Raw genomic sequence first — 457,973 nt, forward strand, 5'->3', positions numbered from 1 at the left:
AGGCCACCGCCGACCGGGTGGCGGAGTACGCCGCACGGCATCCGGGGCGCCTCCTGGCCCTCGCCCGCACGCTGCGCACCGGACGGCGCCTCCTGCCGCACCGGGAAGCGGTCGTCGTCACCAAGCGGGATGACGAGGTCGCCGTCTGGCGCACCGGAAGCCGGCTCGCGACGCGCAAGCACAGCGGCGTCCTCGTCCTGCCCGGCCAGGGAAGGCCGGCGGGAGACCTCACCTCGGCCGAAGCCGGCATCGACGGCTTCGCGGACCTGCTCTCCGAGGCGCTGCGGGCGCTGCCGGCCGACGACCGCCCTGCGGTGGGGGAGATGCTCTCCGGCGCGTCCGTCCCCGAGCCCGAACCGCGCCTCACCGAACTCGCCCTTCTCGTCCAGTCCGTGACGATCGGGCGGTCGCTGCTCGCCGACGGGCTGCGGCCACCGGCACTGTGCGGATTCAGCCTGGGCGAGCTGGCCGCCGGAGTGCTCGCGGGCGTGTTCGGCCTCGGCGAGGCCGCCGCGGTCCTCTCGGAGCGGGCCCGGCTCCTGCGGGACGCTCCGGCGGGCGGGATGATCCGGGTACGCCTGTCCGAGGAGGCCGTCTCCCCCTATCTCGGCGCCGCCGTGTCGCTGGCCATCGTTCCCGGCGCCAGGGACTGCATGCTCAGCGGCGAGGCGGGCGCCGTCGACCTGGTCGCGACCCGGCTGCGGGGCGACGGGATCGCCGGCGTCCGCGTGCCCGTGGCGCACCCGTACCACAGCGAGGTCCTGCGGGACGTCTTCGAGCAGTACCGGGCGGTGTGGTCCCAGGTCGACCTGCGGCCACCGGATCTCCGCGTGCTGTCGCCGACGACGGGAGACTGGCTGGACGCCGGGACGGCCCGCGATCCCGGCTTCTGGGCGGGGCACCTGGTCCGTACGGTCCGCTTCGGCGACGCGATGAGGAAGCTCCGCGCGGACGGTGTGGAGCTCGCCCACGTCCTGGACTCCGAGGCCGGCGTCACCCCGTTCGTCCGCGAGGTGTTCGGCGCCGATGCGCGGGCCATGACCACCAAGAACCAGCCGGGCTACGACGCGTCGAGCCGGGCGCGGCTGCTGGCCTCCGCCTGGACGGCGGATCAGGACCACGCCGTGGAGACGCTGGGAGAGCGCGAGCGGGAGACCGGCACGGACGGCGCCCCGTCACGTATCCACGCCCCCACCTACGCGTTCGACCACAGTGCCCAGGAGGAACAGCCGCCCATGCAGACCGAGGCACAGCCGACTCCCGACACCGGCCGGACGGACGCGGCACCCGAGGCCCGCGCCGCCGTGGAGGTCCCGCGGCCGCGCGCGGCGCTCTCCCCCGCGCAGGCGGCAGCGGTCGACGCCGGAGTGCGGCGGATCGTCGCGGAACTCGTGGGGGTGCCGCCGCAGGACGTACGGCCGGACGCTTCCTTCATCGAACTCGGATACGACTCCTTCCTGCTCATCCAGCTCGCGGACGCCCTGTCGGCGGAGTACGGGGTCGACCTCGACGTCCAGCCGCTCTTCTTCGACCTGGATTCCTGTGCCGCCATGAGTGAGCACCTCAAGGGCGTGGCGCCGGCGCCGGGCCGTGCGCGGGAGCCCGTACCAAGCCCTGCGGAGAAGCTCGTACGGCAGCCCGCGGCATCCGCGGCTCCCGCCGTGGCCGCCGAGCGGCTGCCCGCCCCCGTCCCGCGGTCCGTCCCCGTTCCGCGGTCCGTCCCCCCGCCGCGTCCGACCGAGCCGTCGGCCGCGGCCGCGGGCGGCGCCGAGCCGTTGCAGGCGGAGGCCGAATGGGCCCGGCGGACCGTGCTGTCGAAGCGCATCACCGAGGAGAACCGGTACGCGCTGGCCGACCAGCGCAACCTGATCTCCCGCAAGAACCGCCGCGAGGTCAGCTACCCGATCGTGGGGGTCCGCGGCGCGGGGGCGCGCTTCACCGACGCCGACGGGCGGGAGTACCTCGACCTCTGCATGGGCTTCGGCGTCAACATGCTCGGTCACGCGTCGGCGCCGCTCACCGCGGCCCTGAACTCCTTCGACCCCTCCGACCTGCTCATCGGGCCGCAGTCGTCCACCGCGGGTGACGTGGCCCGCGGTATCGCCGCCCTCACCGGCGTCGACCGGGTCGCCTTCACCTCCTCGGGCACCGAGGCGGTGATGGGCGCCGTGCGGGCGGCGCGCGCCCGGACCGGCAAGCGGCTCGTGGCGCAGTTCACCGGGTCGTACCACGGCACCTTCGACGGCGTACTGGTCGCGCCACGGGCCGGGGGCGAGCCGGGCGAGGCCACGGCTCTCGGCCGGGGCACACCGCCCTCGATGACCCAGGACGCCCTCATCCTGCCGTACGACGCATCCGCCCTGCCCGTCCTCGAGTCCTACGCCGACCAGCTGGCCGCGGTGCTGGTCGAGCCGGTCCAGAGCCGCCGCCCCGGCTACCAGCCCGTCGAACTGCTGCACCGGCTCCGGGCGCTCACCGGCGCCCACGGCATCGCGCTCGTCTTCGACGAGATCATCACCGGCTTCCGGTGCCACCAGGGCGGTGCGGCCGCGTACTTCGGCATCCGTCCCGACCTGGTGACCTACGGCAAGGTCATCGGCGGCGGCATGCCCCTCGGGGTCATCGCCGGGGACGCGGAATTCATGGCGCCCATCGACGGCGGGCGCTGGCGGGAGGGGGACGTCGGCTTCCCGCAGCGGCCCAGCATGGTCTTCGCGGGCACGTTCAGCAAGCATCCGATGGCCATGGCCGTGGCCCAGCAGATGATCGGGCACCTCAAGAAGGAGTCGCCCCGGCTGCAGAACGCGCTGACCGGCCTGACGGCGTTCCTGGCCGGGCGGATCAACGCGCACGCGGCCGCCCACGGATATCCGGTCGAGGTCGAGCACTTCTCCTCGCTCTTCCGGTTCAACGTCGAGGGCGGCCCGCTGGCGGAGGACATGTTCAGCCTCGGCCTCCTCAACCGCGGCATCTACGTCTGGGAGGGCGGCACCTGCTTCCTCAGCACCGCCCACACCGAAGCGGACTGCGCGCGGATCGTGGAAGCCGTGGCCGAGACCGCCGCGGAGGTCGCCGCGCGCGGCCAGTGGGACACGTCCCGCCCATCGCCCGCGCCGCACACTCCGAACGCACCGCGCGTTCCCACACCCGCTCACGCCCCCACGCCCGCCCCCGAGCCGCCGCCCGCCGTGGTCGGCCAGGCGCCCCTGACGGACGGCCAGAAGCTGCTGTGGCTGGCCACCGAGCTGGGCGGCGAACTCGGCGAGTCCTACCAGGTCTCCGACGTGCTCCGGATCGAGGGCACGGTGGACGTGGAGCGGCTGCGGCACGCCGTCGAGCGGGTCGCGGAGCGGCACGAGGCGATGAGGACCGCGTTCGACGAGGACGGCGACTTCCAGCGCACGCTGACGCGCGCCGTGCCGGGCCTCGCCGTCAGCACGCTGAGCGACGCCTCGCCCGACGACGTGGCGGCGCTGCTGCACCGGTCCGCCCAGAAGCCGGTGGACCTGACGGCGCCCTCCCTCTTCCGCTTCCACCTCGTCCAGACGCAGGACGCCGCGTACCTCCAGGCCACCGCGCCGCACGTGGTGGTCGACAGCTGGTCCCTCGGCGTCATGTGGTCGGAGCTGTCCGCCTGCTACCTGGGTGGAGCGGCGGACGACGGCCTGCGCGAACCGGCCGGCTTCCTGGAGTACGCGCGGTGGAAGCGCGAGGACGAGGACACCCGGTTCGACGCGAACAGCGCCCTGTGGCGGGAGCGGCTCGACGCGGTCTGGGACACGGTCCCGCTCCTGGAGGAGGGGCCCTGGAAGCCGGTCACCCGCACGGACACCCTGCCCGCGCGGAGCCTGACGGAGCTGGGCGAACTCGCCCGGGCCGGCGGGGTCACGAAGCACACCGCGGCCCTCGCGGCGCTCGCGGCCGCCTCGTCGCTGCTCCTCGGCACGGAACAGGCGCTCGTCATGGCCCATCAGACCGGGCAGCCGCGCCACACGGACAAGCCGCTCATGGGCTTCTGCGTGGACCTGCTGCCGGTCGTCGCCGACCTCCCCGGCACCGCCACGGTGACGGACGTGGCGAAGGCCGTCCAGGAGCAGATCCTGAGCGTCTCCAAGAGCACCTCCGGCCTCTACCGGGTCCTGCAGGAGCGGCGTTACCGGCGACAGCCGGAGAGTCTCATCGCGTTCAACTTCGAGGGCCCGCTCCCGCCCGGCATGTTCGGCACCACCGCCACCCCTGTGGTGCGGGCGCGCCAGGCCACGGCACGCCCCGCGACCGTGACCGTCGGGGAGCACGACGGGACACTCGAACTGCTCCTGGAAATCACCGAGGACAGCGCACTGGGCCCGCACACCGACCGACTGGCCACCACGTTCCAGCAGGTGCTCGCCGAGCCATCGGTGCCCCTGGAGGAGCTGCGCAGGCGCTGATCCCGCGCCTGTGCGGCACGAGGCCCATCCGAGCCTCGGCAGGTGCAGAACCAATCGCACAGCATCGAGATCCGATATCACTGTGAAGGGGGGGGCGGGCCGGCCGGACGGCATCCTCGGTCGGCCCACTGCCATGACATCGTCACCACAGCAGGCTCTGCACCGACAACTCGCCGCCGAACTACGGGCGTCGGGGCGCGACCGCCGGCCGGTACCGCCGCTCTCCGCCCGCCACCCCGACCTCACCGTGGCCAATGCCTACGCGATCCAGCGCGAGGTCCGCGCGCTGGACCTCGCGGACGGGGCTCGACTCGCCGGGCACAAGATCGGCATCACCAGCGAGGCCATCCAGCGGATGTTCGGCATCGACCAGCCCGACTTCGGCTATCTGGCCGACCACATGCTGGTCCCCGACGGTGTCTGTCTGCGTCCCGACCGGTTCATCGCCCCGAAGGTCGAGGGCGAACTCGCCTTCCGCATGGGAGAGGACCTCCACGGCGGCTCGGTGACGGCACGCGACGTACTCGACGCCACGGCCGCGGTGCTCCCGGCGCTCGAAGTGCTCGACAGCCGGATCGCGGACTGGAAGATCCAGCTCGTGGACACGGTCGCCGACAACGCCTCCTGCGCCCTGGCCGTGCTCGGCGCGGAGGTCTCCCCCGAGGGCATCGACCTGGCGGCCGAGCAGATGGTGTTCGAGGCGGGCACCACCGTCCACACCGCGCACGGCTCGGCGGTTCTGGGGCATCCGGCGGAGTCCGTGGCCTGCCTGGTGCGGATTCTGCACACCTTCGGCGAGGGGGTCCGTGCGGGCGACATCGTCCTCGCCGGTGCCTGGGCCGCCGCGGTCGACCTGCTGCCGGGGGGCACGGCGAAGGCCTCCTTCGGCGCCCTCGGCTCCGTCTCGCTCAGCATGGAGGGCCAGTCATGAACGACGACGGGCGGCTGTCCGTGGCGGTGCTCGGAGCGGGCCTCATCGGTGTCGATCTGGCGGCCAAGGCGCTGCGTTCCGGCGCGCTCGACCTGCGGCTCATCGTGGGCCGGGACGAGCGCACGCCGGGCCTGCGCCAGGCGGCCAGGCTCGGGGTGCGGACCTCCACGGACGGCATCCGCTCCCTGACGGAGACCGACGAACCCTTCGACATCGTCTTCGACGCCACCAACGCGATGTCGCACGCGCGGCACGCCGAACTCCTGGCCCCGCTCGGCACCACCCTCATCGACCTGACGCCCAGCAGGGTCGGCCGGATGGTGGTGCCGACCGTGAACGGACCGGCGGCCGCGGCCTGCACCGACGTGAACATGGTCAGCTGCGGGGGCCAGGCGTCGATCCCGCTCCTGCACGCCGTCTCGCGCCGGCACCGGCTCGACTACGTGGAGGTCGTCACCACCGCCGCCACCCTCAGCGTCGGCCGCTCCACCCGGCTCAACCTCGACGAGTACGTCGAGACGACGCAGGACGCGGTCCGCGACTTCACCGGGGCCAAGGACGTCAAGTCGATCCTCAACATCAGCCCCGCCCGCCCCCCGGCCACCTTCCGGGTCGCCATGTCCCTGTACGGCGACAACCTCACCCAGGAGTCGGTGAGCGCGCTGGTCGAGAGCGCCGCGGCGGGCGTCCGCGCCTTCGCCGGCGGATACGACGTCACCGCGTGCACCGTGAACGACGGCAGGGCCTTCATCGCCGTCGAGGTCACCGCACGGGGGGACCGCATCCCCAAGTACGCGGGAAACATCGACATCATCAACTCCGCCGCGCTGCACATCGCCGAGCAGTACACGGCGGGCCGCCGCGCGGCCGTCGAGAGGGAGCGGGCATGAGCGGGACAGGTACACACGGCGGGGATGCCATGGGGGCGACCGGCCCGGACGTCACGAGCCCCGCGACGGGCACCGGTCCGGCGGCCGGAAAGCCGGTGCTGATCCACGACCCGACGCTGCGCGACGGTCACCACGCCGTCCGCCATCAGCTCAGCCGCGAGCAGCTGCGGGCGTACGCGGCCGCGGCCGACGCCGCGGCGGTCCCCGTGGTCGAGGTGGGGCACGGCAACGGCCTGGGCGCCTCCTCCCTCCAGGTCGGACAGGCCCGGCTCAGCGACGACGAGATGCTGTCGGTCGTCCGGGAGGCCCTCCAGAAGAGCAGGATGGGCGTCTTCATGCTGCCCGGCTGGGGCACCGTCGCGAACCTGCGGAAGGCCATCGCCCACGAGGCCGACCTGGTGCGGATCGGTACCCACTGCACCGAGGCGGACCTGGCCGAGCGGCACATCGGTTTCCTGCGCGACGCGGGGGTGGACGCCCACGGGGTGCTCCTGATGAGCCACATGGCGAGCCCGCAGCGGCTGGCCGAGGAGTGCGTCCGCCTCGTCGGGTACGGCGCGACCGGCGTGGGCATCCTCGACTCGTCCGGTCACTACCTGCCGACGGACGTCTCCGAGCGCATCGCCGCAATCCGGGAGGCCGTCGACGTACCGGTGATGTTCCACGGCCACAACAACCTCGGCATGGCGGTGGCGAACTCCGTCGCCGCGGCGGAGGCCGGCGCCGACATCCTCGACGCCTGCGCCCGGGGGTTCGGCGCCGGGGCGGGCAACACCCAGCTGGAGGTCTTGGTCCCCGTCCTGGAGCGGCTGGGCTACGCCACCGGCATCGACCTCTACAAGCTCCTGGACGCGGCGGACATCGCCGAGCGGGAGCTGATGGACTCCGCTCCCACCATCGACTCGGTGGCGGTCGTCAGCGGGCTCGCCGGAGTCTTCTCCGGGTTCAAGACCCGGGTGCTCGACATCTCCCGCCGCGAGGGGGTCGACCCCCGTGACGTCTTCTTCGAGCTGGGCAGGCTCCAGGCGGTGGCCGGCCAGGAGGACCTCATCGTGGACGTGGCGCTCACCCTCCGGAAGGCCCGCGGGGAGACGGCCGCCGAAGCGGGGAGCACGCCCGTGACCGGAGATACGTACGAACTGCTCAGGACGGTCCTGATCGACGATCTCCAGTTCCTGGAGGACGACGTCGTCCCGAGCGCCACCCGGACCGAGGTGGGCCTGGACTCCGTGGCCATGACGGAGCTGGCCACGGTGCTCAGCACCCGGCTCGGCTTCGAGATCCACGACTACGAACTGCTGGACGCCACCACCGTCGCGGACGTCGCGCGCCTCCTGGAGGAGCGCCGGCTGGCGGCCGGAGCCGTGTCCCCGCAGTAGCGGTCCACCGTGGCGTCGCACCGGCCGGCCACCCCCGTCGGGCCGCGCCCCTTCCTTCACCCCGGGAGTCCCATGCCAGCCATACGATTCCGTTCGGCACTCGACCGCATCTCCTCCTACCGTCCGACCGAGGTCGCGAACGGCGCGGCGCCCCCGCGACCGCTGTCGGCCAACGAGACTCCGCACGCACCGCTGCCGGGCGTCGTCGAGGCGATCGCCGCCGCGGCCGCCTCCGCGCACCGCTACCCGGACGCCTGGTGCCGGGAGCTGTCCCGCTCCATCGCCCGGGCCCACGGGATCGACACCGACCGGGTGCTGGTGGGCGCGGGCTCCGTCTCACTGCTCCAGGCGCTGTTCCAGGCGTTCGGCGAGCCGGGCGACGAGGTCGTCTACGCCTGGCGGTCGTTCGAGCTGTACGAGGAGCTGGCCGAGCTGGCGGGGCTGCGCTCGATCCGGGTTCCGTTGGCCGACGCCGTGCACGACCTCCCGGCGATGGCGGACCGCGTCACCGACAGGACGCGGCTGGTCGTCGTCTGCAACCCGAACAACCCGACCGGCACGGTGGTCGGCCACGACGCGCTGCGGGCCTTCCTGGCGCGTATCCCCCCGACCTGCCTCGTCGCCTTGGACGAGGCGTACATCGAGTACACCCGCGCACCGGACGCCGCCCGGGGGAGGGAGCTGTGCGAGGAGTACCCCAACCTCGTGGTGCTGCGCACGTTCTCCAAGGCGTACGGCCTCGCGGGGCTGCGCGTCGGATACCTGCTGGGCGCCGCCGACGTGGTCGCGCAGCTGGACAAGACCTGCCTCCCCTACGCGGTGAACACGGTCGCGCAGCGGGCCGCGGAAGCGGCGCTCGGTCTCCAGGCGGAGCTGGCGCACCGGGTCGAGGCCACGGTCGCGGAGCGCACCCGGGTCCGGGACGCACTGCTGGCCCGCGGCTGGCGTGTGCCGGACGCGCAGGGCAACTTCCTGTGGCTCGGCCTCGGGGCGGCTTCGGCGGAGTTCGGCCGCTGGTGCATGTCACGGCGGATCGCCGTGCGGACGTTCGCCGGGGAGGGGGTGCGCGTGACCATCGGCCTCGACCAGGACAACGACGCGTTCCTGAAGGCCGTGGCCGACTGGGGCGACGCACCGGAGTCCGCCGCCCCGGAGCGCGGCGGCGCGGCGGCGGGGGCGGCGAAGCGATGAGCGGGATCGACGCCCTGAACTCCGTACGGATGGTCGACGGCAGTTCCCTCACCCGCCGGGTGACCGTCTCGCCGGGCATGTGCAGCAGCGGATCGCAGATCTTCGGGCGGATCGGCGACTGGACCTGGGAGGCGGTCTCGGCCGCCTGCGGCATGAACGCGCACGCCGCCACCACCGCCGACGGCCGCCCCGCCTACCTGTCCTTCTACTACTACCGGGTACGCGGCGGAAAGACCGTGCACCCGCACGGCCTCACCTTCGGCAACGAACTCCGGGTCTGCTCCCGCGTGTTCCAGATCGGCAGCCAGTCCACGCTCACCCTGCACCGGCTCGCACCCGCCGGCCTCACCGTGCCCGAGGGCCCGTTGGACCCGGAGGAGGTGTACGAGCGACCGCACCCGGACTGCATGTACGCGGAGAACTTCAACCGCTGGATCGCCCGCTCCACCCCGGGCAGCAATCAGCGCCTGTCCGAGGTGACACCCCCGGATTTCGCCTACGCGGACCTGCCGCGCCTGCCCAACCGCCACTCGCCCCGCACACCGGTGGGCCGGGCCCGCGCGGCCGGCAGCTTCTACGCCGGGCCGCCCCAGGGGTTCGTGCCGGCCGGGCCCGCCCACACGACCCCGTACACCCTGGACGTGGTCCGCGACCTCAACGGCGTGGGCCTGGTGTACTTCGCCTCGTACTTCTCCATCTTCGACACCGTGCTGCTGGGCCTGTGGCGCTCGCAGGGCCGCAGCGACGAACAGTTCCTGCGGCGCAAGGTCGCCCAGCAGAAGGTCGGCTACTTCGGCAACGCGGACCCCGGCGCGGCCCTCACCATCTCGGTGCACAGGTGGCGCAGCGAGACGGCCCCTGACCTGGAGATAGCCGACATGGCGATGCACGACGCGGCCACGAACCGCCTGCTCGCGGTGACCGGAATCGAACTGGAAGCCACCCCGGTGCCGTCCCCGAACGCCTGACGGCGGGATCAGCCGACGGCGGCCGGACCGCGCCCTGCGACTGGGCGCGGTCCGGCCGCCGGAGCCGCGGATCAGAAGTAGGAGAGCAGCCCGCCGCGCCGCCGCACATCGACCGTCGCGCAGTGGAAGGAACCGCCGAAGCTGTTGAAGTTCCGGAACGGGCAGGGGATGGCCTCGATCTCCCACTCCTCGGCGAACCGGCGCATCGGCTCGTCCTGCGCCTCCACGACCATCCGGTGCTCGTCGATCATCAGCACGTTCATGTTGATCCACTTGCTGGTCATGTACAGCGGGTGACCGTCGGGAATCACCGGCAGGGGCGCCGTGCGCACCTCCCAGTCCTTGAAGATCCGCGGGACCTCCGGCACCCGGTCCGGATGGATCAGCAGCTTGCCCGGCGCCAGCGGCATCAGGGACGCGTCGATGTGCATGGGGTGGTCGTCGGCGAGGACCAGCTCGTGCACCCGGTACGTGTCGCCCAGGTGCCGGCGCAACCACTCGATGCCCAGGGCGTTGGTGACGTGGCTGCGCTGGGCGAAGATGTCACGGCCGCACCGGATGAAGTCGGCGGCGTCGAAGGTGGGCTCGAACTCGGTGATCACCGAGCGGAACGGCTCGCCGTCCGGCTGGTCGGTCCAGCCGTCGACGTACAGCTCGTCGGAGAGTTCGGGCATGGGCGGCGAGCTCCAGCGGGCCCCCTGCCGGAAGTACTCCTTGAGCAGCGGCCGGAAGGCGGAGGCCGCGTGGTGGCGTGAGCGCCAGGACATCGGGGCCTCGATGATGTCCTCGCCGACGACCAGCAGCGAGTCGCGGGGCATCGCGTCGTAGAGACCCGTGCTCGACCAGTCCCGCCCGGCATAGGACCGGCTGTGGTCCCGCGCCTCGGGCCGGCGGACCTTGACGCCCTCCCCGGCCAGGATCTCGACCAGCTGATCGAGTTCGTCGCGCGCCGCCGCGACCTGGTCGGCGGGGAACGGCCGCCCGGCGTTCTCCCGGAACACCTTCCGCTGCTCCGGTGAGAGCGGTGCGCCGACCGCGACGTGCCACGGCGGGAAGTGGGCGCCGTCCACGGAGCCGACGATCACTTCTTCCAGCGGGTCCCATTCGTTGTAGGCCCTGACGGGGCTCTCGGCCCGGGTCTCTGACTCGGTCACCTTGCGTCCTTTGCTGTCGGTGAGTACTGCAGTTCTGCGCGCACGAGCCGCGGTGGCTCAGCCGGACGCCTGTTCTCCCGGAGCGCCCTTGGCGACGGCGGGCAGGGGTGTACGGCGGACATCCAGGAAACCGACGACCGCCGGAACCGGCGACACGACATGCCCGTCCGCACGGAAGGACGCGCTGTATTCGTCGGCGACCTTGGGCAGCTCGCTCCAGTGCGAGGCCGGGCGCAGGTGGTGTTCCTGGTGGTAGCCGTCATTGAAGGTGAGCCAGTTGTACACGCGGCCGTAGTGGCTGACCGAGTTCGCGTACCGGCTCTCGGGGTGCGCGCCGAAGTGCCGGTAGTAGTTCTGGACGTTGACGAGGGTGAAGGCCACCGCTGTCGCCGGGAGGTAGCACCACAGGAGCCACTGCCACGACACCACGGCGAACAGGACGATCAGCGCGAGGTGCGCGAGCCGGTCCGCCTGGATCTGCCCCAGCTCCGCCTTGCGGCGCTCCGGGTTGCGGGTGGCGAGTTCCAGGAGCAGCGTCTCGTCCTTGCCGACACGGCAGCCCCGCCGCAGCGAGGCGACCGTGCCCAGGAACTCGCGGACCGAGGCGGCGAGGCTGAAGCAGAGGTACCGCCCCAGGGGCGCGTGCCCGTCGTCCTTGCTGAAGCGGAAGGTGGACGTGATGTCGCGCGTCGTCCCCTCGTCGCTCTTGCGGTCGTTGTTGTACCGGTGGTGGTTGCGCACATGGGTCAGCCGGTAGGCCTGGACCGACTGCGCGATGTTGGCCGAGTTGATGAGCGACATGACCGCGTTCAGGCGGGCCGAGACGAACCAGGGCCGGTGCGAGTACAGGTGCGAGACGATGATGACGCTGTACGTCATCATGAACGTCACGAGCGCGAATGATCCGAGCATCGGCCACAGCCCGGTGGGTTCGACCGCGGCGAGCGTGATCATCGACGTGAACTGAGCGAGGCTGATCAGGACCAGAATGGCGTCGGCGGCGCTGTGCCGGAACACGCGGGACTGCCGGGCTTCCATCGGATGGGCACCTCTCCTCGTGATGTGCGCCGCGAGGCGTACGCGTCAGCAGGGTGTTGGTCGTGAAGCACGGGAATGCGCGGCCGAGGAGAGCCGCAGCACGTGGGTCGGGGGCGCGGTGGCCGGGGACGGACGCGTGGCGTCCGGAGGTCCTGGATCTGCGGAGTCCTGGCGGCGACGGCCTGGAGCGGGCACGTGACGTGCGTCCCGGTCGTGGACGCCACTCATCGGCCGCGTCGGCGACGCGGCGCGTGCGGTGCGGTGGCACAAGCGGGCGGCTCTTCGCGCTACGGGCGGAGCCAGGGCCCTGTGCTTCGGGGGGTCGTGCCGAGGTCGGATGGTGCGGTGTCGCGCCCCCGCGAGCGCCCCCTTCCCTCTCCCCCTCCCCTCTCGCCGGCGGTGCCCCAACCGTCGGCCATGATCCGTAACTCCCTTGTTATTCCCCGGAGTTGGCATTCAACATCCGCGGTCTCGACGGGGTCAAGGGGTGCCCGAAGGTCGTCGGGGCGCGGGGCCGGAGCGAGCCCCGGGGCGGCTGCCCCGGGGAGACGCCGCCGTGCCGCACCCGTCCGCCGCACGCCGCACACGGCGGTCGAATCAGGCGGTCCGGGCGACGCGGTGCGCCGTGTCGAGGCCCTGCCGGACGGCCTGGTCCATGTTGATGTAGCTGTACGTCGCGAGCCGCCCGGCGGCCACCAGCGGATTGCGCGTACAGGCGGCCAGCTTCGCCTCGTACGCGGCCTGGAGGGCCTTGTTGCGTCCGGCGCTGTCGGGGACCGGGTAATGCTTGGCCGCCGCGCCGGGGTATTCGCGCAGGACGATGGTCCCGGGCACGTCGTGCAGCTTCTCCAGGGCCCACTTGGTCTCGATCGTCCGCGTCCACGGAACGGCGAGGTCGGGTTCGTTCACCACCATCGACGCCTGGGAGAGTGTGATGCCGGGAAGGAACTGGCTGACGAGCCGGACCCCGCGCCATTCCAGCGGGCCCAGTTCACCGCCGAAGAAGTCGTCGAGTGCCGACGTGACCACGACGGGCTCGCCGGGCCGCGCGATCTCGGCCAGATCGTCGCAGGTGACCGGCTGCCCGAGGTGGATCTCCGCGGAATGGAGCAGATTCTCCACGAGATCGGTGTAACCGCGCTCGGGCCATCCTTGGTGGCGGTCGCGGAAAAGGCCCCGGTAATCGTCGTCGCGGAGTTCGACGCGGTTGACGGCGACCGAGGCCGAAAGCTCCTCGGGGGCTCGCCCCCACTGCTTCATCGTGTAGTTCCGGACGCACAGGTCGTAGAGCGTCCGCCCCATGAGCGACCGGCAGTACGTCGCGAAATTGGTGGTGTCGGGCTCCGGCGGGAGCGAGGCCAGCTCCCGTTCCACCCGCGGCCACTCCTCCAGCCGGGAGAGTTCACTGCGCTGAAGCGGCCAGCTCAGCTGATGGGAGCGGACCCGGATGGTGACGCGATGCTGATACGGCACGAAGTCGGTGTACTTGCTGACGAGATTCCACACCGCGGTGTCATCGGTATGGAAGATGTGCGCCCCGTGCGGCTCGTACGGGATGCCCCGCAGCCATTCGGTCCGCACATGGCCGCCGATCACGTCCGCGCGCTCGTACACGCGGACCCGGAAGCCCTGTCGGGCCAGCTCGCAGGCGGCGGTGGCACCGGTCAGTCCGGCGCCGACAATGACGCAACTCTTGGGGGAGTTCATCCTTTTCCACCCGCCCCGGCGTGCTTTTGAGACGCGCTCCCTGTAGATGCCGTGATGAGTCGCAAGACTCAGTCCTCCCACCCTGTCGCACAAGTGCGCGTTCAACGCGCTGTTGACCGGAGCGGAGCCTACGCGGGGCGCGTACTGGAGGCCCCTGGTCCGGGCCACCGACGTTGTGTGAAAGGCGAACTGACGGACGGTCACGGACGCCCGCGTCCAGGAGAGCGGGTGAACCACGGTGGTAGCCTGACCCACCACATTATCCGTCACTTGAACGGGCCGACGGCCAACGCCGATCGATGGTGGCGTCGGTCGGATTTCTGCGCTGTGCAAGCGAGTTCGAGGGAGTCGACGTCAATGCCCGACAGCGGCACGAGCATTCCTGCCCCGCGACTCCCGAGACAGGCGACACCGAGGCCTGACCGGCGTGCGTTCGTGACCTTCCTGATGTTCAACGACAGCTATCTGCCCGGCTGCCTGATGGCGGCATACGGACTGAAGCGTCAGGGCAGCCGTTCGGATCGCGTCTGCTTGGTTACGAAAGACGTCTCGGACCGCGCGCGCAGCGCCCTTCAGACGCTTTACCACAAGGTCCTTCCGGTCGCCGAGATTCCCATCCCGGGATATCAGGAAGCCGTCTCGTCGGACGGCCCGCGCACCGGATCGGCGCGGGTGCAGAGCGCCGCCCTCACCCGTTTCGCTTCCTTGCGTCTCGGGTCCGACGGCGACTTCGGATGCTCGTACGAGAGAGTCGTCAACATCGACGCCGACCTCCTTCCGCTGCGGGATTTCGAGCAGATCTGGCAGCTCCCCGCGCCCGCCGGAATCATCAACGAGCGCCGTGAGCACATGGCGGACATCGACGACCAGGGGAAGCTGATCCACCGGCCGGACGCGCTCAGGACCGGCAAATGGGTGTGGCACGACGTGTACGACGACATCTGCCCGCCCGGCGCGCCCATCCCCCGGGAGATCACGGACCGGGTGGCCGAGGACGTCGAGAACTACGGTGTCAACGCCTCATTGCTTCTGATCGAACCGTCGATGGCGACCTACCGCGAATTCATGGACTGGCTGGACCGCGGCGAGGTCCACGATCTGGTGCGCAACCGCTGGGCCTGGACCGATCAGCAGGCGGCGACGTACTTCTGGTCCGGTCGGTGGACGAGCCTGGACCCGAGCTACTCGATCTTCTACGGCTACCCCTCCATCGAATTGTCCCGCGGGCTGCACTACGCGGGGATCAAGCCGTGGTCGTGGCGGAAGAAGGGCTTCGCGCGCAGGCTGGAGCACTTCCCCGACTACGCGCTCTGGAGCAGCATGTTCCTGGAGATGCTCGACGAGCTGCCCGCGCTCAGGAACGTCGGGGGGATCAAGCGGCTGGAGCGTGAACTCCGGGCCGTCATGCCGCAGGTGAGCCCCCGCCGCCGCTGAGGCCGTGGCCGGCGCGACGCGCGGCGGCTCACCTCCAAGGGCTCACCTTCGGCGGCTCACACCCGGCTGGACCACAGCCGGGCGTAGGCGCCGTCCCGATCGAGCAGTTCCCGGTGCGATCCCATCTCGGCGATGCGGCCGTCCTCCACGACGATGATGCGGTCGGCGTCGCGGGCCGTGTGGAGCCGGTGCGCGATGGAGATGACGGTGCGCCCTTCCAGTACGGCCGAGAAGGACTGCTCCAGCTCTCGTGCGGAGCCGGGGGAGAGCTGGGAGGTCGCCTCGTCGAGGATCAGCACGCTCGGGTCCGCGACGACGAGCCGGGCCAGCGCGAGCTGCTGGACCTGCGCCTCCGACAGATGCTCCGCGCCGACGCCCACCGTGGTGTCCAGCTTCTCCGGCAGCGCGTTCGCCCAGCCGTCCGCGCCCACGGTCTTCAGGGCCTTCCACAGGACGTCGTCCTCGACCGCGGCCTGTCCGTCCCGCGGGGGGCGGGAGGCGGCCAGCTCCAGGTTCTGCCTCAGGGTGCCGCCGAAGACGTGCTGGTCCTGGCTCACCAGTACGAGGTGCTTGCGCAGCTCGTGGTGGGGCAGCTCGGTCAGGGGGATGCCACCCAGCCGCACCTCGCCGCCCTGCGGCACGTACGTCCCGGTCAGCAGCCGGGCGAGCGTGGACTTGCCGCTGCCGGTCGGGCCGACGACGGCGATCCGCTCACCCCTGCGGACCGTGAGGTCGATGCCGTGCAGGACGTCGGGCCCGTCGTCGTACGCGAACCGGAGATCACGGACGGAGAGGTCCACGGAGTCGATGGTGTGCTGCCCGGCGGTGTCCTTCCCCGGACCGGCGTCCCCCCGCTCCGACGTGACCGCCACCCCCAGCAGCCGGCCCAGTGCCGCGCTGCCCTGCTGGAGTTGCCCCACCCAGTCGAGCAGCGACTCGAACGGGAACATCAGCTGGAGGATGTACAGCGTCGCCGCGGTCACCTGGGCCAGGCTGACCCAGCCCTCGGAGTAGGCGTAGCCGCCGAGGAGCAGGGCGACGCCCAGGGGGAGCGTGTAGAGGAACTCCTCCGTGGAGTACAGGACGGTCCGCAGGCGCAGGGTGTACCGCATCACCCCGTACCAGTTCTCGGTGTCCCGCTCCGCGCGGCGCACGCGGTGCGCCTGCAGGCCGTGGGACTCGACCGTGGCCGCGCCCTGGATGGTCGCGTCCAGCCCGTCGGTGATCCCGGACGAGGCCGCGTTCTCCCGCAGGAAGCCGGTGCGCGCCCGCGCCAGGTACCACCGGTTCACCGCCACCAGCGGAGGCAGGATGATCAGCAGGGCGAGCGAGAGCAGCGGTGACACCAGGACGAGGGCGACGATGCCGAAGGCGATCCACAGCACCGCCTCGGCGACCTGGGGCACCGCCATCTGCATGGTGCGGCGCAGCATCTCCGAGTCCTGGGACGCCCGCGTCACCAGGTCGCCGTCGTCGGCGCTCTCCACGGAGGCGAGCGGAAGTTCGAGGACGTCGTCGACGAACTTCTCGCGGATCTCTCCCTGCACCGTCGCGGCGAGCCGGCCCGCCACACGGAAGGCGGCGCGCGTCAGGAGCGTCTGGAGCACGATGAATCCGGCCAGGACGGCGATGACCGTCGTCACATGGCCGGCCGTCGTGCCGTGCCGCAGGTCCTCGACGAGGGAGCCGAGCAGCCAGGGGCCGACGAGACCGCTGCCGACGGCGAGGCCGTAGAGGGCCAGCACACCGGCCAGTTCCTTGCGGTGCCGTCGTGCCGTCTGCCGGAGGTAGTGGCGGACGAAGCGGGCGTCGGCGACGGGGAGCGTACGGACCTTCATGGCTTCACCGGTGCCTTCTCGTCACTGGCCACCAGCGTCCGGTACGCCGCGTGGCTCTTCAGGAGTTCTTCGTGCGTGCCCGTGGCGACCACCTTTCCGTCCTCCACGTACGCCACCTGGTGCGCCTGTCGGAGGAGGAGAGGACTGAGGGTGAACACCAGGACGCTGCGGCCGTCGGTGTGCGTCCCGCAGAACCGGTCGAGGTTCTCCGCGATGCGGTACTCGGTGTACGCGTCCACGGCGTTGGTCGGCTCCACGAACACGGTGTACTCGGCCCCCGCCAGCAGCGCCCGGGCCAGGCGCAGACGTTGCAGCTGGCCGCCCGAGAAGGTCCTGCCGCGTCCCGCCATGGGGCTGTCGAGGCCGTCCGGCAGGGCGTCGACGACGTCGGTCGCGGACGCGGTCCGCAGGGCGTCCTCGATGTCCGCGGCGGCGGCCTCACCGCCCCGGGTCACCTCCTCGCGCAGTGTCCCGGCGAAGAACCGGTCGCTGTTGAGGCAGAGCAGAATCCGTGACCGCACCACGGGGAGCGGCAGCGAAGCCCACGGGTCGCCCGCCAGTTCGGGCTCACCCGGGGCCTCGAAGCGGGCGAGCCGGCGGGCGAGGAGTCCGGCGTCCGAGGGCTCGGCGCAGGCGACCGCCATGAACGTCGACGGCGGCACGTCCAGCCCCGAGGTGGCGTCGGCCAGGTGCGCCTCGCCGCGGGTCCGCGGGACGTCGGCGGTCGCCTCGGCGGTGGCTTCCGCGGGCACGGGGATGTTCAGCAGGGTCGTCACCCGGCGGGCGGCCACCATGGACCGGGTCACCTGGCTCATGCCCTCCATGAAGTCGGAGAGCGGCATGGTGAGGAAGGTCGCGAAGCCGTACAGCATGATCACTTGGCCGATGGTGAGGCGTTGGTCGAGGGTGAAGAGCGCCGCCGTGTACGTGACGATCACGGTGATGAGCCCGGGCACCAGGACCCGCGCCGCCTCGAAGTCCGCCTCCGCGCGCGCCACGCTCGCGTCCGCCGTCCGCAGCTGTGCCGAGTCGGCGCGGAAGCGAGCGGCGAACTGCCGCTCACCGCCGACTCCGCGCAGCACCCGCAGCCCCGAGGCGATGTCGATGGCGCGTCCGGCCAGCCGGCCCTGGAGCGAGCGGTAGGTGTCCTGCTTGGCGTGCAGGGGGCGCAGGAGGAGCGCGCTCAGTCCGCTGAGCGCGGGGACGATCACGAGGACCAGCGCGCCGAGCGGGAGTGAGACCGTGAGGACGGCCACCGTGACGGCCACCATGGCCGACACGGCCCCCACGAGCCGGCCGGCGAAGAGCAGGCCGAGCCCGATCGTGACGCTGTCCGACGTGCTGGTCGCGATCAGGCTGTCGACGTCCTTCTGCCGGCGGAGCGAGGCGCCGAGCCGTGTGACGTGCCGTGTCACGGTGCGGGTGACGAGCGAGGCCGACACCGTGCGCGTGATGATCGAATGCCGGTAGAACGCGATGCCGGTCGCGGCCCTGACGACGCCGAGCAGCAGTACGGCGGTCGACCACCAGAGCACTCCGCCGCGGTCGCCCTCGGCGATGCCCCGGTCGATCGCGAGGCCGATGGTGACGGGGAGCAGGGCCTGGCTGCCCATCCACACCGCGGACGTGACCGCTCCCCAGAGGGTGGCGGCCTTCTGTTTGCCGACGATGGAGATCAGGAACCGGGCGGCCGACCGGTGGTCGAGTCCGTCATCGTCCAGCGCGGGGATGCGTTGCATGATCGAGCTGTTCCCTTCCGGTCATCGCTGCGCGTCGACGCGCGACAGCTCGGAGACCGCGACGGCGAGATCGGACAGCACGGGGTGCTGCTCGATGAGCGCGGCGTCCACGTCGGTGCCGTGGGCCTGTGTCAGCCCGGTGGCGATGCGCCGGGCGGCGCTCCGACTCCCGCCGAGCGCGTAGAAGTTGGCGTCGGGAGCGGCCGGCCCGCCCAGGTGCCGCTCCCAGAGCGCGGAGAGCGTGTCGAACACGGCGTCGTCCCAGGCCCGGGTCTCCTCCGGGGCCCGCAGAGCCCGGTGGTCGGTCTTTCCGCTGCTCGTCAGGGGGATCTCCGGCACCTCGTAGATCCGGGTGGGCACCATGTAGGCCGGGAGGCGGTCGGCGAGCCGTCGGCGCAGCGCCACGCTGTCGTGGCGGGGGTCGGCGACGAACGCCGCGAGGTACGGACCGACCAGGCGGTGCGTGTCCATCCGTACCGCCACGCGGCCGTGTCCGACCACCTCGCAGAGAGCGGACTCCACTTCGTCCAGCTCGACGCGGTTGCCGCGGATCTTCACCTGCCGGTCCAGCCGTCCGGCGTGCACCAGCAGGCCGTCCGGCCGGCGGCGGACCACGTCCCCGGTGGCGTACCGCGTCCCGCCGGCCACGAACCGCTCCGCGGTCAGGTCCGGCCGTCCCACGTAGCCGAGGGCCAGGCCGGGCCCGCCGATGAGAAGCTCACCCACGACCTCGCCGCCGTCCTCGGCGCCGTCCGTGAGGGGACGGATCTCCGCCGTCGCGCCGTTGACGGGCGACCCGATCGGCAGGTCCGGTTCCGTGTCGTCGGCGGGCAGCGGAAGAGCGGCGTGCGCCGTGGTGTAGATGGTGGCCTCGGTGGGCCCGTAGAGGTTCCACACCTGCCGGACGTGGTCGACCTTGGCGACCAGCGACCGCCGCAGGCGCTCCCCGGCCAGCAGCAGGACGGTCCCCGCGGGCACCTCCAGGCCGGTCTGGAGCAGCTGCTCCAGGACCGTGGGCGTGGTCTGGACGAAGACGTCCCGCCCGGGCACCGTCAGCAGCGCTCCCAGCCGGTTCGACAGGATCTGCAGCTCGGTGGCGACGACCAGCTCGCCGCCCACCGACCACGGGGCGAAGATCTCGAACACCGAGATGTCGAAGGCGAAGGAGGACAGGGCGATGAACGCGCAGTCCCGCTCCATCCCGATCAGCGACGCCACCGACTCGACCAGACTCGCGGCGGCGGCCGACCGGATCTCGACGCCCTTGGGCGTCCCGGTCGAACCAGAGGTGAAGATCACGTAGGCGGCCCCGGGGTGCGGGCGCGGCCGGGGCGCGCACGGCTCGCCGTCCCCCGCCCGCAGGAGTTCGGGCGTCGTCAGGTCCAGCCGCGGCACGTCGTCGGGCGTCTCCTGCTCGGTGTCGACCGCCAGCACCAGCCGCGCCCGGGCGCCCGCCAGCACGTCCGCACGCCGGGAGGCCGGCCATCCCTGGTCGACCGGGACGTACGCCGCCCCGCTCCACAGCGCGGCCAGGATCGCCACGGGCCCGCCGGCCCGGCGCGCCGCCATCACCCCGACCCGGTCGCCCGGCTCCACTCCGGCCGCGACGAGCCGGGCGGCCAGGTGCGCGGCCGCCGCGGCGGTCTCGGCGTAGGTCCACGCGCCGTGCGGGTCCCGGACGGCGACGCGCTCCGGTGCGTCGCGGGCGGACTTCAGGAACAGGGCTACGAGCCGATCGGACTCATCAGGGGTCACTGCGCATTCCTTCCGGGCGCGTGCAGGTCGGGGACCTGTCCTGGAGCAGGCGGACAAGGGGATACGGCTGTCCCGGCCGGTCGGCCGCACGCGCGGGGGAGCGCGTGGCGTGCCTACGAGGCGGGGACTTGCTCGCTGAGTGAGGCCATGTACGAGGGAAGAGCGTTCCAGACCTCGGGCGTGTAGAAGTGCGACCCCGGCAGCTCGGTGTGGCGCACCCCGTTCTTCGCCAGCCTCAGCCACTGCTCCCGTACGTCGGGATCGATGGTCTCGTCGTCGGCGCCGGTGAACAGCTCGACGGGCGCCTGCACCGTGGCGCCTTCGCGGGGCTGGAAGGTGTCGCGCACCCGGATGTCGGCGCGCATCAACTCAACGGCCATGTCCTGGAGTTCGGCGCTGTCGAGCACGTGGTGCGGCAGCAGCCCGAACTGCCGCATCCAGGCGAGGAGCTGTTCGTCGCTGTCGCGGCGCGAGGGAGTGACCTCCTCCACGGCGAGGCTCTCGCTCGGCGCGTTGGCGGAGGACACCACCAGCGCCGCGGGCGCGGGGCCGCCGCGCTCCTCCAGCCGGGAGGCGACGTCGAAGGCGACCCAGCTGCCCATGCTGTGGCCGAAGAGCACATACGGAAGGCCGGCCGCGGAGACCACCGCCTCGATGACGTCGTCGACCAGCTCGTCCCAGTTCTCCGCGAAGTCCTCGACAAAGCGGCCCTCCCGGCCCGGGTAGCAGATCGCGGCGGCCTCCACGCCGGGCGGCATCACATCGGGCCACCTCATGTAGGAGCTGACGCCTCCGCCGCAGTAACCCAGGCAGATGAAGCGCATGACAGCCTTGGGGTCCCGCTTGGGCCGGACGACTACGGTGTCCTTCAAGCCAGTACTCCTTCGTCCGTGAACGGTCCGTACCTGGGGATTCCTCGGCGCCACGCGGCGGACGGGCACTCAGAGCCGGCTGCAGGCCAGGCGGTCGACTTTGCCGTTGGCGTTGAGCGGCAGGGCGTCGACCTGGACGAACCGCGTCGGGAGCATGTGCGCCGGCAGATGCGGGCGGAGCCGGGCGCGCAGCTCGGCGGGCGCGGTCCCGGCCCCGCTGTAGACGGCGAGGAGCCGTGGCTGGCCCCCCGCCGCCTTCGCGACGGTGACCACCACGTCGTCGACCCCTCCCCACTGGCGGATTCCGGCCTCCACGTCGCCCAGTTCGAGCCGCTGACCCATGATCTTGACCTGCTCGTCGAGGCGGCCCATGTGTACGAGTTCCCCGTCCTCGACGGTGACGCGGTCACCGGTCCGGTACCACGCCTGCGGGCTGGGCTCGGGACCCGGATGCGGGACGGGGTCGTGGAAGCGCCCCTCGTTGGCGGCCGGGTCGAGGTAGCCGTCGAACCGCTGCTCGCCGCGCACCTGCAGCTCACCGGTGTCGGGGTCGATCCGGTGTTCGAGGTGCGGGTGGATGCGGCCGATCGGCGTCGTGCCGTTGGAGGTCTTCGGCCATGCGGAGCGGTCGGCAGGAAGCCGGTAGGCCGTCACCGAGATGGCGAGTTCGGTGGGCCCGTACAGATTGTCGACCGTGCTGTTCGGCGCGGCGTCCGACCAGGCCTGCGCCTGCTCCAGGGTCAGCTGCTCGCCGCCGAAGTAGCTGTGGCGCAGGGTCGGCATGCTGCCGGGCGGGAGGGCGCCGGCGTCGCGTACGAGCGAGACGATCGACGGCACGGACATCCAGTGGGTCAGGCCATGGGCGCCGACGAAGCCGACCGGGTCCACCAGCTCGCCTCGTGTGGGCACCACCAGCGTCGCTCCGCCGCCCCAGGCGATGAAGGTGTTGAGGACCGACGGGTCGAACGTCAGGGCGATGTTCTGCGCGACCCGGCAATCGGCGCCGACCTGGAATCGGTCGATGTGGAGGCGGAGGTAGGCGTCGAGGTGGCGGTGCCGGATGGGCACGCCCTTGGGCACCCCGGTGGAGCCCGAGGTGAAGAGGATGTACGCGACCGCGTCCGGGTCCTGCTTGTCGTCCGACGGATCGCCCGGGACGGCAGGAGCGTCCTCCAGGGCGCGCCGCAGCCGGCTCCCGGCGACGGTGATCACCGGTACGTCCGTCCCGTCCAGGAAGGAGGCGTCCCGGCCCTCCTCGGCCAACACCACGTCCAGGGCGGCGAGTTCGACGACCTGGCGGATTCTATCGGCGGGGTGGTCCACGGGGAGCGGGGCCACGATGCCGCCGACGCGCAGTGTGCCGAGATAGCCGGCATAGGCGGTCACACCGGCCGCGGCGAGCAATCCGACTCGGAGGGGCCGCGGTGCCTCCGCCGCCGAAATGCGGATCGCCAATTCCCTGGACAGATAATCGAGTTGGGCGTAACTGACCGTCCGCCCGTCGGCGACCAGCGCTTCCCGGTCAGGGGCTCGGCGGACACTGTCGGTGAACCAGGAGTGCAGGGTCTTCGCGGACAAGGACTCGCCCTCTCCCCGCGGGTCCCCCGCGGAGTCCTGAAGTCGTCAACTCATAGCGTACGCGCGGGCGGTGCGGCTGGTGCGGGAAGTGAGCATACATACCCGATCAACCGGCGCGGCCGGTCCGCGCGCCGCCCCGGACCAGCCGGAACGGCCCTTTTCCCTGGTTCAACGGCCCTTTCCCCTGGCCGCGGACGCACAGAATCGCTTGACAGTACAGTGCCGCGCGGAAAATACTGCGATCACTCCTGTCTTGGATCGGCTGAAGACCCCAACACCCGCCAGGGCAAGGTCAATTGGCCTCTTCTCCCCGGCCGCCGGTGACAACCGCCCCACACGTTTCAGAGTCCACGGGTTCAGATTCTCAGCGGGAGGGACCAGACTGTGGCAAGCCCCGAACGGGCCGAACGGCACAAGTTTTCGCCCGAGATCCTCGCGGCTGTGCGCGCCGCGTCCCGACTGGACAACTGGCACGGCCCCCTCGAAGTGGCGGAGCACGTGCTGTGGGTCGCCGTGTGGTGCGCGGCCTCTGTGCTGGCGTTCGAGAACGCCTCGCTCTGGATCGCCCTTCCCGTGTACGTCGCCGCCGTGTTCTTCATCGGTGGCCGCCAGCGGGCCCTCGCCGGGGTACTGCACATGGCGACCCATCGCGCGTTCATGGCGAACCGCCGCGCCGGCGACGTGATCGGGGCGCTGTTCGGCGGATATCCGGTTTTGCAGAGCTTCACCGGCTACCGCGCCTCGCACCTCGGCGAGCACCACGGCCGCCTCGGCGACCCGGAGCGGGACCCCGACTACAAGCAGTACCAGGACAACGCGCTGTGCGGGGACAACCTCAGCCGGGCCGCGCTGCGGCGGTACATGTGGACCGCCCTGAGCCCGCGCGCCACCGCCTCGTACCTCTATTACCTGCTCCGGCACCGGATGGTGACCAAGGGCGAGAAGGCGTCGGAGCGGTGGCTGCGTGCCACGCTCCTCGCCGCCGTCCTCGCGTGGGCGGTCCTCGGCGGCTGGTGGCCCTGGCTGCTCCTGCTCTGGGTCGTACCGCTGATCACCACGCAGGTGTGGATCGGGGCGGTCGCCGAGCTGATGGAGCACTTCACCCTGATCGAGACCGCGCCACGGGTGGACATCTACATGTCCTGGAACCGGGTGTACGGACTCGCGACGCGTTTCCTGGTCGGAGAGAAGGACGGCGAGGGCTTCCACCTGGTCCACCACCTGTTCCCGCGGACCCCCATGTGGCGGCTGCGCGAGGTGGACGCCATCCTGCAGCGCGACCCGGTCTACGCGCGGCTGCCGCGCCTGCACGGCGTGCTCGGCGGCATGGGGAAGATCTACTGGTCCCTGCCGGCCACCCCTCGCCGCTCCACGGAGCCCGTAGGCGCCACCCCGATGCCCGAGACCTGAGGAGCGGGCGCCGCGCACGAACGTTTGCGAGCCGGCTCACCCGGAGGGATCGACGTCGGGGAGCGCCGCGAAGTCCACCTTGCCGTTGGGCTTGACCGGCATGGAGGCGACGGGAACGAACGCGGCGGGCACCATGTACGCCGGAAGGCGCGCGCCGAGGTGGGTGCGAAGGTCCCGGACCCGCAGTGGCTCACGCGCGCGGGTGGCGTAATAGGCGGCCAGCGCGAGATCCCCGTGGAGCTCGAACGGCTTGACCGCCGCGTCGGTGACCTCGGGGTGCTCCACGAGCGCCTGTTCGATCTCGGCGGGCTCCACCCGGAAGCCCCTGACCTTCAGCTGCCGGTCCGCCCTGCCGGTGACCCGCAGACCCTCCGGCCCCAGGACCCCGAGATCCCCCGTGCGGTACAGGCGCAGCCCGGCCGTCGCGCCGGCGCCGCGCACGAACCGGGACGCGGTCGCCTCCGGGTCGACGTATCCGCGCGCCAGCCCCGGCCCCGACAGGTAGACCTCGCCCTGCTGCCCGGCGGGCACCGGCTCCAGCGACTCGTCCAGCAGGTGGACCCCCGTGCCGGGCAGCGGGTGGCCGACCGGCACGACACCGTGCTCCCGCGACAGGTCGGCCGTGATGTCAACGGTGCAGGAGGTGATGGCGGCCTCGGTCAGACCGTAGGCGTTCACCAGCCGGGAGCCGGGAAGGAGCCGCAACGAGCGCTCGCAGTCCGCGCTGTGCACCGCACTGCCCCCCACGATGGTCAGCCGCACCGGAAGGTCCTGCGGGCCCTGCTCCAGCTCCGCGAGGAACGCCCGCCAGTAGGAGGGCGTGAGGTCCATGACGGTGATGCCGTACCGGTTGACCTCATCGGCCAGTTCGCCCGGCGCCCACCTCCGGTCGGGTAGGACCAGGGTGGCGCCGTTGAGGAGGGAGACCAGCATCTGCTCGACGGAGGTGTCGAAGGTGATGGCGGCGAGCTGGAGCACCCGGTCCTCGGGCGAGATGCCGTACCGCTCGTTGATGTGTGCGAGGAGGTACGCCAAGGAGGCGTGCTCGACCTCGACACCCTTGGGGGTGCCGGTCGATCCGGAGGTGTAGATGACGTATGCGAGGTCCGTGCCCACCGCCGGCGCGGCAGGGGCGGACGCGGCGCGATGCGGTACGAGGTCCTCGGCCGCGGGCGCGGGCTCGTCCAGGCGGACCAGCGGAACGGCCAGATCCGGGAGGCGGTCACCGGCCGAGGCGGTCACGACGGCCGCGCAGTCGGACGCGCGGGCAAGGGCGGCGATCCGGTCGGCGGGAGTTCCCGGCTCGACGGGGAGGTAGGCCGCCCCGGTCATCCAGGTCGCGAGCATGGTGGCGATCAGGTCGGGGGAACGTTCCAGGTGAGCCATGACGACGGCGCCCCGGCCGACGCGGGACGCCCTGAGGAGGCCCGTGATGTGGTGCGCCCGTGCGTCGAGCCCGGCGTAGGTCACGCGGTGACGGCCCTGCACGACCGCGGTGCTCTCGGGCTGCGCCGCGACGCGGTCGGCGAAGCGTTCGTGGGCGAGTCTCATGCCATCAAATCCCTTCGTGCGGCCCGTGGTTCAGCTCCGCGCGCAGCAATGAACGGCATCCTTCCGGGGCATCGATGTCGCCATGAAACCCGGGGCAATTCAATCACGAAGGCGACCGCGGCGCGGTGTGCACGCCCATCGCACGGAGTGTCGACCGAGGCGCAACTGGCGTGCTGCTGACCAGAATTGGCGGGAAGGCCCCATACGCCAAGGGGAGCCCGAGGCCCAACACACAGGCGGTGTTGCCAAGTTGACGACAGAAAGGGAAGAGCGATGACTCTTACGGGACCGATGCCGACGTCGGTCGGGCAGGAGGCTCTGTGGCTCATCGACCAGCTGAACGGCGGGTCGGCACAGTATTCGATGGTGTTCGCCTTCCGTGTCCGCGGGGAGCTGAACGTCCCCGCCCTGGAAGGGGGACTGAACCAGGTCATCGCCCGCCACGGGGCACTGCGCACCACTTTCACGGAAGTGGACGGAAGACCGCGCCAGAAGATCGCCGACGAACTGGTCCTGCACCTGGACGTCGAAGTGGTGTCAGGCGGGGACGAGGCGGTTCGGCGGAGACTGGACCAAGAGGCGGGATGCGGCTTCGATCTGCACGCCGGACCGTTGTTCAGGGCCGGCCTGCTGAAAACGGCGGACCGCGATCACGTGCTGCTGATGGCGGCTCACCACGCGATCTTCGACGGACGCTCACTCGACCTTCTGATGAGTGAGCTGCGGGAGTTCTACACGGCAGCCGTGGAAGGCGGCACCGCGGCGGTGGAGCCGGTAGTGGCGCAGTACGTGGATTTCGCCGGGGCGGAGAGCGACTGGCTGGAGTCTGCCGAAAGCAAGGCGCGACTGGAGTTCTGGCGCCGCACCCTGGACGGGGCCGAACCCTTCCGCCTCCCGGGCAGCCGTCCGCGACCGGCGATCGCGCCTGATGCCGGAGAAACCGTCGAGTTCGAGGTGGCCGCGGAGGACGTCGGCGATCTCAGTGGACTGCTGACGGCGGAGCGGGTGACCCCCTTCATGTTCATGGTGGCGGTGCACCATGTGACGCTCGCCCGCATCTCCGGGCAGCGGGATATCGTCGTGGGCAGCCCCATGTCGAACCGGCGTGAAGTGGCGCTGCTGAGGACCATCGGCTATTTCCTGAACATCGTGGCACTGCGGATCGACTCGACAGACGATCGGACATTCCGGGACCTGCTGCACCGCGTGCGGAATGTTTCGTTGGATGCCTACGAGAACAAGGACTATCCGTTCGAGAAACTTGTCGCGCACCTCGGCCCCCGGCGCGACAGGCGAGCGACCGCCCTGTTCGAAACGGTCTTCTCATTCGACAACGCCTCCGTGGACGTCGACGTCTGGCCCGGTCTCGAAATCGAGCCGGTGGACACCGAAGAGGCCACGGCCAAATCCGATATGGCCTTTTCGGTCCTCTCGACGGAACGGGGCTTCCGGGGATCGATCGCGTGCCGCGCCGCGCTGTTCGACCGGCCGACCATCGAGTCGCTCGCCACGGAGTTCGTGACGACGCTGCGCCGGGTCACGAGAGACCCGGACGCGGAGCTGACGGACTTGCTGACGAACGGTCCGGCGTCCTGAGGCGCCTGAGGTCAGACGGTGCCGCGGACATGCCGCGGGGCGGAAGGCCATCCGGCCTTCCGCCCCGCGGTGTCGTCGGTGCCCTCGGGCGTCAGCTCCGCTTGTCCCCCTCCGGCGCCTCCGCCTCCGCCTCGGCCTGCTTGGCCTGGACCTCGGGGTCGAGGGACGTCTGGTCACTGCCGTCGACCGAGGTCAGCGGCGTGGTGTCCGGGACCTCGGTGGCCGCGGGGGGCTCGACCAGCCAGTCCGGGTTGGCCTGCTTGTCCCACCACTTCCAGGCGGCGAAGGCGCCACCCGCGAGGATGCCGAAGAGGGCGACCCTCTTGAAGACGCGGCCGTTCCTGGCGCGGCGCTCGTGCTTGCGGACCAGGCGCTGGATCTCCTTGGCCGAGACCTGACCGCGCAGCGCGGCGAGGGCCGCGGCACTGCGGGCGGCGGCTTCCTCGCGGACGGGCTGCGCGGCGGCCACCGCGTGCTCGATGCGGGGCTTGGAGTAGTCGGCCGCCTGTCGGGCGGCCTTGCGGGTGCGTGCGGCGGCCTCCTGCGCGGCATGGTCGACCTTCGGCGGCACGTGCGTACGCGCCTGTTCGACGCGGGGGGCGACGTGGGCGCCGTACTGGACACGGGCCTGTTCGGCCGCCTGCGACACCTTGGGCGCCAGTCGTGCACGCGCCTCCTGGGCGTAGTGCGCGGCTCGGTCCTTGGCCGTGTCGGCGTATGGCGCCACCGCGTCCGCGGCGTGCCGCACGCTGTCCTTGGCCGAGCCGGTCGCGGCGCGCACGCTCTCGATGCGGGTCACGTGATCCTCCTCCTCGGTGGCGTATACCTATGTCACCTTTCCACCCTTTCAAAGATCATGCCTTCTGGATCGCTCCCAGGTATGAGAGGACGGGCATCCGGCTCAGTCGCGTCGACCCGGCCGAGCCTTGATCGGGGGATATCTCCGTGAGAAGACGTCCTCAGACGTCCTCGCCGACGATGCCACGGATCGCCCCGGAGCGCGCCCACTCGGTGGCTACTCGTCCCGATCCGGTCCATGCGAGGATCGGGCTGTCACGGAAGACAACGGAAGGCAGATCGTGGCTGAGCAGCTTTACGCCACCCTGAAGACCAACCACGGCGACATCGAGGTGCGGCTGCTGCCGAATCACGCGCCGAAGACGGTCAAGAACTTTGTGGAGCTCGCCCAGGGCGAGCGCGAGTGGACCCACCCGGCGACCGGCAAGAAGACCAAGGACCGGCTGTACGACGGCACGGTCTTCCACCGGGTGATCAGCGGCTTCATGATCCAGGGCGGTGACCCGCTGGGCAACGGCACCGGCGGCCCGGGCTACGAGTTCGGGGACGAGTTCCACCCCGACCTCGCCTTCAACAAGCCGTACCTGCTGGCCATGGCCAACGCCGGCCCGGGCACCAACGGCTCGCAATTCTTCGTGACGGTGTCGCCCACCGCGTGGCTGACCGGCAAGCACACGATCTTCGGCGAGGTCGCCAACGACGCCAGCAGGAAGGTCGTCGACGCCATCGCGGGCACGCAGACGAACCCGCGCACCGACCGCCCGGTCAAGGACGTGGTCATCGAGTCCGTGGTCATCGAGACCCGCGAGGCCTGATCAGCGCGTACCCGAGCCCATCGGCGCGGGAACCGAACCGCCCCGCTCATCCGTAAGGAAGGGCGGGGCGACGTGTTGCCACCGCGCCATCAGCGACGTAAGTGCCATCGGCGACGCGAGTCCCGTCAGCGACGCAAGTGCCGTCACAGCTTCTTCGTACGGAGATCGAGGGATATCCCATGGACCAGGTGCCAGGCAGCCCGCAGGAGCCGCAGGGAGCGTCGGGCCTGCCCGGTTGCTACCGGCATCCGGACCGAGAGACCGGCATCACCTGCACGCGCTGCGAGCGGCCCATCTGCCCCGAGTGCATGATCAGCGCCTCGGTCGGCTTCCAGTGCCCGGAGTGCGTCCGCGAGGGCTCGGGCACCGGCCACGCGCCCGCGGCCAACCAGCCGCGCACGGTCGCGGGCGGCGCGGTCACCGCGGACCCGCGCCTGGTCACCAAGATCCTGGTGGGGCTGAACGTCGCCCTGTTCCTGGTGCAGCAGGCGGTGGGGGAGCGCTTCACCGCGCAGTACTACATGCTCGGTCAGGCGCTCGTGCCGGAGCTCGGGTCGTTCGAGGGCGTATCCGAGGGGCAGTGGTACCGCCTGGTCACCGCGATGTTCCTGCACAGCGGCCTCATGCACATCGCCTTCAACATGCTGAGCCTGTGGTGGATCGGCGGTCCGCTCGAAGCGGCGCTCGGCCGGGTCCGCTTCATCGCCCTGTACCTGGTGTCGGGCATCGCGGGCAGCGCGCTCACCTACCTGCTCGCCGCGCAGAACCAGCCCTCGCTCGGTGCGTCCGGGGCCATCTTCGGCCTGTTCGGCGCGACCGCCATCCTGATGCGGCGGCTGAACTACGACATGCGGCCGGTGCTCGCCCTGCTGGCGATCAACCTGCTCATCACGGCCTTCTGGCCCAGCATCGCGTGGCAGGCCCACGTCGGCGGCCTCGCCGGCGGTCTCGTCGTCGGGTACGCGATGGTGCACGCGCCCCGCGAGCGCCGGAGCCTCGTCCAGTTCGGCAGCTGCGCGCTGGTTCTCCTCACGGCTGTGGTGATGGTCGTCGTGAGGACCGGGCAGCTCACGTGAGGTGACGGCGTTGTCCACAGCGTGTGCCCGAACCTGTGCACGCTGTGGGGAACAGTCGTGCCCCTCGTCATCGACCTGGGTTTCCCCAGGAATGACAAGGGGCGAGCGGGGGAGAGAGAGTCGGCGGGCCGGTCACACCGGCGTCAACCGGCGGAGAGTTATCCACAGATCTTCAGACCTTTTCCACTCGTGTGGATAGCGCTGTGGATAACTCAGGGCAGGGCTTGCGCGGAGCGGCCCGTAAGAGCTGTCCCGGCCGACCGGAAGATGCTACTTCCACTGCGTCGAGACGCCGAATCCCGCCGCGATGAAGCCGAAGCCGACCACGATGTTCCAGTTGCCGAGCGTATCGATCGGCAGCTTGCCGTCCGTGACGTAGAAGACGACGATCCAGGCGAGCCCGATGAGGAACAGCGCCAGCATCACCGGAGCCACCCAGCTGCGGTTCGTCAGCTTGATGCTCGTCGCCTTCTTCGCGGGCGGCGGGGTGTAGTCGTCAGCCTTCTTGCGGATACGTGACTTCGGCACGAGGGTCTCTCCTGTCGATGCGCTGCGTGGCCGCGCAGGTAACTGTGGTCGGGCCGGGTGGGCGTCATCGGGAGCTGAGCCTCCCCCGGGCGTCCGTTAGCGTAGTGCTTCCGCGGCGCTGAAGGAGATAAGGGTACGTTGAGCAATTCTGCCGACTCCCCCGAAGGTGCCGGGCGCCGTCCCCGGTGGCGTCCGGTTCGCGTGCTTACGGGCGCCGTTTTCGCGCTCGCGGGCCTGATTTTCTTCACCAGTTTCAACACCGCCAAGGGCACCAACATCCGCACCGACGCGTCGCTGCTGAAGCTCTCGGACCTGATCCAGGAGCGCAGTCACAAGAACGGCGCGCTGGAGGAGTCCAACGGCTCCCTGCGTGACGACGTGGAGGCCCTCGCCCAGCGCGACGGCGGCGGCACCAAGGCCGATGACGCCCGCCTGAAGGCCCTGGAGGACAACGCCGGCACCAAGGAGCTGAGCGGCAAGGCGGTCACGGTCACCCTCGCCGACGCCCCGCCCGACGCCACGGCCAAGCTCCCCGGCTACCCCGAGCCCCAGCCGAACGACCTGGTCATCCACCAGCAGGACCTCCAGGCCGTGGTCAACGCCCTGTGGCAGGGCGGCGCCAAGGGCATCAAGGTCATGGACCAGCGGCTGATCTCCACGAGCGCCGTGCGCTGCGTCGGCAACACCCTGATCCTCCAGGGCCGCGTCTACTCGCCGCCCTACAAGGTGACCGCCGTCGGCGACCCCGACAAGCTCAAGGACGCCCTCGCCGCCTCCCCCGAGATCCAGAACTACATGCTGTACGTCAACGCCTACGGCCTCGGCTGGAAAGTGGACGACGACGGGGCGGTGACTCTTCCCGGCTACTCGGGCACAGTGGATCTCCACTACGCGAAGCCTGTGGAATAACCGGAGAACGACGGAGCGAGCCCCGAGGAGGGAGCCTCTGTGTCCGTGCGCGTGCTCGTCAGGACGTTCAGCGAACTGTGCATCACCGTCGGCGCGCTGATCGTGCTCTTTGTCGTGTACGTCCTGTTCTGGACCGGCGTGCAGGCCGACTACGCCATGGACAGCCAGATCGACGCGTTGCGGGACCAGTGGGCGCGGGGCGAGATCGCCGCGGGCGCGGGCGCGGCCGACGAGCCGGCCGGGACCTCACCCGCCGAGCCCGCCCCCTACCAGGACGGCAAGCCCTTCGCCGTCATGTACATCCCGCGGTTCGGTTTCACGTGGAACAAGCCCGTGCTCCAGGGCACCGGCACCGACGTACTGAAGAAGGGCCTCGGCCACTACGGCTCCACCGCCCAGCTCGGCCAGAAGGGCAACTTCTCCGTGGCCGGGCACCGCCGCACCTACGGAGACCCCTTCAAGGACTTCCCGAAGCTGCGCCCCGGTGACCCCGTCGTCCTGACCGACGGCACGACCTGGTTCACGTACCGCGTCGACAAGAGGCCCTACCGGACCCTCCCCGGCGACATCGGCGTCATCGACCCCGTCCCGCGCAAATCCGGCTTCGACGGCCCGGGCCGCTACCTCACCCTGACGACCTGCGAACCGGAGTGGGGCCACAGCCACCGGCTGATCGTCTGGGCGCATCTGGACGCCACTCAGCCCGTGGAGGCCGGGAAACCGGAGGCACTGCGCCGTTAGTCTGTTGCCGTACGGCGAGGAGCCTGCTGCCGTACGCGCGACGGAAGGGACAGCATGTACGGCTGGATCTGGCGGCATCTGCCGGGAAACGCATGGGTAAGGGCGCTGATTTCTCTGGTGCTCGTCTTCGCGGTGGTCTATGTGCTGTTCCAGTACGTCTTCCCGTGGGCCGAGCCGCTGCTCCCCTTCAACGACGTCACCGTGGACGGCCAGTGAGCACCGCCGGCGGCCGCCGCAGCCGCGTCCTGGTCGTGGACAACTACGACAGCTTCGTCTTCAACCTCGTCCAGTACCTGTACCAGCTGGGTGCCGAGTGCGAGGTGCTGCGCAACGACGAGGTGGAGCTCCGGCACGCGCAGGACGGCTTCGACGGCGTCCTGCTCTCGCCGGGCCCCGGCACCCCGGAGCAGGCGGGCGTCTGCGTCGAGATGGTGCGGCACTGCGCCACGACCGGCGTGCCCGTCTTCGGCGTCTGCCTCGGCATGCAGTCGATGGCGGTGGCGTACGGCGGCGTCGTGGACCGCGCCCCGGAGCTGCTGCACGGCAAGACCTCGCTGGTGCGCCACGAGGGCAAGGGGGTCTTCACGGGCCTGCCCTCGCCCTTCACCGCCACCCGCTACCACTCGCTCGCCGCCGAGCCCGCCACGGTCCCCGCCGAGCTGGAGGTCACGGCGCGCACGGAGGACGGCATCATCATGGGGCTGCGCCACCGTGAACTGCCGGTCGAGGGCGTGCAGTTCCATCCGGAGTCCGTACTGACCGAGCACGGTCACCTGATGCTCGCCAACTGGCTGGCGGAGTGCGGCGACACCGGCGCCGTCGCACGATCGAGCGGGCTCGCCCCGGTGGTGGGCAGGGCCACGGCGTGACCGCCTTGCGCCCCGGGCACGACTCCTCCGGAGCCCCGTACGGTGCGAGTGGCGCGCACGGGCACGGGGACGGGGACGGGGCTGCCGGGGGCCTGGACGAGACCGCGGCCCTGGAGGCAGCGGTCGATCACCTGGCCGACCCGCTGACCGATCCGCTGCCGGGCCGGCACCCCTCGCCGTGGTTCCGCAGCGCCTCGGCGGGGCCGCAGCTGCCGCAGCAGCCGCCGAGCCCCGTACAGGAGCGGCAGCAGGCACCGCGGCCTCCCAGGGCCCCTCTGCCGGAGCAGCAGGGGCCGCCGCCGCGGAGAACCCCTCTGCCACCGGAGCAGCCGGGGCCGCCGCCCCAGAGGACCCCGCTGCCACCGGAGCAGCCGCGGCCGCAGAGGCCGCCTGAGCCCACGTACGAACAGCTCTACGGTGGCCATGCCCCCCGGCCGATAACCGACGACGAGACGGTGGGCCTGCGCACCGCCGACACCCGCCGTGCGGTGGAACCCCGTCCCACGGGGGGCAGGGCCGCCCGCCGCAAGGCCGCCAAGAAGGGCGGCACACGGCCCCCACAGGCCCCGCGGCCCCCACAGCCCCGCGCCCGGCCCGACGGAGCCCCGCTCTCCCGCCTGGAGGCCCGCCGCGCCGAGCGCGCCCGCAGGCCCTCGCCCGGCGCCGTGATCAGCCGTGGGCTCGGCGAACTCTTCATCACGGTGGGCGTGTTGATGCTGCTCTTCGTCACCTACCAGCTGTGGTGGACGAACATCCGGGCCCAGCAGCAGGCGGACGGCGCCGCCCACGACCTCCAGGAGGAGTGGGCGAAGGGCAAGGGCAGGCCCGGTGCCTTCGAACCCGGTCAGGGCTTCGCGCTCCTGCACATCCCGAAGCTGGACGTCGTCGTGCCGGTCGCCGAGGGCATCGACAAGCAGCAGGTCCTCGACCGCGGCATGGTCGGCCACTACAACGAGGGCGCGACCAAGACGGCCATGCCGGACGCCAGGACCGGCAACTTCGCGGTGGCGGGCCACCGCAACACCCACGGCGAACCGTTCCGCTACATCAACCGCCTGAAGCCGGGCGATCCCATCGTCGTGGAGACGCGGGACAAGTACTACGTCTACAAGATGGCGAGCATCCTGCCGCAGACGGACCCCGGCAACACCAGCGTCATCGGCCCGGTCCCGCCGGGCTCCGGCTTCACGAAACCCGGCCGCTACATCACACTGACCACCTGCACCCCGGAGTTCACGAGTAAGTACCGAATGATCGTCTGGGGCAAGATGGCGGAGGAACGGCCGCGCAGCAAGGGCAAGCCGAGCGCGCTGGTCAACTAGAAGTGTGAGAACGGGGCAGAACACAGTGGCAGCCACGACCGAGGACGACGAGAAGCAGGCGCGGGCCGAGACGCCCGCCCCGGAGGCGCCCGCACCACGACGCCGGGCGCGAGGCCCCCTCGCCACGGCGGTCAGCGTCTTCGGTGAACTCCTGATCACCGCCGGGATCGTCCTCGGGCTCTTCGTCGTCTACTCCCTGTGGTGGACGAACGTCGTCGCCGACCGCGAGGCGCACAAGCAGAGCGAGAAGGTGCGCGACCGCTGGGCGGGCGGCCCGGGCAGCGTCGACACCCGGGGCGGCATCGGCTTCCTCCACGTACCCGCGATGGGCAACGGCGAGATCCTGGTCAAGCCCGGCACCGACAGCAAGCTCCTCAACGACGGCGTCGCCGGCTACTACAAGAAGCCGGTCAAGTCCGCCCTGCCCCAGGACAAGAAGGGCAACTTCGCGCTGGCCGCCCACCGCGACGGACACGGCGCGAAGTTCCACAAGATCGACAAGATCAAGAAGGGCGACGCGATCGTCTACGAGTCGCGGGACAAGTGGTACGTCTACAAGGTGTACGCGACGCTGCCGTCGACCTCGAAGTACAACGTGAAGGTCCTGGACCCGATCCCCAAGGAGTCGGGCGCGCGGAAGCCGGGCCGCTACATCACGCTGACGACCTGCACGCCCGTCTTCACCTCCACCTACCGCTACGTCGTCTGGGGCAAGCTGGACCGGATCGAGAAGGTCGACCACGACAGGACGCCACCGGCGGAGCTGAAGTGACCTCGCATGACAGAGCCCCGGCACCGCTCAGGTGCCGGGGCTCTCTCATGTGTGCGTGCGGGTCAGTCGTCGTCGCCCCAGCCCCGGTGGTTGTCGCGCTGTGACAGGCCGCCGATGAAGCCGCCGCTGTCGAGCCCGCCGTCGCCGTTGCCACCGCCGTGGCCGTTGCCGTTCCCGCCGCCCGCGGTGGTCAGATTGACCGCCGAGCCGGGGGCGGCCTTCGTGCCCGCGGTGGGATCGGAGAAGACCACGAGCGCGTCGTCGTCCTGCGGCCCCGTGATGCTGCCGACCGACAGGCCCGCGTCCTCGATGGCCTTACGGGCGTCCTTCAGCTTCTGCCCGGTCAGCGGCGGGACGGTGGCCTCCTCGGGCTCCTCGGGGGCCTTGGCGACCTGGACGGTGACCTTGGAACCGGGGTCGGCCGACGTGCCGGCGGTGGGCGTGGTCTGGATGACGCTGCCCTCCTCGACCTCGTCGCTGGCGACGTCCTGACGCTCGGGGACCAGATTGCTGTCCTCGATCTGCTTCTTCGCCTCCGCCCAGGTCTTGCCGACCACGCTGGGCACGACGGTCTGGGCCTTCTTCTTGGCGACGTCCAGCGTGATCGTGCTGCCCTTCTGCACCTCGCTGCCGAAGGTGGGGTCCTGGTCCAGGACCTCGCCCGGAGTCGCGGGGGACTCCACGGGGTTGCGCTTGACGACCAGGCCGTACTTGTCGGCCTCAAGCTTCTTCGTGGCCGCGGCGATGTCCATGCCGATGACGTTCGGGACCGCGACCTTGGGCGCACCGGAGGACACCGTCACGGTGACGGTGTCGCCCTTGTCGATCTTGGTCTTGGCCGCGATGTCCTGAGAGCAGACCTCACCCTTCGGGTAGTCCGCGCAGGGCTTGCGCGCGCCGAGCGCGAGTTCGAGGCCGACGTTCTCGGCCGACTTCTTGGCCGCCTCGTACGACTCGCCCACGAACTTCGGCGTCTCGACCTTCCCGTCTCCGCCACCCTTCCCGCCGAACGTGTACTTCCCGATGAGGATCGCTCCGATCAGGACCAGCACGCCGGCGACGATGAGCAGCCACGTCGAGGTGTTGCTCTTCTTCTGGCGGCGGCCGTGACCGCCCTCCTCCGAGCCGTAACCGCCCTCGGGACCGACCGGCGGCATCATCGTCGTCTGGCCGCCGCCGTTCTGCGGGCGCAGCATCGCGGTCTGCTGCTCGGAGCCGTAGCCGTCGGCCCCGCCGTACCCGACGGCGCCCATGGCGGCGGTGGCCGCGACCGGCTGGCCGTCCAGGCACGCCTCGATGTCGGCGCGCATCTCGTCCGCCGACTGGTAGCGGTAGTCCGGGTCCTTGGTGAGGGCCTTCAGGACGATGGCGTCCATCTCCGGAGTGATCTCTCCGTCGAAGACGCTCGGGGCCTGCGGCTCCTCACGTACGTGCTGGTAGGCGACCGCGACCGGGGAGTCGCCGACGAACGGCGGCCGGACGGTGAGCAGCTCGTAGAGCAGGCAGCCGGTGGAGTAGAGGTCGGAGCGGGCGTCGACCTGCTCGCCCTTGGCCTGCTCGGGCGAGAGGTACTGGGCCGTGCCGATGACCGCCGCCGTCTGCGTCATGGTCATGCCGGACTCGCCCATGGCGCGGGCGATGCCGAAGTCCATCACCTTGACCTGGCCGTTGCGCGTCAGCATGACGTTCGCGGGCTTGATGTCGCGGTGGACGATGCCGTTCCGGTGCGAGTACTCCAGGGCCTGGAGGATGCCGATCGTCATCTCCATGGCCCGCTCCGGCAGCAGCTTGCGGCCGGAGTGCAGCAGTTCACGCAGCGTGGAGCCGTCGACGTACTCCATCACGATGTACGGGATGGAGACCCCGTCGACGTAGTCCTCGCCGGTGTCGTAGACCGCGACGATCGCCGGGTGGTTGAGCGAGGCGGCCGACTGGGCCTCACGGCGGAACCGGGCCTGGAACGACGGGTCGCGGGCGAGATCCACCCGCAGCGTCTTCACCGCCACGGTCCGGCCGAGGCGGGTGTCGTGCGCGAGGTAGACCTCTGCCATCCCACCACGGCCGAGCACCTGGCCCAACTCGTACCGGCCGCCGAGGCGACGCGGCTCTTCCATAGCTAATCCAGCCCTCTCCGTCGGTCCCGACCGCACCTTGTGTGGTCCGGCGGTGTGCTGTCCGGGCATACGGTACCCGGCTCGACTTGCGCGACCTGGACGTGACCGTCAGCCGATACCGGACCGGTACCGCGACGTGCACCGATGGGGAGTGGCCGTGACGGGCGTCACTTCTTGCTCTTGATGACCGCTTCCATGACGTCCCTGGCGATGGGGGCGGCGAGCCCGCCGCCGGAGATGTCACCACGGTCCGCGGCGCTGTCCTCGACGACCACGGCGACGGCGACCGGCGACCCGGAGTCCGTCTTGGCGTACGAGATGAACCAGGCGTACGGGTTCTTGCTGTTCGCGACGCCGTGCTGGGCCGTGCCCGTCTTGCCGCCGACGGTGACGCCGGGGATCTGCGCCCGGGTGCCGGTGCCCGTCTTGACGACCGTCTCCATCATTTCCTGGAGCTTCTGGGCGTTCTCCTTCGAGAGCGGCTCGCTCATCTCCTTGGGCGAGTGCTTCTCGATGACGTCGAGGTTCCGTGCCTGGAGGTCGCTGACCATGTACGGCTCCATGAGCGTGCCGTCGTTGGCGATCGCGGCGGCGACCATGGCCATCTGCAGGGGCGTCGCGGCGGTCTCGAACTGGCCGATGGAGGACAGCGCGGTCTGCGGCTTGTCCATGTCCTCGGGGAAGTTGGAGGCGTTGGAGCGGACCGGCACGAACTGCTGCGAGTTGAACCCGAACTTCTTCGCCGTCTCCAGCATCTTGTCCTTGCCGAGATCGGAACCGATCTTGCCGAACACGGTGTTGCAGGAGACCCGCAGTGCCTCACGCAGCGAGGCGTTCTTGCAGGGCAGGTCGCCCTCGTTCTTCAGCGGGGTGGTGGTGTTCGGCATGACCCACGGCAGGGGCGAGTCCGTCTTGCCGTCGATGTCGTCGTACAGACCGTGCTCCAGCGCGGCCGCCGCCGTGACCACCTTGAAGGTGGAGCCGGGCGGGTAGGTCTCGCGCAGCGCGCGGTTGACCAGCGGCTTGTCCTTGTCCTTGTCCAGCTTGACGAACTTCTCGGCCTCTTTGTCGGTGTTGCCCGCGAAGTCGCCGGGGTCGTACGAAGGGGTGGAGGCCAGGGCCAGGATCGCGCCGGTGGAGGGGTCGATCGCGGCGACGGCACCCTTGCCGCGGCCCTTCAGCCCCTCGTACGCGGCCTTCTGCGCGGCGCCGTTGAGGGTGGTGACGACATTGCCGCCCTCCTTCTTCTCGCCGGTCAGCATGTCGAGCGTGCGGCGGAAGAAGAGCCGGTCGTCGTTGCCGGTGAGGATGCCGTCGTGGATGCTCTCCAGCTGGGTGGCGCCGATGCGCTGTGAGGAGTAGCCGGTGACGGGGGCCCACATGGGGCCGTTCTTCCAGGTGCGCTTGTACTTCAGGTCGGTGTCCGGAGTGGCCTTCGAACCGGTGATGGGCTTGCCGTCGACGATGATGTCACCGCGTGGCTGGGAGTAGCGCTCGATGGTGACGCGCGGGTTGGCATCGTCGGCCTTGAGGTCGCTGGCCTTCACGTACTGGAGCCAGTTGTCGCGGATGAGCAGGGTGAGGACCAGCAGTCCACAAAAGATCGCGATCCGGCGTAGCGGCTTGTTCACGGTCCGAACCTCTTCGACTTGCGATCACCATGGCAGGAGTACAGCCCATGGTTTTACGGGGAGTGAACGGGAAGGGGACGTCCGGCGCGGGCTTCGAGAGGAGGGCGCGTCGCTCGCCGGGGCGGTCCCCCGCCGTTCTGCGGGCAGATGGGGGTGGTCCAGTTCACTCCGGTCGGACTACCTGGGTCATCTCGGCATCGGGGCTGGGCGCGGGAGAAGGAGCGGGCCTTCTGGCGGTATCGCTGATGCGCAACAGAATACCGACCAGGGCCCAGTTGGCGATGACGGAGGAACCGCCGTACGCCAGGAAGGGCATGGTCATACCGGTCAGCGGAATCAACCCCATGACGCCGCCCGCGACGACGAAGACCTGGATGGCGAAGGCGCCGGACAGTCCGGCCGCGAGCAGCTTGCCGAACGGGTCGCGGGCCGCGAGCGCCGTGCGAAGGCCGCGCTCCACGATCAGACCGTAGATCAGCAGGATTGCCATGACCCCGGCCAGCCCGAGCTCCTCACCGAAAGTCGCCAGGACGAAGTCGGAGTTGGCGGCGAACTTGATCAGATCCGAGTGGCCCTGACCGAGTCCCGTACCGAGCACACCACCGGAACCGAATGACCAGAGAGCCTGCATCGCCTGCTCCGAGTGGCCGGACACACCCTGGCGGCTGAGCGTGTACTCGCGCATCGGGTCCAGCCAGGCCTGCACGCGGCTTTCCACATGCGGCTCGAAGCTCGCCACACCGACCGCGCCGACAGCAGACATCAGCAGACCGAAGACGATCCAGCTCGTGCGCTCCGTGGCGACGTACAGCATGACGACGAACATGCCGAAGAACAGCAGCGACGTACCGAGGTCGGTCTCGAAGACGAGGATGAGGATGGACATCGCCCAGACGACGATGATGGGTCCGAGGTCACGGCCACGCGGCAGGTAGAGGCCCATGAAGCGACGTGACGCGAGAGCCAGGGCATCCCGCTTCACCATCAGATAGCCGGCGAAGAAGACCGCGATGACGATCTTCGCGAACTCGCCCGGCTGAATGGAGAAGCCTCCGATGCTGATCCAGATCTTGGCACCGAAGACGTTCATGCCGAGGCCGGGGACCAGCGGAAGCAGCAGCAGGACGAGCGCCCCGACCATGGAGATGTAGGTGTACCGCTGCAGGACCCGATGGTCCTTCATCAGCAGGAGCACGCCGACGAACAGGGCGATTCCGATCGCCGAGTACATCAGTTGGTTCGGGGCCGACGGGCTGAAGGCGCCGTACTGGTCTTTCGCCAGCCGCTGCAGTCGCTCGGACTGGTCGAGCCGCCAGATGATGACGAGACCCAGTCCGTTGAGCAAGGTCGCCAACGGCAACAGCAGCGGGTCCGCGTACGAGGCGAACTTGCGTACGACGATGTGGCCGACGCCTGCGAGCAGGCCGAGCCCCATCCCGTACCCGAGCATGCCGGACGGCAGTTCGCCGTCGAGCGCGAGGCCGACGTTGATGTAGGCGAACAACGGGATGACGACCGCGAAAGCGAGCAGCGCGAGTTCGGTGTTGCGCCGGCTCGGCGCCCCGATCGCGCCGATCGTCGACGTGTGTGTAGTACTGCTCATGGCGTGCAGAGGCCCCCAACGGCTGCTTACTGCTTACCGCACAGCGGGACCAGCTTCTGCTCATCCTCGGAGAGGCTGGGGCCGGGTGTGGGAGTCGGTGCGGTCTTGGACTTGTTCTTGTCGGTCGTGCTGTTCTTGTCGTTCTTGTCGGCCGGGTCCGACGGGTTCGCGGTGGGTTCGTCGACCGGGTCCTTGGTCAGACCGGTCGTGCCGCCCGCCTCGCCCTCGCCGGGCTTGGCCGCGTCCTCGGCGTTCTCGCGGTTCTCGCGCTCCACCTTGCGGCGCTCGGCGTCCTTCCTGCACGCCGAGGCCTGCAGGCCCAGCTCCTCGATCTTGCTCTGGGCCGTGTCGAGGTCGCCCTCGGCGAGGGTGGCCTCGACCTGCTTGCGCTGGTAGGGCGGCAGGTACTTGAGTTCGATCTCGGGGTGGTCCTTCTCCACCTTCGACAGGCTGACCCAGGCCAGGTCCTGGTCGATGCCGCGGTAGAGGGCGATGTGCTCGCCCTTCGTGCCCACGAAGTACTGGGTCTGGGTCCAGCGGTACCCGCCGTAGAGCCCGCCGCCGATGACGGCGAGCGCGAGCGCGGCGTAGAGGGATCTCTTGAGCCACTTGCGGCCGCCGCCGGGCTTCACGAAGTCATCGTCGTCGTACGCCCCGAAGCTGCCCTCGGGGACGTACCCCGTGGTGTCGCCGCTGCCGGGCGGCCCGAAGCCGCCGCCGGAGGGCTGCGGGGGCACGGGACGGCCGAGGCCGGATGCGCGGCCCGCGGGCGTCTGCATCGCGCCGTCGTCCTGCGACTGGAGCTGGTTCTCGGCGACCGCGCCGACCACCACGGGGGTGTCGGACAGCTGACCGGCGAGGGTGTCGCCGCTGTCGATGTCCAGGACGTCGGCGACGATCACCGTGATGTTGTCGGGGCCGCCGCCGCGCAGCGCGAGCTGGATCAGCTCCTGCACGGTCTCCTGCGGGCCCTGGTAGGACGCCAGGGCGTCCTCCATGGTCTGGTGCGAGACGACTCCGGAGAGACCGTCCGAGCAGATCAGGTACCGGTCGCCGGCGCGGACCTCACGGATGGAGAGGTCCGGCTCCACGTGGTCACCGCTGCCCAGCGCGCGCATCAGCAAGGAGCGCTGCGGGTGCGTGGTGGCCTCTTCCTCGGTGATGCGGCCCTCGTCGACGAGGCGCTGCACCCAGGTGTGGTCCTGCGTGATCTGCGTGAGCACACCGTCCCGCAGGAGGTACGCGCGTGAGTCGCCGACGTGTACGAGGCCGAGGCGCTGTCCCGTCCACAGGAGGGCGGTCAGGGTCGTGCCCATGCCCTCCAGCTGCGGGTCCTCCTCGACCATCAGCCGCAGCTGGTCGTTGGCCCGCTGCACGGCCGTGCCGAGCGAGGTCAGGATGTCCGAGCCCGGGACGTCGTCGTCGAGCGTGACGAGCGTCGAGATGACCTCGGAGCTGGCCACCTCGCCCGCCGCCTGGCCCCCCATGCCGTCGGCGATGGCGAGGAGACGGGGGCCGGCGTAACCGGAGTCCTCGTTCCCCTCCCGGATCATGCCTTTGTGCGATCCGGCGGCGAAACGCAAAGACAGACTCATGCGCACCTCGCCCGTTGGCTCCGGGTACATCCGCACGGTGCCCACCCTCCGGTCGGGAGCGCGCCGGCGTCCAGCGCCTGGACAGCCGCCTCGGCTCGCTCGCTCCGCTCGCGCTCATTCATGTAGCACTACTTCCGCAGCTCAATGACGGTCTTGCCGATGCGGATCGGCGCGCCCAGCGGGACGGGCGTCGGGGTGGTGAGTCGGGTCCGGTCGAGATACGTGCCGTTGGTGGACCCGAGATCCTCGACGATCCACTGGCCGTCACGGTCCGGGTAGATCCTGGCATGCCTGCTGGAGGCGTAGTCGTCGTCCAGCACGATCGTCGAATCGTGCGCACGGCCCAGCGTGATGGTCTGGCCCTGCAGCGCGACCGTCGTGCCCGCGAGGATGCCCTCGGACACGACCAGCTTGGTGGGGGCGCCGCGGCGCTGGCGGCCACCGCCACCCTGCTGCTGGCGCTGCTGGGGAGGTGCGGCCTGCTGCTGTCGGGCGGCCTGTTGCGGCCGCTCGCGGCGCGAACCGCGCTGTGTGACGCGCGTTCCGAACAGGTCGCTGCGGATGACCTGGACGGCCACGATCACGAACAGCCACAGAACAGCTAGGAAACCTAGCCGCATGACCGTCAGGGTCAGCTCTGACATTGCCCCCGCTTCACCCTTCGGCTTGCCGGTAAACGATGGTGGTTTGGCCCACGACGATCCGCGAGCCGTCGCGGAGCGTAGCGCGGGTGGTGTGCTGCCCGTCTACCACGATGCCGTTGGTAGACCCGAGATCCTGGATCGTCGAGGGCGTTCCGGTCCGGATCTCACAGTGCCGGCGGGATACGCCGGGGTCGTCGATCCGCACATCGGCGTCGGTGCTGCGTCCCAGCACCAGCGTCGGGCGGGAGATCTGATGGCGATTGCCGTTGATCTCGATCCAGCGCCGCACCTGGGCGCCCGGAAGCGCTCCGGCACCGGGACCCGAGGGTCTGGCCGCTGCCGGGGACTGGCCGCCGGGGCGGCCCGCGCCGGGCGGTGGCGCCGCCGGCATGGGAGGTGCCCCGCCGGGAGCCCCGGAGGGCGGCTGCGGATAGCCGTAGCCGCCGCCCGGTCCTGCCCCTCGGCCGGGGGCCGCGGGGCCACTGGGGCCGGGGCCCGCCGGGGCGCGCTCGGGGGACTGGGAACTGCTGGAGGCGAGTGTGCGGCTGCGGACGCGGTACAGGCCGGTGTCGAGATCCTCGGCCTTCTCCAGGTGGACCTTGATGGGCCCCATGAAGCTGTAGCGCTGCTGCTTGGCGTAGTCGCGCACCATGCCGGAGAGCTCGTCGCCGAGCTGCCCGGAGTAAGGGCTCAGGCGCTCGAAGTCGGGCGCGCTCAGCTCCACGATGAAGTCATTGGGGACGACCGTCCGCTCGCGGTTCCAGATCGTCGCGTTGTTGTCGCACTCGCGCTGGAGGGCGCCGGCGATCTCGACAGGCTGGACCTCGGACTTGAACACCTTGGCGAAGGTGCCGTTGACCAGACCTTCGAGTCGCTGCTCGAACTTCTTCAGGACTCCCATGGGGCACCTCCTCCGTCGTAGTCATCCTGGTACTGCTTACTGATCGTATCCACGCGCCGGGAAATCGGCTGGTTCCCCCTGTCCGCCCGGTCGACGAGTGTCGCCTCTCACAAGGCATGCCCGCACCTGGCGTCGGAGACCCTCCCAGGACCCCTGACGGGGCCCTGACTTCCGGGCCCGGAAACCCTTCCGGGTGGAAGCGTGGAATGCCTGCTCGAGTCTCCTCTTACCAGGGATCGTAGAGGGGCCTCAAAGCCAGTGTCCCGCACCCGGCCGCGGACCCCGGCGGCTCGGCGGGGAGCGGGGTGGCACGGGTGGGGTGTGGGCGGGGGCGTGACCGGGTGTTCGGGGGTGTCTGGGCGGGGGCGATGGTGGTCGGGCCGGGCGGGGTCCGCGTGTGGTGGTGAGGGGGGTGCGGTGTCGGATCTGGTGGTGCGTGCGGTGTTGGCTTTGATGGCTCGTGCGGTGGGGAGTGAACTCCTCGACGGATCCCTTGGCAGGTGCCCGCCGAATACGGATGTGAATCCACCCTCTGCAGCGTGCTAATCTTCTGGATGTCGGCAGGCGCTCGCACCACACAGTGAGAGACCCCAAAGACAACACCCATGCGCGGGTGGCGGAATAGGCAGACGCGCTGGATTCAGGTTCCAGTGCCCGAAAGGGCGTGGGGGTTCAACTCCCCCCTCGCGCACCATGAGGAAGCGGTCCTCCTCCGGATGAAAGTCCGGAAGAGGGCCGCTTCTTTTTGTACGTCCGGGGTATGCGCGGTGGGGGCTCGTCCGCCGGCCAGGGATGTGTCGGTGATGTATGTCACCGAAGTTATCCACAGGCTCTGACGGGCTGGGACGAGCGGCGGTACCTTCGAGGCCTGGTTAGTTGGACGGGCGGGTGCCGGGCGGGGGCGATGGACATGGCGGAGCTGAGTGAGGACGAGGGGTCCGGGGGCGCGGTGCCCGAGCCGCGACGTGGCCAGGGGCGGGACGCGGTGTCGGACGCACGGCTGCCGGAGGTCCCGGGGTTTGCGGCCTGGCCCACGCAGGAGTCTCCCAAGCGTCAGGGCAAGGCGCTGCGGAAGCGAGTCGCTCGCTTCGCGCACGCGCAGTTCGAGGAGGGCACGGGACGCCCCGACCCCGTGGCCGCGGTGGAGGAGACCAACCGCAGCCGGCTCCCGGAGCTCGCGCCGATCCGGGTGGGCCGGATGGCCGCCTCACCCTTCGCCTTCCTGCGGGGCTCCGCCGGACTCATGGCGTACGACCTCGCGCGCGCCCCGCTGACCGGTATCGGCGCGCAGATCTGCGGGGACGCCCACGCGGCGAACTTCGGGCTCTACGGAGACGCGCGTGGGGGCCTCATCATCGACCTCAACGACTTCGACGAGACGGTGCACGGCCCCTGGGAGTGGGACCTCAAGCGCCTGGCCACCTCTCTGGTGCTGGCGGGGCGTGAGGCGGGCGCGGGCGAGGACGTCTGCGCGGCCGCCGCCCGGGACGCCGTGGGGGCCTACCGCCGCACCATGCGGCTGCTCGCGAAGCTGCCGGTGCTGGACGCGTGGAACGCCATCGCGGACGAGGAACTGGTCTCGCACACCGACGCGCGTGACCTCCTCGGCACTCTGGAGCGCGTCTCCGAGAGGGCCCGGCACAACACGAGCGCGCGGTTCGCCGCGAAGTCGACGGAGCGGGTAGAGAGCGGTGACGGCTCCGAGGGGCGCCGGTTCGTCGACGCCCCGCCCGTGCTGCGGCGGGTGCCGGACGCGGAGGCAGCCGCGGTGGCCGCCTCCCTCGGGGAGTATCGGGAGACGCTCGCCGAGGACCGGCTGCCGCTCCTCGGGCGGTACGCGATCCAGGACGTGGCCTTCCGCGTGGTGGGCACGGGCAGCGTGGGCCTGCGGTCGTACGTGGTGCTGCTGCTCGACCACCGAGGTGAGCCGCTGGTGCTCCAGGTCAAGGAGGTGCGGCCGTCCGCTCTGCTGCCGCATCTGCCCGAAGCGGGCTTCAAGGCCCCCGACACCGCGCACGAGGGGCGGCGGGTGGTCTTCGGCCAGAAGCGGATGCAGGTCGTCAGCGACTTCCTCCTCGGGTGGACGACGGTGGACGGCCGGCCCTTCCAGGTACGGCAGTTCAGGAACCGCAAGGGCAGCGTGGACCCGGCGGCGCTGAGCCCCGATCAGCTCGACGACTACGGCCGCATGACCGGCGCCCTGCTGGCCCGCGCCCACGCGCACAGCGCCGACCCGCGCCTCATAGCGGGGTACTGCGGCAAGAATGACGAGCTGGACGAGGCGATGGCACGGTTCGCGACGACATACGCGGACCGTACGGAGGCGGATCACGCGTTGCTGGTGCGGGCGGTCAAGGAGGGACGGATAGCGGCAGAGGAGGGGGTGTGACGGCGGTGCTCGCGGTGTGTTTCCGGGGCGGGGCCCCGGGTGGCCTACGCTGGACGAGTGACGATCCCGGAAGCCGAACCGACCCAGCCCGAGCCCTCTGAGACGCCCGTGTCCTCCGGGGCTTCCTCGTCTTCTGAGACTCCCGCCGGCCAGGGGGCAGGGCGGCCGGGTTCCGAGGGGCGGCTCAAGGACCAGCTGAAGGAGCGGCTCAGGGCGCGCTCCGAAGGCGGACGCGAGGAGCGGGCGGACGGTGTGGGCGATGGCGCGGGGCAAGCGCCTCGCGAGGAGCCGGTCGCGCGGCCCGAGGAGCGGCTCGAAAGGGCCGTGCGCGCCGCCGAGCAGGCGCTGATCGAGTACGAGATCGCGTTGGAGACCTTCCGGGTGGAGGTCGAGAACTTCTCCCGGCTGCACCACCAGAAGCTCGGCCCGATGTACGCGCGCCTCGACGAACTGGACGCGCGGATCGCCGAGGCCACCGCGGCCCGCACCGGCGACCCCGAGGACCTGCGCAAGGCGGGGGAGGCGCGGGCCCGGGTGATGCCGATGCCGGGCGTCGAGGAGCTGTTCCACGGCTGGATGGACGACGAGGGGCTCTACCCCGAGGCCGCCGCGATGCTGACCGACCAGTCGGTGCGGCCACCGCAGCGGGTGCGGCCCGGCGAAGAGGCCCGCAAGCTCTACCGCGAGCTGGCCCGCAAGGCACACCCCGACCTGGCGCAGGAGGAGAGCGAGCGGCAGCGGCGCGAGGAGTTCATCACCCGTGTCAACGCCGCGTACGCCCGCGGTGACGTGGCGCTGCTGCGTGAGCTGTCCGAGGAGTGGGCCGCGGGGCCGGTGCCCGAGGAGCTGCGGCTCACCCGCAGCGAGGAGCTGTACGCGCGGCTCGAATGGCTCGCCCAGCGCAAGGAGCTGCTGTCGGTCCTCGCCAAGGAGCTGGAGGAGAGCGCGATCGGCGGCATGCTCCGCCTGGCGCCCGACGACCCGGACACGCTCCTCGACGAGATCGCCGAGCAACTGCTCGCGCAGGTCGCCGAGCGCGAGGCGGAGCTGGAGCGGTTGACTGCCTGAGCACGGCACCGGGCTCCCGTGTCTCCGGGCCCCCGTGCCTCCCGGCCCCGTGTTTCCGGGCCCCGCGTGTCCGCGTGGCCGTGTCCCCGCTTGTGATCGTGCCGCCGTGTCCTGGGCCCGGTGGCGGTCGGGTAGCGTCGGGGACATGGCTTTCGGAACTCATGTGCCCACGGTCGGTGTGGACGACCTCACGAGCGGCGACTTTCTGCTGGACGTCCGGGAGGACGACGAGTGGCAGGCCGGCCACGCGGAAGGTGCGCTGCACATCCCGATGAGTGAATTCGTCTCGCGGTACGGAGAGTTGACCGAGGCCGCGCCGCAGGACGGCAAGGTCAACGTCATCTGCCGGTCCGGCGGCCGCTCCGCCCAGGTCGCGATGTACCTCGGGCAGCAGGGCATCGACGCGGTGAACGTCGCCGGTGGCATGGAGGCCTGGGCCGCCGCGGGCCGCCCCGTCGTCGACGACAAGGGTGAGCCGGGCGCCGTCATCTGAGCCGCCTCAGCCGAGGGCATGGGCGGCGAGCAGGTCGCCCAGTGCCTCCTCGTGGGCCGCTGCCGGGCCGAGGGAGAGTTCCAGTTGCTTGGCCCAGGCGTGGTAGCGGTGCAGGGGGTAGTCGGTGTCGGCGCCGAAGCCGCCGTGCAGGTGCTGGGCCGTCTGTACGACCCTGCGTACGCCCTCTGACGCCCAGATCTTGGCGACGGACACGTCCCCGGCGGCAGGCAGGGCGCCGTCCGCTCCGGTGCTGACGCGCCAGGCGGCCTGCCAGAGGGTGACCTCCATGGCGCGCAGGTCGATGTACCGGTCGGCGGCCTGCACGGCCACGGCCTGGAACGTGGCCACGGGGTGGCCGAACTGTTCCCGCTTGCCGGTGTACTCGCCGGTCATACGGAGGACGCCCTCGCCGAGGCCCAGCGCGAGCGCGCAGGTGCCGGTGGCGAGCAGGTCACGGAGCCGGTCCCAGGCGCCTTCGGCCTCGATGACGTCGGAGGCGGCGACACGGGCACCGGCCAGGTGCAGCTCGGCGAGACGTTCGCCGCTGGTGGAGTACTGCTCGGCCTGAGTGATGCCCTCGTGGTCGCGCGGCACGATCGCGAGGACGGTGCGCCCGTCGGGGGTGTGGGCGGGGATGACGACCCGGTCGGAGTTCTGCGCCCAGGGGACGGCCGTCTGGAGCCCGTCCAGGAGCCAGGTCTCGCCGTCCCGCTGCGCGGTGACGGCCAGTTCGGCCGGGTCGTGACCGGTTCGGCCGTGGGCGGCGACGGTCAGGACGAGTTCCCCGCGCCCGGCCCGGGGGAGGACCCGCCGCCTCAACTCCTCGCCACCGTACGTCTGTACGGCCCAGGCGGCGGTGCTGTGTTCCAGGAGCGGCACCCGGGCGAGGACCTTCGCGGACTCGCGGAGTGCCAGGCAGAGGGCGATGGCGTCGAGGCCCACGCCGCCGTGTTCGGCGCCGATGAGCAGGCCGAGGAGATCGGCGTCGGCCAGCCGGGACCACAGGGCGCGGTCGAAGTCCTCGGCGACGGCGCCGGACGTGAGGGCCGGGCTCGGCACCCCGTCCGGCACGACGTCGGAGAAGAGCGCCTTGGCCGCCTCGACCACGGCCTGCTGTTCCTCGGTGAAGGTGAAGTCCACTGCCTGTCCTCCCGTGCACCGGCCTCTTCGCACCCGACGGAGCGTCAAGATAGAACAGGTTCTAGAAGAAGGGAACAGGCGGGCGCTCGGTCGGCGGTATCCGGTCGGGGCGGCTCAGCGGTCGAAGTCCAACTCCACCGTGTCCGAGACCGGATGCGACTGGCACGCCAGCACATAGCCGGCCTCCGTCTCCTCCGGTTCCAGTGCGAAGTTGCGGTCCATCCGGACCTCTCCGGAGACCCGGAAGGCGCGGCAGGTCCCGCACACCCCGCCCTTGCAGGCGTAGGGCGCGTCCGCGCGGTTGCGCAGAACCGCCTCCAGCAGCGTCTCGCCGTCCAGGACGGGCCAGGTGCCCGAGCGGCCGTCGAGGGTGGCGGTCACCCTGCTGTTCGAGACCGCGGCTGTGGGGGACGATGCCGGGCCCGCGGTGGCCACCCCGCCGGCCACCCCACCGTCCACGTGGAAGATCTCCTCGTGGATGTGTCTCCGGGGCACGCCCAGCGCGCGCAAGGTCCGCTCCGCGCTCTGCACCAGGCCGAACGGGCCGCACAGGAACCAGCCCTTGATCTCCGCCACCGGAAGCAACGCCGGCAGGAGCCGAGTGAGCCGCTCCTCATCGAGACGCCCGGAGTCGAGGCCCGCCTGCTGCTCCTCACGGGAGAGCACGGTCACCAGCTGGAACCGGTCCGGCCACCGGTCCTTGAGGTCGGCGACCTCCTCCAGGAACATCGTCGAGGCGGCGGTGCGGTCGCTGCGGATGAGGCAGAAGTCCGCCAGCGGCTCGCGCTCCAGAAGCGTCGTGACGATGGACAGCACCGGGGTGATCCCGCTGCCGCCGACCACCGCCGCATAGCGCCCGGGCGCGGGTTCCAGGGTGAAACGGCCGGCCGGGGTCATCACGTCCAGCTCGTCCCCGACGGCAAGCTCCTTGAAGGCGTACGTCGAGAAGGCGCCGTCCTCGACGAGGCGCACCCCCACCCGTAGCGTCCGGGGCTCGTCCGGGGCGTCGGGGCGTGGGGCGGGGGAGCAGATCGAGTACGTACGCCGGATCTCGGTGCCGTCGGCGAAGCGGCGGATGGCGAGGTGCTGGCCCGGGGCGAAGCGGTACTCCTCGCGCAGTTCGCGCGGCACGTCGAAGGTCAGCGTCACGGAGTCGTCGGTGAGCCGGTCGACCGCCGCTACCCGGAGCGGGTGGAAGCGGGCCATCACAACTCCTTGAAGTGGTCGAAGGGTTCACGGCAGGAGACGCAGCGGCGCAGCGCCTTGCAGGCCGTGGAGGAGAAGCGGCTGAGCAGTTCCGTGTCGGTCGAGCCGCAGTGCGGGCAGCGGATCGAGAGGCTCAGGGGGACCGGGCCGTCCGTCGGGTGGGAGCGCGGGGGCGCTATGCCGAACGCGGCGAGCTTGCGACGGCCCTCTGCGCTGATGTCATCCGTCGACCAGGCGGGGGAGAGCACGGTGCGCACCGAGACCTCCGTCATGCCGTGGTCGTGCAACGCCCGCTCTATGTCGGAGGTCATGGCCTCGATCGCCGGACAGCCGGTGTACGTGGGCGTCAGCTCGACGTCGACCTTGCCCGGGGCGAGGACCCGCACGCCGCGCACCACACCGAGGTCGCCCAGGGTGAGCACCGGCAGCTCCGGGTCGGGCACCGAGCCCGCGAGGGCCAGCAGCTCCGCTTCCAGCGCGGTGGGCGCGGTCGTCACCATGACGCCCCCGGGTGGCTGCGATGCAGGTGCTGCATCTCGGCGAGCATGCGTCCGAACGGTTCGGTGTGCAGGCCTTGGCGGCCGGCGCCCGCCGTCCACGCGCCGGTCTGCGGCCCGCCGGGCACGGCCAGGGTGGCGCGCTCGACGACGGAGGTCACCGAGGCGGTCCAACCGGCGCGCAGCTCCTGGCAGTCGATGTCCAGGCCGTCCACCGGCTGGAACATCTCGCCGGTGAAACGCCACAGCGCGTCGAGCCCGCGTTGCATGCGCTCATGGCTCTCGGCCGTCCCGTCGCCGAGGCGCAGTGTCCACTGCTCCGCGTGGTCCTGGTGGTAGGCGACCTCCTTGACGGCCTTCGCCGCCAGGGGCGCGAACTGTCCGCTGCCCGTGGCCAACTGGCCGTACAGCAGGGTCTGGTAGGTGGAGAAGTAGAGCTGGCGGGCGATGGTGTGCGCGAAGTCGTCGTTCGGCTGCTCGACCAGTTGGAGGTTGCGGAAGGCGCGCTCCTCGCGGAGGTACGCCAACTCGTCCTCGTCGCCCACCAGGGAGAGCAGGACGCGGGCCTGGCCGAGCAGGTCGAGGGCGATGTTCGCCAGGGCGACCTCCTCTTCGAGGACGGGGGCGTGTCCGGCCCACTCCCCCAGGCGGTGGGAGAGCACCAGGGCGTCGTCCCCCAGGGCGAGGGCGGGCGAGACCTGCGCCGGGCCCGACGCGGGGCCGCGGAGCGTGGCCTGGGCCGAGGGGGCGGCGGGGACGGGTGCGGCGGGTGCAGGCGTGGCGGAGCCGGGCGTGGCGGTCACAGGTGCTTCACCCCCTCCGGGATTTCGTAGAACGTCGGGTGGCGGTAGGGCTTGTCACCGGCCGGTTCGAAGAAGGAGTCCTTCTCGTCCGGCGAGGAGGCGGTGATCGCGGCGGAGGGCACGACCCAGAGGGAGACGCCTTCGCTCCTACGGGTGTACAAGTCGCGGGCGTTGCGCAGGGCCATCTCCGCGTCGGGCGCGTGCAGGCTGCCGGCGTGGGTGTGGGAGAGCCCGCGGCGGGAGCGGACGAAGACCTCCCACAACGGCCAGTCGGTGGGGCTGCTCATGCTGTCGCCTCTCCGTGCGGTGCGGCGGTGTCCGGTCGTGTGGTGCTGCCGGGCGCGTGCTTCGCGGCGTAGGCCGCTGCGGCCTCTCGGACCCAGGCGCCCTCCTCGTGGGCGCGCCTGCGCTGGGTGATGCGCTGTTCGTTGCAGGGGCCGTTGCCCTTGAGGACGTCCCAGAACTCCGTCCAGTCGATCGGGCCGAAGTTGTAGTGACCCCGCGCCTCGTTCCACACCAGGTCCGGGTCGGGGAGGGTCAGGCCGAGGGACTCGGCCTGGGGGACGCAGATGTCCACGAACCGCTGGCGCAGCTCGTCGTTCGAGTGGCGCTTGATCTTCCATGTCATCGACTGCTCGGAGTGCGAGGACTCGTCGTCGGGCGGCCCGAACATCATCAGCGAGGGCCACCACCAGCGGTTCACCGCGTCCTGGGCCATCTCGTGCTGCGCCTGGGTGCCGCGGCTGAGGGCGAGCAAGGACTCGTAACCCTGGCGCTGGTGGAAGGACTCCTCCTTGCAGACGCGGACCATCGCGCGGGCATAGGGGCCGTACGAACAGCGGCAGAGGGGGACCTGGTTGGTGATCGCGGCGCCGTCCACGAGCCAGCCGATCGCGCCTACGTCGGCCCAGGTCAGCGTGGGGTAGTTGAAGATCGACGAGTACTTCTGGCGGCCCGAGTGCAGTTTGTCGAGCAGCTCGTCGCGGCCGGTGCCGAGCGTCTCGGCGGCGCTGTAGAGATACAGGCCGTGGCCCGCCTCGTCCTGCACCTTGGCCATGAGGATCGCCTTGCGCCGCAGGGAGGGGGCGCGCGTGATCCAGTTCGCCTCCGGCTGCATGCCGATGATCTCGGAGTGCGCGTGCTGCGCGATCTGCCGGACCAGGGAAGCGCGATAGGCGTCCGGCATCCAGTCACGCGGCTCGATGCGCTCGTCGGCCGCCACCGCCGCGTCGAAGGCGGCCTGCTGCTCGGCTGTGTGCGCGGCGGAGGCCGCCGGGGGAGCTGCTTCGCCCGGTTCCGTCCTCGCCGCCTTGTCTGCGGCTGCTGTCGCCATCTCGGTCCCTCTCGACCTGAGCCAACCGACCGACCGATCGTTCGGTTCGTTGGATTCAATGGTGCGGCGCCTCGCCATAAGGTGTCAACCCTGTGGATAACTTCGCGGCCGCTGTGCGCGGCGGGCAGCCCTGAGTACCGTTCCGGCGGCAGGGTTCGAGCGGGATCGGGGAACGGGGCGGAATGGACGGGAACGACAAGGGCCGCGGCGGGGTGCCCGGCGGGCCTGCGGGCCCCGCCCCGGGCGCCTCACGGCCTGCCTCGGGCGCCTCACGGCCTGCCTCGGGTGCTCCACGGTCCGGCTCGGGTGCTCCAAGGCCCGCCCCCGGCGTCCAGCAGCCCACCTCGGACGCCGCGGGCCCGGCCCCGGACACCCCGCAGCCCGCCTTGCAAGCCTCGCAGCCTGTCTCGCCGTCGCCACGGCCCGCGTCGGAGGCTGCCTCGGACGCCGCAGACCCCGCCTCGGACTCTCCGCATCCCGCCTCGGATGCCCCCCAGCCTGCCCCGGGCGTCCAGCAGCCCGTCTCGCAGGCCTCGCAGCCTGTCTCGCCGTCGCCACGGCCCGCCTCGGACGCCGCAGGCCCGGCCCCGGACACCCCGCAGCCCGCCCCGGATGCCCCACGGCCTACCTCGGGCGCTCAGCAGCCCGCCTCGCAAGCCCCGCCGCCCGCCTCGGACGCCCCGCCGCCCGCCTCGGACGCCCCTCAGCTCACCTCGGCCCCTCAGCCCGCCTCGGACACCCCTCAGCCCACCCCGGACGGCCCCCATTCCACCCCCGCACCCCCACCCCCCGGCATAGCCGGCCTGAAGCTCGGTTATCAGATCGCCGCGGCCTGCGCCCTCGTGCTCGTCGCCGTGGCCGCCTGTGTGCACGTCGGGATGCTCTTCCTCCATGTGGCTCCCTCGAACACCCTGACGAAGCAGCACGGCGACGTGGTGGACTTCTGGATCTACCCGGAGTTCGAGCAGAACTGGAAGCTCTTCGCGCCCAACCCGCTCCAGCAGAACATCGCGGTGCAGGCCCGGGCGGAGCTGCGCACGGCTGAAGGAGGGGTGCGGACCACCGACTGGTACGACCTCTCCGCGCAGGACGGCGCCGACATCGACGGCAACCTGCTGCCCAGCCACACGCAGCAGAACCAGCTGCGGCGCGCCTGGGACTTCTACGTCGGCTCGCACGACGCGCGGAATCGTCCCGTCGGCCTGCGGGGCCAGCTCTCCGAGCGCTACATCCGCCGCATCGCGTATATGCGGCTCGACCGGGAGCGGCCCGGTGGCAAGGGCGACGAGATCGAACGCGTACAGCTGCGTTCCAGGACCACGAACGTGCAGCCGCCCCGGTGGAGCGAGGAGAAGGTCCCCACGAAGCCGGTCCACCGGCTGCTGCCCTGGTGGTCCGTGACGCTTGACGACCTCCCGCTCGCCTCGGGAAGCGGCGCGCGTCCGAACGCCGGCCCGAACACCGAGGGGACTGCTGCCCGGTGACCCGTATAGAACGCCCGCTGGCGCGGGGGATCGGCAAGGTCACGGGATCGGCTCTCGGCCCGTACCAGACCGCGGTGGTCCGCATAGGGTTCGCCGGCACCTGGCTGTTCTTCCTGCTGCGGGAACTCCCCCACCGCCACGAGATGTACGGGCTGGACGGCCCCTGGGCCTGGGACATGGCCGGCCAGCTCATCGCGGGCAACCACGCCTTCTCGGCCCTGATGTGGTCGGACGGGCAGGTCTGGTTCGAGATCGTCTACGCGCTGGCGATCCTCAGCAGCGCCCTGCTGATGCTCGGTTGGCGGACGCGCACGATGTCCGTGCTGTTCATGATCGGTGTCCTGTCGCTCCAGAACCGCAGCATCTTCATCGGCGACGGCGGCGACAACGTCATCCATCTGATGGCGACGTATCTGGTGCTGACCCGGTGCGGCCAGGTCTGGTCGCTGGACGCGCGGCGTGCGGCACGCGCGCGTGCGCATGTCCAGGAGGCCCGCACGCTCGACGGAGCGTTCGAAGCCCGTCCCGCGCCGCCGGCCGACCGGGTGGGACCCGTGCTGTGGTGGGTGCTCGGCCTCGCGCTCTCCGTCGTGACGTTCATGGGGGAGCTCAGCCGCTGGTGGCTGGTCGTCTTCTGGGGGCTGTGGCTGGTGCACGGCCTGTGGGGGGCGGTCGGCCGACGCGCCCCGCACAGCGAGCTGCGCAAGGCGCTCGACGTCATCGCCAACATCGTCCACAACGCGGGCGTCCTCGTGATCATGGTCGAGGCCTGCCTGATCTATGCCACCGCGGGCTGGTACAAGATCCAGGGCAGCCGCTGGCAGGACGGCACGGCCGTCTACTACCCGCTGCATCTGGACTACTTCTCGCCGTGGCCCGCCCTCTCCGACCTGCTGTCGTCCAACGGCGTGCTGCTCATGCTGGTGACGTACGGGACGGTCGCCGTGCAGGTCGCCTTCCCCTTCACCCTCATCAACCGCCGGGTGAAGAACGTCCTGCTGGCCGCGATGATCTTCGAGCACGCCGTGATCGCCGTCGTCCTCGGACTGCCGTTCTTCTCGCTCGCGATGATCACGGCCGACGCGATCTTCCTGCCGACGGCGTTCCTGCTGCGCCTGGGTGGGTGGGCGGCACGCGCGCGTGGAGCGGTGGTTTCCCGCGTGCCGCTCTCCCGCGTGCCGCTCTCCCGTGGGCCGCTCTCCCGTGGGCCGCTCTCCCGCATGCTGCTCTCCCGTCTGACGCACCGGGGCTCCGGTCCGAAGCGGCCCGCTGCGGACCTGCGGCGGGAGGAAGAGGACGCCGGGCACGCGCGCGTAGGCTTCACCCCATGACCAGGACGGATGCGGTGGACCCCGAATGAGCAGGGCGGATGCGACGGCCCCCGACGACGCCGTACGCGCCTGGCGCGGGCTCGCCGACACCTCCGTGCTGCTCGACGGCTTCCACGCGATCAAGCACGCGCTGCGGTTCGGCGCGCGGGTGCCGGTCGCGCTGACCGGTGACCGGGCGGGCGCGCTGGCCCTCGCGGACGAGCTGGCGCCCGATGTGAGGGACGCGCTGGACACGCTCCTGGTGGAGGTCCCCGAAGAGCGGCTGCGCGCCCTGGTGCCCCGTCTGCACCCCACCGCGACGGCCGCCTTGGCAGTGCGTCCTTCGCGGGCGGCCAACCTCGAAGCGCTGCGGCGCATGCCGAGGCCCGCGCCGGTCGTGGTGCTCGACGATCCCCGCAACCTCGGCAACGCGGGAGCGGTGATCAGGCTCGCCGCCGGGTTCGGCGCGACCGGCGTCGTCACGACCGGGACGCTCGACCCCTGGCACCCGACGGTCGTACGCGGTGGGGCCGGCCTGCACTTCGCGACGGCCGTGGAGCGCATGGAGGTCGTGGAGCTGCCGCCCGGGCCGGTGTTCGCCCTTGACGCGGAGGGTGTGGACATCCGGGGGCTGAAGCTCCCGGACGACGCCGTGCTCGCCTTCGGGTCCGAGCGCAGCGGCCTCTCGGCGGGCCTGCGCGAACGCGCCGACCAACTGGTGTCCCTGCCGATGCGTCCGCAGGTCTCCAGCTACAACTTGGCGACGAGCGTCGGCATGGCGCTCTTCCACTGGTCGGCGGGCAGGCCCCCGGGCCTGGAGACCTGAGCCCGCCGATCCCGGCACGCGCGGGTCACGCGTCCTTGCGGATCTCCACCACACGGAAGCGGTTGGCCACGAACGCGCCGTCGCACAACGCGGCGTTCGCCGCGGGGTTGCCGCCCGAGCCGTGGAAGTCCGAGAACGCCGCCGTCTGGTTCACATAGACACCGCCCGTGAGGTTCAGGGACAATTGGGCGCACTCCTCCAGGCAGGCCTCTTCGACGGCCGCGGAGACCTCTTCCGAGGTGGTGTACGCCCCGACGGTCATCGCTCCCTTGTCGCGCACCGTGCGGCGCAGCAGCTCCACCGCGTCCGCCGCCGAGTCGACCGCGACCGCGAAGGAGACCGGGCCGAAGCACTCGCTGAGGTAGGCCGCCTCGGCGTCCGGCTTCGCGCCGTCCAGCTTGACGATCACCGGGGTGCGCACCACGGCGTCGGGGAACTCGGGGTTGGCGACCTGCCGTGACGGCAGCGCCACTTCGCCGAGCCCGGCGGCTGCCTCCAGGCGGCCCTTCACGTCGGGGTTGACCAGCGCGCCCAGGATGCCGTTTGCCCGGGCGTCGTCGCCGAGCAGGCCGTTCACCGAAGCGGCGAGGTCGGCCACCACCTCGTCGTACGACTTGGCTCCGGCGTCCGTACGGATGCCGTCACGCGGGATGAGGAGGTTCTGCGGGGTGGTGCACATCTGGCCGCTGTAGAGCGAAAGGGAGAAGGCGAGGTTGGCCAGCATGCCCTTGTAGTCGTCCGTCGAGTCGACGACGACGGTGTTGACCCCGGCCTTTTCCGTGTAGACCTGCGCCTGGCGGGCGTTGGCCTCCAGCCAGTCCCCGAAGGACGACGAGCCCGTGTAGTCAATGATCTTGATCTCGGGGCGCACCGCGAGGGTCTTGGCGATGCCCTCTCCGGTCCGCTCGGCGGCCAGACAGACCAGGTTCGGGTCGAAGCCGGCCTCCGCGAGGACCTCGCGGGCGATCCGCACGGTGAGCGCGAGCGGCAGCACCGCGCGCGGGTGGGGCTTGACCAGGACGGGGTTGCCGGTCGCGAGGGAGGCGAACAGGCCCGGGTAGCCGTTCCACGTCGGGAAGGTGTTGCAGCCGATCAGGAGCGAGATGCCGCGCGCCACGGGCGTGAACCGCTTGTTCAGGGTGAGCGGGTCCCGCTTGCCCTGGGGCTTGTGCCACTCGGCGGTGTCGGGGGTGCGGGCCTGTTCGGCATAGGCGTACGCGATCGCTTCCAGGCCGCGGTCCTGGGCATGCGGGCCGCCCGCCTGGAAGGCCATCATGAAGGCCTGCCCGCTGGTGTGCATGACCGCGTGCGCCATCTCGTGCGTGCGGGCGCTGATCCGGGCCAGGATCTCCAGGCTGACCATGGCGCGCGCTTCCGCGCCCGCGTCGCGCCAGGCGCGCATTCCGGCGCGCATGGCGGGCAGCAGGGTGTCGATGTCGGGGTGGGGATAGGCGATCCCCAACTCCGGGCCGTACGGCGAGACTTCACCGCCGACCCAGTCGTCCGTGCCGGGCTGGCCGAGGTCGAAGCGGGTGCCCTGGAGGGCGTCGAAGGCGGCCTTGCCCTCGGGGAGGCTCAGGCTGCCGTTCTCCCCGTACGCCTTCGGGTGCTCGGGGTGCGGTGACCAGTACGCGCGTGTGCGGATCGTCTCCAGCGCCTGGTCAAGGGTGGGCCGGTGCTTGGCGATCAGCTGGTGCGCGGTGAGTTCGGCGGCCATGACAGGACCAACTCCTCGTCGGTCAGCTCTCCATCGAGCTGGCGAGTGGGCGGGAACAGTGGGCAGGGACTGGCTGACAGAGCTAGAGTAACCGAACGATCGGTCGGGACAAGAGGGTCCGCCAAACCTGTGGACAACTTTCCTCGCGGCCACCCACGGGCCCTCCGGGGCCACCCCGAAACCTCCGGCCGACGGACCGTGCGGGAGGATCGCGAACATGACAGCACTCGAGCTCAGCAGCGCCGTTGCCGTCGTCGGCACCGGAACCATGGGGCAGGGCATCGCACAGGTCGCCCTGGTGGCCGGCCACCCCGTGCGGCTGTACGACGCGGCCCCCGGCCGGGCCGAGGCGGCGGCCGAGGCGATCGGTGCCCGCCTGGACCGGCTCGTCGAGAAGGGCAGGCTCGGCGCCGAGGACCGCGCGGCCGCGGCCGGCCGGCTGGCGGCCGCCGAGAGCCTCGCCGAGCTTGCCGACTGCGGCCTCGTCGTCGAGGCGGTGCTGGAGCAACTGGACGTCAAGCAACGGCTCTTCCAGGACCTCGAGGACATCGTCGCCGGGGACTGCCTGCTCGCCACCAACACCTCCTCCCTCTCCGTCACGGCCATCGCGGGCGCCCTGCGCGCCCCGGGCCGCTTCGTGGGCCTGCACTTCTTCAACCCGGCGCCGCTGCTCCCCCTCGTCGAGGTCGTCAGCGGCTTCGCCACCGACGAGACAGCGGCCACGCGCGCGTACGAGACCGCGAAGGCCTGGGGCAAGACACCGGTGCGCTGCGCGGACACCCCGGGCTTCATCGTCAACCGCGTCGCCCGGCCCTTCTACGCCGAGGCGCTGCGCCTGTACGAGGAGCGGGTCGCCGATCCGGCCACGATCGACGCGGTGCTGCGGGAGTGCGGCGGCTTCAAGATGGGCCCCTTCGAGCTGACCGACCTCATCGGCCAGGACGTCAACGAAGCGGTCACGCGCTCCGTGTGGGAGGCGTTCTCCCAGGACCCCAAGTTCACGCCCTCCCTCGCCCAGCGACGGCTCGTCGAGTCACGCCGCCTCGGCCGGAAGTCGGGCCAGGGCTGGTACGCGTACGGGGACGACGCCCCGCGCGCGGAGCCGCACACCGCCGGGCCCGAGCGGCCCCCGGAGTCCGTCACCGTCCACGGGGACCTCGCGTCGGCGGAGGCCCTGCTCGACCTCATGCGAGAGGCCGGTATCCGGGTCGGACGCACCGAGGGCGCCACGAACCACCCCGGGTCCATCGAGCTGCCCAGCGGCGTGCGCCTGGAGCAGGCCGACGGGATGTCCCCCGACGCCGCGGCCGAGCCCACGATCCACTTCGATCTGGCCCTGGACTACCGTGCCGCGACCCGCATCGCCCTCGCCCCCTCCGGCAGGGTGGGCGAACCGGCCCTCAAGGAGGCGGTCGGTCTCTTCCAGGCGCTCGGCAAGAAGGTCAGCGTCATCGGCCCCGCTCCGGGGATGATCGTCGCCCGTACCGTGTGGATGCTCGTCGACTTCGCATGGGACGCCGTGGGGCGTGAGGTGGCGGACGCCGAGGACGTCGACACCGCCATGCGCCTGGGCGTCAACTACCCGCTCGGGCCGGTCGCATGGGGCCGCCGCCTCACCACGTACCGCGTCGTCGAGGCGCTGGACCTCCTGCACGACGAGTACCCCACCGGGCGTTACGCGCCCTCCCAGGCACTGCGGCGAGAGGCCGTGCGAGAGGAATACTCATGACCACCGCCCGGCGGGACACGTACACCCCCGAGACGCTGCTGAGCGTCGCCGTCCGGGTCTTCAACGAGCGCGGCTACGACGGCACCTCCATGGAGCACCTCTCCAAGGCGGCCGGCATCTCCAAGTCGTCGATCTACCACCACGTGACGGGCAAGGAGGAGCTGCTGCGCCGCGCGGTGAGCCGGGCGATCGACGGCCTCTTCGGAATCCTGGCCGAGGAGCACGCGCGCGTGGGCAGCGCCGTCGAGCGCCTGGAGTACGTCACGCGCCGCACGGTGGAGGTCCTGGTCGCCGAGCTGCCCTACGTGACGCTGCTGCTGCGGGTGCGGGGCAACACGGACACCGAGCGGTGGGCCCTGGAGCGGCGCAGGGAGTTCGACCAGCAGGTGGCCGAGCTGCTCAAGGAGGCCGTCGCCGACGGCGACCTGCGCTCCGACGTCGAGCTGCGCCTCGCCACCCGGCTGCTCTTCGGGATGATCAACTCCATCGTGGAGTGGTACCGCCCGGAGAGCCGGGGCGCGGCCAACGGGTCGCAGATCGCCGACGCCGTCGTGCAACTGGCGTTCGCGGGGCTGCGCACCGACCGCTGAGCGGCCGGGTTCAGCGCTCCGGCTCGGCGACGCTCGCAGTGCTCGCCGAGCCCTCCAGGGCATCCTCCTCGAAGACCAGCAACGTACGCGTGCTGAGGACTTCGGGGATGGACTGCAGCCGGGTGAGCACCAGCTCCCGCAGGGCGCGGTTGTCCGGTGTGTGGACCAGGAGCAGCACGTCGAAGTCGCCGCTGACCAGAGCGATGTGAGAGGCGCCGGGCAGTGCGCGCAGTTGGTCGCGCACCGTGCGCCAGCTGTTCTGGACGATCTTGAGCGTGATGTACGCGGACGCGCCCTGCCCGGCGCGCTCGTGGTTGATCCGCGCCCCGAAACCCCGGATGACGCCGTCGTCGATCAGACGGTTGATGCGCGCGTACGCGTTGGCGCGGGAGACATGGACCCGCTCGGCCACGGAACGTATCGAGGCGCGACCGTCCGCATGCAGGATCTGGAGGATGTCGCGGTCGATGGCGTCCAACGGGCGGGGCTCCGGGAGCCGGGGTTCCGGAAACCTGGCTTCCGGTACCCGGGGCCCCGGTCGACTGGGAGCTCCGGGCTCCGACGGGTCGTCGCCCGGCTGGTCGGCCTGCTGGTCGGCCATTCGTTCAGATGCCATGTCCCCCCGCCTCCCTACCATGGACGTACTGCATCCATCCCAGGCTGTGGAGAACCGTTTGTCCACAGCCTGGAGGTGCCTGTAGCCAAAATGTGCCGACGACCGAACAATCGGTAGGTGAGGCGCCTCACATCGCTGCGTCTCTTTTGCCGCTCCCAAGAGGAGTCCGCTTCCCCCAGGAGGTGCCGTGATGACGGTCATGGAGCAGCGGGGCGCCTACCGGCCCGCACCGCCCCCCGCTTGGCAGCCCAGGACCGACCCCGCGCCGCTGCTGCCGGACGCGGAGCCGTACCGCGTCCTCGGCACCGAAACCGCAGGGAAGGCCGACCCGGGACTCCTGCGCCGCCTCTACGCCGAGCTGGTGCGAGGCCGCCGATACAACACGCAGGCGACCGCGCTGACCAAGCAGGGCAGGCTCGCGGTCTACCCCTCCAGCACCGGGCAGGAGGCCTGCGAGGTCGCCGCCGCGCTGGCCCTGAAGGAGCGGGACTGGCTCTTTCCCAGCTACCGCGACACCCTCGCCGTGGTCGCCCGCGGTCTGGACCCCGTGAGCGCCCTGACGCTGCTGCGCGGCGACTGGCACACCGGGTACGACCCGCGGGAGCACCGCATCGCGCCGCTGTGCACCCCGCTGGCCACGCAGCTCCCGCACGCCGTGGGCCTCGCGCACGCCGCCCGGCTCCAGGGCGACGACGTGGTCGCGCTCGCCATGGTCGGGGACGGCGGCACCAGCGAGGGCGACTTCCACGAGGCGCTGAACTTCGCCGCCGTGTGGCAGGCCCCCGTGGTCTTCCTCGTGCAGAACAACGGCTTCGCGATCTCCGTGCCGCTCGCCAAGCAGACCGCGGCCCCTTCCCTCGCCCACAAGGCCGTCGGATACGGCATGCCGGGCCGCCTGGTGGACGGCAACGACGCGGTGGCGATGCACGAGGTCCTCAGCGAAGCGGTCGCCCGCGCGCGTGAGGGCGGCGGTCCGACGCTCGTGGAGGCGGTCACCTACCGCATGGAAGCCCACACCAACGCCGACGACGCCACGCGCTACCGCCCCGACGCCGAGGTCGACGCCTGGCGCGACCACGACCCGATCCTCCTCCTGGAGCGGGAGTTGACGGAGCGCGGACTGCTGGACGACGACATCAGGCGACAAGCGGCCGAGGACGCCGAGACCATGGCCGCCGACCTGCGCGAACGTATGAACCAGGACCCCCTGCTCGACCCCATGGACCTCTTCACGCACGTGTACGCCGAGCAGACCTCGCAACTGCGGGAGCAGGCGGCGCAGTTGCGCGCGGAGCTGGAAGTGGCCTCGGAAGAGGCGGACGCATCGGAGGGCAGGACGCGATGACCACGGTCGCGGCGAAGCCGGCCACCAGACCGGCCACCATGGCGCAGGCGCTCGGACGGGCGCTGCGCGACTCCATGGCGGAAGACCCCTCCGTCCACGTCCTGGGGGAGGACGTCGGAGCGCTCGGCGGTGTCTTCCGGGTCACCGACGGGCTCGCCAGGGAGTTCGGCGAGGACCGCTGCACGGACACGCCGCTGGCCGAGGCGGGCATCCTCGGCACGGCGGTCGGCATGGCGATGTACGGCCTGCGGCCCGTGGTGGAGATGCAGTTCGACGCCTTCGCCTACCCCGCCTTCGAGCAGCTGATCTCGCACGTGGCGCGGATGCGCAACCGCACCAAGGGCGCGATGCCGATGCCCATCACGGTGCGCGTCCCCTACGGCGGCGGGATCGGCGGCGTCGAACACCACAGTGACTCCTCCGAGGCGTACTACATGGCGACTCCGGGGCTCCATGTCGTCACGCCCGCCACGGTCGCCGACGCCTACGGCCTGCTGCGGGCCTCCATCGCCTCCGACGACCCGGTCGTCTTCCTGGAACCGAAGCGGCTGTACTGGTCCAAGGCCGACTGGAACCCGGACGCCCCGCAGTCCGTGGAACCGATCGGACGCGCGGTGGTGCGCCGCTCCGGGCGCAGTGCCACGCTCATCACGTACGGCCCGTCCGTGCCGGTCTGCCTGGAGGCCGCCGAGGCCGCCCGCGCCGAGGGCTGGGACCTCGAAGTGGTCGACCTGCGCTCGCTGGTGCCCTTCGACGACGAGACGGTCGCCGCGTCCGTACGACGCACGGGGCGTGCGGTCGTCGTGCACGAGTCGGGCGGCTTCGCGGGTCCCGGCGGGGAGATAGCGGCGCGGGTCACCGAGCGGTGCTTCCATCACCTGGAGGCGCCGGTGCTGCGGGTCGCCGGGTTCGACATCCCGTATCCGCCGCCGATGCTGGAGAAGCACCACCTGCCGGGCGTGGACCGGATTCTGGACGCGGTCGCGCGGTTGCAGTGGGAGGCGGAGAACTGATGGCGCCTGCTTTTGATGTGAACAGTCTGGAGTTCAAGCTGCCCGACCTCGGTGAAGGACTGACCGAGGCCGAGATCGTCCGCTGGCTCGTCCAGGTCGGGGACGTCGTCGCCGTGGATCAGCCGGTCGTCGAGGTCGAGACGGCCAAGGCGATGGTCGAGGTGCCCTGCCCCTACGGAGGAGTGGTCACCGCCCGCTTCGGCGAGGAGGGCGCCGAACTGCCGGTGGGTTCGCCGCTGTTGACGGTGGCCGTGGGCGCCCCGGCCGAGACGCGCGCCCCTGAGGAGCCCGCCGAGCGCGCCCTCCAGGCAGCGGCGGAGGAGTCTTCCGGCAACGTCCTGGTGGGGTACGGAACCGGGGCCGCCCCCGCCCGCCGCAGGAGGGTACGACCCACGCGGGCCGCCTCGCCGACGCCCGCGGCGGCTTCCGTGAGCCGCGGTCCGCAGAGGCCTCCCACGCGCGGGGACGGACCCGTTCCGGTGATCTCCCCCCTCGTGCGGAAGCTGGCGCGGGAGCACGGGGTGGAGCTGCGCGCGCTGACGGGTTCGGGCCCGGACGGTCTGATCATGCGGGCCGATGTCGAGGCCGCCATCGAAGCGGTGGCCAGAGCAGCGTCCGCGGCGGCCGCTGGGGTGGCCGCCGAAGTGCACGAAGGTGTGCCGCTCAAGGCCGCGGTCCATGAGGCCGACGAGCCGATCCGCGCGGACAGGGCCACAGCGCGCCGCCAGGTCGAGGCGGGGCAGGAACCCACGCGCGCGGGCGCCGAGTCCCGGCACGCGCTTACCGGCATTCGGGGCCTCGTCGCGGACAAGATGGCCCGCAGCCGACGCGAGATACCGGAGGCCACCTGTTGGGTCGACGCCGACGCGACGGAGCTGCTGGCGGTCCGCGCCGCGATGAACGGCGCGACGAACCTGGCGACGACCACCGCGGCCAGCGGCCGGACGACGGAGCGGGACGGCCAGAAGGTGTCGCTGCTCGCGCTGTTCGCGCGCATCACCGTGGCCGCGCTGGACCGGTTCCCTGAACTCAACTCCAGCGTGGACATGGAGGCGCGCGAGGTGCGCCGGTTCGCCGACGTCCACCTCGGGTTCGCCGCGCAGACCGACCGGGGCCTGGTCGTGCCTGTCGTACGGCACGCGCAGGCGAGGACGACCGCGTCGATCAACGCGGAGCTGATCCGGCTCACGGAGGCGGGGCGCTCCGGGACGCTGACCCCCGCCGAGCTGACCGGGGGGACGTTCACGCTGAACAACTACGGCGTGTTCGGGGTGGACGGCTCCACGCCGATCATCAACCACCCCGAGGCGGCCATGCTCGGCGTCGGCCGCATCGTGCCCAAGCCGTGGGTGCACCAGGGGGAGTTGGCGGTGAGGCATGTGGTGCAGCTGTCGCTCACCTTCGACCACCGGGTGTGCGACGGAGGCACGGCGGGCGGCTTCCTGCGGTACGTGGCGGACTGCGTCGAACAGCCGGCGGTGCTGCTGCGGTCGGTGTGAGCGGGGAGAGGGAGCGCCGGGAGTGACGGGAGTGCCGGGAGTGACGTGACGTAACTCCCTTGCCGGAGGGGGCCTTCACAGGGGTGGCAATGATCCTCCGTATGCCCATACTCGGGGGGTGACCGCGAATGAGGGTGTTCCCTACGACGCCGTGGTGCTCGCCGGTGGCGGTGCCGCGCGGCTCGGCGGCGCCGACAAACCCGGCGTGCGCGTGGGCGGCCGGGCGTTGATCGACCGGGTCCTGGCCGCCTGTTCCGGCGCCGGGACCACCGTCGTCGTGGCCGCGCCGAGGCCGACCGCGCGGCCCGTGGTGTGGGCGCGCGAGGAGCCGCCGGGCGGCGGGCCGCTGGCCGCGCTCGACGCGGGGCTGCGGCACACGACCGCGGAGCTGGTGGTGGTGGTCTCCGCCGACCTGCCGTTCCTCGGCGAGCAGACGGTACGTCGCCTGCTCGCCGCTCTGCGGGACAGCGGCGCGGACGGGGCGGTCCTCACGGACCCCGGCGGCCGTGACCAGCCGCTCGTCGCCGCCTACCGGAGCGCTTCACTGCGGCGTGAGATCCGTGCGCTCCACGAGAGCAGCGCGCCCTGCGAGGCCTCGCGGCACGGTTCCGGACTCGCCGGGCGCCCTCTGCGGCTGCTCACCGGACGGCTCGACCTGACCAGGGTCGATGACCCCGTGGCGGCCTTCGACTGCGACACCTGGGACGACATCGCCACCGCAAGGGCGCGCATCAGGGAGCATGGGCACGTGTTGGACGAATGGATTTCCGCAGTCAAGGAAGAACTGGGCATCGAACTCGACGTCGATACCGGCACCCTCCTCGACCTCGCACGCGACGCCGCGCACGGTGTGGCCAGGCCCGCGGCACCGCTGACCACCTTCCTCGTCGGTTACGCGGCGGCGCGGGCCGCCGCACGGGGCGGGGCTGCGGACGGGGCCGAAGCGGTCGCCGAGGCGGCGCGCAAGGCCGCGGCGCTCGCGGCCCGCTGGGCGGACGAGGACCGTCAGGACCCGATGCCGGGCGCGGCACAGGCCGAGGCAGTCACCGGCGCACATCCCCAGCCCGCTTCCGGTGCCGCTCCCGAGGCGCTGCCCCACGCCGCCCCCGGTGCCACTTCCGATGCCACCCCCGACGCCGGACCGGACGCCGGATGAGCGGGCTTCCCGCGCCGGACGCCGAGCTCGACGAGGCCCTGGCCCTGGTGAACGAGTGCCGGGACAGCCACAGCCACAGCCACGGCCCCACCCCGCATACGGCGCCCCCGGCCGCACCGACCCGCAGGCCCGCCCCCACGCCCACCCCCGCTTCGCAGCCCGGACAGCACGCCCTGGCCGCCCGCCCCGCCACCGGCAGGAGCCCCCGCCCCAGCCCGGGCGAGGGCGGACACCGCGAGATCACCCCGTGGCCCGCCGCCCGTGCCCGCGCGGTGCAGGCCGTGCCCCGGAGCGGCGGTGCCCCCGTTTCCGTACCGCTGGACCAGGCTCTCGGCCTGACCCTGGCCGCCCCGCTCACCGCCCTCACCGACCTGCCGTCGTTCGACACCTCCGCCATGGACGGCTGGGCCGTCGCGGGCCCGGGCCCCTGGGCCGTACGGGCCGAAGGGGTCCTCGCCGGACACGACCTCCCCGTGGCGCTCGCGGACGGCGAGGCGGTCGGTATCGCGACGGGGGCCCGCATCCCGCGGGACGCCACGGCGGTGCTGCGCGCCGAGCACGGCCGCATCGACGACAAGGGCAGGCTGCTCGCGCTGCGCGAGGTGGTACCGGGGCAGGACATCCGGCCACGCGGTCAGGAGTGCCGTTCGGGCGACCACCTCCTGCCGGCCGGGTCGCTGGTCACCCCGGCCGTGCTCGGGCTGGCCGCGGCCGCCGGGTACGACACGCTCGGCGTCGTCCGTCGGCCGCGCGCCGAAGTCCTCGTACTGGGTGACGAGTTGCTGGCCGAGGGTCCGCCCCGCGAAGGCCTCATCCGGGACGCGCTCGGGCCGATGCTGCCGCCCTGGCTGCGCGCGCTCGGTGCCGAGGTCACCTCGGTCCGGCGGCTGGGCGACGACGCCGAGGCCCTTCACCAGGCGCTCACGTCCTCCACGGCCGACCTGATCGTCACGACGGGCGGCACGGCGGCGGGCCCGGTCGACCACGTCCACCCCACGCTGCACCGCCTCGGCGCGGAGCTGCTCGTGGACGGCGTCGCCGTGCGCCCGGGACATCCGATGCTGCTGGCCCGCCTCCGTCCCGGTCGGTACCTCGTCGGGCTCCCGGGCAACCCGCTCGCCGCGGTCTCCGGACTGCTCACGCTGGCCGAGCCCCTGCTGCGTACGCTCATCGGGCGCGCGGCGGGCTCCGGTGGCGGCGCGGTGGAGGCGGCGTACACCGCGCCCGTACGCGATGACGTGCAGGGGCACCCGCACGACACCCGTCTGGTGCCCGTCACCCTGCGGGCCGAGCATGCCGTGCCGCTGCGGTTCAACGGCCCGGCGATGCTGCGCGGCATCGCGGCGGCCGACGGGCTCGCGGTCGTACCGCCCGGCGGGGCGCGCAAGGGCCAGGAGCTGGAGATCCTCGACCTGCCGTGGGTCGTGCCCGGGGATCTCGGCGGGGCGGTCGGCGTGGGGCTGGAGCAGGACCGGCCGGGCCAGGGCGGCAGCGGGGAGTGTTTCACGTGAAACTTCCCGGCAACGACGCGATCGCCCGTGACCCCGCGGAGCACCACACGACCCACCGGATCAAGCTGCCCCAGCGGGTGGTGGAACGGCCGCTGCGGCAGGTCACCCGGCGGCTGGTGATGGCGCTGCTGGTGCTCGCCCTGACGACGTTCATAGTCTGGATCGACCGTGGCGGCTACCACGACAACTCCGACGAGAGGGTCGACTTCCTCGACGCGGCGTACTACGCCACGGTGACGCTCTCCACCACCGGTTACGGCGACATCGTGCCGTACAGCGACAGCGCCCGGCTCACCAACATCCTCCTGATCACGCCGCTGCGCGTGCTCTTCCTGATCATCCTGGTCGGCACGACCCTCGAAGTGCTCACGGAACGGACGCGCGAGGAATGGCGTCTGTCCCGCTGGAGGTCCAACTTGCGTGAACACACCGTTGTCGTCGGTTTCGGGACGAAGGGCCGCTCGGCGATCCAGACCGTCTGCGCGACCGGCCTGAAACCGGAGCAGATCGTGGTCGTCGACCCCAGTGAGAAGGTGATCGACGCGGCCACGGCAGAGGGGTACGCGGGTGTCGTCGGCGACGCCACGCGCAGTGACGTGCTGCTGCGTGCGGAGGTGCAGCGCGCCCGCCAGATCATCATCGCGACACAGCGCGACGACACGGCGGTGCTGGTCGCGCTCACCGCGCGGCAGATGAACCGCGGGGCGAAGATCGTGGCGGCGGTGCGCGAGGAGGAGAACGCGCCGTTGCTGCGGCAGTCCGGGGCCGACGCGGTGATCACCAGCGCGAGCGCGGCGGGGCGGCTGCTCGGGTTGTCCGTGCTGAGCCCGAGTGCGGGCATGGTCATGGAGGACCTGATCCAGCAGGGCACGGGTCTGGACCTCGTCGAGCGGCCGGTCATAAAGGCGGAGGTGGGGCGGGGCGTCCGGGAGACGGAAGACCTGGTCGTGAGTGTCGTACGGGGGCATCGGGTGCTGGGGTACGACGATCCGGCCGTCGGGAAGCTGCAGTTGACGGACCGGCTGATCACGATTGTTCGGGCGACGCCGGAGACGGTGGTTGCGCCGGATGTGAGGCCGTTGCCGACGGACTGAGGGCGGTGGGGGCCTGGGCGGGTGCCTGTGCCGCTGGCGGTGCCGGTGTCAGTGCGGGTGCGTTGTGGCTGGGCGCGCAGCTCCCCGTGCCCCTTACGGGGCCGGGCTGAGTTGGGCGCGTCGTTCCTCGCGCCCCTTCTGGGGGCGGGCGAGTAGCCTCGGCCGCATGTATGCGATCACGATTCCTGAACCCGGCGGCCCTGACGCGCTCGTGTGGGCCGAGGTGCCCGATCCCGTGCCCGGTGAGGGCGAGGTGCTGGTCGAGGTGGTGGCCAGTGCCGTGAACCGCGCCGATCTGCTGCAGCGGCAGGGCGCGTACAACCCGCCGCCCGGCGCGTCCCCGTACCCCGGTCTGGAGTGCGCGGGCCGTATCGCCGCGCTCGGCCCCGGCGTCTCCGGCTGGGCCGTCGGCGACGAGGTGTGCGCCCTGCTGTCGGGCGGCGGCTACGCGGAGCAGGTCGTCGTACCGGCCGGCCAGCTGTTCCCCGTACCCGAGGGTGTCGACCTCGTGACGGCGGCCGCGCTGCCCGAGGTGACCTCGACCGTCTGGTCCAACGTTTTCATGATCGCCCACCTGCGGCCCGGCGAGACGCTGCTCGCGCACGGCGGTTCCAGCGGCATCGGCACCATGGCGATCCAGCTCGCCAAGGCGGTCGGCGCGAAGGTCGCCGTCACGGCGGGCAGCAAGGAGAAGCTGGCGTTCTGCCAGGAACTCGGCGCCGACATCCTCATCAACTACCGCGAGCAGGACTTCGTGGAGGAGATCGAGCGGGCCACGGACGGGGCCGGCGCGGACGTCATCCTCGACAACATGGGCGCGAAGTACCTGGAGCGCAACGTACGGGCCCTCGCCGTCAACGGCCGGCTCGCGATCATCGGCATGCAGGGTGGCGTCAAGGGCGAGCTGAACATCGCCACGCTCCTCAACAAGCGCGCCGCCGTCACCGCCACGTCCCTGCGCGGCCGCCCCGCCACCGAGAAGGCGTCGATCGTCGCGGCGGTGCGGGAGCACGTCTGGCCGCTGATCGGGGGCGGCCATGTGCGGCCGATCGTCGACCGGACGGTGCCGATGCGGGACGCGGCGGCGGCGCACCGGGTCCTGGAGGAGAGCAGCCACATCGGAAAGGTGCTGCTCACGCGGTAGCGGCGGCCATGCCCCGGTCGGGCGCGGTCAGCGTGCCGCGGTCGTCGTGCCGTGTGACGCTGTCACTGGCGTGATGTTCCTCTGACCTCGGGTCTCCCGACGGCCCTTCGTGTGCCGACCGATCCTTGGGTCCGACAGCGGGAGGCGACCGGTGCGGTGGCTGTTTCGTGGGTGACTCTCCGTACGCTTCACACTCTTCGTACCCTCCGTACTCTCCGTGCGGTCCTCGTGGCGACGCTGAGCGCGGTCCTGATGGCCTTCGTACCCGCCGTCGTGACGCACGCGGCCGTGACGCACGCGGCGCAGCCCGCCCCCCGGGGGCCCGTCACCACCGTCGACGAGACGCCCCGGGCGGGGACCCGCGCGGGCGAGGGCCGTGCACGGCCGGGGCGCGCCGATGTGCCGCTGCCCGATCCGCCACCGCCCTCGGCGCCACCTCCCCCGGTGCCGCCGAGGGAAGAGGAGCAGGTCCAGGTGACGCAGCGCGACACCGTGGCCGACGCCGGGCAGCCGGCGCCCGCGGAACCGGTGCTCCCGGGGCTGCGGGTCCTGCCGCTCGGCGGCGGGCTGATCCTCATCGGTCTCGGCCTCGGCGTCGGCTTCCTGGGGCTGCGCCTGCGGCGCGGCTGAGGGTGGATCACCGTCTTCCGGGGGCACCACCGATGTGTGATGTACGGGTACGAGAGAATGGCGGCATGGAGATGCCGAGGAGCGAACGGTCACCGGAGAGCCCCCAAGTCCTGGTCGTGGGCCAGGACGGAATGGCTCTCGGTGGTGGCGGAGACGACGAATCCCGCGAGGTTCCGGTGACGGAGATGGTCGAACAGCCGGCCAAGGTCATGCGCATCGGCAGCATGATCAAGCAACTGCTCGAGGAGGTGCGGGCGGCTCCTCTCGACGAGGCGAGCCGGGTGCGCCTCAAGGAGATCCACGCCAGCTCGGTGAAGGAGCTGGAGGACGGCCTCGCCCCTGAACTCGTCGAGGAACTGGAGCGGCTCTCCCTGCCCTTCACGGAGGAGGCGACCCCCAGCGACGCGGAACTGCGCATCGCGCAGGCCCAGTTGGTCGGCTGGCTGGAAGGCCTCTTCCACGGCATCCAGACGACGCTGTTCGCGCAGCAGATGGCGGCGCGGGCGCAGCTGGAGTCCATGCGGCGTGCGCTGCCGCCGGGCATGGGTGGCGGCGATGACGACGACGAGGGCGGCCTTGCGGGCCGTACGGGAGGGCCTTACCTGTAGGACCTTCAGGACCCTCCGTACGACACCTGGCCATCTGTAGGACCCGCGGACGACGAGGGCCCGGTACGCGGAACTGCGCGTACCGGGCCCTCGTCGCAGGAAACCGGAGAACTGGGCCGGGTCAAGAACTAGGCCGGGTTGCCCGTGGAGATGTCCAGCTGGAACTCCGGAGGGTTCTTCGGGTCGATGTCCGAGCCCTCCTTGGGGATCTGCCGCATGACGGTGTCCTCCCCGTAGGCGTTCTCATTGATCCGGCGCGGGTCGTACTGCCACCCGGCTGCCTGGAGACACGTGAGCACCGACTTCCAGTCCTTGAAGGTGAAGTCGGGGACCTTGACCTTGGTCTCGTCGTTGTAGGCGGTCTCCGGCTCCTTGCACTCCTCCACCTCGATCGTCCGGGTGCGATCAGGCCCCTTGTGCCCCGCCACCGGCGTCTTCGACTTCTCCTCGGAGGCTTCCTTGCCGTCGTCCCCGCCCCCGCCGAGGGAGAGCGCGGTGATCAGGCCGCCGATGGCTATGAGCGCGACGACGATCGAGCCGACGATCACCGGCATGTTCCGCCGCTTCCCGCCGCCCGAGCCCGAGGGGCCGACGGGGGACGCCGTCGTGGCCGGCTGCGGGGAGAGGTTGTACGGAGGCGGGGTGTGCGCGCCCTGCTGCTGCGGGTAGCCGTAGCCCTGCTGGGGCGGGTAGCCATAGCCCGGCGTGGGGGTGGGGGCCGGTGTCGACGGGGCGTACGGGCCCGGCTGGTACGGCGTCTGGACGCTGCCGCCCTGCTGCGGGAGCGAGGAGTCGACCGGCGGGAAGACCGCCGAGCTGACGCCCGCGCCGCTCGCCGTCTGCGCGCCCGGCACGATGCTGGGAGCCTGAGAAGGAGCAGCCTGCAAGGACTGGGCGACGCGCAGGCACTCGTCGCGCATGGCCTCGGCGGTGGGGAAGCGCTCGTTCGGGTTCTTCTTCAGCGCGCGGGCGACGATCGCGTCGACCGCCGGCGGCAGCGAACGGTTGATCGAGGACGGAGCGACCGGCTCCTCCTGGACGTGGGCGTACGCGATGGCCAGCGGCGAATCCGCTTCGAACGGCAGCCGCCCGGTGACCAGTTGGAAGAGCATGATGCCGACGGAGTAGAGGTCGGAGCGCGCGTCGACGCCGCGGCCGAGCGCCTGCTCCGGCGAGAGGTACTGCGGGGTGCCGACGACCATGCCGGTCTGCGTCATCGACGTGACGCCGGACTGCATGGCGCGGGCGATGCCGAAGTCCATGACCTTGACGACGTTGCGCTTGGTCATCATGACGTTGCCCGGCTTGATGTCGCGGTGGACCAGGCCCATCTCGTGGCTGATCTCCAGCGCCGCCAGCACATCGGCGGTGATCTTCAACGCCTGGTCGGTCGGCATCGCGCCGAACTGCGTGACGGACGCGTCGAGCACCGAGCCGAGCGGCTTGCCCTCCACGTACTCCATGACGATGTACGGCATCGTCGTGCCGTCCAGCTCGTCCTCGCCGGTGTCGAAGACCGACACGATGTTCGTGTGCGTGAGCTTCGCCACCGACTGGGCCTCGCGGCGGAAGCGCTCGCGGAAGGACTGCTCGCGGCCCAGCTCGGTGTGGAGCGTCTTGATCGCGACTTGGCGATCGAGAACGGTGTCGTACGCGAGGTGGACCGAGGCCATGCCGCCTTCGCCGAGCAGATCGCGCAGTTGGTAGCGGCCACCGGCCAGCGAACGCCCCGCGTACCGCCCCTGTGCGCCGTCCTGGCTGCTCATCTCGTGCGTCCCCCATCGGCGCGGCAACCGGACGGCTCCGCGGCTGGTGATCGATTACCCGCTATTCCTGGCCAAGTCTGCCCCAGGACGATGACGCGTCAAGCTCGGTGCCCGTTCCGTGACCGTACGCGCAAGAAGCGTCTCGGAAGCGTTACAAGTTTGCGCGTGAGGACCCGGGAACGCTTTTATGTCCGGTCCACCTCGAACCGGCAGGTGGCGTGAAGGCTGTAGCGTGGCCCGTCGGAGTGCCCGTACAGCGGCGTACTCAGCACCAAGTACCACGACCAGAAACGACGGCGAGGACTGATGGCACAGACGCAGCGCGCTCAGGGCCCGTCCGACCCCGAGGCGTCTGGCGGCGGAATGTCTGACGCGCCCGAGTTGTGGGGCAACGGCGGGCTCGTCGGCGACGGCCGGTACCGGCTGACCCACAGACTCGGCCGGGGCGGCATGGCGGAGGTGTTCGCCGCCGAGGACGTACGTCTCGGCCGTACCGTCGCGGTCAAGCTGCTCCGCTCCGACCTCGCCGAGGACCCGGTCTCCAAGGCCCGCTTCACGCGCGAGGCCCAGTCGGTCGCGGGCCTCAACCACCACGCCGTGGTCGCGGTGTACGACTCCGGTGAAGACGTCGTCGGGCCGAGCGTCGTCCCGTACATCGTCATGGAGATCGTCGAGGGCCGCACGATCCGCGATCTGCTGCTCAACGCGGAGGCGCCGGGGCCCGAGCAGGCGCTCATCATCGTCTCCGGGGTGCTCGAAGCGCTCGCGTACTCGCACCAGCACGGCATCGTGCACCGCGACATCAAGCCCGCGAACGTGATCATCACCAACACCGGCGCGGTGAAGGTGATGGACTTCGGCATCGCCCGCGCCCTGCACGGCGCGCAGTCGACGATGACCCAGACCGGCATGGTCATGGGCACGCCGCAGTACCTCTCGCCCGAGCAGGCGCTCGGCAAGGCGGTCGACCACCGCTCCGACCTGTACGCGACCGGCTGTCTGCTGTACGAACTGCTGGCCCTGCGGCCTCCGTTCACCGGCGAGACGCCGCTCTCCGTGGTCTACCAGCACGTCCAGGACCAGGCGGTACCGCCCTCGCAGGTCTCGGACCAGGCGCCGCCGGAGCTGGACGGGCTCGTCATGCGCTCCCTGGCCAAGGACCCGGACGACCGGTTCCAGACCGCCGAGGAGATGCGCGGCCTCGTCCAGTACGGCCTCCAGATGCTGCACGAGCAGGGCAGTCACACGGGGACCTGGAACACCGGCCCCGTGGAGATGCACGAGGGCGGTAGCACCGCGGCGATGGGTGTCGCGGGGGCCGGCGCGATGGCGCACCCGGACTCCGGCACCGCGCAGATCCCGGGCCCGATGCTGCGTCCGCCGGGCGACGACGGCGGCTTCGAGGGCGGGCACCACGGCGGCAAGGGCGGCCGCGGCAAGATGTGGATCTTCGCCGTGCTCGCGGTCATCGCGATCGCGGTGGGCGTCGCCATCGCGCTGAGCGCGAGCAGCGGCACGAAGGACAAGGACAAGACTCCGGTCACTCCTTCGACGAAGCAGTCGCAGGAGAAGAAGCCCAGCAAGAGCCCCGACAAGGAACCGACGGACGAGGAGACGGAGCCGGGCGGGGACAACGGGGGCCAGACCGGCTATCCCCCGCAGACGAACCGGCCGACCGGGCCGACGCAGCCCACGGGGCGCCCGACGCAGCCGACGAGCGACCCGACGCAGCCGACGACGGACCCGACGCAGCCCACGAGCGACCCGACCCAGCCCACGACCGAGCCGCCGGAGCCGACGACCGCCCCGCCGGACCCGGACGAGGGCGGCGACCCGGAAGACCCCGCGGGCGGCAGCGTGTCCTGACGCCAGGACCCGGCCGAGAGCCGAAGACCCGGAGCCCCTGTCCCGCCACGGCGGAACGGGGGCTCCGGGCGTTCCCGGTCCATCCGGGCTTACCGGCTCAGCGGACGCGGACCCGCTGAAGCCGCCGGTCATGGCCCGTGTGCAGCGTATGCACCGTGGTCACCTGCGGCTCTATCCGCAGGTACACCGGGTCGAAGAGTTCGCCGTCCGCGAAGTGCGGGGTGGGGCCGAACAGTTCGAGTTCGGCGTTGGTCGGTTCCACGGCCTCGCACAGGCCGACGCACTGCACGGTCCACTGGCCGTCCCGGGCCGATGCCCCGTCGAGGTTGTCCGCGCCGTACGCGACGACGCTCCCGACGCAGGCCTGGTGGTAGCCGTAGCCCTTGTGCATGCGCAGCAGGATCTGCCCGCCGACGACGATGTGCCGGGCCACCGCGAGGAAGGGCAGCGCGCGCATGCTGGCCACCACGCGGCCGTAGTCGGCACGCCGCAGCAGTTCGAAGGCGAGCTGCTGGTCGGCGGAGCTGGTGGGGTCGCTGGACATGCCCCCACCCTCATGCACGGACGGGATGCCGGAAAAGAGGCCCCCGCCCTCACCAAACGGGACGTAAGTCCCTCATCGCCGGGCTCCCGGTGTCCCTGCCGCGCTCTGTCGCCGCGTCCCTCCGGACGCCCCGCCGCGCCCCGTCAGTGCTGCTTCTCCGCCTGCATGCGCGCCACATACGCGGCGGCCTGCGAGCGGCGTTCCATGCCCAGCTTGGAGAGCAGGCTGGAGACGTAGTTCTTGATCGTCTTCTCGGCGAGGTGCAGCCGCTCGCCGATCACGCGGTTCGTGAGGCCCTCGCCGATCAGGTCGAGGATCTTGCGCTCCTGCTCGGTGAGGTTGGCGAGGCGGTCGTCGCCCTTGGCGTTGTTGCCGTCGCGCAGCCGCTCCAGGACGCGGGCCGTGGCCACGGGGTCCAGCAGGGACCTGCCGGCCGCCACGTCGCGGACGGCGGTGAGCAGTTCATTGCCGCGGATCGCCTTGAGGACATAACCGGAGGCGCCGGCCATGATCGCGTCGAAGAGGGCCTCGTCATCGGCGAACGAGGTGAGCATCAGGCATTTGATGTCCTCGTTCTGCGAACGGATCTCGCGGCACACCTCCACTCCGCTGCCGTCGGGCAGACGCACGTCGAGCACGGCCACGTCAGGTCGCGTCGCGGGGATCCTGACCAGGGCATCCGCCGCCGTTCCGGCCTCGCCGACCACCTCGATGTCGGACTCCACGGAGAGCAGCTCATGCACTCCACGCCGGACCACTTCGTGGTCGTCGAGCAGAAATACCGTAATTTTTCCGTCTTCGCGCACGGAGCCAGTCTCACACACGATCTCTTTGAGCGCCCGAGCGGAACCCTTCCCGAGCCCGGGGTGGCCGGGATAACGTGCCCGTGTTCCGGCCCCCTGCCAGGCTGTGATCAGTGCTGTGACCAGGAAGTGTTCCTCCATTTCTCGGTTTACTCGGAAATCCGAGCAGTCGGCGAAGTCGCCGTTTACTTGGAAATCCAAGCAAATTCGCAGGTCAGATGGGGTTTCACAGAATTGCTGAGCACTGGGTAACGTGCATTGTGCAGGGCGTTCGCCGGGGCACCTGTCACGCCTGTTCCCGGCCGAGCCGCACCCACCCCGTGCGCGGGCACGGACCAGGCGAGCCGCACTGGCTTTCCCGGTAACCCCCGGGAGCCGGACCGACGGAGGAGCACACGTGACCGTGGAGAGCACCGCCGCGCGCAAACCGCGCCGCAGCAGCACAGGCGGCGCCAAGCGCGCCGGCGCGAAGAAGGCCGCGCCGCAGAAGAGCACGGAGCCCGAGCTGGTACAGCTGCTGACCCCGGAGGGCAAGCGCGTCGAGAACGCGCAGTACGAGTCGTACGTCGCCGACATCACCCCGCAGGAGCTGCGGGGCCTGTACCGCGACATGGTCCTCACCCGGCGCTTCGACGCCGAGGCCACCTCTCTCCAGCGCCAGGGCGAGCTGGGCCTGTGGGCCTCGCTGCTCGGCCAGGAGGCCGCCCAGATCGGCTCCGGCCGGGCCACCCGCGACGACGACTACGTGTTCCCCACGTACCGCGAACACGGTGTCGCCTGGTGCCGCGGGGTCGACCCCACCAACCTGCTCGGCATGTTCCGCGGCGTGAACAACGGCGGCTGGGACCCGAACAGCAACAACTTCCACCTGTACACGATCGTCATCGGCGCGCAGACCCTGCACGCCGCCGGCTACGCCATGGGCGTGGCCAAGGACGGCGCCGACTCCGCCGTGATCGCGTACTTCGGTGACGGCGCCTCCAGCCAGGGCGACGTGGCCGAATCGTTCACCTTCTCCGCGGTGTACAACGCCCCCGTCGTGTTCTTCTGCCAGAACAACCAGTGGGCGATCTCCGAGCCGACCGAGCGCCAGACCCGGGTGCCGCTCTACCAGCGCGCGCAGGGCTACGGCTTCCCCGGTGTGCGGGTCGACGGCAACGACGTGCTGGCCGTGCTCGCCGTCACCAAGTGGGCCCTGGAGCGGGCCCGCGCGGGCGAGGGCCCGGCGCTGATCGAGGCGTTCACGTACCGCATGGGCGCGCACACCACGTCCGACGACCCGAGCAAGTACCGCAACGACGACGAGCGGGTCGCCTGGGAGGCCAAGGACCCGATCCTGCGGCTGCGGGCCTACCTGGAGTCCGAAGGTCACGCGGATGAGGGATTCTTCGCGGAACTCGACGAGGAGAGCGAAGCGTTGGGCAAGCGAGTGCGAGAGGTGGTGCGGGCGATGCCGGACCCGGATCTGATGGCGATCTTCGAGCATGCCTACGCGGACGGGCACGCGCTCGTGGACGAGGAGCGAGCCCAGTTCGCCGCGTACCAGGCGTCGTTCGCGGACGCCCCCGAGGGCGGGGAGGGCAAGTGACCATGGCCGTCCAGAAACTGCCCATCGCCAAGGCGATCAACGAATCGCTGCGCACGGCGCTGGAGAACGACCCCAAGGTTCTCGTCATGGGCGAGGACGTCGGCAAGCTCGGCGGCGTCTTCCGCGTCACGGACGGGCTGCAGAAGGACTTCGGCGAGGAGCGGGTCATCGACACCCCGCTCGCCGAGTCCGGCATCGTCGGCACCGCCATCGGTCTCGCCCTGCGGGGCTACCGCCCGGTGGTGGAGATCCAGTTCGACGGCTTCGTCTTCCCCGCGTACGACCAGATCGTCACGCAGCTCGCGAAGATGCACGCCCGCGCGCTCGGCAAGATCAAGATGCCGGTCGTCATCCGCATTCCGTACGGCGGCGGCATCGGCGCCGTCGAGCACCACAGCGAGTCGCCCGAGGCGCTCTTCGCGCACGTGGCGGGCCTGAAGGTGGTCTCCCCGTCCAACGCGGGAGACGCCTACTGGATGATGCAGCAGGCCATCCAGAGCGACGACCCGGTCATCTTCTTCGAGCCCAAGCGGCGGTACTGGGACAAGGGCGAGGTCGACAAGGAAGCGATCCCCGGGCCCCTGCACAAGGCCGTCGTGGCCCGCGAGGGCAGCGACCTCACCCTCGCCGCGTACGGCCCGATGGTGAAGGTCTGCCTGGAGGCCGCCGCGGCCGCCGAGGAGGAGGGCAAGTCCCTGGAGGTCCTGGACCTGCGCTCCATGTCGCCGATCGACTTCGACGCCGTGCAGGCCTCGGTGGAGAGGACGCGGCGGCTCGTCGTCGTCCACGAGGCCCCGGTCTTCCTCGGCACGGGCGCGGAGATCGCCGCCCGGATCACCGAGCGGTGCTTCTACCACCTGGAGGCCCCGGTGCTGCGGGTCGGCGGCTATCACGCCCCCTACCCGCCGGCGCGCCTCGAAGAGGAGTACCTGCCGGGTCTCGACCGGGTGCTCGACGCCGTCGACCGCTCGCTGGCGTACTGAGGGAGAGGGTCGTGACGACGATGACAGACGCTGCTCTGAGCGAGTTCAGGATGCCGGACGTGGGCGAGGGGCTCACCGAGGCGGAGATCCTCAAGTGGTACGTGGCGCCCGGTGACACCGTCACCGACGGCCAGGTCGTGTGCGAGGTCGAGACGGCCAAGGCCGCGGTCGAACTCCCCATTCCGTTCAACGGTGTCGTACGGGAGCTGCGCTTCCCCGAGGGCACCACGGTTGACGTCGGCCAGGTGATCATCTCGGTGGACGTCTCGGGCGGCGCCGCCCCGGCCGCCCCCGCCGAGGAGGCCACCGCCCCCGTGGCGCAGGCCGCCGTGCCCGTCCCCGCCAAGGAGGCCCCCGCCGAGGAGGCCGCCCCGGCGGGACGCCAGCCCGTCCTCGTGGGGTACGGGGTCGCCGAGTCCTCGACGAAGCGCCGCGCGCGCAAGGCCGGCGTACAGGACGTGCGGGACGTGCCCGTGGCGGCACCGGACCCGCAGCCCGCGGCGCCGCCGCGCGAGGTGAACGGCCACGGCACCCGGCCGCTGGCCAAGCCCCCGGTGCGCAAGCTCGCCAAGGACCTCGGCGTGGACCTTTCGACGGTCACGCCGTCCGGGCCCGACGGGATCATCACGCGCGAGGACGTGCACGCGGCGGCCGCCCCGGCCCCGCGGCCGCAGGACCGCCCGCAGCCGCAGGACCGCCCGGAGCCGGCCGAGGCCCCCGCGGCCCAGGCCGCCCCCGCAGCCGCGCCCGCGGCAGGTATGGGCGCCCGTGAGACCCGCATCCCCGTCAAGGGCGTCCGCAAGGCCACCGCTCAGGCGATGGTCCAGTCGGCGTTCACCGCACCGCATGTCACGGAGTTCGTGACGGTCGACGTGACGCGGACGATGAAGCTGGTCGAGGAGTTGAAGCAGGACAAGGCGTTCGAGGGGCTGCGGGTCAATCCGCTGCTGCTCATCGCCAAGGCCCTGCTGGTGGCGATCAGGCGCAACCCCGACGTCAACGCCGCCTGGGACGAGGCCAACCAGGAGATCGTCCAGAAGCACTACGTGAACCTCGGCATCGCCGCGGCCACCCCGCGCGGCCTGATCGTGCCGAACATCAAGGACGCGCACGCCAAGACCCTGCCCGAACTGGCCGAGTCCCTCGGTGAGTTGGTCGCCACGGCCCGGGCGGGCAAGACGTCGCCCGCCGCCATGCAGGGCGGCACGGTCACGATCACGAACGTCGGCGTCTTCGGCGTCGACACGGGCACGCCGATCATCAACCCCGGCGAGTCCGCGATCCTCGCGGTCGGTGCGATCAAGCTCCAGCCGTGGGTCCACAAGGGCAAGGTCAAGCCGCGCCAGGTGACCACGCTCGCGCTCTCCTTCGACCACCGCCTGGTCGACGGCGAGCTGGGCTCCAAGGTGCTCGCCGACGTGGCGGCGGTCCTGGAGCGGCCGAAGCGGCTGCTGACCTGGACGTAGCACCGTCCGGGCGGGACGACACGTGAAAAGAGGGAGGGGGCCCGCCGCGACATCCGCGGCGGGCCCCCTTCCTCTCGCGCTGTGCGCCCGGCGTCAGGCGACCTTGAAGCCGTAGTCCAGCAGCTTCTTGGCGTCCGCGGTGCGGTTGGCCACCGAGGAGGAGGTCAGGACCGTGCCGACGACCGTCTTGCCGTTGCGGGTGGCGGCGAAGACGAGGCAGTACTTCGCCTCGGGGCCGGAGCCCGTCTTCACGCCGATGGTGCCGCGGTAGGAGCCGAGGAGGTTGTTCGTGTTCTCCCACGGCATGTAGCGGTAGCCACCGGACTTGGTGGTGACCTTCTGCCGCGTCTCCTTCGTCTTCACGACCGTGCGGAACGTGGAGTACTTCAGCGCGCTGCGCGTGAGCTTCGTCAGGTCGCGCGGCGTCGAGTAGTTATGGCCGTGCCCGATGCCGTCGAACGAGTCGAAGTGGGTGTTGGTCAGGCCGAGGGTCCTCGCCGTGGAGTTCATCTGGCCGATGAAGTTCTGCACGCGGGCCTTGCGGGTCGAGCCCTTGCCGAACTTGTCCGCGAGCGCGTACGCGGCGTCGCAGCCCGAGGGCAGCATCAGGCCGTACAGCAGCTGGCGGACGGTGACCTTGTCGCCGACGATCAGGCGGGCCGAGGAGGCGTAGTTGTTGGCGACGATGTAGTCGCTGTACGCCTTCTGGACCGTGACCTTGGAATCGAGGTTCAGATTCGGCTGGCCGAGCACGACGCGCGCCGTCATGATCTTCGTCGTGGAGCCGGTGGACCGGCGGGTGTCGGCGGACTTGGTGAAGAGGGTCTTGCCCGTGCCGTTGTTCATCACATAGCCGCCCTTGGCGACGATGGACGGCTTCGGCGGTGCGGCCGCGTGGGCCGGGGTGGTGAGGGCGCCGGCGGCCAGTATCGAGCTCGCGGTGATGGTAACGGCCGATACGCGACGTACGCCCTTGATGCCGGTTTTCAAGATCTCTGCTCCAAATGCCCCTGGACTGCGGCCACATGAGGGGGCCGCTATCCCGTTAGACGCACGAGAGGGGGCGATGGATGTACGCGACGGCCCAGAAAGATGCCCGGAGTCCGCGAGTTCCGCCATGCGGACCGGGATTCCCGCGTATACGTGTTGTATCTATGCTGTGCGCATGCCAGCCCCCGCCGCCGTCGCCGCCACTCCCGCAGCCCCCACCCCTGCCACTCCCACCACCACCGCCCTGAAGCGGCCCCCCGCCGCCGAGCGCGTCTACGCGCACGTCAAGCAGGCCGTCCTGGAGCGCCGCTACGAGGGCGGCACGCTCCTCACCGAGGGCGAACTCGCCGATGCCGTGGGCGTCTCGCGCACGCCGGTGCGCGAGGCGCTGCTGAAGCTGGAGGTGGAGGGCCTGCTGCGGCTCTACCCGAAGAAGGGGGCGCTCGTGCTGCCCGTCTCCGCGCAGGAGATCGCGGACGTCGTCGAGACCCGGCTCCTGGTCGAGACCCACGCGGTGCGCAAGGCGGTGCCGGCGCCCGCGAGCCTGCTCACCCGGCTCGGCGAACTCCTGGACCAGCAGCGCGTGCAGGCCGCCGCCGGGGACTTCGCGGCCGCGGCCGTCACCGACCGCTGCTTCCACGCGGAGATCGTGCGCAGCGGCGGCAACGAGATCCTCTCCCGCCTCTACGACCAGCTGCGCGACCGGCAGCTGCGGATGGGCGTCGCCGTGATGCACTCGCACCCGGACCGGATCGCCAAGACGCTCGCGGAGCACGAGGAGATCCTCGCCGCGCTGGTCGCCGGTGACGCCGAGGCGGCGGTGGCCGTCGTCACGCGCCACGTCGGGTGGTTCCAGAACCTGGCGCGGGGTGAGGTGCGGTGAGTTCCTCGTCCGCTCCCGTCCGGCTGCCCGGAGACCCGCCCGGCGGCAGGAAGGCCGTGCTGGTCTGGTCGATCGGCGTCGCCGTCTACTTCGTCGCCGTCATCTTCCGGACCTCGCTCGGCGTCGCAGGGCTCGACGCCGCCGACCGGTTCCACGTCAACGCGTCCGCCCTCTCCACCTTCTCCATACTCCAGCTGCTCGTCTACGCGGGCATGCAGATACCCGTCGGCCTGATGGTCGACCGGCTCGGCACCAAGAAGGTGCTGACCATCGGGGTCGTGCTGTTCACGGTCGGGCAGCTCGGCTTCGCGTTCTCCCCCTCGTACGCGATGGCGCTCGCGTCCCGCGCCCTGCTGGGCTGCGGTGACGCGCTGACCTTCATCAGCGTCCTGCGGCTCGGCACCCGCTGGTTCCCCGCCCGGCGCGGACCGCTCGTCGCCCAGCTGGCGGGTCTCGTCGGCATGGCGGGCAATCTCGTCTCCACCCTCGTCCTGGCCCGGCTGCTGCACTCCGTCGGCTGGACGGCGGCGTTCGCGGGCAGCGCGCTCTGCGGTGTCGTCGTCCTCGTCCTGCTGACGCTGTTCCTGAAGGACCACCCTGAGGGGCACGAGCCGGAGCCGGCCGGACACACCGGAGCGGCGTTCGTGCGCGAGCAGATCGCCCTGTCCTGGCGCGAGCCCGGCACCCGGCTCGGGATGTGGGTGCACTTCACCACGCAGTTCCCAGCGATGGTGTTCCTGCTGCTGTGGGGCCTGCCGTTCCTCGTCGAGGCGCAGGGCCTGTCCCGGGCGGCCGCGGGCGAGCTGCTGACGCTCGTGGTGCTGTCCAACATGGTCATCGGCCTCGTCTACGGCCAGATCGTCGCCCGGCACCACGCGGCGCGCCTCCCGCTGGCGCTCGGCACCATCGGGGCGACGGCCGCGGTGTGGGCGGCCACGCTGGCCCACCCCGGGGACCACACACCGCTGTGGCTGCTGATCGTGCTGTGCGCGGTGCTCGGCGCCTGCGGGCCCGCCTCCATGATCGGCTTCGACTTCGCGCGGCCCGCGAACCCGCCCGAGCGGCAGGGCACGGCGTCGGGCATCACGAACATGGGCGGCTTCGTCGCCTCCATGACGACGCTGCTCGCGATCGGCCTGCTGCTCGACGCGACCGGGGACGACTACCGCGTCGCCTTCTCCGCGGTCTTCGTCCTGGAGGCGGTGGGGCTCAGCCAGATCCTGCGGCTGCGCGGCCGTGCGGTACGGCGGGAGCGGGAGCAGCTCGTCGCCTCCCGGGTGGAGGCGGTGCACGTCCCCGCCTGACGCTACGGCGTCACCGCGAAGTTGCGCAGGATCGCCTCGGACAGGTCGTGGTCGCCCTCGGACTTGACCCGGTCGGCGACGGCGGCGTACGACACGCGGCCGCAGGCGAGCCGGAAGTACGTGTCCCAGTCCGTCGCGATGGTGGCGAGCGGGCCGAGCGAGGGGGCGTTGTCCACCGTGCCGTTGCCCTCGGCGTCCACGCGGACCGTGCGCAGGAACTCCACGGGGCCGCTCACGTCGAAGACGACCGCGCTGTTCGCGGGCGCTCCGGCCTTCTTGGCGACGACCTTCGGCAGTCCTTGCAGGAGGAGGTCGCGGGCGACATACGCGCCGGGGGAGTCGAGGTTGCCCGGCTTCCGCAGCGCCGTGCGGAGGTCCTGCTCGTGCACCCATACGTCGAACGCCCGCAGGCGCATGGACAGTTCGAGGGTCTGCTCGGAGCCGAGGGGGCCGCGGATCTTGGTGCTCGGGTCACGCGACTCGTTCCGCAGCTGCCGGGTGCGGCGGATGATCGTGTACTCCAGTTCGGAGGTCATCTCCGGCGCGGTGTGGTGGCGGCGCACGTCGACCTGCATCTCCATATACCGCTGGCCGTCGGTCTTCACGTGGTACAGGTCGCGGGGCAGGCTGTGGATCGGCCGCGGGTCGCCCAGCATCTCGCAGTCCAGGCCGATGACATGGGAGACGACGTCGCGCACGGACCAGCCGGGGCAGGGAGTGGCCCAGTTCCACTCTCCCTCGGTGAGCGGGGCGACCAACTCGGATATCGCTTCCACTGAGTGGGTCCAGGCGTCGGCGTAGGTTTGCAGGCTGGGATGGAGACTCACGGGACCCCTCGGCGGTCGTACGCGGGCGGTGGGTGACTGGGCGGCGGCGTGGGGGCTCGGGGAGGTCCCCCGCCCCGGAAAATCACAGTACGCTGCCCGCAGTCACCCCGGCAGTGGTTTCGTGTGACGATCGTAGGCTGTGTTTGACGGTGATGACGGATCGAATGCCAGGACGGTGGTAGTGTGCGCGCCTCTCTCATCCAGCTCGCCGTGGACGACGGTGAATCCGTCAAGTCCCGCAGGGAGCGCGTGGCTTCGCTGGTGCGGGAGGTGGCGGCGCGGGAGCGGTCCGGTCTCGTGGTGCTGCCGGAGCTGTGGACGACCGGGGCCTTCGCGTACGAGTCCTTCGCGAGCGAGGCGGAGCCGCTGGAAGGGCCCACGTACGAGGCCATGGCCAAGGCGGCGCGGGACGCGGGCGTCTGGCTGCACGCCGGGTCCATCCCCGAGCGTGACCCGGAGGGCCCCCTGTACAACACCTCCCTCGTCTTCTCCCCGGACGGTGAACTCGCCGCCGCCTACCGGAAGATCCACCGCTTCGGCTTCGACAAGGGCGAGGCGGTGCTGATGGGCGCGGGTTCACGGCTCGTGACGGTACGGACGCCGGCCATCACGCTGGGCCTTGCCACCTGCTACGACCTGCGCTTCCCGGAGCTGTTCCGGGGGCTGGTGGACGCGGGGGCGGAGATGTTCGTGGTGCCGGCGGGGTGGCCGGAGCGGCGGCGTGAGCACTGGTCGCTGTTGGCTCGGGCGCGGGCCGTCGAGGATCAGGTGTACGTCCTGGCGTGCGGGACGGGGGGGACGCATGCGGGGGTGCCGCAGGCGGGGCACAGTGTGGTCGTCGATCCGTGGGGTGAGGTGTTGGCCGAGGCGGGGGACGGTGAGGAGGTCCTCACTGTCGAGGTGGACCCGGCGAGGGTTTTGGCCACGCGGGAGCAGTTTCCGGCGTTGAAGGATCGGCTTCTGGGGATGGGTGTGCCGCGGAAGTGAGGTGACGGGGGGGCTGTCCCGTCCGGTGTGTGGGTGCGGGTGTGTGGGGGTTGCTCGCGCAGTTCCCCGCGCCCCTTACGGGGCACGTTCCGCCGGCGTGTGTGTGCTGGTGTGTGGGAGTTGCTCGCGCAGTTCCCCGCGCCCCTTACGGGGCGCCCCCCCAGTGACCTGTCAGTAGCCCCTGCGTTCCTGCTCCGGGTCGACCACCGTCGTCTGGGCGGTTGGTGGTACCACCGTCCGCCTGCGTCGCGCGATGCTGGTGAACGCGGCTACGCCGATGAGGCCCACCGCCATCATGACGAGACCGGCGACGGTGACGTTGAAGCCCTCCATCTTCCAGTCGGTCGCGAACGTGAGAATGGCGCCCACGGCGATGAGGATGATGCATCCGCCCAGGCCCATATGGACCGCCTCCCTGTGGTCGTGGCTGCGCTGGACCGTGTACCCGGCTCTGCCACCACCACACGGGAAAGCGGACTTCTCCGTCGCGGTCAGCCCGCCAGGAACGCCACGAGCGCGTTGGCCAGCATGTGCGGGTCGTCCGCGCCGCACAGCTCGCGCACGCTGTGCATCGACAGGATCGCCACGCCGATGTCGACCGTCTTGATGCCGTGCCGGGCCGCGGTGATGGGACCGATCGTCGTGCCGCACGGCATCGCGTTGTTGGAGACGAACGACTGGAACGGCACGCCCGCCTTCTCGCACGCGGCGGCGAACACCGAGCGTCCGGCGCCGTCCGTGGCGTAGCGGTTGTTGACGTTGACCTTGAGGATGGGGCCGCCGTTGGCGCGGGGGTGGTGCGTCGGGTCGTGCCGCTCCGCGTAGTTGGGGTGCACCGCGTGGCCGGTGTCGGAGGAGAGGCAGACCGTCCCGGCGAAGGCGCGGGCCCGGTCCTCGTACGAGCCGCCGCGCGCGAACACGGAGCGCTCCAGGACGCCGCCGAGCAGCGGGCCGTCGGCGCCGGTGTCGGACTGCGAGCCGTTCTCCTCGTGGTCGAAGGCGGCCAGGACGGGGATGTACGGCAGGTCGTCACGGGTCGACGCGGCCGCCAGGGCGGCCGTTCCCGCGTGCACGGACAGGAGGTTGTCCATGCGCGGCCCCGCGACCAGCTCGCGGTCGCGGCCGAGGAAGGCGGGGGGCTCCACGGAGTACGTCATGAGGTCCCAGCCGGTGACCTCGCCCTCGGACAGGCCGGTCTCCTCCTCCAGGAAGCGGATGAGGTCGCCCTCGTGGATGTCGTCGCCCAGGCCCCAGACGGGCTGCATGTGCCTCTGCTTGTCCAGCTTCAGCCCGTCGGTGGGGACGGAGCGGTCCATGTGGATGGCCAGCTGGGGCACGCGCAGCAGCGGCCGGTCGACGTTCACGAGCCGCGAGGTGCCGTCGCGCAGCGAGAGGCGGCCGGCGAGGCCGAGGTCGCGGTCGAGCCAGGAGTTGAGCAGCGGGCCGCCGTAGATCTCGACGGCGACCTGGCGCCAGCCGTGGCCACCCGCGTCGGGCCGCGGCTTCACGCGGAGGTTCGGCGAGTCGGTGTGGGCGCCGACGATGCGGAACGGGGTGTGCGGGGCGGCACTCTCCGGGACGTACCAGGCGACGATGGCGCCACCGCGCAGCACGTACTTGCCGCCGGTCGTCCCGTCCCACGCGTCGGTCTCCTCGACCTGCCGGAAGCCGGCCTTCTCCAGCCGCTCGGCGGCGCTCGCCACGGCGTGGTACGGCGTGGGAGCGGCCGCCAGGAAGGACATGAGGTCTTCGGTGTGACCGCGGTCGAAGCGGGGCGCTGTACTCATGGGGTCAGCCTAACGAGGGACGGCCGCGGCCCGGCCCCGTGTCAAACGGGGCGGGCCACGGCCGTATCAGGCGAAACGGACAGCCGGCAAAGGGGCCGAGCGCTCCTAGAACGCGGCCTCGTCCAGCTCCATGAGGTCCAGCTCGACGCCCTCGGCGAGCTTGCGCTCGGTGGCGACGCCCGGCAGGACGTTGGCCGCGAAGAACTTCGCCGCCGCGATCTTGCCCTCGTAGAAGGCCTTGTCCTTGGCGGAGGCCGTCGGCAGCTTCTCGGCGGCGACCGCGGCACCGCGCAGCAGCAGGTAGCCGACGACGACGTCGCCCGAGGCCATCAGCAGGCGCGTGGTGTTCAGGCCGACCTTGTAGATGGACTTCACGTCCTTCTCGGTGGCCGCGAGGTCGGTCAGCATGACGCCGACGATGGCCTCCAGCTCGACCGCGGCCTTGGCCAGCTCCTCGCGGGCGGCGGCCAGCGTCTCGCCGCCCGTGCCGACCGCCAGGAACTTCTTGATCTCCTCGGCGAGGCCGTTCAGCGCGGCGCCCTGGTTGCGGACGATCTTCCGGAAGAAGTAGTCCTGGCCCTGGATCGCGGTGGTGCCCTCGTAGAGCGTGTCGATCTTGGCGTCTCGGATGTACTGCTCGACCGGGTACTCCTGGAGGTACCCGGAGCCGCCGAACGTCTGGAGCGACTGCGCGAGCTGCTCGTAGGACTTCTCCGAGCCGTAGCCCTTCACGATGGGCAGGAGGAGGTCGTTCAGGGCGTTCAGCGCCGTCGCGTCCTCGCCCGCCGCCTCCTTGACCTGGATCTCGTCCTGGACGGCCGCGGTGTGCAGCACGAGCGCGCGCATGCCCTCCGCGTACGCCTTCTGTGTCATCAGCGCGCGGCGCACGTCCGGGTGGTGGGTGATCGTGACCTTGGGCGCCGTCTTGTCCATGAACTGCGCGAGGTCCGGGCCCTGCACGCGCTCCTTGGCGTACTCCAGGGCGTTGAGGTAGCCCGTCGAGAGCGTGGCGATGGCCTTCGTGCCGACCATCATGCGGGCGAACTCGATGATGCGGAACATCTGGCGGATGCCGTCGTGCTTGTCGCCGATGAGCCAGCCCTTGGCGGGGTGGCGGTCGCCGAACGTCATCTCGCAGGTGTTGGAGGCCTTCAGGCCCATCTTGTGCTCGACGTTCGTGGCGTAGACGCCGTTGCGCTCGCCCAGCTCGCCGGTCTCCCAGTCGAACTCGTACTTCGGCACGAGGAAGAGGGAGAGGCCCTTGGTGCCGGGGCCGTGGCCCTCGGGGCGGGCGAGGACGTAGTGGAGGATGTTCTCCGACATGTCGTGCTCGCCGGAGGTGATGAAGCGCTTCACGCCCTCGATGTGCCAGGAGCCGTCCGCCTGCTGGACCGCCTTCGTGCGCCCGGCGCCGACGTCCGAACCGGCGTCCGGCTCGGTCAGCACCATCGTGGAGCCCCACTGCTTCTCGACGGCGATCGAGGCGATCTTCTTCTGCGCCTCGTTGCCCTCCTCGAAGAGGATGCCCGCGAAGGCCGGGCCGGAGGAGTACATCCACACGGCCGGGTTCGAGCCGAGCAGCAGCTCCGCGTAGCCCCAGATGAGGGAGCGGGGCGCGGTGGTGCCGCCGATCTCCTCGGGCAGGCCGAGGCGCCAGTACTCGGAGTCCATGAAGGCCTGGTAGCTCTTCTTGAAGGACGCCGGGACGGGCGCGGTGTTGGTCTCCGGGTCGAAGACCGGGGGGTTGCGGTCGGCGTCCGCGAAGGACTCGGCCAGCTCGTTCTCGGCGAGGCGGCGCAGCTCCTCGAGGATGCTCTTGGCGGTGTCGACGTCCATCTCCGCGAACGGGCCGGTGCCGTACAGCTTGTCGCGGCCGAGCACCTCGAAGAGGTTGAACTCGATGTCGCGGAGATTCGACTTGTAGTGGCCCATGGCGAAGGCTCCGTAAGCAGGAAAAGGGATGGAATACCAGCAAGTAGCTACGATGATGCTACCCGTCGGTAATAAGGCGCAACCCCTAACCGCCGATCTGTGACTCAGTAGGCTTCGCCCCATGTATGGCTACGACCAGAACCCCGGGGCCCAGCAGCAGTACGCCCCGCCGGGCGCGCAGCCGCCGCCGCAGCAGATGCAGGGCATGCCCGGCGGTGGGTACGGCCAGCAGCCCCCGCTCTACCCCGAGCCCTCGCCCCCCTCGCTCGCCGACGCGGTGCGCGCCTTCACCACGGGCTCGATGTCCGCCGAGGACTTCCAGCAGATCTTCGCCACCTCGAAGGTCTACTGCCCGCGCGGCGACAACCCCGGCTTCCTCGCGCTGCACAACACCCAGCAGCCCGTCATCCCGATGTTCACCTCCCTCAAGGAGCTGCGCCGGTACGCGGGCAAGGACTCCAAGTACTTCGTGATCACGGGCGCGGAGGTCATCGACCTGCTCCCGACCGGGTACGGCTTCGTCCTCGACATGGAGGGCGAGCACCGCATGGTCTTCGACGCCAAGGCCGTGGAGCAGATGGTCGACTTCGCGATGCGGCGGATGTACGGCTGACCCCCCGGCCGGCGCCCCCGCTGGCGCTCCCGCCGGCACCCGGCGGCCGGGCGGGGTACGGCAGCTGCCGCCCCGTCAGGTGAACGGCCGCCGGGGCGGGTTCGGGCCGCTCGCGGACGCGGGAAGCTCTCGGCTATGCCCGCGTCCTTGATCTCGCGCCGTGCCGTCGCCGTCCCGGGCGGCCGTCCCGTCACCGCCCTGGCGACCGTCGTCCTGTGCGTGACGCTGCTGTGCGCCGCACCGCCGGCGACGGCGGCGCCGGAAGGGGCCGTGCCTCATGGGGCGCCCGCCGAGACCCCGGCCGACCGGGCCCACCGCGACTTCCTCGACCATGGGCCGAAGGCGGGCGTCATGACCGTCGCCCACCGGGGGCAGTGGCGCAAGGCGCCCGAGAACAGCATCGCCGCGATCCGGGCGGGCTTCGCGGACGGCGCGGGGATCGTCGAGGTCGACGTGCGGCTGACCAGGGACAAGGTCCCCGTCCTGATGCACGACGAGCGGGTGGACCGCACCACGAACGGCACCGGTCGCGTCGCCGACCTCACCCTCGCCCAGCTGCGCGGCCTGCGGCTGCGCGTGGGCCTCGGCGGCCGCCAGGCGGCGGTCACCGGCGAGCGCGTCCCCACCCTCGCCGAGGCGATACTGGCCGCCCGCACGCTCGGCCTGGTCAACCTCGACCGGGCCTGGCAGGACCGCGAGGCCGTCTGGCGGGTCCTTCAGGAGACCGGCACCGTGCGCAACGGCCTCTTCAAGTCCCGGGCGCCGGTGCCCGAGGTGAGGGCGTTCCTCGACGGCCACCGTGACGCGCTCTACATGCACGTGGTGGACGACGCCAACGCCGTGTCCGTCGCGGAGTTCGGGACGGCCCGGCCGCCCGCGTTCGAGGTCGTCTTCGACGACGTCCGCGACAAGGTGGCCGCCCCCGCCTTCCTCCAGGAGCTGCGGGCGACCGGCCGCGTGTGGTTCAACACCATGCGCGAGGGCTACGCGGCCCGGTTCACCGACGAGGCTTCGCTGATCGACCCCGCGCGCGGCTGGGGCGCGCTCATCACCCACTACCGTGCGACGGTCATCCAGACCGACAACGTCGAGGCGCTCCGGTCCTACCTGACCACGGGCGTCGCGGACCCGGTGCCGCCCGGCGCGGTACGCGTCCAGGGCGAGGACTATGCCCCCGGCGGCAGGGGCCGGGCCTACCACGACATCGACCCCGGGAACCGGGGCGACGGGCCGGGGCGGCCGGGCGAGGACGTCGACATCTGCGATCACGACGGCGCGGTGGTGGTCTGCTGGATGCGCGGCTCGGAGTGGCTCACGTACGGAGTGGACGTGCCGAAGGACGGGCGGTACACCCTCAAGGCCCGCGCCTCCTCCCCGTACGCGCCCGCCGGGACCTACCGGCTCGCCTACGACGGCGGCCCGCCCGGCAGGGCCGTGCCCCTCGCCAACACGACGGCCCATCACGCCTTCGTACTTCAGGACAGCCGCGACCCGCGGCAGCTGGCCCGCGGCCATCACCACATCCGGCTGTCCCTGGACGCGGGCGCGTTCCAGAACTGGAACCTGGACTATCTGCAGCTGGAGCCGGTCGGGCCGTAAGCCGCGTTCTTGAGCGGAACAGATCAAGCCACACCGGGGACCCGGAGGGAATGCCCTCCGGGTCCCATTCGTTCAAGGTGGCAGAAAGTTCTACGTTCAACTAATGTGAGCGCACGAGGAGGTACCGACCATGCCTGCAGTGACCGTCGAGAACCCGCTGACCCTGCCCCGAGTGGTGGCACCGGCCGACGCCGTGGCACGCCCCGTGCTCGCCGTGACGACCGCGCCCAGCGGCTTCGAGGGCGAGGGGTTCCCGGTGCGCCGGGCCTTCGCGGGAATCAACTACAAGCACCTCGACCCGTTCATCATGATGGACCAGATGGGTGAGGTGGAGTACGAGGCGGGCGAGCCCAAGGGCACCCCCTGGCACCCGCACCGCGGCTTCGAGACGGTCACCTACCTGATCGACGGCACCTTCGTCCACCAGGACTCCAACGGCGGTGGCGGCACCATCCGCAACGGCGACACCCAGTGGATGACCGCGGGCTCGGGCCTCCTGCACATCGAGGCGCCCCCGGAGGAGCTGGTCATGTCCGGCGGCCTCTTCCACGGCCTCCAGCTGTGGGTGAACCTCCCCGCCAAGGACAAGATGATGGACCCGCGCTACCAGGACATCCGCGGCGGCCAGGTCCAGCTCCTCACCTCCCCCGACGGCGGCGCGCTGCTGCGCGTCATCGCCGGAGAGCTGGACGGCCACCAGGGCCCCGGCATCACCCACACGCCGATCACGATGATCCACGCCACCGTGCGGCCCGGCGCCGAGGTGACGCTGCCCTGGCGCCAGGACTTCAACGGCCTCGCCTACGTCCTCGCCGGACGCGGCACGGCCGGTGCCGAGCGCCGCCCGCTGCACAGCGGGCAGACGGCGGTCTTCGGCGCGGGCTCCTCGCTGACCGTGCGGGCGGACGAGCGGCAGGACGGGCACACCCCCGACCTGGAGGTCGTCCTCCTCGGCGGGCAGCCGATCCGCGAGCCGATGGCGCACTACGGGCCGTTCGTGATGAACACCCGGGCCGAACTCCAGCAGGCCTTCGAGGACTTCCAGAAGGGCCTCCTCGGCAAGGTCCCGGCCGTCCACGGCATGTAGCCGTACGCCCTGCGGGTGGCGCGCACGGCAGCCGGCCGTACGTGACGTGCGCGACCGGGGGGCGCGTGCTCGGGTGGGAGGGTGCAGACCCTTCTCCCCGAGCCCGTCCGGCGCCTGGCCGCCTGGTGCGTGGTCGTGCTGCTCGTCGTCGGCGTGGGCGCCGTCGGCGTCTGGCTGTGCGTCACCTTCAAGACGGCCGTGACACCGGTCCTGCTCGCCCTGCTCGGCACCGCGCTCCTCGGACCGCTCTACCGGCGCCTGCTCCTGATGAAGGTGCAGCGTTCGCTGGCCGCCGGGCTGACCTGCGCGGCCGTCGTCGCGGTCGTCGGCGGCGTCACGTACATCGTGGTGAAGGCCCTGATCGACACCGGCGATCAGATCATCGCCTCCCTGAAGCAGGCCGCGACCGACGTCGCCAAGTACTTCGGGGCGGCGGGCACTTCGCTCGACGACATGGCGTCCAACGCCAAGGAGCTGCTCGGCAAGTTCGGCGGAACCGCCGCCTCCGGGGTGCTCAGCGGGCTCAGCGTCGTCGGCGAGGTCATCGCCATGGCCGTGCTCGCGCTGCTGCTGGTCTTCTTCTTCCTGCGCGACTCCGGGCGCGCGATGGCCGCCCTGCGCTCGCTGTCGCCCGGCGACTCCGCCGACGTCGTGGAGGCCATGGCGCACCGTGCCTTCACCGCCATCGAGGGCTTCATGCGGGGCACGACGATCATCGCGTTCATCGACGCCCTGTGCATCACCGTGGGGCTGCTGATCCTCCGGGTGCCCGGAGCCGTGGGCCTCGGCGCGCTCGTCTTCGTCGGCGCCTACATCCCCTACCTCGGCGCCTTCCTGTCCGGCGCGGTCGCCGTCCTGGTCGCCCTCGCCGACCGCGGCTTCGCCATCGCCCTCTGGGCACTCGGCGTGGTCCTCGCCGTACAGGTCCTGGAGGGCCACATCCTCCAGCCGGTCATCCAGAGCCGTACGGTGCAGATGCACCCGGCGGTGGTGATGCTGGCGATCACCGCGGGCGCGTCCGTCGCCGGCATCATCGGCATGCTCCTGGCGGTCCCCCTGACAGCAGCGGCCTTCGGCATCCTGGCAGAACTACGCTCCCGCTACACGTCCCCCGCCCCCTAAGGGGCGCGGGGAACTGCGCGCTCAACCCCCACGAACCCGCACCCAGTCACGCACCCAGACCCCCCACCCACCCGCCTTTACTCCGCCCCACCGCCGCCCTCGTACAACTCGAACCAAATGCTCTTCCCGTCCCCCCGCGGGTCCACCCCCCACGCATCCGCCAACAACTCCATCAGCACCAGCCCCCGCCCGGAAGACGCCAGCTCCCCAGGATGCCGCTTGTGCGGCAGATCATCGCTGCCGTCCGCGACCTCCGCCCGCAACCGCCGCGCCCCCGGCTCCCCGCTGACCTCGGCGACGAGCAACGCGTCGCCATCGGTGTGCACGAGGACGTTCGTGAGCATCTCCGAGACCATCAGGACCGCCGAGTCGACCTGGTCCTCGTCCGCCCAGTCGTGCAGCAGGTCCCGCAGGTGGCGCCGGGCCCCGCCGATGCGCTCCGGCTCGGCCTGCGCGACCGTCAGGACCGTGCGGCGGGCGTCCGTGCGCTGCTCCGGGCGGCTGGTCCGGCTCAGCAGCAGGACCGCTATGTCGTCCTCGCGCCGGTCGGCGAGCGGGCCGGTGGTGTAGTGCGAGGAGGGCCCGTGCACGGCCTGCACGAGGGAGTCCGCGAGCTGTTCGAGGCCCTCGCCGTGTTCGCCGCCGTCGCCCTCGCCCCCGTACTCCTCCAGGATCGTCCTGATCCGCGTCCAGCCGCTGTCCAGGTCGTGGCCGCCGGTCTCGATGAGGCCGTCGGTGCAGATCAGCATGGTCTCGCCGGGCTCCAGGACGAGGCGGGTCGTGGGGTAGTCGGCGTCCGGGTCGACGCCGAGCGGCAGCCCGCCCGCCGTAGGACGTTGCAGAACCGTTCCGTCACTCAGGCGTATCGCCGGTTCCGGGTGGCCGGCGCGGCCGATCTCCAGGACGCCGGTCGCCGGGTCCGCCTCGACGTACAGGCAGGTCGCGAAGCGCGGGTCGTACACCGTGGTCTCGTCTGCGCCGCTGCCGCTGGAGCCGTACGTGATGGACTCCGTGATGCCCGACAGGAAGCGCGTGGCCCGGGAGAGCACCGCGTCCGGCCGGTGCCCCTCGGAGGCGTACGCGCGCAGGGCGATCCGCAGCTGCCCCATCAGGCCGGCCGCGCGCACGTCGTGGCCCTGGACGTCGCCGATGACGAAGGCGATGCGGCCGCTCGGCAGCGGGATCATGTCGTACCAGTCGCCGCCGACCTGTAGGCCGCCGCCGGTCGGCACATAGCGGGCGGCCACGCTCATCCCGGGGATCTGCGGGCCGAGCATCGGCAGCATCGACCGCTGGAGGCCCTCGGTCAGCTCCCGCTCGGACTCCGCGACCCCGGCCCGCGACAGGGCCTGCGCCAGCATCCGGGCGACCGTCGTCAGGACGGAACGCTCGTCAGGGGTGAAGGACACCGGGTAGGCGAAGGCGGCCATCCACGCGCCCATCGTGCGGCCCGCCACGGTCAGCGGCAGGAACGCCCACGACTGCCGCTCGAAGCGGCGGGCCAGCGGCCAGGCCGCCGGGTAGCGGCGGCGGTAGTCCTCCGGCGAGGAGAGATAGACGGCCCGGCCGGTGCGCACCACCTCGGCCGCCGGATAGTCGGTGTCCAGCGGCATCGCCGAGAAGGGCCCGTCGTCCCCGGGCTGGTGACCGTGGTGGCCGATGATCGAGAGCCGGTCGCCCGCCACCCCGAAGACCGCGAGCCCGTCCGGAGAGAACCCCGGCATGGAGAGCCCCGCGGCGACCCGCAGCACCTCCTCCGTGGAGCGCGCCTCGGCGAGCGCGCGGCCCGCGTCCAGCAGGAACGCCTCGCGGGAGCGGCGCCAGTCACCCGTCACGGGCGTGCGGGCGGCGGTACCGGGCGCGGGCTCGGTCACCTCCTGGAGGGTGCCGATCAGCTCGTACGCCTCGGTCGCGTCGTGCAGCACGGGCTTGGAGCGGCTGCGTACGGTGCGCAGGACGCGCCGCCCCGTGTCGTCCATGATCCGCAGCCGGGCCTCGGCGAGGGTGCCTTCGGCGACGGCCAGCTGGACGGTTCCGTAGATCTCGTTCCAGTCGACCGGGTGGAAGCGCGAGCGCACGGCCGCCTCCGTCAGCGTCTGGGCACGCGCGGGCAGGCCGAGGAGCCGGGCCGCCTCCGCGTCCAGCGTGACGGCCCCGGAGGCGTTGTCCCACCGCCACAGCCCGGTCGCGATGGCGGCCAGGACCTCCCGCACGGGAGGCAGGGGATCGCCCGCCACCTGCGAGAGAGGGTCGTTCCCCACCTGCGAGGGGGGATCGTCGGTGCGCATTGACCCACTTTAGGAAGATGTACGCCCCCGCCGCCACCGAGCGGGGGGCCTCGGGCGTCCGCGCGGGTGCCCCCGGCGGATATCCGGAAACCGATCTTCGCCCGGACGGTAGCCTTGGGAGGGTCTGCTCTCTCCCCTATTCGCGAAGACTGGATGAACGACGATGCATCGGTACAGGTCCCACACCTGCGGCGAGCTCCGCGCCTCTGACGTCGGCACCGACGTCCGGCTGAGCGGCTGGCTGCACAATCGCCGAGACCTGGGCGGCATTCTCTTCATCGATCTCCGCGATCACTACGGCATCACGCAGCTGGTGGCCCGTCCCGGCACCGCCGCCGCCGAGGTCCTGGACAAGCTGTCCAAGGAGACCGTCGTCCGCGTCGACGGCAAGGTCGTCTCGCGCGGCGCCGACAACGTCAACCCGGAGCTGCCCACCGGCGAGATCGAGATCGAGGCCGCCGAGGTCGAGGTGCTCGGCGCCGCGGGCCCGCTGCCCTTCACGATCAACGCCGAGGACGGGGTGAACGAGGAGCGCCGCCTGGAGTACCGCTTCCTCGACCTGCGCCGCGAGCGCATGCACCGCAACATCATGCTGCGCAGCGCGGTCATCGCCGCGATCCGCTCGAAGATGGTGGCCCTCGGCTTCAACGAGATGGCGACGCCGATCCTCACCGCGACCTCCCCCGAGGGCGCCCGTGACTTCGTCGTCCCCTCCCGCCTGAACCCCGGCAAGTTCTACGCCCTGCCGCAGGCCCCGCAGCAGTTCAAGCAGCTGCTGATGATCTCCGGCTTCGACCGGTACTTCCAGATCGCGCCGTGCTTCCGTGACGAGGACGCCCGCGCGGACCGCTCGCCCGGCGAGTTCTACCAGCTCGACGTCGAGATGAGCTTCGTGGAGCAGGAAGACGTCTTCCAGCCCATCGAGAAGCTGATGACGGAGCTGTTCACGGAGTTCGGCGGCGGCCGCGAGGTCACCTCCCCCTTCCCGCGCATCCCGTTCCGCGAGTCGATGCTGAAGTACGGCAACGACAAGCCCGACCTGCGCGCCAAGCTCGAACTGCACGACATCACCGACATCTTCGCGGGCTCCGACTTCAAGGCCTTCGCGGGCAAGCACGTGCGCGCGCTGCCGGTGCCGGACACGGCGTCGCAGTCCCGCAAGTTCTTCGACGGCCTCGGTGACTACGCCGTGGAGCACGGCGCCAAGGGCCTGGCCTGGGTGCGCGTCGCCGAGGACGGTTCGCTGACCGGCCCGATCGCGAAGTTCCTCACCGAGGCGAACGTCGCGGAGCTGACCAAGCGGCTCGGCCTGGAGGCCGGCCACGCGGTCTTCTTCGGCGCGGGCGAGTTCGACGAGGTCTCGAAGATCATGTCGGCGGTGCGCGTCGAGGCCGCCAAGCGCGCGGGCCACTTCGAGGAGGGCGTCTTCCGGTTCTGCTGGATCGTCGACTTCCCGATGTACGAGAAGGACGAGGAGACCGGCAAGATCGACTTCTCCCACAACCCCTTCTCGATGCCCCAGGGCGGCATGAAGGACCTTCAGGAGAAGGACCCGCTGGACATCCTCGCCTGGCAGTACGACATCGTCTGCAACGGCATCGAGCTGTCCTCGGGCGCCATCCGCAACCACGAGCCCGAGGTCATGCTGAAGGCCTTCGAGATCGCGGGTTACGACGCGGAGACCGTGGAGCACGAGTTCGCGGGCATGCTGCGCGCCTTCCGCCTCGGCGCCCCGCCGCACGGCGGCATCGCGCCGGGCGTCGACCGCATCGTGATGCTCCTGGCCGACGAGCCGAACATCCGCGAGACGATCGCCTTCCCGCTCAACGGCAACGCCCAGGACCTGATGATGGGCGCGCCGACGGAGCTGGACGAGTCGCGGCTGCGGGAGCTGAACATCGCGCTGCGTAAGCCTGCGGCGCAGTAGCGGCGTCGGACGTCGAAGAAGGGCCCCGGAACCGCGAGGTTCCGGGGCCCTTCTTTTCGTTCCGCCAGGTGACCTCAAGTCCCCTGTGCGGTGCCGGGGTTGCCGGCACGGGCGCCCGATTCCCTGAGGCCTGAGGCTTCAAGCCTGGGGCTAGGGGCCTTGGGTCGAGGTGGCGAGATGTGGCTGTCTGTACGCGGACCATGGAGGGCCCACGCAACGGTGCGTGTCGTCGCGGGAACCGGTGGTCGTCAGGGAGACGCGGCGGCGCTGGGCAGGTGACGGGTGCCGTGAGGGGCGGTCCCTCAGGCGGCGTGGGTGGGCGAGGCGTCCGCCTCGGCCTCGGCCCACTCGGTGACGAGCTGCTCGTACACCCGACGCTCGTCGGGCCGCAGCCGTCCACCGGCACCCAGCCACAGCGCACGGATCTCCTCGTTGACCTCGTCGGCAGTGCGCCGCCGGGCGGGGGAGGGAGTCGTGGCCATGCAGTGAAGCTTACGTAGGGAAGTGTGAAGACGGCGTCAAATCAAGCCGTCCCCCTGCATGACATAGCTCACCGTGACGTCAACCACGGGTCGCGTCACCGGGGGCTGGCTCGTGGCCATGCCGAGGACGTACGGGATGAAGGCGCTCAGTGCCTGCTCCGTCTCGCCGGCGGGAAAGCCCGCCGCCTCGCGCCACTCGGCGGCGCCGGTCGCGGCGGGCACGGTCGGCTTGCCGTAGACCTCGTCGTCGACCAGTTCGATCAGTTCGTCCTTGTCGGCGCATGCAGGCAGGGGAAGTTGGCGCCCGCGTCGAGACGGGTGCCGAACTTGCGCACGCCGTACGCAAGCTGCGTACGGCGTGCGGCAGTGTGGACGGGCGGGTGGCTATGGCGTTGGGGGCGTGTCCTCGGCGAAGAGTTCGTCGACGCTCTGGACCGTGAAGGCCCGGTCCAGCCAGCGCGCGAGGACGTCGAGGTCGGTGCAGGCGGTGATGCGCTCGCGGGCGTCTTCGGGGAGCGGGACGAGACGCCGGTCGAGGAGACGGACGACAGTACCGGCGGCCATAGCCAGAGCCTCGGCCGCACCCTCGGCCTTGCCCTCTGCCCTGCCTTCGGCCTTGCCCTCTGCCCTGCCTTCGGCCTTTCCGTCGGCCTTGCCCTCGAAGTAGGCCTGCTCGCGAAGCGTGCCCCGGCCCGGGAAGTAGCTGACGAACGTCATGAGTTCTCTCCATTCCGCTCCGGCCGGGGTGTTCCCCAGACCGACGTCCAAAAGGTCGCTGTAGTAGTCGGCGGACTTCTTGTCGGTCGCTCGCAGGGCACGAGCCAGCGCGTCCAGTATGGCGCCGGTGTCCTTGCTCCGGCCATGTGTCAGGGCCGAGAACGCCGCCATCGCCAAGTCCCGTGCCGCCACGGACGGGTCGGTGATGACGGGTACGTTCTCGGGCCCGAGGACGAGAGGATGCGTGCTGAGTGCCGTCCATCCCAGGGCGCCGCAGGTGAACGGCCCCGCCGCCCATCTCGCGGTCGCCCTGTCCTGGCAGATGACGAGGAGCAGTACCGGCAGCTCGTACTTCGCCTGGAGATACGCGACGTAGTACGCCCAGCTCGCCTCTTTGCCCGCGTCGCGCTTCCCCTGGGCCTCGATGGCCAGGAGGAAGCTGTCGCAGCCGTCGGACGGCTCGACGCGGAGCACGCTGTCGATGCGGCGCTCGAGGGGACGGATCTCTGTGGTGTCGGGTGTGAGGACCTCCACGATCGCCTTGGCGGGCGGCGGGACGCCGAGCAGCCCGAAGACGGGGCCGAGGATCTCCGGGCGCTCCTGGAAGATCCGGTGGGAGGCCTCATGGCGTGAGGTGACCATGAGGTGAAGCCAAGCGGGTTCGCGGGGCGGGGGCCGGGTGAATGGGCCTGCGGTCACTCTTTCGAGCGTCGAGGAAACGTTCAGGTGCCTGTTCCCGGGACGGGGGCCGGGGCCGGGAGCGGGGCCGGGGGCGGTGCCCGGCCCGCTGGAGCTGGGCCGGCGTCACCCCTTCTTCATCAGTTCCACCGCCCTGCTGAAGCTGTCCGAGCCGTGGCCCGCCTCCACCACGCGGCGGAAGATGTCGCGCACCGCTTCCGGGAACGCCGTGTCCACGCCCGCGTCCGCCACCGTGTGGACGACGTGGTCCATGCTGGCCAGGCCCATCGAGCTGCGGTCCACGTCGCCCTCGTGGTTGCCCGCGTCGATGCGGGGTGCGTAGAAGTCGATGAAGTGGCCCATCCCCGCGAAGTTCTCCGAGGCGTACGGGGCGATCTCCGCGGCGGTGAGGCCGTGGGCGCCGGCCAGGGCCACGGCCTGCCAGTAGGCGATCATCGACGGCCAGAAGATGGCCATGTTCAGCTGGTACATCAGCGCGGCCAGGCCGGGGTCCTCGCCCCGGTAGTCCGTCTTGCCGGTGATGACTTCGAGGGCGGCGCGATGCGTGTCGTACGCCTCGCGAGGACCGCTGTAGAACGTCGACGCGTCCGGCGTGCCGATCAGCGGCGGCGGGCACAGGACGCCGCCGGTGAGGTGGGTCCCGCCCAGTTCCGTGATCCAGCGGGCGCCCGCCCGTGCCTTCTCGGGGGTGTCGGAGCTGAGGTTGACCAGGGTGCGGCCCGCGACGGCCTCCTTGAAGGGTTCGAGGATGTCGTACATCGCGTCGAAGTGGGTGAGGCTGAGGACCGTCAAGTCCGAGGCGCGCAAAGCCTGTTCGGGGGTGGCGGCCAGGGTCGCGCCGCGCTCCACGAGGGCGTCGGCGCGGGATGCCGTGCGGTTCCAGAGGGTGACGCGGTAGCCGCGGTCGAGAAAGGCGGAGGCCATGGCCTGGCCCATGGGGCCGAGGCCGATGACGGTGACGGTGGGGGAGTTGGTGGTAGCGGGGTGCGAGGTGTCGGACACGGGGGCTCCTTGTTCGTGGCAGCGGTGAAGGCGTAGCTGGACTAGAACGAGCGCTCTATCTAGCGGCTCGGGCAGAAACGTAGCACAGCTCTAGAACGAACGCTCTACTTAATTTTTCGGTAGGGTGCTCCCATGGCCCCCCGCAGCGCCGCGAAGAGCGCGAACCCCAGCACCCGCGACCGGATCGTCACCGTCGCCGCACGGCTCATTCAGCGGCAGGGATACGTGGGCACCGGCATCAAGCAGATCGCCAAGGAGGCCGAGGCCACGCTCGGCTCCGTCTACCACTTCTTCCCCGGCGGCAAGGAAGCCGTGGCGGTGGCCGCATTGACGTACAGCGCCGAGGAGTTCGCGGAGCTGCTGCGCGAAGGGCTGGCCGGTGAGGACGCGCCGGGCCCGGCCATCGAGCGCTGCGCGGCCGTGCTCGCCGTCGGACTCCGGGAGTCGGGGTGGATCGACGGCTGCCCCGTGACGGCGGCGGCCCTGGAGACGCTCGGCACGGACTCCGAGATCCAGCGGGTCTGCGCGGAGGCGCTGCGCGGCTGGGAGCGGATCGTCGAGGAACGGCTCACCGCGTCCGGGATCGCCCCCGAGGACGCCCGGGATCTGGCGACGACCGTGATCAGCGCGCTGGAGGGCGCCGAGGTGACGGCCCAGGTCAACCGGAGCGAAGAGCCACTGCGGGCGGCGGGACGGCAGTTGGCACGGCTGGTGGGCTCGTACGGGTAGAGGCCCCGCCGGCCTCCGCGTCCGCTACGGCGGCGGAGGTCTCCGTATCGGGGCCTGGCACGCCGACCTCACGCCGTCGGTACCCCCCCACGGGCTGTCGACGCCGACAGCGCGGTGATGTCCGCCCAACTGACTGACCGCATCAGGCCTGGTCGACCCCCAGGCGAAGAAAATCTGGAGGGACCTGATGACGACGATCAACTACTTCTTCCGGCATGAGGTCGCCGAAAAGGTGCGGGAAGAGGGCCGTGAAGAGGCGCGGGCCGAGGAGCGGGCCAGAGTCATCCTGCGCACGCTCGACTGGCGCGGTATCGAGCTGTCGGAAGCCGACCGGGAGCGGGTGCGGTCCTGTGGTGACCTCGGCCGCCTCGCGCTGTGGCTCGACCGTTGTTACGAGGTGACCGACGCGGCCGGCCTGTTCGACGGTGACGGTGACGGCGAGGGCGCCTGACGTATGACGAGTCCCGCCGCGCCCCGTCGTGATCCGGGGCGTGGCGGGACTCTTCCGTGGTCCGGTCGCGTGCCGTTCCGTTACGCGGTCGGCTTCTCCTCCAGGCGGGGGAAGAGCACCGCGCCCTTCGTCACCGTCGCGCCGGGGGCGAGGCGGCCCCACGTGGCCGCGTCCTCGATGCGCTGGTCGGCCAGCGCGCCCAGGGAGGCCTCCGCGCCGAGGGAGTCCCAGAGCTTCTGGGACGTCTCCGGCATGACCGGGTTGAGGAGGACCGCCACCGCGCGGAGCGCTTCCGCCGCCGTGTAGAGGATCGTCGCCAGGCGGGCCTTGCCCTCGGGGTTGCCCGCTGCGTCAGCAGCATCAGAGAATGCGGTCTTGGCCACCTTCCACGGCTCCTGCTCCGTGATGTAGCCGTTGACCTGCTTCACGAAGTCGAAGATCGCCAGGATGCCGCCCTGGAAGTCCAGCTCCTCGCCGATCTTCCGGTCGGCCGCCGCGACGGCCTTCGCGAGGCCCTCGTGGATCGCCTGCTCCGCGTCGCCGTCGGCCGTCGCGGCCGGCAGCTCCCCGCCGAAGTACTTGCCGACCATGGCCGCGACGCGCGAGGCGAGGTTGCCGTAGTCGTTGGCCAGCTCGCTGGTGTAGCGCGCGGAGAAGTCCTCCCACGAGAAGGAGCCGTCGCTGCCGAAGGCGATGGCGCGCAGGAAGTACCAGCGGTACGCGTCCACGCCGAAGTGCGAGGTCAGATCCTGCGGCTTGATGCCGGTCAGGTTCGACTTCGACATCTTCTCGCCGCCGACCATCAGCCAGCCGTTCGCCGCGATCCTGCCCGGCACCGGCAGGCCCTGCGCGAGCAGCATCGCGGGCCAGATCACCGCGTGGAAGCGGAGGATGTCCTTGCCCACCAGGTGCACGTTGGCCGGGAAGGTCGAGGCGAACTTCTGCTCGTCCGCGCCGTAGCCGACGGCCGTGGCGTAGTTCAGGAGGGCGTCGACCCAGACGTAGATGACGTGCTTGTCGTCCCAGGGGACCTTCACGCCCCAGTCGAACGTCGAGCGCGAGATGGACAGGTCCTGCAGGCCCTGCTTGACGAAGTTCACGACCTCGTTGCGCGCCGACTCCGGCTGGATGAAGCCGGGGTTGGCCTCATAGAGGGCGAGGAGCTTGTCGCCGTACTCGCTGAGCTTGAAGAAGTAGTTCTCCTCCTTGAGGAGTTCCACCGGCTTCTTGTGGATCGGGCAGAGCTTCTGGCCTTCGAGGGGGCCCTCGCCGTCGATCAGGTCGCCGGGGAGCTTGTACTCCTCGCAGCCCACGCAGTACGGGCCTTCATACCCGCCCTTGTAGATCTCGCCCTTGTCGTAGAGATCCTGGACGAACTCCTGGACGCGGTCGGTGTGACGCTTCTCCGTCGTACGGATGAAGTCGTCGTTCGCGATGTTCAGGTGTTCCCAGAGGGGCTTCCAGGCCTCGGTGACGAGCTTGTCGCACCACTCCTGGGGGGTGACGTCGTTCGCCTCGGCCGTGCGCATGATCTTCTGACCGTGCTCGTCCGTGCCGGTGAGGTACCACACCTTCTCGCCGCGCTGACGGTGCCAGCGCGTGAGCACGTCCCCTGCAACGGTCGTGTAGGCGTGGCCCAGGTGAGGAGCGTCGTTTACGTAGTAGATGGGGGTCGAGACGTAGAACGCCTTCGCGTTCTCGTCCGCTCCCTGCTTCTCGAGTCCAGTGGCCGCCATGGGCGAAATCCTAACGGCCTCGTGAAGATCCACTCACCTCGATATCAGGGGGTGGACCCGGCTGCTCCGGTTGCCGGGTCCACCGTTCGGCCGCCGTTCGGACGCCGTCCGATCGCCGGCCGGCAGCCGTGGGGGCTACGGGCGCCAGGACGCCAGCAGGCCCTCGTACAGCTCCTTGTCCGTCAGCTCGCGGGGCGTGGGGCCCGCGTGGAAGAACGCCGCGTTCTCCGCCTTGAGCTTGCGGAGGTAGTCGAAGCCCTTCGCGTCGTGGTCGCCGAAGGCGATGAACTGGAAGAACAGCGGGTGCGCGGCGGCGTCCGCCAGGGCCTGGGTCGCGGGGCCCTTCGCGTCGGGCGCGCCGTCCGTCTGGAAGATCACCAGGGCGGGGGTGCCGTTCTCCTTGTGCTCCGACTTCTCGTAGTGCGATACGACCTCTTCGATCGCGCGGTGGTAGCTCGTGCGGCCCATGTGGCCCGCGGCGGCGTGCAGCTCGTCGATGCGGCCCTCGTGCTCGGGGAGGGTGAGGGTGCCGGCGCCGTCGATGTCCGTGGAGAAGAAGACGACGTGGACCGTGGCCTCGGGGTCCGGCGTCAGGTGGGCGGCCAGGGCGAGGGTCTGGTCGGCGAGGCTTTGGGCGGAGCCGTCCTTGTAGTACGGGCGCATGGAGCCGGAGCGGTCCAGTACGAGGTAGACGGGGGCGCGGGTTCCTGTGAGGTCGTTCTTCTTCAGGGCGGCGCCGGCGGCCTTGTACGCGGTGGCGAGGGCGGGGGCCTTGGCCTTGACCTTGGCGGCGGAGAGGGCGGGCTTGGGCTTGGGCTCCGCGGGGGGCTCCGCAGGGCTTTGCGGTTCGGGCTTGGCCTTGGGTTCGGCTCGGTTTTCGGGTTCGGCCTTGGCCTTGGGCTCCGCCGGGGGAGGTGTGGCTTCCGGGGTTTCATCGGTACCGGCTGCTTCGGGCTCCGCGGCGGGCGGTGTACTTGCCGGTGCTTCATCGGCCTCGGCGGCTTCGGGCTGTGCCCACCCGTCCCGCCCTGCGGGACGATTGCCCACAGCGGTGGGGACGGTGGTGGACGGCTCAGCCCCCGGCTTCGCCTCCTCCGGCGTATCCCCCGACGTACCCCCCGGCGTCGCGCGGCCCGTCCCCTGGGGCGGGACCGTGACGTTGTCGAAGGCCGCGGCCACCAGGTCGTCGACCGTGGAGGGCGTCGGCTCGGGGCTGGGGGACGGGAGCGTGGCCTTGGGGGCCGGCTCCGGGGTGGGTTCCGGGGCCGATTCCGGGGCCCGGTCTGCGGTGGGTTCCGGGGACGGGGACGGCAGCGTCACGTCCTCCGCGGGGGCCGGTTCCCCGGACGTGGGGGCACGCTCGGGCTCCCGTGCCTCGGGAACGCTCTCCTTGCGTGACCGTCCGAACGCGTTCCGCAGGCGACTCAGAATGCCCATGTGCGCAACCCTTCGCGTGAGTTGATTCCCGAAAACCCCTGGAATCCCTGGCCAGGGCGGACACGTAAGGTTAGCCGCCGCCGTCCGTGATCTTCGGCAGGGTCGCCGCCCGGTCGCCCCACGCGTCAACGCGCGCTCAACTTCCTCCCATGTGTCGCGGATTCACCTCCCGTTCACCCGCAGGCCGCCGCCGTGCCGGAACCCGCACCTAGCCTCACGTCGGAATCAAGCCACGCCATGACGACGGAGGATCAGATCCGTGCCCAAGCTGCTGCCGATCATCACCTCGCATCAGGGGAGCGGCGGCCGTTCCGCCCTGACCTGCCGCTTCCGCTGCGGTGACGCCTGCTTCGGCGAGGTGCCCAACACCAGCGAGAACGAGTACGTCGGTGACGTCATCGCCGGTGCGCTCAGCCGCCGTTCGATGATGCGCGCCGCCGCCGTCGTGACGGTCGCCGCCACCGCGGGCGGCAGCCTCATAGCGGGCCCCGGAGTCGGTGAGGCCGCCGCGGCCGCCCCCGAGGGACGTACGGCCAAGAAGGGCAAGGGGGCCCGTGGCCTGCGGTTCACGCCCGTCGCGCCGAACACCGAGGACGTCGTCACCGTCCCCACGGGCTACGAGCAGAACGTCGTCATCCGCTGGGGCGAGCCCATCCTGCGCGGCGCGCCCCCCTTCGACCCGGACCGGCAGACCGCCAAGGCACAGGCCGGGCAGTTCGGTTACAACAACGACTTCCTCTCCCTGCTGCCGCTCCGCGGGAAGCACGGCGGGCACGGCGGGCACGACCGCCAGGTCCTCGTCGCCAACCACGAGTACACGGACGAGATCCTGATGTTCAAGGGGTACGACCCCGAGAACCCGACCCGTGAGCAGGTCGAGATCGCCTGGGCGGCGCACGGCCTCTCCGTCGTCGTGGTGGAGGGCGAGCGGCGCGGCGGCGCGCTGCGCGCCGTCCCCCGGCACCACCTGAACCGCCGCCTCACCGCCACCAGCCGCTTCCGCCTCTCCGGTCCCGTCGCGGGCAGCGACCTGGTCCGTACGAAGGCCGACCCGCGCGGCACCACGGTCCTCGGCACGCTCAACAACTGCTCCGGCGGCACCACGCCCTGGGGCACCACGCTGCACGGCGAGGAGAACTTCAACCAGTACTTCGCCAACGCGGTGAAGGTGACCGACCCGACGGCCGCCGCCCGCCTCAAGCGCTACGGCGTGTCCGGCGCCGCCTCCGAGCGGAAGTGGGAGCGGTTCGACGACCGCTTCGACCTCGCCAAGGAGCCCAACGAGGCCAACCGTTTCGGCTGGGTCGTCGAACTCGACCCGTACGACCCGGATTCGACGCCCCGCAAGCGCACCGCGCTCGGCCGCTTCAAGCACGAGGCCGCCCAGCCGCGCCTCACCCACGACGGGCGCCCGGTGGTCTACATGGGCGACGACGAGAAGTTCGACTACTTCTACAAGTTCGTCAGCAGCAAGCGGATGGCCAAGGGCACGTCCCGCGCCGCGCACGAGCACAACCTCACGCTGCTCGACGAGGGCACCCTCTACGTCGCCAAGCTGACCGGTGACTCCCCGGCCGCCGACATCGACGGCAAGGGCACCCTGCCGGGCGACGGCGAGTTCGACGGCAGCGGCACCTGGATCCCGCTCGCCACGGCCGGGCCCGGCGGCAAGGCCGTCAGCCACGTCGAGGGCATGACCGCCGAGGAGGTGTACGTCTTCACGCGCCTCGCCGGTGACAAGGTCGGCGCCACGAAGATGGACCGGCCCGAGGACATCGAGCCGTCGCCGCACACCGGCAAGGTGTACGTCGCGCTCACCAACAACTCCGACCGCGGCAAGGCGGGCAAGGCGGGCGCCGACGAGGCCAACCCGCGCAACCTCAACAAGCACGGTCAGGTCCTTGAGCTGACCGAGCGCCGGGGCCGGGCCGAGGCCACCACCTTCGCCTGGTCGCTGTTCCTCGTCGCCGGTGACCCCGACGACCCCTCGACGTACTTCGCGGGCTTCCCCAAGGACCGGGTCTCCCCGATCTCCTGCCCGGACAACGTCGCCTTCGACCCGCACGGCAACCTGTGGCTGTCCACCGACGGCAACCAGCTCGGCTCGCACGACGGCCTGTTCGGCGTCGCCACGCGCGGCGAGCGGCGCGGTGAGCTGAAGCAGTTCCTGACCATGCCGACCGGCGCGGAGACCTGCGGCCCGCTCATCCAGGACCGCCGGGTGCTCGTCTCCGTGCAGCACCCCGGCGAGGTGGACGGCGCGTCCGCAGAGAAGCCCGCGAGCACCTGGCCCGACGGCCCCGGCAAGCTGGTGCGGCCGTCGGTCGTGTCGGTGTGGCGCGAGGACGGCCGCGACATCGGCGTCTGACGAGGAGAGGAAGGGGGCGGGCCGGGCCCGGGCTCAGTCGTCGTGCCTGCGGCGGTGGACCGCGCGGCCGAGCCCGGCCGCGCCCAGGGCGGCCATGCCGCCACCGGCCGCCATCAGGGGCACCTCATCGGGCGCATCGGCGGTGACCCCCGCCGGCTTCGGCCTCTCCGCGGCGGAGGCGGCCGCGGCCGGGACGACGGCGAAAGCAGCGAGGGCCCCCGTGGCGGCGACGGCTCCGGTGGCGACGGCGGCGGTACGGAAGGTACGGCGGGTGACGCGCATGTCGTGGCTCCTTGCTGGGCGGTCCGGATGTCCGTCTCCGCGCCCCTCAGCGGGGGCGACGCCTACGAAGCTACGGGCGCCGTATGTGCGTCATCCGTAGGCAAGGCAACAAGTGGCCACCTGACGTGACCCAGTACCGTAAATCCGCTGAAATCGCAGGTCAGAGCGGTCGGGCCGGACGTCACCCGGTGGCCGGGACCAACGACCCGCCGGCGGCCCCGCGGGCGTCGCCGGAGCGCAGCAGCCACTCCGTGTAGGCGGGGGACTGCCGGGCCGCTTCCCAGTAGGCGGCCTCCAGCTCGCCGTAGACCGCGTTCAGCTCCTCCTCCGTGCGGGCCGCCACCATCAGGCGTACGCCGAGGGGGTCGCCGTGGAGGGGGCGTACGGCCATGTCGGCGCGGGCCCGTGAGGTCGGCTGGCAGAGCGTGACGACCTCGCCGGTGGCGACGAGGGACGCCGCGGTGAGGTAGTCGCCGTGCAGGACAGGGGGGTTGAGCCCGGCCGAGGTCAGGACGCGGCGCAGGCCGTCCCACTCGCCGTCGACGGTGGGGTCGACCATCCAGCGGTCGTCCGCGAGGTCGCAGAGCCGTACGACGGGCCGGTCCGCGGCCGGGTGGTCGGCGGCGAGGGAGACGAACTGCGGCTCCCGGTCGAGGAGGACGCGTCTTCGCAGGGACTCCGGCAGCCGCAGCGGGCTGCCCTCGACCTCGTGCACGAACGCGACGTCGAGCTGGGCCCCGGCCACCATGCGCAGCAGCGCGTTGGCGGAGACGTCCATCTGGAGCGAGATCTCCGTGCCGGGCAGCCGGACCCGCAGCCGGCGCAGCCACCCCGGTATGGCGCGGCTCGCCGTGGAGCCGATGCGCAGCCGGGGGCCCTCGGCGGCGTGGGCGGCGGCCGCCCGGGTCTCGGCGACCAGGGACCGCATCTCCGTGACGAGGGGCCGGGCCCGGCTCAGGACGACCCGGCCGAGCGGGGTCGGCCGGCAGCCGGTGCGCTCGCGGGCGAAGAGCTGGCCGCCGAGCGCGTGCTCGATGCGGCGCAGCTGGGTCGTCAGCGACGGCTGGCTCATGCCGAGCTGACGCGCCGCCTTGTGCAGGCTGCCGGTGTCGGCGATGGCGCACAGCGCGCGGAGGTGCCGGACCTCAAGCTCCATGGCCGTTGAGCGTAGAGGCGGTACGGCTGCCGCACCAGACACCCAAACCCCATGAGAACCAGCCGTTCTGGGCGGTCCGGCCCCCGGTGATAGTCCCGGGCTATCGCGAGTTGCCATCATCCCCACGCGCCTCATGCTCCCCGAGACTCACAGCCACCGAAAAGTTCACCTTTCATCGACCCCCCACGGTCGGTCGAACGAGTAGGGAGCCCCCCACACATGAGCAGCGTCAGCAGCGGCATGCGCAAGCGATACCTGTCCGTCGCGGCCGTCCTCGGCTTCGCCGTCACCGGACTCGGCGCCACATCGGCCACCGCGGCCCCGGTCGCCCCCACGGCCCCGTCCGCCTCGTACGCCCAGTACGACGGTTCGGCCCAGGAGGCCAAGGCCAACAAGGCGTTCTTCGAGGCCGTCGTGAAGGCGGTGGCCGAGAAGCGTGCCGCCAACCCCGGGGCGAAGTCGGTGACGGTCGTCTACGACGCCTCCGGAGCGCCCACCTTCGCCCGCCAGATAGCGGCCTCCACATCCATATGGAACGCGGCGGTCTCCAACGTCAAGCTCCAGCAGGGCACTTCGGGCGCCAGCTTCTCGTACCGCGAGGGCAATGACCGGCGCGGCTCGTACGCGAGCACCGACGGGCACGGCAAGGGCTACATCTTCCTGGACTACGCGCAGAACAAGGAGTACGACTCCACCCGCGTCACCACGCACGAGACCGGGCACGTGCTGGGGCTGCCGGACACCTACGACGGGCCGTGCAGCCAGCTGATGTCGGGCGGCGGCCCCGGCCCGTCCTGCACCAACGCGCAGCCGGACGCGGCGGAGCGCTCGAAGGTCGAGCAGCTCTGGGCCAACGGTCTGGCGAAGGCCCTGCACAAGGTCCGCTAGCGGGTCCGGAGCCGGAGCGCTATGCCGTGGGGGTGGCGATGGCCCGCGCCGCCCCCACTTCCTGGCGCAACGGCTCAAGCACGCTCTCCTTCGGCCCGACGGTGAACTCCGTACGCACCTCTTCGAGCACCGCCGACGCCCGCAGGCCCGCGGCCAGCTCCCGCAGCTCGCGCGCCACTTCGGCCACCTCGTCGGGTGCCGGCGGCGGCGCCCCGTGCCGGATGCGGACCCGCGCGGCGGTCGTCGCGTCCAGGATGCGTTCGACGGCGACGACCAGCGGCCACCAGGCGGCGGCGCGCGTGCCGGTGGGCGGTGGCTCGGTCAGGGCCCGCTGGAACTCGGAGCGGATGACGGACAGGTCGCGGTAGAGGCGGCGGCGCATCCGGGCCCGGGCGGCCGGTTCGACCGAGGCGCCGAACGCGGACTCCACATACCCGGCGGTGTCGGCGACCGCGTCCGCGAGCCGGTCGCCGATCCGGGTGCCCCAGCTCTCGGGCCAGAGCAGATAGCCCGCGACGAGCGCGATGGCGCAGCCGATCAGGCTGTCGACCAGACGCGGCACGACCAGGCCGAGGCCCTGGTGGTTGAGGATGTCGGAGAGCAGCAGGATCACCGGGGTGATCGCGGCCGTCTGGTAGCCGTAGCCGCGTGTGGTGAGGGCCGGGATGAGCGGGGCGAGCAGCATCATCACCGGCACGTCCCACCAGCCGTGCGGCACCTGGACGAGGACGGCGGCGGCGACCACCAGACCGGCGGCCGTGCCGAGCGCGCGCAGGACGGCGCGGGAGAAGACCGAGCCGAAGTCGGGCTTGAGGACGAACGTGACGGTGAGCGCGACCCAGTACGACCTGGGCACGTCGACCAGCGAGACCAGGGCCTGCGCGATGCCGATGCAGAGCGCGAGCCGCAGGCCGTAGCGCCAGGAGGCGCCGGACAGGACGACGTTGCGGGCGGCGCGGCGGACCCGCACGCGCAGCGCGGCGGGGTGGCCGAGGCGGTCGTCGGCCCCGATGACGCCGAGCGGGTCGGCGTCGCCCAGCGTCTCCACCGCGTGCAGCACGGCGTGGTCGAGGGCGCGGGCGGCGTGGTCGCGGGGCTCGGGGAGGCGTTCGGGGTCCGGGGCCCAGGCGGTCGGGGCGCCGCCGCCGTCCTCGACGGCCCGCGCCATGTCGCGGACGACGGCGGGGATCTCCGGCGGCAGGCGTACGCAGGCGTGGCGGGCGCTCAGGTGGGTGGCGGGGGCGGCTTCGACGATCGGCGTGAGGGCGTTCAACCGGGCGACCAGGCGCACCAGTTCCGGGTTGCGGCCGTGGTCGCGGGCGCGGCGGGCGAGGACGAGGTCGTAGCTCTGGTTGAGGGAGGCGGTGACGGCGGCGCGCGCGTCGTCGTACGCGTCCGTGCCCGCGGCGTCGAGGAGCGCGGCCACCGCGCGGTAGGCGTCGGCGACGGCGGCGCGTTCGGGGACACCGGACCGCAGCGGCCAGGCGAGCAGGCCGAGCGCGAGGACGAGGAGGCCGCCGCCGGTCATCAGGGCCGGGGCGAGCCACCACTGGCCCGGCATGGGAAGGCCCGCGCCCACCACGCAGTTGAGCAGCAGGAGCAGCCCGCCGACGGAGGCGACGGCGCCGATCGTCGACATCATCCCGGAGACGAGCGCCACGAACGTGACGGCGCCGACCGCCACCCAGCCGTGCCCGAAGACGAGCGAGCCGAGGGTGACGCCGAGGGCGCCGAAGAGCTGCGGCACGGCGATGTTGAGGACGCGCATGCGGTAGGCGTCGGCGGTGTCGCCGATGACGCCGGACAGGGCGCCCATGGAGGCGAGCGCGCCGTACGTCGGCTGTCCGGCGAGGATGCCGGCGGCGAGCGGCAGGGCCATGGCGACCGAGGCGCGGGCGACGGCCGCCCAGGGGATGGGCGCGGACTGCGGTTTGAGGGACCGGACGAGCCAGTCGGGCGGGGTGAGCGGGCGCCGGGGGCCGCGTGATTCCGGAGGGGCGGCGGGGGTCTCACGGGGCATGTGCCCATTATCGCCGCTTTACGTCACTTGCCCTGGCCGGTGGTTCAACGCTCCGTGTCCGCCCGGTGCAGCGTGAGCGTGACGACGAGCGCCCGGTGGTCGGTGTTCCCGATCTCCAGGAAGCGGGCGTCGCGGGCCGCGAAGTCCGGGGTGGCGAGGACGTGGTCGATCTGCGTGCCGAGCGGCGCGGGCACGGCCGTGGGCCAGCTGGGGGAGCGCGAGGAGCCGTCGAGGCGGGCGGCGTCGCGCAGCCCCTGGTCGAGGACCGAGCGGAACGCGGCGTGGTCCTGCGTGGCGTTGAAGTCCCCGGCGATGATGGTGGACCTGCCGTTCCCGGCGGCGGCGTACTCCCGGAGCTTGCCCATCTCCTCGCGCCACAGGCCGACATCGCCGGGCACCGGCGGCATCGGGTGCGCGAGCAGAATCCGTACCGGATGGCCCTTCACCTCGGCGACGGCACCCGGCATCCCGAGGGTGGCCCGTACGCGGTGCGGGTCCTTCAGCGGCACCTTGGAGAGGATGACGGAGCCCTCGGGGCCGTACGCGGCGACGGCCTGGCGGTGGGGGTAGTCGGCGCGGGGCACCTCCTCGCGCAGCAGGGCGGCGCAGGCGTGGTCGCACTCCGGGACGAACAGCAGATCGGGCCGCTCCTCGCGCACGGCTTTGATCAGTCCCTTCGTGCCGCGCCCGTACTCCACGTTCGACGTCATCACGCGCAGCTCGGCGACGGCGGGGCCGCGCGGCGCGTCGGTGGTGCCGTAGGGCTCCGTGTACCAGGCGACGAGGCCGAGCACGACGACGCCCCACACCATCCCGGCGCGCCACCGGCCGAGCACGGCCAGCGCCAGTCCGGCGACGGCGGGCACGAGCAGCCAGGGCAGGAAGGCGAGCAGCTGCGGTACGGGGGTGAAGCCGTCGGAGTCGGCGACGCGGAAGCCGATGACCCCGCTGACCCCGGCGAACAGCAGCCCGGCCCCCCAGGCGGCGGCCCGTCCCCGGCGCCGGGGCGCGCGTTCCGCCGTGTCCTCTTCGGCGTCGGGGGCGAGCGTCAGGCTGTCCCCGCTGTCCGTCCTGCGCAAGGCGTGGACCTCTCGTCTCGGTGGCTGCCGCGACTGGCTGCCCGCATCCTCCCTCAGAGACGGGGCGGGGCGGACGGCGGTTGCCCGGGCCGGAGGGGCCGGAGGAAGGGGCGGTCGGTGGGGGTGACGGCGTGGTGCGGGCCGGTGGCGGCGAGGACGACGTCGAGGACGCGCTCCGGGTCGGCGGTGTAGCAGTGGGCGTACCAGGCCATGTTGGCCTCGACCACGGCCCACCGGCCCCCGGTCAGCGGCCCGACGTCCAGGACGACGGCGCCGGGCAGCCCCGGCCCCGCCCCGGCACACCGCGCGACCACCCGCTCGGCGAAGGCGCGGGCACCGGAGGCGAGCGGCCCGGGATCGAGCAGCCCGCGCACCGCGTACCGGCCGCCGGTGACCACACGCCCGTCCCGTACGAAGCACCGGTACTCGGCGGCGAACTCGACGACCTCACTCACCAGTACGGTGGCGTCGTCCGTGATCCGGGCCGAGGCGTTGGGCGGCGGCAGCCGCGAGCCGTCCGCGTAGACGGCGGCCGGGAGCGACTTGTCCGACGGCGGCTTGACGAAGGCGGGGCGCCGCAGCGCGCGGGCCTCGCCGAGCGTCGTCGACTGGATGCGGCGGTGGGTGAGTTCGTACGACAGGGCGGCGAGCCAGGTGTCGGCCGGTTCCAGCAGCGCGATGCCGGCGGGGACGGCGACCCGGTCGGCGGCGAGCGGGCCGCCGTACCAGTGCAGGTCCCCGCGTGCGCCCGGCCCCCGCTCCGGCACGCGCTCCAGCACCGGCAGCCCGCGCCGCGCGGCCGCCTCGGCGAGCAGCACGGCGGTGCTGCTCCTCGGGTACGGGATCAGGAGCCCGGCGGTTCGGGCGCTGCCGGGGGCCGGTCCGTCCAAGGCAGTGCCTCTCGCTCCGCGGGTCATGGTGCCTACCGAGGGGAATCCTGCCGCACGCGGATGCGTGCCAGCCCGGCGGCCGGGGCCCCGACAGGGGCGCGGGGAAAGGTGCGAGCGACCCCCGCCGGCCCGCGGTCGGCGAGCGACCGCGAGCTCGCTGTCCTGAGGGGCGCGGGGAACGGCGCGAGCAACCCCCCACCGCCCCGCAGTCGACAAGCGACCGCAAGGCCCCCCTCCTCAGGGGCGCGCGGAACCGCGCAACCGGGGCAGCAGCCACGCCCCCAGGGCCACCAGCAGCCCCACCCCCACGAGGACCCACGCGGCGGTCCGCAGGGACGCCGTCAGCGCGTCGTACACCGCGCCCGCCGCGTCGCGGGAGACGTCGGAGGGCAGGTCGTCGAGGGTGAGGGCGCGGCCGATCGCGACGGCGGCCACCAGGGCCGCGGCGGCGAGGGCCGCGCCGAGTGCCGTGGCGACGACCGCCCGGCGGCGGCGCGTGGCGAGGAGTACGCCCGCGACGGCGAGGAGGGCCGCCGCCACCGCGGGCCACACCCCGGCCACCTGGAGCGCGTGGAAGCACTGCCGCAGCTGCCCGAGGTCCTGGGACTGCAGGATCGTGATCTCGGTGTGCCGTACCGGGATCTTCGAGGCCAACGGCACGCCGTCGTCGGAGAGTTGCCGCTTGATCTGCTCGGTGATGGGGGCGAGGTCGATGACGACCTCGCCGTTAGTGTCGTCGTTCAGCGCCGACTGCACGGCGTCGTGCGCCGCGCGGTTCGCCGCGTCCCAGGCCGTCCTGTAGGCCGCCGTCTCCGTGAACGACCGCACGGCGTCGTGCACGAACGCCTCGACCGTGCCCTGGAGCGGGCCCGCGTCGATCTCCTTCATCACCGCGCCGCTCACCTCCTCCGCCACCGCCGTGCGCACCGCGTCGTCGGAGGCGAGCGGCGCCATCGTGGCGACGTAGCCGTCCCGGTCCCCGATCTCGTGCTTCGCCCAGGTGGAGAGCGCGCCGAGCGGGACCAGGAGGCAGGCCAGGACGAGCAGGGCGGCGGACAGGACGGTTTTCGGCACGCCTACAGGCAAAGCCCCGGCCGCGCGGGATGCGACCGGGGCGACTGCATATGGGGCAATCGGCGTACGGGCCGAGCCGCGCTACTTGCGGTTGTACAGCCGCATCGTCACCGGCCCGAACACCGCCACCAGCAGCAGCGCCCAGCCGAACGTCCACGCCAGCTCCGTCATCGGCGACGTGCCGTCCATCAGGGCGCGGACCGCCGAGGAGACATGGGTGATGGGGTTGTTGTTGACGAAGGCCTGGAGCCAGCCCGGCATCGTCTCCGGCTTCACGAAGATGTCGCTGAGGAAGGTCAGCGGGAAGATCACCATCATGCTGACGCCCATCACCGACTTCTCGGTGCGCAGCAGCAGCCCGAACATCGTCCAGATCCACGAGAACGCGAACGAGAAGACGAGCAGCACCGCGATCCCGGCCACGACGCCCACGAACCCGCCGTCCGGCCGGAAGCCCATGATGAGGCCGACGGTCAGGATGACCACGGAGGCGATGGCGTACCGCAGGGCGTCGCCGAGGAGGTAGCCGACCATCACCGAGGGCCGCCAGATCGGCAGCGTGCGGAAGCGGTCGAAGACGCCCTTCTCGATGTCGGTGTTGACCGAGACGCCCGTGTACATCGTGATCATGACGACGGACATCACGAGGATGCCCGGCAGCAGGTACTGGATGTACTCGCTCGGCGACCCGGCGAGCGCGCCCCCGAAGAGGTACGTGTACATCAGCACCATCATGATCGGGAACGCCGTGACGTCGAAGAGCTGCTCCGGTACGTGCTTGATCTTGAGCATGGCGCGCCAGCCGAACGTCAGGCTGGCGGAGAGCGCGCTCGGCCGCGGCGGCCGGTCGGTGGAGATCAGCAGCTCGGCGAGGGAGTCCGTGCGGACGGGGGCGAGATCCTGCGTCTCGGCGGGGGCGGCGGTGCTCATGCCCTGGCCTCCTTCTCGAGATCGGTCGCGGGGGCGTGGTGGTGGCCGGTGTCCGAGCCGGTCAGGGCGAGGAAGACCTCGTCCAGGCTGGGCTGCCCCAGCGCGAAGTTGTCGACGGTGATGCCGGCGCGGGCCAGCTCGGCGAGGGCGCGCGAGGCCTGCTCGGCGGCACCCCGCCCGTCGCGCCCGCCGTCCGTGCCGACGCGGGCGGTCAGCGCCACGGGATCGGGCTCCAGCTGGACCTGCGCGTCGAGGACCGCCCCGAGGAGCCGCGCCGCCTCCTCCCGCCGCTCGGCGTCCCGCAGCCGTACGTGGACGGAGCCCGCGCCGACGGATGCCTTCAGCTCGCCCTTGGTGCCCTCGGCGATGACCTTGCCCCGGTCGATGACGGCGATGCGGGCCGCCAACTGGTCGGCCTCGTCGAGGTACTGGGTGGTGAGCAGGACCGTCGTGCCGTGGCCGACAACCGCGCGCACGATGTCCCAGACCTGGTTGCGGCTGCGCGGGTCGAGGCCCGTCGTCGGCTCGTCCAGGAAGAGCAGGTCGGGGGTGTTCAGGATGGACGCGGCGATGTCGATGCGGCGCCGCATGCCGCCGGAGTAGTTCTTCACCTGGCGGCCCGCCGCCTCGGTGAGGCCGAACGCCTCCAGGAGCTGCCCGGCCCGCTCCCGCGCCGCCTTCTTGGCGTGCCCGGTGAGGCGGGCCAGCAGTATCAGGTTCTCCATGCCGGTCAGGTCCTCGTCGACCGACGCGTACTGCCCGGTGAGGCTGACCCGGCTCCGTACGGCATCGGCCTCGCGCACCACGTCGTGGCCGAAGACGTGCGCCTCGCCGCCGTCGGGCCGCAGCAGGGTGGCGAGCATCTTGACGGCGGTGGTCTTGCCCGCGCCGTTCGGTCCGAGGACGCCGTACACCGTGCCGGCCGGGACGGAGAGGTCGATGCCGTCGACCGCGCGGTTGTCGCCGAAGGTCTTCACCAGACCCGCGGTCTCGATGGCCATGCTGCTCATGTCCGCCCGCCTTCTCACAAGAATCTCCGCGAAGGAGTGTCGTCAGGAGGGCAGACCGGGTCCGCCCCGGAAACTCATCGGTCTCCAGTGTGGCGCGGCTTCCGGTGGAGCGCTGGGCCGAACGGGTGTTTCCTGGATGAGGGAACGAGGAGGCCGATCATGAGAATCGCTCTGACCCTCGGGGCCGCCTGCGCGACGGCGCTGCTGACCGCCACGACCGCCGCGACCACAGCCACGGCCACCGCCGCCACCCCCGCCGGCCACGACCGCGGAGTCATCTGGGGCACCGTCGTCTCCGGCCCCGACCTCAAGGTCAGGGACCGGCCGGGCACCGACGGCAGGATCGTCGCGAAGCTCCCGCACGGCAGCCAGGACCGCGTCGAGTGCGCCGTCAAGGGCACGACCGCTGTGCACGGCAACACGGACTGGTACTGGCTCACCGGCGTCCGCGGCTGGGTGAGCGCGGCCTACGTCGACACCCACGGCCGTCACGTGCCGAGCTGCTCGGCCGTCGACCCGTGCCCGCAGTGGCGGGACAAGGACTGCCACCACGACCCGTGCGCGTACCGCGACCGCTGACGCCGCGACCACTGACGTACGACCGGTGCAGGTGACGTCACAGAGAAGGGAACCGTCATGGCACACGCCGCCCCCGCCTTCCACCCCCGCCGCACCCGCCGCTCACGGGCCGCGTCCGGCGCCGCCCGCTGGGCGGGCCTCGCCCTGGCCATGGGCGTCGTCTACGGCCTGTGGGCCGGCCTGATCCGGCGCGACGGCGGCCCGCTCACCGCCGGGAGCGTCCTGTTCGGCGTCGCCGCCGGTCTCGTCTTCGCCGTCCTCATGTACGCCCTGCACCGGGTGGCGCCGTCGCTGCCCCGCGAACTGCGCTCCATGTCCTGGGCGGTGTTCGCGGGGGTCAGCTTCGGCTTCCTGGTCAGCGCGGGCGGGGCGAGCGTGGTCCGGTCGACGGTCCTCGGGCTGCTGGCCGCCGCGAGCGTCTTCGCGATGACGTTCTACCGCTACTACACGACGGAGTGAGCCGGGCCCCGGCCCAGGCAGGCAGCACGGTCAGAGCGACTTCAGGTCGACCGCGCGCGCCATGGCCCGGTACCCCGCGTCGTTCGGGTGCAGCTGGTCGCCGCTGTCGTACGCGGGAGCGATCCGCTCCGGGTCGTCCGGGTCGGCGAGGGCCTTGTCGAAGTCGACGTACGCGTCGTACTCACCGGACGTGCGCACCCACGTGTTGAACGCGTCGCTCACCTTCGCCGAGTGCTCGCCGTAGTGGTCGGAGCCGCCGAGCGGCAGCAGCGTCGCACCGACGATCCGCACGCCCTTGGCGCGGGCCTCGCGGATCAGCGCGCGGTGGCCGTTGATCAGCTGGCGCGCGGTGACCTTCGGGGCGGGCTTGTAGGTGGGGTGGTCGCCTTCGTAGAAGCCGATGTCGTTGACGCCTTCGAGGACGACGACCGTGCCGACGCCGGGCAGGTCGAGGGCGTCCCGCGCGAAGCGGTTGGCGCTCCGCTCGCCGTACCAGGCCGAGTCGTTGAGGACGAGGTTGCCGCCGATGCCGGCGTTGAGGACGGGCCGCTGGTCGCCCGCCTTCGCGAGGCGTTCGGCGAGGGCGTCGGACCAGCGGCGGTTCTCGTCGGTGGTGGAGGCGAAGCCGTCCGTGATGGAGTCGCCGAAGAGCACGACGCCGTCCCGCCGGGCCGGGCGCTCGCCGCCGCTCACGTCCACGCCCGCCAGGTAGTACCAGGATTCGGTCGTCTCGCCGAAGGCCTTGCCGCCGGTGTCCGTGGTGTGGTCGCCGTCCGCGCGGTAGCTGGTGGCGAAGGACTGGGCGTGGAAGGTGGCCGGGCCCGTGGTCCCCGACAGGTGCAGCGTGACGGTCACGGACTCCATGGGGGCGAGTCTCAGCCCGGCGCCGTCGCTGGACAGGTCGGCGCCCGCGGGGATCGTGACGGAGCGCTTCCCGCCGAAGGTGAGCCGCCGCACCGAGTCCGCCTCCACGGCGGCCCCCTTCTCCGCGCCGTCCGCCGTCCGCGCGACGGTGGCGCTCTCGATCCGCAGCGGCGAGGCGCCGTACCGGTTGGAGAGCCGGATGCGGGCGCGGTCGCCGCCCTCGGTGACGCGGACGACCTGGCGCAGGGTCTGGTTGTCGAAACCGGCCTCCGACCAGTTGGGCTTGAAGCCGGTGCTCGGGCGTTGCGGGGCGGCGGCCCAGGCGGCCGACCACCCCGCCTCCGGCTTCTTGGCCGGCGAAGTGGCGGACGAGTCGGCGGGCGCCGTGGTGTGGGCGCCGACGGCGTGGGCGCCGGTCACGACGGCCCCCGCGGTCAGCGCGAGGGCGGTGGCGGTGGCGACGGCGGTCATACGGGCACGCGAAATCATCATGGTCTCCAGGGAGTTGCAGAGGTGCACGGGCCGGATCGGCTCCTCAAAGATCCACCGGCCACCCGGCCCGATCAACGGCGATCCATGAAACGATCCCTGCGCTCACGCTTATCGACGCAGGTCACAGGGGGTATGTGATGGAACGGCAGGAGCTGGAGACCTTCCTGACACTGGCCGAGGAACTGCATTTCGGCCGCACCGCCGAACGCCTCCTCCTCTCCCAGGCCCGCGTCAGCCAGACCGTGAAGAAACTGGAGCGCAAGATCGGCGCCCCCCTCTTCGAACGCACCAGCCGCGTCGTACGCATGTCACCGCTGGGTCGGCAGTTGTACGAGGACGTGGCGCCGCTGCACGCGCAGCTGGAGGCGGCCGTGGCGCGCGCCAAGGACACCGCGCGGGGCGTCGAGGGCGAGCTGAACGTCGGCTTCCTCGGCTCGGGCGCGGGCTCCCTGACCGCTCCGGTCCTCGCGACGTTCCGCGAGCGCTGCCCCGGCAGCGAGGTCACCATGCGTGAGACGCAGTTCCACGACCCGCTGGGCCCCCTGCGCCGCGGCGAGATCGACGTCCTCTTCACCTGCCTGCCCGTGACCGAGCCGGACCTCACCGTCGGCCCCGTCGTCATCAACGAACCGCGCGTCCTCGCCCTGCCGCTCGGCCACCCGCTCGCCGCACGCGCCTCGGTCTCCCTGGAGGAACTGGCGGGCGAGACCTTCTTCGGCGTCACCAACGGCGCGCCCGCCTACTGGTGGGACTTCCACGTGCCGCGCCGCACGCCCAGCGGCCGCGAGATCCGCCGCGGCCAGGCCGTGGCCGGCTTCCAGGAACTGATGACCCTGGTCGCCACCGGCCAGGGGATCTCCCCGATGGTCGCCTCCGTCGAGCGGTACTACGCCCGTCCCGATGTCGTCTTCGTACCGCTGCGGGACGTGCCCTGCGCCGAGGTCGCGCTGATCTGGCGCACGGCGGGCACCAACGCCCGCTCCGAGGCGTTCATCCGCACGGTCTCCGACACCGTCGCGGCCAACGGTGGCCCCGCCGCGTACTAGCTACGGACGCGATGTCTGAAATCCGCCAGCCTGCTCGCGGCCGGCCGGTCGAGAATCCGCTCATGATCGCTGACACGCAGGGAATCCGCATCCGGCATCGCGGGCATGAACCGCAGGTCCATCCCACCGCCTATGTCACCCCGACGGCCACGCTCGTCGGTGATGTCCGCGTGGGGCCGAGGGCGCGGGTGATGTACGGGGCGGTGCTCGATGCCGAGGGGTCTCGGATCGAGGTGGGGGAGGCGGCGGTGATCTGCGAGAACGCGGTGCTGCGCGGGTCCGCGGTCGCCGGCGATCAGCCGGTGCTCGTCGGCGACCACGTCTTCGTGGGGCCGCACGCCACGCTGCTGGGCTGCGAGGCCGGCAGGTGTGTCTATGTGGCGACCGCGGCGACGGTTCTGCAGTGCGCACGGTTGGGGGCCGGCTCGGTTGTCGCTGTCGGCGCGCTCGTTCACGCGCGCACCGTTGTGCCGGACGAGTACTTCGTGCCGCCGCACACGGTGGCGCTTGACGCGCCGGTGCGGCTGATGGCCGCCGGTGATCAGGACTTGGCCGAGGCGGTCGGCCGGGTGGGCTTCGCGCGGGCGGCGTTCGGTGTCGACGCGGAGTGGACCGACCGGATCAGCCGGTACGAGCAGATCGCGGAGGTGCGCGTCGCCGAGTTCGGCACACACGCGGACGATGAGGTCCTGGATGTCGGCTAGCGCCGCGTCAGCGCCCCTCGCGCGGCCACGTGCAGTCCTCTCTCAGGGCCCGGCCACGTCCGAACGGTCCGTGCACAGCGCCCAGATGACGAAGACGCCGAGCGCGATCGAGATGAACGCCCACACCGGCGTGTACGGCAGCCACAGGAACTGCGCCACGACGCCGAGTGCCGCCAGCGCCACGCCGGTCGCCTTCGCCCAGGCCGCGCCCTTGAGGATGCCCCAGCCGGTGACCGCGATGACGAGCCCGAGCACCAGGTGAATCCAGCCCCACGTGGTCAGGTTGAACTTGTACACGTAGTCGCCGACCCGCTCGTACACGTCGTCCTTGGCGATGCCCGCGATCCCCACGAACACGCCGAGGACGCCGTTCACCAGCATCAGCACACCGGCGAACATCGTGCCGCCGGTGGCCCACGGATTCTCCTCCACGGTGTGGTGGTGATGCTGCGGTCCGGTGGGGTGGTGCTGCGGCCCGGTGGAGTGGCCCGGCGTAGGGGGCGTCGCGCTGCTCATGACCGCCTCTTTCCTCTGTCCTCCGTCGGGGAGTCCTGCGTCGCGGACTCACAGCGTGTGACGGAGGGCGGTGCGGCGGCGACCGGGCCTACTCCGAACGGGCGACCTCCGGCCGCCTCCGCGCGTCCTTGTGGGGGCCGCGGCTACCGGAGGTCTGACGCGATGGCCTCGGTGATGGCCGAGGCCATGCGGCGGACACCGGGTGAACGCACCGGGCAGGGCCGGGACTTGGCCGTGGTGGGCGCCAGGCAGAAGTGCAGGTAGTCCTTGTCGCGGTGGAGGGCGGTGAGGTTCCGCCCGGGCTCCGTGCAGTACGCCGGGTGCTTCGTCTCGTACGAAGTGCACGGCAGCTTCTCCGCCCAGGAGTAGCGCGCGGAGGCCGGGGCCACGGCCTTGCCCGCGTCGGCCACGAGGCCGCCGGAGGCGCGGGCCCGCGCCTGGTACAGGGCGTTGACGCGGCGGACGCGGTCGGGCGTGATGGCGTCGGGGCCCTGGAGGACCCACACGACACGCGTACGTCCCGCCCCGGCGGCGGCGTCGATCTGCCGGGTCAGGGCCTGGGCGTCGGCGGCGTACCGGTCGAAGTACTTGCCGGGGGCCTTGTCGTACGTGATGCCGTCCATGCAGGGCGTGTAACCCCAGGCGTTGCCCCAGAACTGGAGTACGACGTAATCCGGCCGTTCGGCGCGGATCAGCGCGGCGGCCTTGTCGGTGTCGGGGACGAGGGAGTCCTTGCCGGTGCCTTCGAGGTAGTCGCAGAGGGTGGTGCCGGAGTAGGGGGCGCTGCGGTAGCGGGCGCCGAGGCGGTCCTTGAGGTGGGCGCCCAGGACGTCCTGGTTCTCCATGGCGAGGGAGTCACCGAGGTAAAGCACCTTGGGGGCCGGCTTGGCGGCGATCCGCTTCCGGGTGGTGGAGGTCGCCGAGGGCGGCGGCGCGGAGGGCGTGCGCTCGGCCCGCTCGGCGCCCGGGGCCTTCGGTAAGCGCTCCGGGACCTCGCCCCCGGCCCCGGGGTCCCCGCACCCGGCGAGGAGCAACGCCCCGGCCAGTACTCCCGCGGCCCACAGCTTACGCACCGGCAACTCCCGCCCCAGACAGCTGAAATGACCCCCCAGGCAAGCACACGCGGGGCGCCGGGCGATAGGCATCGTTCTGCCAAGTGGGCCCGGCGCCCCGCGTCGTGTCTCCGGCGGCTCTAGCGGGCGACGAACTGCGTCAGGATGGCCTGCACCTCGTAGATGTCGACGCCCTTGGTGAACGTCTTCTGGAGCGGCACCTGGTTGCCGGAGATCCAGATCTTCAGCTCGGCGTCGAGGTCGAAGTGCCCGGCCGTCTCCACCGCGAAGTGGGTGATGCTGCGGTAGGGGACCGAGTGGTATTCGACCTTCTTGCCGGTGATGCCCTGCTTGTCGACCATGATCAGGCGGCGGTCGGTGAACAGCATGGTGTCGCGTATCAGGAGGTACGCGGCGTGGACCTGCTCGCCGTGCCCGAGAAGCCGGGCGTACTCGTTCTGCGCCTTGCCCGGATCGATGGTGTGCGCGTTGCCGAAAAGTGCCATGGAAGGCCCCCCACTGTCGTGACCCACTCGGTGGATCGTTCCCCATGCCCCGTGACCCGGATGAACCACGGGATCAGGCCAACCCTAACCGGGCTGACCGGGGTGACCGGGGCGATGGGGGTCGGCGGGGAGCTGCGCGCCGCGTTCGAAGGCCTCGGCGAAGGCGGCCGGGCCGAGGGAGGCGCTCGCCGAGGCGGTGACGCGGTCGACGTCACCGCGCTCGGCGGGCGGCAGCGGGGCGCCGACGCTGCGGCGGGCCGCGTCGGCGGTGCCGAGGAGCAGCGCGGCGTGTTCGGCGTCACCGGCGAGGGCCGCGGCGCCCGCGAGGCCTTCCAGGGAGAGGGCGAGGGCACGGGGCTCGGCCAGCTGCCGGGCGATGGCCAGGCCGCGTCGGTGCTCGGCTTCGGCGCGGGGGGCGTCGCCGCGGAGTTCGGCGATGAAGCCCAGCTCGGCGTGGAGCAGGTGGTCACCGGCGGGGGAGGAGACGTCCGCGTGGCGGTCGCGGATGCGGAACAGGTACGACTCGGCGGCGGCGAGGTCTCCGGAGCGCCGGGCCCCCAGGGCGAGGCCCATCTCGGCGTGGATCTCGCCGTAGCGGTAGCCCTGGGCGGCGGCGCGCCGCCGGGCCTCCTCGTGCAGCTCACGGGCGCGCTCCCAGTCCCGGGCGAGCAGGGCGAGGCGCCCGAGCCCGGAGAGCCGCGCGGCGACCTCGGCCTCCAGCCGCAGCTCACGGGCGATACGGAGCCCTTCGTGCTGCCGGCGGGCGGCCTCGTCGTACTCCCCCTTGATCTCGGCGAGCACGGCGAGCGGGGCGATGCCCTGCAACTCCCCCCACTGATCCCCGAGTTCCCGGAACAACGCCACGGCCCGCGACGCGTCCCGCCCGACGGTGTCCAGATCCCCCCGCATCAAGGCATGCATCCCCCGAAGCGCGAGCCCGGCGGCCGTACTCCACCGATCCCCCCGAGCCGCGGCATCGTGCAGCACGCGCGCGTTGACGCACTCACTCCCCGCAAGATCCCCCACACTGAACAGCCCATACCCCCAAAGCCAGAGGGCCCGCCGCTCGTTCCCCCCAAGCCCGCCCCCGTCAGGGGCGCGGGGAACGGCGCGCTCAGCCCCCTCACACCCGCAGGGACGCACGGGTCGGGCCCCGTCAGGGGCGCGGGGAACGGCGCGCTCAGCCCTCTCGCACCCGCAGGGACGCACGGGTCGGGCCCCGTCAGGGGCGCGGGGAACGGCGCGCTCAGCCCTCTCGCACCCGCAGGGACGCACGGGTCGGGCCCCGTCAGGGGCGCGGGGAACGGCGCGCTCAGCCCTCTCGCACCCGCAGGGACGCACGGGCCGGGCCCCGTCAGGGGCGCGGGGAACTGCGCGACCAGCCCCCTTCCACCCGCAGTCACCCACCCCACAACAACCCACCCCCACCCCCCGCTCCCCCCTCTCCCCGGTCAACAGAGCAAACGCCCCACCGAGCAACCGAAGCTCACCCCACCCCGCCCCCAACTCCCTCAGCTCCGCCACCGCCGCAAACGCCCACCGCCCCTCCGCCAGCCGCCCCCGAAGCACCCACCACCAAGCCAACGCCGAAGCCAACCGCACCGCCTCCCGAGGCCAAGGCGCACCCACCGCCTCCTCCAGAGCCGCACGCAGATTCCCCGCCTCCACATCCAGCCGCCGAAGCCACACCCCCTGCCCGGCCTCCATCCCCCCGGCCCCCGGCACCTCCGCCCCCGACAGTCCAGCCCCCGGCAACCCCGCCCCCGGCAACCCCGCCCCCCGAAGCCCCGCCTCAGCCCTCTCAGCCAACCCCAGATAGTGCCTCAAATGCCGCTCCCGCAGCGCACCGAGATCCTCCCCCTCCCGCAACCGCTCACCGGCATACGCGGCCACGGACTCCAGCAGCCGATACCGGACCCCCGTAACCCCATCCCCCGGCACCATCACCACCAGCGACCGTTCCACGAGCCGCGTCACGAGGTCGAGAACCTCCTCCCGGCCCACCTCACCCCCCGCACACACCGCCTCCGCGGCCTCCAACGTGCACCCACCCCGATGCACGGCGAGCCGGCACAACACGACACGCTCGGCCCGGCCGAGCAACTCCCAGCTCCAGTCGATCACCGCCCGCAACGTCTGCTGCCGCGCCGGCGCCCCCCGCCGCCCCGAGGTCAGCAACCGGAAGCGATCACCGAGCCGTACGGCCAACTCCCGCACCCCGAGGGCACGTACCCGCGTAGCGGCAAGTTCCAGGGCGAGCGGAATACCGTCCAGCCGCCGGCAGATCTCGGCGACGGCCTCCGCGTCACCGGGCTCGGAGGCGACGAACCCGGGCGCCGCGGCGGCGGCACGCGCGGTGAACAACTCGACGGCGTCGGCACCCTGCAAGGGCTCCACCAGGAACACCGCCTCACCCGTGAGCCCCAGCGGCTCCTGACTGGTGGCGAGGACGCGCACCTCGGGCGCCGCACGCAACACCGCGTCGGCGAGCGCGGCGGCCTGCTCCACGACCTGCTCGCAGTTGTCGAGGACGAGAAGCACGCGCCGGTCCCGCAGCGCGGCGACGAGGCGTTCGAGGGGCCCGGCGGCGGGTTCGGCCGTGGCCGGCGCACCTGAGGCCGGCACGTCATCGCGGAGCCCGAGCGCGGCGGCGACGGCCTGGGCGAGATCATCGACGCTGCTCCCGGCCCCGTACTGCCCGGCGAACTCGACGAGCCACAACCCGCCCTCCTCACGGGAGGCCGCTTCGACGGCGAGCCGGGTCTTCCCGACGCCGCCGGGACCGGTGAGCGTGACGAGCCGCGCGGTGGCAAGGAGCCGCTGAACGGCGGTCACGGAGTGCTCGCGGCCGATCAGGGGGGTGAGGGGGACGGGGAGATTGTTGCCGCGGGTGCTGCGGGCAGGCTGCTGGCTCCTACGGGGAGGGAATGACCGCGGGGGTACGGGCGGGTGGGTGGGAGACATCCGCCGCGCAGCGGCGGGCAAGGGAACACCCGGCTCAAGCGAAAGCTCCTGCCGTAGAACCGCATCCCGCAACAAGGTCAACTCGGGCCCGGGCTCAACCCCCAACTCCCGCCCCAGTTGCTCTCGCAGCCCCGCATACGAGGCAAGCGCCTCACTCTGCCGCCCCGCCGCATACAGGGCCCGCATGTGCACCGCCCGCAACCGCTCCCGCAACGGATGCCGGGCCACCAACTCCGCCAGCTCACCGAGCACGGCCACATGTTCACCAAGGGCAAGCCGCGCCTCGGCCCGCTCCTCCAACGCGGACAGCCGCTGCTCGGCCAGGCGCCGCGCGGACGCCCGTACGAACTCCGCATCACCGAAGTCGGCATACGCGGCCCCACGCCACAACTCCAGCGCCGAGGTCAGCAGATCGACCCGTACCCGGGGGTCGGCCTCACCCCCTGCCCCCTCCACCAACTCCCGGAACCGATACGCGTCCACCTCGTCCCCAGCCGCCACATCCACCCGCAGCCGATAACCGGGCGCCTGACGTACGACACGGTCACGCCCGATCGCCCGGCGCAGCTGGGAGACCTTGGCCTGAAGCGCGTTGGCCGAGTTGCCCGGCGGCCGGCCGCCCCACAGATCGTCGATGAGCAGGTCGGCGGAGACGACCCGCCCCTCGTGCACCAGAAGATCGGTGAGCAGCGCCCTGACCTTGACCTCGGGCACGGTCACCGGCTCCCCCTCGCCGTCCCACACCGCCAGTGGACCGAGCACCCCGAACCGCATGCGGATCACCGTACACACCGCCCGGCAGCGGACCGTCAGCGAACCATCAGCGCACCCGAAGCGCCCCCGACCAGAGTCGTCCCGGCCCTACGAACCGCCCCTGAAAGGACCCACCAGTCATGCCCACCACGGACCCGACACCCACGCACCCAAAGAGCACCCACCCGACGACAAGCGGCCCGCACGCACCCCGTACACCCCACACACCCCCACAACAGAAGAAACTCCCGCTCGCGGGCCTCCTCGCCCTGGCCACCGCCGTCTTCATCACCAGCCTCACCGAGACCCTGCCCGCGGGCCTGCTGCCCGCCATGAGTGCGGACCTCGGCGTGAGCGAGTCAGCGACCGGCCAGACCGTCACGATCTACGCCCTCGGCACCGCCCTCACCGCGATCCCGCTGACGGCGGCCACCGCGGGCTGGCGGCGCAAACGGCTGCTCCTGCTGGCGATGGCGGGCTTCGCCGCCGCCAACACCGTCACGGCGGTCTCGGGCGACTACACCCTCACGATGGCCGCCCGTTTCGTGGCGGGCGTGGCCGCGGGCCTGGCCTGGGCGCTCCTCGCCGGATACGCCCGCCGCATGGCACCCGTCCACCTCCAGGGCAGGGCGATCGCCATCGCCATGGCGGGCATCCCGGTGGCACTCTCGCTGGGCGTCCCGGCGGGCACGTACCTCGGCGAACTGCTCAGCTGGCAGGCGGTGTTCCTCGTGATGACCGGCCTCACGGTGGGCCTGCTGGCCTGGATCGCGGCCCTCGTGCCCGACTATCCCGGCCGCCCGCGCGGGGCGACACCGCCGATGCTGCGCACGCTGCGCGTACCCGGCGTGTCACCGGTCCTCTTCGTCACCCTGGTCTTCGTCCTGGCGCACACGGTTCTCTACACGTACATCGCGACGTACCTCACCGACCTCGGCATGGGCGGCTCGACCGACGCCGTCCTCCTGGTCTTCGGTGCCGCGTCCCTGCTCAGCATCTGGGCCGTCGGCGCCCTGATCCACCGCAGGCTGCGCGTACTCACGCTCGCCGCCGTCCTCCTGGTCGGCGTGGCCGCGGCCCTGCTGGCGGTGCTCTCCGACACCCCGGCACTCGTCTACGCCGCGGTGACCCTCTGGGGCCTGGGCTGGGGCGGCGCCCCCACCCTCCTCCAGACCGCCGCCGCCGACGCGGGCGGCGACGCGGCGGACGCGGCCCAGGCCATGCTGGTCACCCTCTGGAACGTGGCCATGGCGGCCGGCGGCGTCATCGGCGGCCTCCTCCTCGACCTCTCCGGCACGTCATCCTTCCCCTGGACGATCCTGCTGCTCCTGACCCCGGTCCTGCTCGTGATCCTCCTCGCCCGCACTCACGGCTTCCCGGCGGTACGGCCCGGTGCGAAGCAGTAAAGCTCTGCCCACAGGTCTGAGATGATCGGAGCCCGTACGAAGGGCTCTACGGAGACCCGCGTCAGGTGGGGTGGGGATGTCGATGATGGTGTTGCTGCTCAGCATGCTGGTGCTGATCGCGGCGGCGGGCCTCGGAGCCGTCGTGTGGGCGGCCCGGGGCGGCCCGCGCTGGGTCCACGGCGTGGCCAAGGCGACGACGGTGGCCGCGGAGTTGGCCGCCGTGGCCGCCTCGGCCACGAAGAAGGGCCGGGGCGGCAGCGGCAACAGCTCCTCCGGGGAGTAGCTCAGCTGCCCGCCGGCCTGTGACAGTTCCCGGTTCACGGCTCAGAAGTCATCGGCACCGTTGCGGAGCTGATACGTCCAATAGCCCGTCGCCCACGTCGCCGGGTCGACGGCGATGCCGCCCTCGCCGGGAGCCTTGACGGCGGTCATGCCGCCGCCGCCCTGAAGGGTGACGGAGAAGTCGGTGACGATCTCGTTCTCCTCGTGGGCGCCGCCGTCCGACAGCTTCACGAGGGCGTAGGCGGGGGCACCGGCCTTGAGGACGACGGGAGCGGAGGGCTTGCTCTTGGCGACAGGCGGCACGTTCTCGCGGTGGCTCTCCAGAAACTGGATCTCCGGGAAGCCGACCATCGTGCAGCTGCGGCCCGAGGTGTTCTTGGCGGTGAGCACGATGTGGATGTACGGCGGCCCGCCGTGGCGGGCGGCGCTGACGGACACGTCCCCGGTGGTGCAGACGGGGGAGGAGGCCTTGCTCCCAGCACTCCCACCACTCCCACTGCCCTGCGCGGCCGACAGCCTGACGGTGGCGGGTTCCTCAACCGCCCCGGAGGACCTGACCCCTGTGCCACTGCCCCCGCAGGCGGTGAGGGAGAGCGCGAGAACGGCGGCGCCGGATGCGGCGAGGACGGTGGTACGACTGCGGAGAGTACGCATGGGAGTTCCCCCGGAAGTAGAGACGAACAAACGCCGGCATGAGCCGCCCGACCGTCTCCGGCCACGGCCGCCCCGCTGACACCCCTGACCCTGCCCCACCCCGCTCACGTCCCCCTGCCACCCGACTCACGTCCCGCTGCCGCCCTCGGCCTGGCAGACCTGACAAAACAAAAAGGCCCAGGTCGATGACCTGGGCCTTGGCTATGGAGCGGGTGACGAGAATCGAACTCGCACTCTCAGCTTGGGAAGCTGATGTTCTACCACTAAACTACACCCGCGAAAACGCACCGCCAGAAGCGGTTGCGTAGCGTCGCACAGTCTACCTCATCATGGGCCCCGGGCGTCCCCGCCGCGGGGCCCGCGTGCTGTCCGGGGCGTGGATGCGCCGTGCGACGGGAGGGAGTTGGGGCGTACCGTAGGGGGACCGCTGAGGGGTCGTGTCGGTGGCCGTGCCGCTTGAAGTGGCGTCCCTTTCATACCGTAATGTGGGCTTTCGTCGTCGGCTCGGAAACGAGTCTCAGGCGTACGAGTTCACACACGGCTTTGGGGAAGGGACTCGAGGACTTGATGGAGCGCACCGTCGTCCGATGTGCCGAAGGGCACGTGTTCAGCACCGCGTCGTTCCCGATGCAGCAGGCCGGCCGGCTCGGGCCCGGCCGGCTCATCCGCTGCCCGCGCTGCGCCCGGCTCCGGCACGCCGTGCCGGTGGCCTTGCAGAAGCAGTAACCACGGGCACGGGTACACCCGGTACAGGCGCGCGGGCGCGTCACCGTCCACGAGATTGTGGCGGGCCCGCGCGCTCTGCGTATCCTCGGTGCGTGCTTCTCTCAGACAAGGACATCCGGGCCGAGATCGACTCCGGACGGGTGCGGATCGATCCGTACGACGAATCCATGGTGCAGCCCTCGAGCATCGATGTGCGGCTGGACCGCTACTTCCGGGTGTTCGAGAACCACCGCTACCCCCACATCGACCCCTCCGTGGAGCAGGCCGACCTGACACGGCTCGTGGAGCCGGAGGGCGACGAACCGTTCATCCTCCACCCCGGGGAGTTCGTCCTCGCGTCCACGTACGAGGTCGTCAGCCTTCCCGATGACCTCGCCAGCCGGCTGGAGGGCAAGTCCAGCCTCGGGCGGCTCGGGCTCGTCACGCACTCCACCGCCGGGTTCATCGACCCCGGGTTCTCGGGGCACGTGACCCTGGAGCTGTCGAACCTGGCGACGCTGCCGATCAAGCTCTGGCCGGGCATGAAGATCGGGCAGCTGTGCCTGTTCCGGCTGACCTCTTCCGCCGAGGAGCCCTACGGCTCACAGCGGTACGGGTCGCGTTACCAGGGGCAGCGCGGGCCGACCGCCTCCCGGTCCTTCCTCAATTTCCATCGGACACAGGTGTGACATCCAGCATGAGTGACGTTCGCGAGAACCTTACGTACGAGAAGTTCGGCGGCGCCGTGCGCGAGCTGGCGCAGGCCATCGCCGACGACGGGTACCGGCCCGACATCATCATCTCCATCGCCCGCGGCGGCGTCTTCGTCGCCGGCGGTCTCGCGTACGCGCTCGACTGCAAGAACATCCACCTGGTGAACGTGGAGTTCTACACAGGTGTGGGCACCACCTTGGAGATGCCCGTCATGCTCGCGCCTGTGCCCAACGCGATCGACTTCACCGACAAGAAGGTGCTCATCGCCGATGACGTCGCCGACACCGGCAAGACGCTGAAGCTGGTGCACGACTTCTGTCTCGACCATGTCGCCGAGGTGCGGTCCGCCGTCATCTACGAGAAGTCGCACTCGCTCGTGAAGTGCGAGTACGTGTGGAAGCGCACCGACGAGTGGATCAACTTCCCGTGGAGCGTCGAGCCGCCCGTCGTGAAGCGGGACGGTCAGGTTCTCGACGCCTGACACGTCGACTGCATGACGAAGGGCCCGGGGCTTCGACGCCCCGGGCCCTTCCTCGTCGCGGTACCGCTAGAACGTGCCCAGCTTGATGATCGACAGGATCGCGAGCAACTGGATCGAGGCCGCGCCGAGCGCCCTCGGCCACGGCAGGTCGTGGGACTTGCTCACCATGGTCGTCAGCAGTGCGCCCGCCGCGAGCCAGGTCGCCCAGCCCAGCAGCTGGACGAAGGACTGGCCGCCGCCGAAGAACATCGCCACGATCACGCGCGGCGCGTCCGTCAGCGACATGATCAGCATGGAGAGGCCGACCGTCGGCTGCCACGCGCCGTCACCGCCGAGCTGGCGGGCCAGGGTGTGCGTGACCACGCCCAGGATGAAGGCGCTGATGGTGATCGCGACGCCGGTGGTGAGGACGTACGGGATCACGGATGACAGCGTGGCGTTGATCGCGTCGGTGCGGGCGTCGTCGAAGCCGAAGATCGCGAGCAGGCCGTAGAGGAACGTGACGACGAGGGCCGGGCCCCACATCGCGTAGTCCCGCATCTGGAGGAAGGTCGGACCCGGGCGCAGCACGATGCCGCGCAGCAGGTCCTTCCAGTGCAGGCGCGGCCCGATCGGCGCCGCGGCGGGCTGGCCCGCGCGGTAGGTGTCGCCCTGGTGGTAGGGGTCCTCGCCGATGGAGAAGGCCTGGGTGTGCCCGGGGTTGTTGGCCGCGTACGGGTCGTACCCGCCCTGGGGGCCGTGGCCCTGGCCGTCCGGACCGCCGAAGTACTCCGGCTCGCCGTGGCCGCCGTCGGCCTGCGGCCACTGCTGACCGCCTCTGCCGGGCTGCGGGCCACCGCCCCCGTACTGAGGTCCGCCGCCCCCGTACTGGGGGCCGCCACCGCCGTACTGCTGCGGGTTCGGGGGCGCGGGCGGGTAGCCGTACGACTGCTGCTGCCCCTGGGGGGACTGCTGCCCGTACGGCTGCTGCCGCGGTTGTTGTTGCGGTCGCGCGGCGCGGTTGTCCCGGCCGCGTCCGATCCTGAATCCAGCCACGAATCGAACGTACCTGGTCTTACGGAGTGCGGTCGTCCCTCCTTGGGAGGAGAGAGGCTTTGCGGCCGACCTGTGACAACCCCTAAGGGGGACCCTGAGGGTTCCCGGGGTCCGCGGCGGAAGCCCGGCGGCCAGGACGGGGAGCGGGGTCAGTCCGCGAAGTTGTGGCCGAAGCTCGGGGTGCCCTTGGCGGAGATGCCCACCGTGGAGGTGTAGACGCCCGCCCCGCCGGACAGCGTGCCGTCCGCCTGGGAGGCCAGGAGGTAGAGGGCGCCGTTCTCGGAGTTCTCCCCGGCGGCGCCCACCGCGAGGTCGCCGCGGCCGTCGTCGTCGAGGTCGTCGATGTGGACGTCCGAGCCGAAGGAGTCGTTCCGCTCGTTGGTGTTGGCGACGCCCGGGGTGTTCTGGCTGAGCAGGACGGCGCCCGCCGTGGAGAGGCCGGAGCCGTCCGCCGCGCCGTAGATGACCGTGACGGAGCCCGCGTCGGAGACACCCTCCAGATTCTCGCCGGGGGTGCCCACGACCAGGTCGAGGTGGCCGTCGCCGTTGATGTCGCCGAGGTCCAGTTCGGTGCCGAACGCGTCGCCGTTCTCGGCGCTGCCGGGCACGCCCTCGGTGTCCTGGGTGATCACCTGGCTGCCGCCGTACGGGCCGGTGGACTTGCCCTTCACGACGTACACCGTGCCGCCCTTGTGCGCGCCGGAGATGCCGTCGTCCCAGGTCAGGCCAATGATGATGTCGCCGTAGCCGTCGCTGTCCGTGTCGCCGACGTCGGTGATGACGCCGCCGGGGAGCCGCTGCACGCCGGCCGTGGTGACGCCGTTCGCGCTGCCGGGCAGCCACAGGTTCGCGTTCTCGCCGCCCGCGACGGAGTAGCCGTCGACGATCAGGTCGTCCTTGCCGTCGCCGTTGACGTCACCGGAGTGCAGGTTGAACGGGCCCGCCTCCTCGCCGTTCATGATGGGCGGCGTGACGGTGTAGTGCTTGCCGGTGCCGCCGGCGCGGGTGAAGCCGCCCTCGTACACGTCGATGGTGGCCGCGCCGGAGCGGGAGCCGATGGCGAGGTCGTCCTTGCCGTCGCCGTCGAAGTCGCCCGTCTGGAGGGGCCCGCCGAAGTAGTCGTGCTTGGTGGGGCGCGGGTCCTCCAGCGTGGTGCCGCCGGACAGGCCGTTCTTCGAGCCCCACAGGATCTGTACGGTGCCGCCGTCGACGTCGGAGCCGACGTCCTCGCCCATCACGGCCACCGCGAGGTCGTCGTACCCGTCGCGGTTGAAGTCGCCGTACGCGGTGTCGTTGCCGAAGCTGTCGTGCTTCTCGGCGGAGCCGGGCACGCCCGGGCTGTTCTGGCTGTACGTGGTGTGGTGCCGCTCGGCGCCGCCGTACGTCACGGTGACCTGGCCGGCTCCGGCCTTGCCCGCCACGTGGGCGCCCGAGGCGGAGGTGGCGAGGTCGGCGGCGCCGTCGCCGTTGAAGTCGGCGTCGGGCTGCGTGGCGGGGGCGGGCGCCGCCGACGCGGTGGCCGCCGTGGCGGCGAGCACCCCGCCGGACATCGCGGCGGCGACGGCGGTGGCCGCCGCGAGGCGTATGCGCCCCCGCCCGGCCTCGGCGGCGGTGGTGCGCTTGTGCTTGGCCATGCGGTTCTCCTGCGGCAGGCGGGGATGCCTGGCGGGCACCCGCGGACAAATGGGCTGCGCGACCGGCGCGTTCACCGGGCTTTGGCCCTGGCGTCACGCCGTGGTCGGCGAAGGGAAGACCTTCGGAGTGGCCCAAGGGTTGTACGGGGCCAGGGAGTTGGGGAACCGCAGAGCCGGGCAGGGCCTACTTCCCCAGCACCGCTCCGTACTGCGTCACACCCGAGAGTCCCAGCTTGCCCGGCGTCACCGAGGTGACCGGCGGGTTCGGGCCGTCCTTCGGGGTGCGGGCGTACCAGACGCCGCCCTTGCCGTCCTCGCCGGGCGCGCCGACCGCGAGGTCCGGGTAGCCGTCGCCGTTGTAGTCACCGGTGCCGACATCCGCGCCGAGGCGGTCGCCGGCCTCGGCCGTGCCCGCCACGTCCGTGGAGTTCTGGTCGAAGGAGGGGCCCACGAGCGGCTTCCCGGTGCCGGCCGAGGCGAGGACCCAGTAGGCGCCCGCGTTCTTCGCGGTGCCGACGGCCTCCGTGTCGGCGCCGACGATCAGCTCGTCGATGCCGTCCTGGTCGACGTTGGCGGACGCCAGGTGGGCGCCGAAGTTGTCGTCGGCCTCCGCGTCTCCGGCGACCGAGGGGCTGCCCTGCGTGGTGCAGGAGTGGCCGCCGTCGCCGAACTTGCCGTCCTTCTTGTTGTAGACGGTGAGGACGGCGCCGCCCAGCCGGTCCTCGCAGGCGGTCCCGTCGGCCTCGGGGTTGGGCTGGACGTTGCCGATGGCGAGGTCGGTGGAGCCGTCGCCGTCGAAGTCGCCGGCGGCGAGGGCGGTGCTGGTGGTGTCACCGGTGCTCCAGAGCGACGTCCACTCGCCGGACGCCCGGCTGAGCACCCTGGTGCCCTTGGTCTCCATGCCGCTGTAGGCCAGGGCGATGTCGTCCCCGCCGTCGCCGTCGAAGTCGCCGCTGGTGACGACGGTCGGGCCGGCGAAGTGCCAGCCCTCGATCCGGGACAGCTCGGCGGACGAGCCCGTGGTGAACGGGCCGGAGCGCATCGCGAGCGAACTGGTCTCGTCGAAGTGGGTGTTGAGGGCGATGTCCTTGTCGCCGTCCTTGTCGAAGTCGCCGGTGGTGAGCAGCGCGCCGTAGTTGCGCGACTCGCCGCCTCCGCTGACCGCGGTGAAGCCGCCCTTGAAACCGCCCGCGGAGCCCCACACGATCGCGACGCTGCCCGCGTCCAGGGCCGTGCCCATGTCCTCGCCGGGGGCGCCGACGACCAGGTCGGCGTAGCCGTCGCCGTTCATGTCGTTCGAGTCGACGGCCTTGCCGAACTTGTCGCCCGCCTCGGCGGTGCCGGGCACGCCCGCGGTGGACTGGCTGACCGTCGTCGAGCCGTGGGCGCCGAGGCCGTTCGCGCCGCCCCAGACGACGTTGACGTAACCGGCCTTGGCCTGGCCGCCGACGGTGGCGCCGGGCACGCCGACGGCGAGGTCCGCGTAGCCGTCGCCGTTGTAGTCGGTCCGCGGCTTGGCGGGGGCGGCGGCCGCGCTGCCCGCCGTCAGGCCGGTCAGCGCGAGGGCGGTGGCGGCGCAGAGCGCGCCCGCCGCGAGGAGTTTGTTGCGCGCGGGCGTGCGTACGTACTGAGTCACTGAGAGGTCTCCAGCTGGTGAGAGGGAAGGTGGGGGAAGAGGGGAACGTCAGCGCAGCGTGCGGCCGAAGTCCGCGGCCACGCCGCCGACGCCGAAGTTCCCGCCGTTGAAGGAGGCGGCGTACGAGGAGGTGAGGCCCGTCGGTGTGCCCCGCAGGACCCAGACGGCGCCGACGTCCCGGGTCGCGCCGATGTCCTCGCCGGTGGCGCCGGTGGCCAGGTCCGCGCGGCCGTTCTTGTTGATGTCCTTGAGGCGTACGGACGTACCGAAGTGGTCGCCCGGCTCGGCGGCGCCGGGCACGCCCGCGGTCGCCTGGTGCCAGGCCTTGCCCGAGGCGAAGGAGCCCCCGGAGCCCTGCAGCAGCGTGACGCTGCCGGCGTCCGCCACCCCGTCGACGTCCTCGCCGGGCGCGCCCACCGCGAGGTCGGGCACGCCGTCGCCGGTCACGTCGCCCGCGGAGACGGACGCGCCGAAGCCGTCGCCGGCCTCGTCGGTGCCGGGTACGCCCGGGCTGTCCTGGTGGTACGTCACAGGGGCGCCGAACGCCCGCTCGCCGCCGAGCCGGACGGTGACGGAACCGCCTTTGTCCGCGCGGGAGTTGCCGGTGATGAGGTCGGTGTGGCCGTCGCCGTTGATGTCGCGGGCGGTGGCCGCGTCGCGCGTGGCGGTCGGGTCGTCGCCCTCGGCGAGGACCTGGGGGCCGGAGCCGTGGTGGTCCGCGTCGCCGCTCAGGTGGGCGGTCCAGGCGCCGCCGTCCGCGCGCTCGCCGAACACGACGACGTCGGGGTCCCGGTGCAGGAAGCCGCCGGCGACCATGCCCTCCAGGCGGACGCCCTCGGGGAAGAAGCCGGCCGCCAGGCCGAACGGCCGGTCGAAGTCGCCGCCGTCGCCGTAGTACCACCAGTTGTCGCCGCTGACCACGGACAGCTGCGCGTACCCGTCGCCGTCGGCGTCGGCCCAGGTGGTGGCCTCGCCGAAGCGGCCCGCGGTGTCGGCGGGGGAGGCCACGACACGGCCCCCGGAGGTGAAGCCGCCCTTGCCGCCCCAGACGATCGTCACCGCGCCGGAGGGTTTGCCCTCGGTCTTCTCGCCCGGGGCGCCGACGATCAGGTCGGCGTAGCCGTCCCGGTTCACGTCCGCGGTGGTGACGTTCTCCCCGAACTCGTCCTCGGCCTCGGTCACGCCGGGCATCCCGGTGGAGTCCTGGGTGAGGGTGGTGGCCGCCGCCGCGTTCACGCCGGAGGCCGAACCGTAGGTGACGCTCACGGAGTTGGTGCGCGGGGAGCCGATCGCGAGGTCGCGGTAGCCGTCGCCGTTGAAGTCGTCCGCCAGGGCGGTGGCGGCGCTCGCCGGACCGGCCAGCGGCAACGTCAGACCTGTGGCGGCGAGGGCCGCGACAGAGACGGTGACCGCCAGGCTTCTTACGCGCACGTGTACTCCCAGAAGTGGTGCGGGCCAGGGCAACCGCGGGCTCGGAGTGAACCTTTGGGCAAGGCTTGGCTTTCCGGGTGTGTGACTCACGAGGCGTACGAAGGGTTGTGCGCCGGAAGCGGCACGGTGGCCGCCGGATGAACGGGCGGCCGACGACGTGAGGGACCGCCTTGCCCGCGGGCGGCCGCCCGGACGTCTGCCCGCCCTCGTCGTCCGTGCCGCCGTGGCCGAAGGCGCCGCTGCCGGTGAGCAGGAGAGCGGTGCGGGCCGTGCCCACCGGCCCGTCGGCCGGCTCGCGGAGAGCTGGGGATGGGGGACTTCTCTGCTCCGTCAACGCGTCAGGCCGGTCCCACCCGAAGGGGCGGAACCGGCCTGAGCGGGGTACTGCGGCGGCTACTTGACCGGCTCGGGCTCCGGCGCGTCCGCCGACTCCTCGTCACCGGCCGGGTCGGCCGGGGTCTTCACCGAGTCCAGCAGCAACTGCGCGACGTCGACGACCTGGAGGGACTCCTTGGCCTGGCCATCGTTCTTCTTGCCGTTGACCGAGTCGGTCAGCATGACCAGGCAGAACGGGCAGGCGGTCGACACGATGTCCGGGTTCAGGGACAGCGCCTCGTCGACCCGCTCCGTGTTGATGCGCTTGCCGATCCGCTCCTCCATCCACATCCGGGCACCACCGGCGCCGCAGCAGAAGCCGCGCTCCTTGTGGCGGTGCATCTCCTGCTGGCGCAGGCCGGGGACGGCGGTCATGATCTCGCGCGGGGGCGTGTAGACCTTGTTGTGACGGCCCAGGTAGCAGGGGTCGTGGTACGTGATCAGACCCTCGACCGGCGTCACCGGGATCAGCTTGCCCTCGTCGATGAGGTGCTGGAGCAGCTGCGTGTGGTGGATGACCTCGAACTCGCCGCCCAGCTGCGGGTATTCGTTGGCGATGGTGTTGAAGCAGTGCGGGCAGGTCGCGACGATCTTCTTCGCCGACTTCGGCTTCTTGGTCTCCGGGTCGTCGTCGTCCTCGCCGTACGCCATGTTCAGCATCGCGACGTTCTCCTGGCCGAGCTGCTGGAACAGCGGCTCGTTGCCCAGGCGGCGGGCGGAGTCACCCGTGCACTTCTCGTCGCCGCCCATGATCGCGAACTTGACGCCCGCGATGTGCAGCAGCTCCGCGAAGGCCTTGGTGGTCTTCTTGGCCCGGTCCTCCAGGGCGCCCGCGCAGCCGACCCAGTAGAGGTAGTCGACCTCGGTGAGGTCCTCGACGTCCTTGCCGACGATCGGGACCTCGAAGTCGACCTCCTTGGTCCACTCCACGCGCTGCTTCTTGGCGAGCCCCCAGGGGTTGCCCTTCTTCTCCAGGTTCTTGAGCATCGTGCCCGCCTCCGACGGGAACGCGCTCTCGATCATCACCTGGTAGCGGCGCATGTCGACGATGTGGTCGATGTGCTCGATGTCGACCGGGCACTGCTCGACGCAGGCGCCGCAGGTGGTGCAGGACCACAGGACGTCCGGGTCGATGACGCCGTTCTCTTCAAGGGTGCCGATCAGCGGCCGCTCGGCCTCCGCGAGGGCGGCGGCGGGCACGTCCTTCAGCTGCTCCTCGGTGGCTTTCTCCTCGCCCTCCATGGACTTGCCGCCACCCGCGAGCAGGTACGGCGCCTTGGCGTGCGCGTGGTCGCGCAGCGACATGATGAGGAGCTTCGGGGAGAGCGGCTTGCCGGTGTTCCAGGCGGGGCACTGCGACTGGCAGCGGCCGCACTCGGTGCAGGTGGAGAAGTCCAGCAGGCCCTTCCAGGAGAACTGCTCGACTTGGGAGACACCGAAGGTGTCGTCCTCGCCCGGGTCCTCCCAGTCGATGGGCTTGCCGCCGCTGGTCATCGGCTGCAGCTCACCGAGGGTGGTGGAGCCGTCCGCGTCCCGCTTGAACCAGATGTTGGGGAAGGCGAGGAAGCGGTGCCAGGCGACGCCCATGTCGGTCTTCAGGGCGACCGTGATCATCCAGATGAACGACGTGGCGATCTTCAGGCCCGCGAAGAAGTACGTGAGGTTCTGGAGCGTGGAGACGTCCAGGCCCTCCAGCGCCGAGACCACGGGGTACGAGATGAAGAACGACGCCTCGTAGCCGTCGACGTGGTGCTGGGCACCCTCCAGGGCGTGCAGCATGAAGATGCAGACGCCCACGATGAGGATGACGGTCTCGACGAAGTACGCCTGGCCGGTGTTCGATCCGGCGAAGCGGGACTTGCGGCCGGGCTTGTCCGGCCGGTTCAGCTGCCGGATGACGATCAGCGTCAGGATGCCGAGGACGGTCATCGTGCCGAGGAACTCGACGAAGACGTTGTACGGCGCCCACTCGCCGATGATCGGCAGCAGCCAGTCGGCCTTGAACAGCTGGCCGATGGCGTTGACGATGGTCAGCAGCAGCGAGAAGAAGCCCACCGCCACGAACCAGTGCGCGACGCCGACGATGCCCCACCTGTTCATGCGGGTGTGACCGAGGAACTCCTTGGCCACGGTGAGGGTGCGCTGTCCGGGGTTGTCGGTCCGGGTACCGGCGGGCACGGACTGGCCGAGCCGCATGAACCGGTAGATCTGCACGATGGCACGGCCGAACAGCGCGACGCCGACCGCGATTAGGACCAGCGACACGATGATCGCGGCGAGTTGCATTTGGGGGCTCCTCGGGCCTGCGAGGCGAACTATTACTAAGCGGTAACTTATGCAGTCCGTCTGAGACTACCCACTTACTCCGCCGCACTGTAGCCAGCAACCCGGTGATCTGCGTCGCTCAGGCAACCCTTGCCGCGCCCGCGCCCCCGAAGGGGCGCGGGGAACTGCGCGCCCAGCCACGACGCGCCCGCAGGTGAAGGCCGACCCGCCCGCCCCGGGTTGCGCGTAAGCCCCGGATAAGAGTTGAGCCCCCCCGACTCACATCTGTTGACGCCGGCGCAGCGTTCCTGCATGCTTGAGCCAGATCCACTCAAGATGTACCTCTGGAGGAACCGAAATGGCACGTGCGGTCGGCATCGACCTGGGCACGACTAACTCCGTCGTCAGCGTTCTGGAAGGCGGCGAGCCCACCGTCATCACCAACGCCGAGGGCGCCAGGACCACGCCGTCCGTCGTCGCCTTCGCGAAGAACGGCGAGGTGCTGGTCGGCGAGGTGGCCAAGCGCCAGGCCGTCACCAACGTCGACAGGACCATCCGGTCGGTCAAGCGCCACATGGGCACCGACTGGAAGGTGGACATCGACGACAAGGGGTTCAACCCCCAGCAGATCTCCGCGTTCATCCTCCAGAAGCTGAAGCGTGACGCCGAGGCGTACCTGGGCGAGAAGGTCGCCGACGCGGTCATCACCGTCCCGGCGTACTTCAACGACTCCGAGCGCCAGGCCACCAAGGAGGCCGGCGAGATCGCGGGCCTGAACGTCCTGCGCATCGTCAACGAGCCCACCGCCGCCGCCCTGGCCTACGGCCTCGACAAGGACGACCAGACCATCCTGGTCTTCGACCTCGGTGGCGGCACCTTCGACGTCTCGCTCCTCGAGATCGGCGACGGCGTCGTCGAGGTGAAGGCCACGAACGGCGACAACCACCTCGGTGGTGACGACTGGGACCAGCGCGTCGTCGACTACCTGGTCAAGCAGTTCAACAACGGCCACGGCGTGGACCTCTCCAAGGACAAGATGGCGCTCCAGCGCCTGCGCGAGGCGGCCGAGAAGGCCAAGATCGAGCTGTCCTCCTCCACGGAGACCACGATCAACCTCCCGTACATCACGGCCTCCGCCGAGGGCCCGCTGCACCTGGACGAGAAGCTCACCCGCGCCCAGTTCCAGCAGCTCACGTCCGACCTCCTGGAGCGCTGCAAGACGCCGTTCCACAATGTCATCAAGGACGCGGGCATCCAGCTCTCCGAGATCGACCACGTCGTTCTCGTCGGTGGCTCCACCCGCATGCCGGCCGTCGCCGAGCTGGTCAAGGAACTGACCGGCGGCAAGGACGCCAACAAGGGCGTGAACCCGGACGAGGTCGTCGCCATCGGTGCCTCGCTCCAGGCCGGTGTCCTCAAGGGTGAGGTCAAGGACGTTCTGCTCCTCGACGTGACCCCGCTGTCCCTCGGCATCGAGACCAAGGGCGGCATCATGACGAAGCTCATCGAGCGGAACACGACCATCCCGACCAAGCGGTCGGAGATCTTCACGACGGCCGAGGACAACCAGCCGTCCGTGCAGATCCAGGTCTACCAGGGCGAGCGCGAGATCGCGGCGTACAACAAGAAGCTCGGCATGTTCGAGCTGACGGGCCTGCCGCCGGCCCCGCGCGGCGTCCCGCAGATCGAGGTCTCCTTCGACATCGACGCCAACGGCATCATGCACGTGACCGCGAAGGACCTCGGCACGGGCAAGGAGCAGAAGATGACCGTCACCGGCGGCTCCTCGCTGCCGAAGGACGAGGTCGACCGCATGCGCCAGGAGGCCGAGCAGTACGCGGACGAGGACCACAAGCGCCGCGAGGCCGCCGAGTCCCGCAACCAGGGCGAGCAGCTCGTCTACCAGACGGAGAAGTTCCTCAAGGACAACGAGGACAAGGTCCCGGGCGAGGTCAAGACCGAGGTCGAGGAAGCCGTCAATGAGCTGAAGGAGAAGCTCAAGGGCGAGGACACGGCCGAGATCCGCACCGCGACCGAGAAGGTCGCCGCCGTCTCGCAGAAGCTGGGCCAGGCCATGTACGCCGACGCCCAGGGCGCGCAGGCGGCCGGTGCCGAGGGCGCGGCCCCCGGCGCCGACCAGGCCAAGGAGGACGACGGAGTTGTCGACGCCGAGATCGTCGACGACGAGAAGGACCAGAAGGGTGGCGCCGCCTGATGACCGAGGAGACCCCGGGCCTCGGTGAGAACGCCGAGAAGCCTGACGTCCCCTCCGGCGCCACCCCTGATGACGCGGCGCCGAAGGCCGCCGAGCCCTCCACCGAGGAGGGTCCGGCGGCCCCGGCCGGGGACACGGACAGCAAGACGTCCGCGCAGGACGCGGGCCTGACCGCCCAGCTGGACCAGGTGCGCACCGCGCTCAACGAGCGCACGGCGGACCTCCAGCGGCTGCAGGCCGAGTACCAGAACTACCGCCGCAGGGTGGAGCGGGACAAGGTGACGGTGAAGGAGATCGCCTCGGCGAACCTCCTCTCCGAGCTGCTCCCGACCCTCGACGACATCGGCCGCGCCCGTGAGCACGGCGAACTGGTCGGCGGCTTCAAGTCGGTCGCCGAGGCGCTGGAGACCGTCGTCGCCAAGATGGGCCTCCAGCAGTTCGGCAAGGAGGGCGAGCCCTTCGACCCGACCATCCACGAGGCCCTGATGCACAGCTACGCACCGGACGTCACCGAGACGACGTGCGTCGCGATCCTGCAGCCGGGGTATCGCATCGGCGAGCGCACCATCCGCCCCGCGCGGGTGGCCGTCGCCGAGCCGCAGCCCGGCGCGCAGACGGTCAAGGGCGACGAGTCCTCGGCCGCGGCCGACTCCTCCTCCGCCGATGAGGCGAAGGACAAGGAGACCGGTGGCCCGGACGAGGGCTGACGTCGGCACCACGTCGGTCGTACGTAGCAAGCGCAGCAAGCGTAGGAAGGAGGGACGTCGGGGATGAGCACCAAGGACTTCATCGAGAAGGACTACTACAAGGTCCTCGGCGTCCCCAAGGACGCCACCGAAGCCGAGATCAAGAAGGCGTACCGGAAACTCGCCCGCGAGAACCACCCGGACGCCAACAAGGGCAACGCCAAGGCGGAGGAGCGCTTCAAGGAGATCTCCGAGGCGAACGACATCCTCGGTGACCCCAAGAAGCGCAAGGAGTACGACGAAGCGCGTGCCCTCTTCGGCAACGGCGGATTCCGGTCGGGCCCCGGAGCCGGCGGCGGATCGTTCAACTTCGACCTGGGCGACCTCTTCGGAGGCGCGGCCGGTGGGGGTGGAGCGGCCGGCGGCGGCTTCGGGGGCGGCCTCGGTGACGTCTTCGGGGGCCTGTTCAACCGCGGCGGCGCGGGTGCCGGTTCCGGCACGCGTACGCAGCCGAGGCGCGGCCAGGACATCGAGTCCGAGGTCACGCTGAGCTTCACGGAGGCGGTGGACGGCGCGACGGTGCCGTTGCGCATGTCCTCCCAGGCCGCCTGCAAGGCCTGTTCCGGCACCGGCGACAAGAACGGCACGCCGCGCGTGTGCCCGACCTGCGTCGGCACGGGCCAGGTCTCGCGGGGTGGCGGTGGCGGCTTCTCGCTGACCGATCCGTGCGTGGACTGCAAGGGCCGGGGCCTGATCGCCCAGGACCCGTGCGACGTCTGCCACGGCTCGGGGCGCGCGAAGTCCTCCCGCACCATGCAGGTGCGGATTCCGGCGGGGGTCAGCGACGGTCAGCGGATCAGGCTCCGCGGCAAGGGCGCCCCCGGCGAGCGGGGTGGCCCGGCCGGTGACCTGTACGTGGTCGTGCACGTCGGCACGCACCCGGTCTTCGGCCGCAAGGGCGACAACCTCACGGTCACGGTGCCGGTGACGTACCCCGAGGCGGTGCTGGGCGGTGAGGTCAAGGTGCCGACCCTGGGCGGTCCGGCCGTCACCCTGAAGCTGCCGCCGGGCACGCCCAACGGCCGCACCATGCGCGCCCGCGGCAAGGGCGCCGTCCGCAAGGACGGCACGCGCGGCGACCTGCTGGTGACGGTGGAGGTGTCGGTCCCGGCATCCCTGTCGGACTCGGCGAAGGAAGCCCTGGAGTCCTACCGCAAGGCGACTGCGGGCGACGACCCGCGGGCAGAACTGTTCCAGGCCGCGAAGGGAGCGTGACCCATGGAGAGGGTCGGCCGTCGTCGCAATCCGTACCAACTCACCGACGACACGCCGGTGTACGTCATCTCGGTGGCCGCCCAGCTGAGCGGCCTCCACCCGCAGACCCTGCGCCAGTACGACCGCTTGGGCCTGGTCTCCCCGGACCGCACCGCGGGCCGGGGCCGGCGCTACTCCGCGCGCGACATCGAACTGCTGCGCACCGTGCAGCAGTTGTCGCAGGAGGAGGGCATCAACCTCGCCGGCATCAAGCGGATCATCGAGCTGGAGAACCAGGTCGCGGCGCTTCAGTCACGGGTCGCGGAACTCTCCGCGGCCGTGGAGGGAGCCGCCGCCGCCATGCAGCAGCGTGAAGCGGCGGTACACGCCTCGTACCGCCGCGACCTCGTCCCGTACCAGGACGTGCAGCAGGCGAGCGCGCTGGTGGTCTGGCGGCCGAAGAGAGCGACGGAGCAGTAGCGGCGCCGCCCACGTGGGTGTCGAAGGGGCCGGGAGGGGAACCTCCCGGCCCCTTCGCGCGTTGCGGTGGTCGACCTGACGTACGTCCTGCGTACGTGCTGACATGTGGTGTTGCGGGGGAAGTGGATTCTCATGGCCATGGTGGGGCTGTTCTGGATCGCCGAGGGCGATGTGTACGTGGGCGCGAAGCCGTCCGGGCTGGCCGCCGGCGTGCGCCTGACCCCGGAGGGCGTGGTGGCCCTCGGCGATCGGCAGACGGGTCTGTGGCCGTGGGAGGACGTGCGGGCCCTGACGGTCGAGAACGCCCCCGTGAAGTCGCTGAAGCGGCAGGTGGGCGCCCTGGTGGACATGGCCCTGACGGTCGGCCTCGGCGGCGGGGACGAGGCGCCGACGATGACCGTACGGATCACCGACGTGCAGGGCGCCGACCACGAACTGACCGTGTACACCGCCGCGGCGACGGGCTACTCCCCGGCGGAACACGACCTCTCGCTCGACCTCCTCGCCCAGCTGACGCGGGGCGCGGGCACGCTCCTGACGACGCTGGCCGCGATGGCGGAGTGGGGGCGCCGCCGGGAGGGGGGCACGCCGCGGGCGGCCGACCGGGAGGCGCTGCTGAGGGAGTGGCTAGGGGCGGACGCCTGACGCGGAGGGGCGGGCGGCCGGACGCTCACGGGTTCCGTTCCAGCAGCCCCGACTGCCCAATGAGGTAGCCCAGTTGGGCGCGGCTCTCGCTGCCGAGGGTGGCGGCGAGCTTGGCGATGTGGACGCGGGCGGTGCGGATGTTCATGCCGAGGCGGTCGGCGATCTCGGCGTCCGTGAGGCCCTCGACGAGCAGGCCCGCGATCGCCCGCTGGCGCGGGGTGACGCCGCCCTCGGAGACCTGCGGGGCGGCCTGCGGCCACATCGGCGTCGCCAGCCGCCACAGCCGCCAGAAGGTGGTGGCGAAGTACTCGACGAGGGCCGGGTGGCGCAGTTCCAGGGCGACGGTGCGGTCCTTGCTCGCCGGGATGAACGCCACGCTCCGGTCGAAGACGAAGAGGCGGTCGGTGACCTCGTCCAGGGTGCGGGCCTCGACGTCGCCCTCCAGCTGCTCGAAGTAGGCGAGCACGGGCAGCGAGTGGCGGGTCGTGTGCTGGTAGAGGGTCCGCATCCGGCAGCCCCGGCCGAGGACCGCCTGGTCGCGCGGGAAGGCCTCGGCCAGGGTCTCGGGCGGGCGGGTGCCGCCGGGCTGGATGGCGAGGAACTCCTCCGTGACGTCGCTCATGGCGCGGTCGATGGCCGCGTTGATGTGTTCGAGGCCGTCCAGGACGGTGATCGCGGGGAGGTCGGCGGCGGCGGACAGCTCCGTGTCGAGCGCGATGAGCGGTGCGAACGCGGCGGTGAGACGCGCCTCGCGCGCACGCTGCCCGGCGATCCGGTCCTCGATGGTGCGCAGGAGGCGGGGCAGGGCCGTGGCGGGGGCGGCGGGCAGCAGCCACCGGGCGTCGGCGGGGTCCGGACGGAGGAGGCCGAAGTCGAGGAGGCAGGGCGCCCGTTCGGAGTCCTCGACGCGGACCCTGCCCTGACGGAGGGCGTGGGCGTAGACGGAGGAGCCTTCCTCGCAGAGTTCCTCCACGGCGTGCGGCGCGTGCTCGCTGCGCATGTGCGCTCCCTCCCGCTCGGTTGAAGCGCGGCGATTCTATGCAGGGGGACCCGGGGGCGAGGGTGTCCCCTTCATTGAAGTGTCTACTTCTGGGCCGCGGTGGTCGCCCCACGCGGGCGGGCCGGGGCGCGGCGGGCGTCTCAGGAGCCCCAGGAGCCGCGGGCGAGGATTCCTGACTGGCCGATGAGGTAGCCGAGCTGGGCGCGGCTTCCGCTGCCGAGGGTGGTGGCGAGCCTGGCGATGTGGTCGCGGGCGGTGCGGATGTTCATGCCGAGGCGGTCGGCGATCTCGGCGTCGGTGAGGCCTTCGACGAGGAGGGTGGCGATGGCGTGCTGGCGCGGCGTGACGCCGCTGCCCGAGGGGATCTTCGCCGACCGCGGGTACATGGGGGTGGCCAGGCGCCAGAGCCGTTCGAAGGTGGTGGCGAAGTAGTCGACGAGGGCGGGGTGGCGCAGCTCCAGGGCGATGTCGCGTTCCTTGTTCGCCGGGATGAAGGCGACGGAGCGGTCGAAGACGAAGAGCCGCTCCGTCAGTTCGTCCAGCGTGCGGACCTCGGCGTCGCCCTGGAGGCGCTCGTAGTACGCGAGGGCGGGCAGGGAGTGGCGGGTGGTGTGCTGGTACAGGGTGCGCAGGCGGCCGCCGCGGGAGAGGAGCCCCTGGGCGCTCGCCAGGGAGCGTGCCAGCACCTCGGGGGGCCGGGTCCCTCCGGGCTGGATGCACAGGGCCTCCTCGGTGGCCGCGTTCAGGGCCCGGTCGACGGCTTCGCCGATGCGGGGCAGCCCGCGCAGGACCGTGAGGGTGGAGGAGACCTCCTGGGGGCGGGCGTCGGGGGTGACCGCCATGAGAGGCGTGAACGTGTCGGCCAGCCGGACCCCGCGGCGCCGCTCGTACGCGATGTCCTGCTCGATGGTGTCGAGCAGCCGGGGCAGCGCGAGCGCCGGGGCGACGGGACGCAGCCACCGGGTGTCCTCGGCGTCCGTCAGCAGTAGCTGGAAGTCGGTGAGGCAGGGCGTCCGCTCGGCGTCCCGCAGGGGGACGCGGCCCTCCCGCAGCGCGCGTGCGTACAGGTGGCTGCCGGCCTCGCACAGGGTGTCGGGGCCGTGCGGCGGATGGGCCGCGGTGGTTGCGGTGGCTGTGCTGACCGGGGTGGCCGGGGCAGTCGGAGTGGCCGGGGTGGCTGAAGTGGCGGGGGCGGCCGGGGTGGTTTCGGCGGTCACTTCGGACGGTCCTGGTCGAGGATTCCCGACTGGGCGATGAGGTACCCGAGCTGGGCACGGCTTCCGCTGCCGAGGGCGGCGGCGATCTTGGCGATGTGGGCGCGGCAGGTGCGGACGTTCATGCCGAGGCGGCGGGCGATGGCCTCGTCGACGTGGCCGTCGATGAGCAGCTTGGCGATCGAGCGCTGGACGCCGGTGATGCCGTCCACGGAAGGGGGGTAGGGCACGTCGTCGATCAGGGGGGTCGCGCGGCTCCACTGCTCTTCGAAGACCTTGGCGAGGTACTCCACCAGGCCCGGGTGTCTGAGTTCCAGGGCGACCTGCTGGTCGGCTCTGGCGGGTATGAGCGCGACGTTCCGGTCGAAGATCATGAGCCGGTCGGTCAGCTCTTCCAGGGTGCGTATCTCCACGTTCCCCTGGGCCATGTAGGCCGCGTAGGCGAGCGTCCCCTGGCTGTGCCTGACCGTGTGCTGGTAGAGCGTGCGCATCGTGATGCCGCGGTCGAGGATGGTCTGGCCGCGTTGCAGCGCCACGGTGAGCGTGTTCTCGCTGCGGCCGCCCCCCGGCTGCACCGTGAGCACCTCGGAACGGCACTCGGCGGTGGCGCGTTCGATGGCCGCGTGGATGCGGGCGTCCCCTTCCAGCACGGTGATCGCGTGGGTCGTGGGCTCTTCCCGGGCGGTGATGGCCATAAATGGCTCGAAGATGTCGGTCAGCTCCACGGCGACCCTGCGCCGCTCCTGGATTTCCCGTTCGAGGGGGTGCAGGCGCTGGGCGAGCGCGGCGGACGGCGGGACCGGCCGGAGCCAGTTCGCGTCGTCCGGATCGGGGTGCAGAAGAGCGAAGTCCATGAGGCAAGGAGTGTTCTCGGCCTCACTGCGCAGAATCCGACCGCTGCTGAGTGCGAGTGCGTACAGCCTGGAGCCCTCGCCGCAAAGAGGGACGGCGGGGTGAGGATGTGTCGGTTTCGCGCTTGTTGTGAGCAAATCTCCACCCCCCAGGGTCCTGAACGTGCAGGAACATGATGCATCGACCCTGTGGCTTTGACGTGCTTGATTGAGACATCGTCTTGTTGAGCCGGGGGAGAGGAACCTACCAAGTGAGGACGAAGCCGACCATGTTTAAGCGCATGCTTCGCTCGGTGCTTGTCACCACCTTCTCCGCAGGGCTGATCCTGGGCACGGTGAGCGCTCTCGATCTCGGCTGGCAGACCCAGCCGGCGAGGACGAACACGCTCGCGTCGCCGCCTCCGGATCTCGGCTGGACGATCGCCCCGAAGGGTGTCGGAGCATGAGCACCCCTCCTGACGACCGCACCTTCCGCCGGGAAATGGCCACCGCCTACCGCTCCGGCTGGCACTTCATCGATCTCGTGACGGCGATCCCCCGCCGCGGCGACTCGCTGATGGTGACCTTGCTCGGTGAGCCGATCGTCGTCACCCGTGACGACGAGGAGGAGATCCGTGCCTACCGGTGCCTTCGGCGGCCGCGCGGCGCGCCGCAGCCCGTGCGGTGTGCCGTTCGGTACGGGATGGTCTTCGTCAATCTCGACCGGCGCGACCACCAGCTTGTCGGAGAGCAGGAACAGCAGGGTCCGGGCGCGATGACGAGCGCCCCGGACAACGTCACAGCCACCCCCCGCAGTGCCTGACGCGATTCCCCCGTCGTTGTAAATCGCGCAGGTACTTCCCCCAGCAGCGGCGCCACCGTGGACCTGAACACGGTGGCGCCGCTGTGGCGTGCGCCGGAAGCCGGCCGCCCGCTCACGCCTTGCCCAGCGCCCGCGTCACCTCGATCTCGATCAGGACCCGGCCCGGGTTCGGCGAGGGCCGCCGCTGGTAGCGCTCCTCGTAGCGCCGCTCCGCGTCCTCGATCGCCGCGGGCTCCGTCCTGATCGTCGCGCGGCCCTCCAGCGTCGCCCAGCGCCGCCCCGCGAACTGGCACACCGCCACCCGCGCCCCGGGCCCGTCCGCCGCGCCCGCCGCCGCCGCTATGTGCGCGACCTTCCGGCTCGTCCCGCGCGCCAGCACGCGGGCCACCCCCGCCTCCGGGTCGTACGTCACCCCGACCGGCACCACGTGGGGGGTTCCGTCGGGCCGCAGCGTGGTCAAGGTGCACAGGTGCCGTTCACGCCAGAAGCTGAGGTAGGGCTCAGGCGGCTGACGCGGGTCGATCCGGGCGGCCGGCAGGTTCGGGCGCTCACCCCGGCCGGGGGTTTCGCCCTGGTCGGGACTCTGGTTCTGGCTCGGGCTCATGGAACGGAACATAGCCGGGCCACCTACCGACTTCCCCCTTGAGTGGAATAGACTCAACTTTGTGTACGTTGAGCTAGTCAGAGTGAGGGGTACCCGACCCCTGGCCGCTGGTTGGACCGCTAAGGAGGTCAAGCGCACGTGGACGCAGAGCTGACGAACAGGAGCCGCGCCGCCATCAACGCGGCCGGCGACCGGGCCCTGAAGGACGGGCACCCCGACCTGACCCCGGCACATCTGCTCCTCGCCCTGCTGGAGGGCGAGGACAACGAGAACATCACCGACCTGCTCGCCGCGGTCGACGCCGATCAGGCGGCCGTGCGCGCGGACACCGAGCGCGTCCTCGGCGCGCTGCCCAGCGTGACCGGGTCGACCGTCGCGCCGCCGCAGCCCAACCGCGAGCTGCTCGCCGTCATCGCCGACGCCGCGCAGCGGGCGAAGGAGCTGGGCGACGAGTACCTCTCCACCGAGCACCTGCTCATCGGCGTCGCCGCCAAGGGCGGCCAGGCCGGGGAGGCCCTCGCCGGGCACGGGGCCACCGCCAAGAAACTGCTGAACGCATTCGAGACGACAAGGGGAGGGCGCCGGGTGACCACACCCGACCCCGAGGGTCAGTACAAGGCGCTGGAGAAGTTCGGCACCGATTTCACCGCCGCGGCCCGCGAGGGACGCCTCGACCCCGTCATCGGACGGGACCAGGAGATCCGCCGGGTGGTGCAGGTGCTGTCCCGGCGTACGAAGAACAACCCCGTGCTCATCGGCGAGCCCGGCGTCGGCAAGACCGCCGTCGTCGAGGGCCTCGCCCAGCGGATCGTGAAGGGCGACGTACCCGAGTCGCTGAAGAACAAGCGGCTGGTCTCCCTGGACCTCGGCGCCATGGTCGCCGGCGCCAAGTACCGCGGCGAGTTCGAGGAGCGGCTCAAGACCGTCCTCTCCGAGATCAAGGAGAGCGACGGGCAGATCATCACCTTCATCGACGAGCTGCACACCGTCGTCGGCGCGGGCGCGGGCGGTGACTCCGCCATGGACGCGGGCAACATGCTCAAGCCGATGCTGGCCCGCGGCGAGCTGCGCATGGTCGGCGCGACGACCCTGGACGAGTACCGCGAGCGGATCGAGAAGGACCCCGCCCTGGAGCGCCGCTTCCAGCAGGTCCTGGTCGCCGAGCCGAGCGTCGAGGACTCCATCGCGATCCTGCGCGGCCTCAAGGGGCGGTACGAGGCCCACCACAAGGTCCAGATCGCCGACAGCGCGCTCGTGGCGGCCGCCACGCTCTCCGACCGGTACATCACCTCCCGCTTCCTGCCCGACAAGGCGATCGACCTCGTCGACGAGGCCGCGTCCCGGCTCCGCATGGAGATCGACTCCTCGCCCGTCGAGATCGACGAGCTGCAGCGTGCCGTCGACCGTCTGAAGATGGAGGAGCTGGCGCTCAGCAAGGAGACCGACCCGGCGAGCAAGCAGCGCCTGGAGAAGCTGCGGCGCGACCTCGCCGACAAGGAGGAGGAGCTGCGCGGCCTCACCGCTCGCTGGGAGAAGGAGAAGCAGTCCCTCAACCGCGTCGGTGAGCTGAAGGAGAAGCTCGACGAGCTGCGCGGCCAGGCCGAGCGCGCCCAGCGCGACGGCGACTTCGACACCGCCTCCAAGCTGCTCTACGGCGAGATCCCGACCCTGGAGCGCGACCTCGAGGCCGCCTCCGAGGCCGAGGAGGAGGCCGTCCAGGCCAAGGACACCATGGTCAAGGAGGAGGTCGGGCCGGACGACATCGCCGACGTCGTCGGCTCCTGGACCGGCATCCCCGCCGGCCGCCTCCTCGAAGGCGAGACGCAGAAGCTGCTGCGCATGGAGGACGAGCTGGGCAAGCGGCTCATCGGCCAGACCGAGGCCGTGCGCGCCGTCTCCGACGCGGTGCGGCGCACCCGCGCGGGGATCGCCGACCCGGACCGCCCCACCGGTTCGTTCCTCTTCCTCGGCCCCACCGGCGTCGGCAAGACCGAGCTGGCCAAGGCCCTCGCGGACTTCCTCTTCGACGACGAGCGGGCCATGGTCCGCATCGACATGAGCGAGTACGGCGAGAAGCACAGCGTCGCGCGGCTGGTCGGCGCCCCGCCCGGGTACGTCGGCTATGAGGAGGGCGGCCAGCTCACCGAGGCGGTGCGGCGGCGCCCGTACAGCGTCGTCCTCCTCGACGAGGTCGAGAAGGCGCACCCCGAGGTCTTCGACGTCCTGCTCCAGGTCCTCGACGACGGCCGCCTCACCGACGGCCAGGGCCGCACGGTGGACTTCCGCAACACCATCCTGGTGCTCACCTCCAACCTCGGCAGCCAGTACCTCGTCGAGCCGCTGACCAGCGAGGAGGAGAAGAAGCAGCAGGTCCTTGAGGTGGTCCGGGCGTCCTTCAAGCCCGAGTTCCTCAACCGGCTGGACGACCTCGTCGTCTTCTCGGCGCTCACCAAGGACGAGCTGGCGCACATCGCCAAGCTCCAGATCGACCGCCTCGCCAAGCGGCTCGCCGAGCGCAGGCTCAGCCTTGACGTCACCCCCGAGGCGCTGGACTGGCTGGCCCTGGAGGGCAACGACCCGGCGTACGGCGCGCGGCCCCTGCGGCGCCTCATCCAGACGGCGATCGGTGACCGTCTCGCCAAGGAGATCCTGGCGGGCGAGGTCAAGGACGGCGACACGGTCCGCGTGGACCGCGCCGGAGACGGCCTCCTGGTGGGCCCTGCGGGCAAGTCGCTGTAGCGGCGCCGCGTCTGCCGGGGGCGGTTGTTCGCGCAGTTCCCCGCGCCCCTAAAGGGGCGACGGCGAGCCCCGTCAGGGGCGCGGGGAACTGCGCGAGGACGGACCACGATCCGCGGTCGGCGGACGACGGAAACCGGGCAGACGCTGTGCCGGGGTTGCGATCGGGGCCCCCTTCTGGGAGAGGATGGCGGAATCCGTACGAAGGGAAATACACGGTGAGCATCGACCCGTCCTCGATTCCGAATTTCGGGGGACAGCCCGAACCGCAGCAGGGCGCAGGACCGGCGGGCCCCGTCGTCCCCGACCAGGACCTGGTGAAGCAGCTCCTGGATCAGATGGAGCTCAAGCACGTCGTCGACGACGAGGGTGACCTCGCGGCGCCGTGGGAGGAGTTCCGCACGTATTTCATGTTCCGTGGCGAGGACGACCAGCAGGTCTTCTCGGTCCGGACGTTCTACGACCGGCCCCACCAGATCGAGCAGAAGCAGCAGCTTCTCGAGTCGATCGACGACTGGAACCGCCGCACCCTGTGGCCGAAGGTCTACAGCCACACGCACGACGACGGCACGGTCCGCCTCATCGGCGAGGCCCAGATGCTGATCGGCACCGGAGTCTCCCTGGAGCACTTCGTGTCGTCGACGGTCAGCTGGGTGCGCGCCGCGATCGAGTTCGACCGCTGGCTCGTCGAGCAGCTCGGCCTGGAGTCCGAGGTCGACTCCGCCGAGGGCGAGAAGCCGGGCGACGACGAGGCCTGAGGGTCCGTACGCACACGAGAGCCCGGCCGGGGCGGCCATCGCCCCGGCCGGGCTCTCGTCATGTCCGCGAAGCCTCAGCCCGCCAGTGACGCGAGGCGCGCCACCGCTTCTTCCAGGACCGGCATCCGCTTGCAGAAGGCGAACCGGACAAAGGGAGCCCCGGCCTCGCGGTGGTCGTAGAAGACCGCGTTCGGGATGGCGACGACGCCGGCCCGCTCGGGGAGCGCGCGGCAGAAGGCGAAGCCGTCGCTCTCGCCCAGGGGGCGGATGTCCGTCGTCACGAAGTACGTGCCGGCCGGGCGGTAGACGTCGAAGCCGGCCGCCGTCAGGCCCGCGCTCAGCAGGTCCCGCTTGGCCCGCATGTCCGCGCGGAAGTCGGCGAAGAAGGAGGCGGGCAGGGCGAGCGCCTCCGCGATCGCGTACTGGAACGGGCCCGAGGCCACATACGTGAGGTACTGCTTCGCCGAGCGGACCGCCGCCACCAGCTCGGGCGTGGAGGTCACCCAGCCGACCTTCCAGCCGGTGAACGAGAACGTCTTGCCCGCGGAGCCGATGCTGATCGTGCGCTCGCGCATGCCGGGGAACGAGGCGAGCGGGATGTGCTCGGCATCGTCGAAGACGAGGTGTTCGTAGACCTCGTCGGTGACGACGAGCAGGTCGCGTTCGACCGCCAGCCGCGCGATCTCCGTCAGCTCGGCGCGGGTGAGGACCGTGCCGGTCGGGTTGTGCGGGGTGTTGAGGAGGAGCAGCCGGGTGCGGGGAGTGACCGCGTCGCGCAGCTCGTCCAGGTCGAGGCGGAAGCGGCCGTCGGAGGGCCGCAGGGTCACCGGGACGCGCGTGCCGCCCGCCATCGCGATCGAGGCGGCGTACGAGTCGTAGTAGGGCTCCAGCGCGATGACCTCGTCACCCGGTTCGACGAGGGCGAGCAGGGACGCCGCGATCGCCTCGGTGGCGCCCGCCGTCACGAGGACCTCGAGGTCGGGGTCGTAGGTGAGGGCGTAGTGGTCGAGCTGGTGCCTGGCGATGGCCGTGCGCAGCTCCGGGACGCCGGGCCCCGGCGGGTACTGGTTGCCGCGGCCGTCGCGCAGCGCCCGCACCGCGGCCTCGCGGACCGGCTCGGGGCCGTCGGTGTCCGGGAAGCCCTGGCCCAGGTTGATCGCTCCCGTGGTGACCGCTAGGGCGGACATCTCGGCGAAAATCGTCGTACCGAACTCGGCGAGGCGGCGGTTGAGCAGCGGGCGCGCGCTCCCGGCAGTGGAGGTCATGGCGGCCATCCTGCGCCGAACCTCTGGACTTCCTCAACTCTGCTTTGGGCCGCCGCGGCCGGGGGCATCCCCCTGTCACGCGAGAAGTGGGGCCCACGGGGGACCGCGCTTCGGGGGAACGGAAGGGGTGTGGTGGCCATGGTCGTGGCCTTCATCTTCGTCGCGGTGCTCGTCTGGGCCGTGGTCGCGGCGGTCCGTTACGGGGGGAGCGGGGGAAGCGGGATGCGCGGCAGGCGCCGCACCCGCTCCTCGTGGCGCTCGGGCACCGCGTCGAGCACGGCGGCCGGCGGCAGTTGGTGGGTCGGCGGCGGTGACAGCGGCGGTGGCGACGGCGGCCACTCCTGCGGTGGCGGCTCCTCGTGCGGGGGAGGCAGCTCCTCGTGCGGGGGTGGCGGGGGCGGATGCGGCGGAGGCAGCTGACACGGGGCAGCTGGTCCACCGATCCAGAGAGCGCCCGGCGGGGCAGGCAACTCCCGCCGGGCGCTTTGATGTTGTCCGGCATGGTTGCGTCATTGAACAGTTGAACTGTGCAGCCCCCAGGGGGATGGAAACCCTACGAAGTTGGGTAAAAACGCTGTGGCACTGTCTTCGACCATGATTCCCTCTTAGCGCCAGTACCGCCCTCGGACGTCCGCCACGGGTTTTCTGGGTTCGGAGCACCGAATCCCGGAGGCCCGGACGGGACGTGCTCGTGGGCACGAGCCGGTATTCCCCACCTCCCGGTGTTCCGATCCGGGTGCGCCGGCCCCACTTCCATTGCGTGTTAGCGGAGCCGACCCATGCTCACGACCTTGAAGACTGTCTACACCGACACGCGCGCCGAGGATCTCGCCTGGGCCCTGGGGCGCGAGCCGTTGCCCGCGCTCGCCACGCTCGACGTGGAACTGGCCGACGCGAAACTGCAGTTGAGACTTCTCGGCGCCTCGCACCAAGTGCTCCTGGAGGAGGAGCAGGGCAGTTGCTCCGAGACGGTGGCCTGCATCCCCGGCAGCAGCACACCGCTCCCGCTCGGTGTGTCCAAGCGGGTGGGTGACTGGGAGTACGAGTTCGCCGCGCGCGTGGAGACGCTCTCCCGGGGCCAATTCGCCGGGCGCGCACAGGAGTTGCTGGCACTCGTCACCGAACACCCGCACGGGCTGGCCGGGGTCTTCCCGGGCAGCCCGCACGCCTTCACGGCGCTGCTGGCGCAGCGGCACGAGGGGTCGGTGATGTGGCGTACGTGGCACGCGTACCCCCAGGACGGCCAGCTGGTCGCCACCCGGTCGAAGGTGGGGGTGCGGGCGGCCCTGCCCGCCCAGCGGTGACCGGGAGTGGTGCCGCGTGGGCCGGGACCGCGGTGGGGCGGCTCCGGTTGCACCCTTTTGGGGGACTTGGCTCGTGAGCGCGGTGACGTAGCGTTCTCGGATGCTCGACGAGTCGACGGTGCGGTTGCCGGTCTCGCCCCGGGCAGGACGGTTCCTCGTTCTGGTCGGCGTGTTCGTCTGCGCTGCCTGCGGACTCGTCTACGAACTCGAACTCGTCGCCGTCGCCGCCTACTTGATCGGCGACTCGGTCACCCAGGCCTCCGTCGTCCTCTCCGTGATGGTCTTCGCCATGGGCATCGGCTCGCTGCTCGCCAAGCGGCTGCGGCGCCGCGCGCCCCTGTGGTTCGGGCTCATCGAGGCGGCACTCGCGCTGGTCGGCGGATGCAGCGCCATGGCGCTGTACGCGGCCTTCGCCTGGACCGGTGACCTCGGCGGGGTCCCGGCGGGCGGCCCGCGCCACCTCCTCGCCGTGTTCTCGCTGGCCATCGGCGTCCTCATCGGCGCCGAGGTGCCGCTCCTGGTGGTGCTCATCCAGCGCATCCGGCGCCAGGACGCGGGCGGCGCCGTCGCCGACGTGTTCGCCGCCGACTACGTGGGCGCGCTGGTCGGCGGGCTCGCCTTCCCGTTCCTGCTGCTCCCGGTCTTCGGCCAGCTCACGGGCGCCCTGTTCACCGGAGCCGTCAACGCGGTCGCGGGCTGCGCGCTCGTCCTCGGCCTGTTCTGGCGGGGCCTGAGCGTGCGCGGGCGCTGGGCGGTGCTCGCGGCGAACGTCCTCGTCCTGGCCGTGCTCGCCTCGGCCGCCGTACTCGTCGGCGACTTCGAGCGGGCCGCGCGGCGGGCGGTGTACGGCGCGGACGCGCGCGTCGCCGTCCGGACCGACGTACAGGAGATCGTCCTCACGGGCGGGCGGAAACGCTCCTTCTACCTCTTCCTGGACGGACGGCTGCGCGTCAGCGGACGCGACGAGCGCCGCTACCACCGGGCGCTCGTCGACCCCGCGATGCGCGGCCCCCACGCGCGCGTGCTCATCCTCGGCGGCGGTGACGGCCTCGCGGCGCGCGAGGTGCTGCGCCACGGCGGGGTGCGCCGCGTCGACATCGTCGAGCTGGACCCGGGCGTCGTCCGCCTGGCGCGCCACGACCCGGCCCTGAGCGAACTGAACGGCCACGCCTACCGCGACCCCCGGCTGCGGGTGGTGCACGCCGAGGCGTTCCGCCGGCTGCGCTCCCTGCGCGCGACGTACGACGTGGTGATCTCCGACCTGCCGGACCCGGGCATCACCGCCGGCACGAAGCTGTACTCCCTGGAGTTCTACGGCCTCGTCACGCGCGTGCTCGCCCCCGGGGGCCGCCTCGCCGTGCACGCGGGGCCCGTTTCGACCCGGCCGCGGACTTTCTGGACGGTGGAGGCGTCGGTGCGCGCGGCGGGGCTGCGGACCGTGCCCTACCGCGTGGGCGGGCGGCGGTCCGGGTTCTCCGCCGGGCCCGACCGCACGTCGGAGGGGACGCCCGGGGCCCGTGACTGGGGCTTCGTCCTGGCCGCGCGGGCGCGGCCGGCGCTGCGGGAGGCCGCCGGCTCCGCGCCGGTGCGTGTCGGGGTGCGCTCGGCCGCGCCGACCCGGGTGGCGGGGCTCCCCGCGTCGACCCTGGTGCATCCGCGTTACGCGAACTGACGTACACGGGCAGCGCAAGCGGCGTACATGAACGCGTGTGCGTGGGTAGGCTCGACTCTCATGGAGCATGAGGTGTTCGTTCCGGTTTCGGCAGAGCGTCTCCGGCAGGTCCTCGCGGACCCCGAGCGGGTGGCCGGGGCGGTCCCCGGGCTTCAGCGCGACGCGGAGGAGGCGGCCGAGCCGCTCTCCGGTCGGCTCAAGGTGCGGGCCGGCGGGCACACCGTCACCTACCGGTGCGCGGCGCGGGCCGAGGGCCGCCCCGACGGGACGTACGTGATCGAGGGCGAGGGCGTGGAGGTGCGCGGCTCCGGCTCCGTGAAGCTCACGCTGACGGTGCGGCTCGCGTCGGCCGCCGGGGGCACCACGGTGGTGTTCGGCGGGACGGCCGCCGCCGAGGGGCGGATCACGGAGAGTTCTCCACAGGCTGTGGAATCTGCTGTGCGCAGACTCCTCGACCGGTTCGCGGAGCAGCTCGCGGAGGCGGCGCCCGCGGACTCCGGCCCGGCCGGCGCGGCCGGGGCCCCCACCGTCTTCGAGACCGAGGTACCGCCACCGTCGCTCGACCGGTTGAGCGGTGCCATCGACGGCGACGACGGCATCGACGGCATCGACGGTGACGGTCTCGACGACGACGATCTGGACGGCATCGAGGTGGACGACGCCGTCAACGTCGAGGACGACGAGGAGCTGCGTGACCTCGACGGCATCGACGACGTCAGCGACCTCGACGTGCCGCCCGCCGAGGCCGCCCACGCCCGCCGCACGATGATCGGCCGCAGCGCCGAGGAGGTCGACCACGCCCCGCCGCGCGGCCGGTACGCCCCGGCGCCCGCCCCCGAGGCGCTCTCCGCGGGGGCCACGCTCCGCTGGGCCGCGCCCGCCGCCGCCCTCGCGCTGGCCTCCGCCGTCGTCGTCGGCCGGGCCCTGCGCCGCCGCCGGTGACCGCGTACGCCGTAGGGTCGGCCCCGTGAGTACCGAAGACGTGATTCTGACCGCGGGTGACGCGGAAGTGACCGTGCGGCCGGGCAACGGCTGCCGCATCGGAAGTCTGCGCATCGGCGGCGCCGAACTGCTGCGGCAGGGGGAGCGGTACGGCGCCTTCCCCATGGTCCCGTGGTGCGGCCGGATCGAGAACGGCCGGTTCCGCGACGGCGCGACCGTGCACCAGATGCCGCTGAACTCCCCGCCGCACGCCATCCACGGCTTCGCCCGCGACGCCGAGTGGCGCACGGCGCGCTCCTCGAAGACCGAGGCCGTCTTCACCTACGACCTCACCGACCCGTGGCCCTACCCGGGGCGCGTCACCCAGATCGTGGAACTCACCGAGGACGCGTTGACGCTGCGGCTCGGCATCGAGACGTACGGCGACTCCTTCCCCGCGCAGGCGGGCTGGCACCCGTGGTTCCACCGCACCCTGGATGGCGGCGGGGACCCCGTACGGATCGACTTCACCCCCGCCTGGCAGGAGGAGCGGGGCGACGATCACCTGCCGACCGGCCGCCGCGTCGACCCGCGGCCCGGCCCCTGGGACGACTGCTTCGGCATGCCCGAGGGCGTCGACGTGACGCTGACCTGGCCCGGACGGCTCGCGCTGAACGTCACCAGCCGCGAGCAGTGGGTCGTCGTCTACGACGAGCAGGACGCCGCCGTCTGCGTGGAGCCGCAGACCGGCCCGCCCAACGGCCTCAACACGGCGCCGCGCCTGGTCACGCCCATCGAGCCGCTGGAGACGGCGACGACCTGGACCTGGACGCGGCTTTAAGCTGAGCGGCATGACTGACGACGTACGTGGCGCGCTGCTCCAGCAGATCAAGGACAAGGCCGTGGTGCACGGCAAGGTGACCCTCTCCTCGGGTCTGGAGGCCGACTACTACATCGACCTGCGCCGCATCACCCTCGACGGCGAGGCCGCCCCCCTGGTCGGCCAGGTGCTGCTCGACCTCACCGCCGACCTCGACTTCGACGCGGTGGGCGGCCTGACCATGGGCGCCGACCCCGTCGCCGGCGCGATGCTGCACGCCTCCGCCGCGCGCGGCAGGCGCCTGGACGCCTTCGTCGTCCGCAAGGCCGCCAAGGCGCACGGCATGCAGCGCCGCGTGGAGGGCCCGGACATCAAGGGCCGCCGCGTGCTCGTCGTCGAGGACACCTCCACCACCGGCGGCTCGCCGCTGACCGCCGTCGAGGCCGTCCGCGAGGCCGGTGCCGAGGTCGTCGGCGTCGCGACCATCGTGGACCGGGCCACCGGCGCGGGCGAGAAGATCACCGAGGGCGCGGGCGTGCCGTACCTCTTCGCGTACTCGAAGGACGACCTCGGCCTGGACTGACGGCAGCGCCCGGACCGGCGGCCACGTCTGGAAAGATGGGGGCGACGATGTCGTCGCCCCCAGGTCAGGGTCAAGCAGCACAGCACCCCTACCCGCACATCACAAGGAGCGGACACATGCCCATCGCAACTCCCGAGGTCTACAACGAGATGCTCGACCGGGCGAAGGCAGGCAAGTTCGCCTACCCGGCCATCAACGTCACCTCCTCGCAGACCCTGCACGCCGCGCTGCGCGGTTTCGCGGAGGCCGAGAGCGACGGCATCATCCAGATCTCCACCGGTGGCGCGGAGTTCCTGGGCGGCCAGTACAGCAAGGACATGGTGACCGGCGCGGTCGCGCTCGCCGAGTTCGCGCACATCGTCGCCGCGAAGTACGACGTGACGATCGCGCTGCACACCGACCACTGCCCGAAGGACAAGCTGGACGGCTATGTCCGCCCGCTGCTCGACGTCTCCGCCGAGCGCGTCAAGGCCGGCCGGAACCCGCTCTTCCAGTCGCACATGTGGGACGGCTCCGCCGAGACCCTCGCCGACAACCTGGCCATCGGCCAGGAGCTGCTCGCGAAGGCCGCCGCCGCCAAGATCATCCTTGAGGTCGAGATCACCCCGACCGGCGGCGAGGAGGACGGCGTCAGCCACGAGATCAACGACGAGCTGTACACGACCGTCGACGACGCGCTGCGCACCGCCGAGGCGCTCGGCCTCGGCGAGAAGGGCCGCTACCTCCTCGCGGCGTCCTTCGGCAACGTCCACGGCGTCTACAAGCCGGGCAACGTCGTCCTCCGTCCCGAACTGCTCAAGGACCTCCAGGAGGGCGTGGGCGCCAAGTACGGCAAAGCCGCCGGATCGCAGCCGTTCGACTTCGTCTTCCACGGCGGCTCCGGATCGACCGCCGAGGAGATCGCCACCGCGCTGGAGAACGGCGTCGTGAAGATGAACCTCGACACCGACACCCAGTACGCCTTCACGCGTCCCGTCGCGGACCACATGTTCAAGAACTACGACGGCGTCCTGAAGGTCGACGGCGAGGTCGGTTCGAAGAAGACGTACGACCCGCGCACCTGGGGCAAGCTGGCCGAGGCCGGCATGGCCAAGCGCGTCACCGAGGCGTGCGCGAACCTGCGTTCGACCGGTACGAAGCTGAAGTAACCCCCCGCCGCACGCGGTGAAGGCCCCGGGTCGGGTGACCCGGGGCCTTCTTGTCGGCGCCATGCAGCAGACTTGCCCCATGGCCATTCACAAGGATCTGCTCGGGGGACCGCCCCCGACCCACCTGCCCGACGACCCGGAGCCGCGCGAGCTGCTGGGCAGCGGCACGGCGCCCGCCGACGTCGCCGCCAAGTACCCCACGTCCTCGCTCGCCTGGGCGCAGCTCGCCGACGAGGCGTTCGAGCGCGGCAGCGTCGTCGAGTCGTACGCGTACGCCCGCACCGGTTACCACCGCGGCCTGGACGCCCTGCGCCGCAGCGGCTGGAAGGGCCACGGCCCGGTGCCGTGGGAGCACGAGCCGAACCGCGGCTTCCTGCGCGCGCTGCACGCCCTGGCGCGGGCGGCGCGGGCGATCGGCGAGCAGGAGGAGTACGAGCGCTGCGCGGGCTTCCTGCGGGACTCGTCGGAGACGGCGGCGAAGACGCTGGGCTGACCTTGAGCGGGCCCCCGCGCCCCGAAGGGGCGCGGGGAACTGCGCGACCAGCCACCGCGCGCCCGCAGGCGAAGAACCGACGAACTAGCGCAGCCGGCCCAACTGCTTCGCGTCGAACGGCTCCGCCTCCGCCAGGCGGCCCGTCACCGCCTTGTTCGCCCACTGCGGGTCGGCGATCAGCGCGCGGCCCACCGCGATCACGTCGAACTCGTCCCGCTCCATGCGGTCCAGGAGCAGGCCGATGCCGGTGGAGGCGGTCTCCTTGGTCCAGCCCGCGCCCAGGAACTCCTTGTCGAGGCCGACCGAGCCCACGGAGAGCGTGGCCTTGCCGGTGAGCTTCTTGACCCAGCCCGCGAGGTTCAGGTCGCTGCCCTCGAACTCGGGCAGCCAGTAGCGGCGCGTGGAGGCGTGGAAGGCGTCGACGCCCGCCGCGGCGAGCGGGGCCAGCAAGGTCTCCAGCTCGGCCGGGTCGGCGGCGAGCTTCGCGTCGTACGCGTTCGCCTTCCACTGCGAGAAGCGGAAGATCACGGGGAACGTCGGCGAGACCGCGGCGCGCACCGCCTCGACGATCTCGCGGGCGAAGCGGGTGCGGGAGGCGAGGTCGCCGCCGTAGCCGTCGGTGCGGCGGTTGGTGGTGCCCCAGAGGAACTGGTCGATCAAGTAGCCGTGGGCGCCGTGCAGTTCGACGCCGTCGAAGCCGGTCCGCTCGGCGGCGGCCGCGCTGTCGGCGAAGGCGGCGATCACCGCGTCGATGTCGGCGCCCGTCATCGCGTGGCCCTTGGCCGCGCCGTCCAGGCCGAGGCCGGAGGGGCCCATCGGGGGCGCGGAGGGGACCGGGCCCTGGCCCTCGTCGCGGGTCGCGCCCACGTGCCAGATCTGCGGGACGATCTTGCCGCCCTCGGCGTGCACGGCCTCGACGACCTGCCGCCAGCCCGCGAGCGCGGCCTCGCCGTAGAAGTGCGGGACGCGGTGGCTGCTGCCGGCCGAGGGGTGGTCGACGTACGTGCCCTCGGTGACGATCAGGCCGACGCCGCCCGCGGCGCGCCGGGCGTAGTACTCCGCGACGTCCGCGCCGGGCACGCCCTCGGGCGAGAACTCGCGGGTCATCGGGGCCATGGCGATGCGGTTGGGGAGGGTGAGGCCGTTGATGTCGAAGGGACGGCCGAGGACGCGCGCGGCGCGCGCGGCGTCCGAATCGCTCGGCTGTGCGGGCTCCGGCGTGGCCGCCGCCTTCTTCTCGGTGGCTTCCGTCGTCGCTTCCATGGCTTCCATGCGGCCCTCCGGGGGCGTTCGGTGCGAGTGGCGTCGTACGTATCTGACAGCACTGTAAGCCGTTTGCCCGTGTCCATGTGCGGGCGGGTACCTTGAGAGGCATGAACTGGCCAGCGACCGAGCGGTACTGCCTGAGTCCCGCGCCCGGCGGCCTCGCCCTCGTCCAGGAGCTCCTGAATACCGCGCCCGCCTGCCGCCCCGGCCCCACCGGCCTGCCCGACCTGCTGGGCGACGGCGCGCTCGGCGCCGCCCAGGAGTGGGCCGACGGGGCGGTGCGCGGCTGGGCCCGGGAGGCGGGGCGGCCCGACGTGCACCTCGTGCTCACCGACGAGGACCTGCCGAAGCTGCGCTGCCTGCGGGACCAGGTGCGGCGGGCGCTCGCCGCGGGGGACCGGGGCGGGGCGGCGGTGCGCTTCACCTCCGCCCCCGTCGTCGTCGGGCTCGCGGGCGACGGCACGCTGACCGTGGAGCCGGAGGGGGCGGGAGCCCGATGGCTGGCCTCCGCCGTGCTCGCGGAGGGGCTGCTCGCCCAGACCTCGGGCGTCTGGCGCCGCCTGAAGATCTGCCGCGACCCGGAGTGCGCCGCCGCGTTCTACGACCGCTCCCGCAACAACAGCGGCGTCTGGCACTCGGTGCGCGGCTGCGGGAACGCCGCGCACCTGCGTGCCTGCCGGGAACGTCGCCGCGTACGGGATGACAGCCCCGATGACAGTGCCGTAGCACCTTAGCTGCTGTCATCGAACAAGCGTGTCTTGCCGTTTCCGTGAAAGTTGCGGAAGATTCCGGTGGGGACCGGGGCCCCCGTGCCGGTACCGGCAGGGGCGGACCGCTACCCGGAGTACGTACGAGGAGACAGCGATGTCCCCAGAGGCGCATGAGACGCCCGTCGAGGCGCACCGGCCGACGACCGAGACCGAGGCCCCGAACCTCGACTTCGCAGGCACCACCCCGTACGAGGACTACGTCCAGGCGGACGTCCTCACCCACCTCCAGCACCTTCGCTCGGACGACCCCGGCGAGATGGTCTTCCTGGTCACCACCCAGGTCATGGAGTTGTGGTTCACCGTGATCGTCCACGAATGGGAGACCGCGGCGAAGGCCCTGCGCCGCGACGACATCCCCGTCGCGGTGGCCGCGCTCAAGCGCAGCATCCGCGAGCTGGAGGCCCTGAACCACTCCTGGAAGCCGCTCGCCGGGCTGACGCCCGCGCAGTTCAACTCCTACCGCGGCGCGCTCGGCGAGGGCTCAGGCTTCCAGTCCGCGATGTACCGCCGCATGGAGTTCCTGCTCGGCGACAAGTCGGCGTCCATGCTGGTCCCGCACCGGGGCGCGCCGCGCGTCCACGCGGAGCTGGAGAAGGCGCTGCACGAGCCGAGCCTGTACGACGAGGTGCTCCGGCTGCTGCACCGCCGCGGGTACGCGATCCCGGCCGCCGTCCTGGAGCGCGACCTCTCCAAGAAGTACGAGCCGTCGCCCCAGGTCGAGGCCGTCTGGACCGAGCTGTACTCCGGTGACGAGAGCGGCGATCTCGCCCGCCTCGGCGAGACGCTGACGGACGTCGCCGAACTGATCTGGCGATGGCGCAACGACCACCTGGTCGCCACCCGCCGTGCGATGGGCGCCAAGACGGGCACGGGCGGCTCGGCCGGCGTGGCCTGGCTGGAGAAGCGCGCGTCGAAAAACGTGTTCCCCGAGCTGTGGACGGCGAGGAGCCATGTCTGACCCGCGCCCTGCCTCTCGCCCTTCCCCGGGCCCCGACCTGCGCATTCAGGCCAAGGAGCTGGACCGCGAGGACGAACTCGCCGTCAAGCGCGCCGAGTTCGTCCTCGACGACACCGTCTACCTGGACGGCAACTCCCTGGGGGCGCTCCCCGCCCACGTGCCGGATCGCGTCGCGGACGTCATCAACCGCCAGTGGGGCCGCCTGCGCATCCGCTCGTGGGGCGAGAGCGAGTGGTGGACCGCGCCCGAGCGCATCGGCGACCGGGTCGCGCCACTGGTCGGTGCCGCTCCCGGGCAGATCGTGGTCGGTGACTCCACCAGCGTGAACGTCTTCAAGGCGCTGGTGGCCGCTGTGCGTCTCGTGCGCGGTGAGGGGGACGGCAGCGGGGGCGGGGGCGAGCCCCACGGCGGACATGACGGACGAGCCGAGCGTGACGAGATCATCGTCGACGCCACGACCTTCCCCACCGACGGGTACATCGCGCAGTCCGCCGCCCGCCTCACCGGCTGCCGCCTGACCCCGCTCACCCCGGCCGAGGTGCCGGCGGCGCTCGGCCCCCGCACGGCCGCCGTCCTGCTCAACCACGCCGACTACCGCACCGGCCGCCTGCACGACCTGCCCGGCCTGACCGCCGCCGTGCACGCGGCGGGCGCCCTCGCCGTCTGGGACCTGTGCCACACGGCGGGTGCCCTGCCCGTCGGCCTGGACGAGCACGGCGTCGACCTCGCGGTGGGCTGCACGTACAAGTACCTGAACGGCGGCCCCGGTTCACCCGCGTACCTCTATGTGCGCCGGGAGCTCCAGGACCGCTTCGACTCGCCGCTGCCCGGCTGGAACTCGCACGCCGAGCCCTTCGGGATGCGGCCCGAGTTCGAGGCGGCCGACGGGGTGCTGCGCGGGCGCGTCGGCACCCCGGACATCCTGTCGATGCTCGCCCTCGAAGCGGCGCTCGACGTCTGGGACGGCGTCTCCATGGACGCGGTGCGGGCCAAGTCGCTCGCCCTGACGGACTTCTTCCTGCGGTGCGTCGCGGCGTACGTGCCAAAGGGGCTGGTGGAGTCGCTCACCCCGGACGCGCACGCCGAACGCGGCAGCCAGGTCGCGCTCCGGTGCGAGGGAGCCGGGGACGTCATGAAGCGGCTCATCGAGCGGGGCGTCGTCGGTGACTTCCGCGCGCCGGACGTGCTGCGCTTCGGGTTCACCCCGCTGTACGTGTCCTTCGCCGACGCCGAACGCGCGGCACGGGTCCTCGCGGAGGTCCTGGAGTCGTGAGGCCGCCGTGCGGCCCGCCGGGTGGGTGATTCCCGCGCGTACGCGAGGCTGGTAGCGTCCGGCGGATCTTGGTCCCGTCCCCTCCGGGTTCCGGAGGGGCGGGGCCGTGCCCGTCAGCCGCACTGCTGTGGAAAGGTTGCCGCATGCCGGACGACGCCGCCGTGGCCCGCGATGCCGCCGAGGAGGCATCGGCCTTCTCGCACCCCGCCGTGGAGCCGGACACCACCGCCGCGTACGGCGCACACCCCGACCAGGTCGTCGACTTCTACGCGCCCCGGGGCGACACGGCCCGTCCGGCGCCGCTGGTCGTCGTCCTGCACGGCGGCGCCTGGCGCGCGCCGTACGACCGGCGGCACGTCACGCCGTTCGCCGACTTCCTCGCACGCCGGGGCTTCGCCGTCGCCAACGTCGAGTACCGGCGCGGCAGCTTCATCCCGGCACAGGGCGGCAGCGGCCCCGTCGCCGGGCGCTGGCCGGAGACGTTCGACGACGTGGCCGCCGCGTTCGACGCGCTCCCCGCGCTCGTACGCAGGGCCCTGCCGGCGGCCGACGCGCGCCGCACGGTCGTCACGGGGCACTCCGCGGGCGGCCACCTCGCGCTGTGGGCGGCGGCGCGGCATCTGCTGCCCGCCGACGCGCCCTGGCGCACCGAACGCCCGGCCCCCCTGCGCGGAGTCGTCGCGCTCGCGCCGATCGCGGACCTCAAGGTCGCGGAGGCGCTGGAGGTCTGTGGCGGGGCATCCGCCCAACTCCTGGGCGGGGAGGCCAAGTTCGAGGAACGGTTGCCCTACGCCGATCCGGCCGCGCTGCTCCCGACGGGCATCGCCACGACCGTGGTGCAGGGCCGCGCCGACATCACCGTGCCGCAGGCCGTGGCGGAGGCGTACGCGGACGCGGCGGCGAAGGCGGGCGAGGTCGTGGGCCTCACGCTCCTTGAGGACGTGGGCCACTTCCCGCTGATCGATCCGGCGGCGGACGCGTGCGCGGTGGTGGCGGAGGAGATCGCGCAGCTGGCGTTCTGAGGGCGGTGTCGGGGCCCTGTTGTGGGGTGTACGTCCACGGGCGAGGTGTACGTCTACGGGCGGGGCGCGGCCCCTGGGGGTGATCCCCAGGGGTACCCGTAATACCTGGGGGCCACTGTGGAGCGGCATACCCCGGCGTGATGTGGACGACGGCACCTGATCCCTAACTTTCCTTCCACGGAAGCGAGTCGGAGCACCGGCCCGCGTGGCGGAAGGAAGCGCACGATGACGATCCGGGCCGGGCGGCTGCGCCGCACCCTGTTGGCGGCCGGTGTCGCCCTGGCCGTGGTGCTCCCGGTGTCGGGCGCCGCGCGCCCCGAGATCCCGGCCCCGGCCCCCGCCTCCCTCGGCCGCGTCACGGCCCCGAAGCTGACCGCCGCGTACGAGGCGAACAGGGCGAACGCCGCCGAGGCCGCCCGCATGGCCGAGCGGTACGGCGCGCGGGGCCGGGCCCACCTCATACGGTTCGGCTTCGGCGGCCCCGCCTGGCTCGGCTGGGTCAACGTAGCGGTGGGCTGGCTCGTGCCCTACACGCTGGGCGCGGCCTGGGCACGCGGCGAGCTGACGCGGCGCTCGGGGTGGGTGCTCCTCATCGGCGGGGCGGCGGGCGCCGCCGGGCTGACCCTGTGGGGCGGCTACCCGGCGTCGATGGTCGGCGTCCCCGGCGAGGCGGTGTCGAACCTCGACCCGCCCATCCTGGCGGCCGTCGCCTTCGGCCTCGCCCAGTGCGGCCTGGCCCTGCTGCTGCGGGAGCCCTTGCGGCGGTGGACGCGGGCGCCCATCGCCTGGGCGGCGGTGGCCCTGGCCAACCTCTCCGCGATGACGATATTCCTCTGGCACCAGACGGCCCTGATGGCGGTCACCGCGCTCGGTCTCCTCGTCGGCACTCCGCTGCCCGGCCTCCACACGGTGCCGGACGGACTCGGCTGGGCAGCGGCCCGACTGGCGTGGCTCCCGGTGTTCGCGGCGGCACTCGCGTTCTGCTGGGCGGCGTTCCGTGCGCATGAGCGGGGGGCAACCGCGGAGCCCGGGCCGCGGCCGCGCGCGACGCCCCGGGCCGTCGAGCAGTACCGGTGACCAGGACCCGCGCCCCGTATCCGCGACCAGCACCTGCACCCAGCACCCGCGCCCAGCACCCGCGACTAGTACCTGCGATGGACATGGTGGAACCCCTCTTGCTGTGGACGACCCGGCCGCCGCGCCCCCGTACCGTCGTAGACGTGACCGATACGACTGAGCAGCTCCAGGCCAGAGGCCCGAAGAGCCCCGAGTTCCACCTCGTGCGGGAGGCCTTCGGCGGCCTGCGCGAGGCGCTGTTCCGCGACCCCTTCGCCTACCGGCTGCTGCCTCCCAGGACGACGGGCGGGCTGATGGCCCGCCTCCTGCCGCGGCGGGTTCGCGGGTACGCCGTCTGGACCCCGCACGCCCTGGTGGTGTCCGCGGCCCTGATCACCGTGTTCATCTCCTACCAGATAGGCCTCGGCGCCAACGACGTCGCGTACCTCCTGACCGGCTTCATCCCGGCGGCCGCCGTCCTGATGACTCTGGTGAGGCCGGTCGGCGCGTTCTGGGTGTCGCTGGTCTCGACCCCGTTCACGGCGGTGCTCGGGCACAGCTCGGACGGCTGGCCGTGGGCTCCGCCCGCCCTGTTCGCGCACATCGTGGTGATGGTGGTGGTCGCGGCCCGCACGGGCCCGCGCACCGCCGTGTGGATGTGGCTCGGGACGGCGGGGTACGCCTTCGTGGTCGAGTTCTTCGCGGGCGTCGGCGGCGGCTCCGACGCCCCGGCGATGCTGTTCTTCTCGGCGCTCGCGCTGCTCGTCACCACCATGGTGCACGTGCGCCGCGAGGCGCAGCGCGAGGTCACCGTGCAGCGCACCGTCACCGCCATCGAGCGCGACAAGCGGACGCTCCTGGAGGAGCGCACCACCATCGCCCGCGAGCTGCACGACGTGGTCGCGCACCACATGTCGGTGGTCGCCATCCAGGCGGAGGCCGCGCCCTACCGCGTGGAGAACCCGCCGCCCGAGCTGGAGCAGGCGTTCGTGACCATCCGCGAGAACGCGGTGTCGGCGCTGACCGAGCTGCGCCGCGTCCTCGGTGTCGTACGGGCGGAGGACTACGAGGCGCCGGACGCGCCCCAGCCCACGCTCGCCGACCTCGACCGGCTCCTGGACAACGTGCGTGACGCGGGCCTCACCGTCGACAAGGTGATCACCGGGGCGGTGCGCGAGCTGCCGCAGGGCGTGGAGCTGTCGGCGTACCGCATCGTGCAGGAGGCGTTGAGCAACACCCTGCGCCACGCGCCCGGCGCCCCGGCCCGCGTCGAGGTCGGCTACGTCCTCGGCGGCCTCGGCCTGCGCGTCGTCAACGGCCCGGCGACCGGCCTCGTCAAGGCCTCCCCGGGCGCGGGCCACGGCATCACCGGCATGCGCGAGCGCGTCACCATGCTGAACGGCGAGATGACGGCGGAACCGACCCCCGAGGGCGGATACGAGGTCACCGTCTTCCTGCCCGTACCGCTCGCCGACCGGACCGACCGGACCGACCGGACCGACCGGACCGACCGGGCGGGGCAGGCGAACCAGGCGGGGCAGGCGAGCCAGGCGGGGGAGGGCCGGGCATGACCATCCGTGTGCTCATCGCCGACGACCAGATGATGGTCCGCGAAGGGTTCTCCGTCCTCCTCAACGCCATGCCCGACATCGAGGTCGTCGGCGAGGCGGTCAACGGCCGGGAGGCCATCGAGCGGGTCCGCGAACTCGTCCCCGATGTCGTCCTGATGGACATCCGCATGCCCGAGCTGAACGGCATCGAGGCGACCCGCGAGATCGTCGCGTCCGACGACGCGTCGAAGGTGCTCGTCCTGACCACCTTCGACCTCGACGAGTACGTGTACCAGGCGCTGCGGGCCGGTGCGTCCGGGTTCCTCCTCAAGGACGCCTCGGCCCGGCAACTGGCGGACGGGGTGCGGGTGGTGGCCTCCGGTGAGGCGCTCCTCGCGCCCACCGTGACGCGCCGCCTGATCACCGAGTTCTCCCGGCTGGCGGAGACCCCAAGGCTCTCGGCGGCGGTCCAGGCGCAGCAGTACGGCGAGCTGACCGAGCGCGAGACGGAGGTCCTGGTGCTCATCGCGCAGGGCCTGTCGAACGCGGAGATCGCCTCCCGCCTGGTGGTCGCCGAGTCCACCATCAAGACGCACGTCAGCCGGGTCCTGGTGAAGCTCGGGCTGCGCGACCGGACGCAGGCGGCGGTCTTCGCGTACGAGGCGAGACTGGTGACGCCGGGGTGAGGAAGCCACGAAGCGCGCCCGCAGGCTGTTCACGACCTTTGCGGACCCCCTAGCGTCCCGCCATGACACCGCCTCCCGCACCCTTCGACCCCTCCGAGGTCTTCACTCCCGCCGCACCGGAGTTCGTGGCCGACCCCTACCCGGCGTACGGCCGGCTCCGTGCGGCGGGCCGCGCCCACTACAACGAGCCCACCGACCAGTGGCTGATCCCGCACCACGCGGACGTCTCCGCCCTGCTGCGGGACCGCCGCCTCGGCCGCACGTACCTCCACCGCTTCACCCACGAGGAGTTCGGCCGCCCGGCCCCGCCGCCCGAGCACGAGCCGTTCCACGTCCTCAACGACAACGGCATGCTCGACCTGGAGCCGCCCGCGCACACCCGCATCCGCCGCCTCGTCGCCAAGGCGTTCACACCGCGTATGGCCGAGCGGCTGCGGGCGTACGTGGAGGAGCTGGCGGACGGGCTGGCGCGGGATCTGGTGGCGGACGGCGGCGGGGACCTCGTGGCGCGCGTCGCCGAACCGCTGCCGGTGGCGGTGATCGCCCAGATGCTGGGCATCCCGGAGAGCGACCGGCCGTTGCTGCGGCCCTGGTCGGCGGCGATCTGCGGGATGTACGAGCTGAAGCCCTCCGAGGAGACGGCGGCCCGGGCGGTCGCCGCGTCGCTGGAATTCTCGGCGTATCTGCGGGAGTTGCTCGCGGCCCGGCGCGACAAGCCGGGGGACGACCTGATCTCGGGCCTGATCGCGGCAACCGATGACGGGCAGTCCACACAGTCCGTGCAGTCCGCGCAGTCCGGGCGGTCGCTCAGCGAGCAGGAGATGATCTCCACCTGCGTGCTGCTCCTGAACGCCGGGCACGAGGCGACCGTCAACGCTACGGTGAACGGCTGGTACGCGCTGCTGCGCCACCCCGACCAACTGGCGGCCCTGCGCGCCGACCCGGAGCGCCTGGTCCCCACGGCCGTCGAGGAGTTGCTGCGCTACGACACGCCGCTCCAGCTCTTCGAACGCTGGGTCCTCGACGACATCGAGATCGACGGCACGGTGATCCCGCGCGGCTCCGAACTGGCGCTGCTCTTCGGTTCCGCCAACCATGACCCGGCGGTGTTCACCCGTCCCGGCGAACTGGACCTCGCCCGCCGCGACAACCCGCACATCTCCTTCGGTGCGGGCATCCACTACTGCATCGGCGCGCCGCTGGCCCGCATCGAACTCGCGGCGTCGATGCGGGCGTTGCTGCGGCGGGCCCCGGCGCTGCGGCTCGCGGCGGAACCGCGGCGCGCGCCGGGCTTCGTGATCCGGGGGTTCCAGGAGCTGCGCGTGGAGGTGTGAGCCCCTCAGCTCATGACATCCCTGCGCCGCAGCCCCGCCAGCCCCACGGCGGTCAGCGCCGTCGCGAGCAGGGGGAGGATGACCAGGGGAGGCCACGTCATCTCCGCGCCCGGCAGCTTCGGCAGGTGGCTGAAGGGCGAGAGGTTCATGACGGCCTGGGGCAGGTCGAGCGCCGGGCCGATCCAGCCGATCGCCAGGCAGGTCCCGACCACGGCCCAGGAAGCCACCGCCGCCTTCGGGTACACCCCCACGAGCAGTACCGCGAGGCCGCCGAGCAGCCAGATCGCGGGCAGCCGCGCCAGGCAGGCGCCCAGCACGGCGCCCGCCGCACCGCCGTCACCGTGGCCGATGGCCATGCCGAGGCCGCAGGCCGCCATCAGGAGCACCGTCCCGCCGAAGGCGATCACCAGGTGCCCGGCCGCCCACCGCAGCCGCCCCACCGCGCCCGCGAGGACCGGCTCGGCGCGCTGCGAGGTCTCCTCGGCGTGCAGCCGCAGCACGGACGCCACGACGTACAGCCCGGCGACCATGCCGAAGAGCCCGGCCAGCGTGGCGAGGAAGGCGTCCGTCAAGCCGGTCTGGCCGCCCATCCGCGCGATGATGTCGCGGGTGTTCTCGTTGTCGCCGACGATGTCGGCGGCGCCGGACGCCATCTGCCCGAAGACGAGACCGGCGGACAGGAACCCCGCCGTCCAGCCGAGCACCGCGCCCCGCTGGAGCCGCAGGGCGAGCGCGCCCGCCGTGGCGAGCCGGCCCCGCGCGGGACCCGGCCGCGTCGGCAGGAAGCTCATCCCGACGTCACGGCGCCCTGCCAGTTCGTACGCGGCCACGCCCTGCGCCACGACCGCGGCCCCGACGAGCGCGAGCACCCACCAGCGCTCGCCCGCGAAGGCCCGCAGGTTCTGCTGCCAGCCGAGCGGCGAGAGCCAGGCCGCCGCGGACGAACCGTCCGCGTCCCCGGCGTCGCCCGCCGCCCGCAGGACGTACGCCGTGCCGAGGACCGCCGCCGTCAGCCCCTTGGCGAGCCGCGCGCTCTCCGTGAGCTGCGCGGCGACGGCCGCCACGGCCGCGAAGACCATGCCGGTGCCCGCGACCCCGAGGCCGAGCGCGAGCGCCCCGGCCGCGCCCCGCCCGGCCAGGCCGAGGGTGATGAGCAGCCCGGCCCCGGCGTTGGCGACGAGCGCGGCGAGCAGGGCCGCGGTGAGCGGCGCCCGCCGCCCCACCACGGAGGCGGAGAGCATCTCCTGACGCCCCGTCTCCTCCTCCTCACGCGTGTGCCGTACGACGATGACGAGGCTCATGACGGCGGCCAGAACCCCCGCGTAGCAGCCGATGCGCCAGGCGGTGAGGGCACCCACGGAGTCGCCGAAGACGGGACCGTACATGGCCCGCATCGAGGAGTTGGCGTTCATCGTCGCCATGGCGTCGGAGCGCTCGGCGGCTGTCGCGTACACGTTCTCCAGGGAGCCCGGCATCGCCAGGACCAGCCCGGCGACGACCATGACCCAGACGGGCATCATGACGCGGTCACGGCGCAGCGCGAGCCTCAGCAGGGCGCCCGTACCGGCGAGTTGGCGCGGCGGGCGTGGTCCGCCGGTCCTGCGGGCGGCGGCGGAGGAGGTGCCGAGAACGGCGGTCATCGCGCCACCGACCCTTCCCGTACGCCGTCCGCGTCGTCGGCCGCACCCTCTTGGTAGTGCCGCATGAACAGCTCCTCCAACGTGGGCGGGGTGCTGGTCAGCGAGCGGATGCCCGAAGCGGTGAGCGACGTGAGCACGGCGTCGAGCTTGTCCGTCTCCACGTTCAGTTCGACCCGGTGGCCGCGGCCGCCCTCGACCTCCCGCTGGGCGAGGTCGTGGACGCCCGGCAGCTCCGCCAGACCGCTCGGCGGGTGCACGAGTTCGGCGTGGACGCTGGTCCGCGTCAGATGGCGCAGTTCGGCGAGGGAACCGCTCTCGACGGTCTGTCCCTTCCTGATGATGCTGACGCGGTCGCAGAGCGTCTCGACCTCGCTGAGGATGTGCGAGGAGAGCAGGACGGTCCGCCCCCGCGCCCGTTCCTCGGCGACGCAGCGCTGGAAGACGCCCTCCATCAGCGGGTCGAGGCCCGAGGTCGGCTCGTCGAGGATCAGCAGGTCGACGTCGGACGCGAAGGCGGCGACGAGGGCGACCTTCTGCCGGTTGCCCTTGGAGTACGTGCGGCCCTTCTTGGTGGGGTCGAGTTCGAACCGCTCGACGAGGTCGTCGCGCCGGGCCCGGTCGAGGCCGCCCCGCAGCTTCCCGTAGAGGTCGATGACCTCGCCCCCGGAGAGGTTGCGCCACAGGGTGACGTCGCCGGGGACGTACGCGACGCGGCGGTGCAGGTCGACGGCGTCGTGCCAGGGATCGCGGCCGAGCAGCTGCGCGGCGCCGGAGTCGGCGCGGAGCAGGCCGAGCAGGACGCGGATGGTCGTGGACTTCCCGGAGCCGTTGGGTCCGAGGAAGCCGTGCACCTCGCCGGTCTCGACCTCCAGGTCGAGACCATCCAGGGCGTGGGTCCTGCCGAACGACTTGTGGAGCCCCGAGACGGTGATTGCCTTCGTCATGTTTCTGAAAGTACGCGAGGTTCACAAAGTTGTGAAGTTAAGGAAGCGTATAAAGTCGGAGGCCGAGGAGCGGGGCCGGTGTGACCACGGGAGATGATCGGCAGATGACGAACGAGGACGACGGGCGGGGACAGGCGCAGGTGCGGGGAGGCGGGCGGGCTGACGGGAGCCCTGACGCGAGCGCTGAAGTGAGCACTGACGGGAGCCCTGACGCGAGCGCTGGCGTGAGCGCTGCGGGGCGGGTCGGCGCGGAGGCCGTCTCCCGGTTCGTCGAGCAGTTCGCCGCGCAGCTCGTCGAGGCGGGCATGCCGCGTATGCCCGCCCGCGTCTTCGCCGCCCTGCTCGCCTCCGACTCGGGCGCGCTCACCGCCGCCGAGCTGGGCGAGCAGCTGCGGGTCAGCCCCGCCGCCGTCTCGGGTGCCGTGCGCTACCTCGCGCAGCAGCACATGATCTCCCGCGAGCGCGAGCCCGGCACCCGGCGCGACCTCTTCCGGGTCCACGGCAACCAGTGGTACGAGGCGATCGGCAACCGTGACGCGGTCATCAAGCGCTGGGAGAACGCCCTTCGGGAGGGCGTGGCAGGCCTCGGCGCGGACACCCCGGCCGGCCGGCGGCTCGCGGAGACGCTGGCGTTCTTCGAGTTCATCGAGGTCGAACTGGCCGCGATGATGGAACGCTGGCGGGCCCGCCGCGAGGACCTGTTCGGCCGCGACTGAGGGACGGGCGCGTCCCCCGGGGAGCAGCCCTCAGCCCGGCAGGGTCAGCCCCCACGCCCCCGGATGAACCGTCCAGGTCCGCGTACGGACCGGCCCCGCCACCACCGCGTCGGCGCGGTAGCGGAAGTCGGCCCCCGAGACCGTCACGGACCGTGCCCGCACCCGCAGCGGCGCCGCCTCCGCGCCCACCGAGGCAGGCCGCACCTCCACCTGCGCGAGGCCGCCGTGTCCCGCGGTGACGCGCACGGCCTCCACCGGCTGGTCCAGGTCGACCAGCGTGACGCCGTCCGCCTCGATCCGCAGCCGCGACGGCCCCGCGGCCGGTGCCGCGACCCGTGACGGCCGCGTGGCGAGGGTGCGGACGAACGACTGGCAGCTCCGCAGCCACGGGTGCCCCTCGGCGGCGGAGGCGCGGGAGAGACGGGCGGCGCGGGCGGAGGCGGCGGAGGCGACGGCCGGACCGGACGACGAGCCGGACGACGGACCGGCCCCCACACCAGATGACGGACCGGGCACCGAGCCGGGCGCCGAGCCGGGTGACGAGGGGTACGGCGGGCCGCCGCCCACCGGCGGAATCCGCAGATCGCCGAGGACCACCCCGTCGCTCTCGTCCACCAGCAGATCGAGCCGCCGCTCGGTCCCTTCGAGCACCGCCCGCGCCGCCGCGACCGCCCCGGCGGGCACGCCGAGGGAGCGCGCGAGCGACTGCGCGGGCCCCACGGGGACGAGCGCGAGCGCGGGACCGGACAGCCCCCGCTCCCGGTGCAGCGCCTGCACGGCCCGCAGCAGCGCACGGTCGTCACCGATCACCACGAGGCGGCGAGCACCCCGCCTGGCCAGCGCTTTCGTGAACTCCTCGGGCCCGTCGGGCAGACAGAAGCGCACCGCCGCGCCCGCGCCGAGCACGTCCCTCGCGATCCGTACCGACTCACCGTCCGCACGCCGGGCGACCGGGTCGATGACGACAAGGAGCTGGTCGCGAGCCGACACCGCGCGCCCTTTCTTTTAGCCGTTCTTTGAGACCTCGGGTAGCATCTTTGTGCAAGAGCCCCTTGCGCTATTGCGCCAGGGGCTTCGTCTATTCCGGGGCAGCATCCAAGGCACACCCATACGGCGGCTACGGCCCCTGACCTTGGACATGCCCCGCCCGGAAGGGGTGTACGCCTGTGCCCGCACTTGTGCTGCTCGGTGCTCAGTGGGGTGACGAAGGCAAGGGAAAGGCCACTGACCTGCTCGGTGGCTCCGTGGACTATGTAGTGCGTTACCAGGGCGGCAACAACGCCGGCCACACCGTCGTCGTAGGCGACCAGAAGTACGCGCTGCATCTCCTCCCTTCCGGGATTCTCTCCCCGGACTGCGTCCCGGTCATCGGCAACGGAGTCGTCATCGACCCGTCGGTCCTGCTCTCCGAGCTGAGCGGTCTGAACGAGCGCGGCGTCGACACGTCCAAGCTGCTGATCAGCGGTAACGCTCACATCATCACGCCGTACAACGTCACGGTCGACAAGGTCACCGAGCGCTTCCTCGGCAAGCGCAAGATCGGTACGACCGGCCGCGGCATCGGCCCGACCTACGCCGACAAGATCAACCGCACCGGCATCCGCGTACAGGACCTCTACGACGAGTCGATCCTTCAGCAGAAGGTCGAAGCGGCGCTGGAGATCAAGAACCAGCTCCTCACGAAGCTGTACAACCGCCGCGCGATCGAGGCGGAGCAGATCGTCGAGCAGCTCCTGGAGCACGGCGAGAACATCAAGCAGTACGTCGCCGACACCACCCTGATCCTCAACGACGCGCTCGACGAGGACAAGGTCGTCCTCTTCGAGGGCGGCCAGGGCACGCTCCTGGACGTCGACCACGGCACGTACCCCTTCGTCACCTCCTCGAACCCGACCGCGGGCGGCGCCTGCACGGGCACGGGCGTGGGCCCGACGAAGATCAGCCGGGTCATCGGCATCCTGAAGGCGTACACGACCCGCGTCGGCGCCGGCCCGTTCCCGACCGAGCTGTTCGACCAGGACGGCGAGGACCTGCGCCGCATCGGCGGCGAGCGCGGCGTGACCACCGGTCGTGACCGCCGCTGCGGCTGGTTCGACGCCCCGATCGCCCGCTACGCGACCCGCGTGAACGGCCTGACGGACTTCTTCCTCACCAAGCTGGACGTCCTCACGGGCTGGGAGCAGATCCCGGTCTGCGTCGCGTACGAGATCGACGGCAAGCGCGTGGAGGAGCTCCCCTACTCGCAGACCGACTTCCACCACGCGAAGCCGATCTACGAGATGCTGCCGGGCTGGTCCGAGGACATCACCAAGGCCCAGACCTTCTCCGACCTGCCGAAGAACGCGCAGGGCTACGTGAAGGCACTGGAGGAGATGTCCGGCGCCCCGATCTCCGCGATCGGCGTGGGCCCGGGCCGCACGGAGACGATCGAGATCAACTCGTTCGTCTGAGCCGCCCGGCCCCGGGACCGGGGCTCGGCTCACTCAGCTCACTCAAAGGGGTGGGTCGCGCTGGAGGCGACCCACCCCTTCGGCGTCTCCGGAAGACTGCCGGACATGACAGCGACCGGCGTTACCGTGGGAGGGCATCTCCGTCATGCCCGAGCGAGGAGTAGGCCGATGAGTGCGCAGCCGGTGGAGCCGAGCAGGCCGACGGTCACGTATCAGCAGCTCGGCGAGTATGCCGAGGAGATCGTGGCCATCGCGGAGAGCCGCGGCGACCTGGTGCGGGCCGACATTGCGAACCAGGAGATCACCGTCCACATGATGTCCCCTTCAAACGCACATTGTGAGATTGTGCTGGAAATCGGCTTCCAGGTCCGGAACCAGGACCGTGACGCGGTCGGTCGACCGGAGGGCCGCGTGCACCGTCCCGACCTCGGTCTCTGCCGGACGGCGGATCTGCTCCTCCTGACGCGTGAGGTCCGCGACCGAGAGATTGAGGAGTTCGCCACTCTGGGCCCCGACGTCTCCGTGGCGGTCGAGGTCGTCTCCCCCTCGAATCCGGGCAACGACCACATCACCAAGCTCCGCGACTACCCCCGCATGGGCATCCCCATCTACGTGATCGTCGACCCCCGGGACGGCACGATCACGGTGCATTCCGGCCCGGACACCTCCGCCGGGGAGCCCCGTTACGCGGACACTCCGCGCCGCTACAAGTTCGGCGACACCGTCCAGCTGGGTCCGTGGTCGGTGGAGACAGGTGACTTCCGCCGGTACCGCGATTGACCATGCCGATGGCGGGGCCTACCGCCGACGCCGGTGGTACGCCACCGTGAGGACCAGCAGCAGCGGCCCCCACAGCGTCATCAGCCCGCTCACCGTCATCGCGAGGACGTTCCAGCCGTCGGCGTAGGGCCAGCCACCAGGGCCCTGGGTGAGGGCCGTGACCAGCCAGGCGACGCCCAGGGCGGTGAAGAGCAGCCCGCCGAGTCCCGCCGGGACGATCACGGCGGCGGGCGGGATGCGACGGCCGCCGATGCGGGGCACCCAGGCCGGAACGACCTCGCCCCAGCCGCGTACGAGGCCGAAGCTCAGCAGCGCGGCGATCTCCGAGAGCACGCTGAGCCCGAAGACGTACGGGATGTTGAACCACGCCGGGTCCAAGGTCTCCCCACCCATCCCGTACCCGAAGGCGATCGGCAGCCGCCAGACGCAGACCGGCAGCGCCACCAGGGGGATGGCGTGCGCGACCCGGACGGTCCAGGTGGGGGCGGTGGTGGGAGGAGTCGGGGCGGGGGCGACGTGCACGGCTGTCGTGGTCATGGCTCCAGCCTCGCCGCGACCCCGGCGCGGCGGATCACCTCCGGGGCCGGTCCGCCTCCACCGCGCGGGGGAGCCCTACTCGGCCCAGGAGAGGAACGCGGTCCAGGCGTCCGCCGAGACGGCGAGGGCGGGGCCGTCGGGGTTCTTGGAGTCGCGGATGTGGGTGGTGGAGCCGACGGCTTGGGGGCAGGGGGCGATCTCGACGCAGTTGCCACCACCGCCGTCGCTGTAGCTGGACTTCCGCCAGTCATAGGCGACTTCGACGCAGTTGCCGCCACCGTCATCGCTGTAACTCGACTTGAACCACCGCAGGGTGCTGCTCATCGCTGTTTCTCTCCTGCCAACTGCTCGATGAGGCTCAGCGAGTCGTCGGGACTCAGGGCCTGTGCGCGGATCTTCGCATAGCGGTGGGCGAGTTGGGAGACTTCCGCCGGATCGCTGACCAGGATGCCCTGGTCCTCGATCTCCAGGAAGACGACGTGCTCGTGGTCCTTGGTCTCGATCAGCTTCATGGGACCACGATCACCCGCGTACGTCCCCCGCAGCCCGCGCGTCAACGGCAGTACCTGCACCGTGACGTTGGGCCGTTGGGCGTCCTCGGCGAGCGAGCGCAACTGGCCGCGCAGAATCTCCCAGCTCCCGAACGGCCTCCGCAGCACGGACTCCTCCAGGATCAGCTCGATCATCGGGACAGGGACCCGGTCCAGCAGCGCCCTGCGTGCCAACCGCGCCTCGACCAACTCCTCGCACGCCTCCTCGGAGACGGACGGATAACTACCGGCGATCAGCGCCCGCGCGTACTCCTCCGTCTGGAAGACGCCGTCGACGACCAGGGTCTCGTACGAGAAGAGGGTGAGCGCCGCCGCCTCCATCGCGGAGAAGCCCCGGAACCGAGCCGGATACTTCTCCATCAGCATGTACTGGCGGGCCTTCTCGAACACCCCCAGCCCCGCCCCGATCGTCTCCTCCAGCTTGACCAGCATCTGGTCGCTGGCCGGCTGCGCGCATGTCTCCATGGCGCTGATCGCGGACCCCGTGTACCCCGTCATGGCGCCCACCTCGTTCTGGGAGAGCCGCTGCTGTTCCCGCAGGGCCCTGGCCAGCGCGGCGACGAGATGCGTGACCCCGCCCGCCTCGTCCTTGTTCGCGGACCGCGCCATCGCGGTCACCTCCGAAAGTATTCCGAACTCACCGGATCTCAACCGATCTCAACCGGCCACAACCACATACGGCCCGTATCCGACCGTGCGCGGTAGTCGACTCAGAGTCATGGAAAAGCTACCGCGACGCCGCTTGGCTGAACCCATGAACACGTACAACGCGCAGGCCGACTGGCTCCCTCGCACCGGTCTCCAACTCCGCAAGGCGGGCGTGCAGTTCGACGCCGTACGGGTCGACGGCGACCCCGGCCGCGCCGTCGCCGACGAGCTGGCGTGGCTCACAGGCGGCGACCCGGGGCCGATCGTCCAGGAGGAGAACGGGCGCCGCGCGGTGTACTTCCTCGTGGCGGTCGGCAGCACGTCCCACCGGTCGTGGCCGGACGGGGTCACCCGCCTGACGGCCGGGCAGGGGCACGTCTCGTACGTACCGGTGCCCGCGCTGGAGGGCCATACCTGGCCGCTCAGCTGGCGCTACCGTCCCACTGGCCCGGACCGCCGCGTCCACACCCTGCTGCTGCGCGCCGCGCTTAACTCGCACGAGTGAAGATGATGAACGCGACCTGCTGAAACGGCAGTTCAGACTTGCGGGCGCCGCTTTGCGTGGGCATAGAGTCACCGCCAGCAGCGCGGCCGCTCGGCAGCGCAAGAAATTGCCCCCACGGTGCTGGAACACCTGGGGGCTCGACACCCGGAGCGAACACCTCCAGATGCGTATCCATCGTACGACGCCCACGCGCGCGTTCTCCAGCTTCGCCAACTCTCTTCTCCGCGACAGGTCCATCTCCTGGTGCGCGGCAGGCGTACTGATGTACCTCCTCAGCCTTCCCAACGGCGCCCGTGCCACGGTCCGTTCGCTCGCCGAACAGCGCAAGGAGGGGCGGATGCGGGTCGCCGCCGCCCTGCGTGAGCTGGAGGAATCCCGGTACCTGAAGCGAGTCGTCCGCAAGGACCCGGAGACGAAGCAACTCTTCACCGTCTACGAGGTCTTCGATACTCCGTACGACGAGACGCCCCCAGAGGGTGACGGTGAAAAAGTTCAAAACCTGGCCCCCGGCGTGTCGCCCTCCGCGGCGGCGGGCCCTCTCCCTTCGGGAGAAAAGACCAGGGAAGAAAAACCTCCCTCCCCGGAGCCGCGGCCGGAGCCGCAGCCGGAGCCGCAGCCGCGTGACGCGGAACCGCCGGGGCACGCGGCCCAGTTGCTGGCTTCCCTCGGGAGGCGCGAACCCCGGCTCGCGATCGGCGCCGCCGAGGCCGTCCGCCTCGCGCCGCTCGTCGAGGAGTGGTGGGCGGTCGGCGCGAGTGACGCGGCGGTGCGGGCGGCGCTGACGCAGGGGTTGCCGCCGCGCGTGTACTCGGCCGCCGCGCTGCTCAAGGACCGGCTGCGACGGAAGCTGCCGGCTCCGCCGCCCCCGCCGCGAGCGCCCCGCGCGGGCGAGGAGAGGCGGGCTCCGGGTCAGCCGGGCTTCGTCGCGGCCGCGCTGCGCGGCGGGGCGGCGGCGAGAGCGGCGCTCCGGGGCCGCGCCGTGCCGTTGCCCGCCTGACGCCCAGGCATCAGACTCCCGGCCCGCACCCGCGAGACCGGGTCCCTCGAAAGAAACGGAGTGCCATGACCATCGCACTGGAACGCCCGGAGACGGTATACCGCCGGTATACTGTGGTCATGGCTGACACCACGATCAAGGTCGACCCCGCCGTCCGTGACCGCCTCATGGAGCTGGCCCGCGAGCGCGGGATGACCATGCGTGATCTGGTCGCGCAGCTGGCCGGCGCCACGCCCACCAAGGAGGAGCAGCGGCGGCGGTACGAGGAGACGAAGGCGTACGTCGAGGAGCACTTCCTCGGCGGGCCCTACACCGAAGAGGACGAGAAGGCGGGCGAGCAGCTCTGGGCCGACCTTGAGGCCGGTCGCATCGGGGAGGTCCAGTGAAGAAGGACAAGTACCCGCTGCCGCGTGCCGTCATCTTCGACGACACCGCCGCGCTGGCGCTCGGAGCGGGCAACAGGATGGCGTCCCGGCTCGTGGTCGAGGCTGAGAAGGACCCCGCCCTCAGGGTCTACGTGCCCGCCCTGGCGCTCGCGGCCGCCGAGCGTGACCGCGCCGGGGTCGCCGAGCACGTCGGCTCGCTGCCGTCCGTCGACATCACGGAGCTGGACTTCGCGGGCGCCGCGGCGGTCGGCAAACGGCTGCGGATCGACGCCGAGGCGGACTGGGGCGGGGCGCACGCACTGCATCTCGCGCTGCCGTCAGCCGAGTGGCCGCGTGGCCGCCCGGTGCTGACAAGGGCGCCGCACCGCTACCGGGGTACGGGCATCCGGACCCTCCGGATCGAGGGCTGACGCGCGGCGGGGCGGGCCCAAGCCGAGGGCCCGCCCCGCTCAGTCCGCAGCCCCGGCCTCGTCCCCGCAGATCCGCAGCCCCTCCGGCATGGGCGGTGACGGTAGGCGGCCCGCGCGAGCCGGGGGGCGGCTTCGCCGGACGGTCGGGCGTTGTTCGCCGCGGGTTCAGGCGGGCGGGCCGAGGCGTCCGGTCAGCCGGCCTTGTCGTACGTCAACTCGCCCTTGCCGTCGGTGTTCGCGCGGCGCAGCTTGCCGTTGCCGAGGATCGTCACGACGCTGGGCTCGCCGGGGGTGCAGGCCGACATGGGCTCGCCGACCGTGATCCTGGTGGGGCCGATGTGCAGCCGCTCGTCGGACGCGGACTCCAGCTCGCCCTCGAAGACGCAGCGGTAGGTCCCGCCGCTCTCCAGCGGGCCCTCCGCCGTCAGGGACAGGGTCGTGTCGCCGGTCTCGCCCTGCTGGAGGGTGAGGCGGCGCGTATGGTGGCCGTGCTTGTTGTCGAGGCCGCCGGACCACGTGCCCAGGAACTTGTCCGGCACGTCGCCCTCCTCGTCGTCCTCCGTGGAGGGCGACGGGTCCGGGCTGCTCCGGTCCGGTGACGGCGAGGTGGGGTCCGGGCCCTGGTCCTGGTTCCGGTCCGACGGGTCGCTGCTCGCGGAGTTGTTGGAGCCGTCCCGCTTGTCGCCGCTGTCGCTGTTCATGACGGCGTAGACCGTGCCGCCCGCGCCTATGGCCACTATCAGCGCGACGGCGACCAGCGCGGCGGTCGACCGTCCGCTGCGGCGCGGCGGCGGTTCGGGCGCCGGCGTGGGCAGGGGGGTGTAGCCGCCGGGGCCGTAGGGCGGTGTGGGGCCGTAGCCGGGCGGCGGCTGCTGAGGGTAGCCGTAGGCGGCGGGCTGGGGGTGCGGGTGCGGTGGATGCTGCGGGTGCTGCTGGGCGTGCTGGGGATAGCCGTACGAGGGGGCGCCCGGCGGCGGCGAGGGCGGCGGGGCCTGGCCGGCGACCATGGTGGGCAGGTGGTCGAGGGGCGCGGCGCCGGGTGCTCCCGGAGGCGGTGGCGTGGGCGCGGCGTCCGGGGCCGCGGGGTTCGCCTCGCCGGGGCCGGGCCGCGGGGCGCCGTCCTGAGAGGCGCGGTTGTCCTCGTGGCCACCCGGGGCGGAACCGGCGGCGGCAGCAGCGGCCCCGGCGACGGCTCCGGCCCCCTTGGCCACGCCCTCGCCCGAGGCGGGCGACTCTGCGGCGGCCGGCCCCGAGACCCCCGCCTCGTCCGGGTCCTCCGCGTCCAGCAACTGCACGGCATGGCGTCCCAGTTGCGCGACGAGCGCCCCCGGCAGCCACGGGTCCAGCGTGCGGCCGCCCTCGCTCAGGGTGTCCTGCGCACCCGTCCGCTCCAGAAGGTCGTCGAGGGTGGGCCGGGACGCGGGGTCCTTGCGCAGGCAGAGGGCTATCAGCTCGGCCAGGTTCTCGGGGAGCCCGGACAGGTCCGGCTCCTCCTGCGCGATGCGGAACATCAGGGCGTGCACCCCGCTGTTGGCCGTACCGAACGGCAGCGCGCCCGACGCCGCGTACGCCAGCACGGAGCCGAGGCAGAACACGTCGCAGGCCGGCGTGATGCGGTCGCCGCGCACCTGCTCGGGTGCCATGAAGCCGGGTGAGCCGACCAGCGCCCCCGTGCGGGTCAGGCCCCCGTCGGTGACCGTCTCCAGGGCGCGGGCGATGCCGAAGTCGATGACGCGCGGACCGTCGATCGTCACCAGGACGTTCGACGGCTTCAGGTCACGGTGGACGATGCCCGCCGCGTGGATGTCCTTCAGGGCGTTGGCGAGCCCGGCCGCGAGGATGCTCACGGACCGTTCGGGCAGCGGGCCGTGGTCGCGCGAGACGACGCTCTGGAGCGAGGGCCCGGCGACGTACCCCGTGGCGACCCAGGGGATCGCCGCCTCCGTGTCCGCGTCGAGGACCGGCGCCGTCCAGGCACCGCCGACCCGCCGCGCGGCCCGCACTTCCTGCCGGAAGCGGTTCCTGAACTCGTCCTGTTCGGCCAGCTCCTCGCGGACCAGCTTGACCGCGACCGTGCGGCCCCTGCCGGACCGCGCGAGATAGACCTGACCCATGCCGCCGGCGCCGAGCCGCGCCAGCAGCCGATAGGCGCCGATCCGCTGCGGATCACCGGGCCCGAGTTTTTCCATCGCCGCACCGACCTCCCCCATTGGTGTGCAACAGGGTGAGGATAATGCGGCCCTACGACAGAGGGAGCCGCCCCGCCCTCTACGGTTCCGTAACGGGTTCCGTAATGGGTTCCGGATCGGGCCCCGGATTGCGTTCCGCGACGACGGCCGCGACGGTTGCGGCGTCCGGTTCCGCGTGCGCCGGGTCGATCTCCGCCACCGCCGCCCTGCCGCTCCGCGTCGGGTGCGGCAGGTTGGCTCGGTCGGTGCCCGGCAGGGTGCCTCCCGGCGGTTCGTTAACGTCCGCCAGGGGCGGCCTTAACCCGCCGCTCCCTACCGTCCCGGTCATGGACAGCACACTGACCCTCAGCGCTCACCTGGGACTCGACCTCGCCGCCGTCGCGCTGCTGACCTTCGGCGTCTTCTATCCGCGGCACCGCAGGCGCGAGCTGGTCCCGGCGTATCTCGCCCTGAACGTCGCCCTGTTCGCGGTCGTCGCGGGGCTCGGCACGGTCGGCGGCGACGGCGGACTCGCCCTCGGCTTCGGGCTCTTCGGGGTGCTCTCGATCGTGCGGCTGCGCTCCGACGCGTTGCAGCACCAGGAAGTCGCGTACTACTTCATCACCCTGGTGCTCGGCCTGCTCTGCGGCCTGCCCGCGCTGAGCCTGCCGGTCGCCGCCGGGCTCTCGGCCGTGCTGCTCGTGGTCATGTACGGCGCCGACCACCCCCGCCTCTTCGCGTACGACCGACGGGCCGTCGTCACGCTGGACGCGGTGCACCGCGAGGAGACCGCCCTGCGCGCGGAGCTGGCGCGGCGCCTCGGGGAGCCGCTCGGCTGGACGGTGCGGGAGATCGACTACGTACGCGATCTGATGGTCCTGGAAGTCTGCTTCCGTCAGCCGGAACCTTCGGTACGGTCGGGGGAGTTCCCGGGGAGGAAGGCCCGACGCTCCGACGAGGAACCGCGCCGCCACCGCACGACCCGGTCCCGCACGATCGCCCCCAGCCACCCGAAGGAGACCGTGTGAACCCCGCCGTACGCGCCATCGGCCGCGCCGCGCTCGCCGCGCACCCCATCGCGCTGGACGAGGTGAACGCCCGGGCGCAGCTGCTCGCCCGCTTCGACAACAGCTATCTGGTCCCCGTCGAGATCTTCGCGGACTTCGCCTCCCTGCTCACCGACCCCCGGCGGGCCGGCGGCCCCTTCCGGGCGCTCAGCATCGGCGGGAAGCGCTGGTTCCGGTACCACTCGACGTACTACGACACCCCCGGCCTCGGCACCTTCCACGACCACCGGCAGGGCAGGCGGCTGCGCTACCGCATACGCGAGCGGGTCTACCAGGACAGCGGCGAGCGGCAGTTCGAGATCAAGCTGAAGAGCGGGCGCGGCGAGACCGTCAAGCACCGCCAGCGGCTCGAGGCCGGGGACCACGCCCTGGACGAGACGCGCCAGGGGTTCCTTGCCGGGGTGCTGAGGGGTTCGTACGGGATAGCGGCCCCGGAAGGGCTCACCCCCTCGCTCGTCACCGACTACCAGCGGGCCACGTTCGTCGCCGACGGGCAGCGCATCACGTGCGACGCCGGTCTCGTCGTACGGGACACGATGACGGGACGCACGGCCGCCGCCGACAGCGGACTCGTCCTCGTGGAGACCAAGACCAAGGGGCATCTGACCGACGCCGACCGGGTGCTGCACCGCTTCGGGGTGCGGGCGGCGGAGTTCACCAAGTACTGCGGGGGGTACGCGGCGGTCCGGCCCGAGCTGGGGATCAACAAGTGGGCGCGGGCGGTGCGGACGGCGTTCCCCCGCCCGGCGTCCCCGCCTCCGGTGCGGGAGGGAACGTCAGCGTGACCCGGGCGCCGGCCGCCGTACTCACCGCCTGGAAACGGCCGTTCGCCTCCTGAGCCGTCCGGCGGGCGATGTCCAGGCCGAGGCCCGTGGAGCCCGCGCCGCTGGTGCCCCGGGCGGGGGAGGTTGGGCCGGGAAAGCCAGGCCCCTCGTCGGCGACGGTCAGCTCCGCCTCGCCGGCGGCGGTGCGGCGGACCGTGACGGTGAAGGGCGTGCCGTGGGGTGTGTGGTCGAGGACGTTGCCGATCAACGCGTCCAGGGCGGCGGCCAGTTCGTCGGCGGGGACCGGCACCGGGACCGCGTGGTCGGGCGTCGTGGTGCCGGTCGCGCGGCTCTGGTCCTCCGCCAACGGCGCCCAGAACGCCGCCCGTTCGCGTGCCACCGCCGCCAGGTCCGCGCGCGGCGCCTCGCGCAGGGGGCGCCGCGCCTTGCGGATCACCTCGTCGACGCTGTGCTCCAGCGCGGCGACGTCCGCCGCGATGCGGTGCGCCTCGTCCGGGTCGCGCAGCGTCTCGGCGTCCAGGCGCAGCGCGGCGACCGGGGTGCGCAGGCGGTGGGCGAGGTCGGCGGCGTTCTCCCGCTCGGCGGCGAGCAGCTCGTCGATGCGGGCCGCCAGGCGGTTCAGCTCGCCCGCGATCAGGCGCAGTTCGGGCGGGCCCTCCGGGGTGGCCCGCGCCGTCAGGTCACCGGCGGCGAGCCGGTCCGCCGTACCGGCGAGGCGGCGGGTGGCGCCCACCAGCCGGGCGCCGAGCCGGTCGGCCAGCAGCAGCCCGAGGAGTACGAGGCCCACGCCGATGCCCGCCAGGACGAGCCAGGAGGCGAGCGTGCCCGCGTACAGCTGGTGCTCGGTCAGCGTCACCTGGACGACGGCCGTGCCGCCCTTCGCGCCCTGCACGGGGACCAGGACCAGGCGGCCGCCGGACGCGGGTTCGTAGGTGAAGGCGCGGCCGGTGCGGGCGAGGCGGACCGGGGCGGTGGTGGCGGCGCCCTTCTCGACGCGCGGCCCGAGGACCGTGTCGTCCGCCAGGATCAGCGACGTGCGCGGCAGGTCCTTGCCGTTGACGCTCTCCACCGTCTGCTCGGCGGTCTCGCGTTCACCGGCGGTGGCCAGCGCCGGGCCCAGGGCGTGGGCCACCCACTGGGCTCGTGCGGTGGCCTCGGCCGTGGCGCGGTCGGCGGCGTGGGTGCGGGTCAGGAGGGTGAGGGGGACGAGGAGGGCGGTGAGGACCAGCGCCGTGGTCGCTGCCGTCAGGAGGAGGAGGCTGCGGCGCATCAGCCGGTGCCCAGGGGCTCGTCCGGCGGCGTGAGCTTCACGCCCACCGTGCGGACCGTGTGCAGATAGCGCGGGCGCTGCGCCGTCTCGCCCAGCTTGCGGCGGAGCCAGGAGAGGTGGACGTCCACCGTCTTGTCGGCGCCGCCCAGCGGCTGCTGCCAGACCTCGGCGAGCAGTTCGCGGCGGGAGACGACCTGGCCGGGGCGGCGGGCCAGATGGGCCAGGAGGTCGAACTCGCGGGGTGTCAGGTCGATTGGCGCGCCGTCCAGGGTGACGTCGCGGGACGCCGGGTCGACGCGCAGACCGCCGACGCACAGCGGCTCCTCGGTCCCGCTCACGCCGAGGCGCCGCAGGACCGCCCTGACGCGGGCGTCCAGTTGGGCGGCGCCGAAGGGCTTGACGATGTAGTCGTCGGCGCCCTGCTCCAGGACGGCGACCATCTCCGGTTCGTCGTCGCGGGCGGTCGCCACGATGACGGGGACGTCGCTGACCGCGCGCAGCATCCGCAGGACCTGCGCCCCGTCGACGTCGGGCAGGCCGAGGTCCAGGACGACCAGGTCGGGCCTGTTGGTGACGGCGGCATCGAGGCCCGCCATGCCGCTGGGCGCGGTGGCCACCGCGTGCCCCTTGTCGCGCAGGGCCCGCACCAGCGCGCCGCGGAGCTGGGGGTCGTCCTCGACGACGAGAAGATGCGCCATGCGATCACCGTAATCAGGGGCGGGGCAGGGGCGTTGGCGGGGGCGTTGGCGGGGGCTTAACCGGGCGTTAGGAAACGATGCGGCACAGTGGCGGGATGAGGAAGTGGCGGAGCGCCGTCGTCACGGCGGCGTGGGTGGCCGTGGGCACGGCGGCGGGAGCGCTGGGCGCCTGGCAGCTGGCGGGCGCGGACAGCCGGGGTGACGCGGCGCACAGCCGCCCGCTGGACGAGGCGGCGGTACGCAGGGCCCTGGCGAAGGCGTCGGAGGGACCGGAGCCGGGCGACGACACCACCTCCGCCACTCCCACCGCACCCCCTCCCTCACGAAAGCCCACGCGGAAGCCGCCCGGCGCCGCCCCCGAGCGTTCCACCGTCCGCTTCACCGGCGGCGCGGCGACCGCGGAGTGCCGCGCGGACGGCACCGTCTTCCTCGTCTCCTGGAGCCCCGCCGACGGATTCCACATCGACGACGACGTGGAGCGGGGCCCCGCGGCCGTCGCCCGCCTGGAGGCGGAGCCGGGCGACGACGACGAGCGGGAGGACCTGCCCTACGAGATCCGCTGCACGCCGAACGGCACGCCGCACGCCAAGGTGACAGCAGCCGGGGACGACGACTGAGCCCTCACCGCCGACGCCCTGGTCGCTCCCCACCACCGACACCTGGCCGTCCCCCCACCACCGACACCATGCGACACAGTGTCGGGTTCCACCCCGCACGTCAGACAGGACGCCCATGTCGTGTCCACTGGGCGGACACTTACCCTCGGCCCCATGACCCCTCAGCCGAACCCGCAGGTCGGCGCCGCCGTGAAGGCCGCGGACCGCGCACACGTCTTTCACTCATGGTCCGCCCAGGAGCTCATCGACCCGCCGGCCGTCGCCGGCGCCGAGGGCTCGTACTTCTGGGACTACGACGGGAACCGCTACCTCGACTTCACCAGCGGCCTCGTCTTCACCAACATCGGGTACCAGCACCCGAAGGTCGTCGCCGCGATCCAGGAGCAGGCGGCGACGATGACGACGTTCGCGCCCGCCTTCGCCGTCGAGGCCCGCTCCGAGGCCGCACGCCTCATCGCCGGGCGGACCCCCGGCGACCTGGACAAGATCTTCTTCACCAACGGCGGCGCCGACGCCGTCGAGCACGCCGTCCGCATGGCCCGTCTGCACACGGGCCGCGCGAAGGTCCTCTCCGCCTACCGCTCCTACCACGGCGGCACCCACCAGGCCATCAACATCACCGGCGACCCCCGGCGCTGGGCCTCCGACACGGGCGCTGCGGGCGTGGTCCGCTTCTGGGCGCCGTTCCTCTACCGCTCCCGCTTCTACGCGGAGAACGAGCGGCAGGAGTGCGAGCGTGCCCTCCAGCACCTGGAGGACACCCTCACCTTCGAGGGCCCGCAGACCGTCGCCGCGATCATCCTGGAGACGGTCCCCGGCACCGCGGGCATCATGACGCCGCCGCCCGGCTACCTCGCGGGCGTCCGCGAGATCTGCGACCGGTACGGCATCGTCTTCATCCTCGACGAGGTCATGGCGGGCTTCGGACGCACCGGCAAGTGGTTCGCCGTGGACCACTTCGAGGGCGTCGTACCGGACCTGATGACCTTCGCCAAGGGCGTCAACTCCGGCTACGTCCCGCTCGGCGGCGTCGCCATCTCCGGCGCGATCGCCGAGACCTTCGCCCGCCGCCCCTACCCGGGCGGTCTCACCTACTCCGGCCACCCGCTGGCCTGCGCCGCCGCCGTCGCCACGATCAACGTCATGGAGGACGAGGGCGTCGTCGAGAACGCGGCCCGCCTGGGCGCGGAGGTGATCGGCCCCGGTCTCGCCGACCTCGCCGAGCGGCACCCGAGCGTCGGCGAGGTGCGCGGCCTCGGCATGTTCTGGGCGCTTGAGCTGGTGAAGAACAGGGAGACCCGGGAGCCGCTGGTGCCCTACAACGCCACGGGCGAGGCGAACGCCCCCATGGCGGCGTTCGGCGCCGCCGCCAAGAAGAACGGCCTGTGGCCGTTCATCAACATGAACCGCACCCACGTGGTCCCCCCATGCACCATCACGGAGTCCGAGGCCAAGGAGGGCCTCGCGGCACTGGACGCGGCCCTGACCGCCGCGGACGAACACGTGGCGTAGAGCCGCCCGCCTCGGGGGACCCGCCCCCACCCCCGAGAACCGCCACAGCCGAGCCGAAACCCTCACCGCGTAGTCTGACGTGCTCACAAGCGAGCACGAAGCGACCATGAAGCGACCAGGTCGGATAAGCGACCACGTCAGACTCCGCGGGGGAGGCCCACCACCATGCCCGGACCCGACGGCCCCGCCGTCATCCGCAGCACGCTGCGCCAGCAGATCGCCGACGCCCTCCGCGACGAGGTCCTGGCCGGCCGTCTGGAGCCGGGCCAGGAGTTCACGGTCAAGGAGATAGCCGAGCAGTACGGCGTCTCCGCGACACCGGTCCGCGAGGCCCTGGTGAACCTCACGGCACAGGGCCTCCTCGACGCCGACCAGCACCGCGGCTTCCGCGTCCACGAGCACACCCTCGCCGACTACCGCGGCATGCTGGCGGCCCGCAGCCTGGTGGCCGACGGCATGTTCCGCGAACTGACGGCGGAGGTCGCCAGGGGCGAGCTGCGCGACGCGCCCGACGCCCTGCTCTCCGTACGCCGCCGCGGCGAGGAGGCCGCCCGTGCCGCCTGCGCGGGCGACCTGAACGTCCTCATCGGCTACGACCTGCGCTTCTGGCGTGAGCTGAGCGCCCTCTTCGGCAACCCCCACCTCTCCGACTTCCTGCACCGCCTGCGCGTGAAGTCCTGGGTCTGCGCCGTCACCCACCTGCGCCGCTGGAGCGAGGGCGGCGGCGGCGACTTGCGCGGCACGCTCTGGTCCCGGCACACCGAACTGGTCGACGCCCTGGTGCGCCGCGACCCGGCGGGCGCCCACGCGATCGTCGCCGAGTACAACGCGCACTCCCTGTCCCTCATCGAGCGGCTGGCCACCGCATGAGCATGGAGAGCCGAGTGGGCGCGCAGCCGGCGGTGGGCCTGGGCACGGACCTGACGGTCGTCATCCCCGCGTACAACGAGGAGGGGCGCCTCGGCCCCACCCTGGACGCGATCCGCGCGCACCTGGACGCCTCCGACCAGGGCGAGTGGGAGCTGATCGTCGTCGACGACGGCTCCACCGACCGCACCGCGGAGATCGCCGCCGAGGCCGCCGCCGCCGACCCCCGCGTCCAGCTCATCCGCGGCGAACGCAACCGCGGCAAGGGCCACGCCCTGCGCAGCGGCGTCCTCGCCTCCCGCGGCCGCCGCGTCCTGGTCACCGACGCCGACCTCGCCGCGCCCATCGAGGAACTCGACCACCTCGACAAGGCGCTCGCCGAGGGCCCCACCGCGGCGATCGGCTCCCGCGCCCGCCCCGGCGCGACCATCGGCGCCCACCAGCACCGCCTGCGCGAGCTGCTCGGCCGCACCGGGAACTTCCTCATACGCTCGGTCGCCGTGCCCGGCATCCGCGACACCCAGTGCGGCTTCAAGCTCTTCGACGGCGACCGCGCCCGCGAGGCCTTCGCCGCGTCCCGGCTGCGGGGCTGGGGCATCGACGTCGAGATCCTCCAGTACTTCCGCCGGGCGGGCTGGCCGGTCGCCGAGGTGCCCGTGCGCTGGTCCCACCAGGAGGGCTCCAAGGTCCGCCCCCTGGACTACGTACGGGTCCTCGCCGAACTGACCGCCCTCAAGGCCCGCGCGGTCCGCCGCGCCGACCTGCTCGCCACGCTCTGCTTCCTGGCCCTGTCGTTCGTCCTGTACTCGGGGCGCTGGACGTCGCCGGACCACCGCTACCTCATCGACTCCATGCAGGACCAGAACCAGTGGGAGTGGTTCTTCGCGGTCACGGCCGAGAACGTCCGCCACCTCGACAACCCGCTGTTCACCACCCTCCAGAACTTCCCCGACGGCGTGAACCTCATGGCCAACACGGTCATGCTCGGCCTCTCCGTCCCCCTCGCCCCCCTGACCTGGCTCTTCGGCCCGGCCCTCGCCCTGAACGTGGCGATGACCGGCGGCCTCGCCGCCACCGCCGTCAGCTGGTACCGGCTCATCGCCAAGCGGCTGGTGCCGCACCGGGGCGCCGCCGCCGTCGGCGCGGGCCTCGCCGCGTTCGCGCCCCCGATGATCAGCCACGCCAACGCCCACCCGAACTTCATCGTCCTGTTCATGATCCCGCTGATCATCGAAAGGGCGCTGCGGCTGTGCGAGGGCACGCGGGTCGTCCGCGACGGCGTGATCCTCGGCCTCTACACGACGTACCAGATCTTCCTGGGCGAGGAGCCGCTGCTCCTTGCCGTGCTCGGCATGCTGCTCTTCGCCGCCGCCTACGCCCTCGCACGCCGGGACGTGGCGCGGGCCTCCTGGCGCCCGCTCGCGCGCGGCCTCGGCATCGCCCTCGCGGTCGCCCTCCCGCTGATCGCCTTCCCCCTGTACTGGCAGTTCTTCGGCCCGCAGAGCTACAAGAGCGTGCTCCACGGTGACCACGCGAACAACAGCCCCCTGGCCTTCCTCGCCTTCGCGGAACGCTCGCTGGCGGGCAGCAAGGACACCGCCGACGCCCTCGCGATGAACCCCACCGAGCAGAACGCCTTCTACGGCTGGCCGCTCGCCGCCCTCGCCTTCGCGATCGTCGTACGGCTGTGGGAGCGCCCGGTGGTCAAGGCGCTCACCGTCACGGTGCTCGGCGCGGCGCTGCTCTCGCTCGGCCAGAAGTTCCGCGTCCCGCTCACGGACGTCGTCCTGCCCGGCCCGTGGGCGCTGCTCGCCGACCGGCCGCTCTTCGAGTCCGTCATCGAGGCGCGCGTGGGCATGGTGTGCGCCCCCGCGCTCGGCATGCTGCTCGCCCTGGCCCTCGCACGCCTGCTGACACCCCGGCCCACCCCCGCCCATGGGTACGCGGGCCTGGCGGCCGTCGCCGTCGCCCTGCTGCCGATCGTGCCGGCGCCGCTGACGGCCGTGGACCGCGTGGAGGTGCCGCCGTACATCGCCGAGGGCACCTGGCGCGACCACCTGGGCGAGGACGAGACCCTCGTACCGATCCCCGTGCCGGACGCCGCCCACGCCGAGGCCCTGCACTGGCAGACCACCGCCGACCTGGGCTTCCGCCTGCCCGGCGGCTACTTCAACGGCCCCTGGGGCCCGGACCGCGTCGGCATCTACGGCCCCTCCCCCCGCCACACCTCGAACCTCCTGCGCCAGGTCAGCGAGACGGGCCGCATCCCGCGGGTCACCCCGGCCTGGCGGGCGGCGGCCCGCGAGGACCTGAAGTTCTGGCGGGCGGGCGTCCTCGTCCTGCCCCCGCAGCCGAACGAGGGCCAGCTGCGTACGACCGTCGACGCACTCGTCGGCCGCCCGGGGCAGTGGGTGAACGGCGTGTGGGTATGGGACCTGCACAGGGGCAGCTAGCGGAGCCGGAGCACGACTACGCTGCCTGCACGCGAGGCAACGCGACGCAATGCAAAGCAATGCGGTGGACCGCACCGCACCGCACGGCTGCGCACGACGCACGTACCGTCCGACCTGACCCGAGGAGTCCTTCTTGGCCTGCGACCTGTGGCTGGTCCCGCTCGTCGACGTGTTGTGCCACAGTCCCGACAACCCCTTCGCGGAAGAGATCGCCGCCTACGACAAGGCGCTGCACGCGGCCGGTTTCCCGTCGGTCCCCGTCTTCTCCTACATGCCGGGCCTGTCCGGCGAGGTCGCCCCGGTCGCGGGCTTCGACTACGACGCGCTGCACTTCCTGCGCCGCGCCTACCTCCTGCGCATCTGCGGCCTGGAGGTCACGCCGGTGGACGAACTCGGCGGTGACTACGAGCAGTTGCTGGAGATGTTCGACGCCACGGCCCAGCAGTCGCACCTGGTCTGGCACTACGACCACGCGGGCGCGTACGTCCCCGTGGACTTCCCGGCGCCGCTGTCCAACGACGAACTCCTCGCGGGCGGCGGCCCCTTGGGCTCCTCCCAGGCGCTCCTGCGGGAGCTGGAGTTCGTCGCCCCGTCCATCGGCATCGACCCGGCGAACCCCCCGCTGGCCCCGGCGCCCCCGGCGGCCCCCACCTCCCTGGAGGAGCGGGCGGCCCCGATCCCGCCGGACGCGAGCCCCTACGCGCGGGAGCGCCACGTCTGGCTTGGCCTGCACGCGGCGACCACGCGGAGCCTGGCGCAGGGCTCGATGATCATCTACAGCTGAGGGCCCTCATCCGCAGCCGAGGGCGGTCGTCCACCGCTGGGGACGACCCTGCATGGCTGAGGGGCGGCACCCCGCTACCTCGGCTCCGGCGGCCGCTGCCTCGGCATGTTCGGCCGCGCCCCCGGCGGCAGCGGGAACCGCCCGGGGACGGCATGCGCCTCCCGGGGCGGGCTGCCGGGGGCCACCATCGCCTGCATGACCAGCGGCACCGGCCCCGCCCGGAACTCCACCATCCAGTCCGACGTCTCGGCCCGCACCAGCTCCGTCACGTCCTCGGAGAACTTCCGCAGCACCCCCAGACACCGCTCGGCCGCCTCCCCGGCGGTGCCCTCCGCGGGCCCGAGCACCTCCCGCACGCTCTCGGACGCCCAGTCGAACTGGAGTGCCTGAAGCCGCCGCTGCACGGCCTGCGCCGTCGCCACGTCCCGCATCCACCCCGACGTCAGCCCGAAGAACCGGTCGCACCCCACACACGCCGCCCCGGCGAGCAGCGAGACGAACCCCCACGTGGCCACGCCGCTCACGGCCCCGGCCAGATCGAGCAGCGGCAGCACCCCCGTGCCCACGGCGCCCAGCGCGGCGCCCGCCCGCAGCAGCCGCGCCCCGCGCCGCTTCCACCCGCGGTCGGTGAGATACCACTCGGCGGTCTCCAGCGCGCCCCGCTCCACCCACCGGTACAGCTCGTCGAGCCGCTCGGCGGGCTCGCCCCAGTCGCCGAGCGGGAAGGCCCGCCCGGTCAGGTCCCCCAGCCGCCGCCCGCCCGCGCCCGGACCGGCCCCCGCACCCTGCCCTTCGTGGGGCACCCCCTCGGGCTGCATCTCCGGCTGGCTCACCCGGCACTCCTCTACGAGCTCTACGAGATCCTGACGGTTCCCTGCGGCGGCGCGACATCCCGTGCCGATGGGGTGGCACAAGTCCTACCGCCCAATGGGTGGGCGTGAGCCCGGTTTCACGGCTTTTCCGCCCGGAAGAGTCGCTTGATCAGGTATAGGAAGACGGCATCTCTCACTCGAAAGAGTGCTGGGGCGACGGCACCCCCGACCACGTAGGCTCGTTTCAGGCGGATACCCCGCCTGTTGTACCCGCTCATCGCACCCGTGAGAAACCAGGAGCTGATCGTGATCCCCGGTGGTGGCCAGCCCGACATGCAGCAGTTGCTCCAGCAGGCCCAGAAGATGCAGCAGGATCTCGCGACCGCGCAGGAGGAGCTGGCGCGCACCGAGGTCGACGGCCAGGCGGGCGGTGGCCTCGTCAAGGCGACGGTCACCGGCTCCGGCGAGCTGCGCGCCCTGGTGATCGACCCGAAGGCGGTCGACCCGGAGGACACCGAGACGCTGGCCGACCTCGTGGTCGCGGCGGTCCAGGCGGCCAATGAGAACGCGCACACCCTCCAGCAGCAGAAGCTCGGCCCGCTGGCCCAGGGCCTCGGCGGCGGAGGCATCCCGGGCCTTCCCTTCTAAGAAACCCCTCGGCCATCTACCGTACGTAGAGACTCGGCACCGTCCTTCAAGGACCTCAGGAAAGGCGTTCCGTTGTACGAAGGCGTGGTTCAGGACCTCATCGACGAGTTGGGCAGGCTGCCCGGCGTCGGTCCCAAGAGCGCGCAGCGGATCGCCTTCCACATCCTCCAGACGGAGCCCACGGACGTGCGCCGCCTGGCGCACGCCCTCCTTGAGGTGAAGGACAAGGTCCGCTTCTGCGCGACCTGCGGAAACGTCGCGCAGGAAGAGTTCTGCAACATCTGCCGCGACCCGCGCCGCGACCTCTCGGTCATCTGCGTGGTGGAGGAACCGAAGGATGTCGTGGCGATCGAGCGGACCCGCGAGTTCCGCGGGAAGTACCACGTCCTCGGCGGGGCGATCAGCCCCATCGAGGGCGTGGGCCCGGACGACCTGCGCATACGGGAACTCCTGGCGAGGCTCGCGGACGGCACGGTCACGGAGCTGATCCTGGCCACCGACCCGAACCTGGAGGGCGAGGCGACGGCGACGTACCTCGCCCGCATGATCAAGCCCATGGGCCTGAAGGTCACCCGCCTGGCCAGCGGGCTCCCTGTCGGGGGAGATCTGGAATACGCGGACGAGGTCACCCTGGGCCGCGCCTTCGAGGGGAGACGACTCCTAGATGTCTGACGCCACGCTGAACACCGTGACCGACAACCCGGACGATTTCGCGGTCCAGATCTCCGACCAGATCGAGAGCTTCATCGTCTCGGTCCGCGAGGTCGCGCGGGGCGCCGAGCCGGACTCGGCGATCCCCTTCCTGCTCCTCGAGGTCTCCCAGCTGCTCCTGGCGGGCGGCCGCCTCGGCGCGCACGAGGACATCGTCCCCGAGGAGCGGTACGAACCGGATCTCGGCCCCGAGCAGGACGTGGACGACCTCCGCGAGCGCCTCGCGGAGCTGCTGGCCCCCATCGACGTCTACTCCGAGGTCTTCGACCCGTACGAGCCCCGCAAGGCGCCCGTGCCCGCCCGGATCTCGGACGACCTCGCGGACGTCGTCGCGGACCTCTGCCACGGCCTGGCCCACTACCGCGCGGGCCGGACGACCGAGGCCCTGTGGTGGTGGCAGTTCTCGTACTTCTCGAACTGGGGAGGCACGGCCTCCGCCGCGCTGCGCGCGCTCCAGTCCCTGGTGGCCCACGTCCGCCTGAACCAGCCCCTGGAGGACCTCGACGGCCTGGACACGGACGAGGACCTCATGGAGGACTCGCTCGCCGAGGAGGCGGGCAAGGTGATGGCGGAGGAGATCGCGGGGCCGCTGGGCCTGCGCACGGTCAAATAGCGCGGGCGCGCACGGCGCTCCCGGACGCTCGCGGCACCCGGCGGGGGTATGTGACCCGCCCCACTTTCGGAGTGCTGCGCTCCGCAGCGGGCATGTGCCCAGCCGAGCGGCCGGAACGTACGCCCCGACGAGCGGGAACGTATGCCTGTGGTGATCAACTCGTGAGCGGGACATCTCACGATGTGATATCCGCGAGGCGAATTTCGGTCGCTCGTTAAACTGAGCCGACCGCACAACGGATTGAGCGAGGAGCGCACGTGGGCCTTGTCGTGCAGAAGTACGGAGGCTCCTCCGTAGCCGATGCCGAGGGCATCAAGCGGGTCGCCAAGAGAATCGTCGACGCCAAGAAGAACGGCCATCAGGTCGTCGTCGTGGTGTCCGCGATGGGTGACACGACGGATGAGTTGATCGATCTTGCCGGGCAGGTATCCCCGATCCCTGCCGGGCGTGAATTCGACATGCTGCTGACCGCGGGTGAGCGGATCTCCATGGCGCTGCTCGCCATGGCGATCAAAAACCTGGGTCACGAGGCCCAGTCGTTCACCGGCAGCCAGGCCGGCGTCATCACCGACTCCGTCCACAACAAGGCGCGGATCATCGATGTCACCCCCGGGCGCATCAGGACCTCGATCGACGAGGGCAACATCGCCATCGTCGCCGGGTTCCAGGGCGTCAGCCAGGAGGGCAAGAACATCACCACGCTGGGCCGCGGCGGGTCGGACACGACCGCCGTCGCCCTCGCCGCCGCCCTCGACGCCGAGGTCTGCGAGATCTACACGGACGTCGACGGTGTCTTCACCGCCGACCCGCGGGTGGTCAAGAAGGCGCGGAAGATCGACTGGATCTCGTTCGAGGACATGCTGGAGCTGGCCAGCTCCGGCTCCAAGGTGCTCCTCCACCGCTGCGTGGAGTACGCGCGCCGCTACAACATCCCGATCCACGTCCGCTCGTCCTTCAGCGGCCTCCAGGGCACGTGGGTCAGCAACAGCAACGAAGCACACTCCGAGCAAGGGGACCGCAAGGTGGAGCAGGCCATCATCTCCGGTGTCGCGCACGACACCTCCGAGGCCAAGATCACGGTCGTCGGCGTGCCGGACAAGCCGGGCGAGGCCGCCGCCATCTTCCGCGCGATCGCGGACGCCGAGGTCAACATCGACATGGTCGTGCAGAACGTGTCGGCCGCCTCGACGGGTCTGACCGACATCTCCTTCACCCTCCCCAAGGCCGAGGGCCGCAAGGCCATCGACGCCCTGGAGAAGACCCGCTCGGCCATCGGCTTCGACTCCCTGCGCTACGACGACCAGATCGCGAAGATCTCCCTGGTCGGCGCCGGCATGAAGACCAACCCGGGTGTCACGGCGACCTTCTTCGAGGCGCTCAGCGACGCGGGCGTCAACATCGAGCTGATCTCGACCTCCGAGATCCGCATCTCGGTCGTCACCCGCGCCGATGACGTGAACGAGGCCGTGCGCGCCGTCCACACCGCCTTCGGCCTGGACTCCGACACGGACGAGGCCGTGGTCTATGGAGGCACCGGCCGATGAGCCGTAAGCCGACGCTCGCGGTCGTCGGAGCGACCGGGGCCGTCGGCACGGTCATGCTCCAGATCCTGTCGCAGCACGCCGACATCTGGGGCGAGATCCGACTCGTCGCCTCGCCGCGCTCGGCCGGCCGCAAGCTGGCCGTGCGCGGCGAGGAGATCGAGGTCCTGGCCCTGTCCGAGGACGTCTTCGACGGGGTCGACGTCGCCATGTTCGACGTCCCCGACGAGGTGGCCGCGCAGTGGGCCCCCGTCGCCGCCGCCAAGGGCGTCGTCGTGGTGGACAATTCCGCGGCGTTCCGGCTGGACCCGGACGTCCCGCTCGTCGTGCCGGAGGTCAATCCGCACGCCGCGCGCGTACGGCCGCGCGGCATCGTCGCCAACCCCAACTGCACGACGCTGTCCATGATCGTGGCCATCGGCGCGCTGCACGCCGAGTTCGGCCTCCGCGAGCTGGTCGTCTCCTCGTACCAGGCCGTGAGCGGGGCCGGGCGCGAGGGCGTGGAGACGCTGCGGCGCCAGCTGAAGCTCGTGACCGGCACCGAGCTGGGCACCAGCCCGGGGGACGTGCGCCGGGCCGTCGGGGACGACACGGGGCCCTTCCCGGAGCCCGTGGCGCTGAACGTCGTGCCGTGGGCCGGGTCGCTGCGGGAGGACGGCTGGTCCTCCGAGGAGATGAAGGTCCGGGACGAGTCCCGCAAGATCCTCGGGCTGCCGGGCCTGCGCGTCGCCGCCACCTGCGTACGCGTCCCCGTCATCACGACGCACTCCCTGACCGTCCACGCCCGCTTCGAGGACGAGGTCACGGTCGACCGTGCGCGCGAGATCCTCGCCACCGCGCCCGGGGTCGTGCTGTTCGACAACCCGGCCGCCGGGGAGTTCCCGACGCCCGCCGACGTGGTGGGGACCGACCCGACCTGGGTGGGCCGGGTGCGGCGCTCGTTGGACGACCCGACCGCCCTGGAACTCTTCGTGTGCGGGGACAACCTGCGCAAGGGGGCCGCCTTGAACACCGCGCAGATCGCGGAACTGGTGGCGGGGGAGTTCACGGCCCGCTGAGCATCGGGCGGTGGCCAACCTGGTCGTATGCCCCACGAACCGAACGGTATGCCGCCCCAGGGCCGAGATCTCTGTGAGGTCTGTGTAAGTTCTGTGTCCAACTCGGTGGCCCAGGGCGGTTGATCTGGATCATCTCCGCGTTCGATGATTTCGCGTCCGATCACTGCAACCGGCAGCGGGGCGGGGGCGTCTTTAGCGGTCACCCTTCGGGGGTGGCCTGAACGCCGCAAAACTGGGGCATAGGGGAAGAGCTGGTACGCATGGGGGCATTTGATGCATCGTCACGAGCGGTGCCCGCGCGACTCGCCGCAAACGCGATGCCGGACGCGTACAACCCTGACGGGGGGAAGCGTGTCCAACAGGCGTGGCAGAGGTACTCGACTTCACAGCGGTACAGGCGAGAGGCGCGGCAGCGCTGCGTCCTCCTCGTCGTACCCGCGCGACCGGCGGCATGCCGGTGATCGCGCCCATGCCCGCAGCGCGGCCCGCCATCCCGGCGCAGCGCGAGGGCGCTGACGACACGATGACCGCGGGCACCACAGTCGACCATCTCACCGAGACCTACCGCGCCCACTACCGTTCGCTGCTCGGCCTCGCCGCGCTGCTCCTGGACGACACGGCCTCGTGCGAGGACGTCGTGCAGGAGGCGTTCATCCGGGTCCACTCCGCGCGCAAGCGCGTGCGGGAGCCGGAGAAGACGCTCGCCTACCTGCGGCAGACCGTGGTGAACCTCTCGCGGTCGGCCCTGCGGCGGCGCATCCTCGGGCTCAAGCTGCTCTCCAAGCCGATGCCCGACATGGCGAGCGCCGAGGAGGGGGCCTACGACCTCCTGGAGCGCGACGAGCTGATCAAGGCGATGCGGGGCCTCCAGCGGCGCCAGCGCGAGGTCCTCGTGCTGCGCTACTTCGCCGACATGACCGAGGCGCAGGTCGCCGAGACCCTCGGGATATCCCTGGGTTCGGTGAAGGCGTACGGCTCGCGCGGCATCGCGGCCCTCAGGGTCGCGATGGAGGCGCCGGCATGAGTGAGCGCGAGCGTGACGAGCAGGGCGGATCTGAGCACCATGGCGGGAACGGAAACGTGAATCACGGCCCCGAAGACGGCTCCGACGGGCCGCGCCCCGCGGGTGGCACCGGGTCGGCGGACAGCACCGGGCCGGCGGACGGCCCGGGCTCCGACGAGCCGGGCCCGCACGAAGGCGGCCCGAACGAACGCGACCCCCATGAACTCGGCCCGGACGAACTCGCGCTGCGGCGGATGATGCGGGAGGCCGTGCGGGAGCTGGAGCCGAGCGAGCGCTCCCTCGACCATCTGCGGCACGCGGTCCCCGCCCGCAGGGCCCGCAAGCGCCAGGCCGTCGTCGGCCTCGCCGCCGCGGCGCTCTTCATCGGCACCGCCGTCCCGGCCCTGGTGCACGTCACCAACTCCCGGGGCGGCTCGGACGACCGGCCCTCCATCGCGGGCAACAGCCAGGAGGCGCAGGGCGGCTCCAGCCAGGGCAAGGACCCCGAGAAGGGCCGGCAGGACGCCGGCAAGAAGCCCGGCAAGTCCAAGGAGAAGGACAAGAAGGGCAAGAAGGACAAGAAGGAAGGCAAGGGCAAGGGCGGCACGGGCGGCGGCGGTACGGGATCGCCCGACCCCGACACCTCCGAGGCGGCCACCTCGCCCGTCTGCGCCGCGGCCCAGCTCGGCGCCACCGGCAGCGCGGGCCCCGCCGAGGCCGACAACAAGGTCTACGGCAGCTTCCGCGTCACCAACATCTCCGGCAGCAGCTGCACCGTCCAGGCCGCGGGCGTCGTCAGCGCGACGGCGCAGGGCGCGGCGGACCCCGCCAAGATCGGCGTCGCCTCGCACATGGCGGGCGACGGCGCGGCGGCCCTGCCCGACCCCTCGCTGGAAGCGGGCACACTCGTCCTCCAGCCCGGCGCGGCGTACGAGGTGCGCTTCGCCTGGGTGCCGTCCGAGGCCTGTCCGACGACCGGCGGCGAGCCCACGCCCGACCCGACACCCACCGAAGGCACCACGCCGGAGAGCGGCTCGGAGGGCATGGAGGCCCAGCTGGGCCGGACGGACGGCACGGTCGCCGACGGCAGTGTCGTGGTCACCCTGACCCCGGAGGCGGGCTCGCCCTCGGCGGGAGCGACCGTCCCCAACGCGTGCGCCGGGACGGTCTACCGCACCGGCATCCTGCCCGCGTCCTGAGCCGCGTCCTCAGCCGCCGCCCGGTGCCCGGTCAGGGCTTCGGGGCGGCTTCCGGCGCGGCGGGCAGCAGGCCGAGCCGGGCGTCGCGGGCGACCTCCGCCTCGCGCCGGAAGAGGCGGAACCACATGAAGAGGACGAAGCCGGCGAAGACGAACCACTCGCCGGTGTAGCCGAGGTTCTGGAAGGCCTTCAGGTCCAGGCCGGTGTTGCTGGGCGCGGTCGCCGGGACCGCCTTCATCCCCGAGTCGGCCTTGGTGAGTGTGACCCACGCGTCGTACACGTCGTCGCGGACGAGGTTGACGAGCGACGCCGAGCTGATCGCGCCCAGCTGGCCCCTGGGCAGGCCGCCGGCGGCACTGACCCCGTTGGAGCCGGGGCTCTCGGAGGCCTGGAGCGCGCCCGTCACCGTGACCTTGCCCTTGGGGGCGGCCGGGGCCTTGGCGGCGTCCGCGTCACCGGGGAGCCAGCCGCGGACCACGGGCAGCGACCTGCCGCCGTCCGTGCGCAGCAGGGTCAGGACGTAGAAGCCGCGCTTGTCGTCCAACTCCCGGTCGGGGACGAGGAGTTGCTCGCCGTACCGGCCGGTGGCCGTGGCCTGCTCGCCGGAGGTCTCCTGATCGACGGGCAGCAGCGCGTCGAGGGGCCTGGCCTTGGTCTGCCGGCCGCCCGCGCTCTGCTCCTGGGCCTGCGCCTTGGCGGACTCATGGTCCTGTACGCGGTCCTCGAAGCGGCCGAGCTGCCAGGAACCCATGAAGACGCAGAACGGGATGGCCAGCACGACGAAGACGTTGATCCCCCACCAGCGGGGCGTCAGCAGAAACCGGTACACACCCCCACGGTACGGGGGCCCCGCGGCGGGCCGAGCCGTGGGGGTGGGCCTGGGGGAGGGCCACGGCGGAGGCGCCCGCCGTGGCCCCGGCGGTGTCAGGCCGCCCGCTGCCCCGGCAGGTGCCGCGCCGCGAAGTCCAGCTCCAGGGCCACCTGCTTGATCCGTTCGTCCACGACGAGTGAGCCGTGGCCCGCGTCGTACCGGTATACCTCGTGCACCGCGCCCCGGGCGGCCAGCCGGTCCACGTAGTTGTCGATCTGGCGGATCGGGCAGCGGGGGTCGTTGACCCCCGCCGAGATGTACACCGGGGCCTTGACCTGGTCCACGTACGTCAGGGGGGACGAGGCGGCGTAGCGCTCCGGGACCTCCTCCGGGGTGCCGCCGAGCAGCGTGCGGTCCATGGCCTTCAGGGCCTCCATCTCGTCGTGGTACGCCGTCACGTAGTCCGCGACGGGCACCGCGGCCAGGCCCACCGCCCACGCCTCGGGCTGCGTGCCGAGGCCGAGCAGGGTGAGATAGCCGCCCCAGGAGCCGCCCGAGAGGACAAGGCGGTCGGGGTCGGCGAGGCCCGAGGACACCGCCCACTCCCGCACCGCCGCGATGTCCTCCAGCTCGATGAGGCCCACGCGGTGTTTCAGGGCGTCCGTCCACTCGCGGCCGTACCCCGTGGAGCCGCGGTAGTTGACCCGCACCACCGCGTACCCGTGGTCGACCCAGGCGGCCGGGCCCGCCGCGAAGGAGTCGCTGTCGTGCCAGGTGGGCCCGCCGTGCACCTCGAAGACGGTGGGGAGCGGACCGGAGGACCCGGCGGGTCGCTGGACGAGGGCGTGGACGCGGCCGCCCGGCCCCTCCACCCAGACGTCCTCCACCGGGACGGACCCCGGCGCCTTCATGCCGGGCGGATCGAGGACGACACCGCCCGACGTCGACCGCACGACCGGCGGCTCGGCGGCCGACGACCACATGTACTCCACGGTGCCGTCCGGGCGGGCCGTCGCGCCCGACACCGAGCCCGCGGGCGTCTCGATGCGCTCCAGCTCCCGGGAGGCCAGGTCGTACCGGAACAGCTCGCCCCGGGCCTCGAAGCCGTGCGCGACGAGCAGCGCGGAGCCGTCCGGATACCACTCGGCGCTCACATCGCCCGGCAGGCCGAGGTCGAGGTCGCTCTCCTCGCCCGACGCGACGTCCCACACCATCGGCTCCCAGCGGCCGCGCCGCTGATGCCCGACGAGCAGGCGCGTGTCCCCGGCGACCGGCGCGAAGCCGAGCACCTCGAGGCCCAGCTCGACCGTGCCGCCCTTGGTGTCGTCCAGCTCGGCGACCGTGGCACCGTCCGGCCTGATCACGCGCAGCGCCGAGTGCATCGCGTCGCCGTGCTCCGTGTGCTCCACGGCGATCAGCGTGCCGTCGTACGAGAGGTCGCCCACGCCCGCCGACTCCCGGTGGCGGTACACCTCGACGGGCTCCGCGTCCTGACCGCCCGCGCCCCGCGGACGTACGACACGGATCGTCGTGCCGTCCTCGTCCGTGGAGCGGCCGACGACCACCGGCCCGCCGTCCCTGCCGAGGGCCAGGCCCGCGGGGTACGAGGCGTCGAGACCCGGCACGGCGGGCTCGTCCGGGCCGCCGGCGAAGGGCTGGCGCATCCACACGCCGAACTCGTCCCCGTCCTTGTCGTTGAACCACCAGATCCACTCGCCGTCGGGCGACAGGACGCCGTCCGTCGTGCCGTTCGCCCGGTCGGTCACCTGGCGCTGGGTGCCGGTCTCCCTGTCCCACGCGTACAACTCATACGTCCCCGTCGCGTTCGACACGAACAGGGCGCGCTGCGGGGCGTCCTCCGCCCAGTCCGGCAGCGACACCCGTGGTGCCCTGAACCGCTTCTCCCAGTCCGGCATGGACTCCGTCCCCGTGGCCTTCTCGGCACCCGTCTCGCTCATGCCCCCATAGTGCCTGGCCCCGCCCACAATTCGCTGGCGAGGTTCCCCAGCCTGTGGATAACTTTTCCGACCATGTACTCCCCGATGCCCGCCGACTGGCGCGAGACCAACCGCAGGCGCTGGGACGAGCGCGTCCCGCTGCACCTCGCGAGCGACTTCTACGACGTGGACGCCTTCCGCGCCGGACAGAGCGCCCTGCGCGACTTCGAGCGCGCCGAGGTGGGCGACGTGCACGGCAAGTCCCTGCTGCACCTCCAGTGCCACATCGGCATGGACACGCTCTCCTGGGCCCGGCACGGGGCGTCGCGTGTCGTCGGGCTCGACTTCTCCGGGCGGGCCGTCGAAGCGGCGCGTGACCTCGCCGCCGAACTGGGCCTCGGCCCCGAGCGGGCGTCCTTCGTCGCCGCCGACGTGTACGACGCCGTGGAAGCGGTGCCCGACCCCTCGTACGACATCGTCTACACCGGAGTGGGCGCGCTCTGCTGGCTCCCCGACATCCGGCGCTGGGCCGAGACCGCGGCCGCGCTCGTCGCCCCCGGCGGCTTCCTCTACCTCGCCGAGTTCCACCCGCTGACCGACATCCTGGACGACGCGACGGGCTCCCGCGTCGAGCACGACTACTTCGCGCGTGACGCCTGGGTCGAGGACGACCCCACCGGTTACACGGACCTGGACGCGGGCGACGCGGCCACGGGCACGGCCCCGCCCACCGTCCACAACCGCAGCGTCGAGTGGCAGCACCCTCTCGGTGACGTCGTCTCCGCGCTCGCCGCGGCGGGGCTGCGCGTCGAGTTCCTGCGCGAGCACGACACGACGCTCTTCGCCCGCTTCGGCGCGCTCGAAGGCCGCGACGGCATCTACCGCTTCCCGGCCGGCCGGCCCCGTATCCCCCTCATGTACTCCCTCAAGGCGACCAAGGAGGCCTAGGCGAGGCAGGGCAGCGGGGGCGAGCCGAGGAGGCGGGGGCGAGCCGAGGAGGTCTGGGCGAGCGGGGTGGGCGGCCGGGCTCAGGGCAGCGGTGTGGGCGGCCGCACCCACCCCTCCCGGTCGGGGTCGAAGTCGCCCATCTTCGTCAAGTCCCAGGCCCGCAGCACCTCCCGCCCCTGGGCGTCGCCGCGGCGGATGACGGCGACGACGGCATCGGCGGTGTGCCGGGACAGCAGCAGCGTCCACAGGCGGGTGGCGACCCCCGCCCCGCGCCGGGCGGGCGCCACCATCAGCTCGCCGAGCAGGAACACCCGCCCCGAAGCGGTCCGCTCCTCGATGCCCGCCGGCAGGATGCCGCGGAAGCCTTCCCACCACTCGCCGGTGGGCGCCGCGCGGTAGCCGTAGAGGCAGCCGACCAGCCCCCCGGCGTCGGCGACGACCATGTCGAAGTCGGGCTGCTGCACGTCGTGTTCGAAGCGCCGCAGGAACCCCTGCCGGTCGCTGTACTCGGCGCCGGCCGCCCCCCGATAGGCCTCGACGTAGAGGTTGGCGACGGACTCGCGCTGCTGCTCCGCCTGCCAACGGCTCAGTCGCCGCAAGAACACCTCGGTCATGTACGCCTCCCGCCCCGCCCCGAAAGGGCCCCTGAGGGGAACGACTCCCCCTGTACACCGGCCTCCGCATGGTGACACCACCGAAGGGCCGGCGGAACGGGGCGTCGCGGATCGCCCATCGTACGGATGCCGTGGCACGCGCGGGAATGAGCGGAGGCCGGCCGAGGGGGCTGTTTCATTCGCGATGCCGAAAGGAACAGAGATCTCAATGGAGCCGCCCTCTCAATGAGTCGAACGAGGAATCATGGCTGACCGCACAGACCCCTGGAAGCGGCAAGGCGTCATCCCCGCGAGCAGACGGCCCCCGGAAAACCGCACCGATTACCGTACTGATCCGCTCTATGCTGATCCGCTCTATCATTCCGTCCTCCGGAGCTGGTGCGAGCAGGGCAGGACAATCCCCGGCCGACCCGATCCCGAGTGGCGCCGGCTGATCGAGCGCGACCCCTGGCCCCGCGGCTGACCATTCCGCGGCAGCCGGCCACATTCACGTGGCATTCGGGTGAACTTCCCCGGGACGTCAACGGGTCGGTTTCCTCTCCTCCCTTCACTCGTTAAGCAGAGCTCAGGTCACGGTGCGGGAAAGGAAATCCCCGCCCGGCCGCAGCCGCCGTTTAGGCGTGACCCGAAAGAAGGGAAATGCTGTGAAGCTGAAGAAGAGCGCAACGATCGTCGCCGGTGCCGTCGCGGCCCTGAGCATGGGCGCTCCGGCTTTCGCGGACGCCGGGGCGCAGGGCAAGGCCGTCGGCTCCGAGGGCGTGGTCTCCGGCAACGTCACCCAGGTCCCCGTCCACGTGCCGGTGAACGTCTGTGGCAACTCCATCAACGTCGTCGGGCTCTTCAACCCGGCCATGGGCAACAAGTGCGTCAACGACTGACGTAGGGCCCGGCTGTCCCAGTCGTGTCCCGGCCGCCCCCTGCGGCACCCGGCCGTGGGGCCGGCTCCCATCGCACAGAGAAAGACCACTCAATTGCGACAGGCTCTCAGTAAAGGAATGCTCTCCGCCGCGGCTGCCACGAGCATCCTGTCCCTGTCCGGCACCGCCGCGTTCGCGGACGCCGAAGCGGACGGTAAGGCCGTGGGCTCGTCCGGCATTCTGTCGGGCAACAACGTGCAGGCACCCGTCCACGTGCCGGTCAACGCCTGCGGCAACACCGTGAACGGCGTCGGTGTCGCCAACCCGGCCATGGGCAACAAGTGCGCCAACGTCTCGAAGCCGGCGCCCGCGAAGCACCACTCCCACCCTTCGCACGGGGACCGGGGCGAGCACCGCTCCTCCTCCGGCGGCGGTGCCACCGCACACGGTGTGGCGGCCAAGTCGTCCGGCATTCTGTCGGGCAACAACGTGCAGGCACCCGTCCACGTCCCGGTCAACGCCTGCGGCAACACCGCGGGCGTCGTGTCCGTCGCCAACCCGGTCATGGGCAACAAGTGCGCCAACGTCTCCTCGCGGCACGACGACGGCCCGCCGCCCGAGGCCGGCAAGCCGGACCCGAAGCCGGACCCGAAGCCGAAGCCGAAGCCCGGGCCCCGGACCGAGCCCGGCCCCAAGGCGCCCTCCAAGGTGGTGCCGCCGCGGAACCCGGAGCACGAGCCGCACCTGCCCCGGCCCGACCGTCCGGAGCGGGCGGCCGCCCCTGAGGGCGTGCTGGCCGAGACGGGCACCGACCAGGCGCTCCTGGGCGCGGCGGCCGCCGCGAGTGCCGGGCTGCTGGTCGGCGGCGCGATCCTCTACCGGCGCCGTGGAGCCGCGGCGGCGGCCCGGAACTAGCCCGCACCACCCCTGGGGGGCGGGCCGACCGCACGCCCCCCTCGTACGAGAGAGCCCCGTCACCTGCCAGGTGACGGGGCTCTTGGCTGTGTGTCGGGGGGGAGGGGGCCGGAAGTGGCAGCCGCCGACGGGGAAGTCTGGACGCGATCGCTTCCCCGTCGGCGCGGGAGGTGGGGCGGCCGGCCTGTCGGGGGATGTCGCTCGCCCACGGCATGGCTGCCGACGGCTGGCGGGGCTGCGACCCGTCCGTCCCATGAAGCACCTTCAGTGCACCACCTGACGGGCCGTGCGGCCGTCGGGCTTCACCCGTTCGCCCACCACGTCACTCAGAAGAGCGGCCGGGGCCTTGGTGGCCCGGCCGCCGTGGACCATCGCATGCACGGCGGCCGGGCCCGGTGCCGTCTCCGCGTCACCTGAGGCGACAGTAGGGGGACCGGCCCGCGCGGGGGCGTGCCACGCCTGGCGGCGGCCGCGGTTCCACCCGATCAGCGCGGACGTCTCCCCACGGGCGGCGGCACGGCAGCACGGGGTCACGCGTCGGTGGCGGCCCGCTCCCGGGTCGACTGGCCGGGCACGAGCGCGGGGGCGTGCCCGCCGGGGCCGGTCCTGCGGGAGAGGACCGCCGACACCCTGCGCGCCAGCCGGGCCGCGCCGTCACGCAGCCGCCGCGCCACATGGCGCAGCCACAGGCGGCGCAGGGCCGCCCCGGGGGCCGGGTCATCGCCCGCGTGCCAGGCGAGTTCACCGGGCGGGGACGGTGCGCGCCCGCCGAACCGGGGCCGGGGCAGGGTGCGCAGCGCGGTCAGCGGGGCGTAGTTCTCCACCACGAAGGTGCGGCCCTCAAGGGGGTGCGGGGCGGGCACGGGCCGGTACGTGAGGTCCAGGTGCAGGGCGCGCACCACGTCCGTGCCCGCGCCGTCGGCGAAGAGGCGGAACTGCGCTCCGGGGCGCGGGTTGAAGTCGATGAGGTGGTAGGCCCCGGTCGCGGTGTCCCTGCGGAAGTCCAGGTCGAACACGCCCCGGTAGTCCAGGGCCGCGATCAACTGCTGCGCGGCCGACCACAGCTCGGGGTTGCGGGTCCACTCGCCAATGACCGTCAGGCCTGCCGAGCGCGGCCAGGAGCGGTGCTTGCGGCCGGTGCCGCCGCCGCGTACGACGCCGTCCCGGCCGGCGTACCCGTGGACGAACCAGTCGGCGTCCCGGGCGCCGGGCACGAAGGCCTGGAGCAGCAGCCGGCTGCCGGCCTCGGCAGCGCGCTCGAACAGGGCCGCCGCCTCGTGCGGGGAGCCGATCAGGGTGGTGCTGCGCAGCCCCGCGTCCCGGGGAAGCAGCCACGGGCGGCTCCACTTCGCCACAGTCGGGACCCCGAGCCGGGCCACGGCGCCCACGGCGTCGGCGGCGGACTCCGGCGCCAGCGTCGTCGGGTGCGCCACACCGGCCCGCGCGCACACCCGCGCCAGACTCTCCTTGTCGGCGACGCGCTCGGCGGTCTCGCCCGACGCGCGGGGCAGCAGGAAGCGGCCGCTCAGCTCGGCGTGCAGGGCGCCGACTGCGAGGGCGCTGGCGTCGTCCAGGGGGATCAGCACGGCGGGCGCCGCGAAGTGGCGTGCGACCCGGCGGAGCGTGGCGGCCACCTCGGCGAGCGGGGCGCCCGGCGCGGGCGGCGGGTGCATCCGGTGCAGATGCCGGGAGCGGCGTACGGGACCGGCGTGGTCGTCGGCCACCAGGTGCACCTGCACCCCCGCGCGCCCCAGGGAGCGTACGGCGCCCAGCGTCCCGTGATGGAAGGGATTGCGGTCGATCCTCAGGAGGACCGCGGGAATTCGTGTGTCGAGGGGAGTCACATTCGACCTCGTTGCTCGATCGTCCATACGGGCGATGTGGCGGAACGCGGGATTAGAAACTCGATTGGCGTAATAGGAATAAGTATGACGGAGTGTCAGTGCGGGGTGGCTGAGAAAGAGGAGCGGTTATGAATCCAGGGATTCGGCGGCGCGGTGCACGGCTTTCCCTTCTCGTGGCCGGGACCGTCTCGGCGGCGGCCCTCGCCGCCGTGCCATCGGCCCGTGCGACGGACGTCCTGCCGTCGCCCCCGGTGGCCTCCGTGGGCCCGGTGCTCCCCGCGGCCCCCGGGGCTCCGGGGGCCCCCGCGCCGCCCGCCGCCAAAACCCCCGCCTTCGGCGCGTATCTCCACTACGGGCCACGCGGTGTCGAGCGCATGAGCGAGCTGAGCGAGTGGCTGGGCGGGGCCGAGCTGCGGGTCGGTCACACGTACCTCCCCGGCGACCGCTGGAGCAACATCGAGGGCGCCCCGCGCTTCCTGGAGGCCTGGGCCGACTGGCGCAAGGAGAAGGCCGACCGGCTCTTCGTCCTCAACGTCCCGATGCTCGAACGCAACGAGGAGGGGGTGAGCGACCGCGAGGTCGCCCGGCTGCTGCGGCAGGGCGCCGCGGGCCGCTTCGACCACCACTTCCGGGTGCTCGCCGAACGCCTGGTGGGCCTCGGCGTGCCCGACACGGTGCTCGTGCCGGGCTGGGAGATGAACGGCACGACCTACACCCATCGCTGCGGTCCGGACCCGGAGTCCTGGAAGAAGTACTGGAACAGGATCGTCACCACGATGCGCTCGGTGGCCGGACAGGAGTTTCGGTTCGACTTCACGCCCAGCAGAGGGCGGGACGCCGTTCCCTGGACGCAGTGCTATCCCGGTGACGACGTGGTCGACATCATCGGCATGGACTCGTACGACCAGCCGCGCGGCATGTCATTCGACGAACAGGTGACGGAGCCTTTCGGACTCCAGGACCATGTCGACTTCGCGGCGGCGCACAAGAAACCCATCTCTTATCCCGAATGGGGGCTGTTCCGCAACGGCGACAACGAAGAATATATGCGCCGCATGCTGCGGTGGATGGACGAGAAGAAGCCCTTGTACAACACCCTCACCGACTACTGCCCGCACGGCGTGTGGCAGTGCAAGGAGAACCCCGGGGCCTCGGCGGTCTACCGCGATCTGCTCTCCGGGCGCGACGGCACACCGGCCGTACCGACCGTCCCGACGGCACCGACCGAGCCGGCCGATCCGGTGCGGCCGCCCGAGTGTTCACCGCTGGACCTCGGCGACTGGGTCGATTACTGGCTCGGCGGGAAGCTGTGCGTGCGGCTCGACTGGTGGCAGGGGGAGCGGCGCGGCTGAGGCGGCGACGGCGGCGCGGGCCCTCACGGGGCGCCCCCGCCGCCACGGCCCGCCTCCCGCTTGTCCTTTGCCTCCCGCGCGCCCTTCGCCTGACCCTTGCCCTTGCCCTTGCCCTTGCCCTTGGCCGTGGGTTCGCCCTTCCCCTCCCGCTCCCGCATCCGTTCCTTGGCCCACCGCCGCGCCGACGCGTCCCCGAGTGCCGCGGCCAGCAGCGGCGCCGTCCGCCTGCGGGCCAGCAGGAAGCGCTGGTTGGTGACCGGCTCGGGCCGCCAGTGGTGCTTGTAGGGCTCGTCGCCGCGCAACAGGCTCAGCGCGCGCCGCTGTTCGCCGCTGGTGTGGCGCGTGCACGCGTTCAGGAGCATCGTCGCCACGTCCACCTTGCGCTCCCGCAGGCCCGGGTGCGCCCCGTACAGATAGCCGCCGGCCAGCGTGCCGGAGAGCAGGGTCAGGTCGGCGGCCATCACCTCGCCGTCCAGGCGGAACTCGGTCAGCACGGCCTCGCCGGCCGCGACCATGGGCCGCATCGCGCGCAGCAGATGCTCGCGGAACCGCGGCTGAAGGTGCTCGGAGGTCACCTTGCGGCCCTGCCACTGCAACTCGTGCAGGTGCAGCAGGGTCCGCACCGACGCCTCCACCTCCTCCACCGGCACGGTGCGCGCCTGCACGCCCAGCGCCGTCAGCTTGCGCATCTTGGCCCGGGTGCGCTGGGCCCGCGGCGTCGGCAGCCGCTGGAGCAGCTCCTCCATGGGCAGCGGGGGCAGCTCCAGGCAGGGCGAGTCGGCCAGCGCCCGCTTCGGCCCGGGCCACCGCGCGTGGACCGCCTCGACACAGGCGCCCGGGCGGACCTCCCCGAAGTCGATCAGCGCGGTCGAGGCCGGCACGCGCAACCCCGCCACCAGCGCCTCCGTCCCCGCCTCGCGCAGGGCGCCGTCCACCAGGACGTCCGAGAAGTCGGAGATCGCGCCGCCGAGCGGCTTCAGCGCCGGCAGCGGACGGTTCACCCGCATCATCGGGGCGGCGGCGACCAGCCGGTCGCCCTCGTGGACCAGGAGCACCCGCAGCCGTCCGCGCCGCCCGTACGACCGCCACCAGGAGGAGAGCCACGCGTGGCTCTGGAACGGCGTGGCCGCCGCGCAGGACCGGTGCAGCCGCGCCCACTGGCCGGCCAGCGCCTCGAACTCCTCCTCGTCCTCGCACATCCGGGTGACGAGGAGACCCGCGTCCGTGGCCTTGCCCGCGGCCCTGCCCGTGCCCGTGGCCGTGCTCGTCGTCGCCGTGCTCACGTGCCGCTCCTCGCCAGGGCGGACGCCGGCCCCGGGACCGAGGCGGCGGGGGGTGCCTCCGTACGGCCCCGAGGGCGTACGAGGAGGGCGAGGCCGCCCAGCAGGCCGCCCGCGCAGCCGCCGACCAGCGTCGTCACCCCGGTGGAGAGCGAGGACGGCTCGGTGGGCTCCAGGGCCCGGGAGAACGTCAGCAGCTTGACCTGGGTGCTGTCCTTGGCGTGGTTGGCGTTCGTGGCGAGCGACCTGGCGACCGCGTTCGCGGTCAGGGCGGCGGCCGCGGGCCGGTCCGACCGGGCGGAGATCGAGATCATCGGCGCGTCGGGGGAGGTCGCCACCTGGACGCTGTCCCGCAGCTGCGCGGGCGTCATGCCCGCCTCCACCTGCGCGTCGCCCAGCACGGCCACTTGGGCGGCCACGCGCCCGTACGCCTGGGCGAACCCGAGTGCCGTGGCCGGGTCCGCCTTCGCCTGCGGCACGGCGACGACGTAACTGGTGGCGGTGTACTGCGGCGTCTGGAACACGCCGAACCCGCCGCCCACCAGGACGCCGGCCGCCGCGCAGGCGGGCAGGGGCCACCAGCGGGGCAGCCGGGCCAGGCGGGCGCGCAGGGCGTCGGCACGCGACCGCTCGTTCTCGGAGTCGCTCATCGAGGGTTCACCTCCAGGTTCTGGCCGGGCACAACCGACGCGTAGACGCGCATCAGCTGGTCGGCGCTGCGGGTGATGCTGTAGTGGCCCACCGAGGCGGGCGCGGAGCGGCTCGGGGGGCGGGCGTCGCGCAGGCCGTAGAGGGCCTGCGCGAAGGAGTCCGGGTCGCTCGGGCGGTACGAGGCGTTGGTCCGTGCGTCGGCGGGCAGGTCGTCCAGGGCCGGGCACGAGGCGTAGAGCACGGGGAGCCCGGTGGCCAGGCCCTCCACCAGCGCGAGCCCGAAGGCCTCCTCGGGGGAGGGGGAGGCGAGGGTGTCCATGGCGGACAGGAGCGAGGGCAGGGCCGGGGCGCCGCCCTCCTCCTCGCTCTCCTCGTGGGCGGCCTCCCCGGCGAACCGCACCCGGCCGGCGAGGCCGAGCCGGTGGGCCAGCCGCCGCAGCTCGTCTTCCTGGGGCCCGGCCCCGACCAGCAGGACGGCGACGTCCTCGGGCAGTTGGGCCGCCGCGTGCAGGAGTACGTCGAACCGCTTGCCGCCGGTGAGGCGGCCCACGCCCCCGACGACGTACGCGGTGTCGGGCAGGCCGAGGCGCCGCCGGGTGCGGACGCGGGCCGCCGGGTCGAAGCGGAAGCGGTCCACGTCGATGCCGTTCGGCACCACCCGGATGCGCTTGCGGGGCACGCCCCAGCGGTGCAGCCGCCGTCCGACGGCGGGGGAGACGGCGACCGTCATCCGCCCCAGCCGCTCCCCGGCGAGGTACAGCGCGCGCACGCCCGTGGTCAGCGCCCGCCCCTCCATCTGCGAGTCGCCGAGGGAGTGTTCGGTGGCCACCACCGCGCGCACCCCGGCCAGGCGGGCCGCGATGCGCCCGTACAGGCAGGCGCGGTAGAGGTGGGTGTGGACCGCGTCGTACCGGCCGGAGCGGATGAGGCGGGCCAGCCGGGGGAGCACCGTCACGTCCTGGTTCCCGGCCATGCCGAGGTCGGTCACGCGCGTGCCGTCGGCGACGATCCCGTGTGCCACGGCGCCCGCGTCGGTCAGCGTCGCCACGTCGCACTCCACCGGCAAGTGGCGCAGCAGCAGCCGCAGTTGCTGCTCCGCACCGCCGACGCCGAGGCCGGTGATGATGTGCAGGACCCTCATCCGGTGACCGCCGAGCGGTCCAGGGCGCGGCGCCGGAGCCGGTTCGTCCACATCTTCAGGCGCAGCCGCGCGGCCGTGTCGCTCTGGCCGATGTGGACGCGGGGCAGCGCGTACGGCCCGGCGAGGGAGCCGGGCGCGATGGCGCAGGCGTAGCGGTATCCGGCGCCGCGTACGGCGGTGATCACCCGCTCGTCGACACGGCCGTACGGGTAGCAGAACCCCCGCACCTCGGTGCCGGTCAGGGCGGTCAGCGCCGCCCGGCTGCCGCTGACCTCGCGGTGCAGGGTCTCCTCGTCGGCGGTGGTCAGGTCGACGTGGGTCAGCCCGTGCGAGGCGACCTCGACGCCGCTCGCGGCGGCCCGCCGGATGCCGTCGGCGCCCAGGAGCGGCTTGCGGGGGCCGAGCGGGTCCCAGGCGTTGTCGCCGTCAAGGCGGCCCGGCAGCACGAACAGGGTGGCCGTGCAGCCGTGGTGGCGCAGCAGCGGCAGGGCGTGGTCGGCGAAGTCGCGGTAGCCGTCGTCGAAGGTGAGCCCGACCAGACCGCGTTCCTCACCGCGCGCGCACGCGTCCAGCAGGTGGCGCATCGACACCCCGCGCAGGCCCTGGTGGCGCAGCCGGCGCAGCTGTTCGTCGAGGCGATCGGGCGAGACGGTGATGCGGTACGGGTCGTCGGAGGGGTCGGCGACGGAGTGGTACATCGCGATCCACGCGCAGGAGCGGGGCGGACTGGTCCGCAGGAAGGGATCGTCGGCGGTGGGGGCGGCGGACGGGTTCAGCTCAACGGGCATGACGCAGCTTTCCTGTGACGTGACGGAGGGCGGACGGCCAGGGCTGGGCGCGCAGGAGCAGGCCGAGCAGCACGAAGGAGACGGTGACCACCGCGCCGGACGCCAGGACGGCGAGGGCGGGCTGCCCCACCCGCTCCTCGCACAGGGCGCCCAGCGCGGTGGCGCCCCCGGCGGCGGCCACGAGGCGGCCCAGCTGCCCGGCGAGCCTGCGCGTCCTGATGGGCACGGTGTCCGGGCCCATGCCGCGCAGCAGGAGCAGCGCGCTGACGCAGATGCCGGTGGCGTTGGCCGCGGCGATGCCGTGGACGCCCCAGGTGCCGACGGTGAGGAAGCCGATGCCCGCGGTGGTGACGATGCCGGTGAACATGGTGCAGCAGGGAATCCAGGTGGTCCTGGCCAGCGAGAAGTGGGCGCGGGCGAGCGCGCCGACCAGGGTGTGGCCGAGCAGCCCGAGGGCGTAGACGCGCATGACGGACGCGGTGGTGGTGGTGTCCCGCGCGGTGAACGCGCCGCGCTGGAAGAGCAGTTCGATCAGGGCGGGCGCGGAGGCGATGACGGCGGCCGTGCCGAGCAGCACCACGCACCCCGCGAGGACGACGTCGCGCTCGACGCGGTCGCGGGCCCGCTCGGTCTCCCCGGCCGCCAGCGCGCGGGCGACCACCGGGAAGGTGACGGTGCACAGCATCAGGGAGAGGACCATCGGCATCTGCGCGACCTTCTGCGCGTAGTTCAGGTGCGAGATGGCCCCGGCGGGCAGCGACGAGGCGAGGAAGCGTTCGATGAGGACCTGCGACTGACGGCAGAGCGCGAAGAGCAGGACCGTCCAGATGATCGCCGTCTGGAGTGTCGCGGCGGCCACCGGCCCCGCGGCGGCCGGGACGGCGGTGGGCCCGCGCCCGCGCCGCAACTCCCGCCACAGGGAAGGCGCTTGTGCGACCACCATCAGCGCGCCGCCCACCGCGACCCCCGCCGCCGCGGCCCGCACGCCCCAGGGCGCCGCGAGGACGAACAGCGCGGTGATGATCGCCGCGTTGTAGGCGACGTACACCGTGGCGGGGGCGACGAACCGCTGGTGCGCCCGCAGCGCCGCGCTGCAGTAGCCGGTGAGCCCGAAGGTGAAGGCGCAGGTGGCCGTCAGCCGCGTGCAGTCCACGGCGGCCTGCCGGTCGGGCAGCCCCGGCGCCAGCAGCGCCACCACGTACGGCGCCGCCGCCATGAGCACCAGCGACGCGGCGGCGAACCACAGCGACATGCGCGGCAGCGACGCCCGCACGAGCGCCCGCACCGGGTCCCCGGCGGCGTCGTCCGCGCGGCGGGCGAGGGCCAGGCTGAACGCCGGTACGAGGAAGAAGGCGAGGCCGTCCTCGATGAGCAGCGTCGCCGCCAGCTCCGGGATGGTCCACGCCACGAGGAAGGCGTCGGTGTCGGTCCCGGCGCCGAAGAAGTGCGCCAGCGCCTGGTCCCGTACGAGCCCGAGGAGCGAACCGGCCACCGACAGCGCGGCGGTGACCAGCCAGGCCTTGGCGAGGAACGATCCGCCGCTCTTCGCGGCGGGTTTCCCCACGCCGGGCGGCGCCTGCTCCGTGGCCACCGCGGGCGGCACGGTCGTCATCGCGCGCCCGCCCCCTTTGGCACCCCGCGCGAGCCGACCGCCCACCACGCCGCGACGCCGAAGGCGACGGCCGTCAGCACGGTGGAGGGCCCGCCGATGTCGGCGTACACGAAGTCGACGAGCTGCCAGACCAGCAGCCCGCAGGCCAGCAGCGCGCAGTCCAGCTCCGGACCGCCGGGCCCGTCCGGCCGGGCGCACCGGCGCTGCCACCGCCGCAGCCCGCACACGAGCAGCGCCGCCCAGCCGCCGGCCAGCGTGAGCAGGCCGAGCAGCCCCTGTTCGCCGAGCACCAGCAGGTACATGTTGTGCGGCGACAGGAGCGGCTGGCGTACGAAACCGCTGCCCGCCCCCGCCGTGTCGCTGCCGGAGGACAGGGCCAGCGAGGCGTGGCTGTCGCGGTGGTCGGGGAAGCCCTTGAGGCCCACGCCGGTCACCGGGCGCTCGCGCCACATGTCCGCCGACGCCGCCCACATCGTGTACCGGTCGGTGACCGACTGGTCGGGTGTCCCGGTGACCTGGGTGATGCTGCTGAGCCGCTGCTGGAGCATGGCCGAGCCCACGCCGAGCCCCGCGACCAGGACCACGGCCGCCGCGCCCCCGGCAAGCAGCACCCGGCCCGCGCGGCGCGCCCCCGCGAGCAGCAGCACGGCCAGGCAGGCCGCCGCCGTGGCGATCCACGCCCCGCGGCTGAAGGACAGGGCGAGCGGCACGGTCAGCAGGGCCGCGCACACCGTGGCCGTCCACCGCTGGCGCGGCGCGTGCGGGCGGAAGGCCAGCGCGAGGGCGCAGACGATCCCGTACGAGACGACGGTGGCCATCCCCATGACGTCCGTGGAGCCGAACGTCCCGACGGCGCGAATGTCCTCGCCCATGTACGAGGCCCCGGTGCCGGTCAGGTTCTGCTGCACGCCCAGTGCGCCCTGCCACAGGGCCAGCGCCACGAACGCCCAGGCGATGACCCGGAAGTGGCGCGCGTCGCGGATCAGGATGAGCACGGCCGCGGGCACCAGCACGAAGATCTGCAGGTAGCGCGCGGCCCCGGCGACACCGGTCGCGGCGGAGGCGGCCCCGCAGGCGGCTACGGTGATGCCGACGACCGGAAGTCCGAGGAGCACGGCGGCTGTCCGGCTCAGCGGGCGCCGCCGGGTGCGGACGAGATGGACGGCGCACAGGCCGACGAGGAGTGCCGAGGCCGCGTCGGCCACCGTCCCGGTCCCGCCGCCGCCCGACGCCGCACCACCGCCGGCTTCCGGCACGGGCAGCGCGAGCAGCGCGATCACCAGGACCACCGGCAGGACCGGGGCGCTGCGCCTCAGCTCACGCAGGGCGACGTCGCGTGGGGTCACCGCGCTCAGCTCCCCGTGCGGCGGACGAGACAGCCGAGGGTGCGCAGCAGGATGCACAGGTCCTGCCAGAAGGACCAGCTGTCGATGTAGGCGTTGTCGAAGCGGCACCGGTCCTCGATGGAGGTGTCTCCGCGCAGCCCGTGGATCTGGGCGAGCCCGGTGATGCCGGTCGGCATCCGGTGCCGCCGCGCGTAGCCCGGGTAGGTCTGGCTGAACTGCGCGACGAAGAAGGGGCGTTCGGGGCGCGGGCCGACCAGGCTCATGTCGCCGCGCAGCACGTTCCACAGCTGCGGCAGCTCGTCCAGCGAGGTGCTGCGCAGGAAGCGGCAGAAGGCGCTCATGTGGTGTTCGTCCGCGACGCTCCACCGGGTGGCCGCCTCCTGGGAGTCGGCGGGCCGGTGGGTGCGGAACTTCAGCAGCGTGAACAGCCGTCCGTCCTTGCCGACACGTTCCTGCCGGAAGATGACGCCCGGCCCTTCCACGGTCCGCAGCACCAGCGCGCAGGTCACCAGCACGGGGGCGGCCGCGAGCAGCAGCACCCCCGCCACCGTGATGTCCAGCAGCCGCTTGCCGAGGCTCGTCCCGCGCCGCCCGGCGAACGCCAGCGGGCGGCAGGCGAACCCGGCCACGCGCTGCCGGGCGTCATGGCGCGGCGGGGCGGCTTCCGCGGGGCGGGCGTCGACCTCCCACAGGTCGCAGCCGAGACCGCCGAGCACCGGCACCATGCCCGCGAGCGCCGGGCCGCGGTCCGCGAGCAGCAGCACGGTCCGTACGTCGTTCTGGATGACGGCCCGGTGGAGTTCGTCCTCGGTGCCGAGCACGGGCAGTTCGGGGGCGGACCCCTCGGCCGGCTCGGCGTCACCCGCCGCCGGCTCCCCCGCCTCCTGCCCGGCCTCGCTCACCACGCCCACCGGCCGCATCCCGCAGCGGGGGCGCCGCAGCAGCGCGGCCGCCACGGCCCGCGCCTCACCGCACGGCCCGAGCACCAGCACCGGCCGGGGTCTTCGCGCGGCGCTCGCCCGCCGCCACCAGTGCACCAGGGCCCGCCCGGCGACGGCGAGCAGACACTGGGCCGCGCCGAGCGTGGCCAGCGTGGACAGCGGGAGCGGCGGCACCGGGGCGGGCAGGGCCGGGGCGATGACGGCGGTGAGGGCCCAGCCGAGCGCGATCCGCCCGGCGAGCGAAGGCACCTCGTCGAGCGTGGCGGGCAGCGCGGTGTACGCGTACAGCCGCCCCTGCGCGTTCAGGACGAGGACGACGGCGAGCAGCAGCGGCGCCAGCGTCGCGTACGCCCGCGGATCGTCGAGGAGGAGCGGGGCGAGCAGCGCCGCGGCGCAGTCGGCGCCCAGCAGGGCGGCCACCGGGCGCCGGCGGCGGGACGGGGGCCGCGGGCGGGCGTCGGGGCGCGTGCCCCCCGCCCCGCGCGGCGCGACGACGAAGGTGCCGGGCGGGGCCTGGGTGTCCTGCCGGGACTGACCTGAGGAGGAGGCGACGGTTCGTTCCGCGGTCACGGGGTGGTGCACTCCCTGTACTCGGCGGCCTTGGCTGCGTTGGCGGCGTTGGTGGGCGCCGCGCCCAGAAGCTCGCGGTAGACCACGCCGATCGCGGCAGCGGCGTGCCGCGCGTCGTGGCGGTCCAGGACGTGCCGGCGTCCGCGCCGGCCGAGCGCGTCGCGCAGCGCCTGGTCCCGCAGCAGGGCGGCCAGGGCGCGGGCCAGCGCGGCGGGGTCCTCCGGCGGTACGAGCGCGTGCGCGCGGCCGTCCCCCGGCAGGCTCTCCCGGGCGCCGTCCACGTCGGTGACGACGACCGGCCGGGCGCAGGCCATGGCCTCCAGCGGGGCCAGCGCCATCCCCTCCCACCGGGAGGGCAGCACCACCACGTCGGCCGCCCGGTACCAGTCGGCGGCGTCCGGCGCCGCCCCGGCGAACACCACGGAGGGGTCCGCCGCCGCGCGCAGCCGGGCGGCGTCCGGCCCGTCCCCCACCAGCACCAGGCGGGCGCCGGGCACCCGCTCGGTCACCGACGGCCAGGCGCGCAGCAGGACGTCCTGCCCCTTCTGCCGGCACAGCCTGCCGACGCACACCACGAGGGGGGCGCGGACGAAGGGCGCGGGCAGCAGCCGTTCGCGGGCCTCGTGCGGCGCGCCGGGCCGGAAGCGGTCGACGTCCACGCCGTTGGGGACCACCGTGAAGGCGCCCTCGACGCCCGCCCGGCGGCCGGTGGCCCGTTCGGCCTCGCTGACGCAGACGATGCGCGCCGCCCAGCGGGCCGCGTGGCGCTCCCAGCGCCGGGCCAGGAGCGCGGTGCCCCCGCCGACCGCCTCGAAGGACCAGGCGTGCGGCTGGAAGACGGTCGGGACGCGGCCGCGCAGGACGAGCCGGGCGGCGAGTCCGGCCTTGGCGCTGTGGGCGTGGACGAGCGTCGGACGTACGGCGTCGATGACGCGGCCCAGTGCCCGCACCTCGGCCCGCAGGCCGGTACCGGGGGAGCGCGACGCGGGCCAGGAGTGGTGGTGCACCCCGCCCCCGGCGCCCCGCAGCGCCCGTGGCAGGAGGCCTTCGTCCGGGCAGGCCACATGGACGTCCAGGCCCGCCGCCGCCTGGGCGCGGGCCAGCTCGGCGACGACCTGGGCCACACCGCCGTCCACGGGCTGGCTGATGTGCAGGACCCGTGGCGAGAGGGGTGCTGACGGCAGAGGCATGCGCAACTCCCTGGAGTCGGTGCGGAGCAGTGCGCGCTAGCGCCGGGCGTCGACGGCGGCGTGTGCGGCGAGCGGATTCACATTGAATGCGCTGTTCTTACCTATATGACTGAAATGACCGTATAGCGGGGGCAACTGTAACGGCTGCGCGGAGCCGGTCCGTCAACCCGCGTACGTGTGTCGGACGCGTGCGGCGCGGGGCTCACCGGCGACGAGGGGCGCGACACGCGGCTCCGGTGAGCTGGCGCGGCCCTCTGACGGCGCGTCAACCAGCGTTGCCGTCGCGGCAATCAGAGCCGTCGCACATCACTCTTCCGGGCGCACAACTCGCCGTACCGATCGGCAGTTGATCCCACGTACGGGCACACGGCCCGTATGGCTCACCCTCACAAGGAGCAGTACTTCATGTCGCGTACCACCAAGGCCCTTGCCCTGTCCGCCGTCGCCGCCGCCGCCGTGGCCGCGGGCGCGGGTGTCGCCACCGCCGACGCCGGGGCGCAGGGCGCCGCCGCCAACTCCCCCGGCGTCGTCTCGGGCAACGTCGTCCAGGTGCCGGTCCACGTCCCCGTGAACGTCTGCGGCAACACCGTCGACGTCATCGGTGTGCTGAACCCGACGTTCGGCAACGCCTGCGTCAACCACTGACGCTCATCCGACGAACGGCCGCCCCCGCGCAGGCGGGGGCGGCCGTTCGGCGTGTCGGGACGGCGGCGGCACGCGTCCCGGTGCCCCGAATGGCGGCCGCCGCGCGAGCGGCCGACGGACCGTCACTTTCCGTCCCGGACCTGCGCGGATGTGCCTTCGCCGGGGAGCCGCCCGGCACCTGCCGGAGTCGTTCGGTTGCGGCCGGCGCGCACCGCTTCCACGGTGATCACAAGATCCGACGCGGCACCGAAAGGGACCCCTCCATGCGCGCTCTGTCCACCCGGCGTATCGCGACCTCCGCGCTGTGCGTGACGCTGCTCCTCGGCACGGCCGGCACCGCCTTCGCCTTCGCCGCCGACGACGCCCCCCGCGACGAGACCCGGAACGCGCACCGCGCGCCCGCCCCGGCCCCGGAGACGTTGCTGGCCCAGGCCGAGCAGCTCCGCGACGCCGCCGGGGTCATCACCCCCGCGTCGGATCTGCTCACCGCGGTGCTCAAGGCCCCGGGCAACAAGCTCTCCCCCGCGGAGATCAAGAAGCACAGGGAGGCCATGCGGCGGGCGGTCGACGCCGCGGGCGCCACGACCACCGTGCCCGAGTCCCCGGCCGCCCCCGTCGCCCAGCCGCCCCAGACGCCCGAGCGGCCCGTGGGGGCCGCCGCCCGCGACATCAAGGCGCCGGCCGACCCCAGGGCGAGCGCCCTGACCGCGCTCCACCAGGCGGACGCCAAGCTGCTCAGGGCCGCCGCGGCCGGTGACGCCGCGGCCGTGCGGGCGCAGGCCCCCGCCGTCGTCACCGGCATGGTCAACGTGGCCGCCGCCACCCTGCTCGCCGGCGGCCTGCCCGCACCCACCCTGCCGGGCCTGCCGCCGCCCACGGCGCCCGCCACGCCTGCTCCCCAGGGCCTGCCGACCGGAACGCTGCCGCAGACCCCGGCCGTACCCGAGACCGCCGCGCCCTGACCCGGCCGGGCAGGTGTCGCCGGGCGCGGAGGAGGGGAGCGCCGAACCCCCTTCGTATGGTGGTCGGTTGATATGAGGATGGGACGCGTTCTTCATTCGAGTGGGCTCGGGCGAAGTTTGTGGACCCGAGGGTTTCCGTACCCGCCCGTGCTCGTTGGGCCCGGTGAAGTGAGACGCCAGGCAATCCGTGCCTGAACGGTGCCCCACAGGCGACACGCGTTGCCGAAGAAAGGAACATGATGAAGGCCCTGAAGGCCGCTGCCGTCCTTGCCGGTTCGATCGCCATCGCCGGTTCCGCCGCGCCCGCGTTCGCCGGCGGTCTGACACCCACCAGCCTGACCACCGAAGTCGAGTCCCTCGCCACCCAGCCCCTCTTGGACCGCCAGCCGGGAGACGGGAACCTGATCGACGCCCAGAAGGGCGCCTCCGTCGTCAACACCGTCTCGGACGCCGCGGACCGCGTCAACACCCGGGGCGGTCCGACGAAGCTCATCGGCGGCCTTCGCCCGGGCCAGTAACGCGCGGGCCGCCCCCTTTCCCCGGCGTACCGCCCCGGCCGGGAAAGGGCGAGCGATCCGCACGCCATCGTCCGGCCTCCGCGGCCCGGACGACGCAAGGGCCGGTCACCTCTTCCACAGGCCGGCCCTTGCGCGTGCCCCCGGCCCCGCGCCGCACCCGTACGCCGACACGGCACACCGACACGGCACGCCCCGCGCGAAGACCAGTTCGACCAGCGGGGCGCCTGCGGCCCGCACCGCGTGACCCCATCGTGTGATGCCGGTTCCGGCATGGACCACATGGGTGACAACGGCGCCGGACCCGCCCCCGGGCGTCTATACGGTTCCCCCCATGACCTCAGCAGCCGGCGAACAGCGCCCCTCCCCAGCGACCGGCCCCGGAACGGACCCGCGCCGATGAGCACCACCGATCTGCCGCGCCGCGTACCGCGCCAGGGCGCCGGGACGCCCCGCGCGGACGGCACGGCACCCGCGGAAGGCACCCACCGGCGCGAGGGGGACCGGTGGTTCGGCCTGCTCCTGGTGGCCACCGGCGCGGCGGGACTCCTGGCCTCGTGGGTCATCACGCTCGACAAGCTCAAGCTCCTGAAGGACCCGCACTACACGCCGGGGTGCAGCCTCAACCCGGTGGTGGCGTGCGGCAACATCATGAAGAGCGCCCAGGCGTCGGCGTTCGGCTTCCCCAACCCCCTGCTCGGCCTGGTCGCCTACGCCGTCGTGATCGGCGTCGGGGTGAGCGTGCTGGCGGGCGCCCGCTTCCCGCGCCGGTACTGGCTGACGTTCAACGCGGGCACGCTCTTCGGCGTCGCGTTCTGCACGTGGCTGCAGTTCCAGTCGCTGTACCGCATCAACTCGCTCTGCCTGTGGTGCTGCCTCGCCTGGGCCGCCACCACCCTCCTGTTCTGGTACGTGACGGCACACAACGTGCGACGCGGCTTCCTGCCCGCCCCGCGCGCGGCCCGCGCCTTCCTGCACGAGTTCACGTGGGCCCTGCCCACCCTGCACCTGGGCGCCGTCGGCATGCTCGTCCTGACGCGCTGGTGGGACTTCTGGACCTCCTGAACCTCCGCGACGGCCCGACCGTGTGCGCGCACCGGTCGTTGCGGGGCGGTCAGAGCAGCGGGGCCCCTCGTCGGGCCAGGTAGCGGACCGGGTCGATGTCGGAGCCGTAGCGGCGGCGCGACCGGATCTCCAGGTGGAGATGGGGCCCGGTGGCCCGCCCCGTCGCCCCGCTGCTCCCGATGCGCGCCCCGGCGCGGACGGTGGCCCCCGGGCGGACCTTGATGCGGGACAGATGCGCGAAGACGGCGTAGTGGCCGTCCCGCATCCGCACCGTCACCGCCTTGCCGTACGCCCCCGACCGGCGCGCCAGTATGACGACACCGGAGGCCACGGCGTACACCGGCGTCCCGGTCGGCACCGCCAGGTCGATGCCGGTGTGGTGCCCGGCCAGCCAGTCGCCGCGGACGCCGTAGCGCGCGGAGACCCGGAAGCCGCGGCGCAGCGGGAGGGTGTACCGGCCGGGCGGCCGCTCAGGGGCGCCGGCCCGGTCCCACTCGGCCTGGAACTGGGCCGCCGCCTCGGCGAGGGCCGTCTCGAACTCGACGTCGTACCCACCGGTGCAGACGTCGCCGTCATGGGAGTGCGCGAGGGCCCGGGGCGCGGTCAGCGGGACGGCTCCGACGGCCAGGAGTCCGGCGGCGACCCGCAGGGCGTCGCGCCGCGTGGGAGGCGCGTCAGGCGCCTTCGCTATGTGGTGGTCCATGCCCGCCACCTCACTAGCGGCGGGCCCGGCACGCATCCCGTGGCCGCTTCGACTACGCCAGGCGGTGGAATCGGCCAGGTCTCCCACGTGCCGCGGCGCGGCCCGTCACATGAAGGACATGCCGCCGCCCACGACGCAGGACCTGCCGTACTTCCAGTCGCACTCGACCTGGTGGACGACGGAGTCGGGAAAGCCGGCCGGGCCCGTGGGCGCGGCGGCGGCGGGGCTGAACGCCAGCAGGGGGACGAGCGCCAGGGCCAGCGACAGCAGGAGCCTGAGGTGAACCGACACGTCCGTTCTCCTCGTGATCGTCGAATCCCGAGACGGAACGATCCTGCCCAGATGTCACCCATGATCGCTATTCCGTCGCGGAGGGTGACGACGGCGGCCGCTCACCTGAGTGGGGGAGACCTGCGGCGGCCTGGGGCGACACAGCGCCGCTGTTCAGCTGTAATGCGGCGGGCGGCGCCTACGTTGGTCGGCGTGAAGATCCATTGCGTCGGCGGAGGCCCCGCCTCCCTGTACCTGGCCATCCTCGCCAAGTTGCGCGAGCCGGGCCACGAGATCACCGTCCACGAGCGGCACGCGGCCGGCGCCAGCCACGGCTGGGGCGTCACGTTCTGGCCCGATCTCCTGGAGGAGCTGCGCCGCCACGACCCCGTGTCCGCGCGCGCCATCGCCGAGCACTCCGTGAGCTGGCGCGGCGGCTTCGCGTACGTGGGCGACAGGACCACCGCCCACGACGGCGACGTGGGCCACGCCATCGGCCGCCACCGCCTGCGGACCATCCTCGCGGACCGCGCCCGGGAGCTGGGCGTCCGCCTGGAGTACGGCGTCGAGATCGGCGGCCGCGAGGACCTGCCGGACGCGGACCTCGTCGTCGCGGGGGACGGCGCGCACAGCAGGCTCCGCACGCAGAGCGCCGGCCACTTCGGGACGCGCGTGACGACCGGTGCCAACCGCTTCATCTGGCTCGGCACGACCCGCGTCTTCACGGCGTTCACCTTCGCCTTCGTGGAGACCGATCACGGCTGGATCTGGTGCTACGCCTACGGCTACAGCGACGAGCACAGCACCTGCGTGGTGGAGTGCTCCGAGGCCACCTGGACCGGCCTCGGCCTCGACCGGCTCGGCCACGGCGACGCCCTGCGCCTGCTGGAGAAGCTCTTCGCGACGATGCTCGACGGCCATCCGCTCCTCGGCCGCACCGACATCGAGAGCCACGCCCTGTGGCAGGCCTTCCCGACCGTCACCAACGAATCCTGGTCCCACGGCGGCCTCGCCCTGATCGGCGACGCCGCGCACACCACGCACTACTCGATCGGCGCCGGCACGAGCCTCGCCCTGCGGGACGCCGTGTGCCTGGCCCGGCAGTTGGGGAGCACCGACACGGCCGGGCTCCCCGCCGCCCTCGCGCGCTACGAACGCGAGCGCAAGCAGGCCCTGCTGTCGGTGCAGAGCGCGGCCCGGCACAGCGCGCAGTGGTACGAGAACCTGACCCGGTACATCGGCCTGGAACCCCGCCAGATGTTCGCGCTGCTCGGCCAGCGCCACTCCCCGCTGCTGCCGTACGTGCCGCCCCAGCTCTACTACCACCTGGACCAGACCGTCGGCCGTCTGCCGTCCCTGCGCCGCCTCAAGCAGAGCCTCGGGCCCCGCCTGGCGCGCGCCCTCCAGAGCCGGCGGCCTCCGGCCTGAGCGGTCACCGGGGTGTGTGCAGGGGCCACGCGTTCACCCGAATGGACCTATCGGGGCCGTGGCGGACGCGGGCGGTCCGGCCGCCGTCGGCCCCGGCACGACGAAGCCCTCGCGGCCGTCCCCCGTACGCTGCGTAATTCTTCGCCTTGCGGGGCGGGCCTCGGCGGCGCGCGATGGACATGAAAGCGTGCGTCGTCCCGTGGCGGAATGGTTTCTGCCCGTCGCATGCTCCAAGGGAGTGATCACCCATGACGCAGGGCGAGGCCTTCACCAACCCCGACGCGCTCAAGGGCCTGACAGCCTACGACCGGACCGGCGAGAAGATCGGCAGCATCGAACGGGTCTACCTCGACGACCGCACCGGCCGCCCCGAGTGGGTGACCGTCAAGACCGGCCTGTTCGGCATGAAGGAGAGCTTCGTGCCGCTGGCGGGGGCGCGTCTGCGGGGAGACGACCTGCACGTCACGGCCACCAAGGAGGCCGTGAAGGAAGCCCCGCGGGTGGATGCCGACCAGCACCTCGACCCTGGCCAGGAGCATGAGCTCTACGCCCACTACGGGCTCGCCCGGCCCGGCGCCGCCCCCGGCCCGGCGCCGACCGGCACCGGCACCGCGGGCACGCAGGAGCACCCGCTCACCGGAGCGGCCGCCGGTACCGGCGTGGGGGCCGGCGCGGGCAAGCGGGAGTTCGCCACCCGCGCCGGGATGGGCAAGGACGAGAAGGCGCGGGAAGAACTCGTGCGGTCCGAGGAGCGGCTGCGGATCGGCACGGAGGAGGAAGAGGTCGGACACGCCCGGCTGCGCAAGACGGTCGTGAGCGAGAACGTCACGACGTCCGTCCCCCTCTCCCACGAGGAGGTCCGTGTCGTACGGGAGCCGATCCGTGAGGGCGAACGGGTGCGCGGCAACATCGGCGAGGCCGAGACCGAGGTGACCCTGCACGCCGAGCGGGCCGTGGTCAGCAAGGAGACCGTGCCCGTCGAACGTGTGCACCTGGAGACGGAGAAGGTCACCGAGACCCGCGAGGTCTCCGACACCGTCCGCAAGGAGCAGATCGAGTACGACGACGACGTCAAGGGCGTCAAGGGCGAGCGCGGCGGCATGCAGGGCGAGTCGTGGCGCGACCGGAAGCAGGGCCCGCGCCACTGACGGCCACGGGTCGGTTCATGAGCGGAGGGAGGCACCCCCGGGCGCTTCCCTCCGCTCATGTCCCTGCGCTGCTCGCGTCCCTGAACTCTGCACCCCTGCGCTGGCTGTCCCTGTGAACAGCGGCACCCGCTCCCGCGTCCCTGTCTGTCACCGGGCCGGACCACGGCTCTCCGGGCCGAACCGAACGGATGATGCCTTGCCGACCCCTGTCCGGGGACGAGGCGTAGCCAGGGGCGCGGGCCGTCGTTGGGCAAGGCATGAGCGACGTAAGAAGAAACGTTCTTCTGGCTGGGCAGGGCCGCACGGCCACCGTCCCGCCCGTGGACGCGTCGTCGACCGTCTCGCCGACGCCCATCTACGACGCCCTCGTACAGCTAGTGGCACGCCCAGCGCCGGGAGGTCCCGCGCCCGCCGCTGACGTGTCCGGGCCTGCTGCGGGTGGACCCGCAGGACCTGTTCCGACGCGGCTGACCTCGGCTTTTTCGCCCGCTCTGGGCGGGGCCCGGCCCCGGGGAGGAGCCGTCGAGCGGGTGTCAGACCAGCGTGACGGCCAGGAAGCCCGACAGGAGCGCGGCGGTCGCGGCGGACAGCAGGACGACCCGCCCGCGCCCGCGCCACAGACCGCCCCACGCCAGCCGGGCGGGCCACGGGGGCCATGCGGGCAAGGAATCGTTTCTCCTCGCCGCTTCCACGCGTACGGACAACTCGGCGAGGCCGTCCGCCTGCCGCAACTGCGCACACCACTGGCAGTAGTCGAGGCTTGCGTCGGGGTCGACCGGCCAGCGCGTCGCGCCGAAGAGATCGTCGTCAAAAACTGCCATGCCGGACTCAACGACGTACAAACACATCTCGGAACGACCCGGTCAGCCCCCGGGGCCGCGTTTCACTCGCCTGCTGCCGGTGCTGCTTCTCGAACGGGGGAATCAGGGCCCGGGAGGGCTTCGGGGTGCGAATGGGGGGAAGAGGGACTGTTTGCGCGGAGGGCTGAGTTCACACTTCCCTGAATTAACGCTTACCTGAATTCATAGATATGTGTACTCTCGGCGCCATGCTGACCGCTGATGCCGCCGCTGCCGTCGCCGCCGTCCCCGACATCGAGGTGCTCGCCCGTTTCGGCCGTGCCCTCGCGGACCCCATCCGCTGCCGGATTCTCCTCGAACTCCGTACGGCGCCCGCGCATCCGGCCGACCTCGCGGACCGGCTCGGCGTCTCGCGCACCCGGCTCTCCAACCACCTGGCCTGCCTGCGTGACTGCGGGCTCGTCGTGGCGGTGCCGGTCGGGCGGCGCACCCGCTACGAACTCGCCGATCAGCGGCTCGGACGCGCCCTGGACGACCTGCGGGCCGCGGTGGTGGCCGTGGAGGCGGACCGCACCTGCCCGGACGCGGATGAGCAGGGCTGCTGCTGATGGCGTCGACGCCGTGGGTCACCAAGTCCCATGACCGCGGCTGCACTTCGGGCCAAGCCTCCGGTCCTGACCCGGCTCGGCGGGAGGTGCTGGCGCGTCGCATACGGCTGCTGGTCGCCGCCACGATCGCGTACAACGTCGTCGAGGCGGTCGTCGCGATCACCGCCGGTTCCGTCGCCTCCTCCACCGCGCTGGTCGGCTTCGGCCTCGACTCGGTGATCGAGGTGTCCTCCGCCGCGGCCGTGGCCTGGCAGTTCTCCGCCACGGAGCATGCCGTGCGCGAGGCGAGGGAGAGGAGGGCGCTGCGGATCATCGCGCTCTCGTTCTTCGCGCTCGCCGCGTACGTCACCGTCGACGCGGTCCGTACGCTGGCGGGGCCCGGGGGGGCTGAGCACTCCCCGGCCGGGATCGTGCTCGCCGCGCTCTCCTTGGCGGTCATGCCGTTCCTGTCCGCCGCCCAGCGCGGGGCCGGGCGCGAACTGGGCTCCGCCTCCGCCGTCGCCGACTCCAAGCAGACCCTGCTGTGCACGTATCTCTCGGGGGTGCTGCTGGTGGGCCTCCTGGCCAACAGCCTCTTCGGGCTGGCGTGGGCCGACCCGGTCGTGGCCCTGGTCATCGCGGGGGTCGCGGTCAAGGAGGGGCGGGACGCGTGGCGGGGGGACGGCTGTTGCGGCTGCTGAGGCGGGGCGGATCGGCCGTTCCTGTCCGCGCTGCCGCAAGTCGCGGGCGCGTGCGCTGTCGGCGGCACGTCGAGGGGCCCGGGTGCCGTATCGGCACCCGGGCCCCGAGCTTTCAACACCATCTACCGGCTGAACGCGCCGGCCTTCATGTTCCGCGGGCCCGCCTGGGAGCGTGAGGCCGCGGGGATCGCGGTTGCGTGACCGGGGACCACCTTCCAATCCGGGGCCTGCGGTACCCGGGCGGTCCTGCTCACCCGGGCGATCCTGATGGCGTCGGCTCCTCCTCATTGCTGTTGCTGCGTTACTGCTCTTACAGCGGTACTGCTCTGTACTGCGGGTACTGCTCTGGTACTGCGTACTGCTGATCCTGCGGGTACTGCGTGCGGCCCCTGGGGCCGGCTCGGCCCGGCGACCAGTGGCGGGGCCCACTGCTCTGCGGCCCCGCCACTCCGTTGCCGTTCCGTCTTCTCTGCGCGGCAGTTCGTCTCTGCCGCGCCTTCTGTGACTCGTTGAGACTGAGAAAACACTAACCCCGTCACTGAGAAATGTCTACCTTCGCTGTGACAGATTTCCTGCATGGATCATGGAGGAAGTTCTGTCGCCGGGAGATGCCCGTCGGCCCGCGCCTGCGTCAGGAGAGCGAGCGGCCCGTGGGCCTCAGCCGAAGGCGCTGGGCCTCCGTCATCTGCGCTCGCTCGATGCCCGGCAGGACCTCGGCGCGGGCGAGCGGATGAGCCGCGACCTCGGCGAGGTGTCGCCGGTGCGCGTCCTCGTCGGCGTACGAGGTGAAGATCGTGACCACGTTCTCACCGGCGCGGACCGGGAGCCTGGGGAACGTGTTGTGCGCGTGCTCGGTGGCGAGGAGGGCGAAGGGCTCGGGGCCCGTTTCCCGGAGTACGGGCAGGAGGCCGTCCCGGATCAGCGCGACGCCCTCCTGCCCCGGCGGAAAGAACCAGACGGTCGCGGCCACGAAGCGGTCCGGCGGCGGGGTGCCGACCGGGGGCCGCCCGGAGGAGGGGGCGAAGAAGCCGCTTCCGGCAGGTTCGGGACGGAGGACCGGTTCGGGACGGAGGAGGAGTACGTCGTCGGAGTCGAGCATGGTGGCGTTCGCCCGGGGGCCGTGCTCGGACCACGCGGGGCCGCCGTAGAACTCCGTGAGCGCGTGATGGCGTGCCGTCATGTCCGGGAAGCCGCGCAGCCAGACGAAGCGGTCCGGGTCGTCGAGGTCCCGGAACTGACCGAGTACGGCCATCCCGGCCTCTTCCTGCGGTTCGACGAGCTCCCGGTCGAACAGCTCGATCAGCTCGTCGCGCAGGCCGGGACGCAGCGTGTACTGGCGCAGCTCGATCACGGCGGGCGGGGCGGTGCGGTGGGCGGCCCGGGTGGGGCCGACGGGGCCGGGGAGTGGCACGACAAGACTCCTGTTCGACGCTTTCCAGGCGGGGCGGCCGCTGGGGGTCGACGGTAGGAGAGTCCTGTGACAGGTGCTGTCAGGGTTTCCGGGGAAAATGCGCGCATGCCTGCCAGTCGACTTCTCTCGGTGCTGCTGTTGCTGCAGGCGCGGGGCCGCGTCTCCGCGCGGGCGATCGCCGACGAGCTGCACGTCTCCGTACGCACCGCCTACCGCGACCTGGCACGTCTCCAGGCCGCCGGGGTCCCCGTCTGCGCCGAGCCGGGCCCCGGTGGCGGATACCGGCTGCTCGACGGCTACCGCACGCGCCTCACCGGGATGAGCGAGGGCGAGGCGCGGGCACTGTTCTTCGCCGGACTCCCTGGCGCCGCCGCCGACTTGGGGTTCGCGGACGAGGTGACGGCGGTGCGGCTGAAGCTGCTGGCCGCCCTGCCGGCAGGACTGCGCGAGGAGGCCGCACGCTTCTCCGGGGTGTTCCACCTGGACGCCCCGGGCTGGTACCGGGACCCGGAGCCGGCACCGCATCTGCCGTTGCTGGCCGACGCGTTGCTGGCCCGACGCGCGGTGGACGTGCGGTACCGCCGCTGGCGCGCCCCGCAAGAGGTCGACCGGCGGCTCCGCCCGTACGGCCTGGTGCTCAAGTCAGGTACCTGGTACCTGGTGGCCGCCACGGAGAAGGGCACCGCGACCTACCGCGTCACCCAGATCCTCGACGCGTCGCCGACCGACGAACTGTTCGACAGGCCCGCGGAATTCGACCTGGGCGCGTACTGGGCCTCCTATCTCGCCGACTTCCAGGAGCGCCGCTACACCGGTACGGCGACCATCCGGCTGTCCCCCCGTGGCCGCCACCGGCTGCCCGACAACGCCCCGCCCGAAGTGGTCCGGGCCGTCGACGCCAGCGCGGCCCCCGTCGGCGCCGACGGGTGGGTGGAGGCGACCATCCCGATCGAGAGCGTCGAGCACGCCTGCGGCGAACTGCTGCGGCTCGGCGCGGAGGTGGAGGCCCTGGCGCCGCCCGAACTCCGCGAGAGCATGGCGGCCACAGTCGGGGAGCTTGCCCGGGCCTATGCGTCCGAGGTTCGTTGACGCAGCCCTCGCACGGTGATCAGGCGGAGGCGGGAATGGGAGCGGGGACGGGGGCCGTGCGGCAGGTGAAGCCGAGCTGGGCCATGGAACGCAGTACCTCGCCCGCGCTGAAGTCGCGGCGGTCCTGGCGGGTGATGACCGCGCCGACCTGCTTGACGGGGTAGTGGCGCCGCCCGATGATCACGGACTGCCCGGTGACGGGCTCGGGCTTGACGCCCTTCATCGTTTCGAGCACGCCGCTCTTGGTCAGGTCGAACGGGAAGCGGGCGATGACACAGCGCATGAGACCTCGCAAGAAGGAGAGGGGGCGGTCGAGGGGAGACGACCGCGAAGGGTGGACCTAGCTGAGGTCGCTGAGGTCACTGATGCCGCTGAGGTCGCGCAGGCGGACCCGGTCCGTGTACCCGGCGCCGTCCCGGACCGCGATGAGCCCGGCCCGGGAGACCCGGCCGGTGGGCCCGCCGTCCTCGTCGCAGACGAGCAGGTGCGTGACGCGAGCGCCCGCCATGACGCTCAGGGCGACCTCGACGGTCATGTCGGTCCAGACCCGCGGCCCGGATTCGCCGGTGGTGCCGTCCACGGCCGTGACCGGAGTCATCTGATGCAACGTCAAAGAGTGCCTCCTACAGACGTACAGACCTACAGGCCAAGAGACCTGCAGACCTACAGCCCTGCAGACCTACGGTCCACAGGGCCGCAGGCCTGCAGGGATGGTTCAGCTTCTGATCAGGCGGGCTCTAGGCGGCCGAGTCGACGGCGGCCTGTCGCGGTACGGACGCACGCCGTGCCGCGCCGACGGGACGGCGCCGGCCGCGTGAGGTGCCGCCGCGCTTGGGGCGTTCGGTCACCGGCGCGGTGATGACGACCGGAATCCCGGAGGGCGTCTGGGCGCCGGTGATCCGGCTGAGCGCCTCCTCGCCGGAACGGACCTGCGTGACCTGCGGGCTGATCCCGGCGTCCGACATGAGGCGGACCATGCCGCGGCGCTGGTTGGGGGTGACCAGCGTGACGACGCTCCCGGACTCACCGGCGCGCGCGGTACGGCCGCCGCGGTGGAGGTAGTCCTTGTGGTCGGTCGGCGGATCGACGTTGACGACGAGGTCGAGGTTGTCCACGTGGATGCCGCGGGCGGCGACGTTCGTGGCGACGAGCACGGTGACGTGCCCGGACTTGAACTGCGTCAGGGTGCGGGTGCGCTGCGGCTGCGACTTGCCGCCGTGCAGCGCGGCGGCCCGTACGCCGCTGCCTAGCAGGTCCTGGGTCAGCCGGTCGACGGCGTGCTTGGTGTCCAGGAACATGATCACGCGGCCGTCGCGAGCGGCGATCTCCGTGGTGGCCGCTTGCTTGTCGGCGCCCTGGACGTGCAGGACGTGGTGCTCCATCGTCGTGACCGCGCCGGCCGACGGGTCGACGGAGTGGACGACGGGGTCCGTCAGGTAGCGGCGCACCAGCAGGTCGACGTTGCGGTCCAGCGTGGCGGAGAAGAGCATCCGCTGGCCCTCGGGACGTACCTGGTCGAGCAGCGCGGTGACCTGCGGCATGAACCCCATGTCCGCCATCTGGTCGGCCTCGTCCAGCACGGTGATGCCCACCTGGTTGAGGCGGCAGTCGCCCCGGTCGATGAGGTCCTTGAGCCGGCCGGGGGTCGCGACGACGACTTCGGCCCCGCCGCGCAGCGCGTTGGCCTGCCTGCCGATCGACATCCCGCCCACGACCGTGGTCAGACGAAGGCGCACCGAACGGGCGTACGGGGTGAGCGCGTCGGTCACCTGCTGCGCCAGTTCCCGGGTGGGTACGAGGATGAGCCCGAGCGGCTGGCGGGGCTCGGCGCGCTGCCCTGCCGTCCGGGAGAGCAGGGCGAGGCCGAAGGCGAGCGTCTTGCCGGAGCCGGTACGCCCGCGGCCGAGGACGTCACGGCCCGCGAGGGAGTTCGGCAGCGTCGCGCCCTGGATCGGGAAGGGGACGGCCACGCCCTGCCTGCCCAGCTCGGCCAGGAGCGGTGCCGGCATGTCGAGGTCGCCGAAGGCCTCCACGGCGGGCAGCGCCGGGGTGACGGTCTTGGGGAGAGCGAACTCACCCTGCGGTGCGGCGGACCGACGGCCGTAGCCACCGGAGTTCGCGGAGCTTCCGGAGCGGCGCGGGGCCGATGAGCCGAAGCGGCTGCGGCCGTTTCCGGCTTCGGCACCGCCGTTACGGGTGCGGGCGAAACGGTCGTTCGTACGTGTGCGGTTCATGCGGGAACCTTCCTCGATGCGGCGCATATCAAGGAATTCCCGCAACAAAGAACAGCGCAGAGAATCACAAGAATGGACCGATGGTAAAAGCGAAAGCGAATCCGGCCGCCCGGCGAAATATTTACGCGGAACAGGCGGGCGCGGACGGCGCCGAGACGATGGGACGCGGCAAGGGTGTGGAACCCGGGGCGTCGGCAGGTGTGACCGCGGAAATCGTCCGGGTCACGGGATCACTGGCCGCAGGCGAAATCACTGCGGAAAAAGCATGCAGCTGGGGCCCGCACCCCGAAGGATGCGGGCCCCAGCTGCAAGTGTGCGTAAGCGTCAGGCGGGAACGATGTTCTCGGCCGTCGGGCCCTTCTGGCCCTGCGCGATGTCGAAGGACACCTTCTGGCCTTCGAGCAGCTCACGGAAGCCCTGGGCGGCGATGTTCGAGTAGTGGGCGAACACGTCCGCGCCGCCACCGTCCTGCTCGATGAAGCCGAAGCCCTTTTCCGCGTTGAACCACTTCACGGTACCAGTAGCCATGTCTATCTCCTTTGGGGCAGTACATCGGTATCCGCACTGTGCGGAAACCGTGTCGCCGCGATGATTACCCCGCCCGGAAATGACCGGTCATACAAAAGCGCTCCGGACGCAGTAGGCGACCAGGAGCACTTGAAGTTTCGGGAACCACAACTGCAACTAAGACGACAGTAGCACGCCATGAGGGTCTGTGCCGGTCCATAATTCCGCCCCACTCGGCGCGCGAAAAAACCCTTCTCGCGTGGTTCCCTAAACTCTCATGCGGCGAACACAGACATTGCCTGCCGAACTGCGGAACTACCGAACAGCATCAGTCTCGGTCGGAGGAGGGCGTGGTGCGGGTCATGTTGAAGGTGAGGGACGAGAAGTCCCGGCCTTGGAGCACCGGGCCGTTCTGAGTGCCGCCGCTGATGCTGTTGTGCACATTGCCGCCCCCGGAGCCGGCCTGCGCCCGCTGCCACCACTCCTCCAGATGCCCGCGGAACTCTCCGTCCAGGGCGGCCCGCACACCGAGGGCGGTGGCCAGTGCCTGCGCGCGCACCGGATCGCCGGGGTTCTCCGCGAGCGCGGCGACTTCCAGTTCGCCGGAGCCGACCTGGGGCGCCCCGCCGTCTTCCGTCCCCTCTGCCGCGGCTCGCCCGAACGGGCGCCGCACCAGCGCGGTGAGTCCTTGCCATGCCTGGCGGCCGGCTTCGCCGCCGAGACCGCCGGCCAGCGCGGCGAGGGCCGCTGCGGTGATCGGGTCCATGCTGGGGCTCCCTCAGTCGGTGACGGGGCCTCCACCTTAGGTCGGCCACCGACGGGGACACACCGTCACGACGCGGACCGGCCAACGGTGTTGGCCGGCCATACCGAACTCTGGACACCTCCTTCCCCTCCCTGGGTCCAGTACGGTCACCACGGGTGGCGAAGATCCCGGAAGGCGAGGGCAGGAGGCGCCGCAGGGCCAGCACCCCGACCATGTCCCGCGACCTGGCCATCGTGGTGGCGCCCCGAGGAACCCGAGCCGCGCAGGCACACGTAGACCGCTGCCGCGGCCGTACTGGGGTGGCGGTGCATGCGCCAGATCAGGGCGCGGGCTGGGTAGCGGTGGCGAGGGTGTCCCAGGAGAGGTCCAAGAAGGGGTCCAAGAAGGTGCGGTCTGCGTGCTCGGGGACGGCTTGCTGAAGGTGGCGGGCGTAGCGCTGCTTGGTCTGGATGCCGGGGCGTCTCTGGTGCGTGTGCTCGACGGTCCCCTGCACTCACGTCGATGAGACCGGGCCCGGACTCGTGCTCTGCCGTCGGGAGGCGGCCGGAGCAGTTCCGAGGGCTACTCGGTTCGCCGTTGAGCAGCCCTCGGCGCTCTCTCCGCTACGTCCACGAGATCGTCTGTTCCTCCGAGAACGACGTGTCCGACTCCGTCCATCGGTGCACGATGGTTCCTTGCCGGGCGACTCCCGAGTGGAGCAAGATGGGGAAGTTCACCGACGACTTGGGCGGAATGCGCGGAGCTGTGAGCTCTCCCAGCGCGGTGGGGTTGGTTCCCTCGCCCACGGGGCTCATCTCCAGCTCGACGTTTTCCGCTGCGACCTCTCCGAGGTTCTCCACGAGGAGCCGTTGTCTTGTACGCCGCATCTTGATCCGACCGCGGCTGTCTTGCTTGGGTTCGTTTTCCCACGTGTAACTGGAGCGAAGGACAGCTCCTGGCCGCGAGCGGTCCATCTCATCGCCGCCGATGTTGCCGACCTTGTACGCGTCGTGCTCCAGGCATGTCCTGACCTTGGCCTTCAGGTCGTCGGCAGAGGCGTAGTTGCCTGTCAGACCATGCTCCTGGACCTCCTTGCGGAACGAGTTCAGTGCGGCGAGTTGCTCTGGGTCGTGGTCGCGCGGGATAGGCGCCTCGGAGAAGAAGACATGCACAGCCGCGCCGCGATCGCGGGCTCGGAGGATCTCTTCGGCCGTACCGGAGACGGCGCGTTGCGTTGCCTGACCGAGGCGGCTATTGAAGACCGCGATGACGATGTCCGCCTCGTCAGCGAACTGCGCGTTGATCACTTCCTGGGCGTCGCCCTGGCCGACCAGCGGCACGGCTCCCAGCTCCCAGCGAAGAGGCAGCAGGTGGATCTTGCGCCGCATGGTGTGATCGCTGTTCCAACTGCGGATCGCATCCTCCACGACATCGCGATCAGAGGCGGTGTCGCCCGGGGACGCAATCAGGACGCTCAGCGTGAGGGTCTGGATGGCCATGACGGCAGGTTAGCCACTGGCACCGACAGTTCCGGCAGAGCGCACGGCCCCCCAAGAGCCTGCGAGCCAGATCATGAAGTCGGCTCCCAAACGGCTCCCAGGATGCCCCGGAAACCACTCAGGGGCCTGATTCGATCTCTCGAATCAGGCCCCTGACCTGGTGTTCCAGCTGTCGGGGTGGCGGGATTTGAACTCACGACCTCTTCGTCCCGAATGGGGTTCGGGTGCTGATGCTGCCTGCGTGGATGACGTTTGCCCTGGTCAGGAGCATGGCCTCGATGGGTCTCGGGTCGCTTGGAAGTGGATACGGGAGCAAGTCGGCTCCCCAAATGGCTCGTAGGCTGCCGCCGTCTTGGAGTGATCATGACGGGCATGGCTGCGAAAGGTCCGTCGACGGCGTACCCGCACCACAGAAGGGCCCCACGATCGAATGCCCCTTCGAGGGCCGATGCCAGGAGGGGGAATGACCTCTGAGGAGCGGCCTGCAGAATCGCCTCAGCGTTCGGTTGCGCCTTGCGGATTTCCGGAAGGCCTGGCTGGATTCCGAGTGCTGCCGTGATGACATACTCCGCGCCGGACTCGCGAGCCCCTCCCGGCGCACGCAAGGTGATGCTGAGGTTCAGCCCCTGATTGAGAGCGGGAAGCGGGGCTTGTCGCTTACCTCCGTCCTGTAGCCAGTCGCTCCTGAATTCAAATGCCGACGTCAGTATTCGCCAGAGTGCGTCGCGGGCATCCATCATCTCAACGCCCGTCACCAAAGCCGTCCGTCACTCGCGATACCCGAGAACTCTGTGTCCCAGGGGCGAGGAACCCGATGGTTTGCCGTTGCTTACGATAGTCGAAGCGATAGGACTTGGCACCGGGGCCGTCTGGTGGCTGCGCATCGCTTGCTCACACTTCTTCCGAGGCGCAGGACGGCGGCCTCGGCTACCACGGAAGTAGGATTGGGATCAAAAGCCATAGGTCGTCGATGGAAGCCTGGAGTCCACACTCCTCAGAGGCTTACCGGGGTTGTATTACCTCCCTCGCCGCACGGAGGATGCCTCTCGGATGCGCAATGTGAATACCCAGTATTCACGGAGTGCGGTCTTGTGAGGCGATCCGTCACTTGACCCCTCGAAGAGGGCCAAAATGCGATGGCGCATCGAGCCATTCATAATCTTCATGCCATTTGCAGTCTCCGGCGTAAATCTTCCCGATTCCGCCGTTGATCAGGAAAAGCTTGCATGGAACGCCGTACTCGATGGAAGCGCCTGCAGGTAGGTCCTTCTCTGAGGCCGGGAGCTCGTCAATGGTGAGCTCAGTCAACTCATGCGGGAGCTCCATGTGGCGAACTCTCGAAAACAGCACGTCGATGCGCTTGTCCATGTCATCTCGCTGCCCGCTTCGCAGCAAAAGCTGCGCATAGCTGAACGTAAAGTGCCAAACCTGAAAGTTGCGTTCCCAGCTAGCGATCTGCATTCGTGATGCTCCGTATTCATTCGTGCGCGCTCATTCACGTGCCGCACGGCGTTCGGTGCCCTAAACTATACCTGCGGCGCGACGCAGTGCGGCAAAGTCTGGCTGAGTCAGATGGACCCGCTCACCATTCTGCCAGAAGGTTATGGAGCTCCAGTCCCTGTCGCCGCGTCGCACAGCTTCTCCCAGGATGTTCATCTCACGTTGTGTCGTGATCCAATTCCCGCCGACTCGCCCAGCCTTATAGAAGTCCTCAAATAGCTCCTGCGGCGCCCCCTTCTTGCCGTTCTCCATCATGAATCCGTCCAGTCGTACGTGAATATTTCGGCTCGGCTGCTCGTGCGCGATATGCCGCACCACGGCCAGTACATCGTTTCTGTCAGGAATATGCATGAGATTCCTGAATCCATGCTCATCCGCGAATCGCGCCAGCTCCCCCTTGTTGCTCAGCCCCAGGGCGAGGCAAGGGGCTAGGCCCATGGGGTCCGCCCATGCCATGGGGTTGCGCACGTACGTAACGGCATTGGGGGCTGGGATAAGGCCGAGCGGGTCGGGTGTGAGATAGCGGGCGGTGGCAGGGTCGTAGTAGCGGTGAACGTTGTAGTGATGGCCAGTTTCCCGGTCGAAGTATTGCCCCGGGAAACGCAAGGGGGTGTATGCGGAGCTCAGTCGAGACCATGTAGTAGTGCCCCACAGGCTGGTGCGCGTGTGCCACGCTATGTTGCCGTCGGTGCCGATGAGCTCAGTCGGGGTGCCGACGAGGTCTGTGGCTATCGCGAAGAATCGGGCGTCGATCTCTTCCTGCGTGATCGCATCCAGACGGCGTTCTGTCTGCCCGACCGGGTGCAGGCCATCGTGGTCCCAAGTGAGGGCGACCGAGCCCTGCCATTGTTCCGGAGCGGTGGTGATTTCCTCGATGAGGACCGAGCCGGCCCAGGTGAACGTGGTCTGCTCGACGGTCGAATCGCCATTCTCAGCGAGACGTAGCTTCGCCGTTCGCCGCCCGAGCGGGTCGTAGGTATAGCGCCAGCGAGTTCCGTCAGGTGTGGTGACCTCCGTAAGTTGGTTGTCGGAGTTCCAGACGTAGTGCCAGGCGTCGGGCTTGCGGGAGAGGCGAGTCTTCTGCCGCAGCGTAAGGCGGCCGGCGGCATCGTATTCGTAGCGGATACTCCCCGCAGTGATGAGACGGGTGCCGTTGTAGTTCCGCTCGCCGCAGGCGTTGTCGTCTGGGCGGGTATCCGGCCAGGCAGCCGAGATTTGGTTGCCGACAGCGTCGTAGGCGTAGGTCTCGGACCACTTGCGTGCGCTCACACCCGTGACCCGGCCGAGCGGGTCGAGGTCGTAGCGGCTGGGGCCGCTGCGGCTGTCCTCCAGGAGCGCGAGGTAGCCATCGGCTCGGTAGCTGTAGTCGCGGGTGTGTGAGGCGCCCGTCCCACCGACCAGGCGTCGCTGGGTCAGGCGGCCGGTGGGGTCCCAGGACTGCGCAATGGTCAGGGTGCCATCGTCCAGGGTGCGCAGGAGTTCCTGCCCGGCGAGGTCGTGGCTGGAGCTGAGGGCATGACCGGTGGGAGTGACCAGTTCGGTGCGGTTACCTGCCGCGTCGTACGCGTAGCTGGTCGTGGCACCCGTCGGCGTCGTGCGGCGCACGGGGCGCCCCACGGCGTCATAGGTGTGCCGGACGGTACGCCCGTCGGTCGACTCCGCGATGAGGCGGCCTGCGGAGTCGTACGTAAGAGCCAGCTCGTGGTCCGTGTTGGCGGCTGCCAGCATTCGCCCGGCCGGATCGTAGCTGTACCGAGTGAGGAGTCCGGCGGCGTCCTTCTCTGTGAGCCGACCGAGCGCGTCGTAGGTGTAGCTGACGACGTCGCCGAGGGGAGTGGTGCGTGCGGTGGTGCGGCCTGCGGCGTCGTGGGTGTAGGTGATGGTGCGGTCGTCGAAGTCGGTCTCGGCCGTCAGGCGACCAGCCGGGTCGTAGGTGTAATCCCAGTTCAGGCCCTGGGGGTTGGTGACCTGGGTCAGGCGTAGCTCGAGGTCGTGGGTGAAGGTGTAGCGGCTGCCGTCGGGATCGACGCGGGCAGTCAGAAGGTCGAAGGCGGTGTATTCGAATGTGGTTGTCTGGCCGAGCGCGTCGGTGCGGGTCAGGCAGTTGCCTTCGCCGTCGTACGTCCACAGCTGCACCGCGCCGTCCGGATCCTGCTGGCGGGCGAGCTTGCCCTCGGGTGTCCACTCCAGGCGGGTTATCGAACCGAGCGGGTCCGTGATGGAGGTCGGGCGGCCGAAGGCATCGCGGGTGTACCTGGTCACCGCGCCCAGAGGGTCGATGACCTTCCGCGGCAGGCCCGCCCTGTCGCACTCGATACGAGTGGTATTGCCAAGTGCGTCAATGACGGTGCTGAGGTGGCCTTCGGGCGTGTGGGTGCAGCGGATTGCGGCGCCGGTGGGGTCGGTCACCGCCGTCAGGTTGCCGCGGGTGTCGTACTCGCGGCGCCAGGTGGCGCCGTCGGCGTTGACAGCCTCGACGGGCAAGCCGAGATCGTTGCGGGTGACCGTGATCGTGTGGCCGTCGGGGCGGATGACGCCGGTCGGATGACCGCGGTCGTCGTAGGTGTATCTGGTGGTGTGGCCGAGTGGGTCGGTGATCGCGATCCGCCGATGATCCTCGTCCCAGTCCTGGTGTGTGGTGTTGCCCAGGGGGTCGGTCTCGCGGATCAGGCGGTAGGCGGCGTTGTGCTCGTAGCAAGTCGTGTGGCCGAGCCCGTTGGTGACGCGCGTCGTGTGCGCTGCGTCGTCGTAGGACAAAGTGCCGGAGAGGAATCCGTCGCTGCCCTCAGTGCGGACAACGCGGCCCCGCTCGTCGTAGGTGTACGTGTAGGTGGTGTCGTTGCGGTCGGTCCACGAGGTGATGCGGCCCTCGGCGTCGTAGGTGAACCGAAGCGGCAGGCCGGAGGAGTTGGTGACCTCGGTCAGGTCCCCCTGGGCGTCGTAGCCGTACGAGACGAGGGTCGTGCCGCGGCCGTCGGGTTGTTCCGGATCGAGCAGGCGTAGGGCGCTGATGCGGGGCAGGTCGCTGTGGTGGTCGAGAGCGATGCGGTAGCCGCCGCTGTGAGCGACCTCCACCGGGGTGCCGTCGGCGGTGTAGTGCACGGTGATGCGTTGGCCGTTGCGGTCCACGATGGCCTGCAGGGGCAGATCGACCGCCTGTCCGTCATCAGCGGGGCACGGGGAGTGGAAGACGTAGGCGAGGCCGGTGTCGAGATCGGTGAGGCGCAGGGCGCCCTCGACCTCGGTGTCCCAGGTCAGGGGTGCTCGAGGGCCGAGCTCGGGGTGGACGGGAGCCTCTCCGTCGGGCGCGGGGAGCGGGTAGCTCAGCCGGGCACCGTCGGGCGCGGCGTAGGTGATCCCGTCCTCGTCGACCTGGAGGCGCTGGTCGAGGGTGGAGGCCCAGCTGGGGCCGAACCAGCCGCCCCAGCGGTACGACGAGAGGTGCGTGCGTTCCAGCACCAGGGGCAGGGTGCCCGGCAGCTGGACGTCGGTCTGGGGCAGCAGCATGTCGCCGGTGGCGACGTCGATCGGGTCCAGGGCGCACTTCTTGAGGACTGCCTTGATGGAGGCGGGCAGCTTCTCCCATTCCGATGGGCGCAGCTTGAGTCGGGACAGACCAGAGCCGTCGAGCCCCAAAGTCTTGCCGAGTTTCGCGAGCTCGCTGGGCTTGAGTTTGCCCAGGCCCTTGCTGAGGAGCTTGCCCAGACCGCCCGCACCGACTCCGAAAGCGGCTCCCAGGGCCAGGGTCTCCGCGAGCTTGTCCGGATCCTTGAACGTCCCCGGTTCCTGCAACAACGCGTCGAAGGCGGAGAACTTCATGCCCTCACCTGCGAGTTTGCCGACCCTGGCGATCGTCTTGATCTCCCCGAGGGCCTTCAGTGCCCGCTCCAGGCCGCGGATGGCCTCCATGACGGTGCGGATGACCCGGGCCATACGGCTGCCGGACTTCTCGATCCGCGCGATCAGCGCCACGACCTTCGCAGCCCGTGCCCCGGCCGCAAGGCTGCCGGCTATTGCGGAGAGGCCACCGGTCAGTACCGACAGGGCCAGGCCGGCGATCTCGAACTCCGCGATTTCGGCGAGGATGACGCCGATCTCGGTCAGCAGGTCGTGGGCCTCGTCGGCGAAGTCGTCCAGTGCCTTGGCGCCCTTGCGCAGGGAGTCCGCCATGTCGGTGGCCTGCGTGCGACTGGCTTTGGCCCGCTTGTGCAGAGCTTTGGCGGCCTTGCCCTCCCACTCCAGGTCCTTGAGTGCCGTCTCGGCGTCACGGGCGGCGGCATCGAGGCCCTTGGCCAGGGCTCGCCATTTTTTGGCTATCTCCCGGATGCCGTCCGGGTCGACGGCGGGGTCGGTGATGCCCAGGAACTCCAGATTGCTGGCGAGGGTGCTGCCGAAGGCGTGGTTGGCCTTGTTGATCCAGTGCAGGGGGTTGAGGTCCCCGGCGTCAATTTCGAACTCGGCGTCGCCGGGGATGATGTCGAAGCCCATGTACGGCTCAGCCCTTCTTGGCGCGGGCCGCGGCGGACAGCAGGACGTCCAGCAGGTCGAAGGCGTCGGAGACGTCGTCCATGAACTTTGCCTCGGCCTCCCACTCCTTGTGCAGGTCCTTGGTGAGCTTGGCGATGGTGTCCATGCCGTCCTGGATGTCGTCCTTGGCGCTCATCAGGGTGCCCAGCACGCCGAAGGCGGACAGGTCGTGCGAGGCGGCCTTGAAGTCGTGCAGCGGCTTGCTGGTGTGGTGGTCGACCTTGCCCAGCGCGGAGGCCGCCTTGTGCAGGGCTTCCGCGTCCTTCTTCAAGTCCGCCATGCGTTGTGCCCGCCCCCGTGGGTTGAGATGGTCCCGAGTGTGTCGCGTTGTGCGTTGTGTGCTCGTCGGCCGCCACCGTGGTCAGCGGTTGACGGACTGGACTTCCTGGACGTTCATGTCCTGGGTCGTCTCGAAGGTGCCGTTGGGCAGGTCGCCCTTCGCGCCGCCGGTGCCCTCCCAGGAGATTTCCCAGGTGATCGATGCCTTGAGTTGATACGGCTTCCCGTCGGCGGCCCGCAGATACGTGATGCCGCATGGCGGGACTTCACCAGAGGCGCCCTTGGTGTACGGGGCGCCGATCGAGCCGTTGTCGTTGATCTCGCAGTCACCGGAGGCGGGGTGGGTTTCCGCATCGTCGGTACCGGGCTCCAGATGCAGGGCGACCGGCTTTGCTGTGGTCTCCGCCCACAGACCGGTGCCCGGCAGGTCGGCGCGGACTGTGACGTCCTTGAAGGTTCCCTTGTCCAGCCACGCCCAAGTGGGCAAGTTCACCGTCGACTTGGCCTGCGGCTTCAGCTCGACCTCGGTGTCCGGGACCTTGATCTTGTCGTAGGCGAACGCGGCGAGCGTCTCTGGGGTTGGGGCGTGCTTGTCCTTGGGGATGGTGCCGGCATCCTGCCAGAACATGATGCGGCCGCACTCCCACGCTGCGGAATCCTGGTAGCGCCCTTCTCGGACCACGCTGCGCCAGAACATGCCCTTCTTGCCGAGGTTGTAGTCCTTGTAGCCGTCGGCGCTGGTGTCCTCGGGCAGAGTCAGGTCGAAGTTGCTGTCTGGCTTCCCCTTCTCGTAGTGGTCCACCCAGAGGCCGTTGCTCCACCAGACGTGCGCGTTGACCAGACCGCCCTCACCGGCGGCAACCGCATCCTTGAGCTCCTCCGGTGAGAAAGCAGGCTCGTACCAGCACGCCGGTGGCTCCCAGTTGGGGTCCACCGAGGTGAGCTCGCCCACGGAAGCCTTCGCTGTTCGGCCGCCGGGGTACGTGAGCGTTATCTTCGAGTTGGACACCGAGGCCATGAGCGATTTGCCGGAGGCGTCGCCACTGGGGCCTGAGGGTTTGCTCGGCTGCTTGGACTTGTCGTCCTCGCCGAACGCGTGGGCCGTGCCGGGCACCGCGACGACGACGAGCGCTGAGGCAAGTAGCAGGCTCGCTGTCCTATAGGGGCGCGCCATGCTCAGCAGCCTCCCCGGTCGGTCTCCGAGTAGCGCGTCTTCCACACACCCTGTGGCGTCTTGTCGAGCCGGTTGCGGTACTGGACGCGCGCTTTGGAGTTCTGGGGTGTGTGCTCGACCTTGCCGGTCTTGGTGTTCTTGGTGGAGCCCTTGCTCTCGTCGACGCAGTAGAACAACACGCCACTGCCGTCATCGGCGATGCTCACCTGTGGCTTCGACACCGTGGCGCGGCCGATCAGAACCAGGTCGTCGTCGACGAAGCCCTTGATCCATTTGCGGGCTGACTGGCTGGCCGCCTCGTCGGTGTAGAAGGTCAGTGCCTTGGAGTCCGGGTTTCCCTCGATGATCGCGGAGTACTCGGCCAGCAGTTCCTGTTTGCCGTCATTCAAGATCGCCTGCTTCTTGGGGTCCGAGTTCGTCCACCCTTGGAAGTCGGCCTGGAAGCTCTTGGGGAGCGTGATCTTTGGGCGGCCTGCTGCCGTGTCGGAGGGCGTAGCGGAGGTCGACGGGCTGGCACTTGATTCCGTGTCCGCCCCGGCGATCTTCTTGTTGTCCTTGTCGTCGTCCGAGCCGCCGCAGGCGGTCAGCAGCAGGGCCGCGGATGCGGTGAGCGCGGCCGCGACGAGCAGGGTCGAGCGAGTCACTGTTGTCTCCGGTGAGGTGAGGGTTAACCCGAGCGAAGCAACGCTATCCGTGACCATCCGGTGACCATGAGAGCGGGTCGGGCTTTGGCTGAGACGTAGCTGTGCTGAACCGCACCGGTTCAGGTGGAGAGTGCGGTGGCTCCGCTACGCACGCCCCTTCTCCAGATTCCCCAGCACCTGTCCAGCCACCTTGCGCACCTGGCTGTTGAGGTCCTTCCCGGTCACCACGTGGGCGGGCGAGTACCTCTCGACGTAGAGGGACTGACCTGCTCCGATGTCCACCGTGAGCGACGACCGCCAGGTGTCGCCGTACATGACCTGCCGCGCAGCGTTACGGCCCTTGAGGACCACGGGGAGCAGGTCGGTGCCGTGAACGAGGGCGATCCTGGGGTGGGCCGGCAGGGCCCAGATCAGGGCGGGCGTGGCGCCGAACGTGAGGTGTTGCAGGTGCAGTACGCCGATCTCTGCTGGATCGATCGCGGTAACCAAGGCTTGGCGCAGAGCTGCGACGTAGCGACCGAAGACGGCGCCCTCCAGGCACTTTCGGGCCACCGTCAGCAGGTTGAGCCGGGTGGTAGTTGGGGTCTGGGCATGGCGGGGGCCAGCATGAAGGCTCGTGCGGGGATGAGGGGTTTGTCGCCGGTGTAGCGGCCGGGGAAAAGTTCGACGCCGCCGCCGGGGCTTCCGGCCGGGAGGTCGAGGAAGGTGGCGGGCGCGCTAGTTGAAGCGAGGTAAAGCCAGACGTCTGCGTCGTCAGGCGCCTGCTTGTTCCTGAGGCGGGGCCGACTGTCAGTGGTGGACGCCAGACTGTCTGTCGTGGAGAGACTCATCTCGTGGATGTTGTTGGCGGCACTGGTATCTGCGCCGGTGATCTATTCATATCCCCCGCTCCGCAGGCGGGCGATCCACGCATGGACGAGTGCCGTACGCACAGTGAGACGTGGACGGCTCGCTCTCGCGGCTCGTCATGCGCAACCGCTATTCGACGAGGCCCGGGAGGTGCTCCCGGCCGCAGTTGCGGACAGAGTTCCAGCTGGGCAGGGTCTGACCCCTGATTGGATCTTGCGATGGTGGCATGCGGCGCAGGTGGCGATACCTAGCGTTGCGGCGATGTTTGCTGGATGCGGCTACTTGGTCTGGAATACCGCATCATTCTTCGCTGCGTACAGTGCTGATCGGCATGATGCCCCAGAACCGCCGCCCGGACCCTGGCACATGGTGCCTGCAGTGAGGGACTGGATCGTCTCCCTTCCCGATGAGGTCCGTTCCTGGCAGGGGCCGATCGACGTATTTGAGTCGCTGCGGGGCATCGTAATCGTCCTTGTGGCCGTACGCATGCTCCCCTTACTCGCGCGAATCCTTCACGTGACTGCGCAGTGGCCGGAACGCCGAGCGGCGACAGAACGGCAGCGGAAACAGCAGCAGCGTTGGTCTGACGGCTATTGGCGCTGTTGGCCGGTTGTCGTGCTGGTACTGACTGCTGTCGAGTGCGGGCGGGCGCGCAAGAAGTGGCAAGAGGCCAGGCCCGGGGAGGATGGCCCACGTGTCTCGCTGGGAACCGTCGAGCGAGTGTTGTGGAGGGCGCCGCGCACTCGGAGGGGACAGGCTCGGGATCATCAGGAACGTAAGACCAAGGCGCATATCGCACGCGTGGTGGGGCCTTACGAGCAGTCGAGGCAAGGCAGGACATGCACCCCAAGGAAGCGTTGGAAGACCTTACGGTCATGCTGTTGACGATCGCCGAACGGTATGCCGAAGGCCGGGTCGGTGAACTCCTTGACGAAGAGCAGATCGGTGACGCGACACCAGTCGTGCATCGGGAGCACCTGCGTCAGGCAGGAGTAGGCGTCACCGTGGTCCTCGTCATGGTGGGAGCCTCGCTCGTCGGGGTGCCGGAGGGCGCGCTCACTGCGCTCCTGCCAGTCGTCGTCCTTGCATTGGTCGTCCTCGTCTATCGAGACAGGGGACCCACACCTTCGCAGCTGACCGACTTGATCATTCCTCGGTAGGACTGGATCGCCGAGTCGCTAGTGGAGCCAGGAGGCTACGGAAGCGCGGATGTATGAGCAAGGTCGTCGTGCGATTCCGAGGGCGAGGCTGCTCTTCTCAGCGCCGGAGGGCAGCTACGAATGCTGGGGGCGCTTCTGGGGCGACCGGCCCTGTTCTGGGAGCCGCATCTCGAAGTCGGCTCCCAGATGGCTCCCAAAATGGCCCCCCAACGCAAATCAGGCCCGGCACTGATCTCTCAGTACCGAGCCTGACCTGCTATTTCAGCTGTCGGGGTGGCGGGATTTGAACCCACGACCTCTTCGTCCCGAATGAGGGTCGGCGAAGATCGACACCAGGACTGATGAGTATCTGTGCTGCTCAGGGGCTTGGAACGGGTTGGTCTCGGGTGGCCTTGATGGGCTTCCGGACGAAGATCATCTCCCAGATTTCTCCCACACCGCGAGGCAGCTGATGGACCCTGGGATCAAGCAGCAGGCACGGTTGGCCATTGCCTTCGCACATTTGCGGTGAGACCGCAGTCGGCACCTGGCGCTTCCGGCGCTTCGTCGATGGGCGGCACAACTGTCAGCGCCTGCGCCTTTCCGAGCCGATACGGGGTTGCAGGCCGTATCGGACCTTCGCCGGTCCCTCGCGCTCACTCCATAGACGTGACTCGGACCTCATCAGTGTCCAGCCGCTGTCCTCGTAAGGCATGAGTTCTCCGACGCTGAGCTGCCCCAAGAGGTGGGTCAGCTCCTTGGCCATCCGGAGATCATGCTCACGCTCCCGCGCGTCGGCATTCGTGTAGCCGTCGGCGCGAGCGCTGAACTCCTGGTAGGTCATCTCGCCGAGACGGCGTCGATGGGCGACCAGCGCCTCAGCATCGACGTATGCATCGGAGTATTCCTTGCCAAACTGGCGACCGTATCGGCGTATTCGCTCGCGTTCCCCCTCCAGCATCTCAGGGCTGATCTGCCGCTGACGGAAGGTGGCGATCTCGTCGGCACGCGATAGGAGCCAAGTCAGCGGGGAGGGGCACAGGAACACTCCCAGCCTGCCGTAGCCCTTCCATTGGCACTGCGTATATCCGACTGCCTGCGCCACCCAGCTGTAGCGCTCGCCGGTGCTGGTGTTCGGGGCGAGATTCTTGAACTCCACGCCGAAGGCCGGCTCTTGGTCGTGCCAGCCGTCCGGTTCCCGGGGTCTTAGCGCGGCGTCTATTCGAGTCTCTTCGCCAGTCCAGGAGCGGCCGGGGACCTGCTCCTCGATGTGGAACCACCGGTTCAATTTGCCGAGGACGAAGGTGGCAAGAGCCTTCTCGTTGGCGAACGTTCCGGGTTCCGGGAGTAACGCCCTCTGTCCGTATCGCACCCGGTGACTGTACGACGCAAGCTGACCATCCGGAAGGTGGCCTAGCTGCCGACAACCGCCGACGCCACGGCGCTGTCAGTCTGCGCCGGTCGACCGGCGACGGACCGGTGTTGGCACCCCCTTTCGGGCGGACGTGGGAACCGTCCGCACAGGCACGCGACCAGTCAATCCCACCGGCCGCGCTCAGTTCGGCGAGCAGGATGCGGCGGAGCTGGTCGAAGACGTCGGCCCGCTGCCTCCGCTCCAGGCGACGCCGGAGGTCTGTCCCGAACTGAACCCACCGAAACCCAGCTCGAACGGCAGAAGTTGCCGGGCTATGTCGCTGTAGAGGACGTACAGGATGCCTTACAGGCGCAGCCGGTCCTCTATCGGGCGCGACCCCGGCGCTCGGTCGGGCCAAGGCGGCAGCAGCGGCTTGATCAGCAACCACAAGTCGTCGTTCACGATCCACGTGCATGCTTCAGCGCTTCGCCAAGCTCACCTGTCAGTGGCGCCTCGTAACATCCATCTGACGGCAGCAACCTGGGAGGGGCAAGTGGCGGAGTCAGCCGAGCACGCTTTTCTTTCTGACGCAGTTCTGCAAATTCTCGAAGATGCGTCAACATCCCGCCTTTATGCATACAAAGAGGCTGATCGAAAACGCTTTGATTTTGCTTGTGATATCGCCACTAACTGGAAGAGGGCCGTTTCGGGGCAGACGCTCTGGAAGCATAGCGAGGGGATCGACAAAGATATTAGGATGCTCCTCTCTGAGTCGGAATCGGATGCCCTTGTTTATGTTGCCCGCACTACGATGAAAAATAAGTCGGTGCTGCACGAGGCTATCGCCGACTACAAAAGAGCCGGATTGACGGATAGGCTTGACCGGCTGCGCGTATTCTGGGTTCCAGAAGACTTTGATGCCGATTCCGAGAGTCACAGGAGCCTAGTCTATTCAGACCTGGAAAACTCGCTGTCCCGTGATCTCTTGCTTGCCGTTGTTCTTGGTGGCATCACTGAACGAGATGTCGCATCCTTTGCGACATGGAGTGGAATTTGTGGGCTCAGTCTGGCTGTCTTGGCTCAGGTGGAAGCCTCTGGTTTCGGTAACTACACAAGGCTCGGCAAGCAGATAGGTGTCGGGGTAAACCCTGTGAAGGAGCGGATTATTCGGTTGAATCTCACGGGGTTTATTGTGCACAGTCCAGACCCTCGAAAATCTGGAACCATTTACGAGGTGTCACCTAAGGGGTACGCTCTTATGGATCTCTGTGGGAGGCTTGCTGCCGAGCGCGATAAGGGAGGAAACGTGGATTCTGGGTTGAGGCACGTGTGCTCGCTGCTGGGTATCGATCTGAGGAAAGTTGATCTCTGGCCTTTCATTCCTGAATATGATGCACAGATTGATGGCGGTTCGAATCCTCACCTTCGCCGCGATACCTCTTCAAGGCTAGCCAGGGAGATTAACTACGCGCTTGCAAGATGGGGTGTGGTGCTTCCAGATCCGCACTACGAAATCCCGCGCCTGGACATTTCTTGAGGTCGGCGGCGGATTTGGTCTGAAGCTGCTTTGGGGTGAGTGACAATGGCCCATAAAGCTGATGGCGAATCGAGCAGCCTGTGGACCTGCTCGTTTATTGCTCGTACGCCCAGGCCCTGCCGGTCTGCCGGTACTCCTCCACAGGGATCGGCTTGACCCCTGTGCGCATGCGGGCGGTGTAGAGCAGGCCGTCGAGGTGGTCGATCTCGTGGTGGATGAGGCGGGCGAGGCCGCGTTCGTACATGGTGGTGACGGTCTCGCCGGTCAGGGTCGTGGTCTCGACGGTGATCTTCAGGGGGCGGGGGACGAGTCCGCGGACGTCGAAGAAGCTCAGGCAGCCTTCGTACTGCTCGTCCAGTTCGTCGGAGCGGTCGGTGATCTGCGGGTTGAGCAGGATGATGGCGGGCGCGTCGCCGGGCGGCTGGACGACGGCTGCGGAGCGGCCGATGCCGATCTGCGGGGCGGCGATGCCCATGCCCTTGGCGAAGGGGTGGACCTGGCCGATCCGTTCCATGGCGGCGAAAAGCTCGTCGGTGATGCGCTCGGCTTCGTCGCGCTCGTCGGGCAGCGTGAAGGCGCGGGCCGCTTCGGCCAGGATGCCGGCGCCGTGCTGGACGACCCCGAGGTCTCGCATCTGCTGGCTGGGCCGCACATCAATCACCTGAAGTCCCCTTGCTCCGTGTCGTGTTCGGGCCGTGCCCGGAACCTCCACTCAAGACGGTACCGAGCATGGAGGGCGGGCGTGGTCGTGATCCAGGTGAATTGCCTCAGTTCACCGTCGTCGCTGCGGACGGGCGGGGTCCGCAGAGGCGACGCTTCGGCGGTCATGGAGGTCTCGGTGCCCCACACGACGGGGTCGAGGGCGGCGGGGAAGGCGAGCTGGACTTCGAGTTGCTCGGTGGGCAGGCGCACGGCCCGCTGGAACCAGTTGCCCCATTTGTCGTCGCCGACGGTGTAGGCGTATTCGATCCATACGGATTCGCCGGGGTAGAGCGGGAAGCGGCCGTGTTCGTTGTCGAACAGCAGCCAGACTTCCTTGAAGGCGTCGCGGTCATGCTTGGCCTGCCAGCGCATTGTCTCGCCGCGGCAGGTGGCGGTGAGATCGAGTTCGTCCCAGGTCAGCGGGTGGGCTCGGTAGTGGGCGTTGGACTGCTCGGGGTCGCCGGGATAGCGGTCGACGGAGATGCGGATCAGGTAGCGGGTGACCGGTTCGTCGCCGGTGTTCCTCAGTAACCGCCTCATGGTGAGCCGGTAGGAGTGGCCGTCGTACTGGAGGCGGGCAGCGTCGTGTTCGACGACAAGCGCGGATCCGGTGGCGTACGGCTGCTCATGCCTGCGCTGGGCCGGTGGGGCCGTAGGTTGGCGCCGGGACTTCGTCCGGGCCTGCTCGTAGTCGCACCAGCGCCGCCAGATCGCCTTCCCGGCGTTCAGGTGCTCGTCGGCGAGCCTGGCGAACTCCTCGGTGGGCTTGTGGCGGCCGGACTCGACGTGGCTGACGTAGGACGGGTCGAAGCCCATGGCCAGCGCTAATGCCCGCTTGGACATGCCGCGTACTTCCCGCCATCTGGCTACCTCGGCCGCGAAGCCCTCGGCCGCCTGCTCGACGGTGATCTCCTCGCTGTGCGCGTCCATCGAAGCCCCGCTCCGCGTCACTTGGTGAGCATGAATGAACCGTGAGTGATCCAAGTTCATCATCCCGTCACGGCATGCGTCGCCGTTTTCCTTCTCTCAGCGGCCCGGATCGACCCCCGGGCGGATGAGGGAGGCGACGCAACCATGCGCGTGCTGTATCTGCTGAACATCTCCAACCCCGACCGGCTGTCTGCGGATTCGGGTTGGATCTTCGCGGATCTGCTGGCCCCGGCCCTGGTCGACGCTGGGGCGGAAGTGACTGTTGCGGCCCCGGCGGCGGCCGGGGATGCCCGCTGCGGATTCCACCGGACGAAGGTACCGGGAACGAAGTACCGGGCCCGGTTCTCGGCGGACATCGACGAGTTGGTGGCCTTGATCGGCTCGGAGAAGCCGGACGTCGTGGTGGCCAACCAGATCGAGGAGGCCCCGGCTGTCCGCACGGCTCTGCTGGAGGGCGGGTCGGATGCGCTGCTGGCCGGGTACTGCCACTACCTGCCGTTTTCGTTCGCGGGCGGCGGGCAGATGCTGCTCGACCCGTCGCTGGATGATGCGGGGCTCGGGAGGCCGGTCCTGCTGGCGTTCGCCGCGGGCCTGGCCGCGTGCGACCGGGTGATGGTCCACTCCTCCACGGCCGCCTCGTGGGTGTCGGCCGCCGCCGCCCGGATGACGGTGGACCTGGGCGACCGGCTGCGGGTCGTGCCCGCGCCGCGTGACGAGCGTCTGGTCCGCGACCCCGCCACGGTCCAACCCACGACCGGCACGGCGATCGGTATCTACAACCACCGCCTGTACGCGCACTACGGCACCGAGCAGTTCGTGGGCCTGGCCCGCCAGCTCAGCGACTCCGGCACCGTGCGACTGCGGGTCTTGGACCTGTTCGGCCAGCGCCGTCCCGAGCGCAAGGGCCTGGACGCCAGCCCCGAGAAGATGCGTGACCAGCTTGCCGCGCTGCCGCACGTGCAGGTCGTCTCCGACCGTGGCGACCGCGTCCGCTACAAGAACCTGCTGGCCGGCGCCCGCTTCGGCATCGCCCCGTTCCGGCCCGGCTGCCCCTGGTCGATGAGTGTCATCGACTGCCAGGGCATGGGCCTGCCGGTCATCTCGCCCCGACGGGGCTGGCTCGCCGAACACATCGACCCTGAGCTGTGCTTCACCACCCCGGCCGAAGCCGCCGCCCTAGCCGAACGCCTTGCCACGGACGACGAGTTCCACGCCGTCCACGCCAAGCGGGCGCACGCCTCCACCGTCGACTTCGCCCCCGCCCTGGTCGCCGCCCGCTACCTGGAGGCGATCTCGTGACCGGTTTCGACGCCGTGTTCCTCTCCTACGACGAGCCGATGGCCAACTCCCTGCATTCCCGGCTCCAGCGGACGCTCGGCGGCACGGTCAAGCGCCTGCACGGGGTCCACGGGATGCGCCGGGCCTACCGGCTGTGCGCCGAGGTCGTCGAGCGCGAGCAGTTCTTCCTCGCCGACGGAGACTTCGCCATCGACACCGACTTCGACCCCGCCACCGTCGAACCACTGGAGGAAGGCGTCTCCATGCGGGTGTGGCGGGCGGTCAACCCGGTCAACGGCCTGACCTACGGCTACGGCGGCCTGAAGCTGATCCGCCGCAGTGCTCTGCGGGAGATGGGCGACGCCGTGGACGTGCTTGCCGCTCTGCCCGGACGGATCGAATTCGCCCAGCACACCGCCGGGATCACGCGGTTCAACCAGAGCCCCTTCCACGCCTGGAAGGCGGGATTCCGCGAGTGTGCGATGCTCGCCCGCGGCAGCGAGTACGGCATGGCCGACGACGACGCCCACCAGCGCGTCGATGCCTGGATGCGCAGCCGCAGCGGCGAGTTCGCCACCTACGCCGCTGCCGGGGCCAGGGAGGGCGTCTCCTTCGCACGCCATGCCGCACGTGACCCGCAGCAGTTCGACCGCCTCAACGACCCCACCTGGCTGCGGGAGAGGTTCACCGCTGCCCATGGGGACCAGGCGGTGTCCGGATGAGGGGCAGACTCGTGCTCATCGAGCCGTACGCGAACCGCCTGGGCGGGCATCACCAGCGCACACTGGTGGCCCTCGCCCAAGCTCGGCCCGGCAGCCTCGTCATCGCCCCGCACGGGATCGCCTCCGAATCGGTACGTGCCTTGCACGAGGCGGACGCCCGCCTGGTGACCGCACCGGCCGGGTCGGCGGCAACCGTGCTGCTGGCCGTCTCCCGGGTGGTGGCGGGGCTCTCCGCGGCCGGACAGCGTGTGTTCCGCTCGCGCCGCTGGCCCCGCCGTCTGCGGAGGGTGCCGCACCAGATCACTCTCCTCGCCCGCTGCCTGACCGAGGCGTCCGCCCTGCGGTCCTCGCGCCGGTTAGTGTCCGACGCCGACGCGGTGGTGATCCTGACCGCGAGCGAGGCCCTGCACGGGGCCGCCGCCCTGCTCGGCGGGCAGCCGCACCTTCGGTTCGTCCACGAGGCGGTCACGGCCGAGGACGCCGTCGTGCGGCTACTGGGCCGACTCGCCCGCCGGGGCGAACAACGGGTGATCGCCGTGTACCCGACCCAAGCCGTCGGCGATCAGTTCGCAGCGGCCTTCGCCGACCTGCCCGCGGTGGTGGGCGCCTTCGCGGTCGACGACGGCCGCCGCCTGAGCGACGCCGAACGCGACGGAGGCCGGGCCGCGTTCAACATCCCCGCCGCCGAGGTGGTGGTCTGCCTGGTCGGCGGTTGGTGGCCCTACAAGGACATCACCGTCGTCGATGCCGCCCTGGCCCGGCTCAAGGAGCCCCTGCACCTGGTGGTCACCGGCTCCCCGCTCGACGAAGCCTTCCTGCAGCGGTGGCGGTGCCTGCCCGGTCTGCGGGTGCACACCGTGCCCGGCCCCGTCAGCGACTCCGTGCTGCGGCTCGTGTACGCCGCCGCCGACGCCGCCCTCGTCACCCGCCGCTCCGGAACCGGCAAGGAATCCGGACTCATCATGGACGCCGCCCGCCTCGGCGTCCCCCTGATCATCTCCGAACACGACGGAGCCCTCACCACCCGCCTGCACGGCCAGCCCTGGGCCCTGATGTTCCCCGCAGGCGACCCGGACGCCCTCGCAGATGCCCTGCACACAGTCATCCGTCAGCCGCCCCCGCTGCCCGGACCGGAGGCCCCGGTTCTGCTCGGGATGCGGTCCGCCGCGGAGCAGGCCGACTTCCTCACCCGCACTTTCGCCCCCTTGCGCACGAAGGAGTCCTGAATGCCGAGCACGCCTCCCGCGCTGATCGCCGTCGTCGGCCCCGTTGAGCCGCCGCTGCTGGCCGCCTGGGCCCGCCACTACCGGTGGCTGGGCGTCGAGCGGTTCCTGATCGCCTTCCACTTCCCCGACCACGTCCCCGACCGGCAACGACACGAACTCCAGGCCGCGTGCCGGGAGCTGGGCATCATCCCCACAGGCACCAGCACCGGCCCCTGGCACGAGCACACCAACACTCAGCTCCGCGACGCCCTGCGGCACCGGGCCGGTCCCGGCTGGCACCTGTTTGCCGACGCCGACGAGTTCCAGCAATACCCCGCCCCGCTGAACGAGGTGATCGCCCAGGCCGAGAAGTCCGGAAACCCTGTGGTGGGCGGTCTGATGCTCGACCGCGTCGCCGCGAGCGGACGCCTGACCGGCTGGCGGCCCGAAGGCGGACTCGAACTCGCCTATCCTCTCGGCGGCCACCTCACCCACCGGCTCCTGCACGGCGACCCGAGGAAGATCGTCCTCGCCCGCCACGACGTCACCGTCTCCTCCGGCAACCACCGCGCTCCGGGCCACCGGCCGGACGCGGACCGCATCTGCGCGGTTCACCATTTCAAGTGGCGCTCGGGCGTCCTGGACGACCTGCGCCGCCGGGTCCAGCACTTCGCCTCCGGCACCTGGCAGGAACACACCCCCGCCGTCCGCGACGAGGCAGGCCGCCTGCTGGCCCACGTCGGCCAGCACGGCGGCGTGATCAACACCAGCGATCCGCGGCTCGCCTTCCGGCGGGTAAGCCTGGACCGGATGCCCTTCAGCTGGCCCTCCGAGGCCCGCAACATCTTCACCACCTGGCGCCCGCACGCCCACAGCGGCCAGGATTGACAGCGAGACTCTCACTCGCGGACACCACGTCGCGGAAGGATGACCACGTGCCCCTCGCCGTACTCCTGGCCGGCCTCACCGGCTCCGGGAAGACCACCGTCGCCCAGGCCCTGGCCGACCGCGGCTACCTCCGGCTGTCCGTGGACGAAGAGGTCCACCGTCTCCACGGCCGGTACGGCGTGGACTACCCCGAACACACCTACTTCGAGCGCGAACGGCCTGTGGTCGAAGCGACCCGGGACCGGTTCATCAAGGAGATCGAGGCTGGCAACGACGTCATCCTGGACCACGGGCTGTGGCGCCGCGCCGAGCGCGACGCCTGGCGGCAGGCCGCCCGCGAAGCAGGCGGCCTGCCCGTTGTCGTCTACCTCCCCGCCGACCGCGACGAACTGCTGCGGCGCCTGACCGAGCGCAACGCACGCGAGGACGCCAACGCGCTGACCGTCACCCCCGAAGCCCTGGACGACTTCTTCGCCCGCTTCGACCCCCCGGCCGACGACGAAGACATGATCGTCTACACCGGTGACCTGGACGTACTGGTGGCGGCACTCACCGAAGCCCGGGGGCGGTAAGGCCGCCAGGGTCTTGGTCCGGAGGCCGTCAGCAGCACGACCCGTACGAGGCCGTGCCGCTGCGAGCGGCGGGCAGGCGGCGGACGTGCCCGGCGCCTCACGTGGAGTCGAAGCCGCATAGCGCCGACTCATCGTGAGGTTCGCGGTGGGTGTGTCAGCGTCGCCGCGCCTGGGGCGACTGTGGTTGAGCGGCCGGAGCAGCCGGTGGAGATTGCACCAGCGTGCTCGACCGCCGTGCCGCACTCTGCGCCTGTGCCGCACGTGCGTGGGCGCTGGGCGCCGACCTCGTACTGAGGCGTTCGACGCGCCACGTCAGCACCCGCGCGGGTCGGCGGGCATCATCGAGCGCACGCTGGTCGGCGGCCTGTTGCAGGAGCTGCTTCGGGTCGTGCCCGGCTTTCTCTGCGTCCGCGAGCACGGCAGCGAGCGCGTCGAAGGCCGGATCCTCCAATACCTGTTCCGCGTGATCGGGCATTGTCTGCCGGATGAGGAGCATGTGCCGCTCCACTACCTGAGTGGGTGGCCTGCGCTGGGCGAGCACGGTCAGTGGCGCGATGGCAGTTTGTTCGTAGGCGGCCTGGAGGTGGGCCAGGGCCTGGTGGGCTGCGACCACCTGTTGGTCGTGGTGGCGGAGCTGGTGCCAGCGGGCGGCGGCGGTGACGGCGAGGATCGCGGCGTCGAGGAACATCGCCAACAGGGTGCCGTCCTTGGGGGTGGGCTCGCGGACCATGGCTCGCACGGCACCGCGCAGGGCGCGGGCGTGCCGGTGCTCGGCCTGGATGCGGGAGCGAGTGGCGCGCTCGAACGCCTCAGATGCCTGCCGGAGTTGGTTCTGAATTGCCTGGGGTGCGCGAAGGGGCAGGGCGTCGAGGGCTTCACCCAAAGCGGCAAGGTGGGCTTGGGCCGCTGGGCCTTCACCGTGCTCAAGGCGATGGGGGATGCGCTCCACGGCGGCGGTGGCCTGATGCCACGAGTTGGTCTTGCGTGGGCCTTGTCGCGGTTCGGTGGCGTCGAGGCGCTTGCGGATCTTGGGAAATGACAGGTCAGGAGAGAGCTCGGAGCCTGAGTACCAGACCGGCTCCTGCACGGCGTTGACGTCGCCTTCGAGGGCGACGGTGTAGCCGCGTACGTCTCCGGACGGGAAGTGCTTGACGTCCACGAGGATGCCGTCGGTGTGCTCCAGCAGGTAGATGAACTCTTCGGTGCTGGTGGCGGCGGCCACGGCGGTACGCACCGTGGTGCGCAGGCGTTCGCGTGCGGTGCGGGCCTGGCCGGCGCGCTTGGTCTTTTCCTGCTCGGCACGCGTGGGACGTTTGGCGGCGGTGCGGTCCCCACGCGCGACCTGGTGCAGGCCGTACTCCTTCTCGATGGCGGCGAGTTCGCGGTCGGCAGTGAGGTAGTCGTTCCAGTGACGGGCGGTACGCAGATCGGCTCGGACCTTGGTCGCGGCGATGTGGATGTGGTCCGGCGCATGCCGTACGGCGACCCATCGGCAGCTGTCCGGATCACCGGTGGGCGCGATGCCGGTGGCGGCGACGACGCGGCGGGCGATGTCGGCCCATTCCTCGTCGCTGAGGTGCCGGTCGGTCTCGGCGGCACGGATCGAGCAGTGCCACACGTGCTTCTCGGGGGCGCGGCCGAGCCGCTCGGCCTGCTTGACGTGCAGGTCGAGGTCGGCGACGAGGAAGTTCTTGGTGGCGGCGAAGTCGTCGGAGCGGCCGGGGTCGGGGGCGAAGCCGTCCCAGGAGGCGACCAGGTGGGGGTCGGTGTGGTCCTTGGCTTTCTTGGTGTCGTACAGGTAGCGGATCAGGCCGGCGGTGGTCTTTCCGCTGCTGATCTTCGCGATCACCGGGGCGCCTTGTGGCTGACAGCCTGGTTGGCGGCTGCCGCGATGTGGCGCACGGCCGTACCGACAGCGTCCAGGGTGCGGTCGGTCTGGGCCAGCAGGGCGCTGTCCCCAGGGTGTGGATGGCCGCCGGAGTTGAGCTTCTTGGCGATCCGGTTGACGTTGTGGCCGATGGCGGCGACCTCGCGGCGCAGGGCGTTGAGTTCGTCGATGTAGTCGTCGACCGGGGTGCGCTGGCCGGGCACGGTGAGGTCGCCGTGGACGTGGGCGAGGGTGACGACCGCAACGTAGTGGGCGCCGCTGACGTTCAGCGACCTGGCCTTGGCGAGGATGGCGGCCTTCTCCTCGACGCTGTAGCGGGCATCGACCCGCTTCTTGCGCTGGCCGTTCACGTCGGGCTTGCGACGTCGGGCGACACGGTGCAGGGCGGCGACGTCGGCAGCACGTGGCAACGGCGCGTCGGCAGCAGCGGCGGGATCGGTGTTCGTCGGCTGTTCCTCCTCGGGCACCCCCTGGTGCCCGAGTGCCTTCGCCACCCCCGGGGCGGAGGCTTCCCCGTGAGACCGGCCTGTGGACGGTCCAGCGGGATACCTTGCTGACTCGGTCGTGGGTGCTGTGGCCTTGGCTATGTCCTGGTGTGCGGTGGACAGTTCGTGCTGTGGTGCGGGCATCGTGACCTACTCGGTGGTGGTGTGGCCTGGGGAGTGCGGTGATGTCGGGTCGACTCGTCGCGGAAGGGAGACTCGTCCCCGCGCTGACGTGCGCGGGGACGAGAGATGCGGGATGCGGTTGGCAGCGGCCTGTGGTCAGGAGGCGATCGCTGCTGGCGCGGTCTCGCTCGGTTCGGCTGCGGCGGCTCCGTCGAGTTCGGCCTGGAGCGCGTCCTTGACGCGTTCCGCCTCGTCCTTGCCGATCGAGCGGCCGGTGCCGCGGACCGTGTCCTCGATGTGGCGGCGCGAGGCTTTGCCTCCGCGCCCACGAGGCGCACGGCGGGCGAGCGCGAGCAGCTCGGGGTCGACGGCGTCCGCCTCATCTTCGGCGGGTGCAGGGGAAGAGGCGGAAGAATCCGCCACATCGTCAGCCTCTTCCGCCACGCCTGCCGAGCCGCCCGCCACCTTGAGGCGCGTAGGCAGGTGGACGTCGGAGGTGGCGCCGCTGGCGACGTGCTCGGCGCCCTCCTGCTCAGCGGACAGCGCGAGGTCACGCTGGATGATCTGGTAGAAGTGCACCGCGCCGGCCAGGGCAAGCGGCGGGAGCGCAGAGAGCACGGCTACGGTCCAGTCGCTGAGCTGTAGACCGCCGTCCAGGGCTTGCTGGTTGAGGCGTACGGCGTGCAGCGCGTTGGCCCAGATGCTCAGCGTGGTGGCCAGGATGACGAGGATCCACACGTACAGGCGGGCGGCCGTGGAGGCGGTGCGCACCAGGAGCAGGGTGCCGATGCCGATGGCGATGAACCCGTCGATGACGAGGGGGAAGCCGATGGCGAAGAGCGGGCGGATGTGGGCGGAGACGGCCATCTGCCGCAGGGCGTCATAGGACAGGACGAAGCCGATGGTGCCGAGCAGGGCGATGCCGAAGCGGATGGCGCCGGTCTTGGGCGCAGAGGATCCGGATGCGTGCGGGGGCAGGGGAGACCTCCGGTGGGTGGGGGCACCTGTGAGCAGGCAAGGCAGCGGGGCAGGGCGCTGTGGCTGCGAGGTGCTGGGACTCGTACCACTCGTCGCGTGCCTGGTCAGCACAGGTACGAGTGGCGTGGTGATGTCGAGACGACTCGTTGCGGGATGCTCACTCGTCCCCGCGATGACCTGCGCGGGGACGAGTGATGCGAGTGGAGTCGAGTCAGGCTGCGGTGCCGGGCAGGAGCCCGTCGGCTGACGAGGCGGGCGTGTCCGCCGCCTTGGGCTCGGGGCAGTAGCGGGCCCAGGTGTCGAGGAATTGGTTGCGCGCGAACCCCTTGGCCTGAGCGCCGTCGGGGAAGCGGCGGTTGGCCGAGCTGATGCCGTACGGCTTGAGCAGCAGCTGCAGGCCGCGCGGGGTCAGGCCGTTGGCGCCGTACTCCGCCCACGGTGCTTCCTTGTCCGCGTTGAGCGCCTCCAGCAGGTGCTTCGTGCTCAGCACGGCCGGGTCACCGACGGCGGCGAAGGCCCGGCGGATGCCGACCAGGAGGCGGGTGCGCAGACCGCCCTCCTCGTCCTGGCCAGCCTCATAGTCGGTCATGGCGCGGCATGCGGTACGGGCCAACGCGGGCCAGTTGCCTCCGGCGAGGTCGGCGATGATGACCAGCGGTTCCCAGGTGTCTGCCGCGCGGTCCTCGACCGGCATGGGCGGCTCCATCTCCATGGCCAGCTCGTACAGCGGCTGCAGCCAGGCGTGGAGGCGGTCGCGGATCGCGTTCAGGGCGGGCGTATCCCGGCCCGTGCGGAAGGACGCAACCTTCTCGCCCGCCGCACGGCGTCGCATCCGGATGACCACCGCGCGGTCCATGATCGTGTCGGGCAGGTCGCCGATCCCCGCCAGCGCGGCCATGGCGAAGGTCGGGAACTCCTGCACCTGGTGCTCCGGCCCCGACACCCGCAGGGTGGGTCGGCCGCGCTGGTGCCCGGCATTGATCAGGCCGCGGACCTCCTCGTTTTTCTCCGCGGCCTTGGTGGTGCTGAACATGGCGTCGGCCTCGTCGACCAGGAGGGTCGGCGGGTCGTCCCCGTCGATCGACCGGAAGATCGCCGCCGCGCTGGCGTTGACCGTGATCAGGCGCTTGTGCACGGTCTCGGTCACCACGTCCAACAGCCGCGACTTACCGCACCGCTTTTCCGGAGCGACGATCGCCAGCCGTGGGGCGTGCTGCCACGCGCGCTGTAGGTGCGTCGCCGCGATCCACAGCGCCACCGCCGTCACGGCCTCCTCGCTCGGCATCGCCACGTACCGCTTGATCTGCGTACGCAGGTCGTCCAGGATCTTCGCTCCCTCGGGCAGGGGCACAGTCCTGGAGGCGTCGTCAAGGTCCTCGTCCGCGGGAGATGCGGTGGAGTCGGCCGGTCGGCCAGGCACAGCAACTGGGGGCCATGACGTGGCGGCGGCGTCGGGAAGGGATGGCGTACTCGGCTGGGGATCGGTCATACTGGGCATCAGCTCCTCTGCTTGCGGGCCATATGGGACGGCAATCCCGGTCTCCGCAGGTTGATCGCTAGGGATGGCGGTTGAGAGGTTTGCGCTTGAGCCCCCGGCATCGCCGGGGGCTTCTTTCATGTGACGTGCGGTCGTGCGGGGCTCCTCGGGTTGGTCGGGTGGGACCATCACTATGCCACACGAATTGCAGATCGCAGAAGTGTTCTGCATTTCGCAGTACGCATGTTACTGTTAGGGGGTCCCTGCAAATGGCAGGGGAGTGCTACGTACGGAAGGGGGTGGCCATGGCGGATGAAGACCCGCCGCAGGGCGTGCTGCTCAGCGGCGAGGGCAACGTCGCGGTGCGCATCAAGCTGGAACGCGAGGCGCGCGGCTGGAGCACCAACGCCCTGTCCGACCGCATGAACGAGGCCGGCTTCGAGATGAACCCGTCCGCGGTCTGGAGGATCGAAAACGGCAAGCGCCGCATCAACCTCGACGAGACCATCGGCTTCGCCGAGGTCTTCGGCCTCGACCTGCGCAACCTCGTCGGCCCCCCGCAGCTGGCCGCCAAGGCCCGCGCCATGGAGCTCATCGACGAGATCGTTGACGCGTTCCGTGCCACCCAGCGCGCCAACATGGCCTTCACCGAGGCGCGCGACGCCCTCGACGCCTACCTTGCCGAGCACCCCGATATCCGGGAGGAAGCCGACGTCATGGTCTCCAACGCCATTGCGGAGGAGGCCAGCAAGACCATGCTGAAGATGCACGGCCCTCCGGCTGGTGGTGGAGCGGCCGACTCCGCCAGTGAGGCATAGCTCCCGGCTCCCGCCCCGGCCTGGGCCCGCAAACCCCCAGGTCAGGCATCTCGCCCTCATCCCTAGTTATCGACCGGCGGGCGGCGTTGCCGCGCCCTATGCCCGCCAGAAGAGGATCCATCCCTTGCGCCAACCCGCGATAACCCCTGCCTCCGCACCGACTCCGCACGCCGAGGCCGGCTTGCCGCGCCTCTATGCCCCCGAGGAAGTCGCCGCCGTACTCGGCTGCTCGGCCTGGTGGGTCAAGGACCGCGCCCGCCGACGGCTTATCCCGTTCACCCGCGTCGGCCGCGCTTATCGCTTCTCGGACGAGCACCTGACCGAGATCATCCGCATGCACGAAGAGCGTCCGGCGCAGAATGCGCAACGCCCTGCCGCTGTCTCTGCATCCGCTCGCAAGCCTCCCGCTCGGAAGCGACCTGAGACGGCTGTGCCCACGGTCCGTCTCAAGGCTCGGCCGCCACGCAGGATGGTCAACTCCCAGTACGGAACCGCCGCTTAACGCACCCCACATGACAGAAGGGAGGGAAATCCGTGGGGTACGCAGAAAAGCGCGGCGGCTACTGGCGTGGCCGCTACAAGATCGAGGACGGCAAGTACGGCACCGTCGCCGATTCCATGGGCGCCGTGGTCAAGTTCGCCACCAAGCGCGAGGCCAAGCAGGCCGCAGACGCGGAAGAGGTGACCGTTCGGCGCGGTCAGTGGCGCGACCCGGGCCTCGGGCAGGAGACGTTCGGCGAGTACGCGAGCCGCTGGTACGCCGCCCAGGACCTGGCCGCCTCGACCATGCAGAACTACAAGCGCCACATTGAGGAGCACCTGCTCCCGGACTTCGAGGACAAGGCGCTCGCGGGCATCCTGCGCACGGACGTCGAGCTGTGGGAGAAGAAGGAGCGGGCCGCGTACGCGGCTTCCAGCGTCAGGACCTGGCGTTCGACGCTCCACCTGATCTTCGAGGACGCGATCGACGAGGGTCTGCTCACGTCCAACCCGGCGGCCCGTCGGCGTGGGCGAGGCAAGCGCGCCGGACGTTCCCGTGACCGAGGCCCGGAGAAGGTCGTCACCGACGCGCTCGGCATCCTGCTGACCGCCGAGCGGGCAGCCCTGCTCTCCGGTCGCGATGACGAGTTCGTCGCGACGGTCCTCAAGGGGTACACCGGCAAGCGCTGGGGCGAAATCGTCGGCCTGGAAACGGAGTTCGTCCGGCCCAACGCCTTCCGCGTCGAGTGGCAGCTGTACGAACTCGACACCGGCGAGCTGGTGCGCTGCCCGCCCAAGGACGACAGCTACCGCGACATCGACTCGACGGACTGGCTGTCGGCCCTGGTCTTCAACCACATCGCCCGCACGAAGCCGACGCCCTGCCCCTGCCACGGCAGGACATACGTCTTCCGCGGCCAGGGCGTGGCGCGCACCGGCGGCCACCAGGGTGCCAAGCTCGTCGACGTCGCACGCCGCGCCGGAGTCTCCACAGGCACGGTCTCCAACGTCCTAAACCATCCCGACCGCGTACGCGAGGACACCCGCGTACGCGTCGAACTCGCCATCGCTGAGCTCGGGTTCGTACGCGGAGGCGCCACGTCGGAGCACGCCGCTCACTGGCGCCGCAACGGCTTCGCCACCTGGCTGTTCACCCCGGCGGCCTCGGGCTGGTACCCGAAGAAGGCTCCACAGGAGGCCCGCCCGGTGCCGATCCTCGGTGAGCCGTGGCCCGGCATCCCGGCCCGAGGCCGAGGCGCCGCTACTCGGGCGGACGCCTGCTGGCTCCCGATAGCGAAGGGCCTCACGCCGCACGGCCTGCGCCACACCCACCGGACGATGATGGAGGACCTCGGCACCGAGAAGGTCCTCATGGACGAACGGATGGGCCATATCGACGGCTCGGTCTCCGCGCGCTACGCCCACGTCACGCCCGGCATGCGCCGGCGCCTCATGCTCGGCTTGACCGAGCAGTGGGAGGCCGCTCTCGACGCCCGGCTGGCCATCAGTCGCCGGTCCCCGGTCGCTGTGCTGGATGCGCTGCTGCGGCAGAGGCAGCTGGCGGCGGCCTAGCCACCCCGGATGGATGTCCGACGGGCCCTCCAGGTCAGGTAGCCCCGAGCGCAGCCTCGGGGCGCTCCGGAAACTGGCTGGATGACTCGTGAGGGGCTGAGTCTGAGGCCCAGGTCGTTGCGCTCACGGACAACCCTGCTGGGTCATTCATTCACGGCCCTGGACTTCCCTGTTCGCACGGACGACGGTCTGTAGCTGAAAGGTTGACCAGCCGTGTTTCTTGATTTCCTCCCTCATATGAGGGAGGATTTCCGGAAGTCGGGCTGGTGAGTCGAGAGGCTGGGCATGTCTGTCGTGCACGTGGAAAACCCTCGGGTTCGTGATCGGCTCGCTGAGCTGGGCCTGTCGGCCGAGGAGATCGAGAACGCTCTGCGCCGAGCTGAAGCGGAGCGCAGTTTCTGCACACCGCTGGACCCGCTCTCGCTGCCCGGCAACATCTTCTGGGGCCGCACGGTCCGCTTCCTGCGGGAGACCTACGTCCGGAAGGGATGGGCCAGCGCGAGCCCCAGCAATGTTCCGCTCCTCGTCGCACCGTCCGGTGACTTCGCGATCACAGCCTCCAGCGGCAGTGCGGAGACCGGGTACGCGGCTCTGACGCCCTCCACGCGTTATGCGAAGGGCAACGCGGTGATGAAGAGGGTGGAGACCAACCGGCAACTGCTGCTCTTCGGCGAGCGCGATCCGGAGGCCGAGCAACAGGACGTCGGTGACGGGATCCCCACCTGGTTTTTGCTCTATCACCATGCAAAGACCGACCAGGGGACACGGCTTCACGCCGAGCTCTCGCTTCCGAACGAGCCGGGCAGTCGTGGCAAGATCAGCAGCTGGTACGAGAGGATCATCCTTCCCTGGATCGACTTCGAAGGCTTCACTCCGTTCGTTGACGATGTCGACGACGGCCAGGGTGGTATCGACATCCCGATCGAGCGCCTGTCCTGACCATCCAGCACGACCACAACACTTGGCTCCTCCCATGACCACCGCATCTCGGCTAATCCTGGCGCGCAAGCGTCGGGGGCTGACCGTTACCCGCCTCGCCCAAATGGCCGGTCTGACCCCACGCAGGCTGTCCGATTTCGAGAACGGACGGGCAACCCCCAGTCCACAGTCCTTGGAATCCATCGCAGCGGCCTTGGAGTTCCCGCAGTCCTTCTTCAGCGCCGAGGAGGTCGCCGAGCTGACGGTGGACTCGGTGAGCTTCCGCGCCCTGAGCAAGATGACTGCCTCCCAACGGGACATCGCCCTCAGTTCGGGGCGGCTGGCGCGGGTGCTACAAGACTGGATCAGCGGACACTTCCGTCTGCCCGCCCCCGATATCCCCTCACTCACGTCCTTCAGCCGCCTCGGGCCCGGCGAGGAGCAGATTCCTCATCCAGGCGAAGCGGCGGGCGAAAACGTTGCTGCAGAGGAAGCCGCCATGCTGGTGCGGGCCCGCTGGGGCCTCGGTAACGCGCCGATTCTGAACGCCGTGCATCTCCTGGAGGCGCACGGAGTGCGAGTCTTCTCGCTCTCCCGCGACTGTCCCGAGGTTGATGCGTTCTCCTTCTGGGATCGTGGGATTCCGTTCGTGCTGCTAAGCACTGAGAAGACCGCCGAACGGGGGCGTTTCGACGCGGCCCACGAACTGGGGCACCTCGTCCTCCACGGCGAAGAGCAAATGCCACACGGTCCGCAGGCTGAGGCCGAGGCCCATCGGTTCGCAGCCGCGCTTCTTATGCCGCGAGCAGATGTGCTCGCGCATGCCCCGCACGGTGCGAGCACCACCTGGATTCTCCAGGCCAAGCACCGCTGGAAGGTCGCCGCCATGGCCCTCGCCCACCGGCTGCACGAACTGGGTCTGACCACCGAGTGGCAGTACCGAACTCACTGCGTGGAACTCAGCCGCCTCGGCTATCGCAAGTCAGAGCCCCGCAGCGGCGTGGTCCGTGAAACATCGCAGGTCTTGGGCAAGGTGTTCACGGCCTTGCGGAGCGAAGGAACGCGACTTACGGATATTGCCCGTGAGCTGCACCTACAGCCTGCCGACCTTAATGACCTCGTTTTCGGGCTGGTTGTCACTTCGCAGGAGGGCGACGGCCGAGGTCACGTCGGCAAGGCCAACCGATCGCATCTGTCCGTCGTCCGATGAACTCCTGAAGGCTCCAGACCGCAGCTGCGGCATCGAGCCCAGCCCCCTCTAAGAGATGATCTCAATTGGCGTTGTGCGGCGGCCGCGGCGCCAGGCTGGGGCCACTGGATGAGTCCGGTGGCCCCAGCCTGATGTGGTCAGCGAGGGTCGTTCAGGCGGCTGCTGATCTGTTCGTGGAGTTCGTGCGGCAGGTGGATGGTCCAGCGGTCGGCGGCCTCGGCGGCCAGGTCGCGGCTCCAGCGCCAGCTGTTGCGTGCCGCCGTGCGCACGTCCTGGTCGCGAGCGGTAGCCGTTGTGGATGCGTAGCGATGGCGGTCAGTGTCGGGCAGGTCCTGTTCGAGCGCGCGGCTGGGGGTGAGCCAGTGGGCTGTGCTGTTGCGCAACAGGCGGCAGAGCTGAAGTTGCTGGGGTGCGATGACGGTGTGCAGCAGGGCGTGGGCTCGGGCGGTCTCGCCGCGGGCCAGGACGTGGGCGAGCATGAGCGTCCAGTTGGTCAGCTCGTCGGTGAGCTGCTGGGCGGTGGTCACCGGCTCGGGCGGCTGGAAGGTGGCCAGCTGCCGGGCGGCCTGGGTGAGCCGGCCGGTGCGGTCGAGTAGGACGGCGTCGTCGGGGCGGGGTAGGTGCACCGTCCCTTGCCAGGTGGGGACTTCGTCGATGCCGGGACCGGCGGGGGTGAGGTGGAACTCGCCGCGCATCAGGTCGTCGAAGACGACGGCGAGGATGCCGTACATGTTGGTGTAGGAGAGCTTGAGCGGGGCGAGCTGTGCCAGGAAGGCGGGGCCGTCGAAGTCGGCGAGGTGGTCTTCCTGGATGTAGAGGTATGCCTCGATGTCGGAATGGGCGTCGGCCTCGCCCACGGTCCACGAGCCGTAGAGCAGTACGCCCTCCAGCCGGGTGTCGGCGTGGGCGAGCTGTCGCAGGCGTGCGATGCGGTCGTCCAGGGTGGAATGGGCAGAGTGAACGGACATGGTGTGGTCGTGTCTCCTGAGGTGAGCGTGCGGGCACGCTGACGGGGCCCGGCACCTGCCGGGCGGATGTCTGTGGACCGTCGCGGTCCGCTCAGGAGAAGTTGCCCATGATCGAGATCATAGGGGACGGCTCAGCCGCCGAGTCGGCGGCAGCAGATCAGGGTGGCCGCGATACCGGCGAAGGCCAGGAAATGCTCGGCCTTGCGCTCGTAACGGCGGTGCAGGCGGCGGCACCCAGACAGCCACGCCACCGTTCGCTCCACGGTCCACCGGTGGCGGCCCAGCTTCTGGGAGGACTCGATGTTTCTGCGGGCGAGGCGCGGGGTGATGTTTCGCGAGCGGAGCCATTTCCGCGGGTGGTCGTAGTCGTAGCCCTTGTCTCCATGGAGCTTGGCGGGCCGCCGTCGGCGTGGCCCGCGCCGGGAACGGATGGGAGGTATGCCCCGTACCAGGGGTTCAAGTCCCTGGCTGTCGTGCGTATTCGCGGCGGAGATACCGATCGAGAGGGGCAGACCGGTCCGCTCGGTGATCAAGTGGATCTTTGAACCCTTCTTGCCGCGATCTACGGGATTCGGACCTGTCAGGTCCCCCCTTTCATCGCGCGCATGTTCACCGAGTCGATGGCGCACCGCGACCAGTCCAGCTCGCCTCTGGCGCCGAGCTCGTCCAAGACCAGGCGGTGGAGTTTGCCCCACACACGAGCCTGGCTCCACTCGGCGAAGCGGCGGTGTGCGGTCGGCCCGGACGGACCGAAGCCCGGCGGCAGCTGCCGCCATGTACAGCCTGTCGTGGCCACGAACACTATGGCCGCCAGCACCTGCCGGTCCCCGTACCGACGGCGGCCCCCGCCCTGCGGTCTCACCGGAGCGGCCGGCACCACCCGCTGGAACAACTCCCACAACGCGTCCGGCACCAGACGCTCCACCATCGCCATCACGGCAACCAACATAACGATCACGCCAGTTGAGACGACCTCTAAGCGGGCTGGGTTTCGCCAGGCCCCCAGGTGTCTCCCTTGCGGATGTTGCAGATCCAGTGGGCTGCCTGCAGATTCTCGGCCGTGTGTGCCCCGCCCTCAGCAACAGGCTTGACGTGGTCAAGGGTGGAGGACCACAGGTCGGGCCACTCAACGGCGGGGTTCATCGGGCGCTGGCACAACTGACAGACCCATTGGTCGCGTTCGTAGATGTCGAACGGGTCCACTTGGTCGGCGCCTGCGTTGAGTGTGCCGTAGCCGCGCATGCGGGCCTGGTAGCTGTTACGGGCCCGAGTGGAGCGCCGCTGCTTCTCTGAGCGGGCGGTGTACGCCGGGGTCCAGAGGGTGGGCGTTGGCTCGGCGACGCAGACCCGGGCTTCCCAGTCGTAGGTCTCCCCACTCTCATCCACGTCACGGAAGATCTCGTTCTGCCAGTGCCACTGCCGCCCGTCGTCCCCTATGAAGGATGTCTGCTGGGCGAGGGGATGCTCTTGACCAGGCACCTTGGTCCACCACAGGACACGGCCCGTGTAGGCGAGGAGCGCGCCGGTCTGCTGGTGGATCGCGACCATCGGCTCTGCGTCGGGTTCGGAGTTGGCCCGCACCAGTGCGACGAGGTTGTCGGCGCCCAGGGAGGTGGCGGTGGCGTACGTCGTGACGGAGCCGTGCCGCTCGATGACATCGCCCTCGATGGGGCTCAGCCCGTAGAACTCATAGGGGAAGTCACCATCGGCATTTTTGGTGCAGAAGACCCGCGGCTCCCGTACGGCTCCGAACCGAGCGCGCTGCTCGGCATTGGCGGAGGATCGGGCGCCGTGATCCGGGATGGTGGCCAAGTCGACCTCACCCCTCTCGATCCGCGCCTTCGTACGCCGCTTGAGCGTGGTGTTGCATCGACCCGAGCAGACGTGTCGGTCGCGGTGCTCCCAGTGCGCGCTCCTTGGCACGGGCTCGCCGCAGATCCGGCAAGGCTCGTCGCCGGTGGCACGTTCGGCAGCCGCGAGGATCGGGTTCCAGTAAGGATCACCCCGAACCTCGCGGGTCCTGGCGAGGTCGGGCACCGGCGGTGTCCCCGGCGTGAGCGTCTGCTTCGGGCGCCGCACCTTCGGCGCGTCCTTCGGACGTTCAGCCCGCTGCTTCTTGCCGGCCGAGGTGCGGCAGGGATCGGAGCAGTATTTCTGGCTGCGCGGGCGCCACGACTCCATCACTGTGCCGCAGACTGCGCATGGGCGGCCTGCTTGCTCGGAGGCGCTGTTGTCGGCGTCGTTGGTGCTGCCGAAGCCGTAGTCCACACGCTGTCCTCTGGTCGAGTGGGTGACTGGAGTTCGCGAACGCGCAGGTACGAGCCAATGCCTGGGTGGTGTGCCGCCACCTACCGGGCGATCACCTGCTGGGAGAAGCCGATCAAGATCTTCTCCCAGATTTCTCCCAAACGATCACCGGAGACGCAGAAAGGGCCTGACCCGTTTCCGGATCAGGCCCTTGACCTGCTGTTTCACTGTCGGGGTGGCGGGATTTGAACCCACGACCTCTTCGTCCCGAACGAAGCGCGCTGCCAAGCTGCGCTACACCCCGATGTCGTTGCTCCACCGTCCCGCATTGCTGCAGGCCGTGGCGACATCGATTACTTTAGCGGACCGGCGGCCTGAGACGAAATCCGGTTTTCGGGGCCCCGTGGTTCGGGGCGGGTGCGGTCCACGGCGATGATCAGGAGAGCCAGGGCGTAGATGGCCACGCCGAAGGTGAGCGCGTTGCCCAGGACGCCTGGGTAGCCGTGGGCGTCGACGTCCAGGAACGGGTAGGGGTAGCGGGCGGGGGAGGCCGGGGGCAGCAGGGCGCCGCGGGTGAGGGTGAAGGCCAGGTAAGCGGCGGGGTAGAGCACCCAGAGGGCGGCGTGGCGCGGGTGGAGGCCGCCCGGCCTGGTCAGGAGCAGCCAGTCGAGGGTCACGCCGACCGGCGTCACGGTGTGCAGGAGCTGGTTGGCGTACGAGTGCCAGCCGGCCATGGACGTCGCGTCTCCGGTCATCGAGAAGCCGCCGGGGCCGTTCGCCAGGACCAGGTGGTAGACGAGGCCGGTCGTCGCGATGCAGAGGAGCGTGCCGCCGGTCACCCACGGCGGCAGCGGCCGGTGGCCCCGCCAGGCCCGGCGTGCGGAGAGGCCGAGGACCACCGCCACCAGCAGGTTGCTCTGGATGGTGAAGTAGCTGAGGACGCGGAGCGGGCTGCCGGTGATCAGGTCGATCGTGATTCCGGTCACCGCGGCGAGGGCGATCAGCGCGCGCAGGGTGGCCACGACGGGACGGCGGACGGGCGGCACGACCGCCTCCGCCGGGACGCCCGAGGCGCTGGATATGCCCGAGATTGTCGGATCGATCATGCTTTCCACGGTAGGGGCACGGCCGTCAGAACCGTCGCCCCCGGCCTCCGGCCCCCAGCCCTGGCCCCCGGGGGGACGCCTCCGCGGTCCGGCCCCAGCCCTAGCCCCGCCCGCAGCTCAACCGCCCCTCACCCCGACCCCGTACCCGAGCGAACCGCCCTACGACACCCGCCCCGGCACCAACGTCAGCAACGTCGCCTCCGGCGGGCACGCGAACCGCATCGGGGTGTAGCGGTTCGCTCCGCAGCCCGCCGATACGTGCATGTACGCCGTGTTCCCCTCCGCCTGGTGGGTCGAGAGGCCCTTCACGCGGTCCGTGTCCAGATCGCAGTTGGTGACCAGCGCCCCGTAGAAGGGGATGCAGAGCTGCCCGCCGTGGGTGTGGCCGGCCAGGATCAGGGGGTAGCCGTCCGCCGTGAACGCGTCCAGGGAGCGCAGGTACGGCGCGTGCACGATGCCCATCGAGAAGTCGGCGGCGGCGTCCGGACCGCCCGCCACGCGCGCGTACCGGTCGCGTTTGATGTGCGGGTCGTCCACGCCCGTGAGCCCGATCTCGTAACCGTCGATCTTCAGCGAGCCCCGCGTGTTCGTGAGGTTCACCCAGCCCGCGGCGTCGAAGCCGTCGCGCAGGTCCTCCCAGGGGTTGTGGATGACGCCGACCGCGGGGGCGTTGCCGTTCAGGCCGTGCTTGCCCTGGACCTTCTCGACGAGGTAGCGGGCGGGGTTGCGCGGCTTCGGGCCGTAGTAGTCGTTCGAGCCGAAGACGTACGCCCCGGGGAACTCCATCAGCGGGCCGAGCGCGTCCAGCGTCTCCGGTACGCCCTCGGGATCGGAGAGGTTGTCGCCCGTGTTGATCACGAAGTCGGGGCGCAGGCCCGCGAGCGACTGCAGCCACCGCTGCTTCTTGCGCTGGCCGGACACCATGTGGATGTCGGAGACCTGGAGGACCCGCAAGGGGCGCATCCCCTGCGGCAGTACGGGCACCGTGACCCGCCTCAGCCGGAAGAAACGGGCCTCGAAGCCCACCGAGTAGGCGAGGCCGGCTGCGGCCGTCGCCGTGATGCCCAGGGGTACTGCGTATCGCGCGCGCATCCTCCCATCGTGTCAGACGCGGACAGGTGCCGAGCGCGAGGGCGGTCACGGGCAACCGGCCCGCACCCGGGGGAAATCGGCGGGCGGGAAACCGTCCGCACCTGCCACAATCGACCCATGACCACGCTCAAGTCGAAGCTTCAGGAAGACCTCACGGCCGCGATCCGGGGGCGTGACGAGCTGCGCTCCTCGACGCTCCGGCTGACCCTCACCGCCATCACGAAGGAGGAGGTCGCGGGCACGCAGGCGCGCGAGCTCTCCGACGACGACGTGCGGAAGGTGATCGCCCGCGAGGCGAAGAAGCGCCGCGAGGCCGCCGAGGCCTTCGGGCAGGCCGGGCGCACCGAGCAGGCGGAGCGGGAGAAGGCGGAGGGCGAGATCCTCGCCGAGTACCTGCCGAAGCAGCTCTCCGACGACGAGCTCCAGGCGATCGTCGCCCAGGCCGTCGAGGAGGCCAGGGCCGCCGGCGCCGAGGGCCCGCGCGCCATGGGCCAGGTCATGAAGATCGTGAACCCGAAGGTCGCGGGCCTGGCCGAGGGCGGCCGCGTCGCCGCCGCGGTCAAGAAGCACCTCGCGGGCTGAGAGCGAGCACCGCTCCGGGGCACGCAGGGCCCTGCCGCGCCAGGGCCTGCCTGCCGCCCACACCACAACTCGACGCGTCACCCGCCTACGACGATGAGGGCGCCCCCAGCCACCGGGGGCGCCCTCATCGTCGTATCTCCGCGGAAGCCATCCCCCCGCGGCAGCGAAGCCACCTACCTACCGAGCTACCTACCTACCTACTGAAGCCAGCCCCTACCGAAGCCAGCCCCCGCCCCCATTGCCACGACCCCAGCCATGCCCACCACCGATGCCACCACCATTGCCGCCACCGCCCAGAATGTCCGGCGGAATGGTGATCCCATTCCACGGGCTGTCGCCACCCCCACCGGAGCTGCCGCCGCGGTCATCGCCACCACCGCCACCGTTACCCCCACCCGGCTTGTTGTCATGGTGGTCACCGCCACCCCCGCCGCCGTCACGACCCTTGCCCTTGTCCCCGCCAGGAAGGTGCACCGAGGTGAAGCCGGGCGCCGGCTTGCCCTCCAGGGCGCCGCTCATCGCGTCGCGCCAGATCGGGCCCGGCACCTCGCCACCGTAGACCTTGCCGTACGGGACGCCGCCGATGGTGATGCCGACCATCCGCCGCTTGTGCTGCGGGTCGCCGACCCAGACCGCGCCCGACATGTTCGGGGTGTAGCCCACGAACCAGGCGGCGTACCGGTAGTCGGTCGTACCCGTCTTGCCCGCGCTCGGCCGCGAGCCGAGACCGGCCTGCTTGCCCGTGCCGTCCTCGACCACGCCCCGCAGCAGGGTGTTCATCGTGTCCGCGGTCTTCTCCGACATCGCCCGCGAGCACGTCGACTTCGGCACCTGCAACGACTTGCCGCCGAGCGTCGTGATCGACTCGATGGCGATCGGCGAGCAGTACGTGCCGCGCGAGGCGAACGTGGCGTACGCCGACGCCATCGTCAGCGGCGACATCTCCTGGGTGCCCAGCGCGATCGACGGTGCCTGGGCCAGCTCCCCGCCGTCGGCCCGCCGCACGCCCATCTTGGCGGCCAGCTTCGTCACCGGGCAGATGCCGACGTCGCCGATCAGCTGCACGTAGTAGGTGTTGACCGACTTGGCGGTCGCTTCCTTCATGCCGTACGGGCCGACCTCGGACTCGTTCTCATTGGTGAGCGTCTCGTTGTTGACGTTCACCCAGTCCTTGCCGCCACAGGTCGACACGCGCTGCGGATACGGCATCTCGTACGGGGACGAGTACGTCTGCCCCGGCGACTTGCCGCCCTCCAGGGCCGCCGCCGCGACGATCGGCTTGAACGTCGAGCCCGGCTGGTAGCCCGCCCCGCCGCCCATGTCGTCGTCCACGGAGAGGTTGATCGTGGTCTCGTTCTTCTGGAAGCCGTAGGGCCGCGACTGCCCCATGCCGAGGATCTTGCCCGTGCCCGGCTCGACGATGGTGGCGGCGGTCGCCACCTCGTCGCCCTTGTTCACGTGGTCCTTGATCGACGCCTGCACCGACTCCTGCGTCTGCGGGTCGAGTGTCGTACGGATCTTCAGGCCGCCGCGGTTCCAGATCTTGGCCCGCTGCTCCTTCGTCTTGCCGAAGACCGGGTCGTTGAGGAAGACCTCGCGTACGTAGTCGCAGAAGAACCCGGCGCCGCTGACCGCGGTGATGCAGCCGTTCTTGGGGCGGCTCACCTTCAGGCCGAGGTCCGACTTCTTGGCCTTGTCGGCCTCCTGCTGCGAGATGTCGTGCGTGTCGGCCATGCGCTGCAGCACGACGTTGCGCCGCTGGGTGGCCTCCGTCGCGTCGTTGACCGGATCGTACCGGCTGGGCGACTGCACGATGCCGGCGAGGAGCGCGGCCTCCTCGAGCTTCAGGTCCTTGGCGGGCTTGGAGAAGTAGCGCTGGGACGCGGCCTCGACGCCGTACGCCTGCTGACCGAAGTAGGTGATGTTCAGGTAGTTCCTGAGGATGCGCTTCTTGCCGAGCTTGTCCTCGACCTGGATCGCGTACTTCAGCTCGCGGATCTTGCGGCCCAGCGTCTGCTGCGTGGCCTGGGCGACCTTCGTCGGGTCGTCGCCCGCCTCCTCGACGAAGACGTTCTTCACGTACTGCTGAGTCAGCGTCGACGCGCCCTGCGAGACGCCGCCGCTCTGCGCGTTCTGGTTGAGGGCGCGCAGGATGCCCTTGAGGTCGATCGCGCCGTGTTCGTAGAAGCGGGAGTCCTCGATCGCGACGATCGCCTTCTGCATGTACGGCGAGATGTCCTTCAGGGGCACCACCGTGCGGTCACGCGAGTAGACCGTGGCGATGTGGCCGCCCTTGTTGTCCAGGATGCTGGTGCGCTGGCTGAGCGGCGGCTGCTTGAGGTGTGCGGGGATCTCGTCGAATCCCTCGACGGAACCCTTGGCCGCCAGGCCCAGCGCGCCGGCCGCGGGCAGGGCGATCCCGGCCAGCACCGCACCCGCCAGCACGCTGACACCGAGAAACTTCGCGGCCTGTTGAATAGGTGACAGACCACCGCCCGAGCGCTTCTTTCCCATGGGGGCACCCTAATCCGTAGGCAAGGGCGTTTTGAGGGACCGAGTGATCATCGGAATGTTCGAGTGTCGGATCGTGACATTCGGGGCCGCGAGCGGTGCGCCGGGGGCCGGCGTTCTGAATCTCCGGACAGGCCGCAATGCCTTGGCCTAAGCTGTTGTCAACTGTCACAGCAGTGCGGTGCGGCGACAAGCCCCCCGTCGCTTCCGGGCCCGACGAATTTATATCGACCTGATGTCCGACTTCGCCCTGTGTGCGCCGCGTATCCGTTGTGACGCAACTGAACTGCCCTGCTTTGCCGGGTACCTCACATATGTCGCTGGCTCACTCCGTCGGGTGATCTGCCGCTTACGCATAGTCCGTTCGGGCCATTCAAGATTGGGCCCGAAGGGGGTGTTGCGCTGTGCCCACCTTCCGTAACGTCCTCAACTGGCGGCGGTGAATATGCCGCTGCCGCCGTGGGGGAGCCTCGATTCGGGAGAGGACGGCGCCGGTATGGGCTGGGTAACCGACTGGAGTGCGCAGGCGGCCTGCCGCACTACCGATCCAGATGAACTGTTCGTTCAAGGAGCAGCGCAGAACAGGGCCAAGGCGGTGTGCACCGGATGCCCGGTGCGGACCGAGTGCCTGGCCGACGCGCTCGACAACCGCGTCGAGTTCGGCGTGTGGGGTGGCATGACGGAGCGTGAGCGCCGGGCGTTGCTGCGCAGGCGCCCCACCGTCACCTCATGGCGCAGGCTCCTGGAGACGGCGCGCTCCGAGTACGAGCGCGGGGCGGGACTGCTGCCCGTGGACTTGGAGGACGAGGAGACGTACGAGAGTTACGCCGCGGTGGGTTGATCTCCCGGCTCGCTCGCGCAGCGACCCGGGCGAGCAGGTGCGACCCGGTGTGGACCCGGTACGCCTGCGTGGTCCGGCAGCCGGCCCGCGTGGTGCCCCGGCTCCGCCCGCTTGTGCGGTGGTCAGCCCGCCAGCCGGTCTCCGATGGCACGGAGTCCGGCCAGGTCGTGCACATCGCCCGGCAGCGCGGCCACTTCCGCCACCGCCACCTCGGGGTGGAGCGCGGTGAAGCGGTCACGCGTGCGCTGTTCACGCGCCAGCAGCCGCATGCGTTCGGCGTGCAGGCGCAGTAGTCCCGCGGTCAACTGCTCGACGGACGCGTCGGACGCATCGGACGTATCTGTTGTGTCTGTTGTGTCGGCCGCGTCAGCCGCGTCGGACGTCGTGGTCTCGTGGGGGGCCTCGGAGGGCATTGCAGTCTCCGAAGGCTGCGAAGTCTCCGCCGGCTGCGAAGCTTCCGAAGGCTGCGATGGTTCCGAACTCAGAAGATTATCGGGAGAGTTACGATCTCCAACCTTCCCGTCCCCCTGATCCACAATGCGGCTCTCCTCAAGATTTTCTGCGGCGGCGAGCGCCCGCTCCGCCGACAGGTGGGCGGCACCGCTGCCGTGCACACGGTTCAGCACCAGACCGGCCAGCGGCATGTCATCGGCCGCCAGACGCTCCACGAAGTAGGCGGCCTCCCGCAGCGCGTCCCGCTCCGGCGAGGCCACCACGAGGAACGCCGTCCCCGGCGCCTGCAACAGCCGGTACGTGGCGTCCGCCCGCGTACGGAATCCGCCGAACATCGTGTCCATCGCCGCCACGAACGTCTGTACGTCACGCAGCAGCGGCCCGCCGAGCAGCTTGCCCAGCGCTCCCGTCATCATCGACATGCCGACGTTCAGGAACTTCATCCCGGCCCGGCCGCCCACCTTCGCCGGCGCCATGAGCAGCCGGATCAGCTTGCCGTCCAGGAAGGAGCCGAGGCGCTTGGGCGCGTCGAGGAAGTCCAGCGCCGAACGCGAGGGCGGTGTGTCGACGACGATCAGGTCCCACTCGTCCCGCGACCGCAGCTGCCCCAGCTTCTCCATCGCCATGTACTCCTGCGTGCCCGCGAAGCCCGCCGAGAGCGACTGGTAAAAGGGGTTGGCGAGGATCGCGGCCGCCCGCTCCTTGTCCGCGTGCGCCTCGACGATCTCGTCGAAGGTCCGCTTCATGTCGAGCATCATGGCGTGCAGCTCGCCGTCGCCGTCGCCCTCGACGTCCTTGACCCGCCGCGGCACGTTGTCGAGCCGGTCGATGCCCATGGACTGGGCGAGCCTGCGCGCCGGGTCGATGGTGAGCACGACGACCTTGCGGCCCCGCTCGGCCGCGCGCAGGCCTATGGCGGCCGCCGTGGTCGTCTTGCCCACGCCTCCCGAGCCGCAGCACACCACGATGCGGGTCTTCGGGTCGTCGATCAGGGCGTCGACGTCCAGCGCGCGGGCGGGGTCGAGAGGCCGGGCGGCGCCCGAGGCGGCCGCCGAGTCCGAGGTCCGTGCCGGTTCCGGGGTCATGCGATCCCTTGCTTCCGCAGTGCCGTGGCGAGCTCGTACAGGCCCGCGAGGTCCATCCCGCCCGCCAGCAGCGGGAGTTCGTGCAGCGGCCGGCCGAACTCCCTCAGCACGTCCCGCTGGCCGCGCTCCAGGGCGTACCGCTCGGCGTACTCCGCGGCCTGCTCCAGGAGCGGGTCCACCAGCCGCTCGGCGCTCCCGCCCCGCCGGGCCCCGCCGAGCCCCGCGGCCGACAGCGACCTGGCGATGGCCGTACGAGGCGTCCGCTCCAGGCCCAGCTCCAGCTCGGCCTCGTCGAGCAGGGCCGGACGCACCATGTTCACGATGACCCGCCCCACCGGAAGCCGCGCGGACCGCAGCTCGGCGATGCCGTCCGCGGTCTCCTGGACCGGCATCTCCTCCAGCAGGGTCACCAAGTGCACGGCCGTCTCCGGTGACTTGAGGACCCGCATCACGGCCTGCGCCTGGTTGTGTATGGGCCCGATCTTCGCGAGCCCGGCGACCTCGTCGTTGACGTTCAGGAAGCGGGTGATGCGCCCTGTCGGCGGGGCGTCCATGACGACGCAGTCGTACGCGTACCGCCCGCTCTTGTCCTTTCTGCGCACCGCCTCGCAGGCCTTGCCGGTCAGCAGGACGTCCCGCAGACCGGGCGCGATGGTGGTCGCGAAGTCGATGGCGCCGAGCTTCTTCAGCGCCCGGCCGGCGCCCCCCAGTTTGTAGAACATCTGGAGGTAGTCGAGCAGTGCCAGCTCGGGGTCGATGGCGAGGGCGTACACCTCCCCACCCCCGGGAGCGACGGCGATCTTCCGCTCCTCATAAGGCAGCGTCTCCGTCTCGAAGAGCTGCGCGATGCCCTGCCTGCCCTCGACCTCGACGAGGAGGGTGCGCTTGCCCTCCGTCGCGAGGGCGAGCGCGAGGGCGGCGGCCACCGTGGTCTTGCCGGTACCGCCCTTGCCACTGACGACCTGGAGCCTGCTCACACTTGTGAGCCTAACCAGTCGCCGCCCGGCCTACGCAGGAGCCCACCCTGAGCGTTCCCTGAACCCGACCCCGAGCGATCCCTGACCCCCACCCCGAGCCTTCCCCGATGCCCGGCCCGGGCGCATCCCGACGCCTGACCGGAGCACCCCCGGGCACCGACTACAGTCGGCCACATGACCAAGTGGGAATACGCAACCGTGCCTCTGCTCGTCCACGCCACGAAGCAGATTCTGGACACCTGGGGCGAGGACGGCTGGGAGCTGGTCCAGGTCGTGCCCGGGCCGAACAACCCCGAGCAGCTCGTGGCCTACCTGAAGCGCGAGAAGCAGGCATGAGCGGGGCCGTCGAGGCGCGCCTCGCCGAGCTGGGCCTGACGCTGCCGGCGGTCGTGCCGCCGCTGGCCTCGTACCAGCCGGCCGTCCAGTCCGGCGTGTACGTCTACACCGCGGGGCAGCTCCCCATGGTGGACGGCAAGCTCGCCGTGACCGGGAAGGTCGGCGGTGAGGTCACCCCGGAGGAGGCCAAGGAGCTGGCCCGCACCTGCGCGCTGAACGGCCTGGCCGCGGTGAAGTCCGTCGCCGGTGACCTCGACCGCATCGCGCGCGTCGTGAAGGTCGTCGGCTTCGTGGCCTCCGCCCCGGACTTCACGGGCCAGCCCGGCGTGATCAACGGCGCGAGCGAGCTGCTCGGCGAGGTGCTCGGCGACAAGGGCGTGCACGCCCGCAGCGCCGTGGGTGTCGCCGTGCTGCCGCTGGACGCGCCGGTCGAGGTCGAATTCCAGGTGGAACTGACCGAGGCGTGAGCCCGGGCCGGGCCCCCGCGGGGCCCGACTGCCGCCTCTCGAACATCAGCCCGCCAAGGGATAGCCTCCGCCCATGGCAAATGGGCAGTGGTACCCCCCGGAGTGGCCCGACCGCATCCGCGCCCTCGCGAGCGGCGAGCTGACTCCCGCGACCCCGCGCCGCGCCGCCACCGTCATGCTGCTCAGGGACGGTGACAGCGGACCGGAAGTACACATGCTGCGCAGACGCGCCTCCATGGCCTTCGCCGGAGGCGCGTACGCGTATCCGGGCGGCGGCGTCGACCCGCGCGACGACGACCACCTGGTGCGCTGGGCGGGGCCCACGCGCGCGTGGTGGGCCGCCCGGCTCGGCGTCGACGACGAGGCCGAGGCCCAGGCGATCGTCTGCGCGGCGGTCCGCGAGACGTACGAGGAGGCCGGCGTGCTGCTCGCCGGGCCCACTCCGGAGACCGTCGTCGGCGACACCACCGGCGAGGACTGGGAGGCGGACCGCGAGGCCCTGGTGGCCCGTGACCTCTCCTTCGCGGAGTTCCTCGACCGCCGGGGCCTGTTCCTGCGCAGCGACCTGCTCGCCGCCTGGGCGCGGTGGATCACCCCGGAGTTCGAACCCAAGCGCTACGACACGTTCTTCTTCGTGGCGGCGCTTCCGGCGGGGCAGCGTACGCGCAACGCCTCGACGGAGGCGGACCGGACCGTGTGGACCCGCCCGGCGGAGGCGGCAGCCCGCTACGACAAGGGCGAGCTGCTGATGATGCCGCCGACGATCGCGACGCTGCGGGCGCTGAGCGCGTACGTGACGCCTTCCGAGGCGTTCGGTGCGGCCGGGGCCCAGGACATGACTCCGGTGCTCGCTCAGGCACGGCTGGAGGACGGCGAGCTGGTGCTGTCCTGGCCGGGCCACGGCGAGTTCACCAAGCGGATCGCCCCGGACGGCGCGAGGTGACCCCGGGCCACGCCCGCGCGTCCTCTCCCACGCCTCCCGCGCATTCCCCGCACACCCCGATCCCGACGGGAGTCACCCCCGCATGACAGAAGCCGCCGCCCTCCCGGGACAGCCCCGGGGCGGAGTCCTCAGCGGTCCCGCCACCGCCCGTGCGGTCAACGTCCTCGCGCCGAACCCCTCCGCCATGACGCTGGACGGCACCAACACGTGGATCGTCTCGGAGCCGGACTCACCCCTCGCCGTGGTCGTCGACCCGGGCCCGCTCGACGACGCCCACCTCAGCCGCGTCGTCGAGACGGCCGCGAAGATGGGCAAGCGCGTGGCCCTGACCCTCCTGACCCACGGCCACCCCGACCACGCGGAGGGCGCCGCCCGCTTCGCCGAGCTGACCCGGACTCACGTACGCGCCCTCGACCCCGCCCTGCGGCTGGGCGAGGAGGGGCTCGCGGCCGGTGACGTGATCACCACCGGTGGCCTGGAGATGCGCGTGGTGGCCACCCCGGGCCACACCGCGGACTCGCTCTGCTTCCACCTCCCCGCCGACCGGGCGGTCCTGACGGGCGACACGATCCTCGGGCGCGGCACGACGGTCGTGGCGCACCCCGACGGTCGCCTGGGCGACTATCTCGACTCCCTGCGCCGCCTGCGCTCCCTGGCCGTCGACGACGGCGTGCACACGGTCCTGCCGGGCCATGGCCCGGTCCTGGAGGACGCCCAGGGCGCCGTCGAGTTCTATCTGGCCCACCGGGCCAACCGACTCGCCCAGGTCGAGACAGCCGTGGAGAACGGCCACACGGAGGCCGCCGATGTCGTCGCACATGTGTACGCGGACGTGGACCGCTCCTTGTGGCCGGCCGCGGAACTGTCGGTCCGGGCGCAGCTGGACTACCTGCGGGAGCACGGTCTGATCTGACCGGGGACGCGGGCGCCGATGCCGCGTCCCCCACCCGCACGAGAGACGCGACGGGCCCCGCCTCCGAAGAGGCGGGGCCCGTCCACGTACGGACTCGGCGTCAGCGCGACCGCTTGGCGAGGCGCTCGACGTCCAGCAGGATCACCGCGCGCGCCTCCAGGCGCAGCCAGCCGCGGCCCGCGAAGTCCGCCAGGGCCTTGTTGACCGTCTCGCGGGAGGCGCCGACCAGCTGGGCCAGCTCTTCCTGCGTGAGGTCGTGCACGACGTGGATGCCCTCCTCGGACTGCACGCCGAAGCGGCGCGACAGGTCGAGCAGCGCGCGGGCCACACGGCCCGGCACGTCGGAGAAGACCAGGTCGGACATCTGGTCGTTGGTCTTGCGAAGGCGCCGGGCGACGGCGCGCAGCAGCGCTGCGGCCACCTCGGGCCGGGCGTTCAGCCAGGGCTGGAGGTCGCCGTGGCCGAGGCCGAGCAGCTTCACCTCGGTGAGGGCCGAGGCCGTGGCCGTCCGCGGGCCCGGGTCGAAGAGCGACAGCTCACCGATCAGCTCACCGGGGCCGAGCACCGCGAGCATGTTCTCCCGGCCGTCGGGCGAGGTGCGGTGGAGCTTCACCTTGCCCTCGGTGACCACGTACAGGCGGTCTCCGGGGTCGCCCTCATGGAAAAGCGCATCCCCGCGCGCGAGCGTCACCTCACTCATGGAGGCGCGGAGCTCCGCGGCCTGCTCGTCATCGAGCGCCGCGAAGAGCGGGGCGCGCCGCAGAACGTCGTCCACGAGTTCTCTCCTTGTCGACCTGCATCAGGGGACCGTGTTCCCCATTTTGCCGGACGGTCCAAACAGTGTGATCAGTCACAAGTCTGCCGCACCGGCGTGGCGTGCTGTGTGGGAGGGGGCCAATTGGGGGCCGATCTTCGGGGTCAGGGACGGATGTCAGTGGGGGGCCCTAGGCTGGCCGGGTGTCCAAAAAGCCGGTGACTGCACAGGCAGAGGGGGCTGAGAAGGTGGCCGCACCCCGCGATTCCGCTGTGGGCGAACAGGCAGCCGAAGGGTCGGACAATCCGACAAATCGGGCGGGTGTGGTGCGTTCGAAGGACACACCGCCATCGGCGGCAGCCGCAAAGGCGCCGACGAAGGGCGCACGGTCGTCGGAGAAGGGGGTAGAGGCGAGGAGAGAACCGCCCCCCTCGTCCCCACCGACCCCTGAGAAGCGAACGGCACCTGAGAAGCGAACGGCTCCCGCGCGGCGAGCGACCTCCCCGAAGAAGGCACCTGCAGTGACAAAGAAGACGCCGACCGCGGCCACCTCCGCGAAGGAGACGGCGCCTGCGAAGAAGGCCGCGCCCGCGAAGAAGGCCGCGCCTGCCAAGACAGCCGCCAAGACGGCTGCCAAGGCGCCCGCCAAGCCGGCTGCCAAGAAGGCCGCGCCCGAGTCCCGTACCGCCCTGGTGCGCCGTGCCCGGCGGATCAACCGCGAACTCGCCGAGGTGTATGCGTACGCCCACCCCGAGCTGGACTTCGAGAACCCCTTCGAGCTGCTGGTCGCCACGGTTCTCTCCGCGCAGACCACGGACCTGCGCGTGAACCAGACGACTCCGCGTCTGTTCGCCAAGTACCCGACTCCGGAGGACCTGGCCGCCGCCGTCCCCGAGGAGGTCGAGGAGCTGATCAGGCCCACCGGGTTCTTCCGCGCCAAGACGAAGTCGATCATGGGTCTGGCGAAGGCCCTGCGGGACGACTTCGGGGGTGAGGTGCCGGGGCGCCTCGACGACCTGGTCAAGCTGCCCGGTGTGGGCCGCAAGACCGCGTTCGTGGTGTTGGGCAACGCTTTCGGTGTCCCGGGACTCACTGTGGACACCCACTTCGGCCGGCTCGTACGCCGTTGGAAGTGGACCGAGGAGACGGACCCGGTGAAGGTCGAGGCCGCCGTGGCCTCGCTCTTCCCGAAGAGCGAGTGGACGATGCTCTCGCACCGCGTCATCTTCCACGGCCGCCGCATCTGCCACTCCCGCAAGCCCGCCTGCGGCGCTTGCCCGATCGCCCCGCTCTGTCCCTCGTACGGAGAGGGCGAGACCGACCCGGAGAAGGCGAAGAAGCTCCTGAAGTACGAGATGGGCGGCTTCCCGGGCCAGCGGCTCAAGCCCCCGGCGGACTACCCCGGAAAGCCCGCGCCGCCCCTGGCCGCGGGGTGAAGGAGCGGCGGGGCGGAACGAACCAGGGGGCGAAGACCGTTGGGGAGAGAGGGACGGGGGTGCCGATGACGCACACGAGCGAGACGACGAACGCCACGGACAGCGACAGCGTTTTCACGGCGGCGGGCAAGTACGACGCCGATGTCGACAGCAACGGCAACGGCACCGGTGCCGGCCACGGCCATGCCGCCGGCAACGGCGACGGCAATAGCGCCGGCACCAGCGACCGTGGCCACGACCTCCTCAGCACCGACTCCCTGCCCTCCTGGCTGACCCCCGTCGCCCGAGCCGCCCAGACCGTCCAGCCGCTCCAGCTGAGCCGCTTCCTGCCCCCGGAGAGCGGAGCCGGCCGGCAGTCCGCCGTCCTCGTCCTCTTCGGAGAGGGGGAGCGCGGCCCCGAACTGCTCCTGATGGAGCGCGCCGGCTCCCTCCGCTCCCACGCGGGGCAGCCCTCCTTCCCCGGTGGCTCCCTCGACCCGGAGGACGGCGACCCGCTCACCGACGGCCCCCTCCACGCCGCCCTGCGCGAGGCGGAGGAGGAGACGGGCCTCGACCCCCGGGGCGTCCAGCTCTTCGCCGTACTGCCGCGCCTGTTCATCCCCGTGAGCGATTTCGTCGTCACGCCCGTGCTCGGCTGGTGGCGCGAACCGAGCCCGGTCGGCGTCGTCGATCCGAACGAGACCGCCCGCGTCTTCACGGTGCCCGTGGCCGATCTCACGGACCCGGCGAACCGCGTGACGGCGATCCACCCGAGCGGCCACCGCGGCCCCGCGTTCCTCGTCGAGTCCGCTCTGGTCTGGGGTTTCACCGCCGGAGTGATCGATAGAATTCTGCACTTCGCGGGCTGGGAGCGCCCCTGGGACCGCAGTAAGCAGGTCCCGCTCGACTGGCGCGCATGACAAGGTTGCAGCGAAGTGGCGACCGCGACGCGAGGCGAGGATTGAATCGGTGAACGTGCTGGACATCCTGCTGCTGCTCGCCGCCGTGTGGTTCGCGATCGTCGGCTATCGCCAGGGCTTCGTCGTCGGCATCCTCTCGGTGATCGGCTTCCTCGGCGGCGGTCTCGTCGCCGTTTATCTGCTGCCGGTCATCTGGGACGCGCTGACGGACGACGAAGCGGCGGAGGTGAGTACGACCGCGGCGGTGGTCGCCGTCGTCATCGTGATCGTCTGCGCCTCGATCGGCCAGGCCTTCACCACCCACCTCGGCAACAAGCTGCGCAGATACATCACCTGGCAGCCCGCCCGCGCCCTGGACGCGACGGGCGGCGCGCTGGTGAACGTGGTGGCGATGCTGCTCGTCGCCTGGATGATCGGCTCCCTCCTCGCGGGCACGACGATGCCGACGGTCGGCAAGGAAGTACGCAACTCCAAGGTGCTCCTCGGGGTCTCGCGCGCGCTGCCCGCCCAGGCCGACACGTGGTTCAACGACTTCTCCTCGGTCCTCGCGCAGAACGGCTTCCCGCAGGTCTTCAGCCCCTTCTCGAACGAGCCGATCACGGAGGTCCAGCCGCCCGACCCCAAGCTGGCCAAGAGCGAGGTCGCCACGACCGCCAAGCGCTCCATCGTGAAGGTCCGGGGCGAGGCCCGCAGCTGCGGCAAGGTCCTGGAGGGCACCGGCTTCGTCTTCGCCGACCGCCGCGTGATGACGAACGCCCACGTGGTCGGCGGCGTGGACGAGCCGACCATCCAGATAGGCGATCAGACCCAGGTGTACGACGCCAAGGTCGTCCTCTACGACTGGGAGCGGGACATCGCCGTACTGGACGTGCCCACGCTGAAGGCGCCGCCGCTCCGGTTCGCGTCCAAGGACCCGGCCAGTGGCGACAGCGCCATCGTCGCGGGCTTCCCCGAGGACGGGCCCTATGACGTCCGCCCCGCGCGCGTGCGCGGCCGCATCTCCGCCAAGGGTCCGGACATCTACCACCGGGGCACCGTGCGCCGCGACGTCTACTCGCTCTACGCGACGGTCCGCCAGGGCAACTCCGGCGGCCCGCTGCTCACACCCGACGGCAAGGTCTACGGCGTGGTCTTCGCCAAGTCCCTCGACGACCCCGACACCGGTTACGCCCTGACGGTCGACGAGGTGCGCGAGGACATCGAGCGCGGCCGCACCGCCAACCAAGAGGTCGACAGCCAGGGCTGCGCGCTCTAGGCCATACCGGAAGCCGGGGGGAGTGGGCGGGCCGAGGTCAGGCGCGCGTATGCCGGAGCCGCGCGGAGACCCAGCGGGCCCTGCGGCGGAGGATGCGGGGAATGCCCATGCCCTGCGGGGGGCCGTGATGCCCCTCGTCCCGCGGCCCGCCCCTCTCGCGGCTGTTCAGCGCTGTGGCCGAGCGGCGGTTGCGTGCTGCGTCACTGTAGTCGTGCGTCCAGCCCATACCCCGACGTCTGCCCGGGCCTCATGGTCGGTAACCGTGTGCGGGGAACTCAATTGGCCTATGCGCCGGGCAAGTGGCGTTCGTAGGACAGATGTTCGGCCCAGAAGTTCGGCCCCGGAAGCGGGTCCGGTGGTCGCAGTTGTTCCGGTGGTTCCGGCCGTCAAGGCCGTCCCGTCAGCGGTCGGGCTCCGGGTCCTTCAGCCAGTTCACCAGCTCCGTGGAGAACGCCACCGGGTCCTCCTCGTGCGGAAAGTGCCCGAGCCCGTCGAACAGCCGCCAGCGGTAGGGGGCTTCGACGTACTCACCGGACCCCGCCGCGCTCCTCGTACGCATCACCGGATCGAGCGAGCCGTGCAGGTGCAGCGTCGGCACGCGCACCGGCCGCTTCATCCGGCGGTTGAACTGGATGCCGTCGGGCCGTGCCATCGACCGCACCATCCAGCGGTACGGCTCGATCGAACAGTGCGCCGTCGACGGGATGCACATGGCGCGCTGGTACGTCTCCACCGCCTCGTCCTCCGGCAGCCGGGGCCCCGACCAGTCCCGGACGAGACGCCCCACCAGGGCGGCGTCGTCGGCGACGAGTTGACGCTCCGGCAGCCACGGCCGCTGGAAGCCCCACACATAGGACCCCGCGGCGGTCTGCTTCCTGTCGGAGAGCATCGCCGAGCGCCAGCGGCGCGGATGCGGCATCGAGGAGACCGCGAGGCGGCGCACCAGCTTGGGGCGCATCACGGCCGCCGTCCACGCGAGGTACCCGCCGAGGTCGTGGCCGACGAGCGCGGCGTCCGGCTCACCCAGCGAGCGCACGACACCGGTGATGTCGAGCGCGAGGTTGGCCGGGTCGTAGCCGCGCGGGGTGCGGTCGCTGCCGCCCACGCCCCGCAGGTCCATCGCGACGGCCCGGAAGCCCGCGTCGGCGAGCGCCACCATCTGGTGCCGCCACGCCCACCAGAACTGGGGGAAGCCGTGCAGGAGCAGGACCAGCGGCCCGTCACCCATCTCGGCGATGTGGAACCGCGCGCCGTTGGCGGCCACGTCCCGGTGGGTCCAGGGCCCCTCGATGCGTACGGCCGAGGCCGGCTGCGCCGAATGGGCGGTGGCGCCGAGCGTGGGGCCGAGCCGCGTGGCACCGGCTCGGGCGGGGTCCTGAGGGGCGTGGTCGTGGTGGGCGGGGTCCGTCATGAGGACGAGCGTGCCACAGTGGCCCCCGTCTCACCGACTCGGACGTCCACGGTGGCGGCCGGGCTCACCGCACGGGGGTGCGGTTTGACGTTCCCCAGTACGGCTGCCGTCTCTTTGGCCGAAGCGGCGACCTTCTGCGGGCCCTTGCCCTTCTTGGCCTTCTTGGCGAAGACGACGCCGATCAGCGCGAGCGCCCCGGCCACCAGCACGTTGGCGGCGAAGGACAGCAGGAAGCAGACCGCGAGGTTCCAGCCGCTCCACGTACGGATGCCGTACGCGAGGGCGAAGCTCAGCATCGGCAGCGAGAAGATGAGGACCGTGCCGGCCGCGGCGAACGCGCCACCGCCGATCGCGCCGCGCTTGACGTCCTGTCGCAGCTGGGCCTTGGCCAGCGCGATCTCATCGTGCACCAGCGCGGACATCTCACCGGTCGCCGTGGCGACCAGCTGGCCGAGGCTCCGCTCGGCGCCGACGTGACCGTCGGGTGAGCTCATCGCGTTCTCCCCTTGTTCTGTGGCTTGTGCTGTGGCTGGTTTTTTCTCTTCTGATCTCTTCTGCGGCATATCTGCCCAGAGTTCTCAGATATGTCTGCTCAGATCATGCCGGACCGTTGCCATCCTTGCGTTCCCCACCCGCCACTTCGGCAAGCCTGCGGTGTTCCGCGGCCTTCTTCTCGTAGATGGCGGCCATGCGGAGGTGGTACTCCGGGTCCTCCAGCTCGTAGATGTCCGGTACGCCGCTGAGGTCCTCGTCGCGCTCCTCGTCCTCCCACAGCTTGCGGTACTTGGCGTTCCGCAGCTTCAGCAGGACCCCGGAGACCACGGCGGCGATGAGCGAGCCGGCCAGGACGGCGGCCTTGATCTCGTCGGTGAGCAGGGGGTCTTCGGTGAAGGCCAGTTCGCCGATCAGCAGCGACACCGTGAAGCCGATGCCGGCCAGCGAGGCGACCGCGAACACGTCGGGCCAGGCCAGGTCGTCGTTGAGCTCCGCCTTGGTGAAGCGGGCCGCGAGCCAGGTGCCGCCGAAGATGCCGACCGCCTTGCCGACCACGAGACCGAGGACCACGCCGAGCGTCTCGGGCTGGGTGAATACGTCGCCGAGCGCGCCGCCCGAGACGGAGACACCCGCGCTGAACAGGGCGAACAGGGGCACGGCCAGGCCTGCGGAGAGGGGGCGTACGAGATGTTCGATGTGCTCGCCGGGGGAGTGCTGCTCGCTCGCGTCCTCCTTGTGGCAGCGCAGCATCAGGCCCATGGCGACGCCCGCGATGGTGGCGTGTATGCCGCTGTTGTACATCAGACCCCAGATGGCGAGCGCCAGCGGCACGTAGATGTACCAGCCGCGCACCCGCTTCCTGAGCAGCAGCCAGAAGACGACGAGGCCGAGGACGGCGCCGCCGAGCGCGGGGAAGTTGAGGTCGCTGGTGAAGAAGACGGCGATGATCAGGATCGCGAAGAGGTCGTCGACGACCGCGAGCGTGAGCAGGAAGGCCCGCAGCGCGGACGGCAGCGACGTACCGATGACGGCGAGGACCGCGAGCGCGAAGGCGATGTCGGTGGCGGTCGGCACGGCCCAACCGTCCATCGAACCGCCGCCGAGCGTGTTGGTCAGGACGTAGACGAGCGCGGGCGCCGCCATGCCACAGAGCGCCGCGACGACGGGCAGCGCCGCGGCCCGGGGGTCGCGCAGGTCACCGGCGACCAGCTCGCGCTTGAGTTCGATGCCCGCCACGAAGAAGAAGACCGCGAGCAGCCCGTCGGCCGCCCAGTGCTGGATGGAGAGGTCGAGTCCGAGCGAGGCGGGCCCGAGGTGGAAGCCGCGCACCGACTCGTACGAGCCCCCGGCCGCGTTCGCCCAGATGAGGGCGGTGACGGCGGCGACGAGCAGCAGCACTCCGCCGACCGTCTCGGCGCGCAGGGCGTTGGCGACGAAGTTCCGCTCGGGCAGCGAGAGCCGGCCGAGAACCTTGCGGCGGGGCTGGGGGACGGGCGCGGTCATGTGGGTCGACCTCCGGTCGGTGGGCAGGGCTGAGCACATGCCGACCAGACTTCCCGGCGCACCTGGGTACTTCTCTTCACGATGTCGCGCCGTCGAGGCGTACTTCTTGTCGCGACGTTGACGCGGTTTTTAGCCTACCTAACGTACGCGCGGACGCATCTGGTGATCTTTCCCCCACGCGCGAGGAGGGCACCCGGCGCGTCCGCCGGGTGCCCTCCTCGTGTGCGTGCGTCAGTCGTCCGCTGCCTCAGTCCTCGCTCGGCGCGGCCGGGAGCCGGGACTGGATCAGCTCCATCACGGAGGAGTCCGTGAGCGTGGTGACGTCACCCAGCTCGCGGTTCTCCGCGACGTCCCGCAGCAGCCGCCGCATGATCTTGCCCGAACGCGTCTTCGGCAGCTCCGCCACCGGCAGCACCCGCTTCGGCTTGGCGATCGGGCCGAGGGTGGCGCCCACGTGGTTGCGCAGGTCCGCCACCAGGTTCTCGTCGTCGGCGTTCGCCGTGCCGCGCAGGATCACGAAGGCGACGATGGCCTGGCCGGTCGTCTCGTCCGCCGCGCCCACGACCGCCGCCTCGGCGACCGAGGGGTGCGAGACGAGCGCGGACTCGACCTCGGTGGTGGAGATGTTGTGCCCGGACACGAGCATCACGTCGTCCACGCGGCCCAGCAGCCAGATGTCGCCGTCCTCGTCCTTCTTCGCGCCGTCACCGGCGAAGTACCGGCCCTCGAAGCGCGACCAGTACGTGTCCAGGAACCGCTGGTCGTCGCCCCAGATGGTGCGCAGCATCGACGGCCACGGCTCGGTCAGGACGAGGTAGCCACCGCCGCCGTCGGGCACTTCGTTCGCCTCGTCGTCGACGACGGTGGCGCTGATGCCCGGCAGCGCGCGCTGGGCGCTTCCCGGCTTCGTCTCGGTCACGCCCGGCAGCGGCGAGATCATCATCGCGCCGGTCTCGGTCTGCCACCAGGTGTCCACGATGGGGCAGGTGTCGCCGCCGATGTTCTTCCGGTACCACATCCAGGCCTCGGGGTTGATCGGCTCGCCGACCGAACCGAGCACCCGCAGGCTGCTGAGGTCGAACTTCGCGGGGATGTCGTCGCCCCACTTCATGAACGTACGAATCGCCGTGGGGGCGGTGTAGAGGATCGTGACCCCGTACTTCTGGACGATCTCCCAGAAGCGGCCCTGGTGCGGGGTGTCGGGGGTGCCCTCGTACATCACCTGCGTCGCGCCGTTCGCCAGCGGGCCGTACGTGATGTACGAGTGGCCGGTGACCCAGCCGATATCTGCCGTGCACCAGTAGACGTCGGTCTCCGGCTTGAGGTCGAAGACCGCGTGGTGGGTGTAGGCCGTCTGGGTGAGATAGCCGCCGGAGGTGTGCAGGATGCCCTTCGGCTTACCCGTGGTGCCCGAGGTGTAGAGGATGAAGAGGGGGTGCTCGGCGTCGAACGCCTCGGGGATGTGCTCGGCGGACTGCTTCCCCGTGACCTCGTGCCACCACACGTCCCGGCCCTCGGTCCAGTCCACGTCCTGCTTGGTGCGCTGGACGACCAGGACCCTCTGGACGCCCTCCACGCGGCCCACGGCCTCGTCCACGGCGGGCTTGAGCGCGGAGGGCTTGCCCCTGCGGTAGCCGCCGTCGGCCGTGATGACGAGCTTGGCGTCCGCGTCCTGAATGCGGGCGGCGATGGCGTCCGCCGAGAAGCCGCCGAAGACCACCGAGTGCGTGGCGCCGATGCGGGCGCAGGCCAGCATCGCGATGACCGCCTCGGGGATCATCGGCAGATAGACGGCGACGCGGTCGCCCTTCTGGACCCCCAGCTCGGTCAGGGCGTTGGCCGCCCGGCTGACCTCGTCCTTCAGCTCGGCGTAGGTGATGGCCCGGCTGTCGCCGGGCTCACCCTCGAAGTGGATCGCGACGCGGTCGCCGTGGCCCGCCTCGACGTGGCGGTCGACGCAGTTGTACGCGACGTTGAGCTTCCCGTCGGCGAACCATTTGGCGAACGGCGGATTCGACCAGTCGAGCGTCTCGGTCGGTTCCGTGGCCCAGGTCAGCCGGCGGGCCTGCTCGGCCCAGAAGCCGAGCCGGTCAGCCTTGGCCTGTTCGTACGCCGCCGCGGTGACGTTGGCGGCGGCCGCCAGCTCCGCCGGCGGCGCGAAGCGACGCTCCTCCTTCAGAAGGTTGGCCAGGCTTTCATTGCTCACGACATCTCCCTTGCGCTGCTTTGCCGGGGGCGACCGTTGTGTCCGAAGCCACAGCTCATCAGAGACATCCCGTGGTGACAAGGGCCTGCCGAAAATTGGTTTAGACCTTATCCCTGACGTCGGCCTCCCGTGCGGTCTCGGACTCCCGGCCTTCAACCAGCGCGGTGGGCACCACCTGGTCGAAGACCTCGTCGGGGAGGTGCTCGGTGTCGCCGCACTCCGTCAGCAGATACGACTGCGCCTCGCCGACATGGAAGTACATGCCGTGCAGTTCGAGGTCACCCTCGGCCAGACGGCGCGCCACCGCCTCGTGCGCCTTCAGGTGCTCCAACTGCTGGACGACGTTGGTGAGGCAGAGCTGCTCGACCGCGTCGGCGGGTGCCCGTCCCGACAGCCTCGCCCACGCCTTGTCCTGCGCGCCCATCCGCTCCAGGCTCGGCAGTCCGTGCCGCAGCCACCGGCGCAGCGGCGTCTGGGCGCCTCCGGGCGGCGTGTTGAGCAGCGCCTGCATGGCACCGCACCCGGAGTGCCCGCAGACGGTGATGGACCGCACCTTGAGCACCTCGACCGCGTACTCGATCGCGGCCGCCACCGAGTCGTCCCCGCTCTCCGCACCCGGCAGCGGCACCAGGTTGCCCACGTTGCGTACGACGAACAGGTCGCCGGGACCACTGGAGGTGATCATCGACGTGACGACCCGGGAGTCCGCACATGTGAGGAACAGCTGTGCGGGTTGCTGGCCCTCACGCGCCAGCCTGGCCAGCTCCTCCCGCACATGCGGCGCCGTGTTCCGCTGGAACGCGCTGATTCCGCTGGCCAGTTGGTAGTTGCTGGGGCGGCCCGTCTCCTGCTGTTCCTGCGGCCGGTCGCAGTGGTGGTTGCGCCAGGCCGTCCACGGTCGGCAGCAGGAGTGCGAGGCGCTCGCGGGCTCGGCGATGCGGGTCCCGGCCCGCCCGGTGATCTCGACGCGGGCGCCGTGCGCGGTGTGCTCGTCCTGCCAGCACTGGAGTGTTTCGTACGCCGCGTGGTCCATGAAGGAGCCGTCCAGCTCCACGATGACATCCTCGCCGTGGGGCACGAGGTGCAGCGTCCTGCTGAGCCGCGGGACCGCGAGGAACGTCAACTGGCCCCTCGCACGCACGTGGTGGACGCCGTCCCGCACCTCGTGCGTGATGCGGGTGCGGGCGAGGCGGTGCAGGGAGACGGCCACGGCGACGGCGATGCCGAGCGCGACGCCCTGGAGGACGTTGAGGAAGACGACGCCGAGGGTGGTCACGGCGTAGACGAGGATCTCGCGGTGGCGGGTGATCGTACGGATGTGGTTCAGGCTGACCATCTGGATGCCGACGGCCATGACGAGTGCGGCGAGGGCCGCGAGCGGGATCAGCTCAAGGGCGGGGACCAGGAGCAGCGCGGCCACTACTACCCAAACGCCGTGCAGCATCGTGGAGTTCCGGCTGACGGCGCCAGCCCGCACATTGGCCACGGTGCGCACGGCGACGCCGGCGACGGGCAGGCCGCCGAGCGCGCCGGAGACGATGTTGGCGCTGCCCTGGCCGAGCAGTTCGCGGTTGAGGTCGGAGCGGCGCACACCGGCGTGCAGCTCGGGCTGCTTGGCGACCAGCTTGTCGACGGCCACGGCGCCGAGCAGCGACTGCACGCTGCACACCAGCGTGATGGTGAGCACGGCGGCGACGAGCCCGAGCGCGGGTCCTTCAGGGAGTCCCACCAGGGCGTGGCTGCGCCAGGAAGGCAGCTCGACCCGGTCGAGCCGCAGCCCGGCGCCGGACGCCACGCACGTCGCGAGGGCCACCGACACGAGGGCGGCGGGCACGACCCGGGCGATGCGTCCGGCACGGCCGGGAATCCGGGGCCAGAGCATCAGGACGGCCAGGGTGAGCAGGCTGATCGACAGTGCGGCGGGATGCAGGTCGGCCAATTGGGCGGGCAGCGCCCGGAGATTGGCGAGCACTTCGCTCTGCGGGGTGCCTCCGAGCACGATGTGCAGCTGGGCCACGGCGATGGTGACGCCGATGCCGGCCAGCATGCCGTGCACCACGGCGGGGCTGACGGCGAGCGCGCTGCGGGCCACGCGCAGGCAGCCGAGGCCCAGTTGGGCCAGGCCCGCGAGGACGGTGATGGCGCAGGTGGTCCGCCAGCCGTACCGCTGGATGAGGTCGGCTGTGACCACCGTGAGCCCGGCGGCGGGGCCGCTGACCTGGAGCGGTGACCCGCCGATCCGCCCGGCGACGATGCCGCCGACGGCGGCTGCGACGAGGCCCGCCTGGAGGGGCGCTCCGGTGGCGAGGGCGATGCCGAGGGAGAGCGGCAGGGCGATCAGGAAGACGGCGATCGAAGCGGACAGGTCGGCGCCGTCGATGCGGAACTTCTTGCGGCCCGGCGGCGCGTGAGGCTCCTGGGCGCCTGAGGTGGGGGCCGAGTCGGTGGTGCGAGTGGGGACGCAGGCAGACATTTTTCCCGTCTCCTCCGGGGCAGCGCGGTCGCGGAACAGGGGGTCCTCCGGATGCCTCCGGAGGGCAGGTCGCGGCCGTGGGTCACGGCGTTGCAGCGGCGGGATATCTCAACTCTCGGTAAACGAACAGTAATCCAGAGTAAAGGCTTTGGCTGGACAATCAGTGCAAATGGGTCAATCGATCACCCTGATGAGTGAATAAAAACTTTTGTCGGCTTGTCGTACTAGTTCATTCCGACACCCGTGCGAAGTTGCTGACCGTTCTGTCCCGACTTGCACGGAAAGAGGTGGGCGGAAGATGGCCGCCACCCGGAGAACCACCGTGGGCCTCACCGCCCTCGTGGCCTGCGCGGCAACACTGGCCGGCTGCGCGGGAGGCGACACCGGCGCCGGTACGAAGGAAGGCGCGCACGGCCCGAAGAAGGCGGCCGGGGCCCAGGCGCCGAAGAGCCCGGTCCGCTTGATCGGGGACGGCTCCACGGCCTTCACCGGCAAGCAGCCGAACCTGCCGCGCCCGACCCGCCTGAAGCCCGGCCAGAAGCCTCCGCAGTTCGTCGTCTTCTCCTGGGACGGCGCGGGCGAGGACAGCCAGCAGCTGTTCTCCCACTTCCGCAAGGTGGCCAAGCGGAACGACGCCACGATGACGTACTTCCTCAGCGGCGTGTACATGCTCCCCGAGGAGAAGCGCAGGCTTTACAAGCCGCCGCAACATCTGGCCGGCAGCTCGGACATCGGCTTCAACGACCGCAAGGGCATCAGGAACACCGTCGAGCAGCTCCGGGCCGCATGGCTGGAGGGCAACGAGATCGGCACCCACTTCAACGGCCACTTCTGCGGCAAGGGGCGGGGGGTCGGCGAGTGGTCCGTGGCCGACTGGAAGAGCGAGATCAAGCAGGCCAAGTCGTTCGTGAAGGCATGGAAGACGAACACGGGCCTGAAGAAGGCGAAGCCCCTGCCCTTTGACTACGACAAGGAGCTGATCGGGGCCCGGACCCCTTGCCTGGAGGGGCAGAAGAACTTCATGCGGGCGGCGCGGGAGCTGGGCTTCCGTTACGACACCAGCGGCGTGAACGACCAGGTCTGGCCCAAGAAGAAGGAAGGCCTCTGGGACCTGTCGATGCAGCTCGTCCCGGTGCCCGGCCGCAACTTCGAGACGCTCACCATGGACTACAACTTCATGGTCAACCAGTCCGGGACCACCTCGCAGGGCGACCCTTCCAAGCACGAGTACTGGGGCGACCAGATGCGCGACGGGCTGCTCGAAGGCTTCCAGCGCGCGTACAAGGGCAACCGCGCGCCGCTGATCATCGGCAACCACTTCGAGTCGTGGAACGGCGGCACGTACATGCGCGCCATCGAGGAGACCATCGAGGCGGTCTGCACCAAACCCCAGGTGCGCTGTGTCTCTTTCCGGCAGCTGGCGGACTGGCTCGACGCGCAGGACCCGAAGGTGCTCGCGAAGCTCGCCAAGCTGCGGGTCGGCAAGGCGCCGAAGGACGGCTGGGCGGCGTACCTCTCCGCCCAGCCCGCTCCGGCCCCGAAGGGTGTGCCGGGTGCTCCGGCGGTCAAGCCGTAACGCCTGACGCCCTGTTCAGGCAGGGGTGACCGTCTGCTCGCACAGAACGAAGTCGGGGTCGACCTGGGCCGCCAGGTCGGCCCCCGTGCGTTCGTTGCCCCAGCTCTGCGCGTTTTTCAGGTGGAAGTGGACCATCTGACGGGTGTAGCGCTCCCAGTCCCGTCGCTCGTACGAGGCGTCGACGGTGTCCTGAAGCGTTTGCAGGGAGCGGCGGTTGGGCTCCTCCAGCTGCGCGAAGTGGGGCGGGTGGCCCTTCTCCATGGCACGTACCCAGTCCGAGTGCCCGACGGTCACCAGGAGGTCGTCACCGACCTGCTCGCGCAGGAAATCGATGTCGTCCTGGCCCTGCACCTTGTTGCCCACGACCTTGAGGTCGACGCCGAAGTCGCGGGCGTACTCCTTGTACTGGCGATAGACGGAGACCCCCTTTCTCGTCGGCTCGGCGACCAGGAACGTCATGTCGAAGCGGGTGAACATGCCGGAGGCGAAGGAGTCCGAGCCGGCGGTCATGTCCACGACCGCGTACTCGTCGCGGCCGTCGACGAGGTGGTTCAGGCACAGCTCCACCGCTCCGGTCTTGGAGTGGTAGCAGGCCACACCGAGGTCGGCTTCGGTGAACGGCCCGGTGACCATCAAACGCACGGTGGCGCCGTCGAGTTCCAGGGGGCGGGCGCACGCGTCGTACACGGGGTTGTCCTCGCGCACCCGCAGCAGCCGCGAGCCCTCACCCGGGGGTGTCGTCTTGATCATCGTGTCGGCGGAGGTGATCCGCGGGTTGGAGCCGCGCAGATAGTCCTTGATGAGGGGCAGGTGGGCCCCGAGGGCGGGCAGCCTCGAAGCCTCCGCGTCGTCGAGGCCCAGTGCCGGGCCCAGGTGCTGGTTGATGTCGGCGTCCACCGCGATGACGGGGGCGCCGGTGGCGGCGAGGTGACGGATGAAGAGCGAGGACAGCGTCGTCTTGCCGCTGCCGCCCTTGCCCACGAAAGCGATTTTCATAACCACTAAGAGTAGTGGTTCGCGCACGGGACGTGTGGGGCGCGCGTGAAGAAGACCACTCCTTCGTGGGGGTGGGGGCTGGAGTACGTAGTGTCGTACTCATGAGTACGACACCCGATCCGATCGCGGCCCTGGCAACCCTGCCCGGCGTGGCCGACTCCGTGGACTCCGTGCGCAAGGCCGTGGACCGGGTCTACGGACACCGGATCATGCGGCGCCGCAGCAACGAGATCACCTCCGAGGCGGCACTGCGCGGTGCCCGGGGTTCCGCCGCGCTCTCCGGGGCCGAATGGGCTCTTGAGGAAGTGCGCCGGCGCAGTGACTTCAGTGGTGACGACGAGGCGCGCACCGTCGGCGGGGCGCTGCGTCTGACGGCCGAGGCGGGACAACTCCTGTCGATCTGGCGGCAGTCGCCGCTGCGGGTCCTGGCGCGGCTGCACCTGGTCGCCGCCGCGGACTCCGCCGAGGCCGCGGGGCGGCCGCGCCTCGCGGGCGAGACCGTCGAGGAGCCGCTGATCGAGCTGCCCCTGCCGGACGCCGACGAGGTGGCGGGGCGTCTGGAGGGGCTGTCGCAGCTGATCATCGCGGGGAGTTCCGCGCCGGCCCTGGTGATGGCCGCCGTGGTCCACGGCGAGCTGCTCTCCCTGCGGCCCTTCGGCTCCCACAACGGCCTGGTCGCGCGGGCCGCCGAGCGCATCGTCCTGGTGGGCAGCGGCCTCGACCCCAAGTCGATCTGCCCCGCCGAGGCGGGCCACGCCGAGCTGGGCCGAGCAGCCTATCTGGCGGCGCTGGACGGCTACGCCTCCGGTACGCCGGACGGCATGGCGGCCTGGATCGCCCACTGCGGCAAGGCCGTTGAACTCGGCGTCAGGGAATCCACGGCGGTCTGCGAGGCCCTCCAGCGCGGAGCGGCATAGGGCGGCTGCCGAAGGCGGCCACAGAGGCCCGAAAAGGGTTGCGGCGGTACGGATATCCGTACCGCCGCTGGCATGTTCACCGGGTTACCAAGCGTCCTCGAAGGTTGCCCATCAGGTCGGGAACTTCGCCCGTCACCTGGTGCGGCTGGCCCGTAATCGACGGGTCGACGTCGCGTGGGTGCCCGGTGTTCATGCTTCGGTCCGTGGGGCCGTGGTTGCGTTAGAAGGTAATCCTCTCGGATGTCCTTGGTCTCGCGGGCCGTTGACTCCTTTGTACTCCAGTCATGGGGAGAGCGGTAGTCCTGGCCGCACTTCTTTACTTTTGCGTTCAAACAGGTGCGAATCGGGCGCGGGGTGCGGCGGCGACCGATGCGGCTTGGCGCGGCGGATTTCGGCCGTCGCCGACCCTGGGGGCCGCCCTGTCAGCTCGTCGTCACGCGGCGACGGCTGGCGAGCCAGACGAGACCCGCTGTGGCCGCCGCAGCGCCTACGGCGGCCGCCGCGACGAGCGCCGGCCGGGGTGGGGCGGGCAGGCGCTGCTTGAGCGGCACGGGGCGGTGGAAGTCGAGGATCGGCCACTCCCGCGCGAGGGCCTCGCGGCGCAGCGCCCGGTCGGGGTTGACGGCGTGGGGGTGCCCGACGGATTGGAGCATCGGCAGGTCGGTCACCGAGTCGCTGTAGGCGTAGCAGCGGTCGATGTCGTACCCCTCCGAGCGGGCCAGTTCCTTGATCGCCTCCGCTTTGGTGGGGCCGTACGCGTAGTACTCCACCTCTCCGGTGAAGCAGCCGTCGTCGCCGACCACCATGCGCGTGGCCACGACTCGGTCCGCGCCGAGGAGTTCCCCGATCGGCTCGACGACCTCGGCGCCCGAGGTGGAGACGATGACGACGTCGCGGCCCGCGGTGTGGTGCTCCTCGATGAGGGACGCGGCTTCGTCGTAGATGATCGGGTCGATCAGATCGTGCAGGGTCTCGGCGACGATCTCCTGGACCTGGCGGACGTTCCAGCCCCGGCAGAGCGCGGAGAGGTACTCGCGCATCCGCTCCATCTGGTCATGGTCGGCGCCGCCTGCCAGGAAGACGAACTGCGCGTACGCGGTGCGCAGCACAGCCCTGCGGTTGATCAGGCCGCCTTGGTAGAACGACTTGCTGAAGGTGAGCGTGCTCGACTTCGCAATGACCGTCTTGTCCAGGTCAAAGAAGGCGGCGGTGCGGGGCAAGGAGTGGTTTTCCACGAGGCCGAGCATAGGCGCCCACCATTCGGCGTAAGCTGAGGCGCGTGGGTTTGCCTGAGAAGGCTCTCGGGTACACCATGGAAGTCACGGATCGTTCGCGACCGTGCTAACCCGGTCTGGCTCCTCCCCCCCCCGAGTCGGACCGTGGGGACGACCCCCGCTCTCCCCCCCGGCGGGGGTCGTCGCATGTCCGGATGGGTTTTTGAACCCTCCGTCGATCATCTTCCGGCCTTCTGGATCTTCTCTCCGTCTTCACGGCGGATCTGAGCCCTGCCCAAGGTTCGTAACTGTGTGTAGCCGTTGGGATGCGCTGCGGAAGTCGGTGGAAGCCGGCGGGAACTCGTCGGGGAAGCCAGTGGGAAGTGGGCGTGAAGCAGGCGCTAAGTCGCCGCCGTGTCACTGGTTCGGGTGATGGAGATATTCACAGCCATCGCCTTGTCCACAGTTATTGACCAAGATCCACACGATTTGCCGGACCGCTGCACGCTGATTCCGCTCGTTCCGCTCGCGAAGTTCATGGCCGGATTCCTTTGCCGGTTCTTCGCTCCTGCGGGGCGCGGCATTCACAGGAGCTTGCGTGAGAGGGGGATGGAGATCGTGGGTGGAGTCATTTCACGAGGCGGTTCACGGGACGGTTCACCGGGCGGGCCGACGCCGTCACAGGCGCACCGGGGCGGGCCGCTGATCGTCACGGAGGACGTGGAACTCCTGGATGACCTGCTGCGGCTGTGCGCGGCGGCGGGGGCGCGTCCCGAGGTGCACCACGGAGGACCCGAGCGTGGAGAGGGCTGGGACGCGGCCCCGCTCGTCCTGGTCGGGGACGACGCGGCGCACCGCGTGCGCGGGGCGAGGCGACGGCGTGGGGTCGTGCTGGTTGGGCGGGATCAGGACGATTCCGGGGTCTGGCGGCGGGCCGTGGAGATCGGTGCCGATCACGTGCTGGTCCTGCCCGACGGCGAGCAGTGGCTGGTGGACCGCATCGCCGACGTGGCCGAGGGCGTGGGACGGCCCGCGCTCACCGTCGGGGTCATCGGAGGGCGGGGCGGGGCCGGTGCCTCCACCCTCGCCTGCGCCCTCGCGGTCACGGCCGCCCGCGCCGGGCGCCGCACGATGCTCGTCGACGCGGACCCGCTCGGCGGCGGCCTGGACGTCCTCCTCGGGGGCGAGACGGCCGAAGGGCTGCGCTGGCCGGCCTTCGCCGCGTCCCGGGGCAGGGTCAGCGGCGAGGCGCTGGAGGAGTCCCTGCCGGAACTGCACGCGCTGCGGGTCCTGAGCTGGGACCGGGGCGAGGCGGTGGCGGTCGCCCCGGAAGCGGTGCGGGCCGTCGTCTCCGCGGCGCGCAGGCGCGGCGGGGTGGTCGTCGTGGACCTGCCGCGCCGGGTGGACGAGACGGTCGCGGAGGCGCTGGAGCAGCTGGACCTGTGCCTCCTGCTGGTGCCGCCTGAGCTGCGCGCGGTGGCGGGGGCCAGGCGGGTGGCGTCGGCCGCGGGACTGGTGCTGAGGGACCTGCGGGTGGTGGTCCCCGCGGGTGCGCGGCCCCAAGGCCTCGGCGGGTTGGACGCGGAGGAGGTGGCGGGGCTGCTTGGCCTGCCGCTGGCCGGAGAGGTGCCCTGGGAAGCGGAGCTGGTGGCGGCGCAGACAGCCGGTGTGCCGCCTGGGGGAGCGGCGCGGGGCCCGCTGGCGAGGTTCTGCGCCGCCTTCTGGGAGCGGGTGCCGGTCGACGCCCCCGGAGGAGGCGTATGAGCGCCGTCGTCGGGGCGCGGATGCTGGACGGGGTGCGCCAGTGGCTCGCGGAGAACGGCACGGAGCCCACTCCCGCGCGGGTCGCCGAGGCGCTGCGGGCCCAGGGCCGGGTCCTCGGGGACACCGAAGTGCTCGGCGCCGCCGCGCAGTTGCGCTCGGAGCTGGTCGGCGCGGGACCTCTGGAGCCCCTGCTCGCGGACTCCTCGGTGACGGACGTACTGGTCTCCGCGCCCGACCGGGTGTGGGTCGACCGGGGCGGCGGCCTTGAACTGACCGCGGTGCGGTTCCGGGATGCGGCGGCGGTGCGCCGCCTCGCCCAGCGCCTGGCCGCCGTGGCGGGGCGGCGCCTGGACGACGCGCGGCCCTGGGTGGACGCCCGTCTGCCCGACGGCACCCGGCTGCATGCCGTGCTGCCACCGGTCGCGGTGGGCTCCACCTGCCTCTCCCTGCGGGTCGTGCGGCCCAAGGCCTTCACGCTCACGGAGCTGGTCGCGGCGGGGACGGTGCCGCCCGGCGGTGACCGGGTGCTGCGGGCGCTGCTCGACGCACGGCTGTCCTTCTTGATCAGCGGGGGCACGGGCAGCGGCAAGACGACCTTGCTGAGCGCACTGCTCGGGCTCGTCGGGCCCAAGGAGCGGATCGTGCTGGCCGAGGACTCCGCGGAACTGAAGCCGGAGCATCCGCATGTGGTGCGCCTGGAATCCCGTCCGGCGAACCAGGAAGGGGCCGGTCTCGTCGGCCTCGACGACCTGGTGCGCCAGGCCCTGCGGATGCGGCCAGACCGGCTGGTCGTCGGAGAGGTGCGGGGTGCGGAGGTGGTGCACCTGCTGGCCGCGCTCAACACCGGTCATGAGGGCGGCTGCGGCACGGTGCATGCCAACGCCGCGGGGGACGTGCCGGCCCGCCTGGAGGCCCTGGGGACGGCCGCGGGGCTCGACCGTGCCGCCCTGCACAGCCAGCTGGCGGCAGCACTGTCGGTGGTCGTCCATCTCGTGCGCGATGCGGTGGGCCGCCGCCGCATCGCCGAGGTACACGTCCTGGAACGTGCCGCGTCGGGGCTGGTGCAGACCGTGCCCGCCCTGCGATGGGGCGAGAAGGCGTTCATCGAAGGCCCCGGTTGGGAGCGGCTGGACTCGCTCCTCCTGGGCGGGGCGCGGGGTGGTCCGGCGTGAGTACGGCGATGTGGGCGGCGGCGGTGTGCGCGGGGAGCGCGGCGTGGCTGATGGAGGGTCGTGACCGTACGGCTCGGCGGGTCCGGGCCGTGCTCGTGGCCGGGGCGGCGGAGGAGGCGGACGGGTGGTCCTGGCGGCGGGCCGTCGCCGCCGGACGCGGCCGGGTCCGGCCCGAGTGGTGGTGCCTGGCGGCCGGGGCCGTGGTGGGGCTCCTCGGGGAATCGCTGCTGCCGCTGGCCGCGGGAGCGGCGGGCGTGCCGGTGGCGGCGCGGGTGCGGCGGGCCAGGCACGCGTGTCGGGAGCGGGAACGGCGTGGTGACGCGGTGATCGCGTTGTGCGGGGCGCTCGCGGGTGAGGTGCGGGCGGGGCGGCAGCCGGGGGAGGCGTTGCGGGTGGTTTTGGGGGAGGGGGGCTTTGGGTCTGGGGGGTTTGGCTGTTCTGAGGGGCCTGGGGGGCCAGGAGGTTCTGGAGGGGGTGCTGTTGAGGTCGGAGTTTCGGGAGCGGGGCTTTCGGTGGTCGGACCGGAGGTGACCGTCCCCGGGGGGCCGGGCGAGCCGGACGGTGCGGGGCGTAGTGCGGTGCTGGCTGCGGCGCGGTTCGGCGGGGATGTGCCGGGGGCCTTGGTGGAGGCGGCGCGTGTGCCGGGGGCGGAGGGCTTGTTGGGGCTCGCGGCCTGCTGGCGTGTGGCCGTGGACCGAGGAGCGGGGCTCGCGGCGGGGCTTGAGCGGCTGGAAGGCGTGCTTCGTGTTGAGCGGGACCAACGGGCTGACCTGAGGGCCCAGTTGGCCGGCGCGCGGTCGACCGCCGTGATGCTCGCGGGCCTGCCGGTGCTGGGGCTGCTGATGGGCAGCGCGCTGGGAGCGGACCCGCTGCGGGTGTTGCTGCACACAGGAGCGGGGCTCGGCTGTCTGGTGACGGGCGGGGTGTTGGAGGGCGCCGGGGTGTGGTGGGCGCTGCGGATCGTACGGGGAGCGGAGGGGCGATGAGTTCTGTGAGTTCTATGAGTTTCTTGGGCTCGGTGGGCTCTGTCGGCTCGGTGGGGCCTGGGGGGTCTGCGAGTTCTGTCCACAGGCTGGGGGTGGTGGTGTGGAGTGTCGCGGCTGTGCTCTGGCTGGTGCTGACGGTGTGGGCCGCCCGGCGCGAGAGGGCGGAGCGGTGGCGGGCCGCGGAGGCGCTGGGCGTGGAGAGGCCCGCTGTCCGGTGCCGGAGTCGGTGGCCGGGTCTGCGCGGCAAGGCGCGCGCCTGGTTCGTGGTGGGCGGGACGGCGAGCCTGGCCTACGCCTTGGTGGGCGGGGCCTGGGGGCTCGCGGCAGGAGCGGTTGCCGGCTGCTGCGTGTGGCGTCAGCAGCGCGCCCGGGCGTCGTCTTACGGGTCCACCGGTGCTGAGGACTGCTCGGCGGAGGCGATGGCGGAGGCGGAGCGGCAACTGCCGCTCGCGGCAGACCTGTTGGCGGCTTGTGTCGCTGCTGGGGCGAGCCCTGTGGCGGCCGCCCGAGCGGTCGGGGAGTCGCTGCGGGGCCCGGTCGGAGAGCGGCTCGCGCGTGGGGCGGCGGAAGTGCGGCTGGGCGGTGAACCAGCGCACGCGTGGCGGCAGTTGGCCGAGATACCGGGCGCCGCGCCGCTGGCCCGACTCCTGGAGCGAGCGGGCGAGTCGGGGGCGCCGGCCGCGGAGCCGGTGGCCCGTCTCGCCGCGGACGCCCGAGCAGCGCGGGGCCGGGCGGCGACGGCCAAGGCGCGCAGAGCCGGGGTTCTGATGACGGCGCCCGTAGGCCTGTGCTTCCTGCCGGCGTTCGTCGCGGTCGGAGTGGTGCCGGTGGTGATCGGGCTTGCGGAGGGCCTGCTGCGCACGGGATGAGCACAGAGGCGAACGCAGGGGCGAATACAGACACGAACACCGAGATGAACGCAGAGACGAAGACAGAGATGAAGACAGAAGCGATGGCTTCCCGAGCTTGCAGGTGTGGGCCCGAGACAACGCAAGGAAACGCGACGGGGGTTGAAATGCGGATGCACAACGGTGCGCGGATGCTGCTTCGGCGGACTCGCGCGGTGGGCAAGGACGCGGGGATGGTCACGTCCGAATACGCGATGGGGCTGATCGCGGCGGTGGGGTTTGCCGGGCTGCTCTACAAGGTGGTGACGAGCGGGCAGGTCAGGGCCGCTCTGCATGCCGTGGTGGAGAAGGCACTCCATGCGTCGTTCTGAGCGTGGCCGGAGGCGACGTGCAAGGGAAGGTCGGAACGGGGACGGGGGGTTCGTGACGGCGGAGGCGGCCGTGGTGCTGCCGACGCTGGTGCTGTTCGCCATGGCGCTGGTCTGGACGTTGCTGGCCGCGTGCGCGCAGATCCAGTGCGTGGACGCGGCCAGGGCGGGAGCTCGCGCCGCCGCGCGGCAGGACCCGGAGGCGGTGGCCGTGGCGGCGGCGAGACAGGCGGCGCCACGCGGAGCGCGTGTGTCCGTGCGGCGCGACGGCGACCTGGTGCGGGTCGAGGTCGTCGCGGACGCGCCGGGCCCTGGAGTGCTGGGCCTCGGCCTGCGGCTGCGATCGGAGGCGGTGGCTCTGGCGGAGGAGACGGTGGCTTCGGTGGGTCGGACGGCGGTTTCGGCGGAGGAGACGGTGGCCTCGGCGGAAGAGGCCACGGTGGCGGCGGTGGAAGGTACGGCGGGGGTGGACTCATGAGGGGCGAGGTGGCGTGGCGCGGCCCAGGGCGGGATCGAGGGGGCGCCACAGTCTGGTCGGCCGTGGTGATGGCGGTGCTCTGTGTGGTCTGCGGGGCGCTGCTCGCGATGGGGCAGGCCGTCGTGGCCCGGCATCGTGCGGGCGGCGCGGCTGACCTGGCGGCCCTGGCGGCGGCTGACCACTGGGCGGCGGGGGCATCGAAGGCGTGCGCGGGGGCGAAGAGGGTGGCGGCGGCTCAGGGCGCGAGGCTCGTACGTTGCACGGTGCGGGGCGAGATCTCCGAGGTCACGGCCTCGGCCTCTGCGGGCCCCTTCTCGGTACGAGTCAACTCCCGTGCCGGGCCGGCGGACGCCACGGCGGGGCCGAGCGATGTGCCGTTGCTCGCGGACCCGTGGCGTCCCGACCGGCCGGTGGGAGAGGCCTCGGGGGCCGGGCCGTCAGGCGTCCTGCGGGTACCAGCGCAGTTCCACGGTGTTGCCGTCCGGGTCCTGCACGTACAGCGAGAGCGCGGTGCCTCGGGCGCCGAAGCGCTCGCCAGGGCCGTCCAGCACCGTGAAGACGCCGGAGTCGATGACCTGCTGCCAGTCGAGAGGCTCCACCACCAGGCAGATGTGGTCCACGTTGGGGCCCTTGGGCTGCCCGTCGGAAGCCTTGACGAGGTCGATGATGGTGGTGGGGCTCACCCGCACGGACGGGAAGGGCACCGTGCCTTCCCGCCACTCGTCCACCCGCACCGGGTCCAGCCCCAACGGGCCCGTGTAGAAAGCGAGCGAGCGCTCGATGTCGGTGACGTTCAGGACGAGGTGGTCGAAGGCGATCACGCGCATGAGGGTCTCCGTGGAGTCGGGGGCGCGGGCGGGCGCCGATGGTGGGTGTGTGCGGGGCCGGGGCCGCAAAGGCTCCGGCAGCGGATGCCGAGCGCCGACTGGCCCGGCCCGCTGCTGACTTCAGCATCGTCGAACGCGAATCCATCGGTCCAACGCATGTTTGTCATTCGATCGATCGTGTTTCACGATGCGTCGAATGGACCTCCAGCAGATGCGTTACGTCCTCGCGGTGGCGGAGACGGAGAACTTCACCCGTGCCGCCGAGCGGTGCCACGTCGTTCAGTCGGCGCTCAGCCACCAAGTGGCGCGGTTGGAAAAGGAGTTGGGAGCGCGGCTGTTCGAGCGGACCAGTCGCAAGGTGCGGTTGACCGCTGCCGGGGAGGCGTTCCTGCCCGCTGCCCGGCAGGCACTGGAAGCGGCCGAGCGGGCCAAGGCGGAGGTGGCGGCGGCCACCGGGGAGATACGGGGCAAGTTGGCCGTCGGGTCGATCCCGACCGTGGCGGCCGTCGACCTCCCGGCGGTGCTGCGGCGCTACCGCCTGCGCTACCCCCAGGTGGGCATCAGTCTGCGGATCGGCTCCAGCGAGCAGCTCGTGGAGCAGGTGAGGGACGGCGCGCTGGACGTGGTGTTCCTCGGCGTACCGCCCGGATTCCGGCCGCGGGGCGTGCCTGAACGGGAGCTGGCCCATGGGCAGCACGTCGCCGTGGTCGCCCCTGACCACCCGCTGGCCACGGAGACCGAGGTGGACCTCAGCCGTCTGGTCGAAGAGACGTTCGTGGACTTCGCCGAGGGGAGCGCGGCCCGGGCGCAGTCGGACGAGGCGTTCGCGGCGGCGGGACTGCGGCGCGAGGTCGCGTTCGAGGTGTCCGGCGTCGACTTCATGGGCCGGATGGTCCGCCACGGACTGGGCATCGCGCTGCTTCCCTCGACGTTCGCCGCCGAACTGCCCGGCGTGCGGGCCGTGCCGGTCAGCAACGGGCCCGTGCGGGTGGAACGCCTCGTCTGGAGCCGCTTCACGCCGTCGCCCGCGGCCGCCGCCTTCCTGACCCTGCTGGACACCGACACGCGGCCTCCGGCGGAGTGACGGCACCGCCGCGCCACGGGCCGACCGCCGCCGCCCGGCCGACCGCCGCCACCCCCAGCCGACCGCCACCGCCCCTCGGCAGCCCCCCTAGGCGCCCACCCCCGCATCCCTCAGCAACACGGAAAGCAGCCGTACCGCCCCCCGTTTGTGCAGCGGCTCGTTGCCGTTGCCGCACTTGGGGGACTGGATGCAGGAGGGGCAACCCGCCTCGCACTCGCAGGAGGCGATCGCCTGGCGGGTGGCCGTCAGCCACTCCCGTGCCGTGTGGAAGGCCCGCTCGGCGAAGCCCGCCCCGCCCGGATGACCGTCGTACACGAAGACCGTGGGAAGGAGCGTGTCCGGATGCAGCGGTACGGAGACACCGCCGATGTCCCAGCGGTCACACGTGGCGAACAGCGGCAGCATGCCGATGGACGCGTGTTCGGCGGCGTGCAGGGCGCCGCCGAGGATCTCGGGGTCAACGCGCGCGGCGTCCAGCTGGTCCTCGGTGACCGTCCACCAGACGGCGCGCGTACGCAGCGTACGAGGAGGCAGCTCCAGCTTCGTCTCGCCCAGGACCTCGCCCGTGATCAGCTTTCTGCGCAGGAAGGAGACGACCTGATTGGTCACCTCGACGGAGCCGTAGCAGAGGCGTCCCTCGCCCCAGGGGACCTCCACGTCCGTCTCCAGGATGGAGATCGCCGTGGTGTCGCGCGCGGTCGTGGAGTACGGCGGCACGGCCTCCTCGACCAGCGCCACCGAGTCCTCCAGGTCGAGGTGGCGCACGAGATACGTACGGCCCTGGTGGAGGTGGACCGCGCCCTCGTGCACGGTCGTGTGCGCGGCGGACGCGTCGACGGTGCCGAGGAGCCGGCCCGTGCCTTCCTCGACGATCTGGACGGGGGTGCCGCCCTCGCCGCGGATGTCCGTGAGGTCGGCGGCCCGCTCCCGGCGGGTCCAGTGCCAGGCTCTCGTGCGCCGCCGCAGCAGTTTCGCGGCCTCCAGCTGCGGGAGCAGCTCCTCGGCGGCCGGACCGAAGAGCGCGAGGTCTTCGTCGGTCAGCGGCAGTTCCGCGGCGGCCGCGCACAGGTGGGGCGCGAGGACGTACGGGTTGTCGGGGTCGAGGACGGTGGACTCCACCGGCTGCCGGAACAGCGCCTCCGGGTGGTGGACGAGGTAGGTGTCCAGCGGATCGTCACGCGCGACCAGCACCGCCAGGGCGCCCTGCCCCGAACGACCCGCCCGGCCCGCCTGCTGCCAGAGCGAGGCCCGCGTACCGGGATAGCCCGCGATGATGACGGCGTCCAGACCCGAGACGTCCACGCCGAGTTCCAGGGCGGTGGTCGCGGCGAGGCCGAGCAGTTCCCCGGAGTGCAGCGCGCGCTCCAGGGCGCGGCGCTCCTCGGGGAGGTAGCCGCCGCGGTAAGCGGCGACACGGCGGGCGAGGGAGCGGTCGACCTCGGAGAGGCGTTCCTGGGCGATCACCGAGATCAGCTCGGCGCCACGCCGAGAGCGTACGAAGGCGACCGAGCGGACGCCCTGGACGGTCAGGTCGGTGAGCAGGTCCGCCGTCTCGGCGGTGGCGGTGCGGCGCACAGGCGCGCCCTTCTCGCCGTGCAGCTCGGTGAGCGGAGGCTCCCAGAGGGCGAAGACGAGGTCGCCCCGGGGAGAGGCGTCGTCGGCCACCTCCCGCACGGGCAGCCCCGTCAGGCGCTGCGCTGAGAGCGCGGGCTCGGCGGAGGTGGCCGAGGCCAGCAGGAAGACCGGATCGGAGCCGTAGCGGGCGCACAGGCGGCGCAGACGGCGCAGGACCTGGGCGACGTGGGAGCCGAAGACGCCGCGGTAGGTGTGGCACTCGTCGATGACCACATAGCGCAGGGCGCGCAGGAAGGAGGACCAGCGCGGGTGGGAGGGAAGGATGCCGCGGTGCAGCATGTCGGGGTTGGTCAGCACGTAATTGGCGTACTGACGCACCCATTCGCGTTCTTCCACCGGGGTGTCGCCGTCGTACACGGCGGCTCGTACGGAGTTGCCGAGCGGGGCCGCAAGCTCGCGGACGGCACGCCGCTGGTCGGCCGCCAGGGCCTTCGTGGGGGCCAGGTACAGGGCGGTGGCGCCACGCCCGTTGGGTGCCTCGGAGCCGTCGAGGAGGGCCGAGAGGACGGGTGTGAGGTAGGCCAGGGACTTTCCGGAGGCCGTGCCGGTCGCGACGACCACGGACTCGCCGTCCAGCGCGTGCTCGGCCGCCTGCGCCTGGTGGACCCAGGGGTGCTCGATGCCCGCCGCCCGGACGGCGGATATGACCTCCGGGCGGATGCGGTCGGGCCAGACTGCATACCGGGCCGCACGTGGGGGCAAGTGCTCCGTATGAGTGACGCGCGACGCACGGCTCGGGCCCGCGGTGAGCCGGTCGAGAACGGCCTGCGGGGACGTCTGTGCCGGGGCACCCGTAGAGGGTCCTCCGGTCGGAGAATTTTTGGCCATCGGCGTCGAGTGTGTCACTGGCGGGATGGACAATGGTCCGAAGGCGTCGTGCACGCCCGCCGGTAAGTGATTGAATGCCATCGCGGCTGGCGATCCGTCCTGGGGGCTCTGCCGAGGTGTCCCGAGGGATGACCGCTCGATAGCAAGGTGCTGGAGGATCCGTGGACCTGTCCCTGTCGACCCGTACCGTCGGCGATCGTACGGTCGTCGAGGTCGGTGGCGAAATCGATGTATATACCGCGCCCAAGCTGCGCGAGCAGTTGGTCGAGTTGGTGAACGACGGCAGTTTCCATCTGGTCGTCGACATGGAGGGCGTGGACTTCCTCGACTCCACCGGACTCGGCGTGCTGGTCGGCGGCCTGAAGCGGGTGCGTGCCCACGAGGGCTCGCTGCGCCTGGTCTGCAACCAGGAGCGCATTCTCAAGATCTTCCGCATCACCGGCCTGACCAAGGTGTTCCCCATTCACACCTCGGTCGATGAAGCAGTGGCCGCCACGGACTGAGGCCCGTGTCGGCAGTACAGCAGGGGGCCGGGCCCGCGGCCCGGCCCCCTGACAGCACGCGCGTACGTTCGAGGGGGATGCATGGCCACCGTTGAACTCCGCTTCAGCGCGCTGCCCGAGCACGTCAGGACCGCCCGTCTCGTGGCGGCCGCCGTCGCGCGCAGGGCCGGAGTGGACGAGGCCGTTCTCGACGAGGTCAGGCTCGCGGTCGGCGAGGCCTGCACGCGTGCCGTCGGACTGCATCAGAGCAACGGCGTCTCGGCGCCCGTGAGGGTCGCGCTGACCGAGGACGAGAAGCAGTTCTCCATCGAGGTCGGTGACGAGGCCCCCCGTTCGGCGCCCGGTGACCGGGCGCCCGGCGCGCGCGGCGGCGAAGGCGACGAGCCGGAGGCCGAGAGCGAGGACGAGATGGGTCTCGCCGTCATCAGCGGTCTCGTGGACGACGTCGAGGTCACCGCCGGCGAGTCCGGCGGCCTGATCCGGATGACCTGGCCGACGACGCCCGCGCCGCTCGTGCCCTGACTCTCGGGCCGCCCGTGCCCTGTGCCGCGCGCCGCTCGCGTCCTGACCCGCGCAGACGCAGGCCCTGTTCACCACCACGGTGAACAGGGCCTTTTTCCTTGCGATCATTTATTACGTAGATCAGAAACACGGACCGGCGATCTTTCGTCAACGGTTTTGAGGCATTACCGCTTTCGGTGCCATTCCCTGGCCTCGATCATTTGCTGAGAAGCGATCTCAGGTCAATCGCGTTAGTGGTGCTCTGTTTTGATCAGGTTCCGCTCCCTACAATCCGTCCACATCTTGAGCTCAGCCCAAGCGTCAAGGAGGACGAATGGCGGGGCTTTCTACCCCTCATCAGATCGACCACCCCTCAACCTTCGCAGCCGCAGTCCTGACAGATGACAATCGCCTCATCGTGATGGTCATCGCGGCCGTCGCGCTCGCGGCGCTCGTCGTGGCCGGGGTCCTGGTCCGCCAGGTACTCGCGGCAGGCGAGGGCACCGACAGCATGAAGAAGATCGCCACGGCGATCCAGGAAGGTGCGAACGCCTATCTCGGCCGGCAGCTGCGCACACTCGGCGTATTCGCCGTCGTCGTGTTCTTCCTGCTCATGCTGTTGCCCGCCGACGACTGGAATCAGCGCGCCGGACGTTCGATCTTCTTCTTGATCGGCGCGGCGTTCTCGGCGACCACCGGCTATATCGGAATGTGGCTCGCCGTGCGCAGCAATGTGCGCGTGGCCGCCGCCGCCCGAGAGGCCACCCCGGCGCCCGGTGAGCCGGAAAAGGATCTCACCGCCGTCTCGCACAAAGCCATGAAGATCGCTTTCCGCACGGGCGGCGTCGTCGGCATGTTCACGGTGGGGCTCGGTCTGCTGGGCGCCTCCTGTGTGGTGCTCGTCTACGCGGCCGACGCGCCGAAGGTGCTCGAAGGATTCGGACTCGGCGCCGCCCTGATCGCGATGTTCATGCGTGTCGGCGGCGGCATCTTCACCAAGGCCGCCGACGTCGGCGCCGACCTGGTCGGCAAGGTCGAGCAGGGCATTCCGGAGGACGATCCGCGCAATGCCGCGACCATCGCCGACAACGTGGGCGACAACGTCGGCGACTGCGCCGGTATGGCCGCCGACCTCTTCGAGTCCTACGCCGTCACGCTCGTCGCCGCGCTGATCCTCGGCAAGGTGGCGTTCGGCGACTCCGGACTCGCCTTCCCGCTGATCGTCCCGGCCATCGGCGTCGTGACGGCCATGATCGGCATCTTCGCGGTGGCGCCCCGCCGCGCCGACCGCAGCGGCATGACCGCCATCAACCGCGGCTTCTTCATCTCCGCGGTCATCTCGCTGGTGCTCGTGGCCGCCGCCGTCTTCGCCTACCTGCCGTCCTCGTACGCGAAGCTGGACGGCGTCACGGATGCGGCGATCAAGGCGCACGACGGTGACCCGCGGGTCCTCGCGCTCACCGCCGTCGCCATCGGCATCGTGCTGGCCGCCCTCATCCAGCAGCTCACCGGCTACTTCACCGAGACCAACCGGCGTCCCGTCAGGGACATCGGCAAGACCTCGCTGACGGGCCCGGCGACCGTCGTCCTGGCCGGCATCTCGATCGGCCTCGAATCGGCCGTCTACACCGCGCTGCTGATCGGGCTCGGCGTGTACGGGGCGTTCCTGCTCGGCGGTACGTCGATCATGCTCGCCCTCTTCGCGGTCGCCCTCGCCGGTACGGGGCTGCTGACCACCGTCGGCGTCATCGTCGCCATGGACACCTTCGGACCCGTCTCCGACAACGCGCAGGGCATCGCCGAGATGTCCGGTGACGTCGAGGGAGCGGGCGCGCAGGTGCTCACCGACCTGGACGCCGTCGGCAACACCACCAAGGCCATCACCAAGGGCATCGCCATCGCCACCGCGGTCCTCGCGGCGGCGGCGCTCTTCGGGTCGTACCGCGACGCCATCGCGACCGCGGCCAAGGACGTCGGCGAGAAACTCGGCGACGGCGCTCCGATGAACCTGGTCATGGACATCTCGCAGCCCAACAACCTCGTCGGCCTGATCCTCGGCGCCGCGGTCGTCTTCCTCTTCTCGGGGCTGGCGATCAACGCGGTGTCGCGGTCGGCCGGGGCCGTGGTCTACGAAGTGCGGCGGCAGTTCCGCGAGCACCCCGGGATCATGGACTACACCGAGAAGCCGGAGTACGGACGCGTCGTCGACATCTGCACCAAGGACGCGCTGCGTGAGCTGGCCACACCTGGTCTGATCGCCGTGCTCACGCCGATCGCGGTCGGTTTCACGCTCGGTGTCGGCGCGCTCGGTTCGTTCCTGGCGGGCGCGATCGGCACGGGCACGCTCATGGCGGTCTTCCTCGCCAACTCCGGCGGCGCCTGGGACAACGCGAAGAAGCTCGTGGAGGACGGCCATCACGGCGGCAAGGGCAGCGAGGCCCACGCCGCGGTCGTCATCGGCGACACGGTGGGCGACCCGTTCAAGGACACCGCGGGTCCGGCGATCAATCCCCTGCTGAAGGTGATGAACCTGGTGGCGCTGCTCATCGCACCCGCCGTCATCAACTTCAGCTACGGGGACAACGCCAGCGTCGGCATGCGGGTCCTGATCGCGGCGCTCTCCATCGCGGTCATCGTCGGCGCGGTCTACGTCTCCAAGCGGCGGGGCATCGCCGTCGGGGACGAGGGCAACACCGAGCGGACGGCCAAGTCGGCCGACCCGGCGGTCGTCTCGTAACGGCCTTCGGATCACCGTCCAACACGCGGGCGGACGGCGCTTCTTGATGCGCCGTCCGCCCGCTGCCGTACGGGGCGCCCCTCGGCCGTTCGGCGTACGCGGGGAGTCGTGAGCCTTCTCTCGCGCTCCCTGCCCGCCCTCCCTTGGTGCAAATGGCTGCAATAGCGGTTGTAACGGACCCCCGGCATGCGATTGTCGCTCGTTTGGCGTGTAAGTTCCGGGGCCGAGAGCCATGGAAGGGACCAATCCGGTGAACAAGAAGCTTGCAGCCGCACTGTCCGGCGGTGCGGTACTGGTACTCGCTCTGTCCGGGTGCAGCAGCGACGACGACGGTGACAAGAAGCTGGACGACTGGGCCAAGAAGGTCTGTGACTCCGTCCAGCCGCAGTCGAAGAAGATCGCGGACGCCAACGCCGCGATCCAGAAGGAGACCTCCGACAACAGCTCGCCGGCCGACGTCCAGAAGACCGACTCCAAGGCGTTCCAGGACATGTCCGACGCCTACAAGGCGATGGGCGCCTCCGTGAAGCGCGCGGGCGCGCCGCCGGTGGACGACGGGCAGAAGAAGACGGACGACGCCGTCAAGGAACTCAACGCCATCTCCAAGTCGTACGAGAACCTCAAGAAGCAGGTCGACGGCCTGGACACCAAGAACCAGGCGGACTTCGCGGACGGCCTCAAGGACGTCGCGGGCGAGCTGGACAAGCTGAGCAAGAGCGGCAACGAAGCGCTGGAGAAGCTGCAGGAAGGGGACGTCGGCAAGGCGATGGCCAAGCAGGACAGCTGCAAGAGCGCGTCCGGCACGCCGTCCACCAAGAGCTGACGGCCTGCCGCCAAGAGCTGACGGCCAGCGCCAAGAACTGACGGCCTGCCGCCAAGCACTGACGGCCTGCCGCCTTCTGGCCGTACGTTCTTCCCTCCGCGGACCCAGTCGCCCCCGGCGCCCATGGCGGCGCCGGGGGCGTCGGCATGCGTCGCGGGCCACAATGGGGGGCGTGAGTAACGCCAGCCTTCCCCTGCCCTCATCCGACCGCGCCGACGTGGCGGCCGCCCTGCGCCGGGCCCTGCTCGACGCCGACTTCACCGCCGACGGGCTCCTCGAACTGCTCGGCGCCTCCGCGTACGCCGCGCTCGCCCGCAGCGAGACGGTGCCCGCGCTACGGGCCACCCGGGGGGACGGCGCCCTCGCGGCTCTCGTACGGCTGTTCCTGCTCCAGGAAACCGTGCCGCACGCGCGCGTGGCGGACGTTCTGCCTCTCGACGCCCTCTTGAAGAGCGGTTGGCTGGTCGAGGGGGACGGGGAGCTGCGGGCCACCGTGGACGTGCGGCCGTACGGCGGGCCGGGCGGCGAGGACTGGTTCATCGTCTCCGACCTGGGCTGCGCGGTCGGCGGTGCCGGCGGCATCGGCAGCCACGACGAGGGCGTCGTCCTCGGAGTCGGCGGCGCCTCCACGACGCTCGCCGGGATCACCGTGCGCACGCCCGTCGACAGCGCGCTCGACCTCGGCACCGGCTCGGGCATCCAGGCCCTGCACGCGGCGCAGCACGCCACGCGCGTGACCGCCACCGATCTCAACCCGCGCGCCCTGGAGTTCACCCGGCTCACGCTGGCCCTGTCCGGGGCACCGGAGGCGGACCTGCGCGAGGGCTCGCTCTTCGAGCCGGTGGGCGAGGAGACGTACGACCTGATCGTGTCGAACCCGCCCTTCGTGATCTCCCCGGGGGCGCGGCTCACCTACCGGGACGGCGGGATGGGCGGGGACGATCTGTGCCGGACGCTCGTTCAAGAGGCGGGGGCACGGCTGAACGAAGGGGGGTACGCGCACTTTCTGGCCAACTGGCAGCACGTGGACGGCGAGGAGTGGCAGGACCGGCTGCGCTCCTGGGTGCCGCGCGGCTGCGACGCCTGGATCGTGCAGCGCGAGGTGCAGGACATCACGCAGTACGCGGAACTGTGGCTGCGCGACGCGGGGGACCACCGCGAGGACCCCGAGCGGTACGCGGCGCGGTACGAGGCGTGGCTGGACGAGTTCGAGGCGCGCGGGACGCGGGCCGTCGGGTTCGGCTGGATCGCGCTGCGCAAGACCCGGGCCGCCGAGCCGAGCGTGACCGTCGAGGAGTGGCCGCACCCCGTCGAGCAGCCCCTCGGCGAGACGGTGCGGGAGTTCTTCGACCGCCAGGAGTACCTGCGTACGCACGATGACGCGGCGCTGCTCGCCGCGCACTTCAAGCTCGCCGACGAGGTCGTGCAGGAGCAGGTCGGGCTGCCGGGCGCCGAGGACCCCGAGCACGTGGTGCTGCGCCAGCACCGGGGGATGCGGCGGGCCACCAAGGTGGACACGGTCGGCGCCGGGTTCGCGGGCGTGTGCGACGGGTCGCTGAGCGCCGGGCGCATTCTGGACGCCATCGCACAACTGGTGGGGGAGGACCCGGTGTTGCTGCGGGACCGGACACCCGCGCAGATCAGGCTGCTGGTGGAGCAGGGCTTCCTGGTGCCCGTCCAGGCGTAGGGCCCGGCCCGCCGCCCCGCGCGGGGAGCGAGAAAACCGGCCAACATCCCGTACGGGCCCGGCACTTCGGGCCGGGGCCGGAGAGAGGCCGGGCAAGGGCCGGGCAGGGACCGGTGGGCGAGTGGGCCGCCCGCCGTTCACCCCGATTTCGCGCTCTCGCTTCCCTCGCGTGTCAGCCTCCAGGCCAAGGCCGCGCGGGGAGCGCCGGGCGGAGCGCCGTACGGGGAGGCAAGGGCCATGGAGAGCGCACCAGCGATATTCGCGGGGACGGTGTTCGCGCTGTTCGGCGCCGCACTGCTGCTGTGGACCGGGACGCGGGTCGCCCACCGCGAGCCGGTCGCCCAGGGTGTGAGTCCCGTCGCATCGGCGACGCTCGCCGCGCTCGCCGGTTCCGGGGCGCTGCTGCTCGGTGTGTGGTGTTTCACGCGGCTGTGAAGCGAGCGCGCCGCGACGGCGCACCGCCTCCTTCCAGCGGGGCTCCCGGGGGGCTCCTGTAGGGCTTCGCCGAGTACTGGAGCGTCGCGCTCCGGTAAAGGGGAGGCCGTACCGCGGTGAGCCATCGGGCCGTATGCGCGTTGGCGCGAGAGGCCATACCCAGGTAGTGCCGGACGTCGTACCGAAGTAGTACGAGAAGGGGCGCCGAGGCCTGCGGGACGTCGTGCCGAGGGGTCGGTCCGCAGTGGTCGCGGTGCTCGCTCCGGCGCTGCCCCGGGGCCCGCCGCCGTGATCACCCCGGTCCGGCGAGGCCGTGTCCCATGCCGTGCGCCGAAACGGCAGGTCGCCACTCCGGGCGGCAGGAATGGCGGTAGTCGGGTTACCGTTCGAGTGGCCGTTGCGGGCTTTTCCCGTTTGACACGGGGGCGGGATGTACCGTCACACTCCGCAGCGACAGCGCAACGCAAGCCATGCGAGCACTGCCACCGCACGGCCCAGAGCACTGCCACGAGCAATGCCATCGCGCACTGCCACCGAGCGTCGACCGGAGAGAAGAGCGAAGTTGTCCCCGACCAGCGAGACCGCACAGGGCGGCCGCCGACTCGTCATCGTCGAGTCGCCTGCCAAGGCGAAGACGATCAAGAGCTACCTCGGCCCCGGTTACGTAGTCGAGGCCAGCGTCGGGCACATCCGCGACCTCCCCAACGGCGCCGCGGAGGTGCCCGAGAAGTACACCGGTGAGGTGCGCCGCCTCGGCGTGGACGTCGAGCATGACTTCCAGCCCGTCTATGTCGTCAACGCCGACAAGAAGGCGCAGGTCAAGAAGCTCAAGGACCTCCTGAAGGACTCCGACGAACTCTTCCTCGCCACCGATGAGGACCGCGAGGGCGAAGCCATCGCGTGGCACCTCCTGGAGGTCCTGAAGCCCAAGGTCCCCGTCCACCGGATGGTCTTCCACGAGATCACCAAGGACGCGATCCGCAGCGCCGTCGCCAACCCGCGCGAGCTGAACCAGCGCATGGTCGACGCGCAGGAGACCCGCCGTATCCTCGACCGCCTCTACGGCTACGAGGTCTCGCCGGTCCTGTGGAAGAAGGTCATGCCGCGCCTGTCGGCGGGCCGCGTGCAGTCCGTGGCCACCCGCCTCGTCGTCGAACGGGAGCGCGAGCGCATCGCCTTCCGCTCCGCCGAGTACTGGGACCTGACCGGCACCTTCGGCACCGGCCGCGCCGGTGACGCCTCCGACCCCTCGCAGCTGGTCGCCCGCCTCACCACGGTCGATGGCAAGCGCGTCGCGCAGGGCCGCGACTTCAACTCCGTCGGGCAGCTCAAGGCGGGCAGCGCGGGCACCCTGCATCTGGACGAGGCGAACGCCCGCGCGCTGGCCGCGGCGCTCCAGGACACGAGCTTCTCCGTACGCTCCGTCGAGTCCAAGCCCTACCGCCGCTCGCCGTACGCCCCCTTCCGTACGACGACGATGCAGCAGGAGGCGAGCCGCAAGCTCGGCTTCGGCGCGAAGGCGACCATGCAGGTGGCCCAGAAGCTGTACGAGAACGGCTTCATCACCTACATGCGTACGGACTCCACGACCCTGTCCGACACGGCCGTGGCCGCCGCTCGCGCGCAGGTCACGCAGCTCTACGGCAGCGACTACCTCCCGGACAAGCCGCGCACGTACGCGGGCAAGGTCAAGAACGCCCAGGAGGCGCACGAGGCGATCCGTCCCTCGGGCGACCGTTTCCGTACGCCCGCCGAGACCGGTCTGACCGGTGACCAGTTCCGGCTCTACGAACTGATCTGGAAGCGGACCGTCGCCTCCCAGATGAAGGACGCGACCGGGAACTCCGTCACCGTCAAGATCGGCGGCCGGGCGAGCGACGGCCGGGACGCCGAGTTCAGCGCGTCCGGCAAGACCATCACCTTCCACGGCTTCCTGAAGGCCTACGTAGAGGGCGCCGACGACCCGAACGCCGAGCTGGACGACCGCGAGCGCAGGCTCCCGCAGGTCAGTGAGGGCGACGCGCTCTCCGCCGACGAGATGTCGGTGGACGGCCACGCCACCAAGCCGCCCGCCCGCTACACCGAGGCCTCGCTGGTCAAGGAGCTGGAAGAGCGGGAGATCGGCCGCCCCTCCACGTACGCGTCGATTCTCGGCACCATCCTCGACCGCGGATACGTCTTCAAGAAGGGGACGGCACTCGTGCCCTCCTTCTTGTCGTTCGCCGTCGTCAACCTGCTCGAGAAGCACTTCGGGCGGCTCGTCGACTACGACTTCACCGCCAAGATGGAGGACGACCTCGACCGCATCGCGCGCGGCGAGGCACAGGCCGTGCCGTGGCTGCGGCGCTTCTACTTCGGTGAGGGCGAGCCCTCCGGAGGCGCCGCCGACGCGGGCAACGGCGACGGCGACCACCTCGGCGGCCTCAAGGAACTCGTCACCGACCTCGGCGCCATCGACGCCCGCGAGGTGTCGTCCTTCCCCGTGGGCGACGGCATCATGCTGCGCGTCGGCCGCTACGGCCCCTACATCGAGCGCGGCGAGCGCGACTCCGAGGAGCACCAGCGGGCCGACGTGCCCGAGGACCTGGCGCCGGACGAGCTGACCGTCGCGTACGCGGAGGAGCTGCTCGCCAAGCCGAGCGGCGACTTCGAGCTGGGCACCGACCCGATCTCGGGCAACCAGATCGTCGCCAAGGACGGCCGCTACGGCCCGTACGTCACCGAGATCCTCCCCGAGGGCACCCCGAAGACCGGCAAGAACGCGGTCAAGCCGCGCACGGCCTCGCTCTTCAAGTCCATGTCGCTCGACACGGTCACCCTTGAGGACGCGCTCAAGCTGATGTCGCTGCCGCGCGTCGTCGGCACCGACGCCGAGGGCGTCGAGATCACCGCGCAGAACGGCCGGTACGGCCCGTATCTGAAGAAGGGCACCGACTCGCGCTCCATCGAGAGCGAGGAGCAGCTCTTCACGATCACGCTGGAAGAGGCCCTGGAGATCTACTCCAAGCCGAAGCAGCGGGGCCGCGCGGCCGCCAAGCCGCCGCTGAAGGAGCTCGGCGAGGACCCGGTCAGCGGGAAGCCGGTCGTCGTCAAGGACGGCCGCTTCGGGGCGTACGTCACGGACGGCGAGACGAACGCGACGCTGCGGGCGGCGGACTCGGTCGAGGACATCACTCCGGAGCGGGGCTACGAACTGCTCGCGGAGAAGCGGGCCAAGGGGCCGGCGAAGAAGACCGCCAAGAAGGCGGCGAAGAAGGCACCCGCCAAGAAGGCACCCGCCAAGAAGGCACCCGCAAAGAAGGCGCCTGCCAAGAAGACCGCCGCTAAGAAGACGGCTGCTACGAAGACGGCCGCCAAGGCCACCGCCAAGAAGACGGCTGCCAAGACCACCGCCACGAAGACGGCTGCCAAGAAGACGACTGCCAAGAAGGCGGCCGCTTCCAGTAAGGCCGCTGCTGCGGAGGACTGATGTCTCGCGTGGCGGGCCTCTGACGGAGCGCGCACCGGGTGCCTGGATCGACCGGCGCCCGGTGCGGTCGTTTGTTCGGGTGGGAGGAGTGGGAGGTGGCCCGTCCGGATAGGCTGGACGGATGACGCGTGCCGAGCAGCCAACGGCCGGAAACCCGGCCCCCGACGAAGCCCTGGTCGCAGATTCCCGAGAGCGTGCCGTCCGCGCCTTGCTGCGCGTACCGCAGTTGAAGCGGCTGTGGAGCGCACAGCTCGTCGGCAGTGTGGGCGACGCGCTCGCCCTGCTCGTCCTGGTGATTCTCGTCCTCCAGTCCGCCATCGTGGAAGGCGCCTTCGGAGGCGGCTACCGAGGCGTGGCCTTCGCCATCACCGCCGTCTTCGGAGCGCGCGTCCTCGCGACGCTGCTCTTCGGAGCGGTACTGCTGGGACCGCTGACCTCCCTCACGTCACCGGGGGGCCCGCTCGACCGGCGCTGGACCATGATCGGCGCCGACGGCGTGCGCGCCGCCCTGCTGGTCGTCGCTCCGCTGTGGATCGACTGGACCCCGGACAACGCCCTCGCGGTGCTCCTGGTGACCTCCTTCGTGGCCGGCGTCGCCGAGCGGTTCTGGACGGTCTCACGGGAGAGCGCCGCGCCCGCCCTGCTGCCCGCCCCGCCCCCGGAGGGCGCGACGGTGCGGCCGCTGCCGGACCACCTGGACGCGCTGCGGCGCCTGTCCCTGCGTACGGGATTCGTGGCGCTGCCCCTCGCCGCCGCCGTGCTCGTCGCGATCACGCTCGTCGGCAACCTTCTGGGCGCCGGACTCGACTGGTTCGCGGAACACCAGGCGGGACTCGCCTCGTTCCTCGCCGCCGGGCTCTTCGCCGGGTCGATCTCCATCGTGTACTTCCTGCGGCTCCCCGGTACGCCGACGCCACGCGCGCGTAGCCCCCTCGAAGGCCTGCGCCGGCCCCGCACCGGCACCGGCACCGACAAGGGCCGTACCGGCGCCATCCCGCTGTTCGTCACGGCGTGCGCCGCCGTCGCCGCCGCCATCGCCGCGGCCGTCGCCGTCGCCGTGCTGCACGCCAAGGACCTCGGCGGCGGGCCCGTCACGTACGGCCTGATCGTCCTCGCCCTGACCGGCGGCACCGTCGTCGGCATCCGTACCGCGCCGTCCCTGCTGACCTCGCTCTCCCGCCGTCGGCTCCTCGCGCTCGCCATCGCCCTCACCGGCGTCGCGCTGCTCGCCGCGGGCCTCGTGCCCGACGTGACGACCGTCCTGCTGCTCCTGGCCCTCGCCGGTGTCGCCGCGGGCGTCGCCGCGAACATCGGGCACGCGCTGCTCGACCAGGAGGTCGAGGACTACCGCAGGGCCCGCACCACGGCGCACCTCCAGGCCGTCGTACGCCTCGTCGTCGCGCTCAGCGTGCTGGTGGCCCCCGTGGTCGCCGCCCTGATCGGGCCGCACCGCATGGTCAACGGCAAGTTCGTCTTCGACCACGGAGGCGCCGCCTTCACGCTCATGCTGGTCGGCGCGCTGCTGCTGCCGGTGGCCGCGCTGGTCCTCGCCAAGGCCGACGACCGGCAGGGCGTACCCCTGCGGCACGACCTGCGGGACGCGCTGCGCGGCGACGACCCGGTGCAGGCGGCCTCCACCACCGGATTCTTCATCGCCCTGGAGGGCGGTGACGGCGCCGGGAAGTCCACCCAGGCCGAGGCGCTCGCCGAGTGGATTCGCGCCAAGGGCCACGAGGTCGTCGTCACGCGCGAGCCGGGCGCGACGCCCGTCGGCAAGCGGCTGCGGTCGATCCTCCTCGACGTCTCGTCGGCCGGCCTCTCGCACCGCGCGGAGGCGCTGCTGTACGCCGCCGACCGCGCCGAGCACGTCGACACGGTCGTACGGCCCGCCCTGGAGCGCGGTGCCGTCGTCATCTCCGACCGGTACATCGACTCGTCCGTCGCCTACCAGGGCGCCGGCCGCGACCTGTCGCCCACCGAGGTCGCCCGCATCAACCGCTGGGCGACCGGTGGCCTGGTGCCGAACCTGACGTGCCTGCTCGACGTGTCGCCCGAGGCGGCCCGCGAGCGGTTCACCGAGGCGCCCGACCGGCTGGAGTCGGAGCCCGCGGAGTTCCACGCGCGCGTGCGGTCCGGTTTCCTCACGCTCGCCGCCGCCGACCCGGGCCGCTACCTCGTCGTCGACGCCTCGCAGGAGCCGGAAGCGGTCACGACCGTGATCCGGCACCGGCTCGACCTGGTGCTGCCGCTCTCCGAGGCCGAGGTGAAGGCCCGGGAAGAGGCCCGCAAGGCCGCCGAGGAGGCGGCGCGGCGCAAGGCCGAGGAAGAGGCCGCGCGCAAGGCCGAGGAGGAGCGCCTGGAGCGCGAGCGCCAGGCGCAGCTCGCCAAGCTCCGGGCCGAGGAGGAGGAGCGCAAGCGGCGCGAGCTGGAGGAGGCCCAGCGCCGCGAGGCCGAGCGGCAGGCCGAGGAGGCCAGGAAGCGTGCCGAGGAGGCGCGCCGCAAGGCCGAGGAGGAGAAGGCCAGGCTGCTCGCCGAGGAGAAGCTCAGGGCGGCCGAGGAGGAGCGGCGCCGCCGGGAGGCCGAGGAAGAGGCGCGGCGGCGGGCCGAGGCGGAGCAGCGCCGCCTGGAGAAGCAGCGGAAGGCCGAGGAGGCGTTGCTCCGGGCGGAGGAGGCGCGGAGGATGGCCGCGGCGGCTGCGGAGGCGGCTGCGGCGCCGGTTGCGCCTGTTGTCTCCGCGGCGCCTGTTGTGCCTGCGGCGCCTGTGGCGTCGGGTAAGCGGGCTGGGGCTTCCGGGGCAGCTGGAGGGGCTGGGCCTGCCGGGTCGGCTGGGGCGGCTGCGGGCTCTGGGGCTTCCCAGGGCGTCGGGCTGTCGAAGGCTTCGGGGAGGTCCGCAGGGGCCGAGTCCGCCGAAGCCGCGGGGTCCGCCGAGGCTGCGGGGTCCACGGGGGCCACTGGGTCCGTGCCGCCCGTGCCGGACAACGAGACCACCGTGCCCACGCCGGTCGTGGCGCCGCCGCCCTCCGGAGCGGCCGACGAGACCGCTGTGCTGCCGCAGGTGCGGCCCGACGGCCCCGGGCCGGAGGACACCGCGGTGCTGCCGCAGCCGACCGTTCCGGGAGCCACGGACGACACCGCCGTGCTGCCGTCCGTCCGCGAGGGCCGCGCCGACCTCGACGACAAGGTGCCGCCGGGCTACTTCCGGGACGAGCGCCCGGCGACCCCCGAGGGCGCCAATGAGCGCACCCGGGAGCTGCCCCAGATCAACGAGCAGGGCGTACCGGTGCGGCCCCGGCCCGAGTGGGCCGAGGAGACGCCGCAGGACGACATGCCGACTCTGGCGGACGAACTGCTGGGCTCGCACGACGAGGACGACGTAGACGCAGCCGCAGAGGCCGAAGCCGGCCAGGGTGAGGGCGATGGCCGACGCGGGCGTCGGGGAGGCCGCAGGCGTTGACCGTGAACGCCGGAGCCGGTCGTCGGCGCCGGATCGTCGTGCCGGATTGTCAGTGCCGTGTCCCACAATGGGCAGTCCGGCGAGAGCGGTGCAGAACAGCGCCGCGCAATGCAGAGCAGTGCCGTGCGGAGCGGTGCGGCAGCGTAAGGCGGTGACCCCATGAGCGTGTGGGACGACTTGGTGGGCCAGGAGCGGGTGAGCGAGCAGCTGAGCGCCGCCGCTCGGGACGCCGACGCGCTGGTGACGGCGGTCGCCGCCGACACGCCCGTGCCCGACTCGTCGAAGATGACGCACGCCTGGCTCTTCACGGGCCCGCCCGGCTCCGGACGGTCCACGGCCGCGCGCGCCTTCGCCGCCGCACTCCAGTGCACGAGCCCGGACCGCGCGCTCGGCGGCGCCCCCGGCTGCGGCTTCTGCGACGGCTGCCACACCAGCCTCATCGGTACGCACGCCGACGTCGAAGTGGTGCGCACGGACCTGCTCTCCATCGGCGTCAAGGAGACCCGTGACCTGGTCCGGCGCGCCCAGCTCTCGCCCGCGGTCGGCCGCTGGCAGGTCATCGTCCTGGAGGACGCCGACCGCCTCACGGAAGGCGCGGGGAACGTCCTGCTTAAGGCCGTCGAGGAGCCCGCCCCCCGCACCGTGTGGCTGCTCTGCGCGCCCTCCCTTGAGGACGTGCTGCCGACCATCCGCTCCCGCTGCCGGCACCTGACTCTGCGTACGCCTCCGGTGGACGCCGTGGCCGACGTGCTCGTACGCAGGGACGGCATCGAGCCGGAAGTCGCCGCCGCGGTGGCGCGCGCCACGCAGGGGCACATCGGCCGCGCCCGGCGGCTCGCCACCGACCCACGCGCGCGTGAGCGCAGGGCGGCCGTCCTGAAGCTGCCCCTGCGCGTGCAGGAGATCGGCGGCTGCCTCAAGGCCGCGCAGGAGCTGATCGACACGGCGTCCGACGACGCGAAGCAGGTCGCCGAGGACGTCGACACCAAGGAGACCGAGGACCTGAAGGCGGCGCTCGGTGCGGCGCAGGGCGGCCGGATGCCGCGCGGCACAGCCGGTGCGATGAAGGAGCTGGAGGACCGCCAGAAGCGCCGCAGAACTCGTACGCAGCGCGACAGCCTGGACCTGGCGCTCATCGACCTGACCGGGGTCTACCGCGACGTCCTCGCCCTCCAGCTCGGCTCCCGCGTGGCCATCGCCAACACCGAGGTGCAGGACATGCTGGAGCGCATGGCCCTCGGCACCTCGCCGGAGTCCACGCTGCGCCGCATCGAGGCGATCGGCGCCTGCCGCACGGCCCTCGACCGCAACGTGGCACCGCTGCTCGCGGTGGAGGCGATGACGGTGGCGCTGCGGGCGGGGTGACGGCGTCCGGCTGCGCGTAGCCGCACACGCACCATCACCCGTACGAGTACCCGTGGTGCACACGCTGTTACGCATCCTGTGCCCACAGTTACTCTCGCGTGATGGACATCAGTCGTGACAGCCGTCGCCACCGCCGCCTCTCCCTCCGCACGTGCGGCACGCTGCTCGTGGCCACCGGCCTGCTCGTCTCGGGCTGCTCCTTGGGAGCCTCGACGACGGACGTCTCCATGGCCGCCCTGCCCCGCTCGACCCCCGCGGAGCTGGGCCCGTACTACGACCAGAAGCTGAGCTGGCGCGACTGCGGTGTCGCCGGCTTCCAGTGCGCCTCCATGAAGGCCCCGCGCGACTACGACAAACCCGCGGCGGGCGACATCAAACTGGCGGTGGCCCGCAAGCACGCCACCAAGCCGAAGGCGCGGCTCGGTTCGCTCCTGGTCAACCCGGGCGGCCCCGGCGGCTCGGCGATCGGCTACCTCCAGTCGTACGCGGCGCTCGGTTACCCCGAAGAGGTCCGCGCCCGCTACGACATGGTCGCCGTCGACCCGCGCGGAGTGGCCCGCAGCGAGCCCGTCACCTGCCTCGAGGGCAAGGAGATGGACGCGTACACGCAGACCGACGTCACCCCTGACGACCAGCGCGAGACCGACGGACTGCGGGCCTCCTTCGAGGGCTTCGCGGCCGGCTGCGAGAAGCGGTCGGGGGCGATCCTGCCGCATGTCTCCACGGTCGAGGCGGCGCGGGACATGGACATCCTGCGGGCGGCACTGGGCGACGAGAAGCTGTCGTACGTCGGCGCTTCGTACGGGACGTTCCTGGGGGCGACGTACGCCGGGCTCTTCCCGAAGCGCGTGGGCCGTCTCGTGCTGGACGGCGCGATGGACCCCTCCCTGCCCGCGCGGCGCATGAACCGGGACCAGACCGCCGGCTTCGAGACGGCGTTCCAGGCGTTCGCGAAGGACTGCGTGGCGCTCGGCCGCGAGTGCCCGCTCGGCTCCCGGAGCCCCCACGAGGCGGGCAAGCGGCTGAAGCGCTTCTTCGACGAACTGGACCGCGCGCCGCTGCCGACCGGGGACGCCTCGGGCCGCAAGCTCGGCGAGGCGCTCGCCACGACGGGCGTGCTCGCCGCGATGTACGACGAGAGCGCCTGGCCGCAGCTCCGGGACGCGCTCACCTCGGCGATGCGGAACAGGGACGGCTCGGCGCTGCTGGGCCTCTCCGACAGCTACTACGAGCGGGACAGCGACGGCACGTACGCGAACCTGATGTTCGCCAACGCCGCCGTGAACTGCCTGGACCTGCCGCCCGCCTTCAGCACGCCGGAGGAGGTGAAGGAGGCGGTGCCCGACTTCGAGAAGGCCTCCCCGGTCTTCGGCGAGGGCCTCGCGTGGTCCTCGCTGAACTGCGCCTACTGGCCGGTGAAGGCCACGGGTGAGCCGCACCGCATCGAGGCGCGGGGGGCGGACCCCATCGTGGTCGTCGGCACGACCCGCGACCCCGCGACGCCCTACCACTGGGCGCAGGCCCTGGCCTCCCAGCTTTCCTCCGGCCACCTCCTCACCTACGAAGGCGACGGCCACACGGCGTACGGCAGGGGCAGCGCGTGCGTCGACTCGGCGATCAACGGCTACCTCCTGGAGGGCACGGCACCGGCGGACGGAAAGCGCTGCTCGTAGCGGTTCCGCGGGGGCGGGGGCCCGCTCCGGGAGGGGTGTGCGGAGCACCCCCGGAAACTGTGTAGACTTGGCCGCGTTGCTGATCGCACGATGGTGTGGACGGCGCGCCGCCTTAGCTCAGATGGCCAGAGCAACGCACTCGTAATGCGTAGGTCTCGGGTTCGAATCCCGAAGGCGGCTCAGCGATGAAACGGCAGGTCAGGCCGTTCGCGCACTGCCCGTTCGGGGAAGTCCCCGGGCGGGCAGTACGCGTTTTGTCGGAGCAATTGGCCGTAGATGTTCAGTGTCATGGACGCGTCCTTGTGCCCGAGCATCGTCTGTACGACCTTTACGTCGGCGCCGCCTTCACTGCCGGGTCGAACGTCCGGGAGCGGAAGTAGCGGAGCGGGCCGCACTCGGGCGCGGTCAAGAGTAGGGCGTCCGCCTTCCGGTCCTTGCTCAGGCCGCCCAGTTCCTCGGCGAACGAGGGGGGGCACGGACCGCTTCTCGGGGGTCCTCGCGGGGCGAGGCGCGGTAGCTCGTGGTTGTGGCAGGGGCCCACGGACACACGCTTCTGGCCCTGAATCGTCGGATACCGCAGCGGCGACATGCTGCGGCCCCATGACGATGCGTCTCGACCGTCGACTTCCCCAGTGCCGGTGATCTCGGCGGCTCCTCGGGCGTCATGAGGCAACAGGAGCGGCAGAGGGCTCACGTCCAGCGTCACGGCGAGCGCCGCGTCGTCAATGTCGACACGACGAACACCGCGCTCCTGCGTGCCGTCAGTGACCGCCCGTGTGCGTAGCTCGCGCCGTGCGCCGCGCTGGACCCAGCCGCCGAGACCGTCTGCGGCGAGTGGTCGCAGACATACGCCGGCAGAGCCGACGGGCACGCGCCCTTCGGTGGCCGGGCAGGTGAAGTCGATGGGCTGCGGCACGAGTTGGCCTGCCCTCGGACTGGCGGTGAACGAGGTCGCCACGGGGAAGCCGGTTCATCGGTGGCGAGTTGGGGTCACGGTCCGCTCCGGTGGGACTGCACCGGTGTGGGCAGTTCGCACGTTCTTGCGGTGTTCGGCTGGCCTTCAATTGCGGCCACCTGCGCATTTCCCCGGTCAGCGCCGAAGAGTTGGCGTGGGTCGCCCGCGGCCCGCCAACTTGATGAGTTGATCAATGAACGCCACGATGAGTGAATTGTCGAATCCTGGGAGGCATTGTGAACTTTGGGACCGTAGCCATCACCGGGGCGGCGGGCACGATCGGCTCGGCTGTGCGGGCAGCGCTTCGAGACGACGCGGAGCGCCTGGTCCTCATCGACTGCGTGCCGGTAGACCAAGAGGCCGAGAACGAGGACACTCGCACCGTGGACCTGCGCGACGCCGCCGCCGTGGAGGCGGCCATGGCAGGAGTCGATCGGGTGCTCCACCTCGGGGGAGTACCCGACGAGGCGCCTCTGCCCGACCTGCTCGAAGCCAACGTGCTCGGTACGCACCACGTCCTGGAGGCGGCTCGGCGCAGGGGGATCGAGCGAGTGGTGCTGGCCAGCAGCAACCGCGTGACCGGCTTCTACCCCACGGGCCACCTCACCGCGGTCCACGAGCCCGTACGACCTGACGGCCTCTACGGGGTGAGCAAGGCGGCCGTGGAGGCCCTCGGGCGCCTCTACGCCGACAAGTTCGGCCTCTCGGTGATCTGTCTGCGCATCGGCAGCTTCGAAAGCGCGCCCACCGAGCAGCGCCACCTGGCGACCTGGCTCAGTCCGCGCGACGCCGTCGGCTACGTCCGCGCGGCACTGACGGCTCCGCCCTCCACCCGCTTCGCCGTCACGTACGCAGTTTCAGCCAACACTCGCCGATTTTGGGATGTTCCGGAGCAGGCGGACTGGGCCTACAATCCTGTCGACGACGCCGAACTCCACGCCGGGACGATCCCCGGCTCGGATGTGCCGGCCGACTCCGCGGCGCCGCAGGGCGGACCGTACACCCTCCCCGCGGCGACCCTCAAACACCTGTGGCCCTGACGTGAACGTCCGGCGAACCGCTACCGGATAGGTGGTTGCGCAAGGGGTCCGCCGCATACGTCCGCGTCCACAAGACGCAGGTTGAGTGCGGGGGCTCCTGCCCAACACCTTCAGAGGGGCATGGTGTCGCACTGCCGCAGCAGGTCGCAGCAGGTTCAAGCATGTTGAGCCGCACGCCCGTCAATTGCTCGCCCCAAGCCGACGGTCGCCACTAGCGCCGTGGCCTGGCACCGCAACCTCGCAACTCGTCATCGCAAACCCGTCTGGTGAGATCGACCAGCGAGTACCCGGTCGGCGCCACCACTAACGCGTCCTTCGCAACACTGGTCCCGCCCCCCGGCGTTGCTGCTCAAGCGCGCCACATGCTCAAAAGATCAAGGTTGGGACGCTGTCAACTCGCCCCGCCCGCCGATCAGTCGGCACCGGACCGGCTCAGAGCGCGCCTGTCGTCGCGCCCCGCGTCCACGACTGCACGTCGGTCGGCCGGTCTTCGCGACCGACCGTGCGCTTCACGCCATCATCGCTAAGCGGAACGTGCGGCTTACTCCTTTCATGAGCACTATGTCCCCCTGGGCTGCGCGCCATTTCAGCCAGGGCCCATCGGCGAGATGCCGTCCGTCGCCCGGAACCCCCTTGAACCCGAACACGCGATCATGTTTGACTCGTTGGGTCGAAAACGACTCCAACGGGGGAGCGAATTCCAACATGAATCCGCATATTTCTGCGGGCTGCGCCATTCGTCGCAGCCGATCCCCTCTTATCGACTCTCATGGCGATTTCTACATGAACTGACGGGCCCTCTCAGGCCGGTCTCCTCATGTCTCGAACGTGCTGTGGCGCTTCATGCTGCGCCGAGGCGGATATTCCATTCTTCTGGGAGAGGGATTCACCTTGTCTGCTCAGCGAGTAATAAATCAGCGGAGTGAGAAGGGAGAGCTCGGCAAGGAAGAGATCAGCGGGGAAGCGGCCGTTGAGGCGACGATCGGCAAGGAAGCGCAAGCCGGCGACCTGGACCTCGACTTCAGCAAGCTCGACCGCGGAGTCCGCAAGCGCCTCAAAGAGCTCTGTGTGCTGGACAACTACCATGCCCCACTGGCATTGGTATTCGACTACGCGCTGGTGGCCGCATCGGTCTACCTGTGCGTAGGGATCTCGTACTGGTTCTATCCGATCTCCCTCATCTTGATCGGATCGACGCAGCGGGCGTTCGTCAACCTCCTGCACGAGTCCTCACACAAGGTCCTCGCCAAGAACGGACGTCTCAACGTCATATTGGGGACGTTCTTCTCCGGTTACACGGTGCTTCACCTGTACAACCCCTACCGGAACTCCCACATCGGGTTCCACCACCGTTACCTGGGTGATCCCGACAAGGACCCCGACTACGAGTTCCACGTCGGCGTCGGAATCTATGACCACCAGGTATCCGACAAGAAGTTCTTCCTCAAGAACATCGCCCTCGCGGTGTGCGGCATGAGGACCCTCGAATACGTCTCCTACGTCGTCCGGGACCGTATTCTCTTCAACCCGAAGAACGTCGCGGTCTCCATGCCGGTCCGCCTGTCCACCGAGCGCGTCGTCCTGCTCCTGCAGTGGGCCGGCATCATCGGCGTCTGCGCCTGGCAGGGCTGGCTGCTCGAACTGGCGCTGTTCTGGTTCGTCCCGCTCTTCACCACGGCGATCGCCATCGGCTGGCTCTCGGAACTCGCCGAGCACTACCCGCTGCCGGAGAGCGAGAACAAGCAGATCCTCATGACCCGCAACCGCCACGGCTGGGCCATCGAGCGCTTCCTGCTGGGCCGGCACCACGACAACTACCACCTGGTGCACCACCTCAACACGGGCGTGCCCTTCTGGAACATGAAGCGGGCCCACCACGTCCTCCTCGAGGACCACGCCTACGCCCGCTGGGACGGTCTGTGGGCGGGCATCCTGACCCGTACCAAGGGCCGTGAGAACCAGGAGACCCTGATCAGCTACGCCTCGAAGTACCGCGCCTGGCGCCGAGACGGCGGGGACCCGGCCGCGGTCGACGGCAACGGAACCTTCGCCGAGGCGGCAGCTCTCGCCCGGAGCGTCACCACTGCCTGAACCGACCGAGGGGCTTGAGGGGCTTGACGGGCCCGAGGGGCCGAAGCCGCCCGAGCCCCCCGGGCCAGGCCCCCGCCGAAGCCCGCCCCGCCCACCGCTTCACGTGAGAGGACCCGCAATGAACCACGTCGTGGACGCCCAGGCCGCGGCCGCTCTGGACCCGGCCCTGCTTCACCTCGCCACCAGAGGTCTCAAGCAGCTCGCCGCCGACACCCGCTGCCGTTCCGCCTTCGTCGACGACCCGCTCCTCGCCTCCCTGCTCGCCCCCGCCGCCCGCCGCTACATCGTCGCGGCGGACCGGGCGGAGCTGTTCACCCGCCTCCCGGTCCTGGAGGCCAAGGGCTACACGACCGGCGTGGAGTTCGTGGGCGAGGAAGCGCGCGACGCGGGCGAGGTCCGCGAGGTGATGGACGAGTACGCCGCGCTGATCGACGACCACCTCGGCGCCGGCCTGAAGCACCCCACCCAGCTGGGCTTCGACCTCTCCAACGTCGGCTCCCTCATCTCCCCCCAGACCGCCGCCGACAACACCGCCGCCCTGCTGCGACAAGCCGCCCCGCAGGGCATCGGCATCCTCATCAGCATGGAGCGGTCCTCCCTCGTGGACGACATCCTCACCGTGTTCAAGGGGCTGGCCGAGGACCACGAGAACGTCGCCCTGACCATGCAGGCCCATCTGCACCGCACCGAGGCCGACCTCGCCACCGTTCTGCCCCTGGGGCGCAAGCTTCGCCTGGTGAAGGGCGTCTACAACGAGTCGCCGGACGTCGCCCTGCCCCGCGGCCCCGAACTGAACGATCGCTACGCTCAGCTCCTGGAGCGCGTCCTGACGCACGGCAACCCCGTCGCCGTCGCCACCCACGACGCCACGCTCCTCGAACTCCTCGATGAGCGTGGCCTGTTGGAGCGCGTCACGGAAATCGAGATGCTGCACGGGTGTCGGCCGCCGCTGCTGAAGTCGTACCGTGAGCGTGGCATACCCTGTCGGGTCGCCACGGTCTACGGGCAGAACTGGTGGCTGCACTTCTTGCACCGCCTCGCCGAATACCCGCCCGCCGTCATGACCGCCCTGGCCGATCTGTACGAGCCGGAGCGGGTCCGCTTCGGAACCGAGTACTGACCCGCGCCGCATCCCGACCCGCGCACGTCGCAACATCGCGAAAGAAGGTAGCTCCTTGTCGTCCACTCCGCCCGTAGCGGCCATCGTCGACGGTTACTCGACCGGCAACTTCCTGCCCGCCGCCTTCACCAGGCTCGGGGCCCAGGTGGTCCACGTCCGCAGCACCCCGGAGTGGATGACGTCCATGCTGCTGCCCGACATGGACTCCTACGTCGGTGATCTCGTCTTTCACGACGAGGAGCAGATCGTCAAGGAGCTCGGCCCGTACAACGTCAGCGCCGTGCTCGCCGGACAGGAGCCCGGGGTGCCCCTGTCCGACCGGCTCAGCGAGCTCGTCGGCACGGTCGGCAACGGCTCCCGGCTCTCCGCTGCCCGCCGCGACAAGTACCAGATGATCGAGGTGCTGCGCGAGGCCGGCCTGCGCTGCGCCGACCAGTTGAAGAGCTCCGACCCGCAGGCCCTGGTCGACTGGGCCGAGGAGCGCGGCGAATACCCCGTAGTGATCAAGCCGCTCAGCTCCGCCTCCACCGACGGCGTCTTCATCTGTGGCTCGGCCCAGGAGGTGCGCTCGGCCGCCGAGGAGGTCCTCGCCTCGCGCGACATCTTCGACCTGCCCAACCGGGAAGTGCTCATCCAGTCCTACCTGGACGGCGAGGAGTACATCGTCGACACCGTCAGCCACGACGGCCACCGCTTCGTCTGCGGCGTGTGGAAGTACGAGAAGACCCTCACCAACGGCAAGAACGTCTACGACAAGGACGTCCTGATGCCGGCCGACGCTTCGCCGGTGCCTGAGCTCATCGCGTACGTCGACGAAGTCCTCAAGGCCATGAACATCCGGTTCGGGCCCACCCACACCGAGGTCAAGATGACCTCCGACGGCCCCGCCCTGGTGGAGATCGGCGCCCGCCTCAACGGCAACATGCACCCCGACTTCCACCAGATCTGCCTCGGCCACAACCAGGCCGACCTGATCGCGCTGTCCTACCTGCGGCCCGAGGAGTTCCTCCGCCGCTACGGCGACGGCGTCTACACGCGACGCCAGCCCGCGGTCGTCTACAACGCCCCCAGCGTGCAGGAGGGCGAGGTCCGCGCGATCGATGAGGACGTCGTGCGCGAGATCGCGGCCCTGCCCACCGTGTTCCTGCCGAGCGTGAAGGTGAAGCCGGGCGGCCGGGTGCGCCGCACGGTGGACCTCCTCACCAGCCCCCTGCGGATCTTCATGACCGGGGTCACCGATGAGGCCGTCCTCACGGACTACCGGAAGATCCAGGAACTGAAGGACAAGGTGTACCTGCTCTGATGCTGCGCACCACTCTGCGCGCCGTTCGCGGGCTGGCTCCCGAATTGCGCACGCTGTTCATCACCACGCTGCTCTTCAGGTCCGGGACGATGGCGTTCCCGTTCCTGGCCGCGTACCTGGTGGCACGGGACGACTACTCCGCAGGACAGGTGGGTTCCATCGTCGGGGCGTACGGCCTCGGCGCCCTGGCCGCCGACCTGGCGGCCGGGCCCGTCCTGCGCTTCGTGTCGGCGCGCACGGTGATGATCGTCGGGCTGGTCGGCAACGCGGTGCTGGTGGCGCTCCTGCCGTTCACCCACAGCGCCGTGATGCTGATCGTCGGCAGCCTCGTCTGGGGATTCTTCTACGAGGCGTTCACGCCGGCGGCGTACGCGGAGACGGTGCGCCACTCCCGGGAGGAGGACCGCAAGGTCGCCTTCTCCTGCAACCGCCTCGCCATCAACGTGGGCATGGGGATCGGGCCGGCGCTGGGCGGACTCGTGTTCGCCTGGCGCCCGATGGGGCTGTTCTTCATCAACGCCTGCGTCGTCCTGGCGACCGCGGTCTACCTCACCCTCAGGACGACCTCCGGAGGGGAGGCCGCCGACGAGGGGAAGACGGTGCGCGGACGTCTCGTGGCACCCACGGTGAAGGGCGAGACGCGGTTCTGGTCGATCTTCCTGCTGGCGCTGCCCATCCACCTGGCGTACGCGCTGCCGCCGACCTTCCTCAGCGCGTACGTGATCCACGAGCGGGGCCTGCCCAGCTACTGGGCGGGCACCATCTTCTTCGTCAACGCGGTGGCCATCGTGTTGTTCGAGGTGCCGCTGAACACGGCGATGCGGCACATGAGCCACTTCGTCTCGCTGCTGGCCGGTTACGCGCTCGCGGCCTCGGGCTTCGCGCTGATGGGCCTGTCGACGTCGGGTCCCGCGCTCATCGGGGCGACGCTGCTCTGGACCGCCGCCGAGATGATCGTCTTCCCGGCGCTGCTCCACTACGTCAGCGAGGTGTCCGACCCCTCCGTCACCGGCCGCAACATGGGCCTGTACTCGGCGGGCGTCAATGTGGGCCTGATCGCCATGCCCCAGCTGAGCCTGATGCTCACCGACGGCGGAGGCCCGGCCGCGAGCCCGTGGTACCTGGTCGGTGCCGCCCTCGGAGTCGCACTCGTACTGATCGTCGCCGTACGCCGCAGTTCGTACCTCTGGCTCACCGAACCCGAGGCGAAGACCGCAGACATCTCCTGACCAAGGGGTCCACGCATGCCTGTCCACTTCAACAACGCGGGCGCCGGCCTGATGCCCGCGGCGGTCACGCGGGTCGTCACCGACTACCTCGCCGAGGAGACCGACAGGGGATCCTACGAGACCGAACAGCGCCACGCGGACACCCTCGAACGCGAGGTGTACGCAGCGCTCGGACGCGTGATCGACGCGCCGGACGACGACATCGCCCTCTTCGACAGCGCCACGCGCGCCTGGTCCTCGGTGGTTCCCCACATCCCCTTCGCGGCCGGCGACCGCGTCTGGGTGACCCCCTACGAGTACGCGGGGAACCTCATCCTCTGGACGGAGCTGCGCCGCCGCCTGGGCCTGCGCGTCGAGGTCGTGCCGGTCCTGCCCGACGGCGACCTGGACCTGGACTGGATGAGCACGCGTATCGGCGACGACGTGGCCTTCGTCTCCGTACCGCACGTGCCGTCCGGCTGCGGGATCGTCACCCCGGTGGAGGAGATCGGCAAGATCCTCGCCCCCTGGCGGTGCTACTACGGCGTCGACGGCTGCCAGTCCGTCGGCCAACTTCCGGTATCGGCGCAGGAGATCGGCTGTGACCTGCTGGTCGGCGCGGGGCGCAAGTTCCTGCGGGGGCCGCGTGGCACGGGTTTCGCCGCCGTCAGCCCCCGGCTGCGCGAGGCCGTCGCCCTGCCCTTCCACGACCTTCACATCGCGGACATGACCGGCGCCGACACCTACGAGGTGCGCACCACCAGCGCCCGGCGGCTGGAGTACGCCGAACGCTCCACCGCCGGCATCATGGGCCTCGAAGCGGCGGCCCGCCACCACCTGTCCCGTACGGACGACGGTCCCGGCCCGGTCAGCGAAGCGGTGCGCGAGGCGATCGCCGGGCTGCCGGGGACCCGGCTCCTCGACCCGGGCACCCGGCACGCCTCGATCGTCACCTTCGTGCACGACCGGGTGCCCGCGAGGGACGTCCGGGCCGCACTCCACACCGCGGGGGTCAACGTGTGGGTCGCCCAGGGCAGTCACACGCCCCTGTACATGGACGCGGCCGGCGTCGAGGAAGCCGTGCGTGTCTCGCCGCACTACTACAACTCCATGGTCGAGGTGGAGACATTCGCCCGAGTCCTGCGGGACGTGCTGCGCTGACCGCGCGAAGGTTCCACCGTCTCCGTCATGGAGACGCCACGACAGACCAGACCATCGAAGCGAGGAGACCCAGTCATGCCCGCCGAGGTTCGGGAAGCAGAGGAACGGCAGCGAGTCCTCGAGTTCGTCACCCACGTCATCGAAGACGTCGTCGGCATGGAGGACGTCGGCGAGATCAATCTCGACACGTCCGTCGGACCGGAGGGGCTCGGACTCGAGTCCATCGGCGCCCTGGAGGTGGCCGTCCAGCTCGAAAGGGAGTACGACATCGAATTCCCCGATGAAATGCTCCAGTTGCTGCTCGTCGGAACGCTCGGGGAGTTCATCGACGAGGTCATCAAGAAGCGCTCCACCGCCGGCGCGGAGAGCAGTGGCCCCCGATGATCACGACCCAGGACATCCGGAGGATCCTCGTGGACAGCCGCACGCTGGCCGGCGTCGAAGCCGTCGCGGACGACACCGAGATCACGGTGGACTCCTTCTCCCTCGCCTGGCTCAGCCACAGCCTGAAGGACGAGTTCGGCATCGAACTGGACCTGCGGGAAGCCCGCGCCGAGGCCTTCTCCAGCATCAACCGCATCACGGCCCACGTGAACGAGCTGACCGCGAAGGCCGCCGCTTCCGGGGAGACACGATGACCGCGTCGCGACGCGTCGTCGTCACCGGCTTCGGGGTCTTCACCGCCTTCGGCTTCGGCGAACAGGCCCTGCTCGACGGCGCGTTCGCGGGCCGTCACGCCTTCCGCGACGTCAAGCGCTTCGACACCGCGTCGTTCCGGTGCGCCTCCGCCGCCGTGTACGAGGGGGACGGCCCGCCGGTCCCGGGGGTCGACTTCACCGACGACGCGCCACCGCGCCAGCACGACGTGCTCCTGGCCTGCTCCCGCGCCGCGATCGGGATGGCGGGCATCGCCCCGGCAAGGATCTCCGGCGCGCTCGTCGGCAGCCAGGGCGACTACCGCCCGATCTCCCGGTACTGGCGCTCGGTGGTAGGCGCCGCCGAGACGCCCGAGACGTCCTTCCTCCCGGACAGCGTGCCGGGCCAGCTCGCCCACGGCCTCGCCGGCGCACTGGGCCTGGGCCCTCTGCGCCTGACCTTCACCAACGCCTGCGTCGCGTCCGCCGACACCGTCGTCCACGCGAGCCGCCTCATCAGCCGGGGCCGGGCCGACGCGCTGCTGTGCGGCGGCTCCTACCTGGTGGAACGCGAGCTGTTCGCGAAGTTCGACTCGGCGCGCGCGTTCGCCAAGGACGGCCACGTACGTCCCTTCTCCAAGGACCGTACGGGCCTGCTGCTCGGCGACGGAGTGGCGTGCCTGGTGCTGGAGTCCGAGGAGAGCGCCCTCGCCCGGGGGGCCGAGGTGCTGGCCCGCGTCGCGGGCTGGGGCATCGCCTCCGACGCCTACCACGCGAGCCGTCCGCACCCCGAGGGCCGCGGCACCGCCCAGGCCATGGAGACCGCACTGCGGGTCGCCGACCTCGGCCCGGAGGCGGTGGACTACGTCAACGTGCACGGCACGGGCACCCCGTCCAACGACACCTCCGAAACCGCCGCGCTGCGCCGGGTGTTCGGCGAGCGGGCCACCCACGTGCCCGTGAGCTCCACCAAGTCGACGACGGGGCATACCCTCGAAGGGGCCGGAGCGGTCGAATCCGTGATCACCCTGCTCGCGCTGAGGCACCAACTGCTGCCCCCCACGGCGAACTTCTCACTGCCCGACCCCGAGTGCGACCTGGACTACGTGACCGAAGGGGCCCGCGCAGCGGACATCGGACGCGCCTTGACCACGAACTCCGCCTTCGGCGGCGTCAACACGGCACTCCTGTGGGAGCGAGCATGATCGACACGCGGACGGAACACCTCCTGGTGGCGGAGGCACTCGTCGTCCCTTCCGGCATCGAGGCGGGCCCTCTGGCCGTCGAGCCGTCCGGGACACGCCGGGTGCCCGGCTTCGTCGAGTCCGCCTTCAGCCCCTTGGTCAAGGCAGCGGTCGACCGTTGCCTGGCGGACGTCGTGGACGGCGACACTCTGGGCGAGCCGGGCGCCCGCATGGGCCTGGTCCTGGTGACGTTCCTCGGCGACACCACCACCTCCGACCTCGGCAGCAGACTCCTGGAATCCGGCCAGGTGGCCAACCCCCTGCTGTTCTACCAATCGGTGCCCACCACGATCCTCGGCGTCATCGCCCGCGACTACGCCATCACCGGACCGACGACCTGCGTCGCCCTGCGGGGCGACGTGCGCTCCGAGGCCCTGGACCTGGTGGACACGGTCCTCGACGACGGCATGGACCAGGTGCTGCTGATCGCCGTCGAACTGGAGACGGCCGAGGGGCGCCCACTGGCCGCCCACGCCCGGCTGGCACGGGACGGCGAGCCGCTGGCCGCACCGTCCCGTACCGACGCGGCCGTGGCGTTCCTCTTCCGGCGTGCGGACACCACCCCGGAAGGGACGGGGACCGCGGTCCCCGTCTCCGGTCCGGACCCCGCCGCCGACCTCTCGGTCTTCGGCAGCCTCGCCGGTCTCGTCCAGCTGTACGCCACCGTGCGCGCCGCACGTGCGCAGGACAGCACGGACGCCGTCGACGTCGACATCGAATCCGCCCTCGGCGCAAGGCAGTTGCGCGTACGGCTGGAGGAGGCCCGGTGACCGGCTCGACCGGGCCCGGCGGCGCGCGAGGGCGCCTGGACGGCCTGCTGACCCGCGCCGCGCTGACCCACCCGGAGCGCCCCGCCCTGGTGGACGGCGACCGTGCGTGGACGTACGCGGAACTCGACGCCGCGGTAGGCGACCTGGCCGACGGGCTCGCCGCCCACGGGGTCGAGCCCGGCGACCGGGTCGGCGTTTTCATCCCCAAGTCGGCCGACGCGGTGCTCGCGATCCACGCGGCCCTGCGTGCCGGGGCGGTCGTGGCACCGCTGGACACCCGCAACCCGGCGGCCCGCACCCGCCGCATGATGCGCCAGGCCGGCCTGACGGCGCTGCTCGCCACCGACGCCTCCCGGCCCGGGGCCGTCGAGGCCGCGTCCGACACGGCGGAGCCGCGTACCGAGGTTCTCGCGGGGGGCGTCGAACTGCTGCGCGTACGGGACGCGCCACCCGCCGGGCCGCTGCCGGAGGCCGCGTGCGAGGGCGGGTACGTCCTGTTCACCTCGGGCAGCACGGGTACGCCCAAGGGCGTGCTGCTGTCCCACGGGAACGTCACGCACTTCGCCGAGTGGGCCGCGGCGGAGACGGGGCTGCGGCCCACGGACCGGATCGGCTCCCAGGCCGCCCTGACCTTCGACCTGAGCACCTTCGACCTGTTCTCCGCCGCCGCCGCGGGCGCCTGCACGGTCCTGATGCCCGAGCGGCTCAAGGCGTTCCCCGCCGACGTGGTCGACTGGCTCGGCACCCGGCGGATCAGCGTGCTGTACGCGGTGCCCTCGCTCTACGTCGGCCTGCTGGAACGCGGCGGCATCGCCGAGGCGTCCCTGGCCGCGCTCCGCGTCCTGCTGTACGCGGGGGAGCCCTTCCCGCCCGCGGCCCTGGAGCGCTACCTGCGGCTCGCCGGCGACCGGCCGGTCTACAACCTCTACGGCCCGACCGAGACGAACGTCTGCACCTACCTCCGCGTCCCCGGGACGTGGACGGCCGCGCAGCCGGCGACGGTCGGGCGCGCGGTCCCCGGTGACACCGTGGAGGTGTTCGACGAACACGGCCGCCCCACTTCCGGCCAGGGCGAGATCCACGTCGCCGGCGCCACCGTCTTCCTCGGGTATCTACAGGACGGCGCCCTCGTCGACCCGGCCCGGCAGGTCCGTTTCCGTGACGGCGTGGTGCGCCGCGCCTACCCCACAGGGGACCTCGGCCGGTGCACCGACGACGGCGAGTTCGTCCTGCTGGGCCGCAAGGACGTACAGGTCAAGCGGCACGGATACCGCATCGACCCGGGCGAGATCGAGAGCGTGCTGTGCGACGCGCCTGGAGTGAAGGCGGCGGCGGTCGTCGCCAAGGGCGGTGCGCACGAGGGCGAGCTCTGGGCGTACGTACAGGGCACGCTCCCCGAGCGGGAGGCCCTCATGCTGCTGCGCACCGAGCTGCCCCTGTACATGGTGCCGGACCGGGTGGTCACCGTCGCGGCCCTCCCGCTCAACGACCGCGGGAAGACCGACCGCCCGGCGCTCGCTGCACGGTCCTGGACCGACCTCCCGCAACCGGCGCCGGACTCCCCGGCACTCAAGGAGACAGGGTGACCCTCCCCGACGACTTCGACGAGATACTGGACCGCGCGCACGAGGTGGGCCGCAAGATCGCGGCCCTCGCCGCCGACGTGGATGACCGCGCGGGCGACCCGCGGGGGCCCTACCGGCTGCTCGCCGAGGCGGGCTTCCTCAGCCTGCTCGTCCCCCGCAGGGCGGGTGGGGCCGGGCTGGGGTTCGCCGACTACTGGCGGGTGCTGTCCGTCATCGGGTTCCACAACGGCGCGGCGGCGCTCGGCCTGAACATGCACAACGCCGTCATCGGGCCGCTGTGCGAAACGGCGGACCACCCACTGCCCCCGCCGGCGGAGGAGTTCCGCGCCTGGCTCTTCGCCGAGGTGGCGGAGGGCGGCAGGATGTTCGCCTCAGCTGCCTCCGAACCGGCCAGCGGCGCCAAGCTGCGCGGACTGCGCACGCGCTACCGGCGGCAGACGGACGGTACGGGATTCGTGATCACGGGCCGCAAGTCCTTCGTCTCCCTGGCCGGCATCGCCGACTACTACGCGGTCCCCGCCCGCCCGGAGGAATCCGAGGACCCGGGACGCGTCTCGCACCTGCTGGTGGCCCGCGACGACCCGGGCGTCACCTTCGGCGAGGTCCACCACCTCACGGCGATGTACGGGACCAGCACGGCCGACATGGCCCTGGACTCCGTCGCCGTTCCCGCGTCCCGGTTGGTCCTCGGGATCGAGGGCCTGTCCCTGACCAAGGTGATCCGCGAGCCGCACTGGATGGTCGCCGGCTACACCGGCGCCTACCTCGGGATCGCCGAGGCCGTGCGCCAGGCCGTCGTGGACCACGCCACGGCCTCGCCTGCCCGGGCGCGCTCCGCCACCGTCCAGCGCGACCTGGGGCTGCTCACCGCCCGACTGCACGCCACCCGCGCCTTGGTGGAGCGGGCGGGAGAGGCCGTAGACCGCGAACGCGGCGGCACCACTGCCAACACCCTCGTCCACGCCGCCAAGTACGCGGTCGCCGACCTCGGCCACGAGGCCGCGCGGATCGCCGTCTCGGTCTGCGGATCGGCCGCAGTCAGCAGGTCCCGGCCCATCGAACGGCTCCTGCGGGAGCTGCAGTACGGAGCGGTGATGCCGGCCAAGCCGGAGGAGTGCCTGGAGTACCTGGGCAAGGCCGCGCTCGGGGTGGACCTCCGCGACGAGGAAGCGTTCTCGTGGTGAGGCGGCACCCGTCCGCAGCCGCGTCCCCACCGACCCGTACACGAACGAAGGCACAGAGGTCATGACTCATGAGTGACGACGAGCAGGTGTTCGCGCACCCGATCCAGCCGCGGTTCTTCGAGATCGACCGCCAAGGCGTCATGTTCAACATGTGGTACCTCGCGCACGTCGACGAGGCCGTGGACGGCTTCTTCCTCGCGCGGGGGCTGCCGTACGACAGCTGGTCCGAGATGGGCGTCGACGTGCACGTCGCCCACGTGGAGATCGACTGGCAGGCGGGCATCGGGTACGGCGACCGGCCCGAGGTCCTCGTCAGCACCGCGCGGATCGGCAAGAAGAGCTTCACCCTCGACTTCGCCTTCCGCAAGGAGGGTTCCACCACCGCGACCGGCCGCATCGTCTACGTCGCCGTGGCCGCCGACGGCTCGGGCAGCACCCTGGTGCCCGAGCGCCTGGTGGCGGCCCTGGGCGACGTCGCGCCGCTGAACATCCCTGCCAAGGAGGGCTCGTGACACGGTCGGCACTGGTGACGGGCGGCAACCGCGGGATCGGCAGGGCCATCGCCGTGGAACTGGCCGCCGCCGGGGACACGGTGGCCGTGACCCATCGCTCGGGGCAGGCCCCGGATGGCCTGTTCGGCGTGCGGTGCGACGTGACGAGCAGCGAGGACGTGGATGCCGCCTTCACCGCCGTGGAGGAGCGGCAGGGCCCCGTCGAGGTGCTGGTGTCCAACGCGGGCATCACCCGGGACAAGCTCTTGGCGATGATGCGCGAGGAGGACTTCGAGGCGGTCCTCGACGCCAATCTGACCGGCGCCTACCGTGTCGCCAAGCGTGCGGCGCGCGGCATGATGAGGGCCCGCACGGGCCGGCTCGTGTTCGTCTCGTCCGTCGTCGCGTTCCAGGGGCAGAGCGGCCAGTCCAACTACGCCGCGTCCAAAGCGGGCCTGATCGGCCTCGCCCGGTCGCTCGCCCGGGAACTCGCCCCCTGGAACATCACCGCCAACGTCGTCGCCCCTGGCTTCGTCGACACGGACATGACGGCGGCGCTCAGCGACAAGGTCAAGGACGAGGCCAGGGAACGCATACCGCTCGGGCGCACGGCCGCGCCCGAGGAGATCGCGAAGGCCGTGCGGTTCCTGGCGGGACCGGACGCGGCGTACGTCACCGGGGCGGTACTCCCGGTGGACGGCGGCCTGGCGATGGGGTGGTGAGGGGAGCGGCCATGGGAATCCTCGAAGGCAGGAACATCCTCATCACCGGGGTGCTCACGCAGCACTCCATCGCGTTCCACATCGCGCGGATCGCCCTGGAACAGGGCGCGCACGTCCTGCTCACCGCCTACCCCCGGCGCAGCCTGACCGAGCGCGTCGCCAAGCGGCTGCCCTCCGGGGAGCACGGCCCGCTCCCCGTCATCGACCTCGACGTCACGGACGCGGCGCAGCTGGCGGCGCTGCCGGACTGCGTACGGGAACACGTGCCGGAGCTGCATGGCGTGGTGCACGCGATCGGCGCCGCGCCGCAGTCCGCCCTCGGCGGCAACTTCCTGCACACGTCCTGGGAGGACGTGGCCGCGGCCGTGCACGCCTCGACGTACTCCCTGAAGTCCCTGTCGGTGGCGTGCCTGCCCCTGATGGAGGACGGCGGCTCGATCGTCGGCCTGGACTTCGACGCCTCCCAGGCCTGGCCGCTGTACGACTGGATGGGCGTCGCCAAGGCGGGCCTCGAATCCTGCTCCCGCTACCTCGCCCGTTACCTCGGACCCCAGGGGGTCCGCGTCAACCTGGTGGCCGCGGGCCCGCTGGACACGCCCGCCGCCCAGGGCATCCCCGGATTCGGGGACATGGCCGGCGTCTGGGCGGACCGCGCCCCGCTGGGCTGGGACAGCGCCCACCACGTCCCCGCCGCCAAGGCGTGCGTGGCCCTCCTGTCCGACTGGTTCCCCGCGACCACCGGCGAGATCGTCCACGTGGACGGCGGCGTCCACGTCGTGGGCGCCTGACCAACTGCTACGCCCCGAGACTGAGGAGACCGACATGGTGGAGATCACGCCCGACCTGCGGGACCGCGTCAAGAAGATCGTCTGCGACATCCTGGAGGTCGAGCCCGGCGAACTCACGGAGACGACGCACTTCTACGAGGAGCTCGGCGTCGACTCCCTGGCCGTCATCGAGATCATGACGGCCATCGAGGACAGCCTGGGCATCACCATCGAACAGGACAAGGCCAAGCGCATGGTGAGCCTGGCCGCGATCCACGACGTCCTGGCCGAAGCATGACCGGCGGGTGCGAACGCGTCGTGGTGACGGGCCGCGGGCCGGTGTCGAGCATCGGCACCGGCACGGCGGAGTTCACCGAAGGGCTGCGGTCCGGACGCAACGAGGTCGCGCCGCTCACCGCGTTCGACACCACCGGATTCACCACCTCCCTGGGGTGCGAGGTCACCGGCTTCGACCCCGCCGGCTGGATCACGCGCACCCCGGTGGACACGCTCGGCCGCGCGAGTTCCTTCGCCGTCGCCGCCGCCGCGATGGCCCTCGCCGAGGCCGGGCTGACCGGCGACGACCTCAGGCACCGCCCGGGCCACATCGCCGTGGGCACCGCCGACGGCGAGTCGCAGGAACTCGACGCGCTGGCCGAGCAGACCCTGCTGCGCGGAGCCGACCGGATGGACCAGGCGCTCGTCGACCGCGCCTGGACCCACCGGCTCTCCGCCGCCATCGCCTGGGAGTTCGGGCTCCAGGACGTGTCCCCGATGACGTTCCCGACCGCCTGCTCGGCCGGCAACTACGCCATCGGGGACGGGCTCGACGCCATCCGGCTCGGCGACGCCGACTACGCGTTGGTGGGCGGCGTCGACGCCGTCTGCCGCCGCTCCTTCGCCTCGTTCCACCGGCTCGGCATCATGTCGCCCGACCGCTGCCGCCCCTTCGACGCCGACCGCCAGGGCATCCTCAGCGGCGAAGGGGCGGGCATCCTCCTCCTGGAGAGCCTGACCGCGGCACGCGCCCGCGGCGCGACGATCCTCGCGGAGGTCCTGGGGTACGGGATCAACTGCGACGCCCACCACGCCTTCGCCCCCGAGGAGAAGAGCATCCAGGCGTGCATGGAGTCCGCCCTGCGCGACGCCCGGGTGACCCCCGGCGACGTGGACCTGATCTCGGCCCACGGCACCGGCACCCCCTCCAACGACGTGACGGAGGTACGGGCCGTCAAGGCCGTGTACGGCGAGAGTCCGCCCCCCGTCGTCTCGCTGAAGTCCATGCTCGGCCACTCGATGGGCGCTTCCAGCGCCCTCGGCGCCATCGCCTCGACGATCGCGATCAACGAAGGCTTCCTGCCGCCGACCGTCAACCACCGCACCACGGACCCGGAGTGCGCCATCGACTGCGTGCCCAACCACTCCGTGCCCGCCGAGGTGTCGATCGTCCAGAACAACGGCTTCGCGTTCAACGGCAACAACGCGATCACCTTGATCGGCCGCTACGAGGAGACGTCGTGATCATCACCGCATGGTCGGCCCTGTCCCCGTACGGAACGGACGACCGGGACCTCGCCGACGCGGCCCGCCCGCTGCCCGACGCGCCCCGGCCGGTACCCGGCTTCGAGCCGCGCGAGTACCTCGGCCGTCAGGGCACCCGCACCATGGGCCGCGCCACCGCCCTCACCGTCGCGGCGGCCTCCCGGCTGCTCACGAAGGACGAGGACCTCACCCGCACCGGCCTGATCCTGGGCACGACGAACGGCAGCGCCCAGAGCATCCTGGAGGTGAACCGCGCCTCGCGGGAAGCCAAGAGCCCGCATCACATACCCCCCTCGTCCATCCAGAACGCGGCCATGAACAGCATCGCGGGGCAGACCGCCATCTGGCACGGACTCAAGGGCCCCAACACCACCCTCGCCGGCGGCACGACGACCGGGCTGCTCGCCCTCGGCTACTGCCGACGGCTGCTGCTGACGGGCCGCGCGGACGTGCTGCTCACCGGGGCCGTCGAGGAGCTGAGCGAAGCGCGCTCCTGGGTCCGCGGTGGCACCGCCCCGCTGGCGGAGGGCTGCGCCCTGGTCCGCCTGGAGGCCGACGCCACCGGTGGCCTGGCCGAGGTCCTCGCCGTCACCTCACTGGTGACCACGGACGGCGACGCCGGCACGGCCGTCCGCAGGGTGGCGCAGCGGGTCCTCGACCGCGCTTCGCCCGGTGAGGTGTGGGCCACGATCGGCTCGGGGACGTGGGAGGACGCGGAGTCCAAGGCACTGACGGCCGTGTGCCCCAGTGCGACCCAGCTCCCGCCGGTGACGGAGGCGGTGGGGCAGCTGCACTCCGCAACGGGTGCCTTCCAGCTGGTGAGCGCCCTGACCCGGGCGGCGGCCTCCGGCCCCGGCGACCGGGTCGTGCTGTTGACCTCGGCTGAACCTCAGGGGATCGCGGCCGCCGCCGTGGTCCGTATCAAGGGAGAGAGTCTTGTCGCTTGAAACGGCGTTCGCCGTCACACCGTCCGGCTCCGGTTTCCAGGGCGTCGTCGGCGAGGAGTGGCTCTTCGCCGACCGGGTCTTCGGCGGCTGCGTGGCGGCGTTCGCGAGCCAGGTGGCCCGGGCCGCGGCACCGCGCCTCGTCCTGGGCGGCATCCAGGGCGCCTACCCCAAGGCGGCGGCACCCGGACCCATCGAGGGCCGGGTCGAGACCGTCCGCAAGGGCGGGAGCAGCGAACTGCTCCGCATCGACCTGCTCCAGGACGGCGAACGGGTCTTCACCGCCGACGCCTGGATGCTCGACCCCCGCCTGGTCGCGGACGACACGCCCGCGGGCGACACCGCACCGCCGGACTCCGCTCCGGAGGTGACCTGGCTGGCCGACGAGGTCGCGTTCTTCAAGCATCTGGACGTACGGGCCGTGGACTACCCGCTCAGCCCGGCCGGGCTGGGGGACGGCAAGGCGCTCTGCGACGTCTGGGTCCGGGGCCGTCCCGAGCTCATCGGCGGTGCCACGCACGGGGCCGCCGTGGACCTGCTGCTCTTCGACAGCTTCCTGCTGGAGTGCGTGTTCCGCAGCGAGGGACTCGGCACCGTACAGCCGGTCACCCTCGACCTGGGCGTCCGCTGGAGCCGCCACGTCCCCGTCAACGCCTGGCGCCGCCTCACCACGACGGCGACCCTGACCGAAGCCGTCGCCCTCGCCGAGGGCGTCACCGCCGCAGCCGACGGCACGGTCCTGGCGAAGGCCACGACCCTGGGGCGGCTGCTGCGGGCCCGGGCATGAGGCGACCACCCCTGCCACGCGGTACGGGGGACGAAGCGCCGGCGGCATCCGAAGCCCGGGTGCCGCGGTGAAGGTCCGCATCGGGGTGGGCGGCGTGCCCGAGCGCGCCGCGCGCCCGGACCGCCCCGACCCGGGCGCCCTGGTGGCGGACGTGGAGGCGTACGGCATCGACTCGGTGTGGTTCTCGGACCTGGCCTCGGCCCCCGACGCGCTGGACCCGCTCGTCGCCGTCGCCCACGCGGCCGGTGTCACCACGCGGCTCAAGCTCGGCATGAGCGTGCTGGTCCTGCCCGGACGCAACCCGGCCCTGGTCGCGGCACAGCTGGCCAGCCTGGCGGCGCTCGCCCCGGGCCGCGTCCTGCCCGTCTTCGGGGTCCGCCCGGCCCGGCACTCCGACCGGACGATGTACCCCGTGCCGGACGGGCAGCGGGCCGCGGTGTTCGAAGAGGCGCTGGAGGTGGTGCGGGCGCTGCTGACCGAGCCCGCCGTCACCCGAAACGGCCGCTTCTTCCCGCTGGAGGAGGCGTCCGTCGCCCCCCGGCCCGCCAGAGCGCTCGACTTGTGGCTGAGCGGCCGGGTACCCCCGGCCCTGGACCGGGTCGGCCGCCTCGGTGACGGCTGGCTCGGCAGCAACGTCCTCCCGGCGGAGGCCGAAGCATGCCGCGCTCGCATCGCCCGCGCAGCCGACCGCGCGCACCGGACGATCGACGACGACCACTACGGTACGTACCTGACGGTCGTCCGGCCCGACACCGACGGCCCCGCCCTGGACGCCCTGCTGACCCGCCTGCGCCAGGACCGCCCCGACGTGCCCGACCCCCGCACCCTGCTGTGCTGGGACTGGTCCGACGCCCGGGACCAGCTGCGCCGTCACGTCGACGCGGGCCTGTCGAAGTTCGTGGTCCGCCCCGCCGGGCCGGTGACCTCGCGCCGGGCGTTCCTGGAGGAGTTCACCGCGACGCTGAAGCCCCTCGAGTCCGACGCGTGATCCGGGACATCGTCCCGAGCCGGGTCGCGGCGGTCGACTCGTTCGGCTTCCCGCCGCCGGCACGAGCCCTGTACCCGCAGGAGAGCGCCCTGATGGCACACGCGACGGAGCTGCGCCGCGACGAGTTCGGGGCGGTGCGGGACTGCGCACGGCTGGCCATGGCGGAGCTGGGGAGGCCCGCCGCGCCCGTGCTGCGCGGCCCGGCGGGCGAGCCCCTGTGGCCCGCCGGGCTGGTGGGGAGCATGGCCCACTGCTCCGGCTACCAGGTGGCTGTCCTCGCCCGCGCGGACGAGTTCGCGGCCGTCGGCGTCGACGCGGAGCCCGAGGCCCCCTTGCCCGCGTGGGGAATGCTGGAGACGATCGCGGGCCCCGACGAGCGTGCCATGGTCGCGGGCCTGGCACGGGAGCACAGCGGGGTGAGCTGGGGCCGCCTGCTCTTCAGCGCCAAGGAGTGCGTCTACAAGGCGTGGTTCCCGTGGACGCGAAAGTGGCTGGGATTCAGGGACGTTGACGTACGCATCGACCCCATCACCCGCACCTTCTCGGCGCGGCTCCCTCCACCCGGGCTCGTGGTGGAGGGCACCGGCCTGAGCATGCTGACGGGCCGCTGGACCACGGGACGCGGCATCCTCCTGACCGCCATCACCGTGCCGGTACCGCCGAGCGGCGAGGGGCGGCGGGAAGACATCGGCCTCAGGGTGGGGGATTAACGCTGGGGGCCGTTGGTGTATTGGGTGTTGCTGGGATCGCTCACGCGGGCGTCACCTGGACCACTGTTGGGACGCCTTGCCCGGCTCGCACGTGGTGGCCGATACTCCGCCGCCGTAGGACAGGTCCAGGCAGCCGCCGTTTGCGGTGCTTTTCAGGGTGCCGGTCTTGCCCCAGCGCCAGAGGCGGGCCGAGCCCTGGGTGCAGTCGCCTACGAAGACCGCCTGGCCGAGCATGTTCGCTACCAGGCAGGAGCCCGACTGTTTGTTGACCACCTTGAAGCTGTTGTTCTCCGCGCTCACCGTCTTCCATGTGGCGCTGGGGTCGCCGCACTCGCCGTCGTCCGCGGCGCCGTAGACCTGCGTCAGGCAGGCCTCGTTGTCGGCGTTCTTCAGGCGGAAGGGGCCTGAGGTGGGGGTGGTGGGGGTGTCGCCGTTCCTGCCGTTGCCGCCGGTGTCTGTGTCCGTGTCGGGGGAGTCGGCGTCAGGGGTCGAGCGTGAAGGGCTTTTCGCGTCGTCGGTCTTGCTCGGGGGCGAGTCGTCGGGCCGTGCTTCGTCGGCTTTTGGCTTGTCGTTCTGCTTCTTCTTGGCTTTGGGCTCGTCTTCGTCTTTTTGTTCTCGGTCCTTCTTTTTTCGCCTTTCCGCAGGCTTCTCCGAGGTTTCCTGACCGGGTGGCGGGGCCGTTGCCGTCGCGGAGGGGGTCGAGCCTGCCGCGCGGTCCGGGGAGTTGACGTACGGGAGGTTCTGGAGGGCCAGAGTCGTGCCCGTGGCGATCACCACCGGGACCAGGGCCAGCAGGACGCGGGTGCGGCGGCGGCGTTCCGGGCGGGGTGGGGGAGTGGGGGCGGCGTCCGGGGTGGTTTCTTCGAGGGGGCGCTCCGTCGGCTCCGGTGGGGTCCTCGCCGCGAAGGCCGCGCGGCCCGCCAGGCGGTCGGTGACCGGGGCCGGCCAGGTGGGCGGGGCGGTGGGGCCGTGCTGTGCGGCCAGGGCGACCAGTTCCGCTGCCGTCGGGCGGCCCTCGGGGTCCTTGTCCAGGCAGGTGTTGATGACTTCGGCCAGGTGCGGGTCCAGCGCGCGCAGTGGGGTCAGGTCAGGGCTGTCGTGGACGATGCGGTACAGCGGGCTGCCCTCGGCGCCGTCCTTGAACGGCCAGCGGCCGCACGCCGCGTAGGCGACCAGCAGGCCCAGCGTGAAGATGTCGGACGTGCCGGTCAACCGCCGTTTGCCCGAGGCCTGTTCGGGCGACATGTACGCCGGCGTGCCGACGATCAGGCCGGTCTGGGTCAGCTGGCTCTGCTCGGCGGCGCGGGCGATGCCGAAGTCGATGAGGGTGACGCCGTCGAGGGTCAGCATGACGTTCGACGGCTTGAGGTCCCGGTGCACCATGTCCAGGGCGTGGACCGACTCCAGGCCCGCGGCCACCTCCCGCAGGAGCCGCCACAGGGCGCCGGCCGGTAACGGCGCCCCGTGCGGTTCGATGGCCTCGGCCAGGGTGATCCCGGGGACGTACGCGGTGGCGAACCACGGGGGTTCGGCGGTGCGGTCGCTCGCGAGGAGCGGGGCGGTGGCCTCGGCCGGCAGGCGCGCGAGGTTGTCCATCTCCTGCCCGAAGCGGCGCAGGAACCCCTCGTCCTCGGCGACGACGGACGCCAGCATCTGCTTGACGGCGGCGTACCGCCCGTCGACGACGCCGAGGTACACCCGCCCCATGCCGCCGACTCCGAGCCGCCCCACCAGCGGGATCGAGCCGATCTGCCGCGGATCGCGCTCGCGCAGCGGTTCGGCGCCGCTGCCCGTGAGGTCGAACCCGTTCTGTGCGCCTGCCCCGTCCACCGTCTCCCCGTTCACCGGCCGTCGGCCGGACCCGTGCCGTTCCCGTGCGCACCCCCGTCCGCACGGACGGACACCGGCCCGGGCCGCGGACCGGTGACCAGTGTGGACCATCGGTCCTCCTGGGTGGAAGATCTTTCTAGAAAACCTTTCCACTTCCCGTACGCCCCCTTCCCCTCCCCGAGAGCGGAGGCGCGCGGTCCGCCCTCGTGGTTCCGGGGTCTACGCTGGTGAGCACCATGAGCCCCAAGCAACGACGTGGCGTGGAGACCGCCGAGCGCCTCCTGGACGCCGCCCTCCAGGTGTACGCCGACGCGGGGGAGCAGGGCGTCACCGTCGGCGCCCTCACCCGGGCCAGCGGGGTCAGCCTCGGCAGTCTCTACCACCACTTCGGCAGCGTCGACGGCCTGATGAACGCCCTGCTGCTGCGCTGGCTCGAACGTCTCCTCGGTGAACTGGCCGCGGGCGTCGCGCGTTCGCGTACGGCGCGGGGCGGTGTCCGCGCGCTCGTACAGACGTATCTGACGTTCGTCCAGGAGCATCCGGACGCCTCCCGGCTGCTGCACTCCTCCTATGCCGACCGGGTCGGCATGGCCCACGCCAAGCAGCTCCGCGACGCCCAGGAGGCCCGGCTGTCGCCGCTGACCGAGTGGGTGCGCCGGCACGTGGAGTCGGGGGAGATCGCCCCGTTGGACGTGCCCGTGGTCGAGGCGCTCGTCATGGGGCCGATCGTCGCGACCGCGCGCCGTCGGCTCTCCGGCCTGGACGACGTCGACCTCGGGCAGGCCGCGCGCGTCCTGCCGGATCGGATCTGGCGGTCCCTCACGCCCTGAGGCGGGCGTGCAGGAGGCTTCTGTGGGGTGCATGAGACGCGCCGCTGCCGGGGACCTCTTCGTCCATGGTGGAAAAGGTGGACGTGGTGGAAAAGGGCGAGCAGGACGAGCAGGCCGAGCGGGTCGAGACAGCTGACGAGGTCGCCGCGCGGTACGGGTTGCGGCCTCTGCCGGTCGAGGGCGGGCGGTTCCGCCAGACCTGGGCCGGGCCGCCCGACGCCACGGGCCGCCCCGTCGGCACGGCGATCCTCGTGCTCCTGACCACCGCCCGTGGGGACTTCTCCGCCCTGCACCGCCTGCCCACCGACGAGGTCTGGCACTTCTACGAGGGCGACGCCCTGGAACTGCTGCTCCTGGCACCCGACGGCACGGACCGCCTGGCCGTGCTGGGGCGGGCCGGATGCGTACAGCTCGTCGTTCCCGCGGGGACCTGGATGGGGGCGCGCGTGGCACCCGGCCCGGCCGACGGCCGACGGCGGGGGTACGGATGGTCGCTGTTCGGTACGACGATGGCGCCGGGGTTCCTGCCCCAGGACTACGAAGGCGGGGACCCGGAGGAGTTGGCCGCGCGGTATCCGGGGCGGGCACGGGTCATCCGGGAGCTGTGCAGGCCGGGGGAGCCGGTGCGGATGGGAAGGAAAGGGGCGGAGGGTGTCTTCGGTGCGTGACGGGGTGGAGGGGCGGGGCGAGGCGGTGCGTGACGGGGTGGCGGCGCGGGGCGCGGTGGAGGGGCGCGGCGAGGCGGGCCTTCGGGGCCCGGAGCGTGCGTGTGAGCGTGAGGCGTGGCGGGACGCCAGTTTGCCGCGGCTCGACGGGCGCGTCGCTCTCGTCACCGGGGCCAGCGGCGGGATCGGCGCCGGGATCGCCCGGCGGTTCGCGCAGGCCGGGGCCGCGGTCGTGGTGCACTTCCGGCGGGGCGAGGCGCGGGCCCGGGAACTGGTCGAGCGGATCGAGGCGGCGGGCGGTGCCGCCGTCGCCCTGTCGGCGGACCTGACCCGGGAGGAGGAGTGCCACCGCCTCGTCGAGGCCGCGTACGCCTGGCGGGGCCGGCTGGACGCGCTGGTCAACAACGCCGGTATCCAGCCCCTGCGGGACCTCGCGGACATGACGGCCGACGAGTGGCGCCGCCTCTCCGAGGCCAACGTGACCAGCGCCTTCTGTTGCACCCAGGCCGCCGCGGACCTCATGGCCCGGCAGGGCGGCGGCACGGTCACGCACATCGCGTCCATCGAGGGCTCGCACCCCGCTCCCGGCCACGCGCATTACAGCGCCTCCAAGGCCGCCCTGATCATGTTCGCCCGCTCGGCGGCCCTGGAGTACGGACCGCGCGGCATCCGCGTCAACAGCGTCTCGCCCGGCCTCGTCGACCGGCCGGGCCTCGCCGAGGAGTGGCCGCAGGGCGTGGAGCGGTGGGGCCGGGCGGCACCGCTCGGGCGGCTCGGACGGCCCGAGGACATCGGCAACGCCTGCGTGTTCCTCGCCTCGGACGCCGCGTCCTGGATCACGGGTACGGACCTGGTGGTGGACGGCGGGGTGGGGGCGCGCCCCACCTGGTGACGCCGCCCATCCGGCGAAGCCCTGCAGCTGATGAAGCCGTTCGCCTGGTGACGTCGACTGCCTGGTGGAGCCGTCCGCCTGGTGAGGCCGTCCGCCTGGTGAACCCGTTCACCTGGTGACGCCGTCCGTTTGGTGGAGCCGTCCATCTGGGAACCCGTCCACCTCATAAACCCCGCCCCGCCGGTCTCAGCGGTCCAGATAGGCCAGGACCGCGAGCACCCGGCGGTTGTCCGTGTCCGAGGGCGGCAGCCCGAGCTTCGGGAAGATGTTGCCGATGTGCTTGGCGACGGCCTTCTCCGAGATGAACAGCGTCTCCGCGATGCCCGCGTTGGAGCGGCCCTGCGCCAGGCACTCCAGGACCTCCCGTTCGCGTGCCGTGAGGGTCGCCATGGCGGTGTCCCGGGCCTTGCGGACCAGGAGCTGGGAGACCACCTCGGGGTCCATGGCCGTGCCGCCCGCGGCGACCCGCTCGATGGTCGCGATGAACTGGGCGCCGTTGGAGACCCGGTCCTTGAGCGCGTAGCCGACCCCTTCGGAGCCGGTGGCCAGCAGCTCATGGGCGTAGAGCGGTTCCACGTACTGGGAGAGCAGCAGTACCGGCAGGCCGGGCTGCCGGGTGCGCGCCTCGACCGCGGCGCGCAGGCCCTCGTCGCTGAAGCCGGGCGGGAGCCGGACGTCGACGACCGCGACGTCCGGCCGCAGGTCCGTGAGCGCGGTGAGCAGCTCCGGGCCGTTGTCGACGGCTGCGGCGACCTCGTGGCCGAAGGCGGTCAGGAGGCGGACCAGGCCGTCCCTCAGGAGGAAGTGGTCTTCGGCGAGGACAACGCGCACGGCACCTCCATCGTCACCATCGTCGGACCGCCGGGCGGGCTGCTCACGGCGAGGACGCCGTCGAAGGTCGCCAGGCGCTGTTCGATGCCGCGCAGCCCCGAGCCGCGCGCCGGGTCGGCGCCGCCGCGGCCGTCGTCCGTGACGGTGACGCGCAGCGCCCCGTCACCGCTTCCGGGGCCGCCGTTCTCGTACCGGATGTCGATCCAGGCACGTTCGGCCGCCGCGTGCTTGACGGCGTTGGCCAGGGCCTCCGAGACCGCGAAGTACACGGCGGACTCCACCGGAGCCTCGGGCCGCGCGGGCAGCTCGGTGGTGACCTCGGTCCTGAGCGGGCTGATCAGCGCCAACGACCTTACGGCGTCCGCGAGTCCGCGGTCGGCGAGGATCGGCGGGTGGATGCCGCGGACCAGGTCGCGCAGTTCCTGCAGGGCCTTCGCGGAGTTCTCGCGGGCCTCGGCGAGCAGGGCGCGGACGGCGGCGGGGTTCGACTCCAGGAGATGTTCGGCGGCGTCGAGCGTCATGCCCATCGCCACCAGCCGGACCTGCGCGCCGTCGTGCAGGTCGCGTTCGATGCGCCGGATCTCGGACATCTGCGTGTCGACGGCGGCGGAACGGGTCGTGGTGAGGTGGTCGATGCGGTCGGCCATCTCGGCCATCTCCGCGCGCAGTTCGCTGTCGCTCGGGGTGAGCATCGCCCGTAGGCAGCGCTCGTGGAGCCGGACGGCGCGCGGCGCGGCCCAGAAGTACGCGAGCGGGAACTGGAGGACGCCGAGGAGCCCGGCGAGGGCGGCCGTCGGCCAGTTCTGGACCGGGACGAACAGGTACCAGACGCTGCCCCACTCCTGGGAGAGCCGCACCCCGTACACCGCCGTGACCAGGCCCCATATGCCGCTGAGTACGAGGGCGAGGGGCCCGAAGGCGATCATCCCGCCGACGTACGGGTCGAGGCCCGCCCACCGCCAGTCCCGCCAGACCTGCCCCTCCTTGCCCGCCAACTGGGCGCGCAGGGCCAGCCCTTGTCCGGTCGCGGGCAGTTCGCGGTACGGGGCGGGGAACTCCCTGCCCGACCACTCCTCGGCCAGGCGGCGCTGCCGGTCGGCGAGCTTCCGTACGCTCCGCACGGGGCCCGGCAGCAGCCTGGCGTTCGGGCCGCCCGCGACGAAGACGTGGGCGTGGGCCATCCAGAGGGAGAGCGCGAACGCCCGCAGGGACAGGCCCCACAGGAGCAGGGAGCGGGTGAAGGCGTCGCGGTTGCCGTGCGGGCCGCTTCGCGCGGTCCGCCGTTCTGTGGGCATGGTCGTCACGGTTGTCCCCCTACGTCTGTGAACTGCGGGTTTCATGCGGTCCGCGGGTTCATTATGGGGCGGCGACCGGCCGGGAGTCGGTGGAGAAAACTCCCCTATTCCGGAGGTACGGGGGTGGGGGCGGGGCCAGGCGTGGGCACGGGCGTCGGGAGGCGGTTCAGCCAGGTGCGGACCGCGGCGTTGAACTCGGTGGGGCGTTCCAGGTTCGGCAGGTGCGCGGCGCCCTCGACGACGCACAGCGCGGAGTCCGGGAGCGCGGCGTGCATGGCCTCGGCGTCGGAGACCGGCGTGTACGTGTCGTCGCGGCCCACGACCACGAGGGACGGCACGGCGACGCGGGTCAGCATCGCGCGGTAGTCGGGGCGTTCGGCCCGGCCGCGCAGGGCGGCGGCGGCTCCCTCGGGCGGGGCGGCCAGCATCATGCGGTGGACGTACGCGGACGCCTCCGTGTTGTACGGGGCCACCATCTTGTCCCGCACCTCGTCCGCGTATCCCTGCATGCCCTCGCTGAGGAGCCGGTCCGCCTGGGCGTTGCGGGTGGCCTTGCCCTCCGGGGTCTCGGCCGCGGGGAAGGTGTCGGCGAGGAGGAGGCCCGTGAGGCGCTCCGGGAACAGGCGGTGGCACTCCATGACGAGCTGCCCGCCCATCGAGAGGCCGCCGAGTGCGAACTCCCCTACGTCCAGGTGGTCCAGGAGCGCGGCGACGTCCTCGGCGAAGGTGGCGAAGTCCGTGGTGCCGGGGGCGACGGTCGAGTCGCCGTAGCCGCGGAGGTCCGGGGTGATGACGCGGTGCGTCCCGGCGAACGCCTCGCGCTGCGGGGCCCACATGGAGCGGTCGAAGGGGTGGCCGTGGAGGAGGACGAGGGCGGGGCGCGGGCCGGTGTAGGGGGCGGCTGAGGGGCCGGCCTCGCCGTCGCCCGTGTCGTCGTAACCGATGGTGACGCCGTTGAGCTGTGCGGTTGCCATGGGGGGAGGCTAGGCGCCCCCAACTGCCCGGTGCAATAAGCTCTTTGCTCTCGGTGCAAAGTCGATGCCACTGCCGATGTCGATGCCGATGTCCATGGCGGTGGGACGGGATGGGGTGGGCGGCGGGTGGCGGAGCTGGGGAAGCGGAAGCGGAAAGACTTCCGGGAGGTGGCCGATGAGGTGGCCCGGGAGATCGAGGCGGGGAGGCTGCGGGGCGGCGAGCGGCTGCCGACGCAGCGGGCCTTCGCGCGGCGGCGGGGGATCGCCGGCTCCACGGCCATCCGTGTGTACGGGGAGCTGGCGCGGCGGGGTCTGGTCGTCGGGGAGGTGGGGCGCGGCACGTTCGTCAGGGCCGCGGCGCCGCATCCCGGTGGGGCGGCGCTGACGGAGGGGGCGCCGCCCCGGCCGTCGGGCTTCGGGCCGCCGGGCCACCGGGCACCGGATGCCGGGCAGGGGGCGGCCGTGGTCAACCTCGAACTCAACTACCCGGTGGCGGAAGGCCAGTCGGCGCTCATGGCTCGCGCCCTCGGGCCCCTCGCCCGGCCCGATGTACTCCTGGAGGCCACCCGGACCGCCGCGCCGGACGGCACCCCCGAGGCGCGCGAAGCCGCCGCCACGGTGCTCGCACGCGGCGGATGGCGCCCGGACCCCGGGCAGCTGCTCTTCGCCGGGAACAGCCGGCAGGCCATCGCCGCCGCCCTCTCCTCGCTCGTCCGCCCCGGGGGCCGCGTGGGCGTCGAGGAAGTCACGTATCCGCTGGTGAGAGCCATCGCCGAGCAGCTCGGCGTGCGGCTCGTGCCCATCGCCGTCGACGAGCAGGGCATGCTGCCGGACGCGCTCGCCGCCGCGCACCGGAGCGCCTCGCTCGCCGCCGTCTACGTACAGCCGACGCTGCAGAATCCGCTGTCGGTCACGGCGGGTGCGGAGCGGCGTGCTCAACTGGCCACCGTCATAGGGAACATGGGGTGCCATGTCGTCGAGGACGGTACGTGGGGCTTCCTCGCGGAGGACGCGCCGGCGCCGCTCGCCGCGCTGCTGCCCGAGCGGGTCGTCTTCGTCGACAGCCTGTCCAAGCGGGTCGCCCCCGGTCTCACCCTCGGCATGCTCGCCGCCCCGCCCGGCCACCTGGACGCCCTCGCGCGCGGCCTGCGGTCGGGGGGCTGGACGGCGGGGGGTTTCGCCCTGGAGGCGGCCGTGCGGTGGGTCGGTGACGGAACCGTGGAGACGTTGGTCGCCGCCAAGCGGGCCGACGTGCGGGTGCGGCACGAGATCGTGCGGGAGCGGTTGATCGGGGCGGTGGTGGGGGCGGGCGCAGGGCCGGGAGCAGGGTTGGGGGTGAAGGGGAGGTTCCGTACCGATCCGCGCTCGTATTACTGCTGGTGGGAGCTGCCGCCGCCCTGGCGTGCGGAGACGTTCGTGGCGGCGGCCGCCGCGCGAGGCATCGCCGTGACACCTGGCCCGGCCTTCGCGGCCGATGGGCGGCGCGCGGGGCAGGCGGTACGGATCGGGCTCGCGTCCCCGTCGACGGAGGTGCTCGCGTGGGCGCTGGACACGCTGGTCGATGTTGCGGTGGCGCGGGGCGGCTAGGTGCCGGGGGCGGGGCGGGGGTGAGGCCGGGGCCGGGGCCGGGGTGGGGCGGGGGCCGGGAAAGCGTAGAGGCCACTTATCAGGATTCTGTGAGGCAGTTGTCCGGATGCGGTTTCCCTCGCCTGAAGACGGCAGGGCGTGCCTATCCTCGACGCCATGTGCGCTTTTGTCCTGGTCGCGGAGGACGACGAGAAACAGGCCGAGTTGGTCCGCCGCTACCTGGAGCGCGAGGGCCACGCGGTCGCCGTCGTCCACGACGGGTCCGCCGCCCTCCGCGAGGTCCGGCGCAGGCCCCCGGACCTGCTGATTCTCGACGTGATGATGCCGGGGGCCGACGGCCTGGAGGTCACGCGGCTGCTGCGGGACGCGGACGGGCCGGCGGAACTCGTCCGGCTGCCGATCCTGATGCTGACGGCGCGCTCCACCGAGGACGACCTCCTCGCGGGTCTCGACCTGGGCGCCGACGACTACCTCACCAAGCCGTACAGCCCCCGCGAGCTGATGGCCCGCGTACGGACGCTGCTGCGGCGCGCGGGCGGCATCCACGCGCCGCTGCCGGACGCGGGGCGGGGGGTCCTGCGGGTGGGCGGTCTGGTGGTCGATCCGGTGCGGCACGAGGTGACGGTCGACGGGCGGCAAATCGACTGCACGCCGGGCGAGTTCGACCTCCTCACGGCGCTCGCCGAGGAGCCGGACCGGGTCTTCACCCGGCCGCAGCTCCTCGACCGGGTCCACGGCTCGTCGGGTTACATATCGGTGCGGACGGTGGACGTGCACGTGCTCAACCTGCGCAAGAAGATCGAGACGGAGCCGCGGCGGCCGAGGCGGTTGGTGACGGTATTCGGGGTGGGGTACAAGCTGACGGCTGGGGGTGGGGTGGGGGTGGCTGGGGCTGGAGCGGGGTCGGCTGAGCCTGGCCCTGGCGCTGAGGCGGGGACTGGAGCGGCTGGGGCTGAGGCTGGACCGGCTGGTCCTGGCCCTGGCGTCAGGGCCGGGACTGGACCGGCTGCGGCTGGCCTTGGGGTTGGGAGCGGGTCGGCTGGGACTGGAGCGGAATCGGATCGGGCTCAGGCTGGATCGGCTGCGGCTGGCCCCGGGGCGGCCCGGCCTGGGACCGGGGCGGACGGGGCTGAAACCGGGGCCCCGGCCGACACGGTGGCGGCCCATGGCTCGTGATGTTCCGCTTCGCAAGAGCCTGTTGGCGAGGCTGCTCGTCGTGTCCGTGCTCGTCTCCATAGGGTCCGTCGCCGCGACCGCCTGGCTCGCCGCGCAGACCACCTCCGGTGCGCTGCGGCAGGAGCAGGGGCAGGTGCTCGCCGATGACGCCCGTATCTACGACCGGCTCCTCGGCGTCGGCGCGGCCGCTCCCGCCTGGCGGGGCGCCGGCCAGGCCGTCCGGGAACTGGCCCGGAGCACCGGCCGCCGCGTCGCCCTCACCACGCAGGACCGCAAGGTCATCGCGGACTCCGCGGCCCCCTCCAAGCACACCCCCCTGCCCCCGAACGCCTCCGCCGTCCTCGACCCGCTCGCCGTGGACACGACGCTGTCCGCCGGGCGGGGCGACGAGGAGGCCGGAGCCGACCGCGTCGACCCGCGCGTGGTCGGCCCGTACCGCCTGACGCGGCGCGAACGCAAGCAGCTGCGGGCCGCCGCCGACCGCGGGGCGGCCTGTCTGTCCGAGTTCGGCGTCGCCTCCGACATCGTCGTCGGCCCCGGCGGACGCCCCTCCCTGCGCATCGACAATGACCCCGGTGGCCTCTTCAAGACCCGCTGCCACACTCCCTTGCTCGACGTACCCACCGCGACCGAGTTCAAGGCCCTGGAGAAGCTCGGCTCCCTCACCGACGCGTGCATGAGGCGGCGCGGCCTCTCTCCCGTCGAGGTCCGGCTCGACGTGGCCGGGCGCTCCGGTCCGAAGCCGGTCGGCGCGGTCCCGACGTACGTACCCGCCGTACCCGCCCCACCCGCCGCGGATGACCGCGCCTCCGCCGCCGTCGGCCCCGGCGAGTTCCGCCAGTCGCCGCCAACCCCCGGCCCGGACCCCAGCGGCCCCGGAGCCACCGCCGCCGCCGAAGCCGGCGCCGCCGCCACGGCCTGCGTCGACAGCGCCCGCCGCGAACAGCTCGCCCCCTACGTCTCCTCGCCCGCGCTGCTCTTCATCACCAGCCCCGACGGCTCCCGCAGCACCCCCGGCTTCAGTCTCTCGGGGGCCAACACCGCCCGCCTCGCGGGGCTCGCCGCGGCCGTCCTCGCCGTCACCGTCGCCGTCACCGCGCTCGCCGCGGCCAGGCTGACCCGGCCGCTGCGGGCGCTGACCGCCGCGACCCGGCGCATGAAGACGGGCGAGGCGGGCGAACCGGTGCCCGCGAAGGTCAGCCGTTCGGCCGGCGAGATCAGCCAACTGGCCGCCGCCTTCAACGACATGGCCGCCCACCGCAAGGCTTTGGAGGAACAGCGCAAGGCCATGGTGAGCGACGTCGCGCACGAGCTGCGCACCCCGCTCTCCAACATCCGCGGCTGGCTGGAGGCGGCCGAGGACGGCGTGGTCGAGACCGACCCGGCGCTGGTCACCTCGCTCCTCGAAGAAGCCCTGCTGCTCCAGCACATCGTCGACGACCTCCAGGACCTCGCGGCCGCCGACGCCGGCACGCTGCGCCTGCGCCGCGAGCCGGTACGCGCCGCCGAGATCGCCGAGCAGGTGGCGGCGGCGCACCAGGCGCGGGCGGACGCCGCCGGGGTGAGACTCAGGGCGACGGTGCTCGGCGACCCCCGGGTCATGGCCGACCCGCTGCGGCTGCGCCAGGCGATCGGCAACCTCGTCTCCAACGCGATCCGGCACACCCCGGAGGGCGGCAGCGTACGGATCACCTGCCGCGGTACGGGGGACGAGGTGCTGATCGAGGTCGCCGACACCGGGACGGGGATCGCGGCCGCCGAACTGCCGCACGTCTTCGACCGCTTCTGGCGCGCGGACAAGTCGCGTACGAGGGCGACGGGAGGCAGTGGCCTCGGCCTGTCCATCGTGCGGAAGCTGGCGGAGGCGCACGAGGGCGCGGTGACGGCGGAGAGCGTGCTGGGGAAGGGGTCGCTGTTCACGGTGCGGTTGCCGAGCGCGTGCGGTACCCGTAAGGCCGCGGACGGCGTGCAGCGTCCGTAAGGAACGCCGTAAGCCACAGGCGAGTTGCCGGTGGAGCGCGGGCAGGACACCGGTGGAGCGTGGGCAGGACAAGAGCCCCGGTCGATCACCTCTGCCGACCGAGGCTCTCTCTCTGCCCCCGGACCCGACGCGGCGGCGACACTCCCCCGAGCTACGCGCTGTGCGCGAGTACCGGCGGGCCAGGTCCGATGTAGTGATCACATCAGGCCCCGCCAACAGATCGCTAACATGTGGCCAACGGTCGGCCGACAAGCGACGGACGGCCCGGGGAGACGGCGTGAGTGGAACGGCGTGATGAAGCGGCGTAAGTGAAACAGTGTGAGTGAAACAGCGTGAGTGAACGGGAGGAACCGCGGTCCGGTCTGCGGTTCGGGCTGCTCGGCGCGCCCGCCGTGTACGACGCCACGGGGGAACCGCGCCCCGTGCGCAGCGCCAAGGGGCGTGCCCTGCTGGCCGCGCTCCTCCTGGAACCGGACAGGGTCGTCCCGCTCGACACCCTCAAGGACGCGCTGTGGGGCGGCGCCCCGCCCGCCTCGGCGCGGGCCTCCCTCCAGAACCACGTGACGCGGCTGCGCCGCCTCCTCGACGACCCGGAACGGCTGCTCGCGGTGCCCCCCGGCTACCGGCTGCGGGTCGACGACGGCGAACTGGACGTCCGCGTGTTCGAACGCCGGGTGGCGCGGGCGCGGGCCGCGCGCGCCGAGCGGGACTGGGCGCGGGTCCTCACGTGCGCCTCGGACGCGCTGGCGCTGTGGCGCGGGAGGCCGTTGAGCGGCCTTGCGGAACCGCTGACGGACCACTCTCTCGTACCGCGTCTGGAAGAGGCACGGCTGCTCGCGCTGGAGTGGCGGTACGACGCCGAACTGGCGCTCGGCACCGGTCTCGCCGCCCTCGCCCCCGAGTTGGCCGAACTGGTCGCCGAGCACCCGCTCCGCGAGGCCTTCCACCGTCAGCTGATGCTCGTGCTGCACCGCACGGGCCGCCAGGCGGAGGCCCTCGCCGTCCACCGCGAACTGCGCCACAGGCTGGTCGAGGAGCTGGGCGTGGAGCCGGGAGCGGCGGTCGGGGAGGCGCATCAGGAGGTGCTGCGGGGGCACCCCGAGGCGACGGCCGAAGCGGCGGCAGGGCGCGGCGGCCCAGGTGTGCCCGCGGCAGCCGCGCGGGAGGCCGGGGCCGAGCCGGAAGCGGCGGCCTGTGCGCGGGAGACGGCGGAGGGCTGTGCGCCGGAGGCGGCGGAGGCCTGTGCGCCGGAGGCGGCGGAGGCCTGTGCGCGGGAGACGGCGGAGGCCTGTGTGCCGGCAACGGCGGGCGGCAGGACCGCCACGCCCGCCCAACTCCCGCCGGGACCCGCCCACTTCACGGGCCGGCAGGACACCGTCCGGGCCCTGCGGGAGGCGCTCGCCGCTGAGTCCCGCGGCGCCGTCGCCGTCGTCTCCGGCATGGCCGGGGTCGGCAAGAGCGCCCTCGCCGTCCACGCGGCGCACGGGCTGCGGGAGGAGTTCCCCGACGGGCAGCTCTACGTCAACCTGCACGGCGCGACGCCCGGCATGACCCCCCTCACCCCCGGCCAGGCCCTCACCTCGCTCCTGCGCGACCTCGGCGCCGAGCCGCGCCGCACCCCGGAGGGCTGCGTGGACCCGGGCGCGGCGTCGGCGCTGCTGCGTTCCCTGCTCGCGCCCACACGCACGCTCATGGTGCTGGACGACGCCGCGACCGCCGCGCAGGTACGGCCGCTGCTGCCGGCGGGGCCCGGCTGCGCGGTCATCGTCACCAGCCGGTCGCCGCTGACGACACTCGACGGCGCGGCACGCTTCCCGCTGGAGCCCCTCTCGGACGGGGAGAGCGCCGCGCTGCTGCGGGCGGTGTCGGGGCGCGACGGGCTCGACGCCGGGCACCCCCTGGTCGAACTGGCGGGCCGTCTCCCGCTGGCCCTGCGCATCATCGCCGCCCGCCTCGCCGCGCGCCGCGCCCTCACGCCGGACGCCCTGGCCGAGCTCCTCACCGTCAGCGGGGGCCGCCTGCACCACCTGGAGTACGACGACCTGAGCGTGCGCCGCTCCCTCGCCGTGGCCCTCGACGCCCTGCGCACGTCGGAACGCCGGGCCGACCGCGACGCCGCCCTCGCCCTCGCCCGCATCGGCGCGCTCGACCTGCCCACGTACGGAGTGCCGCTGCTGGCCCGTCTGCTGGGCGTCGACGAGCTGCGGGCGGGCGCGGCCCTCGACCGCCTGGTCGACGTCGCCCTCCTCGACGAGACGGCGTACGGCCGCTACGCCCCGCACGACCTCGTCCGCGACTTCGCGCGGGAGACGGCGGCCGTCGGCCCCGGCGCGGAGGACGTCGTCGACCAGGCGCTGCTCTGGTACGCGGAGTCGGCCCGCCGCACCCTGTCGGCGATCATGCCGGACGGCCTGGACAAGACGGACCGCCTGCGCGGCGTGGAGCCCCGGCTCGCCCGCCGCAGGAAGCGGTGCGAGCGGCAGCCGGTCCCGCCGCACACCCCTGGCACGTCAGGTGACGGCGACCCCGACCCGCCGCCCCTCTCCCCGGAAGAGGCCTTCGCCTGGGGCGACACCGAGCTGGCGAACATCGTCACCCTCGCGGAGCGGCACCGCGGGGACTCCGAGCTGCTGCCCGTCCTGGTGCGCTGCCTCTTCCCCTACCTGCAACGCCGGGGCCGCCTCCTGGAGCTGGCCACCCTCGGCACGCTCGCCCTGGACGCGGCACGCCGCGAGGGCGACAGCGCGGCCGAGGCGCAGGCCCTCACCGACCTCGCCGGGATGCACTTCATGTCGGGCCGCAACGGCGAGGCCCTCGCCCTCAACGACCAGGCCCTCGCCCTCTGGCGCGTCCTCGGCCTGGTCTCCTGCGTACGCCGCGGCCTCAACAACCGCGGCCTCCTCCTCGAAGGCCTCGGCCGCCACGACGAGTCCGCCGAGTCGCTGCGGCAGAGCCTCGCGCTCGCCAAGGAACTCGCGGACCCGCTCAGCGAGGCGATCACCCTCAGCCACCTCGGCAACCTCTACGAGCACACGGACGCCCGCGCCGCCATCGACCACCACGAGCGCAGCCTCGCGATCGGCGAGGCCCTCGGGCACGCCGTCGTCCGCCAGTCCGGCCACTGCAACATCGGCTACGCCCACCTCACCCTCGGTGAACCCGCCGCCGCCCTCACGCACTTCGAGGAGAGCCTGCGCATCCACGGCGAGTACGAGGACTGGCACGGCGAGTCCCAGGCCCGGCTCGGGCTGGTCCGCGCGCTGCGGGGCCTCGCCCGCACCGGGGACGCGACACGGGAGTGCGCCGCCCTCCTCGACCGCGCCGAGCAGCGGGGCGACGCCCACATGACGGGCCTGGCCCGCCACCAGCGCGGGCTGCTCCTGCGGACGGAGGGGCACTCGGAGGAGGCGTACGAGCAGTGGCGGTCGGCGCTGCGGGCGCTGGACGGCACGGACAGCAAGGTGGTCGACGAACTGCGTGACCTGCTGGCGGAGCCGTGACCCGGGGGCGGTCCCCGGAGGGGCGCCGGAGTCGCCCACCGGCTCACTTCGCGTCGGCGTAACACTCCACGACGGCCGTCGTGAACGGGAAGCGGACGGGCGTCTCCCCGAAGGCGATCCGGCCCGCGAGGTCACCCGCCTCCCGCACGGCGAGCGCGACGGCCTGTGCCTCCTCGGCGGGGCAGTGCACGATGACCTCGTCGTGCTGGAAGAAGACCAGCTCGGCCCGCATGTCGGCCTCCGCGATCGTCCGCCGCAGCGCGGCCAGCATCAGCAGGGCCCAGTCGGCGGCGCTGCCCTGCACCACGAAGTTGCGCGTGAACCGGCCGCGCGCGCGGGCGTTCGTCGAGGCGTACCCGGGAGTGAACTCGCCGTCCGCCGGGGCGGTCCGGTCCGGGGCGGTGGGGTCCTCCTGGGGGATGCCCGCCTCGTCGTCCTCCCCGGCCCCGGCCGCCGGCGGGCTCGTCCGCCCCAGCCAGGTCCGCACGAGCCGCCCCTCCTCACCGGCCCGCGCCGCGTCGTCGACGTACGCGACGGCCAGCGGGAAGCGGCGGCGCAGCGCGGCCAGGTTCTTCAGGCCGTCACCCGACGTCTGGCCGTAGACCGCGCCGAGCAGTGCGATCTTCGCGTGGTCGCGGTCGCCGGAGAACGCGCGGTCCGACAGCCGGGTGTAGAGGTCCTCCTCGCTCCCGGCCACCTCCATCAGGCCCCGGTCGCGGGAGATCGCGGCGAGCACCCTCGGCTCCATCTGGTCGGCGTCGGCGACGACGAGCCGCCAGCCGGGGTCGGCGACCACGGCCCGCCGGATCACCTTCGGGATCTGGAGCGCACCGCCGCCGTTGGTCGTCCAGCGGCCGCTGACCGAACCACCGGGCGTGTACTCGGGGCGGAAGCGGCCGTCGTGGACCCAGTCCTGGAGCCAGCTCCAGCCGTGGGCGGTCCAGATCCGGTACAGCTTCTTGTACTCGATGAGGGGCCGCACCGCCGGGTGGTCGATCCCCTCCAGCTCCCAGCGCCGCGTCGACTTCACCTTGATGCCGGCCTGCGCGAAGGCCTTCACCACGTCGGCGGCGAGGTCCGGGCGCACGCGGCGGCCGAACGCGGCGGACACCTCGTCGGCCAGCTCGGCGAGGCGGAGGGGTTCGCCGCCGCCCGCGTACCGCTCGCCGAGCAGTTCGGTCAGCAGCGCGCGGTGGACGTCGGCGCGCCAGGGCAGACCGACGGCGTGCATCTCGGCGGCCACGAGCATGCCCGCCGACTCGGAGGCGGTGAGCAGGCGCATCCGGCCGGGGTGGGCGGCGGCGTCGTGTCTTCGCTGCTGCGCGGCGTAGACCTCGACCAGCTCGGCCAGTGTGACGGGGGTGCCGCCGGGGCGGGGCTCGAAGAGGGAGTCCTGGGAGCCGGGCTCGGCGGCGCGGGGCGGGGGGTCGGGGGGTACGGGGGCGTTGCGGAGGCGGGCGAGGGCGGCGGCCGCGGAGCGGGGCTCGCCGAGGCGGCCCTCGTGACCGAGGAGGAGCAGCTCGGCGGCCTCCACGTCATAGCAGCGCTCGACGCGGGCGCCCGCGGCGAGCAGCCGGGGGTACACGGCGGGGGTCGACCGCCACACCCACCGGCCCACTTCGGGCCGCGTCCGCACGGCCTCGACGAGGTCGGTCTCCCGTACGACCGGTCCCGCGGGCAGCCCGGCGGTGTCGAGGGGCACCAGCTCCGCGCCGGCTCCCTCGACCGCGGCGATGGCCCACCGGTCGCTCATGCCGCGAGTGTCGCATCCGGCACTGACAGGGGGGCTGCGGTGCGGGTGTGGGTGCCGTCGTCGCCTTGGGGTGTCTGTGGGTGCGGGGCCGCGGGGGTATGTCCGTGCTCGCCATCTTGGCCTTGGGCCCTTGGTGCTTATCGGCTGGCGATACACCGCCACTGTGCTGCGCGCGCACATACCCTCACGTCCCCTCCCGTGCGTTCGCGGGTGCGGGTGCGATGCGCCTTGGGGCGTCTTTGGGTGCGGGGCCGCGGGGGTATGTCCGTGCTCGCCATCTTGGCCTTGGACCCTTGGTGCTTATCGGCTGGGGGCACACCGCCACTGTGCTGCGCGCGCACATACCCCCACGTCCCCTTCGGCGCGTTCGCGGGTGCGGGTCGTCTCGCGTTTCGGTGTGGGTGGCTCGGTGCGTTCGCGGGTGCGGGTTTGTGAGTGTGGGTGTTTGGGCTGAGGTCGGTCATACGTGGTGGTCTGGCTAGGGTGGGAGGCATGCGGATACGCGGGATCGATCCTCGGGACACCTCCTGGGAGCAGGACCACGCCACCTACCGGGTTTACTTCTGGGACCGCTCGGACCAGAGTGCCGACGAGTACGAGGTCTCCGGTGCGGCCGATGTCGAGGAAGTCCTGGCGTGGGCCAAGGAGCACGCGGCGGAGCATGGATGCGCGTACACCGTCCATGTCGTGACCACGGACGACGGCCGGCGCGGCCTCATCCGGCTCGCCGGAGTCCTCGGGGACCCGTTCGACGACCAGTGAGGCTCAGGCGGCCGCGTGGAACCGTGCGGCGGCCTCGCCCCGCGAGCCCACCCCCAGCTTCGCCAGGATGTTCGCCACGTGGAACTTCACCGTGGACTCGCTGATGTGCAGCCGTTCCGCGATGTCCCGGTTCCGGCGCCCCCGGGCCAGCTCTCCGAGAACCTCCAGTTCGCGCGCCCCCAGCGGGGCAAGGGGATCGGCGGCCCCGGCGGACTCCTTCGTGCCGAGGGGCAGTGACACCGTCACCGTCGTCCCCCACCCCTCCACCGCGTCGACGTCGAGCCGCCCGCCCAGCGCCTCGACCCGCTCGGTGACCCGGCGGCGCCCGAGTGAGCAGTACGAGAGGGCGCCGGGACCGTCGTCCCGTACCGACACCCGCAAGGTCGTGTCATCCAGACGCCAGCCGACATGGACGCGGTCCACCCCGTCCTGCTCCAGGACGGCGAGGAGCAGCCCCCGCCCGATCGCCCGCCCGGCGTGCGCCACGTCGGCGGGCAGGCGCCGCGCGGTGCCCGGAGGGGCGAGCGCGAGCCGTACCTCGCTGTGCCGCAGGAGCGGCCGCAGCGACTCTTCGAGGCGGGTGAACGCCTGGTCGGCCGGTTCCTCCGCCACCGACTGATCCCGCTCCGCCTCGGCGCGCAGGTCGAGCAGCGCGGAGACGGCGAGTTCGGTCGCCGCGGCCCGCGCGGCCCCGTCGTCGAGGCCGCGGCTGCGCAGTACGCCGAGGAGTCCCGTCAGTACGGCGGTGTGCGCCTCGCCCGCCTCCGCGATGGCCCGCGCCCGCGCCCCGGCGGCCGCCCGCGACTGGGCCAGCGTGCCGGGCACGGCCTCGGCGGCGAGCCGGTCGAGGTGGCTGGTGACCAGGTCCCACAGGGCGCGCGCGGTGTCGATCGCGGCCGTGTCGAGCGGCCCGGCCTGCTCGCGCACCAGGACGAGCAGCGCGCCGCGCGTGGTCCGGTCGCTGTGCAGGGCGAGTACGGGGTGCTCCGCGCCGCCGATCGTGGCCGTGCCCTGCCAGGTCCGTCCGACGCCCACGACGGGGCCGAGCCGGTCGAGTTCGGCCGCGGTTATCCGCTCCGCGAGCGCTGCCTCGCCGGCCGTCTTGAAGGGGGAGTGCGCGCACTCCGTGGCCAGCTCGGCGGCGGCGCGGTGCGGGATCACACCGGCCAGGGCCCCGGAGAGCCGGGGCAGGAGCTCGTCGAGCGGGGCACGCAGGATGTCGCCCGCGGCGTCGAGAACGGAGACGGAGTCCCAGGTCGAGTCCATGACCTCAGCGTACGGCGGGGGCACCCGGAAGGGGCTGGCCTTTCGGACAGGTGGAACCGGCCGAAAGGCTGGCCGTCCCCGCCCGCCGACGGCAGGAGAGTGGAGCCCGTCACCCCACCGGATCAGGGAAAAGGAGCCGTCATGGCAGTCACCGGAACCACCGCGGAGACCATGGAAGCCGTCGTCTTCGAGGAGTTCGGCGGGCCCGAGGTCCTCGGCCTGCGGAAGATCGCGAGGCCCCGGCCCGGCGCGGGCCAGATCCGCGTCGAGGTCAGGGCCGCCGGGGTCAACCCGATCGACTACAAGATCCGCCGCGGCTGGATGGAGGAGCTGTTCCCGACCACGCTGCCGGCCGTGCCGGGGCGGGAGTTCGCGGGCGTCGTCGACGCGCTGGGCGAGGGGGTCACCGGGGTCGCGGTCGGCGACGAGGTCTTGGGCTGGGGCGACACGGGTTCCGGTACGTACGCCGAGTACGCGCTGTCACGTCAGTACGTCCGTAAGCCCGCCGCCCTCTCGTGGGAGTCGGCGGCCGCGCTGCCCGTCGCCACGGAGACCGCGCAACGGGTGCTCGACCTGCTCGGCGTGGCCGAGGACGAGACGCTCCTGCTGCATGGCGCGGCGGGCGCCGTCGGCACGGTCGCGGCACAGCTGGCGGTGGCGCGCGGCGCGACGGTCATCGGGACGGCGTCGCCCGTCCACCACGAGCGGCTGCGGGAGCTGGGCGTGCGGCCGGTGGCGTACGGGGACGGGCTGGCGGAACGCGTCACCGAGCTGACGAGCGAACGCCCCGACGGTTCCCGTGTCGACGCGGTCTTCGACGCCGCGGGGCGGGGTGCCCTGCCGCTCTCCATCGAGTTGCGCGGCGGCACGACGGACCGTGTCGTCACCATCGCGGACCCGGACGCCGCGTCCCACGGCGTCCCCTTCTCGGCCTCCGCCGTCAGCGACCCCCTCCCGGCCCTGACCGACCACGCCCACCTCGCCGCGGAGGGCCGCCTCCGCCTCCCGATCGCCGAGACCTTCCCCCTCACGGAAGCCACCAAGGCCCAGTCCCTCAGCGAGTCGGGCCACGCGGGCGGCAAACTCATCCTGCTTCCCCGTGCGTGAACCATCTCCACATTGCGAGCGGTACAGCCGCACACCCCGGAACACCCGCAGCCGCGAGGGCACGGGACGGGGACGTGGGCCCCGCGACCGATACGGCCGCACCCCCAGCGCCCCGCACCCGCGAGCGCACCGAAGGGGACGTGGGGGTATGTGCGCGCGGAGCACAGTGGTGGTGTGTCCCCGGCCGATGAGCACCCGGGGTCCAAGGCCAAGATGGCGAGCACGGACATACCCCCGCGGCCCCGCCCCCAAAGACGCCCCAAGGCGGCCCGGGAGCACCACCGCCCAGACCTCACCCCCGAGCCCCAACCCCGGCCACCCCCACCGCAACCACCACGCAAACCCCCACCACACCCCCCACCACACCCCAGGGCACCACCACCCCCACCGGCACCGACACCCGCGCCAGCCCCGCCGCCAGCCCCCCGAGATGGACCACCGTCACGGCCAGCCCGAGCACCGCGCCCGCCCCCACCGCCACCACCGCCTCCCCGGCGACCACCCCCCGCACCTGCCACCGCGTCGCCCCCGCCAACCGCAGCGCCCGCAGCTCAGCCCCCCGCACCGACGCCGCCATCAGCAACGTGCTCGCCAGGGAGATCCCCGTATAGACGAGGGAGATGCCGAGCAGCATCAGCAGCCCGAGCCGCGTCTGTGCCTTGACGGCGGGATACGTGGCGGCCAGCCACGCCTCCGCCGACCGCACCTCACCCCCACCCCCGCCCCGCTCCGCCAGCACCGCGGCGACCCGGCCCCGGTCCGCACCCGCCGCCAGCCGCACGTCGACCCGGTCCACCGGAGCCGCGGCCCCGCCCCGCCCCACGGAGGCATTGGCCGAGGTCACATACGCACCGTTGTCACCGCCGCCCCGCGCGAGAACCGCCACGATCCGCAGTCGCGCGGGCCGCCCGTCGCCCAGCCAGACGTCGACGTGGTCACCGACCTCCCGCCGCGCCCACTCCTCGTTGACGACGATCGACCGGTCGTCGAGGTCACGTACGTCACCGGCGACCACCGGCAGCCGCGACGTGGCCGCCAGCGCGGCGGGGTCACGTACGGCACGCGCCTCGGACCGGACGAGCGCGCTGCCCTCCTCGCGGACGTAGACGGCGGTGGAGGCGGACGCGGAGACGGCGGCGGCGCCAGGTATGTCCCGGCGGGACACGGGCTCCAGGTCGCGCCCGGTGACGACCAGGTCGGAGGCGGTCCGCTGCCGCGCCTCCGCCGCCTTCGCCCCGCTCACGGTCTGCGCGGAGCCCAGCAGGCTTCCGGCGAGGGCGACGGTGACCAGGACGGGCGCGGCGACGGCGGCGGTGCGGCGCACGGAGGCGGCGCAGTTCTCGCGGACGAGGAGTCCGACGGCGCCCGGCAGCCGGACGGCGCGGACGACGGGCCGGACGAGCAGCGGTGCGAGCGCGGCGGCCGCGGTGATGAGGATCATCGGCTGCACGGTGTACGTCTTGCGTTTCAGCAGCGAGGACGGGTCCGTGACCAGCGTCCAAAGAAGCAGCCCGAGCCCGCAGGCGAGCAGGGCGGCGCCGATGAGCCGGCGGCTCCACGGCATGACGCCGCTGTCCACGGACGCGTCGCGCAGCGCCTCGGCGGGGGTGATGCGCCCGGCCCGCCGGGACGCGGCCCAGGCACCGGTGAGGGCGACGAGTAGCCCGGTCCAGAAGGCGAGTTGGAAGGGCCAGGACAGGGGCGCGGAGGTCAGGAGGGACGCTCCGGAGACGGTGAACCACGGCGGCGCGATACCGGCGTCCACCAGCGCCGCCCCGAGTCGAGGCCCGCCCCACGCCCCGAGCACGCACCCGGCGACGGACGCCGTGACGCCCACCGCGAGCGCCTCGCCGAGGAGTTGGCGGCGCACCTGCCCGGGCGTCGCGCCCGCCATCCGCAGCAGCCCGAACTCACGCCGCCGCAGCGCGACGACGAAGGCGAACGTCGACGCCGTGACGAACACCGACACGAAGGCGGCGACTCCGCCCGCCGTGCCGAGGAAGGAGTCGACGGCCACCATCGCCGCGGCGTCGCGCGCGGTGCCGGGATCGGCCTGACGCCGGTCGTCGCCGGTGAGGACGCGGGCCCGTGCGCCGACGGCATCGCGTACCGCCCGGGCGGGGGCGTCGACGCCGACCGCGTCCCGCTTGCCGCCGTCCAGCCGTACGGGCCCGAGCCGCCGGAGGTCGCGCAGCAGTGCGGCGTCCACAGGGTGTGGATGAGCGAGCGGCTTCGATACGAGGGTGGTGTCCGGGCCGCGCCGCACCGGCACCGTCAGCCGGTCCTGCCCCAGGACGACGACAGGTGACCCGGCGAACCGCACGACCGGCCGGTCCGGCCCGGCGAGGCTCGCGTCGAGCCCGAGCCCCATGGCGGCAATGAGCCCGACGCCGAGGGCGACGGCCACGAAGGCCCCCAGGAGACTGGTCCACCGGGCGCGGAGGGAGGCAAGAAAGATGATCACAGCCCGCCCCTCCCATCCGCACAGCCACGGCCCCCACGAGCACCGGCCCTCACGAACTCACCGGCTTCCGCCCCCACCGCGCCCACAGCCCCCACACCGCCCCCGTCCAGCGCAGCCATCCGCTCCGCCACACCCCCCGCGTCCGGCGACCGCAGCTCCCCCGCCACCCGCCCGTCCACGAGGAACACCACGCGGTCCGCGTACGCCGCGGCGACCGGGTCATGGGTGACCATCACCGTCGTCTGCCCCTCTCCGTCCACCAGTCCCCGCAGCAGCCCCAGCACCTGCCGCCCGGTGCCCGTGTCCAGCGCCCCGGTCGGCTCGTCGCCGAAGAGCACGGCGGGGCGGGTGACCAGGGCCCGCGCGAGGGCGACCCGCTGCTGCTGGCCGCCGGACAGCCCCCCGGGCCGGTGCCGGGCCCGGTCGGCGAGGCCCACCCGGCCGAGCGCGTCGCGGATCTCCGTACGGGAGGGGCGGCGGCCCGCGAGACGCAGCGGGAGGGCGACGTTCTGGGCGGCGCTCAGCGACGGGATGAGGTTGAAGGCCTGGAAGACGAAGCCGACGCGTTCCCTGCGCAGCAGCGTGAGCCGCCGCTCGCTCAGCCCCGTCAGCGGGGTCCCGCCCACCTCGACCGTCCCGGACGTCGGCCGGTCGAGCCCGGCGGCGCACTGCAGGAGCGTGGACTTGCCGGAGCCGGAGGGTCCCATGACCGCGACGAAGGTCCCGGAGGCCACCTCCAGGTCGACGCCGTCGAGGGCGGCGACGTCACCATGGAGGCGGCGGACGGCGGTGAGACGTACGGCAGTTGAGGCGGTCGCTGAGGCGGCGGTCGAGGCGGTCTCGTTCATGTCCGCAAGCCAACCGCCGGGCGCGCCCGCGCACACGACCACTGAGGGGCGTCCCTGGGGTAGGGCTGACCTACCCCCACGCACCGCTCAGGGGTACCCCCACCTCATACCCTTGCCCCATGGGCTCCACGGATTCGGTGATCGACGACGCGTTCGCGGCGGCGCTGTACGGCGACGGCGACGAGGGCCTGGACACCGGGGCCTCCCTCCTCGCGGCGGCCCCGGGCTCGGACGCCGAGCTGCGCCGCCGGGGCGAGGAGTACCTGAGCCGGGCGTGGCGGGGCGGCTGGCAGCCCGCCGACGTCGTACGCCTGGTCCGGCGTGACCTGGAGGAGCCCCACGTACGCCTGGCCGCCGACCTGATCCGGACCGAGACGCGCGCCTACGCGCACCTGCCGCCCCGCTGGCCGGACCAGCTCGCCGGCCTCGACCGCGGCCTCGGCCCCGAGGCCGCCCGGCCCCGCGACCGCTTCTCGTACGCCACCACCCACCTCCAGCTCTACCGCCTGCTGCTGCGCCTGCCCCCGATCGAGCCGGTCGGCCCGCCGCCCGGCGAGTCGGTGCCGGGTCCCGTCGAGGGCGAGCCCCGCATGCTCACCCGTGTCCGCGCGCTGCTCGCCAAGGCCGAGGCGACCGGCTACCCGGAGGAGGCGGAGGCGCTCACCGCGAAGGCGCAGGAGCTGATGGCGCGCCACTCCCTCGACGAGGCGCTGCTCGCCGCCCGTACGCACGCGAAAGACGTCCCGGGGGCGTGCCGCGTCGGTGTGGACGCCCCGTACGAGACGGCGAAGGCGATCCTCCTCGACTCCGTGGCCGCCGCGAACCACTGCCGGGCGGTGTGGAACGAGGCGTTCGGTTTCTCGACCGTCGTCGGCTTCGAGCCCGACCTGGAGGCCGTGGAGCTGCTCTACACCTCCCTGCTCGTGCAGGGCACGGCGGCGATGACGAAGGCGGAGGCGGGCCAGCGGGCGGCGGGCCGCAAGCGTACGAAGACGTTCCGGCAGACCTTCCTGCTGGCGTACGCGCACCGCATCGGCGCCCGGCTGGCGCGGGCGGGCGAGCACGCGGTCAAGGAAGCGGCCGAGGCGGCCGAGGCAGCCGGGGCGGCCGGGGGGAGCGCCGCCTCGCCGCTGCCCGTGCTCGCGGCGCGCGACGTCGCGGTGAGCGGCCGCGCGGAGCGGATGTTCCCCGAGACGACCACGACGCGCGTGCGCGGCGCGACGGACGGCGAGGGCTGGGCCCACGGCACGGCGGCGGCCGACCGCGCCCACGTCACGCCGCGCGGCCGGGGCCCCGCCCTGCCCTGACCCCCGGCCGCCCCGGCACCGCGCGCTACGTCAAGAAGTCCGAGCACACGTGCGGTCCCAGCTCTCCGCCGCCCGCCGCGAACACCACCGTCACCCGTACGTCGTCGGGCCGTGTCCGCCCGCTCCGGTCGAGGACGGACCGCGCCCGCGCGAGGCTGCACACCAGCTGCCCGGCGAGGTTGCGGTGCTGGACGGAGGCGGGATCCAGCTCCCAGTCGGGGACCCGCACCGAGAGCCGGTCGCCCTCGCCGGTGACGTCGTACGGCCCGCCCGAGACCAGCGTGGTGAGCCCGGAACGCTTCTCGGACTCGGAGGGGCCCATCAGCAGCTTGATGACGTCGGCCGGCTCGCGGATCTCCTGGCCCGGCCGGGGCACCCCCTCCAGACGGCCCGCCTCGGAGACGAAGTACAGCCGCAGCCCCTTGGTGAGCCCGCTCGCCGGCGCCCCCGCGTCCACGACTCCGGTGGGCCGCACACCGCACCCGGCGAGGACGAGCGCCAGCAGCACGAACCCCACGTGACGCATGTGACCCATGTGTCCCCTCATGCCTCGCCCGCCTCCCCGGACCGCCGCCACGGCATCCGCAGCGTGAACACCGCCCCGCCCCCGTCCCTGTTCGCCACCTCGACGGTCCCGCCGTGCAGCCGCGCGTTCTCCAGCGCGATGGCCGTGCCCAGGCCGCTGCCCTCCGACCGGGTCCGGGCGCTGTCCGCCTTGTAGAAGCGGTCGAAGACGCGGGGGAGCACCTCGGGCGGCAGGCCGGCTCCCCGGTCGGCGACCTCCACGGTCACCTGGCCGCCGGCCGCCCGCGCCGTGAGGGAGACGGGCGGCGCGCCATGCCGCAGCGCGTTGCCGACGAGGTTGGCGACCACCACGTCGACGCGCCGGGCGTCGACCACCGCCCGTACGCCGTCCGGCAGCCGGGCGTCGACCCGCTCCGTCCAGCCGCGCAGCGCGAGGGTGCCCCGGAGGGTCTCCGCGAGGTCGACCTCGCGGAGGTTGAGGCGGGCCGCGCCCGAGTCGAAGCGGGACATCTCCATCAGGTCGTCGACGAGCCGGGCCAGGCGTGCCGTCTCGGCGCCGACCGTGCGGGCGGCCCGAGCCGCGTCCGGCGGCAGCCGCTCGGCGTCCTCGTCGAGGACGGTGGCGACCATCGTCATCGCGGCGAGCGGCGTACGCAGCTCGTGCGAGACGTCGGCGACGAAGCGCCGCGCCCGCGCCTCCTGTTCGCGCAGCTCGGTGACGGACGTTTCGAGAGCCTGTGCCGTGGCGTTGAAGTCCCTTGCCAGCCGGGCGAGTTCGTCGCGCCCCCGGGGTGTCTCCACCCGGGAGGCGAGGTCCCCGGCGGCGTGTCTGCGGGTGGCGCGCCCCAGTTCCCGTACGGGCCGCAGCACGGTGCGCGCGGCGAGCAGCGCGAGCACGGCGGCGAGCAGCACCACGGGCAGCAGCCCGTCCCGTACGGAGTCCAGGATCGCGGCGGTGTCGTCCTGTTCGGCCCGCAGCGACGTGACGGCGAAGACGTCGAGCCCCGACGGCGGCCCGGAGGCGAAGGTGACGGGCGTGCCGACCGCGAGGTAGGGGCTGCCGTGCCGCTCGACCCGCTGGAGGCTCATGCGGTTGTGCTCGCGTACGGCGGCCCGCAGGGAGGGGGTGATGAGCGAGCGGTCGGCGGAGGCGTCGGAGGACGCCGTCAGGGAGCGGTACCGGGCGACGACGACCGCGTCACCGAGGCCGTCGGCGACGGTGGTGGCGAAGCGGGTGAGGGAGACCTCGTCGGGCGGCATGGAGAGGTCGGCGGCGACCTGCTCGACACGGTCCTTGAAGCCGGTGCGCACGGCGTCCTGTTTGCGTTCCAGGACGGCGGTTCGGGACTCCCGGTAGGCGAGCGCGGTGGCGGTGACCGCGCTGATCAGGGCGACGAGGACGAAGGCGACGACGAGCCGCACACGCAGCCCGCCCCACATGCGCGGCGGCCTGCTTCGGGGGAGCCTCATACCGGGCCGAACCGGTACCCGAAGCCCCGCACGGTCTGTATGTACACCGGCTTGGCGGGCACGTCCTCGATCTTGGCGCGCAGCCGTCCGACGGCCGCGTCGACCAGCCGCGAGTCCCCGAGGAAGTCGTGCTCCCACACCGACCGCAGCAGCTGTTCGCGGCTGAACACCTGGCCGGGGGAGGCGGAGAGTTCGAGCAGCACCCGCAGCTCGGTGGGCGGCAGCGCGAGGAGGGTGCCCCGCTTGGTGACGGTGAGCCCGGCGCGGTCGATGACGAGTCCGGCGTACGTGTCCTCGCCGGGCCGCCTGCGCACCGGCTCGGCCCGCCGCAGCGCCGCCCGGATGCGCGCCTCCAGGACGGGCGCGGTCACGGGTTTGACCACATAGTCGTCGGCGCCCGCCTCCAGGCCCCGCACGATGTCGCTGTCGTTGCCGCGCGCGGTCAGCATGATGACGGGAACGGCCGACCCGGTCGCGCGGATGCGCCGGCAGACCTCGAAGCCGTCCATGCCGGGCAGCATCAGGTCGAGCACGGCCAGTTCGACGCTGTGGCCCGCCGGTCCGGCGAGCAGGGCGAGAGCGGCCTCACCCGTGGCGGCGGTGTCGACCGCGTACCCGTGGCGGCGCAGGACCAGCTCCATGCCGTCGCGCACGGACGCGTCGTCCTCGATCAGCAGCACATGGGGCACTCGGGGCATGGCGACGATTATGGGCGAGAATCCGCACGGTCCAGGGCGGGTGCGGGCGCCGGACGGGCGGACCCGGCGCATTGTTACGTTCTCATCATGTGGCCATGGACCGGCCACCACATGGGCGCCCGACGGTGGGGGCCATGAGCATCCACACCACACCGCGCGGCACGGCCCGCCTGCGGATCGCCGCGCTCGTCGCCGCCCCGGTCCTCGCCCTCTCCGTCGCCTGCCAGGGCGGCGACGACGGCGCGCAGGGCTCCGACGAGGTCGCGTCGGCCCCCGGGGACAAGGGCGGCGAGGGCGGCTCGCGCGGCAAGGAGAAGCCCGCGGCCACCGGCAAGAGCGCCTTCTTCGACGCGCAGATGAAGTACGTCCGCTGCATGCGGGCCAAGGCCGGTCTCAAGGACTACCCGGACCCGAAGCTCAGCGGCTACCTCGACTGGTCGAAGATCGACGCCCTCGTGGACCCCAAGGGCAAGGGCGAGGAGTACAAGGGCGGCAAGGACGGCGTCTGCGCCCCCGAGCTGCGCGCCGCGATGAACCTGGAGCCCGAGCGCGACGCGCAGAAGGACTACGAGTCGATGCTCGCGCACGCCAAGTGCATGCGGGAGAACGGCGTCTCGGAGTTCGCCAACCCCACGATGTCCGGGGGCAACGTCCTGCCCGGCGGTGAGGCGAACCCCACCGACCCGTCGATGGACCGCGACTCTCCCGCGTACAGGAAGGCCCGCGAGGCCTGCGCGGACAAGCTGCTCGAAGGCCTGGACGGGATGCAGTGATGAAACGCCGCACGCGACTCATGTCGGGCGCGGCCGTGGTGACCGTCGCGGCGCTCGGGGCCGGCGCGTACGCCCTCCGCGGCGGTGACCCCGGCGCCGGGCGCGTGGCGGACGGCCTGCCGCCCGCCACCGCCACCGTCGTCCGCACCGACCTGGTGCGGTCCAAGACGGTGGACGGCAAGGTCGACTTCGCGGGGCGCCGCCCGGTGAGGTCGGCGGTGGAGGGCACGGTCACGGTCGCCGCGCGCGAGGGCGCCACGGTGACGCGCGGCCAGGCGCTGTACGAACGGGACGACAAGCCGGTGACGCTGCTGTACGGCCCGGTCCCCGCCTTCCGTGAGATGCGGCTCGGTTGCCGGGGCAGCGATGTCCTCCAGCTCGAACGCAACCTCCTCGCCCTCGGGTACGGCGCCGGCCTGTACGTGGACCCGCGCTTCGACCGGGTGACCGAGGCCGCCGTCAAGCGGTGGCAGAAGTCCCTCAACCGCACGCCGACGGGTCGGGTCGGCAAGGGAGACGTCGTCTTCCAGCCCGACCAGGTCAAGGTCGCCTCGGCGGACGCGGCGCTCGCCGACCAGGTCGGCCCGGCCGACCCGGTCCTCACGGTCGCCTCCACGCGGCCCGTCGTCCGCGCCGAGCTGGACCAGGGCGACGTGTCGCTCACCGCGAAGGGCACGCGGGCCGAGGTCGAACTGCCCAGCGGCAGGAAGGAGCCGGGCCGGGTCACCGGCACGGCGGCTCCGGAAGCCTCCGGGGAGGCGGAGGACGGCGGCCCCGGCGACACCGTCACCGTCGAAGTCACCCTGGACGGCGGCCGGTCGGTGGCCGCGGGCGAGGACAGCAGGGCGACGGCGAGCGTGACGTTCGTCAGCGAGGCCCGCGAGGACGTCCTCGCGGTCCCGGTGGAGGCGGTGGTGGCCCTGCGCGGCGCACACGGCGGCTACGGCCTCCAGGTCGTACGCGGCGGCACCTCCCGCATGGTGCGGGTCAGGACCGGCATGACGGCCGACGGCAGGATCGAGGTCAGCGGCTCGGGGATCACGGAAGGCACGAAGGTGGGGGTGGCGACCCCATGACACCCGAGCCCGCCCTTTCGCCGTCCGTCGTCGTCGAGCTGCGGGACGTCACCAAGTCGTACGCGGGTGGGGTGCACGCCCTGCGCGGGGTGTCCCTCGCCGTCCGCGCGGGCGAACTCCTCGCCATCGTCGGACCGTCGGGCTCCGGCAAGTCGACGATGCTGAACGTCATCGGCACGCTGGACAAGCCCACCTCGGGCACGGTCCGTGTCGCGGGGCACGACGTCGGCGCCCTGTCGGACGCCCGGCTCTCCGCCCTGCGCGCCCGCCACATCGGCTTCGTCTTCCAGCACTTCCACCTGGCGGCGGGCCGCGACGCCGTCGACAACGTCGCGGACGGGCTGCTCTACGCGGGCGTCGGCCCGAAGGCCCGCCGTGCCCGGGCCCGCGAGGCGCTGGAGCGGGTCCGTCTCGGGCACCGCCTCGGCCACCGGCCGAGCGAGCTGTCCGGCGGCGAGAAGCAGCGCGTGGCGATCGCCCGCGCGCTGGTGGGGGAGCCGTCCGTCCTCCTCGCGGACGAGCCGACGGGCGCCCTGGACACGGCGTCGGGGGAGATCGTCATGGACCTGCTGCACGAGCTGAACGGGACGGGCACGACCATCTGCGTGATCACGCACGACCACGACATCGCCGCTTCGCTGCCGCGCCGCGTCCGCTTCCGCGACGGCGAGATCATCGCCGACAGCGGCCCCCGGTGTCGTACGGCAGGTGAGGCGGGATGAGCGCGGCCCCCGATTTGAAGCCGTCCCGGCTCTGTCTCGCGGACACCCTCCGCGTCGGCGCCGTCGGCCTGCGCGCCCGCCGCGCGCGGGTCGTCCTGTCCGCCCTCGGCATCGCGATCGGCATCGCCACGATGGTCGCCGTCGTCGGCCTCTCCCAGTCCAGCAAGTCGGACCTGATGGCGAAGCTCGACCGGCTCGGCACGAACCTCCTCACCGCCGAGGCCGGCAAGGACCCCCTGGGCCAGGAGGTCCGGCTCCCCAAGGAGGCGGTGGCGATGGTGGAGCGCATCGGGCCGGTCCGGCACGCCACCGCGACGGCGGACGTCGACGCCCGCGTCCGCCGCAGCGACGTGGTCCCCGAGGAACGGACGGCAGGCGTGACGGCCCAGGCCGCCCGCACCGACCTCCTGGAGGCCCTGAACGCGGGCGTGACCCAAGGGAGTTGGCTCACCGAGGCCACTGAACGGCTGCCCGTGACCGTCCTCGGTGCCGTCGCGGCGGACCGCCTCGGGGTCACGGCTCCGGGCGAGAAGATCATGATGAACGACGAATACGTGGTCGTCGTGGGCATCCTGGAGCCCGTCGAACTGGTCCCGAACCTCGACCGCGTCGCCCTGGTCGGCTTCCCGGCGGCCGAGAAGTACTTCCGCTTCGACGGCCACCCCTCGACCGTCTTCGAGCGCTCCGCCGACGCCGCCGTGGACGACGTACGCGAGGTCCTGGCCCGCACGGTCAGTCCCGGCGCCGAGGGTTCCGTGAAGGTCTCCCGCCCCTCGGACGCGCTGGCCGCGAGCGCGGCGGCCGACGAGGGACTGACCACCCTGATGCTGGGCCTCGGCGCGGTGGCGCTCCTGGTCGGCGGCGTCGGGGTCGCCAACACGATGGTGATCTCGGTCCTGGAACGCCGCGCGGAGATCGGCCTGCGGCGCGCGCTGGGCGCCACCAGGAACGCGATCCGCCTCCAGTTCCTGACGGAGTCCCTGCTCCTGTCGGCGCTCGGCGGCGCGGCGGGCGCGGTGCTCGGCACGGCGGTGACGTACGGCTTCTCGCTGGCCCAGGGGTGGACGCCGGTGGTGCCGCCGTGGGCCCTGACGGCGGGCTTCGGCGCGACGCTGTTCATCGGCGTGACCGCGGGCCTCTACCCGGCGGTACGGGCCTCCCGCCTGCACCCCACGGTGGCACTGAGCACTCCGTGAATTCCGTATGGGATGCCGGGTATGCCGGGTGTCACTCGTATCATCTATGCCGGATATCACCCGTATCATCACAGAGTGACCTGGCTCCGAGCGCTGAAAGTGACAGCCCGCTCAGGCCTGACGGTCGAGCGCAAACGCCTCGAACCCCTCGTGGCCGCCCGTGGCGCGGCCGGCCTCGCCATCGTCATCGGCGTCAGCCTCGCCGTCTTCGGCCCGGCGGTGGCCGCCAGCTCCGCCTTCGGCGCCTTCCAGGCGGCCATCGCCACCTTCCAGCGCAGCTGGCGGCCCCGCCCGGAGCTGGCGCTCGCCTCCGGCACGAGCCTCGCCGTCTCCACCTTCCTCGGCTACCTCACCGGGTCCCACCTGCTGCTCTTCCTGGCCCTGCTCTCCCTGTGGACGTTCCTTTCGGGGCTGAGCTGGGCCGCGGGCCCGACGGTCGGCATCATCGCCTCCTCCAACGTCGCGATCATGCTGGTGACGGTCACCATCCCGACCTCGGTCACCGGCGCGGCCGTCCACGCGGCGATGATGGTGGCCGGCGGCTGCGTCCAGGCGGCCCTGGTGATCCTCTTCCCGGTCCGCAGATGGGGCGCACACCGTGACGCCCTCGCCGACGCCCTGGCCGCCGAGGCGGACTACGCCCGCAGGCTCCGCCACGACCCCGTGGCCGCCTTCGACCCCGAGCCCCTGATGGCGGCCCGCGACGCGGCGACGATCACCCCGCGCCAGGCCCGCCGCCGCCCCCGCGAACTGCACGGCGCCCGGGGCATCGCCGAACGCATCCGCCCGGTCCTCGCCTCCCTCGCCGACCCGGCGGTCGGCGTCCCGCACGAGGGCGAGGAACGCGACCGGGTGCGGGAGATCCTCGCGGCGGCGGGCGCGGTCCTGGACGCCGCGGCCCGCGCGATCCGCCACGGCGAGCCGGTGCGCGTCCCCCCGGCGGCCATGGCCACCCTCAAGACCCCCGACACCGGTGCGATCCTGACCGGCCCGGCGCACCGCGCGGCGACCCGCCTGGGCGCGCTCCTGCGCGACGTACTGGAGACGGCGGGCAGCACCCAGAACACCCCGGCTCACGACAAGGCCACCCCGCAGGCCCCGCAGAGCCCGCTGCTGCGGCCCTCCCTCCTCGCCCTCGTCCCCTCCGCCCTGCGCGCCATGCGGGCCGCCCTGCGCCACGAGTCCCCCATCGCCCGGCACGCGACCCGGGTCACGGCGGTGGCCGCCGCCGGGTATCTGCTGGGCACCTGGCTGCCGTTCGGGCACGGCTACTGGGCGCCCATGGCGGCGGTCATGATCATGCGGCCGGACTTCTCCCAGACGTACTCCCGCGCCGTGGCCCGCTTCGGCGGCACCCTCGTCGGCGTCGCCCTCGCCACGGCCCTGGTCCAGCTCGCCCACCCGGGCACCGGGCTCTCCGCCGCGCTCGCCGTGCTCTGCGCGGGGCTGATGTACCTGCTCATGCGCACCGGCCAGGTCGCGGCACAGGCCTGCGTGTCGGCGTACGTCGTGTTCCTGCTCGGCATGAGCGGCCAGCAGTGGACGCAGACCGTCCCCGAACGCGTCGTCCTCACCCTCCTCGGCGGCGTCCTCGCGATGATCGCGTACGCGCTGTACCCCGCCTGGGAGACCCCGCGCCTGCGCACCCGCCTCGCGGACTGGCTGACCGCCGACGGCCGTTACGCCGCCGCCGTCGTCGACCACTACGCCCACCCGGCGGGCAAGGCCTGCCCCGACGTCCGCCAGGCCCTGCTCGCGGCGCGCGACGCCCGCGTCGCCTGGCAGGAGGCCGTGGACCGCGCCAAGAACGAGCCGGTGCGCCACCGCGGCCTGTCCCGCGCCGCGGCCGCCGACGCGGAGCGGGCCCTCGCCCAACTGGGCCGCGTGGCCATGCTGATGGAGGCACACCTCCCGGAGCGCGACGCCACCCCCGTCCCCGCGGCGGCCCGCCTGGCCGAGGCGCTGCGCACGTCGACGGACCAGGGCGCGAAGGCACTGCGCGAACGCCGCCTCCCGCGCTGGGACGCGGTCCGCACGGCCCTGGACGAGTGGGACGGCGAGGGCGTCCCCGACCGCGTCGTCCGCAAGGGCGCGGGCCTGCTCCTCGACACGCTCGAAGAACTCACCGACGCCCTCGACACCACTCCACCCCCGATGCTCGTGGACGGCACCCAGCCCTCCGGGCCAGGGAATGGCCCGGGCGACGGGAAAGGCCCTACGGCCCGCTGACGGCTGGGGGAGCGCTGTGGCGTCAGGGTTGTGGCGTGCCGGCGGACCCAGCTCGCGGACGGCACCCAAGCCTCCGGGACGCCGAACGGGCCGGGCGACCTGGAAGGCCCCCCGGCCCGCTGCACGAGCGGTGCGCCGTCAGGACTGCGGCATGTCCGTGGACAAACCGCTGGGCAAACCGCTGGGCAGATCGGTCGGCAGGTCCGTGGGCAGTCCCTTGGGCGGCTTGCCGCCCTCCGTCTTCAGGAACTCGTCCTGGCCGGCGCCCTCCCAGGAGACCTTCAGCGTCTTGGCGTCCACGGACTCGACCTGCCCCTTGGTGCGGTCGCCGTTGCCCTGCGGGCACTTGAGAGTGATCGTCCCGCCGCCCGCGGTGCCGCTGCACATCACGTCCTCGCCCACGAGCGACGCCGCCTTCTCGTGGATCACGAGAGCCAGCGGCTTGCCCCCGGTCGTCGTGATCCACGAGCCCTCCAGGCTGCCCTCACCGGAGCCACCGGAGCCCTCGGAGCCGCCGCCGTCCGAGCCACCGGACCCGGCGGCCGAACCGCGGTCCTTCTTGCCGCCCTCGTCATCGCCGCCGTCACTGCCGCACCCGGCCACGGCGAGCGCCGCGACCAGCCCGACCACGACGGCCCCTGCCCGGACATGACCGGCACGACGAGCATTACGGACGTACGTACGCACGTGAAGTCCCCCTGTAGAGCCTGGTGTCGCACGCCGGAGATCCCGGCGAAATCGCGCGCCAAGCTACCAGGAAGACTTGCGCACCCCGGGGAGAAATCCGGCGTGTGCTTGTTCACGCAACTTCACCCTCGACAGGCCGAACGCACCCACGTAACCGCGCGGACGCCCGTCGACACTGTCGCGGTTGCGCACCCGCGTGGCGCTCGCGTCGCGCGGCTGGCGCGCCAACTCCCGCTGCGCGGCCAGCCGTTCGGCATCCCCGGTGCCAGGCCTGCGGATGAGCTCCTTCAGCTCGGCCCGCCGCGCGGCGTACCGCGCGACGATCTCACGGCGCTTCTCGTTCTTCGCGATCTTGCTCTTCTTCGCCATCGGTCAGACCTTCCCGCCCCGCGCGCGGATGCGGGCGACGGCCGCCTCGACGCCGATGGAGTCGACGGTCCTGATCCCCTTCGTGCTGAGCCGCAGCCGCACGTACCGCCCCTCGCTCGGCAGCCAGTACCGCTTGCGCTGGACGTTGGGGTCGAAGCGGCGGGAGGTCCGCCGATGGGAGTGGGAGATGTGGTTGCCGAAGCCGGGCTTCGCGCCGGTCAGCTGGCAGTGGGCGGACAAGGTGACGCACCTCTCTGTCGGTCGAAGGAACCCGCTATTGAAAACGGGAGTCGTTTTCATATACTACCCACATGGCCCGCAACGAACTCCGCCCCGTCATCAAGCTCCGGTCCACGGCGGGAACCGGCTACACCTACGTCACCCGCAAGAACCGCCGTAACGACCCCGACCGCCTCACGCTGCGCAAGTACGACCCGGTGGCCGGCCGCCACGTCGACTTCCGAGAGGAGCGCTGACCGCCATGCGCAAGGACATCCACCCGCCGTACGCCCCCGTCGTCTTCCGCGACAAGGCCGCGGGCTTCGCCTTCCTCACCCGCTCCACCGCCACCAGCGCGAAGACGGTCGAGTGGGAGGACGGGCGGACGTACCCGGTCATCGACGTCGAGGTCTCGTCCGCGAGCCACCCCTTCTACACGGGGACGGCGCGCGTCCTGGACACCGCGGGCCGCGTCGAGCGCTTCGAACGCCGCTTCGGTAAGCGCTGATGGACCACCGGCACGACAAGCACGCCGAGCACGGCGGGCCCGAGGATCACACCGCCCGCCCCATGGACACCGTGATCGTCGGCGGCCTCCACGCGGACGCCCGCAAGGCGGCCGTCGACCAGCTCCTCGCCACCGTCCCCGACAGCGTCGCCCTCCACCACGACCTGTCGACCGCGGTGCGGGGCACGGTCGTACGCACCGTGCGCGAGACCACCGGCATCCTCTCCACGGGCGACGCCCCCCTCGTCAACGACTGCGCGTGCTGCGCGCTCCGCGAGGACCTCGTGCCCGAGCTGGAGCGCCTCGCGGACGCGGGCCTGACCCGGCTCGCGGTCGTCGAGCTGTGGGACTCCGTCGAGCCCAAGGCCATGGCCGAGGTCATCGCCGCGCACAGCGGCGAGGCCCTCAGGCTCAGCGGCGTGGTCACGGCGGTCGACCCCGCCCTGCTCCTGCCCTGCCTCGGCAACGGCGACGACCTCATGGCGGCCGGGCTCGCCGCCGCCCCCACCGACCAGCGCACCGTCGCCGACACCTGGGCGCGCCAGCTGGAGTACGCCCCCGTGCTCGCCGTCGCCGACTCCCCCGAGGCCGACGACGAGGACCGCGCGCTGCTCGCCCAGCTCCACCCGACGGCCCGGCAGGTCCTGATCGGCCACGGTGACCTGCCGGGCGCCGTCCTCGCCGGCTTCGACGTCGAGGCGGCCGCGGCCGCGCAGCACCCGTCCTGCGCGCTGCTGCCGGTCGAGGCCGACGCGTCGGGCGTCTCCACCTTCGTATGGCGCCGGGAGCGGCCGTTCCACCCGGAGCGGCTGTACGAGGCGCTGGAGGACCTGACCTGCGCCGCCGCCCGCAGCCGGGGCCGGTTCTGGCTCGCCGACCATCCGGACACGCTGCTCGGCTGGGACGCGGCGGGCGGCGCGCTCTGCGTGGAGTCCGCCGGGCCCTGGCTGGCCTCGCTGCCGGACGCCGCGTGGGAGATGGTGCCGCCGGTGCGCCGCGCGGCGGCGGCGCTCGACTGGCATCCGGAGCACGGCGACCGGTGCAACCACCTGGTGTTCACCTCGCCCGGCCTGGACCGCGACAACCTCGAAGAGCTGCTGGAGTCCTGCCTGCTGACCGACGAGGAGTACGCCGCCGGGCGCGACGCCTGGAAGAACCTGCCGCCCGCCTTCGACACCCTCCTGGAGGTCTGACCTTGTCCCCCCGCAAGTCCCCCGCCCGCCCGCAGAAGCCGCGCCCCAACCCCCTGGACCAGGCCGGCGTCACGTACATCGACTACAAGGACACGGACCTGCTCCGGAAGTTCATCTCGGACCGGGGCAAGATCCGCAGCCGCCGCGTGACACGTGTGACCGCACAGCAGCAGCGGCAGATCGCCGCGGCGATCAAGAACGCCCGCGAAATGGCACTCCTGCCGTACGGCACTCCGCGCTGAGCCGCGGCCGCACCGCCGGTTTTCCCTCCCCCTCCGCACACCGCGCCCCTGTTTTCCGTCCCCGGACGGAACACATCCGGCGCGGTGTGCGTCTGTCTTCTGAAGAGCCGCGATCGGAACTGTGATCAGAACCGTGATCGGAGTCGTGATGGGGCGGCGGTCAGACCGCGCTCAGCAGCTGTAATCAAGGCACCACCGCGCGTGCACGTGCATCTGCCCATGCATCGGCATGTGAACACAGCTATGATCCGGGACAGTTGACCATTGCATCTAGAGCCACTACAGGCACTGCACCACCGGGGAGCGATCTGTGCACCACGCGTTTAACGGCATGGCGGCCACGGAGCTCCACGGGGTGGTCTGGCAGAAGAGCAGACACAGCAATTCGCAGGGCTCGTGCGTGGAGTTCGCGAAACTGCCCGGCGGCGATGTCGCCGTACGCAACTCGCGTTTTCCGGACGGCCCGGCGCTCGTCTACACGCGCGCCGAGATAGAGGCGATGCTGTTGGGGATGAAGGACGGGGAGTTCGACCACCTGATAGCCGGTTAACCCGTCGGACTCCCGTCGGACTCCGTCGGCCCCCGCCGGTGACGCTCAGCGCAGCTGGAACAGCGCCCAGACCACCTTGCCGCGCACCGCGCCGGCGAGCGGGTGCCAGCCCCAGCCGTCGCTGAAGGACTCCACCAGGAACAGGCCGCGGCCCGACTCCGCGGAGAAGTCGTCGTCGGTCTCGCGCGCGACCGGGCTCTCGTCGCTGGGGTCGCGCACCGCGCACACCAGACGCGACGCCCAGCACATCAGATGGAGCCGCACGGGAGGCTCCGGCTGCTCGCGCGGGGTGTCGGCGGGCAGGGCGTGCCGCAGGGCGTTGGTGACGAGTTCCGAGACGACCAGCGCTATGTCGTCGAAGCGCTCCTCCAGGTCCCACTGCCCGAGCGTCGCGCGGGTGAACTTCCGTGCGCTGCCCACCGCTTCATAGCGGGCCGGGAGGGCGACGGACGCGGCGCTGGAGACCGCCGAGGGGTCGAGTGGAGGAAGGCCCTGCCTCAACGGCTCGAGCACGGTCGATCCATTCGTCCCCATGCGAGGCACTCCCCGGTTTCGCGGTACGTAGCGATGGAGCGGTGGCGCGGTCGGTCGCCGATGGTGCGGGTGGTACGCGGTCGGTACAGCAGTGGCGCGCGGACCATGGTTCCGAATGCGCACAGCAGATGCAAGGGCAGATGCACGTGCACGCGCCGGACTTGGTGGCACCCGTGCCCTTTCTTGTGCATTTCTTCCCCGGACTTCTTCTGGTCAGCTTTCGGAGGCTTTCCCTTTCTGTAACCGGACGTGTACGGCCCGAAGCGTTTAATGGCAGACTGCTGGCTTCCAGTCGATGGGGAGGATTGAGCGAAGTGACCGCAGCGGAGTCGAGTGGCTCGGTGGTACGGCGCATCCTGCTGGGCTCACAGCTGAGGCGCCTGAGGGAGTCCCGGGGCATCACCCGCGAAGCGGCCGGCTACTCGATCCGCGCCTCCGAGTCGAAGATCAGCCGCATGGAGTTGGGACGGGTGAGCTTCAAGTCCAGGGACATAGAGGACCTCCTCACGCTGTACGGCGTCACGGACGAGGCCGAGCGCGGCGCACTCCTCTCGCTCGCCAAGGAAGCCAACCTCACGGGCTGGTGGCACAGTTACTCCGACGTCCTGCCGGGCTGGTTCCAGACGTACATCGGTCTGGAGGGCGCGGCCTCGCTCATCCGCGTCTATGAAGTCCAGTTCGTCAACGGCCTGTTGCAGACCGAGGCGTACGCCCACGCGGTGGTCGCGCGCGGCATGCAGGGCGCGAGCAAGGCGGAGATCGACCGCCGCGTCGCGCTGCGCCTGGAGCGCCAGAAGCTCCTCGCCTCCGAACACGCGCCCCGCTTCCACTGCGTCCTGGACGAGGCGGCGCTCCGACGCCCGTACGGCGACCGGGATGTGATGCGCGGTCAGATCCAACACCTGATCGACATCTCCGAGCGGCCGAACGTCACGCTCCAGGTGATGCCGTTCAGCTTCGGCGGCCACGCGGGCGAGAGCGGCGCCTTCACGATGCTGAGCTTCCCGGAGTCCGACCTCTCCGACGTCGTGTACGTGGAGCAGCTCACCGGCGCGCTCTACCTCGACAAGGCGGAAGAGGTGGCCCAGTACGAGCGGGTCGCGGCGCAACTGCACAAGGACAGCCCGGGCGCGGCCGACAGCCGCGACCTTCTGCGCGGACTTCTCCAGCTCACCTGAGCCTTTACGGCCAACTTGCGTGGAACATAAGTACTATGACGTGACCTCAGGTGTCTGCCACCGGTTCGGATGCCTGCTTCCGTCCGCTGTCACGGCAAGGGGTCCCTCTCATGTCTTCCTTCTTCACTGATCTGGCTCACCAGTACATCGACGGGGAGTGGAAGACCGGATCGGGCTCCTGGGACATCATCGACTTCAACCCGTACAACGGCGAGAAGCTGGCGTCCATCACCGTCGCCACCGCCGACGAGGTCGACCAGGCCTACCGCGCCGCCGAGCGCGCCCAGCGGGAGTGGGCCGAGACCAACCCCTACACCCGGCGCGGCGTCTTCGAGCGCGCCCTGCGGATCATCGAGGACCGCGAGGAGGAGATCTCCGAGGCGATCGTCGCCGAGCTGGGCGGCACCCGGCTCAAGGCCGCCTTCGAGCTGCACCTCACCAAGGAGTTCCTGCGCGAGGCCGTGCACCTCGCGCTGCGGGCCGAGGGCCGCATCCTGCCCTCGCCGGAGGACGGCAAGGAGAACCGTGTGTACCGCGTCCCGGTGGGCGTGGTCGGCGTCATCAGCCCCTTCAACTTCCCCTTCCTGCTGTCGATCAAGTCCGTCGCCCCGGCCCTCGCCCTCGGCAACGCGGTCGTCCTCAAGCCCCACCAGAACGCGCCGGTGCTCGGCGGCAGCCTCGTCGCCAAGGTGTTCAAGGACGCCGGACTGCCGGCCGGTCTGCTCAACGTCGTCATCACCGACATAGCGGAGATAGGCGACGCCCTGATCGAGCACCCGGTGCCGAGCCTCATCTCCTTCACCGGCTCCGACCGCGTGGGCCGGCACGTCGCCACCGTCTGCGCCTCGCACTTCAAGCGCTCGATCCTGGAACTGGGCGGCAACAGCGCGCTGATCGTCCTGGACGACGCCGACATCGACTACGCCGTGGACGCGGCGGTCTTCAGCCGCTTCGTGCACCAGGGCCAGGTGTGCATGGCCGCCAACCGCATCCTCGTGGACCGGTCCGTCGAGGCGGAGTTCACCGAGAAGTTCGTCGCCAAGGCCGCCTCGCTCAAGGCCGGTGACCCGGCCGAGCCCGGCACCCACATCGGCCCGCTCATCAACTCCTCGCAGGCGGACGCCGTTTCGGCCGTCGTCGAGCAGGCCGTCGCCGCGGGCGCGACCGCCCTCCTGCACGGCCGCGCCGAGGGCAACGTGGTCACGCCCTCCGTCCTGACGGGCCTGCCCGCCGACTCCCCGGTCCTCGGCCAGGAGATCTTCGGCCCCGTGGCCCTGCTCCTGCCCTTCGACGGCGAGGACGAGGCGGTACGGATCGCCAACAATACCCCGTACGGCCTGAGCGGCGCGGTGCACACGGCCGACATCGAGCGCGGCGTGCGCGTCGCCAAGCGCGTGCGGACCGGCATGATCCACGTGAACGACGGCACCGTCCACGACGAGGCGATCGTGCCGTTCGGCGGCGAGAAGAGCTCCGGACTCGGCCGCCTGAACGGTGAGGCGACGGTGGACGTCTTCACCACCCAGAAGTGGATCTCGGTGCAGCACGGCCGCTCCCGCTTCCCGTTCTGACGCCCTTCGCCCCCGCCGTGGCTTCCCGGGAACCCGCAGGCCCTCGCCGACCCTTGCGGACAGAAGCTGACCGCAAGGGTCCCTAGCGTGTGAGGTGTCGGGAGGGAAGCCGGAGTCCCCGGCGGACCTCACCCCTTGGGAAGGCGGACATCATGGTCACCCACGTCAGTTCAGAAGCCCGCGGCGACGAGCGCGGCGCCCTCATCGCCTTCGTGGCGGCCCAGCGCGGCGGCCTGCGCCGCGCGGTGCTCGGCCTCACCGACGAGCAGGCCGCCCGGCGCCCCAGCGCCAGCGAGCTGTCCCTGTCCGGCCTCGTGAAGCACGTCGCCGAGACGGAGCTGAACTGGCTGCGCATGGCGCAGCGGAAGCCGAACGAGAGGCAGCGCACCCAGGAGACCTGGGGCGACAGCTTCCGCCTCGTGGAGGACGAGACGCTCGCCGAGACCCTGGCCTTCTGGGACCGGGTCGCCCACGAGACCGAGGAGTTCATCCGCGGGGTGCCGAGCCTCGACGACACCTTCCCGCTGCCCGAGGCGCCCTGGTTCCCCAAGGACGGGGCCGTCTCGATGCGCTGGCTGATGCTGCACCTCGTGGAGGAGATCGCGCGGCACGCGGGCCACGCCGACATCATCCGGGAGTCCCTGGACGGGAAGACGGCCTTCGAGCTGGTGGCGCTGGAACAGGGATACCCTAGTCAAAGTTGATGACTGGGGGGCTAGCGGAAGGGCGCGGTACATGTCAGCGATCCGGCTACTGGTTCTCGGGGCCGTGCGCCAGCACGGCCGCGCCCACGGCTACCAGGTCCGCAACGACCTGGAGTACTGGGGTGCCCACGAGTGGTCCAACGCCAAGCCCGGTTCGATCTACCACGCCCTGAAACAGCTGGCCAAGCAGGGCCACCTGCTCGCCCACGAGACGGCGCCCTCCACCGTGGGCGGCCCGCCGCGCACCGAGTACGAGATCACGGACCAGGGCACCGCGGAGTTCTTCACGCTGCTCCGCGAGTCCCTCGCCACGTACGACCAGCGGCCCGACATGCTCACGTCCGCGCTGGGCTTCATCGTGGACCTGCCGCGCGACGAGGCGGTCGCGCTGCTCAAGGAGCGGGTGCGGGCGATGGAGGAGTGGCGCACGTCCGTCACGGAGTACTACACGCCCGAGGAAGGCCCCGGGCAGCTCGGCCACATCGGCGAGATCATGAACTACTGGGTGCACACCGCCGACGGCGGCATGGAGTGGGCGCGGGGCCTCATCGAACGGATCGAGGGCGGCGCCTACACCTTCGCGGGCGAGGGCGAGCCGTTCATCGGCGTACTGGCGGACGGCCAGGAGAACCCCTACGCGGCCGGCCCGCCGGAGACGGACGCCCACTCCGGCTGAGCGGCCCGCGCGGCCCGGACTTGCACCTCACGCGACGTGAGGACACAGGCTGATCCGCGTACCGAGAAGGAGGGCGGAGGCCATGGACTACTCCGTGGGACAGGTCGCCGGTTTCGCCGGTGTGACGGTGCGCACGCTGCACCACTACGACGAGATCGGCCTGCTCGTGCCCAGCGGGCGCAGCCACGCGGGTCACCGGCGCTACAGCGACACCGACCTGGACCGGCTGCAGCAGGTCCTGTTCTACCGGGAACTCGGCTTCCCCCTCGACGAGGTGGCGTCCCTCCTGGACGACCCGGACACGAACCCGCAGGAGCACCTGCGGCGCCAGCACGAGCTGCTGACGGCCCGCATCCACAAGCTCCAGGAGATGGCCGCCGCCGTCGAGACCGCGATGGAGGCGAAGAAGATGGGCATCAACCTCACCCCCGAGGAGAAGTTCGAGGTCTTCGGGGACCAGGACCCCGAGCAGTACGCGGAGGAGGTCGAGCGGCGCTGGGGCGACACGGACGCCTACCGCGAGGCGCAGCGCAGGGCCGCGTCGTACACCAAGGACGACTGGAAGCGGATCAACGACGAGCTGGACGCGGTCCACGCGCACATGGGCGACCTGCTCGACCGGGGGTTCGCGGCCGACTCCGCCGAGGCGATGGACGGCGCCGAGGAACACCGCAGGTTCATCACGCGGCACCACTACGAGTGCTCGCACGAGCTGCACAGCTGCCTCGGTGAGATGTACGTCTCCGACGAGCGGTTCACCGCGTTCTACGAGGCCATCCGCCCCGGGCTCGCGGTGTTCATGCGGGACGCGATCCTCGCGAACGCGGCGCGCAGCAGCTGATCGCCCCCGTCGGCGCAGGGCCGGTACGGGGCTGGTAAGGGGCGTTCTCAATGGAGGGCGCCCCTTACTATGCTGCCTAGTTGGACCGTGGAACCTGGCCGTGCCGCCCCACGTTGATAACTTTGGGCGGCTGCACCTGCCGCCGCACCGCCCCCTCACCCTCAGGAGCCCGGAACCGTGACGACGCTTGCGCTCGGACCAAGCTGGCTGGATCCGGATTACCTGCTCAACCAGTTCGGTCTCTGGGGCCTGCTGGTGATCGTCTTCGCCGAGTCGGGCCTGCTGATCGGCTTCTTCCTGCCCGGTGACTCGCTGCTGTTCACCACGGGCCTGCTGATCACCACGCACAAGCTGGACACCCCGCTGTGGCTGGCCTGCGTCCTGATCTGCCTCGCCGCGATCCTCGGCGACCAGGCGGGCTACCTCTTCGGCAAGAAGGTCGGCCCGGCGCTGTTCAACCGCCCGGACTCCAAGCTGTTCAAGCAGGAGAACGTGGTCAAGGCCCACGACTTCTTCGAGAAGTACGGCCCCAAGTCCCTGGTCCTGGCCCGCTTCGTGCCGATCGTGCGGACGTTCACGCCGATCATCGCCGGTGTCTCCGGGATGCGGTACCGCTCGTTCATCACGTTCAACATCATCGGCGGCGTCCTGTGGGGCGCGGGCGTCACGCTGCTCGGCGCCTGGCTCGGCAACATCGACTTCGTCCACAAGAACATCGAGGCGATCCTCATCCTGATCGTCCTCATCTCGGTGGTGCCGATCGCCATCGAGTTCCTGCGGGCACGCGGCAAGTCCAAGAAGGCGGCGGTGGCCGAGGGCGCGCCCCCGGCCCAGCGCGGCCGCCACGCCAAGCGCTAGCCCTCAGGGCCAGGGGCGACCGGTCAGAAGCCCCTGGTCCGCTTCGCCGCCCGCCGGTTCGCCGCCGAGGCGGCGCCCGGCACCTTCATGATCAGCCGGGAGACCTCGCTCCCCAGGTTCACGCCGATCGCGATGGCCAGCGCCGTGGCGACGGCCTTGGTGAGCGAGTTGATGCCCGTGTTGAGGTCGTTCTGCGCCAGGGCCAGCAGCCCGAAGTACGTCGCGCTGCCGGGCAGCAGCGGCCCGATCGCCGCCGTCACGTACGGCAGTGAGGACGCGAACCGGTAGCGCGAGAAGAGCTGCCCGAACAGGCCCACCAGCCCGGCCGCCACGGCCGTCGCGGCGACGGGCGACAGCTCAAGCGGGGTGTGCGCCAGGGCGCCGAACATCACCCAGGCGATGCCGCCGTTGAGCGTCACTATCAGGACCGTGTTGCGCTCCTGCTGGAGCAGTATCGCGAAGGCGAGACTCAGCGCCATCGACGCCAGGATCTGGATGACCGGCCGCGTCGACGACACCCCGAACTCCGTCTCCGGCGTCAGGTTCGTCGCGTCCAGCATCACGCCGAGCGAGAGCACCAGCAGCACACCGCAGACGATGCCCACGATCAGGTACATCACTTCGAGCAGGCGCGCCGCCGCAGTGATGTAGTAGCCGGTCAGGCCGTCCTGCACGCCCGCCACCAGGGCCCGTCCCGGGATCAGCGCGAAGAGCCCACCGGTGATGACCGCGGACGCCATGGTCGCCTCGGTGTGCGCGAAGCTCAGCGCGACACCCATCGCGGCGGGCGGCATCGCGGCCCCCACGAACTGGTAGAACTCCGGCAGCCCGCGCCCCGCGCACAGCCACGCGAGCCGGTCGCCGAGCATCGCGCCGACGGCGGCCACCACGAACACCAGCGCGCCACCGCCGACCAGGACGGACGCGGAGCCCGCGAGCAACCCGCTGGCCGCCGTGAGGGCCCACCCCGGGTAGGGGTGCCGGTTGCGCCGGATGCCCGCGAGACGGCGGTAGGCCTCCTCCAGGGAGACCTCGATCTCCGGGTCGCTGATGTCGTCCACCAGGTGGAAGACCGCGGCGAGCCGGGTGTAGTCGGTGCCCCGGCGGCGTACCGTCCGGGAGGCCGTCACGGGGTCGTCCACCAGGGACGGCTGGTGCGAGATCGACAGCAGCGTGAACGTCACGTTCGGCTCGCAGCGGTCGAGGCCGTACGAGCGGCAGACGGCGAACATCGCCGCCTCGACGTCCTCGGCGCCCTCACCGCCCGCGAGCAGCAGCTCGCCGATACGCAGCGTCAGGTCGAGCACGCGCGGCACGGCGGGTCCGGCCTCGTCCTCGTGCTTCTGCGCGGGCTCCGTCGAGGGCCGCTCGGTGACCGGCATCCGCAGCATCGTGCGCATCTGGTCCTGCCAGGGCGCCTCCTTGGTGAGCTTCACCAGGGGGACGCCGTGCGCGGGCGTGAAGGCCTGCGGGGCGTTGCGGGCGCTGTAGGTGTGCGGCGTGGAGAACGCCGACTTCTCGGGCTCCTGTGCCGTCGGAGGTGCCGGGGCGGCGAGACCGTCGGGGATCGCGAACTCGGAAGTGGTCTGCGACTCGTCCTCGGGAGCCGCCGGCTGCGGCGCCACCCCGCTGGGCTGCGCGAACGCGCTGCGGGCCTCGTCCGACTGAGGCTTCCGGTCCTCGGCCTCATCCTCGGCCACTGATGCCCTCACTTCTCATACGACTCGTACGCACCCTCCGTATGGCCAGTATGGGCACAAATACACGAACGGGCCGCGCGGCCCGGGGCTCCCGGATCGCGCGGCCCGTACGGGGCGGGAGGCTCAGTGGCCGCCCTGCGCCTCGAAGCGCTTGTACGACTTCTCGATCTCCGCCTCGGCGTCCGCGCGGCCGACCCAGTCGGCGCCCTCGACGGACTTGCCGGGCTCCAGGTCCTTGTAGACCTCGAAGAAGTGCTGGATCTCCAGGCGGTCGAACTCGGAGACGTGGTGGATGTCACGCAGGTGCTCCACACGCGGGTCCGAGGCCGGGACGCAGAGCAGCTTGTCGTCGCCGCCCGCCTCGTCGGTCATGCGGAACATGCCGATGGCGCGGCACTTGATGAGGCAGCCGGGGAAGGTCGGCTCGTCCAGGATGACCAGGGCGTCCAGCGGGTCACCGTCCTCGCCGAGGGTGTTCTCGACGAAGCCGTAGTCCGCGGGGTAGCTGGTCGAAGTGAAGAGGCGACGGTCCAGACGAATCCGACCGGTCTCGTGGTCCACCTCGTACTTGTTCCGCGAACCCTTCGGAATCTCGATGGTGACGTCGAACTCCACGGGTGGCTCCTCCATGATCAGCACATACTTCGGGTGATTAAGTGTCCCTCACGCACATGTGTGATCGCGAAAGGGGCTGGTCGTCGTGCCGGAGCTCAGACCTTGGCAGCGGCCTCGACAGCTGATGCGACAGCTGGCGAAGCCCTCCGCCTTCCAGCGACCCCGGTTCTCGGGGACGCTCAAGACCTGGCAGCTCACAGCGGGTGCCGCCGCCTTCGGCCTGGTGGTCTCGGCCGGGGCGGTGGCCGCGGCCGGCCCTTGGGACTCCTCCGGTCAGCGTACGGCCGAGCAGGAGTGGGCCGCCGCTCAGGAGGCCGGGGGTGGCGCAGATCACGAAGGTCGTACGTCGGGACAGGGCCCCGAGGCGGCTCCGAGCGCCCCCGCGGTGCTCGCCGGGCTCGGCGCGCCCGCGGGGACGGCGCCGAAGCCGACGGACCGCGCCCTCGCCGACGTACTCGACCCGCTCCTGAAGGACCCGGCGCTCGGTCCGAAGCGCTCGGCGGTCGTGCTGGACGCGGTCTCCGGCAAGCGGGTCTACGACAAGGGGGCGGGGGAGGAGCTGACACCCGCGTCGACCATAAAGATCGCGACGGCGGTCGCGGCGCTCTCCGCGGTCGGCCCGGACCACCGCCTCACGACCAGGACGGTCGTGGAACCGGACTCGAAGGACCTCGTCCTGATCGGCGGCGGCGACCCCACGCTGACCGCCCGCAAGGACGGCCGCTACACCGACACCGCCGCGAACCTGCGCACGCTGGCCGAGCGCACCGCCCGCGCGCTGAAGACCCGCGACATCGACGAGGTGCGGCTCTCCTACGACACCTCGCTGTACTCCGGGCCGCCGCAGCACCCCATCGGCCCGAACGAGAACATCACCCCCGTCAGCGCCCTCATGGCCGACGAGGGCCGCCTCGACGACTCCACCAGCGGGCCGGCGCCGCGCTCGGGCGACCCGGCGGGCGACGCGGCGAAGAAGTTCGCGGGCTTCCTGAAGGACCACGGCATCGCGACACAGGCGGAGCCCGGCCCGACCAAGGCCTCCGAGCGCGCCGAATCCCTCGCCCATGTCTCGTCGCCACCCCTGTCGGCCCTGGTCGAGCGGATGCTGACCCACAGCGACAACGACATCGCCGAGGCCCTGGCCCGCCAGACGGCCCTCGCGGCGAAGGAACCCGCCAGCTTCGACGGCGCGGGCGACGCGGTCCGCGCCGAGCTGGCCGGGCTGAAGCTGCCGGTCTCGGACGCCGAGATCGCCGACGGCAGCGGCCTGGACCGCGCCGACCGGATCTCCGCCGAGCTGCTCGCCGCGCTCCTGGACCGCGCCGCCGACCCGGGCCGCCCCGAGCTGCGCCCCGTGCTGACGGGCCTGCCCGTCGCGGGCTTCACCGGCACGCTCGTCGACCGCTACCCGAAGGAGTCCCCGGGCACCGGCGTCGTCCGCGCCAAGACCGGCACGCTCACGGGCGTGAACACCCTCGCCGGCACGGTGGTCGACGCCGACGGCCGCCTCCTCCTCTTCGCCTTCATGACGACAGGCACCACAGACCCCCGAGCGGCCCAGTCGGCCCTGGACCACATGGCCTCCACCCTGGCCAACTGCGGCTGCCGCTGACCACCCCCGCTGCCGCGAGCGCCCCGAAAGGGGCGCGGGGAACTGCGCGAGCAACCCCATAGGACCCGCACCCACAAGACACCGGTCACGCCCCGAAAGGGGCGCGGGGAACTGCGCGAGCAACCCCCACACACCCGCACCATGACCGCCGAGGCGCCCGCCCCCTAGGGGCCACCCCAGGGCAACCTGGGGGGCCAACCCCCTCCACCGGAGGTGCCAAGCACGTACCGTTGACGCATGACGAGCTTCGGTGGTGCGGAGATGGTCGACTGGAACCTCGCGGTGGCAACCGCGACCCGCCTCGTGCGGCCGGGCCCAGAAGTGAGCAAGGACGAGGCCCGCGCAGTCGTCGCGGAGCTGCGTCGGCACGCCAAGTCCTCGGAGGAACACGTCCGTTCCTTCACGGGAATGGGCACGGAGGACACCCACGACACCCCCGTCCTCGTCGTCGACAGGGCAGGCTGGATCAGGGCGAACGTGGCCGGCTTCCGGGAGATCCTCAAGCCCCTCCTGGAGAAGATGCAGGACAAGCGCGGCGGCGGCCCCGGCGGCGCGGTCCTCGGCGCGGTCGGCGGCAAGGTCACCGGCGTCGAGCTGGGCATGCTCCTGTCGTTCCTGGCCTCCCGCGTCCTCGGCCAGTACGAGACCTTCGCCCCGGCCACCCGCGCCCTCCCCGCGGGGGCGAACGGCGGCGGCAGGCTCCTCCTCGTCGCCCCGAACATCGTGCACGTCGAGCGTGAGCTGGACGTCGACCCCCACGACTTCCGCCTCTGGGTCTGCCTCCACGAGGAGACGCACCGCACCCAGTTCACCGCCGTGCCCTGGCTGCGCGACCACCTCGAAGGCGAGATCCAGTCGTTCCTCGGCGAGACCGACGTCGACCCGATGACGGTCCTGGAGCGCATCCGGGAGGCCGCCCAGTCGTTCGCGGGCGGCCGGCCCGAGGGCGAGGAGGGCGAGGACGGCGCCGCCGACGGGGGCCGCTCCATCGTCGAGCTGGTGCAGACCCCCGCCCAGCGCGAGATCCTGGCCCGCCTCACCGCCGTGATGTCCCTCCTGGAAGGCCACGCGGACTTCGTGATGGACGGCGTCGGCCCCGACGTCGTGCCGTCCGTCGAGGAGATCCGCGAGAAGTTCAAGGAGCGCAGGGCCCGCGGCGCGAGCCGCCTCGACCAGGCGCTGCGCAAGCTCCTCGGCCTCGACGCGAAATTGCGCCAATATCGGGACGGCGAGCGCTTCGTGCGCGCGGTCGTCCAGGAGGTCGGGATGGACGGCTTCAACCGCGTGTGGACCTCGCCGAACACCCTGCCCACCAAGGCGGAGATCGCCAAACCGGCGGACTGGGTCGCGCGGGTGCACCGTAAGGGAGACTGAGGGACCGGATGCGGCCGATGGCAGGAGAACGCCCCAGCAATCACCCGTCCGAGGGACCGTGGGCGATGGGTAGGCGTGCGATGCTCGGGGAACGGCTCGGTTCTGTCACCATCGACACACTCTGAGTGACTGATCGCTCGGGTGACCGAGGCCTGGTCCGCGCGGCCAGGCCCCGCCTCCCCAGTGGGTCCTGAGTGATTGATCCGAGGCTCACCCCCGAACTTCATGAAGGGAACCGGACATGGGTCCCCATCCTGCGGTCGCGGCGATACGCCTGGCGGTCCGCCGCGTACTCCACGACGTACTGACCGACGTACAGCGCACCTCCGAGAACGCCCCCTCACCCCTCCCGCACCCCGCACATCCCCCGCACCCCGCACATCCTCCGCACGGGCAGCCCCCGCAGCCCCTCGTGCTGGTCGCCTGCTCCGGCGGCGCCGACTCCATGGCGCTCGCCTCCGCCCTCGCCTTCGAAGCGCCCAAGCTCGGCATCCGCGCCGGCGGCATCACCGTGGACCACGGACTGCAGCCCGGCTCCGACCTGCGTGCCGCCGAGGTCGTCGTCCGCCTGACCGCCCTCGGCCTCGACCCCGTCGAGTCCGTCACCGTCCAGGTCGGCCGGTCCGGCGGCCCGGAGGCCGCCGCCCGCGACGCTCGCTACGCAGCCCTGGACGCCGCCGCCGAACGGCACGCGGCGGCCGCCGTCCTGCTCGGCCACACCCGCGACGACCAGGCGGAAACCGTCCTGCTCGGCCTCGCCCGCGGCTCGGGAATCCGTTCCCTGTCCGGCATGGCCGCGACCTCGGGGGTCGCCGGCCGTTACCGCCGTCCGTTCCTGCACATCGACCGCCAGACCGCCCGCAAGGCGTGCATGGTCCAGTCACTGCCCGTCTGGGACGACCCGCACAACGCCGACCCCGCCTACACCCGATCCCGGCTGCGCCACGAGGGCCTGCCCGCCCTGGAGAAAGCCCTCGGCAAGGGCGTCGTCGAAGCCCTCGCCCGTACGGCCCAGCTCTCCCGCGACGACGCCGACGCCCTCGACACCTGGGCCGCCGAGGCCGAGGCGACCGTCCGGGACGCCTCGGGCCTCTTGGAGTGCGCCAAGCTCTACGCCCTGCCGCCCGCCGTGCGCCGCCGCATCGTGCGCAGGGCCCTCATCGAGGCCGGGGCGCCCGCCGGTTCGCTCTTCGCCCGGCACATCGAAGAGGTCGACCGTCTGATCACCGGCTGGCGCGGCCAGGGAGCCATCAATCTCCCCGGCAAAGTCGTGGCCCGGCGCCAGGGTGGCAGACTGGTGATCCGGCAAGGCTGACCAGAGGCCCGTGCTCCTCGCGGGCCGGTCGGCCGGTGGGACGACCGAAAGTGATGCGGGTGGACGCGAAAGACATGGGCACCGACCTCAAGTCGGTGCTCATCACCAAGGAAGAGATCGACGCGAAGCTGGCCGAGCTGGCAGCGAAGGTCGACGCGGAGTACGCGGGCAAGGACCTGCTGATCGTCGGTGTCCTCAAGGGCGCCGTGATGGTCATGGCGGACCTGGCGCGGGCGCTGTCCACCCCCGTCACGATGGACTGGATGGCCGTGTCGTCGTACGGCGCGGGCACCCAGTCCTCCGGCGTGGTCCGCATCCTCAAGGACCTGGACACCGACATCAAGGGCAAGCACGTCCTGATCGTCGAGGACATCATCGACTCCGGGCTGACGCTGTCCTGGCTGCTGTCCAACCTCGGCTCCCGCGAGCCCGCCTCCCTCGAGGTGTGCACGCTGCTGCGCAAGCCCGAGGCGGCGAAGGTCGCGATCGACGTGAAGTGGATCGGCTTCGACATCCCCAACGAGTTCGTCGTGGGCTACGGCCTGGACTTCGCGGAGAAGTACCGCAACCTCCCCTTCGTCGGAACGTTGGCCCCGCACGTCTACGGCGGCTGACGCCCAAAAGGCCTGACGCCGCCCGACTGCGTGCGGCGGCGGGGAACCCTCACCCGTTTCCCGCCGTTGAACCCTGCGAAGACGGGTTTGCCAGCCGTCCCGTGCGGCTTCGGGTCACAATGCTGGGGTACCGTCCGAAGAACAGTCTTTATCAAACTCACTATGGCAGGAGGGACGGGGCGTCATCGCTCCGTATGGATGGACGTGAAGCGATACTTCCGTGGGCCAGTCATGTGGATCGTGCTGGCCGTCCTTGCCGTGGTCGTGTTGATGCAGGTCGTCGGCTCGTCCGGTGGCTACAAGACGGTTGACACCGGTCAGGTCGTTCAGGCGATCAACGACGACAAGGTCGAGTCCGCCAAGCTCACCACCGGTGACGAGCAGATCATCAAGGTCGAGCTCAAGGACGGCCAGAAGGTCAAGGGCAGCAGCAAGATCCAGGCGAGTTACATCGGCGACCAGGGCGTCGCCCTCGCCAATTCGCTGCAGACCAAGTACGAGAGCAAGGACATCCCGGACGGTTACACCGTCTCCCCGTCGAAGCAGAACCCCTTCGTCGGCATCCTGCTCTCCCTCCTCCCCTTCGTCCTCATCGTCGTCGTCTTCCTGTTCCTGATGAACCAGATGCAGGGCGGCGGCTCCCGGGTCATGAACTTCGGGAAGTCCAAGGCCAAGCTCATCACCAAGGACACCCCGAAGACGACCTTCTCCGATGTGGCGGGTTCGGACGAAGCCGTCGAGGAGCTCCACGAGATCAAGGAGTTCCTCCAGGAGCCGGCGAAGTTCCAGGCCGTCGGCGCCAAGATCCCCAAGGGCGTCCTCCTCTACGGCCCGCCCGGTACCGGCAAGACGCTCCTCGCGCGCGCCGTCGCCGGTGAGGCCGGGGTGCCGTTCTACTCGATCTCCGGTTCCGACTTCGTCGAGATGTTCGTCGGTGTCGGTGCCTCCCGTGTGCGCGACCTCTTCGAGCAGGCCAAGGCGAACGCCCCGGCGATCGTCTTCGTCGACGAGATCGACGCGGTCGGCCGCCACCGCGGCGCCGGCCTCGGCGGTGGCCACGACGAGCGCGAGCAGACGCTGAACCAGCTGCTCGTCGAGATGGACGGCTTCGACGTGAAGGGCGGCGTCATCCTGATCGCCGCCACGAACCGGCCCGACATCCTCGACCCGGCGCTCCTGCGCCCGGGCCGCTTCGACCGGCAGATCGCCGTCGACCGCCCCGACATGCAGGGCCGTCTGGAGATCCTCAAGGTCCACCAGAAGGGCAAGCCGGTCGCCCCGGACGTCGACCTGGGCGCGGTGGCCCGCCGGACCCCCGGCTTCACCGGCGCCGACCTGTCGAACGTGCTGAACGAAGCGGCGCTCCTGACGGCGCGCGGCGACAAGAAGCTCATCGACAACCACGCGCTGGACGAGGCGATCGACCGTGTCGTGGCGGGCCCGCAGAAGCGGACCCGGATCATGTCCGACAAGGAGAAGAAGATCACCGCGTACCACGAGGGCGGACACGCCCTGGTCGCGGCGGCCTCACCGAACTCCGACCCGGTCCACAAGATCACGATCCTGTCCCGCGGCCGGGCCCTGGGTTACACCATGGTCCTGCCCGAAGAGGACAAGTACTCCACGACGCGCAACGAAATGCTCGACCAGCTCGCGTACATGCTGGGCGGCCGCGCGGCCGAGGAGCTGGTCTTCCACGACCCGACGACGGGCGCGGCGAACGACATCGAGAAGGCCACGGCCACCGCCCGCGCGATGGTCACGCAGTACGGCATGACCGAGCGTCTCGGCGCGATCAAGTTCGGCGGCGACAACACCGAGCCGTTCCTCGGGCGCGAGATGGCGCACCAGCGGGACTACTCGGAAGAGGTCGCCGCGCTGGTCGACGAAGAGGTCAAGAAGCTCATCGAGACCGCGCACAACGAAGCGTGGGAGATCCTCGTCGAGAACCGCGACATCCTCGACAACCTGGTGCTCCAGCTCCTGGAGAAGGAGACCCTCGGCAAGGAGCAGATCGCCGAGATCTTCGCCGGAATCGTGAAGCGCCCGGCCCGCCCGGCGTGGACCGGCTCCTCGCGCCGCACCCCCTCGACCCGCCCGCCGGTGCTCTCCCCCAAGGAGCTGTCGCTGACGAACGGGGCGAACGGCACCACCCCCGCGGTGACCGCCGGCGGCACGGAGCAGCCCATCGAGGTGGCCCCGGAGGACCGCCCCGAGAGCTGATCCCGCGCGCCCTCGACAGGCCCGGAATGATTGCCGCGCCCCCCTGGTTTTAGCCTGGGGGCGCGGCACTTTCGTACGCCCGCGTGAGACGCACAGGAACGAGGCACAACATGACCGACCCGGTGACCCTGGACGGCGAGGGCTCGATCGGCGAGTTCGACGAGAAGCGGGCCGAGAACGCCGTGCGTGAACTGCTGATCGCCGTGGGCGAGGACCCCGACCGGGAGGGCCTCCTGGAGACCCCGGCGCGCGTGGCGCGGGCGTACCGGGAGATATTCTCCGGGCTGCGGCAGCGGGCGGAGGACGTCCTGACGACGACGTTCGACCTCGGACACGACGAGATGGTCCTGGTGAAGGACATCGAGGTCATGAGTTCCTGTGAACATCACCTGGTCCCGTTCGTCGGCGTCGCCCACGTCGGGTACATCCCGTCCACCGACGGCAAGATCACCGGTCTGTCGAAGCTGGCCAGGCTCGTGGACGTGTACGCGCGCCGGCCGCAGGTGCAGGAGCGGCTGACCACGCAGATCGCCGACTCCCTGATGCAGATACTGGAGCCGCGCGGTGTGATCGTGGTCGTCGAGTGCGAGCACATGTGCATGACGATGCGCGGGGTGCGCAAGCCCGGCGCCAAGACGATCACCTCCGCGGTCCGCGGCCAGCTCAGGGACCCCGCCACCCGCAATGAGGCGATGAGTCTGATCATGGCCCGCTGAGCCGGCCGGGATTCGGCTGATCCTCTCAACTTCCCCCGGACGGCCAGGGGTTGTCGGGCGTTCCCCGGACGCCCGTCGGCTCTTGCCGAAAGACTGTGCGCATGACGCATACGAACACACAGTCGCCCACCGGTGAGCCGTCGCCGTCTGCCCTGCCCACCCGCAGCCTCGGCGGGCTCGAGGTCTCGGCGCTCGGTTACGGCGCCATGGTGCTCTCCCCGGGGGTGTACGGCGAGGTCGACGACGAGCGCGGCGAGCGGGCGTTGCGCGCGGCCGTCGACGCGGGCGCCACCATCATCGACACCTCCGACGGCTACGGCGCCGACGGGCACAACGAACGTCTCATCGGCCGGGCCCTGAGAGGCCGCCGCGAGCAGGTCGCGATAGCCACCAAGTTCGGTTTCCGGCTGCCCGAGGGCGTCGAACCGCATCCCTTCCCGACCGGGTACGCCTTCGGGGAGCTGGCGGTCAACGGCGACCCCAGGCATGTGCGCGGCTACGCCGAGGCGAGCCTGCGCGGCCTGGAGACCGACTACATCGACCTGTACTACCCGCACTTCCCGGACCCGCAGGTGCCCTTCGAGGAGACCGTGGGGGCGGTCGCCGAGCTGATCGAGGCGGGGCTCGTGCGCCACCTCGGGCTCTCCAACGTGACGGCGGACCAGCTGCGGGCCGCGCACGCCGTGCACCCGGTGGCCGCGGTGCAGATCGAGTGGTCGATGTGGAAGCCCGCCGACCCGCAGATGCTCGCGACGGCGCGCGAGCTGGGGGTCGGGCTGGTGCCGTGGTCGCCGCTGGGCGCCGGGTTCCTGACGGGCACGGTGGGCCAGGTCGGGGAGGGTGACTTCCGGCAGAACGCGCCGCGCTTCGACGCGGCGAACCTGAAGGCGAACAACGACCGCTTCGCGCCGGTGCGGGGCATCGCGCGGGAGCTGGGGATCACCCCGGCGCAGCTGGCCCTGGCCTGGCTGCTGCACCAGGACCCGCACGTGGTGCCGATCCCCGGCAGCCGCACGCCGAAGCACATCGAGGAGAACCTCGCGGCGGCGCACGTGAAGCTCGACGCCGACGTGCTGGCGCGTCTGGAACGAATCCTCGGCGAGACCGAGGTGGAGGGCGGCACGCTGCTGTAGGGGGCGGCACGCCACCCGGAGACGGCATACCACCCGTGGGCGGCCCGCCGTCCGTGGCCAGGGCTCAGATCGCCGGGGCCGCCTGGCCGTCCTCGTCGTCGTCCTCGGGGAGCTTGCAGACGCGCTCCAGGAACAGGGCCGCCGCTATCACCGCGATGCCCGTCAGGACGGAGAGCCCGGCGTAGATCGCCTGGTCGCGGCGGGGCGGGATGTCGAGGAACTCCAGCAGGAACACGCCCACGCCGCCGTACATCCCCGCGACGAGCGCCGCGACCAGGGCGCTGGCCTGGCCGAAGACGACGGCGCGGGCGGCCATCAGCGGCTCGACGCCCTTCGCGCCCGGCCGGCGCTCCCGCTGCGCGCGCAGACGCGAGCGCAGCGAGAGCGCCGTCGACAGGAGGACCACGGCGATCACCGCGAGCACGATGGGCGCGGCCAGCGGGACCCGGGGCAAGGTGCCGACGGAGTCCCACAGCCGGGCGCCCGACCAGGACAGCACCGCGGCCACGACGAAGAGGCCGGCGAGCGTCCTGATGCGCAGCTGCTTCACGAGTGCCCCTTCGTCGCCTTCATCGTCCCATCGCCTTCGTCGTCGTACGGATCTTGTAGAGCCTAACGACTATTCGGGCAGCCGGAGTTCCAGATCGGCGCGGGGCGCGACGCCCTCACGGGTGACGGCGGCGAGCAGCTCGGCCACCGCGCCGCGGCCGGTCAGCTGGGCCTCGGGGTCGATGTCGTGCCAGGGGGCGAGGACGAACGCGCGTTCGTGCGCGCGGGGGTGGGGCAGCGTGAGCGCCGGGTCGTCGGAGACCACGTCGGCGTAGGCCACGATGTCGACGTCGAGGGTGCGCGGGCCCCAGCGCTCGTCGCGGACGCGGTGGAAGGCCTCCTCGACCGCCTGCGCGCGCTCCAGGAGCGAGGCGGGCGGCAGGGTGGTCTTCACCACGACGACGGCGTTGAAGTACGAGGGCTGGGTGCCGGGGTCGACGCCCCAGGGCTCCGTCTCGTACACCGGAGAGACCGCCTTGACCCGCAGGCCCGGCGTGTCCTCCAGGGCGTCGACGGCGCCCTGGAGGGTCTCCAGGCGGTTGCCGAGGTTGCTGCCGAGGGAGATCACGGCACGCTTGGGGTTGGACAGGGTGCTGTCCGCGGCGTCCACCTGCTCGACCACGGAGGTGGGCACCGGCTGGACGGTCGGGTCGCTCTGACCCGCTTTGAAGGGCGCAGTCATACTCGGCTCCGGGTGATGGTGACGGTCACGTCGTCGAAGGGCACGGTGATCGGGGCGTCCGGCTTGTGCACGCACACCTCCACCTCCAGGACTCCTTCGTGCTTCAGACACGTCTGGGCGATGCGCTCGGCGAGGGTCTCGATCAGGTCGACCGGATCGCCCTCGACGACGGCCACGACTTCTTCGGCCACGACGCCGTAGTGCACGGTCTTCGCCAGGTCGTCGTCGGCCGCGGCCGCTCGCGTGTCCAGGCCGAGGACCAGGTCCACGATGAAGGTCTGGCCCTCTTCGCGCTCCCGCGGATAGACACCGTGGTGCCCGCGGGCCTTGAGGCCGCGCAGCGCGACACGATCCACGCGAATCACTCCTGCAATCGTCGGTATCGGCAGGCCTGCACCGAGTGCGGTCGGCGCACCAGCCTCGATCGAATCTACCTGCGAGCACCGACAGTGCTCGCCCGCGGGGCCTTCCGAGGGGGCCGGAAGGCGCCGCGGTCCCGCTTGATCCCGCTCTTCTTCGGGCCCCTACCCACTCAGGAGGGAGTCTCGTCACCCTCGTCGTCGTCGGTTTCGGCCAGGACGGGCGAGGCGTGGTGGGACCACAGCTTCCAGCCCTCGGGTGTGCGGCGGAACACATTCGTGGCGACCACGAGCTGGCCCACGAGCGGGCCCAGCTCCCCGCCGCCCTCGGGGGGCGGCCCGCCGCTGAGGATGTTCTCGGTGCACGTCACCAGGGCGGTGTCCCCGGCCACACCGACCTTCACGTCGGTCAGGAAGAACTGGATGTACTCCGTGTTCGCCATGATCAGCGCGTACGACCTGAGGACCTCGCCGCGGCCGGTCAGGACGGGCCAGCCGGGGTGGACGCAGGAGATCGCGTCCCCGTCGGCGGTCCCGTCGACGCTCTCGTCCGTGCGGTCGTCGTCGTCACCGGTGACCTCGTCGGCCTCGGAGTCCAGCCACAGCTCGGAGACCTTGTCGAAGTCGCCGCGCTCCAGTGCTTCGTAGAAGGCCGTGTTGGCCAGGGCCACCTGCTCGACGTCGGTACGGGCGGCCCCGGTCACCGGTGGCCGCCCGCGGCGTCCGTCACGGCCTGGGCGACGCGCACGGCGTCGGCCGTGGCCCGCACCTCGTGCACGCGGACCGCCCAGGCGCCCTGGTGGGCGGCGATGGCGGAGACCGCGGCGGTGGCGGCGTCGCGCTCGCGGGCCGGCGGTGGGGCCCCCTCGGGGCCCGCGAGGACGCGGCCGAGGAACCGCTTGCGGGAGGCGGCGACCAGCACGGGGTGGCCCAGTTCGCGCAGCCGGTCCAGGCGGGCCAGGAGCGCCAGGTCGTGCTCGGCCTCCTTGGAGAAGCCGAGGCCGGGGTCGACGACGATGCGCTCGGGGGCGATGCCCCCCTCGATGGCGGCCTGCACGCGCGCGTGCAGCTCGGCGACGACTTCGCAGACCACGTCCTCGTAGACGGGCTTGGCGTGGATGTCGGTGAGGAAGCCCCGCCAGTGCATGACGACGAAGGGGGCGCCGGCGGCGGCGACGGCGGGGACCATGCGCGGGTCGGCGAGGCCGCCGCTGACGTCGTTGACGAGGACGGCGCCCGCGGCGAGCGCCTGTTCGGCGACGGTGGCGCGCATGGTGTCCACGGAGACGGTGACGCCCTCGGCGGCCAGGCCCCGCACCACGGGGACGACGCGCTTGAGCTCCTCGTCCTCGTCCACGCGCGTGGCGCCGGGGCGGGTCGACTCGCCGCCGACGTCCACCAGGTCGGCGCCCTGGGCGACCAGGTCGATGCCGTGCTTCACGGCGGCCGTGGTGTCGAACCAGCGGCCGCCGTCGGAGAAGGAGTCGGGCGTGACGTTCACGACACCCATCACCGCGCAGCGGTCCCACTCCGGCAGCCCCTGGACCGATCCCCGCCCGCTCAACGTACTCATGGCTCCAGCGTAGGCCCGTACGGGGGAGGGTTACGCCGCCTGCATCTCGCGTTCCGCGCTCTGGTGCGGGCAGGGGCGGCGCTGCGGGGTGCTCCGGCGCAGGAAGCGGGGCAGCGCGAAGGTCACGAAGCCCTCGGCCTGCATGGCGGCGAAGCCGATGCGGGGCAGGTCCTTGCTGGAGCGGTAGACGACGAAGCGGGGCTCCCAGCGGGGGCGGAACTTCGCGTTGAACTTGTACAGCGACTCGATCTGGAACCAGCGGGAGAGGAAGACCAGCAGACCCCGCCAGGCGCGCAGGACCGGGCCCGCGCCGAGCTTCTCGCCGCGCGCGAGGGCCGCGCGGAACATCGCGAAGTTCAGGGACATGCGCGTGATGCCGAGCTTCGGGGCGGCCTGGAGGGCGGCGACGATGAGCAGTTCGTTCATGCCGGGGTCGGCGGCGCGGTCGCGGCGCATGAGGTCCAGGGAGACGCCGTCCTTGCCCCACGGCACGAAGTGGAGGACTGCCTTGAGGTCTCCGTAGGGGCCCGCTTCCTCGTCGGCCTTGTGGGCGGTGGCGATCAGGCAGTCGCCGTCGTTCGGGTCGCCGATGCGGCCGAGCGCCATGGAGAAGCCGCGCTCGGTGTCGGTGCCGCGCCAGTCGTCGGCGGCACGCTGGATCTTGGCGAGTTCCTGCTCCCCGAGGTCACGGATGCGCCGTACGCGCGTCTCGTAGCCATTGCGCTCGATCCGCTTGACCATCTGGCGTACGTTGCGCATCGCACGCCCGGACAGGGAGAAATCCGCGACGTCCACCACCGCCTCGTCGCCCAGTTCGAGGGCGTCCAGGCCGGTCTCGCGGGTCCACACCTCGCCGCCCGTCTCGGAGCAGCCCATGACGGCGGGCGTCCAGGAGTGGGCCTTCGCCTCGTCCATGAAGCGCTCGATGGCGCCGGGCCAGGCCTCGACGTCGCCGATCGGGTCACCGCTGGCGAGCATCACTCCGGAGACGACGCGGTAGGTGACGGCGGCCTTGCCGCTGGGGGAGAAGACGACGCCCTTGTCGCGGCGGAGCGCGAAGTGGCCGAGCGAGTCGCGGCCGCCGTGCTTGTCGAGCAGCGCCCGCAGCCGCGTCTCGTCGTCCTCGGTGAGCCGCGCGGCCGGGTGCTCGGGGCGGAAGGCGAGGTAGATGGTGGTGAGGGCGGTGAGCATGCCGAGGGCGCCGAGGGAGAAGCCGACGGTCCAGGACGTGTTCCCGGAGTAGGCGACGGGGCCCTCGAAGCCGAACAGGCCGTAGAGGACGTGCTCCAGGCGCTCCGTGATGCTGGGGTCCCCGATGACCTTGCCGGGGTGGACGCTGACGATCACCAGGCCCAGCAGAATCGATCCGGCACCGAGGAGGACGAAGTTGGCCAGCGCCCGCCAGCGGCTGCGCGGATCGGGCAGGGCCGTGAACTCACTACGATGACGCAGCAGCAGCGCGAGGAGCGCGAGCGAGATCAGGACACCGATCACCGAGTGACGGTACGCGAACTGCGCCACGGCGCCCGCGGGCAGCAGGACCACGGCGGCCCGCCAGGCACGCCGCTTGTGGCGCCGCAGACCGTGCGCGAGCAGGAGCAGGAGGATGCCGGAGCTGAGCGCGAGCGCGGCCGCGAAGGGGCCGAGCGCGCCGGGCAGCACCTCGGCGATGGCGTGCATGCGGCTGTACCGGAAGCGGGGGAAGACACCCGCCGCGACGTTCAGCAGACCTACGAGCGTGCAGGCTCTGGCGACGAGGACCGGCACGGCCTCGGGGCGCGGGCCGCGCAGTATCCGGCGGAGGCGGCTGTCGCGGTGGCGCTCCTCACTCCCCGGAACCCCACCCGACATTTCCCCATCTATCCTGACAGACATCGCATCCCGTAGTTCTGCGAGAGAGCTTGAATCCGGTGCCAAAGCGGCATCCGGCACCATTGCGCCCTCTAGGACGGTCCTTCGGGGAAACGGGTTCATTCCCGAACGGAAACCACTGAAAAGCGCAGGCAAGGCTTTCGGCAAGGGCCCGGCAGGGCCAGAGCCCTGATCCGGTCCCGCCGCGGCAAGCCCGAGACAACGGTAGTAGAAAGCGCAGGCAGGAAAACCCCATGGGTCTCACGAGCAACAAGGTCCTCGCCCTTGCGGTCTTGCTGGCCGTACTGCTCTTCTTCGGCACCATCTGGCTCTGGCCGCGGCTGGCCCGCCGCTCCTGGAAGGCGATCACGGGCCGCGTCGGCCTGCTCCTCGCCACTCAGGTGACGATCTTCGCATCCGTGGGACTCGCGGCCAACCAGGCCTTCGGCTTCTACGCCACCTGGGCCGATCTCTTCGGCCAGGAGACGACGCCCGGCATCGTGGTGGACCACGATCCGGCCAAAGGAGCAGGGCCCGTCAAGGTCCTCGACACCAAGTCCGTGAACGTGCCCGGTGGCGGGCGGCCCGCCACCGGCGGCCAGATCCAGAAGATCGAGATCGGCGGGAAGGAGTCCCGGATAGGCTCCCCCGCCTACGTCTACCTGCCGCCCGAGTACTTCCAGTCGTTCTACCGCAACCGCACCTTCCCGGCGGCCGTGGTCCTCACCGGCTACCCGGGCACCGCCGAGGCGCTCATCAAAGGGCTGCACTACCCGCAGACCGCCCACCGGCTCTCCGCCGAGGGCAAGATGCAGCCGATGATCCTGATCATGCTGCGGCCCACCGTGGCGCCGCCGCGCGACACCGAGTGCGTGGACATCCCCGACGGCCCGCAGACGGAGACGTTCTTCGCCAAGGACCTGCCCGACGCCATCGCGCAGCAGTACAGGGTGGGCACCAAGGCCCGGAACTGGGGCGTCATCGGCGACTCCACGGGCGGTTACTGCGCCCTGAAGTTCGCCCTGCACCACCCCGGCCAGTACGGTGCCGCGGCGGGCCTGTCGGCGTACTACAAGGCGCCCATCGACGTCACCACCGGCGACCTCTTCCACGGCGACGAGCAGCTGGAGCGGGACGCGGACCTGATGTGGTACCTCGACCACAGGCCGGCTCCCAAGACCTCGCTCCTGGTCACCACCAGCAAGAAGGGCGAGGACAACTACCGGGACACCCTGAAGTTCATCGACAAGGTGAAGGAGCCCACGCGCGTGTCGTCGATCACACTCGAAAGCGGCGGGCACAACTTCAACACCTGGCGCAGGGAGATCCCCGCCACCCTTCAGTGGATGAGCGGGCGGCTCGACGACAACTGAGCCGCTCTTTTTTTGGGCCGCTCTTTTTTCGGCGGATTTGGCCGGTGGTCAGTCCGTTCTTCGGCGGATTCGGCCGGTCATCAGTCCGAGCCGATGGCCGCGATCGTCTCCAGTTCGACCTCCTCCCGCGCGATGTCCCGCGCGTCCGCCGCCGTCGAGCGGCGCAGCGCCTCGTGCAGCCGGGCCGGTGTCAGCACCCCCAGGAAGCGCCCTTCGCTGTCCTTGTCGATGACCGCGATCCAGCCCGCGTCGTGCTGGAGCATCGTCGCGAACGCCTGCTTCAGGCTCGCCCCGACCGGGAGCCAGGCCTCCATCCGGCGGGCGTGTTCGCGGACCGTGCCGCCGCCCACGCGCGCGTGCTCTGCGGAGATCCAGCCGTGCAGGTTGTTCTCGCCGTCCAGGACGACGGCCCAGCGGGCGTCGAGCTCCCTGGGAAGCGGGTCGTCGAGGTGCACCACGGGCGGCTGTTCGAGGTCGCCCTCCTCGATCGGGGTCACCGAGAGCCGCTTCAGGCCGCGGTCCGCGCCGACGAAGTCGGCCACGTACGCGTTCGCGGGGGCGCCGAGGACCGTCGAGGGGGTGTCGAACTGCTCGATGCGGCCCTGGCCGTAGACGGCGATGCGGTCGCCCAGGCGGACCGCCTCCTCGATGTCGTGCGTGACGAAGAGCACGGTCTTGCGCACGGCCTGCTGGAGGCGCAGGAACTCGTTCTGGAGGTGCTCGCGCACCACGGGGTCGACCGCGCCGAACGGCTCGTCCATGAGGAGCACCGGCGGATCGGCCGCCAGGGCGCGAGCCACGCCGACCCGCTGGCGCTGGCCTCCCGAGAGCTGCTCGGGGTAGCGGTCGCCGAAGACGGACGGGTCGAGGCCGACCAGGTCGAGGAGTTCGGCGGCGCGCTCACGGGCCTTGCCGCGCTTGACGCCGAGGAGGTGCGGGACGGTCGCCGTGTTCTCCAGGACGGTCTTGTGCGGGAAGAGGCCGACTTGCTGGATGACGTAGCCGATGCGGCGCCGCAGTTGGACCGGGTCGATGGCGGATATGTCGTCGCCGTCCACGAAGATCCGGCCCTCGCTCGGCTCGATGAGCCGGTTCACCATCTTCATCGTGGTCGTCTTGCCGCATCCCGAAGGGCCGACGAGGGTGACCAGTTCACCCTCGGCGACCTCGAAGGACAGGTCGTCGACGGCCGTGGTGCCGTCCGCGTAGCGCTTGGTGACGTGCTCGAACCGGATCATGCTTCCCCATTGTGACGGATGCCGGCGGGCCGCGGCGCGCTGCGGTGGGCTGCGGCGGGCGGCGCGTGAAGGCCGTGTTGCGGCCGCGCGACGGCTCTCGGCGATTGTCGGTGCCGCGCGTTAGGGTCGCCAGACACGGGGGGACGTGTGTGCGGCATACGTCCGTGATTTCGGGGGAGGTGTGGGCGCGTGGCCGAGCAGAACTGTCTGGTGACGAACGACTGGATCTGCGGGGAGTACCTCCGCACCCGCAGCCAGGAGTTGACCGACGCGACCTTCCAGCACATCGGGATCACCCTCGCCTCGGTGGCGATCGGTCTCGCCGTCTCCCTGCCGCTGGCGCTCCTCGCGCGGCGGTGGCGCTTCCTGGCGGGACCGATCCTCGGCGTGACGACCGTGCTGTACTCGGTCCCCTCGCTCGCGATGTTCTCGCTGCTCCTGCCCTTCTTCGGGCTCTCCGCCTCCCTGGTCGTCACCGGCCTGGTGCTGTACTCCCTCACGGTCCTCGTGCGGAACATCCTGGCCGGCCTCCAGGCCGTCCCCGAAGAGGCCCGGGACGCCGCCAGGGGGATGGGGTACGGCCCGATGAGGCTCCTGTGGGAGGTGGAACTGCCGCTCGCGCTGCCCGCGTTGCTGGCCGGCGTCCGCATCACCACGGTCTCCACGGTCGCCTTGACGACGGTCGGCGCCATCGTGGACTACGGCGGCCTCGGCACCCTGATCCTCGACGGCCTCGACACGACCTTCAAGGCCCAGGTGCTCACGGCATCCGCGCTGTGCGTCCTGCTCGCCGTCGTCGCCGACCTGCTGCTGCTCGCCCTCCAGCGGTGGCTGACGCCCTGGACGCGCGTGCATCGAATACGGACGAGCCGCGACGCGCGCAAGGCGACCGTGTCCAAGGTGGCTGAACCGGCATGAACGCGATCACTGGTGCGTACGACTGGCTGACCACCGGCGCCAACTGGCAGGGCGAGAAGGGGGTGTGGCACCGCCTCGCCGAGCACCTGTACTTCAGCGGGGTCTGCCTCGCCGTCGCCTGCCTGATCGCGCTGCCTCTCGCGCTCTGGCTCGGCCACATCGGCAAGGGCGGCGCGCTCGCGGTCAACATCTCCAACGTCGGCCGGGCGGTGCCCACGCTGGCCCTGCTCATCCTGCTCACGCTCACCCCGCTCGGTGAGCACGGCGACGCCCCGACGCTGATCGCGCTGGTCCTCTTCGCCGTGCCGCCGCTGCTGACCAACGCCTACCTCGGGATGCGCGAGGTGGACCGGGCGGTGGTGGAGGCCGCGCGCGGGATGGGCATGAACGGCGGCCAGGTGTTCGCGCGGGTCGAGCTGCCCCTCGCGTACCCGCTGATCATGACCGGCGTCCGGTCCGCCGGGGTGCAGGTCGTCGCGACGGCCACGCTCGCCGCGATGGCGGGTGAGGGCGGTCTGGGCCGGATCATCACCGCCGGGTTCAACCTCCAGAACACCCCGCAGGTGGTGGCGGGCGCCGTCCTGGTGGCGCTGCTCGCCCTGCTGGTGGAGGGGGTCCTGGTGGTGGCGGGGCGCGTCTTCGATCCGATGCGGCGGTCGGGCGGGGCGGCGCGGTGAGTCCTGGTGGCGGGTCAGGCGTGCCGCCGGGCCAGTGAGTTGTTTTCTCCTTCCCTTTCGAAATGGTGGTTCACCGAATGAACAGCACAACGCGTCGCGCGCGACGGATGGCAGGGGCGGCCGCGGCCGTCGTGGCGCTGACCGCGGGACTCGCCGCGTGCGGCGGGGAGAGCCTGGAGGACGAGGGCAAGGGCTCGAACCAGGTGGGCGACGGCAAGAAGGGCTCGCTCGTGGTGGGTTCGGCGCGCTTCACCGAGCAGAAGGTCCTCGCCGAGCTCTACGCGGGCGTCCTTGCGGAAGCCGGATATGACACGCAGGTCAAGACCGTGCAGAACCGCGAGATCTACAAGCCGGAACTGAAGAAGGGCTCGATCGACGTCGCGCCCGAATACGCCGCGACCCTCGCCGAATTCCTCAACCTGGAGAAGAACGGCCCGAAGGCCGAGGCCGTCGCCTCCAGTGATCTCGACGCGACGGTGAGCGCCCTGGAGAAGCTCGCGAAGCCGCAGGGCCTGAAGGTGCTTCCGGCGGGGGAGGCGGTCGACCAGAACGCGTTCGCGGTCTCCAAGGAATACGCCGAGAAGCACAAGCTCAAGACGCTCTCGGATCTCGGCAGGTCGGGCGAGAAGGTCAGGATCGCGGCGGGCGACGAATGCGAGTCGCGGCCCTTCTGCGCCCCCGGTCTGAAGAAGAAGTACGGGATCGATGTCGCCGGAATCGATCCCAAGGGCGTCGGCACCACGCAGTCCAAGCAGGCCGTGAAGAACGGCACGGACCAGCTGGTGCTGACCACGACGACCGACGCGACGCTGAAGAACTACGACCTCGTGATCCTGGAGGACGACAAGAAGCTCCAGAACGCGGACAACATCCTTCCGGTGGTCAACGCCGAGGAGGCGGGCGGCAAGGAGATAGCCGACGCGCTCGCGAAGCTGACCAAGACGCTCACCACGGAAGACCTCATCGAACTCAACCGGAAGGTCGATGAGGAGCGTCAGAAGGAAGCGGATGTCGCGAAGGACTATCTGAAGTCCAAGGGCCTCATCGAAAGTTGATCAAGGAATCGGCCGTGCTGCTCCTGGGCTGAAGCGGAAGCGGACCGCAGGAGCAAAGCGGAGGAGAGAGCGGAGTTGGGCGGGGAGTTGTGGTGAGTTACCGATGTGGCACCTGCTTTTTGGCGGGCCGGGCAGCATACTTCGCCTACGCGCGGTAAGTTTCTGGCCATGCCACGTGGACGTCACCGCCATTCCCCACCCCTGCACAGGCTGCTTCCTCCTTCGACGGTCGCAGGCGTCTCCGTTCTCTGCGCCGGCGGCGCCTGGATGTTCGCGGAACCGGTCGTGCTCCGCGGGCTCGTCGCGGCCGCGGCCGCCGCTGCCGTCGTCGGTTCGGTCGTCATGCGCCGCTGGGACCAGGCGGCGGGCAAGCGCGTCGCCGAACTCACGCGCGCGCGAGCGAGCGACGAGTGGCGTCACGAGGAACGGATAGCCGAGGCGGAGTCCGACCTCGAGGAGTCCCGCGAGCTGCGGGCCAAGCTGGAGAACAAACTCCGCGCCAAGCGGGCCGAGCTGGCGGCGCTGCGCAACGAACACGCGGCGCTCCTGCGGCGGTACGCGAACGCCGAGACGGAGCGGGCCAGCGCCCTGGAGGGGCAGCGGCTGCTGGCTATAGAGACGTCGTCCACGGCGCCGGTGCCGGCGCTGCGGGCCTCGGAGACGGGTGCTGGTGCTGGTTCGGGTGGCGGTAGTGGCGCCGCGGATCTGGTGCCCGCCGTGCGGGCGGGTGCGCCAGTGCGGGCGGGAGGTCCTGCCGGGGGTGGAGCTGCCGCTTCGGGGACGAGTGCCGGTGCGGCTGCCGGTGTGAGTACGGGTGCGGCTTCGGCGGGCGTGGTTGCTACGCCGTCGCTCTTCGCCCTGGCCAACGCGGCGCTCGACCGCATGGTGTCCCGCACGGCGCCCGAGGCTCAGGCGGAGGCGGCCCGGAAAGCGGCCCCGAAGGCCGCGCCGGACGCGGAGGACGAGTCGCGGGGGAAGCCCGGGGCGGCCGACGGACTCGGCGGGCACGAGCGCGCGGTCGCCGTCGCGCCGCCCGCGCAGACCCGGCGCCAGGCGCCCCAGGGCGGTTTCGACTTCTTCGGCACGAAGGGCGCGGCTCCCGCCGCGCTGGAGTCCGTGCAGAACGAGGACCTCGCCGATGTGGTGGGCGAGGAGGCCCTCGCGGTCCACAAGGCGGAGACCGAGGCGGAGTTCAAGGACGCGCCCGAGGGGGACGCGGCGGGCGCGGGCCAGGTCATCGACCTGACGGCGCATGACGAGACGGAGCAGATCGACGTGGGGGTGCTGCGGACTGCCCTCCGGGCGTAGCGCTCCGCGGGTTGGGCGGGGTGGTCTGCGGGGCGGTGGCCGTGGCTGGGCGGTGGGTGGGGTTTCGGCTGCGGGTCGGTGGTGGCTGGTCGCGCAGTTCCCCGCGCCCCTGAGGGGGTGGGGTGCTGGGTGGTTTGTCGGCTGCGGGTCTGTGGTGACCGGTCGCGCAGTTCCCCGCGCCCCTTACGGGCGCAGGTCTCCGCGCCATTAACAGGTACGGGTTCCCGCGCCCCTTGCGGGGGCGCTGCCTCGGTGGCGGTGGGGTTACTTGGTCATCCAGCGGTCCGGGCGGGCCTCTCTGCGGCCCGTGCGGGAGCGGTCCGCCTGGGACTGGAGGAGGGCCGCCGCCTCCGCCGCCGGCCGCAGCCGGGCTGTCACCGTCTTGTTGGCGCCCGTGTCCACCCGTACGTCGGCCACGCCCTTGTACCGCTCCCACGGCCCCTGCGAGAGCCGTACGCTCTGCACCTTGGCGTGCGGCACCAGCGACAGGCGGCGCTTGAACAGGCCGTGCCGCGCCGCGAAGACCGCGTCGGTCACCGCGAGGCCGTAGCCCTTCCACCAGAGCGGCACGCACCACGCCGCGCGCGCGGGAGGCCGCGCCAGCTCCGCGGCGTCCGGCACGCGCGTGCCCGGCAGCACCCGGCCGATCACCGCCTCGGCGAGTTCCCGCGGTGCGACCGGCACCAGCACGCTGTTGGCCGAGCCCGCCACGTCCAGCTCGACCCGGACCCAGCCCCGCCGCCGCCACAGCAGCGGCTGCACGACGTGCACGGTCTGCACGCGCCCCGGCGGTACCGTCTCGTGCGCCTTGTCGAGCAGGCCGTGGTCGATGCGCAGGCCGTCCGGGGACTCGCCCACCGTCCAGTCGTACTCCTTGATGAACCGGCCGCCACTGCTCGCGAACGCGCCGCCCAGCATGGGCAGGCCGGTGGCGAGGACCGTCCACAGGTTGTGCGTGGCGAACCACAGGAAGGCGGGCACGACGACCGCGGCGACGAGCATCGCCCAGGGCGCGCCCGTCAGCAGCAGGGAGACGGCGAGCATGCGCGGCTGCACGTGCAGCAGGCCGCGCACCGGTGCCTCGCCGACCTCACGCGCCTCGTCCGGGGCGAAACCAGCCGCCCGCGCGAGGAGTTCCGCCCGCAGCTCGGCGGCGTCGCGCTCACCCAGGTAGGCCAGTTCGTCCTTCTTGTCCGCGCCGACGACGTCCAGCTTCAGCTTGGCCACCCCCGCGACGCGGGCGAGCAGCGGACGCGTCACGTCGACGGCCTGGAGCCGGTCGAGCCGGATGTGGGCGGTGCGCCGGAAGAACAGGCCGGTGCGGATGCGCAGTTCGGTGTCGGTGACCGCGAAGTGGGTGAACCACCAGCTCAGAAGGCCGTACGCGGCGCCTCCGAGGACCACGGCCGCGCAGCCCAGGAGCAGGGTGGTGGCCGTCAGTTCGGACAGGCGCTGCTGGGTGCCGTTCGGGTCGTGGACGGCCCAGCCCACCAGGATCGCGAAGGGCGCCCAGGCCCGGCGCAGCGGTGTCACGGGGTGCAGCCGCCGCTCGGTCACGACCTTGTCCGAAGCCTCTTGTACGCCGCTCACAGCCCCGCCGATCTGGCCTCGCCCAGCTCCGTCAGGCGGTCGCGCAGCCGCTCGGCCTCCTCGGGGAGCAGCCCCGGGATGCGCGCGTCGGTGGCGGCGGCAGCGGTGTGCAGCTGCACGCTCGCCAGGCCGAAGTGCCGCTCCACGGGCCCGGACGTCACCTCGACGAGCTGCATCCGGCCGTACGGCACCACGGTCTCCTCGCGCCACAGCACGCCCCTGCTGATGAGCAGGTCGTCGTCGCGCTCTGCGTACCGCCACGAGCGCCAGTTGCGCCCCAGCATCGGCCAGCCCCACGCCACGACGGCCAGCGGCAGCAGCGCGAAGGCCGCCCACGCCGGGCCCGCGAAGAGGGCGAGCAGCACGCCGGTGGCCGCCGCGAGCGGCACCAGCCAGGCCACCAGCAGGAGCCGCCGCATCTTCAGCAGACCTCGTGGCAGGCCCGTCCACACCTGCTCGACCCGTGCCCCCGCCGGTCCAGCGGCCCCTGCCGTCCCCGTTTCCATGCCCCCAGCGTACGTACGCCCTCTGACAGCCGCGTGGGCCCCGACGGCCCGCAGAGGCCCGATGGTCGGGCACGCGCGGGGAGGGTGTGCGAGAGACTGTGCCCATGAGTCCCACGACGGAGACCACCACGCAGACCACGCTCGGCATCGGCGGCGCGGCCGAGAGCACCGACATGGTGCTCAACATCGGCCCGCAGCACCCGTCCACGCACGGTGTGCTCCGCCTGCGCCTCGTCCTGGACGGCGAGCGCATCCAGCACGCGGAGCCGGTCATCGGCTACATGCACCGCGGCGCGGAGAAGCTCTTCGAGGCGCGGGACTACCGGCAGATCGTGATGCTGGCCAACCGCCACGACTGGCTGTCGGCGTTCTCGAACGAGCTGGGCGTGGTGCTGGCCGTCGAGCGGATGCTCGGCATGGAGGTCCCCGAGCGCGCGGTGTGGACGCGCACGCTGCTCGCCGAGCTGAACCGGGTGCTCAACCACCTGATGTTCCTCGGGTCGTACCCCCTCGAACTGGGCGGGATCACCCCGGTGTTCCACGCGTTCCGCGAGCGCGAAGAACTCCAGAACGTCATGGAGGAGATCTCCGGCGGCCGCATGCACTACATGTTCAACCGTGTGGGCGGCCTCAAGGAGGACCTGCCCGCCGGATGGACCTCCCGCGCGCGGGAGGCCGTCGCGTCGGTGCGCTCGCGCATGGACGTGTACGACCGCCTGGTGCTCGGCAACGAGATCTTCCGGGGGCGCACGCGCGGTGTCGGCGTCCTCAGCCCCGAGGCGGCGCACGCCTATGGGGTGAGCGGTCCCATCGCCCGCGCCTCCGGGGTCGACTTCGACCTGCGCCGCGACGAGCCCTACCTCGCGTACGCCGAGCTCCAGGACACCCTGAAGGTCGTCACGCGCCAGGAGGGCGACTGCCTGGCCCGCTTCGAGTGCCTCCTGGAGCAGACCCACAACGCCCTGGACCTCGCCGACGCCTGCCTGGACCGGATCGCGGAACTCCCGCAGGGGCCGATCAACCAGCGCCTCCCGAAGGTCCTCAAGGCCCCCGAGGGCCACACGTACGCGTGGACCGAGAACCCGCTCGGGATCAACGGCTACTACCTGGTCTCCAAGGGCGAGAAGACCCCGTACCGCCTGAAGCTGCGCTCGGCCTCGTACAACAACATCCAGGCCCTGGCCGAGCTGCTTCCGGGGCAGCTGGTCGCGGACATGGTGGCGATCCTCGGGTCACTCTTCTTCGTGGTCGGCGACATCGACAAGTAGGGCGGCGCTTGCGGGGATGCCGACGGGCTGGAGCAGCCACCGGAAGTCCCCGAGGCCACCGGGCGCGGTCAGCTCCGCGGCCTCTCCCGCGCGCGTGAGGGCGCGTACGTACGCGGCCGGGTCCTCGGAGGCCAGGGTCAGCGGGGGACGGCCGCCGCTCACCCCGAGCACGCCGAGCGCCGCCCGCTGGGTGAGCAGCGCGGCGCCCGCACCCGCGCAGGCGTCCAGTGCCACATGCGCGGTGATGTCACAGCTGCCGTCCGGCACGGGCGCCGTCTCCCGGCCCGCCCTGAAGCCCGTGAGCGTCCCGAAGGGCGGGCGGGCCTCCCGGCCGTGCGCGTAGTCGACGGCGACCGCGAGGCCGCGCTCCAGGGACGCCACGGCCGCCGCCCACGCCTCGTCCCGGGGGCGGCCGATCTCCGCGCGCACCCCGGGCTCGGCGTCCAGCGGCCACCAGCGCGCCAGCCACGCGGCGTCCGGGCCCTCCACGGGGCCGCCCAGCACCTCGGTGCCGTCATCACGTACGAGGACGTGGCGTGCCGTTCCGTCGGCGTCGACCTCGGCGACGTCCACGGGGACGTTGTCCAGCCACTCGTTGGCGAAGAGCAGCCCCGTCACGCCGGCCGGCGGCGCGGGCAGCCACGTGACGCGGGGATCGAGACCGGCGGGACGCTCCGCTCGCTCGACCGCGTACGCACGCACGCGTGCCGCCACGTCGGCGGGCAGGGCCGTCAGGACGGCCGTCGTCAGCTCGCCGCGGCCCGCGCCCATGTCGACGAAGGCGATCTCTTCCGGGTGGCCGAGCGCCTCGTCCACCCGGCACAGGAGGCGGGCCACGGCGGCGGCGTAGAGGGGTGAGGCGTGCACGGACGTGCGGAAGTGTCCGGCAGGTCCCTCGGGGCTGCGGTAGAAGCCCTCAGGGCCGTACAGGGCGGCCTCCATGGCCTCGCGCCAGCCGCGGGGGGCGCCGGGCCCGCCTCTGTTGTCGTCGTTCGTCACAGACCGCAGGCTAGGCGTCCCTCCACCTTGGGGAGTACAAGCGATCGATACGGATCGCACCTCCGGTTGACCCCCGGGTGCCGTGCGGCTGCCTACGCTGGGTTACGTGCAGCGCCTCTATGCCTTTCTCCGCAGACACCCGACATGGGTCGACGGTTTCTGGGCCTTCGTCCTGCTCGGGATCTCCGGGCTGGGTCTGGTGTCGATGTCCGACGTGAACGGACGCGAGCCGACCCTCCTGGCGATCCCGGCGGCCCTCGGGCTCTGCCTGGCGGTCGCGCTGCGCCGGCGGGCGACCGAGCAGATGCTGGTCCTCGTCGCCGTCATCGGCCTCTTCCAGCTCGTCTTCGACGTGGAGACGATGCCCGCGAACTTCGCCATGCTGGTGATCATCTACACCGCGGCGGCCGACGGGGCGCCGTGGGCATCGCGGTTCGCGCTGGTGGGCGGCTTGTGCGCGGCGCCGCTCTCGATGATGCGCTGGCCCGAGGAGAACGCCTCCGTCGTCGGCAGCGTCCTCTTCACGATCTTCCAGATCGTCCCCTTCGCGCTCGCCTGGGTCCTCGGCGACTCCATCCGCACCCGCCGCGCGTACCTCGCACAGCTGGAGGAGCGCGCCGACCGGCTGGAGAAGGAACGCGAGGCGCAGTCGAAGGTCGCGGTGGCGGCCGAACGGGCCCGCATCGCGCGCGAGCTGCACGACGTCGTCGCGCACAACGTCTCGGTGATGGTGGTCCAGGCCGATGGCGCCGCGTACGTCCTGGACACCGCGCCCGACCAGGCCAAGAAGGCCCTGGAGACCATCTCGGGGACCGGCCGCCAGGCGCTCGCCGAGATGCGCCGCCTGCTCGGCGTGCTGCGCACCGGGGAGCCCGAGGAGGGCTCCGAGTACGTCCCGCAGCCCGACGTCGAGCAGCTCGACGAACTCATCGAGCAGGTGCGCACGGCCGGGCTGCCCGTCGACTTCAAGGTGGAGGGCACCCCGCGCCCGCTGCCCAGCGGCGTGGAGCTCACCGCGTACCGCATCGTGCAGGAGGCGCTGACGAACACGCGCAAGCACGGCGGCGAGAACGCCGGGGCGAGCGTGCGCCTGGTCTACTTCGACGACGGCCTCGGGCTGCTCGTCGAGGACGACGGCAAGGGCGCCCCGCACGAGCTGTACGAGGAGGGCGGCGCCGACGGCAGGGGGCACGGTCTGATCGGCATGCGGGAGCGCGTCGGTATGGTCGGCGGCACGCTGGACGCGGGGCCGCGCCCTGGTGGCGGCTTCCGGATCAGCGCCCTGCTGCCCCTCAAGCCAGCACACTGAACTCGTTTTTTTCATGTCCGTCGATGACACCTGTCACCGGTGCTGTACTCCCGTATTGACCCCCGAAGGGACTCCCAGATGTCGATCCGAGTGATGCTCGTCGACGACCAGGCGCTGCTGCGCACCGGCTTCCGGATGGTGCTCGCCGCGCAGCCGGACATGGAGGTCGTCGCGGAGGCGGGGGACGGTGTCGAGGCCCTTCAGGTGCTGCGCTCGACCAAGGTGGACGTCGTGCTGATGGACGTACGCATGCCGAAACTGGACGGCGTCGAGGCGACCCGGCGCATCTGCCAGGACGCGAACCCGCCGAAGGTGCTGATCCTGACCACCTTCGACCTCGACGAGTACGCCTTCTCCGGGCTGAAGGCGGGCGCCTCCGGGTTCATGCTCAAGGACGTGCCCCCGGGAGAGCTGCTGGCCGCGATCCGCGCCGTGCACAGCGGTGACGCGGTGGTCGCGCCGTCCACCACGCGGCGCCTGCTCGACCGCTTCGCGCCGATGCTGCCGAACGCGGGCGGGCCGCCGCAGCATCAGGAGCTGGAGCGCCTCACGAGCCGTGAGCGCGAGGTGATGGTGCTCGTCGCGCAGGGCCTGTCGAACGGCGAGATCGCGGCCCGGCTCGTGCTCTCGGAGGCCACCGTGAAGACCCACGTCGGCCGCATCCTGACCAAGCTGGGCCTGCGGGACCGGGTGCAGGTCGTGGTCCTCGCGTACGAGACGGGACTGGTGCGGGCCGGGGGCGCCAACTAGCGCCGCCGTGCATGTCTTCCGGCGTCCGCGCCGCACGCCTCCCGGCAGCCGCCGCGCGGACGCGGCGGCTAACGCAGCACGCCCTCGATGAAGTCGCTGCCGAGGCGGGACACCACGCTGATGTCCAGCTGATGCTGGACATACCGTCCGCGACGGCGCGTGCTGACCAGGCCCGCCTTCTTCAGGACGGTGAGGTGCCGGGATATCTCGGGGGCGGTCATGCCGTGCGCGTCCGCCAGCTCGCCGGTGGTGTACGACCCGCGCGCGAGGTGCCGGCAGAGCCGCATCCGCACCGGGTGGGCGAGCGCCGACATGCGGCGGGTCAGCTGCTCCACGGTCGGCGGGGCGGTGAGCCCGGAGCTGCTGGTCGGGTAGGTGATCGAGGCCTGCCAGCCCTTGCGGTGCAGCACCATGAGGTGCGGCCAGCCGAGACTCGTCGGCACGAGCACCAGGCCGCCCGAGCCGGTGGCCGTCCGTCCTTGGCTGATCTTGTCGACGGTGATGAGCCGGGCGTCCTCGTCCAGGGAGACCGCCCCTGAGATCGCCTTCAGGGCCTCCGCGAGGCCCTTGCGCCGCAGCAGCTCCGTCTTGTGCCGGGCGTCGGCGGCCAGTTGGTGGCTCAGCCGGGCCCAGGTGTCGGCGAAGAACGCCTCGTCGCAGTCCTCCAGGAGCCCGCGGAGCCAGGCGCGGACGGCCGGCGGGTCGTCCAGCAGGTGTTTGGTGAAGCGCACCTGGTGGGGGCCGCGCGCGGCGGCCAGGTCCAGCGCGCGCTGCTGCACGGCGGGATCGGCCAGGAGGTTGCGGTCCGGGTCCGAGTACGTCGACTGGCAGGTGAACTCCAGGGCGGCGTCGACGAACTGCTCGTCCGTCAGCTCGTCCAGCTGGTCGAGTTCCTCGGCGAGCGTGGCCCCCGGCAGCGCCCTCAGTCCCGGGATGCCGGCGAACGGCGCGAACACGTCCGAGAACGTCGAGCGCCACAGGAAGTCGGCCTCGCACAGACGGTCCGCCAGGCACGGCTCCAGGCGCGCCGAGACGGCCGTCGCCCAGCCCTGGAGCCCCGGGTGGTGGCCCGGCTCCGACAGCGCGTGCAGCGCCATGCCCAGCTCGGCCAGGGGCGAGGGCACGACATGGATTCGCTCCTGCGACAGGCCGCTGATGTCGATGCTCACGCTCATGACCCCCATGGTGCACCGCGTCACTGACAGCGCGGCCGTCGATTGACGAGCGCCGTCAATCGACGCGACGGCGGCGGGCCGGCGGGAGCAGTCTGTGGTCATCACCGGAGCCGCCGAGGTCTCCGGGCCCCTCCCTTCCGCTGTCGCACGGCACCTGGGGTCTCCCGGCCGCGTGATGCCCGATAAGTAACATTCATCCCGAGAGGTGAGACGTCATGAGCGTCACCCAGCAGTACTTGCTCGACACCTACCGCGCCGCCCAGCACAGCGCACCGACGCCACCCGCCCCCGGCCGCGACGACTGGCAGGCCGTCCGCGAGGTGCGCGAGTACGGCCGCTTCCGCGCCGTCGTGGCGGAACGCCCCGCCCGCGGCAGGCTCCGCGCCGCCCTGGCCCGGTTCGCCCGCGGCGGGCGCCTCAGCGGGGGAGCCGTCGCACGAACTCCGCGACCGCTTCCCTGACGTCGCCCGCCGTCCAGTTAAGGCCCTCCTCGGTCACGGTGATCTCCGTGACCGAGAGGCCGGGCGGCCCGTCCGCGAACCAGCGGCCGAACAGCAGGGTCCCCGTCTCCTCGGCCTGCCCGAGGGAGGCCTCGTCCAGCACGTCCGGCGCGTACGGCAGCCACACCTGGAACTGGTGCGTGTGCGGCCGCTCCGGGTGTACGCGCGACCAAGGAACCCCGGCGGCCGTGAACCCTTCGCGCAGCGCCTCGGCGACCACGCGCGCGTGGGCGACGTAAGCAGGCAGGCGCGGCAGGACGTGCTTGAGGCCCAGCAGGGCGGAGACGGCGGCCGGGAACTGCTGGAACAGCTTTCCTCCGTACCGATGGCGCCACACCCCGGCCTCCTCGACGAGCGTGCGCGGCCCGGCCAGCGCGGCGCCGCTCAGTCCTTCGAGGGACTTGTAGAACGACACGTACACGGTGTCCGCCAGGCCCGCGATCTCCGGGAGGGAGCGGCCGAAGTGCGGCGTGCACTCCCATAGCCGGGCCCCGTCGACATGCACGACGGCGTCCCGTTCGCGCGCCGCCTCCACCACCGCTTCGAGCTCCTCCCAGGTCGGCAGGACGAAACCGGCGTCCCGGAGCGGCAGTTCGAGCATCAGCGTCCCGAAGGGTTCGGGCAGCTCCCGCACTTCGTCGGCCGTGGGCAGGCGCGGCTCGTCCGTCGGGTGCACCGTGCGCAGCCCGCTGACGGCGGAGAGGGCGCCCGCCTCGTGGACCTCCGGGTGCGCCTTGGGGTGCAGCGCCACGGTGGCGTTCCCGGTGCGGCCCGCCCAGCAGCGCAGGGCGACCTGCTGGGCCATCGTGCCGGTCGGGAAGAAGACGGCCGCCTCCTTGCCGAGCAGCCGGGCGACCTCCTCCTCCAGTACGGCGACGACACCGTCTCCGTAGATGTCTGTGGCGTCGTCCGCGCCGACGACCTGGGGGGCGGCCGCCGCCAGCGCCGAGAAGCGTTCGGCGAGGGGCACGTGGAGAGGGGAGCGGTGCAGGGTGCGGGCGGCGCCGCGGGCCGCCGCCACGCGCCTGGCTCGGCTGTCGGGCTCTCCGTCCACCGGCTGGTCGTCGGGGTGGGGCCGTTCCGCGTCGTTGACAGTCATCCCCCGAGGATGACCCGCCCACCGCCACCGGTCATATGAATAGCCACAGCCTGTGGACAGCGGAAGACGCGGCGCAGGACAATCGCGTTAGCATGACGAGAAATCGTCCGGTACCCCGAGCGGACTGGAACGGAAGGCGTCATCGCGTGAACGCATCGCAACAGCCGGACCCGCGGGAGCGCCCCGCGAGGCTCACGGTGGGAGTCGTGGGAGCGGGCCGCGTCGGCCCCGCGCTCGCCGCGTCGCTCCAGCTCGCCGGGCACCGCCCGGTGGCCGCCTCGGGGGTGTCCGACACCTCCGTGCGCCGGGCCGCCCTCATGCTGCCCGACGTCCCCCTCGTCCCCGTGGCCGAGGTCCTCGAACGCGCCGACCTGGTGCTCCTGACCGTGCCCGACGACGCCCTGCCGGGCCTGGTCGAAGGCCTCGCGGAGACCGGCGCGGTGCGCCCGGGACAGCTCCTCGTGCACACCTCCGGGCGGTACGGCACCAAGGTCCTGGAGCCCGCCCTGCGCGCCGGCGCCCTGCCGCTGGCGCTGCACCCCGCCATGACGTTCACCGGCACCCCTGTGGACGTGCAGCGCCTGGCCGGGTGCTCGTTCGGCGTGACCGCGCCCGAGGAGCTGCGGCTCGCCGCCGAGGCCCTGGTCATCGAGATGGGCGGCGAGCCCGAGTGGATCGCCGAGGAGAACCGCCCGCTCTACCACGCGGCGCTCGCCCTCGGCGCGAACCACCTGGTCACCCTGGTCGCCGAGTCCATGGACCTGCTGCGCGACGCGGGCGTGACGGCCCCCGACCGCATGCTCGGCCCGCTGCTCGGCGCCGCCCTGGACAACGCCCTGCGCTCGGGCGACGCGGCGCTCACCGGCCCCGTCGCGCGCGGCGACGCGGGCACGGTCGCCGCGCACGTCGCCGAGTTGCGCAAGCACGCCCCGCAGACCGTCGCCGGCTACCTCGCGATGGCCCGCGCCACCGCCGACCGCGCCCTCGCCCACGGTCTGCTGAAGCCGGAGCTGGCCGAGGACCTCCTCGGCGTCCTGGCCAACGGCGCGGGCGGCGCCGGCGGCGGCGTCAGCGGCACCGAGGGAGGCACCCGATGACCACCACCCTCCTGCACACCGCCGAGGCCCTGCGCACCCGCACGCGTGCAGGCCGCCGAGCCGTCGTCATGACCATGGGCGCCCTGCACGACGGACACGCCTCGCTGATCCGCGCCGCCCGCCGCATCGCGGGCCCCGACGGCGAGGTCGTCGTCACGGTCTTCGTGAACCCCCTCCAGTTCGGGGCGGGCGAGGATCTCGACCGCTACCCCCGCACCCTCGACGCCGACGTCAAGATCGCCGAGCAGGCGGGCGCGGACGCCGTCTTCGCCCCCGCCGTGGACGAGGTCTACCGGGGCGGCGAGCCCCAGGTCCGCGTCAGCGCGGGCCCCATGGGCACGGTCCTCGAAGGCGCGACCCGCCCCGGGCACTTCGACGGCATGCTCACCGTCGTCGCCAAGCTGCTGCACCTCACCGGGCCGGACGTGGCGCTGTTCGGCCAGAAGGACGCCCAGCAGCTCGCGCTGATCCGCCGCATGGTCCGCGACCTCGACTTCCCCGTGGAGATCGTCGGCGTCCCCACCGTCCGCGAGGACGACGGCCTGGCCCTCTCCAGCCGCAACCGCTACCTCGCGCCGGACGAGCGGCGCACCGCCCTCGCCCTCTCCCGGGCCCTCTTCGCGGGCCGCGACCGGCATGCCGCGCAGGAGGCGCTCCGCGCGCGTGCCGCCAGCGCACCCGCCACACGTGCGCGTGCCGAAGCCCTCAGCGCGATCGGCGAGTCCCGTGCCGCGGCCGACGCCCACGCCGTGGCGCAGTCCGCGGCGCCCTCGACGCCCGTCGGGCCCGCCGCCGTCCTCGCCGCGGCCCGGCAGGTCCTCGACGAGGCCGCGCGCCTGCGGCCCCCGCTGGAGCTGGACTACGTGGCGCTGGTGGACCCCGCCGACTTCACCGAGGTCCGCCCCGGCCACACCGGCGAAGCCGTCCTCGCCGTGGCCGCCAAGGTCGGCTCGACACGGCTGATCGACAACATCCCGCTCACCTTCGGAGCCGCCATATGAGTGCCACCGGAATACGGCTGCACGCCCCCGCGCCCGGCTGGTCCCTGGACGCCGATGTCGTGGTCGTCGGCTCCGGAGTGGCCGGACTGACCGCGGCCCTGCGCTGCTCCGCCGCCGGTCTGCGGACGGTCGTGGTGACCAAGGCCCGCCTGGACGACGGCTCCACCCGCTGGGCGCAGGGCGGCATCGCCGCGGCGCTCGGCGAGGGCGACTCCCCCGGACAGCACCTGGACGACACCCTCGTGGCGGGCGTGGGCCTCTGCGACGAGGAGGCCGTGCGCACCCTCGTCACCGAGGGTCCCGGCGCCGTGCGCCGCCTCATCGAGACCGGCGCCCACTTCGACACCGGGGCCGAGGGCGCCATCGAGCTGACCCGCGAGGGTGGCCACCACCGCCGCCGCATCGTCCACGCGGGCGGCGACGCGACCGGCGCGGAGGTCTCCCGCGCCCTCGTCGAGGCGGTACGCGCGCGTGACATCCCGACCGTGGAGAACGCCCTGGTCCTCGACCTCCTCACCGACGCCGAGGGCCGCACCGCCGGTGTCTCCCTGCACGTCATGGGAGAGGGCCAGCACGACGGCGTGGGGGCCGTCCACGCCCCCGCGGTGGTCCTCGCCACCGGCGGCATGGGCCAGGTCTTCTCCGCGACCACCAACCCGTCCGTGTCCACGGGCGACGGCGTCGCGCTCGCCCTGCGCGCGGGCGCCGAGGTCTCCGACCTCGAGTTCGTGCAGTTCCACCCCACCGTGCTCTTCCTCGGCGCCGACGCCGAGGGCCAGCAGCCGCTGGTCTCCGAGGCGGTGCGGGGCGAGGGCGCGCATCTGGTGGACGCCGACGGCGTGCGCTTCATGGTCGGCCAGCACGAGCTGGCCGAGCTGGCGCCCCGCGACATCGTCGCCAAGGGCATCACGCGCCGCATGCAGGAGCGGGGCACCGATCACATGTACCTCGACGCCCGGCACTTCGGCGCGCACATGTGGGAGAACCGCTTCCCGACGATCCTGGCCGCCTGCCGCGCCCACGGCATCGACCCGGTCACCGAGCCCATCCCCGTCGCCCCGGCCGCGCACTACGCCTCCGGAGGCGTCCGCACCGACTCGTACGGCCGCACCACCGTCCCCGGCCTGTACGCCTGCGGAGAGGTGGCCTGCACCGGCGTGCACGGCGCCAACCGCCTGGCCTCCAACTCCCTCCTCGAAGGCCTGGTCTACGCCGAGCGCATCGCCGCAGACATCACGGCCCAGCACGCGCGGAACACCCTCCACGCGCGCGTGCCGCACCCCGTCGCGCATCCGGAGATCCCTTCGCACCCCCTGCTGCCGTCCGAGGCACGCTTCGCCATCCAGCGCGTGATGACCGAGGGCGCCGGAGTCCTCCGCTCCGCCGAGTCCCTCGCCGAGGCGGCGGCCGCCCTCGCCCGCATCCACGCCGAAGCCGCGGGCGCGCTCGCCGAGCACGGCAAGACGGCCGAGCCCGGCGTCGACACCTGGGAGACCACCAACCTCCTGTGCGTCGCCCGCGTCCTGGTGGCCGCCGCCCAGCGCCGCGAGGAGACCCGCGGCTGCCACTGGCGCGAGGACCACGCCGACCGCGACGACGAGGCCTGGCGACGCCACCTCGTCGTACGCCTCAACCCGGACAGGACACTGGCGGCACACACCACCGAGAGCCCCGACTTCCCTCCGACGACCCCTCCCAGTCCCCAGGAGCAGTGACCGTGAGCACCCCCGAAGACCTTCCCCTCGCCCCGTCCGGCGGCGGCTGCGGCGACGCCTGCGGCTGCGGCGGGGACGACGCCTTCGACCCCCTGGAGTGCGGTCTCGACCCCGCTCTGGCCCGCCTCCTGGCCGAGGCGGGCCTCGATCCCCTCCAGGTCGAGGACATCGCGCACATGGCCATCGAGGAGGATCTGGCGGGCGGCGTGGACGTCACCACGGTCGCCACCATCCCCGAGGACGCCGTCGCCACCGCCGACTTCGTCGCGCGCGAGGCGGGCACGGTCGCGGGCCTGCGCGTGGCCGAAGCCGTGGTCTCCGTGGTGTGCGAAGAGGAGTTCGAGGTCGAGCGGCACGTCGAGGACGGCGACCGCGTCGAGGCGGGCGACGTGCTGCTCAGCGTCACCACCCGCACCCGCGACCTGCTCACCGCCGAGCGCAGCGCCCTGAACCTCCTGTGCCGCCTCTCCGGCATCGCGACGGCCACGCGCGCGTGGGCGGACGTGCTGGACGGCACCAGGGCGAAGGTCCGCGACACCCGCAAGACGACGCCCGGCTACCGCGCCCTGGAGAAGTACGCCGTACGCATGGGCGGCGGCGTCAACCACCGCATGTCGCTCTCCGACGCGGCCCTGGTCAAGGACAACCACGTGGTGGCCGCGGGCGGCGTCGCGGAGGCCTTCAAGGCCGTGCGCGAGCAGTTCCCGGAGGTACCGATCGAGGTCGAGGTCGACACGCTCCACCAGCTCCGCGAGGTCGTCGACGCGGGCGCCGACCTGATCCTCCTGGACAACTTCACGCCGGGCGAGACCGAGGAGGCCGTCGCCCTCGTGGCCGGCCGCGCGTTCCTGGAGTCCTCGGGCCGCCTCACCCTGGAGAACGCCCGCGCGTACGCCATCACGGGCGTCGACTACCTGGCGGTCGGCGCCCTGACCCACTCCTCCCCGATCCTCGACATCGGCCTGGACCTGCGGGAAGCGGTGCGCGACTGATGCTGCTGACGATCGACGTAGGGAACACCCACACCGTCCTCGGCCTCTTCGACGGCGAGGAGATCGTCGAGCACTGGCGCATCTCCACCGACGCCCGCCGCACGGCCGACGAACTCGCCGTGCTGCTCAACGGCCTGATGGGCATGCACCCGCTGCTCGGCGAGGAGCTGGGCGACGGCATCGACGGCATCGCGATCTGCTCGACGGTCCCCTCCGTCCTGCACGAGCTGCGCGAGGTCACCCGCCGCTACTACGGAGACGTCCCCGCCGTCCTCGTCGAACCCGGCATCAAGACCGGCGTCCCGATCCTGATGGACAACCCCAAGGAGGTCGGCGCCGACCGCATCATCAACGCGGTCGCGGCGGTGGAGCTGTACGGCGGCCCGGCGATCGTCGTCGACTTCGGCACCGCCACCACCTTCGACGCCGTCTCCGCGCGCGGGGAGTACGCGGGTGGCGTCATCGCCCCCGGCATCGAGATCTCCGTGGAGGCTCTGGGCGTACGAGGCGCGCAGCTCCGCAAGATCGAGCTGGCCCGCCCGCGGAGCGTCATCGGCAAGAACACCGTGGAGGCCATGCAGGCCGGCATCCTGTACGGCTTCGCGGGCCAGGTCGACGGCGTCGTGAACCGCATGGCGCGCGAACTGGTGGGCGCGGGCGGCGACCCCGACGACGTGACGGTGATCGCGACGGGCGGCTTGGCCCCGATGGTGCTCGGCGAGGCGTCGGTCATCGACGAACACGAGCCGTGGCTGACACTGATCGGCCTCCGCCTGGTCTACGAACGCAACGTCTCCCGCCCCTGACCCTGCGCCCGGCGGCCGCACACCCGGCGGTATCCCCTACCCCGCCGCTCCGCGCCGGACGTCTCCCACCCACCCGCCCGTTACGCGGCAGTGAGTTGTCCGGGTAGGAGCGGGCGGGGTGGCCGTCACTCGGCGGCGAGAGGTCCAGGTAGGGGCGGGTCGCCCACATACCCGGCGGCGCGGTGAGGGTCGTAGGGCAGGCAGCGACGACCCGCAGCCGCTCGCTCACCCGCAGGGACATGGGCGACGACGGCCGCAGTCGCGAGCGCACCGGAGGGGACGCTGGGGGTATGTGCGCGCGGAGCACAGTGGTGGTGTGTCCTCAGCCGATGAGCACCCGGGGTTCAAGGCCAAGATGGCGAGCACGGACATACCCCCGCGGCCCCGCCCCACAGCCGAACCCCAGGCGACCACCAGCCGTAGCCCCCCACCCCGCCGCGCCACACATTGGCGTTAAGCCGATTTTGTCCGTTTGGCACGTATCGTCAGCTCATGCCCACGCCATACGGATCTCGCGGCGGCATGGCCTTCAGCGCGGAGGAGCTGCGTGTGCTCCGTCGCGCCCTGGCCCTCGCCCTGAACCCCAGCCCTGTCCCCGACGAGGACGTCCAGGACTGTCTCCGCCTCGCCGAATCGGTGGACGAGGCCATGCGGGAGAGCGCGAGGCTCCGCGCCTTCCTCGTGGCCGACCTGTCCCGCTACCGGGCCGCGCTGCCCGGCACCGCGGCCGGCTATCTCGCCCTCCTGGACGACGTGCTCGGCGCCGGTTACCAGCCGGGCCCCGACGACCTCGCCGCCCTGCGCGCCCTGCGCGGCAACACGCTCGCCGCCGCCCTGCTCGACCGCTGCCGGACGCTCGCCGAGCGGTCCGTCCGCGCCCGCCTGGCAGGCCGCTCCCTCCGCGCCCAGGAACGCCCCACCGTGCCCGCGTCCCGCACCCCCCTGCGCTCCCTCCCGGGCGGCCGCGGCGCCGTCGGCCAGGACCCGCCGCAGGACCCGGCCCGCCCGGTCCCCACCCCGGCCGAGGTCTTCCCCCCGAGGCGCCGCCCGGCACCCTCCACGGAACCGCCCACGCCCCCCACGCCCCCGGCGACACCCGATCCCGCCCCCACCCCCGCTCCTTCCCCCACCCCCGCGGGCCCCTCGCACCAGCTCGCCGCGGGCTAGCTACGCTGGGGGGCATGGACTACGTTTCCGCGCTCGTGCCCCCCGTAGTGATGGCCGTGTTCTTCAGTGGTCTCATCGTGACGATCGTGAAGACCCAGGGCGGTGCCAACAAGGCCAAGGAGGACGCGGCGGCGGACGCCGCGATCCGGGCCGAGGCCCTCCAGCAGTCCCCCAAGGCGGGCGGCGCCTGACCCGCCTGCTGCCCCCGAGCGGCACCGGAGCCGCAGGTCACACCTATAGCCCCCCCCGACGCACCCCTGCACATCAGGGCGTACGACTCACCTCTTACGAGTCGTACGCCCTTTTTGTCGCGTTCAATCAGGCTTGCACCACCTGACCACGCGCACCACCTACGCCACGTCCCTCCCACATCACGCACATCACGCCAATAGTGACGTCTCCCACTATTGTTCTGCTGTGCCTCGTCCATTGGGAGAACTCGAAGACGCCGTCATGACACGGGTGTGGAAGTGGAACCGCCCCGTGACCGTTCGAGAAGTCCTGGAAGACCTTCAGCAGGAACGCTCCATCGCCTACACGACCGTGATGACCGTTTTGGACAATCTCCATCAGAAGGGCTGGGTGCGCCGCGAAGCGGAAGGCCGCGCCTATCGATATGAGGCGGTCTCCACTCGCGCCGCCTACGCAGCCGCACTGATGAACGAAGCCTGGTCACGGAGCGACAACCCCGCCGCCGCTCTCGTCGCCTTCTTCGGGATGATGTCGGCGGAACAGCGCGAAGCGCTGAGCGATGCCATGCGTATCGTCCAAGGCCCGGAGAACCCCGGCTCCGCGGAGCCGGGCACAGAGCGATAGCGTCCGCTCATGGCAGCAGAGGGTCCCGAACTCAGCGAACTCAGCGCAAAAGCGGTCTCGGTCCGCAGGGCGCGAACCTCCGATGTGCCGGCCGTGCGCCGGCTCCTCGACTCGTACGTCCGTGAGCGCATCCTCCTGGACAAAGCGACGGTGACGCTTTACGAGGACATCCAGGAGTTCTGGGTCGCGGAACGGGACGACAACGCCGAGTTGCTCGGCTGCGGGGCCCTGCACGTGATGTGGGAAGACCTCGCGGAAGTACGCACTCTCGCGGTGAATCCGGAGGTCAAGGGGGCGGGGGTGGGGCACCAACTGCTCGGGAAGTTGCTGCAGACCGCCCGCTGGCTCGGCGTCCGGAAGGTTTTCTGTCTCACCTTCGAAGTCGACTTCTTCGCGAAGCACGGCTTCGTGGAGATCGGCGAGACTCCGGTCGACGGAGATGTCTACAGCGAGCTCCTGCGTTCCTATGACGAGGGCGTCGCCGAGTTCCTCGGCCTCGAACGAGTGAAACCGAACACCTTGGGCAACAGTCGGATGCTTCTGCATCTGTGATCGCCTCTGTGGTATTCCGATCCGACCACCTGCCCCGGTCGCCTATGTCCGAAACGCGCATGTTTCCAGGCTTCTAGGGGCCCCCGGTCTCTCCCAGGGGTTTGTGTTTTCCCGGCAAAAGCGGTTTGCTTTCCGACGTACTGCAGTACTGCATATAACAGGGGCCGGTGAATCGGCGGCGTACGCCGTGCGGGCCGGCCTCGAAGTTATCGATGAAAGGAAATCCGGTGGCACAGAAGGTTCAGGTCCTTCTTGTCGATGACCTCGACGGCGGCGAGGCAGACGAGACCGTGACGTTTGCGTTGGACGGCAAGTCCTACGAGATCGACCTCACCACGGCCAACGCGGACAAGCTCCGTGGCGCCCTGGAGGACTTCGTCAAGGCCGGTCGGCGTACCGGCGGCCGGAGTTCGGGCGGCCGCGGCAAGGCGCGTTCGGCGTCGACGAGCGGCAGTCAGGACACCGCCGCGATCCGCGCCTGGGCGAAGGAGAACGGTTTCGAGGTCAATGACCGCGGCCGTGTTCCCGCGTCGATTCGTGAGGCCTACGAGAAGGCCAACGGCTGACGGTTGCGTCGTCGCAACCGGACCCGGTGGCACTGCGTCGCCGCCGTGTCCACCAGTCGTACGAGACCGGAGCCCACGGCGGGGTCGCTGTGGTGCGCGGTCCCGCCACCCCCCACCGCGGGCAGGGACACCAGCGTCGGCAGCGTCGGCTCCACCTCGCACCCGGGCTCCGGGGGCCGCAGCCACACGGCGGCCTCCCGCGAGCCGGACCACCCCGGAGGCGTGGGCGCGTCGACGTGCCCGCCCGCCCCGATGGCGGTGAGGTCGAGGGGGATGTCCCCCCACTCCAGCCAGTCGAGCAGCCCCGGCAGCTCGTCCGCGCTTCCCGCGCCCACCAAGAGGTGCATCGTTTCCCCGCGCAGCGCCACCGGAGCCTTCGGCCCGAGGTGGCGCAGCGTCGCGAAGCCCGCCTCCGCGGGCAGCTCCAGGACGTCGAAGCGCAGCCCCGTCACCAGACGCACCGGGCCGGGGCCGGGCACGATCGCCCAGCCGAGTTCGTTCTCGTACCACTGCCGCACCGGGTCGCTCTGCTCGACCGGGGTCCGGGGCTGAGGAACTGTGGGGGCCATGTCCCAGCAACAGCCCGGGGGCTCCGCTGGTTACGCAGGGTCTCACGCCAGATGCGAACCGTGTCCGAAAAGGGGGCGTACGGGAGTGTTCGGGGGTGCAAGAGTGTTCGCCCGTAGCGGAGGGAACCGGTGCGCGCCGCATGGACTGTCAGTCGTTACGGGTAAGACATCCCTAGTGGGGAGGGGCGACACGCGGTTCCGGGCGTCTCACGTTCGCCATCGGCGTAGTGGTGGTGGGGGTAACTGCCTGGCCTGCGGGAACATCGTCTCGCACCATCGGGTTGAGGCAGTTGTCGGCGTTCGGGGTCAGGAGTTCCTCCGAGAGGAGGGCCGGGTGTCGGCAGTTGGAATGAGCGGTCCCCGCTTGCGGGACTAAGCTGCGGAAGGACAGGGAGGGGACCGACCCCTTACTGCCTGACCGCTCTGAGGAGCGATTAACGATGTTCGAGAGGTTCACCGACCGCGCGCGGCGGGTTGTCGTCCTGGCTCAGGAAGAAGCCCGGATGCTCAACCACAACTACATCGGCACCGAGCACATCCTCCTGGGCTTGATCCACGAGGGCGAGGGTGTCGCCGCTAAGGCCCTGGAGAGCCTCGGGATTTCGCTCGAGGCGGTCCGCCAGCAGGTGGAGGAGATCATCGGGCAGGGCCAGCAGGCCCCGTCCGGGCACATCCCCTTCACCCCCCGTGCCAAGAAGGTCCTGGAGCTGTCGCTCCGCGAGGCCCTTCAGCTGGGCCACAACTACATCGGCACGGAGCACATCCTGCTCGGCCTGATCCGCGAGGGCGAGGGCGTCGCCGCCCAGGTCCTGGTCAAGCTGGGCGCCGATCTCAACCGGGTGCGTCAGCAGGTCATCCAGCTGCTCTCCGGTTACCAGGGCAAGGAGACCGCCACCGCCGGCGGTCCTGCCGAGGGCACGCCCTCCACGTCCCTGGTGCTCGACCAGTTCGGCCGGAATCTGACCCAGGCCGCTCGTGAGTCCAAGCTCGACCCGGTCATCGGGCGCGAGAAGGAGATCGAGCGGGTCATGCAGGTCCTGTCCCGCCGTACGAAGAACAACCCGGTCCTGATCGGTGAGCCCGGCGTCGGCAAGACCGCCGTCGTCGAGGGCCTCGCGCAGGCCATCGTCAAGGGCGAGGTGCCCGAGACCCTCAAGGACAAGCACCTCTACACCCTCGACCTCGGCGCGCTGGTCGCCGGTTCCCGCTACCGCGGTGACTTCGAGGAGCGCCTGAAGAAGGTCCTCAAGGAGATCCGCACCCGCGGCGACATCATCCTGTTCATCGACGAGCTGCACACGCTGGTCGGTGCGGGTGCCGCCGAGGGCGCCATCGACGCCGCTTCGATCCTGAAGCCGATGCTGGCCCGCGGTGAGCTGCAGACCATCGGTGCCACCACGCTCGACGAGTACCGCAAGCACCTGGAGAAGGACGCCGCGCTGGAGCGCCGCTTCCAGCCCATCCAGGTCGCGGAGCCGTCGCTGCCGCACACGATCGAGATCCTCAAGGGCCTGCGCGACCGGTACGAGGCGCACCACCGCGTCTCGATCACCGACGAGGCGCTGGTCCAGGCCGCGACCCTGGCCGACCGGTACATCTCGGACCGCTTCCTGCCGGACAAGGCGATCGACCTGATCGACGAGGCCGGTTCCCGGATGCGCATCCGCCGGATGACCGCGCCGCCGGACCTCCGCGAGTTCGACGAGAAGATCGCGGGCGTCCGTCGCGACAAGGAGTCGGCCATCGACTCCCAGGACTTCGAGAAGGCGGCCTCTCTCCGCGACAAGGAGAAGCAGCTGCTCGCCGCGAAGGCCAAGCGCGAGAAGGAGTGGAAGGCCGGCGACATGGACGTCGTCGCCGAGGTCGACGGCGAGCTGATCGCCGAGGTCCTGGCCACGGCCACCGGCATCCCGGTGTTCAAGCTCACGGAGGAGGAGTCCTCCCGCCTGCTGCGCATGGAGGACGAGCTCCACAAGCGCGTCATCGGCCAGAAGGACGCCGTCAAGGCGCTCTCGAAGGCGATCCGGCGCACGCGTGCGGGGCTGAAGGACCCGAAGCGTCCGGGTGGCTCGTTCATCTTCGCCGGTCCGTCCGGTGTCGGTAAGACCGAGCTGTCCAAGGCGCTCGCCGAGTTCCTCTTCGGTGACGAGGACGCGCTGATCTCCCTCGACATGTCGGAGTTCAGCGAGAAGCACACGGTCTCGCGTCTCTTCGGTTCGCCCCCCGGCTACGTGGGGTACGAAGAGGGCGGTCAGCTGACCGAGAAGGTCCGCCGCAAGCCGTTCTCGGTCGTCCTCTTCGACGAGGTCGAGAAGGCCCACCCGGACATCTTCAACTCGCTCCTGCAGATCCTGGAGGACGGTCGTCTGACCGACTCCCAGGGCCGCGTCGTGGACTTCAAGAACACGGTCATCATCATGACGACCAACCTTGGAACGCGTGACATCTCCAAGGGCTTCAACCTGGGCTTCGCGGCCCAGGGCGACACGAAGTCCAACTACGAGCGGATGAAGAACAAGGTCAGCGACGAGCTGAAGCAGCACTTCCGCCCGGAGTTCCTGAACCGCGTGGACGACGTCGTCGTCTTCCCGCAGCTCAGCCAGGACGACATCCTCCAGATCGTCGACCTGATGATCACCAAGGTGGACGAGCGCCTCAAGGACCGGGACATGGGCCTGGAGCTCTCCCAGTCCGCGAAGGAACTGCTCGCGAAGAAGGGCTACGACCCGGTGCTCGGCGCGCGTCCGCTGCGGCGCACGATCCAGCGCGAGGTCGAGGACACCCTCTCCGAGAAGATCCTCTTCGGCGAGCTGCGTCCCGGCCACATCGTGGTCGTCGACACCGAGGGCGAGGGCGAGACCAAGACCTTCACCTTCCGCGGCGAGGAGAAGGCGGCGCTGCCCGACGTGCCGCCGATCGAGTCGGCCGCCGGTGGCGGCGCGGGCCCGAACCTGAGCAAGGACGCGTAACCGCAGGGCACGTTCGAAGGGGCTGCCCCGGACCGTTTCGTACGGTTCCGGGGCAGCCCCTTCCGCGTGCCCGCACGCATGTGTGCGTGCAGGCACGCGGCGGCTCAGTCGTCGGCGAGCAGGGCGTACGCATCGACCTTGATGTGTACGGGGAAGGTCTCGTAACCGAACGCCTGGACGGCCGGGAGGCTCACCAGGGCCAGGTCGGGCAGGAGTGCGGGCAGCGGGGTGATGTCGATCGGTTCCCGGTCGGGGAGCACGGCGAGGCGAAGGCGCCGCACACCGGGGAAGAGTTCGCCGAGCCGGGGCTGTGCGGCCTCCCAGCCGCTCTCGATGTTGAGGGTCAGCTCCGTGACGCCGGGCAGGCGGACGCCGGGTGGCGCCTCGGCCAGACAGCCGGAGGGGAGCGTCATCATCGTGAGGCGGGGCAGCCGCGTGAAGGTGTCCCACGGCAGTCCGTCGAGCGCCGCGCTCTCGTGGGCGATCATCAGGCCCGCCAGGCACGGCCACCGGTCCACGTGGCGCAGGTCGCCCAGGTGCCGGTCGGGGTCGAGGACGCCGAGAGTGCGCAGCGGGGCCCCCGCGGGCAGCGGGGCAAGCGTGTAGGGCTCGCGGATGTTCCACAGCCGCAGCTCCGTCATGCCGCGCACGGCCATGAGTGCCTCGTCGGTGAGGCGGGCGGGGGAGAGGCCGAGCGAGAGGTACGTGGGGGGTGCGGCGGCCAGCAGGCGGGACGCTGCCTCGGGGGAGACCGTCTCGCGGATGTCCAGGTGCCTGGGGCGCAGTCCCAGGCGCTCCAGCTCCGCCACCTGCTCGTCGTCGCGGATGGAGAAGTGGGTCGTGCCGTCGTCCAGCCGCGCGATGACCTGTTCCGCGTAGGCCCGGCGTTCGAAGCGGCCCCATCCCCACATGAGCTGGCTGCGTACGGCGAGGGCCGGATGGCGGGCGAAGCGCGCGAGGTGGGGGATCGCGGTGTCCGAGCGGATGTGCGTCAGGGCGATCGCCACGTCCCGGGCGTCCTCGTCGTCGAGGCCGTCCGGACCCGGCAGCAGGTCGAGCACCATCGGGCCGACCGCACCCAGCTCGCGCGCCTCGCGGCGGCTCTGCGGCGGAATCAGCTGGGCGGTGCGCCGCTCCACCTCCGCCCGCACCTCCGGAGCCAGTTCCACCGCGTGTTCGAGGCAGGCGGCCGCCAGGAGGTGGATGCGCTTACGGGCGCGGGCATCGGGGTGCTGGTCGCCGTACGAGAGCAACTCCCGCAGCAGCTCGGCCCGTTCCCGCGGTCTCGCCTGGGCCACCGCCATGCGGATGACGTCCTCCCACTGGTCGTCCGTCGCGTGGCGGGCGAGTACGCCGAAGTCGCCCTCCTCGACGGCCGCGCGGGCGCCCAGGAAGTCCTGGAAGGTGCGGTGGACGAAGTCGACGGTGCCGGGGCCCGGTTCGCGCAGCAAACCGCTGCGGTGCAGGAAGTGGGTGTAGACGGCCTTGGCGTCGCCGAGCGCGGCCAGCTCCGGGACGGCCGGCAGGGCGTCGGCGATGATCGACTCCGCGCGTGAACGGTCCATCACCGTACGGCCGTTGCGGATCAGCCAGTACGCGAGGCGTTGGAGGAGCTGGAGCTGTGGCTCCTCGCGCAGGTCGGGGACGGCCATGTGGCGTTCCCGGTCCCTGCGGAGCAGGAGCATGGAGAGGGCGGCGGTGTAGAGGTCCTTGCGGCCGAGCGGCAGGAAGCCCCTGCGGTCCCGGTGCAGGGCGCAGATCAGGCCGCACATCAGCGGGTTGGTGGCCAACAGGCCGAGGTCCGGCTTCGACTTCACCGCCGCCAGGAGCTGACGCTCGTACGCCGTGAGGGCCGCGTCCTCCTCGGCGTTGCCGGTGGCCGCCGCCGCGTGCCAGCGTTCGATGAAGGCGGTCACCTCCTTGTCGTTCATCGGGGAGAGCGTCAGTTCCGTGAAGCCCTCCTCGGCGAGCCAGTCGGCGCGGACCGCCGAGGGGCGCGAGGTGACCAGCCAGTGGTTGCCGGGATAGGCGTCGATGAGATCGGTGAGCCACGCGCGCGTGCGGGCGCGTTCGGCGTCCGGGATCTCGTCGATGCCGTCGACCAGGACCAGGGCGCGGCCCGCCGCCAGGACGCGCGCCTCCCAGCCCGACGGCTGCGTGCCGGCGAGTGGGCAGCCGACGGCGGTGAGGAAGTCGGCGGGGGCGGGCAGCCGCTCGCCGTGGCGGGTGAGGTCGCGCAGGGGCAGGACGTAGGGGACGCGGTCGAAGAGGTACGTGAGAGGGCCCTCGGTCAGCTCCTGGCGGGCGGCGCTCACCGCGAGCCACTGCACGAGGGTCGTCTTGCCGGAGCCGGCCTCGCCGCGCAGCAGGACGCGGTCGTGCGCGGCGAGGGCCTGGTCGGCGGGGAGCGGGGCGGTGTGGTCGACGAGCTCCACCTCCTCCGCGTGGTACTCCGCGCCGGACAGGAAGCGGGCCGTCGTCACACGCCCCGGGGCCGTCGCCTCCAGCGACATGTAGGCCGCGTCCAGCGGCCACTTGCCCGGGGTGTCCGTCAGGTCGATCCCGAAGATCGTCAGCTTGCCGTGCTTCTTCGCCACGTACGCGAGGTAGCGGCGTTCGAAGGCGGTGTCCAGCGCTTCCGGGCGGGAGTGGCGGGCGATCAGTTCGTCGACCTTGGCGATCAGCTCGTCCTGGCCGCGGCTCTGCGCGACCAGTGTCGCCGCCACGAACGTGGAGCGCTGCGTGAAGAAGTGCAGGACGTGCAGGCAGGCCCATTCGGTGACGGAGGCGAGATAGGAGGCGGCGTCCGCGGACAGTTCCGCGGTGAGCGGGGCACCGGTCGCCGAGGCGCTGTGCGTGAGCGCGCGGGCCAGCTTGCGGTGGCCGAGGCGGACGGCCTGGACGTCGTCCATGTCGAGGTCGCCGAGCGCGAGGAGCACGCGGGTCAGGGCGTCGGTGACCGCGATGGCCTCGTCCGGCGGGAAGGGGGCCTCACCGGGAGAGGCCAGGGACCGGTCCACGAGCCGCTGGGCGAGGCGGCGCACGTCCGGCTCGGTCAGGGTGCGCTTCTCCCCCCGGAAGGCGACGAGCGCGGAGAGCCGCACGGGCCGCTCCACGAGGCCCGCCCCCGGCCCCGCCGGGACGAACAGTTTCTTGATCAGCGGGCCGATGACGCTCGATGCCAGGCGGGTGCCGATGACCGCGGGTTCCATGGGCGTGAGCGTAGTCGGCGTCACATCCGCGGCGGGGTGGATCTTGCCGTCCGGTGACATGCCGCACAGGGGTTTTGCGCGGTACTAGGCGGAATAGTGGGATCGGGCGGGCCGGGACGCGGGACCTTCGGCCCGCAACCGCCGGGACCTTTGCCGCGTCGCCCGGCTCCGGGCGGGGGCCGGGCGCGGATACGGGCGGAGGGCCCGTCCTACGTGCGTTTAAACCTCTCCGGTGGCCGAGAATCACATGATCGACGATCAGGTGAATTGTCCGGATTTGATGGTGTCAAGAGGTCGAAATCCTGACGGTCGGCTACGGCTTTCGGTAGTAGATGGGGGGTTTGGGCGTGGGCCGAGGGCGGGTTACCAAGGGATGGCCGACCCGGCGAAGCGTGCTCAGCGGGACCTCCCCCGCTCCCGTCCGCCGGTTCTCTCACGCCTGTCTCGTCACCAAGCTCCGAAGGACGTCCTCATGTCGAAGCGCACCAAGTCCCACCATCCCCGTCCGTCCCTCACCCGTGCGCGGGCGGCCGTCGTCGCCGCGGGCCTCGGGATGTCGGCGGTTCTCGGGGCCGGGGTCTCGGTCGCTGCGGACAGCGCCCAGAGCGGCGGCGCGCTGCCCCGCGTCACGGTGAACTCCGTCCACGCGCAGGCCGCCGCCCAGGCCAAGGCCGCCCAGAAGGTCAAGGCCGCCGCGGTCAAGAAGGCCGCCCCCAAGGCTCCGAAGGCCGCCGCCTGGGTCCACCCGGTCCAGCGCTACACGCTCTCCGCCAGCTTCGGTCTCGGCGGCAGCATGTGGTCCCACAAGCACTCCGGCCAGGACTTCGCCGTCTCGGTCGGCACCCCGGTCCACGCCGTGCACGGCGGTACGGTCGTCAAGGCCGGCCCCAACGGCGCCGGTGACGGTCCCGCGTACGGCAACGCCGTCGTGATCAAGCACAGCAACGGCACGTACTCCCAGTACGCGCACCTCTCGCAGGTCGACGTCCGCGTGGGCCAGAACGTGGGCACCGGCCAGCGCGTCGCCCTCTCCGGCAACACCGGCAACTCCAGCGGCCCTCACCTGCACTTCGAGATCCGCACGACCCCCAACTACGGCACGGCCGTGGACCCGGTCGCCTTCCTGCGCTCGGTGGGCGTGAAGGTCTGACCCGTCCGACCCCCTTGCCGCGGTGCCCCGGGCTCAGTCGCCCGAGTGAGCCTGCGTGACCAGATCGATGGCGACTTCGAGGATGGCCTTCCGCTTCTCCTCGGGGTCGCCTTCGAGGTCTTTCAGCACGAACATCCCGGCATGCATGGTGAACAGCGCGCTGAAGCACCGCACCTGGTCGGCCATCGGCGCGTCCGGGTCCTTGAGGATCTCGTGGAGCCCGAACATGCGCTCCTTGAAACTCTCGCCCGCCTTCAGATCGCGCATCGTGGCCTGGTTCTCCTGCATGAAGCGGAAGAGCGGCGCCGCGTGGACCAGGATCTCGCTGTAGCGGCGCAGGACCTGCTGCCGGACCTCGAGCGAGGGCGGCTGCGGCTGCTGGTGACCCCACTCGATCAGCTCGTCGATGGGCCGGGTGAGGTCCTCGAAGATGCTGGTGAGGATGGCCTCCTTGGTCTTGAAGTGGTAGTAAAGCGCCGCCTTCGTGACCTGAAGGTGCTCCGCGATCTCGCGCAGTGACGTCTTCTCGTACCCCTGCGCGGCGAAGAGTTCGAGGGCCACGTCCTGGATGCGCTGGCGGGTGTCGCCGCGGCGCTGCTGATTGCCTGTGCCCGTGCCCATCGGGTGCTCCTCGACTCCATTAACTTACTTGACGCCCGGCTAGTTGGGGGTCTACCTTCCCTCAGTGTAGTCAACTAGCCGGGCGGCAAGTAAGGCGTCGGGCGGGTGCAGCGGGGCGTCAGGGGCGTCCTGGAAGTCGCGGGAGTGGGGAACATGGCGAACACCAGCACGGCGCAAGCCGGACCGCAGCAGGGAACCGAGCCGCAAGGGCCGATAGGAAAGGCCGGACCGCAGCCGCGCAGCGTGCGCGTCGTGCTCATGGCACTGATGATCGCGATGCTGCTCGCGATGCTCGACAACATGATCGTGAGCCCCGCGATGCCGACCATCGTCGGCGACCTCGGCGACCTCGGCGGCCTCGAACACCTGTCGTGGGTCGTGACCGGTTACACCCTCGCGACCGCCGCTTCGACCCCCATCTGGGGCAAGGTCGGCGACATGTACGGCCGCAAGGGCGCCTTCCTCACCGCGATCGTCATCTTCCTGGTCGGCTCCGCGCTGAGCGGCATGGCCCAGGACATGGGGCAGCTCATCGGCTTCCGTGCCATCCAGGGCCTCGGCGCGGGCGGCCTCATGGTGGGCGTCATGGCGATCATCGGCGACCTCGTGCCGCCGCGTGAGCGCGGCAAGTACATGGGCATGATGACGGGCGTCATGGCGGTCGCGATGATCGGCGGCCCGCTCGTCGGCGGCACCATCACCGACCACCTCGGCTGGCGCTGGGCCTTCTACATCAACCTGCCGCTCGGCGCCGTGGCGCTCGCCATGGTGACCGCCGTCCTGCACCTGCCCAAGAAGAAGGCCGAGGGGCGCATCGACTACCTCGGCGCGGCCCTGCTCACGGTCGGCATCAGCGCGCTCGTCCTCGTCACCACCTGGGGCGGCACGGAGTACGCCTGGGGCTCCGCCGTGATCATGGAGCTGATCGCCATCGGCGTCGTCTCGCTCATCGGCTTCCTCCTCGTACAGACGAAGGCCGCCGAGCCGATCATGCCGCTGCACATCTTCCGCAGCCGCAACTTCTCGCTGATGGCCGTCATCGGCTTCATCACCGGCTTCGTGATGTTCGGCGCGATGCTCTTCCTGCCGCTCTACCAGCAGTCCGTGCAGGGTGCCTCGGCGACCAACTCCGGGCTGCTGCTGCTCCCGCTGCTGCTGTCGATGATGGCCGTCTCGATGTTCGCCGGGCGGTTCACCACGGCCACCGGCAAGTACAAGGCCTTCCCGATCGTCGGCACCGTACTGATGATCGTCGGCTTCTTCCTGCTGGCGCAGATGGACACCGGGACCTCGCGGCTCACCTCGGGCCTCTACATGGCGGTGCTCGGCGCCGGCATGGGCTTCCTGATGCAGATCACCATGCTCGTCGCCCAGAACAGCGTCGAGATGAAGGACATGGGCGTCGCCTCGTCCTCGGCCACGCTCTTCCGTACGCTCGGCTCCTCCTTCGGCGTCGCGATCATGGGCGCGCTCTTCAACGACCGCGTCCAGCGGGTGATGGCCGAGCGCGCGGGCGAGCTGGGCGGCAAGGTCACCGAGAAGTCGGCGCAGCTCGACGCGGCGAGCCTCGCGAAACTGCCGGAGCAGGTCAGCGACGCGTACAAGTTCGCGGTCTCCTCCGGTACGCACGCGGCGTTCCTGCTCGGCGCCGCCATCGGCGTGGCCGCGCTGCTCGCCTCGCTCTTCGTGAAGGAGACCCCGCTGCGGGGCGCGGGCCCCGCCGACAGCGAGCCCGTGGGCGAGGGGCCGGTGTCAGTGCCGCGTGCCAACATCGACGTATGACCGGATGACGGCGGCACGGCTGTCGGGAGGCACGTCATGATCAAGGGACTCGCCATCTCCACCGTCTGGGTCCTCGACCAGGACCGGGCCAAGGAGTTCTACACCGAGAAGCTGGGCCTGGAGGTCCGCACGGACATGACGATGGGCGACGGCGGCATGCGCTGGCTCACCGTCGGTGCCAAGGACCAGCCGGACGTGGAGCTGACGCTGATGGTGCCGGGCCCGCCGTCCCTGGACGACGAGTCGGCCGAGGCCATGAAGAAGCTGGTCGCCAAGGGCGTCCTCGGCGCGGGCGTCCTCGTCACCGACGACGTCCACGGGGACTACGAGAAGCTGAAGGCGCGCGGCGTGGAGTTCCTCCAGGAGCCGCAGGAGCGTCCGTACGGCACCGAGGCGCTCTTCCGCGACGACTCCGGGAACTGGTTCTCGTTCACGCAGCGCCGCGAGGGCGGCCTCGACCTCGACAAGGACTGGTCCTGCTGACCCCTGCGGCGGCCGGCCGTCAGAGGGTGTCCGGCAGCTGCAGGACCGGGTAGCTCCCCGTGTTCGTGGGCGCGTGCTCCGGCAGCCACAGCACGGCGACCGCGCCCTCCGAGGGCTCCTCGGGCGCCGCCCCCGCCGGGCGTACGTTGCGGAAGGTCAGCCGCGCCCCGAGCACCCGCGCCTGGCCCGCCGCGATCGTGAGACCGAGGCCGTGGCCGTGCCCCGCCCGGTCGGTGCTGCCCGTGCGGAAGCGGCTCGGGCCCTCGTCGAGGAGGGCCTCGGGGAAGCCGGGCCCGTGGTCGCGCACCCGGACCACGCGGCCCTCGACGCTGACCTCGATGGGCGGCTTGCCGTGCTTGGCGGCGTTGGCGACGAGGTTGCCGAGGATGCGCTCCAGGCGGCGCGGGTCGGTGGTGACCTCCGACTCGTGCACCACCGTCACGCTCACGTCCGCCGTCAGGGACGCCATCCGCCGCGTCACGAACTCGCCGAGGGTGATGTCCTGCAACTCGGCCCGCTCGGCCGCGGAGTCCAGGCGCGCCACTTCGAGGACGTCCTCGACGAGGGTGCGCATCGCCTGGGCGCGGTCCTTGACCAGCTCGCTCGGGCGGCCCGGCGGCAGCAGCTCGGCCGCCGTGAGCAGCCCGGTCACCGGGGTGCGCAGCTCGTGCGCGATGTCGGCGGTCACCCGGCGCTCGGCCTCCAGACGCTGCTTGAGGGCGTCGGCCATCGCGTCCACGGCGCTCGCCAGATCGTCGGTCTCGTCCTTGACGACACCGCCGATCGCCTCGCGGACGCTGACGTCCGTCTGCCCCTGGGCGACCTCGCTCGCCGCCGTCGCCGCCTTGCGCAGGCGCCGCGACAGCTGCCCGCCGATCAGCACGCCCAGCGCGCAGCCGCCGAAGACGACCGCGATCGAACCGATGACCAGGGCCTGGTCGAGGTCCTTCATGACGGTGGCGCTGCGGTCGGTGAAGCGGGAGTGCAGCGACAGGACGTGCCCGTCGGCGAGCGGCACGGCGGCCCAGATGTCCGGGACCCCGTCCGGCTTGTCCTCGACGTAGGTGGCGCGGCGGCCCGTGAGGACCTTCTCCCGCAGCTCCGTGGGGAGTTCCGGGTCGTCGACCTTCGTGCCGAACTGGAGGGTCTGGCGCTGCGAGGCGGAGTACAGCCGCAGCGCGAACTGGATGCGCTCGTCCTGCACGTCGCGCGCGTTGTCCAGCATCGAGACGCGCGCGGCGTTGTGCACGACCAGGCTCAGCGCCACCGCGACCAGCGCGCCGACCAGCGCGATCGCCGCGCTGATCTTCCACCGCACGCCGGTGCGCAGACCGGTGCCCACACCGGTCCGGAGCGCCTCGCGGACGCGCCGGACCGCCCTGCCGCCCCCGTTCATGTACGTCCCCCGAGTCCGCGGCCCCGGGGCCGCCGCCGTGCGCCGTTCGTCACGCGTCCGCTCACGCCTTGAGCTTGTAGCCGAAGCCGCGGACCGTCTCGATGCGGTCCTGGCCCACCTTCGTGCGCAGCCGCTGCACATGGACGTCGACGACGCGGGTGTCGCCGCCCCAGCCGTAGTCCCACACGCGCTCCAGGAGCTTGTCGCGGGACAGGACCGTGCCGGGCGCGGACGAGAACTCCAGGAGCAGCCGCATCTCGGTCGGCGTCAGCCCGACCGGGGTGCCGCCCCTGCGGACCTCCATGCCCTCCGTGTCGATCTCCAGATCGCCGAAGTGCAGCACGCCGCCGTCGGCCGAGGAGCGCTCGTCCGCCGCGGACGGCGTCGAGCCCGGACCGCTGGCGTGCCCGAAGCGCCGCAGGACGGCACGGATACGGGCGACCAGGACGGCCCCGTCGAACGGCTTGGTCACGTAGTCGTCGGCGCCCGCCTCCAGGCCCAGCACGACGTCGATGGAGTCGGCCCGCGCCGACAGCATGATCACGGGCACGGTCGACTCGTCACGGATGCGGCGGCACAGCGAGACGCCGTCCAGGCCGGGCACCATGACGTCGAGCAGCGCGATGTCCGGCTGGTTCGCGCGGAACGCCTCAAGGCCCGCCAGCCCGTCGGGCATCGCCGTCACCGCGAAGCCGTCGCGCTCCAGGGCGAGCTGCGTGGCCTCACGGATGACGTCGTCGTCCTCGACGAACAGGACATGGGTCTGCTCTGCCATCGGATGCTCTCAGTCCTTCTCGGTGCTCTGCTCTGTACGGTCTCTGCGGATCTCTGCGGATTCTGCGGATCTCCGCGGCTCTACGAGGGTCTCGGCGCCGGCCGTCACTCCGCCTCCGGCGCGGGCGTCTCGCCGCCCACCGCGTCGCTGAAGTCGCTGCGCGTGCGGTCCGCCTCGGTGAAGTGGTGCGCCGACCAGCGGTAGGTGATCACTTCCTCGCCGGAGGGATACGCCACCGAGTCGCCCTTCTCGTACAGCTGCTTCGTCACGACGAGGTCGCCCCGGTCGATCTCGGCGTAGACGGACGCGGGCTCCTCGGCCGTGAAGACATTCTTGTACCCGCCGCCCTCGGCGCGGTACACGTAGCTGCCGATGCCGACGGCGTCCGCGCAGGTCAGGACGTTCACCACGACATCGGCGGCGGAGCCTCCGGTGAGGTCGCCGTACGACACGTCGATCGGGTACGTCTTGCCCGCGCACGGCTTCAGGTCCCGCTTGACCGCCGGGCTGACCTTCGGGTCGTTCTTGACGAGCCGCACCGCGTCGACCTTCTCCGACGGCACGGAGACCGACGGCGACGCCGACGGCGCGGCGGACATCACCGGCTCGCTGCGGGCCGGGCCCTCGTCGCGCGCGCCGGAACCACCGGTCGAGCAGGCGGACAGGGAAAGGCCGACGGCGGCGAGCCCGGCCACCGCCGTACTCACCGCCTTCACACCTGACGTGGCCGCAGGGCCTAGGCCGCGCAACGCTCCCGCTCCTCACGTCCGAGCGCGCCTGCAACCAGTTCCTCGCGGTCCCGGCTCTCCAGCTCCTGGCGGAGCCGGGCGAGCGCCCGGTGCAGCGTGCTCTTGACCGTTCCGGCCGACATGCCGAGTGCGGCGGCCGTCTCCTCTGTGGACATCTGCTCCCAGTGTCGCAGCACGACGACGCTGCGCTGCTTGGGTGCGAGCACCTTCATGATGTCCATGAGCAGAGCGCGGTCCGCGTGCTGTTCGGTGGAGTCTTCCACGCGCGCGTCGGGCAGCTGCTCGGTGGGCACCTCTTCGAGCTTGCGCGCCCGCCACCACTCGGTCCGCGTGTTGATCATGACGCGGCGCAGATAGGCGTCGGCGAGCCGCTTGTCGGCTATGCCCTCCCAGCGGCCGTACGTCCGTACGAGCGCGGTCTGCAGCAGGTCCTGCGCGTCGACGGGGTCAGGGACCAGGCGCCGGGCACTGCGCAGCAGGGCGTCCTGCCGAGTGCGGACGTACTCTTCGAACTCGAGCACCTCGCCGTGCGCCATATCAAACCGCCTCCGTTCCGTCCCCATGTCGACCGCGGTCCTTGCCTGTGCGGTACAGGTAAGAAGCTACGGAGGCCGTGTCACGGGGTTGTGCGGAGCAGCCAGCGGCGGACGCACGGCTGTGCGTAGGTTGTGTAACAGAAGTAGGACGCGCGTAAACACCTGCCCGCGCACGGCGTGCCAAGGGCCCCGGGCGCCACCGCCGTCAGGTCAGGGGCAGCCGGTAGAGGCCGTCGGGCAGCGGCTCGACGAGACCGTCCGCGACCAGGCCGTCCAGCGCGCGGGCCCGCTGCACCGGCTCGTCCCACACCTGGTCGAGCACCGCCTGCGGCACCGGCGTCAGCGCCTCGCGGAGCACCGCGAGCAGCTTGCCGCGCACCTGGCGGTCCGTGCCCGCGTACGTCTGGCCGCGGCGGGCCGGGCCGTCGTGCGCGGGCTTGCCCGCCGCGCGCCAGGCGCACTGCGCGGCGATCGGGCACCGCGCGCAGTTCTCGTTCTTGGCGGTGCACACCAGCGCCCCCAGCTCCATCGAGGCGGCGGCCCAGCGCGAGGCGGTGCGCTCGTCCTCGGGCAGCAGGGCGCGGGCGAGCCTGCGCTCAGCGGCCGTCGTCGCGTTCGGCGGGTACTGCACCCCGGTCACCGCCCGCGCGAAGACCCGGCGCACGTTGGTGTCCAGGACGGCGTGCCGCTGCCCGTACGCGAAGGACGCCACGGCGGCCGCGGTGTACTCCCCGATGCCGGGCAGCGCGAGCAGCTGGGCGTGGTGCGTGGGTACGTCGCCGCCGTGCCGCTCCGTTATGGCGACGGCCGCGCCGTGCAGCCGCAGGGCGCGGCGCGGGTAACCGAGCCGCCCCCAGGCGCGCACGGCCTCACCGGGCGCCTCCTTGGCGAGGTCGGCGGGGCGGGGCCAGCGGGCCAGCCACTGCTCGTACACGGGCAGCACCCGGCTGACGGGCGTCTGCTGGAGCATGAACTCGCTGACCATCACGCCCCACGGCCCGGCGTCCTCGCGCCGCCACGGAAGATCACGGGCGTGCGCGTCGAACCAGGCGATGACGGGAGTGTGGAGGGCGTCCCCGGTGGGCTCGGGGGAGTTCCCCGGGGCCGGGCTGTTCGGCATGGGCTTCGTGGGAGCAGTCATGGCACCACCGATCCTGCCACGGCCGCGTCGGGTTCCACGGGTCCACGGGTTCCGCGGGGCGGGGCGTGTTCCTGGGGGGCCGCCGCCGCGCCGGGCGGCGCACACCTGACGATCGGCAGGGGTGGCGGGTGCCACCGGACACGTAGCGTCGGGCGAGTGGAGAGACGTACGAGGAGCGTGCTGCTGTGGGCGGCGCTCACCGTCCCCGTGGTGTCGGTGGACCGGCTCGGCATGAACGAACCCCGGCCGGCGTGGCAGCAGGCCGCCTCGCTCGCCGTCCTCGCGGGCGCCGTCGCCGTCCGCCGGACCGGGCCGCTGCCCGCCTTCCTCGCGGCGGCCGCCCTCGGGCTCGCCACCGGCTCCTCCCTCTTCACGCTCTCCTACGGACCCGCCCTCGCCGTCTTCGCCCTGCTCCTCGGCCGCCGCGCCGACCGCGCCCGCCCCGCGCTGCTCGCCTTCGGCGCCGTCGCCCTCGCCGGCACGGTCAAGATCGCCGTGCGCGACGTCGACCCCGTGGTCGAGTGGCTGGTCCTCATGGGCACGCTCGTCTTCGGCACGGTCTTCCCGTGGCTCACCGGCCGCTACTGGCGCCAGGGCCGTGAACTGGCCGCCGCCGGCTGGGCGCGCGCCGACCAGCTGGAGCGTGAGCAGCGCATCGTCGCCGACCGCGCCCGGCTGCGGGAACGGGCGCGCATCGCCCAGGACATGCACGACTCCCTGGGCCACGAACTGAGCCTGATCGCCGTCCGCGCCGGCGCCCTCCAGGTCGCCCCCGACCTGCCGGACCGGCACCGCGCGGCCGCCGCCGACCTCCGCGCGGCGGCCTCACAGGCCACGGACCGGCTGCACGCGATCATCGGCCTGCTCCGCGAGGACGACGACGAGCGGGCCCCGCTCGCACCCGCCGGGGAGAGCGTCGCGGAACTCGTCGCCCGCGCCGCGGAGTCGGGACTTGAGATCGCGTACGAGGACGAGGCGGACGCCCACGCATCCGTGCCTCCGTCGGCCGAGGCGGCGCCCGCCGAGCGCACCGTCCACCGCGTTGTCCAGGAAGCCCTCACCAACGCCGCCCGGCACGCGCCCGGCGCCCACGTCACCGTCACCGTGGCGCGCGGCCGGGACGCGACGACGGTCACCGTCACCAACGGCCGCCCCCGGGAGCCGGGTTCGCCCTCCGAGGGCGGCAGCGGGCTGCGCGGCCTGCGGGCCCGGGTCACCGACCTGGGCGGCACCTTCGACGCGGGGCCGCACGGCGACGGCTTCCGGGTCACCGCGCGCGTGCCCGCCGAGCGAGCCGCCCCCGCGCCCCCGCCCCCCTTCGGTGCCCGCCTCGCGTACGCGCGCCGCCGCACCGTCCTCGCCTTCGGCGCCGCCGTGGCCACGGGCGCGCTGCTCGTCGGCGGGACCTTCGCCTGGTACGCGTACTCGCGCACCCACCAGGTCCTCGACCCCGCCGACTACGCACGGCTGCGCCTCGGCGTCCCGCGCGCCGAGGTGGCGCACCTGCTGCCGGACCAGGCGGCCACCGACCCGCCCGTGGAGCGCGCGCCGACCCCGCCACCGGAGGGCGCCGACTGCGCGTACTACCGCGCGAGCGGCGAACTCTTCACGGCCGTCCCCTACTTCAGGCTCTGCTTCGGCGGCGACAGCGGCGACAGCGAGGGCGACCGGGACCGCCTCGTGGACAAGGCCGTGATCCCCACGGCAGGTGAGATGCACAAGGAGCGTGTGCGGTGAACAGGGAGCGTGTGCGGTGAACCAGACGATGGCCATCCGGGTCCTGCTGGCCGACGACGAGGCCATGATCCGCGCGGGTGTGCACGCCATCCTCGCCGCGGGCGGCGACATCGAGGTCGTCGCCGAGGCCGCCGACGGACGCGAGGCCGTCCTCCTCGCGCAGGCCCACCGGCCCGACGTGGCGCTGCTCGACATCCGCATGCCGCGCCTGGACGGCCTCGCCGCCGGTGAGGAGATCGTCCGTACCGTGCCGGGGACCGCGGTCGCCATGCTGACGACGTTCTCCGAGGACGCGTACGTGGCCCGGGCGCTGGGCGGCGGCGCCACCGGTTTCCTGCTGAAGTCCGGCGACCCGCATGAACTCATCGCCGGTGTACGGGCGGTGGCGGGCGGCGCCGCCTTCCTCTCGCCGAAGGTGGCCCGGCACGTCATCGACGGCTTCGGCGCCCGGCGCATGGGCCGCGGCGCCGAGGCCCGCGCCCGCGTCTCGGCCCTCACCCCGCGCGAACGCGAGGTCCTCGGCCTGGTCGGCGCGGGCCTGTCCAACCCGGAGATCGCCGCCCGGCTGCACCTCGTCGAAGGCACGGTCAAGGCGTATGTGAGCGCGGTCCTCGAGCGGCTCGACGTCAGGAACCGCGTCCAGGCGGCGATCGTCGCGTACGAGGCGGGGCTCGTCCCGGAAGCGGACTGAGCCCCGCGGCGCGGCACCGTGTCCGCGTCAGTGGCGGCGCGAGTCGTGGTGCTGCGGGTCGTGGTGCTGCGAGTCGTGGCGGTAAGGGTCGTGGCCGGGGTGCTGGTGAGCGTCGTAGCGGCGGAACGACATCGTCGGCGAGTCGTACGCCGCCGGGTCCGTCGCGGGGGACGGCGCGAGGGCGGGGCCCGGGCCCGCGAACCACTTCACAAGACCGTTCGAGGAGCCCCGCATCGCCTGACCGACGCGCGCCACGGGCCGCGTGGTGATCCGTACCACCACGAACGCCAGGATCGCGCCGAGGACGAGACCGACCGCCACGTCGTGCGGGTAGTGCACGCCGACGAAGACCCGCGAGAACGCCATCAGCACGGCCATCGGGACCGTCAGCGCGGCGATGCGCGGCCAGGCGAGCGCGAGGCCGACGGCGGCGGCGCCCGCGATCGTCGAGTGGTTGCTCGGGAAGGACCAGTCGCCGTAGGCGGGGCACTCGACGAGCGGCTTCAGCGCGCCGGACACCGCCCGGCAGGGGCGCTCCTCGTCGATCACGGACTTGAGCAACTCGCTGCACACGTACGCCACCGCGGTGGCGAGCGGGGCGAGCACCGCGATGGCGAGGGCGCGGGGATCACCGCGCCGGGCCCGCCACCAGGCGACGATGAAGAGCACGCCGAAGAGAAGCAGGCCGAGCTCCGTCCACACCTCGGCGAGGTGCTGGAACCACGACGGAGTGTCGTGGGCGAAGTCGGTGATGTCGCGGTAGAGATCGTCGTCCATGGTGTCCATGATTACGGACGGTACGGAGTGCGGCCGAATCGTCACATCCGGCGATCGATACGGGGGCTCCCCCGACGATCGACAGGGCCGGAAGGCCGTTCCGGGATGATGATCTACAAACTTTGTTGCCCAGGACGGCGGGTGGGGCAGGACACGCGGCGGATCTCTCGTAAGGTTTGGGCGTGGGATCTCTGCGCAATCCGGTCGGGCCGCTTCCCTCCACCATCTACTGGCGTCGGAGGGCCGTCCTGCTGTCCGTGTTCGCCCTGCTGGTGCTACTCGCCGTCTGGGTCGCCACCTCCGGGGGCGGCGGCGGAAACAACGGCGCCGACGGGCCGGGCGGCAACGGCCCCGCCACGTCGATCACCCCGGGGCCCTCCAGCTCCGGGCCCGCGATCAGCCAACACCCGGGCGGACGGGACGAGTCGAGCGAAGGCTCCGGTTCCGGTTCCGGGTCGGGCGGCTCCGGGGGCTCGGGTTCCGGGGACTCCGGTGGCGCGGATGCCTCCGTCGGCGGCGGTTCGGACGACGCCAAGGGCGGCGGCGGCTCCGGCGACCGGCTCCCGGCCGGCACGAAGCTGCCCAACTGCACCGGCAGCGCGGTCAAGTTGAAGGTGCGCAGCGTCCAGAACGCGTACGGGATCGACGAGAAGCCGAAGTTCGAGCTGATCGCCGAGAACACCGGCGGCAAGGCCTGCAAGGTCGATCTGGGCGGCCGGACAACGGTCTTGACGATCACCCAGGCCGACGGCGACGACGCGTTCTGGTCCTCCGACGACTGCCCCGCCGGAAGCGGCAGCCTGCTGCTGCGCGTCCCGGCCGACGGCCGCATCACGCACACCGTGCAGTGGGACCGCCGCGCCAGCGCCCCCAAGTGCGCGACGCCCGCGCCGGGCGCGGCGCCCGCCGGCACCTACCTCGTCGAGGCGAAGACCCCTGGCCTCGCGACCGCCCGGGCGTCGTTCGTCCTGGAGAAGGACTAGAAGCCAGGGCCTGAGAGAGCCCCTGAGGGAGCCGGGGCGGCGAGGGGCCGGAGGCTAGACGTACCGCTCAAGGATCGACGACTCCGCGAGGCGCGAGAGGCCCTCGCGGACGCTGCGGGCGCGGGCCTCGCCCACGCCGTCCACCGTCTGGAGGTCGTCCACGCTGGCGGCGAGCAGCTTCTGGAGGCCGCCGAAGTGCTCGACGAGGCGGTCGATGATGGCGCCGGGAAGACGGGGCACCTTGGCGAGGAGGCGGAAGCCGCGCGGGGAGACGGCGGAGTCCAGGGCCTCCGGGGAGCCGGTGTACCCCAGGGCCCGCGCCACGGTGGGCAGTTCGAGCAGCTCCGCGTGGGTGAGGGCGTCCAGCTCGGACAGCGCCTCGTCGACCGTGCGGGAGCGCTTGGCCGTCGGCTCGGGCACGTAGTCCCTGACGACCAGCTCGCGCTCGGGCTCCACGCCCGCGATCAACTCGTCGAGCTGGAGGGCGAGGAGACGGCCGTCCGTGCCCAGCTCCACCACGTACTCGGCGATCTCGGTGGCGATGCGGCGCACCATCTCCAGGCGCTGGGCGACCGCCGTGACGTCCCGGACCGTCACCAGGTCCTCGATCTCCAGGGCGGAGAGCGTGCCCGCGACCTCGTCGAGGCGGAGCTTGTACCGCTCCAGGGTCGCGAGGGCCTGGTTGGCGCGGGAGAGGATCGCCGCCGAGTCCTCCAGGACGCGGCGCTGCCCGTCCACGTACAGCGCGATCAGGCGCATGGACTGGGAGACGGAGACGACCGGGAAACCGACCTGCTTGGAGACGCGGTCCGCGGTGCGGTGCCGGGTGCCCGTCTCCTCGGTGGGGATCTTCGGGTCCGGCACCAGCTGCACGCCGGCGCGCAGGATCTTGGTGATGTCCTTGTCGAGGACGATGCCGCCGTCGAGCTTGCACAGCTCGCGCAGGCGCGTCGCCGTGAACTCGACGTCCAGGCTGAAGCCGCCCGTGCACATCGACTCGACGGTCTTGTCCCAGCCGAGGACGATGAGGCCTCCGGTGTTGCCGCGCAGGATGCGTTCGAGGCCGTCGCGCAGGGCCGTGCCGGGCGCGACGGCGCTCAGAGAGGCGCGCATCAGCACATCGGCGGCCGAGCTTCCGCCGGACTTGCCGGGGTTCGCTGCCCGGTCGTTGGCTGCCACTGCACTCCCTCGGTCGCAGGTTGTCCAAGCCTCTTGCGTACGTCTGACTTCGTACGGATGGGCGAGACCAGGGCAAAGTCTACCGGCGCTCTTCCTCCGCCCGTGGGGCCTCTCGGCGACGGGATCGCGGAAGGACGCGCAGCGCGTCACCCATGTCGGCGACTTCGATGACCTTCATACCGGCGGGAATCCGGCCGGGATCGGTCGGCACGAGGGCGTGGGTGAAGCCGAGGCGGTGGGCCTCGGCCAGCCTGCGCTGGACGCCCGTGACCCGTCTGACCTCGCCCGCCAGGCCCACCTCGCCGATCGCCACGAGGTTCTTCGGGAGCGGGGTGTCGCTCGCCGCGCTGGCCAGGGCGAGGGCGACGGCGAGGTCCGCGGCGGGCTCGGAGAGCTTCACGCCGCCGACCGTCGCGCTGTAGATGTCCCGCTTGCCGAGGGCCGTGATCCGGCCGCGCTGCTCCAGGACGGCCAGCATCATCGAGACCCGGGAGGTCTCCAGCCCGGAGGTGGTGCGCCGGGGGCTCGGGATCTGCGAGTCGACGGTGAGCGCCTGGACCTCGGCGACCAGGGGGCGGCGGCCCTCCAGGGTGACGGTGAGGCAGGTGCCGGGGACGGGCTCGGCGCGGCGGGTCAGGAAGAGGCCGCTGGGATCGGCGAGGCCGGTGATGCCCTCGTCGTGCAGCTCGAAGCAGCCGACCTCGTCCGTCGTGCCGTACCGGTTCTTGACGCCGCGGACCAGGCGCAGGCGCGCGTGCCGGTCGCCCTCGAACTGGAGCACCACGTCGACCAGGTGCTCCAGGAGGCGGGGGCCTGCGATCGCGCCGTCCTTGGTGACGTGGCCCACCAGGAGGGTGGACATGCCGCGCTCCTTGGAGGCGCGGATCAGGGCGCCCGCGACCTCGCGGACCTGCGCCATGCCACCGGGCGCGCCGTCGATCTCGGGCGAGGCGACCGTCTGCACCGAGTCCAGGACCAGGAGCGAGGGCTTGACCGCGTCCAAGTGGCCGAGGACGGCGGAAAGATCGGTCTCCGCGGCCAGATAGAGGTGGTCGTCGATGGCGCCGATGCGGTCGGCGCGCAGCCGGACCTGGCTCGCCGACTCCTCGCCGGTCACATAGAGGGTGCGGTGCTCCTCGCTGGCCGCCTTCGCCGAGACGTCGAGCAGGAGGGTCGACTTGCCGACGCCGGGCTCGCCCGCGAGCAGCACCACGGCGCCGGGGACCAGGCCGCCGCCGAGGACCCGGTCCAGCTCGGGCACGCCGGTGGAGCGCGCGGTGGCCTGCCGGCCGTCGACCTCGCCGATCGGGACGGCGGAGGAGGTGACCCGGCCGGGGGCGGTGGTGCGGACCGCGGGCGCGCCGTACTCCTCGACCGTCCCCCAGGCCTGGCACTCTGGGCAGCGGCCGAGCCACTTGGCCGTCTGCCAGCCGCACTCGGTGCAGCGGTAGGACGGCCTGTCCTTGGAGGTCTTCGTACGGGCAGCCATGCTCGGAACCGTAGCCGAGGCCACTGACAACGGGTTCCGCGGCGACGGGTCCCGCGCGCAAGTCAAGACTGCGGAATGGTGGGTTCCTGTCCCCTTTCGAGGGATCTGTTCACCCGTAAGGATTAAATGTGTGCGAGGGGGAGGAAGCGGCCTGCATCATCCGCCTAACTTCGCACGGGTGATGAGCAGCAGGCCGGAAACTCCCGCGAACGCAACCGGCGCACACCGGGCGCACCGTGACGCGCGCAAGCGCCCGGTGTCCCGCCCGGCGCCCCGGACGACCCCGCCCGCGATGCCGCCCGCGCGCTACGAACCGTGCCTGGACGGGCTGTTCACGTACTGCCTGTCCGTCCTGTGCGATCACGACGCGGCGACCGCGGCGCTGGGAGACGTGCTCCACCTCGCCGAGCGGCGGGGCTCCCGCGGCCCCCACGGCGACCGCGAGCTGCGCGCCTGGCTCTACGCCCTCGCCCGCTGGGTCTGCTTGCGCCGTCTGGCCGAAGCCAAGCGCGAGCGCCAGGGCGCGCACGCCGCCCGGGGCACCGGCGCCTCCCACGCCACGAAGACCGCCCCGCGCGCCTCGGACGCCACCGCGCGGGCCCCGGAGGAGACCGAGCAGCGCCGCCACCGCGAACTGGCCCGGCTGGCCTGGCCCGAAGCCGCCGGCACGACCCCCGAGCAGCGGGAGGCCCTGGAGCTGGCCGTGCGCCACCAGCTCGCTCCCGCCGAGATCGCCGCCGTCCTCGGCATGGACCTCGCCAAGGCCCGCGGCCTGCTCGCCTCCGCCGCCTGCGAGGTGGAGCGCACCCGCGCCGCGCTCGCCGTCGTGGAGACCGGCAGCTGCCCCATCGTCGCCCGCCTCACCGGCGACAACCAGGTGCTGCTCGGCACGGCCCTGCGCCGCGAACTCGTCCGGCACGTCGACGACTGCCCGCGCTGCCGCGACACCGCCGAGCGCGCCGGGGCGGGCGCCTGGCCCGGCACGGCCGTCAGCCCGGCCACCCTCCCCGTCATCGAGGCCCCGCGGGACGCCCTGCCCACGGTGATGGCACACCTCCCGCGCGCGCGGGGCGCCCATCCCCGCTACGACCGGCGGGGTTTCCCGATCGACCCCAAGGACCACGCCGCACGCCGCGACCGGCTCCGCGCGCGTGCCGTCACGACGACCGTCGTCGCCACCGTGGTGGCCGCCCCGGTGCTCGCCCTGTGGGCCGCCTACCGGGGAGCGCCGCTCACCGGAGAGGGCCACGACGGCGGCGCGGTCACCGCGAGCGACGGCGAGGGCCGGGGCGGCCTCGGCAGCGACCGCGTACGCGGCTATGAGAACGCGGGCAACGCCCGCAAGAAGGGCGGCCCCGGCTTCGGCGCGGACGGCCGCTCGCCCGATGTCTCCGTGGAGGTCGTCAGCACCGGGTCCTCGCCCGGCTCGGCCACGGGCCCCGGGCGCCTGACCGTCGACGCGCAGCCGAGCGGCGACACGACGCTCATCACGCTCACGGCGTCCGGCGGCTCACCGGTCCGCTGGTCGGCGAGCGAGCAGGCGTCCTGGCTCTACCTCAGCCGCTCGTCGGGCACGCTCGCGCCGGGGGAGTCCGTCACGATCCAGGTCTACGTGGACCGCAACCGCGAGCCGTCCGGCCCCTGGCGCGCACAGGTCGCCATCGCCCCCTCGGGCGCGGTCATCGCCATCGACGGATACGGCGACGGCCGCCCGCCGACGCCACCGGGTCCGGGACCGCGGCCCGACCCCCGGCCCTCCGACCCCGGCCCCTCGGACCCGGGACCCTCCGACCCCGGCCCCTCGAATCCCGGGCCCACCGAACCCGACCCCAAGCCGACCCCGACCGACCCGGACCCCACGCCGTCGGACCCGGGGGACTCCTCGCCGCCGCCGGGTGAGGGCGGGGGCACGCCCGGCCAGGGGTGAGCCCTCCGAGCCTCGCGCGACGTCCACCGGGCGGCGTCCACCGGGCGGCGCCTACCGGGCGGGGTCCGCCGGGTGCGGTGCCAGCAGGGGCAGTTGCGAGGCGAGGCGCTCCTCGCACAGCTCCACCAGGCGGTCGTAGCCCTCCTTGCCCATCATCTCGATCAGCTCGGGGCGGTAGGAGACGTACACCGGGTCGCCCGCGCCGTGCGCCGAGGTCGCCGACGTGCACCACCAGTGCAGGTCGTGGCCGCCGGGGCCCCAGCCGCGCCGGTCGTACTCACCGATCGAGACCTGGAGGACGCGCGTGTCGTCGGGCCGGTCGATCCACTCGTACGTCCTGCGCACCGGCAGCTGCCAGCAGACGTCCGGCTTCGTCTCCAGGGGCTCGCGGCCCTCCCGCAGCGCCAGGATGTGCAGCGAGCAGCCGGCGCCGCCCGCGAAGCCCGGGCGGTTCTGGAAGATGCACGAGCCGTTGAACGGGCGGGTCTGGCGGTCGCCGTCCTCGTCCGTGGCGACCCAGCCGGTCTCCCGGCCCACGTCGTGGTGCTGCCAGATGTCGGGCGTGAGGCGCTCCACGTACGTGGCGACGCGCTTCTCGTCGTCCTCGTCGGAGAAGTGCGCGCCCAGCGTGCAGCAGCCGTCGTCGGCGCGGCCCGCCTGGATGCCCTGGCAGCCGCTGCCGAAGATGCAGTTCCAGCGGGAGGTCAGCCAGGTCAGGTCGCAGCGGAAGACCTGCTCCTCGTCGGCGGGGTCGGGGAATTCCACCCAGGCCCGGGCGAAGTCCAGGCCCTTCTCGTCCGGTTCGCCCCGGCCGGTCCGGGCCGGCTTGCCGGACTTCCCGATCTCCTCGGCCTTCTCGGGCCGGCCGATCGGAGCGGCCTTTCCGGGCTCTCCGGCCTTCCCGGACTGTACGGGCTGCACGGGCTTCAGGGTCTGCTCCGACTCCCCGGCTTTCCGGCCAGACTTGTGCGCCTTGCCCGTCTTGCCCGCACTGTCTGCCTTGCCGGACTTGTCACCCTTACCGGCCTTGCTCGGCTTACCCGACTTCCCCGGCTTCTCGGCCTTGCCCGGAATTCCCACCTTCTCCAGCTCCCCTTGAATCGTCGGCTCCTGGGACCCGGGCGGCTTGGGCGACGACTTCCCCGACGTCGATTTGTCGGCCTTCGTCTTTTTCGTCTTTGGCACAACTCCAGGGTATGCGTGCGGTGAGCCGCCCGGGGCCAGCCGGGCGCCCCACTCGGCGTAGCGTTCCGTGCATGAGACTCGGTGTCCTCGACGTGGGGTCGAACACGGTGCATCTGCTCGTGGTCGACGCCCATCCCGGCGCGCGCCCCCTGCCCGCGCACTCCCACAAGGCCGACCTGCGCCTGGCCCAACTCCTCGACCCCGCGGGGGCGATCGGGCCCGACGGCGTCGACCGCCTGGTCGCCACCGTGCGGGACGCCGTGGAGGCCGCGGAGGACAAGGGCGTGGAGGAAGTGCTGCCGTTCGCCACCTCCGCCGTGCGCGAGGCGACCAACGCGGACGACGTCCTGGCCCGGGTCAGGCAGGAGACCGGCGTCGACCTGAAGGTGCTCTCCGGCGAGGAGGAGGCCAAGCTCACGTTCCTGGCCGCCCGGCGCTGGTTCGGCTGGTCGGCGGGCAAGCTGTTCCTCCTGGACATCGGCGGCGGCTCGCTGGAGGTCGCGTACGGCATGGACGAGGAGCCGGACTGCGCGGTCAGCCTGCCGCTCGGCGCCGGCCGGCTCACCGCGGCCTGGCTGCCGACGGACCCGCCGGACCCCTCCGACGTGAAGGCGCTGCGACGGCACGTGCGCGCCCAGATCGCCCGCACGGTGGGGGAGTTCGCCCGCTTCGGCGCCCCCGACCACATCGTGGCCACGTCGAAGACGTTCAAGCAGCTCGCCCGCCTCGCGGGAGCCGCACGCTCCGCCGACGGTCTCTACGTACAGCGCGAACTGAAGCGGAAGTCCCTGGAGGACTGGGTGCCGCAGCTCGCCGCGATGACCACGCGGGAGCGCGCGGAGCTGCCCGGCGTCTCCGAGGGGCGGGCCGGGCAGCTGCTCGCCGGGGCGCTCGTCGCGGAGGGCGCGATGGACCTCTTCGGGATCGAGTCCGTGGAGATCTGCCCGTGGGCGCTGCGCGAGGGCGTGATCCTGCGGCGGCTCGACCACCTTCCGGGAGTGTGAGCGGGACGGCATGAGGCCACCTCCCCGGCGTCCGGACGCGGCCCGTACCCTGTCTTCCGTGGCAGAACCAGTGGTGCGCATCCCGGATGCGAAGGTCGCCCTGTCGACGGCCTCGGTCTATCCGGAGTCGACGGCGACGGCCTTCGAGATCGCCGCGCGCCTCGGCTACGACGGCGTCGAGGTCATGGTCTGGACCGACCCCGTCAGCCAGGACATCGAGGCGCTGCGCAGGCTCAGCGACTACCACCAGATCCCGATCCTCGCCGTCCACGCCCCGTGCCTGCTGATCACGCAGCGCGTCTGGTCCACCGACCCGTGGGTCAAGCTCCAGCGCGCGAAGGCCGCCGCCGAGAAGCTCGACGCGTCCACGGTCGTGGTGCACCCGCCCTTCCGTTGGCAGCGCAACTACGCGCGCGACTTCGTCGCCGGAATCTGGCGGATGGCCGAAGAGACCGACGTGCGCTTCGCCGTCGAGAACATGTACCCCTGGCGCTACCGCGACCGCGAGATGCTCGCGTACGCCCCCGACTGGGACGTCACCAAGGACGACTACCGCCACTTCACGGTCGACCTCTCCCACACCGCGACCGCCCGCACGGACGCCATGGACATGATCGGCCGGATGGGCGACCGCCTCGGCCACGTCCACCTCGCCGACGGCAAGGGCTCCGCCAAGGACGAGCACCTCGTCCCCGGCCGCGGCACCCAGCCGTGCGCCGAGCTGCTGGAGCGCCTGGCGACCACCGGCTTCGACGGGCACGTCGTCATCGAGGTCAACACCCGGCGCGCGATGTCCAGTGCCGAGCGCGAGGCCGACCTCGCCGAAGCGCTCGCCTTCACGCGGCTGCACCTGGCGTCGGCGGTCCGGGTGCCCCGCTCGTGACCTCCGCGACGCGCCGTAAGTTCTCCGAATCAAACAGGGATACGAGAAGCCGTCCGTGCGCGGCATCGCCCTGCGGCGGTACGTGATCACGGCCGAGCCGCCGGCCTCGGCGGACGGGGGCAGGGCATGGCTCTGGCCTCGGCGGACGGGCGCAGGGCGCGGCCCGGGCCCGTACAACCGAACCCCGCTCGCCCGCCGAGATGCCCGTCCCGCCATCCGGACACCCTGTCCAGATCCTGGAGCCGCGGCGTACGCTCGACAGCAGCCCCATCTCTACGAAGGAGCGAGCGACGATGCCCGAGCTCAGGTCCCGCACAGTCACCCACGGCCGCAACATGGCGGGCGCCCGCGCCCTTATGCGCGCCTCCGGTGTACCCGGGGCCGACATCGGGCGGAAGCCGATCATCGCCGTCGCCAACTCCTTCACGGAGTTCGTGCCCGGCCACACCCACCTCCAGCCGGTCGGCCGCATCGTCTCCGAGGCGATCCGCGAGGCCGGCGGCATCCCGCGCGAGTTCAACACGATCGCCGTGGACGACGGCATCGCGATGGGCCACGGCGGCATGCTGTACTCCCTGCCCTCGCGCGACCTGATCGCCGACTCCGTGGAGTACATGGTCGAGGCCCACTGCGCCGACGCCCTGATCTGCATCTCCAACTGCGACAAGATCACCCCCGGCATGCTGATGGCCGCCCTGCGCCTCAACATCCCGACGGTCTTCGTCTCCGGCGGCCCCATGGAGGCCGGCCAGGCCACCCTCGTCGACGGCACGGTCCGCAAGCTGGACCTGGTCAACGCGATCAGCGACGCCGTGGACGAGAGCATCTCCGACGAGGACATGCTCCGCATCGAGGAGAACGCCTGCCCGACCTGCGGCTCCTGTTCCGGCATGTTCACCGCCAACTCGATGAACTGCCTCACCGAGGCCATCGGCCTCTCCCTGCCGGGCAACGGCACGGTCCTCGCCACCCACACCGCCCGCAAGGAGCTGTACGAGAAGGCAGGCCGGACGGTCGTCGAGATCACCGAGCGGTACTACGGCGGTGACGACGCCTCCGTCCTGCCGCGTAGCATCGCCACCCACGCCGCCTTCGAGAACGCCATGGCCCTCGACATCGCCATGGGCGGCTCCACGAACACGATCCTGCACCTGCTCGCCGCCGCCCGCGAGGCCGAGGTCGACTACGACCTGACCGACATCGACGCCGTCTCGCGCCGCGTCCCCTGCCTGGCCAAGGTCGCCCCGAACGCGGCGCCCACGACCACGTACTACATGGAGGACGTGCACCGCGCGGGCGGCATCCCCGCGATCCTCGGCGAGCTGTACCGCGGCGGCCTCCTCAACGAGGACGTGCACACCGTCCACGCGCCCTCCATCAAGGAGTGGCTGGACACCTGGGACGTCCGCTCCGGCTCCGCCTCCGAGGAGGCCGTCGAGCTGTGGCACGCGGCCCCCGGCTGCAAGCGCTCCGCCGAGGCCTTCTCGCAGTCCGAGCGGTGGGACACCCTCGACACGGACGCCGCCAACGGCTGCATCCGCGACGTCGCCCACGCCTACTCCAAGGACGGCGGCCTCG

The 457,973-nt window shown here is 71.5% G+C and carries 409 protein-coding genes, 4 tRNA genes and 5 pseudogenes (2 of these 418 only partly in view); 245 read left to right on the forward strand and 173 right to left on the reverse strand.

Annotation, left to right across the window (positions count from 1 at the left end; translation table 11 throughout):
- The 7 genes and pseudogenes from J2N69_RS18875 to J2N69_RS18905 form a co-directional block, all read left to right on the forward strand.
- Positions 1-4,430, forward strand: partial view of a type I polyketide synthase gene (locus J2N69_RS18875; RefSeq protein ID WP_230901829.1) — the 3' portion only. Its footprint begins 1,381 nt before the window's first position; 4,430 of the gene's 5,811 nt are visible here — the last part of the coding sequence; the start codon falls outside the window, past its left edge; the stop codon is at positions 4,428-4,430.
- A gap of 133 nt (positions 4,431-4,563) precedes the next feature.
- Positions 4,564-5,361 (forward strand): 2-keto-4-pentenoate hydratase, encoded by a 798-nt coding sequence (locus J2N69_RS18880; RefSeq protein WP_230901830.1) that lies wholly within the window; start codon positions 4,564-4,566, stop codon positions 5,359-5,361.
- On the forward strand, positions 5,358-6,251 hold the full coding sequence (locus J2N69_RS18885; protein WP_230901831.1) for an acetylating acetaldehyde dehydrogenase: 894 nt from the start codon (positions 5,358-5,360) through the stop codon (positions 6,249-6,251). Before J2N69_RS18880 ends, J2N69_RS18885 begins: the two co-directional genes overlap by 4 nt.
- Positions 6,252-6,280: 29 nt before the next feature.
- Positions 6,281-7,333: pseudogene (gene dmpG / locus J2N69_RS18890) on the forward strand (4-hydroxy-2-oxovalerate aldolase); the annotation flags it as partial.
- Between the two features lie 36 nt (positions 7,334-7,369).
- The gene (locus J2N69_RS18895) at positions 7,370-7,630 is read left to right on the forward strand and encodes an acyl carrier protein (RefSeq protein WP_230904771.1); all 261 of its coding nucleotides are present in this window, start codon (positions 7,370-7,372) and stop codon (positions 7,628-7,630) included.
- A 72-nt stretch (positions 7,631-7,702) separates the two neighbouring features.
- Entirely contained in the window at positions 7,703-8,821 is a 1,119-nt protein-coding gene (locus J2N69_RS18900; RefSeq protein ID WP_230901832.1) for a histidinol-phosphate transaminase, read from the forward strand.
- On the forward strand, positions 8,818-9,789 hold the full coding sequence (locus tag J2N69_RS18905) for an LnmK family bifunctional acyltransferase/decarboxylase (RefSeq protein WP_230901833.1): 972 nt from the start codon (positions 8,818-8,820) through the stop codon (positions 9,787-9,789). The genes J2N69_RS18900 and J2N69_RS18905 overlap by 4 nt, the downstream gene beginning before the upstream one ends.
- Before the next feature lie 71 nt (positions 9,790-9,860).
- Here J2N69_RS18905 and J2N69_RS18910 read toward each other — a convergent pair whose 3' ends face one another.
- The 3 genes from J2N69_RS18910 to J2N69_RS18920 form a co-directional block, all read right to left on the reverse strand.
- Positions 9,861-10,943, reverse strand: coding sequence for an amidinotransferase (locus J2N69_RS18910; RefSeq protein WP_230901834.1), 1,083 nt, complete (start codon positions 10,941-10,943; stop codon positions 9,861-9,863).
- 57 nt (positions 10,944-11,000) lie between these two features.
- A complete protein-coding gene (locus J2N69_RS18915) occupies positions 11,001-11,981 on the reverse strand; it encodes a fatty acid desaturase family protein (protein WP_230901835.1) in 981 nt (326 codons plus the stop codon).
- Between the two features lie 597 nt (positions 11,982-12,578).
- Positions 12,579-13,688, reverse strand: coding sequence for an FAD-dependent oxidoreductase (locus tag J2N69_RS18920; RefSeq protein WP_230901836.1), 1,110 nt, complete (start codon positions 13,686-13,688; stop codon positions 12,579-12,581).
- Between the two features lie 435 nt (positions 13,689-14,123).
- Here J2N69_RS18920 and J2N69_RS18925 point away from each other — a divergent pair, with 435 nt between their 5' ends.
- Positions 14,124-15,122 carry a glycosyltransferase gene (locus tag J2N69_RS18925; protein WP_230901837.1) on the forward strand — a complete coding sequence of 333 codons (999 nt, stop codon included), beginning with the start codon at positions 14,124-14,126 and terminating at the stop codon, positions 15,120-15,122.
- A gap of 56 nt (positions 15,123-15,178) precedes the next feature.
- Here J2N69_RS18925 and J2N69_RS18930 read toward each other — a convergent pair whose 3' ends face one another.
- The 5 genes from J2N69_RS18930 to J2N69_RS18950 form a co-directional block, all read right to left on the reverse strand.
- The gene (locus tag J2N69_RS18930; RefSeq protein WP_230901838.1) at positions 15,179-16,960 is read right to left on the reverse strand and encodes an ABC transporter ATP-binding protein; all 1,782 of its coding nucleotides are present in this window, start codon (positions 16,958-16,960) and stop codon (positions 15,179-15,181) included.
- Positions 16,957-18,699 (reverse strand): ABC transporter transmembrane domain-containing protein, encoded by a 1,743-nt coding sequence (locus J2N69_RS18935; RefSeq protein ID WP_230901839.1) that lies wholly within the window; start codon positions 18,697-18,699, stop codon positions 16,957-16,959. Before J2N69_RS18935 ends, J2N69_RS18930 begins: the two co-directional genes overlap by 4 nt.
- A gap of 21 nt (positions 18,700-18,720) precedes the next feature.
- A complete protein-coding gene (locus tag J2N69_RS18940) occupies positions 18,721-20,454 on the reverse strand; it encodes an amino acid adenylation domain-containing protein (RefSeq protein ID WP_230901840.1) in 1,734 nt (577 codons plus the stop codon).
- 113 nt (positions 20,455-20,567) lie between these two features.
- Positions 20,568-21,326 (reverse strand): thioesterase II family protein, encoded by a 759-nt coding sequence (locus J2N69_RS18945; RefSeq protein WP_230901841.1) that lies wholly within the window; start codon positions 21,324-21,326, stop codon positions 20,568-20,570.
- 69 nt (positions 21,327-21,395) lie between these two features.
- Positions 21,396-22,904 (reverse strand): AMP-binding protein, encoded by a 1,509-nt coding sequence (locus J2N69_RS18950; protein WP_230901842.1) that lies wholly within the window; start codon positions 22,902-22,904, stop codon positions 21,396-21,398.
- A gap of 384 nt (positions 22,905-23,288) precedes the next feature.
- Here J2N69_RS18950 and J2N69_RS18955 point away from each other — a divergent pair, with 384 nt between their 5' ends.
- On the forward strand, positions 23,289-24,314 hold the full coding sequence (locus J2N69_RS18955; RefSeq protein ID WP_230901843.1) for a fatty acid desaturase: 1,026 nt from the start codon (positions 23,289-23,291) through the stop codon (positions 24,312-24,314).
- A gap of 36 nt (positions 24,315-24,350) precedes the next feature.
- On the opposite strand, the gene J2N69_RS18960 is transcribed toward J2N69_RS18955, so the two are convergent.
- Positions 24,351-25,865: an amino acid adenylation domain-containing protein gene (locus J2N69_RS18960; RefSeq protein WP_230901844.1), complete on the reverse strand. Its 1,515-nt coding sequence runs from the start codon at positions 25,863-25,865 to the stop codon at positions 24,351-24,353.
- 273 nt (positions 25,866-26,138) lie between these two features.
- Between J2N69_RS18960 and J2N69_RS18965 the strand changes: the two genes are divergently transcribed.
- Positions 26,139-27,461, forward strand: a complete 1,323-nt coding sequence (locus J2N69_RS18965) for a condensation domain-containing protein (RefSeq protein WP_230901845.1) — start codon at positions 26,139-26,141, stop codon at positions 27,459-27,461.
- Between the two features lie 91 nt (positions 27,462-27,552).
- On the opposite strand, the gene J2N69_RS18970 is transcribed toward J2N69_RS18965, so the two are convergent.
- Positions 27,553-28,260 carry a DUF5324 family protein gene (locus tag J2N69_RS18970; protein WP_127909413.1) on the reverse strand — a complete coding sequence of 236 codons (708 nt, stop codon included), beginning with the start codon at positions 28,258-28,260 and terminating at the stop codon, positions 27,553-27,555.
- Between the two features lie 280 nt (positions 28,261-28,540).
- Here J2N69_RS18970 and J2N69_RS18975 point away from each other — a divergent pair, with 280 nt between their 5' ends.
- Together J2N69_RS18975 and J2N69_RS18980 are read left to right on the forward strand one after the other, a co-directional pair.
- Positions 28,541-29,074, forward strand: a complete 534-nt coding sequence (locus J2N69_RS18975) for a peptidylprolyl isomerase (RefSeq protein ID WP_230901846.1) — start codon at positions 28,541-28,543, stop codon at positions 29,072-29,074.
- A 179-nt stretch (positions 29,075-29,253) separates the two neighbouring features.
- Positions 29,254-30,150, forward strand: a complete 897-nt coding sequence (locus tag J2N69_RS18980; protein ID WP_230901847.1) for a rhomboid family intramembrane serine protease — start codon at positions 29,254-29,256, stop codon at positions 30,148-30,150.
- Between the two features lie 270 nt (positions 30,151-30,420).
- Here the strand turns inward: J2N69_RS18980 and crgA are convergent, their stop codons facing one another.
- Positions 30,421-30,678: a cell division protein CrgA gene (gene crgA / locus J2N69_RS18985; RefSeq protein ID WP_230901848.1), complete on the reverse strand. Its 258-nt coding sequence runs from the start codon at positions 30,676-30,678 to the stop codon at positions 30,421-30,423.
- A 138-nt stretch (positions 30,679-30,816) separates the two neighbouring features.
- Between crgA and J2N69_RS18990 the strand changes: the two genes are divergently transcribed.
- The 6 genes from J2N69_RS18990 to J2N69_RS19015 are packed head-to-tail and all read left to right on the forward strand — an operon-like array spanning position 30,817 to position 35,291.
- Entirely contained in the window at positions 30,817-31,587 is a 771-nt protein-coding gene (locus J2N69_RS18990; protein WP_127909416.1) for a DUF881 domain-containing protein, read from the forward strand.
- A 45-nt stretch (positions 31,588-31,632) separates the two neighbouring features.
- Positions 31,633-32,328: a class E sortase gene (locus tag J2N69_RS18995; protein WP_230904772.1), complete on the forward strand. Its 696-nt coding sequence runs from the start codon at positions 31,633-31,635 to the stop codon at positions 32,326-32,328.
- A 54-nt stretch (positions 32,329-32,382) separates the two neighbouring features.
- A complete protein-coding gene (locus tag J2N69_RS19000; protein ID WP_107097924.1) occupies positions 32,383-32,544 on the forward strand; it encodes a hypothetical protein in 162 nt (53 codons plus the stop codon).
- The gene (locus J2N69_RS19005; protein WP_230901849.1) at positions 32,541-33,197 is read left to right on the forward strand and encodes an aminodeoxychorismate/anthranilate synthase component II; all 657 of its coding nucleotides are present in this window, start codon (positions 32,541-32,543) and stop codon (positions 33,195-33,197) included. The genes J2N69_RS19000 and J2N69_RS19005 overlap by 4 nt, the downstream gene beginning before the upstream one ends.
- On the forward strand, positions 33,194-34,519 hold the full coding sequence (locus tag J2N69_RS19010; RefSeq protein ID WP_230901850.1) for a class E sortase: 1,326 nt from the start codon (positions 33,194-33,196) through the stop codon (positions 34,517-34,519). Before J2N69_RS19005 ends, J2N69_RS19010 begins: the two co-directional genes overlap by 4 nt.
- 25 nt (positions 34,520-34,544) lie before the next feature.
- Positions 34,545-35,291 carry a class E sortase gene (locus tag J2N69_RS19015; RefSeq protein ID WP_230901851.1) on the forward strand — a complete coding sequence of 249 codons (747 nt, stop codon included), beginning with the start codon at positions 34,545-34,547 and terminating at the stop codon, positions 35,289-35,291.
- A gap of 62 nt (positions 35,292-35,353) precedes the next feature.
- On the opposite strand, the gene pknB is transcribed toward J2N69_RS19015, so the two are convergent.
- From pknB to J2N69_RS19045, 6 genes are all read right to left on the reverse strand, one after another.
- Positions 35,354-37,405 (reverse strand): Stk1 family PASTA domain-containing Ser/Thr kinase, encoded by a 2,052-nt coding sequence (gene pknB, locus J2N69_RS19020; protein WP_230901852.1) that lies wholly within the window; start codon positions 37,403-37,405, stop codon positions 35,354-35,356.
- A gap of 167 nt (positions 37,406-37,572) precedes the next feature.
- Complete coding sequence (locus tag J2N69_RS19025; RefSeq protein ID WP_230901853.1) at positions 37,573-39,036, reverse strand: peptidoglycan D,D-transpeptidase FtsI family protein; 1,464 nt, start codon at positions 39,034-39,036, stop codon at positions 37,573-37,575.
- A 163-nt stretch (positions 39,037-39,199) separates the two neighbouring features.
- Positions 39,200-40,639 (reverse strand): FtsW/RodA/SpoVE family cell cycle protein, encoded by a 1,440-nt coding sequence (locus tag J2N69_RS19030; protein WP_230901854.1) that lies wholly within the window; start codon positions 40,637-40,639, stop codon positions 39,200-39,202.
- Positions 40,640-40,665: 26 nt separating this feature from the next.
- Positions 40,666-42,234, reverse strand: coding sequence for a Stp1/IreP family PP2C-type Ser/Thr phosphatase (locus J2N69_RS19035; RefSeq protein WP_230901855.1), 1,569 nt, complete (start codon positions 42,232-42,234; stop codon positions 40,666-40,668).
- A 128-nt stretch (positions 42,235-42,362) separates the two neighbouring features.
- Positions 42,363-42,878 carry an FHA domain-containing protein FhaB/FipA gene (locus J2N69_RS19040; protein WP_127909422.1) on the reverse strand — a complete coding sequence of 172 codons (516 nt, stop codon included), beginning with the start codon at positions 42,876-42,878 and terminating at the stop codon, positions 42,363-42,365.
- A 10-nt stretch (positions 42,879-42,888) separates the two neighbouring features.
- Entirely contained in the window at positions 42,889-43,779 is an 891-nt protein-coding gene (locus J2N69_RS19045; protein ID WP_230901856.1) for an FhaA domain-containing protein, read from the reverse strand.
- Between the two features lie 607 nt (positions 43,780-44,386).
- Here J2N69_RS19045 and J2N69_RS19050 point away from each other — a divergent pair.
- The 4 genes from J2N69_RS19050 to J2N69_RS19065 all read left to right on the forward strand — a co-directional run bounded on the left by J2N69_RS19050 (position 44,387) and on the right by J2N69_RS19065 (position 47,729).
- A tRNA-Leu gene (locus J2N69_RS19050) sits at positions 44,387-44,473 on the forward strand.
- A 216-nt stretch (positions 44,474-44,689) separates the two neighbouring features.
- Positions 44,690-46,168: a DUF2252 domain-containing protein gene (locus tag J2N69_RS19055; RefSeq protein ID WP_230901857.1), complete on the forward strand. Its 1,479-nt coding sequence runs from the start codon at positions 44,690-44,692 to the stop codon at positions 46,166-46,168.
- Positions 46,169-46,420: 252 nt separating this feature from the next.
- Entirely contained in the window at positions 46,421-47,236 is an 816-nt protein-coding gene (locus J2N69_RS19060; RefSeq protein ID WP_230904773.1) for a hypothetical protein, read from the forward strand.
- Between the two features lie 145 nt (positions 47,237-47,381).
- Positions 47,382-47,729 carry a rhodanese-like domain-containing protein gene (locus J2N69_RS19065; protein ID WP_230901858.1) on the forward strand — a complete coding sequence of 116 codons (348 nt, stop codon included), beginning with the start codon at positions 47,382-47,384 and terminating at the stop codon, positions 47,727-47,729.
- Between the two features lie 6 nt (positions 47,730-47,735).
- On the opposite strand, the gene J2N69_RS19070 is transcribed toward J2N69_RS19065, so the two are convergent.
- The 6 genes from J2N69_RS19070 to paaA all read right to left on the reverse strand — a co-directional run bounded on the left by J2N69_RS19070 (position 47,736) and on the right by paaA (position 52,708).
- Positions 47,736-48,869: an acyl-CoA dehydrogenase family protein gene (locus J2N69_RS19070; protein ID WP_230901859.1), complete on the reverse strand. Its 1,134-nt coding sequence runs from the start codon at positions 48,867-48,869 to the stop codon at positions 47,736-47,738.
- Between the two features lie 114 nt (positions 48,870-48,983).
- On the reverse strand, positions 48,984-50,075 hold the full coding sequence (locus J2N69_RS19075; protein ID WP_230901860.1) for a 2Fe-2S iron-sulfur cluster-binding protein: 1,092 nt from the start codon (positions 50,073-50,075) through the stop codon (positions 48,984-48,986).
- Entirely contained in the window at positions 50,075-50,575 is a 501-nt protein-coding gene (gene paaD / locus J2N69_RS19080) for a 1,2-phenylacetyl-CoA epoxidase subunit PaaD (protein WP_230901861.1), read from the reverse strand. The genes J2N69_RS19075 and paaD overlap by 1 nt, the downstream gene beginning before the upstream one ends.
- Positions 50,569-51,252: a 1,2-phenylacetyl-CoA epoxidase subunit PaaC gene (gene paaC / locus J2N69_RS19085; RefSeq protein WP_230904774.1), complete on the reverse strand. Its 684-nt coding sequence runs from the start codon at positions 51,250-51,252 to the stop codon at positions 50,569-50,571. Before paaC ends, paaD begins: the two co-directional genes overlap by 7 nt.
- 119 nt (positions 51,253-51,371) lie before the next feature.
- On the reverse strand, positions 51,372-51,662 hold the full coding sequence (gene paaB, locus J2N69_RS19090) for a 1,2-phenylacetyl-CoA epoxidase subunit PaaB (protein ID WP_127912999.1): 291 nt from the start codon (positions 51,660-51,662) through the stop codon (positions 51,372-51,374).
- Positions 51,659-52,708: a 1,2-phenylacetyl-CoA epoxidase subunit PaaA gene (paaA, locus tag J2N69_RS19095; protein ID WP_230901862.1), complete on the reverse strand. Its 1,050-nt coding sequence runs from the start codon at positions 52,706-52,708 to the stop codon at positions 51,659-51,661. Before paaA ends, paaB begins: the two co-directional genes overlap by 4 nt.
- A 386-nt stretch (positions 52,709-53,094) precedes the next feature.
- Here paaA and J2N69_RS19100 point away from each other — a divergent pair, with 386 nt between their 5' ends.
- Genes J2N69_RS19100 through J2N69_RS19110 form a run of 3 tightly spaced genes read left to right on the forward strand, consistent with a single transcriptional unit; the run spans position 53,095 to position 56,328 of the window.
- Entirely contained in the window at positions 53,095-54,192 is a 1,098-nt protein-coding gene (locus tag J2N69_RS19100; protein WP_230904775.1) for a DUF5819 family protein, read from the forward strand.
- Positions 54,189-55,523, forward strand: coding sequence for an HTTM domain-containing protein (locus tag J2N69_RS19105; RefSeq protein ID WP_230901863.1), 1,335 nt, complete (start codon positions 54,189-54,191; stop codon positions 55,521-55,523). Before J2N69_RS19100 ends, J2N69_RS19105 begins: the two co-directional genes overlap by 4 nt.
- Before the next feature lie 25 nt (positions 55,524-55,548).
- Positions 55,549-56,328 carry a TrmH family RNA methyltransferase gene (locus tag J2N69_RS19110; RefSeq protein ID WP_230901864.1) on the forward strand — a complete coding sequence of 260 codons (780 nt, stop codon included), beginning with the start codon at positions 55,549-55,551 and terminating at the stop codon, positions 56,326-56,328.
- Positions 56,329-56,353: 25 nt separating this feature from the next.
- On the opposite strand, the gene paaN is transcribed toward J2N69_RS19110, so the two are convergent.
- Positions 56,354-58,045 (reverse strand): phenylacetic acid degradation protein PaaN, encoded by a 1,692-nt coding sequence (gene paaN / locus J2N69_RS19115; RefSeq protein ID WP_230901865.1) that lies wholly within the window; start codon positions 58,043-58,045, stop codon positions 56,354-56,356.
- A gap of 217 nt (positions 58,046-58,262) precedes the next feature.
- Here paaN and J2N69_RS19120 point away from each other — a divergent pair, with 217 nt between their 5' ends.
- Together J2N69_RS19120 and J2N69_RS19125 are read left to right on the forward strand one after the other, a co-directional pair.
- The gene (locus tag J2N69_RS19120; RefSeq protein ID WP_230901866.1) at positions 58,263-59,774 is read left to right on the forward strand and encodes a 3-hydroxyacyl-CoA dehydrogenase; all 1,512 of its coding nucleotides are present in this window, start codon (positions 58,263-58,265) and stop codon (positions 59,772-59,774) included.
- Positions 59,771-60,364 (forward strand): TetR/AcrR family transcriptional regulator, encoded by a 594-nt coding sequence (locus J2N69_RS19125; RefSeq protein ID WP_230901867.1) that lies wholly within the window; start codon positions 59,771-59,773, stop codon positions 60,362-60,364. Before J2N69_RS19120 ends, J2N69_RS19125 begins: the two co-directional genes overlap by 4 nt.
- Positions 60,365-60,374: 10 nt before the next feature.
- Here J2N69_RS19125 and J2N69_RS19130 read toward each other — a convergent pair whose 3' ends face one another.
- Positions 60,375-60,980, reverse strand: coding sequence for an Lrp/AsnC family transcriptional regulator (locus J2N69_RS19130; RefSeq protein WP_230901868.1), 606 nt, complete (start codon positions 60,978-60,980; stop codon positions 60,375-60,377).
- A gap of 190 nt (positions 60,981-61,170) precedes the next feature.
- Between J2N69_RS19130 and pdhA (J2N69_RS19135) the strand changes: the two genes are divergently transcribed.
- From pdhA (J2N69_RS19135) to J2N69_RS19175, 9 genes are all read left to right on the forward strand, one after another.
- Positions 61,171-62,325 (forward strand): pyruvate dehydrogenase (acetyl-transferring) E1 component subunit alpha, encoded by a 1,155-nt coding sequence (gene pdhA / locus J2N69_RS19135; RefSeq protein ID WP_230901869.1) that lies wholly within the window; start codon positions 61,171-61,173, stop codon positions 62,323-62,325.
- On the forward strand, positions 62,322-63,338 hold the full coding sequence (locus tag J2N69_RS19140; protein WP_230901870.1) for an alpha-ketoacid dehydrogenase subunit beta: 1,017 nt from the start codon (positions 62,322-62,324) through the stop codon (positions 63,336-63,338). The genes pdhA (J2N69_RS19135) and J2N69_RS19140 overlap by 4 nt, the downstream gene beginning before the upstream one ends.
- Positions 63,338-64,837, forward strand: a complete 1,500-nt coding sequence (locus tag J2N69_RS19145; RefSeq protein WP_230901871.1) for a dihydrolipoamide acetyltransferase family protein — start codon at positions 63,338-63,340, stop codon at positions 64,835-64,837. Before J2N69_RS19140 ends, J2N69_RS19145 begins: the two co-directional genes overlap by 1 nt.
- A 118-nt stretch (positions 64,838-64,955) precedes the next feature.
- Complete coding sequence (locus tag J2N69_RS19150; RefSeq protein WP_230901872.1) at positions 64,956-65,993, forward strand: NTP transferase domain-containing protein; 1,038 nt, start codon at positions 64,956-64,958, stop codon at positions 65,991-65,993.
- On the forward strand, positions 65,990-67,504 hold the full coding sequence (locus J2N69_RS19155) for a molybdopterin molybdotransferase MoeA (protein WP_230901873.1): 1,515 nt from the start codon (positions 65,990-65,992) through the stop codon (positions 67,502-67,504). Before J2N69_RS19150 ends, J2N69_RS19155 begins: the two co-directional genes overlap by 4 nt.
- Entirely contained in the window at positions 67,492-68,598 is a 1,107-nt protein-coding gene (locus J2N69_RS19160; RefSeq protein ID WP_230901874.1) for a potassium channel family protein, read from the forward strand. The genes J2N69_RS19155 and J2N69_RS19160 overlap by 13 nt, the downstream gene beginning before the upstream one ends.
- Before the next feature lie 166 nt (positions 68,599-68,764).
- Positions 68,765-69,742: an NAD(P)H-quinone oxidoreductase gene (locus J2N69_RS19165; RefSeq protein WP_230901875.1), complete on the forward strand. Its 978-nt coding sequence runs from the start codon at positions 68,765-68,767 to the stop codon at positions 69,740-69,742.
- Positions 69,743-69,970: 228 nt separating this feature from the next.
- Positions 69,971-70,372 carry a hypothetical protein gene (locus J2N69_RS19170; protein WP_230901876.1) on the forward strand — a complete coding sequence of 134 codons (402 nt, stop codon included), beginning with the start codon at positions 69,971-69,973 and terminating at the stop codon, positions 70,370-70,372.
- A 65-nt stretch (positions 70,373-70,437) separates the two neighbouring features.
- Positions 70,438-70,980 carry a bacterial proteasome activator family protein gene (locus J2N69_RS19175; RefSeq protein WP_230901877.1) on the forward strand — a complete coding sequence of 181 codons (543 nt, stop codon included), beginning with the start codon at positions 70,438-70,440 and terminating at the stop codon, positions 70,978-70,980.
- Positions 70,981-71,108: 128 nt separating this feature from the next.
- On the opposite strand, the gene J2N69_RS19180 is transcribed toward J2N69_RS19175, so the two are convergent.
- The gene (locus tag J2N69_RS19180) at positions 71,109-72,746 is read right to left on the reverse strand and encodes a protein kinase domain-containing protein (RefSeq protein WP_230901878.1); all 1,638 of its coding nucleotides are present in this window, start codon (positions 72,744-72,746) and stop codon (positions 71,109-71,111) included.
- A gap of 306 nt (positions 72,747-73,052) precedes the next feature.
- Here J2N69_RS19180 and J2N69_RS19185 point away from each other — a divergent pair, with 306 nt between their 5' ends.
- Entirely contained in the window at positions 73,053-74,612 is a 1,560-nt protein-coding gene (locus tag J2N69_RS19185) for a protein kinase domain-containing protein (RefSeq protein WP_230901879.1), read from the forward strand.
- Positions 74,613-74,709: 97 nt separating this feature from the next.
- On the opposite strand, the gene J2N69_RS19190 is transcribed toward J2N69_RS19185, so the two are convergent.
- Positions 74,710-75,156, reverse strand: a complete 447-nt coding sequence (locus J2N69_RS19190) for a pyridoxamine 5'-phosphate oxidase family protein (protein ID WP_230901880.1) — start codon at positions 75,154-75,156, stop codon at positions 74,710-74,712.
- Positions 75,157-75,299: 143 nt separating this feature from the next.
- Complete coding sequence (locus tag J2N69_RS19195) at positions 75,300-75,962, reverse strand: response regulator (RefSeq protein WP_127911447.1); 663 nt, start codon at positions 75,960-75,962, stop codon at positions 75,300-75,302.
- A 394-nt stretch (positions 75,963-76,356) separates the two neighbouring features.
- Here J2N69_RS19195 and pdhA (J2N69_RS19200) point away from each other — a divergent pair, with 394 nt between their 5' ends.
- Genes pdhA (J2N69_RS19200) through J2N69_RS19210 form a run of 3 tightly spaced genes read left to right on the forward strand, consistent with a single transcriptional unit; the run spans position 76,357 to position 79,996 of the window.
- Positions 76,357-77,547, forward strand: a complete 1,191-nt coding sequence (gene pdhA, locus J2N69_RS19200; RefSeq protein WP_127911446.1) for a pyruvate dehydrogenase (acetyl-transferring) E1 component subunit alpha — start codon at positions 76,357-76,359, stop codon at positions 77,545-77,547.
- A gap of 2 nt (positions 77,548-77,549) precedes the next feature.
- Positions 77,550-78,530, forward strand: a complete 981-nt coding sequence (locus J2N69_RS19205; protein ID WP_127911462.1) for an alpha-ketoacid dehydrogenase subunit beta — start codon at positions 77,550-77,552, stop codon at positions 78,528-78,530.
- An 11-nt stretch (positions 78,531-78,541) separates the two neighbouring features.
- The gene (locus J2N69_RS19210) at positions 78,542-79,996 is read left to right on the forward strand and encodes a dihydrolipoamide acetyltransferase family protein (RefSeq protein ID WP_230901881.1); all 1,455 of its coding nucleotides are present in this window, start codon (positions 78,542-78,544) and stop codon (positions 79,994-79,996) included.
- 93 nt (positions 79,997-80,089) lie between these two features.
- On the opposite strand, the gene J2N69_RS19215 is transcribed toward J2N69_RS19210, so the two are convergent.
- Positions 80,090-80,986: a D-alanyl-D-alanine carboxypeptidase family protein gene (locus tag J2N69_RS19215; RefSeq protein ID WP_230901882.1), complete on the reverse strand. Its 897-nt coding sequence runs from the start codon at positions 80,984-80,986 to the stop codon at positions 80,090-80,092.
- A gap of 175 nt (positions 80,987-81,161) precedes the next feature.
- On the opposite strand from J2N69_RS19215, the gene J2N69_RS19220 reads away from it, so the two are divergent.
- Complete coding sequence (locus J2N69_RS19220) at positions 81,162-81,869, forward strand: GntR family transcriptional regulator (RefSeq protein WP_230901883.1); 708 nt, start codon at positions 81,162-81,164, stop codon at positions 81,867-81,869.
- On the forward strand, positions 81,866-83,173 hold the full coding sequence (locus J2N69_RS19225; protein WP_230901884.1) for an MFS transporter: 1,308 nt from the start codon (positions 81,866-81,868) through the stop codon (positions 83,171-83,173). Before J2N69_RS19220 ends, J2N69_RS19225 begins: the two co-directional genes overlap by 4 nt.
- Before the next feature lie 2 nt (positions 83,174-83,175).
- On the opposite strand, the gene J2N69_RS19230 is transcribed toward J2N69_RS19225, so the two are convergent.
- Positions 83,176-84,000 carry a maleylpyruvate isomerase family mycothiol-dependent enzyme gene (locus J2N69_RS19230; protein ID WP_230901885.1) on the reverse strand — a complete coding sequence of 275 codons (825 nt, stop codon included), beginning with the start codon at positions 83,998-84,000 and terminating at the stop codon, positions 83,176-83,178.
- A 183-nt stretch (positions 84,001-84,183) separates the two neighbouring features.
- Here J2N69_RS19230 and J2N69_RS19235 point away from each other — a divergent pair, with 183 nt between their 5' ends.
- A complete protein-coding gene (locus tag J2N69_RS19235) occupies positions 84,184-84,987 on the forward strand; it encodes a carbon-nitrogen family hydrolase (protein ID WP_230901886.1) in 804 nt (267 codons plus the stop codon).
- 171 nt (positions 84,988-85,158) lie between these two features.
- Here the strand turns inward: J2N69_RS19235 and J2N69_RS19240 are convergent, their stop codons facing one another.
- The 3 genes from J2N69_RS19240 to J2N69_RS19250 form a co-directional block, all read right to left on the reverse strand.
- On the reverse strand, positions 85,159-85,389 hold the full coding sequence (locus tag J2N69_RS19240; protein ID WP_127913021.1) for a DUF6458 family protein: 231 nt from the start codon (positions 85,387-85,389) through the stop codon (positions 85,159-85,161).
- An 89-nt stretch (positions 85,390-85,478) separates the two neighbouring features.
- On the reverse strand, positions 85,479-86,774 hold the full coding sequence (locus J2N69_RS19245) for a M18 family aminopeptidase (protein ID WP_230901887.1): 1,296 nt from the start codon (positions 86,772-86,774) through the stop codon (positions 85,479-85,481).
- Positions 86,775-86,879: 105 nt separating this feature from the next.
- Entirely contained in the window at positions 86,880-88,706 is a 1,827-nt protein-coding gene (locus J2N69_RS19250; RefSeq protein WP_230901888.1) for an acyl-CoA dehydrogenase, read from the reverse strand.
- 121 nt (positions 88,707-88,827) lie between these two features.
- Between J2N69_RS19250 and J2N69_RS19255 the strand changes: the two genes are divergently transcribed.
- From J2N69_RS19255 to J2N69_RS19270, 4 genes are all read left to right on the forward strand, one after another.
- On the forward strand, positions 88,828-89,319 hold the full coding sequence (locus J2N69_RS19255) for an SseB family protein (RefSeq protein WP_127913024.1): 492 nt from the start codon (positions 88,828-88,830) through the stop codon (positions 89,317-89,319).
- A gap of 135 nt (positions 89,320-89,454) precedes the next feature.
- Positions 89,455-90,918: a glycerophosphodiester phosphodiesterase family protein gene (locus tag J2N69_RS19260; RefSeq protein WP_230901889.1), complete on the forward strand. Its 1,464-nt coding sequence runs from the start codon at positions 89,455-89,457 to the stop codon at positions 90,916-90,918.
- Positions 90,919-91,048: 130 nt separating this feature from the next.
- The gene (locus J2N69_RS19265; protein ID WP_230901890.1) at positions 91,049-92,005 is read left to right on the forward strand and encodes a pirin family protein; all 957 of its coding nucleotides are present in this window, start codon (positions 91,049-91,051) and stop codon (positions 92,003-92,005) included.
- Positions 92,006-92,086: 81 nt separating this feature from the next.
- On the forward strand, positions 92,087-93,127 hold the full coding sequence (locus tag J2N69_RS19270) for an AI-2E family transporter (RefSeq protein ID WP_230901891.1): 1,041 nt from the start codon (positions 92,087-92,089) through the stop codon (positions 93,125-93,127).
- A 77-nt stretch (positions 93,128-93,204) separates the two neighbouring features.
- On the opposite strand, the gene J2N69_RS19275 is transcribed toward J2N69_RS19270, so the two are convergent.
- On the reverse strand, positions 93,205-95,415 hold the full coding sequence (locus tag J2N69_RS19275) for an ATP-binding SpoIIE family protein phosphatase (RefSeq protein ID WP_230901892.1): 2,211 nt from the start codon (positions 95,413-95,415) through the stop codon (positions 93,205-93,207).
- Positions 95,416-95,578: 163 nt separating this feature from the next.
- Between J2N69_RS19275 and aspS the strand changes: the two genes are divergently transcribed.
- Positions 95,579-97,342, forward strand: a complete 1,764-nt coding sequence (gene aspS / locus J2N69_RS19280; RefSeq protein ID WP_230901893.1) for an aspartate--tRNA ligase — start codon at positions 95,579-95,581, stop codon at positions 97,340-97,342.
- A gap of 302 nt (positions 97,343-97,644) precedes the next feature.
- Here the strand turns inward: aspS and J2N69_RS19285 are convergent, their stop codons facing one another.
- From J2N69_RS19285 to J2N69_RS19300, 4 genes are all read right to left on the reverse strand, one after another.
- A complete protein-coding gene (locus J2N69_RS19285) occupies positions 97,645-97,824 on the reverse strand; it encodes a hypothetical protein (RefSeq protein ID WP_127911157.1) in 180 nt (59 codons plus the stop codon).
- 36 nt (positions 97,825-97,860) lie between these two features.
- Entirely contained in the window at positions 97,861-98,046 is a 186-nt protein-coding gene (locus J2N69_RS19290; protein WP_230901894.1) for a hypothetical protein, read from the reverse strand.
- Positions 98,047-98,208: 162 nt separating this feature from the next.
- Positions 98,209-99,183 (reverse strand): RpnC/YadD family protein, encoded by a 975-nt coding sequence (locus tag J2N69_RS19295; RefSeq protein ID WP_230901895.1) that lies wholly within the window; start codon positions 99,181-99,183, stop codon positions 98,209-98,211.
- Positions 99,184-99,345: 162 nt separating this feature from the next.
- Positions 99,346-100,242, reverse strand: a complete 897-nt coding sequence (locus tag J2N69_RS19300; RefSeq protein WP_269075617.1) for an NAD(P)-dependent oxidoreductase — start codon at positions 100,240-100,242, stop codon at positions 99,346-99,348.
- A gap of 132 nt (positions 100,243-100,374) precedes the next feature.
- Between J2N69_RS19300 and J2N69_RS19305 the strand changes: the two genes are divergently transcribed.
- A complete protein-coding gene (locus tag J2N69_RS19305) occupies positions 100,375-100,971 on the forward strand; it encodes a TetR/AcrR family transcriptional regulator (RefSeq protein ID WP_230901896.1) in 597 nt (198 codons plus the stop codon).
- Between the two features lie 187 nt (positions 100,972-101,158).
- Complete coding sequence (locus J2N69_RS19310; RefSeq protein WP_230901897.1) at positions 101,159-101,422, forward strand: hypothetical protein; 264 nt, start codon at positions 101,159-101,161, stop codon at positions 101,420-101,422.
- An 80-nt stretch (positions 101,423-101,502) separates the two neighbouring features.
- Here J2N69_RS19310 and metG read toward each other — a convergent pair whose 3' ends face one another.
- Complete coding sequence (gene metG, locus J2N69_RS19315; RefSeq protein ID WP_230901898.1) at positions 101,503-103,158, reverse strand: methionine--tRNA ligase; 1,656 nt, start codon at positions 103,156-103,158, stop codon at positions 101,503-101,505.
- A 135-nt stretch (positions 103,159-103,293) separates the two neighbouring features.
- Entirely contained in the window at positions 103,294-104,595 is a 1,302-nt protein-coding gene (locus J2N69_RS19320) for a VWA domain-containing protein (protein WP_230901899.1), read from the reverse strand.
- A 259-nt stretch (positions 104,596-104,854) separates the two neighbouring features.
- Between J2N69_RS19320 and J2N69_RS19325 the strand changes: the two genes are divergently transcribed.
- The gene (locus J2N69_RS19325) at positions 104,855-106,963 is read left to right on the forward strand and encodes a PhoX family protein (RefSeq protein ID WP_230901900.1); all 2,109 of its coding nucleotides are present in this window, start codon (positions 104,855-104,857) and stop codon (positions 106,961-106,963) included.
- Between the two features lie 33 nt (positions 106,964-106,996).
- Here the strand turns inward: J2N69_RS19325 and J2N69_RS19330 are convergent, their stop codons facing one another.
- Both J2N69_RS19330 and J2N69_RS19335 read right to left on the reverse strand, forming a co-directional pair.
- Positions 106,997-107,245 carry a hypothetical protein gene (locus tag J2N69_RS19330; RefSeq protein WP_230901901.1) on the reverse strand — a complete coding sequence of 83 codons (249 nt, stop codon included), beginning with the start codon at positions 107,243-107,245 and terminating at the stop codon, positions 106,997-106,999.
- Between the two features lie 181 nt (positions 107,246-107,426).
- Entirely contained in the window at positions 107,427-108,401 is a 975-nt protein-coding gene (locus J2N69_RS19335) for a LysR family transcriptional regulator (protein WP_230901902.1), read from the reverse strand.
- Positions 108,402-108,641: 240 nt separating this feature from the next.
- Between J2N69_RS19335 and snpA the strand changes: the two genes are divergently transcribed.
- Positions 108,642-109,289, forward strand: a complete 648-nt coding sequence (gene snpA, locus J2N69_RS19340) for a snapalysin (protein WP_230904777.1) — start codon at positions 108,642-108,644, stop codon at positions 109,287-109,289.
- A gap of 19 nt (positions 109,290-109,308) precedes the next feature.
- Here snpA and J2N69_RS19345 read toward each other — a convergent pair whose 3' ends face one another.
- From J2N69_RS19345 to J2N69_RS19370, 6 genes are all read right to left on the reverse strand, one after another.
- The gene (locus J2N69_RS19345; protein WP_230901903.1) at positions 109,309-111,309 is read right to left on the reverse strand and encodes an FUSC family protein; all 2,001 of its coding nucleotides are present in this window, start codon (positions 111,307-111,309) and stop codon (positions 109,309-109,311) included.
- A 44-nt stretch (positions 111,310-111,353) separates the two neighbouring features.
- Positions 111,354-112,388, reverse strand: a complete 1,035-nt coding sequence (locus tag J2N69_RS19350; RefSeq protein ID WP_408056750.1) for an endonuclease/exonuclease/phosphatase family protein — start codon at positions 112,386-112,388, stop codon at positions 111,354-111,356.
- A gap of 53 nt (positions 112,389-112,441) precedes the next feature.
- Complete coding sequence (locus tag J2N69_RS19355) at positions 112,442-113,278, reverse strand: ATP-grasp domain-containing protein (RefSeq protein WP_230901904.1); 837 nt, start codon at positions 113,276-113,278, stop codon at positions 112,442-112,444.
- Positions 113,279-113,515: 237 nt separating this feature from the next.
- Positions 113,516-114,352, reverse strand: a complete 837-nt coding sequence (locus tag J2N69_RS19360; protein ID WP_230901905.1) for a hypothetical protein — start codon at positions 114,350-114,352, stop codon at positions 113,516-113,518.
- Positions 114,353-114,433: 81 nt separating this feature from the next.
- Positions 114,434-115,282, reverse strand: a complete 849-nt coding sequence (locus J2N69_RS19365) for an ABC transporter permease (protein WP_230901906.1) — start codon at positions 115,280-115,282, stop codon at positions 114,434-114,436.
- Positions 115,279-116,292: an ATP-binding cassette domain-containing protein gene (locus J2N69_RS19370; RefSeq protein ID WP_127911150.1), complete on the reverse strand. Its 1,014-nt coding sequence runs from the start codon at positions 116,290-116,292 to the stop codon at positions 115,279-115,281. The genes J2N69_RS19365 and J2N69_RS19370 overlap by 4 nt, the downstream gene beginning before the upstream one ends.
- 159 nt (positions 116,293-116,451) lie before the next feature.
- Here J2N69_RS19370 and J2N69_RS19375 point away from each other — a divergent pair, with 159 nt between their 5' ends.
- Together J2N69_RS19375 and J2N69_RS19380 are read left to right on the forward strand one after the other, a co-directional pair.
- Positions 116,452-116,871 (forward strand): SH3 domain-containing protein, encoded by a 420-nt coding sequence (locus J2N69_RS19375; RefSeq protein WP_230901907.1) that lies wholly within the window; start codon positions 116,452-116,454, stop codon positions 116,869-116,871.
- 57 nt (positions 116,872-116,928) lie between these two features.
- Complete coding sequence (locus J2N69_RS19380; protein ID WP_230901908.1) at positions 116,929-117,330, forward strand: hypothetical protein; 402 nt, start codon at positions 116,929-116,931, stop codon at positions 117,328-117,330.
- Positions 117,331-117,360: 30 nt separating this feature from the next.
- Here J2N69_RS19380 and J2N69_RS19385 read toward each other — a convergent pair whose 3' ends face one another.
- Positions 117,361-118,665 carry an SGNH/GDSL hydrolase family protein gene (locus tag J2N69_RS19385; RefSeq protein WP_230901909.1) on the reverse strand — a complete coding sequence of 435 codons (1,305 nt, stop codon included), beginning with the start codon at positions 118,663-118,665 and terminating at the stop codon, positions 117,361-117,363.
- A gap of 158 nt (positions 118,666-118,823) precedes the next feature.
- On the opposite strand from J2N69_RS19385, the gene J2N69_RS19390 reads away from it, so the two are divergent.
- Together J2N69_RS19390 and J2N69_RS19395 are read left to right on the forward strand one after the other, a co-directional pair.
- Complete coding sequence (locus tag J2N69_RS19390; protein WP_230901910.1) at positions 118,824-119,732, forward strand: LysR family transcriptional regulator; 909 nt, start codon at positions 118,824-118,826, stop codon at positions 119,730-119,732.
- An 11-nt stretch (positions 119,733-119,743) separates the two neighbouring features.
- Positions 119,744-120,436 carry a gamma carbonic anhydrase family protein gene (locus J2N69_RS19395; RefSeq protein WP_230901911.1) on the forward strand — a complete coding sequence of 231 codons (693 nt, stop codon included), beginning with the start codon at positions 119,744-119,746 and terminating at the stop codon, positions 120,434-120,436.
- A gap of 42 nt (positions 120,437-120,478) precedes the next feature.
- On the opposite strand, the gene J2N69_RS19400 is transcribed toward J2N69_RS19395, so the two are convergent.
- From J2N69_RS19400 to J2N69_RS19415, 4 genes are all read right to left on the reverse strand, one after another.
- Positions 120,479-120,952 carry a DUF7144 family membrane protein gene (locus J2N69_RS19400; RefSeq protein WP_230901912.1) on the reverse strand — a complete coding sequence of 158 codons (474 nt, stop codon included), beginning with the start codon at positions 120,950-120,952 and terminating at the stop codon, positions 120,479-120,481.
- Positions 120,953-121,095: 143 nt separating this feature from the next.
- Positions 121,096-122,025 (reverse strand): SGNH hydrolase domain-containing protein, encoded by a 930-nt coding sequence (locus tag J2N69_RS19405; RefSeq protein ID WP_230901913.1) that lies wholly within the window; start codon positions 122,023-122,025, stop codon positions 121,096-121,098.
- Positions 122,026-122,144: 119 nt separating this feature from the next.
- Entirely contained in the window at positions 122,145-122,510 is a 366-nt protein-coding gene (locus J2N69_RS19410) for a PH domain-containing protein (protein WP_127911138.1), read from the reverse strand.
- An 84-nt stretch (positions 122,511-122,594) separates the two neighbouring features.
- Entirely contained in the window at positions 122,595-126,248 is a 3,654-nt protein-coding gene (locus J2N69_RS19415) for an AfsR/SARP family transcriptional regulator (protein WP_230901914.1), read from the reverse strand.
- Positions 126,249-126,367: 119 nt separating this feature from the next.
- Between J2N69_RS19415 and J2N69_RS19420 the strand changes: the two genes are divergently transcribed.
- Positions 126,368-127,633 (forward strand): MFS transporter, encoded by a 1,266-nt coding sequence (locus tag J2N69_RS19420; protein ID WP_230901915.1) that lies wholly within the window; start codon positions 126,368-126,370, stop codon positions 127,631-127,633.
- A gap of 76 nt (positions 127,634-127,709) precedes the next feature.
- Positions 127,710-127,916 (forward strand): hypothetical protein, encoded by a 207-nt coding sequence (locus J2N69_RS19425; protein ID WP_230901916.1) that lies wholly within the window; start codon positions 127,710-127,712, stop codon positions 127,914-127,916.
- Positions 127,917-127,957: 41 nt separating this feature from the next.
- Here the strand turns inward: J2N69_RS19425 and J2N69_RS19430 are convergent, their stop codons facing one another.
- Positions 127,958-128,569 carry a DUF4232 domain-containing protein gene (locus J2N69_RS19430; RefSeq protein WP_230901917.1) on the reverse strand — a complete coding sequence of 204 codons (612 nt, stop codon included), beginning with the start codon at positions 128,567-128,569 and terminating at the stop codon, positions 127,958-127,960.
- 204 nt (positions 128,570-128,773) lie between these two features.
- Positions 128,774-128,847, reverse strand: a tRNA-Gly gene (locus J2N69_RS19435).
- Positions 128,848-129,387: 540 nt separating this feature from the next.
- Between J2N69_RS19435 and dcd the strand changes: the two genes are divergently transcribed.
- Together dcd and J2N69_RS19445 are read left to right on the forward strand one after the other, a co-directional pair.
- Positions 129,388-129,963, forward strand: coding sequence for a dCTP deaminase (gene dcd, locus J2N69_RS19440; protein WP_127909749.1), 576 nt, complete (start codon positions 129,388-129,390; stop codon positions 129,961-129,963).
- A gap of 8 nt (positions 129,964-129,971) precedes the next feature.
- Positions 129,972-130,469, forward strand: coding sequence for a phosphoribosyltransferase (locus tag J2N69_RS19445; RefSeq protein WP_230901918.1), 498 nt, complete (start codon positions 129,972-129,974; stop codon positions 130,467-130,469).
- A 66-nt stretch (positions 130,470-130,535) separates the two neighbouring features.
- On the opposite strand, the gene J2N69_RS19450 is transcribed toward J2N69_RS19445, so the two are convergent.
- The 5 genes from J2N69_RS19450 to J2N69_RS19475 form a co-directional block, all read right to left on the reverse strand.
- The gene (locus J2N69_RS19450) at positions 130,536-131,504 is read right to left on the reverse strand and encodes a Yip1 family protein (protein WP_230904779.1); all 969 of its coding nucleotides are present in this window, start codon (positions 131,502-131,504) and stop codon (positions 130,536-130,538) included.
- A gap of 149 nt (positions 131,505-131,653) precedes the next feature.
- Complete coding sequence (locus tag J2N69_RS19460; RefSeq protein WP_408056751.1) at positions 131,654-133,138, reverse strand: FG-GAP repeat protein; 1,485 nt, start codon at positions 133,136-133,138, stop codon at positions 131,654-131,656.
- 184 nt (positions 133,139-133,322) lie between these two features.
- On the reverse strand, positions 133,323-134,774 hold the full coding sequence (locus J2N69_RS19465) for an FG-GAP repeat protein (RefSeq protein WP_230901919.1): 1,452 nt from the start codon (positions 134,772-134,774) through the stop codon (positions 133,323-133,325).
- Positions 134,775-134,822: 48 nt separating this feature from the next.
- The gene (locus J2N69_RS19470; protein WP_230901920.1) at positions 134,823-136,205 is read right to left on the reverse strand and encodes an FG-GAP-like repeat-containing protein; all 1,383 of its coding nucleotides are present in this window, start codon (positions 136,203-136,205) and stop codon (positions 134,823-134,825) included.
- 393 nt (positions 136,206-136,598) lie between these two features.
- Complete coding sequence (locus J2N69_RS19475; protein ID WP_230901921.1) at positions 136,599-138,866, reverse strand: (Fe-S)-binding protein; 2,268 nt, start codon at positions 138,864-138,866, stop codon at positions 136,599-136,601.
- Between the two features lie 337 nt (positions 138,867-139,203).
- On the opposite strand from J2N69_RS19475, the gene dnaK reads away from it, so the two are divergent.
- The 5 genes from dnaK (at position 139,204) to J2N69_RS19500 (ending at position 144,125) form a co-directional block, all read left to right on the forward strand.
- A complete protein-coding gene (gene dnaK / locus J2N69_RS19480; RefSeq protein WP_127909755.1) occupies positions 139,204-141,060 on the forward strand; it encodes a molecular chaperone DnaK in 1,857 nt (618 codons plus the stop codon).
- Positions 141,060-141,767 (forward strand): nucleotide exchange factor GrpE, encoded by a 708-nt coding sequence (gene grpE / locus J2N69_RS19485; RefSeq protein ID WP_230901922.1) that lies wholly within the window; start codon positions 141,060-141,062, stop codon positions 141,765-141,767. The genes dnaK and grpE overlap by 1 nt, the downstream gene beginning before the upstream one ends.
- A 63-nt stretch (positions 141,768-141,830) precedes the next feature.
- The gene (dnaJ, locus tag J2N69_RS19490; protein ID WP_230901923.1) at positions 141,831-143,021 is read left to right on the forward strand and encodes a molecular chaperone DnaJ; all 1,191 of its coding nucleotides are present in this window, start codon (positions 141,831-141,833) and stop codon (positions 143,019-143,021) included.
- 3 nt (positions 143,022-143,024) lie between these two features.
- Positions 143,025-143,480 carry a heat shock protein transcriptional repressor HspR gene (locus tag J2N69_RS19495; protein WP_127909757.1) on the forward strand — a complete coding sequence of 152 codons (456 nt, stop codon included), beginning with the start codon at positions 143,025-143,027 and terminating at the stop codon, positions 143,478-143,480.
- Between the two features lie 132 nt (positions 143,481-143,612).
- Positions 143,613-144,125, forward strand: a complete 513-nt coding sequence (locus J2N69_RS19500; protein WP_230901924.1) for a hypothetical protein — start codon at positions 143,613-143,615, stop codon at positions 144,123-144,125.
- A gap of 25 nt (positions 144,126-144,150) precedes the next feature.
- Here the strand turns inward: J2N69_RS19500 and J2N69_RS19505 are convergent, their stop codons facing one another.
- From J2N69_RS19505 to J2N69_RS19515, 3 genes are all read right to left on the reverse strand, one after another.
- Entirely contained in the window at positions 144,151-145,125 is a 975-nt protein-coding gene (locus tag J2N69_RS19505; protein ID WP_230901925.1) for a helix-turn-helix transcriptional regulator, read from the reverse strand.
- A 140-nt stretch (positions 145,126-145,265) separates the two neighbouring features.
- Complete coding sequence (locus tag J2N69_RS19510; RefSeq protein ID WP_330166818.1) at positions 145,266-146,342, reverse strand: helix-turn-helix transcriptional regulator; 1,077 nt, start codon at positions 146,340-146,342, stop codon at positions 145,266-145,268.
- The gene (locus J2N69_RS19515; protein WP_127909761.1) at positions 146,339-147,328 is read right to left on the reverse strand and encodes a helix-turn-helix domain-containing protein; all 990 of its coding nucleotides are present in this window, start codon (positions 147,326-147,328) and stop codon (positions 146,339-146,341) included. The genes J2N69_RS19510 and J2N69_RS19515 overlap by 4 nt, the downstream gene beginning before the upstream one ends.
- A gap of 155 nt (positions 147,329-147,483) precedes the next feature.
- Here J2N69_RS19515 and J2N69_RS19520 point away from each other — a divergent pair, with 155 nt between their 5' ends.
- Together J2N69_RS19520 and J2N69_RS19525 are read left to right on the forward strand one after the other, a co-directional pair.
- A complete protein-coding gene (locus tag J2N69_RS19520; protein ID WP_230901926.1) occupies positions 147,484-147,636 on the forward strand; it encodes a hypothetical protein in 153 nt (50 codons plus the stop codon).
- Positions 147,633-147,992: a Rieske (2Fe-2S) protein gene (locus J2N69_RS19525; protein WP_127909763.1), complete on the forward strand. Its 360-nt coding sequence runs from the start codon at positions 147,633-147,635 to the stop codon at positions 147,990-147,992. Before J2N69_RS19520 ends, J2N69_RS19525 begins: the two co-directional genes overlap by 4 nt.
- 112 nt (positions 147,993-148,104) lie before the next feature.
- Here the strand turns inward: J2N69_RS19525 and J2N69_RS19530 are convergent, their stop codons facing one another.
- Positions 148,105-148,596, reverse strand: a complete 492-nt coding sequence (locus J2N69_RS19530) for a pyridoxamine 5'-phosphate oxidase family protein (protein ID WP_230901927.1) — start codon at positions 148,594-148,596, stop codon at positions 148,105-148,107.
- Between the two features lie 138 nt (positions 148,597-148,734).
- Here J2N69_RS19530 and clpB point away from each other — a divergent pair, with 138 nt between their 5' ends.
- Together clpB and J2N69_RS19540 are read left to right on the forward strand one after the other, a co-directional pair.
- Positions 148,735-151,335 (forward strand): ATP-dependent chaperone ClpB, encoded by a 2,601-nt coding sequence (gene clpB, locus J2N69_RS19535; RefSeq protein WP_230901928.1) that lies wholly within the window; start codon positions 148,735-148,737, stop codon positions 151,333-151,335.
- Positions 151,336-151,550: 215 nt separating this feature from the next.
- Positions 151,551-152,090 (forward strand): type III secretion system chaperone family protein, encoded by a 540-nt coding sequence (locus J2N69_RS19540; RefSeq protein ID WP_062774584.1) that lies wholly within the window; start codon positions 151,551-151,553, stop codon positions 152,088-152,090.
- A 74-nt stretch (positions 152,091-152,164) separates the two neighbouring features.
- Here the strand turns inward: J2N69_RS19540 and J2N69_RS19545 are convergent, their stop codons facing one another.
- Positions 152,165-153,355 carry a pyridoxal phosphate-dependent aminotransferase gene (locus tag J2N69_RS19545; protein ID WP_230901929.1) on the reverse strand — a complete coding sequence of 397 codons (1,191 nt, stop codon included), beginning with the start codon at positions 153,353-153,355 and terminating at the stop codon, positions 152,165-152,167.
- Positions 153,356-153,493: 138 nt separating this feature from the next.
- On the opposite strand from J2N69_RS19545, the gene J2N69_RS19550 reads away from it, so the two are divergent.
- The 8 genes from J2N69_RS19550 (at position 153,494) to J2N69_RS19585 (ending at position 160,296) form a co-directional block, all read left to right on the forward strand.
- Complete coding sequence (locus J2N69_RS19550) at positions 153,494-153,775, forward strand: hypothetical protein (protein WP_230901930.1); 282 nt, start codon at positions 153,494-153,496, stop codon at positions 153,773-153,775.
- 359 nt (positions 153,776-154,134) lie between these two features.
- Positions 154,135-154,659 (forward strand): DUF2617 family protein, encoded by a 525-nt coding sequence (locus tag J2N69_RS19555; protein ID WP_230901931.1) that lies wholly within the window; start codon positions 154,135-154,137, stop codon positions 154,657-154,659.
- Between the two features lie 100 nt (positions 154,660-154,759).
- On the forward strand, positions 154,760-156,331 hold the full coding sequence (locus J2N69_RS19560) for a polyamine aminopropyltransferase (protein ID WP_230901932.1): 1,572 nt from the start codon (positions 154,760-154,762) through the stop codon (positions 156,329-156,331).
- A 60-nt stretch (positions 156,332-156,391) separates the two neighbouring features.
- Positions 156,392-157,273, forward strand: coding sequence for an SRPBCC domain-containing protein (locus J2N69_RS19565; RefSeq protein ID WP_230901933.1), 882 nt, complete (start codon positions 156,392-156,394; stop codon positions 157,271-157,273).
- 25 nt (positions 157,274-157,298) lie between these two features.
- On the forward strand, positions 157,299-158,093 hold the full coding sequence (locus tag J2N69_RS19570) for an aldose epimerase family protein (RefSeq protein WP_230901934.1): 795 nt from the start codon (positions 157,299-157,301) through the stop codon (positions 158,091-158,093).
- A 10-nt stretch (positions 158,094-158,103) separates the two neighbouring features.
- A complete protein-coding gene (pyrE, locus tag J2N69_RS19575) occupies positions 158,104-158,655 on the forward strand; it encodes an orotate phosphoribosyltransferase (RefSeq protein WP_030788873.1) in 552 nt (183 codons plus the stop codon).
- 116 nt (positions 158,656-158,771) lie between these two features.
- A complete protein-coding gene (gene fbaA / locus J2N69_RS19580) occupies positions 158,772-159,803 on the forward strand; it encodes a class II fructose-bisphosphate aldolase (protein WP_230901935.1) in 1,032 nt (343 codons plus the stop codon).
- Positions 159,804-159,882: 79 nt separating this feature from the next.
- Complete coding sequence (locus tag J2N69_RS19585) at positions 159,883-160,296, forward strand: DUF3151 domain-containing protein (RefSeq protein ID WP_230901936.1); 414 nt, start codon at positions 159,883-159,885, stop codon at positions 160,294-160,296.
- An 84-nt stretch (positions 160,297-160,380) separates the two neighbouring features.
- Here J2N69_RS19585 and J2N69_RS19590 read toward each other — a convergent pair whose 3' ends face one another.
- The gene (locus tag J2N69_RS19590) at positions 160,381-161,559 is read right to left on the reverse strand and encodes an NADH:flavin oxidoreductase (RefSeq protein WP_230904781.1); all 1,179 of its coding nucleotides are present in this window, start codon (positions 161,557-161,559) and stop codon (positions 160,381-160,383) included.
- 110 nt (positions 161,560-161,669) lie between these two features.
- Between J2N69_RS19590 and J2N69_RS19595 the strand changes: the two genes are divergently transcribed.
- The 8 genes and pseudogenes from J2N69_RS19595 to J2N69_RS19630 all read left to right on the forward strand — a co-directional run bounded on the left by J2N69_RS19595 (position 161,670) and on the right by J2N69_RS19630 (position 170,211).
- On the forward strand, positions 161,670-162,296 hold the full coding sequence (locus J2N69_RS19595) for a CGNR zinc finger domain-containing protein (RefSeq protein ID WP_230901937.1): 627 nt from the start codon (positions 161,670-161,672) through the stop codon (positions 162,294-162,296).
- A 130-nt stretch (positions 162,297-162,426) separates the two neighbouring features.
- Positions 162,427-163,290 carry a tryptophan 2,3-dioxygenase family protein gene (locus J2N69_RS19600; protein WP_230901938.1) on the forward strand — a complete coding sequence of 288 codons (864 nt, stop codon included), beginning with the start codon at positions 162,427-162,429 and terminating at the stop codon, positions 163,288-163,290.
- Complete coding sequence (gene kynU, locus J2N69_RS19605) at positions 163,283-164,563, forward strand: kynureninase (RefSeq protein WP_230901939.1); 1,281 nt, start codon at positions 163,283-163,285, stop codon at positions 164,561-164,563. Before J2N69_RS19600 ends, kynU begins: the two co-directional genes overlap by 8 nt.
- A 143-nt stretch (positions 164,564-164,706) precedes the next feature.
- Positions 164,707-165,585 carry an alpha/beta hydrolase family protein gene (locus J2N69_RS19610; protein WP_230901940.1) on the forward strand — a complete coding sequence of 293 codons (879 nt, stop codon included), beginning with the start codon at positions 164,707-164,709 and terminating at the stop codon, positions 165,583-165,585.
- Positions 165,586-166,041: 456 nt separating this feature from the next.
- Positions 166,042-166,662: pseudogene (locus J2N69_RS19615) on the forward strand (acyltransferase family protein); the annotation flags it as partial.
- Between the two features lie 83 nt (positions 166,663-166,745).
- Positions 166,746-168,212 (forward strand): sensor histidine kinase, encoded by a 1,467-nt coding sequence (locus tag J2N69_RS19620; RefSeq protein WP_408056752.1) that lies wholly within the window; start codon positions 166,746-166,748, stop codon positions 168,210-168,212.
- Positions 168,209-168,877 (forward strand): response regulator, encoded by a 669-nt coding sequence (locus tag J2N69_RS19625; protein ID WP_230901942.1) that lies wholly within the window; start codon positions 168,209-168,211, stop codon positions 168,875-168,877. The genes J2N69_RS19620 and J2N69_RS19625 overlap by 4 nt, the downstream gene beginning before the upstream one ends.
- Before the next feature lie 62 nt (positions 168,878-168,939).
- The gene (locus J2N69_RS19630; protein WP_230901943.1) at positions 168,940-170,211 is read left to right on the forward strand and encodes a cytochrome P450; all 1,272 of its coding nucleotides are present in this window, start codon (positions 168,940-168,942) and stop codon (positions 170,209-170,211) included.
- Between the two features lie 5 nt (positions 170,212-170,216).
- Here the strand turns inward: J2N69_RS19630 and J2N69_RS19635 are convergent, their stop codons facing one another.
- Positions 170,217-171,851: an ABC transporter permease gene (locus J2N69_RS19635; protein WP_230901944.1), complete on the reverse strand. Its 1,635-nt coding sequence runs from the start codon at positions 171,849-171,851 to the stop codon at positions 170,217-170,219.
- Complete coding sequence (locus tag J2N69_RS19640; RefSeq protein WP_230901945.1) at positions 171,848-172,795, reverse strand: ABC transporter ATP-binding protein; 948 nt, start codon at positions 172,793-172,795, stop codon at positions 171,848-171,850. The genes J2N69_RS19635 and J2N69_RS19640 overlap by 4 nt, the downstream gene beginning before the upstream one ends.
- 224 nt (positions 172,796-173,019) lie before the next feature.
- Here J2N69_RS19640 and J2N69_RS19645 point away from each other — a divergent pair, with 224 nt between their 5' ends.
- Positions 173,020-173,511, forward strand: a complete 492-nt coding sequence (locus J2N69_RS19645) for a GbsR/MarR family transcriptional regulator (protein ID WP_230901946.1) — start codon at positions 173,020-173,022, stop codon at positions 173,509-173,511.
- Between the two features lie 30 nt (positions 173,512-173,541).
- Here the strand turns inward: J2N69_RS19645 and J2N69_RS19650 are convergent, their stop codons facing one another.
- Complete coding sequence (locus tag J2N69_RS19650) at positions 173,542-174,501, reverse strand: diacylglycerol kinase family protein (RefSeq protein ID WP_230901947.1); 960 nt, start codon at positions 174,499-174,501, stop codon at positions 173,542-173,544.
- A gap of 176 nt (positions 174,502-174,677) precedes the next feature.
- Between J2N69_RS19650 and J2N69_RS19655 the strand changes: the two genes are divergently transcribed.
- Both J2N69_RS19655 and J2N69_RS19660 read left to right on the forward strand, forming a co-directional pair.
- Positions 174,678-175,961 carry an adenylosuccinate synthase gene (locus J2N69_RS19655; protein ID WP_230901948.1) on the forward strand — a complete coding sequence of 428 codons (1,284 nt, stop codon included), beginning with the start codon at positions 174,678-174,680 and terminating at the stop codon, positions 175,959-175,961.
- A gap of 168 nt (positions 175,962-176,129) precedes the next feature.
- The gene (locus tag J2N69_RS19660) at positions 176,130-176,741 is read left to right on the forward strand and encodes a Uma2 family endonuclease (protein WP_230901949.1); all 612 of its coding nucleotides are present in this window, start codon (positions 176,130-176,132) and stop codon (positions 176,739-176,741) included.
- 18 nt (positions 176,742-176,759) lie between these two features.
- Here the strand turns inward: J2N69_RS19660 and J2N69_RS19665 are convergent, their stop codons facing one another.
- From J2N69_RS19665 to J2N69_RS19675, 3 genes are all read right to left on the reverse strand, one after another.
- On the reverse strand, positions 176,760-177,278 hold the full coding sequence (locus J2N69_RS19665) for a hypothetical protein (RefSeq protein ID WP_230901950.1): 519 nt from the start codon (positions 177,276-177,278) through the stop codon (positions 176,760-176,762).
- A gap of 75 nt (positions 177,279-177,353) precedes the next feature.
- Positions 177,354-177,602 (reverse strand): DUF397 domain-containing protein, encoded by a 249-nt coding sequence (locus J2N69_RS19670; RefSeq protein WP_230901951.1) that lies wholly within the window; start codon positions 177,600-177,602, stop codon positions 177,354-177,356.
- The gene (locus J2N69_RS19675) at positions 177,599-178,447 is read right to left on the reverse strand and encodes a helix-turn-helix domain-containing protein (RefSeq protein WP_408056753.1); all 849 of its coding nucleotides are present in this window, start codon (positions 178,445-178,447) and stop codon (positions 177,599-177,601) included. The genes J2N69_RS19670 and J2N69_RS19675 overlap by 4 nt, the downstream gene beginning before the upstream one ends.
- A gap of 136 nt (positions 178,448-178,583) precedes the next feature.
- On the opposite strand from J2N69_RS19675, the gene J2N69_RS19680 reads away from it, so the two are divergent.
- From J2N69_RS19680 to J2N69_RS19695, 4 genes are all read left to right on the forward strand, one after another.
- Positions 178,584-178,982, forward strand: a complete 399-nt coding sequence (locus J2N69_RS19680) for a hypothetical protein (RefSeq protein ID WP_230901953.1) — start codon at positions 178,584-178,586, stop codon at positions 178,980-178,982.
- 163 nt (positions 178,983-179,145) lie between these two features.
- On the forward strand, positions 179,146-179,979 hold the full coding sequence (locus J2N69_RS19685; RefSeq protein ID WP_230901954.1) for a hypothetical protein: 834 nt from the start codon (positions 179,146-179,148) through the stop codon (positions 179,977-179,979).
- Positions 179,980-180,098: 119 nt separating this feature from the next.
- Positions 180,099-180,365 (forward strand): hypothetical protein, encoded by a 267-nt coding sequence (locus tag J2N69_RS19690; protein ID WP_051819484.1) that lies wholly within the window; start codon positions 180,099-180,101, stop codon positions 180,363-180,365.
- A complete protein-coding gene (locus J2N69_RS19695) occupies positions 180,362-180,775 on the forward strand; it encodes a PIN domain-containing protein (RefSeq protein ID WP_230901955.1) in 414 nt (137 codons plus the stop codon). The genes J2N69_RS19690 and J2N69_RS19695 overlap by 4 nt, the downstream gene beginning before the upstream one ends.
- Positions 180,776-180,966: 191 nt before the next feature.
- Here the strand turns inward: J2N69_RS19695 and J2N69_RS19700 are convergent, their stop codons facing one another.
- The gene (locus tag J2N69_RS19700; protein ID WP_230901956.1) at positions 180,967-182,964 is read right to left on the reverse strand and encodes a serine/threonine-protein kinase; all 1,998 of its coding nucleotides are present in this window, start codon (positions 182,962-182,964) and stop codon (positions 180,967-180,969) included.
- A 326-nt stretch (positions 182,965-183,290) separates the two neighbouring features.
- On the opposite strand from J2N69_RS19700, the gene J2N69_RS19705 reads away from it, so the two are divergent.
- On the forward strand, positions 183,291-183,971 hold the full coding sequence (locus J2N69_RS19705) for a DUF4956 domain-containing protein (protein WP_230901957.1): 681 nt from the start codon (positions 183,291-183,293) through the stop codon (positions 183,969-183,971).
- Entirely contained in the window at positions 183,968-184,795 is an 828-nt protein-coding gene (locus J2N69_RS19710; RefSeq protein ID WP_230901958.1) for a VTC domain-containing protein, read from the forward strand. Before J2N69_RS19705 ends, J2N69_RS19710 begins: the two co-directional genes overlap by 4 nt.
- Here the strand turns inward: J2N69_RS19710 and J2N69_RS19715 are convergent.
- Complete coding sequence (locus J2N69_RS19715; RefSeq protein WP_230901959.1) at positions 184,713-186,065, reverse strand: sensor histidine kinase; 1,353 nt, start codon at positions 186,063-186,065, stop codon at positions 184,713-184,715. The genes J2N69_RS19710 and J2N69_RS19715 overlap by 83 nt on opposite strands.
- Positions 186,065-186,763, reverse strand: a complete 699-nt coding sequence (locus J2N69_RS19720; RefSeq protein ID WP_230901960.1) for a response regulator transcription factor — start codon at positions 186,761-186,763, stop codon at positions 186,065-186,067. The genes J2N69_RS19715 and J2N69_RS19720 overlap by 1 nt, the downstream gene beginning before the upstream one ends.
- 95 nt (positions 186,764-186,858) lie before the next feature.
- On the opposite strand from J2N69_RS19720, the gene J2N69_RS19725 reads away from it, so the two are divergent.
- From J2N69_RS19725 to J2N69_RS19745, 5 genes are all read left to right on the forward strand, one after another.
- Positions 186,859-187,380 carry a hypothetical protein gene (locus J2N69_RS19725; RefSeq protein ID WP_230901961.1) on the forward strand — a complete coding sequence of 174 codons (522 nt, stop codon included), beginning with the start codon at positions 186,859-186,861 and terminating at the stop codon, positions 187,378-187,380.
- Positions 187,381-187,533: 153 nt separating this feature from the next.
- Complete coding sequence (locus tag J2N69_RS19730) at positions 187,534-188,892, forward strand: aspartate aminotransferase family protein (RefSeq protein WP_230901962.1); 1,359 nt, start codon at positions 187,534-187,536, stop codon at positions 188,890-188,892.
- A gap of 165 nt (positions 188,893-189,057) precedes the next feature.
- Positions 189,058-189,762, forward strand: coding sequence for a GntR family transcriptional regulator (locus tag J2N69_RS19735; RefSeq protein WP_230901963.1), 705 nt, complete (start codon positions 189,058-189,060; stop codon positions 189,760-189,762).
- Positions 189,759-192,212 (forward strand): dolichyl-phosphate beta-glucosyltransferase, encoded by a 2,454-nt coding sequence (locus J2N69_RS19740; protein WP_230901964.1) that lies wholly within the window; start codon positions 189,759-189,761, stop codon positions 192,210-192,212. The genes J2N69_RS19735 and J2N69_RS19740 overlap by 4 nt, the downstream gene beginning before the upstream one ends.
- A 133-nt stretch (positions 192,213-192,345) precedes the next feature.
- Complete coding sequence (locus tag J2N69_RS19745) at positions 192,346-192,996, forward strand: hypothetical protein (RefSeq protein ID WP_230901965.1); 651 nt, start codon at positions 192,346-192,348, stop codon at positions 192,994-192,996.
- Between the two features lie 74 nt (positions 192,997-193,070).
- Here the strand turns inward: J2N69_RS19745 and J2N69_RS19750 are convergent, their stop codons facing one another.
- Positions 193,071-193,829, reverse strand: coding sequence for an SLATT domain-containing protein (locus tag J2N69_RS19750; RefSeq protein ID WP_230901966.1), 759 nt, complete (start codon positions 193,827-193,829; stop codon positions 193,071-193,073).
- 285 nt (positions 193,830-194,114) lie between these two features.
- Here J2N69_RS19750 and J2N69_RS19755 point away from each other — a divergent pair, with 285 nt between their 5' ends.
- The 7 genes from J2N69_RS19755 (at position 194,115) to J2N69_RS19785 (ending at position 200,581) form a co-directional block, all read left to right on the forward strand.
- Complete coding sequence (locus tag J2N69_RS19755) at positions 194,115-194,456, forward strand: YbaB/EbfC family nucleoid-associated protein (RefSeq protein WP_230904782.1); 342 nt, start codon at positions 194,115-194,117, stop codon at positions 194,454-194,456.
- Between the two features lie 72 nt (positions 194,457-194,528).
- Positions 194,529-195,128 (forward strand): recombination mediator RecR, encoded by a 600-nt coding sequence (gene recR / locus J2N69_RS19760; RefSeq protein ID WP_127911690.1) that lies wholly within the window; start codon positions 194,529-194,531, stop codon positions 195,126-195,128.
- The gene (locus J2N69_RS19765; RefSeq protein WP_230901967.1) at positions 195,121-195,780 is read left to right on the forward strand and encodes a DUF5063 domain-containing protein; all 660 of its coding nucleotides are present in this window, start codon (positions 195,121-195,123) and stop codon (positions 195,778-195,780) included. The genes recR and J2N69_RS19765 overlap by 8 nt, the downstream gene beginning before the upstream one ends.
- Positions 195,781-196,037: 257 nt before the next feature.
- Entirely contained in the window at positions 196,038-197,324 is a 1,287-nt protein-coding gene (locus J2N69_RS19770) for an aspartate kinase (protein WP_127911688.1), read from the forward strand.
- Complete coding sequence (locus J2N69_RS19775; protein WP_230901968.1) at positions 197,321-198,379, forward strand: aspartate-semialdehyde dehydrogenase; 1,059 nt, start codon at positions 197,321-197,323, stop codon at positions 198,377-198,379. The genes J2N69_RS19770 and J2N69_RS19775 overlap by 4 nt, the downstream gene beginning before the upstream one ends.
- Positions 198,380-198,743: 364 nt before the next feature.
- On the forward strand, positions 198,744-199,403 hold the full coding sequence (locus tag J2N69_RS19780; RefSeq protein ID WP_127911687.1) for a SigE family RNA polymerase sigma factor: 660 nt from the start codon (positions 198,744-198,746) through the stop codon (positions 199,401-199,403).
- Positions 199,400-200,581, forward strand: a complete 1,182-nt coding sequence (locus J2N69_RS19785) for a hypothetical protein (protein WP_230901969.1) — start codon at positions 199,400-199,402, stop codon at positions 200,579-200,581. Before J2N69_RS19780 ends, J2N69_RS19785 begins: the two co-directional genes overlap by 4 nt.
- A gap of 31 nt (positions 200,582-200,612) precedes the next feature.
- Here the strand turns inward: J2N69_RS19785 and J2N69_RS19790 are convergent, their stop codons facing one another.
- Together J2N69_RS19790 and J2N69_RS19795 are read right to left on the reverse strand one after the other, a co-directional pair.
- Positions 200,613-201,410 (reverse strand): SURF1 family protein, encoded by a 798-nt coding sequence (locus J2N69_RS19790; RefSeq protein WP_230901970.1) that lies wholly within the window; start codon positions 201,408-201,410, stop codon positions 200,613-200,615.
- 95 nt (positions 201,411-201,505) lie between these two features.
- Positions 201,506-203,350, reverse strand: coding sequence for a S9 family peptidase (locus tag J2N69_RS19795; protein ID WP_230901971.1), 1,845 nt, complete (start codon positions 203,348-203,350; stop codon positions 201,506-201,508).
- 72 nt (positions 203,351-203,422) lie between these two features.
- On the opposite strand from J2N69_RS19795, the gene J2N69_RS19800 reads away from it, so the two are divergent.
- Positions 203,423-204,277: a class I SAM-dependent methyltransferase gene (locus J2N69_RS19800; protein WP_230901972.1), complete on the forward strand. Its 855-nt coding sequence runs from the start codon at positions 203,423-203,425 to the stop codon at positions 204,275-204,277.
- 80 nt (positions 204,278-204,357) lie between these two features.
- On the opposite strand, the gene J2N69_RS19805 is transcribed toward J2N69_RS19800, so the two are convergent.
- A complete protein-coding gene (locus J2N69_RS19805) occupies positions 204,358-204,891 on the reverse strand; it encodes a hypothetical protein (RefSeq protein WP_230901973.1) in 534 nt (177 codons plus the stop codon).
- Between the two features lie 650 nt (positions 204,892-205,541).
- Here J2N69_RS19805 and J2N69_RS19810 point away from each other — a divergent pair.
- On the forward strand, positions 205,542-205,769 hold the full coding sequence (locus tag J2N69_RS19810; RefSeq protein ID WP_230904783.1) for a chaplin: 228 nt from the start codon (positions 205,542-205,544) through the stop codon (positions 205,767-205,769).
- Positions 205,770-205,886: 117 nt separating this feature from the next.
- Positions 205,887-206,663: a chaplin gene (locus J2N69_RS19815; protein WP_230901974.1), complete on the forward strand. Its 777-nt coding sequence runs from the start codon at positions 205,887-205,889 to the stop codon at positions 206,661-206,663.
- Between the two features lie 530 nt (positions 206,664-207,193).
- On the opposite strand, the gene J2N69_RS19820 is transcribed toward J2N69_RS19815, so the two are convergent.
- Entirely contained in the window at positions 207,194-208,507 is a 1,314-nt protein-coding gene (locus tag J2N69_RS19820) for a carboxylate--amine ligase (RefSeq protein WP_230901975.1), read from the reverse strand.
- Between the two features lie 128 nt (positions 208,508-208,635).
- Here J2N69_RS19820 and J2N69_RS19825 point away from each other — a divergent pair, with 128 nt between their 5' ends.
- Complete coding sequence (locus tag J2N69_RS19825; protein WP_230901976.1) at positions 208,636-209,859, forward strand: glycoside hydrolase family 26 protein; 1,224 nt, start codon at positions 208,636-208,638, stop codon at positions 209,857-209,859.
- A gap of 23 nt (positions 209,860-209,882) precedes the next feature.
- Here J2N69_RS19825 and J2N69_RS19830 read toward each other — a convergent pair whose 3' ends face one another.
- From J2N69_RS19830 to J2N69_RS19865, 8 genes are all read right to left on the reverse strand, one after another.
- Complete coding sequence (locus J2N69_RS19830; RefSeq protein WP_230904784.1) at positions 209,883-211,058, reverse strand: GNAT family N-acetyltransferase; 1,176 nt, start codon at positions 211,056-211,058, stop codon at positions 209,883-209,885.
- 80 nt (positions 211,059-211,138) lie between these two features.
- Positions 211,139-211,789 carry a YveK family protein gene (locus J2N69_RS19835; protein ID WP_230901977.1) on the reverse strand — a complete coding sequence of 217 codons (651 nt, stop codon included), beginning with the start codon at positions 211,787-211,789 and terminating at the stop codon, positions 211,139-211,141.
- Positions 211,786-212,931 carry a glycosyltransferase gene (locus J2N69_RS19840; protein WP_230901978.1) on the reverse strand — a complete coding sequence of 382 codons (1,146 nt, stop codon included), beginning with the start codon at positions 212,929-212,931 and terminating at the stop codon, positions 211,786-211,788. Before J2N69_RS19840 ends, J2N69_RS19835 begins: the two co-directional genes overlap by 4 nt.
- Entirely contained in the window at positions 212,928-213,719 is a 792-nt protein-coding gene (locus J2N69_RS19845; protein WP_408056755.1) for a polysaccharide deacetylase family protein, read from the reverse strand. The genes J2N69_RS19840 and J2N69_RS19845 overlap by 4 nt, the downstream gene beginning before the upstream one ends.
- Positions 213,709-215,331 (reverse strand): murein biosynthesis integral membrane protein MurJ, encoded by a 1,623-nt coding sequence (murJ, locus tag J2N69_RS19850; RefSeq protein WP_230901979.1) that lies wholly within the window; start codon positions 215,329-215,331, stop codon positions 213,709-213,711. Before murJ ends, J2N69_RS19845 begins: the two co-directional genes overlap by 11 nt.
- Positions 215,328-216,677, reverse strand: coding sequence for an O-antigen ligase family protein (locus J2N69_RS19855; protein ID WP_230901980.1), 1,350 nt, complete (start codon positions 216,675-216,677; stop codon positions 215,328-215,330). The genes murJ and J2N69_RS19855 overlap by 4 nt, the downstream gene beginning before the upstream one ends.
- A gap of 5 nt (positions 216,678-216,682) precedes the next feature.
- The gene (locus J2N69_RS19860; RefSeq protein ID WP_230901981.1) at positions 216,683-218,188 is read right to left on the reverse strand and encodes an exopolysaccharide biosynthesis polyprenyl glycosylphosphotransferase; all 1,506 of its coding nucleotides are present in this window, start codon (positions 218,186-218,188) and stop codon (positions 216,683-216,685) included.
- A complete protein-coding gene (locus tag J2N69_RS19865) occupies positions 218,185-219,378 on the reverse strand; it encodes a glycosyltransferase (RefSeq protein WP_230901982.1) in 1,194 nt (397 codons plus the stop codon). The genes J2N69_RS19860 and J2N69_RS19865 overlap by 4 nt, the downstream gene beginning before the upstream one ends.
- Positions 219,379-219,783: 405 nt before the next feature.
- Here J2N69_RS19865 and J2N69_RS19870 point away from each other — a divergent pair, with 405 nt between their 5' ends.
- The 4 genes from J2N69_RS19870 to J2N69_RS19885 all read left to right on the forward strand — a co-directional run bounded on the left by J2N69_RS19870 (position 219,784) and on the right by J2N69_RS19885 (position 222,565).
- Complete coding sequence (locus J2N69_RS19870) at positions 219,784-220,023, forward strand: chaplin (RefSeq protein WP_230901983.1); 240 nt, start codon at positions 219,784-219,786, stop codon at positions 220,021-220,023.
- A gap of 263 nt (positions 220,024-220,286) precedes the next feature.
- Positions 220,287-220,985 (forward strand): hypothetical protein, encoded by a 699-nt coding sequence (locus tag J2N69_RS19875; RefSeq protein WP_230901984.1) that lies wholly within the window; start codon positions 220,287-220,289, stop codon positions 220,983-220,985.
- Positions 220,986-221,221: 236 nt separating this feature from the next.
- On the forward strand, positions 221,222-221,503 hold the full coding sequence (locus J2N69_RS19880) for a hypothetical protein (RefSeq protein ID WP_408056756.1): 282 nt from the start codon (positions 221,222-221,224) through the stop codon (positions 221,501-221,503).
- 396 nt (positions 221,504-221,899) lie between these two features.
- Complete coding sequence (locus J2N69_RS19885; protein ID WP_230901985.1) at positions 221,900-222,565, forward strand: vitamin K epoxide reductase family protein; 666 nt, start codon at positions 221,900-221,902, stop codon at positions 222,563-222,565.
- Between the two features lie 49 nt (positions 222,566-222,614).
- On the opposite strand, the gene J2N69_RS19890 is transcribed toward J2N69_RS19885, so the two are convergent.
- Positions 222,615-223,268, reverse strand: coding sequence for a M23 family metallopeptidase (locus J2N69_RS19890; RefSeq protein WP_230901986.1), 654 nt, complete (start codon positions 223,266-223,268; stop codon positions 222,615-222,617).
- A 105-nt stretch (positions 223,269-223,373) separates the two neighbouring features.
- The gene (locus J2N69_RS19895; RefSeq protein ID WP_230901987.1) at positions 223,374-223,559 is read right to left on the reverse strand and encodes a hypothetical protein; all 186 of its coding nucleotides are present in this window, start codon (positions 223,557-223,559) and stop codon (positions 223,374-223,376) included.
- A gap of 192 nt (positions 223,560-223,751) precedes the next feature.
- Here J2N69_RS19895 and J2N69_RS19900 point away from each other — a divergent pair, with 192 nt between their 5' ends.
- Positions 223,752-224,966 (forward strand): FAD-dependent monooxygenase, encoded by a 1,215-nt coding sequence (locus J2N69_RS19900; protein WP_230901988.1) that lies wholly within the window; start codon positions 223,752-223,754, stop codon positions 224,964-224,966.
- A gap of 248 nt (positions 224,967-225,214) precedes the next feature.
- Positions 225,215-226,114, forward strand: coding sequence for a DUF2382 domain-containing protein (locus J2N69_RS19905; protein WP_230901989.1), 900 nt, complete (start codon positions 225,215-225,217; stop codon positions 226,112-226,114).
- Between the two features lie 533 nt (positions 226,115-226,647).
- Here J2N69_RS19905 and J2N69_RS19910 read toward each other — a convergent pair.
- Positions 226,648-226,935 (reverse strand): hypothetical protein, encoded by a 288-nt coding sequence (locus tag J2N69_RS19910; RefSeq protein ID WP_230901990.1) that lies wholly within the window; start codon positions 226,933-226,935, stop codon positions 226,648-226,650.
- A gap of 227 nt (positions 226,936-227,162) precedes the next feature.
- Here J2N69_RS19910 and J2N69_RS19915 point away from each other — a divergent pair, with 227 nt between their 5' ends.
- Both J2N69_RS19915 and J2N69_RS19920 read left to right on the forward strand, forming a co-directional pair.
- Positions 227,163-227,522 (forward strand): ArsR/SmtB family transcription factor, encoded by a 360-nt coding sequence (locus tag J2N69_RS19915; protein ID WP_230901991.1) that lies wholly within the window; start codon positions 227,163-227,165, stop codon positions 227,520-227,522.
- A gap of 86 nt (positions 227,523-227,608) precedes the next feature.
- Entirely contained in the window at positions 227,609-228,202 is a 594-nt protein-coding gene (locus J2N69_RS19920; protein ID WP_230901992.1) for a cation efflux transmembrane domain-containing protein, read from the forward strand.
- A 631-nt stretch (positions 228,203-228,833) separates the two neighbouring features.
- On the opposite strand, the gene J2N69_RS19925 is transcribed toward J2N69_RS19920, so the two are convergent.
- Positions 228,834-229,613: an NIPSNAP family protein gene (locus J2N69_RS19925; RefSeq protein ID WP_230901993.1), complete on the reverse strand. Its 780-nt coding sequence runs from the start codon at positions 229,611-229,613 to the stop codon at positions 228,834-228,836.
- A 105-nt stretch (positions 229,614-229,718) separates the two neighbouring features.
- Here J2N69_RS19925 and J2N69_RS19930 point away from each other — a divergent pair, with 105 nt between their 5' ends.
- Complete coding sequence (locus J2N69_RS19930; protein ID WP_230901994.1) at positions 229,719-230,702, forward strand: helix-turn-helix transcriptional regulator; 984 nt, start codon at positions 229,719-229,721, stop codon at positions 230,700-230,702.
- A gap of 19 nt (positions 230,703-230,721) precedes the next feature.
- Here the strand turns inward: J2N69_RS19930 and J2N69_RS19935 are convergent, their stop codons facing one another.
- The 13 genes and pseudogenes from J2N69_RS19935 to J2N69_RS19995 all read right to left on the reverse strand — a co-directional run.
- Positions 230,722-230,985 carry an SCO5918 family protein gene (locus J2N69_RS19935; RefSeq protein ID WP_230901995.1) on the reverse strand — a complete coding sequence of 88 codons (264 nt, stop codon included), beginning with the start codon at positions 230,983-230,985 and terminating at the stop codon, positions 230,722-230,724.
- Positions 230,986-231,042: 57 nt separating this feature from the next.
- The gene (locus J2N69_RS19940) at positions 231,043-231,300 is read right to left on the reverse strand and encodes a CBS domain-containing protein (protein ID WP_230901996.1); all 258 of its coding nucleotides are present in this window, start codon (positions 231,298-231,300) and stop codon (positions 231,043-231,045) included.
- A gap of 139 nt (positions 231,301-231,439) precedes the next feature.
- The gene (locus tag J2N69_RS19945; RefSeq protein WP_230901997.1) at positions 231,440-232,936 is read right to left on the reverse strand and encodes a DEAD/DEAH box helicase; all 1,497 of its coding nucleotides are present in this window, start codon (positions 232,934-232,936) and stop codon (positions 231,440-231,442) included.
- 324 nt (positions 232,937-233,260) lie between these two features.
- Positions 233,261-233,464, reverse strand: coding sequence for a cold-shock protein (locus J2N69_RS19950; protein WP_004986771.1), 204 nt, complete (start codon positions 233,462-233,464; stop codon positions 233,261-233,263).
- Positions 233,465-233,771: 307 nt separating this feature from the next.
- The gene (locus J2N69_RS19955) at positions 233,772-234,209 is read right to left on the reverse strand and encodes a hypothetical protein (RefSeq protein ID WP_127912095.1); all 438 of its coding nucleotides are present in this window, start codon (positions 234,207-234,209) and stop codon (positions 233,772-233,774) included.
- A gap of 319 nt (positions 234,210-234,528) precedes the next feature.
- A complete protein-coding gene (locus J2N69_RS19960; protein ID WP_230901998.1) occupies positions 234,529-234,702 on the reverse strand; it encodes a hypothetical protein in 174 nt (57 codons plus the stop codon).
- Between the two features lie 109 nt (positions 234,703-234,811).
- On the reverse strand, positions 234,812-235,687 hold the full coding sequence (locus J2N69_RS19965; protein ID WP_230901999.1) for a hypothetical protein: 876 nt from the start codon (positions 235,685-235,687) through the stop codon (positions 234,812-234,814).
- Between the two features lie 1,104 nt (positions 235,688-236,791).
- On the reverse strand, positions 236,792-237,148 hold the full coding sequence (locus J2N69_RS19970) for a hypothetical protein (RefSeq protein WP_161235438.1): 357 nt from the start codon (positions 237,146-237,148) through the stop codon (positions 236,792-236,794).
- Positions 237,149-237,208: 60 nt separating this feature from the next.
- Complete coding sequence (locus J2N69_RS19975) at positions 237,209-241,675, reverse strand: DUF6531 domain-containing protein (RefSeq protein ID WP_230902000.1); 4,467 nt, start codon at positions 241,673-241,675, stop codon at positions 237,209-237,211.
- A gap of 7 nt (positions 241,676-241,682) precedes the next feature.
- Positions 241,683-241,994, reverse strand: a complete 312-nt coding sequence (locus J2N69_RS19980) for a hypothetical protein (RefSeq protein WP_230902001.1) — start codon at positions 241,992-241,994, stop codon at positions 241,683-241,685.
- Positions 241,995-242,075: 81 nt separating this feature from the next.
- Positions 242,076-243,167: a hypothetical protein gene (locus J2N69_RS19985; protein WP_230902002.1), complete on the reverse strand. Its 1,092-nt coding sequence runs from the start codon at positions 243,165-243,167 to the stop codon at positions 242,076-242,078.
- A 2-nt stretch (positions 243,168-243,169) separates the two neighbouring features.
- Positions 243,170-243,811 carry a hypothetical protein gene (locus J2N69_RS19990; RefSeq protein WP_230902003.1) on the reverse strand — a complete coding sequence of 214 codons (642 nt, stop codon included), beginning with the start codon at positions 243,809-243,811 and terminating at the stop codon, positions 243,170-243,172.
- Positions 243,812-244,165: 354 nt separating this feature from the next.
- Positions 244,166-244,521 (reverse strand): annotated as a pseudogene (locus J2N69_RS19995) (glycosyltransferase); the annotation flags it as partial.
- A gap of 978 nt (positions 244,522-245,499) precedes the next feature.
- Between J2N69_RS19995 and J2N69_RS20000 the strand changes: the two are divergent.
- The gene (locus J2N69_RS20000; RefSeq protein WP_205034997.1) at positions 245,500-245,820 is read left to right on the forward strand and encodes a hypothetical protein; all 321 of its coding nucleotides are present in this window, start codon (positions 245,500-245,502) and stop codon (positions 245,818-245,820) included.
- A 565-nt stretch (positions 245,821-246,385) separates the two neighbouring features.
- Here J2N69_RS20000 and J2N69_RS20005 read toward each other — a convergent pair.
- Positions 246,386-247,171, reverse strand: a complete 786-nt coding sequence (locus J2N69_RS20005) for a hypothetical protein (protein ID WP_230902004.1) — start codon at positions 247,169-247,171, stop codon at positions 246,386-246,388.
- Positions 247,172-247,586: 415 nt separating this feature from the next.
- Between J2N69_RS20005 and J2N69_RS20010 the strand changes: the two genes are divergently transcribed.
- Positions 247,587-248,690 (forward strand): hypothetical protein, encoded by a 1,104-nt coding sequence (locus J2N69_RS20010; protein WP_230902005.1) that lies wholly within the window; start codon positions 247,587-247,589, stop codon positions 248,688-248,690.
- A gap of 94 nt (positions 248,691-248,784) precedes the next feature.
- Here J2N69_RS20010 and J2N69_RS20015 read toward each other — a convergent pair whose 3' ends face one another.
- Positions 248,785-249,351, reverse strand: a complete 567-nt coding sequence (locus J2N69_RS20015; RefSeq protein ID WP_230902006.1) for a peptide deformylase — start codon at positions 249,349-249,351, stop codon at positions 248,785-248,787.
- Positions 249,348-250,322, reverse strand: a complete 975-nt coding sequence (locus J2N69_RS20020; protein ID WP_230902007.1) for a helix-turn-helix domain-containing protein — start codon at positions 250,320-250,322, stop codon at positions 249,348-249,350. Before J2N69_RS20020 ends, J2N69_RS20015 begins: the two co-directional genes overlap by 4 nt.
- Positions 250,323-250,466: 144 nt before the next feature.
- Between J2N69_RS20020 and J2N69_RS20025 the strand changes: the two genes are divergently transcribed.
- Genes J2N69_RS20025 through J2N69_RS20045 form a run of 5 tightly spaced genes read left to right on the forward strand, consistent with a single transcriptional unit; the run spans position 250,467 to position 254,987 of the window.
- On the forward strand, positions 250,467-251,621 hold the full coding sequence (locus J2N69_RS20025; RefSeq protein ID WP_230902008.1) for a glycosyltransferase: 1,155 nt from the start codon (positions 250,467-250,469) through the stop codon (positions 251,619-251,621).
- On the forward strand, positions 251,618-252,322 hold the full coding sequence (locus J2N69_RS20030) for a hypothetical protein (RefSeq protein ID WP_230902009.1): 705 nt from the start codon (positions 251,618-251,620) through the stop codon (positions 252,320-252,322). Before J2N69_RS20025 ends, J2N69_RS20030 begins: the two co-directional genes overlap by 4 nt.
- A complete protein-coding gene (locus tag J2N69_RS20035) occupies positions 252,319-253,548 on the forward strand; it encodes a glycosyltransferase (protein ID WP_230902010.1) in 1,230 nt (409 codons plus the stop codon). The genes J2N69_RS20030 and J2N69_RS20035 overlap by 4 nt, the downstream gene beginning before the upstream one ends.
- Positions 253,549-254,415, forward strand: coding sequence for a glycosyltransferase family 2 protein (locus J2N69_RS20040; RefSeq protein ID WP_230902011.1), 867 nt, complete (start codon positions 253,549-253,551; stop codon positions 254,413-254,415).
- Between the two features lie 47 nt (positions 254,416-254,462).
- Positions 254,463-254,987, forward strand: a complete 525-nt coding sequence (locus tag J2N69_RS20045; RefSeq protein WP_230902012.1) for a P-loop nucleotide/nucleoside kinase family protein — start codon at positions 254,463-254,465, stop codon at positions 254,985-254,987.
- Between the two features lie 154 nt (positions 254,988-255,141).
- On the opposite strand, the gene J2N69_RS20050 is transcribed toward J2N69_RS20045, so the two are convergent.
- From J2N69_RS20050 to J2N69_RS20065, 4 genes are all read right to left on the reverse strand, one after another.
- Positions 255,142-256,836: a relaxase/mobilization nuclease domain-containing protein gene (locus tag J2N69_RS20050; protein ID WP_230902013.1), complete on the reverse strand. Its 1,695-nt coding sequence runs from the start codon at positions 256,834-256,836 to the stop codon at positions 255,142-255,144.
- Positions 256,833-257,369 carry a MobC domain-containing protein gene (locus tag J2N69_RS20055; protein ID WP_330166819.1) on the reverse strand — a complete coding sequence of 179 codons (537 nt, stop codon included), beginning with the start codon at positions 257,367-257,369 and terminating at the stop codon, positions 256,833-256,835. The genes J2N69_RS20050 and J2N69_RS20055 overlap by 4 nt, the downstream gene beginning before the upstream one ends.
- Positions 257,370-257,639: 270 nt before the next feature.
- Positions 257,640-258,461: a DUF2637 domain-containing protein gene (locus tag J2N69_RS20060; RefSeq protein ID WP_230904787.1), complete on the reverse strand. Its 822-nt coding sequence runs from the start codon at positions 258,459-258,461 to the stop codon at positions 257,640-257,642.
- A gap of 211 nt (positions 258,462-258,672) precedes the next feature.
- Positions 258,673-259,950: a DUF3631 domain-containing protein gene (locus J2N69_RS20065; RefSeq protein ID WP_230902015.1), complete on the reverse strand. Its 1,278-nt coding sequence runs from the start codon at positions 259,948-259,950 to the stop codon at positions 258,673-258,675.
- A gap of 293 nt (positions 259,951-260,243) precedes the next feature.
- Between J2N69_RS20065 and J2N69_RS20070 the strand changes: the two genes are divergently transcribed.
- The 5 genes from J2N69_RS20070 to J2N69_RS20090 all read left to right on the forward strand — a co-directional run bounded on the left by J2N69_RS20070 (position 260,244) and on the right by J2N69_RS20090 (position 264,936).
- Positions 260,244-260,756 (forward strand): helix-turn-helix domain-containing protein, encoded by a 513-nt coding sequence (locus J2N69_RS20070; protein ID WP_230902016.1) that lies wholly within the window; start codon positions 260,244-260,246, stop codon positions 260,754-260,756.
- Positions 260,757-260,880: 124 nt separating this feature from the next.
- Positions 260,881-261,258 (forward strand): helix-turn-helix domain-containing protein, encoded by a 378-nt coding sequence (locus tag J2N69_RS20075; RefSeq protein ID WP_230902017.1) that lies wholly within the window; start codon positions 260,881-260,883, stop codon positions 261,256-261,258.
- 32 nt (positions 261,259-261,290) lie between these two features.
- Complete coding sequence (locus J2N69_RS20080; protein WP_230902018.1) at positions 261,291-262,808, forward strand: LacI family DNA-binding transcriptional regulator; 1,518 nt, start codon at positions 261,291-261,293, stop codon at positions 262,806-262,808.
- 285 nt (positions 262,809-263,093) lie between these two features.
- A complete protein-coding gene (locus J2N69_RS20085; RefSeq protein WP_230902019.1) occupies positions 263,094-263,747 on the forward strand; it encodes a hypothetical protein in 654 nt (217 codons plus the stop codon).
- Between the two features lie 34 nt (positions 263,748-263,781).
- Positions 263,782-264,936 (forward strand): helix-turn-helix domain-containing protein, encoded by a 1,155-nt coding sequence (locus J2N69_RS20090; protein ID WP_230902020.1) that lies wholly within the window; start codon positions 263,782-263,784, stop codon positions 264,934-264,936.
- 137 nt (positions 264,937-265,073) lie between these two features.
- Here the strand turns inward: J2N69_RS20090 and J2N69_RS20095 are convergent, their stop codons facing one another.
- The 6 genes from J2N69_RS20095 to J2N69_RS20120 form a co-directional block, all read right to left on the reverse strand.
- A complete protein-coding gene (locus J2N69_RS20095; RefSeq protein ID WP_230902021.1) occupies positions 265,074-265,904 on the reverse strand; it encodes a nucleotidyltransferase domain-containing protein in 831 nt (276 codons plus the stop codon).
- A 131-nt stretch (positions 265,905-266,035) separates the two neighbouring features.
- A protein-coding gene (locus J2N69_RS20100; RefSeq protein WP_230904788.1) for an IS5 family transposase occupies positions 266,036-266,832 on the reverse strand; the annotation gives its coding sequence in 2 pieces (ribosomal slippage) (positions 266,036-266,499 and positions 266,499-266,832; 798 coding nt in all).
- Positions 266,833-266,879: 47 nt separating this feature from the next.
- On the reverse strand, positions 266,880-268,172 hold the full coding sequence (locus J2N69_RS20105) for an HNH endonuclease (RefSeq protein ID WP_230902022.1): 1,293 nt from the start codon (positions 268,170-268,172) through the stop codon (positions 266,880-266,882).
- A gap of 209 nt (positions 268,173-268,381) precedes the next feature.
- Positions 268,382-268,455: transfer RNA gene (locus J2N69_RS20110), tRNA-Pro, on the reverse strand.
- A 49-nt stretch (positions 268,456-268,504) separates the two neighbouring features.
- Positions 268,505-269,257, reverse strand: coding sequence for a Pr6Pr family membrane protein (locus J2N69_RS20115; RefSeq protein ID WP_230902023.1), 753 nt, complete (start codon positions 269,255-269,257; stop codon positions 268,505-268,507).
- 159 nt (positions 269,258-269,416) lie between these two features.
- Positions 269,417-270,349 (reverse strand): metallophosphoesterase, encoded by a 933-nt coding sequence (locus J2N69_RS20120; RefSeq protein WP_230902024.1) that lies wholly within the window; start codon positions 270,347-270,349, stop codon positions 269,417-269,419.
- Between the two features lie 117 nt (positions 270,350-270,466).
- On the opposite strand from J2N69_RS20120, the gene J2N69_RS20125 reads away from it, so the two are divergent.
- The gene (locus J2N69_RS20125) at positions 270,467-270,931 is read left to right on the forward strand and encodes a GatB/YqeY domain-containing protein (RefSeq protein WP_230902025.1); all 465 of its coding nucleotides are present in this window, start codon (positions 270,467-270,469) and stop codon (positions 270,929-270,931) included.
- A 213-nt stretch (positions 270,932-271,144) separates the two neighbouring features.
- Here the strand turns inward: J2N69_RS20125 and J2N69_RS20130 are convergent, their stop codons facing one another.
- Positions 271,145-273,445 (reverse strand): transglycosylase domain-containing protein, encoded by a 2,301-nt coding sequence (locus J2N69_RS20130; protein ID WP_230902026.1) that lies wholly within the window; start codon positions 273,443-273,445, stop codon positions 271,145-271,147.
- 493 nt (positions 273,446-273,938) lie between these two features.
- Between J2N69_RS20130 and J2N69_RS20135 the strand changes: the two genes are divergently transcribed.
- The gene (locus J2N69_RS20135) at positions 273,939-274,283 is read left to right on the forward strand and encodes a WhiB family transcriptional regulator (protein WP_030782081.1); all 345 of its coding nucleotides are present in this window, start codon (positions 273,939-273,941) and stop codon (positions 274,281-274,283) included.
- A 122-nt stretch (positions 274,284-274,405) separates the two neighbouring features.
- Here the strand turns inward: J2N69_RS20135 and J2N69_RS20140 are convergent, their stop codons facing one another.
- Together J2N69_RS20140 and J2N69_RS20145 are read right to left on the reverse strand one after the other, a co-directional pair.
- Complete coding sequence (locus J2N69_RS20140) at positions 274,406-275,821, reverse strand: ATPase BagB (protein WP_230902027.1); 1,416 nt, start codon at positions 275,819-275,821, stop codon at positions 274,406-274,408.
- Positions 275,818-276,798 carry an ATPase BagA gene (locus J2N69_RS20145; protein ID WP_230902028.1) on the reverse strand — a complete coding sequence of 327 codons (981 nt, stop codon included), beginning with the start codon at positions 276,796-276,798 and terminating at the stop codon, positions 275,818-275,820. Before J2N69_RS20145 ends, J2N69_RS20140 begins: the two co-directional genes overlap by 4 nt.
- A gap of 174 nt (positions 276,799-276,972) precedes the next feature.
- On the opposite strand from J2N69_RS20145, the gene J2N69_RS20150 reads away from it, so the two are divergent.
- The 4 genes from J2N69_RS20150 to J2N69_RS20165 all read left to right on the forward strand — a co-directional run bounded on the left by J2N69_RS20150 (position 276,973) and on the right by J2N69_RS20165 (position 279,457).
- Entirely contained in the window at positions 276,973-277,134 is a 162-nt protein-coding gene (locus J2N69_RS20150; RefSeq protein WP_003975360.1) for a DUF4177 domain-containing protein, read from the forward strand.
- Positions 277,131-277,601, forward strand: coding sequence for a RidA family protein (locus J2N69_RS20155; RefSeq protein ID WP_127911359.1), 471 nt, complete (start codon positions 277,131-277,133; stop codon positions 277,599-277,601). Before J2N69_RS20150 ends, J2N69_RS20155 begins: the two co-directional genes overlap by 4 nt.
- Before the next feature lie 73 nt (positions 277,602-277,674).
- Positions 277,675-278,544 (forward strand): NUDIX hydrolase, encoded by an 870-nt coding sequence (locus J2N69_RS20160; protein ID WP_230902029.1) that lies wholly within the window; start codon positions 277,675-277,677, stop codon positions 278,542-278,544.
- An 82-nt stretch (positions 278,545-278,626) separates the two neighbouring features.
- Entirely contained in the window at positions 278,627-279,457 is an 831-nt protein-coding gene (locus J2N69_RS20165; protein ID WP_230902030.1) for an MBL fold metallo-hydrolase, read from the forward strand.
- Between the two features lie 100 nt (positions 279,458-279,557).
- On the opposite strand, the gene J2N69_RS20170 is transcribed toward J2N69_RS20165, so the two are convergent.
- The gene (locus J2N69_RS20170) at positions 279,558-280,232 is read right to left on the reverse strand and encodes a Crp/Fnr family transcriptional regulator (protein ID WP_016642758.1); all 675 of its coding nucleotides are present in this window, start codon (positions 280,230-280,232) and stop codon (positions 279,558-279,560) included.
- A gap of 500 nt (positions 280,233-280,732) precedes the next feature.
- On the opposite strand from J2N69_RS20170, the gene nth reads away from it, so the two are divergent.
- The 3 genes from nth (at position 280,733) to J2N69_RS20185 (ending at position 283,801) form a co-directional block, all read left to right on the forward strand.
- Complete coding sequence (nth, locus tag J2N69_RS20175; RefSeq protein ID WP_230902031.1) at positions 280,733-281,647, forward strand: endonuclease III; 915 nt, start codon at positions 280,733-280,735, stop codon at positions 281,645-281,647.
- A gap of 257 nt (positions 281,648-281,904) precedes the next feature.
- Positions 281,905-282,546, forward strand: coding sequence for an NUDIX hydrolase (locus J2N69_RS20180; RefSeq protein WP_359778180.1), 642 nt, complete (start codon positions 281,905-281,907; stop codon positions 282,544-282,546).
- Positions 282,547-282,595: 49 nt separating this feature from the next.
- Positions 282,596-283,801 (forward strand): MarP family serine protease, encoded by a 1,206-nt coding sequence (locus J2N69_RS20185; protein WP_230902033.1) that lies wholly within the window; start codon positions 282,596-282,598, stop codon positions 283,799-283,801.
- A gap of 37 nt (positions 283,802-283,838) precedes the next feature.
- Here J2N69_RS20185 and J2N69_RS20190 read toward each other — a convergent pair whose 3' ends face one another.
- The 6 genes from J2N69_RS20190 to J2N69_RS20215 form a co-directional block, all read right to left on the reverse strand.
- Complete coding sequence (locus J2N69_RS20190) at positions 283,839-284,027, reverse strand: hypothetical protein (RefSeq protein WP_127911363.1); 189 nt, start codon at positions 284,025-284,027, stop codon at positions 283,839-283,841.
- A 174-nt stretch (positions 284,028-284,201) separates the two neighbouring features.
- Complete coding sequence (locus J2N69_RS20195; protein ID WP_230902034.1) at positions 284,202-285,212, reverse strand: alpha/beta fold hydrolase; 1,011 nt, start codon at positions 285,210-285,212, stop codon at positions 284,202-284,204.
- Positions 285,209-285,706: a phage holin family protein gene (locus J2N69_RS20200; RefSeq protein WP_205034979.1), complete on the reverse strand. Its 498-nt coding sequence runs from the start codon at positions 285,704-285,706 to the stop codon at positions 285,209-285,211. Before J2N69_RS20200 ends, J2N69_RS20195 begins: the two co-directional genes overlap by 4 nt.
- Positions 285,707-285,809: 103 nt before the next feature.
- Positions 285,810-287,210, reverse strand: coding sequence for a Na+/H+ antiporter NhaA (nhaA, locus tag J2N69_RS20205; RefSeq protein ID WP_230902035.1), 1,401 nt, complete (start codon positions 287,208-287,210; stop codon positions 285,810-285,812).
- A 247-nt stretch (positions 287,211-287,457) separates the two neighbouring features.
- On the reverse strand, positions 287,458-289,416 hold the full coding sequence (acs, locus tag J2N69_RS20210; protein ID WP_230902036.1) for an acetate--CoA ligase: 1,959 nt from the start codon (positions 289,414-289,416) through the stop codon (positions 287,458-287,460).
- 100 nt (positions 289,417-289,516) lie between these two features.
- A complete protein-coding gene (locus J2N69_RS20215; RefSeq protein WP_230902037.1) occupies positions 289,517-291,889 on the reverse strand; it encodes a bifunctional SulP family inorganic anion transporter/carbonic anhydrase in 2,373 nt (790 codons plus the stop codon).
- 298 nt (positions 291,890-292,187) lie between these two features.
- On the opposite strand from J2N69_RS20215, the gene J2N69_RS20220 reads away from it, so the two are divergent.
- The gene (locus J2N69_RS20220; protein ID WP_230902038.1) at positions 292,188-293,465 is read left to right on the forward strand and encodes a polysaccharide deacetylase family protein; all 1,278 of its coding nucleotides are present in this window, start codon (positions 292,188-292,190) and stop codon (positions 293,463-293,465) included.
- A 15-nt stretch (positions 293,466-293,480) separates the two neighbouring features.
- Here the strand turns inward: J2N69_RS20220 and J2N69_RS20225 are convergent, their stop codons facing one another.
- Positions 293,481-294,461, reverse strand: a complete 981-nt coding sequence (locus J2N69_RS20225; RefSeq protein WP_230902039.1) for an ATP-binding protein — start codon at positions 294,459-294,461, stop codon at positions 293,481-293,483.
- A 101-nt stretch (positions 294,462-294,562) separates the two neighbouring features.
- Here J2N69_RS20225 and J2N69_RS20230 point away from each other — a divergent pair, with 101 nt between their 5' ends.
- A complete protein-coding gene (locus J2N69_RS20230) occupies positions 294,563-295,378 on the forward strand; it encodes a Fic family protein (protein ID WP_230902040.1) in 816 nt (271 codons plus the stop codon).
- 422 nt (positions 295,379-295,800) lie between these two features.
- On the opposite strand, the gene J2N69_RS20235 is transcribed toward J2N69_RS20230, so the two are convergent.
- Positions 295,801-296,625, reverse strand: coding sequence for an HAD family hydrolase (locus J2N69_RS20235; protein WP_230902041.1), 825 nt, complete (start codon positions 296,623-296,625; stop codon positions 295,801-295,803).
- Positions 296,626-297,201: 576 nt separating this feature from the next.
- Between J2N69_RS20235 and ssd the strand changes: the two genes are divergently transcribed.
- The 7 genes and pseudogenes from ssd to J2N69_RS20270 form a co-directional block, all read left to right on the forward strand.
- Entirely contained in the window at positions 297,202-298,356 is a 1,155-nt protein-coding gene (gene ssd / locus J2N69_RS20240; RefSeq protein WP_408056758.1) for a septum site-determining protein Ssd, read from the forward strand.
- Positions 298,353-299,528, forward strand: a complete 1,176-nt coding sequence (locus tag J2N69_RS20245) for a TadA family conjugal transfer-associated ATPase (protein WP_230902043.1) — start codon at positions 298,353-298,355, stop codon at positions 299,526-299,528. Before ssd ends, J2N69_RS20245 begins: the two co-directional genes overlap by 4 nt.
- 50 nt (positions 299,529-299,578) lie before the next feature.
- On the forward strand, positions 299,579-300,514 hold the full coding sequence (locus tag J2N69_RS20250; RefSeq protein WP_408056901.1) for a type II secretion system F family protein: 936 nt from the start codon (positions 299,579-299,581) through the stop codon (positions 300,512-300,514).
- A gap of 95 nt (positions 300,515-300,609) precedes the next feature.
- Positions 300,610-301,383, forward strand: a complete 774-nt coding sequence (locus J2N69_RS20255) for a type II secretion system F family protein (RefSeq protein WP_230902044.1) — start codon at positions 300,610-300,612, stop codon at positions 301,381-301,383.
- Positions 301,384-301,529: 146 nt separating this feature from the next.
- A complete protein-coding gene (locus J2N69_RS20260) occupies positions 301,530-301,733 on the forward strand; it encodes a DUF4244 domain-containing protein (protein WP_230902045.1) in 204 nt (67 codons plus the stop codon).
- The gene (locus J2N69_RS20265) at positions 301,720-302,208 is read left to right on the forward strand and encodes a TadE family type IV pilus minor pilin (protein ID WP_230902046.1); all 489 of its coding nucleotides are present in this window, start codon (positions 301,720-301,722) and stop codon (positions 302,206-302,208) included. The genes J2N69_RS20260 and J2N69_RS20265 overlap by 14 nt, the downstream gene beginning before the upstream one ends.
- Positions 302,205-302,561: pseudogene (locus J2N69_RS20270) on the forward strand (Rv3654c family TadE-like protein); the annotation flags it as partial. The gene J2N69_RS20265 and the pseudogene J2N69_RS20270, both read left to right, overlap by 4 nt.
- 84 nt (positions 302,562-302,645) lie before the next feature.
- Here the strand turns inward: J2N69_RS20270 and J2N69_RS20275 are convergent.
- Positions 302,646-303,035: a VOC family protein gene (locus J2N69_RS20275; protein WP_230902047.1), complete on the reverse strand. Its 390-nt coding sequence runs from the start codon at positions 303,033-303,035 to the stop codon at positions 302,646-302,648.
- Between the two features lie 196 nt (positions 303,036-303,231).
- On the opposite strand from J2N69_RS20275, the gene J2N69_RS20280 reads away from it, so the two are divergent.
- Positions 303,232-304,119 carry a LysR family transcriptional regulator gene (locus tag J2N69_RS20280; RefSeq protein WP_230902048.1) on the forward strand — a complete coding sequence of 296 codons (888 nt, stop codon included), beginning with the start codon at positions 303,232-303,234 and terminating at the stop codon, positions 304,117-304,119.
- Between the two features lie 87 nt (positions 304,120-304,206).
- On the opposite strand, the gene J2N69_RS20285 is transcribed toward J2N69_RS20280, so the two are convergent.
- On the reverse strand, positions 304,207-306,663 hold the full coding sequence (locus tag J2N69_RS20285; RefSeq protein WP_230902049.1) for a DEAD/DEAH box helicase: 2,457 nt from the start codon (positions 306,661-306,663) through the stop codon (positions 304,207-304,209).
- A gap of 80 nt (positions 306,664-306,743) precedes the next feature.
- Between J2N69_RS20285 and bldG the strand changes: the two genes are divergently transcribed.
- The 32 genes from bldG to J2N69_RS20445 all read left to right on the forward strand — a co-directional run bounded on the left by bldG (position 306,744) and on the right by J2N69_RS20445 (position 344,477).
- The gene (bldG, locus tag J2N69_RS20290) at positions 306,744-307,085 is read left to right on the forward strand and encodes an anti-sigma factor antagonist BldG (protein WP_005475923.1); all 342 of its coding nucleotides are present in this window, start codon (positions 306,744-306,746) and stop codon (positions 307,083-307,085) included.
- Positions 307,086-307,166: 81 nt separating this feature from the next.
- The gene (locus tag J2N69_RS20295) at positions 307,167-307,607 is read left to right on the forward strand and encodes an ATP-binding protein (protein ID WP_230902050.1); all 441 of its coding nucleotides are present in this window, start codon (positions 307,167-307,169) and stop codon (positions 307,605-307,607) included.
- Between the two features lie 313 nt (positions 307,608-307,920).
- Positions 307,921-310,323: a sodium-translocating pyrophosphatase gene (locus tag J2N69_RS20300; protein WP_230902051.1), complete on the forward strand. Its 2,403-nt coding sequence runs from the start codon at positions 307,921-307,923 to the stop codon at positions 310,321-310,323.
- Positions 310,324-310,555: 232 nt separating this feature from the next.
- Entirely contained in the window at positions 310,556-311,146 is a 591-nt protein-coding gene (locus tag J2N69_RS20305) for a small secreted protein (RefSeq protein ID WP_230902052.1), read from the forward strand.
- Positions 311,147-311,309: 163 nt separating this feature from the next.
- Positions 311,310-312,833, forward strand: a complete 1,524-nt coding sequence (locus J2N69_RS20310; protein WP_230902053.1) for a DUF7059 domain-containing protein — start codon at positions 311,310-311,312, stop codon at positions 312,831-312,833.
- Positions 312,834-313,070: 237 nt separating this feature from the next.
- A complete protein-coding gene (locus tag J2N69_RS20315; protein ID WP_230902054.1) occupies positions 313,071-313,268 on the forward strand; it encodes a hypothetical protein in 198 nt (65 codons plus the stop codon).
- Between the two features lie 562 nt (positions 313,269-313,830).
- Positions 313,831-316,737: a type I DNA topoisomerase gene (topA, locus tag J2N69_RS20320; protein WP_230902055.1), complete on the forward strand. Its 2,907-nt coding sequence runs from the start codon at positions 313,831-313,833 to the stop codon at positions 316,735-316,737.
- 121 nt (positions 316,738-316,858) lie between these two features.
- Positions 316,859-320,191, forward strand: coding sequence for a dTMP kinase (gene tmk / locus J2N69_RS20325; RefSeq protein ID WP_230902056.1), 3,333 nt, complete (start codon positions 316,859-316,861; stop codon positions 320,189-320,191).
- A 159-nt stretch (positions 320,192-320,350) separates the two neighbouring features.
- Positions 320,351-321,556: a DNA polymerase III subunit delta' gene (locus tag J2N69_RS20330; protein ID WP_230902057.1), complete on the forward strand. Its 1,206-nt coding sequence runs from the start codon at positions 320,351-320,353 to the stop codon at positions 321,554-321,556.
- A 101-nt stretch (positions 321,557-321,657) separates the two neighbouring features.
- Entirely contained in the window at positions 321,658-323,229 is a 1,572-nt protein-coding gene (locus tag J2N69_RS20335; RefSeq protein ID WP_230902058.1) for an alpha/beta hydrolase, read from the forward strand.
- Positions 323,230-323,335: 106 nt separating this feature from the next.
- Positions 323,336-323,409: transfer RNA gene (locus J2N69_RS20340), tRNA-Thr, on the forward strand.
- A gap of 1,011 nt (positions 323,410-324,420) precedes the next feature.
- Positions 324,421-325,224 carry an NAD-dependent epimerase/dehydratase family protein gene (locus J2N69_RS20345; protein ID WP_230902059.1) on the forward strand — a complete coding sequence of 268 codons (804 nt, stop codon included), beginning with the start codon at positions 324,421-324,423 and terminating at the stop codon, positions 325,222-325,224.
- Between the two features lie 891 nt (positions 325,225-326,115).
- A complete protein-coding gene (locus J2N69_RS20350; RefSeq protein WP_230902060.1) occupies positions 326,116-327,315 on the forward strand; it encodes a fatty acid desaturase family protein in 1,200 nt (399 codons plus the stop codon).
- 118 nt (positions 327,316-327,433) lie between these two features.
- Entirely contained in the window at positions 327,434-328,435 is a 1,002-nt protein-coding gene (locus tag J2N69_RS20355) for a proline dehydrogenase family protein (RefSeq protein WP_230902061.1), read from the forward strand.
- Between the two features lie 55 nt (positions 328,436-328,490).
- The gene (locus J2N69_RS20360; protein ID WP_230902062.1) at positions 328,491-329,738 is read left to right on the forward strand and encodes an ATP-grasp domain-containing protein; all 1,248 of its coding nucleotides are present in this window, start codon (positions 328,491-328,493) and stop codon (positions 329,736-329,738) included.
- Positions 329,738-330,967, forward strand: a complete 1,230-nt coding sequence (locus J2N69_RS20365) for an MFS transporter (protein WP_230902063.1) — start codon at positions 329,738-329,740, stop codon at positions 330,965-330,967. Before J2N69_RS20360 ends, J2N69_RS20365 begins: the two co-directional genes overlap by 1 nt.
- 15 nt (positions 330,968-330,982) lie before the next feature.
- Positions 330,983-332,107 (forward strand): aminotransferase class V-fold PLP-dependent enzyme, encoded by a 1,125-nt coding sequence (locus J2N69_RS20370; RefSeq protein ID WP_230902064.1) that lies wholly within the window; start codon positions 330,983-330,985, stop codon positions 332,105-332,107.
- Positions 332,108-332,182: 75 nt separating this feature from the next.
- Positions 332,183-332,491 carry an acyl carrier protein gene (locus tag J2N69_RS20375; RefSeq protein ID WP_230902065.1) on the forward strand — a complete coding sequence of 103 codons (309 nt, stop codon included), beginning with the start codon at positions 332,183-332,185 and terminating at the stop codon, positions 332,489-332,491.
- Positions 332,488-332,745: a hypothetical protein gene (locus J2N69_RS20380; RefSeq protein ID WP_230902066.1), complete on the forward strand. Its 258-nt coding sequence runs from the start codon at positions 332,488-332,490 to the stop codon at positions 332,743-332,745. Before J2N69_RS20375 ends, J2N69_RS20380 begins: the two co-directional genes overlap by 4 nt.
- Positions 332,742-333,947, forward strand: a complete 1,206-nt coding sequence (locus tag J2N69_RS20385) for a beta-ketoacyl-[acyl-carrier-protein] synthase family protein (RefSeq protein ID WP_230902067.1) — start codon at positions 332,742-332,744, stop codon at positions 333,945-333,947. The genes J2N69_RS20380 and J2N69_RS20385 overlap by 4 nt, the downstream gene beginning before the upstream one ends.
- Complete coding sequence (locus tag J2N69_RS20390) at positions 333,944-334,756, forward strand: ketosynthase (protein ID WP_230902068.1); 813 nt, start codon at positions 333,944-333,946, stop codon at positions 334,754-334,756. The genes J2N69_RS20385 and J2N69_RS20390 overlap by 4 nt, the downstream gene beginning before the upstream one ends.
- A complete protein-coding gene (locus J2N69_RS20395; protein WP_230902069.1) occupies positions 334,753-336,342 on the forward strand; it encodes an amino acid adenylation domain-containing protein in 1,590 nt (529 codons plus the stop codon). Before J2N69_RS20390 ends, J2N69_RS20395 begins: the two co-directional genes overlap by 4 nt.
- Positions 336,339-337,526: an acyl-CoA dehydrogenase family protein gene (locus J2N69_RS20400; protein ID WP_230902070.1), complete on the forward strand. Its 1,188-nt coding sequence runs from the start codon at positions 336,339-336,341 to the stop codon at positions 337,524-337,526. Before J2N69_RS20395 ends, J2N69_RS20400 begins: the two co-directional genes overlap by 4 nt.
- Positions 337,527-337,594: 68 nt before the next feature.
- Positions 337,595-338,038: an acyl-CoA thioesterase gene (locus J2N69_RS20405; protein ID WP_230902071.1), complete on the forward strand. Its 444-nt coding sequence runs from the start codon at positions 337,595-337,597 to the stop codon at positions 338,036-338,038.
- On the forward strand, positions 338,035-338,739 hold the full coding sequence (gene fabG, locus J2N69_RS20410) for a beta-ketoacyl-ACP reductase (protein ID WP_230902072.1): 705 nt from the start codon (positions 338,035-338,037) through the stop codon (positions 338,737-338,739). Before J2N69_RS20405 ends, fabG begins: the two co-directional genes overlap by 4 nt.
- Before the next feature lie 11 nt (positions 338,740-338,750).
- Complete coding sequence (gene fabI, locus J2N69_RS20415; RefSeq protein ID WP_230902073.1) at positions 338,751-339,527, forward strand: enoyl-ACP reductase FabI; 777 nt, start codon at positions 338,751-338,753, stop codon at positions 339,525-339,527.
- A gap of 34 nt (positions 339,528-339,561) precedes the next feature.
- Positions 339,562-339,804, forward strand: a complete 243-nt coding sequence (locus J2N69_RS20420) for an acyl carrier protein (protein WP_230902074.1) — start codon at positions 339,562-339,564, stop codon at positions 339,802-339,804.
- Entirely contained in the window at positions 339,801-341,027 is a 1,227-nt protein-coding gene (locus tag J2N69_RS20425; protein WP_230902075.1) for a beta-ketoacyl-[acyl-carrier-protein] synthase family protein, read from the forward strand. The genes J2N69_RS20420 and J2N69_RS20425 overlap by 4 nt, the downstream gene beginning before the upstream one ends.
- Complete coding sequence (locus J2N69_RS20430) at positions 341,024-341,995, forward strand: beta-ketoacyl synthase N-terminal-like domain-containing protein (protein ID WP_230902076.1); 972 nt, start codon at positions 341,024-341,026, stop codon at positions 341,993-341,995. The genes J2N69_RS20425 and J2N69_RS20430 overlap by 4 nt, the downstream gene beginning before the upstream one ends.
- The gene (locus tag J2N69_RS20435) at positions 341,985-342,779 is read left to right on the forward strand and encodes an acyl-CoA thioesterase domain-containing protein (protein ID WP_230902077.1); all 795 of its coding nucleotides are present in this window, start codon (positions 341,985-341,987) and stop codon (positions 342,777-342,779) included. The genes J2N69_RS20430 and J2N69_RS20435 overlap by 11 nt, the downstream gene beginning before the upstream one ends.
- A 67-nt stretch (positions 342,780-342,846) precedes the next feature.
- Positions 342,847-343,767, forward strand: coding sequence for a TIGR03854 family LLM class F420-dependent oxidoreductase (locus tag J2N69_RS20440; protein WP_230902078.1), 921 nt, complete (start codon positions 342,847-342,849; stop codon positions 343,765-343,767).
- Positions 343,764-344,477: a 4'-phosphopantetheinyl transferase family protein gene (locus J2N69_RS20445; protein WP_230902079.1), complete on the forward strand. Its 714-nt coding sequence runs from the start codon at positions 343,764-343,766 to the stop codon at positions 344,475-344,477. The genes J2N69_RS20440 and J2N69_RS20445 overlap by 4 nt, the downstream gene beginning before the upstream one ends.
- Positions 344,478-344,528: 51 nt before the next feature.
- Here the strand turns inward: J2N69_RS20445 and J2N69_RS20450 are convergent, their stop codons facing one another.
- The gene (locus tag J2N69_RS20450) at positions 344,529-346,307 is read right to left on the reverse strand and encodes a serine/threonine-protein kinase (RefSeq protein ID WP_230902080.1); all 1,779 of its coding nucleotides are present in this window, start codon (positions 346,305-346,307) and stop codon (positions 344,529-344,531) included.
- A gap of 236 nt (positions 346,308-346,543) precedes the next feature.
- On the opposite strand from J2N69_RS20450, the gene J2N69_RS20455 reads away from it, so the two are divergent.
- The 3 genes from J2N69_RS20455 to J2N69_RS20465 all read left to right on the forward strand — a co-directional run bounded on the left by J2N69_RS20455 (position 346,544) and on the right by J2N69_RS20465 (position 348,694).
- Complete coding sequence (locus J2N69_RS20455) at positions 346,544-347,137, forward strand: TetR/AcrR family transcriptional regulator (RefSeq protein ID WP_230902081.1); 594 nt, start codon at positions 346,544-346,546, stop codon at positions 347,135-347,137.
- A gap of 77 nt (positions 347,138-347,214) precedes the next feature.
- Positions 347,215-347,805 carry a cupin domain-containing protein gene (locus J2N69_RS20460; protein ID WP_230902082.1) on the forward strand — a complete coding sequence of 197 codons (591 nt, stop codon included), beginning with the start codon at positions 347,215-347,217 and terminating at the stop codon, positions 347,803-347,805.
- A 130-nt stretch (positions 347,806-347,935) separates the two neighbouring features.
- A complete protein-coding gene (locus J2N69_RS20465) occupies positions 347,936-348,694 on the forward strand; it encodes an SDR family NAD(P)-dependent oxidoreductase (protein WP_230904790.1) in 759 nt (252 codons plus the stop codon).
- Between the two features lie 186 nt (positions 348,695-348,880).
- Here the strand turns inward: J2N69_RS20465 and J2N69_RS20470 are convergent, their stop codons facing one another.
- From J2N69_RS20470 to J2N69_RS20480, 3 genes are all read right to left on the reverse strand, one after another.
- Positions 348,881-349,525 carry a LuxR C-terminal-related transcriptional regulator gene (locus J2N69_RS20470; protein ID WP_230902083.1) on the reverse strand — a complete coding sequence of 215 codons (645 nt, stop codon included), beginning with the start codon at positions 349,523-349,525 and terminating at the stop codon, positions 348,881-348,883.
- A complete protein-coding gene (locus J2N69_RS20475) occupies positions 349,489-350,820 on the reverse strand; it encodes a sensor histidine kinase (protein ID WP_230902084.1) in 1,332 nt (443 codons plus the stop codon). The genes J2N69_RS20470 and J2N69_RS20475 overlap by 37 nt, the downstream gene beginning before the upstream one ends.
- Before the next feature lie 104 nt (positions 350,821-350,924).
- Complete coding sequence (locus tag J2N69_RS20480; RefSeq protein ID WP_230902085.1) at positions 350,925-351,794, reverse strand: alpha/beta fold hydrolase; 870 nt, start codon at positions 351,792-351,794, stop codon at positions 350,925-350,927.
- A 168-nt stretch (positions 351,795-351,962) separates the two neighbouring features.
- Between J2N69_RS20480 and J2N69_RS20485 the strand changes: the two genes are divergently transcribed.
- The 4 genes and pseudogenes from J2N69_RS20485 (at position 351,963) to J2N69_RS20500 (ending at position 360,038) form a co-directional block, all read left to right on the forward strand.
- Positions 351,963-353,381 carry an aminotransferase-like domain-containing protein gene (locus tag J2N69_RS20485; protein WP_230902086.1) on the forward strand — a complete coding sequence of 473 codons (1,419 nt, stop codon included), beginning with the start codon at positions 351,963-351,965 and terminating at the stop codon, positions 353,379-353,381.
- A gap of 156 nt (positions 353,382-353,537) precedes the next feature.
- Positions 353,538-354,245 (forward strand): annotated as a pseudogene (locus J2N69_RS20490) (response regulator transcription factor); the annotation flags it as partial.
- Positions 354,246-354,546: 301 nt separating this feature from the next.
- Positions 354,547-356,538, forward strand: coding sequence for a sensor histidine kinase (locus tag J2N69_RS20495; RefSeq protein WP_230902087.1), 1,992 nt, complete (start codon positions 354,547-354,549; stop codon positions 356,536-356,538).
- A 332-nt stretch (positions 356,539-356,870) separates the two neighbouring features.
- The gene (locus tag J2N69_RS20500; protein ID WP_230902088.1) at positions 356,871-360,038 is read left to right on the forward strand and encodes an AfsR/SARP family transcriptional regulator; all 3,168 of its coding nucleotides are present in this window, start codon (positions 356,871-356,873) and stop codon (positions 360,036-360,038) included.
- Between the two features lie 43 nt (positions 360,039-360,081).
- Here J2N69_RS20500 and J2N69_RS20505 read toward each other — a convergent pair whose 3' ends face one another.
- Positions 360,082-361,791, reverse strand: coding sequence for a bifunctional 3'-5' exonuclease/DNA polymerase (locus J2N69_RS20505; protein ID WP_230902089.1), 1,710 nt, complete (start codon positions 361,789-361,791; stop codon positions 360,082-360,084).
- Between the two features lie 492 nt (positions 361,792-362,283).
- On the opposite strand from J2N69_RS20505, the gene J2N69_RS20510 reads away from it, so the two are divergent.
- On the forward strand, positions 362,284-362,553 hold the full coding sequence (locus J2N69_RS20510; RefSeq protein ID WP_230902090.1) for a hypothetical protein: 270 nt from the start codon (positions 362,284-362,286) through the stop codon (positions 362,551-362,553).
- Between the two features lie 3 nt (positions 362,554-362,556).
- Here J2N69_RS20510 and J2N69_RS36530 read toward each other — a convergent pair whose 3' ends face one another.
- Positions 362,557-363,819 carry a LuxR C-terminal-related transcriptional regulator gene (locus J2N69_RS36530; RefSeq protein WP_272595834.1) on the reverse strand — a complete coding sequence of 421 codons (1,263 nt, stop codon included), beginning with the start codon at positions 363,817-363,819 and terminating at the stop codon, positions 362,557-362,559.
- Positions 363,820-363,990: 171 nt separating this feature from the next.
- Here J2N69_RS36530 and J2N69_RS20520 point away from each other — a divergent pair, with 171 nt between their 5' ends.
- Positions 363,991-364,926, forward strand: coding sequence for an NADP-dependent oxidoreductase (locus J2N69_RS20520; RefSeq protein WP_230904791.1), 936 nt, complete (start codon positions 363,991-363,993; stop codon positions 364,924-364,926).
- Between the two features lie 292 nt (positions 364,927-365,218).
- On the opposite strand, the gene J2N69_RS20525 is transcribed toward J2N69_RS20520, so the two are convergent.
- Positions 365,219-367,387, reverse strand: coding sequence for an ABC transporter permease (locus tag J2N69_RS20525; RefSeq protein ID WP_230904792.1), 2,169 nt, complete (start codon positions 367,385-367,387; stop codon positions 365,219-365,221).
- Positions 367,387-368,238: an ABC transporter ATP-binding protein gene (locus J2N69_RS20530; RefSeq protein WP_230902091.1), complete on the reverse strand. Its 852-nt coding sequence runs from the start codon at positions 368,236-368,238 to the stop codon at positions 367,387-367,389. The genes J2N69_RS20525 and J2N69_RS20530 overlap by 1 nt, the downstream gene beginning before the upstream one ends.
- 119 nt (positions 368,239-368,357) lie before the next feature.
- Between J2N69_RS20530 and J2N69_RS20535 the strand changes: the two genes are divergently transcribed.
- Positions 368,358-369,545: a DUF2786 domain-containing protein gene (locus J2N69_RS20535; RefSeq protein WP_230902092.1), complete on the forward strand. Its 1,188-nt coding sequence runs from the start codon at positions 368,358-368,360 to the stop codon at positions 369,543-369,545.
- Between the two features lie 25 nt (positions 369,546-369,570).
- On the opposite strand, the gene J2N69_RS20540 is transcribed toward J2N69_RS20535, so the two are convergent.
- From J2N69_RS20540 to J2N69_RS20550, 3 genes are read right to left on the reverse strand one after another with little or no spacing between them, the layout of a single operon-like run.
- Complete coding sequence (locus J2N69_RS20540) at positions 369,571-370,080, reverse strand: hypothetical protein (protein ID WP_230902093.1); 510 nt, start codon at positions 370,078-370,080, stop codon at positions 369,571-369,573.
- Between the two features lie 8 nt (positions 370,081-370,088).
- The gene (locus J2N69_RS20545) at positions 370,089-371,540 is read right to left on the reverse strand and encodes a sensor histidine kinase (RefSeq protein ID WP_230902094.1); all 1,452 of its coding nucleotides are present in this window, start codon (positions 371,538-371,540) and stop codon (positions 370,089-370,091) included.
- On the reverse strand, positions 371,537-372,229 hold the full coding sequence (locus tag J2N69_RS20550) for a response regulator transcription factor (RefSeq protein ID WP_230904793.1): 693 nt from the start codon (positions 372,227-372,229) through the stop codon (positions 371,537-371,539). Before J2N69_RS20550 ends, J2N69_RS20545 begins: the two co-directional genes overlap by 4 nt.
- 143 nt (positions 372,230-372,372) lie before the next feature.
- Between J2N69_RS20550 and J2N69_RS20555 the strand changes: the two genes are divergently transcribed.
- From J2N69_RS20555 to J2N69_RS20575, 5 genes are all read left to right on the forward strand, one after another.
- A complete protein-coding gene (locus J2N69_RS20555; protein ID WP_230902095.1) occupies positions 372,373-373,011 on the forward strand; it encodes a hypothetical protein in 639 nt (212 codons plus the stop codon).
- Positions 373,011-374,087 carry a peptidoglycan-binding protein gene (locus J2N69_RS20560; RefSeq protein WP_230902096.1) on the forward strand — a complete coding sequence of 359 codons (1,077 nt, stop codon included), beginning with the start codon at positions 373,011-373,013 and terminating at the stop codon, positions 374,085-374,087. The genes J2N69_RS20555 and J2N69_RS20560 overlap by 1 nt, the downstream gene beginning before the upstream one ends.
- Entirely contained in the window at positions 374,084-374,809 is a 726-nt protein-coding gene (locus J2N69_RS20565; RefSeq protein ID WP_230902097.1) for an ABC transporter ATP-binding protein, read from the forward strand. The genes J2N69_RS20560 and J2N69_RS20565 overlap by 4 nt, the downstream gene beginning before the upstream one ends.
- Complete coding sequence (locus J2N69_RS20570) at positions 374,806-376,005, forward strand: ABC transporter permease (RefSeq protein ID WP_230902098.1); 1,200 nt, start codon at positions 374,806-374,808, stop codon at positions 376,003-376,005. Before J2N69_RS20565 ends, J2N69_RS20570 begins: the two co-directional genes overlap by 4 nt.
- Before the next feature lie 75 nt (positions 376,006-376,080).
- Positions 376,081-378,234 (forward strand): FUSC family protein, encoded by a 2,154-nt coding sequence (locus tag J2N69_RS20575; protein WP_230902099.1) that lies wholly within the window; start codon positions 376,081-376,083, stop codon positions 378,232-378,234.
- Positions 378,235-378,372: 138 nt separating this feature from the next.
- On the opposite strand, the gene J2N69_RS20580 is transcribed toward J2N69_RS20575, so the two are convergent.
- From J2N69_RS20580 to rpmB, 3 genes are all read right to left on the reverse strand, one after another.
- Positions 378,373-378,864 carry a hypothetical protein gene (locus J2N69_RS20580; RefSeq protein ID WP_230902100.1) on the reverse strand — a complete coding sequence of 164 codons (492 nt, stop codon included), beginning with the start codon at positions 378,862-378,864 and terminating at the stop codon, positions 378,373-378,375.
- A 120-nt stretch (positions 378,865-378,984) separates the two neighbouring features.
- Positions 378,985-379,290 (reverse strand): 30S ribosomal protein S14, encoded by a 306-nt coding sequence (rpsN, locus tag J2N69_RS20585; RefSeq protein WP_230902101.1) that lies wholly within the window; start codon positions 379,288-379,290, stop codon positions 378,985-378,987.
- Between the two features lie 3 nt (positions 379,291-379,293).
- A complete protein-coding gene (gene rpmB / locus J2N69_RS20590) occupies positions 379,294-379,530 on the reverse strand; it encodes a 50S ribosomal protein L28 (RefSeq protein ID WP_230902102.1) in 237 nt (78 codons plus the stop codon).
- A 71-nt stretch (positions 379,531-379,601) separates the two neighbouring features.
- Here rpmB and rpmG point away from each other — a divergent pair, with 71 nt between their 5' ends.
- The 5 genes from rpmG to J2N69_RS20615 all read left to right on the forward strand — a co-directional run bounded on the left by rpmG (position 379,602) and on the right by J2N69_RS20615 (position 382,002).
- Positions 379,602-379,766: a 50S ribosomal protein L33 gene (gene rpmG / locus J2N69_RS20595; RefSeq protein WP_030361075.1), complete on the forward strand. Its 165-nt coding sequence runs from the start codon at positions 379,602-379,604 to the stop codon at positions 379,764-379,766.
- Between the two features lie 5 nt (positions 379,767-379,771).
- Positions 379,772-380,017, forward strand: coding sequence for a type B 50S ribosomal protein L31 (locus tag J2N69_RS20600; RefSeq protein WP_127911889.1), 246 nt, complete (start codon positions 379,772-379,774; stop codon positions 380,015-380,017).
- 62 nt (positions 380,018-380,079) lie between these two features.
- On the forward strand, positions 380,080-381,210 hold the full coding sequence (locus tag J2N69_RS20605; RefSeq protein WP_230904794.1) for a CobW family GTP-binding protein: 1,131 nt from the start codon (positions 380,080-380,082) through the stop codon (positions 381,208-381,210).
- A gap of 2 nt (positions 381,211-381,212) precedes the next feature.
- A complete protein-coding gene (rpsR, locus tag J2N69_RS20610; RefSeq protein ID WP_230902103.1) occupies positions 381,213-381,452 on the forward strand; it encodes a 30S ribosomal protein S18 in 240 nt (79 codons plus the stop codon).
- A gap of 310 nt (positions 381,453-381,762) precedes the next feature.
- Positions 381,763-382,002 carry a DUF397 domain-containing protein gene (locus tag J2N69_RS20615; RefSeq protein ID WP_175613669.1) on the forward strand — a complete coding sequence of 80 codons (240 nt, stop codon included), beginning with the start codon at positions 381,763-381,765 and terminating at the stop codon, positions 382,000-382,002.
- Between the two features lie 45 nt (positions 382,003-382,047).
- Here J2N69_RS20615 and J2N69_RS20620 read toward each other — a convergent pair whose 3' ends face one another.
- Positions 382,048-382,536 carry an ATP-binding protein gene (locus tag J2N69_RS20620; RefSeq protein WP_230902104.1) on the reverse strand — a complete coding sequence of 163 codons (489 nt, stop codon included), beginning with the start codon at positions 382,534-382,536 and terminating at the stop codon, positions 382,048-382,050.
- Between the two features lie 314 nt (positions 382,537-382,850).
- On the opposite strand from J2N69_RS20620, the gene J2N69_RS20625 reads away from it, so the two are divergent.
- The 6 genes from J2N69_RS20625 to J2N69_RS20650 all read left to right on the forward strand — a co-directional run bounded on the left by J2N69_RS20625 (position 382,851) and on the right by J2N69_RS20650 (position 388,364).
- The gene (locus J2N69_RS20625; RefSeq protein WP_230902105.1) at positions 382,851-383,714 is read left to right on the forward strand and encodes a helix-turn-helix domain-containing protein; all 864 of its coding nucleotides are present in this window, start codon (positions 382,851-382,853) and stop codon (positions 383,712-383,714) included.
- A gap of 110 nt (positions 383,715-383,824) precedes the next feature.
- The gene (locus J2N69_RS20630) at positions 383,825-385,285 is read left to right on the forward strand and encodes an aldehyde dehydrogenase family protein (protein WP_230902106.1); all 1,461 of its coding nucleotides are present in this window, start codon (positions 383,825-383,827) and stop codon (positions 385,283-385,285) included.
- Between the two features lie 152 nt (positions 385,286-385,437).
- Positions 385,438-385,989, forward strand: coding sequence for a DinB family protein (locus J2N69_RS20635; protein WP_230902107.1), 552 nt, complete (start codon positions 385,438-385,440; stop codon positions 385,987-385,989).
- 31 nt (positions 385,990-386,020) lie between these two features.
- Complete coding sequence (locus J2N69_RS20640; RefSeq protein ID WP_230902108.1) at positions 386,021-386,665, forward strand: PadR family transcriptional regulator; 645 nt, start codon at positions 386,021-386,023, stop codon at positions 386,663-386,665.
- Positions 386,666-386,747: 82 nt separating this feature from the next.
- The gene (locus J2N69_RS20645; protein ID WP_230902109.1) at positions 386,748-387,506 is read left to right on the forward strand and encodes a MerR family transcriptional regulator; all 759 of its coding nucleotides are present in this window, start codon (positions 386,748-386,750) and stop codon (positions 387,504-387,506) included.
- A gap of 177 nt (positions 387,507-387,683) precedes the next feature.
- Entirely contained in the window at positions 387,684-388,364 is a 681-nt protein-coding gene (locus tag J2N69_RS20650) for a DedA family protein (RefSeq protein WP_127911880.1), read from the forward strand.
- A gap of 23 nt (positions 388,365-388,387) precedes the next feature.
- On the opposite strand, the gene J2N69_RS20655 is transcribed toward J2N69_RS20650, so the two are convergent.
- Together J2N69_RS20655 and J2N69_RS20660 are read right to left on the reverse strand one after the other, a co-directional pair.
- A complete protein-coding gene (locus tag J2N69_RS20655) occupies positions 388,388-390,064 on the reverse strand; it encodes a threonine/serine exporter family protein (protein WP_230902110.1) in 1,677 nt (558 codons plus the stop codon).
- 123 nt (positions 390,065-390,187) lie between these two features.
- Complete coding sequence (locus J2N69_RS20660) at positions 390,188-390,679, reverse strand: inorganic diphosphatase (protein WP_030785786.1); 492 nt, start codon at positions 390,677-390,679, stop codon at positions 390,188-390,190.
- A gap of 124 nt (positions 390,680-390,803) precedes the next feature.
- Here J2N69_RS20660 and dacB point away from each other — a divergent pair, with 124 nt between their 5' ends.
- The 7 genes from dacB to J2N69_RS20695 all read left to right on the forward strand — a co-directional run bounded on the left by dacB (position 390,804) and on the right by J2N69_RS20695 (position 399,666).
- Positions 390,804-392,291 carry a D-alanyl-D-alanine carboxypeptidase/D-alanyl-D-alanine endopeptidase gene (gene dacB / locus J2N69_RS20665; RefSeq protein WP_230904795.1) on the forward strand — a complete coding sequence of 496 codons (1,488 nt, stop codon included), beginning with the start codon at positions 390,804-390,806 and terminating at the stop codon, positions 392,289-392,291.
- A gap of 237 nt (positions 392,292-392,528) precedes the next feature.
- Complete coding sequence (locus tag J2N69_RS20670) at positions 392,529-393,665, forward strand: zinc-dependent metalloprotease (RefSeq protein ID WP_230902111.1); 1,137 nt, start codon at positions 392,529-392,531, stop codon at positions 393,663-393,665.
- Positions 393,666-393,906: 241 nt separating this feature from the next.
- A complete protein-coding gene (tilS, locus tag J2N69_RS20675) occupies positions 393,907-394,980 on the forward strand; it encodes a tRNA lysidine(34) synthetase TilS (protein ID WP_230902112.1) in 1,074 nt (357 codons plus the stop codon).
- A gap of 53 nt (positions 394,981-395,033) precedes the next feature.
- Positions 395,034-395,594 (forward strand): hypoxanthine phosphoribosyltransferase, encoded by a 561-nt coding sequence (hpt, locus tag J2N69_RS20680; protein ID WP_055565725.1) that lies wholly within the window; start codon positions 395,034-395,036, stop codon positions 395,592-395,594.
- A gap of 198 nt (positions 395,595-395,792) precedes the next feature.
- Positions 395,793-397,817, forward strand: coding sequence for an ATP-dependent zinc metalloprotease FtsH (ftsH, locus tag J2N69_RS20685; RefSeq protein ID WP_127912277.1), 2,025 nt, complete (start codon positions 395,793-395,795; stop codon positions 397,815-397,817).
- Between the two features lie 110 nt (positions 397,818-397,927).
- A complete protein-coding gene (folE, locus tag J2N69_RS20690; protein ID WP_127912278.1) occupies positions 397,928-398,533 on the forward strand; it encodes a GTP cyclohydrolase I FolE in 606 nt (201 codons plus the stop codon).
- A gap of 101 nt (positions 398,534-398,634) precedes the next feature.
- Positions 398,635-399,666, forward strand: a complete 1,032-nt coding sequence (locus J2N69_RS20695) for an aldo/keto reductase (protein ID WP_230902113.1) — start codon at positions 398,635-398,637, stop codon at positions 399,664-399,666.
- Between the two features lie 64 nt (positions 399,667-399,730).
- Here the strand turns inward: J2N69_RS20695 and J2N69_RS20700 are convergent, their stop codons facing one another.
- From J2N69_RS20700 to J2N69_RS20725, 6 genes are all read right to left on the reverse strand, one after another.
- Entirely contained in the window at positions 399,731-400,216 is a 486-nt protein-coding gene (locus J2N69_RS20700; RefSeq protein WP_230902114.1) for a DUF3180 domain-containing protein, read from the reverse strand.
- Between the two features lie 69 nt (positions 400,217-400,285).
- Positions 400,286-400,897, reverse strand: a complete 612-nt coding sequence (gene folK / locus J2N69_RS20705) for a 2-amino-4-hydroxy-6-hydroxymethyldihydropteridine diphosphokinase (RefSeq protein ID WP_230902115.1) — start codon at positions 400,895-400,897, stop codon at positions 400,286-400,288.
- A complete protein-coding gene (folB, locus tag J2N69_RS20710) occupies positions 400,894-401,253 on the reverse strand; it encodes a dihydroneopterin aldolase (protein ID WP_230902116.1) in 360 nt (119 codons plus the stop codon). The genes folK and folB overlap by 4 nt, the downstream gene beginning before the upstream one ends.
- A 176-nt stretch (positions 401,254-401,429) precedes the next feature.
- Positions 401,430-401,960, reverse strand: coding sequence for a nuclear transport factor 2 family protein (locus tag J2N69_RS20715; RefSeq protein ID WP_230902117.1), 531 nt, complete (start codon positions 401,958-401,960; stop codon positions 401,430-401,432).
- Positions 401,957-402,829 carry a dihydropteroate synthase gene (folP, locus tag J2N69_RS20720; protein WP_230902118.1) on the reverse strand — a complete coding sequence of 291 codons (873 nt, stop codon included), beginning with the start codon at positions 402,827-402,829 and terminating at the stop codon, positions 401,957-401,959. The genes J2N69_RS20715 and folP overlap by 4 nt, the downstream gene beginning before the upstream one ends.
- 30 nt (positions 402,830-402,859) lie before the next feature.
- The gene (locus J2N69_RS20725; protein WP_230902119.1) at positions 402,860-404,680 is read right to left on the reverse strand and encodes a phosphatidylglycerol lysyltransferase domain-containing protein; all 1,821 of its coding nucleotides are present in this window, start codon (positions 404,678-404,680) and stop codon (positions 402,860-402,862) included.
- A gap of 254 nt (positions 404,681-404,934) precedes the next feature.
- On the opposite strand from J2N69_RS20725, the gene J2N69_RS20730 reads away from it, so the two are divergent.
- Complete coding sequence (locus tag J2N69_RS20730) at positions 404,935-406,053, forward strand: alpha/beta hydrolase (RefSeq protein WP_230902120.1); 1,119 nt, start codon at positions 404,935-404,937, stop codon at positions 406,051-406,053.
- 80 nt (positions 406,054-406,133) lie between these two features.
- Here the strand turns inward: J2N69_RS20730 and J2N69_RS20735 are convergent, their stop codons facing one another.
- Positions 406,134-407,291: an ABC transporter ATP-binding protein gene (locus J2N69_RS20735; RefSeq protein WP_230902121.1), complete on the reverse strand. Its 1,158-nt coding sequence runs from the start codon at positions 407,289-407,291 to the stop codon at positions 406,134-406,136.
- A 189-nt stretch (positions 407,292-407,480) separates the two neighbouring features.
- Between J2N69_RS20735 and J2N69_RS20740 the strand changes: the two genes are divergently transcribed.
- From J2N69_RS20740 to J2N69_RS20755, 4 genes are all read left to right on the forward strand, one after another.
- Positions 407,481-408,209 carry an ABC transporter permease gene (locus J2N69_RS20740; RefSeq protein WP_230902122.1) on the forward strand — a complete coding sequence of 243 codons (729 nt, stop codon included), beginning with the start codon at positions 407,481-407,483 and terminating at the stop codon, positions 408,207-408,209.
- Positions 408,206-408,886, forward strand: a complete 681-nt coding sequence (locus J2N69_RS20745; RefSeq protein ID WP_127912285.1) for an ABC transporter permease — start codon at positions 408,206-408,208, stop codon at positions 408,884-408,886. The genes J2N69_RS20740 and J2N69_RS20745 overlap by 4 nt, the downstream gene beginning before the upstream one ends.
- Before the next feature lie 77 nt (positions 408,887-408,963).
- Positions 408,964-409,941: an ABC transporter substrate-binding protein gene (locus tag J2N69_RS20750; RefSeq protein ID WP_230902123.1), complete on the forward strand. Its 978-nt coding sequence runs from the start codon at positions 408,964-408,966 to the stop codon at positions 409,939-409,941.
- A 168-nt stretch (positions 409,942-410,109) separates the two neighbouring features.
- Positions 410,110-411,249 (forward strand): hypothetical protein, encoded by a 1,140-nt coding sequence (locus tag J2N69_RS20755; RefSeq protein WP_230902124.1) that lies wholly within the window; start codon positions 410,110-410,112, stop codon positions 411,247-411,249.
- A gap of 264 nt (positions 411,250-411,513) precedes the next feature.
- Here the strand turns inward: J2N69_RS20755 and J2N69_RS20760 are convergent, their stop codons facing one another.
- Together J2N69_RS20760 and J2N69_RS20765 are read right to left on the reverse strand one after the other, a co-directional pair.
- Positions 411,514-412,839, reverse strand: a complete 1,326-nt coding sequence (locus J2N69_RS20760; protein ID WP_230902125.1) for a PH domain-containing protein — start codon at positions 412,837-412,839, stop codon at positions 411,514-411,516.
- Positions 412,836-413,345: a PH domain-containing protein gene (locus J2N69_RS20765; protein ID WP_127912596.1), complete on the reverse strand. Its 510-nt coding sequence runs from the start codon at positions 413,343-413,345 to the stop codon at positions 412,836-412,838. The genes J2N69_RS20760 and J2N69_RS20765 overlap by 4 nt, the downstream gene beginning before the upstream one ends.
- A 104-nt stretch (positions 413,346-413,449) precedes the next feature.
- On the opposite strand from J2N69_RS20765, the gene J2N69_RS20770 reads away from it, so the two are divergent.
- A complete protein-coding gene (locus J2N69_RS20770; RefSeq protein WP_230902126.1) occupies positions 413,450-414,613 on the forward strand; it encodes an NADH-quinone oxidoreductase subunit D in 1,164 nt (387 codons plus the stop codon).
- On the opposite strand, the gene J2N69_RS20775 is transcribed toward J2N69_RS20770, so the two are convergent.
- Positions 414,578-415,555 (reverse strand): SAM-dependent methyltransferase, encoded by a 978-nt coding sequence (locus J2N69_RS20775; protein ID WP_230904796.1) that lies wholly within the window; start codon positions 415,553-415,555, stop codon positions 414,578-414,580. The two genes, J2N69_RS20770 and J2N69_RS20775, sit on opposite strands and share 36 nt — an antisense overlap.
- Before the next feature lie 163 nt (positions 415,556-415,718).
- On the opposite strand from J2N69_RS20775, the gene J2N69_RS20780 reads away from it, so the two are divergent.
- Together J2N69_RS20780 and J2N69_RS20785 are read left to right on the forward strand one after the other, a co-directional pair.
- The gene (locus J2N69_RS20780; protein WP_230902127.1) at positions 415,719-416,921 is read left to right on the forward strand and encodes a sensor histidine kinase; all 1,203 of its coding nucleotides are present in this window, start codon (positions 415,719-415,721) and stop codon (positions 416,919-416,921) included.
- Between the two features lie 78 nt (positions 416,922-416,999).
- Positions 417,000-417,671 (forward strand): response regulator transcription factor, encoded by a 672-nt coding sequence (locus J2N69_RS20785; protein ID WP_127912593.1) that lies wholly within the window; start codon positions 417,000-417,002, stop codon positions 417,669-417,671.
- A gap of 68 nt (positions 417,672-417,739) precedes the next feature.
- Here the strand turns inward: J2N69_RS20785 and J2N69_RS20790 are convergent, their stop codons facing one another.
- Positions 417,740-418,846 (reverse strand): DUF5937 family protein, encoded by a 1,107-nt coding sequence (locus tag J2N69_RS20790; protein WP_127912592.1) that lies wholly within the window; start codon positions 418,844-418,846, stop codon positions 417,740-417,742.
- Between the two features lie 215 nt (positions 418,847-419,061).
- On the opposite strand from J2N69_RS20790, the gene J2N69_RS20795 reads away from it, so the two are divergent.
- The gene (locus tag J2N69_RS20795; RefSeq protein ID WP_230902128.1) at positions 419,062-419,307 is read left to right on the forward strand and encodes a hypothetical protein; all 246 of its coding nucleotides are present in this window, start codon (positions 419,062-419,064) and stop codon (positions 419,305-419,307) included.
- Here J2N69_RS20795 and J2N69_RS20800 read toward each other — a convergent pair.
- Complete coding sequence (locus J2N69_RS20800; protein ID WP_230902129.1) at positions 419,264-420,445, reverse strand: threonine aldolase family protein; 1,182 nt, start codon at positions 420,443-420,445, stop codon at positions 419,264-419,266. The genes J2N69_RS20795 and J2N69_RS20800 overlap by 44 nt on opposite strands.
- Positions 420,446-420,591: 146 nt before the next feature.
- On the opposite strand from J2N69_RS20800, the gene J2N69_RS20805 reads away from it, so the two are divergent.
- From J2N69_RS20805 to J2N69_RS20850, 10 genes are all read left to right on the forward strand, one after another.
- Positions 420,592-421,542 carry a Rossmann-like and DUF2520 domain-containing protein gene (locus J2N69_RS20805; protein WP_230902130.1) on the forward strand — a complete coding sequence of 317 codons (951 nt, stop codon included), beginning with the start codon at positions 420,592-420,594 and terminating at the stop codon, positions 421,540-421,542.
- The gene (gene panC / locus J2N69_RS20810) at positions 421,539-422,543 is read left to right on the forward strand and encodes a pantoate--beta-alanine ligase (RefSeq protein WP_230902131.1); all 1,005 of its coding nucleotides are present in this window, start codon (positions 421,539-421,541) and stop codon (positions 422,541-422,543) included. Before J2N69_RS20805 ends, panC begins: the two co-directional genes overlap by 4 nt.
- On the forward strand, positions 422,540-424,258 hold the full coding sequence (locus J2N69_RS20815; protein WP_230902132.1) for an L-aspartate oxidase: 1,719 nt from the start codon (positions 422,540-422,542) through the stop codon (positions 424,256-424,258). Before panC ends, J2N69_RS20815 begins: the two co-directional genes overlap by 4 nt.
- A 2-nt stretch (positions 424,259-424,260) precedes the next feature.
- Positions 424,261-425,250, forward strand: coding sequence for a carboxylating nicotinate-nucleotide diphosphorylase (nadC, locus tag J2N69_RS20820; protein WP_408056760.1), 990 nt, complete (start codon positions 424,261-424,263; stop codon positions 425,248-425,250).
- Positions 425,250-426,056, forward strand: coding sequence for a type III pantothenate kinase (locus J2N69_RS20825; protein ID WP_230902134.1), 807 nt, complete (start codon positions 425,250-425,252; stop codon positions 426,054-426,056). The genes nadC and J2N69_RS20825 overlap by 1 nt, the downstream gene beginning before the upstream one ends.
- A gap of 522 nt (positions 426,057-426,578) precedes the next feature.
- Positions 426,579-427,223 carry a hypothetical protein gene (locus tag J2N69_RS20830; protein WP_230904797.1) on the forward strand — a complete coding sequence of 215 codons (645 nt, stop codon included), beginning with the start codon at positions 426,579-426,581 and terminating at the stop codon, positions 427,221-427,223.
- A gap of 14 nt (positions 427,224-427,237) precedes the next feature.
- A complete protein-coding gene (locus J2N69_RS20835) occupies positions 427,238-427,414 on the forward strand; it encodes a hypothetical protein (protein WP_167515888.1) in 177 nt (58 codons plus the stop codon).
- Positions 427,415-427,640: 226 nt separating this feature from the next.
- A complete protein-coding gene (locus tag J2N69_RS20840; RefSeq protein ID WP_175613621.1) occupies positions 427,641-428,039 on the forward strand; it encodes a BlaI/MecI/CopY family transcriptional regulator in 399 nt (132 codons plus the stop codon).
- Between the two features lie 9 nt (positions 428,040-428,048).
- Complete coding sequence (locus J2N69_RS20845) at positions 428,049-428,591, forward strand: amino-acid N-acetyltransferase (protein WP_127910865.1); 543 nt, start codon at positions 428,049-428,051, stop codon at positions 428,589-428,591.
- Between the two features lie 227 nt (positions 428,592-428,818).
- The gene (locus J2N69_RS20850) at positions 428,819-429,157 is read left to right on the forward strand and encodes a histone-like nucleoid-structuring protein Lsr2 (protein WP_127910866.1); all 339 of its coding nucleotides are present in this window, start codon (positions 428,819-428,821) and stop codon (positions 429,155-429,157) included.
- Here J2N69_RS20850 and J2N69_RS20855 read toward each other — a convergent pair.
- Positions 429,136-429,726: an SCO3374 family protein gene (locus tag J2N69_RS20855; RefSeq protein ID WP_230902135.1), complete on the reverse strand. Its 591-nt coding sequence runs from the start codon at positions 429,724-429,726 to the stop codon at positions 429,136-429,138. The genes J2N69_RS20850 and J2N69_RS20855 overlap by 22 nt on opposite strands.
- A gap of 440 nt (positions 429,727-430,166) precedes the next feature.
- Between J2N69_RS20855 and J2N69_RS20860 the strand changes: the two genes are divergently transcribed.
- Entirely contained in the window at positions 430,167-432,695 is a 2,529-nt protein-coding gene (locus J2N69_RS20860) for an ATP-dependent Clp protease ATP-binding subunit (protein WP_127910868.1), read from the forward strand.
- A gap of 104 nt (positions 432,696-432,799) precedes the next feature.
- Here J2N69_RS20860 and J2N69_RS20865 read toward each other — a convergent pair whose 3' ends face one another.
- Complete coding sequence (locus J2N69_RS20865; protein ID WP_230902136.1) at positions 432,800-435,907, reverse strand: NACHT domain-containing protein; 3,108 nt, start codon at positions 435,905-435,907, stop codon at positions 432,800-432,802.
- A gap of 472 nt (positions 435,908-436,379) precedes the next feature.
- Between J2N69_RS20865 and J2N69_RS20870 the strand changes: the two genes are divergently transcribed.
- Positions 436,380-437,057 (forward strand): M23 family metallopeptidase, encoded by a 678-nt coding sequence (locus J2N69_RS20870; RefSeq protein ID WP_127910870.1) that lies wholly within the window; start codon positions 436,380-436,382, stop codon positions 437,055-437,057.
- A gap of 33 nt (positions 437,058-437,090) precedes the next feature.
- On the opposite strand, the gene J2N69_RS20875 is transcribed toward J2N69_RS20870, so the two are convergent.
- Entirely contained in the window at positions 437,091-437,678 is a 588-nt protein-coding gene (locus J2N69_RS20875) for a TetR/AcrR family transcriptional regulator (protein ID WP_230902137.1), read from the reverse strand.
- Between the two features lie 153 nt (positions 437,679-437,831).
- On the opposite strand from J2N69_RS20875, the gene J2N69_RS20880 reads away from it, so the two are divergent.
- Positions 437,832-439,460 carry an MDR family MFS transporter gene (locus tag J2N69_RS20880; RefSeq protein WP_443049197.1) on the forward strand — a complete coding sequence of 543 codons (1,629 nt, stop codon included), beginning with the start codon at positions 437,832-437,834 and terminating at the stop codon, positions 439,458-439,460.
- A 36-nt stretch (positions 439,461-439,496) separates the two neighbouring features.
- Positions 439,497-439,943, forward strand: coding sequence for a VOC family protein (locus J2N69_RS20885; protein WP_230902138.1), 447 nt, complete (start codon positions 439,497-439,499; stop codon positions 439,941-439,943).
- A gap of 19 nt (positions 439,944-439,962) precedes the next feature.
- On the opposite strand, the gene cseC is transcribed toward J2N69_RS20885, so the two are convergent.
- The 5 genes from cseC to J2N69_RS20910 form a co-directional block, all read right to left on the reverse strand.
- Positions 439,963-441,339: a two-component system sensor histidine kinase CseC gene (gene cseC, locus J2N69_RS20890; RefSeq protein WP_230902139.1), complete on the reverse strand. Its 1,377-nt coding sequence runs from the start codon at positions 441,337-441,339 to the stop codon at positions 439,963-439,965.
- A 61-nt stretch (positions 441,340-441,400) separates the two neighbouring features.
- On the reverse strand, positions 441,401-442,114 hold the full coding sequence (gene cseB / locus J2N69_RS20895; protein ID WP_127910874.1) for a two-component system response regulator CseB: 714 nt from the start codon (positions 442,112-442,114) through the stop codon (positions 441,401-441,403).
- Positions 442,115-442,218: 104 nt separating this feature from the next.
- The gene (locus J2N69_RS20900) at positions 442,219-442,863 is read right to left on the reverse strand and encodes a hypothetical protein (RefSeq protein ID WP_408056761.1); all 645 of its coding nucleotides are present in this window, start codon (positions 442,861-442,863) and stop codon (positions 442,219-442,221) included.
- The gene (locus J2N69_RS20905; protein ID WP_127910876.1) at positions 442,851-443,399 is read right to left on the reverse strand and encodes a SigE family RNA polymerase sigma factor; all 549 of its coding nucleotides are present in this window, start codon (positions 443,397-443,399) and stop codon (positions 442,851-442,853) included. Before J2N69_RS20905 ends, J2N69_RS20900 begins: the two co-directional genes overlap by 13 nt.
- A gap of 205 nt (positions 443,400-443,604) precedes the next feature.
- Positions 443,605-444,540 carry an HhH-GPD family protein gene (locus tag J2N69_RS20910; RefSeq protein WP_272595835.1) on the reverse strand — a complete coding sequence of 312 codons (936 nt, stop codon included), beginning with the start codon at positions 444,538-444,540 and terminating at the stop codon, positions 443,605-443,607.
- Positions 444,541-444,696: 156 nt separating this feature from the next.
- On the opposite strand from J2N69_RS20910, the gene J2N69_RS20915 reads away from it, so the two are divergent.
- Positions 444,697-446,277, forward strand: a complete 1,581-nt coding sequence (locus J2N69_RS20915) for a sensor histidine kinase (protein ID WP_230902140.1) — start codon at positions 444,697-444,699, stop codon at positions 446,275-446,277.
- A 28-nt stretch (positions 446,278-446,305) separates the two neighbouring features.
- Positions 446,306-446,968, forward strand: a complete 663-nt coding sequence (locus J2N69_RS20920; protein WP_230904801.1) for a response regulator transcription factor — start codon at positions 446,306-446,308, stop codon at positions 446,966-446,968.
- Between the two features lie 27 nt (positions 446,969-446,995).
- On the opposite strand, the gene J2N69_RS20925 is transcribed toward J2N69_RS20920, so the two are convergent.
- Positions 446,996-447,754: a phosphatase PAP2 family protein gene (locus J2N69_RS20925; RefSeq protein WP_330166823.1), complete on the reverse strand. Its 759-nt coding sequence runs from the start codon at positions 447,752-447,754 to the stop codon at positions 446,996-446,998.
- Positions 447,755-447,927: 173 nt separating this feature from the next.
- Here J2N69_RS20925 and J2N69_RS20930 point away from each other — a divergent pair, with 173 nt between their 5' ends.
- Positions 447,928-448,728 carry a hypothetical protein gene (locus tag J2N69_RS20930; RefSeq protein ID WP_230902141.1) on the forward strand — a complete coding sequence of 267 codons (801 nt, stop codon included), beginning with the start codon at positions 447,928-447,930 and terminating at the stop codon, positions 448,726-448,728.
- Between the two features lie 54 nt (positions 448,729-448,782).
- Here the strand turns inward: J2N69_RS20930 and disA are convergent, their stop codons facing one another.
- Positions 448,783-449,907 (reverse strand): DNA integrity scanning diadenylate cyclase DisA, encoded by a 1,125-nt coding sequence (disA, locus tag J2N69_RS20935; RefSeq protein ID WP_230902142.1) that lies wholly within the window; start codon positions 449,905-449,907, stop codon positions 448,783-448,785.
- Positions 449,908-449,986: 79 nt separating this feature from the next.
- On the reverse strand, positions 449,987-451,396 hold the full coding sequence (gene radA / locus J2N69_RS20940) for a DNA repair protein RadA (RefSeq protein ID WP_230902143.1): 1,410 nt from the start codon (positions 451,394-451,396) through the stop codon (positions 449,987-449,989).
- Positions 451,397-451,577: 181 nt separating this feature from the next.
- Here radA and J2N69_RS20945 point away from each other — a divergent pair, with 181 nt between their 5' ends.
- On the forward strand, positions 451,578-453,323 hold the full coding sequence (locus J2N69_RS20945) for a BACON domain-containing protein (protein ID WP_408056762.1): 1,746 nt from the start codon (positions 451,578-451,580) through the stop codon (positions 453,321-453,323).
- Between the two features lie 51 nt (positions 453,324-453,374).
- Here the strand turns inward: J2N69_RS20945 and J2N69_RS20950 are convergent, their stop codons facing one another.
- Positions 453,375-454,166 carry a DUF3109 family protein gene (locus tag J2N69_RS20950; RefSeq protein WP_230904802.1) on the reverse strand — a complete coding sequence of 264 codons (792 nt, stop codon included), beginning with the start codon at positions 454,164-454,166 and terminating at the stop codon, positions 453,375-453,377.
- A 413-nt stretch (positions 454,167-454,579) separates the two neighbouring features.
- Between J2N69_RS20950 and J2N69_RS20955 the strand changes: the two genes are divergently transcribed.
- The 3 genes from J2N69_RS20955 to ilvD form a co-directional block, all read left to right on the forward strand.
- Positions 454,580-455,512, forward strand: a complete 933-nt coding sequence (locus tag J2N69_RS20955; protein WP_230902145.1) for a Ppx/GppA family phosphatase — start codon at positions 454,580-454,582, stop codon at positions 455,510-455,512.
- A 58-nt stretch (positions 455,513-455,570) separates the two neighbouring features.
- Complete coding sequence (locus tag J2N69_RS20960) at positions 455,571-456,395, forward strand: sugar phosphate isomerase/epimerase family protein (protein WP_127910881.1); 825 nt, start codon at positions 455,571-455,573, stop codon at positions 456,393-456,395.
- Between the two features lie 293 nt (positions 456,396-456,688).
- On the forward strand, positions 456,689-457,973 hold the 5' portion of the coding sequence (gene ilvD, locus J2N69_RS20965) for a dihydroxy-acid dehydratase (RefSeq protein WP_230902146.1). The gene runs 569 nt beyond the window's last position; the window shows 1,285 of its 1,854 coding nt (coding positions 1-1,285); the start codon lies at positions 456,689-456,691; its stop codon lies off the right edge, out of view.

Origin of the sequence: Streptomyces huasconensis, assembly GCF_021028635.1 — a bacterium.
GTDB lineage: Bacteria > Actinomycetota > Actinomycetes > Streptomycetales > Streptomycetaceae > Streptomyces > Streptomyces huasconensis.

Bases quoted from the DNA above. Each gene is read 5' to 3' on its own strand.
- J2N69_RS19880 (WP_408056756.1), top strand. From the start codon at position 221,222: ATGATGAAGGCCCTGAAGGCCGCTGCCGTCCTTGCCGGTTCGATCGCC.
- J2N69_RS20545 (WP_230902094.1), bottom strand. From the start codon at position 371,540: ATGAGGCTCCCCCGAAGCAGGCCGCCGCGCATGTGGGGCGGGCTGCGT.
- J2N69_RS20130 (WP_230902026.1), bottom strand. From the start codon at position 273,445: ATGGGAAAGAAGCGCTCGGGCGGTGGTCTGTCACCTATTCAACAGGCC.
- J2N69_RS20315 (WP_230902054.1), top strand. From the start codon at position 313,071: ATGGAGAGCGCACCAGCGATATTCGCGGGGACGGTGTTCGCGCTGTTC.
- J2N69_RS20090 (WP_230902020.1), top strand. From the start codon at position 263,782: ATGACCACCGCATCTCGGCTAATCCTGGCGCGCAAGCGTCGGGGGCTG.
- J2N69_RS19285 (WP_127911157.1), bottom strand. From the start codon at position 97,824: ATGGCCACGACTCCCTCCCCCGCCCGGCGGCGCACTGCCGACGAGGTC.
- fbaA (WP_230901935.1), top strand. From the start codon at position 158,772: ATGCCCATCGCAACTCCCGAGGTCTACAACGAGATGCTCGACCGGGCG.
- folP (WP_230902118.1), bottom strand. From the start codon at position 402,829: ATGAGTACGTTGAGCGGGCGGGGATCGGTCCAGGGGCTGCCGGAGTGG.
- J2N69_RS19045 (WP_230901856.1), bottom strand. From the start codon at position 43,779: ATGGGAGTCCTGAAGAAGTTCGAGCAGCGACTCGAAGGTCTGGTCAAC.
- J2N69_RS20155 (WP_127911359.1), top strand. From the start codon at position 277,131: ATGAGCGGGGCCGTCGAGGCGCGCCTCGCCGAGCTGGGCCTGACGCTG.
- pyrE (WP_030788873.1), top strand. From the start codon at position 158,104: ATGACTGACGACGTACGTGGCGCGCTGCTCCAGCAGATCAAGGACAAG.
- J2N69_RS20620 (WP_230902104.1), bottom strand. From the start codon at position 382,536: ATGGGGACGAATGGATCGACCGTGCTCGAGCCGTTGAGGCAGGGCCTT.
- J2N69_RS19700 (WP_230901956.1), bottom strand. From the start codon at position 182,964: ATGGAAAAACTCGGGCCCGGTGATCCGCAGCGGATCGGCGCCTATCGG.
- rpmG (WP_030361075.1), top strand. From the start codon at position 379,602: ATGGCCCGCAACGAACTCCGCCCCGTCATCAAGCTCCGGTCCACGGCG.
- J2N69_RS20795 (WP_230902128.1), top strand. From the start codon at position 419,062: ATGAGCGTCACCCAGCAGTACTTGCTCGACACCTACCGCGCCGCCCAG.
- J2N69_RS19275 (WP_230901892.1), bottom strand. From the start codon at position 95,415: ATGCGCACCGACGATCCCCCCTCGCAGGTGGGGAACGACCCTCTCTCG.
- J2N69_RS19565 (WP_230901933.1), top strand. From the start codon at position 156,392: ATGGAGCATGAGGTGTTCGTTCCGGTTTCGGCAGAGCGTCTCCGGCAG.
- J2N69_RS19865 (WP_230901982.1), bottom strand. From the start codon at position 219,378: ATGCCTCTGCCGTCAGCACCCCTCTCGCCACGGGTCCTGCACATCAGC.
- J2N69_RS19950 (WP_004986771.1), bottom strand. From the start codon at position 233,464: ATGGCTACTGGTACCGTGAAGTGGTTCAACGCGGAAAAGGGCTTCGGC.
- J2N69_RS20385 (WP_230902067.1), top strand. From the start codon at position 332,742: ATGACCGCGTCGCGACGCGTCGTCGTCACCGGCTTCGGGGTCTTCACC.
- J2N69_RS19610 (WP_230901940.1), top strand. From the start codon at position 164,707: ATGCCGGACGACGCCGCCGTGGCCCGCGATGCCGCCGAGGAGGCATCG.
- J2N69_RS19805 (WP_230901973.1), bottom strand. From the start codon at position 204,891: ATGACCGAGGTGTTCTTGCGGCGACTGAGCCGTTGGCAGGCGGAGCAG.
- J2N69_RS19265 (WP_230901890.1), top strand. From the start codon at position 91,049: ATGCCTGCAGTGACCGTCGAGAACCCGCTGACCCTGCCCCGAGTGGTG.
- J2N69_RS20480 (WP_230902085.1), bottom strand. From the start codon at position 351,794: ATGGCAACCGCACAGCTCAACGGCGTCACCATCGGTTACGACGACACG.
- J2N69_RS20670 (WP_230902111.1), top strand. From the start codon at position 392,529: ATGACGAGCTTCGGTGGTGCGGAGATGGTCGACTGGAACCTCGCGGTG.
- J2N69_RS19775 (WP_230901968.1), top strand. From the start codon at position 197,321: ATGAGCCGTAAGCCGACGCTCGCGGTCGTCGGAGCGACCGGGGCCGTC.
- J2N69_RS19505 (WP_230901925.1), bottom strand. From the start codon at position 145,125: ATGCGCAGCGAGCACGCGCCGCACGCCGTGGAGGAACTCTGCGAGGAA.
- panC (WP_230902131.1), top strand. From the start codon at position 421,539: ATGACCACCACCCTCCTGCACACCGCCGAGGCCCTGCGCACCCGCACG.
- kynU (WP_230901939.1), top strand. From the start codon at position 163,283: ATGTCTGACCCGCGCCCTGCCTCTCGCCCTTCCCCGGGCCCCGACCTG.
- J2N69_RS20295 (WP_230902050.1), top strand. From the start codon at position 307,167: ATGGCCACCGTTGAACTCCGCTTCAGCGCGCTGCCCGAGCACGTCAGG.
- J2N69_RS20035 (WP_230902010.1), top strand. From the start codon at position 252,319: ATGAGGGGCAGACTCGTGCTCATCGAGCCGTACGCGAACCGCCTGGGC.
- J2N69_RS19075 (WP_230901860.1), bottom strand. From the start codon at position 50,075: ATGGCCCGCTTCCACCCGCTCCGGGTAGCGGCGGTCGACCGGCTCACC.
- J2N69_RS19425 (WP_230901916.1), top strand. From the start codon at position 127,710: ATGTCGATGATGGTGTTGCTGCTCAGCATGCTGGTGCTGATCGCGGCG.
- tmk (WP_230902056.1), top strand. From the start codon at position 316,859: ATGACGCGTGCCGAGCAGCCAACGGCCGGAAACCCGGCCCCCGACGAA.
- J2N69_RS20065 (WP_230902015.1), bottom strand. From the start codon at position 259,950: ATGACCGATCCCCAGCCGAGTACGCCATCCCTTCCCGACGCCGCCGCC.
- J2N69_RS19495 (WP_127909757.1), top strand. From the start codon at position 143,025: ATGGAGAGGGTCGGCCGTCGTCGCAATCCGTACCAACTCACCGACGAC.
- J2N69_RS19260 (WP_230901889.1), top strand. From the start codon at position 89,455: ATGCCCGCGTCCTTGATCTCGCGCCGTGCCGTCGCCGTCCCGGGCGGC.
- J2N69_RS20020 (WP_230902007.1), bottom strand. From the start codon at position 250,322: ATGGACGCGCACAGCGAGGAGATCACCGTCGAGCAGGCGGCCGAGGGC.
- J2N69_RS20335 (WP_230902058.1), top strand. From the start codon at position 321,658: ATGGACATCAGTCGTGACAGCCGTCGCCACCGCCGCCTCTCCCTCCGC.
- J2N69_RS19835 (WP_230901977.1), bottom strand. From the start codon at position 211,789: ATGAGCGACTCCGAGAACGAGCGGTCGCGTGCCGACGCCCTGCGCGCC.
- J2N69_RS20235 (WP_230902041.1), bottom strand. From the start codon at position 296,625: ATGCTCGGCCTCGTGGAAAACCACTCCTTGCCCCGCACCGCCGCCTTC.
- J2N69_RS20365 (WP_230902063.1), top strand. From the start codon at position 329,738: ATGCTGCGCACCACTCTGCGCGCCGTTCGCGGGCTGGCTCCCGAATTG.
- J2N69_RS19945 (WP_230901997.1), bottom strand. From the start codon at position 232,936: ATGAACCGCACACGTACGAACGACCGTTTCGCCCGCACCCGTAACGGC.
- J2N69_RS20200 (WP_205034979.1), bottom strand. From the start codon at position 285,706: ATGAGCTCACCCGACGGTCACGTCGGCGCCGAGCGGAGCCTCGGCCAG.
- J2N69_RS20285 (WP_230902049.1), bottom strand. From the start codon at position 306,663: ATGGCATTCAATCACTTACCGGCGGGCGTGCACGACGCCTTCGGACCA.
- J2N69_RS19715 (WP_230901959.1), bottom strand. From the start codon at position 186,065: ATGCGCCGCAGCCTCCTCCTCCTGACGGCAGCGACCACGGCGCTGGTC.
- paaD (WP_230901861.1), bottom strand. From the start codon at position 50,575: ATGGTGACGACCGCGCCCACCGCGCTGGAAGCGGAGCTGCTGGCCCTC.
- J2N69_RS20265 (WP_230902046.1), top strand. From the start codon at position 301,720: ATGCGTCGTTCTGAGCGTGGCCGGAGGCGACGTGCAAGGGAAGGTCGG.
- J2N69_RS19065 (WP_230901858.1), top strand. From the start codon at position 47,382: ATGGCTTTCGGAACTCATGTGCCCACGGTCGGTGTGGACGACCTCACG.
- J2N69_RS19725 (WP_230901961.1), top strand. From the start codon at position 186,859: ATGAGGAAGTGGCGGAGCGCCGTCGTCACGGCGGCGTGGGTGGCCGTG.
- J2N69_RS19035 (WP_230901855.1), bottom strand. From the start codon at position 42,234: ATGAGTCTGTCTTTGCGTTTCGCCGCCGGATCGCACAAAGGCATGATC.
- J2N69_RS19915 (WP_230901991.1), top strand. From the start codon at position 227,163: ATGCTGACCGCTGATGCCGCCGCTGCCGTCGCCGCCGTCCCCGACATC.
- J2N69_RS20905 (WP_127910876.1), bottom strand. From the start codon at position 443,399: ATGGCGCACGGCGAGGTGCTCGAGTTCGAAGAGTACGTCCGCACTCGG.
- J2N69_RS18980 (WP_230901847.1), top strand. From the start codon at position 29,254: ATGGACCAGGTGCCAGGCAGCCCGCAGGAGCCGCAGGGAGCGTCGGGC.
- J2N69_RS19180 (WP_230901878.1), bottom strand. From the start codon at position 72,746: ATGAGCAGCCAGGACGGCGCACAGGGGCGGTACGCGGGGCGTTCGCTG.
- J2N69_RS19055 (WP_230901857.1), top strand. From the start codon at position 44,690: ATGGCGGAGCTGAGTGAGGACGAGGGGTCCGGGGGCGCGGTGCCCGAG.
- J2N69_RS20775 (WP_230904796.1), bottom strand. From the start codon at position 415,555: ATGGAGGCCGCCCTGTACGGCCCTGAGGGCTTCTACCGCAGCCCCGAG.
- fabI (WP_230902073.1), top strand. From the start codon at position 338,751: ATGGGAATCCTCGAAGGCAGGAACATCCTCATCACCGGGGTGCTCACG.
- murJ (WP_230901979.1), bottom strand. From the start codon at position 215,331: ATGACGACCGTGCCGCCCGCGGTGGCCACGGAGCAGGCGCCGCCCGGC.
- J2N69_RS19415 (WP_230901914.1), bottom strand. From the start codon at position 126,248: ATGCGGTTCGGGGTGCTCGGTCCACTGGCGGTGTGGGACGGCGAGGGG.
- J2N69_RS20885 (WP_230902138.1), top strand. From the start codon at position 439,497: ATGATCAAGGGACTCGCCATCTCCACCGTCTGGGTCCTCGACCAGGAC.
- J2N69_RS20560 (WP_230902096.1), top strand. From the start codon at position 373,011: ATGAAACGCCGCACGCGACTCATGTCGGGCGCGGCCGTGGTGACCGTC.
- J2N69_RS19110 (WP_230901864.1), top strand. From the start codon at position 55,549: ATGAGCAGGGCGGATGCGACGGCCCCCGACGACGCCGTACGCGCCTGG.
- J2N69_RS18900 (WP_230901832.1), top strand. From the start codon at position 7,703: ATGCCAGCCATACGATTCCGTTCGGCACTCGACCGCATCTCCTCCTAC.
- J2N69_RS19345 (WP_230901903.1), bottom strand. From the start codon at position 111,309: ATGCCCCGTGAGACCCCCGCCGCCCCTCCGGAATCACGCGGCCCCCGG.
- J2N69_RS20120 (WP_230902024.1), bottom strand. From the start codon at position 270,349: ATGCGCGCGCGATACGCAGTACCCCTGGGCATCACGGCGACGGCCGCA.
- J2N69_RS19765 (WP_230901967.1), top strand. From the start codon at position 195,121: ATGTCTGACGCCACGCTGAACACCGTGACCGACAACCCGGACGATTTC.
- J2N69_RS19330 (WP_230901901.1), bottom strand. From the start codon at position 107,245: ATGCGCGTCACCCGCCGTACCTTCCGTACCGCCGCCGTCGCCACCGGA.
- J2N69_RS20695 (WP_230902113.1), top strand. From the start codon at position 398,635: ATGACGCATACGAACACACAGTCGCCCACCGGTGAGCCGTCGCCGTCT.
- J2N69_RS19220 (WP_230901883.1), top strand. From the start codon at position 81,162: ATGCCAGCCCCCGCCGCCGTCGCCGCCACTCCCGCAGCCCCCACCCCT.
- J2N69_RS20535 (WP_230902092.1), top strand. From the start codon at position 368,358: ATGGGCTCCACGGATTCGGTGATCGACGACGCGTTCGCGGCGGCGCTG.
- J2N69_RS20605 (WP_230904794.1), top strand. From the start codon at position 380,080: ATGGACACCGTGATCGTCGGCGGCCTCCACGCGGACGCCCGCAAGGCG.
- J2N69_RS19965 (WP_230901999.1), bottom strand. From the start codon at position 235,687: ATGGCCATCCAGACCCTCACGCTGAGCGTCCTGATTGCGTCCCCGGGC.
- metG (WP_230901898.1), bottom strand. From the start codon at position 103,158: ATGGCGGCCACTGGACTCGAGAAGCAGGGAGCGGACGAGAACGCGAAG.
- paaA (WP_230901862.1), bottom strand. From the start codon at position 52,708: ATGGCGACAGCAGCCGCAGACAAGGCGGCGAGGACGGAACCGGGCGAA.
- J2N69_RS19365 (WP_230901906.1), bottom strand. From the start codon at position 115,282: ATGAGCACCGCCGCCCCCGCCGAGACGCAGGATCTCGCCCCCGTCCGC.
- J2N69_RS18885 (WP_230901831.1), top strand. From the start codon at position 5,358: ATGAACGACGACGGGCGGCTGTCCGTGGCGGTGCTCGGAGCGGGCCTC.
- J2N69_RS20405 (WP_230902071.1), top strand. From the start codon at position 337,595: ATGAGTGACGACGAGCAGGTGTTCGCGCACCCGATCCAGCCGCGGTTC.
- J2N69_RS18905 (WP_230901833.1), top strand. From the start codon at position 8,818: ATGAGCGGGATCGACGCCCTGAACTCCGTACGGATGGTCGACGGCAGT.
- cseC (WP_230902139.1), bottom strand. From the start codon at position 441,339: ATGAACGGGGGCGGCAGGGCGGTCCGGCGCGTCCGCGAGGCGCTCCGG.
- J2N69_RS20870 (WP_127910870.1), top strand. From the start codon at position 436,380: ATGTCGAAGCGCACCAAGTCCCACCATCCCCGTCCGTCCCTCACCCGT.
- grpE (WP_230901922.1), top strand. From the start codon at position 141,060: ATGACCGAGGAGACCCCGGGCCTCGGTGAGAACGCCGAGAAGCCTGAC.
- J2N69_RS20745 (WP_127912285.1), top strand. From the start codon at position 408,206: ATGAACGCGATCACTGGTGCGTACGACTGGCTGACCACCGGCGCCAAC.
- J2N69_RS19890 (WP_230901986.1), bottom strand. From the start codon at position 223,268: ATGGACCACCACATAGCGAAGGCGCCTGACGCGCCTCCCACGCGGCGC.
- J2N69_RS20835 (WP_167515888.1), top strand. From the start codon at position 427,238: ATGGACTACGTTTCCGCGCTCGTGCCCCCCGTAGTGATGGCCGTGTTC.
- J2N69_RS20455 (WP_230902081.1), top strand. From the start codon at position 346,544: ATGAGCCCCAAGCAACGACGTGGCGTGGAGACCGCCGAGCGCCTCCTG.
- radA (WP_230902143.1), bottom strand. From the start codon at position 451,396: ATGGCTGCCCGTACGAAGACCTCCAAGGACAGGCCGTCCTACCGCTGC.
- J2N69_RS18960 (WP_230901844.1), bottom strand. From the start codon at position 25,865: ATGAGACTCGCCCACGAACGCTTCGCCGACCGCGTCGCGGCGCAGCCC.
- J2N69_RS19705 (WP_230901957.1), top strand. From the start codon at position 183,291: ATGGACAGCACACTGACCCTCAGCGCTCACCTGGGACTCGACCTCGCC.
- J2N69_RS20040 (WP_230902011.1), top strand. From the start codon at position 253,549: ATGCCGAGCACGCCTCCCGCGCTGATCGCCGTCGTCGGCCCCGTTGAG.
- J2N69_RS19630 (WP_230901943.1), top strand. From the start codon at position 168,940: ATGACACCGCCTCCCGCACCCTTCGACCCCTCCGAGGTCTTCACTCCC.
- ftsH (WP_127912277.1), top strand. From the start codon at position 395,793: ATGGACGTGAAGCGATACTTCCGTGGGCCAGTCATGTGGATCGTGCTG.
- J2N69_RS20275 (WP_230902047.1), bottom strand. From the start codon at position 303,035: ATGCGCGTGATCGCCTTCGACCACCTCGTCCTGAACGTCACCGACATC.
- J2N69_RS19205 (WP_127911462.1), top strand. From the start codon at position 77,550: ATGGCCGTCCAGAAACTGCCCATCGCCAAGGCGATCAACGAATCGCTG.
- J2N69_RS19380 (WP_230901908.1), top strand. From the start codon at position 116,929: ATGGCACACGCCGCCCCCGCCTTCCACCCCCGCCGCACCCGCCGCTCA.
- J2N69_RS19740 (WP_230901964.1), top strand. From the start codon at position 189,759: ATGAGCATGGAGAGCCGAGTGGGCGCGCAGCCGGCGGTGGGCCTGGGC.
- J2N69_RS19460 (WP_408056751.1), bottom strand. From the start codon at position 133,138: ATGGCCAAGCACAAGCGCACCACCGCCGCCGAGGCCGGGCGGGGGCGC.
- J2N69_RS19175 (WP_230901877.1), top strand. From the start codon at position 70,438: ATGGAGATGCCGAGGAGCGAACGGTCACCGGAGAGCCCCCAAGTCCTG.
- J2N69_RS20425 (WP_230902075.1), top strand. From the start codon at position 339,801: ATGACCGGCGGGTGCGAACGCGTCGTGGTGACGGGCCGCGGGCCGGTG.
- J2N69_RS19690 (WP_051819484.1), top strand. From the start codon at position 180,099: ATGGCTGACACCACGATCAAGGTCGACCCCGCCGTCCGTGACCGCCTC.
- J2N69_RS20635 (WP_230902107.1), top strand. From the start codon at position 385,438: ATGGTCACCCACGTCAGTTCAGAAGCCCGCGGCGACGAGCGCGGCGCC.
- hpt (WP_055565725.1), top strand. From the start codon at position 395,034: ATGCGGGTGGACGCGAAAGACATGGGCACCGACCTCAAGTCGGTGCTC.
- J2N69_RS19795 (WP_230901971.1), bottom strand. From the start codon at position 203,350: ATGAGCGAGACGGGTGCCGAGAAGGCCACGGGGACGGAGTCCATGCCG.
- J2N69_RS19935 (WP_230901995.1), bottom strand. From the start codon at position 230,985: ATGCGCTGTGTCATCGCCCGCTTCCCGTTCGACCTGACCAAGAGCGGC.
- J2N69_RS20945 (WP_408056762.1), top strand. From the start codon at position 451,578: ATGAGCAGCAGGCCGGAAACTCCCGCGAACGCAACCGGCGCACACCGG.
- J2N69_RS20860 (WP_127910868.1), top strand. From the start codon at position 430,167: ATGTTCGAGAGGTTCACCGACCGCGCGCGGCGGGTTGTCGTCCTGGCT.
- J2N69_RS20195 (WP_230902034.1), bottom strand. From the start codon at position 285,212: ATGACGGACCCCGCCCACCACGACCACGCCCCTCAGGACCCCGCCCGA.
- J2N69_RS20825 (WP_230902134.1), top strand. From the start codon at position 425,250: ATGCTGCTGACGATCGACGTAGGGAACACCCACACCGTCCTCGGCCTC.
- J2N69_RS20140 (WP_230902027.1), bottom strand. From the start codon at position 275,821: ATGACCCCGGAACCGGCACGGACCTCGGACTCGGCGGCCGCCTCGGGC.
- J2N69_RS20390 (WP_230902068.1), top strand. From the start codon at position 333,944: ATGATCGACACGCGGACGGAACACCTCCTGGTGGCGGAGGCACTCGTC.
- J2N69_RS19800 (WP_230901972.1), top strand. From the start codon at position 203,423: ATGTACTCCCCGATGCCCGCCGACTGGCGCGAGACCAACCGCAGGCGC.
- J2N69_RS20510 (WP_230902090.1), top strand. From the start codon at position 362,284: ATGCGGATACGCGGGATCGATCCTCGGGACACCTCCTGGGAGCAGGAC.
- J2N69_RS20025 (WP_230902008.1), top strand. From the start codon at position 250,467: ATGCGCGTGCTGTATCTGCTGAACATCTCCAACCCCGACCGGCTGTCT.
- J2N69_RS20565 (WP_230902097.1), top strand. From the start codon at position 374,084: ATGACACCCGAGCCCGCCCTTTCGCCGTCCGTCGTCGTCGAGCTGCGG.
- J2N69_RS20570 (WP_230902098.1), top strand. From the start codon at position 374,806: ATGAGCGCGGCCCCCGATTTGAAGCCGTCCCGGCTCTGTCTCGCGGAC.
- J2N69_RS19555 (WP_230901931.1), top strand. From the start codon at position 154,135: ATGCTCACGACCTTGAAGACTGTCTACACCGACACGCGCGCCGAGGAT.
- J2N69_RS20280 (WP_230902048.1), top strand. From the start codon at position 303,232: ATGGACCTCCAGCAGATGCGTTACGTCCTCGCGGTGGCGGAGACGGAG.
- J2N69_RS19390 (WP_230901910.1), top strand. From the start codon at position 118,824: ATGGAACGGCAGGAGCTGGAGACCTTCCTGACACTGGCCGAGGAACTG.
- folE (WP_127912278.1), top strand. From the start codon at position 397,928: ATGACCGACCCGGTGACCCTGGACGGCGAGGGCTCGATCGGCGAGTTC.
- J2N69_RS20310 (WP_230902053.1), top strand. From the start codon at position 311,310: ATGGGGGGCGTGAGTAACGCCAGCCTTCCCCTGCCCTCATCCGACCGC.
- J2N69_RS20300 (WP_230902051.1), top strand. From the start codon at position 307,921: ATGGCGGGGCTTTCTACCCCTCATCAGATCGACCACCCCTCAACCTTC.
- J2N69_RS19320 (WP_230901899.1), bottom strand. From the start codon at position 104,595: ATGGGCATTCTGAGTCGCCTGCGGAACGCGTTCGGACGGTCACGCAAG.
- J2N69_RS19730 (WP_230901962.1), top strand. From the start codon at position 187,534: ATGACCCCTCAGCCGAACCCGCAGGTCGGCGCCGCCGTGAAGGCCGCG.
- J2N69_RS19980 (WP_230902001.1), bottom strand. From the start codon at position 241,994: ATGGCGGACTTGAAGAAGGACGCGGAAGCCCTGCACAAGGCGGCCTCC.
- J2N69_RS19255 (WP_127913024.1), top strand. From the start codon at position 88,828: ATGTATGGCTACGACCAGAACCCCGGGGCCCAGCAGCAGTACGCCCCG.
- J2N69_RS36530 (WP_272595834.1), bottom strand. From the start codon at position 363,819: ATGGACTCGACCTGGGACTCCGTCTCCGTTCTCGACGCCGCGGGCGAC.
- dnaJ (WP_230901923.1), top strand. From the start codon at position 141,831: ATGAGCACCAAGGACTTCATCGAGAAGGACTACTACAAGGTCCTCGGC.
- J2N69_RS19985 (WP_230902002.1), bottom strand. From the start codon at position 243,167: ATGGCGCGCCCCTATAGGACAGCGAGCCTGCTACTTGCCTCAGCGCTC.
- rpsN (WP_230902101.1), bottom strand. From the start codon at position 379,290: ATGGCGAAGAAGAGCAAGATCGCGAAGAACGAGAAGCGCCGTGAGATC.
- J2N69_RS20250 (WP_408056901.1), top strand. From the start codon at position 299,579: ATGGAGGGTCGTGACCGTACGGCTCGGCGGGTCCGGGCCGTGCTCGTG.
- J2N69_RS20765 (WP_127912596.1), bottom strand. From the start codon at position 413,345: ATGGAAACGGGGACGGCAGGGGCCGCTGGACCGGCGGGGGCACGGGTC.
- dacB (WP_230904795.1), top strand. From the start codon at position 390,804: ATGCGACAGCTGGCGAAGCCCTCCGCCTTCCAGCGACCCCGGTTCTCG.
- J2N69_RS20355 (WP_230902061.1), top strand. From the start codon at position 327,434: ATGAACCACGTCGTGGACGCCCAGGCCGCGGCCGCTCTGGACCCGGCC.
- J2N69_RS19420 (WP_230901915.1), top strand. From the start codon at position 126,368: ATGCCCACCACGGACCCGACACCCACGCACCCAAAGAGCACCCACCCG.
- J2N69_RS20495 (WP_230902087.1), top strand. From the start codon at position 354,547: ATGGCTCGTGATGTTCCGCTTCGCAAGAGCCTGTTGGCGAGGCTGCTC.
- J2N69_RS18880 (WP_230901830.1), top strand. From the start codon at position 4,564: ATGACATCGTCACCACAGCAGGCTCTGCACCGACAACTCGCCGCCGAA.
- J2N69_RS20530 (WP_230902091.1), bottom strand. From the start codon at position 368,238: ATGAACGAGACCGCCTCGACCGCCGCCTCAGCGACCGCCTCAACTGCC.
- J2N69_RS19785 (WP_230901969.1), top strand. From the start codon at position 199,400: ATGAGTGAGCGCGAGCGTGACGAGCAGGGCGGATCTGAGCACCATGGC.
- J2N69_RS19885 (WP_230901985.1), top strand. From the start codon at position 221,900: ATGAGCACCACCGATCTGCCGCGCCGCGTACCGCGCCAGGGCGCCGGG.
- J2N69_RS20225 (WP_230902039.1), bottom strand. From the start codon at position 294,461: ATGAAAATCGCTTTCGTGGGCAAGGGCGGCAGCGGCAAGACGACGCTG.
- J2N69_RS19445 (WP_230901918.1), top strand. From the start codon at position 129,972: ATGAGTGACGTTCGCGAGAACCTTACGTACGAGAAGTTCGGCGGCGCC.
- J2N69_RS20855 (WP_230902135.1), bottom strand. From the start codon at position 429,726: ATGGCCCCCACAGTTCCTCAGCCCCGGACCCCGGTCGAGCAGAGCGAC.
- J2N69_RS20230 (WP_230902040.1), top strand. From the start codon at position 294,563: ATGAGTACGACACCCGATCCGATCGCGGCCCTGGCAACCCTGCCCGGC.
- J2N69_RS19120 (WP_230901866.1), top strand. From the start codon at position 58,263: ATGACAGCACTCGAGCTCAGCAGCGCCGTTGCCGTCGTCGGCACCGGA.
- J2N69_RS20190 (WP_127911363.1), bottom strand. From the start codon at position 284,027: ATGGGCTGGACGCACGACTACAGTGACGCAGCACGCAACCGCCGCTCG.
- J2N69_RS18930 (WP_230901838.1), bottom strand. From the start codon at position 16,960: ATGAAGGTCCGTACGCTCCCCGTCGCCGACGCCCGCTTCGTCCGCCAC.
- J2N69_RS20645 (WP_230902109.1), top strand. From the start codon at position 386,748: ATGGACTACTCCGTGGGACAGGTCGCCGGTTTCGCCGGTGTGACGGTG.
- J2N69_RS19375 (WP_230901907.1), top strand. From the start codon at position 116,452: ATGAGAATCGCTCTGACCCTCGGGGCCGCCTGCGCGACGGCGCTGCTG.
- J2N69_RS20115 (WP_230902023.1), bottom strand. From the start codon at position 269,257: ATGATCGATCCGACAATCTCGGGCATATCCAGCGCCTCGGGCGTCCCG.
- J2N69_RS20070 (WP_230902016.1), top strand. From the start codon at position 260,244: ATGGCGGATGAAGACCCGCCGCAGGGCGTGCTGCTCAGCGGCGAGGGC.
- J2N69_RS20540 (WP_230902093.1), bottom strand. From the start codon at position 370,080: ATGGGTCACATGCGTCACGTGGGGTTCGTGCTGCTGGCGCTCGTCCTC.
- J2N69_RS19680 (WP_230901953.1), top strand. From the start codon at position 178,584: ATGAACACGTACAACGCGCAGGCCGACTGGCTCCCTCGCACCGGTCTC.
- J2N69_RS20220 (WP_230902038.1), top strand. From the start codon at position 292,188: ATGGCCGCCACCCGGAGAACCACCGTGGGCCTCACCGCCCTCGTGGCC.
- J2N69_RS19600 (WP_230901938.1), top strand. From the start codon at position 162,427: ATGTCCCCAGAGGCGCATGAGACGCCCGTCGAGGCGCACCGGCCGACG.
- J2N69_RS20785 (WP_127912593.1), top strand. From the start codon at position 417,000: ATGTCGATCCGAGTGATGCTCGTCGACGACCAGGCGCTGCTGCGCACC.
- J2N69_RS19625 (WP_230901942.1), top strand. From the start codon at position 168,209: ATGACCATCCGTGTGCTCATCGCCGACGACCAGATGATGGTCCGCGAA.
- J2N69_RS20420 (WP_230902074.1), top strand. From the start codon at position 339,562: ATGGTGGAGATCACGCCCGACCTGCGGGACCGCGTCAAGAAGATCGTC.
- J2N69_RS19735 (WP_230901963.1), top strand. From the start codon at position 189,058: ATGCCCGGACCCGACGGCCCCGCCGTCATCCGCAGCACGCTGCGCCAG.
- J2N69_RS19955 (WP_127912095.1), bottom strand. From the start codon at position 234,209: ATGGACCCGATCACCGCAGCGGCCCTCGCCGCGCTGGCCGGCGGTCTC.
- J2N69_RS19825 (WP_230901976.1), top strand. From the start codon at position 208,636: ATGAATCCAGGGATTCGGCGGCGCGGTGCACGGCTTTCCCTTCTCGTG.
- J2N69_RS19590 (WP_230904781.1), bottom strand. From the start codon at position 161,559: ATGGAAGCGACGACGGAAGCCACCGAGAAGAAGGCGGCGGCCACGCCG.
- J2N69_RS20125 (WP_230902025.1), top strand. From the start codon at position 270,467: ATGACCACGCTCAAGTCGAAGCTTCAGGAAGACCTCACGGCCGCGATC.
- J2N69_RS19845 (WP_408056755.1), bottom strand. From the start codon at position 213,719: ATGCCCGTTGAGCTGAACCCGTCCGCCGCCCCCACCGCCGACGATCCC.
- J2N69_RS19430 (WP_230901917.1), bottom strand. From the start codon at position 128,569: ATGCGTACTCTCCGCAGTCGTACCACCGTCCTCGCCGCATCCGGCGCC.
- J2N69_RS20475 (WP_230902084.1), bottom strand. From the start codon at position 350,820: ATGCCCACAGAACGGCGGACCGCGCGAAGCGGCCCGCACGGCAACCGC.
- J2N69_RS20920 (WP_230904801.1), top strand. From the start codon at position 446,306: ATGGCCATCCGGGTCCTGCTGGCCGACGACGAGGCCATGATCCGCGCG.
- J2N69_RS19640 (WP_230901945.1), bottom strand. From the start codon at position 172,795: ATGACGAAGGCAATCACCGTCTCGGGGCTCCACAAGTCGTTCGGCAGG.
- J2N69_RS20150 (WP_003975360.1), top strand. From the start codon at position 276,973: ATGACCAAGTGGGAATACGCAACCGTGCCTCTGCTCGTCCACGCCACG.
- J2N69_RS19545 (WP_230901929.1), bottom strand. From the start codon at position 153,355: ATGACCTCCACTGCCGGGAGCGCGCGCCCGCTGCTCAACCGCCGCCTC.
- J2N69_RS19560 (WP_230901932.1), top strand. From the start codon at position 154,760: ATGCTCGACGAGTCGACGGTGCGGTTGCCGGTCTCGCCCCGGGCAGGA.
- J2N69_RS19395 (WP_230901911.1), top strand. From the start codon at position 119,744: ATGTCTGAAATCCGCCAGCCTGCTCGCGGCCGGCCGGTCGAGAATCCG.
- J2N69_RS19585 (WP_230901936.1), top strand. From the start codon at position 159,883: ATGGCCATTCACAAGGATCTGCTCGGGGGACCGCCCCCGACCCACCTG.
- tilS (WP_230902112.1), top strand. From the start codon at position 393,907: ATGGGTCCCCATCCTGCGGTCGCGGCGATACGCCTGGCGGTCCGCCGC.
- J2N69_RS19305 (WP_230901896.1), top strand. From the start codon at position 100,375: ATGGCCCCCCGCAGCGCCGCGAAGAGCGCGAACCCCAGCACCCGCGAC.
- J2N69_RS19870 (WP_230901983.1), top strand. From the start codon at position 219,784: ATGTCGCGTACCACCAAGGCCCTTGCCCTGTCCGCCGTCGCCGCCGCC.
- J2N69_RS19595 (WP_230901937.1), top strand. From the start codon at position 161,670: ATGAACTGGCCAGCGACCGAGCGGTACTGCCTGAGTCCCGCGCCCGGC.
- J2N69_RS20750 (WP_230902123.1), top strand. From the start codon at position 408,964: ATGAACAGCACAACGCGTCGCGCGCGACGGATGGCAGGGGCGGCCGCG.
- J2N69_RS19940 (WP_230901996.1), bottom strand. From the start codon at position 231,300: ATGACTCCGGTCACGGCCGTGGACGGCACCACCGGCGAATCCGGGCCG.
- J2N69_RS20600 (WP_127911889.1), top strand. From the start codon at position 379,772: ATGCGCAAGGACATCCACCCGCCGTACGCCCCCGTCGTCTTCCGCGAC.
- J2N69_RS19030 (WP_230901854.1), bottom strand. From the start codon at position 40,639: ATGAGCAGTACTACACACACGTCGACGATCGGCGCGATCGGGGCGCCG.
- paaN (WP_230901865.1), bottom strand. From the start codon at position 58,045: ATGGCCGCCGAACTCACCGCGCACCAGCTGATCGCCAAGCACCGGCCC.
- J2N69_RS19185 (WP_230901879.1), top strand. From the start codon at position 73,053: ATGGCACAGACGCAGCGCGCTCAGGGCCCGTCCGACCCCGAGGCGTCT.
- J2N69_RS19370 (WP_127911150.1), bottom strand. From the start codon at position 116,292: ATGAGCAGCATGGCCATCGAGACCGCGGGTCTGGTGAAGACCTTCGGC.
- J2N69_RS20215 (WP_230902037.1), bottom strand. From the start codon at position 291,889: ATGTCTGCCTGCGTCCCCACTCGCACCACCGACTCGGCCCCCACCTCA.
- paaB (WP_127912999.1), bottom strand. From the start codon at position 51,662: ATGAGCAGCCCCACCGACTGGCCGTTGTGGGAGGTCTTCGTCCGCTCC.
- J2N69_RS18965 (WP_230901845.1), top strand. From the start codon at position 26,139: ATGACTCTTACGGGACCGATGCCGACGTCGGTCGGGCAGGAGGCTCTG.
- J2N69_RS20260 (WP_230902045.1), top strand. From the start codon at position 301,530: ATGCGGATGCACAACGGTGCGCGGATGCTGCTTCGGCGGACTCGCGCG.
- J2N69_RS19140 (WP_230901870.1), top strand. From the start codon at position 62,322: ATGACCACGGTCGCGGCGAAGCCGGCCACCAGACCGGCCACCATGGCG.
- J2N69_RS19245 (WP_230901887.1), bottom strand. From the start codon at position 86,774: ATGAGTACAGCGCCCCGCTTCGACCGCGGTCACACCGAAGACCTCATG.
- J2N69_RS19335 (WP_230901902.1), bottom strand. From the start codon at position 108,401: ATGGAGCTTGAGGTCCGGCACCTCCGCGCGCTGTGCGCCATCGCCGAC.
- J2N69_RS20790 (WP_127912592.1), bottom strand. From the start codon at position 418,846: ATGAGCGTGAGCATCGACATCAGCGGCCTGTCGCAGGAGCGAATCCAT.
- J2N69_RS20520 (WP_230904791.1), top strand. From the start codon at position 363,991: ATGGAAGCCGTCGTCTTCGAGGAGTTCGGCGGGCCCGAGGTCCTCGGC.
- J2N69_RS19975 (WP_230902000.1), bottom strand. From the start codon at position 241,675: ATGGGCTTCGACATCATCCCCGGCGACGCCGAGTTCGAAATTGACGCC.
- J2N69_RS19385 (WP_230901909.1), bottom strand. From the start codon at position 118,665: ATGACCGCCGTCGCCACCGCCACCGCCCTCGCGCTGACCGCGGGGGCC.
- J2N69_RS20880 (WP_443049197.1), top strand. From the start codon at position 437,832: ATGGCGAACACCAGCACGGCGCAAGCCGGACCGCAGCAGGGAACCGAG.
- J2N69_RS20135 (WP_030782081.1), top strand. From the start codon at position 273,939: ATGGGCTGGGTAACCGACTGGAGTGCGCAGGCGGCCTGCCGCACTACC.
- J2N69_RS20910 (WP_272595835.1), bottom strand. From the start codon at position 444,540: ATGACTGCTCCCACGAAGCCCATGCCGAACAGCCCGGCCCCGGGGAAC.
- dnaK (WP_127909755.1), top strand. From the start codon at position 139,204: ATGGCACGTGCGGTCGGCATCGACCTGGGCACGACTAACTCCGTCGTC.
- J2N69_RS19295 (WP_230901895.1), bottom strand. From the start codon at position 99,183: ATGGTCACCTCACGCCATGAGGCCTCCCACCGGATCTTCCAGGAGCGC.
- J2N69_RS20770 (WP_230902126.1), top strand. From the start codon at position 413,450: ATGAGTCCCACGACGGAGACCACCACGCAGACCACGCTCGGCATCGGC.
- J2N69_RS19720 (WP_230901960.1), bottom strand. From the start codon at position 186,763: ATGGCGCATCTTCTCGTCGTCGAGGACGACCCCCAGCTCCGCGGCGCG.
- J2N69_RS19500 (WP_230901924.1), top strand. From the start codon at position 143,613: ATGGCCATGGTGGGGCTGTTCTGGATCGCCGAGGGCGATGTGTACGTG.
- J2N69_RS20925 (WP_330166823.1), bottom strand. From the start codon at position 447,754: ATGGACACCATGGACGACGATCTCTACCGCGACATCACCGACTTCGCC.
- J2N69_RS19190 (WP_230901880.1), bottom strand. From the start codon at position 75,156: ATGTCCAGCGACCCCACCAGCTCCGCCGACCAGCAGCTCGCCTTCGAA.
- J2N69_RS19830 (WP_230904784.1), bottom strand. From the start codon at position 211,058: ATGTGCGAGGACGAGGAGGAGTTCGAGGCGCTGGCCGGCCAGTGGGCG.
- J2N69_RS19250 (WP_230901888.1), bottom strand. From the start codon at position 88,706: ATGGGCCACTACAAGTCGAATCTCCGCGACATCGAGTTCAACCTCTTC.
- cseB (WP_127910874.1), bottom strand. From the start codon at position 442,114: ATGGCAGAGCAGACCCATGTCCTGTTCGTCGAGGACGACGACGTCATC.
- J2N69_RS20735 (WP_230902121.1), bottom strand. From the start codon at position 407,291: ATGATCCGGTTCGAGCACGTCACCAAGCGCTACGCGGACGGCACCACG.
- J2N69_RS20165 (WP_230902030.1), top strand. From the start codon at position 278,627: ATGACAGAAGCCGCCGCCCTCCCGGGACAGCCCCGGGGCGGAGTCCTC.
- J2N69_RS19145 (WP_230901871.1), top strand. From the start codon at position 63,338: ATGGCGCCTGCTTTTGATGTGAACAGTCTGGAGTTCAAGCTGCCCGAC.
- J2N69_RS19475 (WP_230901921.1), bottom strand. From the start codon at position 138,866: ATGCAACTCGCCGCGATCATCGTGTCGCTGGTCCTAATCGCGGTCGGC.
- J2N69_RS18935 (WP_230901839.1), bottom strand. From the start codon at position 18,699: ATGCAACGCATCCCCGCGCTGGACGATGACGGACTCGACCACCGGTCG.
- J2N69_RS19620 (WP_408056752.1), top strand. From the start codon at position 166,746: ATGGTGGAACCCCTCTTGCTGTGGACGACCCGGCCGCCGCGCCCCCGT.
- J2N69_RS19815 (WP_230901974.1), top strand. From the start codon at position 205,887: ATGCTCTCCGCCGCGGCTGCCACGAGCATCCTGTCCCTGTCCGGCACC.
- J2N69_RS19000 (WP_107097924.1), top strand. From the start codon at position 32,383: ATGTACGGCTGGATCTGGCGGCATCTGCCGGGAAACGCATGGGTAAGG.
- J2N69_RS20375 (WP_230902065.1), top strand. From the start codon at position 332,183: ATGCCCGCCGAGGTTCGGGAAGCAGAGGAACGGCAGCGAGTCCTCGAG.
- J2N69_RS20160 (WP_230902029.1), top strand. From the start codon at position 277,675: ATGGCAAATGGGCAGTGGTACCCCCCGGAGTGGCCCGACCGCATCCGC.
- J2N69_RS19905 (WP_230901989.1), top strand. From the start codon at position 225,215: ATGACGCAGGGCGAGGCCTTCACCAACCCCGACGCGCTCAAGGGCCTG.
- J2N69_RS20095 (WP_230902021.1), bottom strand. From the start codon at position 265,904: ATGTCCGTTCACTCTGCCCATTCCACCCTGGACGACCGCATCGCACGC.
- J2N69_RS20330 (WP_230902057.1), top strand. From the start codon at position 320,351: ATGAGCGTGTGGGACGACTTGGTGGGCCAGGAGCGGGTGAGCGAGCAG.
- aspS (WP_230901893.1), top strand. From the start codon at position 95,579: ATGCATCGGTACAGGTCCCACACCTGCGGCGAGCTCCGCGCCTCTGAC.
- J2N69_RS19635 (WP_230901944.1), bottom strand. From the start codon at position 171,851: ATGACCGCCGTTCTCGGCACCTCCTCCGCCGCCGCCCGCAGGACCGGC.
- J2N69_RS19665 (WP_230901950.1), bottom strand. From the start codon at position 177,278: ATGACCACGACAGCCGTGCACGTCGCCCCCGCCCCGACTCCTCCCACC.
- J2N69_RS19525 (WP_127909763.1), top strand. From the start codon at position 147,633: ATGAGCACCCCTCCTGACGACCGCACCTTCCGCCGGGAAATGGCCACC.
- J2N69_RS19550 (WP_230901930.1), top strand. From the start codon at position 153,494: ATGGTCGTGGCCTTCATCTTCGTCGCGGTGCTCGTCTGGGCCGTGGTC.
- J2N69_RS20830 (WP_230904797.1), top strand. From the start codon at position 426,579: ATGGCCTTCAGCGCGGAGGAGCTGCGTGTGCTCCGTCGCGCCCTGGCC.
- J2N69_RS19685 (WP_230901954.1), top strand. From the start codon at position 179,146: ATGCGTATCCATCGTACGACGCCCACGCGCGCGTTCTCCAGCTTCGCC.
- J2N69_RS20725 (WP_230902119.1), bottom strand. From the start codon at position 404,680: ATGTCGGGTGGGGTTCCGGGGAGTGAGGAGCGCCACCGCGACAGCCGC.
- J2N69_RS20730 (WP_230902120.1), top strand. From the start codon at position 404,935: ATGGGTCTCACGAGCAACAAGGTCCTCGCCCTTGCGGTCTTGCTGGCC.
- J2N69_RS19400 (WP_230901912.1), bottom strand. From the start codon at position 120,952: ATGAGCAGCGCGACGCCCCCTACGCCGGGCCACTCCACCGGGCCGCAG.
- J2N69_RS19125 (WP_230901867.1), top strand. From the start codon at position 59,771: ATGACCACCGCCCGGCGGGACACGTACACCCCCGAGACGCTGCTGAGC.
- J2N69_RS19930 (WP_230901994.1), top strand. From the start codon at position 229,719: ATGCCTGCCAGTCGACTTCTCTCGGTGCTGCTGTTGCTGCAGGCGCGG.
- J2N69_RS19660 (WP_230901949.1), top strand. From the start codon at position 176,130: ATGAGTGCGCAGCCGGTGGAGCCGAGCAGGCCGACGGTCACGTATCAG.
- J2N69_RS19155 (WP_230901873.1), top strand. From the start codon at position 65,990: ATGAGCGGGCTTCCCGCGCCGGACGCCGAGCTCGACGAGGCCCTGGCC.
- J2N69_RS20865 (WP_230902136.1), bottom strand. From the start codon at position 435,907: ATGGAACCCGCGGTCATCGGCACCCGCCTGGCATCGAGCGTCATCGGC.
- J2N69_RS20000 (WP_205034997.1), top strand. From the start codon at position 245,500: ATGCACCCCAAGGAAGCGTTGGAAGACCTTACGGTCATGCTGTTGACG.
- J2N69_RS19530 (WP_230901927.1), bottom strand. From the start codon at position 148,596: ATGAGCCCGAGCCAGAACCAGAGTCCCGACCAGGGCGAAACCCCCGGC.
- J2N69_RS20245 (WP_230902043.1), top strand. From the start codon at position 298,353: ATGAGCGCCGTCGTCGGGGCGCGGATGCTGGACGGGGTGCGCCAGTGG.
- J2N69_RS20800 (WP_230902129.1), bottom strand. From the start codon at position 420,445: ATGACTGTCAACGACGCGGAACGGCCCCACCCCGACGACCAGCCGGTG.
- J2N69_RS20845 (WP_127910865.1), top strand. From the start codon at position 428,049: ATGGCAGCAGAGGGTCCCGAACTCAGCGAACTCAGCGCAAAAGCGGTC.
- pknB (WP_230901852.1), bottom strand. From the start codon at position 37,405: ATGGAAGAGCCGCGTCGCCTCGGCGGCCGGTACGAGTTGGGCCAGGTG.
- J2N69_RS20370 (WP_230902064.1), top strand. From the start codon at position 330,983: ATGCCTGTCCACTTCAACAACGCGGGCGCCGGCCTGATGCCCGCGGCG.
- J2N69_RS19840 (WP_230901978.1), bottom strand. From the start codon at position 212,931: ATGAGGGTCCTGCACATCATCACCGGCCTCGGCGTCGGCGGTGCGGAG.
- ssd (WP_408056758.1), top strand. From the start codon at position 297,202: ATGGAGATCGTGGGTGGAGTCATTTCACGAGGCGGTTCACGGGACGGT.
- J2N69_RS20875 (WP_230902137.1), bottom strand. From the start codon at position 437,678: ATGGGCACGGGCACAGGCAATCAGCAGCGCCGCGGCGACACCCGCCAG.
- J2N69_RS19670 (WP_230901951.1), bottom strand. From the start codon at position 177,602: ATGAGCAGCACCCTGCGGTGGTTCAAGTCGAGTTACAGCGATGACGGT.
- J2N69_RS20630 (WP_230902106.1), top strand. From the start codon at position 383,825: ATGTCTTCCTTCTTCACTGATCTGGCTCACCAGTACATCGACGGGGAG.
- J2N69_RS19875 (WP_230901984.1), top strand. From the start codon at position 220,287: ATGCGCGCTCTGTCCACCCGGCGTATCGCGACCTCCGCGCTGTGCGTG.
- J2N69_RS20755 (WP_230902124.1), top strand. From the start codon at position 410,110: ATGCCACGTGGACGTCACCGCCATTCCCCACCCCTGCACAGGCTGCTT.
- snpA (WP_230904777.1), top strand. From the start codon at position 108,642: ATGCGCAAGCGATACCTGTCCGTCGCGGCCGTCCTCGGCTTCGCCGTC.
- J2N69_RS19410 (WP_127911138.1), bottom strand. From the start codon at position 122,510: ATGGCACTTTTCGGCAACGCGCACACCATCGATCCGGGCAAGGCGCAG.
- J2N69_RS19040 (WP_127909422.1), bottom strand. From the start codon at position 42,878: ATGTCAGAGCTGACCCTGACGGTCATGCGGCTAGGTTTCCTAGCTGTT.
- J2N69_RS20305 (WP_230902052.1), top strand. From the start codon at position 310,556: ATGGAAGGGACCAATCCGGTGAACAAGAAGCTTGCAGCCGCACTGTCC.
- J2N69_RS20640 (WP_230902108.1), top strand. From the start codon at position 386,021: ATGTCAGCGATCCGGCTACTGGTTCTCGGGGCCGTGCGCCAGCACGGC.
- J2N69_RS20555 (WP_230902095.1), top strand. From the start codon at position 372,373: ATGAGCATCCACACCACACCGCGCGGCACGGCCCGCCTGCGGATCGCC.
- J2N69_RS20085 (WP_230902019.1), top strand. From the start codon at position 263,094: ATGTCTGTCGTGCACGTGGAAAACCCTCGGGTTCGTGATCGGCTCGCT.
- J2N69_RS20955 (WP_230902145.1), top strand. From the start codon at position 454,580: ATGAGACTCGGTGTCCTCGACGTGGGGTCGAACACGGTGCATCTGCTC.
- J2N69_RS18920 (WP_230901836.1), bottom strand. From the start codon at position 13,688: ATGAACTCCCCCAAGAGTTGCGTCATTGTCGGCGCCGGACTGACCGGT.
- J2N69_RS19240 (WP_127913021.1), bottom strand. From the start codon at position 85,389: ATGGGCCTGGGCGGATGCATCATCCTCATCGCCGTGGGCGCCATTCTC.
- J2N69_RS19165 (WP_230901875.1), top strand. From the start codon at position 68,765: ATGTATGCGATCACGATTCCTGAACCCGGCGGCCCTGACGCGCTCGTG.
- J2N69_RS19970 (WP_161235438.1), bottom strand. From the start codon at position 237,148: ATGCAGATCGCTAGCTGGGAACGCAACTTTCAGGTTTGGCACTTTACG.
- J2N69_RS20380 (WP_230902066.1), top strand. From the start codon at position 332,488: ATGATCACGACCCAGGACATCCGGAGGATCCTCGTGGACAGCCGCACG.
- J2N69_RS20505 (WP_230902089.1), bottom strand. From the start codon at position 361,791: ATGAGCGACCGGTGGGCCATCGCCGCGGTCGAGGGAGCCGGCGCGGAG.
- J2N69_RS20815 (WP_230902132.1), top strand. From the start codon at position 422,540: ATGAGTGCCACCGGAATACGGCTGCACGCCCCCGCGCCCGGCTGGTCC.
- J2N69_RS19130 (WP_230901868.1), bottom strand. From the start codon at position 60,980: ATGGCATCTGAACGAATGGCCGACCAGCAGGCCGACCAGCCGGGCGAC.
- J2N69_RS19310 (WP_230901897.1), top strand. From the start codon at position 101,159: ATGACGACGATCAACTACTTCTTCCGGCATGAGGTCGCCGAAAAGGTG.
- pdhA (WP_230901869.1), top strand. From the start codon at position 61,171: ATGACGGTCATGGAGCAGCGGGGCGCCTACCGGCCCGCACCGCCCCCC.
- J2N69_RS19910 (WP_230901990.1), bottom strand. From the start codon at position 226,935: ATGGCAGTTTTTGACGACGATCTCTTCGGCGCGACGCGCTGGCCGGTC.
- J2N69_RS18915 (WP_230901835.1), bottom strand. From the start codon at position 11,981: ATGGAAGCCCGGCAGTCCCGCGTGTTCCGGCACAGCGCCGCCGACGCC.
- nhaA (WP_230902035.1), bottom strand. From the start codon at position 287,210: ATGACCGCGCCCGTCCCCCAGCCCCGCCGCAAGGTTCTCGGCCGGCTC.
- folK (WP_230902115.1), bottom strand. From the start codon at position 400,897: ATGACTGCGCCCTTCAAAGCGGGTCAGAGCGACCCGACCGTCCAGCCG.